Origin of the sequence: Streptomyces sp. NBC_01304 (assembly GCF_035975855.1) — a bacterium.
Taxonomy (GTDB): domain Bacteria; phylum Actinomycetota; class Actinomycetes; order Streptomycetales; family Streptomycetaceae; genus Streptomyces.
In genome coordinates this window covers 519,044-971,972 of sequence record NZ_CP109055.1, presented here as the reverse complement: position 1 = coordinate 971,972, position 452,929 = coordinate 519,044, and the positions used below count along the sequence as shown (strand labels likewise).

General features: G+C 70.3%; 398 protein-coding genes, 8 pseudogenes and 1 riboswitch (2 of these 407 cut by a window edge). Of the genes and pseudogenes, 212 read left to right on the top strand and 194 right to left on the bottom strand.

Features of this window, described 5'->3' with window-relative positions:
* Positions 1 to 211: the 3' end of a helix-turn-helix transcriptional regulator gene (locus OG430_RS04250; RefSeq protein ID WP_327351034.1), read on the top strand. It extends 518 nt beyond the left edge of the window; the window shows 211 of its 729 coding nt (coding positions 519-729); its start codon lies beyond the left edge, outside the window; the stop codon is at positions 209 to 211.
* 42 nt (positions 212 to 253) lie between these two features.
* Here OG430_RS04250 and OG430_RS04245 read toward each other — a convergent pair whose 3' ends face one another.
* Entirely contained in the window at positions 254 to 1,246 is a 993-nt protein-coding gene (locus tag OG430_RS04245; RefSeq protein ID WP_327351033.1) for a glycoside hydrolase family 26 protein, read from the bottom strand.
* A 370-nt stretch (positions 1,247 to 1,616) separates the two neighbouring features.
* Between OG430_RS04245 and OG430_RS04240 the strand changes: the two genes are divergently transcribed.
* The 3 genes from OG430_RS04240 (at position 1,617) to OG430_RS04230 (ending at position 6,370) form a co-directional block, all read left to right on the top strand.
* Entirely contained in the window at positions 1,617 to 3,356 is a 1,740-nt protein-coding gene (locus OG430_RS04240) for a glycosyltransferase (RefSeq protein WP_327351032.1), read from the top strand.
* A gap of 106 nt (positions 3,357 to 3,462) precedes the next feature.
* Entirely contained in the window at positions 3,463 to 5,400 is a 1,938-nt protein-coding gene (locus OG430_RS04235) for an acyltransferase family protein (RefSeq protein WP_327351031.1), read from the top strand.
* 82 nt (positions 5,401 to 5,482) lie between these two features.
* On the top strand, positions 5,483 to 6,370 hold the full coding sequence (locus OG430_RS04230; RefSeq protein WP_327351030.1) for a family 16 glycosylhydrolase: 888 nt from the start codon (positions 5,483 to 5,485) through the stop codon (positions 6,368 to 6,370).
* A gap of 46 nt (positions 6,371 to 6,416) precedes the next feature.
* On the opposite strand, the gene OG430_RS04225 is transcribed toward OG430_RS04230, so the two are convergent.
* Positions 6,417 to 7,643 (bottom strand): pyridoxal phosphate-dependent aminotransferase, encoded by a 1,227-nt coding sequence (locus OG430_RS04225; RefSeq protein WP_442816435.1) that lies wholly within the window; start codon positions 7,641 to 7,643, stop codon positions 6,417 to 6,419.
* Between the two features lie 355 nt (positions 7,644 to 7,998).
* Here OG430_RS04225 and OG430_RS04220 point away from each other — a divergent pair, with 355 nt between their 5' ends.
* The 4 genes from OG430_RS04220 (at position 7,999) to OG430_RS04205 (ending at position 13,102) form a co-directional block, all read left to right on the top strand.
* The gene (locus tag OG430_RS04220; RefSeq protein ID WP_327351029.1) at positions 7,999 to 9,465 is read left to right on the top strand and encodes an FG-GAP repeat protein; all 1,467 of its coding nucleotides are present in this window, start codon (positions 7,999 to 8,001) and stop codon (positions 9,463 to 9,465) included.
* A 133-nt stretch (positions 9,466 to 9,598) separates the two neighbouring features.
* Positions 9,599 to 10,240 carry a GntR family transcriptional regulator gene (locus tag OG430_RS04215; protein ID WP_327358952.1) on the top strand — a complete coding sequence of 214 codons (642 nt, stop codon included), beginning with the start codon at positions 9,599 to 9,601 and terminating at the stop codon, positions 10,238 to 10,240.
* A 174-nt stretch (positions 10,241 to 10,414) separates the two neighbouring features.
* Positions 10,415 to 11,695 carry an amidohydrolase family protein gene (locus OG430_RS04210; protein ID WP_327351028.1) on the top strand — a complete coding sequence of 427 codons (1,281 nt, stop codon included), beginning with the start codon at positions 10,415 to 10,417 and terminating at the stop codon, positions 11,693 to 11,695.
* 84 nt (positions 11,696 to 11,779) lie between these two features.
* The gene (locus OG430_RS04205; protein WP_327351027.1) at positions 11,780 to 13,102 is read left to right on the top strand and encodes an amidohydrolase; all 1,323 of its coding nucleotides are present in this window, start codon (positions 11,780 to 11,782) and stop codon (positions 13,100 to 13,102) included.
* A 446-nt stretch (positions 13,103 to 13,548) separates the two neighbouring features.
* Here OG430_RS04205 and OG430_RS04200 read toward each other — a convergent pair whose 3' ends face one another.
* The 6 genes from OG430_RS04200 to OG430_RS04175 form a co-directional block, all read right to left on the bottom strand.
* Positions 13,549 to 14,379, bottom strand: a complete 831-nt coding sequence (locus OG430_RS04200; protein ID WP_327351026.1) for a hypothetical protein — start codon at positions 14,377 to 14,379, stop codon at positions 13,549 to 13,551.
* Entirely contained in the window at positions 14,376 to 18,341 is a 3,966-nt protein-coding gene (locus OG430_RS04195; protein WP_327351025.1) for a DUF6531 domain-containing protein, read from the bottom strand. The genes OG430_RS04200 and OG430_RS04195 overlap by 4 nt, the downstream gene beginning before the upstream one ends.
* Positions 18,338 to 19,945: a PrsW family intramembrane metalloprotease gene (locus OG430_RS04190; RefSeq protein WP_327351024.1), complete on the bottom strand. Its 1,608-nt coding sequence runs from the start codon at positions 19,943 to 19,945 to the stop codon at positions 18,338 to 18,340. Before OG430_RS04190 ends, OG430_RS04195 begins: the two co-directional genes overlap by 4 nt.
* A complete protein-coding gene (locus OG430_RS04185) occupies positions 19,945 to 20,373 on the bottom strand; it encodes a hypothetical protein (protein ID WP_327351023.1) in 429 nt (142 codons plus the stop codon). The genes OG430_RS04190 and OG430_RS04185 overlap by 1 nt, the downstream gene beginning before the upstream one ends.
* Before the next feature lie 3 nt (positions 20,374 to 20,376).
* Positions 20,377 to 23,049, bottom strand: coding sequence for a protein kinase domain-containing protein (locus OG430_RS04180; protein WP_327351022.1), 2,673 nt, complete (start codon positions 23,047 to 23,049; stop codon positions 20,377 to 20,379).
* Between the two features lie 186 nt (positions 23,050 to 23,235).
* Positions 23,236 to 24,408: an epoxide hydrolase family protein gene (locus OG430_RS04175; protein ID WP_327351021.1), complete on the bottom strand. Its 1,173-nt coding sequence runs from the start codon at positions 24,406 to 24,408 to the stop codon at positions 23,236 to 23,238.
* 201 nt (positions 24,409 to 24,609) lie between these two features.
* Here OG430_RS04175 and OG430_RS04170 point away from each other — a divergent pair, with 201 nt between their 5' ends.
* Positions 24,610 to 25,044 carry an ester cyclase gene (locus OG430_RS04170; protein WP_327351020.1) on the top strand — a complete coding sequence of 145 codons (435 nt, stop codon included), beginning with the start codon at positions 24,610 to 24,612 and terminating at the stop codon, positions 25,042 to 25,044.
* Positions 25,045 to 25,059: 15 nt separating this feature from the next.
* Here OG430_RS04170 and OG430_RS04165 read toward each other — a convergent pair whose 3' ends face one another.
* Entirely contained in the window at positions 25,060 to 26,172 is a 1,113-nt protein-coding gene (locus OG430_RS04165) for a sensor histidine kinase (protein ID WP_327351019.1), read from the bottom strand.
* Positions 26,165 to 26,860 carry a response regulator transcription factor gene (locus OG430_RS04160; protein ID WP_327351018.1) on the bottom strand — a complete coding sequence of 232 codons (696 nt, stop codon included), beginning with the start codon at positions 26,858 to 26,860 and terminating at the stop codon, positions 26,165 to 26,167. Before OG430_RS04160 ends, OG430_RS04165 begins: the two co-directional genes overlap by 8 nt.
* Positions 26,861 to 26,946: 86 nt before the next feature.
* Here OG430_RS04160 and OG430_RS04155 point away from each other — a divergent pair, with 86 nt between their 5' ends.
* From OG430_RS04155 to OG430_RS04140, 4 genes are all read left to right on the top strand, one after another.
* Positions 26,947 to 27,615 (top strand): M15 family metallopeptidase, encoded by a 669-nt coding sequence (locus tag OG430_RS04155; protein ID WP_327351017.1) that lies wholly within the window; start codon positions 26,947 to 26,949, stop codon positions 27,613 to 27,615.
* A 95-nt stretch (positions 27,616 to 27,710) separates the two neighbouring features.
* The gene (locus OG430_RS04150) at positions 27,711 to 28,700 is read left to right on the top strand and encodes an endonuclease/exonuclease/phosphatase family protein (RefSeq protein WP_327358951.1); all 990 of its coding nucleotides are present in this window, start codon (positions 27,711 to 27,713) and stop codon (positions 28,698 to 28,700) included.
* 76 nt (positions 28,701 to 28,776) lie between these two features.
* Complete coding sequence (locus OG430_RS04145) at positions 28,777 to 29,481, top strand: helix-turn-helix transcriptional regulator (protein ID WP_327351016.1); 705 nt, start codon at positions 28,777 to 28,779, stop codon at positions 29,479 to 29,481.
* 32 nt (positions 29,482 to 29,513) lie between these two features.
* The gene (locus OG430_RS04140; RefSeq protein WP_327351015.1) at positions 29,514 to 30,011 is read left to right on the top strand and encodes a DUF3291 domain-containing protein; all 498 of its coding nucleotides are present in this window, start codon (positions 29,514 to 29,516) and stop codon (positions 30,009 to 30,011) included.
* 57 nt (positions 30,012 to 30,068) lie between these two features.
* Here the strand turns inward: OG430_RS04140 and OG430_RS04135 are convergent, their stop codons facing one another.
* A complete protein-coding gene (locus OG430_RS04135) occupies positions 30,069 to 30,731 on the bottom strand; it encodes a histone deacetylase (RefSeq protein ID WP_442816434.1) in 663 nt (220 codons plus the stop codon).
* 168 nt (positions 30,732 to 30,899) lie between these two features.
* Here OG430_RS04135 and OG430_RS04130 point away from each other — a divergent pair, with 168 nt between their 5' ends.
* Positions 30,900 to 31,550 (top strand): DUF1707 SHOCT-like domain-containing protein, encoded by a 651-nt coding sequence (locus OG430_RS04130; RefSeq protein WP_327351014.1) that lies wholly within the window; start codon positions 30,900 to 30,902, stop codon positions 31,548 to 31,550.
* Here OG430_RS04130 and OG430_RS04125 read toward each other — a convergent pair.
* The 3 genes from OG430_RS04125 to OG430_RS04115 form a co-directional block, all read right to left on the bottom strand.
* The gene (locus tag OG430_RS04125; protein ID WP_327351013.1) at positions 31,547 to 31,858 is read right to left on the bottom strand and encodes an Ada metal-binding domain-containing protein; all 312 of its coding nucleotides are present in this window, start codon (positions 31,856 to 31,858) and stop codon (positions 31,547 to 31,549) included. The two genes, OG430_RS04130 and OG430_RS04125, sit on opposite strands and share 4 nt — an antisense overlap.
* Positions 31,855 to 32,598 carry a 2OG-Fe(II) oxygenase gene (locus OG430_RS04120; RefSeq protein WP_327351012.1) on the bottom strand — a complete coding sequence of 248 codons (744 nt, stop codon included), beginning with the start codon at positions 32,596 to 32,598 and terminating at the stop codon, positions 31,855 to 31,857. Before OG430_RS04120 ends, OG430_RS04125 begins: the two co-directional genes overlap by 4 nt.
* 109 nt (positions 32,599 to 32,707) lie before the next feature.
* Positions 32,708 to 33,211, bottom strand: coding sequence for a methylated-DNA--[protein]-cysteine S-methyltransferase (locus OG430_RS04115; RefSeq protein ID WP_327351011.1), 504 nt, complete (start codon positions 33,209 to 33,211; stop codon positions 32,708 to 32,710).
* Between the two features lie 293 nt (positions 33,212 to 33,504).
* Between OG430_RS04115 and OG430_RS04110 the strand changes: the two genes are divergently transcribed.
* Both OG430_RS04110 and OG430_RS04105 read left to right on the top strand, forming a co-directional pair.
* Entirely contained in the window at positions 33,505 to 34,053 is a 549-nt protein-coding gene (locus OG430_RS04110) for a DUF1062 domain-containing protein (RefSeq protein ID WP_327351010.1), read from the top strand.
* Between the two features lie 196 nt (positions 34,054 to 34,249).
* A complete protein-coding gene (locus OG430_RS04105) occupies positions 34,250 to 35,182 on the top strand; it encodes a poly(ethylene terephthalate) hydrolase family protein (RefSeq protein WP_327351009.1) in 933 nt (310 codons plus the stop codon).
* A 79-nt stretch (positions 35,183 to 35,261) separates the two neighbouring features.
* Here OG430_RS04105 and OG430_RS04100 read toward each other — a convergent pair whose 3' ends face one another.
* On the bottom strand, positions 35,262 to 36,440 hold the full coding sequence (locus OG430_RS04100) for a PucR family transcriptional regulator (RefSeq protein WP_327351008.1): 1,179 nt from the start codon (positions 36,438 to 36,440) through the stop codon (positions 35,262 to 35,264).
* Positions 36,441 to 36,604: 164 nt separating this feature from the next.
* Here OG430_RS04100 and OG430_RS04095 point away from each other — a divergent pair, with 164 nt between their 5' ends.
* Positions 36,605 to 38,089, top strand: coding sequence for a long-chain-fatty-acid--CoA ligase (locus OG430_RS04095; protein WP_327351007.1), 1,485 nt, complete (start codon positions 36,605 to 36,607; stop codon positions 38,087 to 38,089).
* 94 nt (positions 38,090 to 38,183) lie between these two features.
* Positions 38,184 to 39,617, top strand: coding sequence for a carboxylesterase/lipase family protein (locus OG430_RS04090; RefSeq protein ID WP_327351006.1), 1,434 nt, complete (start codon positions 38,184 to 38,186; stop codon positions 39,615 to 39,617).
* 32 nt (positions 39,618 to 39,649) lie between these two features.
* Here the strand turns inward: OG430_RS04090 and OG430_RS04085 are convergent, their stop codons facing one another.
* Entirely contained in the window at positions 39,650 to 40,090 is a 441-nt protein-coding gene (locus OG430_RS04085) for a nuclear transport factor 2 family protein (RefSeq protein WP_327351005.1), read from the bottom strand.
* A 195-nt stretch (positions 40,091 to 40,285) separates the two neighbouring features.
* Between OG430_RS04085 and OG430_RS04080 the strand changes: the two genes are divergently transcribed.
* Both OG430_RS04080 and OG430_RS04075 read left to right on the top strand, forming a co-directional pair.
* A complete protein-coding gene (locus OG430_RS04080; protein WP_327351004.1) occupies positions 40,286 to 40,699 on the top strand; it encodes a cytidine deaminase family protein in 414 nt (137 codons plus the stop codon).
* A 224-nt stretch (positions 40,700 to 40,923) separates the two neighbouring features.
* Complete coding sequence (locus OG430_RS04075; RefSeq protein WP_327351003.1) at positions 40,924 to 41,058, top strand: hypothetical protein; 135 nt, start codon at positions 40,924 to 40,926, stop codon at positions 41,056 to 41,058.
* Positions 41,059 to 41,103: 45 nt separating this feature from the next.
* Here the strand turns inward: OG430_RS04075 and OG430_RS04070 are convergent, their stop codons facing one another.
* Together OG430_RS04070 and OG430_RS04065 are read right to left on the bottom strand one after the other, a co-directional pair.
* Positions 41,104 to 41,298, bottom strand: a complete 195-nt coding sequence (locus tag OG430_RS04070; RefSeq protein ID WP_327351002.1) for a hypothetical protein — start codon at positions 41,296 to 41,298, stop codon at positions 41,104 to 41,106.
* Positions 41,299 to 42,230: 932 nt separating this feature from the next.
* A complete protein-coding gene (locus OG430_RS04065; protein ID WP_327351001.1) occupies positions 42,231 to 43,124 on the bottom strand; it encodes an NADP-dependent oxidoreductase in 894 nt (297 codons plus the stop codon).
* 70 nt (positions 43,125 to 43,194) lie between these two features.
* Here OG430_RS04065 and OG430_RS04060 point away from each other — a divergent pair, with 70 nt between their 5' ends.
* Entirely contained in the window at positions 43,195 to 43,815 is a 621-nt protein-coding gene (locus tag OG430_RS04060) for a TetR/AcrR family transcriptional regulator (RefSeq protein WP_327351000.1), read from the top strand.
* Here the strand turns inward: OG430_RS04060 and OG430_RS04055 are convergent.
* A complete protein-coding gene (locus OG430_RS04055) occupies positions 43,757 to 44,098 on the bottom strand; it encodes a DUF4232 domain-containing protein (protein WP_327350999.1) in 342 nt (113 codons plus the stop codon). The genes OG430_RS04060 and OG430_RS04055 overlap by 59 nt on opposite strands.
* 96 nt (positions 44,099 to 44,194) lie before the next feature.
* On the opposite strand from OG430_RS04055, the pseudogene OG430_RS04050 reads away from it, so the two are divergent.
* Positions 44,195 to 44,341: pseudogene (locus OG430_RS04050) on the top strand (GNAT family N-acetyltransferase); the annotation flags it as partial.
* Positions 44,342 to 44,690: 349 nt separating this feature from the next.
* Entirely contained in the window at positions 44,691 to 45,521 is an 831-nt protein-coding gene (locus OG430_RS04045) for a hypothetical protein (RefSeq protein WP_327350998.1), read from the top strand.
* Positions 45,522 to 45,579: 58 nt separating this feature from the next.
* Here the strand turns inward: OG430_RS04045 and OG430_RS04040 are convergent, their stop codons facing one another.
* On the bottom strand, positions 45,580 to 45,978 hold the full coding sequence (locus OG430_RS04040; protein WP_327350997.1) for a VOC family protein: 399 nt from the start codon (positions 45,976 to 45,978) through the stop codon (positions 45,580 to 45,582).
* On the bottom strand, positions 45,975 to 46,496 hold the full coding sequence (locus OG430_RS04035; RefSeq protein WP_327350996.1) for a cupin domain-containing protein: 522 nt from the start codon (positions 46,494 to 46,496) through the stop codon (positions 45,975 to 45,977). The genes OG430_RS04040 and OG430_RS04035 overlap by 4 nt, the downstream gene beginning before the upstream one ends.
* Positions 46,497 to 46,638: 142 nt before the next feature.
* Between OG430_RS04035 and OG430_RS04030 the strand changes: the two genes are divergently transcribed.
* From OG430_RS04030 to OG430_RS04020, 3 genes are all read left to right on the top strand, one after another.
* The gene (locus tag OG430_RS04030) at positions 46,639 to 46,869 is read left to right on the top strand and encodes a DUF6332 family protein (protein WP_327350995.1); all 231 of its coding nucleotides are present in this window, start codon (positions 46,639 to 46,641) and stop codon (positions 46,867 to 46,869) included.
* 84 nt (positions 46,870 to 46,953) lie between these two features.
* Positions 46,954 to 47,634, top strand: coding sequence for a class I SAM-dependent methyltransferase (locus OG430_RS04025; protein WP_327350994.1), 681 nt, complete (start codon positions 46,954 to 46,956; stop codon positions 47,632 to 47,634).
* 167 nt (positions 47,635 to 47,801) lie between these two features.
* The gene (locus OG430_RS04020) at positions 47,802 to 48,953 is read left to right on the top strand and encodes a hypothetical protein (protein ID WP_327350993.1); all 1,152 of its coding nucleotides are present in this window, start codon (positions 47,802 to 47,804) and stop codon (positions 48,951 to 48,953) included.
* Positions 48,954 to 49,016: 63 nt separating this feature from the next.
* Here the strand turns inward: OG430_RS04020 and OG430_RS04015 are convergent, their stop codons facing one another.
* Positions 49,017 to 49,862, bottom strand: a complete 846-nt coding sequence (locus OG430_RS04015; protein WP_327350992.1) for a class I SAM-dependent methyltransferase — start codon at positions 49,860 to 49,862, stop codon at positions 49,017 to 49,019.
* Positions 49,863 to 49,935: 73 nt separating this feature from the next.
* Here OG430_RS04015 and OG430_RS04010 point away from each other — a divergent pair, with 73 nt between their 5' ends.
* Both OG430_RS04010 and OG430_RS04005 read left to right on the top strand, forming a co-directional pair.
* Entirely contained in the window at positions 49,936 to 50,553 is a 618-nt protein-coding gene (locus OG430_RS04010) for a TetR/AcrR family transcriptional regulator (RefSeq protein WP_327350991.1), read from the top strand.
* A 74-nt stretch (positions 50,554 to 50,627) separates the two neighbouring features.
* Positions 50,628 to 51,068 (top strand): hypothetical protein, encoded by a 441-nt coding sequence (locus OG430_RS04005; protein WP_327350990.1) that lies wholly within the window; start codon positions 50,628 to 50,630, stop codon positions 51,066 to 51,068.
* A gap of 86 nt (positions 51,069 to 51,154) precedes the next feature.
* Here OG430_RS04005 and OG430_RS04000 read toward each other — a convergent pair whose 3' ends face one another.
* The 6 genes from OG430_RS04000 to fabV all read right to left on the bottom strand — a co-directional run bounded on the left by OG430_RS04000 (position 51,155) and on the right by fabV (position 57,336).
* Positions 51,155 to 51,910, bottom strand: coding sequence for an SDR family oxidoreductase (locus tag OG430_RS04000; protein ID WP_327350989.1), 756 nt, complete (start codon positions 51,908 to 51,910; stop codon positions 51,155 to 51,157).
* Positions 51,911 to 52,065: 155 nt separating this feature from the next.
* Positions 52,066 to 52,932 carry a helix-turn-helix transcriptional regulator gene (locus OG430_RS03995; RefSeq protein WP_327350988.1) on the bottom strand — a complete coding sequence of 289 codons (867 nt, stop codon included), beginning with the start codon at positions 52,930 to 52,932 and terminating at the stop codon, positions 52,066 to 52,068.
* 91 nt (positions 52,933 to 53,023) lie between these two features.
* Entirely contained in the window at positions 53,024 to 53,695 is a 672-nt protein-coding gene (locus OG430_RS03990) for a DNA alkylation repair protein (protein ID WP_327350987.1), read from the bottom strand.
* Between the two features lie 155 nt (positions 53,696 to 53,850).
* Positions 53,851 to 54,960: a hypothetical protein gene (locus tag OG430_RS03985; RefSeq protein WP_327350986.1), complete on the bottom strand. Its 1,110-nt coding sequence runs from the start codon at positions 54,958 to 54,960 to the stop codon at positions 53,851 to 53,853.
* 2 nt (positions 54,961 to 54,962) lie between these two features.
* The gene (locus OG430_RS03980) at positions 54,963 to 56,021 is read right to left on the bottom strand and encodes a hypothetical protein (protein ID WP_327350985.1); all 1,059 of its coding nucleotides are present in this window, start codon (positions 56,019 to 56,021) and stop codon (positions 54,963 to 54,965) included.
* Positions 56,022 to 56,130: 109 nt separating this feature from the next.
* A complete protein-coding gene (gene fabV / locus OG430_RS03975; protein WP_327350984.1) occupies positions 56,131 to 57,336 on the bottom strand; it encodes an enoyl-[acyl-carrier-protein] reductase FabV in 1,206 nt (401 codons plus the stop codon).
* Positions 57,337 to 57,583: 247 nt separating this feature from the next.
* On the opposite strand from fabV, the gene OG430_RS03970 reads away from it, so the two are divergent.
* The gene (locus OG430_RS03970) at positions 57,584 to 58,501 is read left to right on the top strand and encodes a hypothetical protein (RefSeq protein WP_327350983.1); all 918 of its coding nucleotides are present in this window, start codon (positions 57,584 to 57,586) and stop codon (positions 58,499 to 58,501) included.
* Positions 58,502 to 58,555: 54 nt separating this feature from the next.
* On the opposite strand, the gene OG430_RS03965 is transcribed toward OG430_RS03970, so the two are convergent.
* The 3 genes from OG430_RS03965 to OG430_RS03955 are packed head-to-tail and all read right to left on the bottom strand — an operon-like array spanning position 58,556 to position 60,496.
* The gene (locus tag OG430_RS03965; RefSeq protein WP_327350982.1) at positions 58,556 to 58,990 is read right to left on the bottom strand and encodes an arsenate reductase ArsC; all 435 of its coding nucleotides are present in this window, start codon (positions 58,988 to 58,990) and stop codon (positions 58,556 to 58,558) included.
* Entirely contained in the window at positions 58,983 to 60,104 is a 1,122-nt protein-coding gene (arsB, locus tag OG430_RS03960; protein ID WP_327350981.1) for an ACR3 family arsenite efflux transporter, read from the bottom strand. The genes OG430_RS03965 and arsB overlap by 8 nt, the downstream gene beginning before the upstream one ends.
* Positions 60,101 to 60,496: an ArsR/SmtB family transcription factor gene (locus tag OG430_RS03955; RefSeq protein WP_327350980.1), complete on the bottom strand. Its 396-nt coding sequence runs from the start codon at positions 60,494 to 60,496 to the stop codon at positions 60,101 to 60,103. The genes arsB and OG430_RS03955 overlap by 4 nt, the downstream gene beginning before the upstream one ends.
* Positions 60,497 to 60,602: 106 nt before the next feature.
* Here OG430_RS03955 and arsM point away from each other — a divergent pair, with 106 nt between their 5' ends.
* Positions 60,603 to 61,418 (top strand): arsenite methyltransferase, encoded by an 816-nt coding sequence (arsM, locus tag OG430_RS03950; RefSeq protein WP_327350979.1) that lies wholly within the window; start codon positions 60,603 to 60,605, stop codon positions 61,416 to 61,418.
* Positions 61,419 to 61,505: 87 nt separating this feature from the next.
* Here arsM and OG430_RS03945 read toward each other — a convergent pair whose 3' ends face one another.
* The 3 genes from OG430_RS03945 to OG430_RS03935 are packed head-to-tail and all read right to left on the bottom strand — an operon-like array spanning position 61,506 to position 63,125.
* Positions 61,506 to 62,618 carry an ABC transporter substrate-binding protein gene (locus OG430_RS03945; protein WP_327350978.1) on the bottom strand — a complete coding sequence of 371 codons (1,113 nt, stop codon included), beginning with the start codon at positions 62,616 to 62,618 and terminating at the stop codon, positions 61,506 to 61,508.
* Positions 62,615 to 62,812 carry a hypothetical protein gene (locus OG430_RS03940; RefSeq protein ID WP_327350977.1) on the bottom strand — a complete coding sequence of 66 codons (198 nt, stop codon included), beginning with the start codon at positions 62,810 to 62,812 and terminating at the stop codon, positions 62,615 to 62,617. Before OG430_RS03940 ends, OG430_RS03945 begins: the two co-directional genes overlap by 4 nt.
* Before the next feature lie 37 nt (positions 62,813 to 62,849).
* On the bottom strand, positions 62,850 to 63,125 hold the full coding sequence (locus tag OG430_RS03935) for a hypothetical protein (protein ID WP_327350976.1): 276 nt from the start codon (positions 63,123 to 63,125) through the stop codon (positions 62,850 to 62,852).
* Between the two features lie 91 nt (positions 63,126 to 63,216).
* Between OG430_RS03935 and OG430_RS03930 the strand changes: the two genes are divergently transcribed.
* Positions 63,217 to 63,600, top strand: a complete 384-nt coding sequence (locus OG430_RS03930) for a VOC family protein (RefSeq protein WP_327350975.1) — start codon at positions 63,217 to 63,219, stop codon at positions 63,598 to 63,600.
* 47 nt (positions 63,601 to 63,647) lie between these two features.
* Here the strand turns inward: OG430_RS03930 and OG430_RS03925 are convergent, their stop codons facing one another.
* Positions 63,648 to 64,520, bottom strand: coding sequence for a LysR family transcriptional regulator (locus OG430_RS03925; RefSeq protein WP_327350974.1), 873 nt, complete (start codon positions 64,518 to 64,520; stop codon positions 63,648 to 63,650).
* Between the two features lie 80 nt (positions 64,521 to 64,600).
* Here OG430_RS03925 and OG430_RS03920 point away from each other — a divergent pair, with 80 nt between their 5' ends.
* On the top strand, positions 64,601 to 64,963 hold the full coding sequence (locus OG430_RS03920; RefSeq protein WP_327350973.1) for a DoxX family protein: 363 nt from the start codon (positions 64,601 to 64,603) through the stop codon (positions 64,961 to 64,963).
* A gap of 61 nt (positions 64,964 to 65,024) precedes the next feature.
* Here OG430_RS03920 and OG430_RS03915 read toward each other — a convergent pair whose 3' ends face one another.
* Both OG430_RS03915 and OG430_RS03910 read right to left on the bottom strand, forming a co-directional pair.
* On the bottom strand, positions 65,025 to 66,017 hold the full coding sequence (locus tag OG430_RS03915; protein WP_327350972.1) for an alpha/beta hydrolase: 993 nt from the start codon (positions 66,015 to 66,017) through the stop codon (positions 65,025 to 65,027).
* Positions 66,018 to 66,229: 212 nt separating this feature from the next.
* Positions 66,230 to 66,433 (bottom strand): hypothetical protein, encoded by a 204-nt coding sequence (locus OG430_RS03910; protein WP_327350971.1) that lies wholly within the window; start codon positions 66,431 to 66,433, stop codon positions 66,230 to 66,232.
* A 278-nt stretch (positions 66,434 to 66,711) separates the two neighbouring features.
* Here OG430_RS03910 and OG430_RS03905 point away from each other — a divergent pair, with 278 nt between their 5' ends.
* A complete protein-coding gene (locus OG430_RS03905; protein ID WP_327350970.1) occupies positions 66,712 to 67,836 on the top strand; it encodes a serine hydrolase domain-containing protein in 1,125 nt (374 codons plus the stop codon).
* Here OG430_RS03905 and OG430_RS03900 read toward each other — a convergent pair.
* Complete coding sequence (locus OG430_RS03900; protein ID WP_327350969.1) at positions 67,817 to 69,496, bottom strand: PucR family transcriptional regulator; 1,680 nt, start codon at positions 69,494 to 69,496, stop codon at positions 67,817 to 67,819. The genes OG430_RS03905 and OG430_RS03900 overlap by 20 nt on opposite strands.
* A 305-nt stretch (positions 69,497 to 69,801) precedes the next feature.
* Here OG430_RS03900 and OG430_RS03895 point away from each other — a divergent pair, with 305 nt between their 5' ends.
* The gene (locus OG430_RS03895; protein WP_327350968.1) at positions 69,802 to 70,542 is read left to right on the top strand and encodes a VOC family protein; all 741 of its coding nucleotides are present in this window, start codon (positions 69,802 to 69,804) and stop codon (positions 70,540 to 70,542) included.
* Between the two features lie 121 nt (positions 70,543 to 70,663).
* On the opposite strand, the gene OG430_RS03890 is transcribed toward OG430_RS03895, so the two are convergent.
* The 9 genes from OG430_RS03890 to OG430_RS03850 all read right to left on the bottom strand — a co-directional run bounded on the left by OG430_RS03890 (position 70,664) and on the right by OG430_RS03850 (position 82,088).
* Positions 70,664 to 71,875, bottom strand: coding sequence for a type III PLP-dependent enzyme (locus OG430_RS03890; RefSeq protein WP_327350967.1), 1,212 nt, complete (start codon positions 71,873 to 71,875; stop codon positions 70,664 to 70,666).
* The gene (locus OG430_RS03885; RefSeq protein ID WP_327350966.1) at positions 71,872 to 73,650 is read right to left on the bottom strand and encodes an IucA/IucC family protein; all 1,779 of its coding nucleotides are present in this window, start codon (positions 73,648 to 73,650) and stop codon (positions 71,872 to 71,874) included. The genes OG430_RS03890 and OG430_RS03885 overlap by 4 nt, the downstream gene beginning before the upstream one ends.
* Positions 73,650 to 74,927 carry an MFS transporter gene (locus OG430_RS03880; protein ID WP_327350965.1) on the bottom strand — a complete coding sequence of 426 codons (1,278 nt, stop codon included), beginning with the start codon at positions 74,925 to 74,927 and terminating at the stop codon, positions 73,650 to 73,652. The genes OG430_RS03885 and OG430_RS03880 overlap by 1 nt, the downstream gene beginning before the upstream one ends.
* Positions 74,928 to 74,933: 6 nt before the next feature.
* Positions 74,934 to 76,763, bottom strand: coding sequence for an IucA/IucC family protein (locus tag OG430_RS03875; RefSeq protein WP_327350964.1), 1,830 nt, complete (start codon positions 76,761 to 76,763; stop codon positions 74,934 to 74,936).
* The gene (locus tag OG430_RS03870) at positions 76,760 to 77,968 is read right to left on the bottom strand and encodes an ATP-grasp domain-containing protein (protein ID WP_327350963.1); all 1,209 of its coding nucleotides are present in this window, start codon (positions 77,966 to 77,968) and stop codon (positions 76,760 to 76,762) included. The genes OG430_RS03875 and OG430_RS03870 overlap by 4 nt, the downstream gene beginning before the upstream one ends.
* Before the next feature lie 125 nt (positions 77,969 to 78,093).
* Entirely contained in the window at positions 78,094 to 79,113 is a 1,020-nt protein-coding gene (locus tag OG430_RS03865) for an ABC transporter substrate-binding protein (protein ID WP_327350962.1), read from the bottom strand.
* 56 nt (positions 79,114 to 79,169) lie between these two features.
* Positions 79,170 to 80,030 (bottom strand): ABC transporter ATP-binding protein, encoded by an 861-nt coding sequence (locus tag OG430_RS03860; protein WP_327350961.1) that lies wholly within the window; start codon positions 80,028 to 80,030, stop codon positions 79,170 to 79,172.
* Positions 80,031 to 80,061: 31 nt separating this feature from the next.
* A complete protein-coding gene (locus tag OG430_RS03855) occupies positions 80,062 to 81,123 on the bottom strand; it encodes a FecCD family ABC transporter permease (protein WP_327350960.1) in 1,062 nt (353 codons plus the stop codon).
* Positions 81,120 to 82,088 (bottom strand): FecCD family ABC transporter permease, encoded by a 969-nt coding sequence (locus OG430_RS03850; RefSeq protein ID WP_442816688.1) that lies wholly within the window; start codon positions 82,086 to 82,088, stop codon positions 81,120 to 81,122. Before OG430_RS03850 ends, OG430_RS03855 begins: the two co-directional genes overlap by 4 nt.
* A gap of 209 nt (positions 82,089 to 82,297) precedes the next feature.
* Here OG430_RS03850 and OG430_RS03845 point away from each other — a divergent pair, with 209 nt between their 5' ends.
* Entirely contained in the window at positions 82,298 to 83,158 is an 861-nt protein-coding gene (locus OG430_RS03845) for an iron-sulfur protein (protein WP_442816687.1), read from the top strand.
* Between the two features lie 3 nt (positions 83,159 to 83,161).
* Here OG430_RS03845 and OG430_RS03840 read toward each other — a convergent pair whose 3' ends face one another.
* Entirely contained in the window at positions 83,162 to 83,809 is a 648-nt protein-coding gene (locus OG430_RS03840; protein ID WP_327350957.1) for a GntR family transcriptional regulator, read from the bottom strand.
* Between the two features lie 594 nt (positions 83,810 to 84,403).
* On the opposite strand from OG430_RS03840, the gene OG430_RS03835 reads away from it, so the two are divergent.
* Positions 84,404 to 84,832: a VOC family protein gene (locus OG430_RS03835; protein WP_327350956.1), complete on the top strand. Its 429-nt coding sequence runs from the start codon at positions 84,404 to 84,406 to the stop codon at positions 84,830 to 84,832.
* Positions 84,833 to 84,896: 64 nt separating this feature from the next.
* Here OG430_RS03835 and OG430_RS03830 read toward each other — a convergent pair whose 3' ends face one another.
* Complete coding sequence (locus tag OG430_RS03830; RefSeq protein ID WP_327350955.1) at positions 84,897 to 85,478, bottom strand: class I SAM-dependent methyltransferase; 582 nt, start codon at positions 85,476 to 85,478, stop codon at positions 84,897 to 84,899.
* 147 nt (positions 85,479 to 85,625) lie between these two features.
* Here OG430_RS03830 and OG430_RS03825 point away from each other — a divergent pair, with 147 nt between their 5' ends.
* The 3 genes from OG430_RS03825 to OG430_RS03815 all read left to right on the top strand — a co-directional run bounded on the left by OG430_RS03825 (position 85,626) and on the right by OG430_RS03815 (position 90,951).
* Positions 85,626 to 86,513 (top strand): hypothetical protein, encoded by an 888-nt coding sequence (locus OG430_RS03825; protein WP_327350954.1) that lies wholly within the window; start codon positions 85,626 to 85,628, stop codon positions 86,511 to 86,513.
* Between the two features lie 236 nt (positions 86,514 to 86,749).
* Entirely contained in the window at positions 86,750 to 89,194 is a 2,445-nt protein-coding gene (locus OG430_RS03820) for a PQQ-dependent sugar dehydrogenase (protein WP_327350953.1), read from the top strand.
* A 2-nt stretch (positions 89,195 to 89,196) separates the two neighbouring features.
* Complete coding sequence (locus OG430_RS03815; protein ID WP_327350952.1) at positions 89,197 to 90,951, top strand: ThuA domain-containing protein; 1,755 nt, start codon at positions 89,197 to 89,199, stop codon at positions 90,949 to 90,951.
* Positions 90,952 to 91,081: 130 nt separating this feature from the next.
* On the opposite strand, the gene OG430_RS03810 is transcribed toward OG430_RS03815, so the two are convergent.
* Complete coding sequence (locus OG430_RS03810; RefSeq protein WP_327350951.1) at positions 91,082 to 92,542, bottom strand: serine/threonine-protein kinase; 1,461 nt, start codon at positions 92,540 to 92,542, stop codon at positions 91,082 to 91,084.
* A gap of 127 nt (positions 92,543 to 92,669) precedes the next feature.
* Entirely contained in the window at positions 92,670 to 96,494 is a 3,825-nt protein-coding gene (locus OG430_RS03805) for a CARDB domain-containing protein (protein WP_327350950.1), read from the bottom strand.
* 458 nt (positions 96,495 to 96,952) lie between these two features.
* On the opposite strand from OG430_RS03805, the gene OG430_RS03800 reads away from it, so the two are divergent.
* From OG430_RS03800 to OG430_RS03780, 5 genes are all read left to right on the top strand, one after another.
* Positions 96,953 to 100,003 (top strand): CARDB domain-containing protein, encoded by a 3,051-nt coding sequence (locus OG430_RS03800; protein WP_327350949.1) that lies wholly within the window; start codon positions 96,953 to 96,955, stop codon positions 100,001 to 100,003.
* 236 nt (positions 100,004 to 100,239) lie between these two features.
* Positions 100,240 to 101,571 carry an ABC transporter substrate-binding protein gene (locus OG430_RS03795; protein WP_327350948.1) on the top strand — a complete coding sequence of 444 codons (1,332 nt, stop codon included), beginning with the start codon at positions 100,240 to 100,242 and terminating at the stop codon, positions 101,569 to 101,571.
* Positions 101,572 to 101,652: 81 nt separating this feature from the next.
* Positions 101,653 to 102,606 (top strand): carbohydrate ABC transporter permease, encoded by a 954-nt coding sequence (locus OG430_RS03790; protein WP_327350947.1) that lies wholly within the window; start codon positions 101,653 to 101,655, stop codon positions 102,604 to 102,606.
* Positions 102,607 to 102,611: 5 nt separating this feature from the next.
* A complete protein-coding gene (locus OG430_RS03785) occupies positions 102,612 to 103,586 on the top strand; it encodes a carbohydrate ABC transporter permease (RefSeq protein WP_327350946.1) in 975 nt (324 codons plus the stop codon).
* Between the two features lie 125 nt (positions 103,587 to 103,711).
* Positions 103,712 to 105,316 carry a glycoside hydrolase family 13 protein gene (locus tag OG430_RS03780; protein WP_327350945.1) on the top strand — a complete coding sequence of 535 codons (1,605 nt, stop codon included), beginning with the start codon at positions 103,712 to 103,714 and terminating at the stop codon, positions 105,314 to 105,316.
* Between the two features lie 101 nt (positions 105,317 to 105,417).
* Here OG430_RS03780 and OG430_RS03775 read toward each other — a convergent pair whose 3' ends face one another.
* Complete coding sequence (locus OG430_RS03775; protein WP_327350944.1) at positions 105,418 to 106,428, bottom strand: LacI family DNA-binding transcriptional regulator; 1,011 nt, start codon at positions 106,426 to 106,428, stop codon at positions 105,418 to 105,420.
* A 227-nt stretch (positions 106,429 to 106,655) separates the two neighbouring features.
* On the opposite strand from OG430_RS03775, the gene OG430_RS03770 reads away from it, so the two are divergent.
* Positions 106,656 to 107,498 carry a DUF1206 domain-containing protein gene (locus OG430_RS03770; protein WP_327350943.1) on the top strand — a complete coding sequence of 281 codons (843 nt, stop codon included), beginning with the start codon at positions 106,656 to 106,658 and terminating at the stop codon, positions 107,496 to 107,498.
* A 78-nt stretch (positions 107,499 to 107,576) separates the two neighbouring features.
* Here the strand turns inward: OG430_RS03770 and OG430_RS03765 are convergent, their stop codons facing one another.
* On the bottom strand, positions 107,577 to 108,161 hold the full coding sequence (locus OG430_RS03765; protein ID WP_327350942.1) for a TetR/AcrR family transcriptional regulator: 585 nt from the start codon (positions 108,159 to 108,161) through the stop codon (positions 107,577 to 107,579).
* A gap of 105 nt (positions 108,162 to 108,266) precedes the next feature.
* Between OG430_RS03765 and OG430_RS03760 the strand changes: the two genes are divergently transcribed.
* Positions 108,267 to 109,196 (top strand): NmrA/HSCARG family protein, encoded by a 930-nt coding sequence (locus tag OG430_RS03760; protein WP_327350941.1) that lies wholly within the window; start codon positions 108,267 to 108,269, stop codon positions 109,194 to 109,196.
* A 23-nt stretch (positions 109,197 to 109,219) separates the two neighbouring features.
* Here OG430_RS03760 and OG430_RS03755 read toward each other — a convergent pair whose 3' ends face one another.
* The gene (locus OG430_RS03755; protein ID WP_327350940.1) at positions 109,220 to 111,226 is read right to left on the bottom strand and encodes a SpoIIE family protein phosphatase; all 2,007 of its coding nucleotides are present in this window, start codon (positions 111,224 to 111,226) and stop codon (positions 109,220 to 109,222) included.
* A 199-nt stretch (positions 111,227 to 111,425) separates the two neighbouring features.
* Positions 111,426 to 112,205 (bottom strand): hypothetical protein, encoded by a 780-nt coding sequence (locus OG430_RS03750; protein ID WP_327350939.1) that lies wholly within the window; start codon positions 112,203 to 112,205, stop codon positions 111,426 to 111,428.
* Positions 112,206 to 112,274: 69 nt separating this feature from the next.
* On the opposite strand from OG430_RS03750, the gene OG430_RS03745 reads away from it, so the two are divergent.
* Both OG430_RS03745 and OG430_RS03740 read left to right on the top strand, forming a co-directional pair.
* Positions 112,275 to 113,258: a BtrH N-terminal domain-containing protein gene (locus OG430_RS03745; RefSeq protein WP_327350938.1), complete on the top strand. Its 984-nt coding sequence runs from the start codon at positions 112,275 to 112,277 to the stop codon at positions 113,256 to 113,258.
* 65 nt (positions 113,259 to 113,323) lie between these two features.
* Positions 113,324 to 114,199, top strand: a complete 876-nt coding sequence (locus tag OG430_RS03740; protein WP_327350937.1) for a DUF3626 domain-containing protein — start codon at positions 113,324 to 113,326, stop codon at positions 114,197 to 114,199.
* 47 nt (positions 114,200 to 114,246) lie between these two features.
* Here the strand turns inward: OG430_RS03740 and OG430_RS03735 are convergent, their stop codons facing one another.
* The gene (locus OG430_RS03735; RefSeq protein ID WP_327350936.1) at positions 114,247 to 114,606 is read right to left on the bottom strand and encodes a helix-turn-helix domain-containing protein; all 360 of its coding nucleotides are present in this window, start codon (positions 114,604 to 114,606) and stop codon (positions 114,247 to 114,249) included.
* A 109-nt stretch (positions 114,607 to 114,715) separates the two neighbouring features.
* Here OG430_RS03735 and OG430_RS03730 point away from each other — a divergent pair, with 109 nt between their 5' ends.
* From OG430_RS03730 to OG430_RS03720, 3 genes are all read left to right on the top strand, one after another.
* On the top strand, positions 114,716 to 115,360 hold the full coding sequence (locus OG430_RS03730; RefSeq protein WP_327350935.1) for an ANTAR domain-containing protein: 645 nt from the start codon (positions 114,716 to 114,718) through the stop codon (positions 115,358 to 115,360).
* Between the two features lie 58 nt (positions 115,361 to 115,418).
* Positions 115,419 to 115,988 (top strand): hypothetical protein, encoded by a 570-nt coding sequence (locus tag OG430_RS03725; RefSeq protein ID WP_327350934.1) that lies wholly within the window; start codon positions 115,419 to 115,421, stop codon positions 115,986 to 115,988.
* 62 nt (positions 115,989 to 116,050) lie between these two features.
* Positions 116,051 to 117,322 carry a threonine synthase gene (locus tag OG430_RS03720; protein WP_327350933.1) on the top strand — a complete coding sequence of 424 codons (1,272 nt, stop codon included), beginning with the start codon at positions 116,051 to 116,053 and terminating at the stop codon, positions 117,320 to 117,322.
* A 21-nt stretch (positions 117,323 to 117,343) separates the two neighbouring features.
* On the opposite strand, the gene OG430_RS03715 is transcribed toward OG430_RS03720, so the two are convergent.
* Positions 117,344 to 117,652: an antibiotic biosynthesis monooxygenase gene (locus tag OG430_RS03715; protein WP_327350932.1), complete on the bottom strand. Its 309-nt coding sequence runs from the start codon at positions 117,650 to 117,652 to the stop codon at positions 117,344 to 117,346.
* A gap of 20 nt (positions 117,653 to 117,672) precedes the next feature.
* Positions 117,673 to 117,996, bottom strand: coding sequence for a cupin domain-containing protein (locus tag OG430_RS03710; protein WP_327350931.1), 324 nt, complete (start codon positions 117,994 to 117,996; stop codon positions 117,673 to 117,675).
* 70 nt (positions 117,997 to 118,066) lie between these two features.
* Here OG430_RS03710 and OG430_RS03705 point away from each other — a divergent pair, with 70 nt between their 5' ends.
* Together OG430_RS03705 and OG430_RS03700 are read left to right on the top strand one after the other, a co-directional pair.
* On the top strand, positions 118,067 to 119,095 hold the full coding sequence (locus OG430_RS03705; protein WP_327350930.1) for a helix-turn-helix domain-containing protein: 1,029 nt from the start codon (positions 118,067 to 118,069) through the stop codon (positions 119,093 to 119,095).
* Between the two features lie 108 nt (positions 119,096 to 119,203).
* A complete protein-coding gene (locus tag OG430_RS03700; protein ID WP_327350929.1) occupies positions 119,204 to 120,010 on the top strand; it encodes a hypothetical protein in 807 nt (268 codons plus the stop codon).
* 32 nt (positions 120,011 to 120,042) lie between these two features.
* Here OG430_RS03700 and OG430_RS03695 read toward each other — a convergent pair whose 3' ends face one another.
* The 3 genes from OG430_RS03695 to OG430_RS03685 all read right to left on the bottom strand — a co-directional run bounded on the left by OG430_RS03695 (position 120,043) and on the right by OG430_RS03685 (position 123,746).
* Positions 120,043 to 121,554, bottom strand: coding sequence for an alpha/beta hydrolase (locus OG430_RS03695; RefSeq protein ID WP_327350928.1), 1,512 nt, complete (start codon positions 121,552 to 121,554; stop codon positions 120,043 to 120,045).
* 139 nt (positions 121,555 to 121,693) lie between these two features.
* Positions 121,694 to 122,887, bottom strand: a complete 1,194-nt coding sequence (locus OG430_RS03690) for a hypothetical protein (RefSeq protein WP_327350927.1) — start codon at positions 122,885 to 122,887, stop codon at positions 121,694 to 121,696.
* A gap of 214 nt (positions 122,888 to 123,101) precedes the next feature.
* Entirely contained in the window at positions 123,102 to 123,746 is a 645-nt protein-coding gene (locus OG430_RS03685; RefSeq protein WP_327350926.1) for an NADPH-dependent FMN reductase, read from the bottom strand.
* 261 nt (positions 123,747 to 124,007) lie between these two features.
* Here OG430_RS03685 and OG430_RS03680 point away from each other — a divergent pair, with 261 nt between their 5' ends.
* Positions 124,008 to 124,187, top strand: coding sequence for a hypothetical protein (locus OG430_RS03680; RefSeq protein ID WP_327350925.1), 180 nt, complete (start codon positions 124,008 to 124,010; stop codon positions 124,185 to 124,187).
* Between the two features lie 117 nt (positions 124,188 to 124,304).
* Here OG430_RS03680 and OG430_RS03675 read toward each other — a convergent pair whose 3' ends face one another.
* From OG430_RS03675 to OG430_RS03665, 3 genes are all read right to left on the bottom strand, one after another.
* Positions 124,305 to 124,859 carry a hypothetical protein gene (locus tag OG430_RS03675; RefSeq protein WP_327350924.1) on the bottom strand — a complete coding sequence of 185 codons (555 nt, stop codon included), beginning with the start codon at positions 124,857 to 124,859 and terminating at the stop codon, positions 124,305 to 124,307.
* Positions 124,860 to 124,984: 125 nt separating this feature from the next.
* Entirely contained in the window at positions 124,985 to 126,067 is a 1,083-nt protein-coding gene (locus OG430_RS03670; protein ID WP_327350923.1) for a LuxR C-terminal-related transcriptional regulator, read from the bottom strand.
* 110 nt (positions 126,068 to 126,177) lie between these two features.
* Positions 126,178 to 127,137: a helix-turn-helix domain-containing protein gene (locus OG430_RS03665; protein ID WP_327350922.1), complete on the bottom strand. Its 960-nt coding sequence runs from the start codon at positions 127,135 to 127,137 to the stop codon at positions 126,178 to 126,180.
* A 259-nt stretch (positions 127,138 to 127,396) separates the two neighbouring features.
* On the opposite strand from OG430_RS03665, the gene OG430_RS03660 reads away from it, so the two are divergent.
* The 10 genes from OG430_RS03660 to OG430_RS03615 all read left to right on the top strand — a co-directional run bounded on the left by OG430_RS03660 (position 127,397) and on the right by OG430_RS03615 (position 136,169).
* Positions 127,397 to 127,627, top strand: a complete 231-nt coding sequence (locus OG430_RS03660; protein WP_327350921.1) for a hypothetical protein — start codon at positions 127,397 to 127,399, stop codon at positions 127,625 to 127,627.
* Positions 127,620 to 128,192 (top strand): SDR family NAD(P)-dependent oxidoreductase, encoded by a 573-nt coding sequence (locus OG430_RS03655; RefSeq protein ID WP_327350920.1) that lies wholly within the window; start codon positions 127,620 to 127,622, stop codon positions 128,190 to 128,192. Before OG430_RS03660 ends, OG430_RS03655 begins: the two co-directional genes overlap by 8 nt.
* A 295-nt stretch (positions 128,193 to 128,487) precedes the next feature.
* Positions 128,488 to 129,318, top strand: coding sequence for a helix-turn-helix domain-containing protein (locus OG430_RS03650; protein ID WP_327350919.1), 831 nt, complete (start codon positions 128,488 to 128,490; stop codon positions 129,316 to 129,318).
* Between the two features lies 1 nt (position 129,319).
* Positions 129,320 to 129,493 (top strand): hypothetical protein, encoded by a 174-nt coding sequence (locus tag OG430_RS03645; RefSeq protein ID WP_327350918.1) that lies wholly within the window; start codon positions 129,320 to 129,322, stop codon positions 129,491 to 129,493.
* Positions 129,494 to 129,637: 144 nt separating this feature from the next.
* On the top strand, positions 129,638 to 130,321 hold the full coding sequence (locus OG430_RS03640; protein WP_327350917.1) for a MauE/DoxX family redox-associated membrane protein: 684 nt from the start codon (positions 129,638 to 129,640) through the stop codon (positions 130,319 to 130,321).
* Complete coding sequence (locus OG430_RS03635) at positions 130,230 to 130,778, top strand: TlpA family protein disulfide reductase (RefSeq protein WP_327350916.1); 549 nt, start codon at positions 130,230 to 130,232, stop codon at positions 130,776 to 130,778. Before OG430_RS03640 ends, OG430_RS03635 begins: the two co-directional genes overlap by 92 nt.
* Positions 130,775 to 132,661, top strand: a complete 1,887-nt coding sequence (locus OG430_RS03630) for an ABC transporter ATP-binding protein (protein ID WP_327350915.1) — start codon at positions 130,775 to 130,777, stop codon at positions 132,659 to 132,661. The genes OG430_RS03635 and OG430_RS03630 overlap by 4 nt, the downstream gene beginning before the upstream one ends.
* Positions 132,658 to 133,347 carry a S26 family signal peptidase gene (locus OG430_RS03625; RefSeq protein ID WP_327350914.1) on the top strand — a complete coding sequence of 230 codons (690 nt, stop codon included), beginning with the start codon at positions 132,658 to 132,660 and terminating at the stop codon, positions 133,345 to 133,347. The genes OG430_RS03630 and OG430_RS03625 overlap by 4 nt, the downstream gene beginning before the upstream one ends.
* Positions 133,338 to 134,744 carry a cysteine--tRNA ligase gene (gene cysS / locus OG430_RS03620; RefSeq protein WP_327350913.1) on the top strand — a complete coding sequence of 469 codons (1,407 nt, stop codon included), beginning with the start codon at positions 133,338 to 133,340 and terminating at the stop codon, positions 134,742 to 134,744. The genes OG430_RS03625 and cysS overlap by 10 nt, the downstream gene beginning before the upstream one ends.
* A 63-nt stretch (positions 134,745 to 134,807) precedes the next feature.
* Positions 134,808 to 136,169 carry an amidohydrolase gene (locus OG430_RS03615; RefSeq protein WP_327350912.1) on the top strand — a complete coding sequence of 454 codons (1,362 nt, stop codon included), beginning with the start codon at positions 134,808 to 134,810 and terminating at the stop codon, positions 136,167 to 136,169.
* 9 nt (positions 136,170 to 136,178) lie between these two features.
* Here the strand turns inward: OG430_RS03615 and OG430_RS03610 are convergent, their stop codons facing one another.
* The 4 genes from OG430_RS03610 to OG430_RS03595 form a co-directional block, all read right to left on the bottom strand.
* The gene (locus tag OG430_RS03610) at positions 136,179 to 136,715 is read right to left on the bottom strand and encodes a molybdopterin-dependent oxidoreductase (RefSeq protein ID WP_327350911.1); all 537 of its coding nucleotides are present in this window, start codon (positions 136,713 to 136,715) and stop codon (positions 136,179 to 136,181) included.
* A 621-nt stretch (positions 136,716 to 137,336) separates the two neighbouring features.
* Positions 137,337 to 138,488, bottom strand: a complete 1,152-nt coding sequence (locus OG430_RS03605) for an XdhC family protein (RefSeq protein ID WP_327350910.1) — start codon at positions 138,486 to 138,488, stop codon at positions 137,337 to 137,339.
* Positions 138,489 to 138,571: 83 nt separating this feature from the next.
* On the bottom strand, positions 138,572 to 141,364 hold the full coding sequence (locus OG430_RS03600) for a molybdopterin-dependent oxidoreductase (protein WP_327350909.1): 2,793 nt from the start codon (positions 141,362 to 141,364) through the stop codon (positions 138,572 to 138,574).
* Positions 141,361 to 142,185, bottom strand: coding sequence for an FAD binding domain-containing protein (locus OG430_RS03595; RefSeq protein ID WP_327350908.1), 825 nt, complete (start codon positions 142,183 to 142,185; stop codon positions 141,361 to 141,363). Before OG430_RS03595 ends, OG430_RS03600 begins: the two co-directional genes overlap by 4 nt.
* 232 nt (positions 142,186 to 142,417) lie before the next feature.
* Here OG430_RS03595 and OG430_RS03590 point away from each other — a divergent pair, with 232 nt between their 5' ends.
* Positions 142,418 to 143,935: a helix-turn-helix domain-containing protein gene (locus OG430_RS03590; protein ID WP_327350907.1), complete on the top strand. Its 1,518-nt coding sequence runs from the start codon at positions 142,418 to 142,420 to the stop codon at positions 143,933 to 143,935.
* Between the two features lie 33 nt (positions 143,936 to 143,968).
* On the opposite strand, the gene OG430_RS03585 is transcribed toward OG430_RS03590, so the two are convergent.
* On the bottom strand, positions 143,969 to 144,364 hold the full coding sequence (locus tag OG430_RS03585) for a TOBE domain-containing protein (protein ID WP_327350906.1): 396 nt from the start codon (positions 144,362 to 144,364) through the stop codon (positions 143,969 to 143,971).
* A 218-nt stretch (positions 144,365 to 144,582) separates the two neighbouring features.
* Between OG430_RS03585 and OG430_RS03580 the strand changes: the two genes are divergently transcribed.
* The 4 genes from OG430_RS03580 to OG430_RS03565 all read left to right on the top strand — a co-directional run bounded on the left by OG430_RS03580 (position 144,583) and on the right by OG430_RS03565 (position 148,545).
* Complete coding sequence (locus OG430_RS03580; protein WP_327350905.1) at positions 144,583 to 144,999, top strand: TOBE domain-containing protein; 417 nt, start codon at positions 144,583 to 144,585, stop codon at positions 144,997 to 144,999.
* A gap of 172 nt (positions 145,000 to 145,171) precedes the next feature.
* On the top strand, positions 145,172 to 146,092 hold the full coding sequence (locus tag OG430_RS03575) for a LysR family transcriptional regulator (RefSeq protein ID WP_327350904.1): 921 nt from the start codon (positions 145,172 to 145,174) through the stop codon (positions 146,090 to 146,092).
* A 110-nt stretch (positions 146,093 to 146,202) separates the two neighbouring features.
* Positions 146,203 to 147,375 carry an NAD-dependent formate dehydrogenase gene (locus OG430_RS03570; RefSeq protein ID WP_327350903.1) on the top strand — a complete coding sequence of 391 codons (1,173 nt, stop codon included), beginning with the start codon at positions 146,203 to 146,205 and terminating at the stop codon, positions 147,373 to 147,375.
* 393 nt (positions 147,376 to 147,768) lie between these two features.
* Positions 147,769 to 148,545: a class I SAM-dependent methyltransferase gene (locus OG430_RS03565; RefSeq protein ID WP_327350902.1), complete on the top strand. Its 777-nt coding sequence runs from the start codon at positions 147,769 to 147,771 to the stop codon at positions 148,543 to 148,545.
* 34 nt (positions 148,546 to 148,579) lie between these two features.
* Here OG430_RS03565 and OG430_RS03560 read toward each other — a convergent pair whose 3' ends face one another.
* Positions 148,580 to 149,065: an SRPBCC family protein gene (locus OG430_RS03560; RefSeq protein WP_327350901.1), complete on the bottom strand. Its 486-nt coding sequence runs from the start codon at positions 149,063 to 149,065 to the stop codon at positions 148,580 to 148,582.
* Between the two features lie 236 nt (positions 149,066 to 149,301).
* Between OG430_RS03560 and OG430_RS03555 the strand changes: the two genes are divergently transcribed.
* The gene (locus tag OG430_RS03555; protein ID WP_327350900.1) at positions 149,302 to 149,757 is read left to right on the top strand and encodes a GNAT family N-acetyltransferase; all 456 of its coding nucleotides are present in this window, start codon (positions 149,302 to 149,304) and stop codon (positions 149,755 to 149,757) included.
* 18 nt (positions 149,758 to 149,775) lie between these two features.
* Here OG430_RS03555 and OG430_RS03550 read toward each other — a convergent pair whose 3' ends face one another.
* On the bottom strand, positions 149,776 to 150,447 hold the full coding sequence (locus OG430_RS03550; protein ID WP_327350899.1) for a PepSY domain-containing protein: 672 nt from the start codon (positions 150,445 to 150,447) through the stop codon (positions 149,776 to 149,778).
* Between the two features lie 322 nt (positions 150,448 to 150,769).
* Here OG430_RS03550 and OG430_RS03545 point away from each other — a divergent pair, with 322 nt between their 5' ends.
* Complete coding sequence (locus OG430_RS03545; RefSeq protein ID WP_327350898.1) at positions 150,770 to 151,864, top strand: PP2C family protein-serine/threonine phosphatase; 1,095 nt, start codon at positions 150,770 to 150,772, stop codon at positions 151,862 to 151,864.
* A 67-nt stretch (positions 151,865 to 151,931) separates the two neighbouring features.
* Here the strand turns inward: OG430_RS03545 and OG430_RS03540 are convergent, their stop codons facing one another.
* The gene (locus OG430_RS03540) at positions 151,932 to 152,378 is read right to left on the bottom strand and encodes an Lrp/AsnC family transcriptional regulator (RefSeq protein WP_327350897.1); all 447 of its coding nucleotides are present in this window, start codon (positions 152,376 to 152,378) and stop codon (positions 151,932 to 151,934) included.
* Positions 152,379 to 152,507: 129 nt separating this feature from the next.
* On the opposite strand from OG430_RS03540, the gene OG430_RS03535 reads away from it, so the two are divergent.
* Entirely contained in the window at positions 152,508 to 155,978 is a 3,471-nt protein-coding gene (locus OG430_RS03535) for an indolepyruvate ferredoxin oxidoreductase family protein (protein ID WP_442816433.1), read from the top strand.
* A 125-nt stretch (positions 155,979 to 156,103) separates the two neighbouring features.
* Positions 156,104 to 157,378, top strand: a complete 1,275-nt coding sequence (locus OG430_RS03530) for an STAS domain-containing protein (RefSeq protein WP_327350895.1) — start codon at positions 156,104 to 156,106, stop codon at positions 157,376 to 157,378.
* On the opposite strand, the gene OG430_RS03525 is transcribed toward OG430_RS03530, so the two are convergent.
* The gene (locus OG430_RS03525) at positions 157,351 to 157,800 is read right to left on the bottom strand and encodes a hypothetical protein (RefSeq protein WP_327350894.1); all 450 of its coding nucleotides are present in this window, start codon (positions 157,798 to 157,800) and stop codon (positions 157,351 to 157,353) included. The two genes, OG430_RS03530 and OG430_RS03525, sit on opposite strands and share 28 nt — an antisense overlap.
* 343 nt (positions 157,801 to 158,143) lie before the next feature.
* Here OG430_RS03525 and OG430_RS03520 point away from each other — a divergent pair, with 343 nt between their 5' ends.
* From OG430_RS03520 to OG430_RS03510, 3 genes and pseudogenes are all read left to right on the top strand, one after another.
* Complete coding sequence (locus tag OG430_RS03520) at positions 158,144 to 159,466, top strand: MFS transporter (RefSeq protein WP_327350893.1); 1,323 nt, start codon at positions 158,144 to 158,146, stop codon at positions 159,464 to 159,466.
* A gap of 133 nt (positions 159,467 to 159,599) precedes the next feature.
* On the top strand, positions 159,600 to 160,796 hold the full coding sequence (locus tag OG430_RS03515) for a PucR family transcriptional regulator (RefSeq protein WP_327350892.1): 1,197 nt from the start codon (positions 159,600 to 159,602) through the stop codon (positions 160,794 to 160,796).
* Positions 160,797 to 161,009: 213 nt separating this feature from the next.
* A pseudogene (locus OG430_RS03510) lies at positions 161,010 to 161,840 on the top strand (SGNH/GDSL hydrolase family protein); the annotation flags it as partial.
* Here OG430_RS03510 and OG430_RS03505 read toward each other — a convergent pair.
* Positions 161,834 to 163,372, bottom strand: coding sequence for a M20/M25/M40 family metallo-hydrolase (locus tag OG430_RS03505; protein ID WP_327350891.1), 1,539 nt, complete (start codon positions 163,370 to 163,372; stop codon positions 161,834 to 161,836). The pseudogene OG430_RS03510 and the gene OG430_RS03505 sit on opposite strands and share 7 nt — an antisense overlap.
* A gap of 112 nt (positions 163,373 to 163,484) precedes the next feature.
* Between OG430_RS03505 and OG430_RS03500 the strand changes: the two genes are divergently transcribed.
* The 3 genes from OG430_RS03500 to OG430_RS03490 all read left to right on the top strand — a co-directional run bounded on the left by OG430_RS03500 (position 163,485) and on the right by OG430_RS03490 (position 167,658).
* Positions 163,485 to 165,161, top strand: a complete 1,677-nt coding sequence (locus tag OG430_RS03500) for a DUF885 domain-containing protein (RefSeq protein WP_327350890.1) — start codon at positions 163,485 to 163,487, stop codon at positions 165,159 to 165,161.
* A 110-nt stretch (positions 165,162 to 165,271) separates the two neighbouring features.
* Positions 165,272 to 166,738, top strand: a complete 1,467-nt coding sequence (locus OG430_RS03495) for a helix-turn-helix domain-containing protein (RefSeq protein ID WP_327350889.1) — start codon at positions 165,272 to 165,274, stop codon at positions 166,736 to 166,738.
* On the top strand, positions 166,726 to 167,658 hold the full coding sequence (locus OG430_RS03490) for an ornithine carbamoyltransferase (RefSeq protein ID WP_327350888.1): 933 nt from the start codon (positions 166,726 to 166,728) through the stop codon (positions 167,656 to 167,658). Before OG430_RS03495 ends, OG430_RS03490 begins: the two co-directional genes overlap by 13 nt.
* Positions 167,659 to 167,790: 132 nt before the next feature.
* On the opposite strand, the gene OG430_RS03485 is transcribed toward OG430_RS03490, so the two are convergent.
* Positions 167,791 to 168,669, bottom strand: coding sequence for a sigma-70 family RNA polymerase sigma factor (locus tag OG430_RS03485; RefSeq protein ID WP_327350887.1), 879 nt, complete (start codon positions 168,667 to 168,669; stop codon positions 167,791 to 167,793).
* A gap of 105 nt (positions 168,670 to 168,774) precedes the next feature.
* Between OG430_RS03485 and OG430_RS03480 the strand changes: the two genes are divergently transcribed.
* Entirely contained in the window at positions 168,775 to 169,224 is a 450-nt protein-coding gene (locus OG430_RS03480) for a carboxymuconolactone decarboxylase family protein (protein WP_327350886.1), read from the top strand.
* A gap of 45 nt (positions 169,225 to 169,269) precedes the next feature.
* Here OG430_RS03480 and OG430_RS03475 read toward each other — a convergent pair whose 3' ends face one another.
* Positions 169,270 to 169,854 carry a GNAT family N-acetyltransferase gene (locus tag OG430_RS03475; RefSeq protein ID WP_327358949.1) on the bottom strand — a complete coding sequence of 195 codons (585 nt, stop codon included), beginning with the start codon at positions 169,852 to 169,854 and terminating at the stop codon, positions 169,270 to 169,272.
* Between the two features lie 163 nt (positions 169,855 to 170,017).
* Positions 170,018 to 170,590: a GNAT family N-acetyltransferase gene (locus OG430_RS03470; RefSeq protein ID WP_327350885.1), complete on the bottom strand. Its 573-nt coding sequence runs from the start codon at positions 170,588 to 170,590 to the stop codon at positions 170,018 to 170,020.
* A 164-nt stretch (positions 170,591 to 170,754) separates the two neighbouring features.
* Between OG430_RS03470 and OG430_RS03465 the strand changes: the two genes are divergently transcribed.
* The 6 genes from OG430_RS03465 (at position 170,755) to OG430_RS03440 (ending at position 178,111) form a co-directional block, all read left to right on the top strand.
* On the top strand, positions 170,755 to 170,925 hold the full coding sequence (locus tag OG430_RS03465; protein WP_327350884.1) for a hypothetical protein: 171 nt from the start codon (positions 170,755 to 170,757) through the stop codon (positions 170,923 to 170,925).
* Positions 170,926 to 171,033: 108 nt separating this feature from the next.
* Complete coding sequence (locus OG430_RS03460) at positions 171,034 to 171,693, top strand: TetR/AcrR family transcriptional regulator (RefSeq protein ID WP_327350883.1); 660 nt, start codon at positions 171,034 to 171,036, stop codon at positions 171,691 to 171,693.
* Positions 171,694 to 172,086: 393 nt separating this feature from the next.
* Entirely contained in the window at positions 172,087 to 173,454 is a 1,368-nt protein-coding gene (locus tag OG430_RS03455) for a GH1 family beta-glucosidase (RefSeq protein WP_327350882.1), read from the top strand.
* Positions 173,455 to 173,468: 14 nt separating this feature from the next.
* The gene (locus OG430_RS03450) at positions 173,469 to 174,737 is read left to right on the top strand and encodes an MFS transporter (protein ID WP_327350881.1); all 1,269 of its coding nucleotides are present in this window, start codon (positions 173,469 to 173,471) and stop codon (positions 174,735 to 174,737) included.
* Positions 174,738 to 174,901: 164 nt separating this feature from the next.
* Entirely contained in the window at positions 174,902 to 176,968 is a 2,067-nt protein-coding gene (locus OG430_RS03445) for a galactose-binding domain-containing protein (RefSeq protein ID WP_327350880.1), read from the top strand.
* A gap of 225 nt (positions 176,969 to 177,193) precedes the next feature.
* Entirely contained in the window at positions 177,194 to 178,111 is a 918-nt protein-coding gene (locus OG430_RS03440; protein ID WP_327350879.1) for an NADP-dependent oxidoreductase, read from the top strand.
* A gap of 66 nt (positions 178,112 to 178,177) precedes the next feature.
* Here OG430_RS03440 and OG430_RS03435 read toward each other — a convergent pair whose 3' ends face one another.
* Together OG430_RS03435 and OG430_RS03430 are read right to left on the bottom strand one after the other, a co-directional pair.
* On the bottom strand, positions 178,178 to 179,083 hold the full coding sequence (locus tag OG430_RS03435; protein ID WP_327350878.1) for a helix-turn-helix domain-containing protein: 906 nt from the start codon (positions 179,081 to 179,083) through the stop codon (positions 178,178 to 178,180).
* A 79-nt stretch (positions 179,084 to 179,162) separates the two neighbouring features.
* Entirely contained in the window at positions 179,163 to 179,429 is a 267-nt protein-coding gene (locus OG430_RS03430; RefSeq protein ID WP_327350877.1) for a DUF397 domain-containing protein, read from the bottom strand.
* 178 nt (positions 179,430 to 179,607) lie between these two features.
* Between OG430_RS03430 and OG430_RS03425 the strand changes: the two genes are divergently transcribed.
* The 4 genes from OG430_RS03425 (at position 179,608) to OG430_RS03410 (ending at position 183,351) form a co-directional block, all read left to right on the top strand.
* Positions 179,608 to 180,168: an ATP-binding protein gene (locus OG430_RS03425; protein ID WP_327350876.1), complete on the top strand. Its 561-nt coding sequence runs from the start codon at positions 179,608 to 179,610 to the stop codon at positions 180,166 to 180,168.
* 131 nt (positions 180,169 to 180,299) lie between these two features.
* Positions 180,300 to 181,127, top strand: a complete 828-nt coding sequence (locus tag OG430_RS03420) for an SAM-dependent methyltransferase (RefSeq protein ID WP_442816686.1) — start codon at positions 180,300 to 180,302, stop codon at positions 181,125 to 181,127.
* A gap of 499 nt (positions 181,128 to 181,626) precedes the next feature.
* On the top strand, positions 181,627 to 182,910 hold the full coding sequence (locus OG430_RS03415) for an acyl-CoA dehydrogenase family protein (protein WP_327350874.1): 1,284 nt from the start codon (positions 181,627 to 181,629) through the stop codon (positions 182,908 to 182,910).
* A gap of 231 nt (positions 182,911 to 183,141) precedes the next feature.
* Positions 183,142 to 183,351: a hypothetical protein gene (locus OG430_RS03410; protein ID WP_327350873.1), complete on the top strand. Its 210-nt coding sequence runs from the start codon at positions 183,142 to 183,144 to the stop codon at positions 183,349 to 183,351.
* A 135-nt stretch (positions 183,352 to 183,486) separates the two neighbouring features.
* On the opposite strand, the gene OG430_RS03405 is transcribed toward OG430_RS03410, so the two are convergent.
* Positions 183,487 to 183,699 (bottom strand): MbtH family protein, encoded by a 213-nt coding sequence (locus OG430_RS03405; RefSeq protein WP_327350872.1) that lies wholly within the window; start codon positions 183,697 to 183,699, stop codon positions 183,487 to 183,489.
* A 292-nt stretch (positions 183,700 to 183,991) separates the two neighbouring features.
* On the bottom strand, positions 183,992 to 184,255 hold the full coding sequence (locus tag OG430_RS03400) for a hypothetical protein (protein WP_327350871.1): 264 nt from the start codon (positions 184,253 to 184,255) through the stop codon (positions 183,992 to 183,994).
* A gap of 248 nt (positions 184,256 to 184,503) precedes the next feature.
* On the opposite strand from OG430_RS03400, the gene OG430_RS03395 reads away from it, so the two are divergent.
* The 11 genes from OG430_RS03395 to OG430_RS03345 all read left to right on the top strand — a co-directional run bounded on the left by OG430_RS03395 (position 184,504) and on the right by OG430_RS03345 (position 211,223).
* The gene (locus OG430_RS03395) at positions 184,504 to 185,001 is read left to right on the top strand and encodes a cobalamin B12-binding domain-containing protein (protein ID WP_327350870.1); all 498 of its coding nucleotides are present in this window, start codon (positions 184,504 to 184,506) and stop codon (positions 184,999 to 185,001) included.
* Positions 184,998 to 187,478: an amino acid--tRNA ligase-related protein gene (locus OG430_RS03390; RefSeq protein ID WP_327350869.1), complete on the top strand. Its 2,481-nt coding sequence runs from the start codon at positions 184,998 to 185,000 to the stop codon at positions 187,476 to 187,478. The genes OG430_RS03395 and OG430_RS03390 overlap by 4 nt, the downstream gene beginning before the upstream one ends.
* Positions 187,475 to 188,845, top strand: a complete 1,371-nt coding sequence (locus OG430_RS03385; protein WP_327350868.1) for a glutamate synthase-related protein — start codon at positions 187,475 to 187,477, stop codon at positions 188,843 to 188,845. Before OG430_RS03390 ends, OG430_RS03385 begins: the two co-directional genes overlap by 4 nt.
* 97 nt (positions 188,846 to 188,942) lie before the next feature.
* A complete protein-coding gene (locus tag OG430_RS03380) occupies positions 188,943 to 198,320 on the top strand; it encodes a non-ribosomal peptide synthetase (RefSeq protein WP_327350867.1) in 9,378 nt (3,125 codons plus the stop codon).
* Complete coding sequence (locus OG430_RS03375; RefSeq protein ID WP_327350866.1) at positions 198,317 to 205,411, top strand: non-ribosomal peptide synthetase; 7,095 nt, start codon at positions 198,317 to 198,319, stop codon at positions 205,409 to 205,411. Before OG430_RS03380 ends, OG430_RS03375 begins: the two co-directional genes overlap by 4 nt.
* A gap of 99 nt (positions 205,412 to 205,510) precedes the next feature.
* Complete coding sequence (locus tag OG430_RS03370) at positions 205,511 to 206,530, top strand: GHMP family kinase ATP-binding protein (protein ID WP_327350865.1); 1,020 nt, start codon at positions 205,511 to 205,513, stop codon at positions 206,528 to 206,530.
* On the top strand, positions 206,463 to 207,557 hold the full coding sequence (locus OG430_RS03365) for a PLP-dependent cysteine synthase family protein (RefSeq protein ID WP_327350864.1): 1,095 nt from the start codon (positions 206,463 to 206,465) through the stop codon (positions 207,555 to 207,557). Before OG430_RS03370 ends, OG430_RS03365 begins: the two co-directional genes overlap by 68 nt.
* Positions 207,554 to 208,813, top strand: coding sequence for an ATP-grasp domain-containing protein (locus OG430_RS03360; RefSeq protein ID WP_327350863.1), 1,260 nt, complete (start codon positions 207,554 to 207,556; stop codon positions 208,811 to 208,813). The genes OG430_RS03365 and OG430_RS03360 overlap by 4 nt, the downstream gene beginning before the upstream one ends.
* Positions 208,810 to 210,351, top strand: a complete 1,542-nt coding sequence (locus OG430_RS03355) for a lyase family protein (RefSeq protein ID WP_327350862.1) — start codon at positions 208,810 to 208,812, stop codon at positions 210,349 to 210,351. The genes OG430_RS03360 and OG430_RS03355 overlap by 4 nt, the downstream gene beginning before the upstream one ends.
* A 151-nt stretch (positions 210,352 to 210,502) precedes the next feature.
* Positions 210,503 to 210,748, top strand: a complete 246-nt coding sequence (locus OG430_RS03350; RefSeq protein WP_327350861.1) for a hypothetical protein — start codon at positions 210,503 to 210,505, stop codon at positions 210,746 to 210,748.
* 7 nt (positions 210,749 to 210,755) lie between these two features.
* Complete coding sequence (locus OG430_RS03345; protein WP_327350860.1) at positions 210,756 to 211,223, top strand: hypothetical protein; 468 nt, start codon at positions 210,756 to 210,758, stop codon at positions 211,221 to 211,223.
* 71 nt (positions 211,224 to 211,294) lie between these two features.
* On the opposite strand, the gene OG430_RS03340 is transcribed toward OG430_RS03345, so the two are convergent.
* Positions 211,295 to 212,338: a S66 family peptidase gene (locus OG430_RS03340; protein ID WP_327350859.1), complete on the bottom strand. Its 1,044-nt coding sequence runs from the start codon at positions 212,336 to 212,338 to the stop codon at positions 211,295 to 211,297.
* Between the two features lie 132 nt (positions 212,339 to 212,470).
* On the opposite strand from OG430_RS03340, the gene OG430_RS03335 reads away from it, so the two are divergent.
* Both OG430_RS03335 and OG430_RS03330 read left to right on the top strand, forming a co-directional pair.
* Entirely contained in the window at positions 212,471 to 212,986 is a 516-nt protein-coding gene (locus tag OG430_RS03335; protein ID WP_327350858.1) for a DinB family protein, read from the top strand.
* Between the two features lie 62 nt (positions 212,987 to 213,048).
* On the top strand, positions 213,049 to 213,927 hold the full coding sequence (locus OG430_RS03330) for an aminoglycoside phosphotransferase family protein (protein ID WP_327350857.1): 879 nt from the start codon (positions 213,049 to 213,051) through the stop codon (positions 213,925 to 213,927).
* Positions 213,928 to 213,960: 33 nt separating this feature from the next.
* Here OG430_RS03330 and OG430_RS03325 read toward each other — a convergent pair whose 3' ends face one another.
* Both OG430_RS03325 and OG430_RS03320 read right to left on the bottom strand, forming a co-directional pair.
* The gene (locus tag OG430_RS03325; RefSeq protein ID WP_327350856.1) at positions 213,961 to 214,500 is read right to left on the bottom strand and encodes a hypothetical protein; all 540 of its coding nucleotides are present in this window, start codon (positions 214,498 to 214,500) and stop codon (positions 213,961 to 213,963) included.
* Positions 214,501 to 214,570: 70 nt separating this feature from the next.
* Positions 214,571 to 216,886: a non-ribosomal peptide synthetase gene (locus OG430_RS03320; RefSeq protein WP_327350855.1), complete on the bottom strand. Its 2,316-nt coding sequence runs from the start codon at positions 216,884 to 216,886 to the stop codon at positions 214,571 to 214,573.
* A 309-nt stretch (positions 216,887 to 217,195) separates the two neighbouring features.
* On the opposite strand from OG430_RS03320, the gene OG430_RS03315 reads away from it, so the two are divergent.
* From OG430_RS03315 to OG430_RS03295, 5 genes are all read left to right on the top strand, one after another.
* Entirely contained in the window at positions 217,196 to 218,503 is a 1,308-nt protein-coding gene (locus OG430_RS03315; RefSeq protein ID WP_327350854.1) for an MFS transporter, read from the top strand.
* Between the two features lie 220 nt (positions 218,504 to 218,723).
* Positions 218,724 to 219,746 (top strand): methyltransferase, encoded by a 1,023-nt coding sequence (locus tag OG430_RS03310; protein WP_327350853.1) that lies wholly within the window; start codon positions 218,724 to 218,726, stop codon positions 219,744 to 219,746.
* 47 nt (positions 219,747 to 219,793) lie between these two features.
* The gene (locus OG430_RS03305; protein ID WP_327350852.1) at positions 219,794 to 220,576 is read left to right on the top strand and encodes a thioesterase II family protein; all 783 of its coding nucleotides are present in this window, start codon (positions 219,794 to 219,796) and stop codon (positions 220,574 to 220,576) included.
* Positions 220,577 to 220,590: 14 nt separating this feature from the next.
* Positions 220,591 to 221,832: a cytochrome P450 gene (locus OG430_RS03300; protein WP_327350851.1), complete on the top strand. Its 1,242-nt coding sequence runs from the start codon at positions 220,591 to 220,593 to the stop codon at positions 221,830 to 221,832.
* Complete coding sequence (locus OG430_RS03295; RefSeq protein WP_442816432.1) at positions 221,829 to 223,034, top strand: aminotransferase-like domain-containing protein; 1,206 nt, start codon at positions 221,829 to 221,831, stop codon at positions 223,032 to 223,034. The genes OG430_RS03300 and OG430_RS03295 overlap by 4 nt, the downstream gene beginning before the upstream one ends.
* A gap of 34 nt (positions 223,035 to 223,068) precedes the next feature.
* On the opposite strand, the gene OG430_RS03290 is transcribed toward OG430_RS03295, so the two are convergent.
* Entirely contained in the window at positions 223,069 to 225,867 is a 2,799-nt protein-coding gene (locus OG430_RS03290; RefSeq protein WP_327350850.1) for an ATP-binding protein, read from the bottom strand.
* A gap of 136 nt (positions 225,868 to 226,003) precedes the next feature.
* Here OG430_RS03290 and OG430_RS03285 point away from each other — a divergent pair, with 136 nt between their 5' ends.
* From OG430_RS03285 to OG430_RS03275, 3 genes are all read left to right on the top strand, one after another.
* The gene (locus OG430_RS03285) at positions 226,004 to 226,357 is read left to right on the top strand and encodes a VOC family protein (protein ID WP_327350849.1); all 354 of its coding nucleotides are present in this window, start codon (positions 226,004 to 226,006) and stop codon (positions 226,355 to 226,357) included.
* A complete protein-coding gene (locus tag OG430_RS03280) occupies positions 226,357 to 226,809 on the top strand; it encodes a pyridoxamine 5'-phosphate oxidase family protein (protein ID WP_327350848.1) in 453 nt (150 codons plus the stop codon). The genes OG430_RS03285 and OG430_RS03280 overlap by 1 nt, the downstream gene beginning before the upstream one ends.
* Positions 226,810 to 226,884: 75 nt before the next feature.
* A complete protein-coding gene (locus tag OG430_RS03275) occupies positions 226,885 to 227,337 on the top strand; it encodes an iron chaperone (protein ID WP_327350847.1) in 453 nt (150 codons plus the stop codon).
* Between the two features lie 135 nt (positions 227,338 to 227,472).
* Here OG430_RS03275 and OG430_RS03270 read toward each other — a convergent pair whose 3' ends face one another.
* The 3 genes from OG430_RS03270 to OG430_RS03260 form a co-directional block, all read right to left on the bottom strand.
* A complete protein-coding gene (locus OG430_RS03270) occupies positions 227,473 to 228,723 on the bottom strand; it encodes an arsenic transporter (RefSeq protein ID WP_327350846.1) in 1,251 nt (416 codons plus the stop codon).
* Between the two features lie 152 nt (positions 228,724 to 228,875).
* Complete coding sequence (locus tag OG430_RS03265) at positions 228,876 to 229,895, bottom strand: MerR family transcriptional regulator (RefSeq protein ID WP_327350845.1); 1,020 nt, start codon at positions 229,893 to 229,895, stop codon at positions 228,876 to 228,878.
* A gap of 254 nt (positions 229,896 to 230,149) precedes the next feature.
* Positions 230,150 to 230,629 (bottom strand): Lrp/AsnC family transcriptional regulator, encoded by a 480-nt coding sequence (locus tag OG430_RS03260; protein ID WP_327350844.1) that lies wholly within the window; start codon positions 230,627 to 230,629, stop codon positions 230,150 to 230,152.
* A gap of 94 nt (positions 230,630 to 230,723) precedes the next feature.
* Between OG430_RS03260 and OG430_RS03255 the strand changes: the two genes are divergently transcribed.
* The 5 genes from OG430_RS03255 (at position 230,724) to OG430_RS03235 (ending at position 233,340) form a co-directional block, all read left to right on the top strand.
* Positions 230,724 to 231,587 (top strand): LLM class flavin-dependent oxidoreductase, encoded by an 864-nt coding sequence (locus tag OG430_RS03255; protein WP_327350843.1) that lies wholly within the window; start codon positions 230,724 to 230,726, stop codon positions 231,585 to 231,587.
* Positions 231,584 to 232,012 (top strand): nucleoside deaminase, encoded by a 429-nt coding sequence (locus OG430_RS03250; protein ID WP_327350842.1) that lies wholly within the window; start codon positions 231,584 to 231,586, stop codon positions 232,010 to 232,012. Before OG430_RS03255 ends, OG430_RS03250 begins: the two co-directional genes overlap by 4 nt.
* Before the next feature lie 129 nt (positions 232,013 to 232,141).
* Positions 232,142 to 232,498: a PRC-barrel domain-containing protein gene (locus OG430_RS03245; RefSeq protein ID WP_327350841.1), complete on the top strand. Its 357-nt coding sequence runs from the start codon at positions 232,142 to 232,144 to the stop codon at positions 232,496 to 232,498.
* A 27-nt stretch (positions 232,499 to 232,525) separates the two neighbouring features.
* On the top strand, positions 232,526 to 232,696 hold the full coding sequence (locus OG430_RS03240; RefSeq protein ID WP_327350840.1) for a hypothetical protein: 171 nt from the start codon (positions 232,526 to 232,528) through the stop codon (positions 232,694 to 232,696).
* A gap of 149 nt (positions 232,697 to 232,845) precedes the next feature.
* A complete protein-coding gene (locus tag OG430_RS03235; RefSeq protein ID WP_327350839.1) occupies positions 232,846 to 233,340 on the top strand; it encodes a carboxymuconolactone decarboxylase family protein in 495 nt (164 codons plus the stop codon).
* 189 nt (positions 233,341 to 233,529) lie between these two features.
* On the opposite strand, the gene OG430_RS03230 is transcribed toward OG430_RS03235, so the two are convergent.
* The 6 genes from OG430_RS03230 to OG430_RS03205 form a co-directional block, all read right to left on the bottom strand.
* The gene (locus OG430_RS03230) at positions 233,530 to 235,512 is read right to left on the bottom strand and encodes a pentapeptide repeat-containing protein (RefSeq protein WP_327350838.1); all 1,983 of its coding nucleotides are present in this window, start codon (positions 235,510 to 235,512) and stop codon (positions 233,530 to 233,532) included.
* The gene (locus tag OG430_RS03225) at positions 235,509 to 239,141 is read right to left on the bottom strand and encodes a hypothetical protein (protein ID WP_327350837.1); all 3,633 of its coding nucleotides are present in this window, start codon (positions 239,139 to 239,141) and stop codon (positions 235,509 to 235,511) included. The genes OG430_RS03230 and OG430_RS03225 overlap by 4 nt, the downstream gene beginning before the upstream one ends.
* 281 nt (positions 239,142 to 239,422) lie before the next feature.
* Positions 239,423 to 239,653 (bottom strand): hypothetical protein, encoded by a 231-nt coding sequence (locus OG430_RS03220; protein WP_327350836.1) that lies wholly within the window; start codon positions 239,651 to 239,653, stop codon positions 239,423 to 239,425.
* 164 nt (positions 239,654 to 239,817) lie between these two features.
* The gene (purB, locus tag OG430_RS03215) at positions 239,818 to 241,125 is read right to left on the bottom strand and encodes an adenylosuccinate lyase (RefSeq protein WP_327350835.1); all 1,308 of its coding nucleotides are present in this window, start codon (positions 241,123 to 241,125) and stop codon (positions 239,818 to 239,820) included.
* Between the two features lie 173 nt (positions 241,126 to 241,298).
* Positions 241,299 to 241,877 (bottom strand): dihydrofolate reductase family protein, encoded by a 579-nt coding sequence (locus OG430_RS03210; RefSeq protein WP_327350834.1) that lies wholly within the window; start codon positions 241,875 to 241,877, stop codon positions 241,299 to 241,301.
* Positions 241,878 to 241,994: 117 nt separating this feature from the next.
* Positions 241,995 to 242,615, bottom strand: coding sequence for a TetR/AcrR family transcriptional regulator (locus OG430_RS03205; RefSeq protein ID WP_327350833.1), 621 nt, complete (start codon positions 242,613 to 242,615; stop codon positions 241,995 to 241,997).
* Positions 242,616 to 242,667: 52 nt separating this feature from the next.
* Between OG430_RS03205 and OG430_RS03200 the strand changes: the two genes are divergently transcribed.
* The 7 genes and pseudogenes from OG430_RS03200 to OG430_RS03165 all read left to right on the top strand — a co-directional run bounded on the left by OG430_RS03200 (position 242,668) and on the right by OG430_RS03165 (position 251,163).
* On the top strand, positions 242,668 to 243,219 hold the full coding sequence (locus OG430_RS03200) for a GNAT family N-acetyltransferase (RefSeq protein WP_327350832.1): 552 nt from the start codon (positions 242,668 to 242,670) through the stop codon (positions 243,217 to 243,219).
* A 570-nt stretch (positions 243,220 to 243,789) separates the two neighbouring features.
* Positions 243,790 to 244,312 (top strand): annotated as a pseudogene (locus tag OG430_RS03190) (sigma-70 family RNA polymerase sigma factor).
* Positions 244,309 to 245,052, top strand: a complete 744-nt coding sequence (locus OG430_RS03185) for an anti-sigma factor (protein WP_327350831.1) — start codon at positions 244,309 to 244,311, stop codon at positions 245,050 to 245,052. Before OG430_RS03190 ends, OG430_RS03185 begins: the two are co-directional and overlap by 4 nt.
* Positions 245,053 to 245,062: 10 nt before the next feature.
* Positions 245,063 to 246,427, top strand: a complete 1,365-nt coding sequence (locus tag OG430_RS03180; protein ID WP_327350830.1) for a cryptochrome/photolyase family protein — start codon at positions 245,063 to 245,065, stop codon at positions 246,425 to 246,427.
* A 248-nt stretch (positions 246,428 to 246,675) separates the two neighbouring features.
* Positions 246,676 to 248,613, top strand: a complete 1,938-nt coding sequence (locus OG430_RS03175) for a hypothetical protein (protein WP_442816685.1) — start codon at positions 246,676 to 246,678, stop codon at positions 248,611 to 248,613.
* A gap of 219 nt (positions 248,614 to 248,832) precedes the next feature.
* Positions 248,833 to 250,440: a molybdopterin-dependent oxidoreductase gene (locus OG430_RS03170; RefSeq protein ID WP_327350828.1), complete on the top strand. Its 1,608-nt coding sequence runs from the start codon at positions 248,833 to 248,835 to the stop codon at positions 250,438 to 250,440.
* A 75-nt stretch (positions 250,441 to 250,515) separates the two neighbouring features.
* Positions 250,516 to 251,163 carry a fasciclin domain-containing protein gene (locus OG430_RS03165; RefSeq protein ID WP_327350827.1) on the top strand — a complete coding sequence of 216 codons (648 nt, stop codon included), beginning with the start codon at positions 250,516 to 250,518 and terminating at the stop codon, positions 251,161 to 251,163.
* A 143-nt stretch (positions 251,164 to 251,306) separates the two neighbouring features.
* Here OG430_RS03165 and OG430_RS03160 read toward each other — a convergent pair whose 3' ends face one another.
* From OG430_RS03160 to OG430_RS03125, 8 genes are all read right to left on the bottom strand, one after another.
* Positions 251,307 to 251,732 carry a hypothetical protein gene (locus OG430_RS03160; RefSeq protein WP_327350826.1) on the bottom strand — a complete coding sequence of 142 codons (426 nt, stop codon included), beginning with the start codon at positions 251,730 to 251,732 and terminating at the stop codon, positions 251,307 to 251,309.
* A 107-nt stretch (positions 251,733 to 251,839) separates the two neighbouring features.
* Positions 251,840 to 253,054, bottom strand: a complete 1,215-nt coding sequence (locus tag OG430_RS03155) for a cytochrome P450 (RefSeq protein ID WP_327350825.1) — start codon at positions 253,052 to 253,054, stop codon at positions 251,840 to 251,842.
* A gap of 35 nt (positions 253,055 to 253,089) precedes the next feature.
* Positions 253,090 to 253,851: a carboxymuconolactone decarboxylase family protein gene (locus OG430_RS03150; RefSeq protein WP_327350824.1), complete on the bottom strand. Its 762-nt coding sequence runs from the start codon at positions 253,849 to 253,851 to the stop codon at positions 253,090 to 253,092.
* A 118-nt stretch (positions 253,852 to 253,969) separates the two neighbouring features.
* Positions 253,970 to 254,965, bottom strand: coding sequence for a 3-oxoacyl-ACP synthase III family protein (locus OG430_RS03145; protein ID WP_327350823.1), 996 nt, complete (start codon positions 254,963 to 254,965; stop codon positions 253,970 to 253,972).
* A gap of 46 nt (positions 254,966 to 255,011) precedes the next feature.
* On the bottom strand, positions 255,012 to 256,241 hold the full coding sequence (locus OG430_RS03140; protein ID WP_327350822.1) for a beta-ketoacyl-[acyl-carrier-protein] synthase family protein: 1,230 nt from the start codon (positions 256,239 to 256,241) through the stop codon (positions 255,012 to 255,014).
* A complete protein-coding gene (locus OG430_RS03135; protein WP_327350821.1) occupies positions 256,238 to 256,486 on the bottom strand; it encodes a phosphopantetheine-binding protein in 249 nt (82 codons plus the stop codon). The genes OG430_RS03140 and OG430_RS03135 overlap by 4 nt, the downstream gene beginning before the upstream one ends.
* Before the next feature lie 73 nt (positions 256,487 to 256,559).
* Positions 256,560 to 257,642, bottom strand: a complete 1,083-nt coding sequence (locus OG430_RS03130; RefSeq protein WP_327350820.1) for a beta-ketoacyl-ACP synthase 3 — start codon at positions 257,640 to 257,642, stop codon at positions 256,560 to 256,562.
* A gap of 659 nt (positions 257,643 to 258,301) precedes the next feature.
* Positions 258,302 to 259,510 carry a tetratricopeptide repeat protein gene (locus OG430_RS03125; protein WP_327350819.1) on the bottom strand — a complete coding sequence of 403 codons (1,209 nt, stop codon included), beginning with the start codon at positions 259,508 to 259,510 and terminating at the stop codon, positions 258,302 to 258,304.
* 169 nt (positions 259,511 to 259,679) lie between these two features.
* Between OG430_RS03125 and OG430_RS03120 the strand changes: the two genes are divergently transcribed.
* Positions 259,680 to 260,417, top strand: coding sequence for a VOC family protein (locus tag OG430_RS03120; RefSeq protein WP_327350818.1), 738 nt, complete (start codon positions 259,680 to 259,682; stop codon positions 260,415 to 260,417).
* Between the two features lie 65 nt (positions 260,418 to 260,482).
* Here the strand turns inward: OG430_RS03120 and OG430_RS03115 are convergent, their stop codons facing one another.
* Complete coding sequence (locus OG430_RS03115) at positions 260,483 to 261,457, bottom strand: helix-turn-helix transcriptional regulator (protein WP_327350817.1); 975 nt, start codon at positions 261,455 to 261,457, stop codon at positions 260,483 to 260,485.
* A gap of 142 nt (positions 261,458 to 261,599) precedes the next feature.
* Here OG430_RS03115 and OG430_RS03110 point away from each other — a divergent pair, with 142 nt between their 5' ends.
* Positions 261,600 to 261,995, top strand: a complete 396-nt coding sequence (locus tag OG430_RS03110; RefSeq protein WP_327350816.1) for a RidA family protein — start codon at positions 261,600 to 261,602, stop codon at positions 261,993 to 261,995.
* A 61-nt stretch (positions 261,996 to 262,056) separates the two neighbouring features.
* Here OG430_RS03110 and OG430_RS03105 read toward each other — a convergent pair whose 3' ends face one another.
* Entirely contained in the window at positions 262,057 to 262,863 is an 807-nt protein-coding gene (locus tag OG430_RS03105; protein ID WP_327350815.1) for a hypothetical protein, read from the bottom strand.
* Positions 262,864 to 263,049: 186 nt separating this feature from the next.
* Here OG430_RS03105 and OG430_RS03100 point away from each other — a divergent pair, with 186 nt between their 5' ends.
* The 4 genes from OG430_RS03100 to OG430_RS03085 all read left to right on the top strand — a co-directional run bounded on the left by OG430_RS03100 (position 263,050) and on the right by OG430_RS03085 (position 268,307).
* On the top strand, positions 263,050 to 263,961 hold the full coding sequence (locus OG430_RS03100; RefSeq protein ID WP_327350814.1) for a cation diffusion facilitator family transporter: 912 nt from the start codon (positions 263,050 to 263,052) through the stop codon (positions 263,959 to 263,961).
* 68 nt (positions 263,962 to 264,029) lie between these two features.
* A complete protein-coding gene (locus OG430_RS03095) occupies positions 264,030 to 264,413 on the top strand; it encodes a VOC family protein (RefSeq protein WP_327350813.1) in 384 nt (127 codons plus the stop codon).
* 179 nt (positions 264,414 to 264,592) lie between these two features.
* A complete protein-coding gene (gene rph, locus OG430_RS03090; protein WP_327350812.1) occupies positions 264,593 to 267,199 on the top strand; it encodes a rifamycin-inactivating phosphotransferase in 2,607 nt (868 codons plus the stop codon).
* Positions 267,200 to 267,356: 157 nt separating this feature from the next.
* Positions 267,357 to 268,307: an SDR family NAD(P)-dependent oxidoreductase gene (locus OG430_RS03085; protein WP_327350811.1), complete on the top strand. Its 951-nt coding sequence runs from the start codon at positions 267,357 to 267,359 to the stop codon at positions 268,305 to 268,307.
* 185 nt (positions 268,308 to 268,492) lie between these two features.
* On the opposite strand, the gene OG430_RS03080 is transcribed toward OG430_RS03085, so the two are convergent.
* Complete coding sequence (locus OG430_RS03080) at positions 268,493 to 269,158, bottom strand: DUF4232 domain-containing protein (RefSeq protein ID WP_327350810.1); 666 nt, start codon at positions 269,156 to 269,158, stop codon at positions 268,493 to 268,495.
* Between the two features lie 332 nt (positions 269,159 to 269,490).
* On the bottom strand, positions 269,491 to 270,687 hold the full coding sequence (locus OG430_RS03075; RefSeq protein WP_327350809.1) for an MFS transporter: 1,197 nt from the start codon (positions 270,685 to 270,687) through the stop codon (positions 269,491 to 269,493).
* A gap of 108 nt (positions 270,688 to 270,795) precedes the next feature.
* Here OG430_RS03075 and OG430_RS03070 point away from each other — a divergent pair, with 108 nt between their 5' ends.
* Positions 270,796 to 271,686, top strand: coding sequence for a LysR family transcriptional regulator (locus OG430_RS03070; RefSeq protein ID WP_327350808.1), 891 nt, complete (start codon positions 270,796 to 270,798; stop codon positions 271,684 to 271,686).
* A gap of 52 nt (positions 271,687 to 271,738) precedes the next feature.
* Complete coding sequence (locus tag OG430_RS03065) at positions 271,739 to 272,380, top strand: GOLPH3/VPS74 family protein (protein ID WP_327350807.1); 642 nt, start codon at positions 271,739 to 271,741, stop codon at positions 272,378 to 272,380.
* Positions 272,381 to 272,531: 151 nt separating this feature from the next.
* On the opposite strand, the gene OG430_RS03060 is transcribed toward OG430_RS03065, so the two are convergent.
* The 11 genes from OG430_RS03060 to OG430_RS03010 all read right to left on the bottom strand — a co-directional run bounded on the left by OG430_RS03060 (position 272,532) and on the right by OG430_RS03010 (position 287,216).
* Positions 272,532 to 274,307 carry a S8 family serine peptidase gene (locus tag OG430_RS03060; RefSeq protein WP_327350806.1) on the bottom strand — a complete coding sequence of 592 codons (1,776 nt, stop codon included), beginning with the start codon at positions 274,305 to 274,307 and terminating at the stop codon, positions 272,532 to 272,534.
* A gap of 244 nt (positions 274,308 to 274,551) precedes the next feature.
* Positions 274,552 to 277,431 carry a helix-turn-helix transcriptional regulator gene (locus tag OG430_RS03055; protein WP_327350805.1) on the bottom strand — a complete coding sequence of 960 codons (2,880 nt, stop codon included), beginning with the start codon at positions 277,429 to 277,431 and terminating at the stop codon, positions 274,552 to 274,554.
* A 219-nt stretch (positions 277,432 to 277,650) separates the two neighbouring features.
* Positions 277,651 to 278,013, bottom strand: a complete 363-nt coding sequence (locus OG430_RS03050) for an STAS domain-containing protein (RefSeq protein ID WP_327350804.1) — start codon at positions 278,011 to 278,013, stop codon at positions 277,651 to 277,653.
* Between the two features lie 115 nt (positions 278,014 to 278,128).
* The gene (locus tag OG430_RS03045) at positions 278,129 to 279,178 is read right to left on the bottom strand and encodes a GNAT family N-acetyltransferase (protein WP_327350803.1); all 1,050 of its coding nucleotides are present in this window, start codon (positions 279,176 to 279,178) and stop codon (positions 278,129 to 278,131) included.
* The gene (locus OG430_RS03040; RefSeq protein WP_327350802.1) at positions 279,175 to 281,037 is read right to left on the bottom strand and encodes a DUF4910 domain-containing protein; all 1,863 of its coding nucleotides are present in this window, start codon (positions 281,035 to 281,037) and stop codon (positions 279,175 to 279,177) included. The genes OG430_RS03045 and OG430_RS03040 overlap by 4 nt, the downstream gene beginning before the upstream one ends.
* The gene (locus OG430_RS03035; protein WP_327350801.1) at positions 281,027 to 282,835 is read right to left on the bottom strand and encodes an aminotransferase class I/II-fold pyridoxal phosphate-dependent enzyme; all 1,809 of its coding nucleotides are present in this window, start codon (positions 282,833 to 282,835) and stop codon (positions 281,027 to 281,029) included. The genes OG430_RS03040 and OG430_RS03035 overlap by 11 nt, the downstream gene beginning before the upstream one ends.
* On the bottom strand, positions 282,832 to 284,052 hold the full coding sequence (locus tag OG430_RS03030; protein WP_327350800.1) for a hypothetical protein: 1,221 nt from the start codon (positions 284,050 to 284,052) through the stop codon (positions 282,832 to 282,834). Before OG430_RS03030 ends, OG430_RS03035 begins: the two co-directional genes overlap by 4 nt.
* 36 nt (positions 284,053 to 284,088) lie before the next feature.
* On the bottom strand, positions 284,089 to 285,042 hold the full coding sequence (locus OG430_RS03025; protein WP_327350799.1) for an alkaline phosphatase family protein: 954 nt from the start codon (positions 285,040 to 285,042) through the stop codon (positions 284,089 to 284,091).
* Between the two features lie 173 nt (positions 285,043 to 285,215).
* Positions 285,216 to 285,389, bottom strand: coding sequence for a hypothetical protein (locus tag OG430_RS03020; protein ID WP_327350798.1), 174 nt, complete (start codon positions 285,387 to 285,389; stop codon positions 285,216 to 285,218).
* 133 nt (positions 285,390 to 285,522) lie between these two features.
* Positions 285,523 to 286,332, bottom strand: a complete 810-nt coding sequence (locus OG430_RS03015) for a metallophosphoesterase family protein (protein WP_327350797.1) — start codon at positions 286,330 to 286,332, stop codon at positions 285,523 to 285,525.
* Positions 286,314 to 287,216: a nucleoside-diphosphate kinase gene (locus tag OG430_RS03010; protein WP_327350796.1), complete on the bottom strand. Its 903-nt coding sequence runs from the start codon at positions 287,214 to 287,216 to the stop codon at positions 286,314 to 286,316. Before OG430_RS03010 ends, OG430_RS03015 begins: the two co-directional genes overlap by 19 nt.
* 297 nt (positions 287,217 to 287,513) lie before the next feature.
* Between OG430_RS03010 and OG430_RS03005 the strand changes: the two genes are divergently transcribed.
* The 10 genes from OG430_RS03005 to OG430_RS02960 all read left to right on the top strand — a co-directional run bounded on the left by OG430_RS03005 (position 287,514) and on the right by OG430_RS02960 (position 299,491).
* Positions 287,514 to 288,722 carry a hypothetical protein gene (locus OG430_RS03005; protein WP_327350795.1) on the top strand — a complete coding sequence of 403 codons (1,209 nt, stop codon included), beginning with the start codon at positions 287,514 to 287,516 and terminating at the stop codon, positions 288,720 to 288,722.
* A gap of 43 nt (positions 288,723 to 288,765) precedes the next feature.
* Complete coding sequence (locus OG430_RS03000; RefSeq protein ID WP_327350794.1) at positions 288,766 to 289,758, top strand: ABC transporter ATP-binding protein; 993 nt, start codon at positions 288,766 to 288,768, stop codon at positions 289,756 to 289,758.
* Complete coding sequence (locus OG430_RS02995; protein WP_327350793.1) at positions 289,755 to 290,522, top strand: ABC transporter permease; 768 nt, start codon at positions 289,755 to 289,757, stop codon at positions 290,520 to 290,522. Before OG430_RS03000 ends, OG430_RS02995 begins: the two co-directional genes overlap by 4 nt.
* The gene (locus tag OG430_RS02990) at positions 290,519 to 291,337 is read left to right on the top strand and encodes an ABC transporter permease (RefSeq protein WP_327350792.1); all 819 of its coding nucleotides are present in this window, start codon (positions 290,519 to 290,521) and stop codon (positions 291,335 to 291,337) included. The genes OG430_RS02995 and OG430_RS02990 overlap by 4 nt, the downstream gene beginning before the upstream one ends.
* Before the next feature lie 231 nt (positions 291,338 to 291,568).
* A complete protein-coding gene (locus OG430_RS02985) occupies positions 291,569 to 292,327 on the top strand; it encodes a GntR family transcriptional regulator (RefSeq protein WP_327350791.1) in 759 nt (252 codons plus the stop codon).
* A gap of 49 nt (positions 292,328 to 292,376) precedes the next feature.
* The gene (locus OG430_RS02980) at positions 292,377 to 293,636 is read left to right on the top strand and encodes an MFS transporter (RefSeq protein WP_327350790.1); all 1,260 of its coding nucleotides are present in this window, start codon (positions 292,377 to 292,379) and stop codon (positions 293,634 to 293,636) included.
* A 202-nt stretch (positions 293,637 to 293,838) separates the two neighbouring features.
* Positions 293,839 to 294,948 (top strand): DUF1996 domain-containing protein, encoded by a 1,110-nt coding sequence (locus OG430_RS02975; protein WP_327350789.1) that lies wholly within the window; start codon positions 293,839 to 293,841, stop codon positions 294,946 to 294,948.
* 159 nt (positions 294,949 to 295,107) lie between these two features.
* A complete protein-coding gene (locus OG430_RS02970) occupies positions 295,108 to 296,862 on the top strand; it encodes a discoidin domain-containing protein (RefSeq protein ID WP_327350788.1) in 1,755 nt (584 codons plus the stop codon).
* A gap of 135 nt (positions 296,863 to 296,997) precedes the next feature.
* Entirely contained in the window at positions 296,998 to 298,518 is a 1,521-nt protein-coding gene (locus tag OG430_RS02965; RefSeq protein ID WP_327350787.1) for a hypothetical protein, read from the top strand.
* Complete coding sequence (locus tag OG430_RS02960; RefSeq protein WP_327350786.1) at positions 298,496 to 299,491, top strand: hypothetical protein; 996 nt, start codon at positions 298,496 to 298,498, stop codon at positions 299,489 to 299,491. The genes OG430_RS02965 and OG430_RS02960 overlap by 23 nt, the downstream gene beginning before the upstream one ends.
* 64 nt (positions 299,492 to 299,555) lie before the next feature.
* Here OG430_RS02960 and OG430_RS02955 read toward each other — a convergent pair whose 3' ends face one another.
* The 3 genes from OG430_RS02955 to OG430_RS02945 form a co-directional block, all read right to left on the bottom strand.
* Entirely contained in the window at positions 299,556 to 300,770 is a 1,215-nt protein-coding gene (locus OG430_RS02955) for a hypothetical protein (protein ID WP_327350785.1), read from the bottom strand.
* Between the two features lie 153 nt (positions 300,771 to 300,923).
* Positions 300,924 to 301,427, bottom strand: a complete 504-nt coding sequence (locus tag OG430_RS02950; RefSeq protein WP_327350784.1) for a DinB family protein — start codon at positions 301,425 to 301,427, stop codon at positions 300,924 to 300,926.
* 119 nt (positions 301,428 to 301,546) lie between these two features.
* The gene (locus OG430_RS02945; protein ID WP_327350783.1) at positions 301,547 to 302,014 is read right to left on the bottom strand and encodes an SAM-dependent methyltransferase; all 468 of its coding nucleotides are present in this window, start codon (positions 302,012 to 302,014) and stop codon (positions 301,547 to 301,549) included.
* Between the two features lie 132 nt (positions 302,015 to 302,146).
* Between OG430_RS02945 and glgX the strand changes: the two genes are divergently transcribed.
* Both glgX and OG430_RS02935 read left to right on the top strand, forming a co-directional pair.
* The gene (glgX, locus tag OG430_RS02940; RefSeq protein ID WP_327350782.1) at positions 302,147 to 304,363 is read left to right on the top strand and encodes a glycogen debranching protein GlgX; all 2,217 of its coding nucleotides are present in this window, start codon (positions 302,147 to 302,149) and stop codon (positions 304,361 to 304,363) included.
* Positions 304,364 to 304,435: 72 nt separating this feature from the next.
* Positions 304,436 to 305,146: a hypothetical protein gene (locus OG430_RS02935; RefSeq protein WP_327350781.1), complete on the top strand. Its 711-nt coding sequence runs from the start codon at positions 304,436 to 304,438 to the stop codon at positions 305,144 to 305,146.
* Between the two features lie 148 nt (positions 305,147 to 305,294).
* On the opposite strand, the gene OG430_RS02930 is transcribed toward OG430_RS02935, so the two are convergent.
* The 5 genes from OG430_RS02930 to OG430_RS02910 form a co-directional block, all read right to left on the bottom strand.
* Entirely contained in the window at positions 305,295 to 307,136 is a 1,842-nt protein-coding gene (locus tag OG430_RS02930) for a coagulation factor 5/8 type domain-containing protein (protein WP_327350780.1), read from the bottom strand.
* Positions 307,137 to 307,240: 104 nt separating this feature from the next.
* On the bottom strand, positions 307,241 to 308,605 hold the full coding sequence (locus OG430_RS02925) for a GH1 family beta-glucosidase (protein ID WP_327350779.1): 1,365 nt from the start codon (positions 308,603 to 308,605) through the stop codon (positions 307,241 to 307,243).
* 32 nt (positions 308,606 to 308,637) lie between these two features.
* The gene (locus OG430_RS02920) at positions 308,638 to 309,543 is read right to left on the bottom strand and encodes a carbohydrate ABC transporter permease (RefSeq protein WP_327350778.1); all 906 of its coding nucleotides are present in this window, start codon (positions 309,541 to 309,543) and stop codon (positions 308,638 to 308,640) included.
* The gene (locus tag OG430_RS02915; RefSeq protein WP_327350777.1) at positions 309,536 to 310,531 is read right to left on the bottom strand and encodes a carbohydrate ABC transporter permease; all 996 of its coding nucleotides are present in this window, start codon (positions 310,529 to 310,531) and stop codon (positions 309,536 to 309,538) included. The genes OG430_RS02920 and OG430_RS02915 overlap by 8 nt, the downstream gene beginning before the upstream one ends.
* 11 nt (positions 310,532 to 310,542) lie before the next feature.
* Positions 310,543 to 311,859 (bottom strand): ABC transporter substrate-binding protein, encoded by a 1,317-nt coding sequence (locus OG430_RS02910; protein WP_327350776.1) that lies wholly within the window; start codon positions 311,857 to 311,859, stop codon positions 310,543 to 310,545.
* A 206-nt stretch (positions 311,860 to 312,065) separates the two neighbouring features.
* On the opposite strand from OG430_RS02910, the gene OG430_RS02905 reads away from it, so the two are divergent.
* Together OG430_RS02905 and OG430_RS02900 are read left to right on the top strand one after the other, a co-directional pair.
* Positions 312,066 to 313,355, top strand: a complete 1,290-nt coding sequence (locus tag OG430_RS02905) for an ROK family transcriptional regulator (protein WP_327350775.1) — start codon at positions 312,066 to 312,068, stop codon at positions 313,353 to 313,355.
* Between the two features lie 137 nt (positions 313,356 to 313,492).
* The gene (locus tag OG430_RS02900; protein ID WP_327350774.1) at positions 313,493 to 313,942 is read left to right on the top strand and encodes a nuclear transport factor 2 family protein; all 450 of its coding nucleotides are present in this window, start codon (positions 313,493 to 313,495) and stop codon (positions 313,940 to 313,942) included.
* Between the two features lie 25 nt (positions 313,943 to 313,967).
* Here the strand turns inward: OG430_RS02900 and sigJ are convergent, their stop codons facing one another.
* The gene (sigJ, locus tag OG430_RS02895; RefSeq protein WP_327350773.1) at positions 313,968 to 314,906 is read right to left on the bottom strand and encodes an RNA polymerase sigma factor SigJ; all 939 of its coding nucleotides are present in this window, start codon (positions 314,904 to 314,906) and stop codon (positions 313,968 to 313,970) included.
* Between the two features lie 150 nt (positions 314,907 to 315,056).
* Here sigJ and OG430_RS02890 point away from each other — a divergent pair, with 150 nt between their 5' ends.
* Positions 315,057 to 316,205 (top strand): LUD domain-containing protein, encoded by a 1,149-nt coding sequence (locus OG430_RS02890; RefSeq protein WP_327350772.1) that lies wholly within the window; start codon positions 315,057 to 315,059, stop codon positions 316,203 to 316,205.
* Positions 316,206 to 316,294: 89 nt separating this feature from the next.
* On the opposite strand, the gene OG430_RS02885 is transcribed toward OG430_RS02890, so the two are convergent.
* The 3 genes from OG430_RS02885 to OG430_RS02875 all read right to left on the bottom strand — a co-directional run bounded on the left by OG430_RS02885 (position 316,295) and on the right by OG430_RS02875 (position 318,737).
* Positions 316,295 to 316,675, bottom strand: a complete 381-nt coding sequence (locus OG430_RS02885) for a VOC family protein (protein ID WP_327350771.1) — start codon at positions 316,673 to 316,675, stop codon at positions 316,295 to 316,297.
* A 125-nt stretch (positions 316,676 to 316,800) separates the two neighbouring features.
* Positions 316,801 to 318,330: an FAD-dependent oxidoreductase gene (locus OG430_RS02880; RefSeq protein WP_327350770.1), complete on the bottom strand. Its 1,530-nt coding sequence runs from the start codon at positions 318,328 to 318,330 to the stop codon at positions 316,801 to 316,803.
* Positions 318,327 to 318,737 carry a hypothetical protein gene (locus tag OG430_RS02875; RefSeq protein WP_327350769.1) on the bottom strand — a complete coding sequence of 137 codons (411 nt, stop codon included), beginning with the start codon at positions 318,735 to 318,737 and terminating at the stop codon, positions 318,327 to 318,329. Before OG430_RS02875 ends, OG430_RS02880 begins: the two co-directional genes overlap by 4 nt.
* A 341-nt stretch (positions 318,738 to 319,078) precedes the next feature.
* Here OG430_RS02875 and OG430_RS02870 point away from each other — a divergent pair, with 341 nt between their 5' ends.
* Positions 319,079 to 320,068 carry a hypothetical protein gene (locus OG430_RS02870; protein ID WP_327350768.1) on the top strand — a complete coding sequence of 330 codons (990 nt, stop codon included), beginning with the start codon at positions 319,079 to 319,081 and terminating at the stop codon, positions 320,066 to 320,068.
* Between the two features lie 137 nt (positions 320,069 to 320,205).
* Here OG430_RS02870 and OG430_RS02865 read toward each other — a convergent pair whose 3' ends face one another.
* Both OG430_RS02865 and OG430_RS02860 read right to left on the bottom strand, forming a co-directional pair.
* The gene (locus tag OG430_RS02865) at positions 320,206 to 321,246 is read right to left on the bottom strand and encodes a LacI family DNA-binding transcriptional regulator (protein WP_327350767.1); all 1,041 of its coding nucleotides are present in this window, start codon (positions 321,244 to 321,246) and stop codon (positions 320,206 to 320,208) included.
* A 124-nt stretch (positions 321,247 to 321,370) separates the two neighbouring features.
* Positions 321,371 to 323,866, bottom strand: coding sequence for a glycoside hydrolase family 3 C-terminal domain-containing protein (locus OG430_RS02860; RefSeq protein ID WP_327350766.1), 2,496 nt, complete (start codon positions 323,864 to 323,866; stop codon positions 321,371 to 321,373).
* A 171-nt stretch (positions 323,867 to 324,037) separates the two neighbouring features.
* Between OG430_RS02860 and OG430_RS02855 the strand changes: the two genes are divergently transcribed.
* The 4 genes from OG430_RS02855 to OG430_RS02840 all read left to right on the top strand — a co-directional run bounded on the left by OG430_RS02855 (position 324,038) and on the right by OG430_RS02840 (position 327,962).
* Complete coding sequence (locus OG430_RS02855) at positions 324,038 to 324,598, top strand: GNAT family N-acetyltransferase (RefSeq protein WP_327350765.1); 561 nt, start codon at positions 324,038 to 324,040, stop codon at positions 324,596 to 324,598.
* A 354-nt stretch (positions 324,599 to 324,952) separates the two neighbouring features.
* A complete protein-coding gene (locus OG430_RS02850) occupies positions 324,953 to 326,545 on the top strand; it encodes a tryptophan halogenase family protein (protein ID WP_327350764.1) in 1,593 nt (530 codons plus the stop codon).
* 3 nt (positions 326,546 to 326,548) lie between these two features.
* Positions 326,549 to 327,082, top strand: a complete 534-nt coding sequence (locus OG430_RS02845; RefSeq protein WP_327350763.1) for a flavin reductase family protein — start codon at positions 326,549 to 326,551, stop codon at positions 327,080 to 327,082.
* Between the two features lie 175 nt (positions 327,083 to 327,257).
* A complete protein-coding gene (locus OG430_RS02840; protein ID WP_327350762.1) occupies positions 327,258 to 327,962 on the top strand; it encodes a Clp protease N-terminal domain-containing protein in 705 nt (234 codons plus the stop codon).
* 97 nt (positions 327,963 to 328,059) lie between these two features.
* Here OG430_RS02840 and OG430_RS02835 read toward each other — a convergent pair whose 3' ends face one another.
* The gene (locus tag OG430_RS02835) at positions 328,060 to 329,076 is read right to left on the bottom strand and encodes a questin oxidase family protein (protein WP_327350761.1); all 1,017 of its coding nucleotides are present in this window, start codon (positions 329,074 to 329,076) and stop codon (positions 328,060 to 328,062) included.
* Positions 329,077 to 329,169: 93 nt separating this feature from the next.
* Positions 329,170 to 330,144, bottom strand: a complete 975-nt coding sequence (locus tag OG430_RS02830; protein WP_327350760.1) for a helix-turn-helix domain-containing protein — start codon at positions 330,142 to 330,144, stop codon at positions 329,170 to 329,172.
* 123 nt (positions 330,145 to 330,267) lie between these two features.
* Here OG430_RS02830 and OG430_RS02825 point away from each other — a divergent pair, with 123 nt between their 5' ends.
* Entirely contained in the window at positions 330,268 to 331,299 is a 1,032-nt protein-coding gene (locus tag OG430_RS02825; RefSeq protein ID WP_327350759.1) for a saccharopine dehydrogenase NADP-binding domain-containing protein, read from the top strand.
* A 57-nt stretch (positions 331,300 to 331,356) separates the two neighbouring features.
* On the opposite strand, the gene OG430_RS02820 is transcribed toward OG430_RS02825, so the two are convergent.
* The 3 genes from OG430_RS02820 to OG430_RS02805 form a co-directional block, all read right to left on the bottom strand.
* Positions 331,357 to 332,034, bottom strand: a complete 678-nt coding sequence (locus OG430_RS02820) for an HAD family hydrolase (protein WP_327350758.1) — start codon at positions 332,032 to 332,034, stop codon at positions 331,357 to 331,359.
* Between the two features lie 176 nt (positions 332,035 to 332,210).
* On the bottom strand, positions 332,211 to 332,852 hold the full coding sequence (locus OG430_RS02810; RefSeq protein ID WP_327350757.1) for a phosphotransferase-like protein: 642 nt from the start codon (positions 332,850 to 332,852) through the stop codon (positions 332,211 to 332,213).
* A gap of 50 nt (positions 332,853 to 332,902) precedes the next feature.
* Entirely contained in the window at positions 332,903 to 334,540 is a 1,638-nt protein-coding gene (locus tag OG430_RS02805) for an ABC-F family ATP-binding cassette domain-containing protein (protein ID WP_327350756.1), read from the bottom strand.
* A gap of 295 nt (positions 334,541 to 334,835) precedes the next feature.
* Between OG430_RS02805 and OG430_RS02800 the strand changes: the two genes are divergently transcribed.
* From OG430_RS02800 to OG430_RS02785, 4 genes are all read left to right on the top strand, one after another.
* A complete protein-coding gene (locus OG430_RS02800; protein ID WP_327350755.1) occupies positions 334,836 to 335,447 on the top strand; it encodes a glyoxalase in 612 nt (203 codons plus the stop codon).
* Positions 335,444 to 335,890: a YdeI/OmpD-associated family protein gene (locus OG430_RS02795; RefSeq protein WP_327350754.1), complete on the top strand. Its 447-nt coding sequence runs from the start codon at positions 335,444 to 335,446 to the stop codon at positions 335,888 to 335,890. Before OG430_RS02800 ends, OG430_RS02795 begins: the two co-directional genes overlap by 4 nt.
* A gap of 188 nt (positions 335,891 to 336,078) precedes the next feature.
* Positions 336,079 to 336,336 carry a hypothetical protein gene (locus OG430_RS02790; protein ID WP_327350753.1) on the top strand — a complete coding sequence of 86 codons (258 nt, stop codon included), beginning with the start codon at positions 336,079 to 336,081 and terminating at the stop codon, positions 336,334 to 336,336.
* Positions 336,337 to 336,389: 53 nt separating this feature from the next.
* Positions 336,390 to 336,779: a VOC family protein gene (locus OG430_RS02785; RefSeq protein ID WP_327350752.1), complete on the top strand. Its 390-nt coding sequence runs from the start codon at positions 336,390 to 336,392 to the stop codon at positions 336,777 to 336,779.
* A 310-nt stretch (positions 336,780 to 337,089) separates the two neighbouring features.
* Here OG430_RS02785 and OG430_RS02780 read toward each other — a convergent pair whose 3' ends face one another.
* Together OG430_RS02780 and OG430_RS02775 are read right to left on the bottom strand one after the other, a co-directional pair.
* Entirely contained in the window at positions 337,090 to 337,536 is a 447-nt protein-coding gene (locus OG430_RS02780; RefSeq protein WP_327350751.1) for a hypothetical protein, read from the bottom strand.
* 443 nt (positions 337,537 to 337,979) lie between these two features.
* Complete coding sequence (locus OG430_RS02775; RefSeq protein WP_327350750.1) at positions 337,980 to 339,575, bottom strand: sigma factor; 1,596 nt, start codon at positions 339,573 to 339,575, stop codon at positions 337,980 to 337,982.
* Positions 339,576 to 339,782: 207 nt separating this feature from the next.
* On the opposite strand from OG430_RS02775, the gene OG430_RS02770 reads away from it, so the two are divergent.
* Positions 339,783 to 340,196, top strand: a complete 414-nt coding sequence (locus OG430_RS02770) for an SsgA family sporulation/cell division regulator (RefSeq protein WP_327350749.1) — start codon at positions 339,783 to 339,785, stop codon at positions 340,194 to 340,196.
* A gap of 71 nt (positions 340,197 to 340,267) precedes the next feature.
* Here the strand turns inward: OG430_RS02770 and OG430_RS02765 are convergent, their stop codons facing one another.
* A complete protein-coding gene (locus OG430_RS02765) occupies positions 340,268 to 341,209 on the bottom strand; it encodes an NAD-dependent epimerase/dehydratase family protein (RefSeq protein ID WP_327350748.1) in 942 nt (313 codons plus the stop codon).
* 252 nt (positions 341,210 to 341,461) lie between these two features.
* Here OG430_RS02765 and OG430_RS02760 point away from each other — a divergent pair, with 252 nt between their 5' ends.
* A complete protein-coding gene (locus OG430_RS02760; protein WP_327350747.1) occupies positions 341,462 to 342,274 on the top strand; it encodes a phytanoyl-CoA dioxygenase family protein in 813 nt (270 codons plus the stop codon).
* Positions 342,275 to 342,344: 70 nt separating this feature from the next.
* Here OG430_RS02760 and OG430_RS02755 read toward each other — a convergent pair whose 3' ends face one another.
* Together OG430_RS02755 and OG430_RS02750 are read right to left on the bottom strand one after the other, a co-directional pair.
* Entirely contained in the window at positions 342,345 to 342,944 is a 600-nt protein-coding gene (locus OG430_RS02755; RefSeq protein ID WP_327350746.1) for an HAAS signaling domain-containing protein, read from the bottom strand.
* Entirely contained in the window at positions 342,941 to 343,315 is a 375-nt protein-coding gene (locus OG430_RS02750) for a PadR family transcriptional regulator (RefSeq protein WP_327350745.1), read from the bottom strand. Before OG430_RS02750 ends, OG430_RS02755 begins: the two co-directional genes overlap by 4 nt.
* A gap of 570 nt (positions 343,316 to 343,885) precedes the next feature.
* Between OG430_RS02750 and OG430_RS02745 the strand changes: the two genes are divergently transcribed.
* Genes OG430_RS02745 through OG430_RS49415 form a run of 3 tightly spaced genes read left to right on the top strand, consistent with a single transcriptional unit; the run spans position 343,886 to position 349,359 of the window.
* Positions 343,886 to 348,496, top strand: coding sequence for a DUF6531 domain-containing protein (locus tag OG430_RS02745; protein ID WP_327350744.1), 4,611 nt, complete (start codon positions 343,886 to 343,888; stop codon positions 348,494 to 348,496).
* Positions 348,420 to 348,977, top strand: coding sequence for an Imm50 family immunity protein (locus OG430_RS49420; RefSeq protein WP_442816431.1), 558 nt, complete (start codon positions 348,420 to 348,422; stop codon positions 348,975 to 348,977). The genes OG430_RS02745 and OG430_RS49420 overlap by 77 nt, the downstream gene beginning before the upstream one ends.
* On the top strand, positions 348,964 to 349,359 hold the full coding sequence (locus OG430_RS49415; protein WP_442816430.1) for an Imm50 family immunity protein: 396 nt from the start codon (positions 348,964 to 348,966) through the stop codon (positions 349,357 to 349,359). The genes OG430_RS49420 and OG430_RS49415 overlap by 14 nt, the downstream gene beginning before the upstream one ends.
* A gap of 116 nt (positions 349,360 to 349,475) precedes the next feature.
* Here OG430_RS49415 and OG430_RS49410 read toward each other — a convergent pair whose 3' ends face one another.
* Together OG430_RS49410 and OG430_RS02740 are read right to left on the bottom strand one after the other, a co-directional pair.
* Positions 349,476 to 349,682 (bottom strand): C40 family peptidase, encoded by a 207-nt coding sequence (locus OG430_RS49410; RefSeq protein ID WP_442816684.1) that lies wholly within the window; start codon positions 349,680 to 349,682, stop codon positions 349,476 to 349,478.
* Positions 349,683 to 350,269: 587 nt separating this feature from the next.
* Positions 350,270 to 351,166: a LysR family transcriptional regulator gene (locus OG430_RS02740; RefSeq protein WP_327358946.1), complete on the bottom strand. Its 897-nt coding sequence runs from the start codon at positions 351,164 to 351,166 to the stop codon at positions 350,270 to 350,272.
* A 144-nt stretch (positions 351,167 to 351,310) separates the two neighbouring features.
* Between OG430_RS02740 and OG430_RS02735 the strand changes: the two genes are divergently transcribed.
* Positions 351,311 to 352,045, top strand: a complete 735-nt coding sequence (locus OG430_RS02735; RefSeq protein ID WP_327350743.1) for a flavodoxin family protein — start codon at positions 351,311 to 351,313, stop codon at positions 352,043 to 352,045.
* A 122-nt stretch (positions 352,046 to 352,167) separates the two neighbouring features.
* On the opposite strand, the gene OG430_RS02730 is transcribed toward OG430_RS02735, so the two are convergent.
* The 4 genes from OG430_RS02730 to OG430_RS02715 form a co-directional block, all read right to left on the bottom strand.
* Complete coding sequence (locus tag OG430_RS02730; RefSeq protein ID WP_327350742.1) at positions 352,168 to 354,072, bottom strand: glycoside hydrolase family 9 protein; 1,905 nt, start codon at positions 354,070 to 354,072, stop codon at positions 352,168 to 352,170.
* Entirely contained in the window at positions 354,069 to 355,367 is a 1,299-nt protein-coding gene (locus tag OG430_RS02725) for a sensor histidine kinase (protein ID WP_327350741.1), read from the bottom strand. The genes OG430_RS02730 and OG430_RS02725 overlap by 4 nt, the downstream gene beginning before the upstream one ends.
* The gene (locus tag OG430_RS02720) at positions 355,364 to 356,056 is read right to left on the bottom strand and encodes a response regulator transcription factor (RefSeq protein WP_327350740.1); all 693 of its coding nucleotides are present in this window, start codon (positions 356,054 to 356,056) and stop codon (positions 355,364 to 355,366) included. Before OG430_RS02720 ends, OG430_RS02725 begins: the two co-directional genes overlap by 4 nt.
* Before the next feature lie 225 nt (positions 356,057 to 356,281).
* Entirely contained in the window at positions 356,282 to 356,722 is a 441-nt protein-coding gene (locus tag OG430_RS02715; protein ID WP_327350739.1) for a MarR family winged helix-turn-helix transcriptional regulator, read from the bottom strand.
* Between the two features lie 137 nt (positions 356,723 to 356,859).
* On the opposite strand from OG430_RS02715, the gene OG430_RS02710 reads away from it, so the two are divergent.
* The 3 genes from OG430_RS02710 to OG430_RS02700 all read left to right on the top strand — a co-directional run bounded on the left by OG430_RS02710 (position 356,860) and on the right by OG430_RS02700 (position 360,756).
* Positions 356,860 to 358,386 carry an MFS transporter gene (locus OG430_RS02710; RefSeq protein WP_327350738.1) on the top strand — a complete coding sequence of 509 codons (1,527 nt, stop codon included), beginning with the start codon at positions 356,860 to 356,862 and terminating at the stop codon, positions 358,384 to 358,386.
* 178 nt (positions 358,387 to 358,564) lie between these two features.
* Positions 358,565 to 359,692: an NADH:flavin oxidoreductase gene (locus OG430_RS02705; RefSeq protein WP_327350737.1), complete on the top strand. Its 1,128-nt coding sequence runs from the start codon at positions 358,565 to 358,567 to the stop codon at positions 359,690 to 359,692.
* A 176-nt stretch (positions 359,693 to 359,868) separates the two neighbouring features.
* Positions 359,869 to 360,756: a TIGR03619 family F420-dependent LLM class oxidoreductase gene (locus OG430_RS02700; RefSeq protein WP_327350736.1), complete on the top strand. Its 888-nt coding sequence runs from the start codon at positions 359,869 to 359,871 to the stop codon at positions 360,754 to 360,756.
* 183 nt (positions 360,757 to 360,939) lie between these two features.
* Here OG430_RS02700 and OG430_RS02695 read toward each other — a convergent pair whose 3' ends face one another.
* The 8 genes from OG430_RS02695 to OG430_RS02660 all read right to left on the bottom strand — a co-directional run bounded on the left by OG430_RS02695 (position 360,940) and on the right by OG430_RS02660 (position 366,403).
* Positions 360,940 to 362,199, bottom strand: a complete 1,260-nt coding sequence (locus tag OG430_RS02695) for a HAMP domain-containing sensor histidine kinase (RefSeq protein WP_327350735.1) — start codon at positions 362,197 to 362,199, stop codon at positions 360,940 to 360,942.
* A gap of 34 nt (positions 362,200 to 362,233) precedes the next feature.
* Positions 362,234 to 362,971 (bottom strand): response regulator transcription factor, encoded by a 738-nt coding sequence (locus OG430_RS02690; protein ID WP_327350734.1) that lies wholly within the window; start codon positions 362,969 to 362,971, stop codon positions 362,234 to 362,236.
* Positions 362,968 to 363,687: a hypothetical protein gene (locus OG430_RS02685; protein WP_327350733.1), complete on the bottom strand. Its 720-nt coding sequence runs from the start codon at positions 363,685 to 363,687 to the stop codon at positions 362,968 to 362,970. Before OG430_RS02685 ends, OG430_RS02690 begins: the two co-directional genes overlap by 4 nt.
* Positions 363,688 to 363,799: 112 nt before the next feature.
* Complete coding sequence (locus tag OG430_RS02680) at positions 363,800 to 364,294, bottom strand: hypothetical protein (protein ID WP_327350732.1); 495 nt, start codon at positions 364,292 to 364,294, stop codon at positions 363,800 to 363,802.
* Positions 364,295 to 364,366: 72 nt separating this feature from the next.
* Positions 364,367 to 364,747, bottom strand: coding sequence for a hypothetical protein (locus tag OG430_RS02675; protein ID WP_327350731.1), 381 nt, complete (start codon positions 364,745 to 364,747; stop codon positions 364,367 to 364,369).
* A gap of 127 nt (positions 364,748 to 364,874) precedes the next feature.
* Positions 364,875 to 365,147 (bottom strand): ATP-binding protein, encoded by a 273-nt coding sequence (locus OG430_RS02670; RefSeq protein WP_327350730.1) that lies wholly within the window; start codon positions 365,145 to 365,147, stop codon positions 364,875 to 364,877.
* Between the two features lie 212 nt (positions 365,148 to 365,359).
* Entirely contained in the window at positions 365,360 to 365,674 is a 315-nt protein-coding gene (locus tag OG430_RS02665; protein WP_327350729.1) for a DMT family transporter, read from the bottom strand.
* Positions 365,675 to 365,685: 11 nt separating this feature from the next.
* A riboswitch (guanidine-III (ykkC-III) riboswitch) is annotated at positions 365,686 to 365,748 on the bottom strand.
* A 76-nt stretch (positions 365,749 to 365,824) separates the two neighbouring features.
* On the bottom strand, positions 365,825 to 366,403 hold the full coding sequence (locus tag OG430_RS02660) for a TetR family transcriptional regulator (protein WP_327350728.1): 579 nt from the start codon (positions 366,401 to 366,403) through the stop codon (positions 365,825 to 365,827).
* Positions 366,404 to 366,455: 52 nt separating this feature from the next.
* Between OG430_RS02660 and OG430_RS02655 the strand changes: the two genes are divergently transcribed.
* A complete protein-coding gene (locus tag OG430_RS02655; RefSeq protein WP_327350727.1) occupies positions 366,456 to 366,947 on the top strand; it encodes a GNAT family N-acetyltransferase in 492 nt (163 codons plus the stop codon).
* 74 nt (positions 366,948 to 367,021) lie between these two features.
* On the opposite strand, the gene OG430_RS02650 is transcribed toward OG430_RS02655, so the two are convergent.
* A complete protein-coding gene (locus OG430_RS02650; protein ID WP_327350726.1) occupies positions 367,022 to 368,362 on the bottom strand; it encodes a hypothetical protein in 1,341 nt (446 codons plus the stop codon).
* 394 nt (positions 368,363 to 368,756) lie between these two features.
* Between OG430_RS02650 and OG430_RS02645 the strand changes: the two genes are divergently transcribed.
* The gene (locus OG430_RS02645; RefSeq protein ID WP_327350725.1) at positions 368,757 to 369,866 is read left to right on the top strand and encodes a hypothetical protein; all 1,110 of its coding nucleotides are present in this window, start codon (positions 368,757 to 368,759) and stop codon (positions 369,864 to 369,866) included.
* A 110-nt stretch (positions 369,867 to 369,976) separates the two neighbouring features.
* Here the strand turns inward: OG430_RS02645 and OG430_RS02640 are convergent, their stop codons facing one another.
* On the bottom strand, positions 369,977 to 372,160 hold the full coding sequence (locus OG430_RS02640) for an RICIN domain-containing protein (protein WP_327350724.1): 2,184 nt from the start codon (positions 372,158 to 372,160) through the stop codon (positions 369,977 to 369,979).
* A gap of 21 nt (positions 372,161 to 372,181) precedes the next feature.
* Complete coding sequence (locus OG430_RS02635) at positions 372,182 to 373,549, bottom strand: ricin-type beta-trefoil lectin domain protein (protein WP_327350723.1); 1,368 nt, start codon at positions 373,547 to 373,549, stop codon at positions 372,182 to 372,184.
* A 229-nt stretch (positions 373,550 to 373,778) separates the two neighbouring features.
* Here OG430_RS02635 and OG430_RS02630 point away from each other — a divergent pair, with 229 nt between their 5' ends.
* On the top strand, positions 373,779 to 374,183 hold the full coding sequence (locus OG430_RS02630; RefSeq protein ID WP_327350722.1) for a hypothetical protein: 405 nt from the start codon (positions 373,779 to 373,781) through the stop codon (positions 374,181 to 374,183).
* Between the two features lie 84 nt (positions 374,184 to 374,267).
* Complete coding sequence (locus tag OG430_RS02625) at positions 374,268 to 374,822, top strand: NUDIX hydrolase (protein WP_327350721.1); 555 nt, start codon at positions 374,268 to 374,270, stop codon at positions 374,820 to 374,822.
* Here OG430_RS02625 and OG430_RS02620 read toward each other — a convergent pair.
* From OG430_RS02620 to OG430_RS02605, 4 genes are all read right to left on the bottom strand, one after another.
* Positions 374,813 to 376,717, bottom strand: coding sequence for an InlB B-repeat-containing protein (locus tag OG430_RS02620; RefSeq protein WP_327350720.1), 1,905 nt, complete (start codon positions 376,715 to 376,717; stop codon positions 374,813 to 374,815). The two genes, OG430_RS02625 and OG430_RS02620, sit on opposite strands and share 10 nt — an antisense overlap.
* Positions 376,718 to 376,948: 231 nt before the next feature.
* Positions 376,949 to 377,968 carry a terpene synthase family protein gene (locus tag OG430_RS02615; RefSeq protein WP_327350719.1) on the bottom strand — a complete coding sequence of 340 codons (1,020 nt, stop codon included), beginning with the start codon at positions 377,966 to 377,968 and terminating at the stop codon, positions 376,949 to 376,951.
* A 5-nt stretch (positions 377,969 to 377,973) separates the two neighbouring features.
* Positions 377,974 to 379,353: a cytochrome P450 gene (locus OG430_RS02610; RefSeq protein ID WP_327350718.1), complete on the bottom strand. Its 1,380-nt coding sequence runs from the start codon at positions 379,351 to 379,353 to the stop codon at positions 377,974 to 377,976.
* A 382-nt stretch (positions 379,354 to 379,735) separates the two neighbouring features.
* On the bottom strand, positions 379,736 to 380,350 hold the full coding sequence (locus tag OG430_RS02605) for a TetR/AcrR family transcriptional regulator (RefSeq protein WP_327350717.1): 615 nt from the start codon (positions 380,348 to 380,350) through the stop codon (positions 379,736 to 379,738).
* 145 nt (positions 380,351 to 380,495) lie between these two features.
* On the opposite strand from OG430_RS02605, the gene OG430_RS02600 reads away from it, so the two are divergent.
* Both OG430_RS02600 and OG430_RS02595 read left to right on the top strand, forming a co-directional pair.
* Positions 380,496 to 382,034: an MDR family MFS transporter gene (locus OG430_RS02600; protein WP_327350716.1), complete on the top strand. Its 1,539-nt coding sequence runs from the start codon at positions 380,496 to 380,498 to the stop codon at positions 382,032 to 382,034.
* Between the two features lie 53 nt (positions 382,035 to 382,087).
* On the top strand, positions 382,088 to 383,221 hold the full coding sequence (locus tag OG430_RS02595; RefSeq protein ID WP_327350715.1) for an FAD-dependent oxidoreductase: 1,134 nt from the start codon (positions 382,088 to 382,090) through the stop codon (positions 383,219 to 383,221).
* Positions 383,222 to 383,287: 66 nt separating this feature from the next.
* On the opposite strand, the gene OG430_RS02590 is transcribed toward OG430_RS02595, so the two are convergent.
* The 6 genes from OG430_RS02590 to OG430_RS02565 form a co-directional block, all read right to left on the bottom strand.
* Positions 383,288 to 384,073: an ArsR/SmtB family transcription factor gene (locus OG430_RS02590; protein ID WP_327350714.1), complete on the bottom strand. Its 786-nt coding sequence runs from the start codon at positions 384,071 to 384,073 to the stop codon at positions 383,288 to 383,290.
* Between the two features lie 84 nt (positions 384,074 to 384,157).
* The gene (locus OG430_RS02585; protein WP_327350713.1) at positions 384,158 to 385,129 is read right to left on the bottom strand and encodes an esterase/lipase family protein; all 972 of its coding nucleotides are present in this window, start codon (positions 385,127 to 385,129) and stop codon (positions 384,158 to 384,160) included.
* Positions 385,130 to 385,268: 139 nt separating this feature from the next.
* Positions 385,269 to 386,753 carry an oxidoreductase gene (locus OG430_RS02580; protein WP_327350712.1) on the bottom strand — a complete coding sequence of 495 codons (1,485 nt, stop codon included), beginning with the start codon at positions 386,751 to 386,753 and terminating at the stop codon, positions 385,269 to 385,271.
* 124 nt (positions 386,754 to 386,877) lie between these two features.
* Entirely contained in the window at positions 386,878 to 387,267 is a 390-nt protein-coding gene (locus OG430_RS02575; protein WP_327350711.1) for a nuclear transport factor 2 family protein, read from the bottom strand.
* Between the two features lie 288 nt (positions 387,268 to 387,555).
* Complete coding sequence (locus tag OG430_RS02570; protein ID WP_327350710.1) at positions 387,556 to 388,443, bottom strand: hypothetical protein; 888 nt, start codon at positions 388,441 to 388,443, stop codon at positions 387,556 to 387,558.
* A complete protein-coding gene (locus tag OG430_RS02565; RefSeq protein WP_327350709.1) occupies positions 388,440 to 389,855 on the bottom strand; it encodes a phenylacetate--CoA ligase family protein in 1,416 nt (471 codons plus the stop codon). Before OG430_RS02565 ends, OG430_RS02570 begins: the two co-directional genes overlap by 4 nt.
* A 922-nt stretch (positions 389,856 to 390,777) precedes the next feature.
* Here OG430_RS02565 and OG430_RS02560 point away from each other — a divergent pair.
* On the top strand, positions 390,778 to 391,590 hold the full coding sequence (locus tag OG430_RS02560; protein WP_327350708.1) for an acyl carrier protein: 813 nt from the start codon (positions 390,778 to 390,780) through the stop codon (positions 391,588 to 391,590).
* Between the two features lie 142 nt (positions 391,591 to 391,732).
* Here OG430_RS02560 and OG430_RS02555 read toward each other — a convergent pair whose 3' ends face one another.
* Together OG430_RS02555 and OG430_RS02550 are read right to left on the bottom strand one after the other, a co-directional pair.
* Positions 391,733 to 393,049 carry a hypothetical protein gene (locus OG430_RS02555; RefSeq protein WP_327350707.1) on the bottom strand — a complete coding sequence of 439 codons (1,317 nt, stop codon included), beginning with the start codon at positions 393,047 to 393,049 and terminating at the stop codon, positions 391,733 to 391,735.
* Positions 393,050 to 393,220: 171 nt separating this feature from the next.
* The gene (locus tag OG430_RS02550) at positions 393,221 to 393,673 is read right to left on the bottom strand and encodes an iron chaperone (RefSeq protein WP_327350706.1); all 453 of its coding nucleotides are present in this window, start codon (positions 393,671 to 393,673) and stop codon (positions 393,221 to 393,223) included.
* 359 nt (positions 393,674 to 394,032) lie between these two features.
* Between OG430_RS02550 and OG430_RS02545 the strand changes: the two genes are divergently transcribed.
* Positions 394,033 to 395,814 carry a SpoIIE family protein phosphatase gene (locus OG430_RS02545; RefSeq protein WP_327350705.1) on the top strand — a complete coding sequence of 594 codons (1,782 nt, stop codon included), beginning with the start codon at positions 394,033 to 394,035 and terminating at the stop codon, positions 395,812 to 395,814.
* Between the two features lie 136 nt (positions 395,815 to 395,950).
* Here the strand turns inward: OG430_RS02545 and OG430_RS02540 are convergent, their stop codons facing one another.
* Positions 395,951 to 396,613, bottom strand: coding sequence for a VanZ family protein (locus tag OG430_RS02540; RefSeq protein WP_327350704.1), 663 nt, complete (start codon positions 396,611 to 396,613; stop codon positions 395,951 to 395,953).
* Positions 396,614 to 396,860: 247 nt separating this feature from the next.
* Here OG430_RS02540 and OG430_RS02535 point away from each other — a divergent pair, with 247 nt between their 5' ends.
* The 4 genes from OG430_RS02535 to OG430_RS02520 all read left to right on the top strand — a co-directional run bounded on the left by OG430_RS02535 (position 396,861) and on the right by OG430_RS02520 (position 399,002).
* The gene (locus OG430_RS02535; RefSeq protein WP_327350703.1) at positions 396,861 to 397,361 is read left to right on the top strand and encodes a hemerythrin domain-containing protein; all 501 of its coding nucleotides are present in this window, start codon (positions 396,861 to 396,863) and stop codon (positions 397,359 to 397,361) included.
* Positions 397,362 to 397,463: 102 nt separating this feature from the next.
* Positions 397,464 to 397,856 carry a DUF2267 domain-containing protein gene (locus tag OG430_RS02530; protein WP_327350702.1) on the top strand — a complete coding sequence of 131 codons (393 nt, stop codon included), beginning with the start codon at positions 397,464 to 397,466 and terminating at the stop codon, positions 397,854 to 397,856.
* 129 nt (positions 397,857 to 397,985) lie between these two features.
* Positions 397,986 to 398,687: a VWA domain-containing protein gene (locus OG430_RS02525; RefSeq protein ID WP_327358945.1), complete on the top strand. Its 702-nt coding sequence runs from the start codon at positions 397,986 to 397,988 to the stop codon at positions 398,685 to 398,687.
* Positions 398,688 to 398,822: 135 nt separating this feature from the next.
* Positions 398,823 to 399,002: a CGNR zinc finger domain-containing protein gene (locus OG430_RS02520; RefSeq protein ID WP_327350701.1), complete on the top strand. Its 180-nt coding sequence runs from the start codon at positions 398,823 to 398,825 to the stop codon at positions 399,000 to 399,002.
* 136 nt (positions 399,003 to 399,138) lie between these two features.
* On the opposite strand, the gene OG430_RS02515 is transcribed toward OG430_RS02520, so the two are convergent.
* On the bottom strand, positions 399,139 to 400,011 hold the full coding sequence (locus OG430_RS02515; RefSeq protein ID WP_327350700.1) for a methyltransferase domain-containing protein: 873 nt from the start codon (positions 400,009 to 400,011) through the stop codon (positions 399,139 to 399,141).
* Between the two features lie 126 nt (positions 400,012 to 400,137).
* Positions 400,138 to 400,746, bottom strand: coding sequence for an XRE family transcriptional regulator (locus OG430_RS02510; protein WP_327350699.1), 609 nt, complete (start codon positions 400,744 to 400,746; stop codon positions 400,138 to 400,140).
* 98 nt (positions 400,747 to 400,844) lie between these two features.
* Here OG430_RS02510 and OG430_RS02505 point away from each other — a divergent pair, with 98 nt between their 5' ends.
* Complete coding sequence (locus tag OG430_RS02505) at positions 400,845 to 401,858, top strand: NAD(P)/FAD-dependent oxidoreductase (protein ID WP_327350698.1); 1,014 nt, start codon at positions 400,845 to 400,847, stop codon at positions 401,856 to 401,858.
* Positions 401,859 to 401,960: 102 nt separating this feature from the next.
* Entirely contained in the window at positions 401,961 to 403,562 is a 1,602-nt protein-coding gene (locus tag OG430_RS02500; RefSeq protein WP_327350697.1) for an MFS transporter, read from the top strand.
* Positions 403,563 to 403,720: 158 nt separating this feature from the next.
* Here OG430_RS02500 and OG430_RS02495 read toward each other — a convergent pair whose 3' ends face one another.
* Entirely contained in the window at positions 403,721 to 404,239 is a 519-nt protein-coding gene (locus tag OG430_RS02495; RefSeq protein ID WP_327350696.1) for an AAA family ATPase, read from the bottom strand.
* A gap of 211 nt (positions 404,240 to 404,450) precedes the next feature.
* Here OG430_RS02495 and OG430_RS02490 point away from each other — a divergent pair, with 211 nt between their 5' ends.
* Positions 404,451 to 405,695 (top strand): lipase family protein, encoded by a 1,245-nt coding sequence (locus tag OG430_RS02490; RefSeq protein WP_327350695.1) that lies wholly within the window; start codon positions 404,451 to 404,453, stop codon positions 405,693 to 405,695.
* A gap of 189 nt (positions 405,696 to 405,884) precedes the next feature.
* On the opposite strand, the gene OG430_RS02485 is transcribed toward OG430_RS02490, so the two are convergent.
* Positions 405,885 to 406,583 carry an alpha/beta fold hydrolase gene (locus OG430_RS02485; RefSeq protein WP_327350694.1) on the bottom strand — a complete coding sequence of 233 codons (699 nt, stop codon included), beginning with the start codon at positions 406,581 to 406,583 and terminating at the stop codon, positions 405,885 to 405,887.
* A 115-nt stretch (positions 406,584 to 406,698) separates the two neighbouring features.
* On the opposite strand from OG430_RS02485, the gene OG430_RS02480 reads away from it, so the two are divergent.
* The 5 genes and pseudogenes from OG430_RS02480 to OG430_RS02460 all read left to right on the top strand — a co-directional run bounded on the left by OG430_RS02480 (position 406,699) and on the right by OG430_RS02460 (position 413,093).
* A complete protein-coding gene (locus OG430_RS02480; protein WP_327350693.1) occupies positions 406,699 to 407,433 on the top strand; it encodes an FAD:protein FMN transferase in 735 nt (244 codons plus the stop codon).
* Positions 407,434 to 407,633: 200 nt separating this feature from the next.
* Positions 407,634 to 408,320: a TetR/AcrR family transcriptional regulator gene (locus OG430_RS02475; RefSeq protein ID WP_327350692.1), complete on the top strand. Its 687-nt coding sequence runs from the start codon at positions 407,634 to 407,636 to the stop codon at positions 408,318 to 408,320.
* Between the two features lie 297 nt (positions 408,321 to 408,617).
* A complete protein-coding gene (locus OG430_RS02470; protein ID WP_327350691.1) occupies positions 408,618 to 410,153 on the top strand; it encodes an MDR family MFS transporter in 1,536 nt (511 codons plus the stop codon).
* Positions 410,154 to 410,250: 97 nt separating this feature from the next.
* Positions 410,251 to 411,138: pseudogene (locus OG430_RS02465) on the top strand (FAD-dependent oxidoreductase); the annotation flags it as partial.
* A gap of 278 nt (positions 411,139 to 411,416) precedes the next feature.
* Positions 411,417 to 413,093, top strand: coding sequence for a discoidin domain-containing protein (locus tag OG430_RS02460; protein WP_327350690.1), 1,677 nt, complete (start codon positions 411,417 to 411,419; stop codon positions 413,091 to 413,093).
* 71 nt (positions 413,094 to 413,164) lie between these two features.
* Here the strand turns inward: OG430_RS02460 and OG430_RS02455 are convergent, their stop codons facing one another.
* Entirely contained in the window at positions 413,165 to 414,049 is an 885-nt protein-coding gene (locus OG430_RS02455) for a LysR family transcriptional regulator (RefSeq protein ID WP_327350689.1), read from the bottom strand.
* Between the two features lie 291 nt (positions 414,050 to 414,340).
* On the opposite strand from OG430_RS02455, the pseudogene OG430_RS02450 reads away from it, so the two are divergent.
* Both OG430_RS02450 and OG430_RS02445 read left to right on the top strand, forming a co-directional pair.
* Positions 414,341 to 415,473 (top strand): annotated as a pseudogene (locus tag OG430_RS02450) (M20 family metallopeptidase).
* Between the two features lie 54 nt (positions 415,474 to 415,527).
* Positions 415,528 to 416,022 carry a hypothetical protein gene (locus tag OG430_RS02445; RefSeq protein ID WP_327350688.1) on the top strand — a complete coding sequence of 165 codons (495 nt, stop codon included), beginning with the start codon at positions 415,528 to 415,530 and terminating at the stop codon, positions 416,020 to 416,022.
* Between the two features lie 178 nt (positions 416,023 to 416,200).
* Here OG430_RS02445 and OG430_RS02440 read toward each other — a convergent pair whose 3' ends face one another.
* From OG430_RS02440 to OG430_RS02425, 4 genes are all read right to left on the bottom strand, one after another.
* On the bottom strand, positions 416,201 to 417,322 hold the full coding sequence (locus OG430_RS02440; RefSeq protein ID WP_327350687.1) for a serine hydrolase domain-containing protein: 1,122 nt from the start codon (positions 417,320 to 417,322) through the stop codon (positions 416,201 to 416,203).
* 151 nt (positions 417,323 to 417,473) lie between these two features.
* Positions 417,474 to 418,559: a hypothetical protein gene (locus OG430_RS02435; protein ID WP_327350686.1), complete on the bottom strand. Its 1,086-nt coding sequence runs from the start codon at positions 418,557 to 418,559 to the stop codon at positions 417,474 to 417,476.
* A 176-nt stretch (positions 418,560 to 418,735) separates the two neighbouring features.
* On the bottom strand, positions 418,736 to 419,371 hold the full coding sequence (locus tag OG430_RS02430; RefSeq protein ID WP_327350685.1) for an HAD family hydrolase: 636 nt from the start codon (positions 419,369 to 419,371) through the stop codon (positions 418,736 to 418,738).
* A 7-nt stretch (positions 419,372 to 419,378) separates the two neighbouring features.
* Positions 419,379 to 420,134, bottom strand: coding sequence for a DeoR/GlpR family DNA-binding transcription regulator (locus OG430_RS02425; RefSeq protein ID WP_442816683.1), 756 nt, complete (start codon positions 420,132 to 420,134; stop codon positions 419,379 to 419,381).
* A gap of 81 nt (positions 420,135 to 420,215) precedes the next feature.
* Between OG430_RS02425 and OG430_RS02420 the strand changes: the two genes are divergently transcribed.
* The 3 genes from OG430_RS02420 (at position 420,216) to OG430_RS02410 (ending at position 422,095) form a co-directional block, all read left to right on the top strand.
* Positions 420,216 to 421,403, top strand: a complete 1,188-nt coding sequence (locus OG430_RS02420; RefSeq protein ID WP_327350683.1) for an MFS transporter — start codon at positions 420,216 to 420,218, stop codon at positions 421,401 to 421,403.
* The gene (locus OG430_RS02415; protein WP_327350682.1) at positions 421,400 to 421,573 is read left to right on the top strand and encodes a hypothetical protein; all 174 of its coding nucleotides are present in this window, start codon (positions 421,400 to 421,402) and stop codon (positions 421,571 to 421,573) included. The genes OG430_RS02420 and OG430_RS02415 overlap by 4 nt, the downstream gene beginning before the upstream one ends.
* A 93-nt stretch (positions 421,574 to 421,666) precedes the next feature.
* A complete protein-coding gene (locus tag OG430_RS02410) occupies positions 421,667 to 422,095 on the top strand; it encodes an ester cyclase (protein WP_327350681.1) in 429 nt (142 codons plus the stop codon).
* A gap of 53 nt (positions 422,096 to 422,148) precedes the next feature.
* Here OG430_RS02410 and OG430_RS02405 read toward each other — a convergent pair whose 3' ends face one another.
* Both OG430_RS02405 and OG430_RS02400 read right to left on the bottom strand, forming a co-directional pair.
* The gene (locus tag OG430_RS02405) at positions 422,149 to 422,742 is read right to left on the bottom strand and encodes a flavodoxin family protein (protein ID WP_327350680.1); all 594 of its coding nucleotides are present in this window, start codon (positions 422,740 to 422,742) and stop codon (positions 422,149 to 422,151) included.
* Positions 422,739 to 423,620, bottom strand: coding sequence for an alpha/beta fold hydrolase (locus tag OG430_RS02400; RefSeq protein WP_327350679.1), 882 nt, complete (start codon positions 423,618 to 423,620; stop codon positions 422,739 to 422,741). Before OG430_RS02400 ends, OG430_RS02405 begins: the two co-directional genes overlap by 4 nt.
* A 234-nt stretch (positions 423,621 to 423,854) precedes the next feature.
* Here OG430_RS02400 and OG430_RS02395 point away from each other — a divergent pair, with 234 nt between their 5' ends.
* From OG430_RS02395 to OG430_RS02380, 4 genes and pseudogenes are all read left to right on the top strand, one after another.
* Positions 423,855 to 424,772 (top strand): LysR family transcriptional regulator, encoded by a 918-nt coding sequence (locus OG430_RS02395; protein ID WP_327350678.1) that lies wholly within the window; start codon positions 423,855 to 423,857, stop codon positions 424,770 to 424,772.
* Between the two features lie 106 nt (positions 424,773 to 424,878).
* Complete coding sequence (locus tag OG430_RS02390) at positions 424,879 to 425,541, top strand: GOLPH3/VPS74 family protein (protein WP_327350677.1); 663 nt, start codon at positions 424,879 to 424,881, stop codon at positions 425,539 to 425,541.
* Between the two features lie 16 nt (positions 425,542 to 425,557).
* Entirely contained in the window at positions 425,558 to 426,199 is a 642-nt protein-coding gene (locus OG430_RS02385; RefSeq protein WP_327350676.1) for a hypothetical protein, read from the top strand.
* 88 nt (positions 426,200 to 426,287) lie between these two features.
* Positions 426,288 to 426,611, top strand: a pseudogene (locus OG430_RS02380) (transposase); the annotation flags it as partial.
* Positions 426,612 to 426,613: 2 nt separating this feature from the next.
* Here the strand turns inward: OG430_RS02380 and OG430_RS02375 are convergent.
* Positions 426,614 to 426,838 (bottom strand): annotated as a pseudogene (locus OG430_RS02375) (transposase); the annotation flags it as partial.
* A gap of 105 nt (positions 426,839 to 426,943) precedes the next feature.
* Between OG430_RS02375 and OG430_RS02370 the strand changes: the two are divergent.
* Positions 426,944 to 427,393 (top strand): DUF6086 family protein, encoded by a 450-nt coding sequence (locus OG430_RS02370; protein ID WP_327350674.1) that lies wholly within the window; start codon positions 426,944 to 426,946, stop codon positions 427,391 to 427,393.
* A 205-nt stretch (positions 427,394 to 427,598) separates the two neighbouring features.
* Here OG430_RS02370 and OG430_RS02365 read toward each other — a convergent pair whose 3' ends face one another.
* Positions 427,599 to 428,195, bottom strand: coding sequence for a hypothetical protein (locus OG430_RS02365; protein WP_327350673.1), 597 nt, complete (start codon positions 428,193 to 428,195; stop codon positions 427,599 to 427,601).
* A gap of 562 nt (positions 428,196 to 428,757) precedes the next feature.
* Here OG430_RS02365 and OG430_RS02360 point away from each other — a divergent pair.
* Complete coding sequence (locus OG430_RS02360) at positions 428,758 to 429,393, top strand: hypothetical protein (RefSeq protein WP_327350672.1); 636 nt, start codon at positions 428,758 to 428,760, stop codon at positions 429,391 to 429,393.
* Between the two features lie 488 nt (positions 429,394 to 429,881).
* On the opposite strand, the gene OG430_RS02355 is transcribed toward OG430_RS02360, so the two are convergent.
* Together OG430_RS02355 and OG430_RS02350 are read right to left on the bottom strand one after the other, a co-directional pair.
* Complete coding sequence (locus OG430_RS02355; RefSeq protein WP_327350671.1) at positions 429,882 to 430,298, bottom strand: hypothetical protein; 417 nt, start codon at positions 430,296 to 430,298, stop codon at positions 429,882 to 429,884.
* Between the two features lie 170 nt (positions 430,299 to 430,468).
* Complete coding sequence (locus tag OG430_RS02350; protein WP_327350670.1) at positions 430,469 to 430,855, bottom strand: YrdB family protein; 387 nt, start codon at positions 430,853 to 430,855, stop codon at positions 430,469 to 430,471.
* Between the two features lie 309 nt (positions 430,856 to 431,164).
* Between OG430_RS02350 and OG430_RS02345 the strand changes: the two genes are divergently transcribed.
* Genes OG430_RS02345 through OG430_RS02335 form a run of 3 tightly spaced genes read left to right on the top strand, consistent with a single transcriptional unit; the run spans position 431,165 to position 432,917 of the window.
* Positions 431,165 to 432,163 carry an RNA polymerase subunit sigma-70 gene (locus OG430_RS02345; RefSeq protein WP_327350669.1) on the top strand — a complete coding sequence of 333 codons (999 nt, stop codon included), beginning with the start codon at positions 431,165 to 431,167 and terminating at the stop codon, positions 432,161 to 432,163.
* Between the two features lie 5 nt (positions 432,164 to 432,168).
* Positions 432,169 to 432,465, top strand: a complete 297-nt coding sequence (locus OG430_RS02340) for a hypothetical protein (RefSeq protein WP_327350668.1) — start codon at positions 432,169 to 432,171, stop codon at positions 432,463 to 432,465.
* Complete coding sequence (locus OG430_RS02335) at positions 432,462 to 432,917, top strand: DUF6069 family protein (protein ID WP_327350667.1); 456 nt, start codon at positions 432,462 to 432,464, stop codon at positions 432,915 to 432,917. Before OG430_RS02340 ends, OG430_RS02335 begins: the two co-directional genes overlap by 4 nt.
* A 68-nt stretch (positions 432,918 to 432,985) precedes the next feature.
* Here the strand turns inward: OG430_RS02335 and OG430_RS02330 are convergent, their stop codons facing one another.
* Complete coding sequence (locus tag OG430_RS02330) at positions 432,986 to 433,849, bottom strand: NmrA family NAD(P)-binding protein (protein WP_327350666.1); 864 nt, start codon at positions 433,847 to 433,849, stop codon at positions 432,986 to 432,988.
* 90 nt (positions 433,850 to 433,939) lie between these two features.
* Between OG430_RS02330 and OG430_RS02325 the strand changes: the two genes are divergently transcribed.
* Positions 433,940 to 434,680: a TetR/AcrR family transcriptional regulator gene (locus OG430_RS02325; protein ID WP_327350665.1), complete on the top strand. Its 741-nt coding sequence runs from the start codon at positions 433,940 to 433,942 to the stop codon at positions 434,678 to 434,680.
* A gap of 63 nt (positions 434,681 to 434,743) precedes the next feature.
* Here the strand turns inward: OG430_RS02325 and OG430_RS02320 are convergent, their stop codons facing one another.
* Positions 434,744 to 435,889, bottom strand: a complete 1,146-nt coding sequence (locus OG430_RS02320) for a metallophosphoesterase (protein WP_442816682.1) — start codon at positions 435,887 to 435,889, stop codon at positions 434,744 to 434,746.
* Between the two features lie 181 nt (positions 435,890 to 436,070).
* On the opposite strand from OG430_RS02320, the gene OG430_RS02315 reads away from it, so the two are divergent.
* Both OG430_RS02315 and OG430_RS02310 read left to right on the top strand, forming a co-directional pair.
* Complete coding sequence (locus tag OG430_RS02315) at positions 436,071 to 436,202, top strand: hypothetical protein (protein WP_327350663.1); 132 nt, start codon at positions 436,071 to 436,073, stop codon at positions 436,200 to 436,202.
* Positions 436,203 to 436,668: 466 nt separating this feature from the next.
* A complete protein-coding gene (locus tag OG430_RS02310; RefSeq protein ID WP_327350662.1) occupies positions 436,669 to 437,835 on the top strand; it encodes a twin-arginine translocation signal domain-containing protein in 1,167 nt (388 codons plus the stop codon).
* 255 nt (positions 437,836 to 438,090) lie between these two features.
* Here OG430_RS02310 and OG430_RS02305 read toward each other — a convergent pair whose 3' ends face one another.
* Positions 438,091 to 439,167, bottom strand: a complete 1,077-nt coding sequence (locus tag OG430_RS02305) for a bifunctional NAD(P)H-dependent oxidoreductase/GNAT family N-acetyltransferase (RefSeq protein ID WP_327350661.1) — start codon at positions 439,165 to 439,167, stop codon at positions 438,091 to 438,093.
* 30 nt (positions 439,168 to 439,197) lie between these two features.
* Between OG430_RS02305 and OG430_RS02300 the strand changes: the two genes are divergently transcribed.
* From OG430_RS02300 to OG430_RS02290, 3 genes are all read left to right on the top strand, one after another.
* Positions 439,198 to 439,710 (top strand): MarR family winged helix-turn-helix transcriptional regulator, encoded by a 513-nt coding sequence (locus OG430_RS02300; RefSeq protein WP_327350660.1) that lies wholly within the window; start codon positions 439,198 to 439,200, stop codon positions 439,708 to 439,710.
* A 326-nt stretch (positions 439,711 to 440,036) separates the two neighbouring features.
* Positions 440,037 to 440,618: a response regulator gene (locus OG430_RS02295; protein WP_327350659.1), complete on the top strand. Its 582-nt coding sequence runs from the start codon at positions 440,037 to 440,039 to the stop codon at positions 440,616 to 440,618.
* Positions 440,619 to 440,700: 82 nt separating this feature from the next.
* The gene (locus OG430_RS02290) at positions 440,701 to 441,186 is read left to right on the top strand and encodes a hypothetical protein (protein WP_327350658.1); all 486 of its coding nucleotides are present in this window, start codon (positions 440,701 to 440,703) and stop codon (positions 441,184 to 441,186) included.
* A 216-nt stretch (positions 441,187 to 441,402) separates the two neighbouring features.
* Here the strand turns inward: OG430_RS02290 and OG430_RS02285 are convergent, their stop codons facing one another.
* Positions 441,403 to 442,104: an NAD(P)-dependent oxidoreductase gene (locus OG430_RS02285; RefSeq protein ID WP_327350657.1), complete on the bottom strand. Its 702-nt coding sequence runs from the start codon at positions 442,102 to 442,104 to the stop codon at positions 441,403 to 441,405.
* A gap of 117 nt (positions 442,105 to 442,221) precedes the next feature.
* Here OG430_RS02285 and OG430_RS02280 point away from each other — a divergent pair, with 117 nt between their 5' ends.
* Together OG430_RS02280 and OG430_RS02275 are read left to right on the top strand one after the other, a co-directional pair.
* Positions 442,222 to 442,941 (top strand): TetR/AcrR family transcriptional regulator, encoded by a 720-nt coding sequence (locus OG430_RS02280; protein ID WP_327350656.1) that lies wholly within the window; start codon positions 442,222 to 442,224, stop codon positions 442,939 to 442,941.
* Positions 442,942 to 443,289: 348 nt separating this feature from the next.
* The gene (locus tag OG430_RS02275; RefSeq protein ID WP_327350655.1) at positions 443,290 to 444,159 is read left to right on the top strand and encodes an ANTAR domain-containing protein; all 870 of its coding nucleotides are present in this window, start codon (positions 443,290 to 443,292) and stop codon (positions 444,157 to 444,159) included.
* A gap of 64 nt (positions 444,160 to 444,223) precedes the next feature.
* Here OG430_RS02275 and OG430_RS02270 read toward each other — a convergent pair whose 3' ends face one another.
* The gene (locus tag OG430_RS02270) at positions 444,224 to 444,934 is read right to left on the bottom strand and encodes a phosphotransferase (RefSeq protein WP_327350654.1); all 711 of its coding nucleotides are present in this window, start codon (positions 444,932 to 444,934) and stop codon (positions 444,224 to 444,226) included.
* A gap of 110 nt (positions 444,935 to 445,044) precedes the next feature.
* Here OG430_RS02270 and OG430_RS02265 point away from each other — a divergent pair, with 110 nt between their 5' ends.
* Positions 445,045 to 445,629 (top strand): TIGR03086 family metal-binding protein, encoded by a 585-nt coding sequence (locus tag OG430_RS02265; RefSeq protein WP_327350653.1) that lies wholly within the window; start codon positions 445,045 to 445,047, stop codon positions 445,627 to 445,629.
* Between the two features lie 93 nt (positions 445,630 to 445,722).
* Here the strand turns inward: OG430_RS02265 and OG430_RS02260 are convergent, their stop codons facing one another.
* Positions 445,723 to 446,757 carry an NAD-dependent epimerase/dehydratase family protein gene (locus OG430_RS02260; RefSeq protein WP_327350652.1) on the bottom strand — a complete coding sequence of 345 codons (1,035 nt, stop codon included), beginning with the start codon at positions 446,755 to 446,757 and terminating at the stop codon, positions 445,723 to 445,725.
* Positions 446,758 to 446,980: 223 nt separating this feature from the next.
* Between OG430_RS02260 and OG430_RS02255 the strand changes: the two genes are divergently transcribed.
* Positions 446,981 to 447,583 carry a TetR/AcrR family transcriptional regulator gene (locus tag OG430_RS02255; protein WP_327350651.1) on the top strand — a complete coding sequence of 201 codons (603 nt, stop codon included), beginning with the start codon at positions 446,981 to 446,983 and terminating at the stop codon, positions 447,581 to 447,583.
* An 806-nt stretch (positions 447,584 to 448,389) separates the two neighbouring features.
* Positions 448,390 to 449,805 carry a beta-propeller fold lactonase family protein gene (locus OG430_RS02250; RefSeq protein ID WP_327350650.1) on the top strand — a complete coding sequence of 472 codons (1,416 nt, stop codon included), beginning with the start codon at positions 448,390 to 448,392 and terminating at the stop codon, positions 449,803 to 449,805.
* A 139-nt stretch (positions 449,806 to 449,944) separates the two neighbouring features.
* Here the strand turns inward: OG430_RS02250 and OG430_RS02245 are convergent, their stop codons facing one another.
* A complete protein-coding gene (locus tag OG430_RS02245; protein WP_327350649.1) occupies positions 449,945 to 450,289 on the bottom strand; it encodes a hypothetical protein in 345 nt (114 codons plus the stop codon).
* A 731-nt stretch (positions 450,290 to 451,020) separates the two neighbouring features.
* On the opposite strand from OG430_RS02245, the gene OG430_RS02240 reads away from it, so the two are divergent.
* Positions 451,021 to 451,683 carry a deoxynucleoside kinase gene (locus OG430_RS02240; RefSeq protein ID WP_327350648.1) on the top strand — a complete coding sequence of 221 codons (663 nt, stop codon included), beginning with the start codon at positions 451,021 to 451,023 and terminating at the stop codon, positions 451,681 to 451,683.
* A 123-nt stretch (positions 451,684 to 451,806) separates the two neighbouring features.
* On the opposite strand, the pseudogene OG430_RS02235 reads toward OG430_RS02240, so the two are convergent.
* Positions 451,807 to 452,216 (bottom strand): annotated as a pseudogene (locus OG430_RS02235) (DUF2083 domain-containing protein); the annotation flags it as partial.
* A 361-nt stretch (positions 452,217 to 452,577) separates the two neighbouring features.
* On the opposite strand from OG430_RS02235, the gene OG430_RS02230 reads away from it, so the two are divergent.
* Positions 452,578 to 452,929, top strand: the 5' portion of a protein-coding gene (locus OG430_RS02230; RefSeq protein WP_327350647.1) for a hypothetical protein. The gene runs 173 nt beyond the window's last position; 352 of the gene's 525 nt are visible here — the first part of the coding sequence; its start codon is at positions 452,578 to 452,580; its stop codon lies beyond the right edge, outside the window.

Sequence of the window (452,929 nt, the reverse complement as noted above, 5' to 3'; positions counted from 1 at the left end):
CACCGCCGAAGGCCGCTGGTACCTCATCGCCTGGTGCCGCACCCGCCGGGCCGGCCGGGGCTTCCGCCTCGACCGGATCGCGGCAGCGGCGCCGACCGGTGAACGCGCACAGCCCCACGACCTCGGCGAACTCCTCGTCGGCTCGGCCGGCGCCGGTGCCGTACGACCGACCGTGCTGGGCTCACTTACAGCTCCACCCGTGACCCCGTGACCCCGTGAGAATCCGCAGAGGAACGCGGCGGGGTTCAAGCGGTCAGTGGAGGCCGCTCGGGTCGAAGCCGAACGCGTCGTTCGCGGCGTTCGTGCGGAAGGAGTGCTCGGTCTGCGGCCCGCTGTCGATGCGCCAGTCCGACTCCTTGTTCAGGTTGAACCAGATGAGTCCGACCACGTCGTTGTGCGCCGCGACGCCCTGGAACAGGTCGTTGATGTCGGCCTGTTGGCGGGCGCCCGGTTCGGCCGCCGTCTCGGGGATGATGAACGGCTTCTTGGTGAAGGTGCGGATCTGGTCCATCGTCGGGCCGTAGAGCGTGTTGAAGGTGTGGGGGCCGTTCCTCACGTAGTAGCCGACGACGCCGACCCAGTCCACGTAGTCGTCGCCGGGCCAGTACGGCTTCAGCTTGACGTCCGGCGCCGGGGTGATGTTGTTCGCGCTCCAGGTCCAAATGACATTGGTGGCCTTCTGGTCCTGGAAGAGGTCGTGGACGTGCTTCCAGGCCGCGACGAAGTCCTTGGCGGTGGACTTCGAGGCACCCCACGGGTACCAGTCGCCGTTCATCTCGTGCCCGAAGGTGAGGCCGACCGGGATGTTCAACTCGCGTACGGCCTTGGCGTACTGGCGGATGTATCCGTCGCTCTTGCCCGCCGCGATGTCGGCGAGCGACGTGTTGAACGGCTCCCAGTTGATGAAGGGCATGGCGCCCTTGGCCCAGATGTCCTTGGCCTGCTGGGAGTTGAAGTCCGTGCCCCAGGCGACGAAGTACGTGACGAGGTTGGGCTTCTTGCTCGCCGTCTCGGCGAATGCGTCGACGGGCTTCAGCGACTGCGGGACGCCGTCGGCCGCCATCCCGAGGTATTTCTTCTCGGGGTGAAGCAGCGGCTTGATGTCGTACGCCTGCGAGCTCACTGATCCGGCGTTGAGCGCGGCGGACCCGTCGGCGCCGTCATGCGAGGAGGCGCCGCAGCCGGCGACACCCAGGAGCAGGGCTCCCGCTGCCAGGGAGACAACAGTGGTGCGCAGGTATTTCATGGGCCTGGCTTTCTGGGGGCGATGGCCGACAGTTCAGCCTAGGGGAATTGGCGTCGTTGTGGCTCTCGCGAATTCGGCCGATTAATGGAAAGGCGATGTCGGTCACTTGGCCGACGGGAATCTACTGGCAGATAGGCCATTGGTCGCCGATCGAAAGGACGAATGTCCATAAATGTGCCGTGAGGTTATTTCCACGGGAGTGTAAAGCCGACTGGCCAGGAATGACCCTACCGCTCTGCCGGGCGATCGGCACAATTGATCAAAGGCGTCCCGGCCTGGCGTGCTCATGAATTCTTCATTCATGATGGATGACGCCTTGCGGCGAGATCGAGTCGCGTTCTGGCATCTCACGCAAGAGTGAAGGAAAACCATGGGTAAGAGCGGAACACCGGCGCCGCCCGTCGGCATCGTCTCGCCGCCGACGGACGAGGAAATGTACGCCTACCTCGGGCCGCAGCGACGCTGGGTGCTCATATGCATGTCCGCCTCCTATGTGTTCGGGGCCGTCACGCTGTTCCTGTTCGCGCTGCGGGCGCCGGCGCTGTGGGGCTTCATGGTGATCCTGGGCCTCAACAGCGTCGCCTGGATCCTGGCGTCCCTGGACGGGCAGAGCAAGCGGCGCCTTTCCAAGGAGAGCCACCTGGCGCTCGTGGAAGGGTGGGCGCCGAGCGTCAGGTCGAGCATCGACATCTTCCTGCCCTCGTGCGGCGAACCCCTCGACGTACTGCGCAACACCTTTCACCACGTCTCGCGGCTGGAGTGGGACGGGAAGCTGCGGGTGTGGGTCCTCGACGACTCCGGATCGCCCGAAGTGGCCTTGCTCGCCGACGAGTTCGGCTTCGAGTACCGCAGCCGCCCGAACCGCGGACACCTGAAGAAGGCGGGCAACCTCAACTACGGCCTGCAGCACTGTGACGGGGAATTCGTCACGATCTTCGACGCCGACTTCTGCCCCCGGCCGGACTTCCTGCACCACCTCATGCCGTACTTCGACGACCCGGGCACCGGGATCGTGCAGAGCCCGCACTGCTTCGACACCGGGCCCGGACAGAGCTGGCTCGAGCGGGCGTCCGGCGCCTGGCAGGAGATCTTCTTCCGCTGGCTGATGCCTTCGCGCGACGCCGACGGAGCCTCCATCTGCTGCGGCTCCTGCGCCGTCTACCGCCGCTCCGCGCTGAACATCACCGACGGCTTCGCCAAGCTCTCGCACAGCGAGGACATGTACACCAGCATCGCGATGAAGCAGAGCGGCTTCAGCACCCGGTACGTTCCCGTACAGCTGGCCAAGGGCCTCTCCCCGGACACGCTGTCGGCCGCGGTCAATCAGCAGTACCGCTGGTGCATGGGCAATCTGCAGCTCATGGTGAACCGGGACTTCTACCGGATGAAGATGCCGTGGCGGGCGCGGGCCGCCTACTTCAGCGGATTCGCCAACTACATCGCCGGCGCCATCAACATCTTCATGCTGCCGCTGCCCATGGCGATCATGTACTGGTTCTCGCCCATGGACATCCGGGCCTGGCACGTCCTGCCGCTGCTCGTGCCCGCCTGGGTGTTCCTCGTGCTGCTGCCGTCGGTGGCCACGACCCGCTGGCGCTTCGAAGCACTGCGCGGAACAACGCTGTTCAGCGTCGCCCACGGGGTCGCGTTCCTGCACCTGCTGAAGGGTCGGCACAGCGAATGGGTGCCCACCGGCGCGGCGGCGAAGCGCAATCCCCTCGCCCACACGGTCAGCAAGATCGCTCTCATCTGGTTCTCGCTGATCAACGTGGTGCTCTGCGGCGGCGCGATCTATGCGGCGGTCGACGGAGGCGTGCTGCACGTCTGGGGATCGCTGGTCTTCGTGGCCTCCTATCTCGCCATCACGGTGCCTCTGATCCGCGAGGCGCTGCTCACCCTCCGCCCGTCCCTAGGGCCTGTCGTCAAACTCCTGCCTGCCCCGCGACACCTGGCACGCACTCTCGCCGTACCGGTTGAAAGCCCAAGTACGTCCAGTACGAGGACTTCCATCCGGCACGCCGAGAGCACGCACCAGACGCCGCGGTGCCGCCCTCCGGGCAACGGCAGGAGTTTGACGACAGGCCCTAGCCCTTCCAAGGAGTCAGCGTGAATCACTCGCGGAGCTGGCCTAGCGGTCTCGCCATCACCTCGGTGCTCGTCCTCATCGGCTTCCTGGCCTCCGGCTGGGCCGATCCCATGTTCTCCTGGCTCACTTCATGAAATTCAGAACAGACATCGAGGGCCTGCGCGCCGTTGCCGTCCTCGCAGTCGTCGGCTTCCACGTCGGCATCCCGTACTTCGCCGGCGGCTACACCGGAGTGGACGTCTTCTTCGTCATCTCCGGCTTCCTGATCACCGGTCTGCTGCTCAAGGAGATACGGGAGACCGGGCGCGTACGCATCGCGAACTTCTATGCCCGCCGCGCCCGGCGCATCCTGCCCTCGGCCGCCGTCGTCCTCATCGTGACGCTGGCCGCGAGCTGGCTGATCCTGCCGCCGCTGCGCCGCCCCGACGTGGCCTGGGACGCCATCACCTCGGCCTTCAGCGCCGCCAACTGGCGGTTCATCGCGCACAACACCGACTACATGGCGGCCGGGCAGAGCCAGAGCCCGCTGCTGCACTTCTGGTCGCTGGCCGTGGAAGAGCAGTTCTATCTGCTGCTCGCCCCGCTGCTGTGGCTCCTGGCCCGCACCTTCAAGCGCCTCATCGGCCCCGTGCTGGTCCTGGTGACCGCGGCGTCGTTCGTGCTCAGCCTGTACTGGACCCAGCTCAACCAGCCCCTCGCCTATATGGCCTCACCCACCAGGGCCTGGCAGTTCGGGCTCGGCGGGCTGCTCGCCCTGGTCGCCTGGGCGCCGCGCGGGAAGCTCACCTCGCACGCCCTTGGCGTGCTCGGCGGGGGCGCCATCATCGCGTCCGTCGTCCTGTTCACCTCCAAGACGCCGTTCCCCGGCTGGGCCGCGGCACTGCCCACGCTGGGCGCGGTCGCCGTGATCGCGGCCGGCCCCTCCGGAGTCGTCGGCCGGCTGCTCTCGGCCAAGCCGATGCGCAGGCTCGGACAGCTCTCCTTCGCCTGGTACCTGTGGCACTTCCCGGTGCTCACGCTGGCCGACGCCTGGGCCGGACAGCTGTCCTGGCCGGTCAAGGCCGTCGTGGCCGTGGCGGCCCTGCTGCCCGCATGGCTGACGATGAAGTTCGTCGAGCAGCCGCTGCGCTATGCGCGCGCACTCAAGGACGGCGCCCGCCCCAGCCTCAATCTGGGACTCGCCGCCACGGTCTTCCCGGTCGTCATCGCCCTGGCGGTCGGCAGCGGCTCGCTCCGGGAGATGACGACCGACCTGACCAACCTGCAGCTGGTCGGAGCCAAGAGCGGATCCCACTTGATCACCGACCCCGTGGGCGGACCGGTGCCCTCGCCCCTCAAGGCGTCCGCCGACTACCCGAAGTCGGGCGACTGCGAAGTACGCCCTGACGGCACGACGAGCCCGGCCTGCCTCTTCGGCGACACCGGGGCGAAGGGCCGTGTCGTCCTGTTCGGCGACTCGCACGCCGACGAGTGGTTCCCCGTCGCCAAGGACATCGCCCGACAGCACGACTGGGCCCTGGAAGATCTCACCAAGATGGGCTGCCCGCCTGCCCAGATGTCGGTGTTCAACCCGCAGCTCGGGCGTACGTACACGGAGTGTGACGCCTGGCGCGACAACGCGCTGAAGCGCATTGCCGCCGGACCCAAGCCGAAGATGATCATTGTCGGCTCGCTCAACATGTACGGTCCCTCACCGCAAGCCCTGGCCGACGCGTGGAAGCCGACCCTGGACGCCCTCACCGCCACCGGCGCGCCCGTGGTCTACCTCCGGGACAATCCCAAGCCGGACAAGGACATCCCGGCGTGCGTCTCGGGCGCCAATGACCCCTCGGCGTGCGACTTCCCGGCCGCGCAGGCCCTGCGCCCGGACCTGATCGCGGACCACCCGCCGAAGGGTGTCCACGTGGTCGACGTGGACGACGTGCTGTGTCCGCCCGGCACCATGTGCCCAGCCGTGAAGGACGGCGTCCTGCTCTACCGGGACGACTCGCACCTGACGAACACCGCGGCCGCGCTCCTTGCCCCGCGGATCGAGGACCAGATACGGCGCCTGCACGTCCTCAAGTAGGCGTACGGCGAGTTGCGACGCCGTGGATCATCGCCCTCTACTGGCAAGAAGGACCCAGTTGCCTGCGATATGGGAGGCGGTCATGGCTCGGGCACGTAGCGCGTCGACAATCGCCTCGATTCTCCTGCTGCTCCTCGGGGCGGTGTCCTGCTCCAGCACGACTGCCCGCACGACTTCGGGGAGCTCCTGGCGCCAGGTGTTCCGGGACGATTTCGACGGTCCTGCCGGAAGTGGCGTGTCCGCCGAGAACTGGCGGCACGACGTGGGGTGGTGCTACCCGGGCTGCCCGGCCGCGAACTGGGGCACCGGAGAGATCGGCAAGCACACGGACTCCACGGCCAACTCGTCCCTCGACGGTTCCGGCCACCTGGCCATCACACCCTTGCGTGCCCCGGACGGATCCTGGACCTCCGCCCGAATCGAGACCCGGCGCTCCGACTTCGCCGTGCCGGACGGCGGAACACTGCGCATCGAGGCCTCTCTCAAGCTCCCGGACGTCAACACCACGACGGGCAAAGGGTATTGGCCCGCCTTCTGGGCGATGGGGGCGCCGATCCGCGACAACGGATACACGGGCTGGCCGCAGTGGGGCGAAGTCGATGTGCTGGAACAGATCAACGGAAGGCCCGAGTTCTACTCCTCCCTCCATGCCGGCCCTCCCGGGGAGAACAGGATCTACAACTCACCGCCCTTCGCCTGCCCGGACTGCACCACGAAATTCCACCTCTACGCCGCCGAGCTCGACGCCCACGAGGTGCGCTACTACGTGGACGGCGAGCTGCACCATCGCGTCACCGAGGAGCAGCTGGGGGCCGAGGCGTGGAAGGACGCGACGCAGCACGGGATGTTCCTGATCCTCAACGTCGCCATGGGCGGAAGCTGGCCCGACCAGCTGGGCGGCGGCCCCGACGGCGGCACGGTCCCCGGCAAACCCCTCCTCGTCGACCACGTGGCCGTCTACACGAAGTGACGGGCGAACGCTCAGGCCCGAATGGTCAGCGTGACGGGCGGAGTCCTCAGGCCCGCATGACCAGTCGGTCCACCGCCGCCGTGCCGGAGCCCTGGATCACCGGACGCAAAGGGCCGTACGCATCCGGGCCGGCCGGCAGCGACTGCCCATCGGCACCCCCGTACAGCGTCTGCTCCAACCCGGCGAGCAGGCGCTGCACCTCGTGCTGTGGGCGCACCACGAGCCGTAGATAGCGGCTCGAACTGCCGATCTTGTTGCCGCATTCGCGGACCAGGACCCCGTGCTCGGTGAGGAGCCGGTCGCGCAGGGCCGCGCCGTCGACGCCCTCGGGGAGGCGGACGTACAGGAAGTTGCCCTGCGAGGGGTGGACGGTCAGGCCCGGCAGTCGCGCCAGGTGCCAGAGCATCTCCTGGCGGTCGCGGCACACCTGGCGCAGGCTCAGCTCGTACGCCGGGCGATGCCGGCCGAGCATGAACACCACTGTCTCCGCGAAGGAGTTGAGGTTCCACTTGGGCAGCGCGGCGCGCACCTTCCCGGCGAGTGCCGGGTTCGCCACGAGATAGCCGAAGCGCACCCCGTGCAGCCCGAAGTTCTTGCCGAGGCTGCGCAGGACGATCACGTTCGGGCGCAGCACCGCCTCGGCGGCGACGCTCGGCTGCGGTTCGGCGTCCGCGAAGTCGAGGAACGACTCGTCCACGACGACCAGTTCGAGATCCTGCAGCGCGTCGAGCAGGGCGAGCACGGAGCGGCGTGGCAGAAGTCCGCCGTCCGGGTTGTTGGGGTTGCAGATCACGGCCGTGCGCGAACCCCGGGAACGTACGAAAGTGACGAAGTCCGCCGGATCGAGGGCGAAGCCGGCCTGCTCCGGCAGCAGGAACATGTCCACGCGCTTGCCGGTCTCCATCGGCTGGTCGGTCCATCTGCCGAACGTCGGCACCGGCACCGCGAGGGACTCGCGCACCAGCAAGTGGTCGATCCAGGTGATGAGTTCGGTCGAACCGTTGCCCATCGCGACGGTCCCCGGATGGAGGCCGAGCACCGAGCAGAGCTCGGCGGTGACGGTGTCGGCGCTGCTCGGGTAGTAGGTCAGGATGTCCCGCAGCCGCGCGCCGAGCTCGTCGAACATCTCGGGCGTCGGGAAGTAGGGATTGCACGGGATACAGAAGTCGACGAGCGGGGCGCCGCTGTGGTGGGTCCGGTCGAGGGTGGCGTACGAGGGGCTGTGGGCCGCGGCCGCGCGGAAGAGGGCGGTGACATTGCCGGCGTCTGCCATGGGGGCCTCCGGGGGTGGTGGTGCTGTTCGGGCGGTGCTGTGCGCTGCGGTCCGGGTTCGATGCTCCTCGTGCGTACGTGTCTCCCCGTGGATACGTGTGCGAGCGGTGCTCTGCTCAACGGGTGGGGTGCGAGGGGTGGTTGGGAACCGGAGGTGCTCGTTCGTCCCGGACCGGCCGCGGCTGTCACAGCCGTGTCACAGGGTGCACCGGCCCACTCGAGGGAGCACAACCCCCAGCGGTGATCGCGTGTCTGATCCCACGCCAAGGGCAACGGGCTGATCTCATCACTCCCGTTACCCGGGCCCGCAATCCGCACGGCCGCAGCTCGACGCGGTCACTCACAGGGGGACTTCCTTGCGCTCGACATACCTCGCGGCCTTCGTGGCCGGCGTACTCGCCACCACCGCCGGCATCGTCATCACCGGGACCACCACCGCGGCGGCCGCCCCGGCCGCGGCAGCCGTGGCCCACGACGACTTCAACGGCGACGGATACCGGGACCTGGTGACCGCGGCCCCCCGGGCGACGGTCGACGGGAAGAAGGGGGCCGGCTTCGTGTCCGTCCTCTACGGCTCGTCCTCCGGCCTGGACACCGTCCACCGGCTCGTCCTCACCCAGAGCTCCAGCGGTGTGCCCGGCACTCCCGAGGCCGGTGACTCCTTCGGCGCGTCCGTGGCCTCCCAGGACCTCGACGGCGACGGCTACGCCGACCTGGCCATCGGCGCACCCGGCGAGGACATCGGCTCCGCCACGGACGCGGGCGGCGTCACCGTGGTGTGGGGCTCGGCCCGCGGCCTGGCCGGCACCGCCAGCTGGCTGGAGAGCCACACCCTGGGCGAGCCCAGCGCTAACGAGGCGTACGGGACCGGGCTGACCGCCGCCGACGTCGACGCGGACGGCCGCCCCGAACTCGCCCAGGTCAACGGAACCGATGCCGTCTACGTGCACGGATTCGGCGATTCCCGCACTCCGCAGAACCCCGAGCAGATGTACGGCCTGCCGACGGAGGACGGCTTCAAGCCCACCGGCCTCACCGGCGCCGACTACAACAAGGACGGCTACGCCGACCTCATCGTCACCGGCACCCAGCCGTCCCTGGAATACGTCCAGAGCCGCTCGGCACTGCTGCGCGGCACCCCGGACGGGCTGACCCTGGACCGCACCTTCGCCGGCGGCACGGTGGGGGCTTCCGGTGACATCAACAAGGACGGCTATCCCGACGTCGTACTCGGCGACCCGCGCATCCTCGAACACGGCGAATGGGACCTGTCCGGGGGCGCCGTCCAGGTCCGCTACGGCAGCAACCTCGGCCTGTTCGGAACCAACGGCGAGGAGCCCGTCACCATCTTCCAGCAGGGCCAGGGCGGCATCCCCGGCACCGACGAGTCGGGTGACGACTTCGGCAGCGACGTGAGCCTCGGCGACGTCAACGGCGACGGCTACCTCGACCTGGCCATCGGCGCGCAGGGCGAGAGCATCGGCGACCTCCCCGACGCGGGCGCGGTCTGGCTGCTGCGCGGTTCGGCACGGGGGATCACCTCGACCGGCGTGCAGAACTTCAACCAGAACACCGCGGGCGTGCCCGGCGCGGCCGAGCAGGGCGACCTCTTCGGGGCGCAGGCCCGCCTCATCGACTCCAACCGGGACGGCCGCGCCGAGCTCGTCACCACGGCCCCCGACGAGAACGTCAGCGAAGGCTTCGCCTGGGTGTTCGGCGCGACGTCCGCGGGCCCGACCGCCAACGGCTCCTGGTCGTTCGGCGCCGCCGCCCTCGGCGCGCCGGCCGACGAAGCCCACTTCGGATCCGCCGTCGCCAAGTAGCCCGCAGGCCCGAAGCTCGCCCTGCCCCGCAGGTGGTGCCGCGTATTCTCGCCGGGGACGGGGCGAGCGGAGGACGGTGCACGTGGCAGGCAGCAAGGCGGACGCGGCGGAGCGGACGCGAGGCGGCGGCCGGATGTCGCTGAGCGCGCAGGCGCGCGAGGCGGTGCGGCAGCGGATCGTGGACCGGCGCTACGCGATGGGCTCCCGCCTCGTGGAACGCGAGGTCGCCGAGGAGCTGCAGATGTCGCGGGTGCCGGTGCGCGAGGCGCTGCGCGCCCTCGTCGCCGAGGGGCTCCTTGAGCTGCTGCCGCACAGCGGGGTCCGGGTGCGGAGCCTGGAGCCCGCCGACGTACGTCATCTGTACGAGGTGTGGGAGCCCCTCGCCGTGCAGGCCTCCCGACTCGCGGCCCGCCGGGTCGCCGCCGCGGCCGGGGAGCCCGAGGGTCTGGCGGCGCTGCGTGAGCTGCTGGAGCGGGCCGAACAGGCGGCCGCGGCGGGCGAGGGCAAGCGTGAGGTGGCCGCGCACACGGCGTTCCACGAGGAGATCGTGGCGCTCGGCGGCAACCCGCTGCTCGCCCGCACGATGGAGCAGCTGAGCTGGCAGCTGCAGTTGCTCTTCGGGCTGCGCGAGGAGCCCGCGCACATGCGGGCGCAGCATGCGGAGATGTTCCGGCACATCGCGGCGGGCGACGAGGAACCGGCTGCGGCGAGCACGCTGCTGCACGTGCGCGACAGCCGGGCGGTGGCGCTGCGGTCGCTCTTCGGTACCGCGTAGTTGTATACCAAGACGTAGATCGAGGCGGGCCACCTCTGCGCGTATCCCGTCATAATGCCCGTACGTACGTGACGTCGCGTGGTGCGATCTTGTTGGCGTGGCGCCTCTTGGTATACAAAAGGTCGGGCGAAGCCTCCGGGCCCGTTGCCTGCCCACCGCCCACGAGGAGCCCTCATGTGCGTCGACCCCACCCCGCCGCCCGCCGCGTCACTGACCAGGCGCGGCGTACTCGCCGGCGCCGCCGCCCTGGCCGGCACCACCACCGCGCTGCTGGCCACCACCGCGACCCCCGCCGCCGCAGCCGCCCCACGCCGCCTCGGCACTCCGCTCACCGGTGACCTGGTCATCGAGGGCGGCACGCTGCTCGACCCCGGGACCGGCGACGTCACGCCGGACGCCGTCGTCGTCATCCGTGACGGACTGGTCCGCGCGGCCGGCCCCCGCTCCCGCATCGGCGTGCCGCAGGATGCCCCGCGGCTCGACGCCCACGGCCGGTGGGTGCTGCCCGGCCTCGTCGACGCGCACATCCACCTCAACACCGCCGCCGAGGCACGCGACGCGGTCCGCAAGGGCGCGACCAGCGCCCGCAGCGGCTCCACGAACTTCTACCAGGACATCGCCGTACGGGAGTTGGCCCGCCAGGCCCCCGTCCTCGCCCCGCGCCTGAAGGCCGCGGGCGTCTTCGTGACCCCCGACCTCGGCGACACCGTCCTCGCGGACCCCGACCTCACCGAACTGGCCCGCCTCAAGGACGGCGTACGCTCCGCCGAGGCGCTGCGCCGGGTCGTCGAGGTCAACCTGGCGCGCGGCGCCGACTGGGTCAAGACCCGGGTCAACGAGCGGGCCGGGCTGCCCGAGCAGGACCCTCTCGCCCAGGTCTACTCGCACGAGCAGCTGTCCGAGGTGGTGGCCGCGGCCCGCCGCGGCGGACGCGGCGTGCTGTGCCACAGCTACAGCGAAAAGGGCTGCCACGACGCGGTGACCGCGGGCATCCGCTCCCTGGAGCACGGCGTGTACGTCGGCGAGCGCACCCTGCACGAAATGCGCCGCAGGAACACGTACTTCACGCCCACGCTGGCCGCGATCGCGGGCCTCGCCGAGTCCTCGAACCCCGTCCTCGCCGAACGCGGCCGCACCTACCTGCCCCTCCTCAAGCGCGCCGTACTCGCCGCCCACGAGAGGGGCGTGCCGCTCGCGGCGGGCACCGATTCCTCCGGCGGCACCGTCAAGCCCATCGGCCGCGAGGTCGAGTTGATGCACGCGGCCGGGCTGCCCGCCCTCGACGCGATCCGCACCGCGACCACCGGCGCGGCACGCCTCCTCGGCCTCACCACGGTCGGCCGACTGGCTCGCGGCTACGCCGGCGATGTCCTCGTCGTCGCGGGCGACCCCCTTGCCGACCTCACCGTGCTCAGCAAGCCGGTGTCCGTGGTCCGTTCGGGCCTGCCCGTCTGACGGCCGGCCGCCGTCCGTCGTACGCCCCCACCTCACGTCTCACGTCGTACGCCCCGACTGACCGACCGACCGCAAGGAGATCCCATGGTTCCCCCGCCCCTGTCCCGCCGCGGCATGCTCGCCGGCGGTGCCGCGACCCTCGCCGGCGCGACCGCCGCCCTCGGCGTCACCGCGAACCAGGCCGCCGCCGACACCGATGCCGGTGCCGCCGGCCGTGGGCCGCACCACGGCAAGGCCGTCGTCTTCCGCAACGTACGGCCCTTCGGTGCCAAGACGCCCGTCGACCTGACGGTGATCGACGGCCGCATCACGGACCGGGCCGCCCCGAAGGGCGCCCGCATCATCGACGGCGACGGCCGCATCGCCCTGCCGAGCCTGGTCGACGCCCACATCCACCCCGACAAGACCACCTGGGGCGGCGACTGGGTCACCCGCAAGCCCGCCCGCGGCATCGCCGAATACTGCGCGCAGGACGTGGAGTTGTTCCGCAGCCAGAGCCGCACGGTGGGGGAGCGGGCGTACGGCCTGATGGCCCACGCCGTGTCCCGCGGCACCCGCGCCATGCGGGCGCACGCCGACGTCGCCCCGGCCTACGGCCTCAAGGGACTCGAAGGCGTCGCCGAGGCCCGCGAACGCCTCGACCACGCGCTGGACGTGCAGATCGTCGGCTTCCCGCAGCACGGCGTCATCCGCACCCCCGGCACCGCCAAGCTCCTCGAGGACGCCGCCCGCAGCGGGCTCGTCGACATGATCGGTGGCATCGACCCGATCAGCTTCGACAACGCCCTCGACGAGCAGCTCGACCTCGTCTTCCGCCTGGCCGACCGCTACGACGTGGGCGTGGACATCCACCTCCACGACCGCGACGACAAGGGCATCCGGGTGTTGCGCGGCATCATCGAGCGCACCAAGGCGCTGTCCCTGCGCGGCAAGGTCACGGTCAGCCACGTCTTCTGCCTGCCGTTCCTGGCCGAGGCCGAACTCGACGCGATGGCGGCGGACTTGGGCGAGCAGGACATCGCGCTGACCACGGTGTCCCCCAACGAGTCCCTGGTGCTGCCCATCGCGAAACTGCGCGAGCACGGCGTGCGGGTGGGCCTCGGCTCGGACGGCGTCCGCGACTCGTGGAGCCCCTTCGGCAACGCGGACATGCTGCACCGCACCCACATCCTGGGCTGGGTCACCGACGTACGCCTCGACGAGGAGCTCAACGACTGCTACACGGTGGGCGCGCACGGCGGCGCGGACGTGATGGGCCTGGACCGGGTCACGTTCCAGCCGGGCGACCCGGCGGACTTCCTCCTCGTCCGCGGCGAGTGCACTCCGCAGGTGGTGGTGGACATGCCGCAGCGGGACATGGTGGTGCATGGGGGGCAGGTTGTGGCGCGGGGTGGGGAGCTCGTCTGAGCTCTCCCTGCATGGCCCGGCCCGCGTACCTGTGGGCCGGGCCATGTGTGGTTGCGGCATGAGTTCTGTCGCAGCCCTGGGCAACCCTCGTACCTCTTGGTGACTTCCACCGCGGTTACCTACGGGTTACGCCCTGCGGCACCCGGCTACATCGCGCAGGGCAGCGCTGGCCCGCTGGAGGGGACGGCATCGACACCGGTGACGGGGTCATGGTCGCCGGAGGCAGCACGATCTGCTCAGCCCCATCGGCGTCGTTGCGGCCTTCGCGCCGGTCGCCCAGGCCTGGCTCAACGACCGCTTCGCGGGCCGGACGGTGCCGTCCAGCTGCGGCGGGATCCCGGCGGGTAATTCGCTGGCGCCGGTGGCAGGGACCTGACGCATTGCTCGGCCGGCGGGTCCGTGGCCCCACCGGCGTTTGGCGACCTCATATCGGAAGAGGTGTGGCCTCACGCAAGGAGATCAGGGGCGATCGCACGCCGCTGTGACTGCCGGCTCTTGACGGCAGCGTGCTGGAACTCCACGAAGTATCCGAATCGCCGATCCTCCACCGGAATGCCGAGCCGGTCACCGAGGGCCTGAGCCTGGCTCTCGGTGAGTTGCCGCGGAGTGGCAGCGGTCCCGGGCACGGCAGTCCCGAGGGCATCGGGAAGCAGATCCTGGCTGATGTCGTCCGGGATCTCGTGGAGTCGCTTGAGATGGACGGTGTGGCGATCGAATGCGAGGAGAACCCACCCGTCGTCGAGTGGTGGCGTGAGGCGCTCGGGTGCGTATCGCTCTTCGAGCTCCAGCCTCCTGCGTGTGGCCGCGCGGGCCGCTTCGATGTCCGGGGGAGGCGGGAGCGGCTGCCGGATCCGGTCTCGGTCCACCACCAGCCAGACGTCGTACTCCTCCGTGGTCACGCCGCACATGACACTGCCGTCGAGCGCCATGGTGATGAATTCGGCGTGCCCCGGCCGGGCATTGGCTCCCACCAGGTGCTCCGCCAGGTGGAGATCGCCCTGGAGTCGGACCGGGACCCATGGTCCCTCCATGCCGGTGGTGATCAGGAAACGTCCCTGCCCGTCAACCAGCTGTTGCTCGTGGGCGATCCGTAGCCATGCCTCGTCCACACGTGCGCCCAGGTGCGGTCCGTTGAAGGGGACCGTCGCGGCAGGTTCGCTCCCTCCGAAGGTGATACCTGCCGCGCGGCGCGGCGCGGGCAGCGAGTCGGGCAGCGGTACCTCGAGGACTTCCAGGCCGCAGCGGCTCAGGAGTTCGGCGAAGCCCGGGTCGTTCATTTGGGACACACCTTTCCGCCGTAGTAGTAGAGGTGGTGGTCACCACGGGGCTTGTCGACCTTGCCATACCGTTCGAAGCCGTCCTCGAACGGGGTTTCGCTGGCCCAGCCGAAATTGACGTCTGTGCGGGTTGAACCCTGCTTGGGCTTCCCCGCGTGAAAGTGGGAGCCCAACGGGTCATCCGTGTGCTCGACAACGACGCGCGACCCCTGCTCCATCTCGAACTGTCGCATGTTGCCCCAGTGGGTCACCTCGGTGTCGTAGACGTACAGATCTTGGCCCTTTCGTGTGCGGTCGGGTCCCATCTCCCACGCGAAATCCGGTGTCTTGTCGTAGGGCACCCCAGCAAGGTCGAACGCCGCTCTCTCCGCGCTCTCCCGGTCCGGGAACGGGTTGTCCCGGTTGCCCATGGGCACCGCGGCGAGACCGAGCGGGTCGATGCCGTGTAGGGGGTTGGCAACGTAAGCCATGGGGTTGGGAGAAGGCGCAAGCCCCCACGGGTCAGGGGTGAGATAGCGAGCGGTGTCAGGGTCGTAGAAACGAAAGTAGTTGTGATGCAGACCGGTTTCAGGGTCGTAGTACTGGCCCGGGAAACGGAGTGGCGTATAGCCGGTCGCGCTCCGGTCCCAGGCGGTTACGCCCCAAAGCGTGGCCCGCGCGTGCCAGGCGATGTCTCCCTGCTTGTCGACGAGTTCCGTCGGTGCGCCCACCAAGTCGGTGACGATCGCATAGAAGCGTTCGTCGACTTCACTGTCCGACAGTGACCTGCGCTCGGTCTGCGCCAGCGGCCGCCCCCCACGGTGATCCCACGTCAGGGTCAGGGCCCGGCGCGCCGGTCCGGACGCACTGCGCGACGTCTGCTCGCAGAGCGTCGTGCCGTCCCACGTGAAGTCCGTCTGCTCCGCCACCGAGCCCTGCGCGTCCAGGCGTTGCTTGGCGATGCGGCGGCCCAGCGGGTCGTAGCGGTAGCGCCAGACCGTGCCGTCGGGCGTGACGGCCTGGGTGAGGCGGTCCTCGGCGTCCCAGGTGTACTGCCAGGTGCGGGCCTTGCCCGACAGGGTCGTCCGGGTCCGGGTGGTGACCCGGCTCTGGGCGTCGTGGGCGTAGGCGGTTCTGCCCGCGCTGCGGATCAGGGTGCCGGCGTAGGCGCGGGCGCCCTGTGCGTCGTCGTCCTTCTGGTGGTGTGTGGGCCACTGGCCGTGTGTCAGGTTGCCGAGCGCGTCGTAGGCGTAGCGTTCCGCAGGCTGCCGCTCGTCGCCACCGTCCGCCTCGGCGTGTATGGCCGTCACCTGGCCGAGCGGGTCGAGCTCGAAGCGCCAGACGCCGGTCTCCGGGTCCCGGATCGCGGCGAGGTACCCGTCGGGGCGATAGGCGAAGGTGTGCTGGCGCAGCGGCCGGGTGCCGGTGGTGTCGCGTGACCACAGGCTCTGGGCCGTCATGCGGTGCAGCGCGTCGTAGGTCTGGGTGAGCGCGGCCGTCGTGCCCAGGTGCCGGGTCACCTCGCGGCCGGCCGCGTCGTACTCGAAGGCCAGCCGGCCGCCCGCGGCGGCGAGGGTGGTGGGGCGGCCCGCCGCGTCGAAGCTCCACTCGCTGACCGCGCCGGTGGGCGTGGTGCGGCGGGTACGGGCTCCGCGGGCGTCGTACTCCCATGTCGTACGGGCGCCGTTGACGGTCTGGGACTGGACGCGGCCGAGCGCGTCCCTGGTGAACTCCAGTGTGGCGTCGGGGTTTTGGGCCCGTAGCAGGGCGCCGTTCGCGTCGTGGGCGTACGCGGTCACCGCGCCGGTGTCGTGCCGGGATTCGAGGATGCGGCCCAGCGTGTCACGGGTGTGCTGCACCACCTGTCCCGCGCCGTTGACGCGCTCGATGAGCCGGCCCGCCGCGTCCAGGCGGTAGCCGAGTCGGCGGTCGTCGAAGTCGACCTCGCCGGTGACGCGGCCGGATGCGTCGTGTTCGTACCGCCAGACCAGGCCGGTGGGGCCGGTGACCGATGTCAGGCGCAGCTCGGTGTCGTAGGAGAGCTGGTAGCGGGCGCCGTCCGCGGTGGTGCGTGCGACGGGGTTGCCGAAGGGGCCCGGGACGGTTTCGGTGCGGCCGCCCCCGGCGTCCTCGTGGCTGATCTCGTTGCCCTCGGCATCGTGGCGCCAGCGCTCCACGCTGCCGTCGGGGCGGCGCCGCAGGGTCAGCCATCCCTCGGTGGTCCACTCCAGCGTCGTCAACTGCCCCAGCGGGTCGCGGAGTCCGGTGATGCGGCCGAAGGCGTCGCGGGTGACGCGGGTGGTGGCGCCGAGCGGGTCCGAGGCGGCGGTGACGAGGCCTGCGGCGTCCGTCTCCAGGCGCTGGACGTGGCCGAGCGCGTCCGTGACCGTGGCCAGGTGGCCCCGCTCGTCGTAGCTGTAGGTCGTGACCGCACCGGTCGGATCGGTCACGGCGAGCGGATTGCCGCGTGCGTCGTAGGTGTGGTGCCAGGTCGACCCGCCGGGTTCGATCGTCTCCACCGGCAGGTGAAGGGCGTTGTGGCGGGCGGAAATCGTGGTGCCGTCGGGGCGGTCCACGCGGGTGATGTCGCCGTGCTCGTCGCGGGTGAAGCGGGTGGTGTGGCCCAACTCGTCGGTCCGGGCGAGGAGGTGGCCGTGGCGGTCGTGCTCGGTCAGGACGCTGTGGCCCAGCGGGTCCACGGTCCTGGTGATGTGGTGGTGGCGGTCGTAGTGGAACTCGGTGCGGTGACCGAGCGAGTCCGTGACGACGGTGACGCGGCGCAGCGGGTGGTAGGCGAAGGCCGCCGACAGGTCGCCGCCCGGTCCGTCACCCCGTACGACGCGCCCGTGATCGTCGTAGGTGTAGGCGTAACGGTGGCCGTTGCGGTCGGTCCAGGCGGTGATGCGGTCGGCGTGGTCGTGCTCGTAACGCTGCCGTCCGCCCTGGGAGTTGACCACCTGGATCAGTCGGCCGTGCTCGCCGTAGTGGAAGCTGCGCAGCAGCGTGCCGCGGCCGTCATCGGTACCGTCGAGCAGGCGCAGGGCGACGACGCGTGAGCCGTGCAGGTCGGATTGCCGGGTGTCGACGGCTATGCGGTAGCCCGCGCCGTGCGTGACCTCGGTCGGCCGGGTGCCGTCCTCGCTCGCGTGCTGGATCGTGATGCGCCGGCCGCCCCGGTCGGTCAAGGCGGTGAGCGGGCACACGGGCCGTCCGGGCGACCAGGCGGCGAAGTGGCGGCTCCAGCCGGACCACGGGTCGTCGATGCGTATCGTCCCGTCCGCTTCCCAGACCAGCGGCCAGCGTGCGCCTGCGGTGGGCAGGGCCGGCACGCCGTGCTGGGTGGGCAGGGGGTAGCGCAGCACCTGGGCGTCGTCGCCGATGTAGTGGATCTCGTAGCCGACGACCTCCAGGCGCTGATCGAGGGTGGAGGCCCAGCCCGGCCCGTAGAGGCGTCCGGCGTCATAGGCAGAGGCGTAGGCGCGGCGCAGCAACAGCGGGAGCAGGCCGGGGAGTTCGACGTCGGTGTCCGAGGTGACCATCTGGCCCGAGATCACGTCCACCGGGTCGCCGGCGACGGTCCGGCCCGTGTTGCCCTCGGCCGGACGGGCCAGGGGCGGCGGTGCCGACTGCGCCACTGCCTCGGCGGGTGCGGCGAGTGCGTCCGCGAGCTCCGCCGGGCTGGGCACCGCCCCGCGGGCCGCGCTGACCGCGCCCGCCACCGCCGCGGCGACCAGTCCGGCCGCCGCGACCACCGCCGCCCCGGTCTCGGCCTGTGGGGCGCACGGGTCGCTGAACTGCGGGGGACCTGCCTGGCCGGGTTCGTCCGCGTACTTGGGCTCGCCGCAGGCGTAGGCGGGTGTCGCGGGCAGGAACAGCCACAGCGCGAACAGGGTTCCGGCGAGCGCGGCGATGCGCCGCCCGGCGGTGGAGATGCGCCGCCCGGCGGTGGAGATGCGTCGAAGGTGCGTACGTCGTCGTCTCACGGGGCCACCTGCAACGGTCGGGCGGGGGCGGCCTGTTGGGCCTGTCGGCCTTTGAGGCGCATGATCTGCTCGCGCAGCGTCTGTTCCTCCGGCGTGGCCGGTACAGACGCGTCTGTCGCCGCTACGTACTCGTCACGGGCGCGATCCCAGCGGGCCGCGCCGAGCCGCAGCTGGGCGGCGTACAGCCTGCTCAGATCGCGGTATCCGGTGAGGCCGTCGCGGCGCAGTGCGCGCAGACGCAGGAAGAGGCGGCGCCCCGGGCGCAGCAGGACCGGGACCTCGGCGGCGGTGACCGCGCCGAAGCCCGTCGCGGCCTCGGCGCGCAGCTCGACGGCGAGGGCGGCGGCCTGGTCCTTGTTGCCGCGCCGCACGAGGATCACGTACAGCAGTACCAGGGGGCCCTGGAACAGGAACATGGCGAGCGGCAGCAGCACGAGGGTGTCGACGGTGTCGGTCGGGGAGAACCAGTCCTGCTTGTGGCGGCCGTAGTAGGAGAAGAACGCGTTGTTGGAGAAGTGTCCGGCCATGGCGATGCCGAACCCGCACACGATCGCCCGCCGACGGGCGGCCGGGTCCTTGAGCTTGCGTGCGATGCCGAACCCGGCACCGATCGCGGCCGTGAACGCCAGGTGCCCGGCCATGAGACCGAGCGACTGGCGGGTGAAGTACTCCGAGGAGGCCTTGGAACCCTCGCGTATCGCCATGTAGTTGGCGCTCTCCATGAGGTTGAAGCCCGCCCCGCTCGCCGCGCCGAGGACGATGCCGGAGACCACGTTGTGGATGTGCCGGCGCAGCAGCAGATAGGCGAACGCCACCCCGAGACCCTTGCCGAGCTCCTCGAAGATGCCGGCGAACAGCAGGGCGCCGGAGGTCTGTTGGGCCCTGAACCTCCCGAAGTCGAGGGCGACGTCCGGCCCGAACTCGGGGAAGAGGAAGTTGCCCGAGTAGTCCATCCACCACTGGATCATCGAGCCGCCGAACCCGACGCCGATGAGCGCGCCCCAGCCCACCATCGAAAGCAGCAGCCACCCGGGTACCCGCGCGAAGCGCTGCATGCGATGCACCAGCCAGACGGCGTACGCGGTGCTCGGCAGGCAGATCAGGATGTAGCCGGGGATCCTGCTGATCCCGTCCATGGTCCAGAGCGGGTACGGGGCCAGCAGGACGCCGATGACCCAGCCCTGCCAGAGCAGGGTGGCGCGAGCGGATGCGGCGGGGTCGGGCAGGGTGCGGGCGTGCCGGCTGCCGAACAGCCAGATGGCCGCGGCGACCGGAAGCGCGATGACGTACACCCAGAAGGACACCTTGTACCAGCCGAAGCCGGGGTCGGGCATGCCGGAGAGCGGCGGGTTGAGGATCCCGACCCAGGCGTGCGCTTCCTCGCCTTCGTAGCGCGGGCGCAGCATGTCGATGAAGACCTGGCTCGCGTACAGGGCGGTCATCACGAGGGCGATGCGCAGCGCGTTGCGCATCGCCGCGGCCGGTACGGCCCCGGATTTCGGGGCGTACGGAGGTGTGCCGGGGAGCGGTGGGGGCGGCAGGGCGGGCATCGGCGGTGGGGCTGTGGGCCCGGCGCCCGGCTGGGGAGGCAGGTGGCTGCTCATCACGGTTCCGTCGGCAGGTCGGTGGGATAGCCGGTCGGCAGATCGGTGGGAAAGTCCGTCGGGAGGTCGGTGGGCAGGCCCGTCGGGAGGTCGGTGGGTATGCCTGTCGGGAGGCCGCTCGGGTAGCCGCTCGGCAGATCCGTGGGGTAGCCGCTCGGCAGGTCCGTCGGGAAGCCCGACGGCAGTCCGGTCGGCCGGCCCGTGGGCACGCCGCCCGGCACGGGCGGTGCCTTCGGATTCAGGTTGGGCCCGAAGTTCACCACCGCACCGCACACCGCGAGGACGGCGGCGGCCATGCCGCACCCGACGATCAGCCGGTAGTGCGGGGCCTGTTGGAAACCTGGCGGTTCGCGGCCGGGCGGTGCGGGAGGGCCTGGTGGCGAGGCGGGGTGCGGATGCCGGCCCGGCGCCGGGTACTGGTCGGCCATCGCCTACTCGCCCCCCTTCGCGCCCGACGGGGCGACGGCGATGAGGATGTCGTTGTCGTTGACCGCGTGCGAGAAGCCCGCGACCACGTATCCGCCCGCCCGCACGACCTGCGGCCCGCTCAAGCCGGTGGCGCCGTCGAGGGCGCGCCCCTGTTCCGGCTTCATGGTGTCCCCGCGCGTCACCTGGCCCGCCCCCTGCACGGTGTACAGGGAGGGCAGGCCCGACGATCCCCCTGCCAGGACCTCCACGCCGTCATCGGTGGCCGCGAGCAGCATCACCGTGGACGCACCCTCGATCGAGGCCTGCCAGTCCTGCTTGCCCGAGTTCAGGTCCACGGCCACGACTCCGTCGGACTCGCCCCCGGCGACGACGTCCTCGCCCTGGACGAGATACACCTTGTCGCCGGCCAGGACGACATTGCCCGGGGGCCCCACACCGCTGTAGCCGTCCCGCAGGCCGGTGGCCGCGACGTTGTCCAGGTCCACCGGCACCGGCCGGTCCGAACCGGCCGACACGGTGAACAGCTTGGTGGTGGGGTGGCCACAACTGACCAGCACATGTTGGGCGTTGGCGGTCATGAACGCCGACAGCACCCCGACCCTGATGTCATTGCAGCTGGGCAGGGCGCCGGCCACCGAGATGGTGGGCCGGCCGGCCTTCTTGCCGTCGCGCAGTGCCAGCAGTTTCGCGGCCTTGCTCTTGCCGCAGGTGCCGATGGCGTAGACGGTCTTGCCCAACGCCTTCGCGTGGCCGCTGAGTCGGCAGCCCTTGGCCATGGGCCGTCCGCCGAAGTCCGTCGACCACTTGACGTCTCCGGTGCTCACGTCGGCGGCGAGCACGTCGGTGTGGCCGTGCTTGGCCTTGGTCGCGGGCCCTGCGTAGGCCGCGCTCACCACGCCGTCGCTGATGGAGAGCGCCGACCCGCCGACTCGGTTCGGGAAGCCCTTGGCGCCCTTGCCCTGGAGGGAGACCGCCTGGCTCCACTGGAGCTTGCCGGAGGCGACGTCGATGGTCTGCAGCTGGTCGCACTGCTCGATGCCGCCGACCTCGGAGTTGAACACGCCGTACGTGAACGCGCCGACCCCTGCTTCGGTGGTGTGGGTCATGTTGCACAGCAGCCCGTCGCCGGGCGGCTTCCAGGTCCACTGCTGCGCGCCGCTCGCCGCGTCGTACGCGGTCAGGCCTTCGCTGGTGCCGAGCACGACATCGTCGTCCCCCGCGCTCCACAGGCCGATGAAGTAGCCGGTCTCGCCCTGCGTCAGGGCCCAGGTGAAGCCCGCCTTGCCGTTGGGGCCCGCGGGGTGTGAGGGGGACTTGGTCGGGGCGGCGGCGGGGGAGTCTGCCGAGTCGGCCCAGGGCCGGACGACGACCGCGACGACGGCGACGATCAGCAGTGCGAGTGCCGCGGCGACCACGCCGATCAGCGTGCCGCGTCGGCGGGGCCCATGAGGTGGGTGGGGCGCGGCAGGTGGCGCCGGTGGGATGTACGGGGGCAGGGGCGGCGGGGCGAGGGGCGCGGTGGGTGCGAAAGGTGCCGCCGGCGAGGCGACCGGCGGGCCGGCGGGAGCTGTCGGTCCGACGGGGGCAATCGGCGCGGAAGGCGGCCGGTCTGAGCCCGGCCGCCCTCCCGGCGCAGGGGTGCTGTCCGCCGCCCGTGCCGTCCGAGGCTGCTCCGGAATGCCTTTCAGCATCAGGGTCTTGTGCTCCTGCGGAGCTGCCGGCAGGGGCGGGGGAGGCGGGGCGAGCGGTACCGCGAGGACGGCCTCGACCGCCGCCGGGCGCTCGGGCGCGGGCGCCTCGACACCGGCCCGGGTGCCTCCCGGGCGGGCCGCCAGGGTGGCTGCCGTGGGCCGGGCAGCCGGGTCCTTGGCCAGGCACTGCGCGATCAGGGAGCGTACGGCGGGATCCGGTACGCCCGCGAGATCCGGCTCGTCGTGCACGATGCGCCGATACCCGTCCGCACGCGCGTAGGCGGTGGTGACCTCGCCGATCCCGAACGGCAGCGCTCCCGTTGCCGCGTGATGCAGCACCACCCCGAGGCCATAGACGTCCGTTGCCGGGGTCACTTCGGTGCCGCGGATCTCTTCCGGGGACAGCAGCCCCGGATCGCCGTCGGCGAGGTCGATGCGGCCGATCGAGGTCGCGGAGAGGGCCCGTACGAACCCGAAATCGAGGAGTCGCGGGCCGTGTGCGGTCACCAGCACCCGCGACGGCTTGAGGTCGCCGTGGATCACGCCCGCCTCGTGCGACGCGGCGAGTGCCTGGGCGATCCCGTGCGCCAACTCCCGCAAGGAGTCGGGCGACAAGGGCCCTCGCTCGGCGACCAGCCGTTCCAGCGAGGGCGCTTCCAGAAACGCGGTGGCCACCCAGGGGCGGCCCTGGGCCTGGGGTCCGGCGTCCCGGCCCAGGTCGACCAAGGGCACCAAGTGGCTGGTATTCGCGGCCTGTTGAGCGGCAACGGCGTTGCTGAGCCCTTCGCGAAAGCCTGGTTCGTGAGCCAGGCGACCGGCAGCCACCTTGACGGCCACCAGCCGCCCCTCGGCCGAACTCCCCACGAAGACCGGACTCGAACCCGTGCCTCCATCCCCCAGCCGCCCGCGCAGCCGATAGGGGCCGATCTGCGCCGGGTCCTCCGCCTGGAGTGCGGTTTCCCCCGCCCGGTCGCCTGCCACCATTGCCCGCCCTTCACCGTCCCAGTGGAGCGGGCATGACAGTCGAGCAGCCCTGCCACAAGGCAAGTTGAGGCAGCGTGACCGTGATGATTTCCCCCGCACCGGCACCTTAGGGCAGGAGTGGAAGCATGTTCTAGTAAGACTTCTCGTCAACGATCACTCTGCGCCGGTCCGCCGACGCGGCCGTCGTCACGGCGCGGGCTCGGCGGGTGGGTCGCTGCGCAACGGCCGGAAGAACGTGCGTAGTTCGGCCGCGACCTGTGCGGGTTCCTCGTGTGCCATGAAGTGGCCGCCGCGCGACGGGGTGTGCCAGTGGCGGAGATCCGAGTAGGAGCGTTCGACGAGCTCCCGGGGCAAGCCCTTGAAGGCCGGCTCGTTGGTCAACGTGATGGCTCCGGGCACGGTGATGACCGGCAGCGGTTCGTCGTGTCCGTAGTCGTAATAGGGCCTGAACGACGAACCGATGCTGCGGGTGACCCAGTACAGCGTGGCCACGGTCAGCAGCGTGTCCTTGTCCCAGCGGTACTCCAGGTCGCCGTCGCAGTCGCTCCAGTCGCGGTACTTGTCGATGATCCACGCGAGCAGTCCCGCCGGGGAATCGATCAGGGCCGCGCCGAGGGTGTCCGGACGGGTGGACATGATCGCGCTGTAGCCCTGGTCGCCCACGTCATACGCGGCCAGCGAGTCCAGGAACGCCTGCTCGGCCGCGCTCGGCGGGCGCCGGGTGAAGTCGGTGGGCAGCACCCCGGAGGTGCAGTGGATCCCCGCGACGTCGTCCGGATGGAGCGCGCCGAGCCACTGGGTCACGCCGCCGCCGATGTCACCGCCGAAGGCCCCGAAGCGGCGATACCCCAGGGTGCGGGTCATCAGCGAGTGCCACAGCGTGGCAACGCGCCTGCGGGTGAACGGCTGTTGCGTCGGCTCGGAGTAGAGGAATCCCGGCAGCGAGGGGATCACCACGTCGAAGGCGTCGGCCCGGTCACCGCCGCGCCGGGCCGGATCGGCGAGGAGCTGCGCGGCGGCCAGCATCTCCACGAAGCTGCCCGGCCAGCCGTGCGTCATCACCAGGGGCAGCGGCGCCGGACCCGTCTCGCTGCCCGCGCCGCGCAGATGGACGAAGTGGACGCGATGTCCCTCGACATCGGCGACGTACTGGGGAAACCCGTTGAGCCAGGCCTCGGCGTTGCCCCAGTCGAAGCCCTTGGCCCAGTAGCCGATGAGTTCACGCAGATATCCGGGATCGGTCCCGGCCGCCCAGTGTGCGGCGTCGGAGGCCGCGGTGAACCGGGTGCGGAGAAGCCGTGTGCGCAGGTCGACCAGGTCGGCCTCGGACACGGAGATCAGGAAGGGTTTCGCAGTCATCGGACTCTCAACTAGGCCTGGCAGTAAGGGAGTTCGGAGCATCGTGCCATGAGTGGCTACCTTGTCACGCCGTGCGGGCCGTGGGACAGGCCGATCCCCGCCTCGCTCGTGGCCGGGGGCCCCGCGTCACATTTCCGGCGGCTGTGTCGTCGTACTGGTACGGGCACGCAGACCAGTGACGCAGACCAGAGGAGAGACCGCATGTCGACAGCCGAGGCAACGAAGAACACAGCGCTGCTGCACCGCTTCCACTCCGCAGCGAACAGCGGTGACCCGGACACGATCGCGAAGGCCATGGACGAGTTCGTCGCACCGGACGTGCTCTTCCACGCGCCGGTACCGATGGGCGCGACGGGAGCGGAGGCCCTGAAGCGGGTCTGGGAGGTGCTTCTGCGTGCGTACCCCGACATCCAGGTCACCGTCGAGGAGACGATCGCGGAGGGCGACAAGGTGGTCTCCAGGAACACGGTGACCGGGACCCACCGGGGTGACTACCAGGGCCTGGCGCCCACCGGCAGGACCGTCACCTACAACGAGATCTTCATCTTCCGCTTCGTCGACGGGCGCATAGCCGAGATCCGCGGCGTGGTCGACGTCCTGACGCAGCTGCGCCAGCTCGGCGCGCTCCCGTCCTGAGGGAGGCGTGGGCCCTCACTTCCCGGTGTGCGGGCGCACCCCGGGCAGTTCCACGGTGATGCGGATCCCGCCGGCGGTGCGTGGGGTGAGGGTGAGTGTTCCGTCGTGTGCCTGGGTGATGGTCTTGACGATCGTCAGGCCGAGCCCGACGCCCCCGTGGTCGGAGTGGATGCGCTCGGTCCCGCGCTGGAACGCCTCGGTGAGTGTCGAGATCAGTTCTGGGGTGAGCTTCTCGCCGGTGTTCTCGACGGTGAGGACCACGGTGCCGGGGTGGACGCTGGTGTGGACCCGAACGGTGCCGTGCTCGGGCAGGTTGTGGACGATCGCGTTCTGTACGAGGTTCGTGGCCAGTTGGAGCAGGAGCGCCGGAGATCCGAGGGTGGGGGCGATGTCGCCGCCGGTCTCGATGGTGACGCCGCGCTTCTCGGCGAGCGGGAGAAGTGTTTCGGTGGCTTCTTCCGCCATGAGGGACAGGTCGACGGGTTCCGGCGTGAAGGCCCGTTGGTCGGCGCGGCTGAGCACGAGCAGCGCCTCGGTGAGTTCGATCGCCCGGGTGTTGACGGTGTGCAGGCGGTCGATGACTTCGCCGGTGTCGCACGTCGGGTCGGTGCGGGCCACGTCGAGCAGTGTCTTCGAGATCGCGAGTGGGGTGCGCAGCTCGTGAGAGGCGTTGGCCGCGAATCTCCGCTGTTCGGCGACGTGCGCCTCGAGCCGGGCGAGCATCGCGTCGAAGGCATCGGCGAGTTCACGGAACTCGTCGTTGCGGCCCGGCAGTTGGATGCGATGGGAGAGCGATCCCTGGGTGGCCATACGGGTGGCGTGCGTGACGCGGGTCAGCGGAGCGAGCATGCGCCCGGCCAGGATCCACCCGCCCACCAGGCCGAACACCAGCAGGAACGCCAGTACCGCGGCCGCCCTCGGAGCGAAGGTCTCCAGAAGGACGGACCGGATGGGGAAGACGCCGCCGTTTGGCCGGTCGTCGGGGTTCTTGAGCATCGCGCGGTCGGGGACGTACCTCAGGAGGAACACCCACACCGCCGCCATCAGCAGGGCGCCGGCCAGCATGAGGAATCCGGCGTAGCTGAGGGTGAGCTTGACGCGCACACTCACACCGGGCTGCCTATCCACGGTTCAGCCCCTCGCGTCCGGTGCCGGGTGCCGTGTCGATGCGGTAGCCGACACCTGGCACGGTGGCGATGATCGAGGGTTCGCCGAGGCGCTTGCGCAGTGCCGAGACGGTGATGCGTACGGCGTTGGTGAACGGGTCGGCATTCTCGTCCCACGCGCGTTCCAGGAGTTCTTCGGCGCTGACGACACCGCCTTCGGAGGCGACGAGGACTTCGAGCACGGCGAACTGCTTCCGGGTGAGCGTCACGTAGCGGTCGTCGCGGTAGACCTCGCGGCGGAACGGATCAAGCCGCAGGCCCGCGATCTCCCGCACGGGTGGTCTGCTGTGGGCGCGCCTGCGGTCGAGCGCCCTGAGCCGCATGACGAGTTCGCGCAGATCGAACGGCTTGGTGAGGTAGTCGTCGGCGCCGAGTTCGAACCCGGCGGCCTTGTCGTCGAGCCGGTCGGCGGCGGTGAGCATGAGGATCGGCATGCCGCTGCCGGAGGCGACGATGCGCTTGGCGATCTCGTCACCGGACGGTCCCGGGATGTCGCGGTCCAGGACGGCGATGTCGTACGCATTGACGCTCAGCAGTTCCAGGGCGGTGTCGCCGTCACCGGCGATGTCGGCCGCGATCGCTTCCAGGCGCAGTCCATCGCGAATGGCTTCTGCCATGTAGGGCTCGTCCTCGACAATCAGCACACGCATGTACCAAGGCTACGAGTCGCCCCATATCGTCGGCGTATCGAAATCCGCATACGCACCGGCAACGCGGCGCCGCCTTTGCTGGCGGTATGCATCGAACCCATCCCTCAGCACGGACGAGGAACCGCCGGATTCCGTGGCTCGTGGCGGTCGGCCTGGTGGTCGTCACCGCCGTGATCATCGCAGTCCTCGGCCAGCAGGCGCCGGAGTCCTCGTCCGCTTCGGATTCCGCACCCTCCGCGCCACGCAAGCCCTCTTCGGCCGTGTCACCGCATGCCTCTAGAGGAGAGCCCTGGGGCGAACTCGGTGAGGCGGGCGGTGCGGTACCGGACGGCGTGACGGTCTTCGACGACGCGATTGCGGGGGTGGCCCACCTCGACCCGGGTCTGCTCAAGGCCCTCCGCCAGGCGGCGATGTCCGCCGCGGACCACGGAGTCGAGTTCGCCGTCAACAGCGGCTGGCGGTCACCGGCGTACCAGGATCAGCTCCTTCGCAAGGCGGTCTCCCAGTACGGGTCCGAAGAAGAGGCCGCCCGGTGGGTGGCCACCGCGACGACGTCCCCCCACGTGTCGGGGGACGCGATCGACCTCGGACCCTCCGCTGCGACGGCGTGGCTGTCCGCGCACGGTGCCGAGTACGGGCTGTGCCAGATCTACCGGAACGAACCCTGGCACTACGAACTGCGCACCGAGGCAATCGACCACGGGTGCCCGCGTATGTATGCCGACCCCACCCAGGACCCGAGGATGCAGAAGTGACCCAGACCCACGTGGACACGGCGGAGACCGGGCAGGACGACGTCGGACGCCGCGACACCGGCGTTGCTGCCGGGCGCTCCCGTATCCGCCGGGCCCTGCGGATCGCCGCCAGGCCCGGGCCCTGGAAGCGCGGGCGGGTACTCGCGGCGCTGGCGCTCCTGCTGGGCCTGCTCATGATGCTGCACGCGCAGATCACGGACGGCTGGGGCCTCGGCAGTCTGGTGGAGACCTTCCTGCCGTGGTTCGGCCTGTTCGTCCCGGTGCTCCTCGCCGGTTCGCTGTGGCGCCGCTCCGCCTGCGCGCTGGTGGCGCTGCTGTTGCCGGTCACCGTGTGGCTGAGCCTCTTCGGCGGACTGCTCGGCGACAAGTCCCAGTCGGGCGGCGACCTCACCGTCGTCAGCCACAACGTCGGCGCCGAGAACCCCGACCCGGCCGGCACCGCCCGCGATCTGGCCGCCTCCGGGGCGGACGTGCTGGCCCTGGAGGAGATCACTGACCAGGCCAGGTCCACGTACGAGAACGAACTGGCGAAGGCCTACCCGCACCACATCGTGCGGGGCACGGTCGGGCTGTGGAGCAAGCTGCCGCTGTCGGACATCAAGACGGTCGACGTCGGGATGCTGGGCATGGTCGGGCGGCTGGCGGAGCACCTGTCGGCCGAGGAGAAGAAGGCCACGCCCCGGGCGCTGCGTGCCACGGTGGCCACGGACCGGGGGCCGCTCGCCGTGTACGTGGCCCACCTGGGATCCGTACGCGTGAATCCCCGAGGGGGATTCACGACGGGCCAGCGGGACGACGGCGCGCGGGCGCTCGGCAAGGCCCTCGCCGCCGAGCACAGCGAGCGGGTGGTGCTGCTCGGCGACCTGAACGGCACCACGGACGACCGTGCGTTCGCGGGTCTCACCGCGCAGCTGCACTCGGCCCAGGACACGGCCGGGGACGGCTTCGGCTTCAGCTGGCCGGCGAAGTTCCCGGTGGCGCGGATCGACCAGATCCTGGTGCGCGGTGTGGATCCGGTGGGCTCGTGGGTGTTGCCGGCGACCGGCAGCGACCACCTTCCGGTGGCGGCGGGAATCGGCTGGTGAGGAACGCCCTCTGGCCCGGCCTGCTGCCCGGCCCCGGCTTTCTATCTCCAACCTGCGTTGTTCCTAGAATGGCCGGGTGAACGACATCGATGTGATCGCGGTGCTGCAGGATCCGGTGCGGCGCCGACTGTACGAGTACGTGGCGGCCCAGGGCCGTGAGGTCGGCCGCAACGAAGCCGCCGAGGCGACCGGGGTGGCGCGCACCCTTGCCGCGCACCATCTGGACAAGTTGGCGGCGGCCGGGCTGCTGGAGAGCGGCAGTCGCCGCCTGACCGGCCGGTCGGGGCCGGGGGCGGGCCGCCCGGCCAAGGTGTACACGCGGGCGCGCACCGAACGGTCGGTGTCGCTGCCCGCCCGCGACTACCGCACCGCGGCCGAGCTGCTGGCAGAAGCTGCCGAGCAGGCGGGCCTCGACGCCGGGCTCTGTGCGGCCGCGCGCCGCCGGGGTGAGTCCGAGCGCGGCTCGGCGGCGCCCTGCGGCGGCCTCGAAGAGGCCATGGAACTGCTGGCCGCCCGCGGCTACGAACCGCATCTGGAAGACGTGGAGGGGGCGGGCGCCGAGGGTGCCGACGGCGCGAGCGTGGAGTCGGCGCGCGTCGTCCGCATGCGCAACTGCCCCTTCCATGCCGTCGCCGAGCGCTTCCCGCCGCTGGTCTGCGGCATGAATCTCGCGCTGCTGGAGGGACTGCTCGGTGCGGACGGTCCGGTCCGCGCGCGCATGGACGCCCGGCCGGGGGAGTGCTGCGTGGTGCTCGAGAATTCTAAAAACAACGATGATTGACATAGAAAAGCGGGTCGTGTTGGGATGAGGCCATGACCGAATCCGCGCATGCCGCCCACCACCTCGCCGAGCTCAACGTCGTCACGATCCGACACCCCTTCGAAGACCCGCGCATGGCGCCGTTCGTCGAAATGCTCAACCCGGTCAACGCCGAGGCCGACGGTGCGCCCGGCTTCGTGTGGCGGCTCGTGGAGGAGGGGGCGGACGACGCCATCGGCCTGCGCCCGGCGGGCGAGGACGTCGCCGTGAACCTGTCGGTGTGGGAGACCCAGGAGGCCCTGTGGGACTTCACCTACCGCAGCGGGCACTTGGAGGTGATGCGGCGGCGCCGCGAATGGTTCCAGCGACACGTCGAGGCGCACCTGGTGCTCTGGTGGGTCCCGGCCGGCCACATCCCGACCATCGACGAGGCCCTGGAGCGGCTGGCGGACCTGCGGGCGCACGGTCCTTCGCCGCGCGCGTTCACCTTCGCCTCCTCCTACACCGCGGCCGAGGCGGCCGAGCACCTTCAGACCGTGTCGCCGACGTAGCCCGAGCAGGCGCCCCGTCGGTATGGCCCCAGCAGGCGCCCCGCAGGTCCGGGTCCGCTACGTCGAGATGAGCGAGGCGATGTCCTCCACGCTCCACTGCCCCAAGGCGCCCGGACAGGAGGCCAGATACTCGGCAATGCTGCGCCTGCTCCACGCACCGGCCTCCAGGAGACCTTCGGCCAGGTGGTGCAGGTACCTCGCGGACGGCTTGGTGCACACGACGTCTGTGACGGCCCACGGAGCGGTGAACGTCAGCAGGGGCAGGCCGTCCAAGTCGCCCGGGTGGACGAGGGTTTCGTAGCGGCCCTCGCCCCGTTGGTCCCGGCCGTGTTCGAGCACGGCCGAGAGATCGAGATCGGCACCCGGCTCCTCGTACATCTCCTGAGCCGCGATGTCGGAGAACTGCCCCAGGGTGAGCAGATGGGCCCGGCAGCGGACCCGGCCCTTCCCGGCCGGGTCGTAGAACGCTCTGCCTCCCGTCCATACGCGCGACTCCTGGGCGAAGTAGAGCGTGCCCGGCAGCTCGACCGGGACCGAGCGCGCAGGCGGGCGGGGGTCCCGGCAGCCCGGGCAGCTCCGGGAGGCTCCTGCGGGCCGGCCTCCGGCGAGGTAGGCGTACAGGCGTCGCGCATGCATGTTGGAGCCGTACGACACGTACCAGACCTCGCCGCCCGGGCCCGGTCCGGCGCGTCCGGTACTTGGCCGGCGTGGTGTGCTCAAGAGGGGTACTCCGGGGGCGTCTGGTCGTGGGGATGAGCGCGTCGCCGTGGCTGTGGCAACTTGCCACAGGCTAGGCCGAGTTGATGTCGCGATATAGCGTTGGTCCGCAAAGTCGCGTCGCCGCATCACGCGCGAAGTCGTAGGCCAGGACCAGGAGGGAAGCTGCAGATGTCGGGAGAGGTCTCGCCCCCCGAGAAGCAGCCGAGTGCCGGCTCGCCCCCCGAGCTGCGGGCCTCCCACGCGGACCGGGACCACGTGGTGGACGTGCTGAGCGTCGCGGCGGGGGACGGGCTGCTGACCGCCGCCGAGTTGGACGAGCGGGTGGAGGCGGCCCTGTCGGCGCGTACCGTCCGCGAGTTGAGCACGCTCACCGCCGACCTGCCGCCGGTGTCCGGGTCGGCCGGCGAGGCCGTCGCGGAGGTCAAGGACGTGGTCCGGATCGAGCTGACGCACAGCGGTCCGGTCACGCGTGCGGGGCGCTGGGTGGTGCCGCGCCGGCTGGAGCTGGCGACGGCGTGGTGCGCGGTCACGCTCGACTTCACGCAGGCGGTGATCACGCAGGACACGTTGCGCATCGACATGGCCATGTACGGCAAGACCCTGACGCTGATCACCAAGCCGGGCATCGTGGTCGACCACGATGCCCTGAACCTCGTGCACGGCAGGCTCAAGGTCCATCAGGCTCCGGGTCTCCCCACGCCGATCACGCTGCGCGTGGAGCTGGTCGGACACACGACCCACGGCCGTGTCGTGGTGCGAGGGCCTCGGCGCACGTTCGGCCAGTGGCTGCTGCGCAAGCCCAAGTCCCCGCCCGCCTAAGGCTGATACGAACCGAACCCTTCGCGGCCCGCCTTCCAGCGGGCGTACCTCTTGGGCAGGCACACGGCGCACGGCCGGAAACCGGCCGCGAGCGCGGTCTGCTCGTCGGCGAAGAACACCCGCTGCCCGACGTAGTGGCCACGGGCGAGGGCGCGCAGCGCGGACGGACAGTTCAGCCGCCCGTACAGCCGTCCGCGGCGGTGCCCTCCGAGAGCGCCCGGGACCCGGCTCCGGTAGGGCTGTCCGTCCGGGCCGAGCAGGGTGTAGACGCGCTGCGGCTCGCCGGAAGTGGGGCGGGCGGGGGTCATGCGGCGTCGTGGAAGACCAGGCCGAGGGTGTGCCGCCGGCCGGAGCGGACGGTGCTCACGCCGTGTCGCATCGGCCCGTTCGACCAGCCGCGCTTGGTGGCCACCGGCCGGTCGCGGGTGGTGAAGATCAGGCCGTGGCCCCGCGGCAGGGTCGTGGCCGAGCCGCGGGACTGCGCGCGGGGGCGTTGCTCGGTCATCAGGAACTCGCCGCCGGTGAAGTCCGTGCCGGGTGCGTCGAGGCCGATGACGACCTGGAGGGGGAAGAGCATGTCGCCGAACACGTCCCGGTGCAGGGCGTTCCAGTCGCCGGGGCCGTAACGCAGCAGGATCTGCGCGGACTTGGCCTGCCCCGCCTCGTGGCAGAGCTCGAGCCATTCGGCGAGGCTGTCGGGCCAGGGTGCGGGCTTGTCCAGCTTGGCTGCCCAGTCGCGGGCGATGGGCAGCAGGCGGGGATAGAACGCCTCGCGCAACTCGCGTACGGCATCGGGGAGTTCGTGCGTGAAATAGCGGTACTGACCGGATCCGAAGCGGTGGCGGGCCATGTCCACGGTCGTACGGAAGCGGGCGGGCCGGTCGTAGAGCGCGGCGATCTCACGGCACTCGGCGGCGCCGAGGAGCGGGCCGGTCAGGGCGTGACCGTGCTCGTCGAGTTCGGCCGTCAGGGCTGCCCAGTCGGCCCGCGCGACCCGGTCGGCCACCGGGTCGGCGAGTGGGTCGGCGAGCGGGGACGTGTCGATCATGGTGGGGGTTCCTTGGGGGTGGTGTCTCCGGGTCGGGGCGTGCCGGGATCGGTGTTCATCGGGGCGTGCCGGGACCGGTGTTCAGAGGCGCGTGGGCTGTGACCGATGTTCAGAGAAGTGCGGGCTGCAGGGCGCCCTCGTGCGTGAGGAGCTGCACCTTGCGCTCGACCCCTGCGGCATAACCGCGCATCGAACCGTCGGCGCCGATGACGCGATGGCAGGGGCGCACCAGCAGCAGCGGGTTGGCGCCGATCGCCGCGCCCACGGCCTGGACCCGCTCGCGTGGCAGTCCGAGCTGCTCGGTGAGCGCGCCGTACGTGGTCGTCGTGCCGTACGGGATGTCCTCCAGCGCACGCCAGACACGCTGCTGGAAGTCCGTGCCCTGGACGGTGAACTCGACGTCGAACCGGGTGAGTTCGCCCGCGAAGTACGCATCGAGGTGCCGGATGACGTCGGAGAAGGGCCCGGCGTCCTGTCGCCAGTCGGGTCCCACGGTCGGGGCGTTCTTCTGGCCGGCCATGGACAGAGAGGTCAGGGTGATTCCGTCGTCCGTCTCCTCGCCCACCAGGAGCAGTGCGCCCAGCGGGCTGGTGATCGTCGTGCAGGCGGTCATCGCCGCCTCCTTGTCGTCTTGTCGTCAGCGTTCATTTCACCCTCAACTCTGCTGTCGGGCGGACATGGATGCTGGCGGGATTCGGACGTCGCTCTACAGGGGAGCGGAGGGTCGGAAAACCAGTGGAACCGCGTCGCTGAGCGCCACTACTGTGCTGCCGAACGTTGTCGCCCGGTCGAAGGAGGGCCGTTGTCCACCAAGTGAGACACCCCTGGCGCTGATCTGTCGCGCGTCGCATCCGTGCGCCGCGCCCCTTTTCGCTGCGGTTCTTCTCACTGAACTGGTGTACACCTGTGCTCAATACCTGGGTGGTCGTTCCCACCTGCCTTCCTCTTGTCGTCCGCCGTTGCCACGCGTGCGGGTCCGAACGCTTCCGCGCGAACGGCAAATTCCGCGTCAACGCGAACCACAAGGTCCTCGACGCCTGGCTCCTCGTGCTCTGCACCGCTTGCGGGGACACCGCGAAACTGCCTCTCCTGGAGCGGGTGAATGTGCGCTCCCTGCGCCCTGAGCTCCTGGACCGGCTGCATGACAACGACCTGGCCCTGACGGCCGAACTGCTCCAGGACCCGGGCGTACGGCGCCGCAACCGCATCGCCCTCGACTGGACCGACGCCTGGCGCCTCGACACCCTCGGGTCGGCGCGCAGGGACGACGAGGCACTCGACGTCTCCGTCCGCTTCGCGGCGCCCATACCCGTCCGGCCCGCTCGACTGATCGCGGAAGGCGTCGGCCTCGCGCGCGCAGAGGTCGAGCGACTGATCACCCAAGGGAAACTCGTCTCCGCAGTCCGACTGAGCGGCAAGGTCTCGGACGACTTCACCTTCACGCTGAAGCTCTAGGGCTGCCCTGGAGCCCGCCCCATTCCGCATGCCGGATTCCGCGAACCTGCGTACCGCAGTTGTGAGAACGCCCAACCAATCCCCACCAGCCCTGGGCGCCCGAGCAGGGACAGCGGCCACCGAACGCCCCACCATGGGCGGGCAGTTACGTGTGCGAGACGACGTCACGTGCCTTCCCCCCAAGGAGCCCCCGCCGATGCCAGGCAGAACACACCGAACACGCCGAACGCGCCGAACGAACCGAACGAACCAAACGCGCCGAACGCTCTGCAGCCTCCTGCTCACCACGCTCCTCACCGTCGCCGCCGCCTCCGGGACGGCGGGCGCCGCCGGCGAAGGGAGTGCGGTCGGCACGGCGGCCGGCACCATCCCCTCAGTAGGCACCGACTGGGGACAGCCCGGACCGTACGAGGTGAAGGTCGACATCGAGGCGGTGCACACCTTCTACTACCCGGCGTCCATGGGGCAGTCGGGGGAGCGCCACCCGGTGATCATCTGGGGCAACGGGACCGGCGCGGTGCCGGGCATCTACAGCTCCCTGCTGCGCCACTGGGCCAGCCACGGCTTCATCGTGGCCGCCGCCAACACGCCCAACTCCAACTTCGCGTTGAGCATGCGGGCCGGCATCGACGTCCTGGAGCGGCGCAACGCCGACAGCGGCAGCCCCTTCCACCAGAAGGTCGACCTCGAACACATCGGGTCCGCCGGCCACTCCCAGGGCGGCGCCGCGGCCATCAACGCGGCGATCGACGACCGGGTGGACACCGCCGTCCCCATCCAGCCCGGGCCGCTCGCCGACCCCGACAACATGGACGAGCCCGTCTTCTACCTCGCCGGACAGCGCGACCTGATCGTGTGGCCGGCGCTGGTGCAGGGCTTCTACCGGGACTCGGATCACGTCCCGGCCGTCTACGGCGAGATCCGCGGCGCCGGACACCTCAGCTCCATCGCGGACGGCGGAGCCTTCCGCGCCCCCACCACGGCCTGGCTCCGCTACTGGCTGATGGGCGACGAGCTGGCCCGCGGCGAGTTCTTCGGCCCCAACTGCCGCTACTGCACCGACACGACCCTGTGGTCCGACTGGCAGCGCAACGCGCAGGCGCAGGCCGTTCCGGGCCCCGTCGGCTGACGTACGGGACAGTACGGGGCAAGTACGGGGCAAGTACGGGCCAGGGCCCGGCGAGCCGTCGGGCCCTGCCCCGGGTACTTCAGCGCGGCACCTCGGCGGCACGCAGTGCGAGGGCCCAGCCGAGCCGGGCCTCGCCCGACTCCGGGGACCAGCCGGTGAGTTCGGCGATCCGGATGATGCGGTTGAGCACCGTGTTGCGGTGGCAGTACAGCTCCTCGGCGGCCCGGGACGCCGAGCAGCCGGCATCCAGCCACGCCCGCAGCGTCTCGAGCAGCACCGGTCCCTCGGCGCCGCAGTTCAGGATGCCTTCGAGATAGCGGGCGAGCAGCCGGTCGGAAATCTCCGGGTCGTCGGTGAGTGCCGCCTGCACCAGGCGCTCGTCGAGCTCGGCCACCGCGCCGCTGCCCGGTGCCAGGGTGCGCAGCGCCCGCTCGGCCAGCCGGCGGGCGGTATCGGCCGTCGCCAGCTCCTCGAAGGGCGGGGAGATGCCGGCGGTACCGCCGAGTTCCTTGCGCAGCACGGCCGTCAGCTCGTACGGCTCGGTGGATCCCAGTCGTACGATCCCGGCGTACCGTTCGGCCCGGGTGCGCCAGAACGACCACATGCCCGCCGCCTGCAGCGCCGGTCCGGGGTCCGGCGGCGCCGCCGGATTCTGGTCCACCACGACCACCGCGAAGCGATCGCGCAGGGGCAGCCCGAGGGCCGTCGCCGCGGCGGCCGCCACCGCGGGGTCGCTGCCACGGCCGTCCAGCAGGGCCTCGAAGAGCGCGCCGCGCCGCGAATCCTGCCGGTGGTGCAACTCCAGCTGAGTCAGCCGGTACGCATCCGACATCACCGTCGAGAAGCGGTCGATGGTCTCCCACAGCGCCCCCGCGACCTCCAGGACCAGGTCCTGCTCGGCCGCCGCCGGTCCGCGCAGCGGCTCCGTCATGGCCTGCCAGATGACCCGGCCGCCGCGCCGGTACGCATGCAGGACGGAGTCCAGCGGCATGCCCTGTTCCGCGCGCCGCCGCCCCGTCTCGGTGGCGGCGGCCTCGATGTCACCGGCGCTGGAGGGCAGGCCGCCGAAGTCCTCCAGGGCGAGGACCAGGTTGTCGCGGCAGATCGCCCGCAGATCGCCCACGGAGACGAGGCGCCCGGAGGCGTACGCCGAGCTGTGGGCCCGGATGTCCGCCACCACCTTCGCGGTGAGCCCGTCGATGTCGGCGAGCAGCGTCCGCGCAAGGCGGCGACGAAGCGCCGATTCCCCTTCTGTCATGCCCGGCACATTAGGCGTCTGCACCGGCAGGGGGAACCCTGGGACGGCTTCTGCCCAGGTCGGACGCGTACATGATGGGCAGCTGCACATGGTCGGCGGCCGCTGCCGTGTCCGATGCTGACGACGTCCCATCCCCTTTCGCAGCACTCTGCCCGGGAGCCGTCATGCAGCTGAGCGTCGCCACCATCCTCCAGGACTCCGCGGCCCGCTTCCCCGACCGGACCGCGCTCGTGGAGTCAGACGTACGCACCAGCTATCGCGCGCTGTGGCAGGAGGTGCTTGCCTTCGCCGCCGAGCTGCGGGCCCGCGGTGTGGGGCCGGGGGACCGGGTCGCGGTGATGCTGCCCAACACGTCCGACTTTCCGCGCGCCTACTACGCCGTGCTCGCCGTCGGGGCCACCGTCGTGCCGGTGCACGGACTGCTGGTCGCCGAGGAGGCGGCGTACGTACTGCGGCACAGCGGTTGCACCGCCGTCGTCAGCGGCGGTCCGCTGCGGCAGGTCGCCGAGGAGGCCGCGGCGGCCGCCGGGATCGACGTGCTGGCCGTACGCACCGACCGCGAGCCGCTGCTGCTGGCCGAGCCGTGCCGCCCCGACGACATCGCCGCGATCCTCTACACCAGCGGCACCACAGGCCGGCCGAAGGGCGCCCAACTCACCCATTTCAACCTGGTGATGAATGCGGGCGTGTGCGCCCAGGACCTCATCGGACTCACCCCCGACGACGTGGTCCTCGGCTGCCTCCCGCTGTTCCACAGCTACGGGCAGTCCTGTGCCATGAATGCCGCCCTGCGTGCGGGCTCCACGCTGGTGCTCACGCCGCGTTTCACCGGCCCCGGCGCACTGGAACTCCTGGTCAAGGAGGGGGTCACCGTCTTCATGGGCGTCCCCACGATGTACCACGCGCTCACCGAGGCCGCGGCTCTCGACCCGCGCCGGCCCGCCGCGCTGCGGGTCGCCGTCTCCGGTGGTGCGGCGCTGCCCGTCCCGCTCCTGGAACGGTTCGAGACCGCCTTCGACACGGTGATCCTGGAGGGGTACGGCCTCACCGAGACCTCCCCGGCCGCCACCTTCAACCAGCACACCACCGGCCGCCGCCCCGGCACCGTCGGCCACCCCGTCTGGGGTGTCGAGGCGGCCGTCGCCGCCCCGGACACCGACCGGCAGACCGTGCTCCTCGCGGACGGCGAGGTCGGTGAGGTCGTGCTGCGCGGCCACAACATCTTCGCCGGCTACCTCGACGATCCCGAGGCCACCGCGGCAGCGGTCGTCGACGGCTGGTTCCGCACCGGCGACCTCGGTGTCCGCGACGAGGACGGGTTCCTGAGCATCGTCGACCGCAAGAAGGACCTCATCATCCGCGGCGGCTTCAACGTCTACCCGCGCGAGGTCGAGGAGGTCCTGGCCCGCCACCCCGCGATCGCCCAGGTCTCGGTCATCGGCCTGCCCGACGAGGCCAGGGGCGAGGAGATCTGCGCCGCCGTCGTGCCGCGCCCCGGCACGGAGGTGACCGGGGAGGCCATCGCCGCCTGGGCCCGCGAGCGGATCGGCAAGCACAAGTACCCGCGCATCGTGCGGCTCCTGCCCGAACTGCCGCTCGGCCCCAGCGGAAAGGTCCTCAAGCGGGAGCTCAGGGAGATCTGCGCATGACCCGGCTCCCGAGGAGCAGGCTTCGAGGAGGCCGGCACCTGACCGTGTCCCTCGCCCACCGATGCAACCCCCGGTTCAAGAAGGAGGCTCACGCGTGACCGTCGTGTCCACCGCCGACGGCAAGGTCCGCGGCACCACCGAGGACGGCGTCACCGTCTTCCGCGGCATCCCCTACGCCGCCGCCCCCGTAGGCGCCCACCGCTTCGGCCCGCCCGCACCCGTCGCACCCTGGCAGGGCATCCGCGAGGCCATCGCCTTCGGGCCGACGGCACCCAAGCACCCCTACGCGCCGCCCCTGGACGAGCTCCTGCCCGACCCGGACATCCCCGGCGACGACTGCCTGAACCTCAACGTCTGGACACCCGCCCCCGGCGGCGGCCCGCTGCCGGTCATGGTGTGGATCCACGGCGGCTCCCTGCGCAACGGCTCCTCCGCCGTGCCGCTCTACGACGGACGGGCCTTCGCCCGCGACGGCATCGTCCTCGTCTCCCTCAACTACCGGCTCGGCATCGAGGGGTTCGGCGTCTTCCCCGACGCCCCCGCCAACCTCGGCCTGCGCGACCAGCTCGCCGCGCTCACCTGGGTCCGGGACAACATCCACGCCTTCGGCGGCGACCCGGCCAACGTCACCGTCTTCGGCGAGTCCGCCGGCGCCATCAGCATCGCCGGGCTCCTGACGAGCCCGTACGCCAAGGGCCTCTTCCAGCGGGCCGTCCTGCAGAGCGGCGCCCCCATGGCGACCCGGCCCGCCAAGGCGCGGAAGGTCACCAAAGCCATCGCCCGCAAGCTCGGCATCCCGGCCACCGCGGCGGCCTTCCGCACGGCCGACCGCGCCGAACTCCTCGCCGCCCAGGCCACCGTCACCCGCGCGGGCAACCCGCTCACCGGCCGGGCCGGATTCCACCTCGTCGTCGACGGCGACGTACTCCCGCAGGACCCCGCCACCGCTCTGGCCGCCGGAGCGTCCGACTCCCTCGACATCCTCGCGGGCACCAACACCGAGGAATACCGCCTCTGGTTCGTGCCGAGCGGCCTGGCCGACCGGATCAGCAGGTTCCAACTGCGCCTGGCCACCGTGAAGTTCAGGGTTCCCTGGCGGGCCGCCCGCATCTACGCCGCCGACCGTGCCGGGGCGTCCCCGGGAGAGGTCCTCGGTGCCATCGCCACGGACCTGCTGCTGCGCATCCCCGTCAACCGCCTCGCGGACGCCCGCGACGGACGACCGGGCCGCACCTACGTCTATGAGTTCGGCTGGCCCTCACCCGTGCAACGCCTCGGCGCCTGCCACGGCTTGGAGCTCGGCTTCGTCTTCGACACCCTTGACACACCGGACGCCCGCGCCCTGGCCGGCCCCGACGCCCCACGCGAACTGGCCTCCGCCATGCACACCGCCTGGACCTCCTTCGCGGCCACGGGTGACCCCGGCTGGGGCGAATGGGACCGCGCCCGCCCCGTGATGACCTTCGACGCGGACGGCGCCCATCTGGTGCGGGCGCCGCGGGAGGCGGAGCGGCGCCTGTGGGGCTGATGCCTTCTGCACCTGGCGGGGCGCGCACGTCCTCACGGGGCGCAGGCTGCGGCGATCGACAGGCTGTTCTCGTACAGGTGATGCCGGGTGATCCGGCCGTCCTCGACGGTGAGGCGCAGTGCGAACGGCCCCTCGAAGGACTTGCCCGTGGCGCGTACGGTGCCCGACACATGCCCCAGCAGCACGGCATCGGTGCCGTCCACGAGGAACGTGTCGACGGAGGCGCCTGCGTCCTCGGGGACGGTGTGCTCCATCAACTCCGTGGCCTGGGCGGCGCATTCGGCGGCGGTGGACCGCGGGCGGATCCAGGGAACGGTGGGGTTCTCGGCGAGCAGCCAGTCGACGTCGTCGGCGAATAGCGTGACCAGTCGCCCGGTGTCCCCGGCCAGCCGGGCGGCCAGGAAATCCTGTACGACGGCGCGTGTGGTCTCGGTGACGGACGTGGTGGCGGTGGTGGGGGGCGTGACGGACATGACGCTCTCCTCGTGGCTGCGGCCCGGACTCCGGCGGGGGCTCCCGTCGATGTGCTTGATCCTGCCGGGAGCGGGGGAGGGCGGTCGATTACCTCGGAGGTAATGGATCAGGGGTGATGAGCGTGCCACCCCGTGCCTGAGGGGCGGCTGGTGCGTTGACTACGCTCGCGGTCAGACCTGATGAAAGCAGAGAAGATGACCACGCAGCTCCAGCCCGTCGACCACGAACTCATCGAGGCCGCGGCACACCTCGCCCGCACTCGCTGCCGGGGCGACAACCACACCATCGCGTCCGCGGCCCGGGCCCGGGACGGCCGGATCGTCACCGGGGTGAACGCCTACCACTTCACCGGAGGCCCCTGCGCCGAGCTGGTCCTCATCGGCGCGGCGGCCACCCAGGGCGTCTACGAGCTGGACACGATCGTCGCCGTGGGCGACCGCGAGCGCGGGGTCGTCCCGCCGTGCGGCCGGTGCCGTCAGGTCCTTCTCGACTACTTCCCGTCCGTCAAGGTCATCGTCGGCGAAGGCGAGGGTGTGCGGTCCGTCCTCATCACCGACTTGCTCCCCGCAAGCTACGTCTGGGCCGATCACCAGCCCGACGCCGAGTAGTTCGCACCGGTCGGCCGACGGCGCTTTCGAGCCCACTGGGTAAACGGGCTTCGGCGCCCCTGCGCCCCAGCTCCGGGTCCTTGTCCCTGTGCACGAACAGGGTCAGGACGGCGACCTTGGCGTTGGCCGCGGTGGAGCCGCCGGCCACCAGCCCGGCGACGAGGCGTGCTCTCGCACGCCGAACGATCCGTCGCACCAACAGCTCGGGCAGCCAGGGGAGTTGGATGGCGAACATGTACCAGGACAGCAGGAACTGGCGGCTGGTGAAGAGGGCCCACACGAACGCGGCGGGGTGCGGCACGGACAGCACGGTCACCGTGGCCGGCGCGTCCGGTCTACTGGCGGCGAGCGTTCAGTGACCGAGGCGCCCCGTGGTCGACGACAAGGCTCTGGTGGCTTGCGGCCTAGCGGCTCGTCCACCAGGCGGCCCCGGCTCCGGCGGCTGTGGTGATCAGCGAGATGAGCCACACAGGCACACGCTGCACGGTCAAGTGCAGCCCGCCGCAGCGCAGTTCGACAGCTGGGGGTGCGGTGTGACTGTCCACTCTGTGACTCATGTTGGCGTCCTCTATCTGGGCTGCGTCGCGCTTGGTCTTCATGCTTTCTGGCTCCTGTCGCGCGCCGTTGCGTGACGCAGGTGCGGCCGCTTCGTGCTTTCAGGCAGCAAGTTCGGGGTGCGGGGGGCAGTGACGACTTGGGCGCGAAGGTGTTCCGAGTGCAGACCAGGGGGTTCTGATGCCTCTGCGCCGTATCGCGCTGATCACCCGACAAGGCTATCTCCCCGCACCAGGGCAGCGTCATGAACCGCATCTGTACAAAACCGGGGCCGGAACTTTGACACTCTGGCCAGCGCGGCATTCCCGAGCGCGGAGATCCGCTGACTCGCTGAGCTGAGCTGGAAGAACGCGGCCGGAATACGGCTTGGTGCGCAGGTAATAGCGCTGGAGGCAGAAAGCATTGGCGTGGCCCAGATCTGCCACGGCTCAGAAATTCATGACCGCTGCCGACCGTGATCGTGGGCGGTGACGGGACGGAGTCACGAGAAGTCACGAGAAGTCGCGGCGGACGAGCAACTGCGGGTGGATGACGACGTGGATGCCGTGGCCCAGGCGGTCACAGCGAGGGCACGCGCACGTTCGCCATACCCCGAGTGCCGGGAAGGGTCAGGGGACGTAGACACGCATGGCCGCAGACTTTCATGCCGGAGCGGTGATCCCTCCTGTTCCGAAGCCCCCGCCCCTCGTTGCCCGATCCCCGGGTGCCCCAAGCCGACTGCCCGTGGTGCGTGCTGTGTGGTCGGATGGCCACGGTCGCGGTCCACTTCCCGCTGTCCCGACGTGAGTTGGTCAGGTTCTCACTTCTCGTGCCGGAATCTCACGACGGATGTCGGATCCGACCCGGATCCGACATCCGTCGTGAGATTCGCAGGTCGACTTGGGTCCTTGTGTGGTGCGCAGCTTCCGGGTGGACCCCGACAGAAGTGCTGCAAGGAACTCGACTTGCCGTGCCGCGTGACGGCGCCGGAAGCGGCTCAGATGACCAAGACTCGGCGCCCGCGCGTGTGACCGGCGTGGCTGTCGACGTGGGCCGCCGCGGCCTCGGCCAGCGAGTACGACTTCGCAACCGGGATGTGGAGCCGGCCCCGCGAGATCAGGTCGACGGCCTCGGCGAGCGCCGCCGACACACTTCCGGCCACACCGGAGAACCGGACACCGAACTCCGGCGCACCGAGATCGGCGATGGAGACGACCTTCTCCGGACTCCCGGTCAGCTCGACCAGCTCGCGGATCACGCCCGAACCAGCCAGATCGAGAGCCGCGTCGACGTCCCCGAGCCGCCGAACCCGCTCGCCCCAGCCCTCGCCGTACGTCGTGGCCACGGCACCAAGGCCGCGCAGATACTCCTGGTTCGCGGCACCGGCCGTGCCGATCACCGTGATGCCGCGGTCGCGTGCGATCTGCAGCACCGCCGATCCGACTCCCCCGGACGCGCCGCTGACCAGGAGCGTCTGCCCGGGCCGCACACCGACCTCGTGGATGACACGCAGCGCGGTCTCCACCACGGAGGGGTACCCGGCCGCCTCCTCGAACGTCAGCCCCTCGGGCATCCGGGCCCAGGCCGCCAGTACGGCGAACTCGGCGTAGGTGCTGGAGCCCTCGCCGAACACCCGATCACCGACCTCGACCCCTACGACTCCCTCGCCCACCTCGTCCACCACCCCGGCGGCGTCCAGCCCGACCCCGGACGGCAATTCGATCGGATGGGCCCCCAGGACCTGGCCTTCACGAATCCTCCAGTCGACGGGATTCACGCCCGCCGCCCGCACGGCGATGCGTATCAGGCCGGCGCCCGCGTGGGGCTCCTCGGCATCAACGAGTTGCAGAACGTCCGGACCGCCGAACTCGGCGAAGCTCACTTTCTTCATGCCGCCGAACGTAGCACTAACGGATAGTGTTTCATAACAGTTACTCTTTCGTACCTGCTAGCCTGCGGGCATGACCGTGCAGTCCGGACGCCGTGAGCGCAAGAAGGCCGCGACCCGCCAGAAGATCGCCGACACCGCGCTGCGGCTCTTCCTGGAACGCGGTTACGACGCGGTGGGCATCCGTGACGTGGCCGCCGAGGCCGACGTGGCCGTCACCACGCTCTTCTCCCACTTCGCCTCGAAAGAGGCCCTGGTGTTCGAGCAGGACGAGGACTTCGAGCAGCGCCTCACGCAGGCGGTCACCGGCCGGGCGCCGCACGAGCCGCTCATCCCCGCGCTGCGCCACGAGATCCTGGCCCTGGTGCGGCACTGCACCGCGGACAGCGCCGCCCCGATCTGGCGCATGATCGACGCGTCACCCGCCCTGCGGAAGTACGACGAGTCGCTCCGCCTACGTCACGCGGACGCCCTGGCCACGGCCATCGCCGCCGATCCTGACCTGACCCGGAGCGAAACCGCCGCCCGCACCATCGCGAGGTTCGTGATCGACGCCTACTCGCTGGCCCGCGAAGCGGCCGACCCGCAGGCCGCCCTGGACGAGATCTTCCCGATGATCGAGGCGGCGTGGAAGGTCACCTGCCCGTCTGCAAGCGGTCGCCCGGGTTCCGACGGGCCGCGGCCGCGGGTGTGAGACGGAGCGACCCGGAGGAGAACCTCAGCGCATCTGCCCCCAGCTGTACGACGGGGTAGTGGTAGAGGTGGCATTTCTTGTCGCCGGTGTTCTGGACCGTGACGAGGAGGTGTCGGGCGTCCTTGGCGTCCGCGGGCTCCTTCTGGGCGGAGACCGCGAGGGCGTCCGCGGTGCAGCCGGCGATGACGTCCTTGTCGCCTCCCTCGTCGCCGTCGGTGTCGCCCGAACCAGCGCCCGGCTTCGATGAGTTGGTCGCGCTCGGCCGGGCCCGAGGGCTTGGCATCGTCCGAGCGGCCGCCGGGTTCGCACGCCGTGGACGCGAGCAGCGCGGCCATCGCCGTGGCCCCGAGAGCGTAGGACTTCCAGCCCGAGGAAGGACCGGCTCAACAAGACTGCCTGGGGCAGCGGTTACGCCACCGAGGGATCGGCGGCACTGATCCGCAAAGGGTTCACCGATCTCGGGGTGGAGCGGGTCACCGCGAACACCATGACGGTCAACGCGGGATCCCGGCGCGTGATGGCTCGCCCTCCAGGGCCACAAGCTCGGCAGCGGCGCGAGCAAGCCGATCGACGTGCCCATGCCCGTCGACACCTTGTACGCCAATGACGGCCGGCGCGTCCCCTATTGGGCGACTGCTTCCGGCTGGCATGGCCCTGGACTTCATCATGTCGAAGTGACTCCTGCCCCTTCCGTCACCACTTGGTGCGAGAGGGGATCCGTAACGGTCCAGACCCTCCCGCCGGACCACCCCGAGCTCTACGGTGGGCCGGCGAGGAGCAGGTCAGGGCTCTGCGCTGTCGCGTGACACTGCCTCGTCCTCGCTGGGTGGGAAGAGATCGCTGTGCGCGGTCTCCGGTCGAGCAGGAGGAATCCCATGACCGTGTACGACGAGGCCGCGTCCGGCCACTCCGACGAGGCGAAGATTCCCGGCGATTCGCTGGCGGCACTGACCGACGCCCGGACCGAAGAGTTCGAGCGGGCGATGCGGGCGAGGGACAAGCGCGCGTACCTCAACGCGGCGCTCATCGAGGCCGCGGCCTCGGCACAGCCCGGTCTGGCCGACCCGGACGCCCTCTCCGCATGGCAGGACAAGGTGCGTACGACGATGGAGCGGGCACCGGAGTACGCGCCGCTGCCCGAGGCCGAGGTGGCCGACCTCCAGCTGTTCACGCGACCGTGGCCGTGGCGGCGGGCCAACGCGACACCCGGCCACAACGCGACGGTGAACCTGGACCAGGGCGAGTCGCACGTCGGCCTCGGCATCTATTTCTCCACCGGCGCCGCGGGCGGCACCGCGGAGATGGGCGGGCCGTTCCGCCTCGGGAGCTTCAGCGACTTCGAGTTCCGGACCACGGTCGACTACCGGTACGACTGGTACTTCTCCGCCGCGGCCGGCAGCGCGGACAGCCAGGGCTGGATCTCGATCATCGTGGACGAACTCCTCGACGGCCCCGGCCAGCAGTGGCATTCCGTGGTCCACCGCAGGGTGCAGCTCTGGTCCGACTCCACCGGCAGCGGCGGCTCGGACGGGGCGACCGAACCCGGCAACCGCATCACCGTCAACGAACGTTTCCGCGGCCGGCCGGATGCCAGCTATGTGTGGTGGGTGGGCGGCAACGAGACGATCCAGACCCAGTTCCAGGCCGCGTCCCAGGCCAACCTCTTCGTCGACCTGCACTATCTCGTCGCGGTCGCCCGGGTGTGAGCGGGCAGGTGAACGGCCGCGGCAGCGTGGGCGATCGGCCCCGCTGCCGCGGCACGTGTCAGGCCCAGGTGCGGGAGCAGAGCACCAGGCGGTAGCCGTCCGGATCGGCGATCGTGACTCCGTGCTCGTCCCAGTACGGGTTGTGCGCGGGTACGCGGGTGCCGCCGGCCGCGACCAGACGGTCGACCAGGGCCTCGTCGACCGGCTCGCCCAGGTACACCACGAACAGGTCGTCCACCGTCGGGGTGGGCTCCAGCGGGCGCTCCGGGTCGTGGGTGAGCTCGAAGTGCCAGGCACCGCCCTTCGGGCCGACCATCACCAGGTCGTGCTCGCCCGGGACGCGTTCGGTGGTGCGCCACAGGACGTCGAGGCCGAGGCCGTCCACGTAGAAGCGCTCGGCGGCGGGGAGGTCGCGCGAGGGGCGGGCCACCCGGACGTGGGCATGGGGGTCGATCACGCTGATGCCTCCAGGGCCGCACGCCACACCGGGCTGTCGACGTAGTGGTTGTCGAAACGCTCCGCCGACTCGGCGATCTCCTTCGCGTCGGCCTCGCCGCGCATGACCCGGCCGAGCAGGCGAAGGTAGTCGAAGCGGCCCATGCCGGGCGTGAACACGAACAGGACGTCCGCCTCGCAGCCGGGTGCCGCGGCGAAGGCGTGCGGGGTGTGCGGCGGCACTGCCAGGAAGTCGCCGGCATGGAGCACGGTCAACTCCTCGTCCACCAGCACCTGGAGGGAACCGCTGATCACGAAGAACAGCTCGGTCGCCTTGGTGTGGAAGTGCGCGGGCGCGCCCACGGCACCCTTCGCGAAGGTGGAGCGGTAGCTGGTGAAGGCGTCAGCCGTGCCGTCGGAGTCGGCGAACAGCCTCATCACGCTGCTGGGATCGGCACACGTCTCGGCGTCGGCGTGCCGGGTCAGCACCGGCGGGAACGGTGCCGCCGACGGGGACCCCGTGGATATTTCCTTGATCATGGCCTGACCTTACGGTCCCGAGGGCCGCTCTGAACAGGCCACTTGGCTATTTGTCGGCGAAAAACGGAGCACGGCTCACAACTCCGGGAACTGGGTGCGCCCGTTCGTCGTGGAACCCGCGATTCCAGGGAATCGATGGCTCATGAGGGGATCCCGCACTCAGGAGCAGCGCGACGAGACGACGGTCGAGTCGATGTATGTCCTGCTCACCGCGCTGGCTCTGGGCGGTGGCGTCTTCCTGGTCATGGCCAGCCCCGCGCTGGTCTTCGAGTGGGTGCGGGGTGACGGGCGCCGCGAACTGATCGTCGTGGCGAAGGCGGCAGCGGCGGTGGCCGCCCTGGCCCGGCTCGTCAGCGGCCTCTGGCGGCGGTGACACCGCAGCCGGGTCGTGGCGGACGATTTGCCGGACCGGCAACAGGAGTGGCGTGCGGGTCACCGACCGGGCGACGGTGGGCCCATGACCGACAACATCGCCGCCCAATCGCCCGTGTCCGACGCCACCTTGCCTGCCGACGGATACCTCGGAGACCCCGCGGTGCGCGCGGAGTGGGACACCCGGTACGCCGACCGGCAACAGTTGTGGAGCGGCCGGCCCAACGGTGCGCTCGTGGCCGAGACGGCCGGGCTCACCCCCGGGCGGGTGCTCGACGTCGGCTGCGGCGAGGGCGCGGACGCCGTCTGGCTGGCGCGTGGCGGCTGGGACGTGACCGCGCTCGAGGTCTCCGGCATCGCGCTGGAGCGGGCGGCCGGGCATGCGCGGGACGCGGGGCTCGCTGTGCGTTGGGTACACGCCGCACTCACGGAGGCGGCGCTCCCGCCGGCCTCCTTCGACCTGGTCTCCGCGCAGTACCCGGCCTTGCTGCGCACCCCCGACGCCGCGGCCGAGCGAGCGCTGCTCGCGGCCGTCGCGCCGGGCGGGGTGCTGCTGCTCGTCCACCATGCGGGGATGCACACCCAGCCGGTGGACGAAGGAGGCTTCGACCCGGCCGACTACGTGTGGCCCGCGATGGTCGCCGAGCTGCTCGACGAGGACTGGGCGGTGGAGGTGGACGAGCAGCGGCCACGCGTGGCACCCGAAGGTGGCGCGGGCGCGCACCACACGGACGACGTGGTGCTGCGGGTGCGTCGGCTGCGCTGAGGCACGTCGGCTCTACGCATTGTTCGAGGGGTGCTTCGCCGGTCTCGACGAGGCCGTGGACACGATGCCGCCTGCCTCGAACAGAACGCTGTGGACACGATGCCGCTTGCCTCGAACAGAACAACGGACCATGCTGGTCGGGCCCTGACCACCCACGGAACGACTCCATGGCCAAGAACAGCACCTCTTCGACCACCGTCCCCGACACCGCGTGGCTGGCGCGCGGGCGCCACCTCGGGCCCGAGCCCGAGCTGGATGTCCGGCGCAACCTGATCGCCCTCAAGGCGGCCGGGGTCCTCGACGACTTCGCGGACCTCGAGCCGGCCGAGGCGGCCCGCTCCACCGTTCTGCACCCGCGGGACGAGTCCGCGGACCCCGGCCCGTCGGCCCGCCGCGTCTTCGAGGCCCGCTGGCGCCCGGCCGACGACGTCACGGTGCGCGCACAGCTGACCACGTACGAACCCAAAGCGCGCCGCAAGCAGGGCGAGGGCGTGACCTGGGTCCTCGCCGCCGAGGCGGATCGCCGGTGGGACCCGCACTGGCCGTCCCCCGCCACGATGTTCTGGCCGGACAGCGACCAGGTCACCTGGGACCACGACACGGTTCCGGATGTGCGTCTGCGCACGACGAACCACCTGCCCAAGGACGACGACGAACTGCGGCACCGGCTGCGGGAGTGCACCCGGCAGAGCTGGTGCATCCATGTCGTGGTGCACGAGGCGATGACGCCGGACACCAAGGGGCAGCAGCCGGTCTCGGCGTTCCTGCCGCCGAGCCTGCGGCACCAGGTGATCGAGCACCGGGCCACGCCGGAACAGGCGCAGATCGCCGACGTCGCGCTGAAGCGGGAGCTCGGCCTGCGGATACCGCGCGGCGGCGGCGTCGTCCTGCCCACGGCACCACAAGGACCGGACTACGACGCCGAGCGCTTCACGGTGCGCAGCGTCTTCCTGGACGGTTCGGAGCCGACCGAACTCCTCGACAGGATCAAGGAGTTCGCCGCACTGCCGCGACCGCTGCCGGCCGACGCGGAGCAGGCCCTGAACCAACTGCGCCACGGCTGGCACCTGCTCACCCCGGACGAGGAACTGGCCCACGCCCAGGGCATGGTCACCAAGTACGCGGAGGCGCTGGCGGCCATGACCAACTCCCGTGACCTGTACCGGGAGGCTGCCGAGGCGGCACAGGCCGCGCTGGCCGAGGCGAGCAGTGGCGACGGAGTGCCCCGACCGGCCGCGCCCGGACAGGGCAAGCCGGACGTCTCACCGCTGAGCGCCCTCACGAAGGCGTTCGGCCGCTTCCGGGATCCGAACAAGTAGGTCGCGCAGACGGCGGGTTTCGTTGCCGCGGCACGGTTGAGCCGGGCCGCGGACTCAGGAGCGTCAGGCGCCCATGGCGCGTACGGCGTTCACGGCCAGGGTGGTGTAGTTCATCGTGAAGCGCCCGCCCAGGGAATCGATCGCGTCCCCGACCGCGTCCAGAATCCCGGCCAGTTGATCGGGGCGGAGCTGGGTGAGGCCGCCGGTGGTGGGGAGCAGGTCCAGCCATTGTTCGCGCGTGTAGGACTGTTCCCAGTCGAAGCGCCACTGTTCGGGATCGTGGAACTGTCCGGTCTCCCGGATCTTGTCTGCGATCTTCACGTACGCCGCCTGGTAGAGGGCGAGCGGACGTCGGGCCGGTTGACCGCTGAGCGGGGAGTCGGGCACCGCCCGTCGGTAGGCGGCGGCGAACGGCTCGGCCACCTCGGCGGGCGGCTCGTACGCGTGCCCGAAGATCGTCAGTTGTCCCCCTGGACGCAGCACGCGCGCCGCCTTCGCGGCGCCGGCGACCGGATCCACCCAGTGCCACGACTGCGCGGCGACGACCGCGTCGAATGTCCGCCCGGCCGGCTGCCAGTCCTCGAAGGACGTCACCTCGACCTGCAGTCCACGGGCCCGTGCGAAGTCGGCCATCCGCGCATCGGGCTCCACGCCGAGGACGGTGCAGCCGGTGGACTGGAACTGGCGGGCCGCGATGCCGGTACCGCAGCCGACGTCGAGCACGTGACGCACGTCGAGCACATCGGGCCCGGGGCTCCCGGGGACGATCCGCGACACCAGCGCGTCGGGATAGCCGGGGCGGGCCTGGTCGTAGCGTTGCGCGTCCACGCCGAATGACTCGGCCATCCGCCGGGCCTCGTGCGCCTGTGCGGGGGAGGGTTCCGGTTGCTCTCGCGGTAGGGTGGGCATGCGCCCACTCTAGTGGGCGCATGCCCACCCGGGTAACGGATTCCTGCGCGTTGACGGACGAGAGGACCTGAGAGTGCCGACTGGGGTGCACCTTCGCGACGCGCGGCAGCAGTTGTTCGATGCTGCCGAGCGAGTGCTGCTGAGGGACGGTCCGAACGGCCTGACCAGCCGGGCGGTCACCGACGAGGCGGGCTGCGCGAAGGGTGTCCTGCACCGGCACTTCGCCGACTTCGACGCCTTCCTCGCCGACCTCGTGCTCGACCGGGCCGGGCAGCTCGAGGCGCAGGCGGGCGTGTTGCGCGAGTCCGCCGGTACCGGCGCGGTGGCCGACAACCTGACCGGGGCGCTGACGACTCTGTTCGGGCCGATTCCGCTGGCGATCATCCCGCTCATCACCTTCCGGGACGAACTGCGCGCACGGCTGCGGCAGGCCAGACCGGGAGGCGGCATCGCGATCCTGGCCGAGGCGACGACCGCGATCTCCGCCTATCTGAACGACGAGCGCGCACTGGGCCGCATCGCGGCCGACGCCGACATCGACTCACTCGCCCTGTCCCTGGTGGGTGGTGGGCATCTCCTGTTCGCCGATCGTGACCCCGGTCCGCCCGCCACGGCCGTCGTCAACAAGTTCGTGACCGCGGCCGTCGCGGACGCCGTGGAGCGGCGGCCGGCACAGGGCTCTGCCGGGTAACTCCCGCTGAGGGGCGAGCAGTTGGCGTGGCATGCCCTTGACACCTTCTCCTTGGCAAGGCTGCACTTCTGTACATGCTGAGACACAAGACGGTGGTCTTCTTGCTTCCGCTGGCACTCCTGGCCGCGTGCTCGGAGGAGAAAGCCCCGACGAAGAACGCAGCCTGCGCGGAAGGCGACGCTCGCGCCGACCTCAAGGGAATGGGTTCGGGCGGCGGCGGGGACGGCGACCCCAAAATGAGCGTCGAGTTCCAGATCAAGAACAGCACGGCTGCGACGTGCGACTACGAGTTCAAGTTCGTCTACACGGACCTCGACGGCAAGAAGCAGACCCTGACCGCCGACAGGGGCTCCAAAGGCCGCGCTTCCTGGAGCGAGGTGGCTCCAGGAGAGATGCGAGCCCACGACATCCAGGACGTCCCGGCCAAGGCCCCCGGGGAGGACTGGGAGGATTCGTCAGGAGGCGTCTCCTCCGAGCACCTGGTGGCCTTCGAGCGCAAACCCCACACGGACTGACGACTCACGTCGGCTCGGTGCGCGTTCCACCACGACGGTCCGCCGCCCGCACGGGCGGCGGACCGTCGCCATGTGCCCCTCAGGCGTCAGCGGTTGGGCACCGAGCCGACGAGGCCGCCGTCGATCACCAGGTCCTGGCCGGTGATGTAGGAGGCGTCGTCGGATGCGAGGAACGCCACGGCCGCGGCGACCTCGTCGGCGTGACCGACGGTGCCGAGCGGCACCTGCGCGGCATTGCGTGCGTCGGCCTCAGGGTCGGTGTTGGCGCCGCGGTACATCTCGGTGTCGATGTAGCCGGGGCTGACGGAGTTGACGCGGATGCCGCGCGGAGCCAGATCGGAGCCGAGGGTGCGGGCAAGGTTGTGGACGGCAGCCTTGGTCGCCGAGTAGACGGAGGCGACCGGCAGGCCGCGGTGGAGCGTCCAGGACGCGTTGAGGACGATCGCGCTGCCCTCCTTCAGCAGCGGCAGGGCCTTTTGGACGGTGAAGAACACGCCCTTGAAATTGACGTCGGTGGAGTGGTCGAAGTCGGCCTCGGTGAGCTCGGCGCTCGGCTTGAAGACACCCGTGCCGGCATTGGCGAACACGGCGTCCAGCGTGCCGCGCCAGGTCTCGATGCGGCGCATCAGGACGTCCAGGTCGGCCAGGTTCGCGGCGTCCGCGCGCACGGTAAGCAGGCGCTGCCCCGCGTCGAGCCCGGCGGCAGCCTTCGCCAGCCGGCTCTCGTCGCGTCCGGTGATGACGACGTAGGCGCCCTCGTCGAGCAGGCGGCGGGCGGTGGCCAGACCCATGCCGGAGGTGCCGCCGGTGATCAGGACCGTTCGGTTCGTGAATCGCTTCATGCGGATGATCCTCCGCCGATGGGCGGAGGATCAGCAGTGCGGGACGAACATGGGTCTGCCACCACCACCTTCGCGGGCGGAGCCTGACCGAACTCCCCGACAGTGGTGCGTTTTCGGGCAGCCCTCGGTCATTCGGAGCCCGCGCGGTGCACGGCTCAGCCGAGCTGCGGGACCGTGGCCCCCAGCAGGGCGGTCAGCCGCTGTTCCGTCCGCGTGCCCGTCGCGGGGGTGTGCAGCATCAGGCGGTGGCCGGGCAGGTGGGGGAGCGTCAAGGTGGTGTAGTCGAAGATGAGCTCGCCGGCCTCGGGGTGGGCGACGGCCTTGCTGCCGGACGAGGCGTCGCAGATGCGGTGTTCGGCCCAGATCTCGGCGAACACCGGGCTGGTGGCGCACATGTCCGCCGCGAGCCGGTCGAACTCGGAGTCCTGCGGGTAGCGTGCGGCGTCCGCCCGGAACTGGCCGACGATCACCTGCGCCGCGTCCCGCCAGCGCACCAGCGACGACCGGTAGCGGGCGCCGGTGAAGAAGGTCACCAGGCAGTTGTGGTCGTGCTCCTGGTAGCCGAAGACCAGCGCGGCCGCGCGGTTGACGGTCACCAGGTTCCAGTGCCGGTCGATCAGGTACGCGGGGCGGGGCATCCAGGAGTCGATCACCTGGCGCAGGTCGTCCGGGACCCGGCGACCGGACACCGGAGGTGCCTGGGGCGGGTTCAACCCGGCCAGCAGGTAGAGGTGTTCACGTTCGGCGCCGTCCATCCGCAGCACCCGGGCGATCGCATCCAGTACGTCACCGGAGACGTTGATCTCCCGCCCTTGCTCCAGCCAGGTGTACCAGGACACCCCTACCCCGGCGAGCACCGCGACCTCCTCACGGCGCAGCCCGGGAGTGCGACGCCCCCGTACGTCACCGACCGCCATGCCGGCATCGGCCGGGGTCACCCGAGCCCGCCGCGACCGCAGGAACTCCCGCATCTCTACGCTGCGTCGGGCCCGCGCTTCGGGGGGCAGCTTGGCGATTTCCATGGGGCCAGGGTAGATCCCGCGCCGAACCGCATGATCGTGCACGCCTGTTTCGACCGCTGACGGCATGCCTCACCGCCGGCAGCGAACCTCCCTAGGCGTCGTGCTGCCGACGCACCATCTCGGTGATCCACACGGGCGCGAACGGAGACGTGCAGCCCGGGGGAGTCGGGTAGTCCTTGAGCACCTGAAGGCGCTCACCGATGTCGATCGCCCAGGCGCGGTGCTCGGCGTGCTCGATCCCGATCTGGGCCAAGCAGTGGTTCATGGCCCACTGCAGGCGATCCGGGGCGTCCTTCATCTCCGCCTCGATGACGTCGAGCAGTCCCGTGAGGTCGAGGACCTCCGGCTTCTTCGCGACGCGTTCCGTGGTCAGCGCCCAGCCGGCACTCGCGACCACTGGATCCGGATCGGCCGACCACGCCAGGCGGAGCTCCTCTGAGTGCGGGCTCTTCTTCACCACGTAGTTCACGAGCCAGTCGTGCACCTTGGGGGTGCGGGCCTCGCGCAGCATGACGTCCAACTCGTCACGCCCGAACGCCTTCGGCCGGCAGATCAGGAGCGCCAGCAGTCTCGCCGCGGTGTCATCCGTCTCCCACAGCCGGGATGCGAGTTCTTGCTGCGTCTTCAGCCGCTTCGCGATCGCGCGCAGCTTGCCGAGGTTCACGCCGTGATCGTCGCCGTGCTTCTCGTTCACCTTGCGCGTCTTGGGGTCCTCGAGCGCGGCCAGCTCGGCCATCACCTCGGCCACCGTCGTCTCGGCCATCTCAGCCCTTCCGTTCCTCACGTACGAGATGCAGCCTACGACGGGAGCCGGGCCCCTGCCGCGCACCGTGGCGTTATCCAGTACGTGCTGCGTGGCTGTGGTTCCACGCGCGAAACGGGGCTCCGCCCACTTCGGACGGAGCCCCCTTCGTCAGCTCAGCCGAACCGCAGGATGCGCGGGGCGAAGGTGCCCCCGGGGCCGGCCGCGCGGCCGACCGACCACACCGTCTCCGTGCCCGGCACCGGTGTCAGCCGGGCCAACGAGGATTCGCCCTCCCCGGCCACCGCCGGTTCGCTGTACTCGGTGAACGACTCTCCGGACCAGGAGAGGAAATCCGGCCCGGGGACGAACGGAGGATTGCTGCCCGGCGGCCCCCACTTGAGCGAGTTGGCCAGCGAGACCCAGGCGAGTTTGCCGGATGTGGCAGGCGCCAGTGAGACGACCGAGCCGAAGTCGGCGGGCATGGCCACCCGGCTCCACGACTGACCGTCGAAGCGGACCAGCAGGGGCGGAATCGGCCGGCCCACCGGGCCGCCGACGAACCCGGCAGTGCCACCCGCCCACACCTCGGTCGGCGAGACCGCCAGTACGCTGCCCACGGCCGACCGCGGGAACCCGTCAACGATCGTCTGCTGCCATGCCGTCCCGTTCCAGTGCGACACGGCCGCCCCCGAGCCGCTGTCGCCCGCGGCCCAGACGTCGTCGGGCGCCAGGATGTGCAGGCCGTAGACGGCGCCCGGCGGCACCGGCAGGTCCTTCCAGCCGCGCCCGTCCCAGCGCAGCAGTACCTGTGCGCCGTCCCGCGAACCGATGAGCCAGGACTCACCGCCGCCCGCGACGACCTTGGTCAGATACACGCCGCGCGGTGCCCGGCTCTCGGACCAGGCCTTGCCGTCGAAGCGGAGCAGGCGGGAGCCGCCCGCCGAGTCACGGCCGACCGCCCACACCGCGGTCGGCGAGGTCGCGGCGACGGACAGCAGCTCGCCCTGCCAGCCGATCCCGGGCAGACTCTGCCGCTGCCACGCGGCTCCGTCCCAGCGCAGTACCACCGGGAAGCCCGGCGCCGAGCGGCCGACGGCGTCGGCACCCACCGCCCACGCCCGGTCCGGCCCGAACGCCACGGCCTCGTTCAGCCCGGCCTGGGGGCGTAACTGTGCCGGGACCGGGACGTGTTGCCAGGACCGGGTGTCCGCCGCGGCCGTGGAAGTGAGGGTAATCAGAGTCATGGCGACAGCGAGGGCCGCAATAAGAAGTCGGCGCACCATGGTCAGCCTCCCAGCCGCTCGCTCATCAGGTTTGGTTTCGAGCCGTAGATCTCGGCGGTCCCGAACGACATCAGCGAGGACCCGACGGTCGCCAGTTCCTGCGCTTTGACCTCGATCGCATTCGTACGCTCCGGGCCGTAGGAGAAGGTGACACGGCGGCCGTCCACCCGTGCGTACTTCGACTGGAACGCTCGGTCGCTGATGACCGGCACCCATAGGGCGCCGTCCGGGCCGCGCGCCATGCGTTCCAAGTAGATTTCGCCGAGCGGCGGGTAAGTGGTGCGCCAGGTACGCCCGTTGAAGGTCATCACGAAGGCGCGGGACTCCTCGCCGACCCGCTGCCAGCCGCCGATCGTGATCCGGTTGTCCGGCTCGAGCAGGAGCTTGTGCACATTGCTGTCCGGCGGCAGCGGGACCTGCGCGTCCCGCCATGCCGTGCCGTCCCAGTGCAGGATGATGTCCCCGCCGTCGCTGAGGTCCGCCCGGGCCCAAGCGTCGGTGGCGGTGCGCGCGGTGACGCCCGCGATGAAGAGCACACCGTCCGGGTTGGGCTGTGTGGTCCAGCCGGAGCCGTCGTAGTGCAGCACTTTCATCCCGGTGTCGTCCTCACCGACCACCCACGCGGCACCCTGCGCGGCGGTGAAGTCCTGGTAGTACCACAGGGTTTGCGGCAGCGGGACGGTACTCCACCCTTGTGCGGAGCGGCGCAGGATCTCCCCGGCTCCATCGCGGCTGCGGAAGAACCACACCTCGTCGCCGACGAACTCCACATCGCGGAGCCACCCCGGCACATCGGGCCCGGGGAAGGTGGTGTCCCGGCTCCACGCCGTGCCGTCCCACCGGTACAGAAACGGCAGCCGCGTTCCGTCGCCGGCCAGCGCGGACCCGGTCGCCCAGGCCTCGCGCGGCCCGCGGGCGGCGATCTGGGACGCCCAGGGGTCCGCGCCTGCCGCCGGCATCGGCAGCGCCGACCACCTCGGCGTCACGGCCGCTGCCGGCGATGCCACCGCGGCAGACCCGACCACAGCGGCCAATCCGCCCACAAAGCTTCGTCTTCGCATCAAAGTGCTCCCTTCCGAGGGGAGATAGGAGATACGAGGGAGCAACACCCTGAACCGGGCTGTCGAAGACGTCAATGCACGGGCGTGCGGACTTTCGAGTCGGACCTCGTCAACGGCCTTCGGGCCAGGGAACGTCGGTCTCGACGGCGGTGGTGTAGTCGACGCCGGGGACCGAGAAGCCGTAGAGACGGCGGACCTCGTCGCGGAACCAGTCGAGGTCGGCGAGTTCGCCGATGGTGTCGCTGGCGGCGTTGGACCAGCGTTCGGCGACGGCGCTCTGCACGGTGGGGTCGAGTTCCCAGGTGTCGAGGCGCACCCGGCCCTCGTCGTCGAGGTCGAGGGGGCGGGTGCCGGTCAACCGGTCCCACAGATCGACCAGTTGGCCGATGGGGGCGACCATGGCGTCGCCGAGGACGCCGCGCAGCAGTCCGACGTACAGGGCGATGCCGGGGATGGCGGTCGAGGACTGGGTGACGGCGGCGGCGTTGACCGAGGTCACGGCCCGGCCGCCCAGGGTCTTGCCGAGTCGCTCGTCCAACGTCCTTGCGGTGGCTTCGAGATGGGCCTTCGCGGCGCCGATGGTGCCCTGCCGGTAGATCGCCGCGGTGAGCGGTGAGCCGATGTAGGACAGGGCGGCGGTGCTGAAGCCGTCGGCGAGCAGGGACCGTTCGGCCAGGAACGTGACCCACCGTTCCCAGTCGGTGCCGCCCATGACAGCCACGGTCTGCTCGATGTCGTCGCCCTCGGCCGGCGCGGTGGTGACCTCCTTCACCTCCGGGGCGCCGTACTCGTCGAAGAGGAGGGTCTTGGTCGTGTACGGAGAGCCGACCGGCTTGAGGACCGAGGCATATACGTCGCCGGTGTCGGGGTCGGTGCGGCGGGGTGCGGCCACCGAGTAGATCAGGAAGTCGAGTCGTCCGCCGAACCGCTCGGCGAGGAGGTCGGCGACCTGCTCCTTCACCGTGTCGCTGAACGCGTCGCCGTTGAGGAAGACCATGTCCCGGCCGTGCTGGCGGGCGAGCCGGGCGGTGGCGGCGGTGCGATACCAGCCGGCCGTGCCGGTGCGGCGGGCGGGCGCCTTCTCGAAGCACACGCCGATGCCACGGATACCGACACGGGCCAGGCCCGCGATCGTCGCGGCCAGGCCGTACCCGGCGGACGAGCCGATGACCAGTGCGACCGGCCCCTCGCCGCCGGCGTCGACGGGGGCGGGGACGGCCTGCCACATCTCGTCGACCAGCTGTCGGCAGCCGCCCGGGTGGGAGTCGAGGAAGAGGAAGCCCCGGCTCTTGGGCGCGATGACGCGTTCGCTCATGGTGTGGTGTCCCAGCTGTCGTCACGGACGAGGAGGCGGCGGCGCGTTGACCACCGCGTTCTGCCAGTCTGCGGCCGTGCGCAGGAACACGGTGATCTTGACCGCCACAACGATGCCCGGCCGGGCTTGGAGGGTTCCCACGAGCTGCTGGATGTGTGTCGTACGGGGTCACGGGGTGAGCAGAGGTCGGTGCGGGATGCGAAGTCACGCCTGGCACACTGCCGACAGCGGCAACAGGGGGGAACGTATGAGTGAGCGGGAAGTCGACGCGCGGGTCGAGGAGTTGACCCGCGGGTTGCGGCGGATGGCCGCGGGGTTGTTGGAGGCGGCGTCCGATCATCCGGATGACGTACGCGCACGGGAGTTGTCGGCGGCGGCCCGGATCTTGGCGAGCGAGGTGCTGGGGCGCCTGGACGGGGACGCGGTCAGCGACTCGCCGGCGCGCCGGAGCGAGCCCGAGGTACAGGATGCCGCGCCTGCGGCGCCGAGCGCGGTTGCCGAGACGGGGTCGGCGCTCGAAGAACTGGTGGAGCTGTATCTGCCGGACTACGAGCGGCGTCGGGACGACAACTTGGTGATGACCGATCCGGACCTACCGTACGAGCGGTGGCGGCATCTGCACCGGGTCGAGTTCGGGCGCGGCATGGCCTACGAGGACGCACCGGTCTGGAATGACACCGTGCCCAGCCGGGGGAAGGCGGTGGTGCGCGGCATGACCTCCAAGAGGGAGGTACTGCGTCGGCTGCACCACAGCTATGTGACCCGGCGGGACCTGGACAGCCCGGAGGGTGAGCTGGCGGTTCGGGTGATGCAGGGCTGCAAGGCGATCGAACGCTCCCGTGCGATCGGCGACGGCGACTTCGTCGATGGGTCGGATCTGGGGCGGAAGCTGGAGGTGCTCCAGTGGCGGGCCCTGGTGGTCGCCGCCGGTAGAGGCGAGCATGCCCGAGCTCAACTCCAGACCCAGCTCCGCCAGTTGGAGGTGTTGGCTGTCGCCGTACTGGAACTGGACACGGCGTTCCGGCGACGCAACAGCGACCCGTCGCCGGGTGCCCGGATCGCCCGGGCCGCGCAGGGAGTGAAGGTGCTTGTGCGGCACTGGCCGCCGAAGGCCGAGGAGGCGGTTGCGGAGGCGGCCGCGGAATCAGGCAGCACCGCGCCCTGACTGTCGCGGTGGCTGTGGCGGAACCGGCACCGGTCAGCAGACAGGGGACAGCGGTCAGCGGTCGGGAAGCAGCTCGGCGAGCAGAGCGGTGATGCGGCGCTCGATCTCGTCGCGGATCGGGCGGACGGAATCGAGACCCTGCCCGGCCGGGTCGTCCAGCTTCCAGTCGAGATACCGCTTGCCGGGGAAGACGGGACAGGCGTCCCCGCAGCCCATGGTGATCACGACGTCGGACGCCTGTACGGCCTGCGTGGTCAGCATCTTCGGGCTTTCGGCGGAGATGTCGATGCCGACCTCGTTCATCGCCTCGACCACGGCCGGGTTCACCGAGCGGGCCGGGGCCGAGCCGGCCGAGCGGACCTCGATGCGGCCCCGGCCCAGGTGGGCGAGGAAGGCGGCGGCCATCTGCGAACGTCCGGCATTGTGGACGCACACGAACAGCACGGACGGCTTCGACGGGACAGACGGCTTCGACGAGATGTCAGACACGGGTGAGACCTTCCTCGACGGCGGCCGACTCGGCCTGCGGGCTGGGGGAGTTGGGGAAGAAGCGCCGCGCGGCCAGGGCGACGCGGACGAGGCCGATCAGGACGGGAACCTCGATGAGCGGACCGACGACGCCGGCCAGCGCCTGCCCGGAGGAGGCGCCGAACGTGGCGATCGCGACGGCGATGGCGAGCTCGAAGTTGTTGCCCGCGGCGGTGAACGCCAAGGTCGTGGCCCGCGGGTAGCTCAGGCCGACCGCCCTGCCCAGCGCCATGGACCCGGCCCACATGACGGCGAAGTACACCAGGAGCGGCAGCGCGATCCGCACCACGTCCCAGGGCTGCGAGGTGATCGCATCGCCTTGCAGGGCGAACAGCACGACGATCGTGAACAGCAGCCCGTACAGGGCGAACGGGCCGATCCTGGGGATCAGTTTCGCTTCGTACCAGGCGCGTCCCTTTGCCTTCTCGCCGAGCTTGCGGGTCAGGAACCCGGCGGCCAGCGGGATGCCGAGGAAGATCAGTACGCTGCGGGCGATTTCCCAGACCGACACGTTCAGGCCGGTGGTCTCCAGGCCGAGCCAGCCCGGCAGGACGGACAGGTAGAACCAGCCGAGCAGGCTGAAAGCGATCACTTGGAACACGGAGTTGAGGGCGACCAGCACGGCGGCGGCCTCGCGGTCGCCGCACGCCAGGTCGTTCCAGATGATGACCATGGCGATGCAGCGGGCGAGCCCGACGATGATGAGTCCGGTCCGGTACTGCGGCAGATCGGGCAGGAAGACCCAGGCGAGCGCGAACATCAGCGCCGGGCCCAGAATCCAGTTCAGGACCAGGGACGGGACGAGCAGGCGGCGGTCGCGGGTGACGGAGTCGAGACGGTCGTAGCGGACCTTGGCCAGTACCGGATACATCATCACCAGCAGGCCGAGTGCGATCGGAAGCGAGACCCCGGTGACGGTGACCTCGGCCAGCGCATCCCCGAGGCCCGGCACCAGGCGGCCCAGGCCGAGGCCCGCGCCCATCGCGAGGAGGATCCACGCGGCGAGGAAGCGGTCCAGGAACGACAGCCGGGCCGCGACCGGCCCCGCCGCTGCGGTGGTGGGCGGCTCGCTCACGAAGCGGCCCCGGCCGGCAGGTCGGAGGCGGGGGAAGCCGGGCGGGTGAGGACGGCGGCGAGCTTGTCGGTCGTCTCGGGCAGCAGCCGGTAGTACACCCACGTCCCGCGCCTCTCGGAGGCGATCAGTCCGGCCTGCTTCAGGAGCTTCAGGTGATGGGAGATCGTCGGCTGGGACAGGTCGAAGGCAGGAGTGAGGTCGCAGACGCAGATCTCGCCGCCGGCCCGCGAGGCGATCATCGACAGCAGGCGCAGCCGCACCGGATCACCGAGGGCCTTGAACACCTTCGCCAGTTCGACGGCCCGGTCGTCGGCCATGGGGGCGGTCAGCAGGGTCGGGCAGCATCCTTCGGCGCCGTCCTGACCGAGCACCACCAGCTCTTGTTTCGACATACTTCTATGTTGACGTTTTTCGATCCAAGGCGCAAGCTTGCATCGAGAAACGTCAATGCAGCTTGATCCGGGCCCCGCCAGGCCCTGCCATCGAGGAGTGAAGGTCATGAGCGAGCAGTCCACCGACCTGCGCGAGACCGTCCGCCGACGCTATGCCGCGGCCGCCGTCCAGGTCACCGAGGGCGGCACCGCCTGTTGCGGCCCGGCCGCGATCGAGGTCGACGAGAACTTCGGCGGCACCCTCTACGCCGCCGACGAGCGCGACCAACTGCCCGCCGAGGCCGTCGCCGCCTCGCTGGGGTGCGGCAACCCCACCGCGGTCGCCGACCTCCACGCGGGCGAGCGCGTCCTTGACCTCGGATCCGGCGGCGGCATCGACGTGCTGCTCTCCGCCCGACGCGTCGGCCCCACCGGCAAGGCGTACGGCCTGGACATGACCGAGGAGATGCTCGCCCTCGCCCTCGCCAATCAGCAGAAGGCCGGCGCCACCAACGTCGAGTTCCTCAAGGGCACCATCGAAGCCATCCCGCTGCCCGCTCACACCATCGACGTGGTGATCTCCAACTGCGTCATCAACCTGTCCACGGACAAGCCCGCCGTCTTCGCCGAGATGTTCCGCGTCCTGACCCCGGGCGGCCGGACAGGCCTCTCCGACGTCGTCGCCGACGACACCCTCACCCCCGAACAGCGCGCCGAACGCGGCGACTACGTCGGCTGCATCGCCGGTGCCCTCTCCTTCGCCGAATACCGGCGCGGCCTCGAAGCCGCCGGCTTCACCGCCATCGAGATCACTCCCACCCACGCGGTCGCCGACGGCATGCACTCCGCCATCGTCCGCGCCACCAAGCCCACCGCCGAGCCCGCCGCTGGGCCCGCTGCCGGTGAGAGTGCGGCCGAGGCTGCCGGCTCCTGCTGCGGCTGACCACGACACCGCCTCAAGGGGAAGGCAGGGAAAGGCAGGGAAAAGCAGGGAAGGCAGGGGAAGTCGTTCGGCGCCCTCCGGGCTCGCTCAGCCGGAGTGGAGCACCCGGAAGCGCTCGGGTTCCGCCGGATCCCGATCGACGACTTGGATCGGCGTCGAAGCCCATTGCCACACGCTGATCCCCGGCGTACGGGAGAACTGGATCTTCCCGCGCGTGCCTTCGACGTCAACGCGCGGCCAGGACGCGGCAGTACGCGCCCGGTCCGTGCCGTTGGAGCGCAGCACGTCGGCGAGGACGGCGACGGTGTCGTAGCCCTCGAAGGCGACGAAGGAGGGCGCCTCGCCCAACTGCTCACGCAGGGTCGTCTCGACTCGTACGCCGAGTGGGGTGAGGCGCTCGGGCAGATAGCGCAAGAACGGGATCGCGGCGCCGTCGGCACCCAGCAGCTTCGCCCACTCGGCGAACTCCGGCTGTCCGGCCGGAGCGCCGATCAAGATCTCGGCCAGGCGCTGGTCGCGGCGGACCGACTTGACGGTGGGGACGGCCGGTTCGGGGTGGCCGACCAGAAGGAGGAGGGCCGTCGCGCGCTGGTCGACGAGTGCGTCGCACACCGCGTCGGGGGACAGCGCACTCATGTCGAGCTCGACGACACTGCCGCCGCGTGAAGCGAGATGGTCCCGCAGGATGCGGGTCCCCGTCGCCCAGTAGACGCTCGGCTGGGTGGCCACGGCGATCCGGCTGTGCCCCGCGCCGAGCAGGAAGTCCGCGTACACCTGCCAGCCGCGGGACTGGGGCGGGGACAGGCGCGCCACCCACTCCGTCGGCTGTTCGGTGAGCGCGTCGAGCACCGCTGACGAGCAGAGATACGGCAGGCCGAGCGCATCGGCCCTGGCGGCAGCGGCGCGAGCGACGACGCTGTGATACTCGCCCGCCAAGGCGGCCACGCCCAGGCCGGCCAATTCCTCCACGGCCGCCGCGGCCCGCTGCGGGTCAGCCGCGGTGTCCCGGACCAGCAGTTCGAGCGGCCTTCCGGCGATCCCACCGGCGTCGTTGATCTCGCGCACTGCCAGCTCGAGTCCGGCGAGCAAGTGCCGGCCGGCCCCGACCCAACCGGGCCGAGTCAGCGGAACGAGAACGCCGACCTGGACTGAGGACCCGTCAGCCTGCTCTGTTTCAGGGCGCGTTGATGGCGCACTCATACGTTGATGTCTCCCGGGTGATGATTCGATGGGCATGGCGGGCTCGACTTGTCGAAGGGGGGTGGGTCGTACCCGCCGCAGAGCCGGATCGCCTGCGCGGTCACCTCGTCGGTGAGCAGGGCGGCCGGCTGGACGGCCATGTCGATGCCGGAGGAGACCCTGTCCGAGGTGATGACCCGGTCGTGCCGGACCACTCGCCCGGGGGTGCAGACGGCGCCGTACGACTCCAGTTCACCGGCCGCGTCCCAGTGGGCGGTGGCGGTCAGGCCGTCCAGCGGGGTCTTGAAGCTGCCCCCGCCCGGCCGGGATCGGCAGGACGTGGCAGCGTACGACCTCGGCGTACCCGGTGGGGACGTGCACCGGCAGGGATCCCAAGGCGTCCTGCACGAGGACCGGTTCGGCCGCGACGAACCGCACGGTGGCTCCGGGCCCGTACACGAGAATCTCGTACGGTCCGATCGCGTCGAGCGGCTCGAAGTGGTCGCAGAGCGGGATCACCATGTCCATGATCCGCAGCATAGCCACCGCCATGGGGAGGGCCGGCAGGGCTCTGGCTAGGGTGTGCCTCTCCAGTGCCAGTGATCGTCCCGGAGGTGCCATGTCCCTGCAGTTGAAGTTGAGCGCGATAACTCTCGACTGTCCGGACCCGATGGCCCTGGCGGCGTTCTACCAGCAGGCCACCGGCCTCGAACTCCACCCGAAGTCGAATGACGAGTTCGCCGGGCTGCACTCCGGGGACGGGCTCGGGGACGGGCTCCTCCTCGGCTTCCAGCGGGTCGACGACTACCGTGCTCCGAGCTGGCCCGACCAGATCGTTCCGCAGCAGCTGCACATCTGTTTCAAGGTCGCGGACGACCTGGACGAGGTTGCGGCGCGGCTGAGGGATCTGGGTGCGGGCAAGCCGGATCACCAACCGCACGAGGCCAAGGCGCGCATCCTGACCGACCCGGCCGGCCATCCCTTCTGCCTGGTCAGGGGCTGATCAGCGCCGGGGTGAGCGGCGCAGGGGGAGACGGTCAGGAGCGTGCCTCACGCTCGGTCTGACGAGCTTCCCGCACCGTAGGCGGCGGTTGCGATCCGGACGAACGAGCGGATCAAGGGATTCGGATCGTCCGCACGCCACGCCACCACCACTTGGCTCGGCGGCATGTCGACCAGAGGCACCACGGTGAGTTCCGCGCCCGGGTCGTGGTCCACGAGCGTCATGCCGACCGTGCCGTTCCAGAGCACGGCCTGGCGGCATTCCTGGACGGCCCGCACCACGGGGCCCTCGCGTGGCTCGCCGCCGTTCCAGTACGACTGCCAGCCGGGGTCGGTGCCCTGCGGGAACAGGAACCAGCGGCGGTCGGCCAGATCGGCCAGCTTCAGGTGGCCGCGGCCGGCAAGCGGATCGTCGGCGCGCAGCAAGGCGCCCACCGGGTCGGCGCGCAGCGCGCGTACGGTCAGGCCGGTCTGGTCGAACGGCCCGCGGGTCAGGGCGACATCGACCAGTCCGGCGTGCAGCCCGCAGGTGGGATCCGTCAGGTCGGTCTCGCGGATGCGGACCTCGACGCGCGGGTGCCGCCGACGGTAGGCGGCGGCCAGCCGGGTCGCGCCCGGGTCGGCGCTGTCGCCCAGGATGCCCACGGTGAGGGTGGCGGCGCCTGCCGCCACGGCCACGCGCTCGTGTGCCAGATCGGCCCGGTCGAGCAGGGCGTGTGCCTCGGTGAGCAGCACCGCCCCCACGTCGGTGAGCGTGACACCGGCCGGCGACCGGTCGAACAGCGCAGCGCCCACCTCGGACTCCAGCTGTCTGATCGCCCGGCTCAGCGGTGGCTGGCTCATGTGCAGCCGGGCAGCGGCCCGCCCGAAGTGGAGTTCCTCGGCGACCGCCACGAAATAGCGCAGCGTTCGTAGCTCCATGCTGCGACGATACCCGTTCGGTATCGGCTTCGCGGGATGGGTCTTGGACAGTCGCGGTACCCCGGCCGTGGAATTGCCTCATGAACATCGCCTACTGGATCGCCGCCGGCCTGCTCGCCCTCTTCTACCTGTACGGAGGCGGGGTAAAGGTGGTCCGCAGCCGTGACCGGCTCCGCCCGATGATGGCCTGGGTCGACACCACGCCGATGCCCGCCGTCCGGGCCATCGGCACCGTCGAAGTGCTCGGCGCGATCGGCCTGATCCTCCCGCCCCTGACCGGCATCGCACCTTGGCTCGCCCTGGCCGCGGCCAGCGGCTTCGTGGTGCTGCAGATCGGCGCCACCAGGGTTCACCTTCGCCGCGGTGACCGCGACATCGCGCTCAACATCACGTTGCTGCTCGTTGCGGCGGTGACGGTGTGGTTGGCGACTACTTGGGTGTGAGGGGTGCCGGCCTGGCGGCCATGGACGGCGGGCTGACAGGCAGCACCCCGTACGGAAACCCCTAAGCCTTACGGAGCCGGCCGATGATGCCGTCGAGGTCGCGGAGGAACACCGGCACACGGAACACGTGGCTGCCGGGTTCCTCGTGCCACTCGTGGTCGATGCCCGCGTTGCCCAGCAGGCCGCGGAACTCCCGGTGTCCGGCGAGCACTTCGTCCTCGGAGATCTGGGCGAACCAGTCGACCGCACCACCGCCGGTGCCGGCGACCAGGAAGACACGTTTGTTCCGGTAGCTCTCGATGCGCTGCACCGGGTTGTCGGCGCTGACCCTGGCCTCGTCCCACAGTGGTGCGCCGTAGACCGTGCCTCCGGCCAGGTCGGCGGCTCCGGAGGACACATTGGCCCAGTGCACGACCGCGCCGAAGTCGCGGCGCAGGCTCGCCGGGCCGGAGTGGGAGCTCACCGAGGCGAAGTGGCCGTAGTACTTGGCCGCGTACTTCAGGGCGCCGAAGCCGCCCATGGAGAATCCGGCGACGGCGCGGCCGTCGTACTCGGCGTACGTACGGAAGTTGGCGTCGATCCACGGCAACAGCTGGGAGATGTGGAACGTCTCCCAGTTACGGGGGCCGGTGTTGGAGCTGACGGGGTTGGAGTACCAGCCCGCGTGGCCGCCGTCGGGCATCACGACGATGATCGGCTTGCCGGCCGTCCACTCCCGGATGCCGAGGCGGTCGAAGTAGATGAAGTCGGCGTCGAGGCCGCCCCCGTGGAAGAGGTAGAGGACGGGGTAGGTGCGTCCGCTGGTGTGGTAGTCGGTGGGGAGCAGGACGTTCACGCCGGGGTTCCAGCCGATCGCGTCGGTCGCGAACCGGTAGTAGCGCAGGCGGGGGTCGCTCTCGTTGCGGTCCACGACGTGCAGCCCGAAGCCGTCGCCGACCGCGGCGGCAGCGGCCGGTGCGGCGGCGAGGGTGCCGGCGCCGCCCAGAGCCAGTGCCGCGGAGACTTTGCCGGCGGCTCGTAAGACGCCTCTGCGAGTGGGGGATTGCTCGCTCACTGGGACCTCCGGGTCGTGAGGGTGCGTCAGTGGCTGACGAGCCTATCGACCTGCCTGCGGCCTGGCTTGGAAGAATCTGACCTGTTCCAGGGCATGACCTGCACCCCGAATTCCTGGGGGAGTTCGGGGTGCAAGTGCATTGCCGGGCTATTGCCGGGTTATTGGAGACGGTGTCCTTTGGCGATGCGGTGATCGGGCGAACGGCGGCGGTGTCAGCTCAGGCCCTTGGTCCGCTCCCCGATGCGGTCACCCTGCGGGGTGCCTGCCCGCTTCCCTGCTGCCTTGCTGTGTGCACCGCCCTTGACCTTGTCCCTCACCGGGCCCTGGTAGCCGTGGCCGTGCTGGGGCGGGTGGTCGGTCATGTCGGCGGCGGCTTTCGCGAGGCCGTTCTTGCTGTTCTTCGGCTGTGAGCTCATCCGATGCCACTCCCTGTTCATCGAGGGCTACGAAATGTGAACTGGCTTGGAGAAAGCCGGGTATTAAGAGCTTAGGTGAGCACCACCCTGCCTGCATCCGCTGCCCGGGCCACCCCGGGGACAGCCCTTGGCCGGACGTACAAAACATCCTGGGGATCTCTGGCCGGGCGCTGCATGCGCACGACAGGGCCAGGTCGGACGCTGTGTGCATGCACATTCCAGCAAGTCCGCGAAAGGCAACCCCGACAGGCCCGACAGCCCCGGCCGCCCCGGCAGCCATGCGCAGGACGAGCGCCGTGGTGGCTCTGGCGTTCGCTGCTTCGCTCATGACCACCGGCCCTGCTGCCGCCTCCGCCGTGACACCACGGTGCGACCCCGGGCCCGTCGAAGAAGCGCTGGAGGAACTGCGCGGCGTCGGTGCCTCGGGGATCAGCGTCACGGTGACGAGCCCACGCTGCGGCGTGCACAGCACCGGGGTCGGCCTCGCCGACATCAGGACGGGACGCAAGGCCGTCGGCAAGGAACACAGCCGCATCGCCAGCAACACCAAGACCTGGACGGCCACGGTCGTGCTCCAGCTCGTCGGCGAAGGCAGGATCAAGCTCGACGACACCGTCGATCGCCACCTGCCGGGCCTGATCCGCACCAAGCACTACGACGGACGCAAGATCACGATCCGGCAGCTGCTGCAGCACACCAGCGGCCTGCCCGACTACCTGGCGGCACCGTTCTGGGAGGACGAGGACGCGCACCGCTGGGATCACATCGAGCCCCTGCAGACGGTCAAGCAGGCCTTGACGCTGCCCCCGGCCGACGGCAGCGCTCCGGGCGGCTTCTCCTACTCCAACACCAACTACAACCTGGCCGGCCTGATCGTCACCAAGGTCACCGGCCGCAGCATCGGCACCGAGATCAACCAGCGGATCATCAAGCGCCTCGGGCTGCGCCACACCTACTGGCCCGGCGACCGGACCACGCTGCCGGCGCCGGACCTGCGCGGCTACGTGAAGCGGTCCGGGAAACTCCTCGACTGGACGGAATGGAACGTCTCCGGGGCCGACGCATCGGGTGCGCTCGTCTCCAACGGCGCCGACATCAACACCTTCTGGACCGCGCTGATGTCCGGGAAACTACTGGCTCCGGCCCAACTGGCCGAGATGAAACGGACCGTTGCGGACCCGGAGGAGCGCGGCGAGCGCTACGGACTGGGAGTCGAGCGCCAGGAGCGCACCCCGGGATTCGTCACCTGGGGACACAGCGGCTTCATGGAGACCGGCCACAAGCTCAGGAACGCCGTCACCAATGACGGCCGACGGGCAGTGACCCTCCTGATCGGCTCGGAACAGTTCAACGAGGCGAAGGTGGACTCCGTCGTCGCCCAACTCATCCGGGATCTCCGCTGACCTTCAGCTGACGACGCGTGGGCGGGCCGGGCTGCGGGCCGGACCGGGGACGTACTTGCCCTGCTCCTCGCAGCCCGAGCCCAGCACCCGCCCTCAACTGCAGCCAGAGCACCAGCCGTTCGTCGGGGTCCGCCAGGTCGATCCCGAGCTGCCTGCCGGCCTGCTTGAGGCGGTAACGGCAGGTGTTGGGGTGCACGGAGAGCGTCTTGGCCGCGCTCGCCACGTCACAGCCGGCGTCGAACCAGGACACCAGCGTGCGGGCGTAGTCGGTGCCGTACGCGGTGTCGGCGGCCAGCACCCGCTGCCAGGCGCCCACCCTCAACTCCCGCCGCTCCCGCAGCACATCGGCAAGGCGCAGCAGCGTAACCCTGGGTCGTACGTCGTCGATCGAGGCCACCGGCAACGCGTCGTCAAGCAGCCGCAGCACCAGATCCGCGTCCGCGCGGGAGGCCGGCACCTCGCCGAGGTCCGCCACCGTCTCGCCGAGCGCCGCCCGTACCGGCACCCGCAGCGACCGCCCCACCCGGCCCACGATGTCCTCCGCAAGCTGTCGATGTCGCCGGTCGGCGGTCAGTCGCTGCTGGGGCTCGCGCGCCTCGGCGTGCTCCCCGGGCGCAGGCAGCAGCGCGTAGACCACCCCGTCCAGGGACACGCATGCGTGCCGCCCGTAGCGCGCCTCGCACTGCAGGCGTACGACGTCCTGCAGCCTGAGCAAGGTCCGCTCGGCGTCGGGCACGCTCGCCCCGGAGCCGAGTGCGAAGGCGGCCACGCGGACCGCGTCCCAGCCCAGGCGGTGCGCCGCTGTAGAGGCCTCCGCGGAATCGGACGCGGAACCGGAACCGGTCAGCAGCCTGCGTACGAGATCGGTGTTCCGGTCGAGGGTCAGCCCCTGGGTCACGCGGGCACGCAGCAGCAGGAGCGCTGCCGTGGCCGCGCCCTGGGCCAGGCTCTGCGCGGCGTCCGCGGCGAGCGTGCCGCCGTCGACCACCCAGATCGCGCCGAGCGGCTCGCCGCCGGCCCGCACCGCGACGGCGAGCCGCGGCAGCTCGCGCTCGGTGAGCGCGGGCAGCCGGACCGGTCCGGCGGAGCCGAACACCAAGCGGACCTGTTCCGCGTTCTCCACGCTGACCGGGACCTGAAGGCCGAGGATGCCCTGGCGGCGGTCCTCGTCGACGGGCTGACCGGGGACGGTGGAGTAGGCGAGGATCCGCTGGTGCGGGTCCTCCACGGCCGTCGCACCGCCGGTCGCCGCAGCTATCGCGTCGGCCAGCGCGAACAGGTCGCCCAGCCCGCCGCTGTGGGCGGACCGGGCCCCGATCGCCGTGGCCAGCGTCAGGTGCACGTGGTGCCAGGACGCCTCCTCGTCGACCGCGAGCAGCGCCACGCCGTGCCTCTCGGCCTCGTCGACGGGCCCGTCCGTGCCCCGCACCACGACTCCGGTCATCCCGGCCTCGGCCGCGGCCCGCACCAGCGGCCCGGCCGTGGCGGCGCGTACGCCGACGGCGAGCAGCAGGGCCCCGGGGGTACGGGGCAGCGGGGTGTGGGCGTCGTACAGCAGCGCCTCGGTGACCGGGGCGGCAGTGCCGGCGGGTGCCGTGCACAGCCGCAGGGCCGGGCCGCCCACGACGTCCAGCAGGGCGCCGAGCGTACTTGCCTCCACGCGTGCTCCTCACCGACAGCTGTCGCCGTCTCGTGTACGAGACGGTGCAATTGGCAGGCCGGTTCAGTGGCGGGGCGGACGTGGCGGAGTTCACGCCTCGGGGCGGCGGCTTCAGTTGACCGTGAAGGGGGCTGCCCGGTAATAGCCCAAGTTGGTATTTATAGGTTGTCTCGACATGAGTTGAATGCGATGGCCCCGAGCGGTGGGTGCCGGTCACGCATGAACACGAAGATCGGTACAGCCGCCATCGCCATCGCCGCCGCACTCGCCTTCGGCGCACTCCCGCCGCGCCTAAGATCGCCGCCATGACCCTGCGCCTTGTTCAGATTGCGATGAACGCTCGGGACGACTCCGCGCTCGGCCGGTTCTGGGCCGAGGCGCTCGGCTGGAGCACCTCCGTGGAGGAGCCCGGTGTCGTGACCAACCTCGAACCCGAGGGGTTCGACTATCCCGACCCCAGCGCCGTCTGCATCGACGTCATCACCGTCCCGGAACCCAAGACGGTGAAGAACCGAGTGCACATCGATCTCGCCACCACGTCCGAGGCCCACCACGCGGAGCTGGTCGCGCGCCTGAAGGAGCTCGGCGCGACGCCCGTCGACGTGGGGCAGGGCGATGTCCCGTGGACGGTCCTGGCCGACCCGGAAGGCAACGAGTTCTGTGTGGCGGAGCCTCGGGAGACCTACCGCGAGACCGGGCCGATCGCCGCGATCGTGGCCGACTGCGGCGATGCCCGGGCCATGGCCCGGTTCTGGGACGAGGCGCTGGACTGGACGCTGCACGAGGTCTCCGACGACCTTGCGATGCTGCGTTCCGCCAAGGGCGTCGGCCCGTATCTCAAGCTCGTCCGCACGCCCGACGCCAAGACCGTCAAGAACCGCGTGCATCTCGACCTGCGGCCGTATGCCGGTGACGATCAGGCGGCGGACGTGGCCCGACTGCGGACCCTCGGCGCCACCGACGTGGACCTCGGCCAGGGCGACGTGCCGTGGGCGTGCCTTGCCGACCCGGAGGGCAACGAGTTCGACGTCCTGACTCCGCGCTGACGCGGAGCCTGCCGCCCGACCCGGCGATCCTTGAATCCACCCCGGACGCGGACCGTTCAGCACCGTGACCGCACGAGGACCGTACGAGGACCGCCGGGGCGCGTCGCCCCGAAGTGCCCGCTCAGGCGTCCCGGAGGAAGTGAAAGGTGGGCCGCGGGTGCATCAGGAAGTCGTGGTGCGAGATGTTCCACGCGTACGCCCCCGCCAGGGCGAAGGCCACCCGGTCGCCCGCCCGCAGTCCGGGCGCCGGGACTCGGCGGGACAGGACGTCCTTGGGCGTGCACAGCTGTCCGGCGAAGGTCACCCGGTCCTGCCGGGCCACCGAACGGGGCCAGGGGTGCGGCCACGGCTGGTCGTTCGGCAGCACCGTGCAGGGCTGGTCGTGGCCCTTGGTGGCGGGGGTGCGCAGATGGTGGGTGCCGCCGCGGACCACCGCGAACTCCTCGCCGTGGCTCTCCTTCACGTCAAGCACCTCGGTCGCGTACCAGCCGCAGTACGCGGTGAGGGCCCGCCCCGGTTCGATGCGCAGGGTCAAGTCCTGGTGCGTGGCGAGGAGTCGGGCGAGTCCTTGTCCGTATGCCGTCCAGTCGAAGCGGTCCTCGGGGCGGGCGTAGTCCACGCTCATGCCGCCGCCGACGTTGATCTCCGCGAACCGGACGGCGTGCCGTTCGGCGAGGGCGAGCGACCACGCCACGATCGACTCGGACATCGTGAGCAGCTCGGGGGCGTCCAAGCCGCTTGCCAAGTGGGCGTGCACGCCGAGGAGTTCGAGCTGCGGGTAGGTGCCGTCGGTGAGGAGGCGTACGACGGAATCCGCCTGGGACGGGTCCAGGCCGAACGGCGTCGGGCGCCCGCCCATCGCGAGGGAACTGCCCTCGAGCGAGGCGTCGGACAGCGGCAGATTGAAGCGGAGCAGGACCCCGGGGCGTGCCTCGGGGGCCAGGCGTGCGGTCAGCTCGGCCAGCATGTGGAGCTCGTACTCGCTCTCCACGTGGAAGCGCCCGACCCCCAGCTCCAGCGCGGCCGCGATCTCCGCCGGGGTCTTGCCGGGTCCGCCGAAGGCCAGCGCACGGCCCGGCGCCGCCTTGGCGACGTGGGCGAGTTCGCCGCCCGAGGACACCTCGTAGCCGTCCACGTGCGGGCCGAGCGCTGCCAGGATCTCCGGTTCCGGGTTGGCCTTGGCGGCGTAGTACACCTCGACGCGCTCGGGCAGGGCCCGGCGGACGGCGGCCGCATGCGTGCGCAGGGCGTCCAAGTCGTAGAGGTAGGCGGGCAGTTCGTCGAAGGCGAGGGCCTGGGTGCGTTCGCGTACCCGCTCGCTGGGGGCGGTCATCGGGCGCTCCAGGGGGTGTCGGTGCTGCTCGCGCCGGACAGGACATCCTCGGCGAGCGGGGAGGGGAGATGGACATAGCCGGCCGCCCGGTCGGCCTTGCGCTCCCAGCGGGTCAGCAGGTTGGCCTTGGCGGGCAGGGGTACGCCGGCCAGGAGTGCGGCGAGGCGGGGCGGGCAGGCGTCGTGGCCGTCGGCGTAGCCCTGGATGACGGCGCGGACCTCGGCCCACAGGGCGGCCTCGGTCTCGGGGTGCTGGTCGGCGAGGGCCGCCAGCATCTCGGCGACGTGGTTGACGAGCAGGCAGTACACGACGCGGTCCCAGCCGCGCTGGGCGTCGTACGTCATGGGCCGGGCCACCTCGGGCGGCAGGGCGGCGAGCGTGTCGGCGTGGTGCTCGGGCAGCAGCTTGGTGCCCTCCAGGTCGCGGAAGAGGACCTGCGCGGGCATGCCGTCGCCGTCGACACAGACGACGACGTTCTGCAGATGCGGTTCGAGGACCAGGCCGTGCTCGAAGTACGCGGCCAGTACCGGTGGGACGAGGAGCTTCAGGTACGCCCGCCACCAGGCGAGGGCCCGCTCGGGGCCCGCGCCCTCCAGGAGTCGGGCGAGGTGGCCCGGCCCGGTGGGGTACTCGTCGGCGACCGCGCCCGCGAGCAGCGGCGTGGTGCCCGGCAGCAGCTGTCGCGACAGGCCCTCGCGGACGATCACACCGAAGCCTTCGAGCAGGGCCACATCAGGGCGCCCGTCCGGGCCGGGCAGGGCGAGGCTGCGGTAGGCGGGCTCACGCAGCATCGCGCTGCCGGGGAAGCGGGCGGCGAGATCGGTCAGGGCGCCGTCGAGGAGACGGGTCAGGGCGACGGCGCCGGTCAGCTCGTAACTGGCGTTCTTGCGCAGGCAGTTGGTGATGCGCACGTTCAGGCTGAACTTCAGGAACGTATCGCCGTCGTACAAGGTGCGCACGGACGCCGTGGCGGCGAACGGCGCCTTGGTCGTGCCCAGGTCGAGCACATCGCCTCGGGCGAGTGCGGCCTGGAAGCCCGGGTGGTCCTGGAGCAGGGACAGCTGCCAGGGGTGGGCCGGCAGCAGCTTGTAGCCGTCCGGCACGTCGGGGTGCAGTCGGTCGAGCGCGGCGGTGGCGCCCGGCTCCGCCGTCTCCTCGGCGATCAGGTGCTCGCGTACGGCGAACAGCCGCAGCGGGAAGGCGGCGCCCGCCTCGGGAGCGTACTTGCCCCAGTCGGCGGACTCGCCGCTGCGGGCCTTGGGGGTCGGGTGGAAGCGGTGGCCGAACAGCAGTGACTGCTCGGAGGCGAGATACGTCGCCAGCCGGCCGCCGTCCGCGGCCGTCCCTGCCGAAGTGGCCCGTCCGGCGGCCGACTTGGCGGTCAGCGCGGAACGTACGCCCTGATGGCTGGAGGCGAGCTGCTCCAGGAACTCCTCGTTGCGCACCCCGGTCCGCCGCTCCAACTCGGCCTGGGTGTACTGGGCGAGCAGCTGCCAGTCCGCCTCGGCCCACTCGCCGTCGCGCTGCACGTACACGGGGCCGGTGAAGCGGTGCGCGCCGAGCAGTGAGGTGCGGCGCAGGGCGGCGCGCAGCAGGACGCCGGCCCGGGGCAGGCGAAGCAGCAGATGGCCGTCGACGACGGCGGTCTGGTGCTCGGGCCCGGACACCTCGCGCAGCAGACAGTTGAGCAGGGTGTGCGCCACGGCCTCATCGGCGGTGGGGAGTTCGGTGGGGGCGGTGGGACGAGCGGGGACGGTGCCCGTGGGCAGCGACATCAACGGCTCCATCGGATGCGGGGCGATCGGGGGATCGGGCCGTGAAACAGGGAACGGAGGGCGACGACGGCGGCCGTGCCCAGGGCGACGGCGGTGCCGATCAGCACGGGGGCGGTGGGGCCGAGCAGGCTGTTGCCGGCCGCGGCGGCCAGGCCGGCGGCGACGGCACCGCCCTTGGAGACGAACTCCAGCGAGCCGAACATGCCACCGGGTGGTCGGCCCTTGGCGCAGTCGGCGGCCAGCACGGACAGGCAGACCAGGCCCAGGGTCAGGCCCGCGCCGAGCAGCACGCGCACGACGGTGAACGCGGCGAGCGAGTCGGCGACGCCGTGACCGGCCAGGCCCAGCGCGATGAAGCCGAAGCCGAGGCCGATGCCCAGTCTCGGGCGGTCCGTGAAACGGGCGTGCACCTTCATCGCGAACAGCAGGTAGAAGAGGTGGGGCAGCGCGAACAGCACACCGGACACGGCCGGCGAGGTGCCCGGTATTCGCTCCTCGATCAGCGAGATCAGATACGGGAAGGAGATGACGGTCGAGAACACGAAGGCGAACTCGAAGGTGTAGAGCGCCGTCAGCGGCGTCCTGGCCACGCCCGCCGACGGGAGGCAGCCTGCCGACTCGGATCCCTCGCCGGCCGGCTCGGATCCGCTGTCCTTGGCGGTACGTTCCGTGCCGGGCTCCGGCAGCGCGTACAGCATCACCGCCGCGGCCAGCGGCAGCACGGCGAGCAGGGCGTACTGGCGGTGCGGGGACATCCACGGCGACAGCGAGCCGACCACGATCGGCGCGAAGACCAGGGCGGCTCGCGCGCTGCCCTGCATCAAGGTGAGCGCCTTGGACAGGCCCGGGCCGTCGAGCGCGGCGGCCAGATAGCCGTTGGACGCGGCGAACGTGCCGCCCAGGATCCCCTGCAGGACCAGCGCCGCGGTGAACGTGGCCAGCGAATCGGCCCACCCGGCGAGCAGGAACGAGACGGCCAGGCCCAGTTGGGCCCGCAGCAGCAGCCGCTTGCGGCCGAACCGGTCGGCCAGGCGCCCCCACAGCGGAGCGCCGAGCGCCCCGAACACGGTCGGCACGACATAGAGCAGCCCCGCCCAGCGCGCGGCCTCGTCGCCCAACTCCGGCAGGATCGCGGTGAGATAGGGCGGCAGCCCCAGCGCGGCGAACGACGCCACGAAGTAGCAGGCGGCCACGGCATGCACCTGGCGGCGACCGAAGGCAGGCTTCTCGTCGGCGCCGGGCGCGGTGGACCGGACGGGGGGCATGGTCGTCGTCATGGCCGATCACACTCCGCGCAGCAGGTAGTTGGGGCCGGTGGTGTAGTGCTTGTTGATGTCGGCCGCCCCCGAGCGCTCCTTGCTGAGCAGGGTGCCCGCGGTGACCATCGCCTTGACGGGCAGCCGGTCGGCCTGGAGGACTTCTTCAAGGAGTACGCTGCCGGGCTCGCCCGGACCGGTGCCCAGGCGGGCGACGGCCTCGGCGAGACGGTCGCGCACGAGGCCGAGCAGCCGGTCCAGCGGGGCGCGCCCGTGCCCGGCGAGGCCGAACGCGTAGGCGCCCGCGCACAGATGGACGGTGATGGTGGTGAACAGGGCGACCGCGGCTTCGTCGGTGTCGCTGAAGGTCCGTGCGTCGTCGAAGACGTCCACGCCGGGGGCGTCGTCGCCGAGGGCGGCCTTGAGCCGGACGGTGTTGATGCGCGGCCCGTCGTTGTCCTTGAGCAGCAGCCGCATCCGGGTGCCGCCCTCGTGCTCGTCCAGGACGAGGGAGATGTTCTGCTGGTGGGACTCGAGGGCGATGCCGTAGCCGAAGAGGGTGGTCTGCCAGTCGAACAGCAGGGTCAGGCAGGCGTCCAGGAGGCGGACCGGGTCGCCCGCGTAGAAGCGGTCGGCGAGGTGGTCGATCAGCAGCCGGTCGCCGGGGGCCCGGCTGAGCAGCGCGGCCATCGGCAGCACCACCGCGTCGTCGAGACCGGCGGGGTAGGTGCGCAGCAGGGCGGCGAGCAGTTCGTGGCCCGCGTGGGCGTAGCGGGTCTCGTCGGCGTGCAGGACCACGCCGTGGAAGCGGGGTTCGCGGGCGACGACCGTCTCGATCAGGCGCTGGCCCGCGGCGCCGTCGACGAGGGTGCCGGGCTTGATGGTGCGGCGGTTGCGCAGCCCCAACGTGGCTGTGGCGAGGGGCAGTTTGAGGTGGACGGCGGGGTCCTGGGCCAGTGCGACGGTGCGCATGGACAGGGTCGGCACGACCACCAGGTAGGGCTGCTCGGCGAGCACCGCCCGGTCGTCGAGACCCGCCGCGCGCAGGGCGTCGTCGAGGGGCGCTCCGACGCTCAGGGGGTGCACCGGGAAGGCCAGATGGGTGGCCTCCAGGTGGGGCAGGCCGAGGTCGGCGGGAGAGGGCCAGAAGGCGGGCCGGTCCCGGTCGAGGCCCGGCAGGGTGAGGGCATCCTTCGGCAGGGCCAGCCAGCGCAGCTGGAAGCGGGGATGGAACTCGGGCGCGTAGGCCCGCAGTTGGTCGTCGCTCAGGCCGGAGCGGCCGCGGGCCGTCGGGTAGACCGGGTGGTCGAGATGGGCCGCGAGGGTGTCGTACGCCAGTGAACGGGCAAGCCCCGTCCAGGCGGCCGGGTCTCCGCCGTGTCGGGTGGTCAGCTCGGCGGTGACCTCGGCGTGCACCCGCTGGTGCAGGCGCATGGTGGCCAGGGTCTGGCGGCACTCCTCGGCGAAGGCGTCGAAGCCGCCGCGGTCGACCGGTTCGGCCAGTGTGCTCAGCGCGGCCAGGATGGCGTCCAGATCGGTGAGTCGGGTCCCGGTCGGCTCGTGGTGCAGCAGGGGCAGGCGGGCCGCGTACTCGCTCTGGAAGCCGTCGTCGACGACCGGCAGCAGCAGCGCGGTGCCCTCGTGGGCGGTCAGCCGCAACCAGTCACCGTCGTCGAGCCGCACCTTGTCGCTACGGGTGCGCAGGCCCACGACGTCCTCGCGCAGCAGCGCGCTGAGCACCCGCAGGACCAGATCGGCCTCGGCCGTGTCGTCTCCGGCGACCGCACCGGCCGGGTCGGCGTCGTCCGGTGCGGTGCGGGGAGCGGCCACCTTCCCGAGCGTGGCCGGGGCCGTCATGAGGTGATCTCCCAGCGCTGGGCGGCGAGGAAGTCCGCCACGACCCGGTCCACCGTCGGCTGGTCGGTGCCGGTGGCCCGCAACACGCCCAGGTAGTCCCGGTTGGTGCGGTGCACCTCGTGCCGTTCACCGACCGTACGCAGCGGCCGATAGGTCAACTGCACGCCGTCCACGGTCAGATCGCACGCCCCCGGTGCCTCGGTGAGGGTGCCGGCGCGCTCGGCGCAGGGGTAGTCCAGGCGGGCCCGGCCGTCGGTGCGCGCGTCGAGCCGCTCGGGCAGCGGCTCGCCCAGATGCGTACGCAGGATGTGGTCGAACAGCGGGATGTCCAGGAGCTGCGCGAGCAGCAGGTCGCACTGGTCGCCGATGGCCCGGTAGTTGACCTCGATGATGCGGGCGCGGCCCTCGTGCACCACGAACTCGGTGTGGCAGGCGCCGAAGCCGACGCCCAGGGCGTCGAGTTGGGCCAGGACCTGCACGGTGATCGGCTCGGGGTGCGCGGGGACGAACGTCAGACGCTCCTCGATGAAGATCGGGGGAGCGGAGATCTCGGTGTGGAAGCCGCCGAGGACGTGGCGCCGGTCGTGGTCGCCGAGCGTCTCCAGCGTGTACAGCTCGCCGGGCAGGTACTCCTCGACGACGAGGGCGGCCTCGGGGCGCCGCGCCTGGATCTGCTTGCACTGCAGCTGCAGGTCCTCGAGGTCGTCGACCAGGACGACGTCCTCGCTGGCCACGCCCTCGCGGGGCTTGACCACGCACGGGTAGGGCACGGGGAGTTCGGCGAGCGAGGCAGGGGAGCGGCCGGCGGGCAGTTCGGTCGACCAGACCGTGTCGACGCCCTCGGCGGCGAGGTGGCGGCGCATGTGGGCCTTGTCCTTGGCGCGCAGCGCGGCGCGCCAGTCCTTGCCGGGCAGGCCGAAGTAGTCGGCGGCCAGGGCGGCCTGGGTCTGCAGATGGTCGCTGTTGGTGAAGACGGCGTCGGCGCGGTGGTGCGTGGCGATCCGGGTGATGACCGCGCGGAAGTCGCGGACGTCGCACTCCAGGATCTCGACGCTTCTCGCACAGTCGAGATCCCGGTACGCCCGTTGGTGCAGGCCGGGTTGGTCGGTGAGCAGGGTGACGTCGAGGCCGAGCCGCGCGGCGGCGGGCAGGAAGCCTTCGGTCACCGAGTCGGTGGGGTTGAGTGCGAGCAGGTACAGCCGCATGGGCTGAACCCCTTCCGGATCGGGGGAGCGGGCGAGGGTGATGTTGCGGGAGCGCGCTGGTGCGGCGGCAGAGCGGACGGGGCCGGGCCGCGTCGGGGGAGTCGCGGCCCGGCCCCGTGGCGGAGCTACTGCTGGGGCAGCTCGACGCCGGTGGCCTTGGCGACGTCCTCGAGCATGTGCTCGGCGGCCTGGACGCCGATGCCGGACATCCACGTCTCGTCCGGGACGGTGTAGACCTTGTCGTTCTTGACGGCCTTCAGGGACTTCCAGACCGGGTTGGACGTGACGTCCTTCTGCTTGGTCTTGGACGGCTCGTCGGCCAGCGTCACGAAGACCAGGTCGGCCTCGGCCTTGTCGATCTGCTCGGGGCTGACGTCGAGCATCGTGACCTCGGGGTCGGTCGAGGACTGCGACTTCGGGCGCGCGAGGCCGATGTCGTCGAGCACGACGCCGCTGTAGGCGGACTTCTGGTAGAGGCGGGTGGGGCCGGCGACGAAGCGGACCACGGAGGCGGTCGGCATCTTGCCGTCGTACTTCTTCTTGATGGCCTCACCCAGGGCCTTGGCCCGGCCCTCGTACGCCTTCAGCCTGTCGTCGGCCTGCTTCTCCAGGCCCAGCGCCTTGGCGTGGACCTTGAGGTTCTCCTTCCACGGCCCGCCGGTGGTCTCGGTGAAGACGGTGGGGGCGATGCCCTTGAGCTTGTCGTAGACCTTCTCGTGGCGGACCTTGGAGGACAGGATCAGGTCGGGCTTGAGGGAGGCGATCAGCTCCAGGTTCGGCTCGAGCAGCGGGCCGACGTCCTTGGCGCCCTTGACCTTGTCGCCGAGGTATTCGGGGAAGCCGCCGGCGGTCTTGAAGTGGGGGGAGACCGCGCCGACCGGCTTGATGCCGAGCATCGTCACCGAGTCCAGCTCGCCGGTGTCAAGGACGACGACCTTCTTGGGCTGTGCGGTGATCTCCGTCTCGCCCATGGCGTGCTTGATCGTCCGCGGGAAGGCGCCGGCGGTCGCGCCGGCGTTCTCCTTGCCGCCGGTGTCGTCGGCCTTGTCGCCGCCGCAGCCGGTCAGCGCGGTGGCGCCGATGGCGAGGGCGGCGAGAGCGGTGCCGAGGCGGCGCAGGCCGCGCGGGGTGGTTCTGGTGGACATGAGGGTTCTTTCTTGTCGGCGAGCGGAGTGGGGGTAGGTGCGTGGGGGGTGGGCGGTCAGGCAGAGGGGTTCTGCCGGGCCGTCCTGCTCTTGGGGACGACCAGCGGGGTGCCGGTCTCCGGGTCGGGGATCACCCGGCAGTCGACGTCGAACACGGACTTGACGAGCGCCGCGTCCAGGACGTCCTGCGGTGCGCCGGCCGCGGCCAGTTCGCCGTCCTTGAGGACGACGAGGTGGTCGGCGTAGCGGGCGGCCTGCCCGAGGTCGTGCAGCACCATCACCACGGTGCGGCCGGCCTCGGAGTGCAACTCGGCGACCAGATCGAGGACATCGAGCTGGTGGCGCAGGTCCAGGAAGGTCGTGGGCTCGTCGAGCAGCAGCAGGTCGGTGTCCTGGGCGAGGGCGAGCGCGATCCAGGCGCGCTGACGCTGGCCGCCGGAGAGCTGGTCCACGGGCTGCTCGCGCAGGGCGGCGGTGCCGGTACGTGCCAGCGCCGCCTCGACCGCGGCCTGGTCGGTGGCCGACCAGGGGCTCAGCAGCCGCTGGTGGGGGTAGCGGCCGAGCCGGACCAGCGCCTCCACCGTGATGGCCTCGGGGGTGACCGGCTGCTGGGGCAGCAGGCCCATGCGGCGGGCCAGCGAGCGGGCGGACAGCCGGTGGATGTCGGTGCCGTCCAGGGCGACGGTGCCGCCGGCCGGGGCGAGCAGCCGGGTCAGGCCGCGCAACAGGGTCGACTTGCCACAGGCGTTGGGGCCGACGATGGCGGTGACCTTGCCGCCGGGGAGCACCAGGTCCAGGCCGCCGACGACGACGCGGTCGCCGTAGCGCAGGTCGAGGCCGTGCGTGGACAGCTCGTTGGGCTGCGCCGCAGCCTCGGGGGCGGCGTCCTGCTCGGGGATGAGCTGCTTCGAGGTCATACGGAGCTCCTGGTGGTGAACTGCGGGACGGTCATACGGAGCTCCTGTTGACGGGCATGCTCTGACGGAGCATCAGCACAAGGAGCCAGGGGGCCCCGAGGGTGGCGGTGACGACTCCGACGGGGAGCCCCTCGACCGGCAGCAGGTGCTGGACCACCAGGTCGGAGGAGAGCAGCAGGACGGCGCCCACCAGGCAGGTCAGCGCGGTGGTCGCGGCGGTGGGCGGGCCGGTGACGAAGCGCACCAGGTGCGGCACCGCGAGCGCCACGAAGGCGACCGGGCCGGTCAGCGCCGCGGCCAGGGATGCCAACGTGATCGCGGTGAGCAGCAGTTGGAGCCGGGCGGCGGAGACGTTGATGCCGAGGGCGCCCGCGGACTCGTCGCCGAGGTCGAGGACCGCGAGGCGCCGGTGCAGGACGAACACGGCGACCAGCGCCAGCGCCATGGCGGCGGCCGCGCCGCCCACCTCGGTCCAGGTCCGCCCGTACAGGGAGCCGGTCGTCCATTGCAGGGCGGCGCCGGCGAGCTCGGCCGGGAAGCGCACGACCATGAGGTTGACCGCGGCGGCGAGGCCGGCCTGGACGGCGAGGCCGACCAGGACCAGGCGGGTCACGGTCAGGCCGGAGCGCCAGGCGAAGACGCCGAGCAGCAGCGCGGCGAGCAGTCCGCCGCCGAGTGCGCCGAGGGGGATGAGCGAGGCCGAGGCGCCGGCGGCCAGCAGGACGACCGACCCGAAGGAGGCGCCGCCGGTGATGCCCATGACATCCGGTGAGGCCAGCGGATTGCGGAACAGGCGCTGCAGGACGGAGCCCGCCACGCCGAGACCGGCTCCGGCGATCAGTGCGGCCGCGAGGCGGGGCGCGCGGAACTCCTGGACCACGAACACATCGCCCTGGTCGCCGAATCCGAACAGGCCGCGCAGGGCGACGGACGGGGCCATGTCCATCTGGCCCTTGGTGAGCGAGATCAGCGACAGGGCAAGCAGCGCCGCGCTCGCGATCACCGCGAGCAGCAGGACGCGCCGACGCCTGCGGACGGGCGCGCTCACCGCTCGTACGGGGGTGGTGGTCAGGGGCTTGGCGAGGTCGGTCATCGGGCCACCTTCCGGGCGAGCAGCGCGAGCAGGGGCGCACCGAGGAAGGCGCTGACGATGCCGACCTCCAGTTCCGAGGGGCGGATGACGATCCGGCCGAGCACGTCCGCGGCGAGCAGCAGGATCGGGCCGGCGATCAGGCAGCCGGGCACCAGGTAGCGGTGGTCGCCGCCGAGGATGGGGCGGACCAGGTGCGGGGCGGCGAGGCCGATGAAGGCGATGGGCCCGGCGACGGCGACGGCGGAACCCGCGAGCAGCGCGACCGCGACGGCTCCGGCCAGCCGGATGCGGGCGACCGGCACTCCGAGCGCCTGGGCCGAATCGTCGCCGAGGGCCAGGGCGTTGAGTGCCGGGGTGACGGCGAGGGCGAGCACCAGGCCGATCACCAAGGTGGGCAGCACCGGGTAGAGCACGTCGAGGTGGCGCTCGGCCAGGGAGCCGGCCAGCCAGAAGCGGGCCTCGTCGAGGGTGCGCTCGCTGGCGAGCATGACGGCGGAGGTCCAGGACAGCAGCACGAGTTGGAGCACCGTGCCGCCCAGGGCGAGGCGGACCGGGTCGATGTCACCGGCGCGGCGGGCCAGCGCCAGGGCGAAGATCATGGCGGCGGCCGCTCCGGCGAAGGCGAACCACACGTACTCGATGGGCTGAGTGAGCCCGAAGGCGTAAATCGCGACAACAACGGCGAAACCGGCGCCCGCGTTGATGCCCAACGTGGTCGGTGAGGCAAGCGGATTGCGGGTGATGCCCTGCGCGACCGCCCCCGCCACGCCGAGCGCCGCGCCCACGGCGAGGCCGACCACCGTGCGCGGCAGCCGGAGCCCACGGACCACGATGGCGTCCCTTCCGTGCGCATCGCCGAACAGGGCGTCGACGACGGTGGACAGCGGAATCGACCTGGCCCCGAGGGCAAGGCTCAGCGCGGCGCACAGCGCCAACACCGCCACGCCGACGAGGAGTAGCGGGATCCGGCGGGCGGATACGGAGGGAGAACCGGCGATGACGCCCGGTGCGGACTTGGACACGACCAGGACTTTAGGTTAGGCATACCTAAGTCTGTCAACTTGCCATGAACTCGCCCTCGGGCCTTGATCGAGAATCTAGCAGGATGTAGTTAAGGTGAGCCTCACCTAATGATGACTTTGGTGGAGGGGGATCGGTGAGAACAGCACCGGCCATGCTCGCGCCCGCCCTGGCCGAAAATGGCTCCCGGCCGCTGACCGGGACGTATCAACTCCTGCTGCGCGCCTGCGAGTCGCTGCGCGTCGAGCTGGTCGACGCTCGGGTCGATGGGGCTGACACCTGGGTCGATGGAGCCGAGCTGACGGCCCGCCCCGAACTCGTCGACGCCTTCCTCCAGGCCGAAGTAGCCCGAATTCAGCATGAATTCGGGCATACGCCGCGTATGGATGTGGCTGCCTCCCGGCTGATGCACCACTACCTGTGGTCCGTCAGCCTGCTGATGAGCGGCCCCTGGTATCTGGCCCGTCGCGTCCCGCGAGTGCGCCCGCGCGATGTATACGTCCACCTCCCGACCGCCGATCTCGCGTTCGCCCCTGGCGGCTTCGCCTGCCTGCCCGACGACCCGGCGGCCGCACTCCCCGGCGTCAAGGTCGTCGCCCACGAGGAGGCGCTGCGGGCCGAACTGCGCTCCGCGGTCGCCGACCACATGCGCCCGCTGCTTGCCGCGGTCGGTCCTCACATGCGCCGCGGGCCGCGCGCCCAATGGGGCATGGTCGGCGACGACCTCGTCTCCGGCATCTGGTACCTGGGCCGCATGCTGGGACAGGAAGAACGGTCCGTACGCGCGGCCACCGAGCTGCTGCCCAGCGGCATCGCACCCTTCCCGGCCGGCGCCGACTTCCGGCGGCTGCGGGGCAGCGAGGGCCGGTCGCACCTGACCCGCACCCGGGCCGGCTGCTGCCTCTACTACGCCATCCGCCCCTCGGCCGAGTCCGGCCGGCCGACTCCGCAGGCGTGCCTCACCTGCCCGCGCACCTGCGACGCGGAGCGCGTGCGCCGGCTGGAGGAGGAGTGAGCGTCACTCTCCGAAGAGGTGGCGCACCGTGGAGCGGTAGTTGGTCCGCACATGGGACAGGCTGGCCGCGCGAGCCCGTTCGCGGTCGCCGGATGCCACCGCCTCGTACAACTCCTGGTGCTCGGCGAGGAGTTGCGGCCACTCGGCGTTCTGCCGGGTGAGCCAGCGCAGGCGGCCCTCGACTGGTTCCATGACCGAGGAGAGCAGGCCGTTGCCCGCCAAGCTCAGGATGCGGTCGTGGAAGCGGGTGTTGGCGTCGGTGATCCGCTCGGCGTCCCCGCTGCGGGTCGCGGCCGCCGCCACGTCGAGGAGGTCCGCCAGGCCGGCCAGGTCGCCGGGGGTGCAGCGTTGGGCGGCGAGTCCGGCGGCGTACACCTCCAGTGCCTCGCGCAGTTCGAAGAGCTCGGCGACATCGGTACGGGTGAGCCGGCGCACCACCGCCCGCCGTGCGCTCTCGAAGGTCACGAAGCCCTCGCCGACCAGGGCTCTGACGGCCTCGCGCACGGGCACCCTGGACACCCCGAAGTGCTCGGCCAGTTCACGTTCGACGAGGCGGTCGCCGGGGAGCAGGCTCCCGGTGACGATGTCCTGCCGCAGCCTGGCCAGGACACGCTCACGCACGGCGCCCAAGGGCTGATCCACGGTGGTCATGGCCCCATCATCGCCCAGCCGTCCGCTGTCGGGATGGGCCGGTCGGGGACGGATCAGGCTGATGCGTACCGGGAGGCCCTCTCGCACCACTGGTGCCGGCCCGCGCTGTTCCTCGCCGCACGGGAGCAACTGGCCGGTGCAGACGACGCGTTGACCAGACGGTATGCGGACGACGTCGGCGTTCTTGTCGTACACCGCCGCAGTGGAGGCGGCGTACTCCCTCTCGCACGACCGGATGTCGTTGGAGCTTCCCAACAGGCGTTGCGCGAGGTGATTGAGACGGGCGACGTCCGGATCGTGCCGTACGTCGTACTCCGCGGGGGACGGCAGGGCCGAGGCCGACAGCGCCCCGTACTCCGTTGCCCGGGCCGACTCGGCCTCGTGGAAGACGGTTTCGGCTGCGGCCCAGGACCGGACCCTGCCCGTGCCCGGCCGGGAAGCCGGTAGTTCCGTTGAGCCCGTGAACGCGTTGAACGCTTGCGCGGTGGTGAAATCCCGCCCGCCGCAAGCCGTCCGCCCACCGGCAATTCTCCCGGCATCATGCGGGTCCAGCTGGGGAAATGAGGAGCAGAATCACCCTGGTAGGGTGCGCCGATGCCGTCGATCAAGCAGTTCCAAGTCACCTTTGACTGCGCGGAACCGGAGCGTCTCGCCCACTTCTGGTGCGAGGTGCTGGGGTACGTCGTACCGCCACCGCCGGAGGGCTTCGCCACTTGGGACGAGTACAAGCTTTCACAGCCGCCGGAGCAGCGGGATTCATGGTTCGCCTGCACGGATCCCTCAGGTGTTGGCCCGCGGCTGTACTTCCAGCGCGTTCCCGAGGGCAAGGCCGTCAAGAACCGGGTGCATCTCGATGTGCGGGTCGGCACCGGGCTCGTGGGGGAGGAGCGCCTCGCCGCACTCGAGGCCGAATGCGCGCGGCTGGTCCCTCTCGGCGCGGTACACGTGCAGACGCTGTATGACGGCAACGATGCGTGCATCCCGATGCTGGACATCGAGGGCAACGAGTTCTGCATCGACTGAGCGCCGGCGGAACGGCATCGACCGAACGACATCGACTGCGCACCAGCGGACCGGAGCGCAACCCTCAGGCCCGGTACACCAGGAGGTACCGCCAGAGCGGGAGCCTGCGCAAGGTCGAGCCGGGCAGCAGGCGGGCGGCTTCGGCGCGGGTCTCGGCGTACGTCAGCGGGGGCGGCCAGACGATCGGGACCTGCACGGCGGGAGCGGGGCGGTGCCGGGTCAGCAGGCGGTCCGCCTTGAGCAGGGCCCGTGCGGGGAGGGCTGCCACGAAGTCGGTCGCCGTCTTGACCGGATAGAGCCCCAGCACCGCGAGGACCCCGCCCGGGGCGAGGGCGCTGCGTAGCGACAGCACGGTGTCGAACGGCATGTGGTGGAGGCTGGCCAGGCAGGAGATGAAGTCGTAGTGCGCGTCCGGCAGTTCCCCCGCGCGCACGTCGACCTGGCGGTAGCGAGGCCCGCCCCCGGCCCTTCGCGCTGCGGCGACCACGTCCGCGTCGGGGTCCACGCCCTGGGTGTCCAGACCCCGCTGCGCGAGCAGCCGCGCGAACCGCCCCGTCCCGCACCCCACGTCCAGTGCCGTCCGAGCCCCGTCCGGCACCTGCTTCAGCAGCAACTGGTGGTAGTGGTCATTGAAGTTGACGGCCATGCGGCCGGACCCTAGCCGCTCCCGTCGTCAGCCGCTCCCGTCGTTCGCTCGACCACTGTTCTCGAACGTTTTCGGAGTGTGACGCGTCGTTGTCGTGCGAGGTCGCCATCGTGGAGGCGGCCGGTAGGGATGGGGCGGAGGATCGACATGAGGGGCTTCAAAGGGTTGGTGGCCGCAGCTGCGGTGCTGGTGACGCTCAGCGCGTGCAGCGGGGTAACGGTCGGCGACGACCTGGTGGTCGAGAGTCCGGGCAAGGGCGGCGAGGAGGGATCCACTGCGCCGTACGACGGGCCGCTCAAGGCGAAGACGCCCGAATGGGTCGTAGAGGACAGCCCGTTGGAGGGCGGCGGCGCGTCCCTGCTGACCCTCGAGTGTGCCGGCGAGCTTTTCGAAGGTGGTCCCGGCAACTACGGAGGGGGCGACTCGGGCGGAGAGAGCTCGCCCGACGCCGCGTTGCAGCAGCATCTGTCCGCGAGCCAGATGTGGCGCATCACGCCGGAGCGCGGCTACCGGGTGGAGCGGCGCAGCGGCAATCGCGTCCTGTTCTCGTACGACGTCGGGGGCCGGACCCGTGCCGCGGTGATCGTCGCCGAGAACCTGAAGGGCAAGGACGGCTGGATCGCGGAGACGTACGCCCTTTGCGATCCCTCGGAGTTCCGCGCGGCCGAGCGGGCCGACCTGGACCTGCGGGTGTGGTCCGACGAGCAGGGCCGGCCGGTGCCCACGACGAAGGTCAACAGCTCGATGGGGCCCAAGCACTGCGACTGGCAGTCGGTGGAGATTCTGCATCTGGGCCGGGACAAGGCGCAGCGGCAGTACTTCCGGGACCCGGAGGCCAAGTTCGCGGGCAGCGACTTGCTCAACTCCCGGTACGAGGACGACGTGCCCATGCCCGGCGACGCCACGGACACCGGATTCCGGTACCAGGGGCGGGAGTTGTGGCTGGCCGGCGACAAGAAGGACGCCTACGTCCGGGTCGACGGTGACCACGTGGAGCGGTGGCCGGGGGCCAAGGAGCGGATCGGCTGCGCCTGATTCCCGGCCCGCGAGCGGCCGAACGGAGACAACCGCGCCATTTTGACGGGGCCTTGACAAATTCCGGCGGCTTCGCCAGCATGCAAGAAGCTCGCAGCAGTATGTAATTCCCATAGAAGTTGTTGAAATATCCGGCAGTTGTCGCCCGAGCCTGGGTACTGCGGCATGCCTGCCGGACAGCAAGCGCGGCCGGCGCGCGCCTTGCCTGACACCCCTCACGTCAGGAAGGAAGCTTCATGTCTGCACGCCCTCATGCGGTGCTGAAGTTGGCCGCAGCCCTCGCGCTGTTGCTCACCGGAGCCGTCGCGGCGCCGGCCGGCAGCGCGCCGCGGGACATCCCGCCGTCCGACTACCAGCAGGTGCAACTGGCCTCGGGACAGGCCGAGCTGGGGGAGCCGATGTCCCTCGCGGTGCTCCCCGACCGCTCGACCCTGCACACCGCGCGCGACGGCACGGTCCGGCTCACCGACGCGGCGGGCAACACCAAGACCGCCGGGAAGCTGGACGTCTACACCCATGACGAGGAAGGCCTGCAAGGCGTAGCCGCCGACCCCGGCTTCGCCACCAACCGGCAGGTGTACCTGTACTACTCGCCGAAGCTGAACACCCCCGCAGGGGACGCCCCGGCCTCCGGCAGCGCGGCCGACTTCGAGCCCTTCAAGGGACATCTGAACCTGTCACGGTTCACCCTCAAGTCCGACGGCACCCTCGACCTGGGCAGCGAAAAGGTCGTCCTCGAAGTGGCCAACGACCGCGGCCAGTGCTGCCACGTCGGCGGCGACATCGACTTCGACGCGGCCGGGAACCTCTACCTGACCACCGGCGACGACACCAACCCCTTCGACTCGAGCGGCTACACACCGATCGACGAACGCGCCGACCGCAACCCGCAGTTCGATGCCCAGCGTTCCTCGGGCAACACCAACGACCTGCGCGGCAAGGTGCTGCGCATCAAGCCGACCGCCGACGGCGGCTACACCGTCCCCGCCGGGAACCTCTTCGCACCCGGCACCGCCAAGACCCGCCCCGAGATCTACGCGATGGGCTTCCGCAACCCGTTCCGGATGTCCGTCGACAAGGCCACCGGCATCGTCTACCTGGGCGACTACGGCCCGGACTCCGGCACCACCGACGCGAACCGGGGCCCCAGTGGCCAGGTCGAGTTCGACCGGATCACCGGCCCGGGCAACTACGGCTGGCCCTACTGCACCGGCACCAACACGACGAGCGAGACGTACAACGAGTACACCTTCCCCAGCGGCCCCTCGGGCGCCAAGTACGACTGCGCGGGCGGCCCGGCGAACAACTCGCTCCACAACACCGGCCAGGACAAACTGCCGCCCGCCCAGCCCAGTTGGATCAGATATGCCGGTGACGCCGGCTCGCCGCCCGAGTTCGGCGGCGGCTCCGAGTCCCCGATGGGCGGCGAGGTCTACCGCTTCGACGACAACCTCGACTCCTCGGTGAAGTTCCCCAAGGCCCTGGACGGGCGGTTCTTCGCCGCCGAGTACGGCCGCAAATGGATCAAGTCCATCGAGGTCAAGGCCGACGGCTCTCGCGGAGTGATCGAGGACTTCCCGTGGACCGGCACCCAGATCATCGACACCGACTTCGGCCCGGACGGCGCGCTGTACGTCCTCGACTACGGCACCGGCAGCGGCAACCAGGCCCTGTACCGCATCGAGTACATCGGCGGCAGCAACCGCAACCCGGTCGCCAAGGCCGCCGCCGACAAGACCTCCGGGGCCCTTCCCCTCACCGTGAAGTTCTCCTCGCAGGGCAGCGCCGACCCGGAGGGCCAGCCCCTCACCTACGCCTGGGACTTCGGCGACGGCGCCACCTCCACCGAGGCCGATCCCACACACACGTACAGCACGAAGGGCACCTACCACCCGACCCTCACGGTCAAGGACCCGGAAGGCCTGACCGGCAGCTCCAGCCTGGTGGTCACGGCAGGCAACACCGCACCGACGGTGAACCTCCAACAGCCCGCCAACGGCGGCCTGTTCTCCTTCGGCGACACCGTGCCCTTCACCGTCGACGTGAGCGACCCCGAGGACGGCACGGTCGACTGCGCCAAGGTCAAGGTCACCTATCTCCTCGGCCATGACAGCCACACCCACGCCATCACCTCGAAGAACGGCTGCTCCGGCACCCTCACCATCCCGGCCGACGGCGAACACGACAGCGCCGCCAACCTCTACGGAGTCTTCGACGCCGAGTACACCGACCAGGACGGCCTGACCGGCCACAGCGTCCGCACCCTGCAGCCGCGCCACCGCCAGGCCGAGCACTTCGGCGCCCAGTCCGGCATCCAGATCGCCGGGCACGGCCCCGCCGAGGGCGGCAACACCGTCGGCTTCACGGACGACGGCGACTGGATCTCCTTCGAGCCGTATACCCTCGCCAACGCCACCAGCCTGTCGGCGCGCGTCTCCTCCGGCGGCGCGGGCGGCACCATCGAGGTGCGAACCGGATCCCCCACCGGCACCCTGCTCGGCACGCTCACCGTGCCCGTGACCGGCGGCTGGGAGAACTTCACCGACGTCTCGGCGAACCTGTCCGGCGCACCGTCCGGTCCGACGAAGCTCTACCTCGTCTTCAAGGGCCCCACCGGCCAGGGCAACCTCTTCGACGTCGATGCCTTCACGTTCACCTCAGCGGCACGGAAGGGGCGTTGACCATGCGGAACTCCTTGCGCCAACTCCGCCGCGCGGCCGGCGCGTTCGTCCTCGCGGCGGCCCTGTCGGTACCCGTCGCCGAGGCCCGGGCCGCCGACCCGTACCAGGTGCTCGTCTTCTCCAAGACGGCCGGCTTCCGGCACGACTCCATCCCCGCCGGAATCGACGCAGTCCGCACCCTCGGCGCGGTTCACGGCTTCACGGTCACCGCGACCGAGGACGCAGGCGCCTTCACCCCTGAGAGCCTCGCCGGATACGAGGCGGTGGTGTTCCTCAACACCACGGGCGACGTCCTCGACGACAACCAGCAGAGCGCCCTCCAGTCGTACGTCGACGGGGGAGGCGGCTATGTCGGGGTGCACGCGGCCGCCGACACCGAATACGACTGGCCCTACTACGGTGACCTGGCAGGCGCCCGCTTCAAGAGCCATCCGGCGATCCAGCAGGCCACCCTCAAGAACGAGGACCGCACGCATCCCGCGACCTCGCACCTCGGCGAGACGTGGACACGTACCGACGAGTGGTACAACTACCGCGCCAACCCCCGGCTGAACGTACGCGTCCTGCAGAGCCTCGACGAAACGACGTACAGCGGCGGTGACATGGGGGACCACCCCATCACCTGGTGCCACGCACAGGGCTCGGGCCGGTCGTTCTACACGGGGCTCGGGCACACCGCCGAGTCCTACGCCGACAACGACTTCCGTACGTTGCTGCTCGGCGGCATCCAGTACGCGGCCGGAGCCGTCAGCGCCGACTGCACGCCCCGCCGGGGCGGCACCGAAGAGGGCTCGCCCGACGTGCACCTCTTCTATTACCCCTGGTACGGCAGCCCCGCGACGAGCGGCAGTTGGCGGCACTGGGCGCAGGGCGGGCACACCCCACCCGAGGACATCGGGGCCGATCTCTACCCGGCGCTCGGGCCGTACGACTCCGGCGACCACGAGGGGGCCGTCGCGCAGCACATGAAGTGGGTGGCCCGTTCGGGCGCGGGCGTCCTCGTCTACAGCTGGTGGGGGCGCGGCGGCTACGAGGACACCCTCGCCAAGGGAGTCCTCGACGCGGCCGAGCGCGAAGGCATCAAGGTGGCCTGGCACATCGAGCCCTATCAGGGCCGCACCGCCCAGTCCGTGGCCGACGACGTCACGTATCTCAACGAGCGGTACGGCAGCCATCCGGCCTTCTACCGCTCGGCCGCGCACGGCAACAAGCCCGCCTTCTACGTCTTCGAGAGCCTGAAGATCACCGACTGGGCTCCGCTCGACCAGGTCACCGGCAGCAACATCGTGCTCGCCCAGACCACCGACACCACGAAGATCGCGCACTTCTCCGGCCTGTACACCTACGACGGCATCGCGGGCGCCACCGCTCCCGGCTGGAAGCAGGCCGGCGACTACGCTCGCGCGCACGACCTGATCTGGGCGCCGTCCGTCGCGCCCGGCTACATCGACGACCGGGCCGTGCCCGGCAACACCACCCCCACCCTCGGCCGTGACAACGGAGCCGCCTACGACAAGCAGTGGTCCAACGCCCTCGCCCCCGCCATCGGCGGCTCGCCCACCTGGGTGTCGGTGACGTCGTTCAACGAATGGCACGAGGGCAGCTCCATCGAACCCGCCGACAGCACTCCGCCGGCCGGACACGACTACCAGACCTTCGACGGTGCGTACGGCACGACGGGGGAGGCGGCCGAGACGGCCTACCTGGACCGGACCGCGTACTGGGTCAAGCGCTTCGAGGAAGGAGCCGTCGACTAGTTCGTACGACCAGGTCGTAGGGGAGAAGCGGCCCCTGTGGCTCGCCCCATGCCGGGATGATCTCGGTGTGGGGCGAGGGGGCCTTGAGGACGGGCCCCAGCGATGCGGCCGGAGATCGTCCGCCGCTCGATCACTCAGCCACGGGACCGACCTCGATCTGGAGGGCGAACCGGCCGTTCTGGGTGTGGATCTGGGCCTGGACGATGGTCGGTTCGGTGTAGCCGTCCTTGGAGGTGACGGTCCAGGTGCAGCCGTTCGTCTTGGTCATGCACCCAGGAGTCATGGCGAGTTGGTGGTGCGAAATGCCCGGCAGCGCATTCATCCATGCTGACGCTGCTGCTCTCGGGGCGGTGCCTGCGCCCTGGTTCGAGTCATCGGGATCAGAGCGTCCCCCCACGTAGGTGACTCTCGCCCGGTCGCCGTCGGCACGGGCTTTGGCTGCCACGCTGAAGCCCGCCGGACGGCCCATTCCCTCGGCCGCACGGAGATTGTCCTGGTAGGCGTCGTTCCCCGTCTTGCCGCCCAGGGTCGCGTACAGCCCGTACGCGGTCGCCGAGGCCACAAGGGCCAGCGCGGCCGCACTGATCCACGCGGTACGACGGGATATTCGGCGGCGGGCCACGACGGGGGTCCCCGCAGGCTGCCCGGGCCAGTTCGCGGGATGCGCGGGCGGAGCCCCGGGCGATGCGACGGGCGGCTGTGCGGGAGCCGTGGGCCATGCGGCCGGGCTCGCGTGCGCCGGCAGGGGAGGTGGTGGCCCGGCCACCGGCCCCGGCGTGGCCACCTGGTCCAGCTGGGCCTGCAGCTGCTCCATCGTCAGGCGCGCGGCCGGTTCCTTGCGGAGCAGGCCCTCCAGCGCGGGGGCGAGAGACCCGGCCTGCACGGCAGGGGCCGGCTCCTCCGTCGCGACGGCGACCAGCACGGCGCTCGGGGCCGACCCCGCGAAGGGCGGGTGCCCCTCCACGGCGGTGTAGAGCGTGGCTCCCAGCGACCACAGATCGGATGCGGCGGTGGCCGGCAGACCTCGCACCTGCTCCGGCGCCATGAACGCGGGCGTACCCATGATCATGCCGGTGGCGGTGAGGGTGGCATCCCCCTCCAGGGCCGCGATCCCGAAGTCGGTCAGGACGGCCCGCCCGTCCTCCAGGAGGATGTTGGCGGGCTTGATGTCCCGATGGGTGATCCCCATCCGGTGCGCGGCACGCAGCGCGGCGGCCACCTGGCGCCCGATGTCGGCAACGTGCTGCGGGGACAAGGGGCCCTGCTTCTGCAGCAGGTCGTCCAGGGACCCACCCGTCACCCACTCCATGACGATCCACGGCCGTCCGTCCGCACCGGCTGTGCGGTCGTGGACGGTCACGATCCCCGGGTGCTTCAGCCGCGCGGCGGCCCGTGCCTCACGATCCAGCCGGGCGATCCAATTGGCCCGTTCCTCGGCCCTCAGATGCTCGGGAAGCCGCAATTCCTTCACGGCCACTTCCCGGCCCAGCTGTTCGTCGTGGGCGCGCCAGACCGCACCCATGCCGCCCTGACCGAGGAGGTCGGTCAACCGGTATCTGCCTGCGAGGAGTTGCCCGTGATCGTCGTCCACGGACGGAATATAGCCGGGCCGGTCGCGGCGGGCGGGGCCACCGGCCAGAGAGGGAAGGAGCGCGAACAACAGCCGCCCCGGGAACTCCCGGGGCGGCTGTTGTTCGCGGGTCGTCAGCTCCGGGCCGTCAGTTCTGGCACGGATTGACGGTGATCTTGAAGGTGCTGGTGGTGTTCTTGATGTCCTGGGCGTTGTCGCTGAGCTTCAGGCAGTTGAAGACGGCCTCGCCGACCGCCGGTCCCTGTCCCGCCTCGGCCATCTCGTTCGCCCAGATCCCGAAGCCGGACTTGGCGTCGAACTCGTCGCCGCTCTTGTGCGCTCCGGAGATCGAGATGTCGCTGAGGATGGTGTCCTTGACGGGGAACTGGGGCTGTCCTCCCACGTAGTTGGTCTGGAACATGATGCCGTGGTACGTCGGGTCGATGATGTCGACGTTGTTGACGCGGATGCCCTGGAACACCTTCGAGGCGGAGAAGAGCCAGATGCCGGGGAAGGTCTGGCCGTTCCAGAAGTGGCCGCCCGAGCGGTCGATGGTGACGTTCTCGACGGTCGTCGGATCCGTACCGAACCCGTTCATCGGGTAGCCGAAGTCCAGCGAGCTGATGGTGATCCCGGAGTAGACCAGGGTGTCCGCGATGCGGATGTTGCGGAAGGTGTTGTTGTAGCCGCCGTAGACGGCGATTCCCGCGGCACGCCAGGTCAGCAGGCTGGTGAGGTTCTCGTAGACGTTGTTCTTCATGTCGGCGCCGCCGGCGTCGATCGCCGAGAACAGCGCGAAGCTGTCGTCGCCGGTGGCCCGCGACTCGTTGTTGACGACGTGGTTGTCGGTGGAGCCGTTGGTCATGTTGACGCCGTCGGCGAAGGTGTCGCGGATCCGGGAGTTCTTGATGGTGACGCGGTCGGTGTTGGCGCCCCAGTAGAGGCACACCTGGTGCTCGTTCCAGATGTTGTCGATGGTCATGTCGGCGACGTTCGAGAAGTCGAAGACCTTGCCGGGGCCGTCGATCCGCGACGTGTAGTTCCCGAAGTACGAGAAGTTCGCGAAGGTCGAACCGTTGGCGCCGTTGTCGGCCCGGAAGCCGTTGTCGGTGTTCTCCTGGCCCGCCGGCGCGTGGAAGCGGGTGAACCAGGGGCCCGCGCCGATGATCTTGACGGGCTTTCCGTAGACCTGGAACTTGTTGGACGTCTCGTAGTCACCGGCCGGCAGATAGACGCCGACGAGCTTCCCGGTGGTGTCCATCCGGGCCTTGTCCAGCGCGTTCTGCACGTCCTGGTGGGTGAAGCCGGCCGGTACGACATAGGCGGCCGGGTCGGGGTTGGGGATCTGCGTGGCCTGTTCGAGGCTGACGAAGTCGATCGCGTACTTCGAGCCGTTCCCGGCGTCCTTCTGCAGCTTGATCTTGCTGCCCTTGGGGACGGTCCTCCCGAGCAGGACGTTCGCCTCGTCGTAGATGTGCCGCGCGGGCCCGGCGCCCGGCGAGTTGCCGGGACCGGCTTCGGCGCCGTACAGCCAGGCGTACTTGGAGGTCAGCGAGATGGACTTGAGGAACGTGCCGTCGACGTAGATGTTGAGGGTGTCGCTGGTCCCTCCGCCGCCGGGCGCGTCCGGGATGGAGAAGCGGGTCACCAGCGTGTTGGTGTCGGCCTTGGTGGTGAACTCCACCGAGGAACCGGTGTCGTTGAGGGTGACGGCCTTGCGGCCGGACGCCTCGCCGGCGAGGTCGCCCACCTTGCGGTTGGGGCCGATCAGCTGGGCGCCGCCCGCGAGGTTGCCTTCCTCGGCCTCGTACATGTCGTACGGCATGCTCGCGCCGCGGCCGATGAACAGCGGCTGCGAGCTGGAGTTGTTGTCGCGCTTGCCGGGGATCTCGTTGGCGTCGTCCGCGATGACGGTCTTCACCGTGTACTTGCCGTTGGCCGCCGTCCAACTGCCCAGCTCCACCGGGGAGGTGGTGGCGCCGGCCGCGATGGAGCCGCTGTGCGAGCCGGTGAGCGTCTTGACCACCGTGCCGCCCGCGTCGGTCACGGTCAGCTTGATGTCGTGGCTGCCGGCGGCGGAGGCCACCGTGCCTTGGTTCTTCACGGCGACCGAGAACTTCACCGCGTCGCCCGCGGCCGGTGCGCCGGGCGACCAGCTCACGGGGGAGGCCACGAGGTCGGAGCTGTCGACCGGCTTGATCACCAGGGGAGTCGGGCTGTTGTAGGAGTTGTTGCCCTCGTTCTCCTCGATGACCTTGTTCGCCTCGTCGACGACCGCGCTCAGCGGGTAGCTGCCCGCGCCGCGCGTACCGATGTTCGCGGTGACGGTCTGCGAGGCACCCGCGGCGAGCGTGCCGACGGGCGCGGTGTCGACCTTGGTGCCGCCCAGCTTGAAGTTGACGTCGGTGGCGGCAGAGGCGTCCGCGCCGCGGTTGTGGACCGTCGCCGACAGGGTGACGGCATCGGATTCGGTCGGGTTCTGCGGGGCGGCCGTCAGGCCGGTGATCTCCAGGTCCGGATTGGGCGCGGGCGTCCCGAGCACCTGGAACTCCGCGACCTGTCCGCCCGTGGCCCCGGTGTTCGCCGTGAACTTCAGTTGTACGTCGGCGACGCGCGCGGTCACCGGGATCGAGACGGAGTTGCCGCTCGCCGGATTGAAGGCGTAGTCCTTGGCTGCCACCAGGGAGCTGAAGGAGCTCGCGCCCTGTTCACGGCCCAGCACCTCGATGGTCTGGCTCCGCGCCGACCAGGCACTGTCGGGGTTGAGCTTGACGACGACGGAGCTCGTGTCGGCGTTGGCGCCCAGCTTTACCGTGAGGGTGTTCGGGTAGCTGCCGGGCGCGCCCTCCCAGTAGCTGCCGGTGCTGTCGTCGTTGGCGTTCGCCGCGACGTAGTTCTGTTGCACGGAGGAGGCGCTGATCGCCTTCCCCACCGCGAGGTTGGTGGCCGCGTCCGCGCTGTCGGCGCGGGTGACCGTGGGGCTCGCCGGTGAGACATTGCCGGCCGCGTCCTTGGCACGTACCGCGTACGCGACCGTCTTTCCGGCCTTCGGGGTGAAGGTGTACGCGGTCTTGGCGGCGCCGGTGCTCGCCAGGCGCTTGCCGTCCGCGTAGATGTCGTACCCGGTGACCTTGGTGTTGTCGGCGGACGCCTGCCAGGTCAGCCGGACCTTGCCGTGGTCGCGCGGGGTGAGGGCGGGGGCCGCCGGGGCGAGGGGGCGCTGGGTGTCGCCCGAGGGCTTGGCCCGGTGGAGGGTCTCGCCGTTGGGGGACTGATTGCCCGCGGTGTCGCGGGCGCGCACGAAGTACGCGGTCCTGGCGCGGGCCTGGCCGGTGTCCTCGTACGACTTCACGGTGGCGGGCAGGCTGGTGCGCAGCCTCCCGTCGACGTAGACGTCGTAGGCGACGACGCGCCTGTCGTCGCTCGCGCTCTTCCAGGTGAGGGTGGTGTGGCCGGCGCCGCCCTGGCCGAGGGTCAGGCCGGGCGGTGCGGTCGGCGGCCGGTTGTCGCCCTTCGCGGGCCCGTACACCTCGAGGCGGGGCAGCTGTCCGGCCGGCTTGCCGTCCTGGGTGGTGCTCAGCACCCGTACGTAGCGGGTGGTGGTGATGCCGAAGGCGATCGTGGCCCGCTGCTTGCTCGCGGCGCTGAACCGGTACACCTTCGGGGCGCTGAGATCGGTGAAGTCGCGGCCGTTGGTGCTGCCTTGGACCTGGATGAGGCGCTTGCCGGTCTGCCCGTCGCCGGGAAGGCGCAGCACGGTCTCGGCTATCCGTCGGGTCGCCCCGAGGTCCGTCTGGATCCACTTGCCGGAAGTGGTGGGCTTGTGGCCCCTGGCGAGGTCGACATCCGACAGTTCGATGCCGGGGTCGGTGTCGGCGGCGGCCGTCGCCGACAGCGAGGGCAGTCCCACCGCCGCGAGCGCGGTGGCGGCCAGGGCGGCGGTGGCCCGCCATCTCATGCGATGTCTGGTCATGGAATCCCGATCGTCCGCCTCGTCCGCAGGACGGTACGAGGCACGGCTTTGTGGTGTTTCCAGCAGGAGAGTGTCGCCGTCCCCAGAGCCAACTCTCCATTTCTTGCGTTCAGTTGTTGGAGATTGCCAGAGTCCAGTTGCGGGGTCCATGGTTTCGGCAGGGTTAATTGCCGTGCTCCTGACAGCAGTTGAGGCTCCTCGTTCGAGCGGAGGGACCGTCCCGGGGCCCGGCGTGTGGCCTTTCGGCCACCGAGTGAGAAGCGTTGACAACGTTGCTGCGCGCGGGAACCCTGTGGTGCCGCTGTAGCAAAACATCGAGAGTGCTGCGCAAATCTCCTACGCAGCTTCCGCAAAGCAGTGGCGATCAGATCGCGCAATCAGGGCCGCTCTCGCCGTGCCGATGCGCTGACCAGGCACCTCGACGACGCGAACGCGCCCCAGGGACAGAGGACGATGCCATGAGATGGAAACAACGAAGCCGACGGCCGCACACCACGAGTCGCAGACAATCCGCGAAGCGGTTCGCCACCGTGGGCCGGTTCCGCCGCACCCGGGGCCGGATCGCCGTGCTGCTCGGGGCCGGGCTGATCACCGTCGGGCTGCTGCCCGGCACCGCGGGTGCGGCAGCCGCCCCGCGGCCCGCGGCGGAGCCCACGAATCTCGCGGTCAACAAACCGATCGAGGCGTCCTCGTCGACGCAGAACTACTACGCCACGAACGCCAACGACAACAGCACCAGCACCTACTGGGAGTCGAGCGGTCATCCCTCGACGCTGACCGTGAAGCTGGACGCGAACGCCGACCTCGCATCGGTCGTCGTCAAGCTCAATCCCGACCAGGCCTGGTCGACCCGGACGCAGAGCATCGAGGTGCTCGGGCGTGAGCAGTCCGCCCAGGGCTTCAGCTCGCTCAAGGCGCGGGCCGACTACACCTTCAACCCGTCGGGGAACCAGAACTCCGTGACCATCCCGGTCACCGGCCGCTACGCCGACGTACAGCTGAAGATCTTCAGCAACAGCTCCGGATACGGCGGCCAGGTCGCCGAGTTGCAGGTCATGGGCACCCCCGCACCCAACCCGGACCTGACCGTCTCGAACCTCACCTGGAGCCCCGAGCAGCCCTCGGAGAGCGACGAGATCGCGGTCAACGCCACGGTCCGCAACACCGGGAACGCGGCCGCGGCCGCGACCACGGTGAACGTCAGCCTCGGCGGCACGGTCGCGGGCAGCGCCGCGGTGCCCGCGCTGGCGGCGGGCGAGTCGAAGACCGTCAAGGTCGACATCGGCAAGCGGCCCCAGGGCAGTTACACCGTTTCGGCAGTCGTCGACCCGAGCGACACGGTCGACGAGCAGAACGACGACAACAACAGCCTGACCGCAGAGGCGAAACTGACGGTCGGCCAGAGCCCGGGCCCCGACCTGGAGGTCACCGGCATCACCTCGAACCCGGCGAACCCGGCCGTGGGCGCGAAGGTCACCTTCGCGGTGAAGGTCCACAACCGCGGCACCAGCGGCGTCAGCGCAGGCTCGGTGACCCGCCTCACGGTGGGCGACGCCACGCTGAACGGAACGGCTCCGGCGATCGCGGCGGACGCGACGGCCACCGTGGACATCGGCGGCAGCTGGACCGCGACCAGCGGCGGCGCCACCCTCACCGCGACCGCCGACGCGACGAACACGGTCGCCGAGACCAACGAGAACAACAACGTCTTCGCGCGCTCCGTGGTGGTCGGGCGCGGTGCGGCCGTGCCGTACGTCGAGTACGAGGCCGAGGACGCCAAGTACGAGGGCACGCTCCTCGAGACGGACGCCAAGCGCACCTTCGGCCACACCAATTTCGCCACTGAGTCCTCGGGCCGCAAGTCGGTTCGCCTCAACTCGACCGGCCAGTACGTCGAGTTCACCTCCACCAGCGCGAGCAACTCGATCGTCGTACGCAACTCCATCCCCGACGCCCCGAGCGGCGGCGGCCAGTCGAAGACCCTCAGCCTCTACGCGGACGGCAAGTTCGTGCAGAAGCTGACCCTGTCCTCCAAGCACAGCTGGCTGTACGGCAACACCGACCAGCCCGAGGGCCTGACCAACACGCCGGGCGGCGACGCACGGCGGCTCTTCGACGAGTCGCACGCGCTGTTGGAGCAGACCTATCCGCAGGGCACCAAGTTCCGCCTGCAGCGCGACGCCGGTGACGACGCCACGTACTACATCGTCGACCTGATCGACCTGGAGCAGGTGGCGCCGGCCGCGAGCAAGCCCGCCGGGTGCACCTCGATCACCGAGTACGGGGCGATCCCCAACGACGGGATCGACGACACGAACGCGATCCAGAAGGCCGTGACCGCCGACCAGAAGGGCGAGATCGACTGCGTGTGGATCCCGGCCGGACAGTGGCGCCAGGAGCAGAAGATCCTCACCGACGACCCGCTGAACCGCGGAGACTACAACCAGGTCGGCATCCGGGACGTGACGATCCGCGGCGCGGGCATGTGGCACTCCCAGCTCTACACGCTGACCCCGCCGCACGAGGCCGGCGGCATCAACCACCCGCACGAGGGCAACTTCGGCTTCGACATCGACGACAACACCAAGATCTCCGACATCGCCATCTTCGGTTCGGGCGCCATCCGCGGCGGCGACGGGAACGCCGAGGGCGGCGTCGGTCTCAACGGCCGCTTCGGCAAGAACACGAAGGTCGACAACGTCTGGATCGAGCACGCCAACGTGGGTGTCTGGGTCGGACGCGACTACAGCAACATCCCGGAGCTGTGGGGTCCGGCCGACGGCCTGGAATTCAGCGGCATGCGCATCCGCAACACCTACGCGGACGGCGTGAACTTCACCAACGGCTCGCGCAACTCCACGGTGTTCAACTCGTCGTTCCGCAACACCGGTGACGACGCGCTGGCGGTCTGGGCCAGCAAGTACGTCAAGGACACCTCGGTCGACATCGGCCACGACAACGCCTTCCGCAACAACACCGTGCAGCTGCCGTGGCGGGCCAACGGCATCGCGGTGTACGGCGGGTACGGCAACAAGATCGAGAACAACCTCGTGTACGACACCATGAACTACCCCGGCATCATGCTGGCGACGGACCACGACCCGATTCCGTTCACCGGCCAGACGTTGGTCGCGAACAACGGCCTCTACCGCACGGGCGGGGCGTTCTGGAACGAGGACCAGGAGTTCGGCGCCATCACGCTGTTCGCACAGGGTCCGGACATCCCCGGCGTCACGATCCGCGACACCGATATCCACGACTCGACGTACGACGGCATCCAGTTCAAGACCGGTGGCGGCGCCATGCCGGACGTGAAGATCTCCGGCGTGACGATCTCCAAGTCCAACAACGGCTCCGGAGTCCTCGCGATGGGCGGTGCCCGCGGCAGCGCCACGCTGTGCAACGTGACGATCAGCGATTCGCGGGACGGGAACATCCTGGTCGAGCCCGGCTCGCAGTTCACCGTCAAGGAGGGCTGTGCAGGTGCCTCGGGCCGTATACGCAAATGATTGACAGGTATTGAGTGCAAGCGGAGTCGCAGCGCACCGCCCCCAGGGCGGTGCGCTGCGACTCCGCAGCATGTCAGCGCGCGCCAGTCCGAGCCTGCCGTCGACAACGGTGAAGGTCTCGTGACGGAGTCGTAATCTTGCAAATATGAATCAGAATCTTGCGCGGTTCTGTAGCCCGTCCTATGGTTGCGCAGCAATCAGGGCAGTGCTTGGGCGTCACCTCAAGAGGAGCCGTAATGAAGCCCCGTTACCTCGCGATCCTTGTCACCACAGGACTCGCCATCAGCGCCACAGCCTGCGGCGGAGACTCCGACTCCAATGCCGGGGGAGGCGTTTCGATCACCGTGGCGTGTCAGCCGGCGAAGACCGCGGCGAAGCAGCGCAAGGCGTGGGACGACGACGTCGCCGCGTTCGAGAAGGCGCATCCGGGCGTCACGGTCAAGAGCACGGACCAGCAGCCATGCTTCGACCCCAAGACCTTCGCCGCGAAGCTGGCCGGCGGGCAGATGGAGACGGTCTTCATGGTGCCCGTCACGAACTACTCCGACGTGATCGCCAAGAGGCAGGCGAAGGACATCACCAGTGACACCAAGCTGGTGAAGAACTTCGGGGACATCAAGCAGGACGTCCGGGACATGGTCACCAAGGACGGCAAGGTCTACGGCGTTCCCAACGTCAGCTACAGCGTCGGTCTGGTCTACAACCGCAAGCTGTTCACCGAGGCCGGCCTCAACCCCGAAGCCCCGCCGAAGACTTGGGACGAGGTCCAGGCCGCGGCGAAGAAGATCGCGGACCTCGGCGACGGCTACGTCGGGTACGGCGAGTACGGCGGCGGCAACGTCGGCGGCTGGCACTTCGCGCAGTCCATATTCAGCCGGGGCGGCGAGATGGCCGTCGACGGCAAGGCCGCCTTCAACAGCGCCGAGGGCAAGGCCGTCCTGCAGAACCTGCACGACATGCGCTGGGAGGACAAGAGCGTCGGCAGCAAGGTGCTGATCGGCTGGGAGGCGCTGATGCAGCAGATGGCCGCCGGCAAGACGGGCATGATGCTCGGCGCGCCGGACGTCGTCACCGACGTGGTCCAGAAGTTCCAGGGGAAGGTCGACGACTTCGGCATCACCGGCATCCCGGAGGGCAAGGCGTCGCTGACCGGCGGCGAGGCTTACATGATCAACCCCAAGGCGAGCGCGGCCGAGACGAAGGCCGGTCTGCAGTGGATCGACTTCCAGTTCAACACGCCCGGCAAGGGCCGCTTCGACTTCGCCCGGGGCAAGGCCAACGGCGAGGCCGTGGGCGTCCCCAACAACGACTACATGGGTGACTCCCCGACCGGCCAGTCCATCGCGAAGGAGCGCATGGCCAACGCCAGCCTCCCGACCGAGTACTACCAGCCCTACGTCGCAGCTTCGGGCGCGGTCACTCCCAAGCTGGAGCCGGCCAAGGCCCAGGAGCTCTACGCGGTCCTCGACGTGGCCATGTCCGCGGTCCTGACCCGGGAGAACGCCGACATCGACAAGCTGCTCAAGGACGCCGAGTCCAAGGCGAACGGGATTCTGGCCCGCGGCTGACGGCGACACAGCCGGGGGTGCCGTTCAGGGGGCGGCACCCCCCGTCGCAGCCGGAACCGGAGTCGGGGACTGGAGAACACAATGGAAACACTCACCGTGGAACCGAAGCAGCCGCCCGCGACGCGGCGCAGGGCGTCATCGCGGCGCCGGGCACCGTCACGGCGGCAGCGGGCGGTGCGGAACAACCTGACCGCGTACGGATTCCTGTGCGCCGCGCTGTTCTGCTTCGCGATGTTCGCGTGGTGGCCGATCGTCAAGGAAGTCATTCTCAGCTTCCAGCAGACCAACCTCGTCGACGACCCGACCTGGGTGGGCCTGGACAACTTCCGTACGGTGGTGGACGATCCCGCGTTCGGCCAGGCCTGGCGCAACACGCTGGCCTTCACCTTGCTGGCGCTGGTCTGCGGGTACCTGGTGCCCTTCGCGGTCGCGGTCGTCCTCAACGAGCTGCGGCACGCCCGCGCGTATCTCCGCTTCGTGGTCTACCTGCCCGTGATGCTCCCGCCGATCGTGTCGGTCCTGCTGTTCCGCTGGTTCTACGATCCCGGGCCGGGACTGTTCAACCAGGTCCTCGACTTCATCGGACTGCCGCCGCTGGCCTGGCTGGACTCCACCGACACCGCGCTGATCTCGCTGGTGATCGTCTCCACCTGGATGAACCTGGGATCCGGAGTGCTGATCTATCTCGCGGCGCTGCAGAACATCCCCGGTGATCTGTACGAGGCCGCGGAGCTCGACGGCGCCGGGATCTTCAAGCGGATCTGGCACGTCACGATCCCGCAGACCCGGCTGATCCTGCTGCTGATGTTGATGCTGCAGATCGTCGCCACGATGCAGGTGTTCATCGAGCCGTACATGCTCACGGGCGGCGGGCCGGAGAACGCGACGGTCACCGTCGCCTACCTGATGTACCAGTACGCCTTCGTCTACGGCGGCAACTACGGGGCGGGCAGCGCGCTCGGCCTGATGCTCATGATCGTCCTTCTGGCCGTCGCCGCGGTACAGCTCCGGCTGACCCGTGACGAGAAGAGGTAGGCACCATGCTCAACACAACCGTCCGGCCCGAGGCGCCGGAAGCGGTCAAGGCGGCGCCGCCGCAGCGCAAGAGAGGCAAGAGGCGCCGGGGGGCGTGGGCCGACGGTCATGCCAGGACCATCGTCTCCCCGCTGGAGCTGAAGTCCCGCTGGGGCCGGAAGATCTACTGGGCGCTGCTCGCCGGCATCCTCGTCGTGTTCACCCTGGTGTTCGTGTTCCCCCTGTACTGGATGGTCACCGGCGCGATGAAGACGGGCGAGGAACTCGCCCAGATGCCGCCCACCCTGTTCCCCGAGTCGCCCGACTTCTCCGTGTTCACCGATGCCTGGGAACTCTTCGACATCGGGCTGCTGCTCAAGAACACGCTGTTCTACGCCGTCGGAGCCTGGCTCTTCGCGCTCGCGGTGGACGTCTCCGCCGCCTATGCGCTGTCCAAGCTCCGGCCCCTGTTCGGCAACGCCATCCTGGCCGGCATGCTGGCCACGCTGATGATCCCGCCGATCGTCGTGATGATCCCGGCGTACATCACGGTGACCGACGTACCGATCTTCGGCTGGCAGCTGCTCAACTCGCCCTGGGCCATCTGGTTCCCGGTGGCCGCCAACGGCTTCAACATCTTCCTGCTGAAGCGCTTCTTCGACTCGATCCCGGACGAACTCCTTGAGGCCGCCGAGATCGACGGCGTACCCCCGTGGCGCGTCCTGTGGTCGATCATCCTGCCCATCTCCCGGCCGATCCTCGGCGTGGTGTCCATCTTCACCGTCGTCATGGTCTTCAAGGACTTCGTCTGGCCGCTGCTCGTCCTGCCCGACAGCGAGAAGATGACGATCAGCGTGGGCCTGTCGCAGACCGCGGGAGCGGTGACGCAGAACCAGATCATGGCGGGGCTCGTCATCGCGAGCGTCCCGATGATCATCGTGTTCTTCCTCTTCCAGCGCAGCATCATGGCGGGCCTCACCGCCGGCAGCCTCAAGGGCTGAAGCCGGCGCGCGCCGCGCCGGTCCCGAACCACGCCCCTCACCGCAAGCACCCCGCCGCCGGCCGTTCTTTCCATGTCCCCGCGTCGGCCGGCGGCGGGGTCCCACCTGCCCGAAAGGACCGTCCCGTGGCAGCTCTCCACTCATCCCGCACCGACAACTGGTGGCGCGACGCCGTCATCTACCAGGTGTATCCACGCAGCTTCGCGGACGGGGACGGCGACGGCACCGGGGACCTCGCGGGCGTCCGTGCCCATCTGCCGTACCTCGCCGAACTCGGCGTCGACGCCGTGTGGTTCACCCCCTGGTACCTCTCCCCGCTCGTGGACGGCGGCTACGACGTGGCCGACTACCGCACCATCGACCCGGCCTTCGGCACCCTCGACGAAGCCGAGAAGCTGATCTCGGAGGCCGCCGACCTCGGCATCCGGGTCATCGTGGACATCGTCCCGAACCACGTCTCCGACCAGCACGCCTGGTTCCGTGCCGCGCTGGAGGCGGGCCCCGGCAGCCGCGAGCGCGAGCTGTTCCACTTCCGGCCCGGCCGTGGCGAGAACGGTGAACTCCCGCCGAACGACTGGCCGTCGCAGTTCGCCGGAACCACCTGGACACAGGTCCCCGACGGCGAGTGGTACCTGCACCTGTTCACCCCGGAACAGCCCGACCTCAACTGGTCGCACCCCGACGTCCGCAGGGAACACGAGGAGATACTCCGCTTCTGGTTCGACCGCGGCGTCGCCGGCGTCCGCATCGACTCCGCGGCGCTGCCCGCCAAGCATCCGGACCTGCCCGACTTCGTGGAGGGTGTCGACCCGCACCCGTACATCGACCAGGACGAGCTCCACGACATCTACCGGTCCTGGCGCGCGATCGCCGACGAGTACAAGGCCGTGTTCGTCGGCGAGGTCTGGCTCCCCGACGCCGAGCGCTTCGCCCGCTATCTGCGGCCCGACGAGCTGCACACCGCGTTCAACTTCAACTTCCTCACCTGCCCCTGGGAAGCCGACCGGCTGCGCCGCACCATCGACGACACCCTCGCCGAGCACGCGCCCGTCGCGGCCCCGGCCACCTGGGTGCTCTGCAACCACGACGTGACCCGTACGACCACGCGCTACGGCCGTACGGACACCGGATTCGACTTCGCGACGAAGACGTACAACACCCCCAGCGACCTGGCCCTGGGCACCCGGCGCGCCCGCGCCGCCGCCCTGCTCACGCTGGCCCTGCCCGGCTCGGTCTACGTCTATCAGGGCGAGGAACTGGGCCTTCCCGAGGCGGACATACCGCTCGACCGCATCGAAGACCCCATGCACTACCGCTCGGGGGGCACCGATCCCGGCCGCGACGGCTGCCGGGTGCCGATGCCGTGGGATGGCGACGCACCGCACTGCGGCTTCGGCGCCGGCGCCGAACCGTGGTTGCCGCAGCCCGCAGACTGGGCGCACTACGCCGTCGACCGCCAGGGCGCCGACCCGGAGTCGATGCTCGCCCTCTACCGCGAGGCGCTGCGGCTGCGCCGGATCGAGCCCGGTTTCGGCGACGGCCCGATGACCTGGCTGCCGGCCGCGGACGGGGTGCTTGCCCTCGCCCGGGCCGACGGTCTGGTCTGCGCGGTCAACCTCTCCGACGGGCCTGCCGAGTTGCCGTCGCACGAGCGACTGATCTTCGCGAGCGGGCCGCTCGACGCGGCGGGAAGACTGCCGAGTGACACGGCGGTGTGGCTGCGGACCTGAACCGCCGCCTCAACCATCGGCGCGAGCCCCGTTTCCCGCTCCACGAAGGAGCGGGGAACGGGGCTCCATGTCTCGTCGGCGCCCTGCGATCCGTGCGGGAGTCAGGCGACCGGCAACTGCGCGGTCGACCCGCGCACGACGAGCTCGGGCTCGAAGAGCAGCTCGCCGGGATGGGCCTGGCCCCCCTGGATCTGGGCGCACAGCAGATCCACGGCCGCGCGGCCCATCGCCTCGATCGGCTGGCGCACCGTGGTCAGCGGCGGCTCGGTGCACGTCATGAAGGCGGAGTCGTCGTACCCGACGACGGACAGCTCGGAGGGTACGGAGAGCCCCCGGCGCCGGGCTGCCCGGACGGCCCCCAGGGCAAGCGGGTCGCTCGCGCAGACGATGCCGGTGACCCCGCGCTCCAACAGGCGCGTGGTGGCGGCCTGGCCGCCCTCCAGCGAGAAGATCGAGCGCTCGACGAACTTGTCGTCCAGCTTCATGCCCGCGGCCTTCGCCACCACGCGGGCCGCTTCCAGCTTGCGACGCGACGGCACATGGTCGGCGGGGCCGAGGACCAGGCCGATCCGCTCGTGCCCGAGCGAGGCGAGGTGACGCCAAGCCTGCTCGACGGCGACGGCGTCGTCGCAGGCGACGCAGGGGAATTCGATGCCCTTGATGGACGCGTTGATGAGGACCACGGGGATGTTGCGGTCCGCAAGGCGGCGGTAGTGGTCGTGCGGTGCGTCGGCCTCCGCGAAGAGGCCACCGGCGAAGACGACGCCGGAGACCTGCTGCTGGAGCAGGAGCTCCACGTAGTCCGCTTCGGAGATGCCGTTCTTGGTCTGTGTGCACAGGACCGGCGTGAGCCCCTGCTGGGCGAGCGCGCCACCGATGACCTCGGCGAACGCGGGGAAGATCGGGTTCTGCAACTCCGGTAGGACCAGGCCGACCAGGCGCGCGCGCTCCCCTCGAAGCTGCGTCGGCCGCTCGTATCCGAGGACGTCCAGCGCCGTCAGCACGGACTGTCGTGTCGCTTCGGAGACACCGGGCTTGCCATTGAGGACACGGCTGACCGTCGCCTCGCTGACCCCCACCTTCTTGGCAACTTGAGCAAGTCGTCGCGTCATGCGCGCAAGGCTAGCGCAAATCCTGCAAGAAGATTGCGGCTGGGAGATCGTTACCTCTTGAATCGGCCATGAGGCTTCGCCTGTGGCGCAAGGCGGGTCAGCGCCGCCGCCCACCCGGGTATCGCTGTTTTACCTGGGATCTTCAGGAAACTGCCCCAGAATGTGGAGTTATTGCGGAATGCGACGGGAGGCGTATTGCTTGCCTTCTCGGGGGCATCCGGTACGGCATGGCTACTGGATGGCGCAGGGCGCGCGGACGCGGGCGGGCCCGGAGCGTAGCGAACAGCGACGCGGTCGCGGCGGGTGCCCGTGCGGGTTTCGTCGCACGGGGAGTCGTCTACGTACTGATCGGCGTACTCGCCCTGCGGATCGCCTTCTTCGCCGGCGGCGGCGAACAGGCGGACCGGGGCGGTGCGATCGCGGCAATAGCCGACAAGCCTTTCGGGACGGCCCTGCTGTGGCTGCTGGGAACAGCTCTGGCCGGCATGGCGCTGTGGCGGCTCACCCAGGCGGCCTTCGGGCAGGAGGGACCGGACGGCGGGAAGGCGGGCAAGCGGGCGATGGCCGCGGCCCGTTGCGTCTTCTACGCATTCGTCGCGTACTCCGTGCTGGCGTACGCGGCCGGGGACAAGGAAAGCGGCAGCGGAAGCTCGGACAAGAGCTCGCGGGACGTCACGGCCAAGGCGCTGAACTGGCCCCACGGACAGTGGATCGTCGGGATTGCCGGTGCCGCCCTGGTGGTGGCCGGTGTGTGGCTCGCGGTCCGGGCGCTCCTGCGCAAGTTCCGCAAGCACCTGAAGATGTCGGAGATGTCGAAGAAGACCCGCCAAGTCGTCGACTTCCTCGGGATCTTCGGTGGCACGGCCCGGGGCGTCGTCTTCGCTGTCGCGGGCGCCTTCGCCGTCGCGGCGGCCGTCCAGCAGGAGCCCGGCAAGGCCAAGGGGCTGGACGACACACTGCGCTCCTTCACTGAAACTCCCGCAGGGCCCTGGCTGTTGTCGCTGGTGGCGCTCGGTCTGGCGGCCTTCGGCGTCTTCTCCTGGGCGAGCGCGCGCTGGCGCAAGGTCTGACGGAAGGTGCGCAGGGTCTGACGGAGGGCGTTGACCCGCGCGCCCGGCTGTCCGCCGTCGCGGCGAGGGCTCGGCTCGCTAGGAGGTGTGGCGGCGCAGGCCGTTCATGAGGAGGGAGAGCAACTGATCGGCCTGTCGCCCCGGTTCGCCGTCCTGCTCGGTGGCGAACGCGATCGCGTTCACGAGCTTGAGCACCTGGCCCGTGGTCACGCCGTCATCGATCTCGCCGGCGGCCTGGGCGCGCTGCAACAACGCGGCAGCCGCTCCGTCGACCAGTTCGCCGCAGCGGGAGGGCGCGCCGCCCGGTTCTGCGCGCAACGCGGCCGTGAGCGTGGCGGTGAGGCCTCGCGAGCTGCTTCCGTGACGTACCAGCTCGCGAAGCCAGAGCTCCAGGCCCTGGCCGGGGGAGCCTGCGGACAGCAGTTCCTGTGCGCGCGTGTGCAGTGCCTCGATCCGCTCCTGATGGACGGCCTCCAACAGTGCGCGGCGCGTGGGGAAGCGTCGGTAGAGCGTCGCGTTGCCGACTCCGGCGCGGCGGGCCACCTCGTCCATGGGTGCGTCGGGCCCTTGCTCGGCGATCACCTCGCGGGCGGCGCCGAGGAGCAGTTCCAGGTTCCGGCGTGCGTCCGCCCGCAGGGGGCGGTCCCTCGGCGTCGGGGGCATCGGACGACCTCGCTTGCTAAGTGGGGAGACTCCCCGTATGTTACCGGACGCGTAACTGGGGACTCTCCCCAATTAGTGCGTGGCATGCCGAGAGGGAGGGCCGGGATGGACAAGGACGTGTTGGTGACGGGGGCGACCGGAGCGCAGGGAGGAGCTGTCGTACGTCATCTGCTCGCCGCGGGATGGCAGGTCCGCGCGCTCGTACGGGATCCCGGAACGCGGGCGGCGCACGCCCTGGAGCGGGCCGGAGCCCGAACGGTCACCGGGGACATGGGCGACCGCGCCTCGCTCGACGCCGCGACCCGCGGTGCGTACGGGGTGTTCAGCGTGCAGCCGACCGCCGGATACCCCGGCACGCCGTCCGACTTCGCCACCGAGGACGAGATCCGACTGGGCCTCAACGTCGCCGATTGTGCCGCGGAGGCCGGCGTAAGACACCTCGTCTACAGCTCGGTCGGTGGTGCGGACCGCGCCACCGGCGTGCGGCGTTGGGAGAGCAAGTGGCACATCGAGCGGCACATCGCGCAGCGCGCGCTGCCCGCGACCGTCCTGCGGCCGGTCCGGTTCATGGAGAACCACACCGACCCACGGCTCGGCGTACGCAACGGAGTGCTGGCCGACGTCTTCCGACCGGAGACTCCCGTGCAACTCGTCGCGGTGGACGACATCGGCGCATTCGCCGCGCTCGCGTTCGCCGATCCCGACCGCTACGTCGGCCGGGCGCTGGAACTGGCGGGCGACGAGCTGACCATGCCCGACATCGTTGCCGCGCTCGGCCGCAGGGCCGGCCGACTCCTCACCTACCGCGCCGTTTCCCGCGAGGCGCTGGTCGGCGGCGACCCCGACGGACTTGCCGGCTACGACTTCGGCAACGACCGGGGCGGCTGGCGCGCCGACATCCCGATGCTGCGCCGCCTGTACCCCGGGCTGACGGACCTGGACGCCTGGCTGGGCAAGCAGGACACGGCGAGCCTCACCGCGCTCTCCGGTCCGTGGCCGGGGCAGCCGGACGCCCACGCCCAAGACCTCAAGTGACGCAGCCGGCCCGGGCGTTCACCTCAGACTTCGTCCGGATCGGCCGTCCCGCCGGGAACGCCCGTGCGGAAGGCGATCATGGCGGCGTCGTCACGATCGTCGGACAGGTCCTGCAGGAGACAGAGGAGCTCCGGGAGCGGCTCGTGGCGATGGTGGGCGGCCGTCCTGGCGAGCTCGCGCTGGCCGTCGCTGAGGGAGGCGCCGGGGGTTTCGATGAGTCCGTCGGTGTACAGCAGCAGCGTGTCGCCGGGCTGCAGCGTCCAGGTGTGCGTACTGCGCAGCAGCCGCGGAGCCACGCACAGGGGCGGATCCTCGCCGGTGCCGGTGAGGTAGCGGGGATCGCCGTCGTGCGGGATCAACAGGGGCGGCGGATGGCCCGCGTTGGACCAGGCCAGGAGCCAGGTGCCGGCCGGCTGCCGGGTCAAGTGCGCGTGTACGGCGGTGGTGAACGGCGTGATGCCCAGGCCGTCGGCGACTTCGTCGAGGCGTGAGAGCACCATTGCGGGTGCCGCCTTCGGTCCGCCGCGGTAGGCCAGGGCGCGCAGCATGCTGCGCATCTGCCCCATGGCGGTCGCGGCGGTGAGGTCGTGCCCGGCGACGTCGCCGACGTCCAGGACGAGGGTCTGATCCGGCAGCAGGAACGCGTCGTACCAGTCCCCGCCGATCTCGTCCGCGGAGCTTGCCGGTTGATAGGAGGCGGCCAGTTCGGCGCCGGGCACGTCGGGCGGTCGGGTGAGGTGGGCCCGCTGCAGCCCGAGGGCCGTGCGGCGGGCGTGCTGAAGGTCAAGCACCTTGCGGATGGGTTGCTGCGCGTGGTGGAGGACGTCCCGCAGCAGCTCGATGTCGGCGGGCCCGGGCATCGGGGTGTCACCGTTGGTGCTGGTGGCGGCGTAACCGAGGACGACGTCGTCGACGGCGAGCGGAACGAGGGTCAGGCTCGTGGCGCCCGTCGCGGCCAGCCACCGTTCGGTGACCGCAGGAAGCAGATGGGGCGGGACGGGACCACCGGCGGGGAAGCGGAAGGTGCGGGGGATGCGTTTGTCGAGGATCTCGCGCAGGGCGGGAGCGACGAGGACGGACTGATTGCGCAGCGCAGGCGGCGCGGGGAGTCCCGGACGGGTCGCCGAAGCCACCCGCCGGGCGGTGACCCGGGCGTGTTCGGGCAGCGGCCAGGTGTCGTGGGACAGCAGCAGGATGAGGCAGGCGTCGGTGAGTTCGGGGACGACGACCTTGACGACTTCGGCGAACGCGTCGTTGAGGCCGGGGCCCGTCACTGCGGCCACCTGGGTGATCAGCCGCTCCCGCAGCCAGGCACGCCAGGTGTCCTCGACATCGAGATTGGCGGCCACCCACTCCTCCACCTGACCGTCGCGCACGACCGGCACGGCCCGGGTGTACAGGTGACGGTACGAACCGTCGGCGGTCCGCACGCGGAAGGTGTACTCGACGATGTCGGACGTCACTTGGGTGGTGGCGTCCTTCCACACCTGGGTGACTCTGGCCCCGTCCCGGGGGTGCACATGGGCGAGCCAGCTCTCGTCCGCGATCGGATGCCAGGGGACGCCGGTCAGCTCCTCCCAGCCGGGGACGAGTTCGTCCATGGTGCCGTCGCGGTGCATGACCCAGACCATCTGCGTGACTGCGGAGACCAGCGCCTCGTAGCGCTGCAGGGTGCATGTCTCCGCAGTGGTGTCCATCGTCACGACGAGTACGCCGGGCCCCTGCGCGGTGGTCACCGGGCTGCAGGAGTAGACGAAGTACCGGGCCTGCTCGGTGGCACCGGGATCGGGCTCGCGGGAGTCGGTCAGCTGACGTGCACGCCCGGTGGCCCGTACGTCGTCAAGGACGGTCAGGAATTCCTCGGCGTCAGCCTCGGGAAACGCCTTGCGGGCCGGTAGGCCGAGGGGCCGGGCACCGAGCATCCTGGCGAAGGCGGCATTGGTGTACAGCAGGCGGTGCTCCGGGCCGGCCAGCAGGGCGACCGCTGCCACGGTGTCGTCGAACAGCCTCGGATCGAGGCCCGGAGGCATGCTGCCATCTTCGTGATCCACATCGTGAGTGGACGACAGCCGTGGAGGTGACACAAGTGAACCGCGCAGACGGGCGATGGCCTGGGAGAAGGAGGTTTGGGGAGGCCCGGGCGGACACCGGCGGAGTGGTCGGCCACAACAGACGCCCCCGGCCGAGGAATACAGCCCGGCCGAGGGTGGGGAACTGCGCGACCTCGGATCAGCGGCTTTGCCCTCGCGGGGACGGCGCCCCGTTCCAGGACCACCCGGCGGGTGCTTCTTGGGCCTTGGGCTGCGGCTGGGGTGGTGTCTGCTCGGGAGGCTTCGGCGTCTGGAAGATGGTTTCGACGATCTGCTGCGCCAGATTGACCCCGAAGGACGTGAAGCACGCCGCGGCCAGCAGACTGAGCTGCGTGGTCAGTGCCGCGCTGCTGCCGAGGACCACGCCGTAGTCACCCTTGGTCCGCGCCTCGTGCATCTTGCGGACCTCCTTCTTGATGGCATCCACTGTCCCCGCCAGTACGGGGTTCGTGCCGCTTCGGGCGATCGACCCTCCCGGAGCGAACGCCAGCAGATTGTCGAGCGACTCGTCCACCTTGGCGAGCTTCGCCTCGGCCTCGTCGGGCTTCACCTTGCCGTCGAGAACCTCTCCGGCGAAGGTCGAGGTGTCCGCGTACGCGCCACCCAATTTGCCGAAGGTGCGGAAGCCTTCGCCCTGGTGTCTCATCTGCTGCTCCATCGCCGGGTCCGGAGGCGGCGGGTCCACCCGGGCAGAAGTGGCCGGCAAGGTGCTGCCGGCCGCAGCGGCCACCACTGGCACGGGTCCGGTCGCCGCGGCCGCGCCGGGCAGCGGAGCGAGCGCCAGCACGGCGCAGGCCGTCATCGCCGAACCGCCCAAGAATGATCTGCGCATACCCAACTCACTTCCGATGGAAAATATCTGGCAGATCATCACATTCCATAAAAGATCAACATTAATCAAGAAAGCCTCGCGACTCACTCCCCGAACGGCCTCCACCGTGAGGACGGCCCTGCGGGCGGAGGAGGGGGAGGGGGCAGGATGAGCGCCATGACCACGGTGAAAGGCATCGACGGGCGCGGCATGCAGCACTGCGAGACGACTGCTGTGGGCGTGCTGCTGCGGCACGAGGGCCTCGACTTGTCCGAGCCCATGCTGTTCGGGCTCGGCTCGGGGCTGTCCTTCATCTACTGGGACAGCAAAGCCATGGACTTTCCCTTCCTGGGCGGCCGGGTCAAGCCGTTCGAGCTCACCAGGAACCTGACCGCCGGACTCGGGCTCGAGCTGCGGGTCGAGGAGACCACCTCCCCGCGCAAGGCATGGCAGAACGTGGCGGCACCCATCGACGCCGGCCGGCCGGTCGGCCTTCAACTCGACAGCTACCACCTGGACTACTTCAGTACCAAGGTGCACTTCGCCGGGCACGTCGTGGCCATGTACGGCTACGACGAGAAGGACGCCTACCTGGTGGACACCGCCCCGCAGGGCGGCGCCGTCTCGACCGGCCTCGCCGCCCTGGCCAGGGCCAGGGCCGAGCGCGGCCCCATGAGCGCCAGGCACCGCTCCTTCACCATCACGGCGCCCGGCAACGTGATCTCACCGCAGGACCGGATCATTCCCGCGATCAAAGCCTGTGCCGACGCCTTCTTGAACCCACCCATCGCGAACCTGGGCCACCGGGGCATCGAGAAGACCGCCAGGCAAGTGCCGAAGTGGCTGCAGCGCAGCGGCAGTCCGCGCGAGCACCTGCCACGGGCCGCCGTCCTCATGGAGCGGGCCGGCACCGGCGGCGCCCTGTTCCGCAATCTCTACCGGGACTTCCTCGCCGAGTGCGCCGAGCTGATCGACAGCAGCCACCTGCGCACCGGCCACGGCCTGTACGCCGAGGCCGCCGCCCTCTGGACGCGGGTGGCCGCCCTCCTTGCGACAGCAGGTGAATCCGGTGACGAGAAGCACCTCATGCAGGCAGGGGCCGTCCTCCACGAGCTCGCGCGCATCGAACGCGAGGCGATGCAGGCACTCAGCATGCTGTGAGGGATGGTCCGCCCGGCGGGGAAATCCCCGTGCGCCGGTTGATCGGCTCGGGGAACACTGAGCGGATGAGCTCCGCAGCCTCCCGTACGCCGCAGGAACGAGCCCTGGTGCATGTCGCGGAGCTCGCGTCGGGCCCTGCCCTGGACCCTGCGCTGCGGGTGACACTCAACTTCCACCCGGACCGTCTGCTGCACGGCACGGCGATCCTGGAGTCCATGGCCGCGGACGGCGTATACCGCTCGCAGTTCGTCACGGGCACCAGCAACGGCGGACTGACCGCGCATCCCGGAGGCGATCGATGGGGCTGGGAGTGCCGGATCTTCGATGGGGCCTACGACGAAGCACCCGCTCATGAGCGGCCCGTCTACGGGGCGTTGAACTTCCGTCGCAGGCCGTTCGGCGGGGCGCCGCGGTTCGGCTCGGCCCATTTCCGGCTGGCTGTCGAGACACTGGCGCGGACCACGTTCTGCTACCCGGACAGTTTTCTGGAGCCCGCGGATTTCGGTGTCGCGGGCAGCATGGGACTGATCAAGCAGGCCCTGGCCGATGACACGGACGCCCTGGACGACTACATCGAGGCGCAGGTGCACGGACCGGTGCGACTGAGCGGCCAGGTGGAGGCGCTGGTCCTGGATCCCTGCTACCGAGGCACGGCGGTGGAGGCCGCGGCCCTGCGGTTGGGCTGCCCGGTGGAATGGCACCCCGGTTTCCGTCTCGCCGTCGAGGAACTTCGCCGCCATCCCGGCTACCGCGGCCAGGAGTACGTCGACTTGGGCGCGCGGATCGCGGCCGATGGCGTACTCGATCCCCGTATCGTCGGCGATGCTGCGCGTACCGGCCGCTACGACCCCCAGGCGGTCAAGAAGGTGTGGCACTGCCTCGCGAGATTCGGGACGACTTGGCAGGACGCCGGCGGCTCGGCCGTACCGGGCGGCGTGTAGCAGCCATGGAGAATTCCGCAGGGGCAGGCCCCGTCGGCGGGGAGTCCTCAGTGGTGGTCGTCGGCGGGCACGTCGTCGCGGACGGGCCAGTCGGTGCGATGAGCTTCGTCCTGTACGAGGAGAGCGAGGAGGGAGGCCACGGTGAGGCCGGCCTCGGCCTCGGCGGGATGGCGCAGTTCCATGCCCGGTTCGATCCGGTAGGCGTTGCTGCGCCCTTCGCGGGTGTGTGACAGGAAACCGCTCTCCTCCAGATCGAAAATGATCTTTTGGACCGCCCGCTCGGTGAGTCTGCAGTGCGCGGCGATGTCGCGGATCCGCACGTTCTGGTCGTCGGCGATGGCGGCAAGCACCCGTGCGTGGTTGGTGATGAACGTCCATCCTGTGTGCGGTTCCGGCACTCCACCCATGACCGCATCGTACGCTCGCTGATTCGTGTGTTAAAACACCCGAACCAAACTTCCTGTATCGCTTGACGGGTGTCTCGGGTGCGGCGACCCTAGCAGGGACGAACTGCCCATGCGCGCAGGGGAGATGGCCATGTCAGCGTTTCCACAGCCCACGGCTGGTCAGGACAGCTCTTGCGTCGAGCTGGCAGCCTCGACCGACGTGCACCAGCTGTCCGGGCTGACGCTCTTTCGGCGCGCCGATGGTGACCGGGTGGTCGTCAGCGTGGCCGGCGATCTGGACCTCGCCGCGAGTCACCAACTGCTGCACGCCCTGGGCTCTTTCCCTTCCGGTACTGAGACCGAGACCGGCATCGGCCTGGACCTCAACGGTGTCGAGTTCTGCAGCTGCTCTGCCGTCAACATCCTGCTGAGCGTCGGCGAACAGGTGCTTCACCAGCCCGCGACCGCGACGATCGATGACGCCAACCCCGCGGCAGTGGACCTCAGCGACCCGGACGCGGACCTGCGGATCGAACTCATGCAACTGCGGCGGGCCTTGCAGAGCCGCGGGACAATTGATGTCGCTCGCGGCATCCTCGTCGCCGCGTTCAGCATCAGCCCCGACGACGCCTGGCGCGTGCTGGTCGAGACGTCCCAGCACGCCAACATCAAACTGCACCGCGTCGCCGAACAGGTGCTGGACTCCACTTCCGGGACCCCGTTACCGGAAATCGTCCAGGAGCAGTTGTCCGCCGCAGTGGCCAAGTACACGTAACCGTGTACGCGTTGACGGCATGCCCGAACCGATTCCGTCCCGGCCGCGTCACCGTGACATGCAGCGACTGACACGAATACTGCCCGGCGCGGCCCTCGCGCTTGCCCTGTGCGGGTGCGGCGACCTCGGCGGTGGGCCGGGCGACGACCAGGGCACACGCACCACCTTCGTCGAACTGGGCCCGTACAACGGCCTGCCACTACCGTCCCCGTCGGGTCCGCCGAGCTCGTCCGGAACGCCGGCCACGAGTCCGTCCCCGACGGTGACCACGCCGTACATCCCGCCCTTCCGGCCCGGCACCGGCGACCTGCGGCCCACTCGGCTCGGCCCGCACGGGCACGCGGACCGGATGTACGCACACCTGGAAACGGCCCAGGTGAATCACCTGCCGCAGGCCCGCAAGACGCTGAGCGCGCAGCCGGCCAAGGGCGAGGTCGGCCTGGCCTTCGTCCTGTCCGGGTGTCAGAACACCGGGGCCCGGCTTCAAGTGGACGGCACGACCGTCTCGGCGTCGCTCACCGGCGCCGAGAACGTGGACTGCGACCAGGCGGAGTACTTCCTGGCGACCTTCACCATCGCGGCGAACGACCTGCCGGACGGCTGGACCCTGAGCCACCCCGCACGGTGACGGCTCGACGCCGGACGTGGCGCACACGTCGGCCGGGAACGCCGTTCCCTAAGCTCCGAGGCATGACGATGTCCGCATCCGCATCCCCCGCCGCATCCGTGTCCCTCGCCCGCGCCCAACGCTCCCTCGGCGACCCGGAGCAGCTCTATCCGCTGTGGCCGCCGCTGACCCGTGGCTGCCCGCGCACGAGCACCCGGCAGATGTCGTACCCGGTGGACGTGGACTACGACTACGCGCGCGTGCCGGACGGATTTCTGGTGGGTGCTACCGGAGCGGACACCGGCCGAGGCCTGGACCGGTGGGCGCCGCTGTTGCCCCCACTGCTCGTGCCGACGCTCGGTGAGGGCGGAACCCCGCTGATCGACATCGGCGACGGAGTCCTCGTCAAGGACGAGTCACGCAACCCGACCTGGAGTCACAAGGACCGTCTCAACCGCTGCACGGTCAGTGCCGCGGTGGGCGTCGACGCGCCCGGCATCGTGGTGGCGTCCTCGGGCAACCACGGCGCTTCCGCCGCGGCGTACGCGGCCCGCGCCGGGCTGCGCTGTGTGGTGCTTGCCTCGGCCGAACTGCCGCCCGCGGTCGGCTCGTTCCTCACCGCGTACGGGGCGGTGGTGCTTCCGGTGCCCGCCGAGGAGCGGTGGCCGCTGACCGAGAGGATCGTGGATCATTTCGGCTTCCACCCGGTCAGCAACCTGACGCCGTTCCACCCGGTCAGCAACCTGACGCCGTTCCACACCGGCAGCGCGTTCGGGCCGGAGGGTTACAAGACGGTTGCCTATGAGATCGCGGCCGAAGTGGGCGTGCCGGGCGCGGTGTTCGTGCCCACCGGATACGGCGAGCTGCTTTTCGGCATCGGCAAGGGCTTCGCCGAACTGCACCGGCTCGGGCTCATCGACCGCGTACCGCCGCTGTACAGCTGCGAGCCGGCCGAGGGCGGCCCGCTGGCGGCTGCCGTCCGCCTGGGAGTACCGGCCACCAGGGTGGCGGTGGGCAGGACGGATGCGTACGGCATCGACTGTCCGGTGAACAGCTACCGCGGCGTCTTGGCGCTCGAGCGCAGCGGGGGCCGGGCGCTCCTGGTCGATGACGCCGCACTGCGCCGCGCCCAGGCGGAACTGGCCGGCCAGGGCCTGTGGCTGGAGCTGTCGGCCGCTGCCGGCCTGGCCGGACTGCGCTCGCTCGCCGAGGAGGTGTCGGGCCCGGTGGTGTGTGTGGCGACCTCCAGCGGGTTCAAGGACGTCGGGGTGGGAGAGCACGCTCTGCATCCCGTCGACCCGTCGTGGGAGGCGGTGCGGGAGCGGTTGGTGGCGCAGGGTATCGAGGCGGTCTGAGTTGCGTCGAGGTGGGCCGAGTCAGCCCAGAGCCGCGCGCGTGAAGTGCCGCACCTGAAGTGGTGCGAGGAGGTATTCGTTCTCGCCCGGCAGGACCACGGGCTGGTGACGCCAGTGCTCGCCGGCGTAGCCGACCAGGTCTTCCTCGCTGCGCCAGCGACTCACGTACAGCAGTGAGTGGGGCGGCGCGAGCAGCACTTCGTGGTCAAGGAGCCCGGGATGGCGGGAGGGGAACTCGCGGACCGCGGAGACGATCCATTCGTGGAATGCCTCGAAGAGTTCAGGGCGTACGCGTGCCTCGCTCACCCTGGTGATCGGTGATTTCTGCATGATGGCCCGTCTCGTCGTGATCAGTGGGTGAGGATGCTGATGCCCAGCATGCGGGCGCCGGTCTCGGTGCGTGGGCGGTGCCGACTGCCCGGCGCGAACACGACGTAGCTGCCCGGACCGAGCCGCTGTCCCCGGTCGATGAACTCGCCCCGGATCACGTAGTAGCGCTCTTCGCCGTCGTGCAGGTCGTCCTCGGGCCATTCGGTCCCCGCGGCGAAGTCGTACATCCAGCCGCGGGCCCACGCGGTCGCTGGCAGCCGACGCCGGACGATCCCGGGAAAGACCTCCACGGCGTCGACCTCGTCAACGTGCAGGAACTGGACGTCACTTGGTGATTGCGTCATGACCCGATCCTCGCCCCGGAGATACGCACCGCCCAGTGTCTGGATCGACATCAAGGGATACTTTCTTGCCATGGGAGTGCACCGGGTGGCGGCATTGGTCGTGCAGCGGCAGTCCACGTTCGAATTGGCGTCCGCCGCCGAGGTCTTCGGCGTGCGGCGCCCCGGTCTGGTCAGCGGGTACGAGTTCGCCGTGTGCACCGAGCGTCCGGGCGCCGTGCCGACCCTGGCCGGCTACGACATGCTCGTCGGCGCGGACCTCACGGCCCTCGACGCGGCCGACACGGTGGTCGTCCCCGGCTGGCAGCACCGCGCGGGACCCGCCTCGCCCGCGGTGATCGACGCCGTGCGGCGGGCGCACCGCCGGGGCGCCCGGATCGTGGCGATCTGCTCGGGCGCCTTCCTCCTCGCCGAGGCCGGGTTGCTCGCGCACCGCAGGGCGACCACCCACTGGCGGCTAGCCGCCGAGCTCGCCGCACGCTTCCCCGACGTGGAGGTCGAACCCGACACCCTGTACGTCGACTTGGGCGACATCGCCACCAGCGCCGGCACCGCCGCCGGCATCGACCTGTGCCTGCACCTGGCCCGCGCCGACCACGGCGCCGCCTACGCCGCGCACGTCGCCCGGCACATGGTGATGCCCCCGCACCGTGAGGGCGGGCAGCTGCAATACAGCACCGGGACCCCCGCCGACCGGCAGGCCGAATCGCTGGCCCCCGTCCTCGACTGGGCCACCGAACGGCTGCACCAGCCCCTCACCCTCGAAGACCTCGCCGCGCGGGCCAGGGTCTCGCCGCGCACCCTCGCGCGCAGGTTCGCCGACCAGCTCGGTGTCAGCCCCGGCCGCTGGCTGCTCCAGCGGCGCGTCGCGGCCGCGCGGGCGCTCCTGGAGGAGACCGAACTGCCGGTGGAGACGGTCGCGGTACGGGTGGGGCTGTCCTCGGCCGCCAACCTGCGCAGGCGCTTCCACGCCCTGGTGCACACCACGCCTGCGGCCTACCGGCGGTCCTTCGGGGGCCATGGGTACGGCGCAGACGCGAGGTCCGGAACTTGGGACGAGGCCTTGACCGCCCCGCAGCCCGGAACCGCGAGCAGCCCGTAGTGCGTCAACTGATCCGCACTGGGGGAAGTCAAGTCCGTGCGATGCACGCCGGTGGCCGCGGCCACGATCTGCAAGACGACTGGTCAGTACGCGGAGGGGACAGACACGATGAGCCAGGACCAGCCCGAACCGTATTACGGGCAGCAACAGCCGCCGCCTCCGCCGGAGATGCCGCCGACACAGGGGTACGGGTACCCGCAGCAGGCACCGGCGGGTTACGGCCCGCCCCCGCCTCAGGCCCCTCCGCTGCCCTACGGCGCAGTGCCGCCGCAACCGGCGGGCGGGAGCCCGAGCAGCAAGAGGACCGGGGCCATCGTGGGCGCGGTGCTGGTGCTGGCGGCGATCGGCGGTGGTGTCTGGTACCTCACCTCGGACGACGGGTCCGGCCTCGCCGACGACGGTCCGCACAAGCTGACCGCTCCTGTCTCGCTGCTGGACGGTGATTTCAAGCGCAGCGGCAATGACGGCGAGCCCGACCCCGTCGAGGACTCCGGTTCCTCGAACCTGTTCTCCGGCGTGCTCTCGCCGGGCGCCCAAGTGATCAATCCCGACTACACATCCAGCTCCAAGGACCTCATTTTCGTCGGTGCGTACGGCGAGTCGAAGGACCCTGCGAAATCACTCGACACCTTCTTCGGGAACGTGAAGAAGGAAGTGGCGGATGAGGACGACGTCGAGCTGATCGGCGCCCCGGAGAACGTGTCACCCGCCAACCTGGACGGCGCTCTGATGAAGTGCCAGAAGGCGAAGGGCGCGCTCTCGGGAGACGAAGAGCTGAACTACATATGTGCCTGGGCCGACTACAGCACGGTCGCTCTGGTCATCGCGAACAAGGAATCGGGCACCTACTCCCTGGAAGAGGCCGCGAGGATCGCCGCAGACGTCCGCAAGGAGACACGGGCCGAGGGCCAGTAGCCACTACCGGCCCCGGCCCCAAGTCCGCGTCCTCAGCCCGCCGTCGCGCAATACACGTCCCGCCCCGGCCGCTTCCCCGTGACGAGGTAGCGCGTGACGGTCCGGTCGCCGCACTCGTTGCCGTTGTCCAGGTACGCGTCGTGTCCGGTCGAGTCGACGGTGACCATCCTGGCCCGCCCGCCCAGGGCCTTGCGGAGTTCGAGGGCGCCGGCCAGCGGGGTGGCGACATCGCGCGCGTTCTGCACGAGCAGCACATTGGACGGCCCCCGGTCGGTGATCCGCACCGGCGGCTCCTTGGGCGCGTACGGCCAGAAGGCACACGGCGTCACGCCCCTGGGCATTCCCGCGGTGAGCGGGAACCTGGCCCGGCTCTCGTCGACGCCCCTCTGGTAAGTGGCAGCGTCGGTCGGCCACTTGACGTCGTTGCAGACGACCGCGGTGCCCACCGTGGCGGCGTTCTGCATGAAGTCCTCGGGCGGGGCGGGCGGTGCGGGCGGCACCTTGCCCGCACGTGCGGCCAGGATCAGCTCGGCGAGGCCGTCGAAGCTCTCCCGGGGCGCGTACAGCGCGCTGAGCAACTCGTGGCGGAGCACATTGCCGTTCAGCTCCGCAGGGTTGGCGCCCGGCCACGGGATCGGCTTGCGGTCCAACTCCTGTGCGAGGTGCAGGAAGAGCGGCCGCACCTCGTCCTCGCGCTGTGCCAGGCGCAGCGGATTGCCGGGATCCGACGCCCACTTGGCGAAGGCCGGAAAGCTGTCCTCGACTCCGGCCTCGTGCGCGGCGATCCAACCGCGACCGACCTTCGTGGGGTCGGGGTTGTCGTTGCTGTCGAGCACGAGGCGGTCGACGCGATGCGGGAACAGCTGGTTGTAGACCGCGCCCGGGTACGTACCGTACGAAACACTCCACGCCGAGATCTTGCGCTCGCCGAGCGCGGCCCTGATGCGGTCGAGGTCGCGGGCCTCGTTGGCGGTGGTGAGGCTGCGCAGCAGCGCGCCTCCGTCGGCCTCGCCGCTGCGCTCGCAGGCCCGGGCCATCCGCCTTCCGGTGGCGACGCTCTCGTCGAGGGACCCGTCGGGCCCCGGCCAGGGCCTGAGCTTCATGGGGGAGAGGTCGCCGCGCGCGAACCCGCAGCTGACGGGCGTGGAGCGGCCGAGCCCGCGCGGGTCGAAGCCGATCAGGTCGTACGCGTCCCGAACCGACGCCGGCAGTTGCTTCGCCCTGTCGGTGGGCCCGTTGAGACCGGTGTTCCCGGGCCCGCCGGGGATGAGCAGCAGCGCGCCGCGGCGCGACTGAGGCTTCTCGCTGCGGATCCGCGAGATGGCGAGGGAGATCTGCCGGCCGTCCGGATCGGCGTAGTCCAGAGGCACTTGGACCGTGGCGCACTCCTGCCGCGGATCCGCGCCGCCACCCTCGCAGCGCTCCCAGGCGGGGCCGTCCGGTGCCCTGCCCTCAGGGGCGGCGCTCGCGGCGAGCGGAACGGTGAGGCTGAACACGGCGGCCGATGCGGCGACCAGGGCGGCTCTGCGCTTGATCTTCTTCATGCGCAGAGCCTCGCCGACCACACCCGCTCACCACATCCATCAACTGGTCATCCAACTGGTGGACTTGACCCCACCCGTTTCCCCTAGGGGTTCGGGGTTTCCGGAGCCTGCGTGGAGACGCACCGCGAGGGCGCCAGGGTCAAGGAGCCGCGGTGAGGCGGACGATGACGGGGCGGGCGGGGTCCGCACCCGCGCCGCTGCCCCTGACGGAGCCGACGCCCCAGGTCTGCCGGGTTCCCGGGACCGCGGCGTAGTCCTCGAGCTGGAGCTTCTGCCGGCACCCCTTCGCGCCGACCTTGCCCGGCCGGCCGGCGAGGCAGGGCGGCTGGGTGATGCGCAGCTCCTCGCCGGACGGAGTCAAATAGCGCTTGGGGCTGAGGAAGAAGGCCTTCGGGCCGTGTCCGGTCACGCAGCACGCCGGCTCGTCCTGCTTCGCCCACCGGGAGCCGTCCCAGCGCAGTTCGAGTGCCGCGGAGTACGCGTCGCTGTCGCCACCCTCGCTGAGTACGTCGCCGAAGGCCCGCACGTCGCGGGTCGACAGGGCGACGACATAGTTGAGTTCGGCGAAGTGCGGGTCGTCCTCGGGCCCCGGCGGCTCGGTGGGCAACGTCGCCTCCGTCCACTTCTTGCCGTCCCAGTGCATGGCCGCGGCTCCGGGAACGCTCTCACTCTCCGGGCCGGCACCCACGGCCCACAGATCCCGCCCCGATACGCCCGCCAGCGCGTACGCCCTGCCGGGCAGGCGGAAGTCGCGCCATTGCCGCCCGTCCCAGTGCCAGGCGGTGTCCGTACGGCTGACGACCCAGGCGTCTTCGGGGCCGAAGGCGGCGGCGCCGAACACGGCATCGGGGAAGTCCCGGGGGAGGTCCACGACCTGCCACGTCTTGCCGTCCCAGTGCGCGGCCAGGGGCGGGTGACTCCTCTCGGGGTTGGTGAGCACGCCTGCGAAGAGCCACACGTCACCCGGACCGGAGGCGTCGAGCCGGACGATGGGGAGCTCGTCGAGGCGGCGCAGCGCGGGCGGGAGGTCGTACGGGCGCCATGCCTTCCCGTCGTAGTGGAAGAGGAGCGTCCGTTGGTCGTCCACCCATCCGGTGACGGGACTCTTGCCCACCGCCCAGGCGTCGTCGGCGGAGGCGGCGGCGATGTCTTCGAAGGAGGCGTTGGTGTCCTTCCCGGTGTAGTCGTAGCGCCAGGCAGGGCCGTCGTGAAGGCCGTTGGCGCCGGTGGTGCGGGAGGGGCCCGGGTGCCCGCTTTCCGCACGGCCGCATCCGGTGAGTATCAGGAGGGCCGCGCAGAGGGCGGCAACGGCGACGTGGCGCAGCTTGGGCATGGGATTCCCTGTGAAGTCATGGTTCCGGCCGGGTGGAGGGCGGCCGGGTACATCTCCCTCGCGCAGCTCCACGCTCCCTGCTCCCCGCTTCCTGAACCGCTGTTGTGCCTGCGGTGGTGACTGCGGTTGCAAGATACGTCGTTGATCCAACTTCTGGCAGTGGCGATGCTTGACCGTGATGGCAGTCGGGCGTGCGGAAGCGGCTCCGGCCGTGCTACTGGCCGTCCTTGAGAGCCTGGATCATCTGCTCGTCGATCGCCCTGACCTGGTCCCGGTAGGGGTGCAGCGTGGCATTGACGTCTTTGAGCTGCCAGGCGTCGTCGACGTCCTGGTCCGTGATGACGAGTTCGAGGTGATCGTCCAGCGAGCGCATGTGCAAGCCCTTGAGGACGGTCAGGAACTGAGTCGCACCCTTGTTTCCGCCATGGGTGCCGTAGCAGGCCACGGTGGCCGGCTTGTCGTGCCACTCGTGGTAGAGGAAGTCCACGGCGTTCTTCACCACGGCGGGATAGCCCCAGTTGTACTGGGGGAACACGAACAGGAAGCCGCTGTAGGAGAGAACCGTGCGACTCCACTGCCGTGTGTGCTCGTGCTCGTACTGCTCCAGCGCCGCCTTGAGCGGCTCGTCCAGCAGGGGCAGGTTCACCTCGGCGAGGTCGAGCAGGTCGTAGTGGAGCGGGCTGCCCTCCTGCGCGGCATCCCGGATCCAGGCGGCGATGCGAGGACAGATCCGCGTCGGACGGCTACTGCCGATGACCACGGCGATACGGTCACCGGTCTGCTCGCCTGCCTCCTCGTGGGAGGGCTCGGACTGTTCCGCCCGGGAGGGCGCGGACTGCTGCGCGTAAGACGTGCTCATGTACGTGCTCCTGAGGGGACGGCTGACCTCTGCGCGAGGCGCCCCACCACCATCGGCCAACCTGCACGGCAACCTTGGGCGCCACGCCAGCGCGCGGGGCAGCGCGGGCGGGACACCTGCGAGCCGAGTGCGAGGACCTGATCACCGCGCGAATTTGAACGCGTTCAATATAGTGTGAGGGTGAGTGGCCGCAGAGAGCCTGCTACGGCTGTGCCGTGCCTCCTGGATGGGAGCCGCGGAACCCGCCGAAGGGAAAACATCATGGGAGCCGGCATCCTGCTGCTCTTCCCCGTCCTGTTGCTCTACTGCGCTGTGATGGCCCCGTTCTGCGGGCTGGTCGGTGCGAGGTCGACGCGGAGAGTGGGGTGGCTGATGGCCGCCGGCCTCATGGGGCTTCCGCTGGGAGTCTTCGGCGGGTGGATGGTCGCGGCCATGGGCTGAGTGCGCATCAGTGTCGGCCGGGGAGTGCGGCGAGGCCTCGCGAGGTCGGGGAAACTGCGCGACCGGCCCACGGGCGGCCCGCAGTTGAATCCCCTCCCTCCTCCCCCGGTGGAGCGCCTAGCTGTTGCGGTCGTGCAGGGTGTACGCGCCGTCGACGACCTTCGCGTCGGCGGCGGGCGCCATGCACTTCGTGAGGAGCGGCTTGCCCTTCTTGGTGGCTCCGGAGAGGCCGATGCGGGCCTCGCCGTTCTCCGGGACGAAGAAGCTCACGCCCATGCGGGTGTGCGGGTCCAGCTCGGTGAGCCAGGGGTGGCCGGGGCTGGTGCGGACCAGGCGGCCGGTGACGGTGGCGGTGGGGCCGCCGGTGGTGAGGCAGTCGACCTTGAACTCGCCCCAGTAGAGCTTGCCGTCCTGGGCGTGCGAGATGCGGAAGGTGCCCGAGGGGTGCTGCGGGATACTGCCCGCGGTGTACGTGGAGCGGGCGTCGACGGACACCCGTACCTCCTGGTCCGCGACGGGGTAGTCCATGCGGGCGTCGCCCTTGAGCGAGGAGACGGCGACGGTCTCCCGCGCGGGCGGCGAGGACACGGCAGGTGCCGCGACGGCGACGGGCGCGGCTACGGCCACCACGACGGCAAGGAGGGCGGCGGCGCGAAGGGACCTGTTCAGCATTGCGGGGCTCCGATCGAAGAGCGTTGGGATACGCACTGATCGTCGTCAACGCCACTGCCCACAGGCATCGTTCGCAGGCAGGGTCCCCCTCCGCCGCGCGGGGGAGAGGCTGGTTCTCCGGGGCCTCAGAGCCAGCCCATCTGGCAGGCCCGGACGCCCAGTTCGAACCGGCTGTTGGCGTTCACGCGGTGCATGAGGTCGGCCACCATGCGGCGTTCGGTACGGATCGAGATGCCCAGGGCGCGGGCCGCCGACTCGTCCTTGCCGCCGTCGGCGAGCATGCGCAGGAGCTCGCGCTCCTGCGGTGTGGGACCTGCCGGACCCGCCGGGGCCGCCGAGTCGGACGGGGTGTGCATCGCCTCGGCGTCCTTCCAGTACGCCTCGAACAGGGCGACCAGCGCGAGGATCACGGGGACGCTGCGGATCAGCACCGCCGTGGGCCGGCCCGCGCCCGGCTCGCCCGGGATGACGGCCACCTCGCGGTCGACGATCAGCAGCCGCATGGGCAGCGTCGGGGCCAGGCGTATCTCGCTGCCCTGCTTCCGCGCCCAGCGGACGTAGCCCGCGGTCACCCGGTCCTTGGTGATGCTCTGCAGGTAGATGCTGCGGAACTTCACCCCGCGCAGCATCGCCTGCTCGTTCAGCGACCGGCCGGCCTCGATGGCCTCGGTGGGCAGGGCGCCGCCGGGCTGGAACGAGAGGGCTTCCCGCGAGCAGCGGCTGGCCAGCGTCTCCAGACGGGTGCGGATCTCATCCATGCCCTCGAGGACCTCGGTGCCGCGCCGGGCCCCGGACTCACCGGCTCCGGCGGCGTACTCGGCCGCGAGCGTGGACAGCGCCGCCCGGGTCTGGGCGAGCCGCTCCTGACGCAGGGCCAGTTCCTGCTGCTCGCGCTGCAGCATCAGCTCCAGACCCAGGTCGGGGCTCACCGCGCGGACCAGGTCGGGCCGGTCCCACGAGGGGCGCAGCAGGGACAGGGCGACCAGCCGTGCCACGGCGGATCCGACCCGGTCCTCGCTCATGCCCAGACGCCTGGCGAGCCGGCCGCGATCGTGCTCGTGATGGAGCAGCACGGCCCGGTACACCGCCAGGGCTTCCGCGTCGAGCGCCCCGTCCTGCTCCGGGCTCCCGGTGGACGGCTGCGACGGTGCGGGCGCAGGGGGATCGCCCGTACGGTCCTGTTCTTCCTCGGAACCGCCAGTACGCATGGCCCGAGGCTGTCACGGGATCTTCACACCGTCTTGTACGGATCCGACCGTGCCCCGCGCACCGACCGAGCGGCGAGCGTGCTCACGCGCAGGCCGCGCGGCGACCGCGCTCACGAGGAGTTGCCCACCGAGGTCCGGCGCGGCGAGCGCAGGACGATCTGCGCCCCACGGGTCCGGGCAGGGCCGCGCCCGTGGGGCAGCGCCGCGCTGGTGATCTGCCCGGAGACCCGGTCGAGCACCGGCGGTCCGACGGGCGGCGTGTGACGTGCCGCCATGAACTGCGAGGGCGTACAGCCGGTGATCGCTTTGAAGTCCCGCCCGAAATGGGCCTGGTCGTAGAAGCCGGAGTCGACCGCCACGGCGGCGGGCGCCCCGCCGTCCGTGAGCAGCCGCAGGGCGTGCTGGACCCGCAGCAGCCGGGCGGCCGTGCGCGGCGGCAGCCCGATCTGCTCGCGAAAGCGCCGCTCCAACTGCCGTTCGCCCCAGCCGGTTTCGTCGACGAGGGTGCGCACGGCGAGAGCACCATGGCTCTGCCGGAGCCGGTTCCAGGCCCAGATCACGCGCGGGCTCGGCACCGGTCCACCGGCGTACGCGATCTCCAGGGCGGCATCGAGCAGGTCGAACCGGGCCTGCCAGCCCCGCGCCCCGGCCAGCGCGTCGGTCAGGGCGCGGTCCGCGGGGCGGGCGACGGAGTCGAGCGGCGTCAGAGCGCCCGCCAACTCGTGCAGCGGGACACCGAACAGCCGGTAGGCGGCCCAGGGTTGCATCGAGACCTCGACTCCGCGGGCGTCGCCGCCGTGCTCTCCGACGGTGGAGTGGGTGAGCAGCCCCGCGACGAACGGCCCGTCGGTGTCCGCGAGGACCAGCCCGTCGGACGGCCGGCTCACCCGCATCGGCTGACCGAAGTTGAACAGCACGGTCACCAAAGTGGTCGGCACCTCGAGCCGCCGGCGCGGGCGGCCGAGTGCCATGGAAAAGCCGCGGTACTCCAGCACACCGGGACGCAGCGCGACACCGGGAAGCTCCCGTGCCGTCTCCCAGGTGCCGGCCGGACATCGTCGCTGGAGCATCGATTCTGACCCCCCGTCATCCACCCGGGCAGAGCGGGTGGGCGATCACCATCCTCCGCGCACCAGCGTCTTGACCAGCCTGCTTTGAGACGTTCGAGCCGTACGGAGGCGTCGATTGGCAGGAATCTGTCAGGCAGCGGGCTGCCGCGGGATGGGGCTTACGTTGCTCGGCGCCGCCCTGTTTTCTAGGGCCATGAAGCGCCACGGACCCCTCGAAGGGCCGGGCAGCGGCCACCCCTCACACCCAGTTGGAGAGACCATGAAGATCAAGCGGAGCACGACCACCAAGCAGACCGCAGCGGTGCGATGTGCCCTCACGGCCGCGGCCGTCCTCGCGGGCATGGCGGGCATGGGTGCGTTCACCGGGCCCGTGACCGACGGGGCACAGCACCCGCAGGAGACTTCCGTACGGTCGGCGTCATACTCGCCGAACGACTTCATCTGGCCCATCGCCCCCCGTCCCGTCGGCCCGAACCGGCAGGATGTCTGAGCCGGCCGCCGCGTACCGGGAGCAGGTGGCCGTGGTCGTCGGCGGATACGACCGGATCGGCCGGCTGGTGTGCGAACCTCTGGCCGCACGCGGTGTCACCGTCGCGATCACCGGGCCGTCCGCACAGCAAGCCGCCCTGTACTGCCGGGAGTTGACGGATCTGAGCATCACCGCGCTGCCCTACGTGGTCGACCCGGACGATGCGGCGATGGTCCACCGGCTCGTCGCGGACGTCACGCACGACCTGGGGGCACCGGACATCCTCATCGGGCTCCTTCCCGCCGACGGACCGCCGTACCCCGTGGCCACCGCCATGGGGAAGGCCATGGCCGAGGCCGACCGGCCGGGGCGCATCGTGCTCCTCGTCCCGCACGCGGAGGCTCCGCGTGCCGCGGTGTGGGCGCTGCGCACCAGCAGCGGCACCCTGCGTGCGAACGTACTGTCCGCCGCGGCCACCGCATCCGCCGAACAGATCGCCGGAGCCGCTCTCATGCTCCTCGGCCGCGATGCCGACCGGCTCGCGGGCGCGCACATCGAAGTGCACGGAGCGGGCCTGCCCGACTGACCGGCCACACCGCGCCGGGCGAAACCGGGCGTGCCCCGCCGGCGGGGCGTCTTCGCGCCACACGGGCAAGCTCTTCCACGCGTGCAGTCGTACCTCTGTGCTTTCACGGTCGGTTCTCGGCCGCGTTCTTCAGGGCCGGCTCTCGGCCGTCGCCCTGCACGGTCCGACCTCTCAGCTGCTCCACCACTCAGCCGACTCTCAGGACAGGAAGGACCCGGGAGTGGAGTATTCGGCATGCCCTCGCACCTCCAGTGAATTCGCCCAGTCGGCGCCCAGGCCGACACTTCGGCCGGGGGTGCTGCGCTACCGGGGCTTCCGGCTCACCGCCGGACCGCCCTGCGGCCACCTCGAACCCCCTGTGGGCGCCGTCTCCCTGGTGCTCCTCCTCGAAGGCAAGCTGCTGCTCGGCAGTGCGCCGGGCGGCCCGCTGCCCACGGCTGCCTATACCTCGCCGGTCTGCGGACTGCACACCACCGCCATGGTGAGCGAGCACGAATCGCCGCTGACCGGCATCGAGATCGCGCTCGCGCCCTGGGCCGCGTACCGGATGTTCGGCATCCCCATGGACCAGCTCACCGACAATGTCATGGAGGCATCCGAGCTCCTCGGCCACGACCTGGCCCCACTGACCGACGCGTTGGCCGCCGCACCGGACTGGCCCGCCCGATTCGCCCTGCTCGACGCGGAGTTGACCGGGCTGCTGGCGGGGGTGCCGCCGCATGCGCCGCCGGTCGCCGCCGCCTGGACGCTGCTCGCCCGGCACTGCGGAGCGGTCCCCATTTCGCAGCTCGCCCGGCATGTGGGCTGGAGCCAGAGCCAGTTGGAACGCCGCTTCCAGGAGCAGATCGGGGTGACGCCCAAGGCGGCGGCGCGAGTCCTGCGGCTGCGGCGGAGCCTGCGCCTGCTGTCCGAGGGGCGCCCGGCCGCGCAGGTCGCGGAGCTCGCGGGGTACTACGACCAGGCGCATTTCAGCCGGGAATTCAAGGCGATGACCGGGTGCCCGGCACGGCTCCTGGCGAAGTGCCGGGACTGCTCCGAATTTCTACAAGACCGGGGTTCACCCCGACCGGCACAGTATTTCTCACCGGAACACATCCGGGAAACAACAGACAACAGGAAGTGGTGACATGTTCAAGAAGCTGGAGTCTCTCGGGACCGCTCTCGTCGAGCGTCTCGTCCCCCGCATCGAAGCGTCCGCGTGTGGCTGGAACTGCTGGAACGACTGCTGGCAGTGTGCCCACTCCGCCTGCAAGGTGAACACCTGCAACGGCCAGCTGGTCTGCCTCTCGGGTCGCTGCTGAACCGACGCTGACCGAGGTGTGGCGGCCGCACTCGCGCAGGCCGCCGCACCTCGGCGCCCGGCACCGGGCGCAGTCGTGCCCCATTTCGCATTCCATTCACCAAGTACCCGCACAAGGGAGTGAATTCCTGTGCCCCATCTGGTCATGGCAAGCCGCTTCCTCATCGGAATCGTCTTTCTGATTTCGGTGCTGAGCAAAGTGGCCGGGCGGCAGGCCTTTTCCTCCTTCGCCTCGTCGATAGGCGCCATGCGGCTCCTTCCCGGCGGCCTGCGGACCGCCCCGGTCGCGGCACTGGTGGTCGCGGCCGAAGGAATGGTCGTGGCCCTGCTCCTGACACCGTTTCCGTACGCCACCGCGGCCGGTCTCGCCCTGGCGGCCGGCCTCCTGTCCGTGTTCGGCGTCGCGATCACGCTCACCGTGCGCCGGGGCGTGCGTACGGCCTGCCGCTGTTTCGGGGCGTCCACGACTCCGCTCGGCATCCGCCATGTCGTGCGCAATGCCGCCCTGGCCGGGATCGCCGCACCGGCGGCTGTGGCCGCGGTGAGCGCTCCCCGTCCTGTGACGGCGGCCCAGACCGTCCTGCCGGCCGTGCTCGGCCTGCTCGGCGGGGGTCTGATCACCGCCTTCGACGATCTCGTCTCGCTGTTCAGCCCGGTGCCGGCCGGCCGCCCTGCGGCGCCCGCACGGGCCCCTTCGACCCCCTCGACCCTCGCACCACGCCCTGAGGAGACCTCTCATGTCGTTCCTGCTTCCGCTCCTGCTCGTCGTGGGAGTGCTGTCCGCCCTGAACCTCGTCCTCGTCGTCGGGGTCATCAAGAGGCTGCGTGAGCACACCGAACTCATCGCGGCCGCGGGCTCGGCGGTGGACACGTACACCATCAACGTCGGTACCCGCGTGGACGACTTCGCGGTGGCCACCGTGGACGGTGAGCCGCTCACGCACCAACTGGCCGCGGACGACACCCTCGTGGCGTTCTTCTCGCCCACGTGCGGCCCCTGCAAGGACAAGCTGCCCAAGTTCGTCGAGTACGTACGGCGCGGCGGCATCGAACGGGACCGGGTCCTGGTCGCCGTGGTCGGCGATCCGGAGGAGTCGGCCGGCTTCATCGAGCAGCTGCGGCCGGTGGCCCGTGTGGTGTCCGAGCTTTCGGACGGGGCGCTGGGCGCCGCCTTCCAGGTCAAGGCGTTCCCCACGATCCTGCGGGTGGCGCCCGACGGTGCCGGCGGCACCGTCGTGACCGCCAACGACGTGCGGCTGGACCGGCCCGCCGCCCTGGCGGCATGACCGCCGCCCGGGTGGAACTGCGCCACTGCGGCGCCGCCTTCACCCTGGCGCGCGAGGCCGCCCCGGCCGCTCTGGCCCTCTACACCGTGCTGTCCCTGGCCACCGGACTGCTCCCGGTCGCGGTGGCCTGGCTGACCAAGCAGCTGCTCGACGGCCTGGTCGCCGGCGCGCCCGGGCCGGTACTGCTCGCACACGGCGGTGGCATCGCGGCGGCCGGCCTGGTCATGGGCGTGCTGCCGCATGCCACCGGCTATCTGCGGGCCGAGCTGGAGCGCCGCGTGGGACTGCTCGCCCAGGACCGCCTGTTCGCCGCGGTGGACGGCTTCCAAGGACTCGCGCGCTTCGAGGACCCGCAGTTCCTGGACCGTCTGCGGCTGGCCAAGGAGGCCGGCCGGATGTCCCCGAACCAGGCGGTGGACGGGGTACTGGGCGTGCTGCGCTCGACCGCCACCGTCACCGGGTTCCTCGGCACCCTCCTCCTGGTCAGCCCGCTGATGGCGGCGCTCGTCCTGGGGGCCGGGGTGCCGGTGCTGCTCGCCGAGGTCGCGCTGTCGCGCAGGAGGGCCAGGATGTTCTGGGACATCGGGCCGGCCGAGCGCCGCGAGACGTTCTACAGCGAACTGCTCGGCACGGTCGCCGCCGCCAAGGAGGTACGCCTCTTCGGCATCGGGAGCTTTCTGCGCACCCGCATGCTCACCGAGCGGCGGACCGCCAACAGAGCCCGCCGCCGCACGGATCTGCGGGAGGTCCGCGTGCAGTCCCTGCTCGGCGTCCTCGCCGCGGCCGTGTCGGGCGCGGGCCTCGTCTGGTCGGTGCGGGTGGCCCAGAGCGGGACGCTGTCGGTGGGTGATGTCACCGTGTTCGTGGCCGCGGTGGCCGGCGTGCAGGGCGCGCTGACCGCCATGGCGGGCGAGGTGGCCCGCTCGCACCAGGCGCTGCTGATGTTCGAGCACTATGCGGCGGTGACGACGGCCGGCACCGATCTGCCCGTGCGCGAAGGGGACGCCGAACTCGCCCCGCTGCGCGGGGAGATCGAGTTCCGTGACGTCGCATTTCGCTACTCCGACGACCACCCCTGGGTGCTGCACGGCCTCAACCTGCGGATCCCCTGCGGCAGTTCGGTCGCCCTCGTCGGCCTCAACGGCGCGGGCAAGTCCACCCTCGTCAAGCTCCTCTGCCGGTTCTACGACCCCACGCACGGCGCCGTCCTGTGGGACGGGGTCGATCTGCGGGACATCCACCCGGCGGTCCTCCGCCGGCGGATCGGCGCGGTCTTCCAGGACTTCATGCACTACGACCTCACGGCGGCCGAGAACATCGCCCTGGGCGACCTCGACGCGCTCGACGACCGCGACCGGATCCGCCAGGCCGCCGAACGCGCCGGCGCCCATCCGCGCATCACCGCACTGCCTCGCGGCTACGACACCCTGCTCTCCCGGATGTTCCACTCCGGTCCCGCCGACGACCCCGACACAGGGGTCGAACTCTCCGGCGGCCAGTGGCAGCGCCTCGCCCTGGCCCGGGCCTTCCTGCGCGACCGGCGGGATCTGATGATCCTCGACGAACCGTCGGCCGGACTCGACGCCGCCGCGGAACACGAGATCCACACCGCGCTGCGCAGGCACCGCGAAGGCCGCACCAGCCTGCTCATCTCGCACCGCCTCGGAGCAGTGCGCGAGGCCGACCACATCGTGGTCCTGGCAGCCGGTGAGATCACCGAACAGGGCGATCACGAGGAGCTGATGAGGCTCGGCGGGGAGTACGCCCGCCTGTTCACCCTGCAGGCCCAGGGCTACGGGTCCGCCTCGCCGGCACCGGCCGACAGCGAGCCTGACGCCGCAGGATCCGACAGCACGGAGATGGTCGGGGGAGGCCTCACATGACCCGGACCGACCCCCGGACAGGCCCGGTGCTGCCCGACCCGCACGCGGCGGAGCGCCGGCATCTCGGGGCGCGCCTCGCCCGTGCCGCGGCCCTGCTGTGCGCCGTGTTGTGCACGGCTGCCGTGCCGGTGGCGGCACGCGCGTACGGTCCGCTGCCCGCCGTGCTGCCGGGACTTGCCGCGCTCGCAGCGTGGACCGGCGTCGCCGCGGCCGCGCTCCTCGGTCGCCGGCTCACCGTGGTGACCGTACGCGGCCGCAGCATGGAACCGTCCTTCCTGGACGGCGATCGCGTACTGGTCCGGCGTACCCGACGGCTCGCGGCCGGTGACGTGGTCGTACTGGAACAGCGTGACCCGCACGGCCAGTGGTCGCAGCCGCCGCTCCCTTTCCGTTCCGCGCCCGCCGCCGTGCACGCCCGGCTGTGGATCATCAAGCGGGTCGCGGCCGTCCCCGGTGACACGGTGCCACGCGCCACCGTGCCCGCGCTGGCCTCGGTGCCGGAAGCGCAGGTGCCCGACGGCCGCCTGGTACTCCTCGGCGACAACCCCGAGGCCAGCCTCGACTCACGGCAGACGGGCTACTTCCCGGCCGTACGCGTCCTCGGAACCGTCGTACGCCCCGTGGCCCGTCGATCCGACCCGCGCCCCGATACCCCTACGCCCACCAGGAGGCAGCCGTGCCGTTGAGGCTCTTCGACACCGCGACCCGCACCGTCCGCGGCTTCGTCCCCCACACCCCGGGGGCGGTGTCCCTCTACGTCTGCGGTGCCACCGTCCAGTCGCCGCCGCACCTCGGGCACGTCCGCTCGGGCGTCAACTTCGACATCCTCGCCCGCTGGCTCACCCACACAGGCCACCGTGTCACGCTGTGCCGCAACGTCACCGACATCGACGACAAGATCCTCACCAAGGCGGCCGCCGAACCGGTGCCGTACTGGGAGCTCGCCCAGCGCAACGAGCGTGCCTTTACCGCCGCCTACCGGGCGCTCGGCTGTCTTGCACCCACCGTCGAGCCACGCGCCACCGGGCACATCCCGCAAATGATCGAGCTCATGCGGGAGTTGACGGCGCGCGGGCATGCCTATGCGGCGGGCGGCGACGTGCTGTTCTCGGTCGGTTCCTTCGCCGAGTACGGGCAGCTCTCCGGGCACCGCCCCGACGACGCGCAGTCGGCGCGCGACACGGCGCCGGGCAAGCGGGATCCGAGGGACTTCGCGCTGTGGAAGGCCGCCAAACCGGGCGAGCCGCACTGGGACACCCCCTGGGGCCCGGGGCGGCCGGGCTGGCACCTGGAGTGTTCGGCCATGGCCCACCACTATCTCGGCGACACCTTCGACATCCACGGCGGCGGCATCGACCTGCTCTTCCCGCACCACGAGAACGAACGCGCCCAATCCCGGGCCGCAGGCAGCCCCTTCGCCCGGTACTGGATGCACAACGCGTGGGTCACCCTGGGCGGTGAGAAGATGTCGAAGTCGCTCGGGAACTCGCTGCTCGTGTCCGAACTCCTGACCCGCCACCGGCCGGTCGTCCTGCGCTACTACCTGGGAGCGGCCCACTACCGCTCCACCATCGAGTACACCCCGGCGGCCCTGGACGAGGCCGCGGCCGCCTACGGCAGGATCGAGCAGTTCGTCCTGCGCGCCGCCGAACGCCTCGGCACCGCACTCACCTCGGAGCCGGAGCCGGAGCCCGTGCCCGGCGCATTCGCCGCCGCGCTCGACGACGACCTGGGCGTCCCCCAGGCGGTCGCGCTGGTCCACCAGCATGTCCGCGCGGGCAACACGGCGCTGGCCGCGGACGACAAGGAACAGACGGCCCAACTCCTCGGCACGACAAGGGCCATGCTGGACGTGCTCGGCCTCGACCCGCTCGCACCCCAGTGGTCGGCCACCGCCCCCGCGACCGGCGGATTGCGGGACACCTTCGACGAGCTGGTCGGCCTGGTGCTCGACGAGCGCAGAATCGCCCGCGACCGCCGCGACTACCCGGCGGCGGACCGCATCAGGGACCGCCTCGCCGCGGCGGGCGTCGAGGTGACGGACACGCCGCAGGGGCCGCGTTGGAGCGTCCCGGGCCGTTGAGTGGGTCGGTGCGGCCCCGAGCGGTCGGCGGCCTCGTGTGCCCTGTGCCGATACCGTTGCGCGATGACACCGCGTGACGCGCAAGGCCCCGCTGATCTCCTCATCTCCGGCTGCACGGCCCTGGTGCATGACGAACACCAACGGATCGACTTCCTCGAGGACTGCGCCGTGGTCGTACGCGACGGAGTCATCGACGCACTGCTGCCGGCCGCAGAGGCGGCAGGTCTCCCGGCCCGCGAACGCATCGAGGCCGACGGGCAAGTCGCGCTGCCCGGCTTCATCAACTGCCATACGCACACGCCGATGGTCACCCTGCGGGGCATCGCCGAGGACCTTCCGGTGGAGGAGTGGTTCAACGACTGGATCTGGCCCATCGAGTCCAACCTCACCGAGCGGGACGTGGAGTTGGGTGCCCGGCTCGCCTGCGCGGAGATGATCCGGGGCGGTGTGACCTGCTTCGCGGACCACTATTTCGAGATGGACGCCGTGGCGGCGGTCGCCGCGGAGAGCGGGCTGCGCGCGCACCTGGGCTGGGCCTACTTCTCCTCGCAGGGCCCGCAGGGCCGCGAGCGGTCACTGGACTTCGCCCTGCGCACCAGGGGCGCCGCGGACGGCCGGATCACCACGGCCCTCGCCCCGCACGCCCCGTACACCGTGGACGGTCCTGACCTCGCCGCGACCGCCGAACTCGCCCTGGAACACGGCCTCCAGGTGCACCTCCATGCCGCCGAGAACCGCGCCCAGACCGAGCACTCCCTCGCCACCGAGGGCCGTACGCCCATCGAGGTCCTGGAGCGCGCCGGCCTCCTCGACGCCGACCTGCTCATCGCGCACGGCACCGGTATCGCCGAGAGCGACTTCGCCGTGCTGGCGCGCGCCACGGGCCGGATCGCCGTCGCGACCGCCCCGCGCGGCTATCTGAAATTCGGCTGGGACACCACGCCCGTCAAGGAACTCGCGGACCTGGGCATCCCCGTCGGGCTCGCGACGGACGGCGCCGCGTCGAACAACACCCTCGACGTGTGGGAGGCCATGACGCTCACCGCCCTGGTGCAGAAGTCCGCCCGCCGCGATCCCACTTGGCTCACCGCCCGCCAAGCCCTGCACCACGCCACGCTGCAGAGCGCCCAGGCGCTCGGGCTCGGCGACAGCATCGGGTCGCTCGCACCGGGACGGCGCGCCGACCTGGTGCTCGTCGACGTCTCCGGACCGCATACGCAACCCGTGCACGACCTCGCCGCCACGCTGGTGCACAGCGCCCGCGCGAGCGACGTGGTGACCACGATCGTCGACGGCCAAGTCCTGATGCGCGACCGCAAGTTGCTCACCGTCGACGTGGCCGGGACCGTCGCGGAACTCGCCGAGCGGCTCCCGGCACTCACCCGGCGCAGCGACGGCACGCGCATCCAGACCTACGAGACGTAGGCCGGTCGGTCAGTTCGCGACGGCCTCAGGACCAGCCGTCGTCACGCTCCTGGTCGGCATCCGCGCATGTGCCGGACGGCAGGCGCCGGCCCAGATGCTGGTGATCGCGCTGATGTACCGGGCCCCGCAGCGGTCCGAGGGCACGACGAGCTGACTGCCAGCCGCATCGAGATCCGTGTCGTCGAGCCGGGTCGCCAGCAGTACCGGGGAGCCGGCGAAGTCGGGGTCGATCTCGCCCCACGAGAGCACGGTGTGGTGACCGTCGCCCCCGCTGATCGCGAGGACGAAGCGGGAACGGTCCTTGCGCCGCCGGGGGTCGAAGCCGGGCTCTGCGGTGCGCATGACGTCGTGCAGCAGGGGCCCTTCGAAGCGGTGGTGCTGCGGCCCGCTGGTGGCGCAGTCGAAGGTCACCTCCGCCTGATGCTGCGGCCAGCCGTCGCGGAGGTCCGCGACGGTGAGCGTGAACGACTGCGCGACCTCCCCGCCGACCGTGAAGGTCGCGATGCCGGTCGGGGTGGCGAGGGATGCGGTGCTCGGTCGGCTCATCGGTTCCCCTTCGGACGGCGATCGGTGCCGCGACAAGTGATACCCGATCGCCCCTGACGAGAACCCCGTCTGCGAGCCAATATGCCGAATCTGCTTGGCAGTTGTGAGGTTGCTACGAACGCCTGCATGGCATCCTCTGGTTCATCATCCGACGTTCCGCGGCAGGCTGTCGGGCGTGGATGGCGTCGGCATCGGTGGTCCGCTGTGCCGAGGATGTTGTTCGGGCGGCGCTTGCCACCGGGCCGTCGATGCGGCGACGGTTCTCGAAGGGGACTGCGTGGCATGGTCACCAGACGCCACGCCACACAGCCGTCTCCTCTCGGCAACGGACCGCGAAAGCCGGTGCGACCCGTCATTTGAACGACTCCAGTCCATCAAGCGGCGGTCCGGGGATCTACTGGACGGGGAACCGAAATGCGCGTGGCTGCAAGGTGGTTCGCTGGATGATCAACCAGGCGTCGTCCAAGCGCAATGCCGTTGCATTACGGTTCCCGGGGCCGCCACCGAGATGTGAGGACCGTGCGGCCCGGGCCGGCGGACCACGATCGCAGCCAACGCAACAGCATCGCGTCCAGGCGCGTCCAGGCGCGTCCAGGCGAGTCCAGGCGAGTCCAGTCGCGGCTAAGCGACCTCACCGATCCTTCGTGCGGGGCCCCTTGCCCCGTCGTGGTGGATCGGTGTCTGGGCCCCTCTCAGCGCCGCACCGGAGCCGCCGCGCCGGACGGCCACGATCTCCGCCGCGATCGACAGCGCCGTCTCCTCCGGTGTCCGCGCGCCCAGGTCGAGTCCGATGGGGGACCTCAGGCGGGCCAGTTCCAGTTCGGTGACGCCGGCCTCCCGCAGCCGCTCGTTGCGCTCCTGGTGGGTGCGGCGCGAACCCATCGCGCCGATGTACGCCACGGGCAGCCTCAACGCCAACTCCAGCAGGGGTACGTCGAACTTGGCGTCGTGGGTGAGGACGCAGAGCACCGCCCGGGAGTCCAGCCGCGTCGCCGCCAGGTAGCGGTGCGGCCAGTCGACGACGACCTCGTCCGCCTCGGGAAAGCGTTCCCTCGTTGCGAAGACGGGGCGGGCGTCGCACACGGTCACGTGGTGACCGAGGAGTTTTCCGACCCTGACGAGCGCCGACGCGAAGTCGATCGCCCCGAAAACGATCATGCGGGGGGCGGGGACGCTGGACTCGACGAGGAGCGTCAGCGGCTGCCCGCAGCGCGAGCCGTCCTCGCCGATGGCGACCCCGCCGGTCTGCCCGGCGTCCAACATGGCGTGGGCCGCCTCGGCCGCTGCCCGGTCCAGGCCGAGGTCGCCGCCGAGCCCGCCTTCGTACCTGCCGTCGGGATGGACCAGAAGGGCGCGGCCGAGGAGTGCGGACGGCCCTTCGGCAACGCGGACCAGTGCCGCCGCGGACCTTCGTGAGGCGGCGGCACAGGCCGCCGTGAACACCGCGCGGGCGGGCGAGTCGGCCAGGACCGGCGTGACGAGTATGTCGATGACCCCGCCGCAGGTCAGGCCGACGGCGAAGGCGTCTTCGTCGCTGTAGCCGAAGCTCTCCAGGGTGCTCTCGCCGTCGGCCAGGGCCTGCCGGCACAGGTCGTAGACCGCGCCCTCCACGCATCCGCCGGAGACCGACCCGACGGCCGTGCCGGCGCTGTCGACGGCGAGGGCCGCACCGGGCTGCCGGGGCGAGCTTCCGTTCGTGGCCACGACCGTGGCGACGGCGAACTCACGTCCCTGCCGGGCCCACCTGTCGAGTTCTTCGGCGATGTCCAGCATGGCGGTCTCCTTCGCATGGGGGACTCAAGGAAAAAGGGGTGTGTGGAGGGGCGAGCGGGATGGTGCGTGCGACCGGCCGGGGGTCAGGGGGAGGGCTTGCCCCGCCGCGCCGCCCGCTGGTTCATCGCCAGCCAGACGCGGTCGCGGGTGACGGGCAGTTCGGTGAAGCGGATGCCCGTGGCGTCGTACAAGGCGTTGGCGAAGGCCGGGGCGACCGGGTTGAAGGGGCTCTCGCTCATCGACTTGGCTCCGAGCGGGCCGGTCGAGTCGGACGTCTCCATGAAGTGGACCTCGGTACGCGGCACGTCGGCGTACTGCGGAAGGCGGTACCGGCGGAAGGCCGCCGTCGTCACCTCGCCACGCTCGTCGACCCGTACGGTCTCGAACAGCGTGGCACCCAGCGCCTGGGCGACTCCGCCTTCGACCTGGCCCCGGCACTGCAAGGGGTTCATGACCTTTCCCGCGTCGGCCGCGTGCACGCTGCGCAGGATCCTCATCTCGCCCGTCTCCGGGTCGACCGCGACACGGAACCATTGCGCGTTGAAGGCCACGGAGCGCGGGCTGCCGCCCCAGTAGCCGTCCGCGGTGAGCTCGTCCTGCGCTCCTCGCGCGTGAGCGGCCTCGTGCAACTCCTTGAGCGTGACCGAGCGACCCGCGCAGTCGAACGCCTCCGCATCGAGCGTGCACAGGTGGCGGGGCACTCCGGTGTACCGGGCCGCGAAGGTCTTCAGCCGCCCGGCCAGGGAGTCCGCGGCGAGCAGCACCGCCTTGCCTGCCACGACGGTGCCGGCGGATCCGAAGGCGCCGGTGTCGTGGCGGACGACGGCGGTGTCGGACTGGCGGACGACGATCCGGTCGACGGTCGTGTTCAGGGCTCCCGCGGTGATCTGCTTGTGCACGGTGGTGGTGCCGTTGCCGAACTCGGCCGTCCCGACGGCGATGTCGTACGTCCCGTCGGCAAGGAGGGAGACGGTGGCATCCGCGTAGTGCCCGTTCGGCGGGGCGGTGGCGATCATCGCCGTGGCGGCGCCCTGACCGGTGAGCCAGCCCTCGGGCACCTCTTCGGTGCTGCGGTCCTCGGCGATGGCGCTGCGGACGATGCTCAGGCACTGGTCGAGGCCGTACGAGGCGATGTAGAGGTCCTCGTCGTGGCCGATCGGGGTGACCATGTGGTCGCCGGGGCCGATGATGTTCTTCTCCCGGAAGGCCAGCGGGTCCATGCCGAGGCGACGGGCGACCTCGTCCATGGCGGACTCGACGGCGAAGGTGGTCTGGCCAAGTCCGTAGCCGCGGAAGGCTCCTGAGGGGACGACGTTGGTGTAGACGGCGTACGCGTCGACCTTCTTGTGCGGGGCCCGGTAGATGGCGAAGGACTCGCCGACGCTGTGGAACATGACGCCGGGTCCGTGGTTGCCGTAGGCGCCGGTGTTGGAGACCACCCGCATCTGGATCGCGGTCAGCGTGCCGTCGGCGCGGGCGCCCAGCTTGATGCGGATCGTGAACGGGTGGCGGGTGCTGGCCCCGTAGAACTGCTCGGCGCGGGTGAACTCGAGCTTGACCGGGCGGCGCAGCTTGAGCGCGGCGAGGGCGACGACGTCCTCGGCGAACATCTCCTGCTTGCCGCCGAAGCCACCGCCCACCCGGCCCGCGACGACCCGGACCTCGTCCTCCGGGAATCCGTAGAGGGCGCACAGCGCGCGGCGGGTCAGGAACGGGGTCTGCGTGCTGGAGCGCACGGTGAGACGTTCCCCGCTTCCGTCCTCCTTCGGCTCGAAGTACGCGACACAGCCATGGGTTTCGAGGCTGGCGTGCTGCACGCGCTGGGTCCGGAAGGTCTCCTCGTACACGACCGAGGCCTCGGCGAACCCGTCGTCCACCGAGCCGATCTCACCGTGCACCTCGCCGGCCACGTTGTTCTCGACGCGGGCGATCCGCTCCTGCGCACCCTTGCCCGCGTGGATGACGGGTGCCCCGGGGCGCATCGCCTCCTCGGGGTCGGTGACGTAAGGGAGTTGCTCGTACGTCACCTCGATCCGCCGGCAGCCCTCCTCGGCGGCCTGCTCGCTGATCGCGACGACGGCGGCGACGCGCTGGCCGACGAAGCGGACGACGTCGTCCAGGACGCGGGTGTCGTCGGGGTCCTCGTGCGGGTGCTCGTGCCTGGCGCTGGAGTAGAGCGTGGCGGGGGCGTCCTCGTGGGTGAGGACGGCATGCACGCCGGGCACGCGGAGGGCCGCGGAGGTGTCGATGGCGAGGATGCGGGCGTGCGGGTGCGGGGAGCGCAGCAGCTTCATGTGGAGGAGCCCGGGGACCTCCACGTCGAAGGTGTAGCGGGCGGTGCCCGTCACGATGTGTGGGCCGGCGGGGGCGCCGAGGCTCTTGCCGACCGCCTCGCCCGCGCCGGGTTGCTCGGTGTGCTTGACCCCGCGGACGGCGTCCTCGATGGCGCGATATCCGGTGCAGCGGCAGATGTTGCCCTTGAAGGCCCGCGGCAGGTCGTCCAACTTGCCGTCGTCGTGCGCGCATCCCTTCTCCGCTTCGAGGGCAGCCGTCGTCATCAGGAACCCCGCGGTGCAGAACCCGCACTGGAAGCCCTGCGCGTCCAGGAACTTCTGCTGTACGGGGTGGAGTTCACCGTCCCGCGCGGCCAACCCCTCCACGGTGGTCACCGACCGGCCCTCGGCACGTACGGCCGGATAGAGACAGCTGTGCACCGGCTCGCCGTCCACATGGACCGTGCAGGCGCCGCAGTCCCCGGCGTCGCAGCCCTTCTTCACGCCGAACCAGCCGCTTTCGCGCAGATACGTCCGCAGACACTGCCCGGCACGCGGCTCGGCGTCGAAGGGCCGGCCGTTGACCTGGATGCCGAAGCTCATCGCACACGCCCCTGGACTAGTTCCCGCCGGACCTGCTCGGCGAGGAGGAAGGACATCTGCCGCCGCCACTCGGGCAGTCCATGGATGTCGTCGAACCAGTCGGCCTCGCCCACGGCCGAAGCGATCGCCGCGCGCAACTCGGCCCGGTCCGGCGGCAGGGCGAACCAGAGCCGGAACGGACGCCTCGTCGCGGCCGTGATGGTCACGGCGAGCGAGCCGTCCACCGGATCCAGCGTCCCGATGACGAGGGCCCCGGAGCGCCCGAGCCCGTAGAGCGACACCTGCATGAAGGCCGTACGGCACCACAGCGAGCGGGCGGGGATCGTCACCGACCGCAGCAACTCGCCCTCGGCAAGGTCCTTGCGGCCGGCTCCGGTGACGAAGTCCGCGACCTTCACCCGCCGCAGCGAGCCGTCCTGCGCCTGGAGCAGGCACTCACCGTCGAGGGCAGCGGTGAGGGAGATCATCGGCCCGGCCGGCAGGCCGTTGCAGAGATTGCCGCCCACGGTCGCCATGTTCCAGATCTTGAACGAGGCGAGAAAGGCCCGGCAGCACTGCTCGAAGAGCGGGGCGGCCGCCGCGTCGAGGGTCCGCCCGAACCGGGACAGCTCCGCGATCGTGCAGGTGGCCGCGATCTCCAACGATCCGTCCGGCAGCGTCCGGACCGGCTCCCAGCCCATCCGGCTCAGATCCACCAGGCGACGCAGCTGCGGCTGCGGCTCCGAGAAGAGGTAAGTACCGCCGCCGAGCCAGGCATCGCCCCGACGCCAGGGCCCGCGCCGGCGTGCGTCAAGCACATCGAGAACCGTGTTCAGATCCATGTCTCCACCACCGTCGACCGCTGCTTCCTTGGCTCAGTGAAGCCGTGCCGGGGGCCGAAAACGACTGGTCCGCCGCACGGAAAAGCTCCAGCCCCAGCGGCCTGGGACTGGTGAATCAACCAAGAGGCATTTCGCATCTGGTTCCTTGCACTTACGATGTTTCAACTCGCATTCACCTGGTGAATATGAGAAGCCGGAACGCGGATCCGGCGGCCGTACAAGGAGTCAGCACATGCACGTCGGAGACCTCCTCCAGACAGAGGGACTCGAACTCACCCTCGTCTGGGGTGGCGAGAACCTGCTCCACCGGACGATCAGCGGAGTCACCGCCACCGACCTGGAGGACCCCGCCCGGTTCGTCCAGCCCGGAGAGATCGTGCTCAGCGGGCTGGTCTGGTGGAACGCGGCGGACGGCCACGCCAGGACCGAACGCTTCGTCTCCGCACTGGCAGCGGCCGGGGCAGCGGCGCTGCTCGCCGGAGAGGAGACCCACGGCACCATCCCCGCCGACGTCGTCAACTCCTGCCGCGCACACGGCATCGCGCTCCTGGCCGTACCGGCGTACACGAACTTCCGGGCCATCACCGAAGTCGTCTACCGGCGCCAGTGGGGCGACCTCAGCCGCCGCCCCGCGGACCACTTCGCCCTCCCCGAGAACGTACGCGGAGACCTCGGCCGTCTCGTCGATCAGGACACCGATGCCGAGGAACTGCTCCGGCGTGCGTGCGCCCCGTTCGGCACCCCGCCGTGTTACGTGCTGACCAGCACCGGACGCACCCTTGCCCGCACCGCTTCGGCCCCCGAGCTGTCGGCGGCGCGGGCGGTGGAGAGCCTGCGCGGCGGCGCCGGGGAAACGCTGAGAGTCCAGGCCGAGAGCACGCCGTACGACACCTGGTATCTGCATGCGCCGCAGGCCGGTGCCGCTCCTCCCCGGGCCCTGCACGAGATAGCCGAGGTCATCGGCCAGTACCGTGTCCACCACGACCGCAGGCACAAGGACCGGCGTCGCACCGGGCAGGAGTTGATCGCCCTCCTCGACAGGGGCGACACCGACGCCGGAGCCCTGGCGAACGCCCTCGCGGCATGCGGGCCGCTCGCCGAGGGGCCGTGGCGGATCGTGGCCACGACCATGGGCGGACGACTCGCGGGCCGCGGCGCCGAACAAGCGCTCAGGGAGGCACTTCACCACCTCCCCGGCACGGTCTTCGAGGCCGGCACGGCCAAGGGCGCGCAAGCCGTCGCCGTCGTACGCAGCAGTGATGAGGACCCCCTTCCGCTCGACGAGCCCTGGCCCCTGCTGCACGGCTGCCGGCCCGAGACGCCCCTGTACGCCGGCGTCAGCGCACCGGCCACGCGGCCCGGCGGGCTCCCCGCCGCCCTCGCCCAGGCCCGCTTCGCCCTCGCGGCGGCAAGACACGGCTCCCCGGTGACCGGCCGCGTGCGCGCGATCGAGGAACTCGCCTCCCTGGACTCCCTGTTGGCCGGCATTCCCGCCGACGTACGGAGGATCTTCAGTGCCAGGACACTCGGTCCGCTCGCCGACGGCGACTCGGCCTCGCACCGCACGCTCCTGGAGACCCTGGAGGTCTTCCTCGCCCACAACTGCTCCTGGGCGCGCACCGCGAAGGCCCTGCATCTGCACGTCAACACCGTGCACTACCGCATCGAGCGCGTGCAGGCCCTCACCGGACGGGACCTCACCCTCCTCGACCACAAACTCGACCTGCGCGCCGCGCTCCTGTGCCGCTGAACCACCGCGGGGCGCGCGGCGGTTCGAGGTGGGTCAGAGGTCGATGTGCACGTTGGTCGACTTCACGCGTGCCGTGACCGTGACGCCGACCTCGATGCCGAGTTCCTCGACGGACTCCCGCGTCACCAGCGAGACGATCCGGTGCGGCCCCGACTGGATCTCGACCTGCGCGGCGACGTCGTCGAGCGTCACCCGGGTCACGATCCCGGCGAACGCGTTCCGCACCGATGTGATCACTTGGCCCTCGGGCAACGGGTGCATCCCCGCCGCCCGTTCCTTGGCGAACGCCGCCAGACTCACCCCGTCGATCGCGCGGTTGCCCGGCCCGTCCCGGTCCATGCGAAGCCGACCGGAGTCGGCCCACCTCCGGACGGTCTCCGAACTCACGGCAAGGAGTCTCGCTGCCTGCCCAATGCTGTACGACGGCACGGACCGAACTCTAGGTCAGACGGCGGTGCCGGGACCCGGTGCTTGATCAAGGATCGTGGGTTTTGCCCGATCTGCCAGGGCAGTCGGGTGTTCCGCCTCGCGGATGCGGTGGGTCCACAACCGGCACTTTGCGGACGTATTACCTTCGGTGTCACGACCTGTGGCAGGCTGCCGACGCGGCCTGCCACACACACTCCAACCCAGTGAGGCGCCACCCCATGAGCCTGAGCATCCGCAACCAGATCGCCGGCACCGTCACGGCCGTCACCACAGGTGAGGCCATGGCGACGGTCAAGGTCCGCCTCGACGGCGGCCAGGACATCACCGCTGCGATCACTACCGAGGCCGTCAAGGACCTCGGTCTTGCCGAGGGCTCCGAGGTCAAGGCCCTCGTGAAGTCCACCGAGGTCTCCCTCGCCACCGGCCCGGTCGCGGGCGTCTCCATCCGCAACCAGATCGCCGGCACCGTCACCGACGTCGCCACCGGCGGCGCCATGGCGTCCGTCAAGGTCGACGTCGAGGGCGGCGCGCTCACCGCGGCCATCACCAAGGACGCGGTCGACGACCTGGGGCTGGCCGCCGGCTCCTCCGTCGTCGCGCTGATCAAGTCGACCGAGATCTCCCTCTCCGTCTGATCCCGTCTGATCCCGCAGCCTGATCCCGCGGTGCTGAAAGGGCCGCGCATCCGCACCGGATGTGCGGCCCTTTCGCGTATGCGGTCGCCCCTCGGTGTCACTCCGGCGCGCCTCCGGCCTCGTAGGTGAGGTATCTCTTGCGTGTCATCGACTCGCGGATCTCGGGGGAACTGTGCTGCGACAGCTGGAGTATCTGGTCGCCCTGGCCCGGGAGCGGCACTTCGCGCGGGCCGCGGCCGCCTGCTTCGTCTCGCAGCCGTCACTCTCCGCCGGGATACGCAGGCTGGAGGCCGAGCTCGGCGTGCCCGTCATCCGGCGCGGCAACCGTTTCCAGGGCCTGACCCCCGAAGGGGAACACGTCCTGGCCTGGGCGCACCGCATGCTCGCCGAACGTGACGCACTGCGCCAGGAACTCGCCTCCCTGCGGGGCGAGTTGACCGGCACGCTACGGCTGGGCGCCATTCCGACCGCCCTCACCGTCACCTCCCTGCTCACCGCGCCGTTCTCCGAGCGCCATCCGGCCGCGAAGGTGAGCCTGGAGTCCCTGTCCTCGCGGGACATCAGCCGCCGTCTGGCCGACTTCGAGATCGACGCGGCGGTGACGTATCTGGACGACGGCGCACTGCGGGACATGCGGCGCCTGCCGCTGTACGAGGAGCGGTACGTGCTGCTCACCCCGGCCGACGGACCGCATGCCACGGACACCGAAGTGAGCTGGGCGCAGGCGGCGGCGCTGCCGCTGTGCCTGCTCTCGCCGCGCATGCGCAACCGCCGCATCCTGGACGAGAACTTCGCCGCCGACGGCGCCCGGGCCACTCCGGCGGTCGAGTCGGACACCGTCGCCGGACTGTACGCGCACCTCGTCACCGGCCGCTGGTCGAGCGTGATCTCGCACGCCTGGCTGCAGATGTTCGCCACCCCGCCGGGGATGCGCGTGGTGCGGCTGTCCGGCCCGGCCCACGGCCCCCGCGTCGGTCTTGCCGTCGTCGCACAGGATCCTCAACCCGTCATGGTGCGGGCCCTGTTGGCGGCCGCGCGGGAGGCCGGGGTCCGCGACACCCTGGACCGCCTGCTCGCCGCCCACCTGGGCTGATAGCCCAAGGCTTCCTGGGCATAGAAGAGTTCACTTTGACCATGGGTGCGCCGGGCGCGGACCGTGGAGGCATCCCGCACGCCAGACCTCTCCAACGAGGAGCCGTGACCATGGCCAAGGTGCTCTGCGTCCTGTACGACGACCCCGCCGACGGATACCCCACCACGTACGCCCGCGACGACCTGCCCCGCATCGAGCGCTACCCCGACGGCCAGTCGGCGCCCACGCCCCTGGGCGCCGACTTCACCCCCGGCCACCTCCTCGGCAGCGTCTCCGGCGAACTCGGCCTGCGCGCCTACCTGGAGAGCCGGGGTCACACCCTCGTCGTCACCTCCGACAAGGACGGTGCCGGGTCGGTCTTCGACCGTGAGCTGGTGGACGCGGACGTGGTGATATCCCAGCCGTTCTGGCCGGCCTACCTGACCCCGGAGCGGATCGCCGCAGCCAAGAACCTCAAGCTCGCCGTCACGGCGGGCATCGGCTCCGACCACGTAGACCTCGACGCGGCGATCGCGCACGGCGTGACCGTCGCCGAAGTGACGTACTGCAACAGCATCAGCGTCGCCGAGCACGTGGTGATGATGACGCTCTCGCTCGTACGCAACTACCTGCCGTCGCACCAAGTGGTCCTGGACGGCGGCTGGAACATCGCAGACTGCGTGGCCCGCTCGTACGACCTGGAGGGCATGCACGTCGGCACGGTCGCCGCGGGCCGCATCGGCCTTGCGGTGCTGCGCCGCCTGGCTCCCTTCGACGTGAAGCTGCACTACACCGACCGGCACCGGCTGCCCGCCGACGTCGAGGAGGAACTCGGCCTGGTCTTCCACGAGTCGGCCGCCGCGATGGTCCCGCACTGCGATGTCGTCACCATCAACGCACCCCTGCACCCCGAGACCGAGCACCTCTTCGACGACAAGCTGCTCGCCACCATGAAGCGCGGCGCCTATCTGATCAACACCGCCCGCGCGAAGATCGTCGACCAGGAGGCGGTCCAGCAGGCCCTGGAGAGCGGCCAGTTGGCCGGGTACGCGGGCGACGTCTGGTACCCGCAGCCCGCTCCGGCAGACCACCCCTGGCGCACCATGCCGCACCACGGCATGACCCCGCACATCTCCGGTTCCTCGCTCTCCGCCCAGGCCCGATACGCCGCCGGCACCCGCGAGATCCTCGAAGCCTGGTTCGCGGACAAGCCCATCCGCGACGAGTACCTGATCGTCTCGGGCGGAGCCCTCGCCGGCACCGGCGCCCACTCCTACGCCGTGAACTCCGCCCCCGACCGCTAGGGCCTGTCTTCAAACTCCCGCCTGCCCCGCGACGCCCGGCACGCACTCTCGCCGCACCGGGCGAAAGCCCAAGTACGTCCAGTACGAGGACTTCCACCCGGCACGCCGAGAGCACGCACCAGACGCCGCAAGGCCGCCCTTCGGGCGACGACGGGAGTTTGAAGACAGGCCCTAGAGCCCACGCGGCACGTCAGCACGCTCACCCCCGGCGCGGTCGGATCCTGCCCAACCGGGGCAGGATCCGACCATGCGTATGTGCGAGATCGTTTGGTCGATTGTCCAAGCATGCGCAAGGGGAGTGCGAGAAGAGGCATGGCAGATGCAAGATAGGGGGTGTTGTTCGAGGGGCGCCTGCCAATGCCCCTCGGTCCGGGCCATCGAGGGAGGTCACCCATGGTCATGCGCACCCAGGACGGAAGCGCCGGCGACGTCGACTACGGTGCCATCGGCCGCGGATACGCCTCCTACCGCCGTCCCGATGAGCGCATCGCCCAGTTCATCGCCGAGGCGCTCGGGGACGCGCGCAACGTCCTCAACGTCGGCGCGGGCACCGGGTCCTACGAGAGCGCCGCGCACACCATCACCGCGGTCGAGCCTTCCCTGGCCATGCGCGCCCAGCGCCCGGCCGAACTCGCCACGGCCGTCGACGCCGTCGCCGAAGACCTCCCCTTCGCCGACAAGCAGTTCGACGCGGCGATGACGCTGTTCAGCGTCCACCAGTGGTCCGACGTCGCCGCCGGTCTGCGCGAGATGCGACGCGTGACGCGCGGCCCCGTCGTGGTGCTGACCTGCGACCCCACCCGCGTACGTGACTTCTGGCTGTACGAGTACGCCCCCGAAGTCCTCGACACCGAAGCCCGCCGCCACCCACCCCTGCACCACCTCACCAGCGCGCTGGGCGGCACGACCACCATCCAGTTCGTCCCCATCCCACTGGACTGCACCGACGGCTTCAACGAGGCGTACTACGGCCGCCCCGAACTCCTCCTGGACCCCGCCGCCCGCCAGGCCTGCTCGGCCTGGAGCTTCATCGGCGACCAGGCCCGCGAAGACTTCGACACGTCCCTGCGCTGCGCCCTGGGCTCCGGCGCCTGGGACGGGGCCTTCGGCCACCTGCGTGGCCGGCCTGCGTACACGGGCTCACTCATGCTTCTGCGCTCGACGGCCTGAACGGGTGGGCCACGGCTGTGAGATCGGCAGGCGTTCAGGCCCGGGGCGCCGGTGCGGCAAGCGCGGCCAGGTGGTTCAGCGAGTTGGTGAGGTGTTCAGGGCCGAACGGCGGGAACTGGATGTACTCGCGGATGAACTGCGGTACGGCCGACCAGTCGTAGGTGAGCGTGACCTCGGTCTCGGTCGGGCCGAGAGGTGCGAGGTCGTAGCGCCAGAGCCAGCCGCCGAACTCCAGGCGGCCGTCCTCCTTCTCGTCTCCCGTCAGCCAGCCGATGGTGTGCGGCGGGTCGAGTACCTGGACCTGGTTGGCCACCCGGTAGTCACCGTTCGGGTGGTTGGCGTGGTGCATGTCCATCCGGAAGATCTGCCCCACTGCTGTGAGCGGAGCCCGGTCGGCCGGTTCTTGGACCCAACCGGTGCCGTCGATCGCGGCATGGGCTGTCGGGTCCGCCAGTACCGCGAACACCTTCGCGGCGGGCGCTGCGACAGTCATGGTGGCGCTCACGTTCTCCTGGTCCACGATGTGCACGCTCCTCGTCAGTCAGGTCATGGGGTCTCCCGCAGGCGCGGGAGGGGGACGTTCGTTCCCGAGGTGCAGACGGCGTGGACGGGCGGAACTCATCGGTCATGGAGTCAGGGAGTCATGGAGTCATGGAGTCAGGAGTCATGGAGTCAGGAGTCATGGCGTGAGAGCGACTCGTAGGGCGGCCCAGTGGTAGTAGTGAATGCCGACCGGTCAACCGAGGAGCGCCGACCGTGAGTTCATCCCTCCACTTGGCGAAGGTCACGCCGGAGAACGTCGATGCGGTGTGCCGGCTGCGTCTGCGGCCAGGTCAGGAGCGCTTCGTCGACCCGGTCGTCGTCTCCCTCGCCGAGGCGTACGCGTACGGGGATGTCGCCTGGCCTCGGGCGGTCTGTGACGGGGAGCAGGTGGTCGGGTTCGTCATGGCGGGCTTCGAACCGGCGCACGCGGTGCAGCCGTACCGGAGTTATCTGTGGCGGCTCAACATCGCGGCGCACCGGCAGGGCCGGGGGTACGGCAGCTTCGCGGTGGAAGCGGTGTGCGCGGAGGCGCGACGTCGCGGCGAACGTCGGCTGTGGGTGTCCTGGCAGCCGGGTGACGGTGGGCCCGAACCCTTCTACGAGCGGCTCGGGTTCCGCGTCACCGGTGAGGTGGTCGACGGCGAGATCGTGGCGGAGCGGGAGTTGTGATGAGCCGGAGGGCCGCCGTCAATCGCGGTTGTCGTCCTGGTCCTTCTCCTGCCGGACCGTGGCGCCGGTCTTGGCGTCGATGCCGATCTCGTGCCGGGTGGAGCCGTCGGTGACGTCGACCTCCCACGAGGGGCGTGCTTCGGTGCCTTGGATGGATACGCCGGAAACGTATCCGGCGCCGGCCTCCTTGAGGGCGGTGGCTGCCGCGTCGGTGCGGGTGACCTCGGCGGCCGCCAACTTCGCCAACGGGATCTTGAGGTAGTCGCGACGCTGGTCGGGCATGCGGTCGGCGTGGTTGTCGCGCACGGCTCCGGTTGTCGCGTCGACCTCGACGTGGTGGACGCGGGGCTCGGGAGTGACGACGTCGGCCTCCCATTGGCCGTCATCGAGTTCCACCTCGGTGACCTTTCCTCCGGGGACCGACTTCTCGGCCGTGTCGGCGGCCGTGCTCCAGGCGATCTTGGGGCCTGCCTGCCCGGGGGGATTGCCCGTCTCCGTGCTCTGCCTGGAGACGTCGGCCGTGGCGGCGGCCGTGGGGGTGGCCGTCGTGGTCGGGGCCGCCGTGCCCGGATCCTTGCTCGTTGCGTCGCCGGAGGAGCAGGCGGCCGACGCCAGTGCGAGCATCCCGGCGAGGGCAGCGGCAGCGAGTACGCGGGAGTGGGAGCGGGCAGTGGGGGAGGGGGGTGTCACGGGGCCGGGCTCCTTGATCGTCGTACGCGACCGGCGGGGGTGCGGCCGCTGTACCGATCCACACGATGCCCTATTCGTCCCGGAAATTCCCTGAACGGGGCACGCGGGCTGCGTCGAGGCCCGACTCGCCGCCGCGTTCCGCCTGTTGAGCAGCGGGTATACCGCTCGCAGGCGAGGGCGGTTGCGCCAGTTGGTCCGTAATCGGTCATGTGTGGAGTCTCGGTGATCACATCTGATCCGGTGCGAATACGGGCCCTGGAGCGGGCGTCGGCAGCTGCTATATGTGACGGTCTGTTGCGTTGAAGAACGAGGGGGGAAGTGGATGTCCATGGCCCCGCACACCCGATGGCTCTGGCTCACCGCACTCTTCGGCCTGGCGGTCGCCACCGTCGACTTGGCCACCGGATCCGCCACCAGCCTGATCGGCACGCTGCTGGTCTGCCCGCTCCTTGCCTCCACCCAGCAGGGCGGCCGGGCAACCGCCCTGGTTTCCGCCGCCGCCCTGGCACTGGCCATCGCCATCAGCGTCGCCGAGGACGACCTCGAGCAGGGTGATGCCCTGCTGCGGCTGCTCGTCCTGGCCATGGCCTCCGTCTACGCCACCTGGGTCGCCCACCGGACCGCCGACCACCGGCGCCAGTTGGAGCAGGTGTCGCAGACGGCCCAGCGCGCCATCATCAAGCCGACCGACTTCCGCATCGGCGGTCTTGAGGTCAGCGCCCGCTACCACTCGGCCGCCGCGCTGTCGCAGATCGGCGGTGACCTGTACGCCTTCGCCCATACCCCGATGGGGCTGCGGCTGCTGATAGGGGACGTACGGGGCAAGGGGCTGCCGGCAGTGCACCTGTCCGCCGCCGCCATCGGCCACTTCCGTGACGCCGCGTACACGCAGCCCGATCTGCTGGACGTCGTAAGGGAGTTGGAGACGCGCCTCGCCGGCGATCTGGGCCCGGAGGACTTCATCACCGCCGTGATTGCCGAAGTCGCACCCGACCACGTCCGGCTGGTCAACTGCGGACACCACGCGCCTCTGCATCTGCCGGCCGCCGGCATCCCCGCCCTGCTCGTGCCGCCGGAGCGGACCACTCCCATCGGTCTGGCCCCCGCCCCCGTGATCCAGCAACTGCCCCTGGCCGAGGGGGACCGGCTGCTCTTCTACACCGACGGTCTCGCCGAGGCCCGGGACCGGACCGGCACCATGCCCGACGTCCAGGACATCGCTTCGCTGTGCACCGGCGCGGCAAGTCTGGAGAGTGCCCTCGACGGTGTCATGGACGCCGTGGGCCGCCACACGCGCCGTGCGACCAGCGACGACATCGCATTGATCCTTCTCCAACCCGCCCCCGCACGCGTGACGTTGCCCCAGCAGGGTGAGTCCGACGGGGACATCGACGCGGCCGCCCCCGCGGGACAGTAGGCCACTGCGGATTCCGCGAGGGGCGACCTTGACGTACTTCTTCAGGAAGGCGCCTCGGCGAGACGGCTCACTCCTCCCGAGTCCATGAGCCGAGCACCATCAGCGTTCTGGTGCCGATGACCTTGCCCGAACCGCGCAGGCGGTCGATGACCTCCTGCAGATGGTTGATGTCGCGTACCCGCATATGGACCAGGGCGTCCAGGTCGCCGGCAATCGTGAACACGGCCTGCACCTCGGGCGCCTGGGTGGTGCTGCTGAGGATGTCCTTGATGCTGGTGGTGCCGGAGTAGCGCAACTCGGTGAAGGCCTCGATGCCCCAGCCGAGCTTGGCGTGATCGACCTGGACGGTGAATCCGGTGATGACCCCGGAAGCACGCATGCGGTCGATCCGCCGCTTCACCGCGGCCACGGAGAGTCCGACCTCCGGCGCCATCTCCGAGAAGGTGCGGCGGCCGTCCGCCTGGAGCAGGCGCAGCAGTCGGTGATCGGTCTCGTCCAGCTCGTAACCCGCCATCGTCGCCCCTTCGTTTCGACTCGACGACGCAATGAAATCAAGCGAGTTCCGATCTGGCCATGAGTTCTTTGCGTCTTCGGGGCGATCGACCTCGCGGCTCTTGCGTGAAGCGGCGGCTGGTTGTGTCCTGTGGGGACCCCCGCTCCCCGCTCTCCCGCACCTGTGGAGGAACTCGTGAGTGCCGTGCCCCAAGCTCCTTCCCTCGATGCCAAATACACGGCCACCAAGGGGGTCGCCCTGATGTCCGGGGTGCAGGCGCTGGTGCGCCTCGCCCTGGAGCAGCGGCGCCTCGACCGGGCTCAGGGCCTGGACACCCGGGTCTTCGTCTCCGGCTACCAGGGCTCTCCACTGGGCAGCGTGGACCTGGAGATGGGCCGCGCGGCCCAGCTCCTCGACGAGGCCGGTGTCGTCTTCAAGGCCGGGCTGAACGAGGAACTGGCCGCCACCGCGGTCGGCGGCACCCAGCTCCTCGGCCGGCTGCCGGGCGGCCGCCACGAGGGCGTCACCGGATTCTGGTACGGCAAGAACCCGGGCCTCGACCGGGCCGCGGATGCCATCCGGCACGCGACGATGTCCGGCACGGCGCCCCTGGGCGGGGCGGTCGCCTGGATCGGGGACGACCCGGACTGCAAGTCCTCCACGCTGCCGAGCTCTTGCGAGGCGATGTGCCAGAGCCTGAGCCTGCCGCTGTTCGCGCCCGGTTCCGTGCGGGAACTCATCGACTACGGTCTGCACGCGGTGGCGCTGTCCCGTGCTGCGGGACTCTGGACGGCCCTGAAGATCGTCTCCGATGTCGCGGACTCCTCGGCCACCGTCGACCTGGCCGACCTCGGCCAGGACATTCCCGCGACCGAGCGCAGGGCGGCCGGAGCGGCGCCGGTGCTGGTCGGGCCGGCCGCGCTGGACGCCGAGCAGGACCTGCTGACCCGCCGCATGGACATCGCCCGCGCCTACGCCCGCCGGCACGGCCTCAACCGCATCGTCGCCTCGGCCCGGCAGGCGCGGCTGGGGGTGGTCGCCTCGGGGACGTCCTTCGCGGTCGTACGCCGGGCACTGAGCGATCTCGGCATCGACGAGGCGGAGTGGGAGCGGCTGGGCATCCGGCTCATCGCGCTGGGCATGCCCTTCCCGCTGGACGGTGCGCACCTGGCCGAACTGACCAAGGGCCTGGACCGGCTGCTGGTCGTGGAGGACAAGAGCGACTTCCTCGAAGGCCACCTCAAGCAGGCCCTGTACGGGCGGCAGGGCGCGCCGTCCGTGGTCGGCCGGCGCGACGCGGAGGGCCGCCCGCTGCTGCCGGTGCGCGGCACTTTGAAGGCCGACGACGTGGCCCGGACACTGGTCGGGCTGGTCGGCGCCGAGCGGCTGCCCCGCCAGGCGGCGGCCCTCGTGCCGAAGGCGCGCCCGTCGGGACTGCGGATGCTGCCGCTCGTCGCCGCCCGCACCCCGTTCTTCTGCTCCGGCTGCCCCCACAACCTCTCCACCCGCACCGCCCCGGACACCCTGGTCGGGGTGGGCATCGGCTGCCACGCCATGGTCGCGCTCGACGACAGCGGCATGCGCGGCAACCAGATCGGTGTGACGCAGATGGGCGGCGAGGGAGCGCAGTGGTTCGGCCTGGCGCCCTTCACCGACGACAAGCACTTCGTGCAGAACCTCGGTGACGGCACGTTCCACCACTCCGGGTCGCTCGCCATCCGTGCCGCCGTCGCGGCCGGCGTGAGCATGACGTACAAGCTCCTCTACAACGAGGCCGTCGCCATGACCGGAGGGCAGAGCGTCGAGGGCCGCCTCGACGTCCCCGCGCTCACCCGGCTGCTCGCGTTGGAAGGGGTGCGCCGCGTGGTCATCACCACGCCCGAGCCGCGCACCTACCGCAAGATCCGCCTCGCCGCGAATGCCGAGGTACGCCATCGCGACGATCTCGCCGACGTGGAACGCGAGTTGGCCGCGGTGGAGGGCGTCACCGTGCTGATCCACGACGACCGCTGCGCCGCCGAGGAACGCCGGATGCGCAAACGCGGTCTGCTGCCGACGCCCGCCGCCAAGGTGGTCGTCAACGAGCGGGTCTGCGAGGGCTGCGGGGACTGCGGGGAGCAGTCCACCTGTCTGTCGGTGCAGCCCGTCGACACCGAGTTCGGCAGCAAGACCCGCATCCACCAGCCGTCCTGCAACTCCGACCTCAGCTGCCTCAAAGGCGACTGCCCGTCCTTCTTGCTGGTCGAACCGAGCCCCTCGGCCTCCTCCGCTCCGCGCCGACTGCCCGAGCCGCCCGGGGAACTGCCCGAACCCGAGCGCCGCTTCACCGGCCATGAAGTCGTGCTGCGCATGCCCGGCATCGGCGGCACCGGCGTCATCACCGTCTCCCAGATCCTGCAGATGGCGGCCCAGCTGGACGGACTGCACGCCGCGGGCCTGGACCAGACCGGTCTTGCCCAGAAGGGCGGCCCCGTCGTCAGCGACGTCCGGATCGGCAAGGACCCCGTCGTCGGTGTGGCGCGCGCCTCGGGCGCGGGCGTCGACGTGCTCCTCGGCTTCGACCTGCTCGGCGCCGCAGCCGACCCCACGCTGGCGACCTGCGCGCCCGAACGGACGGTCGCCGTCGTCAACACCGCCGTCGTGCCCACCGCCGCCATGATCACCCGGCAGGTCGTGGTCCCGGGCGGCCCGCAGGACGCCCTGGCCAAGATCGCTTCCGCGACTCGCGAGGAGACGCTGCTCGCTCTGGATGCGCAAGGGCTCGCCGAACAGCTCTTCGGCGACCACATGCCGGCCAACATGCTGCTGCTCGGCGCGGCCTACCAGCATGGCTGTCTGCCCGTGAGCGCCCAGGCGGTGGAAGGCGCCGTCGAACTCAACGGCGCCGCCGTGGCGAAGAACCTGGCCGCGTTCCGCTGGGGCCGCGCCGCGGTGCTCGACCCCGAGGCGGTGCGGCGGGCCGTCGCCCCGCCTCGGGAGACCAAGCCCAGCGCCACGCTGGAGGAAGCGGTCGACCTGCGTATCGGCGACCTGACCGAGTATCAGAACAGCGACTACGCCCACCGCTACCACCGGGCGGTGCAGGCCGTCACCGCCCTCGCGACCGCACGCGCCGGGGAGACGGAAGGCCGTCGCATCGCCCACGCCTTCGCCACGTCACTGCACCACTTGATGGCGTACAAGGACGAGTACGAGGTGGCCCGGCTGCACCTGGACCCCGCCGAACAAGCCCGCATCCGGGACGAGTTCGGAGCGGACGCCTCCGTGTCGGTCCTGCTGCACCCGCCCCTCCTGCGCGCGATGGGCCTGAACCGCAAACTCCGCCTGCGCCGCACCGCAGGACCGGCCTTCCAAGCCCTGCGGGCCGCACGCAGGTTGCGCGGCACCCTCCTCGACCCCTTCGCCCACAACGCCGTACGCCGCACGGAGCGGGCCTTGATCACCCAGTATCAGCAGCTGATGAGCCAGGCCCTGGAGCACCTCACCGCGGACAACGCGGGCGCGGTCGTCGCGATCGCCGAACTGCCGCAGACGATTCGCGGCTACGAGCAGATCAAGATGGCGCGGGTGGAGGCGTACCGTACGCAGGCCCGGGCCGCGCTGGATTCTCTGACCGGGTGACGGCTGGGCCCTCGTACTCCACCGGCCGGGCACGTGATCCTCTGTGCCCGGCCGGGTGCTTCCCCATCGCCGTCCTCACCGACCAAGGCGCGCTCGTACGGCAGCGGCTCGGCACCAACGATTGGGTGGACAACGGCGAGCCGGACAAGTCGGTGCCCCGGACGCCCGCCGTCTCCCGCCGCGGTGACACCAACGGCCGCACCTTCACCGTCACCGACTGGCGTGACGCACGCGGCTGCCTGTTGGTGCAGCAGTACGCCATTGACGGGATGTCCCACGCGTACGCGGGTGGAGCACCGCCGGACCCGACCGACACGACCGTCGATCCCAAGGGGCCGAACATGCGGGCGGTGACATGGCATGCGGCGACAACCGAGTTGCTCGCGCGGTTCGTCACCCGCGACCTGCAGGCCGGGCTGCTGCAGGTGTCCCCTCCGCTGATCCTTGGCGGGCGAGCGGCTGCCTGGGCGCCTCTGCCCGGACACCGTGAACCTGCTCGAACAGCCCGTAACGAACTTCGATCTCGTCGGGGACGGTCTTACCCACGGATTAGGGTGAACGCGTCGGATCCAGCACGGTCGAAGCGGGTGGAATCCATGATGCGGTCCCTGCCGACGCCGGGTATCGAGGTAGTGGTCACCTCGCAGCGTGAACGGATGATCGTGCACGTGTCGGGACAGCTGGACCGCCGGGCCGTCGTGGCGTTGCGGAGACAGCTGTCGCACCTGCCGGCCGATGCCCGCTGTCTGGTTCTGGACTTCCATCACATCTCGTTCCTCGGATCCGCCGGTGTGGCGTTCGTCGAGGCATTGGCGGAGCAAGTACGTGCCGAGGGCGGAGAGATGGAGGTCTGGGGTGCCGACGACCCCAGACTGCGGGAGCTGCAACTGAGCGGCGGCCTGCGCGAGCTGCGTATCCAACCGAGTAGCGATGCCTCGTCCACGCTCGCCGTCCAGGAGCGCAATCGGACGGTGTTGCGTGAAGGGCTGGCAACGGCAATGCGCGTCACCGGAGCCCCGATGGGGAATGCCCAGGTCCTGGACTCCGCATCAGGATCACTGCGGATTGCGGTGCAACAGGGGTTCCAGAACCCGTTCTTGTCCTTCTTCCGCACCGTGGAGGTCGAGGTGGATGGCAGTGCCTGCGGCGCGGCGGCGCGACAGCAGCGCCCCGTCTTCGTGGCAGACGTCCGTTCGTCACCGCTGTTCGCGGGGACGGCGGCGTCGGAGGTTCTCCAGGACGCCGGGGTCCGTGCCGTCGCCTCGCTGCCTGTGCTCGCCCCGACCGGTGCACTGATGGGAATGGTCTCCACCCACTGCACCAAGCCCACCGTGTGGACGCCTGAGCTGCGACACGAGCTCCGTTATGTGGTTCAGGCGGTCGGTCGGCTGGTGCGGTAGGTCGTCGGTGTCGGTGTCGGTGTCGGTGTTGATGGCGGTGTCGATGTCGTGGCCGCGCGCAGACACTTGGCGGGCAGCTCCGGCGCACTGGTGGCCCATTGCTCGGCCTCGCAGCCGGACCTCAGGCCGGCCGACCACACGGTCACAAGGAGCTGGACCGCGGTCTCCTGCTGTTCGCAGGAGACCGCGGCGGCAGTTTGACGCAGAGCGCTCTCGGCGAGTTGACGAAGAGCAGGGTCCGTTTCGCGCTTTTCGGCGGCGCGGTGTCGCAGGACGGCGTAGAGCGCCATGAACACTTGCGCATCCTCCGCAGCCAGTTGCATGGCGTCCTGTGCGTAGGAGACGAGTTCCGAGAGCAGCGCGAGCTGAACGCGCAACTGCTCCTCGGTCCTGTCGCCGCGCCGACACCGCAGGGGGTCCATGGCACCTTCGCCCGCGGAGTCTGGGCGGGCACGCCTTCCTGAGCAGTGGCGTGAGTGAGCTTTCACGGTGTGCCCACCGACAGTCTGCTCCGTCCCACGGCTGTTCGCTCCTGACATGCCTTGATCTGTGTGCTCCTTGAAGCGATCGCGCCCCCGTGCTCATGCCCAGTGGCCGGGCCGCACATGGTGGGCGAGTGCACATGGCCGGGCCGAGGAGTCGTACTCGATCCTGAACACCCACGAGCGACGCCCCGGTTGCCGCGCCAACGGCGATGCGCGGGTGGCTCTACTCCTCGCTTCCCACCCTGCTGCGCGCCTGTGCGCGCTCGCGGGAAGGACTGTCATGCTCACTTCTTCCGACGCGGTGCACGCTGCCGCGACACGCACGGCGATCAGGCGGCTGCTGCCCGTCCTCGGCCTCGCGTACTTCATGTCGTACGTGGACCGTACGAACATCGCCCTGGCCAAGACGCAGCTGGAAGCCGACATCGGCATCAGCGCGGCCGCGTACGGTCTGGGTGCGGGTGTCTTCTTCCTCAGCTACGCGCTCCTGGAGGTCCCGAGCAACCTTGTGCTCTACCGGGTGGGGGCACGCGCGTGGATCGCACGCATCGCGGTGACCTGGGGCCTGGTCTCGGCGGCGATGATGTTCGTCCAGGGCGAGACTTCCTTCTACGTCCTGCGGTTCACCCTCGGCGCTGCCGAAGCCGGGCTGTATCCGGCGCTGATGTACACGGTCACGCTCTGGTTCTCGCAGCGGCACCGGGTGACCGTGGTCGGGCTCATCTACACCGCGCCCGCCGCCGCGACCATCCTGGGTGCGCCGGCCGGCGGCGGGCTCATGCGGCTCGACGGTGTCGCCGGGCTTCAAGGCTGGCAGTGGATGTTCCTGGTCGAAGGGCTGGTGACCGTCGGGATCGGCGTGTTCGTGTGGTGTGCGCTGCCGAACCGTCCGCAGGACGCGAGTTGGCTCACGTCGGCGCAGGCTGCCGCATTGTCGGAGCGTGCCGTCGGGGCCGATCCGTCACCGCACCGGCTGCGCGGCAACCTCAAGTTGGCCTTCGGGCGGCCGATCGTGCTGGTCCTCGCGGCCACGTACTTCGTGAACCAACTCGTCGGTTCCGCCGTCGGGTTCAACCTCCCCTCGATCGTGGAGGGCCTTGGCGTCACGAACACCTTCGCCATCGGGCTCGTCACCGGCAGCATGGGGCTGGCCATCCTCGGCGGTGTCCTCTTCTTCCCGTGGCTGCACGGCAGGATCGGCAACGACACCGGCCTGATCGTCGTGTGCGCCGTCGCCACCACCGTGGCCATGGGCGCCTATCTGCCGGCCACCGGCGCGATGACCCGGTACGCACTGCTCTTCGTGGCCAACTTCTTCCTGACCGGCACGCTGCCGTTGTTCTGGTCGGTGGCGATGTCCCGGATGTCGGGCCTGATGGCCGCGGTGGGCCTGGCCTTCATCAACACGATCGGTCTGCTGGGGGGATTCGTGGGTCCCTTGGTCTTCGGCCTCGTCGAGGACCGGACCGGCAGTGCCCGCGCACCGTTCGTCTTCATCCTCGCGGCGGGAGTGGTGGGCAGCGTGCTGGCCGGCGTCCTGAAGTGGATCGTCAGCCGTGCCGAAGGGCCTGCGGCGGTCCGGGTCCCGGCGGTCGTCGACTGACGGTGTCATGCGCCGGTGGGGCAGTGGCCTCTCCGTCGTGTGCGGTGGTGTGTGCGGTTGCCCAAGCCAGCGGGAGTGGCGCTTGGGCCACCGTCTCTTTCGCCTGGTCAGTGCGGGTACCTATCCTGCGGCAATGAATCAGGAGCTGGTGCTGCACCGAGACCTGGCGATGACGCTGCTCGACGACATGGATGGGCTCGTCGGCAAGCTCTCGGCCGATATCTGGGCCCACAGCACGGTCTATGCCAGCGGCCGGCCGGTCTCGCACGAGGACCTGCAACTGACCCTGCGCGGCAACATGGAGCTGGCGCTGCACGAGTTCGGCGCGCTCCCGTCCGGCGAGCGCCGCTTCGAGGCGGTGGCCGCCGAGAACGGGCGGTTGCGTGCCGAGCAGGGCATGCCGTTGGCCACGGTGTTGCAGGCGTACCGCAGGGGCGGGCGCGTGTTGTGGCAGGCGATGGCCGACTGGATGTGCGATCGGTCGCCCGCCCAGCAGGGCCTGATGGGGGACATGGCCGGCGCGGTCTGGGAGACCATCGACAAATTCTCCTCCGCGATGGCGGATGCGTACCGGCTGCGGACCTTGGAACTGCAGCATCGTGAGGCATCCCGGCGCGGCGCCCTCTTCGAGGCGCTGCTGGACGGCCGGGCCGGTGACCCCGCCGTGGCCACAGCGGCGGCCGCGGCGCTGGGCGTGCCCCCGTGCGACCGGTACGCCGTGGTCGTCATCGCCCCGGACGCGGCGACCCCCGCCCCGTCGCCCGATCCCGGACCCGCTTTGGAGACCGTGGGCCTGTGGTCGTTCTGGCGGCCGCGGGCCGAAGTCGTCGCCGGGTTGGTGAGACTGCGGACGGCCGAGCCCGCGCTGCTCGCCGATGTCCTGCACCACCAGGCCGTCGGCCGGGCCGGGATCTCGCCGGTCTTCACGGATCTGGCCCTTGCCGACCAGGGACTGCGGCTCGCACAGCGTGCGCTCGTCACGCTCCTGCCGGGCAGCGGGGAGGTCGCCTGTCTCGACGAACGGCTCGTCCATGCCGCTCTCGGGGCGGAGCTGGAGATCGCGGACCGCATGGCGATGCGCTACCTGGACGGGGTGCTGCGCAGCGGCACCGAGCGCCCGGAACTGCTCAAGACGCTGCGCGTGTGGCTCGACTCGGGCTGCTCGGCCTCCCGCACCGCCACGCAGCTGTTCTGCCATCGCAACACGATCCTCAACCGCATCAGCCGCGTTGCCGAACTCACCGGCTGGCCCGCGGATTCGGGGGAGGCACGGCTGGGCTGGGCGTTGGCCTTGCGGACGCTGGAACTGCATCGGTCCGTGCCGGAGTGACAGCGGAGGACGACCCTCGATCGAGCCACCCGGCCCGGGCCGGGTGCGACGGGTGCCCCGCCCAAGACGGGTGTCTCGCCCAAGACGGGTGTCTCGCCCAATACGGGTGACCGGCCTGAGACGGGCACCCCGGCCCAAGACGCGTGCCCCTGCCCAAGACGCAGCCGACGACGCTGGGCCCTTGCACATGGCCCGCCGGTGAGGGGGTGCCCGATGCTGAGGCGGCCATCACGCACCGGCATGAACACCCGGCACGAACACGAAGGGCCACCGACCATGAAGCCTCGCCTGCTGCGCGCCCTGCTGACCGCCACCGTCCTGTGCGGGGGAGCGCTCGCGGCACCGGCCGCGACATCGTCCGCCCTGGCCGCCGACGGCGGCCCGCTCGAGTACGTGGCCCTCGGCGACTCCTACGCGGCGGCTCCGCTCGTGCTGCCCACCGACATCTCGAACCGGCAGTGCAAGCGGTCACTCGCGGACTATCCCCACGTCGCAGCCCGGGTCCTGGGGGCCACGCTGACCGACGTCAGCTGTTCGGGCGCCACCGTCGACCACCTGAGCACCTCTCAGTTCGCGGGCACCGCACCCCAGTACAAGGCCCTCTCCCGCGACACGGACGTCGTCAGCATCACCATCGGCGGTATCGACACGTCCATGTTCCCCCTCGCTCTCAGCTGCGTGAACGTGCTCCCCGAGCCTCTCGGAAGGAGCTGCGCCCGGTCCCAGACCGAAGGCGGCACGGACAAGGTCGAAGCGGCGATCGACGACTGGGCGCCCACCTTCGACACCGTCCTGGACACCATCCGCTACCGAGCTCCCCACGCCGAGGTGTTCGTGGTCGGCTACGGCAACTACCTTCGCGCCGACGGCTGTTACCCCAGCCAGCCGTTCTGGGACCAGGACGCCGACTACCTCCAGGACAAGGTCAACTACCTCGGCAATACCCTCAGGCGGGCGGCGGAGCGGCACGGCGCCACGTTCGTCGACACCTATTCCCTGGGTGCTGGACACGATTCCTGTGCCGCTCCCGCCGACCGCTATGTCGAGGGGGCAGTCTCCACCCGCGACGCGTTCCCGCTGCACCCCAACGCCGTGGGCTCCGAGGCTTTCGGGGTGGCCCTGGCCGACGCCGTGCGAACGACTGTTGCTTCGAGCTGAGCCTCGCCGCCCCTCACGCCTTCCGCGCTGAACAGCAGGAACAGCGCCTCCGCCGCCGCCATCCGGCGCAACTCGCCGGGATCCACGCTCTCGTTCACCGCGTGCACCCGGGCCTCGGGCTCGCCCAGACCGGTCAGGAGGATCTCGGCCTGCGGATACAGCTCGGCCAGGGCCGAGCACAGCGGGATCGAGCCGCCGAGCCCCGCCACCCGCAGCCGTTCACCGTCGTACGCCGTCTCCATGGCCCGCGCCATCGCCGCATGGGCGGCGGTGCCGGTGTCCGCCGTGAACGGCTGTCCGTGTCCCACCACTTCCACTGCCACCCGCGCCCCCCAGGGCACGTGCGACCTCAGATGGGCGGTGAGCAGTTCGCCCGCCGTCCCGGCCGTCGTGCCGGCCGGGATCCGCAGGCACACCATGGCGCGCGCCCGTGCCTGAACGGCCGGGGTGGCGCCGTTCACCGCCGGGCAGTCAATGCCCATGACGGTGACCGAAGGACGGGCCCACAGGCGGTCGGAGATTTCGCCGGCGCCGATCAGGGACACGTCGTCGAGGACCTGCGCGTCGTGCCGGAAGGCCTCTTCGTCGTACGGACTTCCGTTCCATTGCCCCGTGTTGGGCAGGCCGTCGATGACCGTGGCGCCCGACTCGTCGTGCAGTGAGGCCAGCGCACGGATGAGGGCTGCGAGCGCGTCGGGCGCGGCCCCGCCGAACTGGCCCGAGTGGAGGTCGCCCCGAAGGGTCCGCACCTCGATCCGGGCCAGGACCGCGCCGCGGAGCGAGGCGACCACGGTCGGCAGTCCGGCGCGTACGTTGCCGGTGTCGGCGATGACGACCGTGTCGGCGCGCAGCAGTTCGGGGTGGTCCTTGGCGTACCGCTCGAGCCCGCCGGTGGCCTGCTCCTCCGAGCCCTCCACGATCACCTTGACGTTCACCGGCACGCCGGTCGTGGCCCGCAGGGCGCGCAGCGCCAGCAGATGCATCAGGACGCCGCCCTTGCAGTCCGCCGTTCCGCGGCCGTACCAGCGCCCGTCCGCGCGCTCGGTCAGTTCGAACGGCGGGGAGTGCCAGGCCGCTTCGTCCAGCGGCGGCTGCACGTCGTAGTGCGCGTACAGCAGCACGGTGGGGGAGTCGGGCGGGCCCGGCAGGAAGCCGTACACCGAGCGCGTGCCGTCCGGAGTGTCGAGCAGTGCCACCTCGTCGAAGCCCGTGGCGCGCAGCGCGTTGGCCACCCAGTCGGCCGCCGCCTCGCAGTCGGCCACGGGGAGGCGCGCGGGATCCGCCACCGACCGGAAGGCGACGAGCTCGGCCAGTGCGGTACGGGCCCAGGGCATCGCGTCGGCGACGGCGTCGACGACGGAGGCGATGGTGGCGGCAGACGCGTCCGATGCACGGGAAGCGGCGGATGGAGGGGACACCGGGCCAGTGAACGGCACGGTGCGGGCCGACACCGGCGAAGCGCAGGGGCAGTTGTGCGGCAGATGGCGGGGACCGGACCCCGTCAGGGCCACTTGCCGAAAGGATGACGACATGTCAGAGCCCAGGAACGCTTCCCCCCAGCCGCGGCAGATCGCGGACGACCACGTGGACGCCCTGATCGAACTGGACCCGATCATGGGAACCCACCTCGGTGACGGCGCCAGCCACGCCAGGCTCCCCGACTTCTCCCCTGCGGGACAGGAAGAACTGGCGGACCTGTTCCGGTCCACCCTGCGCCGACTGCCGCCGGCCGGGACCGAGTCGCCGGACGAGCGGAACTGCGCCCGGCTGCTGCGCGAACGGCTCACCGCCGAACTGGCGATGATCGAGACGGGCGAGCAGCTGCGCGCGGTCTCCAACATCTTCTCGCCCGTGCCGCAGATACGTACGGTCCTCACCGTCACCCCCACCGGGACCGACGAGGACTGGCTGGCCCTGGCCGGGCGGCTGCGGGCCGTTCCCGAATCCCTGGCCGGATACCGGGCGGCGCTCGCCGAAGGTCTGGTCCGGAATCTGCCCGGCGGTCCGCGTCAAGTTGCCGCACTCATCCGCCAGTTGGACGACTCCATCGGTGAGAAGGGCGGCTGGTTCGCCGACCTCGTGGCCCCCGGACCCGAGGCCCTGCGTACCGAACTGGCCGGCGCGGCAGGGGTTGCCACCGACGCGTTGGTCCACCTGCGCGACTGGCTGCGTGACGCGTACGCCCCCGCCGTCGAGGGAGCCGCGAACGTCGTCGGTGAGGAGCGCTACGTCCGCTCGGCCCGCTACTTCAACGGGATCGAGCTCGACCTGGCCGAGGCCTACGACTACGGCTGGTCCGAATTCCACCGGCTGCTGTCCGAGATGCGCGTCGAGGCCGCGAAGATCCTGCCGGGATCCGAGAATCCCTGGGCGGTGCTGGAGCACCTGGAGACCCACGGCCACGCCGTCGACGGGACCGAGGCGGTGCAGCGCTGGCTGCAGGACCTCATGGACGAGGCGATCGAGAAGCTCGACGGAACGCACTTCGACATGGCCGAGCGGGTCAAGCGCGTCGAGTCCTGCATCGCCCCGGCCGGCGCCAGCCCGGCGCCGTACTACACCTCGCCGTCACTGGACTTCACCCGGCCCGGACGCACCTGGCTGCCCACGGCGGGCCGCACCCGCTTCCCCACGTACGAACTGGTCTCGACCTGGTACCACGAGGGCGTTCCCGGACACCATCTCCAACTCGCCCAGTGGGCGCACCTGGCCGGGTCGCTGTCCCGCTTCCAGACGGGGGTGGGCATGGTCAGTGCCAACGCCGAGGGTTGGGCGCTGTACGCCGAACGTCTCATGGACGAGTTGGGCTTCCTGGGCAACCCGGAGCACCGCCTCGGGTATCTCGACGCGCAGATGATGCGTGCCGTACGCGTGGTGATCGACATCGGGATGCACCTGGAGCTGGAGATCCCCGCCCACTCGCCGTTCCGTCCGGGGGAGCGCTGGAACCCTGACCTGGCAGAGGAATTCTTCGGCCTGCACAGCGGCCGGCCCGCGGCCTTCATCCGCAACGAGCTGATCCGCTACCAGAGCGTGCCCGGCCAGGCCATCGGCTACAAGCTCGGCGAGCGGGCCTGGCTGCGCGGCCGCGACGCCGCCCGCAAGGCAGGCGGCAGCGCCTTCGACCTCAAGCGGTGGCACATGGCGGCCCTGTCCCAGGGATCCCTCGGCCTGGACGACCTGGAGGCGGAACTGGCCGTTCTCTAGGGCTTGTTCGGGGCGCGTGTCAGCTGACCTCAAGTCCCCCTGTAGCAGCCGCATTCCATACTGCGAAGGGAGAGCCACCGGCAGCACGCCCCGAACCATTCTGGAGAGAGATGCCTCATCAGACGCCCCTTGCCGGTCTCCTGAGCGGAGCGGACACTCGCGCCGCTCAGCCGGATCCGCAGACCGGGACAAGTGCCCACACAGACGAGCAGCGACTGAGCCGGCTGCTCAAGGAAGCCCGAATCAGGTCCGGACTGACCCAGGAACAGCTGGCCGGCCTCTCCACCGTCAGCGTACGGGCCATCCGCGACCTCGAACTCGGCCGCGTGCAGCGGCCCCGCAAGGACACCGTCCGGTTGCTCGCCGACGCGATGCGGCTCAGCGGCCCGCGCCGCGCCGCCCTGGAGATGTCCACCGGCAGCCGGTCCGTCGCCGACGCGCTCAAGAAGGTGTACAACACCGAACCGGCCGCACCCCCGGTGGCGACAGGACCGTTCGTCGGCCGCGGCCCGCACCTGCGCGCGGTCACCGAACTGCTCGGCACCGAGCGCGAGCGGTTCGTCAGCATCGTCGGCGGCATGGGCGTCGGCAAGACCCGGCTCGCGCTGGAAGCCACCCGGGTCCTGCACCGCAGGCACCAGACACCCATCGTGTGGGTGCCCATGGGCGGCTCGGTCAACGCGATCGAGGGCCGCTCCCAGCAGATGCTCGCCGACTGGGTGCGCGAACTGGTCAACGACTGCGGGCCGTTCGCCGAGATCCCCCGGGTCATCGACGGCAAGCCCACGCTGCTCGTCCTCGACGGCCTGGAGAAGACCGACTCCGTCAAGTCCGCGCTGCTGCAACTCCTGCACAGCAGCTCACGGTTGAGCATCCTCGTCACCACCCGGGAGCCCGAACTGGGCCTCGCCGGGCGGGTCTTACCGCTCGCCCCGCTCGCCCTTCCCGCCGACTGCGAACCGGCCGACGTTCCCGAACAGCCCGCGCTGCACCTGATGATGTCGTACCTGCGCTACCTGCGGCCCGAGATCCTGCCCACCGAATCCGTCGTGGCCACCATGTCCCGCGTCTGCCAGGCCCTCGACGGAGTGCCCCTGGCACTCGAGTCGGCCGCCACCTGGCTCTCCGTCTACGCCCCGCACCAGTTGCTCGAGGCCGCCCGGCGTTCCCCGGTGATGCTCACCGAGCCGGTCTCCGACCCGGGCTCCGCCCTGGGGCTGCGCCGCTCCCTGGAACACACCATCGCCCGGATGTCCCCGCAGCACGGCGCCCTGCTGCGCACCCTCGCCGCTTACGAGGGCGCCTGGACCGTCGACACCGTCGCGCGCCGCACGCCGGGGAATGCGGCCGAGGTGGGGCGCGGGGTGCACGCGCTGCTGCTGCGCGGACTGATCTGTCCGGTCGGTGCCGAGGAGTCGCGGGCCGACGCGGTGAGCCGCTTCAGCGTCCTCAACCTGGTCAAGCACCTGGTGGCGGCGGAGCGCCGGGACCGCGCGCCGGTCCCCGCGCGGGTGCCCGCCGCCGTCTCCTCCGCCGCATCCGTAGAAAGGGTCGCGACCCCGATATGCGCAATCTGATCTCGCTCACCGATCTGAACTCCGCCGAGCTCGACTACCTCGTCGCGCGCGCCGTCCGCTTCGGCCGCGAAGGCGCCCGCACCAAGACCCTCACGGACCGCTGTGTCGGCATCTACTTCAGCAAGTCCTCCACCCGCACCCGTACGTCGTTCTGGGCCGGTGCCACCCGGCTCGGCGCGCACACCATCGCGTACGGCCCCGACGACCTCCAGCTCGTCACCGGGGAGACGCTCCAGGACACTGCCCGCGTCATGGCGGAGTACCTCGACGGGCTCGTCGTACGGACCAACGGGCCCATCGAGGAGATGCGCGGCCTCGGCTCCGCCGCCGACCTGTCCGTCGTCAACGCGCTGAGCGAGGGCGAGCACCCCACCCAGGCCATCGCCGATCTGACCACGGTCGCCGAGGAGTTCGGCACCCTCGCCGGGCGGCACGTCCTGTGCGTCGGCGAGGGCAACAGCTCGGCCGCGGCCCTCGCGTACGCCGCCGCCCTCACCCCGGGACTGCGGCTCACCCTGCTGTGCCCGGCCGGCTACGAAGTCCCCGACGACGTCCTCGAGACGGCCGAGCAACTGGGCGGCGGCCGCGCCCAGGTGACGCAGCACACCGGCATCGACCAGGTCACCGGGACCGTGGACGCGGTCTACACCAGCCGCTGGCAGACCATGGGCGTGCCGAAGGCGGACGCCGACTGGCTCAGGTCGTTCGACGGTTTCCGCATCGACGAGGAATTCCTCGCCAAGGTCGCCTCCCCGCACACCGTGTTCCTGCACGACCTGCCCGCGGTGCGCGGCCAGGAGGTCACCGACGACGTGCTCGACGGGGCCCGCAGCCGCGCGTGGCGGCAGGCGCATCACAAGATGTCGGCGGCGATGTCCGTGCTGGAGTGGTGCGTCACGGGTCGGGAGTACGAGCACTGACGCGCCGCAATCGAGCGGTGTCGTCCGGGACGGTCCCCCTGTCGGGCTTGGGTCAGCGGCGCTCATACAGCAGACCATTGCCCGTCCTGTGGTGCAATTCTCCTGATTCGGGGCGCTGTTGGCCTTCTCGATTCACGCCGGATCCGGCAGATCCATCCGCGCCAGCTTGGCCGGGTCGATCACGACCGAGATGTCGGTGATGCGGCCGTCGGTGACGGTGAAGGCGAGGACCGAGGCCGGGCTGCCGTCCTCGTGCCAGGACACGACCCCGGGGAGGCCGTTGACGAGCACCGTCCGTCCCTGAGTGGCCGCACTGGCGGACAGTTGCGCACCGGCGGCGACCTTGGTGGCGCCGAGGGCGACGACCACGCCGTCGGGGGTGTCGACGGTCAGCTTCACATCGGGGTCCAGGACGCGCAGCAACTCCTCGAAGTCGCCGCGGCGAGCCGCTGCCAGGAAGGCCTGGACCACCTCGCGCTGCTCGCGGCCGACGCCGTTCGGCCGCCGGGTCGCCTGCACCTTCTTGCGGGCGCGGCCGGCGAGCATCTTGGTGGCGGCGGTGGACTTGCCGAGGATCTGGGCGATCTCGTCGAACGGGACGGCGAACAGGTCGTGCAGCACGAACGCCAGCCGCTCGCTCGGCCTGAGCGACTCCAGGACGACGAGCAGCGCGAGCCCGACCGAGTCGGCGAGCACCGCGTCGTCCTCGGGAACCGGACCGTCGTCGAGCGTCACCACGAGCTCGGACAGACCGTCGTCGTAGGACGCCTCAGGGCGGGTCTGGCGAGAGCGCAGGACGTCGAGGCTGATCCGGCCGACCACCGTGGTCAGCCAGCCGGCGAGGTTCTGGATGACCGCCGCGTCCTGGCGGGAGAGTCGCAGCCAGGCCTCCTGGACCACGTCCTCGGCGTCGGCGTGCGAGCCGAGCATACGGTGGGCGACCGCACGCAGCCGGTCGCGCTGGGCCTCGAACGCCTCGGCCATCGGGTCCGCCGGGCTGCTGTGCGACATGTTGTTACCTTTCTCGAAACTGCTCCGTCATGGGTGATGACGGGCCCGAAGGGGCTCAAGTAACCGACGAGTCGCCGATGACTCACCGATGAAGGAGCAACACCGATGGAAGCACGCATGACGAGCGCCCCGAACCCCGACGTGACCACTGCGATCCAGCACCTCTACAAGGCGATTTACGCCGGGGGCGTGGACGGGAGCCTGCTGGGCCTGATCCACCTGCGCGCCAGCCAGATCAACGCCTGCAGCCCGTGCGTCTTCGCCTCGACCGAGGCGGCGAAGAAGGCCGGCGAGACGGACCAGCGGCTGCACCACGTGGCCGCGTGGCGTGACACGCCCTTCTACACCGACGAGGAGCGGGCGGCCCTGGCGCTGACCGAGGCCGCGACCCGGCTCCAGGACGGCGCACCGGGCGTGACCGACGAGATCTGGGACGCCGCCGCGGACCACTTCACCGAGGAGCAACTGGGGGCGATCACCCTGGAGATCGCGCTCACCAACTTCTTCAACCGGATCAACCGCACCGTCCGGGAGCAGGCCGGCAAGACCTGGTGAGGCGGGCAATGACCGGCCGCCCACCTGATCGACCGGCAGGCAGGTTCAATCCTCCCGGGTTCGGGCGTGCAGATGCATGTCGTGCCGACCGTCGTCGTGCACGGCGGCACTGCGCTGGGTGCCTTCGAGCAGGTAGCCGGACTTTGTGGCGACCCGGCAGGAGGCCTGGTTGCGCGTCGAATGGTCCAGGTACAGGCGGTAGAAGCCGATCTCATCCAGCGCCCAGGCCGAGAGTGCTGCCATGGCGTTGGTCGCCACACCCCGGCCGCGGGCGGCCGGGAGCACCCAGTAGCTGATGTCGGCGATGCCGTCATCGAAATCGAAGCCACGCAGGGCGATCCGGCCGAGTACGTCGCCGCCCTCGTGGGCGACCGCCCAGTGGCCGCCCTTCTCACCAACCCAGTCCCGGCGGTAGGCGTCGAACCACTCCAGGACGCGGGCCTCGGTGAGGGGGCGGCGCGTGTGCCAGCGGCGAATCTCCGCGTCCTGGTAGGCGGACAGGAACACCGGGGCGTCAGCCGATTCCCAGGGCCGCAGCAGCAGACCCTGGGCAGCGGGCAGCACGGGCTGAGGAGAGCCCGAGAGCAGACCGGAGGGGAGTACGGGCGGCGTCGACAGTTCGCGCATCACGAGCCATGATCGCCCCACCGTGACGGTACGAGTCAAGGTGCGGTTGCGTCGCGGACAACTCCGAGTTGTCGTAACGGGCGGCCGGCGGGCAGGACTTGGTGAGGCGGGCGGGGCGCGGAGCCGGACAAGGAGTCAGGCGGCTGGGTGGTCGCGCCCGTCGCGGTCACCCGCCGCCGAGCCGGGCGAACGGGCTGCCCTGCCCGAGCCTTCGGCCGACCCGCCGGGCCAGGACCTGGCCCGGCCAGGCCCCGGACAGGAAACGCGTGGTGGGGATGAAGCCGTTGCGCTCGTAGAACGCGACCAGTTCGCCTCCGCCGCCCGCCCAGCAGTCGACCCGCAGCAGTGCCACGTCGGCCCGTCGGGTCTCCTCGGTGGCATGGGCCAGCAGCGCCGCCCCGATGCCGAGACCGGCGTGCTGCCGGTCGGAGATCAGCAGGCGGACGTACCGTTCGGGTTCCTCGGCGGGCGCGATCGGCATCTGCGGGCTGGGTCCGCTGTCCAGGACCAGTGCTCCGACGGGTGTCCCGGCCAACTCGGCGATGTACGAGGCGTTCTCGGTCGTGTACCGCTGAACCCGCTCCACTCCGCCGGACTGCTGTGAATACGGCGTGGAGCCCCACTGCTCGGTGTTGCCACGATCGTTCATCCAGACCACGGCGGCGTCGAGCATGGTCAGAATGGCTGGTACGTCGGCCGGGCCGCCCGGTCTGATGCGTATGCCGTGGGTGTCGTTCACGGTGGAAGCCTACGACCCGTCCTGCGGGTCACGAGCGGAGCCATGGCCAGACCCTGGGCCACGCAATGTCGTGGTGCCGGATGAGGGGTTCACCAGGGGGGCGGCTGTGACTTACGATTCTGCTCTCGATCACTGGGGAGTGATCGCAACCAGGGGCGGGCATCGTGGATTTCCTCATCGGTATTCTGCTGATCGTCTTCGGAGCACCATTGGTCGGCCTCATGGGCCGGTGGCTCGAAGGCGCCGGACGGGAACGTCTGGGCAAGACGCTGTCCGTAGGCGGGTACCTGGCGGTGCTCGGCATCGCTGCCTGGTTGATCGTCGGCAGCCTCTGATCCACTGCGGGGGGCCGGACCGCCGGCCCACCAGACCACACCCATGGGCCGGCCCCCGCTCCGTGGCCCCGTGTTACGTTCGCGTCATCGGACGACCGGGGGCTCGTGGTGACGCAAGCAGGGAAGCCGCAGCCGACGTCGGCGGCGCGGCTGCGGAGGCAGCCTCAGCAGGCACGCAGCCGGGCCCGGGTCGAGGCCATCCTCGCGGCGGCCGACCGGATCCTGTCCCAGGAGGGGTACGAGGCGCTGACGATGCGGCGGATCGCCGAGGAGGCGGGCGCGCCGGTCGGCAGCATCTACCAGTTCTACCCCGACAAGAGCGCCGTCGTGGACGCACTCGGCCAGCAGTACCTATCGGCCTTCAAGACCGCCACCGACGAACTCGTGGAGCGTGCCGTCGAGGGCGAACTGGCCGACCCGGTCGGTACGTTGGTCGATGTCTACGCCGAACTCTTCCGGTCCCAGCCGGGCGGCAGCGCGCTGTGGGCCGGACGGCACCTCAGTCCCGAGCTCGCGCGGGCAGACGACGCGAGCAACACGCTCATCGCCGAGGGCCTGCAGCGCATCGTCGAGCACCTGACCGGCGGGCCCGGCGGTGAGCGGGCGGAACGGGCGACGCGGATGGTGGTGTGGGCCGCCAACGCGGTGCTGCACGAGGTCTTCAAGAGTCCCGGTGAGTCTGACCTGGAGACCGTGGACGAGCTCAAGCGGATGCTGCACCTCTACTGGGAGGACCTGCGCGGCCGCCTGACGTCCGCGCAACGGTGACCTGAGTCGTTCCACGCCTCACCGGATCCCGGACAGGGACCGACGTCAGGCCCCTCGGACCGCCGCCGACCAGCCTCGTAACCCGAGCGCCGACACAGACGTTGGCCCTGCCCTGCCCTGCCCTGCCCTGCCCTGCCCTGCCCTGCCCTGCCCGAGCGGCGTAGCCCAGGGGCAGGGCGCAGACGGGCGCCAATCCATAGAACATGAACGATGGTTCATGTTACGTTGTGGCCCGCCTCGGGCGGCATGCCCTGGTCGCCAACAACCCCTGCCCAGACTGCTGTTGGGACGCGGGCGGCCGTCGGTGCGGCTCCAGGAGCCAGGTGCCGGGCCGGGCCGGGCCCGGCAGCCAGGCGTGGGTGACTCTCGCATCAGCAATGAAGGCAGGCGCCAGTGACAACAAGCTCCACCGATGCCACCCGACTCCCGCGGCTCCCGGCCGACTTCGCCTGGGGCGCCTCGACCGCCGCGTACCAGATCGAGGGCGCGGCCGACGAGGACGGCAAGGGCGCGTCGATCTGGGACACCTTCGTGCGGCGTCCCGCGGCCGTCCGTGACGGCCACACCGGCGATGTCGCCTGCGACCACTACCACCGGTTCGACGAGGACGTCGCGCTGATGCGCCGCCTCGGGCTCGACGCGTACCGCTTCTCGGTCTCCTGGCCGCGCGTCCTGCCGACCGGTGCGGACAAGGTCGAGTCGCGCGGGCTGGACTTCTACGACCGGCTGGTCGACGCGCTGCTCGACGCCGGGATCGAGCCGACCCCCACTCTGTTCCACTGGGACCTTCCGCAGGCCCTGGAGGACGAGGGCGGCTGGCTGAACCGTGACACCGCCGAGCGGTTCGCCGAGTACGCGGACGTGGTCGCGGAACGGCTCGGCGACCGGGTACGGCGCTGGATCACCCTGAACGAGCCCTTTGTGCACATGTCGTTCGGCTATGGCTTCGGCGTCCACGCGCCGGGCCGCGCCCTGCTCCTCGACGCGCTGCCCGTCGCCCACCACCAGTTGCTCGCTCATGGTCTTGCGACCGCCGCTCTGCGGGCCGCCGTTCCGGGTGGGCAGATATTGATCGCCAACAACTGCACGCCGGTCCGGCTGCGCTCCGACGCGCAGGAGGGCCGGGACGCGGCGGCGGCCTCGGCGTACGAGGCCCTGCACAACCGCCTCTTCAACGACCCGCTGCTGCTGGGGAGTTACCCCGACCTGTCGGCGTACGGCATGACCGACCCGAGTTGGTCGGGCGTGGTGCGGGACGGCGATCTCGCCACCATCGCCGCACCGCTGGACGGGCTCGGCATCAACTACTACAACCCCACCTGGGTCACCGCCCCGGCCGATCCGGACGGCGGGCTGCCCTTCGATCTGGCCGAGCCCGAGGAGCTGTACGAGCGCACCGCCTTCAACTGGCCGGTGGTCCCCGACGGGCTCACGCAGCTGCTCGTCGACCTCAAGGCCCGCTACGGCGACGCCCTGCCGCCGGTCTGGATCACCGAGAACGGCTGCTCGCAGCCGGCCGGCCCGCACGACCAGGCGCGCATCGACTACCTCGCCGGCCACATCGCCGCAGTGGAGCGTGCGCTGGCCCGCGGCGTGGACGTACGCGGCTACTTCACCTGGTCACTCCTCGACAACTTCGAGTGGGCCGAGGGCTATCACCAGCGCTTCGGCCTGGTCGAGGTCGACTTCGCCACCGGGCGCCGCACGCCCCGGGCGAGCTTCGCGTGGTACCGCGACCTGATCGCCTCCCAGCGGTCCTGAGCAACGGAGTCATCATGGCCCACGCCTCCGCGGCGGACGCCGCCGCGGACGACGCCGCGGTCCTCGCCGAGCCCACGGCCCCGGTCGGGGCCGGCTGGACGGTGGACCTCTCGCTGGCCACGCTCGCCGTGTTCATGGCGTTCTTGACGCCCATCCAGATCCTGCTGCCCCTGCAGTTGGAGCACATCGACCCGCACGACAAGAACGACGCGCTCTCACTCGTCACCGGCCTCGGCGCGCTCGTCGCGGTGCTTGCCAACCCCCTTGCCGGCGCCTGGTCGGACCGGACCACGAGCCGGTTCGGCCGCCGCCGGCCCTGGATCGTCGGCGGCGCCCTCGCCGGGGCGGCGGGGTTGCTGGTCACCGCCTCGCAGCACACCGTTGCCGGGGTCGCCGTCGGCTGGTGTCTCGCGCAGGCGGGCCTCAACGCGATGCTGGCCGGGGTCACCACCCCGATCGCCGACCGGGTGCCGCTCGCCCAACGCGCCCAAGTCTCCGGCTGGACCGGCCTCATGCAGTCCTTCGGGCTTGTCCTCGGCGCGCTGATCACCACGCTGCTGATCACCGGTGTCAGCTCCGGCTACGGCATCCTCGCCGTGCTCACCGTCGCCCTGGCCCTGCCCTTCGCGCTGCGCCGCTTCGAGCCGCCGCTGCCCCGAGCGCTGCGCCCCGCCTTCGACGCCCGGGTCTTCGCCCGCTCGTTGTGGGTGAGTCCCCGGCTGCACCCCGACTTCGGCTGGGCCTGGCTCACCCGCTTCCTGATCAACCTCGGCAACGCCCTTGGCACGCTCTACCTGTTCTACTTCCTCGCCGATGCCGTCCACCACGACGACCCCGGCACCGGCGTGCTGATCCTCACGGTGGTCTACACCCTGTGCGCCGCGCTCACCGCCATCCCCGTCGGCGTACTGTCCGACCGGGTCGGGCGCCGCAAGGTCTTCGTCGTGCTGTGTTCGGTGGTCATGGCCGCGGCCGCTTTGCTGCTCGCCCTGCTCCACACCTGGTCGTCCGCCCTGGTCGCCGCGGCCGTGCTAGGGGCGGGCTACGGCATCTACCTCGCCGTCGACCAGGCCCTGGTCACCCAGGTCCTGCCCAAGGCCGCCGATCGCGCCAAGGACCTCGGCGTCATCAACATCGCCAACTCCGGCCCCCAGGTCCTCGCCCCCGCCCTCGCCTCACCGGTCATCGGCCACCTCGGCGGCTACACCGGCCTGTACGTCACCGCGGCCCTGGTCATCCTCGTCGGCGGATTCCTCGTCCACCGCATCCGCGGTGTGGCCTGACGATGACCTGGCCGACCCGCCTCAACCTGTCGCAGCTCCGTATGAGTTCACCAAACCTGAGGAATCCTCATGTTTATCGGCCCTGACTGTTGACTCCACCGTCGGCGGTCGCAATCCTGAAAACCCGTCAGTAACTTACGTGAACATGCCAATCAAGGTGAGTGATGACCATGGCTCGACCTCAGCGCCGCAGACTCAGATCCCTCACGGTGGCGTCACTGCTCCTCACCGTGATGGCACTGGTGCTCGGTCCGGTGCCCGGCTCCGCGGCGGACACCGACTGGTGGAACGCGACCGCACGGCCCACGCCCGACGCGCAGATCAACGTCACGGGTGAGCCCTTCAAGGGCACCGACGCCCAGGGGCGGGTCAGGGGCTTCGTCGACGCCCACGACCACATCATGTCCAACGAGGGCTTCGGCGGCCGGCTGATCTGCGGCAAGCCGTTCTCGGAGCAGGGCGTCGCCGACGCGCTGAAGGACTGCCCCGAGCACTACCCCGACGGCTCGCTCGCCGTCTTCGACATGATCACCAAGGGTGGTGACGGCAAGCACGATCCCAACGGCTGGCCCACCTTCAAGGACTGGCCCGCCCACGACTCGCTGACCCACCAGCAGAACTACTACGCCGGGATCGAGCGGGCCTGGCGCGGCGGCCAGCGGGTGCTCGTCAACGACCTGGTCACCAACGGCGTGATCTGCTCGGTCTACTTCTTCAAGGACCGCAGCTGCGACGAGATGACCGCCATCCGCCTCGAGGCGAAGAAGTCGTACGACATGCAGGCCTTCATCGACAAGATGTACGGCGGCCCGGGCAAGGGCTGGTTCCGGATCGTCACCAGCAGCGCGCAGGCCCGCGAGGTCATCAAGCAGGGCAAGCTGGCCGTCGTCCTGGGCGTCGAGACCTCCGAGCCGTTCGGCTGCAAGCAGATCCTGGACGTCGGGCAGTGCGACAAGGGGGACATCGACCGCGGCCTGGACGAGCTGCATGAACTGGGCGTCAGCAGCATGTTCCTGTGCCACAAGTTCGACAACGCCCTGTGCGGGGTGCGCTTCGACTCGGGCGCCCTCGGCACGGCCATCAACGTGGGCCAGTTCCTGTCGACCGGCACCTTCTGGAAGACGGAGACCTGTCGCGGCCCGCAGCACGACAACCCCATCGGCAACGCGGTGGCGGCGCAGGCGGAGAAGCAGCTGCCGGAGGGTGTGTCCGTCCCCAAGTACGCCGCGGACGCGCAGTGCAACACCCGCGGGCTGACCGACCTGGGGGACTATGCGGTACGCGGCATGATGAAACGCGGCATGATGCTCGAGGTCGACCACATGAGCGTCAAGGCGGCGGGCCAGGCCTTCGACATCCTCGAATCCGAGGCGTACCCGGGCGTCATCTCCTCGCACAGCTGGATGGACCTGGGCTGGACCGAACGGCTCTACAAGCTCGGCGGGTTCGCCGGCCAGTACATGGGCGGCTCCGAGGGGTTCAGTGCGGAGGCCAAGCGCACGGACGCACTGCGGGAGAAGTACAACGTCGGCTACGGCTACGGCACCGACATGAACGGTGTCGGCGGCTGGCCCGGCCCGCGGGGCGCCGACACCCCGAACCCGGTCAAGTACCCCTTCCGCAGCACGGACGGCGGCTCGGTGATCGACAAGCAGACCACCGGCGAGCGCACTTGGGACTTCAACACCGCCGGCGGGGCGCACTACGGCATGGTCCCGGACTGGATCGAGGACATCAGGATCGTCGGCGGCCAGGAGGTCGTGGACGACATGTTCGCGGGCGCCGAGTCCTACCTCCGCACCTGGGGGAGCGCCGAGAAGCACGACTCCGGGCCGAACCTGGCCTCGGGCGCGGCCGCCTCGGCGTCCACGACGGAGTGGTGGAACCCGTTCGTCAGCTTCGCCCCCGGCAAGGCCGTGGACTCCGACAAGGGCACCCGCTGGGCCAGCGAATGGAAGGCCGACCAGTGGCTGCGGATCGACCTCGGATCCGTGAAGCCGGTCAAGCGCGTCACCGCCGACTGGGAGGAGGCGTACGCGAAGTCGTACCGGATCGAGCTGTCGGAGGACGGCACGAACTGGAAGACGGCGTGGTCCACGGACTCCGGTGACGGCGGCCTGGACACCGCGCGTTTCGCCACCGCTCAAGCCCGTTACGTACGCATCCAGGGCGGGGAGCGCGCCACCAAGTGGGGCTACTCACTCCGCGAGGTCGGCGTGTACAGCGACTGACGGCATCGTGCGGGGTGGTGTTCAGGGCCGGGGCCGGCCGGATCAGCATGTGCGATCCGGCCGGCCCCGGCTGGCTTCGATCCACCCTCAAGTCTTCTGCTGCGAGGCGGATGGGAAGAAAGGGCCGTGCCGCGGCCGTTGGACGCGTTGGCGCGGTCGGCGTGTGGCTGTCCGGGCCGTGACCGTCCAAGGCTTGGCCGAGCGAGGAAGAGCGGTGATCACGCGGTGAAGGCGGTGCGGTTCCACGAGTACGGCGGGATCGATGTGCTGCGGGTGGAGGAGGTGCAACGCCCGGTGCCCGGCCCCGACCAGGTGCTGGTCGAGGTCCGTGCGGCCGGTGTTCAGCCCGGTGAGGCCCATATCCGCAGCGGCGAGCTGCACGAGCGGTGGCCTGCGACGTTTCCCTCCGGGCAGGGCAGCGATCTGGCCGGCGTCGTGGTGGAGGTCGGTGCGCAGGTACGGGGCTTCGCGGTGGGCGATGAAGTGCTGGGCTTCACCCACCACAGGGCGAGCCACGCGGAGTTCGTCGTGGCGAACGACGTGAACGTGGTCTTCCGGCCGGAGGGCCTGTCCTGGGATGTGGCCGGTTCCTTGTACGTGGCCGGCACGACGGCGTACGCCACGGTGTTCGCGGTGGACCCGGGACCGTCCGACACGGTCGTCGTGTCCGGTGCGGCGGGCGGCGTCGGGTCGCTTGCGGTGCAGCTCGCCCGGCGGCGCGGCGCCACAGTGATCGGGCTGGCCGACGAGCGCAATCACGGCTGGTTGAAGGAGCGCGGTGTCGTCCCGGTCGCGTACGGGAGCGACGTGGCGGTACGGATCCGGGAGGCCGCCGGCGGGCGTGTCGATGCGTTCATCGACACGTTCGGTGCGGGATACGTCGACCTGGCAGTGGAGTTGGGCGTGCGGCCCGAGCGGATCAACACGATCCGGGACTGGCAGGCGGCGGCCAGGGTCGGCGCGCGCACGTACGGAGAAGGTGCGGCCGCGTGCGCGGTCGTGCTCGGCGAGCTGGCCCGGCTGGCCGCGCGCGGGGAGCTGGAAGTCCCGATCGCCCGCACTTACCCGCTGGAGCAGGTGCGGGACGCGTTCGGCGAGCTGGAACTGCGGCACACCCGCGGCAAGATCGTGCTCCGGCCCTGACCCCGCCCGCTCGATCCGGTGCGGCGGCCCCTCTGCTGGAGTGACGCACCCCGTCCCGACGGGCGGTCAGTACGTGGCGAGCAGCTCCTGCAGGAACCGCACGCTGTCCTCGTCGGTGTGGGCCGCCGCGCTGATCCGGTCGAGCACCACCATGTAGTTCTCGACGTCGGCGCGCTTGTCGAGGTAGAGGGCGCTGGTGAGCTGTTCCAGATAGACGATGTCCGGCAGGTCGGCCTCCAGGAAGCGGAGGAGGGTTATCGGCCCGCCGGCCGCGGCCGATGGCCCCGCGGTGAACGGGGCCACCTGCAGGGTGACGTTGGGCAGAGCCGCCATCTCGATGAGGTGCTCGAGCTGTTCGCGCATCGCGGCCGGGCCGCCCATCGGGCGTCGCAGCGCGCCCTCGTCCATCACGAACCAGAGTTTGGGCGGGTTGGCCCGGGTGAGCAGCTGCTGGCGGCGCAGGCGCAGGTCCACCTTGCGCTGGATGTCGTGGGCCGAGCCACGGGCCTCGCCGAGGCTGGTCACGGCCCTGGCGTAGCCGGCGGTCTGGAGCAGGCCGGGGATGAACTGCACTTGGTAGCTGCGGATGACGTGGGCCGCGTCCTCCAGGCCGAGGATGGTCTCCAGCCAGCTGGGTGTCACGTCGCTGTACTGCTGCCACCAGCCCGCGCTGCCGGCGCGGCGGGCCAGATCGAGGTACTCCTCGCGCTCGTCCGGGTCGGTGATGCCGTACAGCGTCAGGAGGTCGGCGACATCGCGTTCCTTCTGGGCCACCCTGCCGAGCTCCAGGCGGCTGATCTTGGCGTGGGAGCCGCGGATCGCCTCGCCGGCTGCCTCCCGGGTGATGCCCGTGGCCTCGCGAAGGCGGCGCAGCTGGGTGCCCAGCACGATGCGCAGGACGGTCGGACCGCCGCGTACCTGGCCGAAGGACGGACCGACGGCGGGCACTCTCTCTGCCCGAGATGGCTTCACGTCGCTTCTCTCCCCGGGGTGAATGGGTCGCCCAGCGGCAGTGTTCCACCGGGGGCGCGCATCTGTACAGGCATTCGGCTCATTGGAAGGGCCGCCTGAGATCGCCCAGTTGACCCTCCTTGAGTTCCTTGAGAAGGGCCGTGATCTGGGCCCTGGTGAAGACGAGCGCCGGGCCCGCCGGAAATCGGGAGTCACGCACGGCGGTTCGGCCGTCCAGCAGAGAGGCCACTTCCACGCACTCCCCATTGGGATTGCTGCGACTGCTCTTGCGCCATTGGACGCCCAGAATGCGCGCGGCAGACATGCCGTTGTCATATCCCTCGGCGCGATCGTGCAGCGAACCCATGGCCAGGCCCTCCAGTCGGTACCGCGACCGACTCCGGGCCGTCGCGTGTGCTTACTGATGTGCGTGCAGGTGTGCTTACAAATGTTCTTGCAGATGTGCTTGCAGACGTAAGTCCATACCATCACGATGGCCGGGCAAGGCTGTTTCTCCAAACACGTCTGCAGGTACGGGAGTTGGCGTGACGACGATGGCGGCGGGGCCCTGGGGGCCTGCTTCTGGCGGCTATGCGGCTGCGGTGGATTCGGTGTGCCAGTTACTGGAGGCCGACGTCACCGCGGAGAAGGTGGCATGGGAGTTCGCGCGGTCGACCCTGGAGTGCTGGGGCGTGGCCGGACTGGGGCCGCAGCTCTATGCGGCAGTCGGCGAACTGGTGGCCAATGCCCTGGATCACGGCATGAGCCCGGTGCTCGAACCGCCCTTTCCCTGCCCGTTGGTGCTCAACCTGCAGCGCGAAGGGCCCGATCTGCTGTGCGCGGTGTTCGACCCGGGGGTGGCCGTGCCGCGCAAGGACGCCGGGATGGGGCTACGCATAGTGGAAGCTGTCAGCAACCGGTGGGGGTGGACGGAGCCGGGCCCCAACGGCAAGGCGGTGTGGGCTGCTTTCGCGGCCCCAGGGTCGACCGCCGCGCCGGCCCGGGCGACCGTCGACCGGTTGCTGACCCTGGTGGGGGCGTTCACGGGAAGCGAGCGCCCCCACCTCATACCCGCCGGACCGGCACCGCTCCTCGCCGGAAGTTGACGCAGCCGATCAATCACCTGGCCGAGGAATCGTTTGGCCACGGGTGTTGCCGTACTGATGGCAAGGCGGAAGTGGCCCGGTTACGTTGCCTGTTGACGCGCAGGCGCGCTTGTTTCTCGCCAGGAGAGGCCATCGTGAGCACAGATACTCCGCACGAGCCGGGCAGCCAGACCGGCCCCGCCATCGACACCACCGTGCCGCACTCACCCCGGATCTGGAACTACTGGCTGGGCGGCAAGGACAACTACGAGGTCGACCGGATGGTCGGCGATCAGTTCTTCGAGATATACCCGGACATAGTGCCGATCGCCCGCCACTCCCGGTCGTTCCTCAGCCGCGCGGTGATGCACCTCGCGGGCGAGGTCGGCATCCGCCAGTTCCTGGACATCGGGACCGGTCTGCCCACGCTCGACAACACCCACGAGGTCGCCCAGCGCACGGCTCCCGACGCGCACATCGTCTATGTGGACAACGACCCCATGGTGCTCGCCCACGCCCGCGCGCTGCTGACGTCGAGCCCGCAGGGCTCCACCCGCTACATCGACTCCGACCTGCGGGAACCGGACCGCATCATCGAAGGCGCGAGCCAGTTCCTGGACTTCGAGCGCCCCATCGCGCTGATCCTCCTCAATGTGCTGGGGCACATCGAGGACACCGCGGAGGCGCAGTCCATCGTCAGGCGCCTCATGGCGGCCCTCCCGTCGGGCAGCTATCTCGTCACCGCGGACGGCACGAACGTGGTCACCGGGGACGCCTTCGAGCACGCCATCTCCATCTGGAACGAGGTCGGCCGTCCGACCTACCACCTGCGCGCCCCCGATCAGCTCGCGGGATACTTCGACGGCCTGGAGCTGCTGGAGCCGGGCATCGTGTCCTGCTCGCGCTGGCGCGCGCCGAAGAACCCGTTCGGTGACCCTGCCGAGGTGGACGAGTTCTGCGGAGTGGGACGCAAGCCCTGACCAGGTGAACGTCGGGCCCGGGCCGGACCGGCTCCGGGCCCGACGTCTGTCCGCTTCCCGTCGAGGCGACGACCGGCTGTGTCGTGGCCCGGGCATCGTGCTGCCCAGAGCCCTTGCTGACAGCCGTTCTTGCACCTGTGCTTGCAGATGTGCTTACGAACGTTCTTGCAGATGTGCTTGCAGATGTAAGTCCGTACCTTCACGATGGCTGGATGGGACCTTTCCGCCAATGTCGCGTCCAGCTAGGGGAGTTGGGTCGATGGCGGTATCGGAACGGGTCGGTTCCGAGGCCCTGCCGCAGGACGGATCTCGGGCGGGTCGGCGGCGAGAGGAAACGGTTTGGCAGTCCATCGCGGGAGATGCGGTGCCGGGCGCTGTGCGACGCGACCAGGGCGGTTCCCCATCTGAACCAGGGCTGCTGCCGCCAATGGGGGGATTACCGAGGTGTCACCTGCTCGAACAACCCTGCGGGCAGGCGTTTCACGGAAGAGGGCTCGCGATGGGCAGCTACTTCACGGGTGAGCTTCACCATCAACTCCGAGAAGACGTACGTGGCTTCGCCGAACGCGAGGTCCGGCCGCGGGTGGCGGCGATGGAGGCCACCCGTACCGTGCAGCACGAGCTGTCGAGGCTGATAGCCCGCCAGGGCTGGATCGGCGCGACGGTGGCCCGCGAGTACGGCGGGATGGGCGTCGGGCATCTCGCCAAGACCATCATCATCGAGGAACTGTCCCGGGTCAGCGGCGCCATGGGCGCGATGGTGCAGGCCTCCCAGCTGGGCGTCGCGAAGATAGTCCACTTCGGCAACGACGAGCAGAAGAAGACCTGGCTGCCCGCGGTGGCGGCCGGCGAGTGCCTGCCGACGATCGCGGTGACCGAACCTGAATCCGGCGGCCACGTCCTCGGGATGGCCGCCAGCGCGGTCCGCGACGGCGACGACTACCTCCTGAGCGGCCGCAAGGTGTATGTCGGCAACAGCCACGTCGGCGACCTGCACGGCGTCGTCGTGCGCACCGCACCCGGCTCGAAGGGCTTGACCGCCTTCCTCGTCGAATCAGAGCGCCCCGGGTTCTCGCTGGGCGCCGAGCGGGCCACCATGGGATTGCACGGCTTCAGCTTCGGCGAGCTCCGCTTCGACAACTGCCGCGTCCCCGCGGCCAATCGGCTCGGCGCGGAGGGCGACGGCCTCGCGGTCGCCTACTCCTCCAGCGTCCTGTACGGGCGGGCCAACCTGACGGCCGTCTCCCTCGGCATCCACCAGGCGTTACTGGAGGAGACCACCCGCTTCTGCGAGGAACGCCAGCGCTACGGCAAGCCGCTGCACGCCCTGGCCAACATCAAACTCAAGCTCGGCCAGATGCAGTCCCGCCTGATGACGGCCCGCCTGGCCGCCTACCACGCGGTGTCCCTCCTCGACCAAGGAGCCTCCTGCGACGCGGAGTTGATGAACGCCAAACTCGTCAACGTCGAATCGGCCCTGGACTCCGCCCGCAGCGCCATGGAAATCCACGCGGCCGCCGGCCTGTTCACCGACCGGCCCATCGAACGCTTCCTGCGCGACGCGCACCACATCTTCGCCCCCGCCGGCACCTCCGACGTCCAACTCCTACGCCTCGCCGAAGTGGCCCTCGGCACCGCCAAGGGCAGCTGGTCGGAACGCCTCGCCGAATTCGTCCGCACCGACCCCACCCACAGCGACCCCACACGCGCCGAACGGCCCGGCCCTAGCGACGCGGAATGCCAGATCGCCGTCCCGCGCCAGCTGCGTACCGCCGTCATGTGACGGACGTCCGCGGGTGGTTGGGGCGCGCGAGAGGTGTGGGCCGGCTTGTGCGGAGGTGCGGGCGGAGCGCTTCTGCAGCGCGTCCGTGACCAGTGCGCCAGCGTGGGGCCGACTGCTGGGAACGATGCCGTACGAGGTCTCTTCCCGGCACATCGAGAACCGTCGACATCTGGCATATACCAAGCCGGTGCGCGGGCGTGGCCATCGTGGCCGGGGACCGTTACTGCATACGTGGAACAAGCTGACCATGTAGAGCTGTACGACATGTCGCAGGCGACCTTGCTCGGGGCCTACTGGCTGGATTCATTCCCCGCTGATCACCGTGAATGCCGACACTGCACAGCTGACGAGCCGCTTCCGCAGGGCTGGTCGAGAGCGCTGCTGCTCGGTCTCGCGCTGGCTGCCATCGCGGCGGGTGTCCTGCGCGTCATGCGCGGCTAGCGACGGTGACGGCCCGAGCCTCGGCGAGGCGCACATACGACTGCGGCCTGCTCGGCGTCGTACGGTACGCCGAGCAGGCGGGCGGTGGGCTCCCCGGTGCCGTGGGGACGGGTGCGGCTGAAGGTCGCGTGGACCTCAGGCGCTCATCGCCTCGATCAGCGAATTGGGCCTCAGATCGGTCCAGTTGGCCTCTACGTAGTCCAGGCATTCCTGCTTGGTGCCCTCGGTCCGCACGACGGACCAGCCGGCGGGCACCGTCAGGCGAGCCGGCCACAGCGAGTGCTGGCCCTCGTCGTTGGCCAGCACGACGTAGGTGCCCTCGGAGTCCTCGAAAGGGTTGGTAGCCATGCAGTTCACCTCGGTGATCGGATTGTGGGTCGGTGCCACGTCACGCTAGGGGCGGGCCGAAGGCCCGACAGGCAGCACGTGCGGCGGTTCGCAGGCAGCTCTAGGGCCTGTCCGGCGGATCTTCGCGGGCCCACGACGCCTGGCACGCGCCCCCAGCCTCCGGCCGGGGGTGCCCCCGCTCGCCGCACGCCCGAATCACCCAAGTACGTCCAGGACGAGGGCGATCCGGGCGCACGCCGAGAGCACGCACCAGACGCCGTGGGCTCTTGCGCGAAGATCCGCCGGACACGCCCTAGCCGACGGCATGGCGCGCCCTGCCGGGCTGCCGCATCAGCGCTATCCCGGTCGCCACGACGGTGGCCCGCGCCGCACCCAGTGCCTCGTGCACGAGCTGCGCCCGGCTCTCGTCGTCCGGCACCAGCCGGTCGGCCCGCACCAGGAGCAGGGCCGCCTCCAGGGCGGCGACCTGGGCCTCGCCCAGCGGGTCGCTGCGGTCGACGGACGCCAGTACGGCGGCGAGCCCCTCGCTGAGGTCTTCCTCCATCGGGTGCGTCACTTCACACTCCTCCACGATGTGGGCCCGGCCGGTGTGCGGCCGGGGCGGCCCACGGTAGGTGGCGCCGCGCCCCGTGGGCGGCGGTCCGCCGGGCATTGCCATCCGATGCCCGGCCAACTGCCGCTGAGCTGCCGCTTCAGGCGCCGGTCAGGGTGATCGCGGCCTCCTAGGCTCGGCCATCAGAGCTTGCACCACCGTCTTCGGCACGCGTTCACCACAGCCTTCAACTCATCCATGGAGGGGGGCGAATGATGCAGCCCGCAGCGCCGACGAACCTCACTCGCCCCCACGCACTGGATGTCGTCGTCACCGGTTCCTCCTCCGACGCACACACCTGGAACCTGGTCTTTCTGCAGCTCCTCCTCGAGGACCTCGGCCACAGCGTGGTCAACCTCGGCCCATGCGCCCCCGACGAACTGGTCGTCGACAGCTGCCGCGACCTGGCCCCGGACCTGCTGGTGGTGAGCAGTGTCAACGGCCATGGTTTCAACGACGCCCGCTCGCTGCTGCGGGCGCTGCGCGCCGACGACGCGAACGGGACGCTGCCCGTGGTCGTCGGCGGCAAGCTCGGCATCGGCCTGGAGGGCCGGGAGGAGAAGGTGCGGGCCCTCATCGAGGCGGGCTGCGACGCGGTCTTCGACGAGCGCATCGCCCTGGCCTCCTTCGAGGCCTTCGTCAGCGCCCTGCCGAAGACCCCGTCCCCGTCCGCCCCGTTGCAAGCCGTCGCCGAGGGGGCCGGGGGATGACCCTGTCCGACGTGGCCGCCGGGCCGGCCAGGGGCGAGGTCGGGTCCGGATCCGACTTCACCCGGCTCATGGCCGCCGCCCGGCTCGCCGGCGCACTGGTCGTGCAGCCCCGCATGGGGTTCTCCGACCCGGCCCGGATGCGCGACGGGCTGCTCGCCACCAAGCGCGCGACGGACTGGGTGGTAGGCACCATCACCGTCGACAGCTATACGCGGGTCGGCGACGAGCTCTCCGCGGTGCGGGCCATCCGCGACCGCATCGCGCTGAACGGCTACCCGATCACCGCCTACAGTCCGCACACCACCCGTTGGATCCTCGACTCCGCCCGGGCCGACGGTTTCCCGGTGCAGGTCAGGCACGGCTCCGCCCGCCCGCAGGCGATCACCGCCGCGCTCGCGCTGGTGGGGCTCGACGCCACCGAGGGCGGACCCGTCTCGTACTGCCTGCCCTACGGACGTACGCCGCTCGCCGACTCCGTACGCAACTGGCAGGAGACCTGCCGCTTCCTCGCCGACCTGCGTGCCACCGGCCGCGAACCCCACCTGGAGACCTTCGGCGGCTGCATGCTCGGCCAACTGTGCCCGCCCGGCCTGCTGGTGGCGATCAGCGTCCTCGAAGCGCTCTTCTTCCGGCGCCTGGGTCTGCACAGCGTCTCCCTCAGCTACGCCCAGCAGACCAACGCCGAACAGGACGAACAGGCCGTCGCCGCGCTGCGCGCACTCGCCTGCGAACTGCTGCCCGGCACGGACTGGCACATCGTCCTGTACACGTACATGGGCCTGTACCCGACGACCGCACCGGGCGCGGCCCGCCTCCTGGCGGCCTCCGCCGACTTGGCGGTGCGCACCGGAGCGCGCCGGCTCATCGTCAAGACCGAGGCAGAGGCGCACCGCATCCCCACCGTCGCGGAGAACATCGCCGCCCTGCGCATGGCCGCGGACGCCGTCCGCACCACCGCGAGCGGGCCCCTTTCCCGCCCGGCCACCCCCGACAACCCGGTCTACGCCGAAGCCCGGGCGCTCGTCCATGCCGTGCTCAACCTCAGTGACGACCTGGGCGACGCGCTCCTGGAGGCGTTCCGGCGGGGCTATCTCGACGTCCCCTACTGCCTGCACCCCGACAACGCCGGCCGCACCCGCAGCCACATCCACGCCGACGGCCGGCTCATGTGGTCCGAGATCGGGGCCATGCCCATCCGGCACGTCCTCGACGGCCACCGGCCGCCCCGGCTCACGGCCGCGGGACTGCACGAGGCGCTTTCCTTCGTGCAGCGCAGGTACGACGAGAACCTGCCCCCGGGACGCCCGCTGCGGGCCGCCGCCCCGGCCGATGCGCACCCACGGGCAGCACAGACAGCCCATGCAAGACCGGCAGCCCATGCAGCACAGGCAGTACAGACACCGCAGGCTCCCGTATCCCCTGCATGCCCGGCACCTTCAGCGGCCGCTTCCGGAGGAATGACCATGTCCCTTTCATCCAGCGGATCCGCCGGGGCCCCGGCGGCGCTGCCGACCTCCCCCGACGTGCACCTCTCGTCGCCCGCCACCAAGGCCATCCTCAAGGTGCAGAACCGGATGCTGACCGCTGCCCGGGCCTTCCTCGCCGAGCGTGGCTTCATCGAGCTGCTGCCACCGGTCATCGGCCCGGTCACCGACCCGGGGACCCGCGGTTCCAAGCAGGTCGACGTCGACTTCTACGGCCACAAGTACAAGCTCATGACGAGCGCGATCCTCTACAAGCAGGCCTCGCTGCTCGCCTTCGACAAGATCTTCTACATCGCGCCCAACGTGCGCCTCGAACCCCTCGAAGGGGCCGTCACCCACCGGCACCTGGCCGAGTTCCACCAGATCGACGTGGAGATACGCGACGGACGGCGCGAGGACGCCATGGCGCTGCTCGAAGAGCTCGTCTCGTACACCGTCGCCGACAGCGCCCGCCACGTGAGCGCCGAACTCGAGCTGCTGGAGCGCGACGCGGACGCGTTCCGCGACGTCGCCGCAGGCGCATTCGACCGGATCGCGCACCGCGAGGCCACCACCAGCCTGCTCGACCTGGGGCATCCGCAGGACCCGGGCGCCGAGATCGACTGGCAGGGCGAGGAGATCCTGTCCGCCAAGGCCAGCCGCCCCTTCTTCGTCGTCGACTACCCCAAGGGATCGCGCGGCTTCTACGACCGCGAGGACCCGCAACACCCCGGCAGCCTGCGCAACTTCGACCTGATCGCCCCCGAGGGCTTCGGCGAGCTGGCCAGCGGCAGCGAGCGCGAGCACGACTACGCGACGATCGTCACCCGCATCCGCGAGACCGGCGAGAACCCCGCCAAGTACGGCTGGTACCTCGACCTCGCGCGCCGCGGCCTGCCCGCGAGTGCCGGCTTCGGTCTCGGTCTTGAGCGTTTCACCCGGTACGTCACCGGCTGCGCCGAGGTCTGGCAGGCCTCGGCCTACCCCAAGGTGCCGGGCGTGGTGTCCCCGTGACGGGCCGGCTGACCGCTGTCGGCTTCCCCGAGGAGCAGGTCCGCGAGCGGGCGCGCACCGGCGCCGCCGCCGTGTTCCCGCCCACCGCCGGATACGGCACCACCCTGTGGGGCGCCGGGCAGGCGGCCGGTGACCTCCTCGACGCCGTCCGCGTCGTCCCCCCGGTGTTCATGCCGCAGCGCCTCGAGAAGCTCATCGAGCTCGGCCGCGAACCCCACCACGACGATGTCGAACTGGCCTGCACGCTCGGCGGTTTCGGCTCAGCGCTGCCGCTGTACGTCTCCGCCTTCGGCTCCACGCGCGCCACCGGTGACGAGCTCGGCGAGGCCGTCGGACGCCAGGCCGGGCGGCTCGGCATTCCCCTCGTCATCGGCGAGAACATCGTGCCCGTCAACGGCTACCGCAGCTCCGCCGACAACGGGTCGTCCCCGCTGCTCGGCCGGATCAGGGCCTACGCCGAGGCCGTCGAGGAGGCGCCCGCCGGATGCGGCGGCGTGGTCGTCCAGCAGTCCACCGAGGACGCCGACAGCGAGGTCTGGAACCTGGTCTACAGCGACCCGGCCGTCGAACCGCTGCACGCGACGGGCCGCCTGGCCTTCGAGTTGAAGGTCGGCCAGGGCGCCAAGCCGGGCCTCGGCGGCATGACCGTACTGCCCGCCGCACAAGCAGCCGCCCTCGCCGAGCAGTACCGCACGGCCGACATCTTCGGTCCGGGCGCGGGCAGTTCGGGCACCAGCGGCGCGGACCCCGACTCGGACACCGGCGGCACGGAGCGCCAGGTGCTGCGCACCAGCAGCCCCGGCACCTTCACCGAGGAGATCCTGCGCCAGCAGATCCGGCTGATGCGCAACAACTTCCCGCGCGCCCGGGTCTGGGTGAAGCTCCACCCCGGCCGCGACGTCGCCCGGGCCGCCGCGACCGCATGGCAGGCGGGCGCCGACGCCGTCACCGTCGACGGTGCGGAAGGGGGCACCGGCTGGGCGCCGCGCTCCTTCCTCGACCACGTCGGGCTGCCGCTCGCCGACTGTCTGCGGGCCGTGGACGCCGACGGGCACTGTCTGCTCGTCAGCGGGCGGATCTGGGAGGGCGCCAGAGCCCTCAAGGCCCTCGCCCTGGGCGCCAGTGGTGTCGGTCTCGGGCGGGCCGCGCTGCTCGCCGCCGACGAGGACCGCGAGCAAGGGCTGGTGCGGCTCGTCGAGAGCATCGCCCTCGAACTGCGGCTGCTGATCAGCGCACTCGGCAAGTACCGCCTGGACGCCGTGGACGACACCGATCTGCTGCTGCCCGACGGTCTCGCCCGCCATCCGCAGTACGTACAGGACCTTCCGCAGCTCAAGTCCCCGACAGAGACAGGCAGTTACAGCTAGCCCGCCCCCGCCCGGCCGTCCCGCCGGTCCGTCCTGCTCCACCCACCGTCCCACCCGCCGTACCCGTGCCCGAAGCCCTTCTGGAGAAGGTGTCGAGATGTTCCAGCAGCTCCCCGCGCAGACCTTTGAGGTGACCCCCGTCCAGGAGAGCCTGCTGCTGCGCGCCCTGTACGAGCCCGGCGCCCGCACCCTGGACGTCGGCCAGGTCGTGGCCGCCCTGCCCGCGGACCGCACGGCGGCCGACGTCCGACAGGCTGCTGCCGAACTGGTGGCCCGGCACCCGCAGTTGCTCGCACGCTACGGCTACGACACCACCGGGCGGCCGGTGCTCGCCGCGGTGCCCGACGCACCCCTGCCATGGACCGAGCACCCGGCGGCCGACCCCGCCGAGGTGGCCGCCGCACAGTGGGCACGCGGCTTCGACATCGGCTCCGGCGACGAGCCGCTGCTCCGCTTCGCCCTGACCGGCCAGGAAGCCGGCGGCCACGCGCTGGTCCTGACCGCACACCGGGCGGTCCTCGACACCCCCGGCCTGCACTCCCTGCTGGCCGGCCTGCTCGCCGGCGACGTGGACGCGACAGCGGCACAGCTGGATTCCACGGTCACCGGCAGCCAGGCCGGCACCGACTTCGACGTCCACGAGGGCATCTGGCGGGCCGAGTTGGCCGGCCCCCTCGAGCCGTGCCTCCTCGGCGGGCAGACCGGCGGCTCCGAAGCCCCGCACAGCGAGGTGCTGCCCGTCCGCCTCACGGCCGCGACCGCCGACGCCCTGGCGGCGCTCCCCGCCCGCCTGGGGGTGCGTGCCGAGGCCGTCCACCAGGGCATCTGGGCGGTGGTCTGCGCCCGGCTGACCGGACGTACGGACATCGTCTTCGGCATGGGCGGAGACGACCTGCCGCTGCGGGTCACCGTCGGCGCGGACGCCGAGGTGCGGGAGGTCATCGCAGCCGTCGACCGCTTCCACGAGCGCGTCGCGGGACACCTCGCGATCTCCGGGCCCGCCGTACGCGGCGCCGCGGGCGCCCGGTCGGACCTGTTCGACACGGCCGTACTGGTCGACGACTGCCCCTGGGACGGCGGCGTACGGCTGCGGCAGTCCACGCACCACGCGGTCACCGTGATCGTGCGCACCGCCGGGGGAGCCCCCACGCTGGAACTCGCCTACCGCACCGACCGGTTCACCGCCGACAGCGCGCGCACCACCGCGGACCTGCTGTCCCGCGCCGCGGACGCCGTCACCGCCGTCCTGGCCGACCCCGCAGCCTTGGCCGACGACATCGACTGGCTCGGTGACGCACGGCGCCGGCAGCTCCTTGTCGACTACAACGAGACCGCTGCCGCCCTGCCCGAGAGGCCCCTGCACACCCTGTTCGCCGCCCAGGCCGCCCGTACCCCCGACGCCATCGCCCTGCACTGCGCCGGGCGCACCCTCACCTACGCCGCCCTCGACGCGGACGCCGACTCGGTCGCGTACACCCTGAGCGGGCTCGGTGTGCGCCCGGGCGACTCGGTGGCGCTCTACCAGGACCGCTCGCTCGCCTTCGTCACCGCGATGCTGGCCGTGCTCAAGTGCGGTGCCTCGTATGTGCCGTTGGATCCCCGCCAGTCCGCGGAGCGACTGCGCTGGATCGTCGAGGACACCGGCGTCGGCATCGTCCTCACCGACCGCGACCCGGACGAGGTCGCCTTCGCCGGGGACGCGCGCGTGCTCGCCGTCCAGGAGGTGCTTGCGGCCGCCGCCGACGGCCCGCGCACCGCGCCCGACGCCGTGACCCACCCCGACCAGGTGGCGTACGTGATGTACACCTCCGGGTCCAGCGGCACCCCCAAGGGCGTCGCCAACACCCACCGCAACGTCGTCGAGCTCGCCCTGGACCCCTGCTGGGACGCCGACCGGCACAGCAAGGTCCTCGCCTACTCACCGCTCGCCTTCGACTCCTCCACCTACGAGCTGTGGGTACCGCTGCTGCACGGCGGCCAGGCCGTCATCCTGCCCAACCGGAAGATCGACTCGGGGGAACTGGCCCGCGCCATCGAGCAACACGGCATCACCGCCGTCTACTTCACCACCGCGCTCTTCGACGCCGTCGCCCAGGAAGCGCCCCGCGCACTCGCCGGAGTACGCGAGATCTGGACCGGTGGTGACGTGCTGTCCACCGTCGCCCTGCGCCGGGTCCTGGACGTCTGCCCGAACACCAGGGTCGTGCACGTCTACGGGCCGACCGAGACCACGGTCTTCTGCAGCCACGAATCGTTCGGCCCCCACCGGCGGGAGGTCGAGGGCCTGACGCTCGGCGTGCCGATGGCCAACACACGGATGTACGTCCTGGACTCCGCGCTGCGCCCCGCGCCGCCCGGCGTCGTCGCCGAGCTCTACGTGGCAGGCACCCATCTCGCCCGCGGCTATCTGAACCGGCCCGGGCAGACGTCCGAGCGCTTCGTCGCCGATCCGTACGGTCCGGCCGGCTCGCGGATGTACCGCACCGGCGACCTGGTGCGGTGGAACAGTGCCGGTGGCATCGAGTTCGTCGGTCGTGCCGACCAGCAGGTGAAGCTGCGCGGTTTCCGCATCGAACCCGGTGAGATCGAGGCGGTGCTCCTCGGCGTCGAGGGCGTTGCGCAGGCTGCCGTGATCGTGCGCGAGGACCGGCCCGGCGACAAACGGCTCGTCGGCTATGTGGTGGCGAGCGAAGGCACCTCCGTCGACACCGAGGAGCTGCGGGGTGCGGTGGGTGCGGTGCTGCCCGAGTACATGGTGCCGTCCGCGTTCGTGGCGTTGGACGCGCTGCCGCTGACCGCGAACGGGAAGCTGGACCGGGCCGCGCTGCCGGAGCCTCGGCTCGACGGAGCCGCAGGTGGGCGGAGTCCGCGTACGCCGGTGGAGGAGACTCTGTGCGCGCTGTTCGCCGACGTTCTCGGTGCGGTGAGCGTGGGCATCGACGACAACTTCTTCCACCTGGGCGGCCACTCCCTGCACGTCGGCCGTATCCGCAACGCCCTGAGCGTCGAGCTCACCGTCCGCGAGCTCTTCGAGAACCCGACCGTCGCCGAACTCGCCCCGCTGATCGCAGGCCGCACCCAGGACCAACGCCGCGAGCTGACTGCCGGCGACCGCTCGGAGCGGAGCCCGCTGTCGTTCGCGCAGCAACGACTCTGGTTCCTGGGCGAGTTGGAGGGCGCTTCGGCGACGTACAACATTCCCCTGGCGATCCGGCTGCACGGGGATCTGGACCAGGAGGCGCTGCGGCTCGCCCTGGGTGATGTGGTCGACCGGCACGAGATCCTGCGCACCGTCTACCCGGCGGGGGAGCAGGGCCCGCACCAGGAGATCCGGCCGGCCGGCAGCGTGCGCATCCCGCTGCCCGTCGTGCCCGTCACGCCCGTCGAACTAGACGCCAGGACATGGGAGTTGGCGGCCTGCGTCCTGGACCTGTCCACGCAGGTCCCGATCCGCACCCATCTGCTGCGGCTCGCCGAGGACCACCACGTCCTGCTGCTCGTGGTGCATCACATCGCTTCCGACGGCTGGTCGAACGTGCCCCTCATGCGCGACCTGGCCACCGCCTACACGGCCCGCGTCGAGGGCGGGGCGCCGGACTGGGAGCCGCTGCCGGTGCAGTACGCGGACTACGCGCTGTGGCAGCGTGAACTCCTCGGCGCCGACGACGACCCCACCGGTCTGGGAGCGGCCCAACTCACGTACTGGGCCGAGGCATTGGCGGATCTGCCGGAGGAGATCACGCTCGGCGGCGACCGCCAGCGCCCCGCCGTCGCCTCCTACCGCGGCGCGAAGGTCACCGCGGAACTGTCCGCGCAGGCGCACGAACAGCTCCAGGCCCTGGTCCGCGAATCGGGCGCCACCCTGTTCATGGCGGTGCAGGCGGCGACGGCGGCCGTGCTGACCCGCAGTGGCGCCGGCACCGATGTGCCCCTCGGCTCCCCGGTCGCCGGGCGCACCGATCCGGCCCTGGACGACCTCGTCGGGTTCTTCGTCAATACGTTGGTGCTGCGTACGGACACGAGTGGTGAGCCCTCTTTTGGCGAGCTGCTGGCCCGGGTCCGGGACACCGACCTGGCCGCGTGGGCGCACCAGGACCTGCCCTTCGACCGCCTCGTCGAGGAGCTCAACCCGGAGCGTTCCGCCGCCCGCCACCCCTTCTTCCAGGTCATGCTCACCCTCGCCGACGCGGTCACCCCCGCGCCCGAACTCCCCGGGCTGCAGGCCGAGGCCGCGGAGGCCCCCCTCGACATCGCGCGCTTCGACCTGACGGTCAACTTCCTGGAGCGCCGCACTTCCACGGACGGCCCGGGCGGCGTCGGTCTGCGCATCGAGTACGCCACCGACCTGTACGACGCCGGGACCGTGCAGGCCTTCGCGGACCGCCTGATCCGCTTCCTGGAGGCGGCCGCCGCCGACCCCGCGCGGCCCGTCGGCGCCCTCGACGTCCTGAACGCCACGGAGTGGCAGCGCGTCAACGAACCGATCGCCGGCGACCTGTCACCCCGTACCGACACCACCCTGCCTGCCGTCATCAGCGGCTACGCGGCCACCCTCCCCGACGCCCCGGCCGTGGAACTCGGCGAACGTGCCCTGAGCTACGCGGAGTTGGACGAGTACGCCAACCGTTACGCCCACCGCCTCGTCGAGGCGGGTGTCGGACCCGAGACCCGGGTGGCGCTCTTCCTCGACCGGTCCCTGGAGGTCCAGGTCTCGATCCTGGCGATCCTCAAGGCGGGCGGCGTGTACGCGCCCGTCGACACCCAGTACCCCAGCACCCGCATCCAGCAGATCCTCACCGCCGCCTCCGCGTCGATCGTCATCGCCGACCGCGACGTGACGGGGCTGGGCCTGCCCGAGGGCACCACCGTCCTGGGCGTCCCCGAGCTCACCGGATTCACCCCCGGCCAGCAGCCGACACCCGCCCCCGACGTGGTGATCCACCCGGATCAGATCGCCTGCGTCATGTTCACCTCGGGGTCCACCGGCATCCCCAAGGGCGTCGCCAACACCCACCGCAACATCGTGGACCTGGGCCTCGACCCGGCCTTCGCGACCGGCGCGCACTCGCGGATGCTGCAGCACTCGCCGCTCGCCTTCGACGCCCTCACCTACGAGATGTGGACGCCCCTGCTGATCGGCGGCACCGTGGTCGTCGCACCGCCCGGCAACCTCGACGCGATCTCCATGGGGGAGCTGCTGGCCGCGACCCGGGTGCGCTGCCTGTGGATCACCGCCGGGCTCTTCCGCGTCATGGCCGAGGAGAACCCGGCCGGCTTCGCCGGGGTGCAGGAGGTCTGGACGGGCGGCGACGTGGTCGCGCCCGAGGCCGTGCTGCGGGTCATGGAGCACTGCCCGGACACCACCGTGGTCAACGGCTACGGGCCCTGTGAGACCACCGTCCTGGCCACCTCCTACCCGACGCCCCGGACCGACGTCCCGCTCGGCCTGCTGCCGATCGGCACGCCCCTGGACAACACCGGGATGTACGTCCTGGACGCGGACCTGCGGCCGGTGCCCGCCGGTGTGGTGGGCGAGCTGTACATCGGCGGCCCCGGCCTCGCCCGCGGCTATCTGAACCGGCCCGGCCTGACCGCCGAGCGCTTCGTCGCCAGCCCGTTCGGTCCGCCCGGCTCGCGGATGTACCGCACCGGCGACCTGGTGCGGTGGCGCCGCGACGGGCTGATCGACTTCGCCGGCCGTGTCGACCACCAGGTGAAGCTGCGCGGTTTCCGTATCGAGCCCGGCGAGATCGAGGCGGTCCTGGTCAAGGATCCGGCGGTGACGCAGGCGGCCGTTCTGGTACGTGAGGACCGGCCCGGCGACAAACGGCTGGTCGGCTATGTGGTGGCCGCCGAGGGCGCCTCCGTGGACACCGAGGCGTTGCGGGGTGCGGTGGGTGCGGTGCTGCCCGAGTACATGGTGCCGTCCGCCCTGCTGGTCCTCGCCGACCTGCCGCTGACCGTCCACGGGAAGCTGGACCGGGCCGCGTTGCCGGCGCCTCGTCTTGACGGGGCCGCGGTCGGGCGGGGTCCGCGTACGCCGGTGGAGGAGATTCTCTGCTCGCTGTTCGCCGAGGTCCTCGGTGCGGTGAGCGTGGGCATCGACGACAACTTCTTCCATCTGGGCGGCCACTCCCTGCTCGCCACCAGTCTCGTCAGCCGCATTCGCAAGGTCCTCGACGCGGACCTGACCGTCCGCGACCTGTTCTCGTACCCCACGGTGGCGGCACTGGTGCCGGAGCTCGTGGGCGCCGACGCCACGTCCGCCCCGGACCTGGTGGCCGTGCGGCGCCCGGAGCGGATCCCGCTGTCGTTCGCCCAGCAACGGCTCTGGTTCCTGGGCGAGTTGGAGGGCGCGTCGGCGACGTACAACATTCCCCTGGCCATCCGGCTCCTCGGCACGGTGGACCCCGCCGCGCTGCGGCTCGCGCTGACGGATGTGATCGACCGGCACGAGAGTCTGCGTACCGTCTTCGAGGCCGGGGAGGGAGAGCCCTTCCAGCGGATCGTGCCTGCCGGTGAGGTGGATCTCGGCCTCACCGAGGTGATGGTGGGGGAGCGGGGCAGCGAGGCGGTCCTCGCCGAACTGGTCGCCGAGGTCATCGACCTGAGTACGGAGGTACCGCTGCGGGCCTTCCTCGTCGAGGAGTCGGCCGACTCCCACGTCCTGCTCCTTGTGATGCATCACATCGCGTCCGACGGCTGGTCGAACGGTCCGTTGATGCGCGACCTGGCCACCGCCTACTCGGCCCGCCTGGAGGGGCGTGGGCCGGGGTGGGACCCGCTGCCGGTGCAGTACGCGGACTACGCGCTGTGGCAGCGTGAACTTCTCGGCGCCGACGACGACCCGGCCAGTGTGGGGGCCACCCAACTCGCCTTCTGGACAGAGGCGTTGGCGGATCTCCCGGAGGAAGTCAGCCTCCGCGGCGACCGGCCCCGCCCCACCGCCGCGTCCTACCGGGGCGCGACGGTCACCGCCGCACTGTCCGCGGAGGCCCACGAGCAACTCCAGGCCCTGGTCCGCGCGGCCGGCGCCTCGCTGTTCATGGCGGTACAGGCGGCGACGGCGGCCGCGCTGACCCGCAGCGGCGCCGGCAATGACGTGGTGCTCGGGTCGCCGATCGCGGGCCGCACCGATCCGGCCCTGGACGACCTCGTCGGGTTCTTCGTCAATACGCTGGTGCTGCGCACGGACACCGGCGGCGACCCCTCCTTCACCGAGCTGCTGGGCCGGGTCCGTGACACCGACCTGGCGGCGTGGGCGCATCAGGACCTGCCCTTCGACCGGCTGGTGGAAAAGCTCAACCCGGAGCGTTCCGCCGCCCGCCACCCGCTCTTCCAGGTCATGCTCAGCCTCACCGACGCGGTCACCCCCGCGCCCGAACTCCCCGGGCTGCAGGCCGAGGTGACGTATCCGGAGGCCGGGATCTCCAAGTTCGACCTCACGGTCACCTTCCGGGAGCGCTCCACCGTCGAGGGCCGTCCCGACGGCATCGACCTCGCCATCGAGTACGCCACCGACCTGTACGACGCCCCGACCGTGCAGGCCCTCGCCGACCGCCTGCTGCGGCTCATCAATGAGGCGATCGCACGTCCGCACGCCCCGATCGGCGAACTCGACGTGCTCGGCGCCGAGGAGCGCGACCGGCTGTTCGCGGGGTGGACGGGCGCCGGGCGTGAGGTCCCGGAGGGCGCGCTGCACGAGCTGTTCGCCGCCCAGGCCGCCCGGACTCCCGACGCCGTCGCCCTGCACCACGGCGAGCGGTCCGTCACCTACGCCGAGTTGGATGCGTGGTCGAGTGGTCTGGCGCAGCGTCTCGCGGGGGCCGGTGTCGGTCCTGAGGCGGTCGTCGGTGTGCTGATGGAGCGGTCCGTCGAGCTTGTGGTGTCGTTGCTGGCGGTGCTGAAGGCGGGCGGCGTGTATGCGCCGTTGAACGTCACCGATCCGGCGGCCCGGCTGGCGTCGATCCTCGCGGACGCGGACGCGCAGGTCCTGCTCGTGGACCCGACGCATCAGGACCACGGATTGCTCGCCGACCCCGGTGGCATCGAAGTCCTCCTGGTCGAGGGCGCGTTGGAGCCGGGGGAGGCCCCGGTGGTCGCCACGGATCCGGGCCAATGGGCGTATGTAATGTTCACGTCCGGTTCCACGGGCGTCCCCAAGGGCGTCATGGCCACCCATCGAGGGGTGGCTGAGCTTGCCTTCGACGGCCACTGGGACGGCGGGGACCACCTCAGTACGCTGTTCCATTCGCCGCACACCTTCGATGCCGCGACGTATGAGTTGTGGGTGCCCTTGCTGCGCGGCGGCCGCGTGACGATCGCCGGGCCGGGCGGGGTCAGTGCCGACGTGGTGCGGGACGCCGTCCGGGACGGAGTGCGCGCCCTGTTCCTGACCACGGCGCTGTTCAATCTGATCGCGGAAGAGCGGCCCGAGGCCTTCGCGGGTCTTGGTGAAGTCCTCACCGGTGGCGAGGCGGCGTCGCCGCGCGCCATGCGGCGTGTGCTGGAGGCCTGCCCGCAGCTGCGGCTCGGCCACGTCTACGGCCCGACGGAGACCACCACCTACGCCACGCACCAGCCACTTGTAGGACCGGAGTCCGTGACTGCGGCGCCGCCGATCGGCCGGCCGCTGGACAACACCAGGACGTACGTCCTGGACGAGGGTCTGCGGCCCGTGCCGACCGGTGTGGTGGGCGAGCTCTACATAGGCGGTGCGGGTCTGGCCCGCGGCTATCTGAACCGGCCGGGACAGACGTCGGAACGCTTCGTCGCCGATCCGTACGGTCCGCCCGGCTCGCGGATGTACCGCACCGGCGACCTGGTCCGCTGGATCAGCGAGGGCGGCATCGAGTTCGTCGGCCGCGCCGACCAGCAGGTCAAACTACGCGGCTTCCGCATCGAACCCGGCGAGATCGAGGCGGTCCTCCGCGGTGCCGAGGACGTGGCGCAGGCCGCGGTCATCGTGCGCGAGGACCGGCCGGGTGACAAGCGCCTGGTCGCCTACGTCGTACCGGCCGAGGGGCGGAGCGTGGAGACCGAGGCCCTGCGCGGCCTGGTCGCGGCCGCGCTGCCCGAGTACATGGTGCCGTCCGCGTTCGTGACCGTGGACGCGCTGCCGCTCACCTCGAACGGGAAGCTGGACCGGGCCGCACTGCCCGCGCCGCGGGTGGACGGGGCCGCGGGCGGGCGAGGCCCGCGCAATCCCGTGGAGGAGGTCCTCTGCTCGCTGTTCGCCGAGGTGCTCGGCGCAGACGGCGTGGGCATCGACGACAACTTCTTCCACCTGGGCGGCCACTCCCTGCTCGCCACCCGCCTCGTCAGCCGCATCCGCAATGTCCTGAGCGCCGACCTCACCGTCCGCGACCTCTTCGAGACGCCGACCATCGCCGACCTCGGCGAGCGGGTCGGCCGGGCCAAGACCGCCTCCAGGCCCAAGCTGCGGTCGTTCCGCCAGACAGGAGTTACCTCATGATCCCGCTGTCGTTCGCGCAGCAGCGCTTGTGGTTCCTGGGTGAGCTGGAGGGCGCGTCGGCGACGTACAACATCCCCTTGGCGATCCGGCTGCACGGGGATCTGGACCAGGAGGCGCTGCGGCTCGCGCTGACCGACGTGGTCGAGCGGCACGAGATCCTGCGCACCGTCTACCCGGTCGGGGAGCAGGGCCCGCACCAGCACATCCTGACTGCCGCGGACTTCGCGCTGACCCTGTCGCCCACTCCGGTCGCGCAGCCGGAACTGGCCCCGAGACTCGCCGAGTTGGCCGCCTGCACCTTCGACCTGGCAAGCGACTTGCCGATCCGCACCCATCTGCTGCGGATCGCCGGGGACGACCACGTCCTGCTCCTCGTGATGCATCACATCGCATCCGACGGCTGGTCCAACGGACCGCTGATGCGTGATCTCGCCACCGCCTACTCCGCCCGCCTTGAGGACCGTGGGCCGGACTGGGAGCCGCTGCCGGTGCAGTACGCGGACTACGCGATGTGGCAGCGCGAACTCCTCGGCGCCGACGACGATCCCGCCAGCCTGGGAGCCGCCCAACTCGCCTACTGGGCGAAGATGTTGGCGGATCTCCCGGAAGAGGTCACCCTCCGCGGCGACCGGCCCCGCCCCGTCGCCGCCTCCTACCGGGGGGACCGGCTCGTCTCCAGCCTGCCTTCCGCCGTGCACCAGCAACTCCTCGCGCTGGTCCGCGAGTCGGGCGCCTCACTGTTCATGGCGGTGCAGGCGGCGACCGCCGCCGTCCTGACCCGCAGCGGCGCCGGCACCGATGTGCCCATCGGCTCCCCGGTGGCCGGGCGCACCGAGGAGGGGCTGGAGGACCTCGTCGGGTTCTTCGTCAATACGTTGGCGTTGCGCACCGACACCAGCGGCGATCCTTCCTTCACCGAGCTGCTGGGCCGGGTCCGTGACACCGACCTGGCCGCGTGGGCGCATCAGGACCTGCCCTTCGACCGCCTCGTCGAGGAGCTCAACCCGGAGCGTTCCGCCGCCCGCCACCCCCTCTTCCAGGTCATGCTCAGCCTGGGCGAGGCGTCCATGGGTGCGCCCGAACTCCCTGGCCTGCGGGCCGAGGTGGCGTTCGCCGACACCGGGATCTCGAAGTTCGACCTGACCTTCGGGTTCGCCGAGCGGTACACCGCCGACGGCCGCCCCGACGGCATCGACCTCGCCATCGAGTACGCCACCGACCTGTACGACGCCTCGACCGTGCAGGCCCTCGCCGACCGTCTGCTGCGGCTGATCGCGGCCGCAGCCGCCGACCCGGCAACCCGCATCGGCGAACTCGACGTGCTCGGCGCCGAGGAGCGCCGCCGGCTGTTCGCGGGGTGGACGGGCGCCGGGCGTGAGGTCCCGGAGGGGGCGCTGCACGAGCTGTTCGTCGCCCAGGCCGCCCGTACCCCCGACGCCATCGCCCTGCACCACGGCGAACGATCCGTCACCTACGCCGAGTTGGATGCGTGGTCGAACGGTCTGGCGCGGCGTCTCGCAGGGGCCGGGGTCGGTCCCGAGGCGGTCGTCGGTGTGCTGATGGAGCGGTCCGTCGAACTTGTGGTGTCGCTGCTGGCGGTGCTGAAGGCGGGCGGCGTGTATGCGCCGTTGAACGTCACCGATCCGGCGGCCCGGCTGGCGTCGATCCTCGCGGACGCGGACGCACGGGTCCTGCTCGTGGATGCAGTGCATCAGGATCACGGGTTGCTTGCCGAGCCGGGCGATCTGGAAGTGCTCCTGGTGGACGGCGAGTTGGAGCCGGGAGAGGCCCCGGTGGTGTCCACGGATCCGGATCAGTGGGCGTATGTGATGTTCACGTCCGGCTCGACCGGTGTCCCCAAGGGGGTCATGGCCACGCACCGAGGGGTGGCGGAGCTGGCCTTCGACGCCCGCTGGGACGGCGGGGACCACCTCAGTACGCTGTTCCATTCGCCGCACACCTTCGATGCCGCGACGTATGAGCTGTGGGTGCCGCTGTTGCGCGGTGGCCGTGTGACCATCGCAGGGCGCGGTGGTGTGAATGCCGATGTGGTGCAGCACGCCGTCGGCACGGGCGTGCGGGCACTGTTCCTGACGACCGCGTTGTTCAACTTGATCGCGGAGGAGCGGCCGGAGGCCTTCGCGGGTCTCGGTGAAGTCCTCACCGGTGGCGAGGCGGCGTCGCCGCGCGCCATGCGGCGTGTGCTGGAGGCCTGCCCGAAGCTGCGACTCGGTCACGTCTACGGGCCGACGGAGACCACGACCTACGCCACGCACTGGCCGCTGATCGAACCAGAGTCCGTTTCCGCGGCGCCGCCGATCGGCCGGCCGCTGGACAACACGCGGACGTACGTCCTGGACGAGGGTCTGCGGCCGGTGCCGACCGGTGTGGTGGGCGAGCTCTATATAGGCGGTGCGGGTCTGGCCCGCGGTTACCTGAACCGGCCCGGGCAGACGTCCGAGCGCTTCGTCGCCGATCCGTACGGTCCGGACGGCTCGCGGATGTACCGCACCGGCGACCTGGTGCGGTGGATCGGCGAGGGTGCGATCGAGTTCGTCGGCCGCGCCGACCAGCAGGTCAAACTACGCGGCTTCCGTATCGAGCCCGGCGAGATCGAGGCGGTCCTGGTCAAGGATCCGGCCGTGACGCAGGCGGCCGTTCTGGTACGTGAGGACCGGCCCGGCGACAAACGGCTGGTCGGCTATGTGGTGGTCCCCGAGGGCGCGCCCGTGGACACCGAGGCGTTGCGGCGTGCGGTGGGGGCGGTGCTGCCCGAGTACATGGTGCCGTCCGCGTTCGTGACGGTGGACGCGTTGCCGCTCACCTCGAACGGGAAGCTGGACCGGGCCGCACTGCCCGCGCCGCGCTATGACAGCGCGACGGGCGGACGCGGTCCGCGCAACCCCGTGGAGGAGGTCCTCTGCTCCCTGTTCGCCGAAGTCCTCGGCGCGTCCGACGTGGGCATCGACGACAACTTCTTCCACCTGGGCGGCCACTCCCTGCTCGCCACCCGCCTCGTCACTCGCATCCGGGACGCCCTGAACGCCGACCTCACCGTCCGCGACCTCTTCGAGAACGCGACCATCGCCGAACTCGCCCCGGCCCTCGCGGACCACATCGGCACCCGCCGCCCCGGCCTGGTGGCGGTGCGGCGCCCGGAGCGGATCCCGCTGTCGTTCGCCCAGCAACGGCTCTGGTTCCTGGGTGAGTTGGAGGGTGCGTCGGCGACGTACAACATCCCCTTGGCGATCCGCCTTACCGGGGACCTGGACCAGCAGGCGCTGCGGCTCGCCCTGGGTGACGTGGTCGAGCGGCACGAGAGCCTGCGCACCGTCTTCGAGGTCAGCGAAGGGCGCCCCTTCCAGCGGATCCTGCCCGCCGAGGCGGTGGATCTCGACCTGGCGGCGGTCACCGTGGCCGAGCAGGACACCCAGGCGGTGCTGGCCGAACTGGCTGCCCGCGTCTTCGACTTGAGTGCGGAGGTCCCGTTGCGGGCCTTCCTCGTCGAGGAGTCGGCTGACTCCCATGTGCTGCTGCTCGTGGTGCATCACATCGCGTCCGACGGCTGGTCGAACGGGCCGCTGATGCGCGACCTGGCCACCGCCTACACGGCCCGCGTCGAGGGCGGCGCGCCGGGCTGGGGGCCGCTGCCGGTGCAGTACGCGGACTACGCGCTGTGGCAGCGAGAACTCCTCGGCGCCGCCGACGACCCCACCGGCGTGGGAGCCGCACAACTCGCCCACTGGGCCGAGACGTTGGCGGATCTGCCGGACGAGGTCACCCTCCGCGGCGACCGGCCCCGCCCCACCGTGGCCTCCCACCGGGGCGGCCGCCTGGACACCCGGCTGGCCTCCACCGCGCACGAACGGCTCCTCGCGCTGGTCCGCGAGGCGGGTGCCTCGCTGTTCATGGCGGTGCAGGCCGCGACGGCGGCCGTGCTGACCCGCAGCGGCGCCGGCAATGACGTGGTCCTCGGGTCGCCGAGCGCGGGCCGCACCGATCCCGCACTCGACGACCTCGTGGGGTTCTTCGTCAACACGCTGGTGCTGCGTACGGACACCAGCGGTGATCCCTCTTTCGTCGAGCTGCTGGCTCGGGTCCGGGACACCGACCTGGCGGCGTGGGCGCACCAGGACCTGCCTTTCGACCGCCTCGTCGAGGAGCTCAACCCGGAGCGTTCCGCCGCCCGTCACCCGCTCTTCCAGGTCATGCTCACCCTGGGGGAGGAGATCACCGGGACGCCTCAACTGGCAGGTATCAAAACTGAGTTGGCGTTTGCCGATACGGCGATCTCCAAGTTCGACCTGACCTTGAGCTTCACCGAGCAGCACACCGCCGACGGCCGCCCCGACGGAATCGACCTCGCCATCGAGTACGCCACCGACCTGTACGACGCCTCGACCGTGCAGGCGCTCGCAGACCGCCTGCTCCGCTTGATCGAAGCCGCCGCAGCCGACCCGGCAACCCCCATCGGCGCCCTCGACATCCTCACCCCGGACGAGCGTGCCCGCCTCCTCGACTGGGGCGGCGCCATCCCCGACACACCGCTGCCCGGACTCGTCGAGCGGTTCGCGGCCCAGGCTGCCCGTACCCCGGACGCCGTCGCCCTGCACCACGACGAACAGTCCGTCACGTACGCGGAGTTGAGCATCTGGTCGAACCAGCTGGCGCACCACCTGACCTCCCGCGGCGTCACCCCCGGCTCCCTCGTGGCGATCCACCTGGAACGCACCCCGCACCTGATCGCCGCCCTGCTCGCGGTCCTGTCAGCCGGCGCCGGATACACCCTGCTCGACCCCCAGTTCCCGGTGGACCGGCTCAACGGCGTCCTCGCCCAGGTCGAGCCCTCGGTGCTCGTCACCCAGACCCATATGCAGACCCTCGACACCCGGGCGGTCGTCGTCGACCTGAGCCGGGAGACCCCCGAGATCAGCGCGCGGCCCGCCCACCGGCCCGACGTCCCGGGCCGGCCCGACGCGATCGCCTGCGTGATGTTCACCTCCGGGTCGACCGGCGCCCCCAAGGGCGTCGCCGCCCCCCAACGCGCCCTCGCCGCGACATTCCTGGGTCCCGACTATCTGCGCTTCGGCCCCGGACAGACGTACCTGCAGTGCTCACCCATGTCCTGGGACGCCTTCGCCCTCGAGGTCTTCGGAGCGCTGCTGCACGGCGGCACCTGCGTCCTGCAGCCCGGCGAGACGACCGAACCCCGGTACATCGCCGAACTGGTCGCCCACCACGGCATCACCACGCTCCAGATGTCGGCCAGCCTCTTCAACCACATGGTCGACGAACACCCCGCGGTCTTCGGCCACTTGCAGGAGGCCATGACCGCGGGCGAGGCGGCCTCGCCCGCGCACACCGCCCGGGTCATCGCCGCCCACCCCCACCTGCGGGTCGTCAACGGCTACGGCCCCGCCGAAAGCATGGGCTTCAGCACCTCGTACGCCGTCCCGGGCACCGACGCCACGGCCGCCGTGCCGATCGGCCGGCCCATCGCCGGCAAGCAGGGATACGTACTGGACGCGAACCTCGCACTCGTTGCCCCCGGGGTGCCCGGCGAGTTGTACCTGGGCGGCGGGGGCCTCGCCCTCGGCTACGTCGGGCGCACCGACCTGACCGCCGAACGCTTCGTCGCCAGTCCCTACGGCGCGCCCGGCAGCCGCCTGTACCGCACCGGTGACCTCGTGCGCTGGAACCCGCAGGGCGAGCTCGAATATCTCGGCCGTGCCGACCAGCAGGTCAAGCTGCGCGGCTTCCGCATCGAACCCGGGGAAATCGAGGCGGTGCTCCTGGGCGCGCAGGACGTCGCGCAAGCCGCCGTCGTCCTGCGGGAGGACCAGCCCGGCGACCAACGCCTGGTCGCCTACGCGGTACCGGCCGAGGGGCGGACCGTCGAGACCGAGGCGCTGCGCCGCCTGGTCGCCGCCACCCTGCCCGAATACATGGTGCCGTCCGCGTTCGTGGCCCTCAAGGCGCTGCCGCTGACCACCAACGGCAAGCTCGACCGCGGTGCGCTGCCCGAGCCCCGCTACGACAGCGCGGCGGGCGGGCGGGCGCCGCGCACCCCGACCGAGGCGATGCTCTGCACGCTGTTCGCCGAGATCCTGGGCGTGCCCCGGGTCAGCATCGACGACAACTTCTTCCACCTGGGCGGCCACTCCTTCCTGGCCAGCCGCCTCGTCAGCCGGATCCAGGAGGTCTGGGAGGTCCCTATCACCGTCCGGGACCTGTTCCGACAGCCCGTGGTGCACGCCCTGGCCGACGGCATCTCCACGGGCATGGGCGAGGACGAGCTGGACACCGTGCTGCCGCTGCGCGCGGCACGCGGCGAGGGGGTCGGCCCGGCCCCGCTGTTCTGCATTCACCCCATCTCGGGGATGAGCTGGTGCTACTCGGGCCTGCTCCGCCACCTCGACGAGAACCGCCCGATCATCGGCCTGCAGGCCAGGCAGTTGACCGCCTTGCACGACGCGCCGGGCTCCATGGAGGCGATGGCGGACCAGTACGTCGCCGAGATACGCATGATCCAGCCGGAGGGGCCCTACCACCTGCTCGGCTGGTCCTTCGGCGGGCTGGTCGCCCACGCGGTCGCGGTACGGCTCGAGGCGGCCGGTGAGCGTGTCGGCTCGCTGAGTCTCCTCGACTCGTATCCGTTGCCGGAAGGCTTCGAGCCGTCCCCGGTCACCGGCCGGGACGTGCTCATCGCGCTCCTCGGCACGGCCGGGGCGGAACTCGACCTCGCGGGTGCCGACGGCCCTCCCGACACGGCGGAACTCCTCGAAGTGCTGCGTGTCCGTGAGCCCGTGCTCGGCATGCTCGAGCGGCCGAAGGCGGCGGCCGTCGTCGAGGCGACGGCCCGCAACCTCGCCATGCGCCAACGGCACGAGCCCGCGGGGAGGTTCACCGGGCCGATGCTCTTCTTCGAGGCGGGCCGCACCCCGTGGCCGGTCACCCCGCAGGCCGCCTGGGCGCCCTACACGAGCGAGGCGGTCGAGGTCCACGAGATCGACTGCGAGCACTGGGAGATGACCCAGGCCGAACCCCTGGGGATCGTAGGCAAGGCGCTGGCCGAACAGCTGCGGGACTGAGCGGGCCGCGGGCCGGCCACGTCGGGCAGGGACCGATCACGGACCGATCAGGGACTGGACTGACCAGGGACCGAAGAGAGACGGAAGAGAGCCGGGGAAATGGTGACTCGGATCAGCTGGCGGATGGGCGTTGCGTCATCCCCCATACATCACGGCGAGATCCTGCAGGGCGTCTTCCCGCACGGGAGCGGGCTCAGCCGAGGTCTGGTCACCCTGCCGTGCGCCATGTACTCCGTCGAGGCGCGGTTCACCCCGGCGGACCCGACGAACCTGACGCACCCGACGGACCTGGCAGGCCCGGCAGACGCGGCCGACGGCGCCGGTCTCGTCGTCTCCCCGAGCTGGAAGAGCAAGGCACGCCAGGCCGCCGAACTGACCCTGAGCAGCGTCGGGTTGCCGGTCCAGGGCCATCTGGAACTGTCCGGGGAGGTGCCCCTGTGCCGCGGCTTCGGGTCCTCCACCAGCGACGTGCTGGCCGCGATCGGCGCGGTCAAGGACGCCTTCTCGCTGCCGCTGACCGCGGAGCACGTCGCCCGCCTCGCCGTGCAGGCCGAAACGGCATCGGACTCCCTGATGTTCGGCGGATCGGCCGTGCTCTTCGCCCACCGGGAAGGCGTGATCATTGAGGACTTCGAGTACCCGCTGCCGGCGGTGCGGGTCCTCGGCTTCGGCTGCAGACCCGAGGGCGGCGGCCGGGGCACCGACACCCTGGCGCTGCCGCCCGCCCGGTACACCCCGGCCGAGATCCAGAGGTTCACCCGGCTGCGGACGCTGCTGCGCGAAGCGGTCCTGGCCAAGGACACCGGGCTGCTCGGCAAGGTCGCCACCGCCAGTACCCGCATCAACCAACGCCATCTGCCGATCCCCGCACTCGAGCGCATCCTCGCCGTCGTCGAGGAGGTCGGCGCGCTCGGGTTGCAGACCGCGCACAGCGGCGACATCGCGGGGATCATCTTCGACCGCGACGACCCGGCCGTCGACACCTGCATCGAGCGCGCCCAGCAGCACCTGGCAGACATCGGAATCTTCGAGCAATGGAAGTTCACAACTGATGACCGAGACACTGTCGACAGCCCCTCCCGTGTCCCTCCTCGGCACACCCGAACCGCAGGCCGGTGAGGTCTACCGGTCGGTGCTCGAGGCCACCCAACTGCCCCGGATCATCCGGGTCACCGACAACCTCTACGCCGCCGCCTTCAGCCTGATGAAGCTCCTGCCCGCCCGCTTCATCATCGACCGGGCGGAGGCCGAGGGCGTCCTCACCCCCGGCACCCCGGTGATCGAGACGTCCTCCGGCACCTTCGGCCTGGGCCTCGCCATGGTCTGCGGGCTGCGCGGCTACCCGCTGACCATCGTCGGCGACTCGGCCATCGACGACGACCTGCGCAACCGCCTCGAACTCCTCGGCGCCCGCGTCGAGATCGTCGAGGACCACGGAGCGCCCGGCGGCATCCAGGGGGCTCGCCTGGCGAGGGTCGCCGAGCTGCAACGGGAGCGCCCGGACAGTTTCGTCCCGGGCCAGTACGACAACCCCGCCAACCCGGCTGCGTACGCGATGGTCGGCGACCTGATCGCCCGCACCCTCGGCAGGGTCGACTGCCTGGTGGGACCGGTCGGATCGGGCGGCTCCACCGGCGGCCTCGCCGCCTCGCTGCGCCTGCGCAACCCCAGCCTGCACCTGGTCGGCGTCGACACCCACGGCTCGATCATCTTCGGGCCCGCCGAGGGCCACCGGGTGCTGCGCGGTCTGGGCAGCAGCATCATCCCCGGCAACGTGGAGCACACCGCCTACGACGAGGTGCACTGGGTCGCCGCCGCCGAGGCCTTCCACGCCACCCACGAGCTGTACCGGGGACACGGCCTGTTCATGGGCCCCACCAGCGGCGCGTCCTTCCAGGTCGCCTCCTGGTGGGCGCGGTGCAACCCGTACAGCACGGCCCTGATGGTCCTGCCCGACGAGGGCTACCGCTACCAGTCGACCGTCTACAGCAGCAGCTGGCTCGCGCAGCACGGGATCGTGCCCGCACCCCAGCCCGGGGGACCCCGCCTGGTCGACCACCCGGACGAGGCGGGTGACACCTGGTCCCGGCTGATCTGGGCCAGGCGCGGCTACGAAAGCGTCACCGAAGAGGAGCTTCCCGCATGACCGCCACCGCCCTGCTCCTGCTCATCGAGAGCAACACCACCGGCACGGGACGCCAGTTCGCCCGGCGCGCACGGGACCTGGGCATCGAACCGGTCCTGGTCAGCGCCGACCCCGCCCGTTATCCGTACGTTGCCGAGGACGGCCTGCGCACCGCGCTCACCAGCACCTCCAACGAGGCGGCGGTGCTGGCCACGGCCCGCAAACTGGCCGAGCGGGCCCCGATCGCCGGGGTCACCTCCAGCTCCGAGTACTACGTGGCGACAGCCGCGGCCACGGCCCACCGGCTGGGCCTGCCGGGACCCGAGGCCGACGCGGTGAGCGCCTGCCGGGACAAGTACCGCCAGCGCAGGGTCCTGGGCGCCTTGGGGGTGCCCGTGCCGCGCTTCGTCTTCGCCGAGGACGTCGACGGCGCGGTGCGCGCTGCCGCGGAGCTCGGCCATCCCGTGGTGCTCAAGCCCGTCCAGGGCTCCGGCAGTCTCGGTGTGCGGCTGTGTACGAACCCCGCCGAAACCGCCGCCCACGCCGCCGAATTGACCGCGGCCGTCGTCAACGAGCGGGGCGTCACGGTTCCGCGCGGACTCCTCGTCGAACAGTACGCACGCGGCACCGAGTACTCCGTCGAGGTCCTCGGCGAGGACGTGGTCGCCGTGGTCCGCAAACATCTCGGTCCGCTCCCGGACTTCGTGGAACTCGGTCATGACCTGCCCGCAGTCCTGCACCCGGCCGCGGAGGCCCGTATCAAGGACGTGGCGGTACGGGCCGTGCGCGCGCTGCGTCTCGGCTGGGGCGCCGCCCATGTGGAGCTGCGCAAGGACGGCGACGAGATCCGGGTCATCGAGGTGAACCCCCGCCTGGCCGGCGGGATGATCCCCGAACTGGTCCACCGGGCGCTGGGCGTCGACCTCGTCGGCGCGCAGGTCCTGGCCGCCCTCGGCCGCCCTGCCGCCCCCGCTTCCGGTCCCGCGCGCAGCGCGGCCATCCGGTTCCTCACCGCCGAGCGCCCCGGTGTCCTCGCCGACGCCGACGCGAGCGAGGCGGCCCTGTCGGCGGCGCGCACGGCGCCGGGCGTCGTGGACGCGACGCTCTATCGCGCACCGGGCGAACAGGTCGCCCCGGCCCAGGACTTCAGGGGCCGCCTCGGCCATGTGATCGCGGTGACCGACGACACCGCCGCGGGCCCGGCCGCCGACCGGGGCAGGCAGGAACTCGCCGCCGCCCTCGACGTACGTACGACGCAGAAGGCGGCAGCACTGTGAGCGCGCACCCCGGCGCGGCGGACACCCCGGGCCTCGACACCGGGCGGCTGCGCACCGGGCTCGCCGCCGAGGCGCACCGCATCGTCTACGACCAGTACCTGCCCGCCGAGTCGGGTCCCGGCCACGACGGCCTCGGCGAGGAGCTTCGGCTGATCAGCGAGGTCGACCGCGCGCACCTGGTGATGCTCGGCGAACGCGGCATCGTCGCCGCGCCCCGGGCCGCGGCGCTGCTGACGGCCATCGACGCACTGCGCCGCACGGACTTCGGCGCGGTGCGCGGCAGGCCCATGCCCCGCGGCGTCTACCTGGCCTACGAGTCCCATCTGGTGGAGCAGCTCGGCGAGGAGACCGGCGGGGTCCTGCACACCGGCCGCTCACGCAACGACCTCAACGCCACCACGGCACGGCTGCGCGGCCGCGGCCACTACCGGGCGCTCCTGGAGGCGGTCGAGGAACTTGCCGAGGTAATCCTCGAACGGGCCGAGGAGTACCGGGCGGTGACCATGCCCGCCTACACGCACGGGCAGCCCGCCGTGCCCATCACTTATGGCCACTACCTGGCCGGTCTCGGCCACGCGGTGGTGCGCGCGCTGTCCGGACTCCTGGCCGCCGGTGAGGAGTTGGACGTCAATCCGCTCGGCGCGGGCGCGGTCGGCGGCACCTCGGTGGCCATCGACACCCACCGTACGAGCGCACTGCTCGGCTTCACCGGGCCCGCCGCCAACTCGGTGGACGCGGTCGCCTCACGGGACTTCGGACTGCGCCTGCTGTCCGCGGCCGCGGTCCTCGGCGTCGCCCTGGCGCGCGCGGCCCGCGACTTCTCGTCATGGACCTCGGAGGAGGTGGCGCTGCTCCGGCTCGGCGACGACCTGGTCGGGTCGAGCTCGATGATGCCGCAGAAGCGCAACCCCTTCCTCCTCGAACACATCCAGGGGCGGGCCACCGTCGGCCTGGGGGCGTTCACCGCGGCGGCGTCCGCGATGGCCACCGCCCCCTACTCCAACGCCATCGCGGTCAGCAATGAGGCGCTGCGCCACGTCTGGCCCGGACTGCGCGGCACCGCCGACGCGGTGACACTGCTGCGGCTCGTGGTGGCCGGCGCGGTGCCCGACGCCGAGCGGATGACGGCACGCGCGGTGGACGGCTTCACCTCGGCGACGTATCTGGCGGAACAACTCGTCGCGTCCGGTGTGCCGTTCAGGTCGGCCCACCACCTGGTCGGCCGCACCGTGCTCGGCGCCCTGGACTCCGACGCGTCGTTGGCCAAGGCGGCGGCGGACGTCCCGGAAATCGCCCAGGTCGCCCCGGCGGGCGCGGGCGAGGAGTGGCTGCATCCGAGCGCGGTCGCCCAGGCCTGCGCCTACGGGGGAGGACCCGGCACGGACTCCCGCACCGAGCTGCGCGCCGAACTGACCGCACTGCGCGCCGAATCCGCCGCCCGTCGCGAGCGCTGGACGGCCGCGGCCGGCGCGCTGGATGCGGCGGTGTCCGGCCTGACTGGTTCTGGACCGGCGGATGCGCAGGCCGCGCACGACTGATTCTTGAGCGTTCGTCGAGTTCGCGGTGAAAGCATCGTTTGCCACATGAATGCGGGCTCCGACGTCTCTTGGCCCGTCAGTGCACATCCGTCGGGCCACGGCAGTCAGCCCTCACAAAGAAGGCAACCATCAGCAACGTAAGGAGAGTTACGTGAAGAACTCATCCCGTACGGCCGCCGCAGGCGCCGCGGCCCTGCTCGCCGCCGGGCTCGTGGTCGCCGGCGCAGGTCAGGCCGGCGCGGCTCAGGGCAATGCCGAGCGCATCACTTCGGCACAGCAGCTGCAGGACAGCATCCAGCGGGCCGTGGCCCACGAGCAGCAGTCCGGCGTCACCGATCTGGGCATCAACCCGGTGGGTGTGCTGAGCGCCGCCGCCGCTGACGGCGCCCTCTGCTGAGCGGGAGGTGACCACCGTGGAACAGCGGGGCTGCGCGCCGACGTGGTGCCCGAGCGGTGACGCCCACGCGCCCGAGTCCGTGGTCCTCGGCGTGCGGTCCGGTCAAGACGGTCGTGTCGTCTACCTGGCCGACCCCGTGCCCGCCTCCGAGGTGCTCGGCATGGTGCCCGAGGGCGTCGAGCCGCGCCGCATCCTGCGGTTCGCCTCCCACTGCGTCTCCGATTGCGCGAACCGCAGGGGAAACGACTGCACGCTGGTCGAACGGGTGCTGGCCACACCGCCCGTGGAGGGGACCGCGGTTCCACGGTGTCACCTTCGGTCGCAGTGCCAGTGGTGGAGCCAGACGGGTGTGCAGGCCTGCCACCGCTGCCCGGCGGTCGCCACGCGCCACCACACCGACGACGAACTGGCCGAACTCGTGGCCGACCCCGCCACCACCCGTGAGCAGCTGGACGAGTGGATCGCGGCGGAGTGACGACACTGCCCCGCGACCGACGCCGACGGCCGTCGACGGGCGTGGGGCGACGGCTCAACAGGTGGCCGTGATCAATAGGTGACCGTGATCCGACGTGCCGGGCCGTCCACCCGGATCCGCCCTCCGACAGGGATGACGAGCTGCGGATCGGTGTGACCCAAATCGACGTCGAACACCACCATCGTGTCCGGGGCGTACTGCTCAAGGGCACGCAGGACGGCCTCCTTCTGCTGTCGCCGGAACAGCGCCCTTTCCTGACTGCCCAGCTGCTTCTCGAACGACCAGCTCTTGGCCCTGCCCATCAGCAGCGCGGGGAACTGCTGGAGCAGACCGCGCTCGCCCATGCTCCGAAGGATCCAGTAGACCTCGTCGGCCCGCGGCATCTCCTCGGATGTCTCTAGGAACAGCACGTTTCCGGCATAGCTGTCGACCGGGAGTACGGCACGGTCGGCCATCAGCAGCCAGGAGATGATCTCGATGTTGCCGCCCCAGCTGATCCCTTCGACCACCTGGTGGCCGTTGTGCCAGGACCATCCGTCCGCGGGTTCCATCTCCGGTTCTGATGCGAAGGTGTTCGGGTCTTCCCAGGGGCGGTTGATGTCGCCGTAGGTAAGCGCCTCGGTGAGCTCGTACTCGCCGGAGCTGAACAAGGCCGCCCTGAGGGAGTCCGCGGTCAGCGGGTGCAGTGTGCCGGGGCGCCCGAGCTCGACCATCACGGTCGCGCCGTGGTAGCCGACGATGCCCAGGTTCCGCAGGAACAGCAGCAGGTTGGTGTTGTCGCTGTAGCCGAAGAACGGCTTGGGGTTGGCGCGCAGGAGGGCGGCGTCGAGGTGCGGCAGGACGGTGATCTGGTCGTCGCCGCCGATGCTGGCGAACACTGCCTTGATGTCGGGGTCCGCGAACGCCGCGTGGATGTCCGCGGCCCGCGCCTCGGGTGTCGAGCCCGTCTTCCGGGTGGTCGGATACTCCACGGTCCTGAGCCCGAAGTCGCCCTGGAGCCTGCGCAGACCCAATTCGTATGGCAGGGGGAAGACACCGGGCAGACCGGCTGAGGGTGACAGCACCGCAACCAGGTCTCCGGGTCGGGGCTTCGCGGGGTAGAGAGGGTCCGTCATCCGGTGATCATAGGAGGCGACCGGCCGTCGGACGCAGCGGCTATCGCGAGCTCGTCCAGAGCGCCTTCCAGGCTCGTACGCAGCTGAATACCAGGTGACAGCCGACGGCCGGGCGCCCTAGTGTCCGCAAGCATGGCGCCTTCACTTGAACGTCCCCCCATGCAGGCCGACGAGCGGACCGCACTCACCGGATGGCTGGATCTGCAGCGGCAGATCCTGCGATGGAAGTGCGACGGCCTCAGTGAGGAGGACGCACACCGCTCGGTCGTCCCGACCTCGCCGGCGATGACGATGGCCGGGCTCATCCGCCATATGCGGTGGGTCGAACACACCTGGCTGGAGGTGCTGTTCCTCGGCGGCGACAAGACACAGAACCCGTCCTTCGACGAGACGGACGAGGGCGCCGACTGGCGCACCGACGGCGCCCCGCTGAAGCAACTGCTCGCGGAGTACGAGGCCCAGTGCGCCCGCAGCGACGAGATCGTGGCGGCAGCCTCCCTGGACGACGTCGGCCGCCACCCCGACTACCGCTCCGGCAGCGCCAACCTCCGCTGGATCCTCCTCCACCTCGTCGAGGAGACCGGACGGCACGCGGGGCACGCGGACATCGTGCGGGAGCTGCTGGACGGGGCGAAGGGGTACTACTAGATCTTGCGGCTGTCGCGGTGGTGGACCCCTGGCGCGCCGGGCCGCAGCCGTAGGGTCTCGATGTGACCGTTCACCGGATGCCCGCCGCCGAGGTTCCCGTCTCCGTCGAGTTGGTGCGCCGTCTGCTCGGCGAGCAGCACCCCGACCTCGCGGACCTGCCGGTGGCGGTGCTGGCCAACGGCTGGGACAACCTCGTGTGCCGGCTCGGCGAGGAGTTCCTCGTCCGGTTGCCGCGGCGCGCCCTGGCCGCCGAGCTCGTCGCGCACGAGCAGCGGTGGTTGCCGGAGTTGGCCGGCCGTCTGCCCTTGCCCGTACCTTCGCCGGTACGGGTCGGGCGGCCAACGGCTCACTATCCGTGGGGCTGGAGCGTCGTGCCGTTCCTCCCGGGCCGGATCGCGGCGCGATCGGAGCTCGACGATCCCTGGTCGGGCGCGGGGGCACTCGGCGGCTTCCTGGACGCGCTGCACGCCCCAGCCCCTTCGCAGGCGCCCGCCAACGCGTTTCGCGGCATTCCGCTGGCCGGAAGAGCCGAGGGCGTCCTGACCGCCCTGGCGCACGTCGACCCGGCCGACCGCGCAGCCGCACTGCGCGTCTGGGAGACGGCCGTTGCCACGCCTGCTTGGGACGGGCCGCCGCTGTGGCTGCACGGTGACCTGCACCCGGCCAACATCCTGGTCGACCACGGGCAGATCAGCGCCGTGATCGACTTCGGGGACATCACCGCGGGCGATCCGGCCACCGACCTGTCCGTGGCCTGGATGCTGTTCACCGCGCCGCAGCGCGCCGCCCTGCGACAGGCCTATGGGCGGGCGGACGACGCGACTTGGGAGCGGGCCCGTGGCTGGGCGCTCGCCCTGTCCCTGGCCTTCCTGACGCACTCGGCGGACAACCCGCTGATGCACGGCATCGGCGAACGCACCCTCCGTACGGTGCTCGCATAGCCGCGCCCGGCCGAGACAGGCACCCCTTCAACTTCAACCCAGCTCTCGGGACCGTTCCCCCTGCTCCAGCTCGGCAAGCCGGTCGAGAATCCGCTGCGGCAGCTCAACACCGGGCACACGGTACGGAGTCCAGCGGTCCTTCGACTCGAGCTTGATCGAAGCCGAGAACCTGAAGCGCCCCTGGTTGTTCGGCTCGCCCACCATCGTGCTGAAGGTCTCACTCGGTATCAGCCAAGCCGCCATGATCGACGCCTCCTTGACCTCCACGGCGATGAACAGCAGGTCCAGATTGCCGCGCGGCTGGAACGTCTGGGCCCGCACGAAGGCCATCAGCCGGCCCTGCCGGACCTGGGACCCGGTGGACATGCGGGCCTTCACCTGCACGGCCAGCGTCGCGGAGCTCCCCCGCCGGTGGAAGACGAGGTCCACCCCTTCGTCGTCGACGAGGGAGGTGGAGACGTTCAGTTCGCCGCCGGTGGCCAGGATCGACGAGGCCGCGACCAGGTACTCGGCGGCCTTCCCCATCCGCCCGGCAGCCGGGCTCTTGTCCAGGTAGTCGTCGTCGCCGCCCATGAACGGGAATGTATCCCGTGACGCACGGTACGCACCCGGCCTCGGCAGCCGAAATCCGTGCGGCGCCGTCTCATGATGCGCCGGACACGGCCTGACCCCCGATCTCCTCGGCGAGGCCCGCCACGGTCGGCTTTGTGTAGAGCGTACGGGCGTTGAGTTCGACCCCGAAGTCGCGCTGGATGCGGGCGATGAGCCCCGCCGCGAGCAGGGAGTGGCCGCCCAGGTCGAAGAAGTTGTCGTGCACGCCGACCGGCTCCACGTCCAGGATCTCGCCCCAGGCGTCGGCAAGGAGCTGCTCGGTGGCGGTGGCCGGCGCCGAGTAGTCGGTGGGCAAGGTGCGTACCGCGCGGTGCACGGCCGGCAGGGCCTTGCGGTCGACCTTGCCGTTCTTGTTGAGCGGCAGCTCGCGGCGGCACAGCAGCGCCCACGGCACCATGTACGAGGGCAGCTCCGAGCGGAGCTCGGCCAGCACCTGCCGGCCGAAGCCGTCGAGGTCGTCGAAGAACGCGTCCTCGGCGACCGCGTACGCCAGCAGCCGCTTGTTGCCCACCGCGTCCTGCTGCGCCACGACCACCGCCTCGCGCACCCCCGCACGGCGCTTGAGGGCCGCTTCCACGTGACCGAGCTCGACCCGGAAGCCCCGCACCTTCACCTGCTGGTCGACCCGGCCGATGAACTCCACGCTCCCGTCGGGCAGTCGGCGCACCAGGTCACCGGTGCGGTACATCCGCGAGCCCGGCTCCGGCGCGTACGGGTCGGCGACGAAGCGCTCGGCGGTGGCGCCGGGCCGGGCGGCATAGCCGCGGGCCAGCCCGTCGCCGCTGGCGTACAGCTCCCCGACCACCCCGACCGGCACCGGCGCGAGGCCCGCGTCGAGGATCGCGATCCTGGTGCCGCTGATCGGAGGGCCGATCGGCACGGGCCCCTCGCCCGGCAGGTCCCGCGAGGTCCAGCAGGTGGTGTACGAGGTGTTCTCGGTCGGACCGTAGCCATTGGTGAACCGCAGTGCGGGATACGCGTCCAGGAGACGCCGTACGTGTGCGGGGGAGGCGGTGTCGCCGCCGGTCAGGACGTGACGTACGCCTGCGAACGCACCCAGGTGCTCGGTCACCATCTGGTTGAACAGGCCCGTGGTGAGCAGCAGCACGGTGACCTGGTGGTCGACGACGGTCTTGGCGAGTTCGTCGAGTTCCACGGTGCCGCCGGGGTGGATCACCACCCGGCCGCCGTTGAGGAGCGGACCCCACACCTCGATGGTCGAGGCGTCGAAGGCGACCGGCGCCAGCTCCAGGAAGACGTCGTCGGGGCCGATGTCGACCCAGTCGGCGCCGCGCAGCAGCCGGGCGACCGCCCGGTGCGGTACGCCGACGCCCTTCGGTTCGCCGGTGGAGCCCGAAGTGAAGCTCACATAGGCGAGGTTGAGCGGGGTGACGGCGACAGGCTCGTCGCTCGATACCGGCTCGGACGAGTCGGTCCCCTCGGTCTCGGGGATCACGACGGTGCGGCCGTGGCCCGCCGCGAGGTCCGCCAAGTCCGCACCGGCCAGGACCACTTGGACGCCGACCGTGTCCAGGAGCTGCCGGTGGCGGGCCACCGGATCGTCCGGGTCGAGCGCCAGGTATGCGCCGCCCGCCCGCAGTACCGCGAGCAGCGAGACGATCAACTCCGGTGAGCGGTGGTGCAGTACGCCGACGACGGAGTCCGTGGTGACGCCTGCCGTACGCAGTGCGCGGGCCAGCGCCGTGGAGCGGTCCACCAGTTCCCGGTAGGTCAGGGACACGTCGCCGCAGTCCACCGCGATCGCAGCAGGGCGCTGGGCGGCCTGGTCGGCGACCAGTTCATGGAGGCAGCGCGCGGGCTCGGCTGCCTGCCCCGAGCCGTTGAGGGCCGTCAGTTCGGCCAGTTCGCCGGGCCCGAGCAGGGTGAGGTGCGATACCGGCCGGGTGCGGTCCGAGGTCCCGGAGTCGAGCGCCGCGGCGAGCTGCCCGGCCGGCACCGGCACCCCGTCGTCGACGGTGAAGGTGACCAGGCCCGCCGTATTGGTCGATGCGCGTAGGGCGGGGCTCGTCTCCGACGCGTCGCCGTCGCCGTACACGAACCGGACGGCGCCCTCGTCACCCGGTCCGGCCGGACCGGCAAGCTGCCGTGCCGTCAGGTCCACCAGGTCGGCGAAGGTCGGGTCCGCGCCGAAGTCCACCGAGACGGTCCCGCGGAACCCGTCCGCGTCGTTTGCCGGCTGGGCCACGGTGCAGAACAGGGAGACCTCGTCGTGCCCTTGGCGGCGGTGCAACACGACGAGGGCTGCGGCGATCGAGGAGGCGAGCGGATGGCTGGGGGGCAGCGAGGCGGGCGCGCGCCGGGCGTCGCTGATGAGCCCTGTGGTCATGACGGATCCCTTCGAGCAAGGACGGGAAGTGTGATGAGTCAGGGCAGGGCGTGCCGCGGTGGAGGGCCACTCCGTGAAGACCGCGGCAGTGGGCATGCGGCGGGCCGGTGAAATGGAGTGGCCGACCGGAACCCTAACAAGCCGGACCGGTTCGTGGTACACCCGTCTTCCACAGCTGCCGCCTCAAACTGCCGGTGCGGCAAAGGGAGTTGAACGATCCTTCTGTACATGGCAGATCTTCACTTCGTCCCGGGCACGGCAGACCCGCGCGCGTGCACCGGCAGCTTCGTGGAAGGGGTGTGAGGCATCGTGACCCGGCAGGGACCTGGGGGACTGCTGCGCAGGCATCGCGACTTCCGGCTGTTGTGGGGAGGCGAGGTCTCCGGCAAGTTCGGGGCGGCCGTCACCGGCGTGGCGATGCCGCTGGCCGCGCTCTCCGTCATGGACGTGGGCCCGTTCGCGGTCAGCCTGCTCAGCGCCGCGTCCTGGCTGCCCTGGCTGATCATCGGGCTGCCGGTGGGCGCCTGGGTCGACCGGCTGCCACGCCGGCCGATCATGCTGGCCTCCGCGGCCTGCTCGCTGCTTCTCTTCCTCACGGTGCCCGTCGCCCACGCCCTCGACCTGCTGGACTACACCTGGCTCCTGGTGCTCGCGTTGCTCGCGGGCGTGTCCGCGGTCTTCTTCCAGACCGCGTACACCGTCTATCTGCCCTCCCTGCTCGGCGCCGAGGACCTGCAGGAGGGCAACGCCAAACTGCACGGCAGTGCGTCGGCCGCGCAGATCGCCGGGCAGGGCGGCGGCGGTCTGCTGGTGCAGACGGTGGGCGCCATCAACGGTCTGCTCGCCAACGCGGCGACCTTCGCGATCAGCTTGGTCTGTCTGTCGGCCATCCGGCACCGCGAACCGACGCTCACCAAGAGCGCGGAGCCCCGCCCCTCCGGTGCGCTGGTCAAGGAGATCACCGAGGGCATGCGGCTCGTCGCCCACGATCCCTGGTTCCGCGCGTTCGCCCTGTACGGCGCCGCCTCCAACGTGGCCTTGATGGGCTATCAGTCGATCCTGGTGCTTTTCCTGACCGAGGACGTGGACCTGGCACCGGGTGCGGTGGGCGGCCTGATCGCCGTGGCCAATTCCGGAGGCGTCGCCGGGGCGATCGTCGCCCGGCATCTCGCCCGGCGGATGGGCACCGCCCGCGCCATGCTGTTCTTCGCGCTCGGCCTCACCGCGCTGTCGCTGCTCATTCCGCTGACCTTCGCGGGCCCGGGCCTGCTCCTGTACGCCGTCGGCGGGTTCTGCACCGCGGCGGGCGTGGTCGCGGTGAATGTGATCCGAGCGGGATTCCAGCAGCTGTACTGCCCGCCCGACATGCTCGGCCGGCTGACCGCGAGTTCGTACTTCCTCAACTACGGGGCACTGCCGCTCGGTGCGGTGCTCGGCGGAGTTCTGGGCGAGGCGCTCGGGGTCCGCGAGGCCACCTGGATCCTCACCGCCGGCGTACCGCTGGCAGGCCTGATTCTGCTGGCCTCGCCGGTCAGGAAGTGCCGGGACCTGCCGGTGGAAGTACGGGGCAGTGACCGGGTGAATTCTCCGACAGAGCCAGTCCAGAGCGGCGACTGACGCAGGCAGTTGGGCGGCAGTTGGATCCTGGAACGTTGACGCTGAATTGGCCGGATGTAAGCCTTTCTTCGGGGGCCGGGCGGAAAATGCTCCCGCCGCAGTGGGCAGTTGGAACATTCCGTTTCTCCGCGCGTTGCAACACCGCTGAGAGCGTTCCGACTTATGTATCCGAGAAATCTCTCATCCGACAATGACGGACCAACGATTCGGGATGGAAGTCATGACACCTGGGAAATCTCCCCGCCGCCTTGCCGATGAGGTCGCGGCCAGCGGCCCCGCACCGAGGCTGGCCGCCGCAGCCGCCCTCCTCGAAATGGGTGACCGCCTGGGCGTGTTCGACGTGATCCTGCCCGGCAAGGAGTTCACCGTCGCCGAGCTCGCGACCGCCACCGAGCTGCCCGAGCAGGGGATCACCGGCTACCTCGAGGCGCTGGAGTCGGCCGGGATCATCCAGCACGCCACCGTCGCGGGCGACTCGTTCGTCACCGCGGACGACTTCGAGGAGCTGCAGCACCAGGCCGGCTACATCTCCTGGACGATGAACGCCAACCGGCCCTTCATCGAGAACGCGCGGGCCTACCTCACCGACCAGTCGCTGCCCACCGGCGCCTACACCCGCGACGGCCGCCAGGTCGCGGTGAGCTCGCAGTGGATGGGTTCCCTGGCCTACTACCCGGCCGCCGTCGAGACCATCATCGAGGCGCGGCCGAAGCGGGTGGCGGACCTGGGGGCGGGCACCTGCCGTCTGCTCATCGAGATCCTGCAGGCCTTCCCCGACACCACCGGCGTCGGCCTGGACCTGGACGGCCCGTCCTGCGCGGCCGCGCGCGTGGCCGCCGAGCAGGAGGGCGTCGGTGACCGCCTGACCGTCGTGGAGCGCTCCATCCAGTCGGTGGCCGACGACGCGACGCCGCTCGAGGGCGCCGACGTCATCAGCGCCGGCTTCGTCTTCCACGACATGATGCCGGACGAGGAGCACATCGCCGACAAGGTCCTCGCCAACTGCCGCGACGCGCTGCGCCCGGGCGGCATCATGGCCATCACCGACGCGGTCCCGTATTTGCGCAACGAGCGCGAGCGCGCCTTCAGTGCGGCCGTGACGTACTACCACCGCCAGTTCATGAAGCGGAAGCTGCTCACCGAGCAGGAGTGGGAAGCGAAGCTTCTCGGCGCCGGATTCTCCAGCGTCAAGACGGTGGAACTCGGATTCCCGACCGGCCGTCTCTTCATCGCCCACCGCTGACCACCGCTGACAATCGCCAACAACTCCTGATAACGGCTGGGGAATTCATGTCTGCCACCGCCGCCGGTTCCTGGTTTGCGCCGACCGCCCCGTTGGCCAAACCGGAAGTGCGCCTTTTCTGTCTGCATCACGCCGGGGCGGGAGCCTCCGCCTTTCGCGGCTGGCAGGAACTCGTGGGTCCGCGCATCGAGGTGATCCCGGTCCAGCTTCCCGGCCGGGAGGCGCGCTTCACCGAGCCGGCCGAGCGATCCCTGGCCGCCCTCGCCGACCGGCTCGTCGAGCCGGTCGGCGAGCGGGCGGGTTCGGTGCCGTTCGCGTTCTTCGGACACAGCATGGGCGCACTGCTCGGATACGACCTGACGCGGCGGCTGACCGCCCTTGGCCGGCCGCCCCTGCTCCTCGGCGCCTCGGGCTGTGTGGCGCCCCAGTTGCAGAGCCGCAAGGACGATGTGCACGGCCTGTCGGACGAGGGCTTCCTCCAGCACATCCGCAAGCTGGAGGGCACCCCCGCGCAGATCCTCGACAACCCGTCGCTGCGCGACCTGGTGCTGCCCGTGCTCCGGGACGACTTCATCGCCTGCGAGACGTACGTGTACGAACCCCAGGCCCCGCTGCGTACGGCGATCACGGTCCTCGGCGGCGACACCGACCCCGGCGTCCCGGCGGACCAACTGGCGCGCTGGGGTGACCTCACCGAGGCGCGGACCACCGTCCGGATCTTTCCCGGCGGCCACTTCTATCTCGCCGACCAACTCGGCACGGTGGTCTCCACACTCGTGGCCGAACTCTTCGCCGAACTCGGCACCGCGGTCGTCCCGACCGGATCCTGACGGAGGAAACAGTGATGTCCGGCTCGCGAACCGCACAGCGTGTGGTGATCCCCGACCTGTCCGACCCGGCGCTCTACCGAGCAGGCGAGCAGTACGGGATCTGGGCCCGGCTGCGCGAACAGGCGCCGGTCTGCCGCGTCGAGCGGCCGGGGGAGCGGCCCTTCTGGGCCGTGCTCGCCTACGAACACGTCAATGCCTGCCTCGCCGACGCGGCGACGTTCAGCTCCGCGCGCGGGATGCGCCTGGACGCCGACCCGGTCGCCACCAACGCGGCGACCGGCAAGATGATGGTGGTCACCGACCCGCCGCAGCACGGCAAGATCCGACGGATCGTCAGCAGCGCCTTCACCCCGAAGATGGTCCGCCGCCTCGAGGACAACATGCGCCTGACCGCGGTCGACGTCATCGAGACGGCGCTCGCCGCGGGCGACGTGAACTTCGCGGAGGTGGCCGCCCGGCTGCCCGTCTCGGTCATCTGCGACATGCTCGGAGTCCCGCGCGAGGACTGGGACTTCATGCTGGAACGCACGAAAATCGCGTTCAGTGACACCCCGGACGCCGACAAGAACGAGATCGCCGCGGCGCACACCGACATCTTCCTGTACTACGACGAGCTGATGCGCGAGCGCCGCAAGCAGCCGCAGGACGACATCATCAGCGCCCTGGTCCACGGCACCATCGACGGCCGCCCGCTGACCGTCGAGGAGATCATCCTCAACTGCAACAACCTGGTATCCGGCGGCAACGAGACCACCCGGCACTCCACCATCCAGGGCCTGCTCGCGTTCATCGAGAACCCGGACCAGTGGCACCGACTCCGCGACGACCTGGAGCTGCTGCCCAGTGCCGTACGGGAGATCCTGCGCTACACCACCCCCGCCATGCACGTGCTGCGCACCACCACCCGCGAGGTGGAGGTCGGCGGTCAGCTCATCGGCGCGGACGAGATGGTGACGCTGTGGCTGGCCTCCGCGAACCGGGACGAGAAGGTCTTCGCCGACCCGGACCGCTTCGACATCGAGCGCAACCCCACCCGCCACCTCACCTACGCCTACGGCGCCCACTTCTGCATCGGCGCGGCACTGGCCTCCACCGAACTCAACATCTTCTTCGAGGAGTTGCTGCTCCGCGCCGAACTGGCCGAACTCACCGGTGAGGTGCAGCGGGTACGGTCCAACCTGATCGGCGGCATCGACCGGATGCCGGTCCGGCTCACCCGCCGAGCCGGGGCGGGCGCTTCGGGCGTACGTCCATGACCATGGCCCTGGACCGCACGGTGCCGCCGCTGGCCGCCCGTGCCGCGGCCGAGTCGAGCAGCGCGGTCGGCGAGATCCTGGCGCTGACGGCGCGGCCGGGCGTCGTCTCCTTCGCCGGCGGGCTGCCCGCCCCCGAACTGTTCGACGCCGACGGGATCGCGAAGTCCTTCCAGCACGTCCTCGCCCACAGCCCGCACCGGGCCCTGCAGTACTCCACGACCGAGGGCGACCCCGCTCTGCGCGCCGCCATCGCCGCCCGCCTCACCGCCCGGGGGCTTCCCACCGGGGCCGATGACCTGGCCGTCACCACCGGCTCACAGCAGGCCCTCAGCCTGCTGATCACGGCCCTGCTCGAGCCGGGCGACACCATCGTCGTGGAGGATCCCTGCTACCTGGCCGCCCTCCAGGCCTTCCAGCTCGCCGGCATCCGGGTCGTACCCGTTCCCTGCGACGACGACGGCCTCGACCCCGACGAACTCGCCCGCATCGTCGCGGCCGAGCGCCCCAAACTCCTCTACACGGTCCCCACCTTCCAGAACCCGACCGGCCGCACCCTGCCCCCCGACCGCAGAGCGGCCGTCGCCGCCGTCGCGGCCCGCCACGGACTGTGGATCGTCGAGGACGATCCGTACGGCGAGCTCGTGTACGAGGGGGAGCCGGCCCGATGGCTCGCCGCCCACCCGGGCGCCGAGGACCGCACGGCGCTCCTCGGCTCCTTCTCGAAGACCTTCGCACCGGGCCTGCGCCTGGGCTGGCTGCGTGCACCCGCCGCGGTGCGCTCCGCCTGCGTCAAGGTCAAACAGGTCACCGACGTACACACCTCGACCGTCGACCAGGCCGCAGCCGCCCACTACCTCGCGCACACCGACACCGACGCCCACGTCCAACTCCTGCGCACCGCCTACCGAGCGCGCCGCGACGCCCTCCTGGACGGCCTGCCCCACGCACTCCCGGAGGGCTCCCGGTGGAACCGTCCGACCGGCGGCATGTTCGTGTGGGCCACCCTGCCACCGGGCCACGACTCCACCGAGGTGCTGCACCGGGCGGTCCGCCACGATGTGGCGTTCGTTCCGGGAGCACCGTTCTTCGTGGGCCGTGCCGACCCGGGTGCGCTGCGGCTCTCGTTCGTGACACATGCGCCGGACGAAATCATGGAAGGCATACGCCGGTTGGCGAGGGTCTTCCAGCACGTGTGTCCGTGATCGCCTGGCCATTGCCCGGGCCCCCTGGGTGCGGCTACCGAACGGTCATGGGCGCGAGGCCGAGGTCGGCCAGTGCGGACGCGCCGGCCGCGGCGTGCGCGCCCCCGGCGAGCAGCAGCGTGCGCGCCCACTGGTAGCGGCAGCCGGCCGCCTCGAACGCCGCCGCGGTGGCGAGCAGTTGCGGCAGATCGTCGCCGAGCAGCGCCTCCGCGCGGTTCACCAGGGCGGTGGCGACCGGGTTCCCGGCGACCACGGTCCGGGCGGCGGCGATCCGGCCCCGGGCGTCCGGGTGCCCGGCGAGGACCGCTGCCTCGGCCCGGAGTGCCGTGTACCAGTGCAGCCAGACCCAGCAGACCCACTTCCACACCTGCTCCGGCTCGGGCGCGATGCGCTCCAGGGCCGCGGGTGCGTCGCCGTGGTGGAGCAGGACCATGGCGTCGAAGACGGCGCCGTGGCCGTGGTGGTTGTCGTCCTTGTTGCCTGCCCGGTCGGTGATCGTGAGCCAGGTCGCCCGGGCCTCGTGGTCACCTCGCAAGCCGTGGATCATGGCGACGGACGCGGCGGCCGGACCGAGTGAGAACGACCGTTGGCCGCCGGACTGTTCCCATGCGTCGAGGAAGCGCACGCTGCTGGTGAGCACCGCGTCGGCGTGGCCCGCGAACGCGTCCGCGACCAGCAGCCAGGACGTGGCGTGATCGCCCACCTCGGCCAGCTGCGGCCGGCCCGCGAGCCGGCTGCCCCACTCACGGGCCGCCGACAGCTCGCCCGTGCCGACGGCGGTCGCGGCGGCCATGGCGAGGGCGTCGATCAGCTCGTGCGTGCGGGCGGGGGCGCTCGGCGCCGAGGTCAGGATGTCGATCCGGGCCCGGGCGGCGGCCGCGGCGGCGAAGCTCTCACCGGCCCAGCTCTGGGCGCCGGAGAGCGCGTCGAGGGCGGCGGACCGTGCCACCGGGTCGCCCGCGCGCCGGGCGAGTTCGACGGCTCGTTCGGCGCACGCGACGGTGTCCGGTGCGGTGTTGTCCGGTGCCCCTTGGACCGCGCCGAACGCGTCCGCGACCACCGCGGCCTCGGCCAGCGCGAACGCCGCCTCGGCGGCCGGGTCGTCGTCACCGGTCAGCTCGCGCGCCACCGCGAGCAGGCCGGTGACCTCGTCCACGGGCGGAACCCGGCTGATGAACGTGCTGGAGAAGCGGTAGGCGGCGGTGGCGGCGGCCGCCAGGTCGCGGGCGGCCGCGGCGGTGTCGCCGGCCCGGCGGGCGGCTTCGGCGGCGGCCCGGTGCAGGCGGTACATGTCGTCGCCGAGCCTGCGGCACCCGGCCACCCCGGCGGCCTGCCGCAATGCGGCGGCGTCGTCGGCGTCGGCTGCGAGCAAGGCCGCCTGCTCATAGCGCTGTTGGGACTCGCCCAGCAGGTTCCGGGTGAAGGCCAGCTCGGCCATGGACAGGGCGAGACGGCACGCGTCCGTGCGTTGCTCCGGGCGGCCCGCGGACCAGGTCAAGGCGGCCCGCAGGTCCTCCGCGACCGCGTCGAACCGGGCTCGCCAGTCCGAGCCGCCGCCTTCTTGGAGGCCGGCCGCACCGGCCAGGCACCATGCCAGGTGGCGTGAGCGGACATCGTCGAGCTCACCGGTGTCGGCGAGCCGCTCCTTGCCGTACTGACGCAGGGTCTCCAGCGCCTGGTAGCGGGTGCCGGTGTCGGACGGTGTCACGGCGAGCAGGCTCTGCTCGGCGAGCCTGCCGAGCCCGTCGGCGACCGCGGCCGCCTCCAGCGGGGCGAACCCGGCCACCTCGGCGGCCGCTTCGGCGGTGAACGGGGCGACGAACGCCGACACCCGACGCAGCAGTGCCCGGTCCTGCGGCTCGAGCAGGTCGTGGCTCCAGTCGAGGACGGCGCGTACTGACCGGTGCCTGCCGTCGGCGCGGGGGCCGCCGGCGAGGATCCGGAGCTGGTCGCCGAGGCCGGCGGCCAGGCCGTCCAAACCGAGCGTGGACCACCGGGCCGCCGCCAGTTCGATGGCCAGCGCCATGCCGTCGAGCCGTTCGCACAGCGCCGCGATCCGGTCGCGCTCCGCCGGAGCGGGGGCCCTGCCGACCGCTGCCGCCCGCTCCAGGAACAGGGCCACCGCCTCCGACTCGCCGCCGCCGACCCGCGACAGCGGCGGCACCGGGAAGACCCACTCGAAGGGCACCATCAGCCGGGCCCGGCTGGTCGCGAGCACCCGTATCCCCGGGCACGCCACGAGCAGCCGTTCCAGGAACGGCGCCACCCCGTCGCGTACTTGCTCGCAGTTGTCGAGTACCAGCAGCGCCTGACGGTCCGTCAACGCGGCGACCAGCGCGTCGTCGATGCCGCGCCCGGGCTGCTCGCCCACGCCCATGGCCGCCGCGACCGCCGCGCCCACCCGCCCGGGATCGGTGACCGGGACCAGGTCGACGAAGCACACCCCGTCGGCGAAGTCGCCCGCCACGTCAGCCGCCACCGCCAGCGCGAGCCGCGTCTTGCCCACCCCGCCCAGACCGACGGCGGTCACCAGCCGACGCACCGTCACCTCAGCGGCCAGTTCCCCGCGTTCGCGTGCCCGGCCGACGAACGCCGTCAGCGGCGCGGGAAGCGCGGGCGCCGGGCGCACCTGCTCGGCACGTGTCGATTCGGCCGCGTGCCGGGACAGCGCCCGCCGGTCCGGCACCTCCAACTTCCTGAGCAGCGAGGAGACATGAGACTCGACGGTCCGTACGGAGATGAACAGCCGTGCGGCCATCTCCGCGTTGCTCAGGTGCTCCCCGAGCAGTTCGAGCACGTCGGCTTCCCGAGCGGAGATCACTGGAGTGGACACGGGGTCATTATCCGTAGTGCTTTCCGTGGTCAGCACGGAGGCCCTCCGTACCCCGTCCGGGGGAAGCTCTGATCACAGGCGAACGAGCCCGGCGAACCACACCGGGCCGATCGGTTCCGCAACGTCAGGAGTGACCGTGACCAGCTCTTCCACCCAGGGAATGCAGACCGTGCTGCACCCCGTGTCCGACCTCGCCCAGGCCAAGGCGGTGTACGCCGCGCTGCTCGGTGTCGCGCCGCAGACCGACGGGCCCCACTACGTCGGCTTCGAGGCCGCAGGCCAGCACGTCGGCCTTCTCCCGGGCGGCGGACCGCAGGGCCTGACCTCGTCGCTGGCCTACTGGCACGTCTCGGACATCGAGGCGAAGCTCGCCGAACTGACCGCCGCGGGCGCCACCTTGAAGGAGCCCGCGCACGACGTCGGCGGCGGCCGCCTGGTGGCCACCGTCATCGACCCCGACGGCAACCTCATCGGACTGGTGCAGGACTGATGAGTACCCCACCCCGCGCCCGTGCAGAGCGCCGGCGCGACACCGAGCACCGGCTCGGCCACGACATCGACGTCTGGGTGGCCAGCGCCTCGCCGGACGGCGCCCCCCACCTGGTACCGCTGTCCTTCGACTGGGACGGCGAGGCGCTCTTGGTGGCCACTCCGGCAGCGAGCCCCACCGGCCGGAACCTGGCCGCCACCGGGACCGCTCAGCTCGCCCTCGGCCACACCCGCGACGTCGCCATGATCGAGGGCCATGTCGAGGTGCTCGCCATCGACGCACTGGCGCCGGACCTGGGTGACCGGTTCGCCGCACGCAGCGGCTTCGACCCGCGCTCCCTGACCACCCGGTACTGCTGGTTCCGCATCACTCCGCACCGCATCAGGGCCTGGCGGGAGGAGAACGAGCTGACCGGCCGAGAGCTGATGCGCGACGGTCGCTGGCTGGTCTGACGCCGCGCCCGGTCCGGGTCCGTAAGGCCCCACTTCAAGATCCACACATCCAGAACGTCAAGAGGGAGATCCACCATGAGCAGCACCACGACCCGCGCACACGAGGGATTCACGGCCGAAGAGCGTGCCGCGATGAAGGACCACGCGCAGGAACTCAAGAGGGCGGCGCGCCGCAGCTCGAAGGCGGACAAGGCGGCGCAGGAGGCACAGGACGTGCTGGCGAAGATCGCCGAGATGCAGGACACGGACCGGATCATGGCCGAGCGCGTCCACGCCGTCGTCACCGCCACCGCCCCGGTCCTCGCGCCGAAGCTCTGGTACGGGATGCCCGCCTACGCACTGGACGGCAAGGTCGTCTGCTACTTCCAGTGCGCGGAGAAGTTCAAGGCGCGCTACGCGACGCTCGGCTTCAGCGACCAGGCGCAGCTGGACGACGGCCCGATGTGGCCGGCCGTCTTCGCCCTGACCGAGGTGACGGCCGAGGTGGAGGCGCGGATCGCCGCACTCGTGAAGCAGGCGGTGAGCTGAGGCGCGGACCGGTCCCGCATCGCCCGTGGGACAGGTGGCAGTACGGCAAGGAACTCGGCGTCGGAGCAACGGAGTTGAGCCTTCCCCATGAAGACTCCAGAGGGCGAGTCGAGGGGGAAGGCTCAAGGGGAAGCCTCAAGGGCCCAGGACCTGCAGAGATGCCCAGAGCGCGAGGGTGGAAAGGGCCAGCGCCGCCGGGGTGGTGAGCAGGCCGAGGCGGGTGAACTCCTTGAGGCGGACGTCGTGGTCGTGCTGGTGGGCGATGTGCCGCCACAGGAGCGTGGCCAGGGATCCGGCGTAGGTGAGGTTGGGGCCGATGTTCACGCCGAGGAGTACGGCGAGGACGGCTCCCGGGCCCGAGGGGGCTGCCAGGGGAGTCAACGCCAGTACGGCAGGCAGGTTGTTGATCAGGTTGGCGAGGACCGCGGCCACCGCGGCGGTGCCGAGCAGGGCAGGCAGCGAAGCGCCGTCGGGCACGACCCGGCCCAGAGCGTCGCCGAGGCCGTTGTCGATGACGGCCCGGACGACGATGCCGAGGGCCAGGACGAAGGCCAGGAAGGGCAGCGAGGCAGCCTTCACGATCCGGGCCGGTGTGATGTGGCGGCGGGCGAGGGCCCGCGCGGCCATGACGAGCGCGCCGGCTGCGGCAGCCCAGGCCGGATCGATGCCCAGCGCGGAGGCCACGCCGAATCCGACGAGCGTGGCCGCCACCGTCACCAGGGCGAACACCGGAAGCTCCGGCGGTTCCGTCACGTCGTCGGCGCCGCGAGCAGGGGCATCGAGGTCCGCGGCGAAGAAGCGCAGGAACACGGCGTATTCGACGGCGATGGCGACCAGCCAGGGCAACAGCATCAGCAAGGCGAAGCGCGTGAAGGACAGCCCTGTCGCGGTGAACGCCAGCAGGTTCGTCAGGTTGGAGACGGGCGACAGGAGCGACGCCGTGTTGGACAGGTGGGCTCCGGCGTAGACGTGCGGTCGTGGCCGGGTGCCCATCCTGGCGGCCGTCGCGAACACCACCGGGGTGAGCAGGACCACGGTGGCGTCCAGACTCAACGCGGCGGTGATGACCGAGGCAAGCGCGAAGACGGCCCCGAGCAGCCGCCGTGGGCGACCGGCCGCCCAGCGTGCCATCCAGGCGCCGCAGGCGTGGAAGAGGCCTTCGGCGTCGCAGAGTTTGGCGAGCACGAGAATCGCGGCGAGGAATCCGATCACCGGGCCGAGCCGTCCGGCCTCCTGCTGTACGTCCTGCAGCGGGATCGCCCCGGTCGCGATGACCACACCAGCGGCCGGGACGGCGAAGGCCGCCTCGGGCCACCGGAAGGGGCGGACCACGGCGCAGACCAGAACCACGGCCAGCGCCGCCACCGAAAGGCATTCCACGAACATGATCTAGATCATGCAGCGTGGTCGGTGCCCGGCCGACACCGGCCCGCCCGGCGGGCGACCGGCGTGTCCGATCTCCGTGCGCGCGAGCCCGGTCGACGTGCGCGTCGCTGCCCGGGCCGGTGCGAGCTATTCGTTCTTCATGGCGAGCAGGGTCAGGCGGGGGAGGTGACCGGGGTTTGCGGAGGCGTCCCGAACAGTGGTTCAAGGAGGGCGAGCGCTTCGCTGAGCGTGCCGGGGCGGAGCATCGCGGGCATGGCGCGGCCCGCCCAGCCGGGGCCGGCCGTCATCAGCGCGGGCCGGCCGCGGGCGCCCTTGACGCCCCAGGTGTGCGAGGCGATGTGCTGGGCCAGGGGGCGGCTCGCGGTGGAGCGGGTCTGGGACCACAGCACGACCGCCGTGGGGCCGAGCCTGCTGACCGCCGCATCCAGGGCCTCGGGTGGTACGGCAGGGCCGAACATCCGCACCGGCAGGCCCCGTTGGGCCAGGGCCGCGACCAGCGCCTCGAGGGCGAGGGAGTGCTGCTCGCCCGGTACACAGGCCAGTACCAGGGGCGGGCGGTCCACCGGGGTCGGCAGCGTGGCCGGGGCGCAGCGCAGCGCGGTCGACACATGCCAGGACAGCAGGTGCTCGACCTCCACGTAACGGTCGCCCGCCGAGGCCCACTTGCGGCCCACCGCGCGCAGGGCGGGCGCCATGACCTCTTCCCAGGCCACGACCAGGCCGTGCCGCGCGACGAACGTGCTGAGCAGGGCGTCCACGGCGGGTGCGTCCAGGCGTACGGCGGCCCGTCCGAGACCACGGCACTCCTGGCGTACGTCGGCGAGCGGCAGCCCGCCGTCCGAGCGGCGCGGAGCGGGTACGGCGGATCGCTGCTGCCCGGCCTCCGGACCGGACACCGGGGCGTTGCCGGCGAGGGTTGTGCGGGTTGCGTGGGCTGCGCGGGCGGCTTCGGCGGGTGGCACGCCGGTCGCGGTCAGTCGGCACATCTCGCGCAGTACGGCGATGTCCTGCTCGCCCCACCGACGGTGCCGGCCCTGCACCCGCCGGCCGGGCCCGATGCCGTACCGCTTGTCCCAGGAGCGCAGCGTGACGGGGGAGATGCCCAACTGCCGTGCCACGGCACCGGTCGTGATCCCGACGGCCTCGGGCGGGGGAGGTGCCTCTTCGTCCACACGGCCACGATACGGCGCACAAACGATGCAGGTTGCTACTTCATGGCAGTGGGCAAACCATTGGCACAGCGCACGATGGCGGGGTGATCGATCCCCCCGGCCCCGCCATCGTCCGAAGGCAGCTCCCGGTGACGGTCGACCAGGACCCCGTCCACCTCAGCGGAGTCGGTGCTGCTGAGGGAAGGTGGCCCTCCCTCCCCCGAGTAGCGGCCACCTTCGTCCGTACGGCACCCCGTGGTGCCGTACGGACATCATCAAAGGCGGGGGGCTTCCGAACGCTCCCGGGGGACCCCCGGGCCACGGAACGGGAGCGTCCGGCTGAGGACGAGGTTGGTGGTCGTGCTCCCGAACTCGGCCAACTCGTCGACGATCTCCTCCAGGTGAGCCATCGACGTGGCCGCCACCTTCATCACGTAGCAGTCGTCCCCGGTGGTGCGCAGGCACTCCAGGATCTCCGGGCGCTCCCCGAGCAGCCGCCGCAGCGGCTCGTGCCGGGTCCCCGGCCCCGGGTACTTGAGCCGGACCACCGCAAGGACCGGGTGTCCGGTCCGCTCCAGGTCGACCTTGGCCTGGTACCCCGTGATCACCCCGGCGGACTCGAGGCGCCGTACCCGCTCCGTCGTCGCCGAGGTGCTCAGGTTCACCCGCCGCGCCAGTTCCGTGAACGGGATCCGCCCGTCCCGCTGGAGCTCATCCAGGATCGCCCAGTCCGTCGTATCAAGACTCTCGGTCATCCAGTGAGATTACCGGCACATCCACGGCCAAGTGGCGTGTGAACAGGCAGGAATCCCTTCTGGCGGCCCTTCCTGCCTGACTAGGCTCGACTGCATGAAGATCGGCGTCAACGTCCTCAACTTCGGCCCCGGAGCCGACCCCGGCGTCCTGCGGAACTGGGCCCAGGCCGTGGAGGGTCTGGGCTTCGACCTACTGATGATCTCGGACCACATAGCCATCACGCCGGATGTCGCCGAGCGCTATCCGGCACCGTTCTACGAGCCCTTCACCACCTTGTCCTGGCTGGCCGGCCTCACCACCCGGATCCGGCTCGGCACGACGGTCCTCGTCGCCCCCTACCGGCACCCGCTGCTCACCGCCCGGATGGCGGCCAACCTGAATGAACTGAGCGGCGGCAGGCTGGTCCTCGGCGTGGGGGTGGGCTGGGCACGGCAGGAGTTCGCCGCGCTCGGCATCCCGTTCGCACAGCGCGGACGGCTGACCGACGAGCACGTACGGGACATGCGGACGGCCTGGACGGACACCGCTTCCCTTGGAGACCGGAAGATCCCGGTGTGGGTCGGCGGCAACAGCGACGCGGGACTGCGCCGGGCCGTACGCCTCGGCGACGCCTGGCATCCACTGCGCCCCACGCTGCCGTGGCTGCGCGAAGCCATGCCCAGGCTGGAGGCGTACGCGGCCGGGGACCACCTCCCCGTGCCCGCCCTGGCCCCACGGATCGCCCTCCGGCTCACCTCCGCACCGGTCGACGGACCGGAACGGCTCGCCGGTGAGGGCACCATCGACCAGATCATGGACGACCTCGACCAACTGCGGCTCCTCGGCGCCGAGTCCGTGGTCCTCGACACCTACCAGGGTGACCCCCGCGAGACGTGCCACCCGCAGGCGGCCTGGCAGGCCCTCGCCACGGTGGCCGCCCACTTCTCCGCGCCCCTCACCGGAACGGAACAGCCATGACCACACCCGACGACCACAGCCTCCTGCGCCGGGCCATCGCGCTCGCGGCCGAAGCACGCGAGAGCGGCAACCCGCCGTTCGGGTCGCTGCTGGCGGGACCGGACGGGACGGTCCTGGCCGAGGAGCGCAACACGACCCTCACCGACAGGGACATCACCGCGCACCCGGAACTGAAGCTGGCGCGGTGGGCCGCGCGAGAGCTGGACCCGGACACGGCGGCGGGCACCACGATGTACACCAGCTGCCAGCCGTGCGGCATGTGCGCGTCCGTCATCCAGTGGGCGGGGCTGCGACGTGTGGTGTTCGCCCTGTCCGACGAACAGCTCCTGGACATCAGGCCGGCCCCCGTCCGATCCCCGGTGCTGCAGGACGGCCCCGCGCTGCTCGACGAGGTGCGGGCCGTGGTCGAGGGCTACTACCCCTGACTGCCCGTTCCTGATGCCTGGGCCAGGGCAGACCGGACGCCCAGAACTTCGCCGGGGCTGCATCCGCCGGGTCGGGGTACTCCGACGTGGGGGGGGGGGGCGACGTTCCGGCGATGAGGGGAGTGGCCAATGATCCAGGCAGCCGATGTACGGGAATGGCGGAACCATGACGTCGTCGACCCGGACGGGCACAAGATCGGAGTGCTGGAAGCGGTCTACGTGCACACGGCCACCGACGAGCCGGCCATGGCGACCGTACGGGCCGGGCTCCCCACGCGTCACCGATTGCTCTTCGTCCCCCTGACCGAAGCCGTCGTCGGGCCGGGCTACGTCAAGGTCGCGTACCCCAAGTCGCTGGTGAAGAAGGCTCCTTCGATCGGCACGGACGACGTCCTGCCGGCGGATCAGGAGGAAGGGATCTATCACCACTACGGCATGACCTACAAACCTGGCCTCGGCGGCGAACGACAACTCGCCCGCCGCTGAAGACCTGTCGCCACAAAGGGTGTTGCTGTGACGATCTTCTTGCTCGTCATCCTGATCGCGGTCGCGCTGGGCATCGTGGGCGCCGTCGTCAAGGGCCTGGGGCTTCTGCTGGTCCTGGGCATCGTGTTGCTGGTGGTGGACGTGGCGCTCGGTGTGCTGCGCTGGTCCCACCGGGCCGGCCGACGTCCCATCAGGTAGGTGCGGTCACGTCCGCCGTCGCTGGGGCTGCCACGGTCCGGGAGCAGGCCGGGAAAGAACTTTCCGGGTTCCGGTCACATCTTCGCGCCGGCATCCGTCAGGGCTGTGAAGACGCCGATGAGGCCGATCCCGATGCAAGGAGAGCAGCCATGACGAACACCAACACCTCCATTTCCCGGATGCCCAACCCTGGCGAGTTCGTGCCCGAGCTGGCCGACATCAGCGCGGCTCTCTTCCGGGCCACGGGCAACCAGTCGGTGCCGCGCACCACGATGAGCCTTGTTCACCTGCGTGCCGGGCAGATCGTGCACAACACCTATCTGACCATTCTGAACACGAGCTTCCTGCGGAAGGCCGGGGTGTCCGAGGAGCGCATCACGGCCGTTTCCTCGTGGCAGGACGCTCCGTACTTCACCGACGCCGAGCGTGCCGCCCTCGCCTTGGTGGAGGCCACCCTCCAGCCCGCCCCGCAAGGCAAGGAGCGGGTGGGTGACGAGCTGTATGCCGAGGTCGCCAAGCACTATGACGACAAGGCGCTGGCCACGCTCACCATCGCGATCGGCCAGATCAACTTCTTCATCGCGCTGGCCGTCATCGGCAAGCCCCAGCCGGTCACCTCCCTCGCCACCCAGCAGTGGGACTAGGGCGTGTCTTCAAACTCCCGTCGTCGCCCGAAGGGCGGCCTTGCGGCGTCTGGTGCGTGCTCTCGGCGTGCCGGGTGGAAGTCCTCGTACTGGACGTACTTGGGCTTTCGCCCGGTGCGGCGAGAGTGCGTGCCGGGCGTCGCGGGGCAGACGGGAGTTTGAAGACACGCCCTAGGGCCTGTTTCCCAGCTACTCCCGACGCCCGTGTCCGTCCCCCCGCTGTCCAGGCTTACCTGGCTTACCCGGCTTGTGCTGCGGCCCTCCCGGCTTCTTTCCCGAGCCCATCGCCGAGGAGGGCCACGACGTCGGAGCCTGTGGTGAGAGCAGGGCGTCGCCCGTGCACGGGCCCAGACTGCCCGCCGGGCAGGTGGTGGCGTGTGTGGTGGCCTTCTCGATGCCGGTCGTGCCCTGCGGATAGCTGATCTTCAGGCAGACGGTGTTCCCTGCCGGCCAGCCGTTCTGGATCGTCACCGGCAGGACGCCCGGGTTCTCGTCCACGGCCGCCGCGGTGAGATCCGCGCCGTCCAGATGGGCGTTGGTGAAGTTGGCCCCCTGCAGGCAGGCCTTGAACATGCGGACCGGCTGGCCGTCCAGGTCGGTCAGATCGGTGCCCGTGAAGTCGGCGTTGACCAGGCAGGCGTAGGAGAAGTCGGCGCCCTTGCAGCCGTTCTGCGACACCGACACGAAGCTGATGCCGGTCAAGTAGGCGCCGGAGAAGGAGGTGTTGCGTATCAGCGCCTTGGCCACGCTCGCCTGTGTGCCCCACAGATACACACCGCTCAGTGACGTCCCGGTCAGGTTGGCGTCGGCGAGGGTGGCGTTCTCCATCTGTGAGCCGGACAGGATCGCGGCCCGGTAGTCGCTGTCCGCCTGCAGTTGGGTGCTGCTGAGGTCGGCCTTGGTGAGATCGCACTCGGAGAGGGTGGCGCCGCGCAGATCGGCTCCGGCGAGGACAGCTCCGTACAACTTGTGGTTGGACAGAACCCAGTTGGTCATGAGCGAGGAGCGGGCGGTGAGGCCGCTGAGGTCGACGGGGAGCGACAGGATCTGGGTGTCCGTGAGGTTCATGAACGACCAGTTCTTGCCGATCTGGGTGAAGTCGACGACGGCCTGGGACAGATCGGTGAGGTACTTCGGGTCGTCGGAGAACACCGGCGGGGAGGAGAACACGGCCGGGCGCAGATCGCAGCGGTGGAAGACGGTGCCTTTCATCACCGCGCCGCTGAAGTCCACTCCGGTCAGGTCGCAGGCCGTGAAGTCCACGCCGGACAGCGAGGTGCCGAAGCGCGCCCCGCGGACGCCGGCCGAGGCCGCGAAGTCCAGCCCGGTCAGATCCGCTTTCCTGCTGCTCGTGTCGAGGAAGACCGCGTTCGTCAGTGTGGCCCCGGTGAACCCGGCACCCTGCAGCTGGGCGCCGCTGAAGTCCATGCCGGTCAGGTCGACCCCGTCGAACCGGGCATTGGTGAGCACGGTGTTGGTGAGGTCGGCGCCGGCCAGGGCGGCCACACCGCGGAAGTCGGCTCCGGTCAGATCGCAGCCGCCGAGGTCGGTGCCGCTCAGGTCGGCGCCGGCGAAGCGGGCGCCGGGCAGCCGCAGCCCGCTCCAGTCCTCCTCGCTCAGGTCGCACCAGGTGTAGTCGCAGCCTGGCGGGCAGGCGCCGGACAGATACGTGCGGGCGTACGCGGCCGAGGGTGCGGAGACGCCCATCGCGTACGGGAACTTCGCGGGCGGCGTGGGCGCGGTGCTCCAGCCCCAGAACTTGCCTCCGGTGGACAGCGCCCACAGGCCGAAGGTTCCGCCGGGCGGCCCGTCGTACGCCATGAAGGAGACGGTCGGTGGGCCCTGGGCGTTCGGTGTCTCCTTGTACAGGAACTGGGTGGGTTTGATGCCACCGGGGGTGTTGCTGCCGACGCCGTTGGCGTTCTGCGCCACCGCGCTGATGGGGGAGGGCGCGAGATAGGACTCCCAGAGCCCGCCCGGCCGGGTCGGCTGGGCGGTGGCGCTCTCCAACTGGCCGGTGACCAGCCTGTATCCGGGCACCGGGCTGGGCGTCGGCGCCTTGTACACCAGGATCTGGGTGCCGGAGCCGAGGACGCCGTTGATGCCCCAGACGATGCCTGCGGTGGTGTCGAGGACCTGGAGCTTGCCGTAGAAGGGGGACTTGACGCTCATCGCCGCCCCCGCCTCGGTTTGCGCCCCGACAGGCCGGGCGGCGGGGCGGGCGGCAGCCACTGGCTGACGGAGGGCTGGGGGCGCCCGTACGCGTCCACGATGACCTCGAAGTTGAGGGTGTACATGGAGCGCAGGATGTCCACCGTCATCCGGGCCGCCGGTACCTTCGGGGTGGAGACGAGCAGCGATCCGTCGGGGTTGTACAGGTCCATCTGGTACTGCGTCGGCTTGCTGCCGTCCCCGGTGTAGGACAGGACGTACAGGTACCCCTGGGCCTCGGTCGCCAGGTCGAGCAGGTGCGTCTGTGAGCGTTTGACCAGGGCCATCGTCGCGATCTTGGCGTTGGGGTCACCGGGGTTGTCGGGGTCGGCGAAGTACTTGACCGGTTTGCCGCATGTGTCGAAGGCCTGCACCCGCTGGTTGCCCGCCTCCAGGACCAGGACCCTGCCGTCGAGGGCGGCGGCGATCGCGACGGGCTGGTAGATCAGCCCGTCCCGGGTGCCCTTGCCCGCGGCCTGGGTCGCCATCGGGGCGTCCTGGTCGGCGACATAGCTGTCCAGGACGTCCAGCTTGAAGATCTTGTGGGTGGCGCTGTTGATGCCGAACACGAAGCCCTGCGAGTGGTACACGCAGTGATCCATCGGCAGCGGGAAGCGTCCGTAGCTCTGGTTGCTGCCGACACCGAAAACCGGTCCGGGGCCTGCGTGGCTGAGAGTGAGCCGGCGCAGATGGTAGCCGCCGGCGGGGTTGGATTTCGGGTCGAAGGCGCCGCGGGTGGGGTCGACGAAGAAGTTCGCGCCCTTGCCGTCGTCGGAGCTGGCCAGGTCGTACGCCATCAGCGGCTGGCCGGTGAAGCCGACCTTCGGGTACGAGAGCCCGGCCTGCGGGTGCTCCAGGACGGAGAGGTTCTGCAGCATCCACAGCGCGTCGTTCGAGACGGGACGGTCGGGCTGATCGGGCGGCACCGAGAGCCCTGTGGCCTGCCAGCAGTAGCCGATCATCTCGGGGGACTGGGCGACGGTGAGGTCGGCCCATTGCACCAGCGCCTTGCCCTTGCTCGCGTACGGCGAGGGCGTGGTGACGGTGGCCGTCGGCGGCTTGCCCGGGTAGTCCAGCCAGCCCAGGTCCCCGGAGGACAGCTGCCCGATCTTGCACTTGTGCAGATAGACGCTCTGGTCGTTCAGCGTGGGCTCGTTCGTGGTGACCACCACCTCGACACTCAGCTGGCCCTTCTCGACCACGCTGTCGATCCAGTCGGTCTGGCCTTGACCGGACTGCCAGCCGTCCTCGGCGTAGAAGACGACCAGGACCTTGAGGTTGCCGCCGGAGGGCACGGCCGGGAACTTCACCACGATCGCATCGCTGACCGGGTGGTCGTCGTCCAGGTAGTTGGTCACGACGGGCAGGGTGGTGCCCACGTCGTAGGACACGGTGACCGTGTAGTGGTCGTGGTAGTCGGGGAACTTGTTGTAGCCGGGGTCGGGCTTGAGCGTGACGTCGAGCTCCACCGAGCGCACCAGGTCCGTCTCGTACACGAACGGCGACTGCAGCACTTCGGCGGTGGTTTCGGCGAGTTGGGCGGCGGTGACGGCCTTGTTGAGCACCGCGAGGGCGGTGTCGATGAACGGAATGGCGTCCTCGGCGGCGGCGCCGAGGAGCTGCGCGAGCACCCATTTGCCCAGCGAGGTCGCCGGGTCAAGGAGCAGCGGCCCGAACTTCTCGGCCAGTCCCGCAGCGGCCGCGCCGGGATCCTGCGAGGTTCCGATGTACGCGGCGGTCGGTCCGGATACGAGGAACGCCCCGGCGGTGCAGACGGCGAACAGCACCTCCTTGTCCGCCATGATCGACTTCACGGTGTCGGTCTCCATCACGGCCGCGGACGCCCACATCAGGAAGACCGGCAGGGCGAGTTCGGCCAGACAGGTCACCGTCAGACCGATCGGGCACACCGCGGTGTCGTACGTCCCCGTGCCGAGGCCGCCGCAGCGGAAGCGCACGGCGGCCACGTCGTCCCAGACGGGGACGGAGAGTCGCACCGGCTTGTTCGGAATGGGGACGCCGAACACGGTGGTGACCGGCTGCAGCAGTGCGAGGAACGGTGTGTTCGGATCGGGCTCGAAGGCGCCGCGCAGATACTCGGGGATCTGGTCGTTCCAGCCGGCCGGCGGGGACAGGACGGTTCCGCCGGGGCCCAAGTACTGCACGCCGACCGACAGATGGCGCAGCCACTTGTTGGTGCACTCGAAGGACAGCGTGCCGTAGCCGGTCGCGTCGGTGAGCGCGATCGGGGCGGTGACGAGGCCCGTCGGCTGGCTCTTGTCGGGATAGGTGAACCCGGCGGCGAGGGTGGTGCTCTTGCTGCCGAGGTCGATCCGGATGTCGTAACTGAGTCCGGATGCCCCGGTGTTGAGGGTGCAGGTCGCGCTGCCCGTGACGGCGGTGTCGGGACCGGTGAGGGCCACGGTGTACTGCTGCATGGCAGTGTCGGGATCCGCGCCCGCCGCGTCGGGTGTGCCGGTGAGCAGCCCGGTGGGGTGATCGGCCGAGCTGACGACGAGGGAGACCTGCCCCTGGGCGAGCAGGGACGCGATGGTCTGTGAGGGCAGCGGCACGGCGTCGTTGCTGGACCAGGTGCCCTTGCCCGTCCACACCGTGGTGGTCGGCGGCTCGGTGTACGAGACGCTGCCGGCGTCGATGCTCAGCCCGTTGGACGGGGTGAGGTTGCGGGCCGCCCAACTGCCCGCGTCCGAGCGGAGCAGGTCCGCCGGGGGGACGGAGCCGCTCGTGCTGTCATAGTCCGACGCCGTGGTCCCGTACTCGTAACTCCACTGCTGTCCCTCGAGGTCCGGATGGTTCTGGGCGCTGATCAGCGCGGCCTGGAGCGGGCCGGTGGTCATGTCCTGGACGTCGGGGCTGGGGGTGGAGCTGAGGGCGTTGCTGCCGTCGATCTGCGTGGTGATCATCCACGCGTCGCCCTCGTCGAGGATCTCCAGGGGGAGTTCCATGGTGCTGCTCACGGCGGGCGTGATGCAGTCCTCGATGATGATCGCCGGGATGCTGCCGCCGTCGTCGGTGTTGAGGTTGACCAGGTCGCTGTGGTGGTAGAGCAGGGCGGTGGCCGCGTCGATGGCGTCGTTGATGTCGTAGATGTGGTCCGGGAACTCGGGCAGCGCACTGTTGCCGAGGACTTGACGCACCCGCTGGGGCGTGACGTCGTACTGCGCAAGCTTGGGGTGGACGGCCGGCTTGGCGCGGCCGAAGGGCGTACCCCTGCCGCTCTCCTTGCGCCACCTGCGCAGGAGCCTGGCGCGTCCTGCCTCCCGGCCCGCGGTGGGGACGTTGACGGCCATGTGCACCACATGATCGATCTGGCGGCTCCCGAGGCGCTTGCGGATCGTCACCGAGTTCATGCCGATGGCGTCGGTGAAGAGGTCTGCCTCGACGAAGTGCGTCAGATGCCGGTCCGGAACGAGCCGCAGCAGGGGAACGGCCTTGCGTGCCGCGGTCAGCGTCGCCGCCGTGTGTCGCCGCAACGGCACCGCCAGAGCGCCGTGGTGGAAGGTGTACTCGCGCTTCCCGCTCAGATGGGAGAAGTCGTAGTGCAGCGTGCGGTGCTCGGTGGGCCTCATCAGTGGCCTCGCCTTCAGCTCGCAGAAATGCAGGAGAGTGGGGGGAGAGACCACGTGCGTGACGGCAGGCCGGGCGGCGCGGAGCAGGTCGCCTCGCGAAACCGGTGTGCGCGCAAGCCGGTGCCGGGCCATGGAGTCTGGCACCGGCCCGACTTGTCGACAACGGCTTCGGCGCGGGCGGGGGCCGCGGCCCCAGGTTGGCTTGAAAGGGATGGCGCTTGCGCGGCGAGTCGTCGGCGCACCGCACCGGGAGCCGTCAGATGCGGATCGGCATCCGGCCGTCAGCATCGACCACTGCGGACGTCCTGGACATGACGCTCCTGCGGCGCATCGGCACGCGCGCCTTCGGGGTGCTGCTCGCGCTGGGCCCCGCCGCAGGAGCGGGAATCGGCTTCCTCGTCCTGCACGAGCAGCTCACGGTAAGCCAGTTGGGCGCCATGGCTCTGGTCGTCCTCGCCGGAACATGGTTGCTGCGCCAGGCCGCAACAGCGGTGCTCCAGGCGCGCCACCACGAGACCAACGGTGAGGCTGAGTGCGGCAGGAAAGTCGTCATGGCTGGGTGCGGCGCGTCACAGAGAGGGCCGGTCGGGGTGGCTGAAGGTCCTCAGCGGTCGATCGCCGGTACCCGGTTCAACCCGCTGCGTCCTGGACGTCCATGTCGTCGCCGACGGCGAGCTCACAGGTCCACAGGGTGATGCAACTCCTTGCTCAGCTCTTCGAGTCGGGACTTGAGGTGGGCGCGGTTGCCCAGGAACCGGTCCGGCCGCAGCCGGTCGGCGTCGACCGCCACGCCCCGCTCGGTCAACGCACCGCTCAGGCTGGTGCCGTTGGACCAGGCGTCGGTCGCCGCGGCCTGCACCAGGCGGTAGGCCTCCTCGCGGTCGGTGCCGGCGGCCACGAGGTCGAGGAAGACCTCGGAGGAATAGATCAGCCCATCGGTGAAGTCGATGTTGCGGGCCATGCGCTCGGGGAAGATCCGCAGGCCGCGCAACAGGTCGGCGGCGCCGGTGAGTTGGTAGTGGGCGACGGTCAGGCTGTCGGGCAGGATGATCCGTTCGCTGGACGAGTGGGCGAGGTCCCGCTCGTGCCACAGGGCGACGTTCTCGTACGCGGCACCCGCGTTGGCGCGCAGCAGCCGCGCCAGACCGCACAACCGCTCACTCGTGGTCGGGTTGCGCTTGTGCGGCATGGCGCTGGAGCCCTGGTAGGCGCTGGTGCGGGGTTCCTCGACCTCGCCGACCTCGGTGCGCTGCAACAGGCGCATCTCCAGGGCGAATTGCTCGACGACGGCCCCCGTGACCGCCAGCGCCGACAGCAGCTCGGCGTGCCGGTCGCGGGCGACGACCTGCGTCGGGATCGGCTCGATGCCCAGGCCGAGCTCGGCGCATACCCGGGCCTCGACCTGCTCGGAGATGTGGGAGTACGTGCCGACCGGGCCGGAGATCGTGCCCACGGCCACCGATGCGCGGGCAGCCGTGAGCCGGGACAGGCAGCGGTGCATGGCATGGGCGTGCCCGGCCAGCTTCTGCCCGAACGTCGTCGGCTCCGCGTGGATCCCGTGCGTACGGGCGATGCACGGGGTGTCCCAGTGCTCCAGGGCCCGCTCGGCCAGCAGCCGGGCGAAGTCGCGTGCCGCGTCGATGACCAGGTCGCACGAGCGGGCCAGCAGGTGGCCGAGCGCGGTGTCGACCAGGTCGTAGCTGGTCATCCCGTGGTGCACCCAGCGGGCGGAGTCGGCCGGCATGGTCTCCGTATAGGCGGCGAGGAAGGCCAGAATCTCGTGGTCCCGGGTGCGCTCGCACTCCCGGACCCGCTCGACCGACGGCACCGGCGCGCGCCGGATGTCCGTCAGCGCCTCGGCCGGGACCACTCCGATCTCCGCCTGGGCCGCACTGGCCAGCACCTCGACCCGGACCCAGGTCGCGTACTTGTGCTCGTCGGTCCACAGGGCGGCCATCTCGGGTCGCGCATACCTGTCGATCAAGGCTGGAGCCCTTCTCTGCCTGCTGGTTCGCCCAGATCGGTGTCGCCCGCCGGACTGACCGCGCCTCACTGAATGTAATAGGCGCCCAATGGTAGTGCATATTACATTGTGGTGGTCGTTCCAGGAGGCGATTCGAGGACGGGATCATCCACCGACGCGCCTCGGCGTCCGGCTCAGGGATGCAGGGTGGGCCGGTAGACGAGCTCTTGGATGTCGCCGTCGAGCGTGCGGTGCTCGAGCAGTTCGAGGTCGAAGTCGGCCGCCCCGTGGAAGATCGGGTCCAGTCCGGTCCGACCGGTGATCACCGGGAAGAGCGTCACCTGGACGCGGTCGACCAGACCGGCGGCCATCAGTGCCCGGTTCATCGACAGGCTGCCGTGCGAGCGCAGCGGTACTTCGGACTTCTCCTTGAGCTGAGCGATGACGTCCACGGCGTCGCCGCTGACGACGGTCGCGTCCGGCCAGTCGAGGGGGCCTTCCAGGGTCGACGACACCACCGTCGCGGGCAGGTTCACCATCCGGGTGACCCACGGGTCGCGCACCTCGGACTCCTCGGTGCTCGACGCCAGCATCTGCGCGAACGCCCGATGGGTGTTGGCCCCGAAGACCATCCGCTGCTCCTCGGCGTACAGGCCGAGGCGGTGGTCGAGGAGCTCGGGGCCCTGCTTGCCCCAGTAGCCGGTCCAGTCGCCACTGGCGGCGCCGAAGCCGTCGAGGCTGGAGAAGACGTCGAAGGTGTAGGTGGCGGTCATGGTGGTCTCCTTGAATGCGAGTGCGGTTGATCTCGTTCCAGGGATACAGACCGGCCGCCACGGAGAGACTCATCGGTCGGGGCGCCCGGAGTCAGGCGTCGGGGCCGCGCCCTGCCGTCAGGATCCTGTCGAGTCGTCGTTCTCGGCGGAGGACGGGGCGGCGAGGGCGGCCAAGTAGTCGTCCAGGAGCTCGACCTGGCGCTGTGGCGTGAATGCCGCCGGGGCGAACAGGGCCTGGACGACCAGGCCGAGGGTGAAGGACTGGGCGCCGGCCGCGATGTCTGCGGGGTTTCCAGGAGGCAGCTCGCCGAGCTCCTGGGCCGCGGCCACCCGGTCGCACAGCCGGTCCCGGCTCTGGGCGTACTTGCGGGCGTAGTCGGCGCTCAGGTCGGCGTCGGAGAGCGCGGCGTCCCAGGAGGAGACCCAGATGCGGTTGCTGTCGGTGGCCTCTGGGGTTAGCGGCAGGATGTCGAGGAGCGCGGCCCTGAGGGCCGCCAGGCCCTTGCCCGCCTGGCGACGGGGGCGGGAGAGGGTGCGCTGCTCCAGCAGGTCAAGGGCGTACTCCACCAGGGCGCGCTTGGTGGGGAAGTAATGCGTGAGCAGTCCGGTGGTCGCGCCGAGTTCGGTGGCGACGGCGCGCAGGGTCAGGCCGGCGAAACCGCGTGTGGCCATGACCTGCCAGACGGCTTCGGAGACGTCGCGTCGGCGGGCCTCGTGATCTCCCTTGGTACGTGGCATGCCACCACGCTACATTGACGTAACACCTGTTATGTGAATGAGGAGGGGTCTGATGTTCTCGTTGGCTCTGCGCGACGGTGCTTGCCTCGCACCGCTGGAGGTCTGGCACGCCGAGGAGTTCGCAGCCCATCTGGACCGGGCCCGCGAGCACATCCGGCCGTGGGTCGGGGCCGGATTCGTCACCGACGACGTGGACGGAGCGCGGGCCACGCTTCAGCGGTACGCCGAACGCCAGGCCGCCGACGGCGCCCGCCTGTACGGCATCCGGCGGGATGGCGTACTGGTCGGCGGCGTGATGTTCACCGATTTCGACGCCGCTTTCGGCTCGTGCGAGATCGGGTGCTGGCTGGAGCCGTCCGGCGAGGGCCACGGTCTGATCACCCAGGCGTGCGGTGCGCTGCTGGACTGGGCGCTCACGACCCGGGGACTGCACCGGGCCGAGTGGCACTGCCGGGCCGACAACGATCGCAGCTCGGCGGTGGCCAAGCGGCTCGGCATGACGCTGGAGGGTGTGCGCCGCGAGGCGTGGCCGTACGAGGGCACGCGCTACGACAAGCAGGTCTGGGCGGTCCTTGGACCGGAGTGGCGAGCCCTGGGGAAGTGACCGGGCGGACCCGTGCGACCGCGATGCGGTGACCGCCCGTCGCCCGGATGAGGGACCGGGCGAAGGGCCGCATCCGCAGCCCCGGCAGGTTCCATGGGGGAGGCCTCTTCGTACCGAACTCGCGCCCACCGTGGAGAAAGAGGACGGCCGCGACGGGCGACGCGGCGCCGTGAGTCAGCACGAGTGGGGACCGGGGGCGTCGTCCCACAGCAGCACGAATCACTGCCCTTCTGTGTAGGTCGGGTCCTGTGGCATTCCGTGGCCACCAGGCCACCAGACCCTATTCGGAGCCGTGGGGCTTGCGGACGGGTCCCCTTCGTCACAGAAATGTCGGCCGTGCGTGTCAGTGGTCCTCGGACAGCTCGATCACCTGTCCCGCCAAGACCAATCCGCGGACGGCACCGCTCCGAACAACTGGTGACACGGTGTCCACCGGGCCGTCTCTGATCGGGACCGCCATGCAATGAGGAAGGCCACACGGATGGTCGACAAGGGAGTCCTGTGAGGGCTGCGCACAGTGCCGATTCCACTCCGACCCCACCGTCCGGGCCGGACCTGGCGGCATCCCTGATGGAGGTGGCGCGCGGTGACCAGGAGGCGTTCGCGCAGGTCTACGACCTGGTGAGCGGTCCTGTGCTCGGTCTGGTGCGCAGTGTGCTGCGTGATCCTGCACAGTCCGAGGAGGTTGCTCAGGAAGTGCTGGTGGATGTCTGGCGGACCGCTGCCCGGTTCCGGCCGGAGAAGGGCAGTGCCATGACGTGGGTGATGACGCTCGCGCACCGGCGCGCGGTGGACGCGGGTGCGCTCCGCGCAGGCCGCCGCCGAGCGGGAGCACAAGGCCGCGTTGCTGGCGCGGACACCCGCGTACGACGAGGTCACCGAGCAGGTCGAGACCCGACTGGAGCAGCAGCGGGTACGCCGCTGTCTGGGCGCCCTCACCACACTGCAGCGTGAGGCCGTGACCCTTGCCTACTATCGCGGGTTGACCTATCGCGAAGTCGCCCAACTGCTGACGCTCCCCCTGGGAACGGTCAAGACCCGCCTGCGCGACGGACTGATCCGGCTGCGCGACTGCCTGGGGGTGAGCGCATGAGCACCGCCGACCTGCACACCGCGACAGGGGCCTACGTCCTGCACGCGCTGTCCGAGGCCGAGCGCACGGAGTTCGAGCGTCATCTGGTGGTGTGCGAGGCGTGCAACCAAGAGGTCCGGGAACTCGCCGCGACGGCCGCCCGGCTGGGCCTGGCCGTGTCCGCAGAGCCGCCCGAGCGCATGCGGGAACAGGTCCTGCAGCGCATCGTCACCGTGCGGCAGGAACCCCCGCAGGTCACGGCGCGCGGCACCGCTCGTGCGTGGAAGCGGACGCTGCCCCGCCTGGCGCTGGCGGCCGGCTTGGCCGCCGCGGCCGCGTTCGGCGGGATCGCGGTGTGGCAGCACCAGTCCGCCGAGGAAGCCCGCTCGCAGGCGCGCGAGGACCGGCAGCGGGCCGCCGACATGGCCGACGTGCTGGCCGCACCGGACGCCGAAGTCACCGTCGGCAACCTCCGTGACGGCGCACGCGGCACCGTGATCGTCTCGCGGTCCCGGGACCGCGCCGCGTTCATCGCCGCCGGCCTGCCGAGACTGACGGACGGCAAGGTGTACCAACTGTGGTTCGACGACGGCGACGCCATGCGGCCGGCCGGTCTGCTCAGCGGCCAAGGCATCCAGCGCACCGTCCTGCTGGACGGCAGGATCGGTGACGCGACCGGCATGGGCATCACCGTCGAACCCGCGGGCGGCTCACCGCAGCCCACGACCGAACCGCTCGGCCTCATGTCATTTCCCGTTTAGGAGTGCGGCGTTGACCGTTTCTGTCTGTCTGTTCACCGCCGACCTACGGCTGCACGACAACCCGGTGCTGACCGCCGCGGTACGTGCCGGCGACCATGTGGTGCCGCTGTTCGTCCTGGATGAGGGCGTCCATGCGGCGGGCTTCGACGCCCCCAACCGGCGGGCCTTCCTCGCCGATTGTCTGGCCGACCTGGATGCCGGGCTGCGCGAGCGCGGCGGCCGACTCGTGGTGCGCGCCGGGAAGGTCGTGGACGAGGTCTGCGCGCTCGTCGCGCGGACCGGAGCACAGCAGGTGCACCTGGCCGCGGGCTCCAGCGCGTACGCACAGCGCCGCGAGGCGAAGCTGCGTACGGCCCTGGGCGCCGTGGGCTGCTCCCTGCACGTACACGATGCGGTGGTCACGGTGGTCGCGCCGGGCGCCGAGGTTCCGCAGAGCAGCGATCACTTCGCGGTGTTCACGCCGTACTTCCGGCGGTGGCAGGCCCACGCCATGCGCAACGTGGCACCGGCCCCGCGCGCCGTGCGCGTACCGGAGGACGTCGGATCCGGACCGCTTCCCGAGCCCGCGAAGATCACGGGCGTCTCTGCGGGCCTTGCCCGGGGCGGGGAACGGGCCGGTCGGTCGCTGCTCGTCGACTGGCTGCACAAGGGGCTGCACCAGTACGCCGATCAGCAGTCGGAGCTGGCCGCCGACGGCACGTCCCGGCTCTCGGGACACGTGCACTTCGGCTCCCTGTCCGCGACCGAACTCGTGCACCGGGCAGGGGCAGTCGGCGGACCGGGCGCGGAGGCGTTCATTCGCCAGCTGGCCTGGCGGGACTTCCATCACCAGGTCCTCGCGGCCCGGCCACGCGCCGCGGTGGCCGACTACCGCACCCGGCACGACCACTGGCGCCACGACGACGAGGAGGCCGAGGCCTGGCGCACGGGCCGCACCGGCTACCCGGTGATCGACGCCGCGATGCGCCAGCTGCGCCACGAGGGATGGATGCCCGGCCGGGCCCGCATGCTGACCGCGAGCTTCCTCGCCAAGACCCTCTATCTGGACTGGCGGATCGGGGCCCGGCACTTCCTCGACCTCCTGGTGGACGGAGACGTGGCGAACAACCAGCTCAACTGGCAGTGGGTGGCGGGCACCGGCACCGACACGCGCCCCAACCGGGTCCTCAATCCGGTCACCCAGGCCAAACGCCACGACCCGCAAGGCGACTACGTACGCCAGTGGGTGCCCGAACTCGCCGGGCTCGAAGGGGCGGCGGTCCACGAGCCGTGGAAGCTGCCCGGGCTGGAGCGGGCCCGCCACGACTATCCGGACCCGCTGGTCGAACTCCCCGACGGGCTGGCCCGGTTCAAGCAGGCGCGCTCGTTGGACTAAGTCCGGCGGATGCCGGATGCCGGATGCCGGATGCCGGATGCCGGATACGGGATACGGATGCGGGATGCCGGCCGCCGCCCCGCCCGTCGGAGTGGCGAGTGCGGATCGCCAGTTCGACGGGCCGCTGCTGTGACCATCACCTGACTCACTCGTTTGGTGGAGTGGAATCAGTCCAGCGTGACGCGTCTCGGAAGGCAGCCTGTCCCGTGCTCACATCCCGCCGCCGCGCCGATTCCGGCGCCCAGGCGATGCCGCTCGATCAGGCCGAGGCCACCCTGGTCGACCAGTACACGCGCCTGGTGAGCCTGGCGTATCTGACGCTGCCCGCCACCTTGACCCGGCACCGACGCGTCCTCGTCGCACACAGTCTGGTGCAGCGCGCCCTGCCCGGCTATGCGGGGTTCCGGGCCGGCCGTGCGACCCGGGTGCCCGCGCAGCGCAGCCCCGGTGACCAGGCCGTGGCCGCCTGGCTGCGGGTCCGGGTGCTGTCGGCGGCGCTGGCCTACGAGCGGCGTCCGCGCGGTTGGCCGGCCCTGCTGCCGCCGCCGCGCGCCCTGACGATGTCGTTGCCGGTGGTGTGGGGGCTGCGGCTGTTCCCGCGGGCGGGCGGCGCCGAGGAGATCGCCCTCAGTCATGCGCTGGCGCAGGTGCCGGCCGCGGCCCGCGCCGCCTTCGTGCTCCGGCGCCTGGACGGGCTCGCCGACAGGGAGGTCCTGGAGCTGCTGCGGGCCGCGGGGCAGCCGCATCCCGGGTCGGCCCTGCGGACCGCGCGCACGCTGGACGCCACGGCTGGCCCACCGGCCGAAACGCTTCTGCGATCACAGGAGTTCGACGCCTGCTCGGTGCAGACCCGCCCCACCGATCTGCTGCGGCGCAGGCACCGCTTCCAGCTGGCTTGGGCCGTCACCGCGCTGGTGGCCACGGCCGTTCTCGTGGTGACGATCACCCTTGGCTCCGGGAGCGACGTACCGCAGCACGTCGCCCGGCCCGCCCTCCCTGCTTCGGCCCCGGGGCCCGATGACCTGCGCCGGGTGCCGGGCGACGACTGGGCCGACACCTCACGTGTCGACTTCACCGCCTGGCCCGCCCGGGGCGACCGCACCGACGATCGTGACCTGCTCACCCGAGCCCTGGCCACCTGGGCCGCGCCGCCGAAGGGAACCCGGATCACCCGCAGTCCCGGCACCCGCGCGGAACCACCCGGCAGCACACCGCAGTTGCTGTACGCCGGTGACGTGGACGCCCATGCCGTCGTGGTGCTCCACGACGGGCAGCGCCTGGTCCGCTACAGCGAGACGGCAGCCGGTACGGACGTCACGCTCGCCCTCGCACGCGCCGACGACGCCAATGTCACCACGGCCGCCGCGATCGCACTCTTCAACGGCGGTAAGGGAACCCGCTATCTTCTGGCGCCGTGGATCGCGGAGTCGCAGCGCCGCGATCTGCTGCACCCCGACACCCCCGGCCGCCCCCTCGACGTGACCGAGGACGGCCTCACCGAGGCGGTACGCACACCGTCGGCCGGTGGCTGCGACACCTGGCCGGTGCTCCAACTGCGTTCCTCCGAGCGCATCGTGGAGAAGCACGCCTTCCTGGTCACCGATCTCGGCGGCCTCACACCGGCGCACCTGAGCTACACGCCACTGCCCGGCAACGGGGTGCCGGCCCGACAGCCCCGTGAGGCCACCAGCTCGACCGCACTGGTCAGTTGGGCCCGTACGGCCTGCCGACTCGACGAGTTCCGCGACGACGGCGTACGGGCCGTGAACGTCTGGGACTTCGCCGCCCAGCAGCTGCCGCAGAACGCCGGACGTGCCGTGTGGTCCTGCACCCGGGCCACCACCTGGCGCGGACCGGGCCACGTCCTGCTGCAGTTCAAGGCGCCGGCCCGATCGGCTTCGGCGGACGCGCCGGTGGTGGGCCGGGCCCGATCGACCGCCGCCTGCAGCCGGTTCGGGCAGCACGTCCTCGCGGCCACCCAGTGGAAGGCGCCGTCCGGCGATCGGTTCCTGCTCGCCGCGGGCAGCCGGGAGGTCACCGCGATCGAGGCATCTGGCGCGGTGGACGCGTCGGTGCAGGGCCGGACCCTGGCCCGCGAGGCCCCCGAAGGCGCCCGGGTCGAGGTGCGGGCAAGGCTCTCCGACGGCTCGCGCCTGGCACCGGTGGGGGGCTCACCGGCCGGTTGACGTCGGCCGCGGAGCCCTCTTCCGTGGCCGCTCCGTAGAACCCGCGTCTCATGAGGACGGTTCGGGCCCTACGGATCCGGAGGCGACGCCGTCCCCGCAAGAGCTATTCGGAGCCGACGCCGATGTGGCTTGGTCGGACTTCCGTGACCTGCGTAGACAGAGAAGCGCGTGACCCGATGGGGTGAATGACCAAGCCCGTTGCCCCTGTTGCTCCGAATCATGGCTGTGAGCACACGAGGCAAGTCCGCCATCACCGGAACGCTGCCCGCGCTGAGCGGCCTGGTGGCCGGGTACGTGGCGCTGGGCGTCGCGGAACTTGTGTCCGTGGCCGTACGCCCCGAGGCGGGCCCGGTCACGGCGGTCGGTGGCGCGGCCATCGACCGCACCCCCTCCGGGGTGAAGGACTGGGCGATCCGGCAGTTCGGGACCAACGACAAGCTGGTGCTGCAACTGGGGATTCTCGCGGTGCTCGCGGTGTTCGCCGTGGCGATGGGGGTACTCGCGTTGCACAGGCGGCGCACAGCTACGGCGGGTGTGTTCGCCTTCGGCCTGGTCGGTGCGCTGGCTGCGGTGTCGCGTCCGGATTCCACCGGCTCCGTCGACGCCGTGCCCTCCCTGGTCGGGGCGCTCTGCGGTGCCGGCGCCCTGTACCTGCTGTCCGGGTTCCTGAGCACCCCGGTGGCTGCGGAAGTCGGCGCCGCAGCCACCGGGGGCCCACAACGCGGAAGCACCGAGGGCCCGAACCGCAGAGGCTTCGTCCTGGCCACGGCGGGCGTGGCCGTGGCCTCCACAGCGGCCGGACTGACCGGCCGCCGATTGAACGCGACCACCGCCGCGGAGGCCGAGGCGTCCCGGGCGGCGGTCCGGCTGCCAACTCCCTCCTCACCGGCCCCCACGCCGGCCCGCGGAGTTGACCTGCGGATCCGCGACGTGGCCCCGTTCACCACACCGAACCGCGACTTCTACCGCGTCGACACCGCCCTCAAGGTGCCCCGCATGGACGCCGATCGATGGCGGATGCGCTTACACGGCAAGGGAGTTGGCGAACCGCTCGCCCTCGACTTCCGGGATCTGCTGCAGCGCGACCTCATCGAGCGCGACATCACCATGACCTGCGTCTCGAACGAGGTCGGCGGCCCGTACGTCAGCTCCGCGCGCTGGCTCGGCGTACGCCTGAAGGACCTTCTGGAAGAGGCAGGCGTGCGACCGCCGTCCCAGGGCGGCCCGGCTGACCAGCTGGTGGCGCGCTCGGTGGACGGGATGACCATCGGCAGCCCGGTGGAGACCGTCATGGACGGCCGGGACGCGATGCTCGCCGTCGGCATGAACGGCGAGCCGCTGCCCTTCGACCACGGCTTCCCGGTCCGGATGCTCGTGCCCGGGCTGTACGGCTACGTCTCGGCCTGCAAGTGGATCCAGGACCTCGAACTGACCACGTTCGACGACTACGACGCCTACTGGGTCCAGCGCGACTGGGCCCGCGAGGCACCCATCAAGACCCAGTCCCGCATCGACACCCCCAAGCCCTTCGCCCGCCCGGCAGCGGGCCGGGTTGTCGTGGCGGGCGTCGCCTGGGCCCAGCACACGGGCATCGACCGCGTCGAAGTCCGCGTAGACGACGAGCCCTGGCAGGAGGCCGAGTTGGCGGCCGAGGGCCCCTTGGACACCTGGCGGCAGTGGAGTTGGCAGTGGCCCGCCACGGCCGGCTCGCACACCCTCCAGGTCCGCGCCACCGACCGCACCGGCACCACACAGACCGACAGGCGCACCCGGACCATCCCGGACGGCGCCTCCGGCCGGCACTCGGTGGTGGTCAACGTGACCTGACCCCGCAACCGCCCTCCCACACCCCCCCGTACACCAGGGTCCGCACACCGCAGGCCCAAGCCCTAGGAGAACACCATGAACGCCACCCGCCGTCTGCGCCGCATCACCGTGGCCGCCACCGCCGCGCTCGTCCTGCCGTTCTCGCTTGCCGCCTGTTCCGACGACAGCAAGAGCACCGACCAGGCCGCGGACAAGAGCCCCAGCGCGACGAAGAGTACCGAGGAGAAGTCGAGCGCCGACCCCATGTCCGGCCCGTTCGGCCCGGCCTGCGCCACCGTCCCGAAGGACGGCGCCGGCAGCTTCGCCGGCATGGCCAAGGACCCCGTCGCCACCGCCGCCTCGAACAACCCCGCCTTGTCCACCCTGGTCACCGCGGTGAAGAAGGCCGGCCTGGTCGACACCCTCAACAACGCCGAGAACATCACGGTGTTCGCGCCCACCAACGACGCCTTCTCCAAGATCCCCAAGGCCGACCTCGACAAGGTCCTGGCCGACAAGGAGCAGCTCACCAAGATCCTGACGTACCACGTCGTGGGCCAGAAGCTCACCCCGCAGCAGCTCGAGAACGGCTCCTACGACACGCTCGAGAAGAGCAAGCTCACCACCGCGGGCTCGGGTGAGGCCTACACCGTCAACGACTCCTCCAAGGTCGTCTGCGGCAACGTCCCGACGGCCAACGCGACGGTCTACATCGTCGACACTGTCCTGATGCCGAAGATGTAGCCCCCACGGGGTTCAAGCCCAACCCGCCCGTCCGGCCGGGGACTTCGCGGTCCTCGGCCGGGCGGGCAACCTCGTATGACACAGCACGCGGCTTCCATCGGTGAACATCAGAAGGGCCTCATGCCTGTCCCCGATGCTCCGCGTCACATCGTCTGGGGCTCCGGCAGGTCCGTGGCGCCTGCGCGGCGGATCATCTCCGCGACGTGCGCGGCGTACGCCTCACGGACCCACAGCCGTACCGGTCCCTCGGCCGATTCGCACTCGATCAGCATCACGCCGGCCGGGAGCCGCCACACTTCACCGGCCGTCAGCTTGCGTGTCCGGACGTAGCGCAGTTCTGCCGGGAGCTCACGCTGCCGACTCCACGACCAGCGCGGCTCCCATCGGAACTCCTGATCGGATCGCACCCGGCCCAGGCTGTATCGCCGCCCGGCGTCCGGCCGGTTGGCGCCGACCTGGAGGGTGGCTGCCTTACCCGCCTCGGCCCGAGCGGCGATCCGCCGCGCTCGCCATGCCACGATGAACGACCCCATCAGCACGCCGCCGAGAACGCAGAGCCCCGTAATCATCCGCGCAGTCAAGCAGACGGCCGACTGATCACCAAGAGGCTGGGCAGGGCCGCCTTGATGCGGTCTGAGTCCTGGGTGCCACGTCCTGACCGGACCTGATTACGGGATCACCAGGAAACGGGCAGCGCCCTCACTCCGTACACAATGCTCTTGCTGCTGAACTCGAGCTCATCCTCGGGGACCGCGAGTCGCAGCATCGGCAGGCGGCGCAGCAGCGTGCCCAGGATGATCTGCAACTCGGCGCGAGCGAGGGGCTGTCCGAGGCATTGGTGGACGCCGAAGCCGAAGGCGAGATGGCGGCGTGCATCGCGTGTGAGGTCGAGTTGGGAAGGGTGGGCGCAGCCCTCCGGAGCGAAGAGTTCCATGTCGCGGTTGGCGGTGGACAGCATGCAGATCACTCCGTCGCCGGCGGCGATGGACCTTCCCGCGAGGGTGACCGGCTCCTTCGCCACTCGTGCCAGACCGAGATGGATGATGGTCAGGTGGCGCAGCAACTCTTCGACGGCCGCCGGAATTCGCTCCGGGTCCTCGCGCAGCAGTGCCGCCTGCTGCGTGTCCCGGAGCAGCGCCAGCGTGGCGATCGCGCTCATGTTGGCCGTGCTCTCGTGGCCGGTGACCAGGAGCAGGAAGCCCAGGGAGGCCGTCTCCTGCGGGGTGAGGTCGTCGCGGGCCACGAGCCGGCTGAGGATGTCGTCGCCGGGCTCTTCCTGTTTGCGGGCGGCGAGTTCGGCCAGGTACGACATGAGCTCGTGGTGGGCGTGGGTGGCCTGCTCGTGGGTGGTGTTGTTGTCGAGCAGGGTGCGGCTCAGCGACTGGAAGAGGTCGTGGTCCTCGTACGGGACGCCCAGCATCAGGCAGATCACCAGCGAGGGCACCGGCAGGGCGAAGTCGGAGACCAGATCGGCCGGGGCTCCCTTGGCGACCATGCGGTCGATCGCCTCGTCGACGATGCGCTGGATGCCGGGCCGCAGCGCGTCGATGCGCTTCACCAGGAAGTCCTTGGTGACCATGCGCCGCAGCCGGGCGTGTTCGGGGTCGTCCATGCGGATGAAGCTCGGCTTGGCGGTGGCCAGTTGGCGCTGTCCCGGGGACAGGAAGGGGAAGCCCGGGGTGCGGGCGTCGGCGCTGAAGCGGGAGTCGGCCAGGACGGCCCTGACCTCCTGATACCCGGTGATCAGCCAGCACGGTGAGCCGTCCGGCAGCGTGGTGCGGGTGAGGGGTTCTTCGGCCGCGGCCTGCAGGTAGGCGGGCGGCGGGTCGTAGGGGCAAGTGCCGTACGCGGCCGGGAGGGTGAGGGTGGGCGCGGCCGAGGTGAGAGGCATGGGGAGGGGTCTTTCCGGTGGCGGGGAAGGGCTGCTCAGGGCTTCGGGGTGACGGTGATCGCTCCACCGGGGCACAGCGCGGCCGCCAGCCGGACCGCGCCCTGCACGGTGGCTGCCCGGTGCCCGGGGCGGAGCATCACCAGTCCGTCCTCGTCGTTCTGCTCGAAGACGTCGGGGGCGGTGCCGACGCACTGGCCCGAGCTGCAGCACCGCTCGCGGTCGATGCGTACGTCGAACGCCTGGTGCGGGACGGCATCGCAGGCCCGAGCGGACGGCGGCCCGGTGGGGCTGGGAGTGTCGGGTGGCGTGCGCAGGGTGCGCAGCGTCATGCACATCGTCGCCGTCTGCCCGGCAAGGAGCAGGAACTCGACCAGCTGGTCGGGGTGCAGGCGCCCGGCCAGCCGCTCCCACAAGTCATCCGGTACGTCGGTGTGGTCGGCCAGCGCGTCGACCGTCTGCAGGAGTGACAGATCGTCAGAGGACCAGACGTGTGCGGAAAGAGGCGCCGCGGTCGCCGCCGTCTCGTCGGGCCCCAGCCCGGCGTGCCGCGCTTGGCCCGTGTGGCGGTCGTGGACGAAGGCACAGTCGAGCCGGTGCGCGGTGCGCAGGATGACCAGTTCGCGGTCGCGTGCGGACAGGGCGCCGTCGTGCGTCAGTACGCGGGCGAGCGCCAACCAGGCCTGGGCCAGCGGCAGATGGTGGGCGAGCGTGCCGAAGAGGTTGGTCCGGCCGGGCCCGTCCTTGCGGGACGCGTCGAGGACCGAGTGCAGGGCCTCGGGCCACTGCTCCGGTGGCACGGGAGCGATACGGGGCGCTGCCTCACCGGGGCCCTGTGAAGTGGTTGGCGCGGGGGAGGGGAGGGGCATCGGGTGACTCCGAAGTGAGGGATCGGCCGGGTGGGCGTGGGGCACGGGCTCACCATTCGCACAGCATCAGGCCGCTGCTGGCGCCGCTGGCGAAGCCGAACAGGCCGACCAGGTCGCCGCGTTGCAGGCGCCCGGTGCGCAGGGCGGTGGCCAGCTGCAGGGGGATGGTGTTGGTGGCGACGTTGCCGTGCTGGGGGAAGGTCGCCAGGATCTGCTCCTGCTCCACGCCGACCCACTCGCAGGCGACCTTGGTGAACGCGACGGACGGCTGGTGGATGCAGGCGAGGTCCAGGTCGTCGGGTTTGACCCCGAGGTCGTGAAGGGCGCCACGTACCCGTTCCGGCATGCCGTCGAAGGAGGCCAGCAACTCGGCCGAGTCGATGCGCAGATGGCCGAGCGTGCGGTGCTGGGCGTACGGGTTGGGCAGTGTCGCCGCCTGCCAGCCCCACGAGTTGGCGAAGAAGCGGCTGCCGAGGATGCCGGGCCGCTCGGCCGCCTCGACCAGGACGGCCGAGCCCATGTCGCCGGTGCTCAGACTCGGCAGCGCGTGCAGGACGTCGGCGGGCTCGTCCACCGACCAGCGGCTCTCGCGGGTGCTGACCTCGGCGGTGGTGACCAGGATGCGCCGGTACTGGCCGGACTTGATGAACGAGTCGGCGACCTCCAGGGCGTTGAGGACGCCGTTGCAGGCGTTCTTGAGGTCGAAGACGGGACACCCCAGTCCCAGCTTGGCAGCGACGACGTGGGCCGTCGCCGGCTCCTCCATGTCGGCGAGGATGCCGGCGAACAGCAGCAGGTCGATGTCGGAGGGGTCCGTGCCGTGTTCTTCGAGCAAGGTGCGCGCGGCGTGGGCGGCGAGATCGGAGGGCTGCTCGTCGGCGGGCGCCACGGTGCGCTCGAGGAGGCCGTACATGTGCCGCAGGACACCGGGGGACAGGGTGATGCCGGGGTTGTGGGCCCGGAAGCGGTCCTCGGCCTCGGCCACGGTCTGGCGGCCGGGTGGGATGTGGACGCTCGCGTGGGCGAGCGCGCTGTGCACGGTCACAGGGGAGGTGACTTCCTGAAGGGGGGCGGGGACGGCGTGGTCGCGGTCAGGCAGCGCACAGGACGAGCACGACGTTGTGTCCGCCGAACCCGAATGAATGGCTGGCCGCGGCCCGTACGGCCTGCCGCCGAGGCCGGTCCAGCACGCAGTCCAGGGGGAACGCGAGCGTGTCCGCGGTGAGGTTGGCGATGGGCGGGACGGTGGCGTGGTGGATCGACAGGGCCGTCAGGGCCGCCTCGATGGCGCCGGCCGCACCGAGACTGTGCCCGAGCACGCCCTTGGCGGAGGTCACCGTGGGCCGGTGGGGCAGGACCCGTGCGATGAGCTCGCCCTCGGTCTGATCGTTCAACGGGGTCGATGTGCCATGGGAGTTCACGTGGTCGACGTCCGCGGGCGTGAGACCGGCCTCGTGGATCGCCGCGCGCAGCGCCACCTCCGCCACGGTGCCGCCGGGGGCGGGAGCGGTGGGGTGGTGGGCGTCCGAGCTGAGGCCGACGCCCGCAAGGTGGGCGTAACCTCGTCGGCCACGGGCGTGCGCGTCCTCGGCCCGCTCCAGCACGAGGATGGCCGCGCCCTCGGAGATGACGAAGCCGTCGCGGTCGGCGGCGAACGGCCGGGAGGCGGCCGCAGGGTCCGCGGTACGCGTAGACAGGGCGCCCATGCGTTGGAACCCGGCGGTGACCGCGGGGCTGATCGCCGCCTCGGTGCCGCCGGCCACCGCGATGTCGCAGGCGCCGGAGAGCAGCAGGTCACGGGCGACCGCCAGGGCGCTGGCCCCCGAGGCGCACGCGGTCTCCGTCGCGAGGGACGGGCCGCGCGCACCCAGGTCGAGGAGGACCTCACCGGCGGCCATGTTGGAGATCAGCATCGGGATCAGGACGGGGGAGACGAGGTCGGGGCCGGACTGCAGGCGCAGCGTCTGTTCCTCCAGATGGGCGGCGCCGGCCAGCCCGGAGCCGATGACGACCGCCACGCGGCCGCCGTCCCAGCTCGTCGGGTCGAGACCGGCGTCGGCGACGGCCTCGCGCGCGGCGAGCACGGCGAGCTGGGAGAACCGTCCCATCCGCCACGCCTTGCCGCCGCCGATCCGGCCCTGTTGCGGCGTCATCGTGGGAATGCGGCAGGAGAAGTCGACGGGAAGCTCTTTGAGCAGGGGGTCGTGGGCTGCCGTGGACTCGCCGCGCAGTACGCCGGTCCAGGTTTCCTCGCGACCGACACCGGCCGGGGTGATGAGCCCCAGACCGGTGATGGCGACCGCGCGGCGAGAAGCCGTCACAGCACCCCTGCCGCGGTGCGCTTGGCGGCCAGGGTGGCGGTGAGTTCGCCGACCGTGGTGCTCTTCGTCGCCTCGTGCTCGTGCACCTCCACGCCCAGCTCCTCCTGCAGGGCCAGGGCGAGTTCGGCCAGGGCGAGCGAGTCGAGGTCGAGGCTTTCCAGTGTGGCCTCGGGCCGGATGTGGTCCTGTGCGACCTCGAACTTTCCGGTCAGTACGGAGTGGATCGCGCTGTCGATCGCAGACATGGCGGTGCCCTTTCAGTGGGGTGGAACGGGAAATTGCGGGGGAAGGACTGCGGGGCGGGAGCGGAACTGCCGCTCAGGCGGAGCGCGGTGGACCGTCGGCGTGGTCGACCGGCGGGACCGGGCCGAGGTCGGGCCACAGCAGGGCTGCGGAGCCCCAGGTGAGTCCGGCGCCGAAGGAGGTGAGCAGGACGCGGTCCCCGGCGCGGAGCCGGCCGCTTGCGGCGGCGTCGGCGAGCGCCAGCGGAATGGAGGCCGCCCCGGTGTTGCCGACCTTGTCGATGTTGGCGACGTGTCGGTCGGCGGGGACGGGGATGCGTTCGCCGACGGCGCTCAGGATGCGGGCGTTGGCCTGGTGCGCGACGAACCGGTCGACGTCGTCCACCGACCAGCCGACGTTCTTGAGCAGAAGTTGTGAGGACAGGGTCATGCGGGTGACGGCGTGCTGGAAGACGTCGCGTCCCCGCATCCGGAAATGCAGGTCCGCCCGGGTGTACCGGTGGGGCGCGGACCGGGCGAGTGCACCGCCGCCCGGTACTTCGATCAGCTCGTGTCCGGAGCCGTCACTGCCGAGGTCGAAGCCCAGGACGCTGCCGGGTTCGCCGTGCTCGCCCCGGCGCAGCAGCACCGCGCCCGCACCGTCCGCGAAGACGACGCCCGCGCTGCGGTCGTCCGGGGCGATCAGGGTGGAGTACACCTCGGCGGCGACGACGAGCACCCGGTGGGCGATGCCTGCTCCGATCACCCCGGCGGCGGTGGCGAGGGCGTACACGAAACCGCTGCACGCGGCGGCGACGTCCCACGCCGCCACCTCGCCGAGCCCGAGCCGGTGCGCCAGCTGCGGTGCCATGGCGGGCATCGGCCGGTCCGGAGTCGACGTGGCCACGATGACCGCGTCGATCGGCGCGGCGGCTGCCGGGTCGAGTGCTGCCGAGTCGAGGGCGCGTTGTGCGGCCTCGACGGCCAGGTCCCCGGTCGAGACCCCCGGGGCGACCCAATGCCGTGTCCCGATGCCGGTGCGCCGGCGTACCCATGCGTCGTCGGTGCCCCAGCCGGGCGGCAGCTCGTCGTTGGTGACCGCGCGCGGCGGCACCATCCCGGCGAGACCTTCGAGCACGGCTGCCCGCTGCCCGGCCGGGCCGGATCCGAGAGGGAGCATCACCGGGCGGCCCTGTCCCGGCCCAGGGCCCGCCGGGACAGCGCCAAAGCCTCGGGTCGCGGACTTCGCCCCGCTGCACCACAGAGCCTCAACTCTGCGGCGCAGCACAAGAGTTCGCCAGACACCCACACCTCACCCAAGATCACGTCCTGCTGGAATCGGCATGACCATAAGGCCGCAAAGGATCTTGGGGAGAACAGGCTGTTCTTCGAACGAAGAACCTAGAAATGGGAAGCGGAGGCGATCGCGCAGCTCAAAGGGGCTTCTGGCGGAAACGTTACGGCCGCTGCGCTGAAAGAGAGTCACGCCAAGGGGTGAAGATTTGCCGCCATTGTGGCGCCGGGATGACGAGGGGGAGGGGGGTCGAAAAGCCCCAGTCGTTCCCTTCGCCGGGTCAGTCAATAACTGGCCTGTCCGGCAAGGCGGTCGCCACGCCCCGGGCCGTTGTTGAACGTGTTGAATTCGGGGAGCGAAGCTTCTGTGTCCGTCCGTGGCGAGCGCTGTCCGCACCGGATCCGGGACGCAACGGCGTCGGGGTGGTGGGCGAGTGGGGGCTGTGGGCGTGTAGGAGCTCTGCGACGAGCCAGGGATCATTCATGTCTTCATGCTCGATGATCTGTGCGACGTGCGCATGTTCGCGCCAACGCGGGGAGCGTTGCTCATGGGTGTTGGGCGGAGCGGATCCGTGCAATGTCGCGGGCCGCTCTTGTCGAAGCGATGGTGGCGTTCATTTCCTCGGCGGCGTCCGCGCTCTCGGCGGCTTCTGCCCGGCGCCCCTCGGCGTGATGCAGCCAGCCCCTGGCGAGCAGGGTGAACAGGATCGATCGTGCTTCCTGGGTCGGCCGCTCGTCGAACGAGGCGGTGAGCGCGGCATGGGCCTCGCGCGGTTCGCCGAGGCGGAGCAGGACGGCAGCCTGCTGGTAGTGCAGGGCGGCCGCCGGGTAGACGGCGAAGGGATCCTCGCCCTCGCTGTGCTGGGGCAGCAGCCGGAACGCGGTCTGCAACCACTCCAGGGCCTGGCGCCGCTCGGCGCGGGCCGCACATACTCGGGCGGCCTGCGTGGCGACGTACGCGCGTACCGGGCCGGGGGTGCGGTCGGAGACTTCCAGGGCGCGGTGGAGATAGGCCGCCGCGCGCGCCGTCCCGCCCTGTTGCAGGGCGTTCTCGCTCAACTGCCGCAGCGCGATGGCTTGGACGGAGCGGTCCTGCGCGTAGTCGGCCAGCGCCTCGGCGGCGATCAAGGCGTCCTGCGCCTCCCGGGTGCGGCAGGCGTCGGTGTAGCTGCCGGCCAGGAGCACGGCGGTGCGCGCGGCATGGACCAGTCCCACGCGTGCCTCCGCCTCCGTACGCAGCGCTCCGTCCGCGAGGCCGAACGTGGAGCGCAGGTAGGCCGACAGCACCGGCTCGGTGTGTCTTCCGCCGAGCGCCCTCGTCTGCTGCACGAAGAACCGCTCGGCGCCGCGCCACACCTGCGCCCGCGAGGCCGGCACGGTCTGTCCCGGGCGTCCACGCTGTTCGGGTACGCGGGTATGGGAGGAGCCCCCGCTTTGCATGCTGTTCGGCTCGAGACCGGGGATGGCGGCGAGCAGCGATGCCGCGCCTTCGAGTGCTGGGGGCCGCGCATCGGCCAGCCCCAGGTGCACCGGCTCGACCAACCGCCCGAGGCGTTGGGTGAAGAGTTCGCAGAGCAGGTCCGGGACGGGGCGGCGGGGCCGAGAGCCGCGGACCCAGTGCGCCACCGCCGTACGGTCGTACGTGGTGTCCAGCGCGCGCTGCCGGGCGCCCTCGTTGACGCGACGTGCCAGGGCTTCATACGTCCAGCCCGCTTCACGGATCAGGCTCAGCAGAGAGTCGTTGGGCGCGGCCATGGCCTCACTCCGTCAGTACAAGGGACCGAACGCGGGGGAACCTCTCCCCGGCCCAACGGACGTGGCGCCCTACGGTTTCGGCATGCGGAATCCTCACACGACAGTTCCACATCCGTGGCGCATCGTTCCGCGCGGCACCCTCGATCCACCCCGGCATAGGGTTGGCGGCATGGCGCTGGGACTGCTTCAGGTGAACTTCAAGGCCGGCGACAACGCCGTGCTCGGCCGGTTCTGGGCGGAGGCGCTCGGCTGGGGTGCTTCCGGCGGGACTCCCGGTGTGACCCGCGTGCGACCCGAGGGCTTTGCCTTTCCGGAGTCCGGAGCCATTTGTGTCGATGTCGTCACGGTGCCGGACCCCGAAACGGCGACATGCCGCGTGCACCTCGATCTCGCCACCACCTCTGCGGCGCATCAGGCGGAGTTGGTCGCGCGTCTGAAGGATCTCGGCGCGACGCCCGCCGATGTGGGCCAGGGCGATGTCCCCTGGACGGTGCTTGCCGACCCGGAGGGCAACGTCTTCTGCGTCCTGGAGCCGCGGGAGGTCTACCGGGACACGGGGCCGATCGCCGCAGTGGTCGTCGACTGCGCGGAGCCGCGGGCCCTTGCCCGCTTCTGGGGCGAGGCGTTGGACTGGACCCCGCACGAGGTGACCGACGATTACGCGCAGCTGCACTCCGCCCAAGGCGTCGGCCCCTACCTGGAGTTTCTTCGCACCCCCGGTGTGCTGACCGCGCGGAACCGCGTCCACCTCGACGTCGCGCCGCACCGCGGTGACGACAGGGCGGCGGAGGTGGCCCGGCTGCGGGCGCTCGGCGCCACGGACGTCGACCTCGGCCAGGGTGACGTCCCGTGGACGGTGCTCGCCGACCCGGAGGGCAACGTCTTCTGCGTCCTTGCCTGGGGCTGACGGGGAACGGGGGCGGGACGCTTGTCCGCGTCACGAAGGCTGCGGTCCGCGCCACGCGGCTCTTCTCAGGACGGCTCTCCGTACCAGCCGGCGATCTCGGCGGCGCGCTCGCGCAGGGAGGCGCGCAACCACTGCGGGGCCAGGGCTTCCGCGCTCGTGGCGAGCTGCCACAGCGCCCACTCGGCGTGACGCGCATCCTGGAAGGTGACCTCCAGCCGCAACCAGCCATCCGCGTCGGCCTCTTCGGCGAGGATGGCCAGCGCGGTGCGCACCAGCTCCTCCCGTCGCGCCGGGTTCATCCGTACCAGCACGGTGACCTGGTCGCCGCCGGTCCGGAACCGCGTGCTGCGCTCCTGCCAGGTCCGGTCAAGGTCGACCTGCTCCGGTCGCTGTGCGGGTTCGGGGAGTTCCTCGGCGGCCGACACCCGGGACAGCTTGTAGGTGCGGTCCGCGCCGGACCGCTTGGCCAACAAGTAGGCCTGGTCGCGCACGGCGACCAGGCCGATCGGGTCCACCGTGCGCCACTTCGGGGCCTGGTCCACGGCCGCGTACCGGATACGCAGCTTGTGTCCGGCGAGCACCGCGCGCCGGACCTCGGTCATGACGGCGTCGGGCACCTCCTCGGCGAGCAGTGGGCGTGAGAGGAGGTCGGTCTCCGGGTCGATCAGCCATCGCTGGGCCGCGTCGTTCGCGGTGCTCCGATAGCTCTCGGGCAGCGCGTCGACCACCTTGAGCATGGCCGAGGCGAGCGCCGAACCGAGGCCGAACACCTGCGCGCCGCGCCGTGATGCTGCGACCAGCAGGGCAAGCGCCTCGTCGTGGTTCAGCCCGGTGAGCTCGGTCTGGAATCCGGGCAACAGCGCGAAACCGCCGTGCCGACCGCGCTCGGCGTAGACCGGGACGCCGGCCGCGGACAGCGCCTCGATGTCGCGCAGCACGGTGCGCGTGGACACCTCGAGCTCGCGGGCCAGCGCGGGCGCGGTCAACCGGCCGTGCCGACGCAGCAACAGCACCAGGGAGACCAGTCGGTCGGCGCGCATCCCAGAACCCTACTGGCATACATGACAGTTGATGTCGTGATTCGTTGGGAGGCTTTCCACACGACGTCAAAGGCCGCGGCTACCAAGGCAATTGACGCACGTGCTGTCGATGGTCGACGAACCGAATGGAGCTGGTGTGGCGATGGAGCGAACAGCGGTCAACCCGTGGACCTGGTCCGTGGAGATGGGATTCAACCAGGGGGAGATCGTCTCCGGGCACACCCGGACCCTGTACTGCTCGGGGCAGACCGCGATGAGCGACGAGGGCAAGCCCCAGCATGCCGGTGACATGGCGGCGCAGTTGGCGCTGAGCATCGACAACCTGGAGGCCGTCCTCGGCGAGGCAGGCATGTCCCTCGCGAACCTGGTCCGCCTCAATGTCCACACCACCGACGTGGATCTGCTCTTCCAGCACTACGGCGTACTGGCGTCGCGGTTGGGCGCGGCCGCGGTGGCGCCTGCCACGACGATGCTCGGGGTGACACGGCTGGCGGTCCCCGACCTGATGGTCGAGCTCGAAGGCACCGCTGTCGCGTAGGGGCGGCTCGTCGCCTCCGGCAGGACTTGCCGGAGGCGCACGAGGGGCAGGCCCTGTCGGGTCAGGGCGATGCGAGTGGGAGCTCGTACGTCATGTGGCGTGCGGTGATGCGCAGGCCGGCCAAGGACAGCGCTTGGCGCAGGCCGGTGTCGGCGTCGTCGAATTCCCAGATGGTCAGTGCGGTGACCTCGGGGTGCTTCCTTTGCAGGCGGGTGACGAGCTCCGCGAGGAGTGCGGCGAGCGCGGGCGGTTCGGCGTGGTGGTGGATCGCTTCGCCGGCGTTGATGTAGGCCGTGGGCCCGTCGATGCGGGCTGAGACTTCGGCGTTTTCCGTCGCCAGGGTGAGGCCCGGTTCGGGAAGTTGCTCGACCTGCACTTCGGGCAGGCCGGCAGAGGGCTGCCACGTGGCCGGTTCGGCGCTCCAGGTGCGGGCGTATTCGGTGTGGCCCTGGGCCTTCAAAGCGGTCGCGGCGTGTCCGTCGGGACCGGTGTCCGGGCCGCTCCAGCGCAAGGTCCGGTAGCCGGCGGTACGGGCCCCCTGGACCGCCCGCCGGTACAGGCCCTCCATCACTTCGAACTCCTCGGCAGACGGCGGGAGCAGGTCGTAGTGGCCCGTTTTGATGCGTCGGGCAAAACGTGGCACGTACGTGGTCTGTACTCGTGCGGCGCCGTCATGGTCCTCGTACACCCATCCCCAGCCCAGCAGCGCGCGGTCATGCCGGGCCGTGACCGCGCCGACGGTAAAGGGGCGGTCCGCACCGTCGGAGAGGTCGGGCGCGGGCTCACCGATATCTGCGTACTGCTCCACGAGCACATGCTTGTCCGCATCCGGCCGGCCGTCCCAGGCGAAGGACATTTCGGAACTCATACCCGAAAGGGTATGGCCGAGCCGTCGGCACAGAGGGAAGCCCTACCGCCCGCTCGCGGTCGACCCCGAATCCCAAGGCGCCATGAGTCGGCGTGCGGGACCCGGTGTGAGCAGCGAGGATCGCCTGAGGAGCGGGATGCGCGGGCCTCGTGACCCCGCGCCTTGCGAGCGAGGAGTGGCCTCAAGATGGCGGCTGGCGGCGGTACGAAGGCGGTCGTGACGGCGCTGTGCGCCAATCTCACCATCGCGGTGGCGAAACTCGTGGCCTGGGTGTTCAGCGGATCGTCGTCGATGCTGGCCGAGGGCATTCACTCGATCGCCGACTCCAGCAACCAGGCACTGCTGCTCATCGGCGGCAAGCGTGCCCAGCGGGCCGCGACTCCGCTGCATCAGTTCGGCTACGGGCGGGAGCGGTACTTCTACAGCTTCGTCGTGGCCATCGTGCTGTTCTCGCTGGGCGGCCTGTTCGCCCTGTACGAGGGCTGGCACAAGATCAGTGATCCGCACGCGATCGAGCACTGGTACTGGCCCGTCGGCGTGCTGCTCTTCGCCATCGTGGCCGAGGCGTTCGCCCTGCGTACCGCGGTGAAGGAGTCCAACGAGATTCGCGGGGACCAGAGTTGGTGGCAGTTCGTCCGCCACTCGAAGGCGCCCGAGCTGCCGGTCATCCTGCTGGAGGACCTGGGCGCGATCCTGGGCCTCATCCTCGCCCTGATCGGCGTGGGCATCGCCCTGTTGACCGGCAACGGCATCTGGGACGGTATCGGCACCCTGTGCATCGGCGTGCTCCTCGTCGTCATCGCCGTGATCCTGGCCATCGAGACGAAGAGCCTGCTGCTCGGCGAGGGCGTCAGCGAACAGGACACCGCCACCATCCACGACGCCCTGGTGGACGGCGACACCCTGACCGGTGTGCTGGGACTGCAGACCATGTACGTGGGTCCGGACGACCTGTTGATCGCCGCCCGTGTCCGCGTCGACCACCACGACTCGGTCACCGAGGTCGCCGAGGCCATCGACCTTGCCGAGGCACGCGTACGGGCGGCGCTCCCGGTGCACTGCGTCATCTATCTCGAACCGGACATCAAGCGAGCCTGACTCCCCCTGCGTGCCGACGGAACGCCGCTCGGTGGCGTTCGCCGTGAAGATCAGGAAAGCTCGCGCGCATGGTTTCGATATTGCAGAACGTGGCGATCGACTGTGCGGATGCCTATGAGCTGGCTCGGTTCTGGAGCGGTGTGACGGGCCGTCCGCTGGATCCGGAGGACGGTCCGGGCGCCCGGGAGACGCAGGTGCTGCTTGCGGAGGGGCCGGTGCTGTACTTCAACCAGGTTCCCGAGGGCAAGACGGTCAAGAACCGGATCCATCTGTGCCTGCGCCCTGAGACCTCGCGCGATCAGGAGGTGGACCGGCTCCTTGGCCTCGGCGCCACCTTCGTCTCCGATCACCGGAATCCCGATGGATCGGGCTGGGCGGTCCTCGCCGACCCCGAAGGCAACGAATTCTGTGTCCTGCGCAGTGAGTCGGACCGGGCCGCCATGACTGCGTAACCCCAAAAGGAAAGGCAAGGAGAGCTCTCTCCTTGCCACTTTCAACTTATAGCGCGCAGGGGGGCTTGCCGCAAGCCCCGGGTCTTGGCGCAGAATCCTCGGCCGAGGCCACAACCTGCGGAGATGCGACCACGACGTGGCGTGTGACGGGCAAGGCAACCAGGGATGAGGACGTCGCAGTGACTGAGCAGTACGTGTGGGACCTGCAGGAAATCGACGAGACGCAGCTCGCGGTCGTCGGCGGCAAGGGCGCGCACCTGGGCGCGCTGGCGCGGATCGAAGGCATCCGCGTACCGGGCGGCTTCTGTGTGACGACGGACGCCTTCCTGCGGACCATGGCGCAAGAGCCGTCGATCGACGAGCGGCTCGATGAGTTGTCGCGCCTGAACCCGGATGACCGGGAAGCGATCCGCACGCTCAGCGCCCAGATCCGCCGGACCATCGAAGGGATCGCCATCCCGGGCGATCTCGCGGCGGCGATCACCCGCGCGCACGCCCGGCACGGCGAGCAGGCCGCCTACGCCGTCCGCTCCAGCGCGACGGCGGAGGACCTGCCGACGGCCTCCTTCGCCGGCCAGCAGGACACCTACCTGAACATCGTGGGAGCGACGGCGCTCCTCCAACACATCAGCCGGTGCTGGGCGTCGCTGTTCACCGAGCGGGCCGTGACCTACCGCAAGCAGAACGGCATCGACCACCGTACGGTCCAAATGGCCGTGGTCGTACAGCAGATGGTCTTCCCGGATGCGGCCGGCATCCTGTTCACGGCCGACCCCGTCACCGGCAACCGGAAGGTCGCGACGGTGGACGCGGGCTTCGGCCTCGGCGAGGCCCTGGTCTCCGGCCTGGTGAACCCCGATGTCTTCAAGGTGCGCGACGGCGAAGTCGTCGGCAAGACGATCGCTGCCAAGGAGCGGGCCGTTGAGGCCCTGCCGGCCGGTGGCACGCAGGAAGTGACGATCGACGCGCAGCGGCAGGAGCAGCCGTCGCTGACGGACGCGCAGGTCGTACGGCTCGTAGAGCTCGGGCGGCGGATCGAGGCGCACTTCGGGCGTCCGCAGGACATCGAATGGTGCCTGGCCGACGACGGCTTCCAGATCGTTCAGAGCCGGCCGATCACCACGCTGTTCCCCCTTCCCGAGCGCAGCGACCAGGAGAATCGCGTCTACGTCTCCGTCGGGCATCAGCAGATGATGACGGATGCCATGAAGCCCCTGGGCTTCTCGATGTGGCAGTTGATGGCCATGGTGGAGATGCACGAGGCCGGCGGAAGGCTCTTCGTCGACGTCACCCCGCGCCTGGCCGCGCCCGCGAGTCGCGCCGGGCTCCTGGACCTCATGGGCAGGGGCGACCCGCTGGTCAGGGACGCGCTGGAGACTGTCCTCGACCGCGACGGCTTCGTCCCGCTGCTCCCGGACGCGGGTGCCGCCGGTCGTCCGGCCGGCGGTGCGTCCGCCCCGGCCGAGCCCGATCCGGCGATCGTCGCCGAGCTGATCGAGCGCAGCCGGACGTCCGTCGCCGCCCTGGAACACGGCATCCGGACGAAGACCGGACCGGAGCTGTTCGACTTCCTCCTGGAGGCCTTCGACGAGCACAAGCGCGTGCTCGGTGACCCGCAGAGCATGCAGGCGATCATGGCGGGCATGGAGGCCACCTGGTGGCTCAACGACAACCTTCAGGACTGGCTGGGCGAGAAGAACGCGGCTGACACGCTGACGCTGTCCGCCCCCGACAACATCACGTCGGAGATGGGCCTCGCGCTGCTCGACGTCGCGGACGTGATCCGCCCGCATCGGGAGGTGGTGGCGTTCCTGCAGGGCGTCGAGCACGTCGAGGACGAGGACTTCCTGGACGAGCTGGCGAAGGTCGCGGGCGGCACCGAAGCGCGCGACGCCATCGAGGCCTACCTCGACCGGTACGGCATGCGCTGCGTCGGCGAGATCGACATCACGAGGCCGCGTTGGAGCGAGCGCCCCACCACGCTGGCGCCCGCGATCCTCGACAACGTCAGGAACTTCGAGCCGGGCGCCGCCGGGCAGCGCTTCGAGCAAGGACGCCAAAAGGCACAGAAGAAGGAACAGGAGGTGCTGTCACGCCTGCGGGCCCAGCCGGACGGCGACCGGAAGGCCGACGACACCAAGCGGATGATCGACCAGATCAGAGCCTTCATCGGGTACCGGGAGTACCCGAAGTACAGCATCGTCTGCCGCTACTTCGTCTACAAGCAGGCCCTGATGGGGGAGGCCGAGCGCCTCGTCCAGGCAGGCGTGCTTCCTGAGAAGGAGGACATCTTCTACCTCACGTTCCAGGAACTCCACGACGTCGTGCGCTCGCACCAGGTGGACGGCGAGCTGATCAAGGAGCGCAAGGACACGTTCCGGTCCCACCAGGCGCTCACCCCGCCCCGGGTGCTCACTTCCGACGGTGAGGCCGTCTCCGGAGCGTACCGGCGAGACGACGTGCCGGACGGCGCCCTGGTCGGCCTGCCGGTGTCCGCCGGGACCGTCGAGGGCAGGGCCCGCGTCATCCTGGACATGGCGGAGGCCGATCTCGAAGCGGGCGACATCCTGGTCACGGCCTTCACGGACCCCAGCTGGTCGCCGTTGTTCGTCGGGATCGCGGGGCTGGTCACGGAGGTCGGCGGCCTGATGACGCATGGCGCGGTGATCGCCCGGGAGTACGGCCTGCCGGCCGTCGTGGGCGTGGAGCGGGCCACCCGCCTGATCCGGGACGGCCAGCGGATCCGCGTACACGGAACCGACGGGTACATCGAGATTCTGTCCTGACCCGACCACTCCCGTACGTGTCCGTGGGGGAGTAGGTGTCGGCGGTCTGTGGGCGGTGACCGTGATCTGTCGGTGGTCTGTCGGTGGGGGTTGCGACCTTGGACGGGTTGGTGCTCCCCGTGAGCACGCTGCCCCAGAGCGCAAGGAGCCCGTCATCGTGACTTCCGTACCCCGGAGCCGACCGTGGGACGTTCACCGGCTGCCGTCTGCCGAGGGCAGGACCTTCCTGGTCACCGGAGGGAACGCCGGGATCGGCTACTTCGTCGCGGAGCAGCTCGCCGCCACCGGCGCCGTGGTCGTGCTCGGCAGCCGGGACGCCGCGAAGGCCGACGCCGCCATGGTCTCGATCCGCTCGCGTGTGCCCGGCGCGCGGGTGCGGTACCTGCCGCTGGACCTCGCCGACCTGTCGTCCCTGAAGACGGCCGTGGAGGGGCTGGACGTCGGTCGTCTCGACGCGGTGGTCCACAACGCAGGGGTCGCGCTCGACGACCCGCCGCGTCGGGAGACGCGGGACGGCCACGAGCTGATGTTCGGCACCAACCACCTCGGGCACTTGGCGCTCACCCAGTGTCTGGCCCCGCTGCTGTCCGCGGCGCCGGCGGGGCGCGTCGTGACGGTGGGAAGCTTCGCGGCGCGGTCCGAGCGACTGGACCTGGACGATCTGCAGTCGACCCGGGACTACCGGCCCAAGCGCACCTACGGCCGGTCGAAGCTGGCGCAGATGTGCTTCGGCTTCGCACTCGACCGTCGCCTGCGTGCCGTCGGCAGCACGGTGCTCAGTGTGGTGGCCCACCCCGGCGGGGCACTGGACTCCCTCACTCCGCCCCGGCCGCCGGTATGTGTGACCACCCGTGGCGAGCGGCTACGGGCCTTGCCCGCCGGGCTGTTGGTGCAGGGCAAGGACGCCGGCGCATGGCCCGTCGTCCGTGCCGTCCTCGACCCGGAGGTGCAGGGCGGGCAGCTGTGGGGACCGAGGGTCTTCGGCCTGCGCGGTACGCCACGGCGTGAGCCCGTCCCCTCTCACATGGCCGACCCGGACGTCGCCAGTCGCCTGTGGGCCCTCAGCGGTGAGCTGGTCGGCACCGATCCGCACCTCGGCTTTCGCTAGCGCGGAGCCGCCGCTGGCTGAACGGTCAGCCGGTCCGCGAGTCGGTTCCTGGCCCCCGCTTTGCCGACTTCCGCGACGTCGTGGCGGCTTGGCCCGGCCAGGAGCGTGGCCGGGGGTGGTCCCCGGCCACGCCACCCATCGCCCGAGTCAACAACCCTGCGGGTCCGTGCAGTTGGGGGTCCGGCTCAGCCGCCCTGACCGGCGCTGCCGATCGGTCCGACCTTCACCGTGGAGCCGGCGCCGTCCTCCGTGACGGGCAGCGAGGCGCCCCCCGGCCACTCGAGGGCGAACGACTTGGTCTCGTTCGGCGGGGTCACCACCAGGCCCGTGATGCTGACACCGGAGCCGCCCGAGTCGTTCATCGGGTAGCTGATGCCGAAGGAAGTCGACTCCCCGTCCTTGAGGGTGATCGAGGGAGCCTTCTCGCCGGTGCGCGTTGCGGACAGCGAGCCCGCGCTGGTCTTCAGGTCGACTCCGGGGTACCCGGACATCGCACAGTCCCGGCCGCCGCCGTTCTTCATCGTCACCGCGACGGTGCCTGCGGTGTCGCCGTCGATGGTGCTGTCCTGCGCCGTGATGTCCAGGTCGTCGGTGCGGCACTTGCCGAGCTTGCTGCCCTCGCCGGAGCCGGTCCCGGCGGCGGATCCCTGCCCGCCGGAGTCCTTCCCGCCCGAGCCCTTCCCGCCGTCCTGATCCGAACTGCCCGAGCCCGAACCGCCACCCGACGAAGCCGCGGTGGACGACGAGGACGATGGGTCGTTCTGTGCCGCGTCGTCACCGTTGTTGCAGGCCGTGAGCGAGAGACTCGCGGCAACGGCCAGGGCGGCGAAGGTGACCTTGTGAACGCGCATCGTTGTTTCCTCAGTATCGGTTGGGCGTGCGTAGTGCTCGGTTCGAGTCGGTACGAGCGAGCGTTTCCGAGCACCAAGAGTCGCCCCGGCCGGTGAACCGTTCCGCCCAACTACCCGCTAATACATTCCTGTTACACGCACAGTCGGGTGCATCGCGCGCCGCACACGCCGTCAGCACTCCAGGGCGGCGGTTCCCGTCGCAGTCGCGCACCTGTTCGTGACCGGCATCCGCTGGGACAGATCCGTGACTTGGCAGATCTTGACCTGGGCAGGGCGCATGGTGCCCTCAACCGGCCTCGTACGTGTGCGGGGTGACGGTCCTGCTTCCCGAACTAGGACCTGTCCGGCAAGATCCGCCGGACAGGCACCAGGGCGGCCAGCGCGAGCCCGCCACCCAGCCACATCACCGCAGTGATGCCGATCCCGTCGGCCGCCCGACCGCCGATCAACGCACCCAGGGCGATGGCGCCGTTGAAGACACTCACGAACAAGGAGGAGGCCCCCTCGCGGGCATCGGGCGCCGCCATCAGGATCCAGGTCTGCGTACTCACCGACACTCCGCCGTACGAGAGTCCCCACATGGCCATCAACGCGCCCGCCACCCAAAGGGATCCGCCCACTGCGGGCAGCAACAGCACCGTGGCGGCGAGCACCGAGCTGATCGCGAGGAGGGTCCTGCGCGGTGAACGGACAGCACCGGCACCCGCCAGGAAATTGCCCACGACGCCCGCGATTCCGTACACGAGCAGCAAGCTGCCGATCATCCCCGAACCGGCTCCGGAGACCTCCTCGAGCACGGGTCGGACGTAGGTGTACGCGGCGAAATGCCCCGTGACCAGGAGCGCCACGACGATCAGGCCGATGCGCAGGCGACGGTTGCCGAACAGCCGCATCACCCCGCCCAGTTGAACGGCCTGCGCGGCCGGCAGTCGCGGCAGCAGGGCCGCCATCGCCACCGTGGTCAGCAGCGCGAGCCCGGCCGCGGCCACGAACGCCGTGCGCCATCCGGCGAGGGCGCCGACGTACGCGCCGGCCGGAATGCCGAGCACCGACGCCAGTGCGATGCCGCTGAACACCAAGGACGTTGCCGTTCCCACCGACCTTGCCGGTACCAGCCGTACCGTGATGCCCGCCGCGATCGCCCACACGCCACCCATGCCGATGCCGACGAGCACGCGCGCGGCGACCATCACACCGAAGTTCGGCGACCACGCGGCGCCCAGGTTGCCGATCACCAGGACGGTCATCAGCGCACACAGCACCACGCGCCGATCGAAGCGGCCCAGGACGGACGTCAGCAGCGGCGCGGACACCGCGGCGACCAACCCCGTGATCGTCAGCGTGAGCCCGGCCAGGCCCTCCGTGACCTTGAGGGAGTCACCGATCGGGGTCAGCAACCCGACCGGCAACATCTCGGAGGTGACCACCGTGAACGTCCCGACGGCCACCGCCACCACGCCCGACCAGCCCCGCAGGGCCGAGCCCTCCCGTGCTGGGGAGCTATCTTCCACTTCTTCCACTTGCGCCATGCGTCCAGCCAAGCGATCACCGCGTACCGGAACAACGGCGAAGTGCTCATCCTTGTATGAGCAGGGCTTGTCGACCCTGATCAGAGACTTGGACAGGGAGGGAGACCCATGAGCAGCCTGGAGATCCGCGAGGTGGAGGCATTCCTCGCCGTGGCCGAGGAACTGCATTTCGGGCGGGCCGGCGAGCGCCTGTACGTCTCGCAGAGCCGGGTCAGCCAGCTGCTGCGCGCCTTGGAGAGCAGGGTCGGCGCGCGCCTGGTGGAGCGCACCAGCCGCCGTGTCCGGCTCACCCCGCTCGGCGAGCGCCTGCTCGCGGACCTTCGCCCCGCCTACAACTGCCTGCAGACTGCGCTCGACACCGCGCGGGCCGAGGCCCGAGGCGTGGGCGGCCGGCTGCGGATCGGCTTTCAGGGCACGGCCAACGACCATGTCATGAATGCCCTTTCGCTCTTCCACGACCGGCATCCCGACTGCGCCACCGAGATCGTGGAGATTCCCTTCTCCGATCCCTTCGGCCCGCTGCACAGCGGGGAGGTCGACACAGCGGTGGTCCTGCTGCCTATGGAGGAGCAGGAACTCGTCCTGGGGCAGGTCTTCTCCAAGCAGCCGCAGGCCCTCGCGGTCTCCACCGGCCACCCCTTCGCGCAGCACGCATCGCTGAGCGCAGAAGACCTCGCCGGCTGTCCGCTCATCAGCGTCCACGGTGCCGCCCCCGAGTACTGGCGCCGTGCCCAGGCTCCCCGCATCACGCCGGGCGGCCTCGCGATCCCGGCCGGGCCGACCGTGAGCACCTTGCAGGAAGGACTGGCCCTGGTGGCGGCGGGCCGCGGCGCCATGCTGCTGTGCCACCCCACGGCCGACTATTACGGCCGCCGTGCCGTCACGTACGTGCCCGTCACCGGTCTCGACGACTCCTACCTGGGCCTCGTATGGCACCGGGATCGCGAGAGCGCCCGCATCCGCGCCTTCTCGCAGGCGCTGGCGGCCGTCGACAGGTGAACGGGTCGTCGGTGCGTTTGCCGCAGTAGAGCGGGGAAGGGAGGCTGCTGACATGAAGCTGACGCTGCCGGAAGAGCTGGTGCTGATTGCCTTCGACGATCAGAGCGGCGGGGGCAAGGCGAGAGTGGGCGTCGACTACGCGGTTGCCGGGCTGACGCTGGTGGAGCTGGCCGTTGCCGGTCGAGTCGACGTGCAGGAGGACGATGCGGTGACCGTCCTCGACGCGCGCCCGACGGGCACGGCGTTCGTGGACGCGGAGCTGGCGAAGATCGTGGAGGGGGACGGTGCCTCGATGGGGAAGCTGCTGCGGCGTGCCCACCGGAGTGCGCTCAATGGCGCCGTCGAGTCGCTGGTCGCACGTGGTGTGCTGAAGCGGGAGAAGGGGAGAGCGTTCGGCGTGCTGCCCGTCACCCGCTTTCCGCAGGCCGATGCCGCGCCCGAGCGGGAGATCCGTGACCGGTTGTCCGCGGCGGTACTGCAGGGCGAGGAGCCGGACGAGCGCACGGCTGCGCTGGTGGCCGTGCTGAACGGCGCGCGCCTGTGGGGCAAGGCGTTTCCCGGGCAGGACCGTAAGCAGGTCAAGAAGCGGATGGACGAGATCTCGGAGGGTCAGTGGGTCGGTCCCGTGGTGCGCCGGGCGGTCCGGCGTACGCGGGCCGCGATCCTCGCGGCCTCGTCGGGCGGGGGCGGCTGAGCCGACGCCCGCACACGGGCACCCGTGGCGGTGGCGCGAACGCTCGTCAGCAGGCGCGGACCCCGGCTGAGTGCTCGGGGTCCGCGCCTGTGTGCGGTGGGACGAGGGTGCCCCGCCACCCTCGTCCCACCGCTGGGGGAGGGGGTCAGGATCAGCCGGCGAAGCAGAAGGCGTTGCCGGCGCCGAAGTCGTAGCAGGTGATCTGCTTCGAAGCGGTGTCGGTGTGGCCCGCCTTGTCGCTGACCGTCAGTTCCGCCGTGTAGGTGCGCTGACCTGCCGGGTAGGCGTGCTTGGCGGTGGCGCCGGTGGCGGTCTGACCGTCGCCGAACTTCCAGCCGTAGCCCGCGATGTCGTTGTCCGGGTCACTGGAGGCCGAAGCGTCGAAGTCGCAGGACGCGTACCAGCAGGACACCGTGAACGAGGCGTCCGGTGCCTCACCAGTGGGCGGCTCGACCGCCCCGGCCGTCACCTGCTTGGTGACGGTGCCGGTCTTCCCGTCGTTGTCGGTCACGGTCAGCTTGACGCTGTACGTTCCCGCCTTGGCGTAGCTGTGCGCGGGCTTGTCGCCCTTGCCGCTCGCTCCGTCACCGAAGTCCCAGGCGTACGAGGCGATGGAGCCGTCGGGGTCCTTGGAGGCCGAGCCGTCGAAGGCGCAGTCGGTGTTCGTGCTCGAACACTGGGCGGTGAAGTCGGCCGTCGGCTCACCGGGGTTGGTGGGGCCGCCCAGCTTGGAGACGTCCAGGAACTTGTTGGGGGAGCCGCTGCCCGGACCGGTGACGACACCGGACTGGGCGTTGTTCACGAGGGCGTCGCGGACCTGCTGCGGGGTGGCGTCCTTGTGCCCGGACAGATACAGGGCGGCGGCGCCGGCCGTGTGCGGGGTGGCCATGGAGGTGCCGCTCATCGTCGCCGTACCGCCACCGTTCTTGGTGGAGACGATGCTGCTGCCGGGGGCGAACAGGTCCAGGCACGAACCGTAGTTGGAGAAGCTGGAGCGGGCGTCACTGCTGTCCGTGGAGCCCAGCGTGATCGCCGCGGGCAGCCGGGCGGGGCTGGTGCTGCAGGCGTCCTTGCTGTCGTTGCCGGCCGCGACGGCGACCTGGACCCCGGAGTCGATGGTGCCCTTGACGGCGTCGTCCATGGCCTGGTCGCTGTCGCCGCCCAGGCTCATGTTGGCGACGGCGGGCTTGGCGGCGTTCTTGGTGACCCAGTCCATGCCGGCGACGATCTGCGAAGTGCTGCCCGAACCCTGGCAGTTGAGGACGCGCACGCCGACCAGCTTGACGGCCTTGGCGACGCCGTAGTCCTTGCTGCCGACGGTGCCGGCGACGTGGGTGCCGTGTCCGTGGCAGTCGCTGGAGTCGTTGTCGTTGTCGATGAAGTCGTGGCCGGAACTGGCCCTGCCTTCGAAGTTGGAGTGCTGGGTGTGCAGGCCGGTGTCGACGATGTACGCCGTGACTCCCTCACCGGTGTTCGGGTAGTTGTACGTGCTGTCCTTCTGCCCGTCGATGCGGTCGATGCCCCAGGACGGCGGGTTCGGCTGGCTGCCGACGGCCTTGAAGACCTGGTCGGCCTGGACGTAGCGGATGCCGGGGGCGGCCGCGATCTCCCGGGCCTGCTGCTCGGTGGCCTTGAGGGCGAAGCCACGGAAGGCGGCCGCGTACACCTGACGTACCTGCCCGCCGTGGCCGCGTACCAGCTCGTCCGCGCGGGAGCGCACATCGGCGCGGGCGGAGGCGGCCACCGACGGCTGCCCGTCGAACGCGACGATGTACTGGCCGGCTATCGCGCCGGCCCGGTCCGCACCCTGGATGTTTCCTTGGGGGGCCGGGGCGGCCTGGGCGGTGCCGGCGGCCGACAGGGCGACCACCGTCGTGGTGACGGCGCCCAGACACAGCGCGCCGAACCGTCTGTTGCCTGCTCTCATCCTCTGCTCCTTGCGGTTGAAGATCCGCTGCACACCGCGTCGGGGGCAGCGTGTGACGCAGGTGGTTGCCGCGCGGCCCGGCGGGGGGAGCCGGATCAGGCCAGGTGGCAACGGAGATCACCTTGGGAGAGGACGGCAGGGCGGAACAATCCGTACGGCCATAGGTAGGGGTACGTATTTGGGCGGGCAGGCGCAGCGCCGGACGGATAGGTGTCCGGCAGGCTTGACGCAGGCTCGTCCGGGGTCAGGCCGTGGTGTCCGGCATCAGCTGCGGCACCTCGGCCCGGGTCTCCACCTGCAACTTCCGCAGCACCTTGGCCACATGCTGCTCGACGGTGCGCGGCGAGAGGAACAGCACCTCGGCGATCTCCCGGTTGGTCCGCCCGGCGGAGACGAGGCGCGCGACCTCGCGCTCGCGCGGCGAGAGTTCGCCGCCGTAGCCGCGCCGGCCGCGCCGCGAGGGCGCGAGCACGCCGAGGGAGCGCAGCGCCCGGCGGCAGCGCGCGGCGTCCCGGACTGCGCCCAGTCGCTCGAACTCCTCGGCGATCCGCTGCAGTTCGTCGGGTGCGGCGGTCGCTTCGAGGTCCGCACGACGGTGGAAGGCGGCCTCCGCGCACCGGGCGGCGGCGTAGGGGCGGGGAAGCAGGTCATAGCCGGCGCGGGCCTGCTCGTAGCACTCGACGGCCTCGCCGGCGTGGTGTGCATGTTGGGCCATGATGCCCCGGCAGGCCGCCAACGAGGCCTGGGCGAGCGGGAATTCGCCGCCCTGAAGGCCATCGGCGTACTCCGTGAGCAGCCGCTCGGCGTCCTGGCGCCGGCCGTCGCGCAGCAGCGCGGTCACCGCGGCCGGGGTCAGGTCGGCCGCCCAGGCCCAGATCCCCTTGCGCCGGACCCGCTCCAGGGCCTGTTCGGCCTCCACGCAGGCGCCCGCCACGTCGCCGCGGGCCAGCCGGATGCGGACCATCGCGCCCGCGGCCGTGGCGATGACCGGTACGGGGGCATTGCCGGGGTCGCCCAGACCGGAGTCGTCCAGATGCGCGGTCGCCTCGTCCCACTCGCCGGTGGCCGTGGTGAGCAGTCCCAGGACGAGGTGGGCGTCCACCACGATGCCGGGGGCGCCCTGCGTCTCGTCCAGCGCCTGCCGGGCCCGGTCGGCCAGGCCCTGCCATCGCCCGGCACTCCATTCCAGGCGGAGCGCGGTGCCCTCGATGATCGCCTGCACATAAGGGGCGCCGTACTCCTCCGCGAGGTGTGAGCCCTGCCGCCACTGGTGCCGGGCGTGGGTGTCCCATCCGTTCCACGCGGCGGTGTCGGCCAAGTTGGCGCACATGCGCGCCAGTTCACGTCGTTCCGGTGTGTCGCGGTCGGCCGCGAGGAGGGCGTCGGCCTCCTCCCATACGCCGCTGTCGCCCAGGCTGGTGCGCAGGGCGAGGTGGTTGCCGCGCACCGCCAGGCGCAGCACCTGGTCGGGGTGGGAGGCCGCCAGCTGTTCGGCACGGCCGATCCATCTGCGGCTGTCGGATTGTGAGTGCTCGCCCCAGGTGGGCATGGCGAGACCGGCCATGGCGCGGGCGGCGAGGTGGGGTCGTTCGTGCAGTTCGGCCACTGCCTTTTCGGTGTCCTGGCGTCCCTCTTGGTGGTTGCCGGCCTGGTTGTTGAGGAGCAGGCCGAGGTTGAGCCGGATCTCGCCGCGGACGGCGTCGGGCAGGTCGCCGTGGTCGACGACGCGGCGCAGCAGGCGCGACGAGCGGCGGTGGGTGAGGCCGAACACTGCGGCCCGGCTCAGCCGGATGGCGAGGCGGGCGAGATCCTTGCCGGGCAGTTCGGGGTCGCTGAGGAGGTCTTCCAGGAGCTGCACGGCCAGCGCGGCGTCGCCGAGTTCGCGGGCCGCCTCGGCCGCGGCCTCGGTGTAGCGCTGCCAGTCGGCGTGGGCTCCGGCGTGCTTCGCGTGGTAGGCGAGCTGGACCAGCGGTGGCCTCTCCTGGCGGGCCAGTTCCGCCACCGCCGCCTGGTGGAGGCTGCGCCGGTCGATGCCCAACAGGCGTTCGTATACGGCCTGTTGGGCCAGCCCGTGCCGGAATCCGTAGCGGTCGTCGCCGTGCTCGCACAGCACCCCGGTGTGCAGCGCCTCGCGGATGCCGTGGGTCGTGCGCTGCATCGCCTGGCCGGCGACGGCACGGATCAGGTCCTCGCCGGCCGGCACGCGCAGTACTGCCGCGCCGTGCACGACGGCCAGCGCGTCCGGGGAGAGGCCGGCCAGCCGCTCGCTCATGGCCTCCTGCAGCAGGGCGGGCACGGCCATGCCGTCCAGCGCGTCCCGCCCCGTGTCGCCGCCGGCCACGCCGAGGGCGCGTACCACCTCTTCGAGGACGAACGGGATTCCTGCCGTACGTTCCAGGAGTTCGTCGGCGAGCCGGGCCGAGACGGCGCCTCCGGACAGGCTGGCGGCCAGACTGCGCACGCCGTGCACATCCAGGGCCCGCAGCGGGATCAGCACGGACGTCACGCCCGGCGGATGCCGGTAGGCCCGGCCCAGTGCCAGCCCGGCACCCGGCAGGTCCTCGCGGCGATAGCTCAGCACGGTGGCCAGCGCGGGCGGCGGATCCTCGATGAGGAAACGTAGGAGATCACGCGTGCCGTCGTCCGCCCAGTGCAGGTCCTCGACGACCAGGACGACCGGGCCCAGCGATTCGAGCAGGGCACGCACCGCCCGGAACAGCCGATGGGTGGCGGCGCGGTGATCGTGCAGGGGTTCGCACGGCGGCGGCAGTCGATGGGCCAGTTCGGGCAGATAGGGCCGCAGCGCGCCGCAGATGGGATTGAGCGCGGCGGGTACGTCGTCGGCGAGGGTGCGCAGCACATCGAACAAGGGCCCGTAGGGGAACGGTTCACGCAACGGCGGGCAGGCCCCGGAGAGCACCCGGGGGCGGCCGCCCGCGGACGATCGTTCCCGGGGTTCGCTGAGCGCCTCTCGGATCAGCCGGGTCTTGCCGATGCCGGCCTCGCCCTCGACCAGCGCCACCGACGGGGCGTGACCGAGCGCGTCGAGCAGGCAATGCAGCTGACCGGTCCGCCCGACCAGGACCGGCGACGCGGCAGCGCTGTCCGGGACGGGACCTGTCATGGGCGGCTCCGGGGCATGGCGGAAGAGGTCGAGGCGCGAACCTACTGGCCGGGCCGAGAGCGGGCAAGGGGGGCCGTCAGGTGTGCCGCCGCGTCCCGAACCAGCCATCTCGGGGCTGCACTTGGCCGCGGTATCCGGCCACCTTCCCGGGGCACTCGCGCCCGTGCCTCGATCATCGCGCCGGGCGTCGATGTCCGAGGCCTTCGCTGCCGGCCCCGCTCACGCACCGCGCTCGCCCGGAGCACCTGGCCACGGTGCGGCACGCAGCGCGCCGGCCAGGTCGGCGGACAGGCTCAGTTCGGTGGTGGTGCCGGTGAGGCGGGCCACCCTGCGCGTGGCCGGGTGATGGGCGGCAACGCTCCAGCTCAGCTCGCGCTCCACGGCGAGATCCCGGCCCGTCATGAGCAGGTCGATTCCGGTGGAGGTGAGCAGTGGCGCACGCAGGTCGATCACGATTCCCGGGGAGGGGCAGCCGCGGATGAGAGGGAAGAGTTCACTTTCGATGCGCGTGCAATTGGCGATGTCGATCACTTCATACACTTTGACCACGCGGTGGTCGGCGAGTGCGTAATGGGGGAGCACGGTTCTTCTCCTGAAGCGGAATGGGTGCTGATGCCTGCGGCCAGCACGCGAGTGCCCCCTTTGCGTGGCCTGAATCATGCGGCGTGACTCGAGGCCTCCGACGAGGGGAAGGTGTTCAGGAGGAGGGCGGGGCGATGCAGGCGTAGAGAGGCAGGGGCGTCATCCCGTGTCTGCTCTTCATGGGCTGGTTGGCGCGGCCGCCCTCCACCCACAGCTTGCCCGCGTCGATGGCGTGCCGGATCTCCGCGGCCCACAGCAGGTAGTTGGGGCTGAAACTGTCGACGGTCGCGTGGCTGGTCCCGCCCACCCACATGTGCAGGCGTTCCTCGTCCAGGAGGACCACCGCGGCGGCCAGGGTGCGGTCCTCCTGGTCGACCCTGACCACGCGGGCCCGCTCGCCCAGGGCCATCACGAAGTCGATGAAGGCGCTCTCTGGGTACATGTCGGCGCTGCCGTGCTTGGCCGCGGTGCGGCGGGTCAGCTCGCACACCGTCCGCAGGAAGCGCGGGTGGGGGGCCTCGACCGCGGTGGTGACGCCGGCCTCGGCCGCGCGTCGCGTGTACTGGCGGATGGTGCGCCGGGTCCGGGCGCCCAGGGTCGCGAGGTAGGCGTCGTACATGTCGTACGGGTCGTGCTGGGCGAGGTTCCGCAGGGGGAGTTGGAAGCGCGTCACGATGGGCGCCACCCGCCATCCCTTGCGACGCGCCACGGCGAGGACCGGGTCGCCTTCCGCCACGCTCACCAGCCCCGCGACCGGTGCGCCCGCGGAGGCGGCCAGGTCCACCAGGGCGTCGAGGACCGTGTCGAGGATCCGGTCGCGCCGCTCGGGGGAGCTCGCCCGCACCGGGATCCGGGTGTCGTAGCAGTACCAGTTGTGGCCGAGGAGCGCCGGACCGTCCGTGTCCGGGACGCCGACGGCGCGCAGGAAGCCGTAGGGGTCGCCCTGCTTCTGGAGGTAGCACGGCAGCAGGCCCACGGTGCGGCCGGCGTCGACGGCCGAGAGGTAGTGGACCGAGACGTACGGGCTCAACGGGCTTGTCTCGTACGCCCGCAGGTAGGCGGGGGAGTAGTGGACGGGAGCGCCGGCATCGGCGGCGACTCGCTCCCACGCGGTGGCGTCGACGTCGTCGACGGAGTCGGCGAGCGTGACGTACGGCCCGTTCATCCCATGCCCTTCTGTTCCGTCTCTTCCACCCAGCCCGCCCCCGCCAGCGCCGTCAGGAACCGCTCCCCGACGTCGCGCTCCCACTCGAGCCCGCTGTCGAGTTGAGCGGTGCGGATCACCCGGGCGGTGTCCGAGACGCCGTCGATGCTCTGCGCCAGGGCCATCGCCGTGGCGTAGAACCCGCCGCGGTCCACCGTCAGTCGGCGCTGCAGCCACGCGCGGTCGGCCTCATCGACGGCTCCCATGAGGGCCCGGAGGTTGAACGGGCCGGGCCACGTCCGCCGCAGCACCGGACCACCCCGCGGCGGTGGGACGGGCGGACGGTCACAGGCGGCCGTGAGGGTCCGGTGCAGGTCGGCGAGGAGACGTGTCTGCCGATCGAGAACGTCCTCGCCCGCGCCGAGCTGCCGCAGCGTCGGCAGGGCGTCGCGGCCGAACTGCCAGTGCCTGGTGAGTCGTTCGGTGGCCAGCGGGTCCGTGCTCGGGGGCAGGCAGGCGGTCATCCGGTGGGCCGTCCACCTGGTCAGGTGGCGGGCGATGCGGTCGGCGTCCCGGGGGCCCGCGGTCGCCACGACGGCCGCGGCGGACGCGGCGATCGCGGCGGATCTGCGCAGCTCCTGAGGGTCGACCTTGTCCAGGGTGTCGGCGCCCGAGTGGTTGAACCGGTCCGGCCAGTGGCCCAGTTGGACGGCGGGGCACCCGATCGCGCGGTCGGCCAGGATCGCGTGGTCGGAGGCGCCGACGAACGGGGTCGCGCGCCAGGCCCAGACATCGCAGTCCACCGCTCCGCTGTAGGAGCGCGCGGCGGGCGGCAGCGCCCGCACGCAGGCCTCGACCACGGCGTTGGCGAAGTGCGGGAGGTATTCGGGGCTCCGCTCGACGATCAGCGGGCCGCCGCAGCGCCGCTGGTCCTCACCCGCCATGTCGAGGTTGACCGCCATCGTCGGCAGCGGCCTGCCCTCCTCGGCGGACCGGTGGACGTACGCGGCCAGGCCCACGAACTCGGGCCCCCAGACGAAGCGGACGGGGCGCCGCAGCGGGAGCTCGGCGAGCGCCCGCCCCGCGGCGAGGGCCGCCGCGACACCGGAGGCGTTGTCGTTGGCGCTGGGCGCGGGGTGGCAGAGGTGGGCGGCGATCAGGCAGGCGTCCCGCGCGGACGAGGCGCCGCGCCCCGTGGCCGGGCGCGTCGGTGTACGGGCGACCACCACCGGCATCCGCGCCGGGGTGGTGTCGACGTCGACCACGACCCGTACGCGCCCGCCCAGGCGGTATGTGCGGTGCAGCTCGTCCAGCTGGGCCGGGAGCACGCTGAATGCGAACAGCCCGGAGTCGGCGGGGAGTTCGAGCCGCCCGGAGTGGTCGGGGAGGTCCGGGCGGGCCGTCACGCAGAACCCGCCGGCCCGCCTGTCGCGCAGGCGGGCGAGCAGCCGCCCGTCGAGGTCGCCCGCCGATGGGACGAGGACCACCGCGCCCGGCGGCCATGCGTCGTCCTGCAGGTGTGCGAGGGACAACTCGGCGTCCGTGGCCGTGGAGTTGACGGCCAGGGCGTAGGGCTGCGCGGCGTAGTCGACCAGCCGTGGGCCCGCGCCCACGGACAGGTGGGCCGCTCGTGCGGTCCACGGGCTGGGCGCGGTGAACGTCCACCACGCGGTGCGTCCGTCGGCCGGCAGGCTCAGCACCTCGACGTCGGCCAGGCCCACGCGTTCGGCCTCGCCCGCCACGAAGTCGGCCGCGGCGGCGATGCCCGCCGAGCCCTGGTGGCGGTCCCACTCGACGAGCCGGGCGACCCGGCGCATCGCCTCGTCGGGATCGATGCCGTCATGGACGTGGCGGACGAGGCCGGCCAGATCATCCGTCATGGGCGAACGCGGCCCGGAAGGAGGCCAGTCGGGCCGCCGAGAGCGGCACGGCGATCTTCAGGACGGCGGGGTCGATCTCCTTGGCCCGCAGCCCGTGCTTCGCCAGCACGTCCTTGGCCGCCGGCCCTCCGCGCGCCGTCACCCACGGCAGGCAGTCGGCCCCCTCGGTCACCTCCAGGCCGCTGCGCCGCAGCGTCGCCGCGACCATCGGCTTCACCTCGGCGATCCTGGCCCTCAGACCGGCGAACACGTCGCCCTGGCCCAGCAGACGGAGCGCCACGGCGAGGCCCGCGCTGTTCGCGCCGAGCGGCGGGGCGAACTCCCTGAGCCGACGGGTCAGGGCCGGCGCCGCGAGGGCGAACCCGATCCTGAGGCCTCCGCAGCAGTAGCCCTTGGACATGCTGCGTACGACGACGAGGTTGTCGTGCTCGGTGACGGCAGGCGCGAAGCTTGCCGCGGGCCCGGCATAGACGGCGTACGCCTCGTCGAGGACCACGATCGTGCCGTGCGCGCGAGCTGCCTCGACGACCTCGTCCAGGAGCGAGCTGTCCGGCATGGTGCCCAAGGCCGTGGGGCGGTCCAGGACGAGGACCGACGGTGCGTGCCGGTCGAGGTCGGCGGCCAGCGCGGCGAGCCGGGTCACGACCGCCTCGGCGCCGAGCAGCGCGGCCCAGCGGGGCAGGTCCGGGTGTGCGCCGGCGAGGTGCAGCACCGGCCCGGGCGCCGCCAGTGCCGCGCACGCGTGCAGCAGTCCGGTGGCGCCCGTCCCGGCCGTCACCATGTTCGGCGAGAGGTCGACACCGAAGTGCTCGGACAGGACGGGCGCGGACCGGTCGGCCGCGTAGGGGTCCATTACGGGGTAGTCGCGCGCCAGGTCGGCGATGGAGCCGCCCTCGTACACGTCGCGGAACGCCGCGTCGACCGCCGGTGCGACGCACTCGATCTCGTCCGGGGACCAGCGCAGATCCAGCGCCTCGGGCCGGCCTTGCGGCAGCTCCCACGACGAGATCGCCCCCGCCGGACGTCGTGGACTGCGCGCGACGAACTGCACGTACCGCGACGTCGTGACCGGTTCGCGGCCCACGAGGAAGTCGGTGTCGACGCGTTCCACGGCGAACCCCGCGCGGGTCAGTAGTGCGCGCACCTCGGCGGGCTGGTACATCCGTACGTCGTCGTGGATGGTCACCGGCTCCGCGTCGCCCCGCTGTACCTCGATCTCACCGGTACTGCGGCCGGGAACCATGCGATAGGCGCGGCGGAAGTCCGCCCGCAGACCCTCGACCTGGAAGGTGGCCTCGGGGACGTACTGCCCGGCGATGCAGAGCACGTTGGAGTGGTCCAGGATCAGCAGGCCGCCCGGGACGAGACTCCGGCGGGCCTCCTGCAGGAGGCGCACCTGCTGGTCGTCGCTGCCCCAGCCGAAGGACTGCACGCACACGATCGCGTCGAACACGCCCAGGGACCAGGGCAGTTCCCGCAGGAGATCTTGGTGCTGCCACTGCACCGGTACGCCCGAGGCACTGGCGGCGGCCTCGGCCTCCTTCAGCGCCCAGGCCCCGACGTCGACGCCCGTGACCTCGAACCCGCGCCGCGCCAGCGCGATCGCATGGCGTCCGGTGCCGCAGCCCAGGTCGAGGACGCGCCGTCCCGGGGCCGAGGCCTCCAGGACGGCGGCGAGGTACTCGGCTTCCGCGGCGGTGCGCTCGGCCGTGTACTCGTGTGCGGCCACGGCCCAGAACTCCGGGCCGAAGAACCGCTCGTACCAGGGGCCACCGGTGCGGTCCTGAGCACCGCTCATACGGCGTCCGCCCGCAGCGCCTCCTGCCGGTGCAGGAATCCGCACACGTCGCACAGTGCCGCCGGGTTGGGCACGCCCTCCTGCAGCACGTAGCGTCCGCCGCACACCCGGCACACGTCGTCGACCAGCGGCAGCAGCGTGCGCTGCACGTTCTCGAAGGCGTTGAAGACGTAGTAGTCGATGCCGGGCCACAGATCGTAGAGGTGGTCGGCCGTCGCGTAGGCGAGTGAGCGTTCGTCCGAGCCGGTGGTGAACCGGCCCGGTGCGCCCTGCCGGTTGAGCTCGGGTGCGATGAGCTCCAGGTACAGGGTCAGTTCCTTCTTGGTGATGCGGTAGAGCGGGAAGACGTACCGAAGGGAGCCCAGTTCCCTGACCGGTATGCCGCCCATCCGGTAGCCGGTGGTGAACCAGGTGACCATGCTGGCGACCAGGTCGTCGGCGTTGAAGCCGAACGCGACGACGGAGGCGCCCCGGCGCTCCGCCTCCTGTTCGAGCATGCGGCGCAGGACTTGGTGCCCGATCACCATGTTCATGTTGCGGTGCTCGCCGGCGACGACACGGTTCATGGTGTCGACGAAGGACTCGCGCAGCTGGAACAGTTCGGCGACGTCGTCCGCGGTGACGATCACGTGGTCCACGCCCAGTCCCGCGCAGGCGTCCAGGGCGGTCTGGAAGGTCGCCGGCTCGTCCCAGTCGGGCAGTCCGGTGATGGTCACGGCGGTGATGTCGGACTCGGGCCACCGGCCGCGGGTGCGCTCGAGGAGTTTGAGGTACGCGACGCTGTCCCGGCCGCCGGAGAGGCCGATGACGACGCGGTCGCCGGCCCGCATGGTGGCTCCCGCGGTGATGCTCTGCAGGAAGGTCTCCTCGACATAGCTCACGAACGTCTCCGCCGTGAACTGCTCGGTGCGCCGTTCCAGGGTGCCGCCGTGGTCGAAGAGGACGCTCTTGGTGTAGACCGGGTCCGGAGCGGCGTACACCTGCTCCTTGGGGCGGCGCAGCACGTCGAGGTCGTAGTGGCGTACCTGGCGGACCTCGATCACGTCGTCGGGTCCGACGACGCAGGTCGCCTCGGGCACGATCGTGCCGTTGCGGTGGGCGAGCACGGCGTTGGCCGGGATGCCGTGCGCGCGCAGCACGTCGAGCAGGCTCTGTCCCGGTCTCGCGTGCAACGTCTCCGAACCACCTGTCTTGTTGCGGAACACGACCGTGCTCACGGGCTCTCCTAGGTGTCGTGACGAGCGATCCGTCGGTCAGGGCAGGACTGTGGCGAGCGGGGGGTTCCAGGCGGCGAGTGGTACGAGCGTCTCGCCGTCGGAGATCGATCCGTGTTCCCAGGCCACGGTGGCGTCGGGCACGGGGAATTGGGGGGTCGTGGCCAGGGCCACGACGGCGCCGATGCGGTCGCGGACCACCGGGGTCGCCGCCAGGAGCCCGCGTCCGTCCAGGTCGTCGGGGGTCAGGACGAGGGCGTGCTCGCCCAGCGCGTGACGCAGCGAACGGGCCACGGCCTCCTCCTTTCCCGCCAGGGGATACAGCCAGCGGACGCGGCCGGCGCCGCCGGCCGGCATCCGGCAGTGCGCGGGAGTGTCGAGGCGGGCCCATGCCTCGACGAGGTCCGCTCGCGGACTCACCGGCACCTGGCCGTGGTCGGCGTGGGCCAGGACGCTCCAGCCGGCGTCGGCCCAGCGGTCGGCCGCGGTGTCGAGCAGGCGCAGCGACTCGCGCAGGGCGGCGTCGTAGCCGGCCTGGTGGATGTGGTCGTCGAGGTTCACGTACGCCCAGATCAACGGGGGTACGTCGGTGGGCATCGCCAGGACGGCCTCGACGTCGCGCACGACGCGCCGGACGACCTTGACGGGATCGATGCCGGCCTGGTCGGGGGCCGTTGACGGGACGACGTGCGCGCCCTGCAGCAGGGCGGTCACCCAGGCACCGGAGAGCCCCTCGAGCTCGGCGCCGACCACGTACGCGGGCCGCCCCGAGGCCACCGCGCGGTCGAAGAGCGTCGGACCGCCGTGCAGCAGCGCGCCGTCGGTCGGGGGAGCGGCGCCGAACCCGTAGGCCTGCCCGGTGACGAGGTGGGTGACGCTGTCGGCTCCGGGTGCCCGGTAGACCATGCCGATGGCGCCGTGCTCGGCGGGATCCATGCCGGTGACGGCGGTCAGCCAGGCGGTGGTCGACGTGCTCGGGAAGGTGGAACGCAAGGCGTGGGTCTGTGCGTGGGCGAACGAGGAAGCAGCCACGTCGTGCGACAAGCCGTCCACGGCCAGGACACACAGTCCACGGGAAGCGGTGCGCAGGCACCGTTCGACGACTTCGGGTATCACGCGCAGGTCGGCGGACGCTGTCGCTCGTCCGCCGACACGCGACTTTGTGCTCAGAAGTTCGGCACGCAGTCAGTGCAGGTGGTGCGGAACTTGGCCACATGCGCGGCCTGACGGTCCGTGATCATGCGCTCTACCAGGCGTGGCAGGAGCATGACGGGGGCCGGAGTCGACGTGCTCACGGCCTCGGCCGTGGTTTTGGTGGTGCTGGGCGGGGCGGTTTGCATGGATTCCTCCTGCTTGAACGGAGCTGGGGAAACGCGTCAAACGACCTGCGATTTTGCGTGAACAGGTCAACATGGCGTGACTTCGGCTGTCAACACCGTGCTCCGAAACTGCCCATGTCCCGTGCGGTGGGCGTCAGTTGACGAAGATCCGCGTCTCCGCGTCCACGACCACCGACGCGGGATCCGGCGGGCTCAGCAACGTCTCCGCGTACTGCTCCGCCCCCGGATCGCCGGCCCGATGCGCGCGGGCCACGGCGTCCGCGACGTCGTAATGCGTGGTTCTCAGCTGGACGTCGGGGCCGAGCAACGCCCAGTGGGCGGTGCCTGGTTGGCCCGTGTGGTACGGGAGGCCGACGCTCCCGGGGTTGACGCTGCGCAGGCCTCCCACTTCGCGGGCGAACTGGAGGTGGGAGTGTCCGGTGACCAGAACCCCCACGTCGAGGGAGGCGGACAGTTCCGCGAACCGCTCGGCCGGTGTCCCCGGCGTCACCAACTCGTGGTCGCTGCGCGGAGAACCGTGACAGAAGTGCACCGGCCCCAACCCGTCGATCTCGACGACGACGCCGAAGGGAACCCGGTTGAGGAACGCGATGGCCTCGGGGGAGTGCTGTGCGGTGATCCACGACTGGCGAGCGGTGGCAGTGGCGTCCGCGGTGGCGGCGAGCCAGGAGGCGAAGCGGTCGCCGTTGCCGCGCACGCACAGGACGCGTTCGCCCAGGGCGGCGATCCGCTCGTAGGTCTCCTGCGGCTGCGGACCCCAGGTCAGGTCGCCGCAGAGGACCACCAGGTCGGCCGCGGCCACGTCCGGTTCGGCGAGTACAGCGTCGAGCGCCGGGATGTTGGCGTGCAGGTCGGACAGCACGGCTACCCGCGCCGCCGGACCGTACCGCTGCGGCGGTCCTTCCCAGCCGGCCGGTCCGTACATCAGGACGTCGTCTGCCATCGGTGCCTTTCTGTCCCGGGCGGCGCTCCGATCAGGGGGCGCCCTTCGGAGGGGAGGCCTTCCACGAGCTGTGCGGCGATGACGATACGGTCCCAGAGGGGGAGCCCGTGGTCGTCCGCCGCGAGTTCCGCCACCTGGGTCAACAGCGCCGTGGAGTCGACGGGTTGACGGCGTGGGCCGATGGGTGCGGCCGGGGTCAAAGGATGCGGTGGATGGGCGGCGTAGAGCCTGCGCGCCATGGCCGCCGGTTCGGCGGCACGCGGTGACGACACCTCGCCCGCCAGCATGGTCAGGGCCTCCTCGCGCCGCCCGGGCAGCAGGACTCCCACCTCGCGGATCAGGTCGGCGGGGTCGTCGGGGGAGTGCAGGAAGTTGAGGCACATCAGCTCGCAGCCGAGCGCGCCGCGCAGCGAATCCGCTTGTTCCGCGCGGTTCTTGGAGGACCCCTTCAATGCGGCCAGCCGCTGGGCCGCGGTCGTCCCGGTGCGTTCCGGGCCCCAGGTGTCCCGCAGCGCCACGAAGAGGCAGGGGGGTCCGGACTCGAGGATCATGTCCACGGCCCGGATGACGGCCAGCGGCGCCGCGTTGATCTGGTAGCGCCACAGCTCGCGGCAGACCCGCGCGTCGACCCGGACGGCCAGGGCGCCCAGCGGCTCGAACCCGCGGCCCGCCAGGAACGCGAGCGCCGGTTCGACGCGGCGTCCGACCACCGCGTCCGGCTTGAACATGACGAACGTGGAGTGCAGCAGTGCCCGGTCCGTCTCAGCCGGGTCCCGGCGGTCCAGTACGACGGCCATCTCGCGGAAGTAGACGTCGTCGGGGTAAGTGGTGCGCCGTACGGGGTCGTGGGTGCAGGGGGGTTTCAACCAGCTGTGAACAGCCATGTTCCTCCGGCGTGCACGCGTCCACCTGTGATCCCCGTGCCGGGCGCGGCAAGTCACGTGGGTGCGGGCCCAGTTGGCGTGTTGTCATGGACCTATCGAGACCATACGCTGAGGCTACGTTCCATGACCCAACACATCAAGGAGGGTTCCATGAGTGTGAGCTTCAAGAAGGTCGTCGTCCGTCCGAAGCCGGGCAAGTAACCGACGACGAGGATGCGATCAGGAATCGGCCTCGGGCTGTTCCGTTCGTCCCGGCGGTCCTGGTCGCGTCCACTGCCTTTCGCACGTCCGAAACCGGTGTCGGGTGATGCCTCGACCGGGAGGACCGCCGGGGCCGAGGTCTGCGTCGCGACGGTGCTCGCCCTGCTCGGCGCGGATGCCGCCACTCCCCGGGAGGACGTGCTGCGGACGGCCCGCGAAGGCCGCCACAAGCTCGCCGCGACCCTGCTGAGCCTGTGGGCGGCAAGGGGCGATCGGCTCACCGGGGCGGCGCAGACCGAACTGGTCCAGAACCGGGAACGCATCGACCACTACCGCGATGTCTGGGCGGAGCTCCAGGACGTGGCGCCCGACGCCTACCTCCTCAAAGGCATGACGATCGCCGCCCTCTACCCGCCGGGGGTGCTCCGTGCGGCCGGCGACCTCGACGTCATCTGCCACGATCCCGGGGACCTGTGGGCCTGCGCCCGCCGACTGGCCGAAACCGGCTGGGAGTTGGCGGCCCTGACCGTCGGACCCGCTCGGGGCGGGCAAGGCACCCCCCTGTACCTGGGCGCGGAGTTCCGCAGCCCCGCTCCCGAGGGGTCCCCCGATCCCTACGCGGTCGGGCTGGCCACGGCGGAGATCGTGACCGACATCCGAGGGCCGGCCTGGCAGCTGGCCCGCCCGGGGTTCTCCGTGCCGGCCGCCTGCGCGCTCGCCCTGGTGGCGGAGCGGTGGGAACGGCCCTTTCGCTCGCGGGACTTCCTCGACATGGCACTCCTGCTGCGCCACCTCGACGACGACGGTCTGCGTCAACTGAGGGACGATCTCGACAGGACCGGCCTCTGGCCGGAATGGCGGGCGGCGATGCGCGGGACGGGCCGACTGGGAGGGCCGCCGGTGGCCGGGCTGCCGCGCACCCGGATCGCGGCGGGGCGTGCCCGGCTGACGCGGGCGGTGCGCACCGCGGTCCGTTGGAGCAGCCCGGCGCGTGTGGCCGCGTTCGTCGCGCAGTCCGGGGTCGAAGGCGAGGGCGGCCGTCTCGCGGACGCGGCCTCCGACCTCGTGCACCGCCGGATCGGTGCGCGACTGCTGCTGCGACGGGGCGTGCCGCTGTTCGGCGTGCCCCTCGACGGTGTACCCGCCGACGGGCTACGACTCGACGGCGTATCCGCCGACGGGCTACGACTCGACGACGTGGGCACCCACCTGGTCGCCCGTACGCCGCTGGGCTCCTTCCTGCTGGTGTCCGGCGCCGCCCGGCAGGAGTGGCTGGACGAGGTGTCGGCGGAGGGCGTCGCGTGAGGGAACCGCTGCCGTGCCTGACGGCCGATGTGGGAGGCGATTGATGGGCGACACCGGCGGTGCGGCGGGTGCGGGGCGCGGCGAACTCGCGATCGCGACAAGCCGGTTGCGGCGGGAGTACCGTGCGCGACGCGGCGCCCCGATCGTCGCGCTGGACGACGTCACGATGGAGGTGGAGCAGGGCGAGGTGCACGGGCTGCTCGGCCCGAACGGGGCAGGCAAGAGCACCCTGATGAAGATCCTCTCCACGGTGCTGCTGCCGACGTCGGGAACGGGCCGCGTCCTCGGCCATGACCTGGCGGTCGACCACCGGCGCATCCGCCCCTTGCTGGGCATCGTCTTCGGCGGTGAACGCGGCCTCTACCCACGGCTGACGGCACGTCAGAATCTGGGCTACTGGGCCGCCTTGTACGGCATGTCCGCCAAGGCGGGACGTGCGCGCAGTGCGGCGCTCCTCGACGAGCTCGGTCTGGCCGAGCGCGCCGACGACCGGGTGGAAACGTACTCCGTGGGCATGCGCCAGCGCCTCCACCTGGCCCGCGGGATCATCGGGGACCCGCGGATCCTGCTGCTCGACGAGCCCACCAACGGCCTCGACCCGCTGGCCGCTCGCCAACTGCGGGAGCTGATCACGCGCTTGGCGAGCGAGGGCCGCACGATCCTGCTCGCCACGCACGACCTGGCCGAGGCGGAACTCCTCTGCGACCGCGTCACGATGATTAACCACGGCCGGGTCGTCGCCGCGGAGGCGCCGAAGACGCTGGCCCGTCTGGTCTCCCAGCAGGAACGCATCCGCGTACGCGCCGAGCCGGAGCTGACAGACCGGGTAGGGCAACTGCCCGGGGTGCTCGGCGTCGAACAGGCCGACGACGGAGCGGCGATCGTCTCCGTCGAAGACAAGGAGGCGGTGGGCCGGGTGCTGGCCTTCGTGGTCGAGGCGGGCGTCACCGAGGTCCGTACCGAACTGCCCGGCCTCGAAGAGGTCTACCTCCGCCTCGTCCACCGCAACGAGACGCGCAGCGTGGTGAATCGGTGAGTCTGCTCCTCGCGGCCGGAAAGTTCCAGGGCCGTCTCGTCCTGACCCACCGCGACTACCTCATCGACCTGGTGCGCACCCCGCTGCTCGCCGCCGTCTTCCTGCTGCTGATCCGGCACAACGACCGGCCCGAACTCCTCGCCTACGCACTCCTCGCCCCCGTTTTGATGGGCGTGTGGAGCATGGCCATGCTGATCTCCGGCGAGGTCGTCGACAACGACCGGTGGCTCGGCACGCTGGAGCTGCAGATAGCCGCTCCGGTCGACTTCGTCCGGCTCGTCTTCAGCCGGGTCTGGGTGACGACGCTGATCAGCCTGCTGACGGTGGTGGAGGTGGCCGCGGTGTCCGTCCTCGCCTTCGACACCGTCCCCGAAGTCCCGCACCCCTGGGTCTTCGTCGTCGCCCTGCTCGCCACGGCAGCCGCCACCGCGGGGGCGGCGTGCCTCATGGCGGCCCTGTTCGTCGCGACCCGGACCGCCCGTACGTTCCAGAACTCGCTGAGCTATCCGATCCTGCTGCTCGGCGGAGTCTTCACGCCGCTGGACAGACTTCCGGAGTGGACCCACCCGCCGGGCCGGCTCATCTACCTTTCCTGGAGTTCCGACCTGTTGCGCGACGCACTCGCCGCGGACCCGGTCCAGTCGGTGGGGTGGCGGCTGGCCGCCGTGCTCGGACTCGGATTCCTCGCCGCGCTAGGTGGGCGGCTGCTGCTCGGCAGAGTCGTCCGCCTCGTACGGGAGAACGGGACGGTGGGGCTGCGATGAGCCGACGGGCGAACGAGTTCGGGCCGGGCAGCCGGGTCCAGGTCCTCGGCTGGGCGGCACGCGCCGGACTCGCCGACTACGGCACGGTCTTCACCTGGAAGACGTGGCTGCTCGGCTGGTTCGTCCGGATGCTCGCGCAGGTGCTGTTCTTCACCACCATCGGCACCCTGCTCGGGCCGGATCAGGCGCGCTATCTGCTGATCGGGAACGCCGTGGCGCTGGTCGCGCTGCACGGCATGTTCGCGACCGCTTCCACGACCTGGGAACTGCAGAACGGCACGCTGCCCCTGCTGGTCGCCTCGCCCAGCAATCCCGCGCTGGTCCTGGTGGGAAGGAGCCTGTTCTGGCTCCCGGACGGTGTGGCCTGTGGTCTGGGCGCCGTACTCATCCTCGGTCCGGTGGCGGACCTACGGCTGACCGTCCTTTCGGTGCTGCTGCTGACCGCCCTGCTGGTGCTGGTCGCCGTGACCAGCTACTGCCTCGGACTCTTCCTGGGCTCCTTGGTGCTCACTGCCCCGGACCTGCGCAACGTGGTGTCCAATGCGGCGTTCACCGTCATGCTCATCGTGTGCGGGGCTGAGGTGCCGGCCGGTGCGGTCGGCCCGGTCCTCGCGGGGCTCGGCCAGGTGCTCCCGCTGACCCACGGCCTGTCGGCGATCCGCGAGGCACTCGATGGTGAGGCGGGCCTGCACACCCTCGGGCTGGCCGGGTGGGAAACGCTCGTCGGAGCGTGCTGGCTGGGTGCCGCTCTCGGCGTCCTCGCCTGGCGGGCACGCCGGAGTCGGCGCGACGGCGCGGCGCTGTTCCTGACCTGAAGTCCCCTCGTTCTGAGTCCGGTTCGGGGGCGGTGAGCCTGCCGACGGTGCGCTGCGGGTCGGAGGTTGCGGCGGTGAGGACAGTGCCGGACTGTCGCGGGCGTGTGGCCACCGTGGTCGTGTGAGCGCTGAGCGTGTTTCTACTCCAGCAGCTTTCATCCGGTGCAGTAGCTTGCCAACGCTCCTTGGAACGACCAGCTGCCGCAGCGCACGACAACCGGAGGATTGCCCATGCCCCGAGAGGCGCCGTACCTCGCAGTGGCCGACGCACTGCGCGCACGGATTCTCGCGGGGGAGTGGGAGATCGGGGAGCGCCTGCCGTCCCGGGCACGGCTCGCCGTGGGGTACGGGGTCGGACGCAACGTCCTGCAGAGGGCCATGGACTGTCTGATCATTGACGGTCTCGTCGAAGGGCGCGCCGGCTCGGGCACCTACGTCCGGATGCCGCGCGAGCGCCTGCGACTGATCCGCTCGCGGCACCGCGAACGCGGGGAGGGCTCTCCCCGCCGGCCCGACACGAGGGAGCGGGGCAGTGCCGACGCTTGGGATGCACACAGCCAGGTGCGCGTCCCCGCCCCCGAGGCGATCGCCGAGCGGCTTGCCATCAGCCCCGGGGACCTCTGTGTCCGTACGCATTACGAGTTCCTCGCCGGCGGGCACCCCGTGCAACTTTCCGAATCCTGGGAGCCGATGGCCATCACGGATGGCACGCCGGTCGTGCTGCCCGAGACGGGTCCTCTGGCGGGCAAGGGAGTGCCGGAGCGCATGCGCTCCATCGGTGTGGTCATCTCGACTGTGGTCGAGGTGCCGCGCCCGGCTCGTGCCACCCATGTGCAGGCGAACCTCCTGGGGATCAGCGTGGGGGATCTCGTGCTGCAGATCGAGCGGACCATCTTCGACACGGACGGTCGTCCGGTGGAAACGGCCGACATGGTCATTCCGGACGTGCGCCGGGAAGTGGTCTACGAGTTCGGAGTCGACCGGCCGTAGCAACCGCAGCCATTGGAGAGCCATCGCGTATTCGACAGTAGGGACTCGTATGTCTAAATCCACCCAGCTCGGCCTCTTGCGCGATCGGGATTTCAGATGCTTGTTTGCTGCCACCGCGCTCGGTCAGCTGGGCGACCGCATCATCTTTCTGGCCTTGCCCATGGTTGCCATTGCGACATTGCATGTCGATGAGTTTCAGGTCGGATTACTGACCGCGATGACCGCGGCAGGGTCGCTCCTGGCAGGACTGCCGGCAGGCGCGTGGGTGGACCGCGTGCGGAAGCGATCGGTGATGATCAGCACCGATCTCGCTCGCGCGCTGCTTCTCTTGACGATACCGGCGGCGTGGTGGGCAGGCCTCCTCACCATCTGGTGGCTCTACGCAGTCGCCCTGGTCCATGGGGTGTTGACCGTCTTCTTCGATGTTGCGTACGTCAGCTATCTCCCGCACTTGGTGGGACGCAACAAGGTCGTGGAAGGGAACTCAAAACTGGCGGCAGTACGCTCGGTGACCAGTGTCAGCGGGCCGACCGTGGCAGGACCACTGGTCGGCCTGGTCGGAGCCCCTGCAACGCTTCTGGTGAGTTCGGCCGGGATGGCTCTGTCGGGGCTGCTCGCGATCACCATCCGGAAGCGCGAACGGAAGCCGGAACCGAGTGAGCACCCTCAATTGATTCGCGAGATCAAGGAGGGATTGACGTTCGTGGTCAACTCCCCCACCCTGCGGGCAATCATGCTGGGGGATGCCATATTCAACCTCTTCCTGGTCATGTATCAGACCATGTTGCTTGTCTTCTTGGAGCGGGAGACAGGTCTCCAGTCCTTCGGTATCGGCCTCATTCTTTCGGGCATGGGCTGTGGAGCCTTGCTGGGTGCGCTGTCGGCGGCCAGGATCTCGACTTGGGTCGGGCAAGGCCGGGTCATCTGGCTCGGGTCATTGGTCGCCTGTCCGTTGACCGTCCTCATGCCGTTGGCGCGAACGGGTTGGTGCCTGTACCTGGCTGCGATCGGGCTCGCGGCCTTTTCGCTGTGCGGAGTTGTTCGCGTGGTGACTCAATCAAGCTTCCAACAAGCCCTGACGCCGGATCGGCTTCTGGGTCGGATGAGCGCAACAACTCGATTCGTCTCCTGGAGCGGCATTCCTCTCGGCCGGCTCTTGGGCGGAGCCTCGGGCTCCGCGTTCGGAGCGACAACCACCCTGTGGATCGGTGCAGCAGGTATGACGCTGAGCGCCCTTCCCAACTTCTTGTCACCGCTTCGGACAACGCGCACGTTGCCCACGGAGAAGACCCCTGAGTTCGCGTGCTGAGGCTTCTCGCTCCCGACCCGGGTCCGACATCTTCTCTTGACACGTCTGTGTCATGGACGGAACACTCCGCAGCGGGAGAGCGCTCTCCCACAGTTCCCCGCTACAGGGAGAGCGCCCTTCCGGCCCGGGTAGTCGGAGGTGCACGCTCACCTCCACCTCCGCCCGCCCCCCACCGTCCAAACTGACGTGGCAGGAGGTCTCCATGGCACGGAGATCCAAGATTTTCTCGGGGTTACTGATATCCGGCGCGCTGGTCTTGACGACCCTCGGTGTGAGCGGGGTCGCCATGAGCGCCGACGCGCCGGACGCGGGCGCGGGGCAAGGCGCTCATCACGCGGCGGCGCAGGCCGGTGGGTCGCACAGCGGCCACACCATGGCCGCCTCCACCAAGGCCGCCGCCGAGGACCTCGACGCCGATGGCTACATCCCCGCGAACCCGCCGGTCACCGGCGTGGAACCCTCGACGAAGGAGCCGCCCCACCGGTATTTCCACGAGTTCCAGGCCAACTGCACGGTCACGCACACCAAGCCCGACGACCCCATCGTCTATCCCGGCCAGCCGGGCAAGTCCCATGACCACACCTTCATGGGCAACACCACGACCGACGCCAACAGCACCACCGAATCCCTGAGTTCGGGCGCCACCAAGTGCAAGGCGCCCGGCGACAAGTCCGGTTACTGGATGCCGACCCTGCTCAATGGCACACAGTCCGTGCTGCCGGTCGGTCCGCAGGTCATCTACTACAAGGCGGGCGTGACCGACTACACGAGCGTGCGGCCCTTCCCCAAGGGGCTGCGGTTCGTCGTCGGCAGTCCGACGCAGAGCGCGGAGGAGTTCCGGGCCCACCGCGGGTTCGTCGAGGGCTGGGAGTGCGGCGACAGCTTCTTCAACGTCGACATCCCGAAGACCTGTCCGGACCGGCCGGACGTCCAGCTCAACATCCGCTTCCAGGCGCCGAGTTGCTGGGACGGCAAGTATCTGGACACGCCGGACCACAAGAGCCACATGGCGTATCCGGTGGTTAATCCCGGCACCAACAACAACATCTGCCCGGCCAGTCACCCTGTTGCGCTGCCGATGGTCGAGTTCAAGATGGCCTTCCCCGTCAACGGCGACATGTCGCAGGTCAAGCTGGCGAGCGGTGCGGGCCACTCGTTCCACTACGACTTCTTCAACGCGTGGGACGACCGCACGCTGAAGGCACTGGTGGATCACTGTGTGGTCGGCGCCCTGCAGTGCAATGCGCGCGGCTATGACGAGACCCACCCCGAAGCGGGCGCGGCGCTCGACGAGAACTACGAACTGCCCTGAGCCCCTGCTCTCCGAGATGGGCCGGGCTCCCTCCCGCCCATCTCGGAGAGCGCTCTCCCAGTTCCGGACCCGCACCCTCCGTACGACGCGGAACCCGCACCCCCCATACGTCTCCGGACCCCGCACCCTCCGTACCTCTCCTCGCTAGGAGGAAGATCCGTGGCACAACCTCCCACCCGCAGACTCGGGCACTCCGCCCGGGCCGCCACCGCGGCCGCGCTCCTCGCAGGCGCCGTGGTCGCCCTGCCCGTACCTGCCGCGCACGCCGCCGGCAGCGTGGTCAAGGTGACCGGCTCCCAAGGCAATTGGCAGCTCACCGTGGACGGCGCCCCCTACACCGTCAAGGGCATCACCTGGGGGCCCTCCGCCTCCGACGCCGCCCGCTACATGCCGGACGTCAAGTCCCTCGGCGTCAACACCGTCCGCACCTGGGGCACCGACGCCTCCAGCGCGCCGCTGTTCGACGCGGCAGCCGCCAACGGCGTCAAGGTCGTCGCAGGGTTCTGGCTGCAGCCCGGCGGCGGCCCGGGCAGCGGCGGCTGCGTCAACTACCTCACCGACACCGACTACAAGAACAAGATGCTCGCCGAGTTCCCCAAGTGGGCGGACACCTACAAGAACAACCCGGGCGTCCTGATGTGGAGCGTCGGCAACGAGTCGGTGCTCGGCCTGCAGAACTGCTTCAGCGGCGACGAACTGCAGCGCCAGCGCGACGCGTACACCACCTTCGTCAACGACATCGCGAAGAAGATCCACGCCGTCGACCCCAACCACCCGGTGACCTCCACCGACGCCTGGACCGGCGCCTGGCCCTACTACAAGAAGAACGCCCCCGACCTCGACCTCTACACCGTCAACTCCTACCAGGACGTGTGCGGCGTCAAGTCGGCCTGGGAGAGCGGCGGTTACACCAAGCCGTACATCATCACCGAGACCGGACCCGCCGGCGAGTGGGAGGTCCCCGACGACGCCAACGGCGTCCCCAAGGAGCCCACCGACACCGAGAAGGCCGCCGGCTACAAGCGGGCCTGGAGTTGCGTCACCGACCACCGGGGCGTCGCCCTCGGCGCGACGGTCTTCCACTACGGCACCGAGTACGACTTCGGCGGCATCTGGTTCAACCTGCTGCCCGCGGGCGAGAAGCGCCTGTCGTACTACGCCCTGAAGCAGGCCTACGGCGCCTCCACCGGCGGCGACAACACACCCCCCGTCATCGGCGACCTGAGCGTGCCGAACGCCTCGGCGGTCCCGGCCGGCCGAGAACTGACGATCACCGCACCGGCCACCGACCCGGAGGGCGACAGCCTCACCTACGAAGTGCTCTTCAACAGCAAGTACATCGACAACAGCGGCGCCCTCACCACGGCCGCCCACACCGATCTCGGCGGCGGCCGGCTGAAGGTCACCGCGCCCGACCGCACCGGCGTGTGGAAGGTGTACGTCAAGGCCAAGGACGGCCACGGCAACGTCGGCATCGAGACCCGCTCGATCAAGGTCGTGGCCCCGCCGGTGGACGGCACCAACGTCGCCCTCGGCAAGCCCACCACTGCCTCCTCGGCCCAGAACACCGACTACGGCGGCTGCCCCTGCCCCGGTTCGAACGCCACCGACGGCAAGGCCGACACCCGCTGGGCAAGCGACTGGGCCGACCCCCAGTGGCTCCAGGTCGACCTGGGCACGTCCACCGCCATCCGGCACGTCCAGCTCAACTGGGAGGGTGCGTACGGCAAGACGTACACGATCCAGACCTCGGACGACGGCCAGAACTGGCGGACCGTGCGCGAGGTGACGGCCGGCAACGGAGGCATCGACGACTTCGATGTCACGGGTAACGGTCGCTACGTACGCCTGCACGGCACCGCACGCGGCACCGGATACGGGTATTCGCTCTACGAGTTCGGCGTCTACAGCTGAGCCGTCGCTGCCGCATGCTTCGAGAGCCGTCCTTGAGCCCCGGATCCGGGGCTCAAGGACGCTCGTTCGTTCCGTACGGCTGCTCAGGGACTTGTCCCAGGAACCTCTGAGGCACCGTCGTACGTCGTACCAGTCATGATCGTCATTCCTGATGCCCGTACGGCCGCGCTCTACGAGCAGTGGTGCTCCATAGGCGCGGGCAGCGAACCGGCGGTGGCCGAACCGCTCGTCCTCGACTGCGTGCGCCGGCTGGCCGCCGAGCCCGGTGGCGAGACGGCGCATGTGTGGGTCGCCGGGCTCACGCAGATGGTCCGGTATCTGGCGTGGCGCCCGGAGCCCGGGACCGCGCTGGCCGCCGTCGACGCGCTGCTCGCTGCCGCCACGGAGCTGGGGGAGCGGGACTGCGGGCATGAGACGCATCCGTACGCGGAGGAGCTCGACTGGCCGCGCGGCTGGTATCTCATCGGCGAGCGTCCCGATGTCGCCCGTGGACCGGCCGACTTGTGCCCGCGCAACGTCGCGGGCATCGCGCGGGTCGCCGCCGATGTCATCGCTCCGTTCTCGGTGCCCGGGATACCCGCGGTCGTGTCCGAGGACGACGAGAGCGACGTACGGGATCTGCTGGACTTCCTGAACGACTATCCCGGTGTCGACCCCGCTCCCACGATCGAGACGAACGCCAGTGCCCCGCTGCCGGGAAGCAACAGGGCAGTCCTCGCCGGATACGTCATCACCCAGCATGTGACGACCCCGTACGTCTACCACCGCATCCGCACCCGCCCGGTCTTCGACGCCATGATCGAAGGGTTGCAGGAGGCCCTGGCGATGCTCGGCGGCCGGGACGGCGACGGCTTCCCGTGCCCGCATGCGGACGGCGAGCACCCGGGCCAGGAGGACCTGTACTACGAGACCGAGGCCGAGATCGCGTGCCACGTACGCACCCCGGGCGGCCGGGCCCACCTCGTGGAGAACGTGCTCGACGAGGGCGAGGGCGAGATGTGGGTCTGCCCGGGCTATCTGCGTGAGCTCGCCGAGGACGCGTTGGCGCAGCTCAGGCCGAGGTACACCGAGTTGTTCGGGGAGCGGGACACCAATGATCTCGACGCCGTGTACGTACGTTCCGACGGACGCCTCGACATCGACGCACTGACCAGGGTGATCGTCGCGGCCGAAGACCTCGACGACTCCGGCACGATCGGTGAGAACGCCGGGCTGTGGGCGGCCCGCCGGCACGCGACCGCCACCGACCCCCACGAGCGCCTGGTCCTGCTGCACCTGGCGATGTGGACGGCCTCGGTGCTGGAGCTGTCGTACGCCGTCGGGCGCGAGGTGCGGGCGCTGTTGCGGGCCGTCGACTCCGATCCGCTCGATCACGACTGCGCGCACGGCAACGGCGACGACGCGCACCCGGAGCCGGATCTGCGCGAGAGCTGGCAGCGCGAGGAGATGAAGCCGCACCTCGACCACCTGCACGCGCCGGGTGAGTTCGCGGTGCCGGAAGGCCGGTTCGCGGCGCCTGCGGGTGCGTTCCCCGCGGACGTATGGGCGTGCCCGAGGCTGCTCGCCGCATGGGCCCAGGCGGCGAGCGAGGCGATGGACGAGGCGTACGCGGAGATGGACGAGGAGGACGGCGATGACGGATCGACCTTCCTCTGAGCGGACCTTGGCGGCTTCCCCTGAGCAGGCCTGGGTGGACGAACTGATCGACGACTGGGCCGAGATGGGCGAGTTCGTCGACGCGGACCCCGCCGAGTGCGACCGGCTCGTCCTGGAGTGCGCGCGCGAACTGGCCGCCGACCCGGACGGAGCGCTCGCCTGCCGGTGGACGATGGGGCTGCTCCTGGGACTCCTGTATCGGGGCACGCGCCCGGAAGAGGACATGGCCGCGGCGGCGTTCGACGCGGCGCAGGCCGCCGACCGTGCGCTGCGGCCCCTGCCGTGCGCGCATCAGGAGCATCCGTACCAGGGCGACCTGACGGCCGAGGCGTGGTGCTTCGCGGAGGTCCTGCGCGAACTGGGCGGCGGGGAACCCGTGCCCTGGGCGACCCTGCCACGCGATGAATGGCTGTGCCCGCGCAACGTCGCCGGGTATGCGCGCGTGGTCATGGAGTCGCTCAGGGCCGGATCCGCCGATGACGTACCGCCGTTCCTGTCATTTGAGGACCAGTACGAGATGGTGGGACTCACCGCAATCCTGGAGGGCTATCCGCTCTCCAGGACCTACGACGTGGCCTGGGATCTGTTGCTCGTGGCCTCCCGATTGCAGGAGGCGGAGGGCGATGACCTGGCAGGCAGCGTCCTCGCGGCCGCCGCCGTCACGTGGTACGTCGAAGCGGAGGCGGACGGCACCGTCGATGTACAGGAACTCCTCGACGCGCTCACGGTGGCCTTCGAGCGCGCCCTCGGCCTCCTCGACGCGACGACCTGCACCCATGACGGCCATCCCGAGCTGCCGCGCGACAGCACCGAAACCCTGGCGGCGGGCATGTACCTGGCCAGCGCACCGGGGCGTGCCGCGTACGAGAAGTGGCCCGAGGAGTGGGCCATCCCCCTGGACACCGCCGTGTGCCCGGCCTTCGTCGCGGCCACGGCCGAGGACTCGCTGCGACGCTTGCGGAACACCCCATGACGTACGAGGAGTTGGTCCGCTCCTGGGCCGGCCCGGAGACGGCCGCCCCCGTGCCACGGGTGTCTCAGGATGCGGGGGGCAGGGTCCGTACGAAGACGTCCCATGTGGCGTTGGTGTCGCCGGGGACGAGATCGGGGGCGGACGAGTCGAAGGCCACCATGCGGTCGTCGCCGGTGATCGCCACCCGCCCGGGATAGGCGGTGGCCGGAATGCCGTCCATCGCGGTGGTCACGGTCCGCACTTCACCGGTCTCCAGGTTCCGGATGAGGAGCGGCCATGGCCCCGCGTTCGGGCCGCTGACGCCCGCCGTGTAGAGCGCGAAGCGGCCGTCGGGGCTGAGCGAGCCTTGGCTGGTGCCGGTCTGGGATCCGGTGGCCGGGATCGGCCGGGTGGTACCGGTCGCCGGCTCGCGGATGAAACTGTTCGACTTCTGGTCGTCCGCCGTCACGGGACTTCCGTCGGTGCGGTTGAAGAGCACCAGGCTGCCGTCCGCGCTCAACGACAGCCCGCCCAGGGCTCGCTCCGGCGTCGGTCCGTCCTGCGAGACGTCCACCATCTGCCGCTCGCCGGTGCTCCGGTCGAGGAGGTACGCATTGCCCTTCGCGGGGCCCTTGGGGAAGTACCTGGTGTTGGTGTACGCAATGCGCTGCCCGTCGTCGCTGATGACGGGTCCGTCCGCGTAGTAGGTCTCGGTCGCGGTGTTCGGCCGGCTCACCCACTGCGTCGTGCCGTCCAGCAGATCACGCACGTACACCCTCGTACCCTCGGGCGCCGGTGACCCCGAGGGGCGGCTCTCCGTGAACACGACATAGCGGCCGGATCCGCTGATCCGTGCGCTGTACGCGCCTCCGCCGGTGAACTCACCGAGGTCGACGTCCACCCGCTGGGTGTGGCCGGTCGGCAGATCGCGTACGTACAGGCCGGTGCGCGACTTGATGACCATCAGGTCGCCCGAGGCGCTGAAGTCGAGCACATCCGCCGGGACCCCGTCGAAGGCCACCCGCTCCAGCGTGCCTTCGCGCAGGTCGCGCAGGTACGTCCAGTTCTGCCCACCGGGCGGGACCGGATAAGGGGGCACGAGGTTCGTCGCCTGCGAGACGAAGGCGATGTAGCGGCCGTTCCTGCTGATCACCGGCGCGTACGAGGTTCTGTTGCCCTGCGTCCCGTCGGCGGCCACACTGATCCGCTCCGTCGCCGCGTCACCACCGATGGGGTCGGCGCTCGCCGTCCCCATCGGCAGCAGCGCCGCCAACAGACCGATCCCTAACGCGCCCGTCACCGCAGGTAAAAGCCTTCGCATGTCTCCCCCTGACATTCACGGCCCCAACCCCCCGCCGAGGCACTCCGCGATACAACCGCACCGGGCCGGGCGCGGGCAATCGGCCCGGATACGTACAACCTTGGGCGCGCTTCGGGCGTCGGGGCCGCCGGGTCAGTCGCCGGTCGTGCCGTCGAGCATCTCGCGGAGAATGTCGAGGTGGCCGTTGTGGCGGGCCGTCTCCTCGGTGAGGTGGAGGAGGATCCAGCGCAGGTCGACACGGCCCTCGCGGCGGGTTCGTCGGGCCTGCTCGTCCAGGCTGTTCGCGGCGACGAGTTCGCGGTAGCGGGCGCTTTGTTCGGCGTATTCGTCGAGCAGCTGCGTGAGCGGGAAGTCGACGGCGACACGCATCTCGCGGTCGGGGTCCTCGTCGGTCCAGGGGCCCTGGTCCTCCTCGCCGAGGAAGACCACCTGGAACCAGTAGTACTCGACCCAGCGGAGATGGTTGATCAATCCGCTCATGGTCATCAGCGGCGAGCCCGGCAGGAGCGCCTTGCGGGCGTTCTCCGCGGAGACGCCCTCGCACTTGGCGCGGGCGGTGTCACGTGCGTAGTCGAGGAACGTGGTGAGCTGGGTGCGCTCGTCCCACGCGGGCGGGATGTCGTTGATTCTGGTCATCGCGCGAAGCGTCCCTGATCGCCGCGACCGCTGTCGAGGCATTATTTGACGGGCCCGACCAGCTCCACCCTGCTGCACGCCCGGAGGGGCGCCGCAGCGATTCAGTGTCGGTGGGCCGTTCATGGCTGGAAGTACTCCGCCATCATGTCGCTGACCCATTGCGGCTGCTTGATGTCCGCCGGGCGGAACTCCGCCATGGCCGGCTTCACGTCGATGACCGGGGTGCCCGAGACCGCGTCGAGGCCCACCACCGTCAGTACGCGGCCGTGGACGGATTCGACGGCGCAGCACGTCACGCCGATGCGGTTGGGTCTGCGGGGGCCCCGGCCGGCGAAGACGCCGACGGGTGGGAGGTCGGAGCGGCCGCGGTAGGGGCGGGGTTCGCGGTAGTCGTCGGGTTCCGGGAGCTGGTCGAAGACGAAGAGGACCTCCACGTGGGAGAAGCCGTCCAGGCCCTGGAGGCACGTCTCACCGAAGCGCTCGTCGATGGTGATCGTGCTGCGGACGGCACCCCAGTTGTCGGTGTGCTGGACGTCCGTCCGGTCGTTGTGGACGGTACCTATCGGTGTGACCTCGAAACTTGGCATGGCAAGGTTCTATCTGTACGGGCAGTGTGCTGCCCAGAGTTGAGAGGCAGCCGGTCCTTCACCGTTCCGCGCCTGCCGCGGTTGGCTTGTTCGAGCGGATCCACGCCGACGCGCAATGGCTACGTTCGGCAGATGGAGACCTGGGCGGGCCGCTCGTATCCACTGGGTGCCATGTACGACGGCACCGGCACGAACTTCGCGTTGTTCAGCGAGGTCGCCGAGAAGGTGGAGCTCTGCCTGATCGACGACGACGGTGCGGAACAACGGATCCGCGTACGCGAAGTGGACGGCCTCGTCTGGCACGTCCACCTGCCCGGCATCCGGCCCGGGCAACGCTACGGCTATCGCGTGCACGGCCCCTACGCCCCCGAGCTGGGGCACCGGTGCAGTCCCGCCAAACTGCTCCTGGACCCCTACGCCAGGGCCATCGACGGGGAACCCGACGACCACGCGTCACTGTTCGACGGAGGGCCCGGCAGCGAGGCCGGCCCGAACCCCGAGGACAGCCTGGGCCACACCTTCGTGTCGGTGGTGACGGACACGGTGTTCGACTGGGAGAACGACCGCCCACCGGACCACCCGTACCACGACACTGTGATCTACGAGGCGCACGTACGGGGACTGACCCGCGCGCACCCCGGTCTTCCTCCCGAACTCCGCGGCACGTACGCCGCACTCGGCCACCCCGTCATGCTGGAGCACCTGAGTGAACTGGGCGTGACCGCCATCGAGTTGATGCCGGTGCACCAGTTCCTGCAGGACGGCCACCTGAGGGAGAAGGGCCTGTCCAACTACTGGGGTTACAACACCATCGGCTTCTTCGCGCCGCATCACGCCTACGCCTCCGGGGGCAGCCGCGGTGAGCAGGTCACGGAATTCAAGTCGATGGTCAAGTCCCTGCACCGGGCCGGGATCGAGGTCCTCCTGGACGTCGTCTACAACCACACAGCGGAAGGCAACGAGCGCGGCCCGACCCTCTCCTTCCGGGGCATCGACAACGCGGCCTACTACCGGCTGGTCGACGACGACCCGGCGCACTACTTCGACACCACCGGCACCGGCAACAGCCTGCTGATGCGGCACCCCCACGTCCTCCAGCTGATCATGGACTCGCTGCGCTACTGGGTGCAGGAGATGCACGTCGACGGGTTCCGCTTCGACCTGGCCGCCACGCTGGCCCGCCAGTTCCACGAGGTCGACCGGCTGTCCGCGTTCTTCGACCTGGTCCAGCAGGACCCCGTGGTCAGCCGGGTGAAACTGATCGCCGAGCCCTGGGACATCGGTGACGGCGGCTATCACGTGGGGAACTTCCCGTCCCAGTGGAGCGAATGGAACGGTGAATTCCGAGACACCGTAAGGGACTTCTGGCGAGGACAGGACGCCACGCTCGCCGACTTCGCCACCCGGCTGGCAGGTTCCTCGGACCTGTACGAAGCCGACCGCCGACGCCCCCGCGCCAGCATCAACTTCGTGACCGCCCACGACGGATTCACCCTGCGCGACCTGGTCTCGTACAACCAGAAACACAACGAGGCCAACGGCGAGGACGGCAACGACGGCTCCGACGACAACCGGTCCTGGAACTGCGGCGCGGAAGGAGACACCGACGACGCCACCGTCCTCGAGCTGCGCGCCCGGCAGCAGCGCAACCTGCTCACCACCCTGCTGTGCTCCCAGGGCATTCCGATGATCGCCCACGGGGACGAACTGGGGCGCACCCAGCAGGGAAACAACAACGTGTACTGCCAGGACAACGAACTGTCCTGGGTCGACTGGGACCTCGACGCCCCGCGCCAGGACCTGCTCGCCTTCGTGCGGAGGCTGGTGCGGCTGCGACACGACCATCCCGTACTGCGACGCCGGCGGCACTTCCGTGGCGAGACCGACAACGACCACATCGACGACCTGGTCTGGCTCCGCCCGGACGGCACCGTGATGCAAGGCGACGACTGGGACCGCGACGACGCCCGTGCCATTGCCGCCTTCCTCCACGGTGGCGCCCTCCCGCCAGGGCCTCGCGGGGAACGCGTCATCGACGACTCGCTGCTGATCCTGGTCAACAGCCACCATGAGGCGATCGACTTCCAACTCCCCATGGCGGACTACGGAAAGACCTGGCACACGGTGCTTTCCACCGCGGAGACCCGGGACGGCAGGGCCAGGACGGACGGGACGGACGGGACGGCCAGGACGGTCAGGAGGGGCGAATCCGAGGGGAACTCCACGCTCGACGCGGGCACCGTCATCCCTGTCGAGGGACGCAGCATCCGCATCCTGTCCTGCCCGGCCCCTGGGCAGGACTTCGCAGATCCCGGTCCGGGGCTGTCCGGGACGGCACAGACGTCGTGAACGCCGTCGTCGGTTGACGACCAACAGTTATTCCCTCGCCCAGGGCGTAGTGACTGGGGAATGATCTTCTGCGTGGCGAAGAAGGCGGGTACGAGTGCGGGCGTTGACGACGCCCATGGATGGGACGCGCGGCTGGGCTGGGCGTTCGATCTGATAGCCGACGATCCCGCCGAACGGGGTGCGGCGCTGGGCCGGCTTGCTGACGCCCGGGGCAACGTGGGCGATGCTCTCCGTCGGTGGAACGAACTGTGGCACTTGACGCTGCCGCTCGGCGGACAGGAGCAGTACCGGGATCCGACGTTCCTGCAGGCGTACGAGAGGTACCGCGAAGCCGGGAAGTATGTGTTGCCCGACGCGTTGTGGAACCGCCCGCCCGGCGACATGAGGACCTGGCCGGGTCTGCCCTACGCGCTCCTCTTCCTGGAGTGGGAGGCACGGTATCCGCAGGAGTGGACCCGGCACGCCAAGAAGTGGGGCACGAAGCAGGGGCTGATACGGGACGTGGCGGTCGCCGACCACAGTGAGACCGTCAGGACGAAGCTCACCGATCTGGTCGAGGTCGTCGTGCAGAGGCGCTACCGCTGCAAGGACCGTGAGTACCTGCGCGTTGCCCGAGCAGTCGACAGCGATGATCTGCGAGCCAGGCTCGAAACTGCCGCTCGGTCACACAACCCATGGGCACGGCGGCATGTCGGCTATGTGCTGTGGCTCCTCGACCGCCCGGAGGTGCCCAACACGATCCACGTCTGGCAGACGTGGAATGCGGCCGAAGCCACCGGGTGAGACGTGTGCCGCCCGCTCCGCGAGGTGGCCGCCGACTCGGGCGTGACGCGTCGCGGCCCCGCAACGCCCTGGGGAGAGGGCGTCGCGAGGCCGCACCGGGATGGCCGTCAGGCCCTGCGGAGCCGGTCGATCAGAGGAACGGGATGAATCAGGGGTACTGGACGACCTTCGACGGCACGGTCGACGTACCGGACGTGGGGTCGCCGGTGTTGTTGATGACGTGTGCGTACTGGCCCTTGCCGCCGAGGGACACCACAAGCAGGCCGTGGAACTTCACCCCCGACTTGTTCGGGGCGGCGAAGCCGTGGTCCTGGATGATGCTGGGGTCGTCCTTGTAGTAGCAGTAGCTGCCCAGGCCCCAGGCCTCGTGCTCGGCGACCGAGTCGGCCACCTTGTAGGCGGCGAAGCCGCGGATGGCGCCGTTCTGGATGGCCGCCTGGTTGGGGGCGTCGTACGCCTTCTCGTTCTGGTAGAAGATCGTGCGGCCGCGCTCGCCGTTCCACTGGACGTCGTACTTGTTGAAGTGCTCCACGAACAGACCGGTGGCCAGGACGTCGGCGCCGTTGACCACGACGCCGTAGTCGGCCCGGTTGGTCTCCCAGCCCACGCCGTCGCCGTGGTCGGCGCGCCACACCCAGGTGTGGTCGACGATCGTGTGCCGGCTGTTGATGACCATGCTGGTGGTGGCCTTGCCGGCGCCCGCGCCGCCGATGCGGATGAACACGTCCTGCACGGTGGTGGGGTTGGCGGAGTGGTCCCGGGACGCCCCGGTGGGTCCGACTTCCAGGAGGGTCGCGGAGTTCTGCGGACCGGCGTCCACGAGCAGTCCGGCCAGGCGTACGCCGTCCACGTCGGCGACCTTGAGCGCGGTGGTGCCGCCGTCCGGGACGATGGTCGGGTAGCCGATCCCGAGGACGACGGTGCCCGCGCGGCCGATCTCGATCGGCTTGTCGACGTGGTAAATGCCGGGCGTGAACAGCAGGTTGAGGCCCTGGGCGAGCGCGGCGTTGATGGTCGTCGCGGTGGCGCCCGCCTTGACGACGTAGAACGAGGTGAGGGGCAGGGACTCGCCCTTGGGGGTGCCGCTGCCCCAGCTGGTGCCACGGGCGTCGGTGCGCAGCGCGGGCAGGAACACCTTGTAGTCCGCGCCGTCGAGGTAGAGGAACGGCTTCTCGCGGGAGCGGGGCGTGGTTTGGAGAGTCGTGTACGGGGGCTCGGGGAAGGACTGCCCGGGGGCGCCCTCGACGCCGGAGAAGACCATGTTCCACACGGCGTTGAGCCAGCCGCCGATGGAGCTGTCGCGGGTGTACCACTGCTGCTGGGAGTACGGCCCGACGGTTCCGTCGATCTTGCTGTCGGCGATGTAGCCGCCGCTGGCCCAGCCGTAGCCGTCGGGCGCCAGGTTGAGGTTGCCCTTGACGTGCATCCGGCGGAAGGGCGCGGCCTGGGAGACCGCGAAGCGGTTGGTGCCGTTGACCGGATTCAGGGCCAGGTTCTCCGCGGAGCGCCAGAAGTTCTGGGTGGCGTTGCCGCCGAACCAGCCGGCGTCCACGGTCACGTCGCCGTTGAACAGCGTGTCGTCGGGGGTCAGGCCCAGGCCCATGATGGAGGTGTAGAAGCCGAGTTGGGCGTTGAGACCGTTGTACGTTCCCGGCTTGAACAGCAGCGCGTAGCGGCCGGTGCCGAACTGGGCCGCCTCCTGCTGCTTGAAGATCTCGTCCAGCTTGGCCTGGATGCCGGGGGTGGCCGGGTCGAAGACGAGGACGTTCGGCCCGAGGTCTCCGCCGCCTCTCACGCGCTTGCCGGCCACGGCGGCGGACGAGGCGGCTGCCGCCGAGCCGGACGGCGCGGGTGCGGCTGTTGCGGACGGGGCGGCGTACGCCGCGAGCCCGGCGGCGGGCAGCGCGGCGGCTGCCGCGGCGATCACCTTGCGGCGTGACGGTGAACCTAAGGTGCGCGCCGACGAGGGGTCAGTGGGGGGCGTGCGCATGTGAACTCTCCTGACTCATGGGTGGGTTCGGACGCGGTACGAGTGACGCGGACACGGTGCGGTGCGGCCCCGGCCGTGCGGCCGTGGGGGAGGGGCTGGGGGGATCAGGCCGCCTTGCGGGCCTGCGAGCGATGCGCGCGGATCACGTCCGCGTAGCGGTGCCCACTGCCCTTGACCGTGCGATTCTGGGTGGCGTAGTCGACGTGCACCAGACCGAAGCGCTTGTCGTAGCCGTACGCCCACTCGAAGTTGTCCAGCAGCGACCAGGCGAAATATCCGGCCAGCGGAGCGCCCTTGCGGGCGGCGCTCACGCAGGCGGCGAGGTGCCCGATCAGGTAGTCGGCGCGCTCGGGGTCGTCGATGGTGCCGTCGCGGCGGACGACGTCGGGGTAGGCGGAGCCGTTCTCGGTGACGTACAGCTTGCGGGCGCCGTAGTCGTGGGTGAGGCGCAGGAGCAGCTCCTCGATGCCGCCTGCGTCGATCTCCCAGTCCATGCCGGTACGCGGCACATCGAGGCGCTGCACCTGGCGGGCGTAGGGGGCCGGCCCGGTGGGGTCGTCGGTGACGACGGCCGGGAAGTAGTAGTTGAGGCCCAGCCAGTCCAGCGGCTCGGCCATGGTGGCCAAGTCGCCTGCCTGCTCGGGGAGTTCGATGCCGTACACGTCGAGCATGTCGGAGGGGAAGCCGCGCCCGTGGACCGGGTCGAGCCACCAGCGGTTGGTGTGGCCGTCCATCCGGCGGGCCGCCGCGATGTCCTCGGGCCGGTCGCTCGCCGCCTCGACGGTGGAGAGGTTGTTGACGATGCCGACCTGCGCCCCCGGGGCGGCGGCGCGGATCGCCTGCGTGGCCAGACCGTGGCCGAGCAGCAGGTGGTAGGAGGCGCGCACGGCCGCGTCGAGGTCGGTCAGACCCGGGGCCATCCGCCCCTCCAGGTGGCCGATCCAGGCGGAGCACAGCGGCTCGTTGAGCGTGGCCCAGTGGCTGACCCGGTCCCCGAGGCGCTCCGCGACGACGGAGGCGTACGCGGCCAGATGGTGCGCGGTGTCCCGCTCGGGCCAGCCGCCCCGGTCCTGCAAGGCCTGCGGCAGATCCCAGTGGTAGACGGTCACGGACGGGGTGATGCCCGCTTCCAGAAGCCCGTCGATCAACTGGTCATAGAAGTCGAGTCCCTTGGCGTTCACCGCGCCGTCCCCGCCGGGCAGGATCCGCGGCCAGGCCAGCGACAGCCGGTACGCATTGGTGCCCAGCCGCTTCATCAGGGCGATGTCCTCGCGCCACCGGTGATAGTGGTCGCAGGCGACGTCCCCGTGATCGTCGTTGTCGATCTTTCCGGGCGTGTGCGAGAAGGTGTCCCAGATCGAGGGGGAGCGGCCGTCCTCGGCGACGGCTCCTTCTATCTGGTACGCGGAGGTCGCGGTGCCCCACGCGAAGTCCTGCGGGAGCGCGGCGAGGTCGATGGGGTCGGTCACGGGTGTCCTTTCAAAAGGGGTGAAGGCGGCGCTCACTTGACGGCTCCGGCGGTCAGGCCGGCCACCAGATAGCGCTGGAGCAGCAGGAATCCCGCGACCACGGGGATGCTCACGACGAGCGAGGCGGCCATCACCTGGTTCCAGTACACGTCGTTCTGGGTGGCGTAGCCCTGCAGGCCCACGGCGAGCGTGCGGGTGACGTCGTTGGTCATGACGGAGGCGAACAGGACTTCCCCCCAGGCGGTCATGAACGCGTACACGGCGACCGCGACGATGCCCGGGATCGCGGCCGGCACGACCACGCGGAACAGCGCGCCGAGGGGCCCGCACCCGTCGACGAGGGCCGCCTCGTCGAGCTCGCGCGGCACCGAGTCGAAGTACCCGATGAGCATCCAGATGGAGAACGGCAGCGAGAAGGTGAGATAGGTGAGGATGAGCCCGGCGCGCGAGCCGAACAGGGCGATCCCGGTGGCGTTGCCGATGTTGACGTAGATCAGGAACAGTGGCAGCAGGAAGAGGATGCCGGGGAACATCTGGGTGGAGAGCACCGTGACGGTGAAGACCCGCTTGCCCTTGAAGCGGTAGCGGCTGACGGCGTACGCGGCGAACACCGCGATCGTCACGGAGCACACGGTCGCCGCGCCCGCCACGATCAGCGAGTTCACGAAATAGTCCGCGAGCGGCACGGTCTCCCAGATGTCGAAGTAGGGCTGCACCGTCAGATCGCTGGGCAGCCAGCGGAACTTCTCCGTCACGTCCTGCAGCGGCTTCAGCGAGCTGGACACCATGACGTACACGGGCAGCAGGACGAAGCCGACGAGGAGCGTCAGGAAGATCCGCCGGGACCACAGGAAGGACCGCGGGGGAGCCATCGGCGACCTGGGCGCACTCGGTGACCTGGGCGCCGTCGGCCGCGTGGTGGTTGCGGGGCTAGACATCGGCGGTCTTCCTTCCCCGGTTCGTGACGAGCAGATAGAGGCCGGTCACCACGAGCAGGAACAGCAGCAGCAGGACCGACATGGCGGAGCCGGTGCCGAAGTCCCAGGTGGCGAACGACGATTGATAGATGTGGATCGAGATGAGGTCCGCGGACTCCGGTGCCGACTTGCCGAACAGCACGTACGGCGTGTTGAAGTCGTTGAAGGTCCACAGGAACAGCACCAGGACCAGGACCTGGTTGACCGGCCGCAGCGACGGCAGGGTGATCCGTCGGATCTGCTGCCACATCCCGGCGCCGTCGATGGCCGCGGCCTCGTACATGTCGCGCGGGATGTTCTGCAGCCCCGCCATGACGATGAGGAAGGCGAACGGCCAGCCCTTCCACACGGACACGACGAGCAGCGCGACGAAGCTGTTGTCGCCGATCAGCCAGAAGGTGGGGCTGTCGGTGAGGCCCAGCTGGTCGTGCAGCACATGGTTGACCAGGCCGTTGTCCCGCTGGAACATGAACGCCCAGGTGATCACCGCGGCGTACACGGGCAGTGCGTACGGCACGAGGAACAGGGCGCGCAGCACACCCCGGCCGCGGAACGTCTCCTGCAGATACACGGCGGCCGTGGTGCCGAGCAGCCAGCACAGCCCCACGGACAGGACCGTGAAGGCGCAGGTGATGGCGAAGGAGTGCAGGAGCGCCGCGCCGATCGGTGCGTCGAAGTCGACGGTCACCGAGTAGTTGTCGAGGCCGCGCCAGGGAGCGGCACCCCAGTCGCGCAGATAGAACTGGCTGAGCTCCTTGAAGCTCATGAAGATGCCGGTGACGATCGGCAGGAGATGGACGAGGATCTCCAGGAGCAGGGCGGGGAGCAGCAGGAGGTACGGCAGCCCGATGCGGCGGATCCGCCCGGGAGGGCGCGCACCGCGCGCCGCCCCCGGTCCGTCGGTCTTCGCCGCCCGTGTCCCGGTCTCTTCGGGAGCAGTGACGGTCATGGTCGTATCGCTCACTTCTTGGGCATCTGCTGCTGGGCCTTGGTGAGTTCGGCCTTGACCGACTCGTTGGTCACGGCCTTGCCGCCGGCGGCCGCGGCGAAGAGGTTCTTGACCGCCGTGCCGACGACCGTCTCGAACTGCGACTCGTTGGGCACCTGGGGGAGTGCGGCCGCGCTGTTCGCGAGGGTGTCGCGGATGACCTTGAGGTCAGGGCGGTTGAACTCCGCGTCGGACTGGGCGCTCTTGACGGGCGGTATGGAGCCGTAGGTCTTGTTGAGGATCTTCTGTTCCGCGTCGCTCGTCATGAACTTGACGAACTTCAGTGATCCGTCGAGGTTGTCGGTGTTCTTGAACACCGACATGTTGATGCCGGCCACCATGGAGTTGGCGGAGGTGCCGGTGCCGGGGGTGCCGGACTGTACGGGGGCCGGGGCGACGCCCCACTCGTCCTCGCTCATGCCCTGGGCCTTGAAGGTGGCGGAGGCCGTCTGCCACAGCACCATCGCCGTCTTGTCCTTGGCGAAGTCGCTGAGCGACTGGTTCTGGGCGTACTCGGCGTTGCCCGGCGCGACGATCTTGTCTTTGGCCATCAGGTCGACGTATTGCTTGACGGCGGCGACGGCTCCGTCCGAGGTGAAGTCGGGCTTGCCCTGGGCGTCGAAGAAGTCGGCGCCGTGCTGCTGGCCCAGGACGAAGACCTGGTGGATGTTGTTGGACAGGTTCGAACCCTCGGCGCCGAGTGCCCACTTGCCGTCCTTGGACAGCTTCTTGCCGGTGGCCACGAGCTCGTCCCACGTCGCCGGGGGCTTCTCGATCCCGGCGTCGGCGAACATCTTCTTGTTGTAGTAGAGCGCGTACGCCATCGAGTACAGCGGCACCGCGGCCGGGTCCTTGCCCTCGGCGCCGGCGGAGGCGAGCGCGGAGGCCAGGAAACGGTCCTTGCCGCCGATCTTGTCGAAGGTCTTCTCGTCCCAGGGCAGCAGGGCGCCGCTGGCCTGCAAGGACGCGGACCAGGTGTTGCCGATGTTGAGGACGTCGGGGCCCTGGCCCGAGGTGGTCGCGGCGAGGATCCGGTTGAGGAGGTCGGCCCAGGGGACGACCTCCAGCTTCACCTTGATCCCGGTCTGCTTCTCGAACTTCTTCAGCTCGGGCGCCAGGACCTTCTTGTCCACCTCGAGGCTGGCGCCCTGGTTGGTGGCCCAGTAGGTGAGTGTCTTGGGCGAGTCGTTGGACCCGCCGCCGGTCGACGATCCGCCGCCGCAGGAGGTGGCGGCCAGGACGAGGGAAAGTGTTGCGGCGCCGACGGCTGCGGCTCGGATTCTGCGCATGGCTCCAGGTGTCCCTTCCGAAGGGAGTCACGGGTGCCAGAGGGCAAGCGGCGGTGGGGACTTGATCCAGTCGGCGGTCGCGACTCGTTCAAGTACTGAATGCCCTCACGGCTTAATTTAGAGCGTGAGTTAAGCCGTTGTAAAAGGTCGCGTCAAGGGATCGCGCAGGGGTATGTTGCAGGCTCGGGCAGGAGCAAAGGAGCCACATGGCCGGTCGGGGCGGGCGCACAGTGAGTGACCTGCGGCGGGACAACCGCACTGCCGTATTGCAACAGTTGTATTTCGAGGGGCCGATGAGCCGCCAGGCGCTCGGCCCGGCGACCGGACTCAGTTCAGGCTCCATCAGCAACGTCGTCACCGAGCTCGCCGCCGAGGGTCTGGTCGAGGAGGCCGGCAGCGTCGACTCCGCCGGCGGACGCCCGCGCGTACTGCTGCGCGTGGCCCCCGAGTGCGGATACATGATCGGCATCGATGTGGGGGAGACCCGGGTCCGCATCGAACTCCTCAACCTGGCGCTCACCGAACTGGCCCGCACCGAGCGACCGTTGGAGCACCACGACTACGACGTCGAGCTGATCGCCGGACACATCCGGGACGGCATCGCCGAAGTCCTCGCCGCGGCGGGCATCGAGCCCGAGCGGCTGCTCGGCGTCGGGATCGGCGTGCCCGGCATCGTCGACCGCGACCCCGAGCGCGGCGCGGTCGTGCACGGCCAGACCATCGGCTGGGACGCGGTCCCCCTGGAGCAGCTGCTCCGCGCGGGCGGCCAACTCCCCGACACCGTCCCGTACTTCATCGACAACGGCGCCCGCACCCTGGGCCAGGCGGAGATGTGGTTCGGCGCCGGCCGCGGCGCCTCCAACGCGGCCGTCATCCTCTTCGGCTCCGGCGTGGGCGCCTGCCTGGTCACGGACGTCGTCGAACACGGCAGGGCCGTCGAATGGGGCCACCTCACCGTGCGGGTACGGGGCCGCAGATGCCGCTGCGGCGCGCTGGGCTGCCTGGAGGCGTACGCGGGCTCCGAGGCCCTCCTGGAGCGCTGGCAGGAGGCGGGCGGAGAGCCGCCCGAGGGCGTGGACGAGGAGACCGCGCTCGCGGCCATGCTGGCGGCGGCCTACCCCGCGCCGGGCGCCGTCGCGGATCCGGTCGCGCAGGCGGTGCTCGAGGAGACCGCCGAATACCTCGGCGCGGGCCTCTCCGACCTGATCAACCTGTTCCAGCCCGAACGCATCCTCATCGGCGGCTGGGCCGGCCTCCAGCTCGGTGCACGCTTCCTGCCCGCGGTACGCAAGTACGCCACCTCGTACGCACTGCACCATCCGGCGCGGAAGGTCACCATCGAGATGGGCCGACTCGGCCCGGACGCGGTCACGGTCGGGGCGGCGACCCTGCCCCTGGCCGACTTCTTCTCCCGCGGCGGACGCCGCCAGGACGCGGCCGCACCGGGCCAACTGCCCGCCTGGCGCACCTCGTTGGCGGGGAGGTCACTGGCCTGACCGTGGGGGTGGCCGGGAAGGGTCCGGGGCTCGGGGCCCGTCTGGAAGGTGGCTCGTCAGGAAGGTGCCGACCACCGTCACAGGTCGATGTCCGATCGCCGCCAGCACGGCCCGCACCGTGTGATCAGGCTTGCCGCATGACGACTTCATACGAGACAGAATCGGTCACCGTCCTCACCGGCATGTACGCGGCCGAGGCGGAGTACCTGGCGGCCGGAGGCCCGGGCCGGGCGTCGTTCGACCTGCTTGCCCCCTTCTTCGCGCCCGATGTCGTACTGCATCAGGCCGACGCCCTGCCCTACGGCGGAACCTGGCACGGCCACGAAGGCATGGAACGGTTCTTCCTCGCGATGAGCCACGCGTGGGAATCGTTCGCCATGGTGGAGCAGCAGTTCCTCGCCACCGGCGAGTGCACGGTGGTGCTGACCCAGGTCCGTGCGCGCCCTCGCGCCACCGGCCGCGAGCTCACGTTCCCGATCCTGCAGACGATCAGGGTCGAGAACGGGCGGATCTCCGAAGTGCGCCCGTTCTACTGGGACACCGCGGCGATCGCTGCCGCCTGCGGACGGCCGACGCCGGCTGCCTGAAGACGTCTGAGGGCGTGGCGGCTCCTCAACTGTCCAGCCAGGGACGGAGCTTCTCGGGGTTGCGCACCGCCCAGATGCGCCGGATCCGGTCGCCCGCGAACTCGAATGCGTACACGGTCGCGACCTTGCCGTCCTGGTGTGCCATCAAGCCGGGCCGGCCGTTGACCGTGCACTCCTGGAACGTCGTGCGGTCGCCCGACACCCGGGCGATCCTCGCGTAGGCGTGTGCGATCTGCTCCCCGCCCACGATCGGGAGCAGGTGGGTGACGGCCAGCCCGCCGCCGTCGGCAATCGCGGTGGCGTCGGGGTCGAGCAGGCCGACCAGCGCCTCGATGTCCTTGGCCTCCCACGCGGTCTTGAACTGCCTGACGATGCCGGCCTGCCCGGTGCTCGGCCCCGCCGGGGTCTGCGCGGTGCGGATACGACGACGGGCGGACGAGGCCAGCTGACGGCATGCCGCCGGACTGCGGCCGACGATCTCGGCGACCTCGCCGAACGGGTAGCGGAAGACGTCGTGCAGCACGAAAGCGACGCGCTCGGCCGGGGTCATCGCATCGAGCACGACCAGGAAGGCCATCGTCACCGACTCGTCGAGGGTGACCCGGTCGGCCGGGTCGGTCCCGTCGGCACCGGAGCGCCCGTTGACCGACTCCGCGGGCCCGGGCAGCGGTTCGGGGATCCACTCGCCCACGTACGTCTCCCGCCTGGCCCGCGCCGAGCCGAGCAGGTTCAGGCAGATGCGGCTCGCGACCGTCATCAGCCAGGCGCCGGGCGACTCGATGGCCCGCTGCTCCCGGGCGGACATGGCGTACCAGCGGGTGTAGGTCTCCTGCACGACGTCCTCGGCGTCGGCTAGGGAGCCGAGGAGCCGATAGGAGAGGTTGATCAGCTGCCGCCGCTCGCTCATCAGCACGCCGAGGCCCGGATCGCCCTGATCGTTTCCGGGCTCGGCTCTGGTGGTCATGATCTGGCGTCTCCCTCGCTCGCTCTTGCGCCTCCACCCGGTACGACAGAACAGCGCACCGGATTGTGAGGCCGATACGCCGCCTCACATTCCGAAGGGCTGCGTTGTCGGACCGGTGAAGACGACAATGAGAGGCAGAGGGTACTGACGATGAACGACTTCCGGACCATCGCGGACCGCGTCGAGATCGAGGCACTGCGCGGCGAGTTCACCGACGCGGCGATGATGCGCGACCGACCCCGCCTGGCGTCGCTGTTCACACCGGACGGCGTCCTGCGCATGCCCGACATCCCTGTCGAGCAGATCGGCCGCGAGGAGATCCGCGCCGGGGGCGAGCTGTTGCAGGGCCAGTGGGACTTCTTCGTGCAGAACACCCACCCCGGCACGATCCTGCTCGACGGCGACACCGCGACGGGCCGCGCCTACATCCAAGAGATCGGGCGTGCCCTCGACGGGCGCCAGGGCCTGAACTACGCGGTCTACCACGACCGTTACCAGCGCACCGGGGAAGGCTGGAGGTTCGCCGAGCGGGAGTACGAGATCAGGTACCTCGACACGTCCCCGCTGGCGGGCACGGCGCCCCAATCGGCGGACAGCTCCGGGACGCGTCCGGCGCACGGCTCCGGGACCGGTCTGGCGGACGGCTCCGGGACCCGTCCGGCGGACGCCACGGACACCCCGGCCGCGGCCACATCCTTCACCGAGGTGGCATCGGCCGAACGACTGGAGCGGGTGGCTGCCGCGCTGCGTGCCGGAGGCTTCGCCGCCGAGATCCTCGACGACGCCGCGGCCGCGCGCGTCCGCATCAAGGAGCTGGTCCCCGAGGGCGCCGGCGTGCTCACCGGAGCCAGCGAGACCCTCCGGTTGTCCGGCATCGACGAGGACATCAATGCGAGCGGCCAGTACGACGCCATCAGGCCACGCATCCTGGCCATCGACCGTGCCACCGGAGCCGACGAGATCCGCCGGCTGGTCGCCTGCCCCGACTTCGTCATCAACAGCGTCGCCGCGGTCACCGAGACCGGCTCGCTCGTGCTCGCCTCGGGCAGCGGCAGTCAGCTCCCGGCCAACGCGGGCGGCGCCGCCCAAGCGGTCTGGGTGGTCGGCGCGCAGAAGGTGGTGCCCGACCTGAGTACGGCGCTGCGCCGGATCGAGGAGCACGCCCTCCCGTTGGAGAACGTCCGCGCCCAGGCGGTGTACGGGATGCCCAGCGCCGTCAACCGTCTGCTCATCCTCAACGCGGAGCCCCGTCCGGGGCGCGGCACTGTGTTGCTGCTCCGTGAGGCGATCGGATACTGAGCCGGCGCAGGGGGCGGTTCGACTCGACCGAAGCGTGCGACGGTGGGCGGGACCGAGCCCGGCCCACCGTCGGTGTCACGGCTTCTTCTTCAGACGCGGCACAGGCAGATGGGGTGGCCGGCCGGGTCGGCGTACACGCGGGAGGGGCGCTTGCCGTCGGCGTCGTCCGTGTCCAGCTTCCGCCCGCCCATGTCGAGCACACGTTGCTCGGCCTCCTCCAGCGGTCCGGTCACCTTCAGGTCCAGGTGCATCTGCTGCGGACTGGTGTCGGCGCCCGGCCAGTGCGGCCACTGCGGCGGTTCGTGCTCGGCCACGAGCTGGAACCCCAGCCGCTGCCCATGCGGGAGGACGACGGTCACCCACTCGCCCGAATCGTCCACCTTGCCGCCCAGCAGCTCGGCGTAGAACTCCGCAAGGCCCTTCGGGTCAGTGGTGTCCAGGACGGTGGAGTACATCTCGGCGACGGCCATCTTTCCTCCTTGCTGACGCTGTTCCGTGCACACCACCACGCGTGCCCGCGAGATCGATTTCCACACGGTGACGATTCGCACAAGGAGTGTCGATGTTCCGCGGGCAAACGGTGTTCCGGCAGACGTCAAGGGCGCCGTTCGCCGTGATGGTGAAAGCCTGGTGTCCAGCACCCCATGGCGGCATGGATTGCCGGGCCGTCAGGCACCTGGTCCCAGGCATGCGCGACGTGCCCGTCGGGTCTGACGAGGGCTGCGTGCGCACCGAAGCTGCGGGAGGTCGAGGCGATCAGCAACGGAGTTGTGGCGGCGGTGAGTTCGGCCGAGACCGGGGGTGGAGCCGCGTCCGCGCGGTGGGCGAGGAGGAAGTGGCCGGGGCGGAGTCGATCGAGCAACTCCGGCTCGGGCAGCCGGCGTCCGGCCATCGGGTGGGCGCCGAGCGGGGCCGGGTAGTGGACGCCGAGCCCGGAAATCCAGCCGGTGAGCCTTTGTGCGGTGCCGGGGTCGTGGCCGACGAGATCGCTGACCAGGGCGCGCAGGGCGGCTCCGGCCGGGGTGAAGGAATACATCAGTGCCGTCTGGGCGAGCGTGTTGTGGGCCAGGGATTCGGCGACGGGGTGGCGCTCGGCGTGGTAACTGGCCGGTCCGGACAGGATGTCGGGCGTGGCGCGGCCGACGCATTCTGCGGCGAGTTTCCAGGCGAGGTTGGCCGCGTCCTGCAGGCCGACGTTCAGGCCCTGGCCACCGGCGGGGAAGTGCGCGTGCACGGCGTCGCCGGCAAGGAAGATGCGGCCTGCGCGGAGGCGGACCGCGGTGCGCGTCGTGTCAGTGACCTGAGAGCGCCACACCGTCTTGCGCAGGGCGAAGTCGGTGCCGATGATGCGGTGCATGGCGGATCGCAGCTGCTGCTCAGTGAGTTCGCCGCGCTGCCGGGAACGCACGTGGGCGGGGCTGAGCCGGGTGTCGCGCGGTTCGGCGCCGTAGAGGCGATGCAGTCCGCTGGGCAGGGGGAGCACGCTGAGGGTTCCCGAGCGGTCGTTCCAGTGGTGCAGGGCCTGCGGCGGCGGGTCGGCGAGCTGGACGTCGGCCACGAACGCCACCAGCGACGGTTCGGTGCCCGGGAAGTCGATCCGGGCCTGTCGGCGTACCAGGCTGTGAGTTCCGTCCGCGCCCACCAGATAGCGGGCCGTGTGCATCGTGCGGTCGACGCGCGCCCGGATCCCGTCGCGGTCCTGGAGCACCTGCTCGACTCGTTGCCCGTAGTGGACCGGGACACCGCGGTCGCGCAGGTGCTCCAGCAGCAGACGTTCGGTGCAGGCCTGCGGAACCATCAGCACGTACGGATAGCGGGTGGGCAGGGTTGAGTAGTCCAACAGCGCGGGCAGCAGCGCGAAGTGCGTTGCGGGAGCCGGGCGTCCCCGGGCAGCCAGGACGTCGCCGAGACCGGCTCCGTCGTGGGCGCGCAGCACGCTGAGGACCTCCAGGGTACGAGGGTGGACGGTGGCGCCCTTGGAGTGTTCGCTCGGCCCCGTGCGTCGTTCCAGCACTGCGACCCTGACGCCTGCCCCGTCCAGCAGGGCCGCGGTGAACAGTCCGACCGGGCCGCCGCCGACGACCAGGACGTCGAGGCCATCGGCGGCGGCCGCAGCCCCGGTCACGCCTTCTTGGGCGGCCGCAGCAGCGCCACGCCGCCGAGCAGCCCCGTGGTGGCGGCCGTGTGGACGAGCAAGGCCTTGCGGTTGGGGGCCCATACGCCGGTGGTCGGCCCGCCGGACCACAGGGCGGCGCAGTACCCACCGGCTCCGGCGGCCATGGCCCGCCACAGGCCCCGGTCGCGTCCGGGCCCGCGCAGGGCTCCGATGCCGACCGCGGCCAGGGCGCCCGCGGTGATCAGCACCTCGCGGGCCATGTGGTACTGGATGTGCCGCTCGCCGTAACGCAGTTGAGGCCGGCGAAAGGCGGGATCGGTGACGTGGGTGGCGGTGTGCCGCACGGAGGGGACGGCTGCCGCGATCCCGCCCAAGGTGACCAGGACACCGAGTCGCTCACGCGGATTGTGTGTCATCAGGGGCTTCTTTCCGTGCACCAGGAGAACGGCTTCGCACTTCTGCATGGGGGTTCAACCGGCCACGCTGCCAAGCTCCGGCGCGGGTCGCCCGGGACGCTGCTCCATCCGGCGGTGCCCTGCCCGGCGCGGGCCGGTCCCACCCGGCTCCAGCAGTGCGCCGGCAGCCACCGAGCGGCAGGGCCGATGAGGACTTGCCGGCGGGCCCGCAATGGCGCGACGGAGGGCCTCGGCACTGCAGCGCCATTCGGGTATTTCACCAGCAACTATCAATTACAGCGCTGTAACAGGGTAAATCGACCGCCACACTGATCGCTTCGGTCTGACCCCTTGGAGCTGTGATGCCGCTCAAGTCCCCTCGTCTTCCCGCCCTGACCGCCGCGGCCCGCGGCGCGCTGCCGATCAGTGTCGCGCTGATCTGCCTGCTGACCGGAGCGGCCACCGCCGTGCCCGCCCCCAAGCCCGCGGGGCACCGAGTGGATCTGGCCATCGCCGACTCTCCGGTGCAATTGGCGCCCGGTCAGCGCGGCGTTCAGCGGCTGACCGTCTCGAATGCGGCGCGGCGCCCGACGACCGGCCCGACCCTGGTGTCCTACGCGACGCCGCCGTACACCAACGTCGACCGCAACCGTCCGCTGCCTCGCGGGTGCCGCATCGCGTACGCGAACCAGGATCCGATCATGCCCGAGGTCGTGACGTGCCGGCTGGGCGCCGGGCTCGCCAAGGGCCACGCCCGCACCCTCGCGGTTCCTGTCGTCGTCACCGAGCGCGCCCGGCTCAGCGGTACGGTGCGCGGCCGGGCGAGCGTGATGCCGGCACCGCGGTCCAAGGACGTCGAGGCGGACACCAACAACAACTGGGTGCTGGCCCGCCTGAATCTGACGCGCCCGACCCCGCCGCTGCCCAGGGGCCGCAAAGTGGGCCTGTGGCTCGCTCAGTCCGATGCCGTGATGGCGAGCGACCACACCGGTGAACTCGAGCTCAGGTACGGCAACGTGGGCCCGAACCCGACCCGGCGCGGCGCGGTCGTGGTGGTGGCAACCCCGCTGCTGGTGAAGGTCGACACCGAAGCCGGGCTCCCCGAGGAGTGCACCCTGGCGCTGAACGACCGGACCCCGGGCATTCCCCAGATCGTCCGCTGCACCCTGCCCGACCTGGGCGTGGAGGAGGACGACACGTTCACCATCCCGCTGCGGGCCCAGGCGGGAGCGCCGAAGGGCATGTCGGCCGGCACCGCGCTTATCGCGCCGGGCCATCGCCGGGACGTGGACACCGACCAGGTGGACAACATCGGTGTGGCAACGGCACGCATTCCCGCGCGCCAGGGCTGACAGTCCGAACCCGAGCAGGTGTCCGCGGCCCCGCAGCAGGGGCGCGGACACCTGCTGCTTTCACGCTCGTTCCACGTCTCCTCGACCATGTCGTCGCTCGTCTGCCGCTGTTGGGACAGGAGCTCCGGACCGTCGCGCTAGGCGGATTCCCGTACCACCAGCTCCGGTTCGAAGATGACCGACGTGGGTTCGGTGCGGGTGCCCTCGATGTGCTCCTGGAGCAGCCGGACCATCGTCGCCGCCATTTCCTCCACCGGCTGGCGCACCGTGGTCAGCGGTGGACGGGCGGTGCGGGCGATGTACGAATCGTCGAAGCCGACCACGGCCACATCGTCCGGAACGCGTTTCCCGGCCTCCCGCAGGACCTGGCAGACGCCCTGCGCCATGAGGTCGTTCGCCGCGAACACGCCGTCGATGTCGGGGTGTTCGGCAAGTAGCCGGGCCATCGCCGCGGCGCCGCTGTCCTGGGTGAAGCCACCCTCCGCGGCGAGCACATAAGGGCGGCCGTGGCGGGCCATCGCATCCCGGAAGCCGGCAAGGCGTTCCTGCCCGGCCGGCACATCCAGCGGCCCGGAGACGGTGGCCACCTGACGGCAGCCGCGGGCCAGCAGGTGCTCGGCCGCGAGCCGCGCCCCGTCCTGATGCGCGAGGTCGACGTAACTGACCGGAGCGGCGAGGGAAGGGCGGGCGAACAGCACGGCGGGCACACCCGCGGCGGCCAGCCGGGCCGGCAGCTTGTCCTCGCCATGCGTGGAGACGATCAGCGCACCGTCCGCGCTGCCCTGGCGCAGATACGCCACGATCTGATCGCAGGCCGCCTCGGAGTCGGCGAACATCAGCACGGGGTGCATCGACCGCGGCCGGAGCGCGCCGACGACACCGCTGACCACACGGCCGAAGAAGGGGTCGGCGAACACCCGGGCCGCGAAGGCGTCCTGCGCGTCCTCGGCCGCGTCTCCCGCGCCCGCCACGATCAGGGCAACCGTCTCGGCGCGCCGCGTCACCAGGGAGCGTGCGGCACGGTTGGGGGCGTAGCCGGTGCGTGCGATGGCCTGCCGGACCGATTCCTGGATGACCGGATCCACGTTGCGGATGCCGTTGATGACGCGGGACACGGTCGCCCGGGACACGCCCGCCTCGCGGGCGACGTCCTCGAGCGTCGGCAGCTGACTGGTCATGGCCGCACCCTACCGTGCGGGCACGGAAGGCGGAGAGCGCTCTCCCTTGCTGCCGTGGCAGGTCACGGCGTTCGTCCGTCCGCATCCGCATGATCCGCCTCGTGCGCGGGCGGGCCCGCAGCCGTCACGGCCCGTCCTCCGCCTGGCCCGCAGCTGTCACGGCCCCATCTCCGCCTGAGTGGGACCGGGGGGGCTCGGCATACAGCGCAGTACCGAGTGGCAGTTCGCCGGCCGACCGGCCGACGAGCAGCTGGAACTCGCCCGTCTCCGTGCGCCAGCCGCCGCCGTCCCGCGCGCTCCAGTGCTGCAGGGCGCGCGCGGGCACCGTCACCGTCGCGGTCACCACCTCCCCGGGTGCCGCTTCCACGGCCGCGAAGCCCGCGAGCCACCTCGCCGGGCGCTCCACCACCGAATCGGTGCGGGCCAGATACACCTGGACGACCTCCCGGCCGTGCCGTGTACCGGTGTTGCGCACCCGCACGCGCACGGTGAATCCGGCGTCGCCCACCACCACGGCCGGGGCGTCGAGTTCCCGGTACTCCCACGTCGTGTAGCCGAGCCCGTGCCCGAACCAGTAGGCAGGCCTGCGACGCGCCCGCAGCCAGGCCCGATAGCCGAGGTGCAGGCCCTCGTCGTACGCGAGCACGCCCGCCGTCGGCCGGGTGCGGCTGACCGGGGCGTCGGAAAGCCGGGCCGGCCACGTGGTCGGCAGCCGGCCGCCCGGCTCGGCCCGCCCGAACAGCACGTCGGCCAGGCCCGAGCCTGCTTCCTGGCCGGGAAACCACACGAGCAGGACCGCCCCGGCCCGGTTGCGCCAGGGCATCGTCACCGGGCTTCCGGAGTTGACCACGACCACCGCGTCGGGGTTGGCGGCGAGCACAGCGGACACCAACTCGTCCTGGCCCGCGCCCAGCTGGAGGCTCGTCCGGTCGTGGCCCTCGGACTCGGTGCCCTCCGTGGTGCCGACGACCACGACAGCGGCATCCGCCGCCCCGGCTGCCGCGGCCGCCTCGGCGAGGGCCGTGGCACGGTCGGGGCTCGGCGGGGCGGCGGTCACCACGGTGGCGCGGCCGGTGTCGGGGGCCAGCTCGCGCCGGGCCACGACCAGGACGTCCCGGTCCGCTGCCAGGTCGATGTGCCCGTACTGGCGCGGCGGCTTCACATGGACGACGGCCGGGTCGTCGGTCTCTCGCGGGTACGCGCCCTCGACCAGCGTCTGTCCGTCGACGGTGAGGCTCATCCGGCCGAACCCGGCCACGGAGAAGGTCCACTCGCCGCTCGTCGTGGGCCGTAGCAGGGCGCTGATCTCGACGGTGTGCGCGCCGCGTACGAGGGTCGGCTCCAACTGGGCGCCGGAAAGCCGGTGTTCGGCGTACAGCTCACCCCCGTACGCGTCCAGCACCCGCAACAGCACCCCAGGCGCACCCGAACGAGGATCGCGGCACGAGTCGGTGTCGAGCGGCGGGTGCCGCGACTCGAGCGCCGGGCCCGGTGCATGCACCACCAGGGCCCGGCCGCGCAGCGCCGCACGGATGCCGTCCAGCGGGGAGACGACGGCATGCGGGAAGACTCCGGCGCTCCCGCCGCCCTGGGTGCGCGGCCGGGTCGCATGCTCGCCGATCACCGCGACGCTGCGTAGGGCGGCCGGATCCAGCGGCAGTACGCCACGATTGGCGAGCAGGACCGCACCCGCGGCCACCGTCTTCCGCAACAACTGCCTTACCTCGGATGGGCGTTGCAGCGTCACGGGAGCGGGCCGGGCGGGGCCCAGCGCGCCTGCCCGGTGCGCGAGGCGCAGCAGTCGGCGGACCTTGTCGTCGACGACGGATTCCGGCAGCGCGCCCTCGCGCACCGCCCGCACCAGCGCCTCGCCCCAGGGGCCCTGCGGCCCCGGCATCACCAGGTCCAGGCCCGCGCGGGAGGTGTCCAGGGTGGATCGCACCGCGCCCCAGTCCGAGACGACCACACCGTCGAAGCCCCACTCGCTCTTCAGGGGCTCCCGGAGCAGCGGATTGGCAGACATGGTCGCGCCGTTGACCCCGTTGTACCCGGCCATGACCAGCCGGACGCCGGCCGCCACCGCGGCCTCGAACGGGGCGAGATACACCTCGCGCAGCACCCGCTCCGGCACCCGGACGTCCACGGTCAGCCGCTCCTGTTCGGAGTCATTGGCGACGTAGTGCTTGGCGGCGGCCGACACACCGTTCGTCTGTACGCCCCGGATCAGTGCGGCCCCGATGAGCCCGGTGAGGAGCGGGTCCTCCGAGAAGCACTCGAAGTGGCGTCCGCCCAGCGGAGACCGGTGCAGATTGAGCGTCGGGGCGAGCACGATCTGCACGCCCTTGCGCCGCGCCTCGGCGGCGAGCAGACCGCCGAGCCGGCCGACGAGATCGGTGTCCCAACTGGCCGCGAGCGCCGAAGCGGACGGGAGCAGCACCGATTGATCCCGCTCGTCCCACGCCTCGCCCCGGACGCCGGCCGGTCCGTCGGACATCACCATCTCCCGCAGCCCGATGTCGGGTTCCGCCGCGGTGCGCCAGGTGGTGGAGCCGGTGAGGAGCCGCACCTTCTGGCGCAGGTCCAACTTCTCGAGCAAGCGTGTGAGGTCGTCCTCGGTCATCCGGTCCTGCCTCCTCGGCCCAGCCTACCGATCATGGGAGAGCGCTCTCCGAGGATCGCGGGAAGGGCTCTCCCTGTCAATGGGCTTGCAGGTCGGGGGAGTTGGCCCGGCCGGACCCGTCGGCCACCAAGTGGCTTGCCGTCGGTCGGCCCGGTCGGATAGGAATCCTGCATGCTAAAGGGCACCAAGGTCGGGCTCCGGGCTCGGCACGACGACGACATTCCGATCCTGCGGACCGAGCTCTACGACGACGTGGTCAACGGCTCACGGGCCGAAGGCAGCCCGTGGCGGCCGATCACGCCGGGCTCGAAGGACCCGCGGCTCGTGGTGGACGACAGCAATCAGGGGTTGGTCCAGTTCTCCGTGGTGGAGTTGGGCGGCGGCACACTGGTCGGCACCGCGACACTGTGGGGCATCGACAACCACAGCCGGTCCGCGCACATCGGGCTGGGTCTGCTGCCTTCCGCCCGGGGCAAGGGCCATGGCACCGACGTGGTCGCGACGCTGTGTTATTACGGCTTCGCCGTGCGCGGCCTGCAGCGGCTGCAGATCGAAACGCTGGCGGACAACACCGCGATGCTGCGCTCCGCAGAGCGCAACGGCTTCGTCCGCGAGGGCGTACTGCGCTCCTCGGCCTGGGTGCTGGGCGAGTTCCTGGACGAGGTGGTGCTCGGGCTCCTCGTCCAGGACTGGAAGGCGGACTCGACGGGCCAGGGTCTGTTGGGGAAGTAGACCGTGATCGTTCGTGATCGCGTCCTGTGGGAGGGCGTGGGGATCTGACGAGCGGTCAGTGGGCCCGGCTTGAGGCCCTGTTGCTACGGGGGTGTCAAGCCGGGTCGGCCGCCGGTGTGGTCGCGGCGACAGCTGATCGACGGCATACGGTGACGGACCCGGACCTGGTGCGCCCTGGCGTGACAGGCGTGCCGCGCCCCGAGCGGCAACGCAAAATCGCGGGGTTGCGCTGCGATTGCGGCAGCCGCCTAGCGTCGGAACGGAATCGACGCTGATGACGAGGGAACGCTCCGGCCGCCACCTGTTCGCCTCAGGTGCCTGGGACTTACCCGCGGACGCAAAGGGGACCTGACCATGCTTGAAACGACGGTGAAGCGCGTTGTCATCCTTGGCGGTGGCACTGCGGGCTGGATGGCAGCGACCTACCTGGCCAAGGCACTGGACGGCGCGGCCGAGGTCACCGTGCTGGAGGCGCCCACGATTCCGCGCATCGGCGTCGGCGAGGCGACGATCCCGAATCTGCAGAGCGCGTTCTTCGACTTCCTCGGCATTCCGGAGAGCGAGTGGATGCCGGAATGCAACGCCAGCTTCAAGATGGCCGTCAAGTTCATCAACTGGCGCACGCCGGGAACCGCTTCGCCGAACGGCCGACCGTTCGAAGGCGGCAGCGACCACTTCTACCACACGTTCGGCCGGTTGCAGGCCCAGGACGAGATCCCGCTCTCGAACTACTGGATCTACAAGAACAAGACCGGCGAGAAGGTGGAGCCGTTCGACTACGCCTGTTTCCCCGAGACGCCGTTGATGGACGCCAAGAAGGGCCCCAAGCTGCTCGACGGGACCACCGTGGCGAATTACGCGTGGCATTTCAACGCGCAACTCGTCGCGGACTACCTGTGCCGCTTCGCCACCGAGAAGCAGAACGTGATCCACGTCCAGGACGAGATGACCTCCGTCGACGTCGACGAGCGCGGGTACATCACCGCGTTGCGGACCAAGTCGGGCCGCACGCTGACCGGTGACCTGTTCGTCGACTGCTCCGGCTTCCGCGGCGCGCTGATCAACAAGACGCTCGGGGAGCCGTTCCTCGACATGAGCGACCACCTGCTGTGCAACAGCGCGGTCGCCACGGCCATCCCGCACGACGGCGAGGACGGCGTCGAGCCCTACACCTCGTCCATCGCGATGAACGCCGGCTGGACCTGGAAGATCCCCCTGCTCGACCGGTTCGGCACCGGCTACGTGTACTCGGACAAGTACGCGTCCAAAGAGGAGGCGACCCGCGAGTTCTGCGAGATGTGGCAGATCGACCCGGATTCCACCGCGCTCAACCACGTCCGCTTCCGTGTCGGGCGCAACCGCCGGGCGTGGGTCAACAACTGCGTCAGCATCGGCACGTCGTCCTGTTTCGTCGAGCCGCTCGAGTCGACCGGCATCTTCTTCATCTACTCCGCGCTGGCCCAGTTGGTCGCACACTTCCCGGACACCACGTTCGACGAGACCCGGCGGGCCGGATTCAACAACGCGGTCGAGACGATGTTCGAGGACACGCGGGACTTCATCCAGGCACACTTCTACTTCTCGCCGCGGACGGACACCCCGTTCTGGCGGGACAACAAGAAACTCGCTCTCGGGCCCGACATCCAGAAGAAGCTCGAGACCTACCGGGCCGGGCTGTCGATCAACCGGCTGCCGACCGACAGTTCCGGCAACTTCTCCTCGAGCGTCGAGCAGCAGGCCATCAACTTCTGGACCAACAGCAACTACGACTGCGTGCTCGCCGGTCTGGGATACCTGCCGGAGCGGCCGCTTCCCCAGTTGGCCGACATGCCGGAATCACGCCGGGCCGCCGATGAACTCTTCGCCGCGGTGAAGCGCGATCAGCAGACCCTGCTCGATTCCGTGCCGGCGACCAAAGACCTGCTACGACACATCTACCAGGGCTGAGCCATGCGACTGTCCACAGAACGCGACGAGCCCACCGAGAGCGTCGACCTGCGGCCGTTCATGTCCGGCTTCCCCACCGGCGTGGCCATTGTGTCCACGTTCGACGGGGCGGACCGGCCGTGGGGCATGACCTGCACGTCGATGTGCTCGGTGACGCTGTCCCCGCCGACGCTGCTCGTGTGCCTGCGCCAGGACAGCCCCACATTGCAGGCGCTGTTGACCACCGGCACCTTCAGCGTGAACCTGCTCGCCGACCACGCCCAGCCTGCCGCCGCGCTGTTCGGGTCCGGCGCGCCCGACCGGTTCGACAGGGTGGCCTGGGACAGGCCGGACCACCTCGGTGGCCCCCACCTGTACCGGGAGGCACACGCGATCGCCGACTGCCGCGTCGACCAGCACAGCCTCGTCGGCGATCACGTCATGGTCCTCGGTGAGGTGATCCGAACCAGCCAGGAGTCCGAGTCCGCGCCGCTGCTGTACGGCAGGCGTGAGTACGCGTCCTGGCCAATCCGTGACAGGGCCGCCTTGGCGTACTGATCACGAGCGTGGTCGACAGCCACAGGACTTGATCATGGCGAAGGCCTCCGTGCGGTGAAGGTGTCGAATCTTCATCGCGCGGAGGCCTTCGTAGTGGCCCCCCGTTGATGCCCGACCCGAACGAAGCGTCAATTACAGGTTGACGATCCTCGATTCGTCAATTTAAAGTTGACGCATGAGTCCACTCGACATCAGCCTCGCCGACCTGATCGCCCGGCTCGACGAGGAACTCCCCGGAGCCAATGAACTGGCCCGCATCAGCGAGGCGCGACTGCGCGCCCAGACCCTGTCCGACCTCGGTGACCAGCTCATCGACCACTACGTCAGCAAGGCCAAGCGGACCGGCTCGTCATGGACCGAGATCGGCGACGCCATCGGGGTGTCCAAGCAGGCCGCCCAGCAGCGCCACACGCCCAACGCCTTCGAGCGGTTCACCCACCTGAACAGGCACAGCATCGTGCTGGCGCAAGAGGCCGCCCGCACGCACAAGCACGACTCCATCGGCACCGAACACCTCCTGCTCGGCCTGCTCGGCGAACCGCAGGGCCTGGCGCACCAAGTACTCATCGCGAAGACCGGTTCGGAGCAGCGCATCCGCGACGCCATCGAGGAAGCGATGCCGCCGGCCGGCGAGAAGGCCCTGCGGGGCCACATCGCCTTCCGCCCGGAGAGCAAGGCGGCCATCGAGCAGGCACGCCGCGAGTCGGACGACCTCGGCCACGACTGGGTCGGCACGGAACACGCACTGCTGGGCCTGATCCACGCCGAGGAAAGCCGAGCCGCGCAGATCCTGCGCGCCCTCGGCTTCACATCGGACGAGCTGCGCGAGACGGTCAAGGCCGAGATCGCCACACGGTCCGCCGCGCCCGACGGGCCATAGCCGGGCCATGGCTGGGCCATGGTGAAACGGTCAGCCGTCGCGCAGGACCAGGCCGGCCCGTCCCGCACCGCCCTCGGCAAATCCCTGGGTAAGTCGCCTAGAAGACGGGTTCGTTGAGCTCCGCGGCCCGCAGCGCAGCCGTCAGCGCCGCCTGGTCGCCGACGTCCAGCGCGGTGTCCGTGAACTTGATGGTGTGGTCGTCGCCGTGCGCCGCGGCGCGCTCGAAGATATCCTCCGCGGTGAGGGTTCCGGAGGGTGCGTACGAGGCCGGGGCGGCCGGGCCGTAGGCCGCGGTGACCGCCGCGCTCGCCGCCCAGGCCGCCGACAGGGAGGCCGGCCACAGCTCGCGGGGGATTGCCGGCAGGGTACGCAGGACCGCGTTCGGCGTCGTCGCCGCGTGGACCAGCATCGTCGGCTCTCCGTACCCATGGGTGCCGTACCGGTGCACGGCTGCGGTGACGAGTTCGGCCAGGGCGTCCCGCGCCGTGTCCGGGTCCGTCGTGACGGTGGCCTCCCACGCGGGGAAGCCGGTGAGCTGCGCGAAGCGGGCCCGGATGCCGCCGCTCTGCTCGGGCACGGCCGAAACCGCCGCGAGACCCGAAGCCGCGTCGGCCGTCGGGCCGAGAGCCTTCAGCTCGGGCAGCGGCTGATGCCGGGCCGCCCAGTAGCCGAGCCCGTGGGCGAGTTCGGCCAGGCGCGGCGCGTCGGCGCTGCCGCCGAGGAGGGTGCGTACCGCATGACCCACCCGGATCACCGGATGCGTGGCGCCTGCCGCGATGCCGGGCAGCAGTCGCGGCCACCACTCGGCGAGCACCTCCCGCCAGGGCCGCTCGGCGATCTCGCGTTCGAAGTACGCGGTCCAGTCGGCGATCCGCCGCGGATCACCCAGCGCCTCACGCCAATTGGCGGCGGTGACCGGGGTGTTGAGGTCGGGCATGTCCTCGAGCCGGGCCTCGTAGTGGTCCAGCCAGCGGTGCACCGAGCGCGCCTGGCCGTGACGCACCAGCGCCTCGACGGCCATCGGTCCGTGATTGGACAGCCAGCCCTCGTGTTCGGGGCCGGAGGTGTGCAGTCGCTGCAGGGCTTCGTCGAGGATTCCTGTGGTGTCGTTCATGCCCTGAGGCTAGGGCGGCCGGTGAGCGCCCGGATCGGGCGGGAGTCCTAGGTCCCGGTCGGTCGTCCTGCGGTTGTCGCGCGCGGTCAAGACCTAGGCCGCAGGCCTCAGTTGGACCGGCGTCAAGGTGTTGCGGAATGTCTGCCGGTACGTCACCGGGGACACGCCCACCGTGCGGTGGAAGTGGCGGCGCAGCGTCGTGGCCGTGCCCATGCCGGTGGCCGTGGCGATCGCGTCGACGCTGTCGTCGGTGGTTTCCAGCAGCTCGCGGGCGCGCTGGATGCGCTGGTTCAGGAGCCAGCGCAACGGGGTGGTGCCGGTGGTGGCGTGGAAGTGCCGGGCGAGGTGGCGTGAGCTCATGTTCGCCCGGCGGGCCAGGTCCTCGACCGTCAGCGGGCGGTCCAGGCGGGCCATCACCCAGGGGAGCAGCGGGCCGAGCGGAGTGTCGCGCTGTTCGGGCATCGGGGTCTCGACGAACTGGGCCTGACCGCCCGCCCGATGGGGCGGCACGACCAGGCGGCGGGCCAGGGCGTTGGCGACCGCGGCGCCGTGGTCGAGGCGCACCAGGTGCAGGCACAGGTCCATCGCGGCGGCCTTGCCCGCGGAGGTGAGGACCTGGCCGTTGTCGATGTACAGCACGCCGGCGTCGACCGTGATGTGCGGGTAGCGGTCGGCCAGCGCCGCCGCGTGCCACCAGTGCGTGGTGGCCCGGCGCCCGTCGAGGAGCCCGGCGGCGGCCAGCACGAACGCACCCGTGCACAGCGAGGCGATCCGCGCCCCGGCCTCATAGGCGGCGCGTATCGCCTCGACGAGGTCGGCGGGCGGGTCCTGCTCGGGGTCCACGCAGGCGGGCACGATCACGGTGTCCGCCTGCGCGAGCCGGTCGAGGCCCTGGTCGGGCTCGAGGCTGAAGCGGCCGCCGACCCGCACGGTCCCGGGGTTGCCGCAGAGCATGAACTCGTACCAGGGGTCGGCGAGATCGGAGCGGTCCACGCCGAACACCTCGCAGGCGGAGGCGAGCTCGAAGTGGGGGACTCCGTCGAAGACGGCGAGCGCAACAGTGGGCATGTCCGAAAGTGTACGACCGACGTCGTTCCGGACACTCACGGCCGCCCGCCGACCACAGGCACGATGAACTCACTTGATCAGCACAAGCCCCGGCCGCTTCGGCCGGAAGCCGTAGGAGGAACGATGGAATCGCAGCGCACCGTGGCCGTCTTCGGGGCGTACGGGCACACCGGACGGTTCGTGGTGGCGGAGCTCCGCAGCCGCGGCCTGACCCCGGTGCTCGTCGGCCGCGACGCCGACAAGCTGCACGCCTTCGCGGCCGAGCACCCCGGACTGCCCGTCCGGCAGGCATCCGCCGACGACCCGGCCGCGCTCGATGCGGCACTGGCGGGCGCCGCGGCCGTCATCAACGCCGCGGGGCCGTTCGCCCACACCGCCGGACCGGTGATCGAGGCGGCACTGCGGGCCGAAATCCCCTACGTGGACGTCGCGGCGGAGGTGGAGGCGGTAGTCGACATCTTCACCCAGTACGGGGAGCGGGCGCGCACCGCCGGGGCGCTGGTCGTGCCGTCGGTGGCGTTCTTCGGCGGGCTCGGCGACCTGCTCGCCACGGCGGCGCTGGGCGCGGCGGACAAGGCGGAGCAGGTGAACATCGCGTACGCGCTGAGCAGTTGGCACCCCACGGACGGCACCCGCGCCTCCACCGTCGTCTCCCGCGGCCGCCGCGACAGCCGCCGCCTCGTCTACCGCGACGGCGCCCTCGCCCTCGTCACCGACAGCGCACCCGAGAGCACCTGGTCCTTCCCGGATCCGATCGGCAGCCGGGACGTGGTGGGGGAGTTCACGACGGCGGACAGCGTCACCATCCCACGCCACCTCGGCGCCGGAGAGATCAACACGTACATGACGGTCGACGCGGTCAAGGACGTCCTGGCCCCGGACGCCAACTCCCCGCAGCCGGTCGACGAGTTGGGGCGCTCGGAGCAGACCTTCCTCGTCGACGTGACGGTACGTGCCGACGGCGAGCAGCGCCGCGTCGTCGCCCGCGGCCAGGACATCTACGCCATCAGCGCGCCCCTGGCGGTGGAGGCCGTCGAGCGCATCCTCGCCGGGCAGGTGAAGGCAGCCGGGGTCGTGTCGGTGGGGGAGGCTTTCGACGCTCGTGAGTTCCTGGCGGCATTGGCTCCTGAGCTTCAGGTCGAGTACGGAGGCTGAGGATCTGGCGGGGAAGGCAGGCACGGGCGGGTGGGCCTGGGCCGGCGATCGTGACCATCACGGTTGGCGGCGCGCACCGGGCTGTGACGCCTTCGCGAGGAGAGCCGGGAGTTCGCGCATGTCGTCGAAGACCGTGGTGTTCGGTCCTTCGAGCCAGTGCGCGGGGGTGAGACCGCCGCTGTATCCAAGGGCGCGCATGCCGGCTGCGCGGGCGGCCTGGACCCCGTACTTGCTGTCCTCGACAACGATGCAGGCCGCCGGGTCCACGCCCATCTGCCGGGCCGCGTACAGGAACAGATCGGGGGCCGGTTTGCCGTGGACGACTTCGCCGGCACTGAAGATGCGGCCTGCGAAGTACGGGTAGATCCCGGTGCGGCCCAGGGTGCGGCGCATCGTGTCGTGGCTGCCGCCCGAGGCGACGCAGCTGGGAAGCGTGAGCATGTCGAGGACTTCGAGGATGCCGTCGACGGGGGCGAGTTCGGTGTCGACGGCCGCGCGATGGAGTTCCTCGAACCTCTCCAGCCAGAGGGCGGCCCCGCTGGCGCCTATCCGGGCGGAGATCTGCTCTCCGTTGGAGATGATCGACCGGCCGATGAACTTCTCGATCACCTCGGCCTCGGTCAACGCCCAGCCCAGCTCGGCGCCGACGGCGACGTGGAGGCGTACGGCGAGACGTTCGCTGTCGATGAGTACGCCGTCGCAGTCGAAGACGACCAGTTCAATCGGGGTGATCATCCGGGCAGCGTAGGCGCGCACGTTCCCCGGCGGAACAATTCGCTGTGCCCGGCTATTTCAACGACGACCAGGGCCGCCGTGCGTGGCGGAGCTCTTTGTGGCGCCTGACGGGATCGGGCTGGCGGCTGTACTTCCATCAGGGGACGTTGACCAGCTGAGGCTGAGCCGGGGCAGCATCAGTTCGCAGACGTCACACGGAGACGATCAGACCTCGACAGGGTCCGGCGCAGCGTTTCGAACGCCGTCGGGCGCGGTCGGTCCGGCAGGAAGTCCCGGATGCGCAGGGCGCATTCCGCCGGGCTGTGGCGGCCGGTGTCGACGTCGAGGTCATGAAGTTCGTGGGCGTGCACCTGGCTGTACTGGGCGGCGGCCAATCCCGGGTGTCGATCGCCGCGTTCCTTCTCGCGGCGCTCCAACTCGGGCAGTGGGCAGCGGACTCCGATGAAGACCGTGTCTTCGGGCACGAGCAGATCGAGGAGGTCCAGCAGTCGCCAGTGCCGGCTCAGCGGGTGATCGACTATCAGGTTGTTGCCGCCCGCGGCCATACCGGCGACGGCGCGATGGAAGCCCTTCGCCGTGCGGTCGATTTCGGCCTGGAGGTCGTCATCGGGAATGTCGCTCCCGCCGCGCATGGAGTGGAAGGCATCCACCGGCATGTGGAACCACGAGCCCTCGAGGACGGTGAGGAGCTCTCGCGCGATGCTGCTCTTGCCGGAGCTGGACGCCCCGTTGAGCAGGATGACCGTGCCGCCGACCTCGGTGTGGGGGATGCGCGAGTGAGCCGGAGCCGTCGCGCCCAGGGGCGTCTCGGTTGCCATGGGGCATCCCTTCCACACGCGGCGAAATGCTTGCTGGAGGTTCAGGGCGCTCAGTGTTCGATGACCTTGCCGTCCGCAACCTCGAGGCGCCTCGTCGTGTGGACGGCATCGAGCATCCGCCGGTCGTGCGTGACCAGGAGCAGCGTCCCGGTGTACGACTCCAGCGCGCTCTCCAGCTGCTCGATCGCGGGCAGGTCGAGGTGGTTGGTCGGTTCGTCGAGGACCAGGAGGTTGACGCCGCGGCCCTGCAGCAGCGCGAGGGCGGCGCGCGTACGTTCCCCCGGCGAGAGCGAGGCCGCCGGGCGCAGCACGTGGTGTGCCTTGAGGCCGAACTTGGCCAGCAGGGTGCGCACTTCGGCCGGCTCGGTATCGGGGACGGCCGCGCAGAACGCGTCCAGCAGGCTCTCCGGTCCCAGGAACAGACCGCGCGCCTGGTCGACCTCGCCGACCACGACGCCCGAGCCGAGCACGGCGTGCCCCGCGTCCACCGGGACCCGGCCGAGGAGCACGGCGAGCAGGGTGGACTTGCCCGCGCCGTTGGCGCCGGTGATGGCGACCCGGTCGGCCCAGTCGATCTGCAAGGACACCGGCCCGAAGGCGAAGTCGCCGCGGCGCACCTCGGCGTCGCGCAGGGTGGCGACGACGGACCCGGAGCGCGGTGCCGTCGCGATCTCCATCCGCAGCTCCCACTCCTTGCGCGGCTCCTCGACGACGTCCAGACGCTCGATCATGCGCTGCGTCTGACGGGCCTTCGAGGCCTGCTTCTCGCTGGACTCGCTGCGGAACTTCTTTCCGAGCTTGTCGTTGTCCCCGGCCTTGCGACGGGCGTTCTTGACGCCCTTGTCCATCCAGGAGCGCTGCATCTGGGCACGGCCTTCGAGCGCGGACTTCTTGTCGGCGTACTCCTCGAAGTCCTCGCGCGCGTGCCGCCGGGCCGTGTCCCGCTCCTCCAGGTAGGCCTCGTAGCCGCCGCCGTACAGGTTGATCTGCTGCTGGGCGAGGTCGAGTTCCAGGACCTTGGTGACGGTGCGGGTCAGGAACTCGCGGTCGTGGCTGACAACGACGGTGCCGGCCCGCAGGCTCTTCACGAAGGTTTCGAGACGTTCGAGTCCGTCGAGGTCCAGGTCGTTGGTCGGCTCGTCGAGGAGGAAGACGTCGTAGCGCGACAGCAGCAGGGAGGCCAGCCCGGCGCGGGCGGCCTGGCCGCCGGACAGGGCCGTCATCTGCAGGTCGAGGCCGGTGGCGAGACCGAGCGAGGCGGCCACCTCCTCGGCCCGCTCGTCGAGGTCGGCGCCGCCCAGGGCGAGCCAGCGCTCAAGACTTTCCGCGTACGCGTCGTCGGAGCCCGGCGCCCCTTCGACGAGCGCCTCGGTGGCCGCGTCCATGGCGGCCTGCGCGGCGGCAACGCCCGTGCGGCGGGCCAGGAAGTCGCGGATGGTCTCGCCGGGGCGGCGTTCGGGCTCCTGCGGCAGGTGTCCGACCACGGCGCCGGGCGGGGAGAGCCGCAGTTCGCCCTGCTCGGGACGGTCGAGTCCGGCGAGGAGGCGCAGCAGCGAGGACTTGCCCGCGCCGTTGGCTCCGACGAGGCCGATGACGTCCCCGGGTGCGACGACGAGGTCGAGGCCCGCGAACAGGGTGCGGTCGCCGTGGCCGGCGGCGAGGTCTTTGGCGACGAGAGTTGCAGTCATGAGGGAGCCGATCCTAGTCGGCCGAACGGCCGGCACCGCGCGTGCCTGCCTTCCCCGGGACCACCGGAAGCAGCAGGTCGGACGGCCGCGGCGGCCGTATCCCAAGGTTCCGGCTTCGTCCGGTGTATGCGTGTCGAGGTCATGCTTGAGGTCATGCTCGGCTGGTCCGGCCTGGCCGGTACGTGCCCGCGTCGCACTCGACCAGACGCCGGAACGCCTGGCGGGCGCCGCAAGTGGCAATACCGATCAGGATTCAAGAAGCGCCGGCCGGCGCCCTGCGGCTAGCGTCAAGGACATGACCTCCATCGACAGCATCACCCTCGAGGTGGCCGACCCCGCGGCCGCCGAGCGCTTCTACTCGGACGCCTTCGGCCTGGGCAAACAGGTACGCGTGCGGGCCTCGCAGGAGCCGACGTCCGGCTTCCGCGGGTTCACGGTGTCGCTCGTCGTCTCCCAGCCGTCGATCGTTAACGGCTTCTTCGCCGCGGCCCTGGAAGCCGGCGCCACGGAACTGAAGCCCGCCAAGAAGTCGCTGTGGGGCTACGGCGGCGTCGTACAGGCCCCGGACGGCACGATCTGGCAGCTCGCGAGCTCGTCGAAGAAGGACACCGGCCCGGACAGCCGCCAGATCGACGAGATCGTGCTCCTGCTGGGCGTCTCGGACATGGCCGCGACCAAACAGTTCTACGTCGACCGCGGCCTCACGGTCGCCAAGAGCTTCGGCAGCAAGTACGTCGAGTTCGACGGTACGTCGAGTCCCATCAAGCTGTCGCTGTACGGGCGGCGCGGCCTGGCCAAGGTCGCCGGCGTCGCCCCGGACGGCAGCGGATCGCACCGCCTCACGGTCAGCGGCGACGCCGGGACCTTCACCGACCCCGACGGATACACCTGGGAGCCCGCGGCATGAAGTTCCGAACCCACGTCGAGCCCCCGGAGCCCATGCACGGCCTGGAGGTGCCGCCCGAGGTCGTGGAGGCACTCGGCGGCGGCAAGCGGCCGCCGGTGACCATCACGGTCAACGGGCACACATGGAAGAGCAGGGTCGCCATCCTGCGTGGCCGCCACCTGCTCGGCCTCAGCAAGGCCAACCGACAGGCCGCCGGCGTCGATACCGGCGACGAGGTCGAGGTCGGCCTGGAGCTCGACACCGAGCCCCGCGTCGTGACCGAGCCCGAGGACTTCGCCCGCGCCCTGGACGCCGACCCGGCCGCCCGCGCCGCGTACGACCGCCTGCCGCAGGGCCGCAAGCGGCAGCACGTGCTCGCCATCGACGGCGCGAAGAAGCCCGAAACGCGCCTGCGACGCATCGAGACCGCCCTGGCGACGCTCCGGGACGAGGAAGCCCGGTAACCACTGAGCCGTGTCCGGCAGCGCTTCGCGCCACTTGCGAGGACGCGGCGGCCACCCCCAGGCTGAGGGAGTCTTGTTGGGGGGATCTCCACCTCGCCGCCCCATCCTCATCCGGACCAGCCGCTGACCACAGAGACGATCACAGCCACGCCTCACAAAGGCGAAGGACGGCGCGCGAGGATGAGCGCATGGACGACCTCCTGAAGTTCCTCCATGCTCGCATCGAGGAGGACAACCACGCCTACGCCTACGTCGCCCAGACGTTCGGCGGCGACGCCCTGCTCGACAGCCACCTGCCCATGCTCGATCTGATCGACATGCTGGTACGGGATTACGCGGCCATGGACCCCGCAGACCCGCGTCGCGCAGGCCTCAGACATGCGATCCGTGTCCTTGCTCAGTCTCATGCCGAGCACTCCGCCTACCAGCAGGAATGGAGCTCTTAGGAATCTCCGACGAGACAGGCCGCAGGCCCGTCCCATGCGGCACCATGGACACCATGGCACCGCGACTGAGGTTGAGCAGCGTCAGTCTGGACGCTCCCGATGCCCACGAACTGGCCGACTTCTACTGCAGATTGCTCGGCCTGACCGTAGCTGTGGATGAGCCGGACGACGTGATCCTGCGACCGCTGGACGGCGGCACCAGCCTCTCCTTCCAGACCGCACGCAACTACGTGCCGCCGACCTGGCCTGCCGAAGAGGGTGATCAACAGATGCAGCTGCACCTGGAGATCGAGGTCGATGACTTGGACGTGGCCCTCGGGCACGCCTTGGCCCAGGGTGCCACTCTGGCCGCATTCCAGCCGCAGGACGATGTACGGGTCTGCCTCGACCCGGCCGGTCACCCGTTCTGCCTGTGGGTCCCCACCGAAGGACTGTCTCCCTGATCGCTGCGGATCAAGGAGGCAGATCTAGGCGCCGTTTCTCAGATCTCCTGACGCGAGTGAGGTGTTGGGGTCAGGCCGGCGGTATGGGACGTGAGGATCTGACGAATGCGGAGGGGGATCGGTTGGAGTCGTTCCTGCCTCGTGGCGGTGCGCCGGGACCGGCCGAATGATCGCCGTCGGGTGATCAGCGAGTTCAGGAACTCCCGGGCCATCGCCGCCCATTACGACAACACGGCGTGCACGCCTTTCTTTCAGCTGTCACCGCTGCGGCTGTCAGGCGATGGCCGCGCCCATGGTCCGCGGGGTCGCACTACTCCTGAAGTGCCGCGAATTTCTTCACCACGACATCGGTGGCCCGTACATACCGCTCCGGCTCACCGCACTGAGCCCGCCTCGACGGCCCCGCGCTCTCGCTGTGCGCGACGAGCCTGAAGATCAGTGCACGAATCAGCATCTGCGGCCAATCCGGGTGATGGCTGCCGGCTGTCAGCAGGTCGGACGGCAGGTCGAACCACAGCAGACCATCTGCGACCACCACGGCCTCGGCGAATACCGGGGGTCGCCAGTACGGGGAAAAGTCGATCACAGCAGGCACTTCGCCCGCGACGAAGAGCACATTGCCGGTGAGATCACCGTGGATGAGCTGAGCTTCGTCCTGCTTCACCGGGCGCCTCAGCTTCAGTAGAGCCGAGAACGGGTCGGAGAGGTCTTCGACCACGTCGGTGTTCGCCTCGCCCCATGCGACCCGGTCGGCCACGGCCCACGGATGTGTACGCCGAGCAAGGAAGCCGGGCCGGGGCACCTCGCGCAGAGCGGTGTGGAAGGCACGGCCGGCGCGGAGCACACCGGTCCAGTGTCCTTGTGGGCCAGGGGCACCGGTCAGGAACTCACTGGCAGTCCAGCCGTCCACGATGCTTCGCCCGTCGGCGGCCCGGAGCGGTAGCGGGACGCGGAAGCCACTGCCGGGCGCCAGCTTCTCGAACAAGGAAGCCGCCCACTCGGCCTCGTCGTGAGAGCCCTCAGCAGGCTTGAACACAAACCGATCGACGCGAACGCTCCGCCCCTGCCCACCAACCAGTGGGACGGCAGGGCCCTGCACACCGAAGGCATCGAGGACGGCAGGGGTGGGGACGGCGTTGCTCGGCAGCTCAGTCACGTCGCGCATCCTGCCGAGATCACCTCGCTCATCGCACCTGGTTTTCACCCGCCCGCCGAGTAGCAGACGGTGATCGTGATGCCGCCCCGGAGGATGTCGTGGCACACGGGCGCGGGGTCCACCGGGTCGACGGGTGTCGGCTCGGCTGAGGGTGGCTCGGCCGGCCCGGTGTCGGGGGGCTCGACCGGATCGGATGGGGTCGGGTCGACGGGCGGATCCGGGTCAACGGGTGTCGGATCCACGGGCGGCGCCGGATCGGAGGGCGGGGGAGTGGCCGGTGCCGGATCCTCGGACGGCGGGGTTGCGGGAGGTTCGACCGGCTGCGATGGAGTGGCGGGTGCCGGGGCCGGGTCCGTCGGTTGGGCGGAGGGCGGCTGAGGCGGCGCTTGATCTGTGGGCGCCTCGGGCGCAGGTTCCTGGCGCTCTGGCTCCTGAGGCTCCGTTCGCTGGGCTGATTCCTCGGTGGGCTCGTCCGCAACGGCCCGGTCGGCCGCCGTAGAGGGCGCTGCCTCGGCGGGCGCCTGGGCCGGGGCGTCCTGGGCTGGTGGGGCGGGAGATTCCTGGAGGGGCGCCGCAGGGGAGTCCTGCGGTTCGGATTCCTGCCCTGCGAGCGGAGCCCCAGTCGCGGCGGGTGTGGACGGCCCGGGCGCACTGTCGGACTGCTGCGTGGCCACACGCTGCGCCGGTACCGGCGGCTCGGCGGCGCCGACCATCAGGCCTGCGGCGATGGCCGCACCGGTCACCGAGGCGCCGACCGCGCCGAGGGCGACCGCGGGGAGTTTGAGCCCGCCCGTGACGGCCTGGTGTGCCGCATGCAGCCACCCGCCCTGGCCGCCCTGACCACCGACGGTGCCCGCCGCCCCCGCGGCCGGCACCAGGAACTTCGCCCCGCCACCAAGCACAAGCACCAGGAGCGCGGGACCGGTCAGCGCGCCCAGCCTGCTGTTGGCTCGGGCCAGGAGCAGGAAGCGGGCCCGGCAGTCCTCGCACCCGTCCATGTGGCGCCGCAATTGCTCACTGTGCCGCGGCGATGCGGCGTCCCGTACGAGCGCGGGCATCCGCTCCCAGTGGATGGCGCACGCGTCGTCCTGCGGCGCACCGGGGTGGGCGCGCAGAAACGCCTGGCGCATCCCTTCTCGGGCCCGGTGCAGCAGCACCGCCGTGGCCCCACTGCCGATGCCTATGCGGCGGCCGACCGCGTCGAGCGGCTGGTCCTCGGCCTCCGCCAGCCACAGCGCCTTGACCCAGCGTTCGGGCAGCTGCCCGAGGACCCGGCTGAGCAGGTCGACGTGGGAGATCCGGGCGCTGGGGTCCGCGGAGGAGCCGGGGAAAGCAACGGAAACCGGTTCGGGCCCGCCCGGGCTCGTCGCGTCGGTCGCGACGGGGATCTCGCGGGCGGCAGAGCTACCGACTGTGCTCGCGACGTTGCGTACGGTCCGGGTCAGATAGGCCGCGACATTGTCGATCTCGTGCCCCGCCGACAACCGCCGCCAGACCCGGAAGTGGGCCTCGGCGACCACGTCCTCGGCAAGCCACGGGTCACCGGTCAAGGAGCGGGCGTAGGCGACGAGTTGAGGTTGCTGGTCCTCGTAGATGCGGGCGTATGCCGCGACATCTGTGGCAGGGGGACCGTCGGTCATGGCAGGACTCTCCGGTACGTATCGGAAGTTTGCCAGCTTATGTACGAAATGCCCGAATGGAAGATGTTAGTGGCGCAGGTCACAGGGGTATCCGCCGTCACTCGCGTAATGCGCAGGGCCCCCGGCGGGTCGACAAGGCAGTCGACAGGCACAGGAGCACAGGCAACCGCTCACTCCGCCCAGCACACCGCCGAAGGAGCCGGACAGATGACTCTCGTAATCGAACAGTCCGCACGCGCCCGCCTCATCACGTCCGCCGACGGGCAGCCCACCGTCCGCGTGACCCTCCGCTACGACAGCGCCGACCCGCTCGCCATCCACATCACCTTCCCGCCCGGGGCCTCCCTCGACGGCCGCCCGGTGCCCTGGACGTTCGCCCGCGACCTGCTCGAGTCGGGTCTGCGCACCCCGTCGGGCAGCGGTGATGTGCACATCTGGCCCTGCGGCCGGGCGCAGACGATCCTCGAGTTCCACACGCCCGAGGGCATCGCCCTGGCGCAGATGGACACGGGACCGCTGCGCCGCTTCCTGCTCCGCTCGTACGCGGTGACGGCACCCGGCGACGAGGCGGTCGCCCTCGACCTCGACCGGAGCCTGAGCGCGCTGATGCGGGAGGCATGAGCCCGGAGGGGGTGGGCCCGGAGCGGTGGGCCGGCAGTCCGAGCCGCTGGCCTCGCCGGGCCCTCGCCTGCTCAGCCCTTGGTGGCCAGGCGCTCGCGCCACCAGTCCACGGTGGCCTTGACCTGCTCCTCGATGGAGGTGGCTCGTACCGTGAACTGAGCCTCGTAGGCGCTTGAGTCGACTACGAAGGGGCGGTCGAACTGATAGCGGACTTCCTTCAGTTCGCGGATCATCGGGGAGAAGAGCGACGCGGCGCCCAGCACAGCCGGCGGTACCTTGCGCACCCCGACGGGCCCGACTTCGGCCGCAGCGGCAAGGCGGTCGACCATGTCGCGGGTGGATCGTGCGGGCGCCGTCGGAATGTGCCAGGCCCGGCCCCAGGCCTGTTCCGCGCCGGCGACCTCGACCAACGCCTGGGCCACATCCGGCAGATAGGTCCAACTGTGCGGGACCTCGGGATCCCCGAGCGCGGAGACCGGCTTCCCGCGCAGCAGCCGTGGCATGACGCGCGCGGCCAGGTGGCCGCCGTCGACCACGCCGGGCCCGAAGAAGTCCGAGGCCCGCACCTCGACGGCCTTGATGCGGCCCTGCTCATGAAGACCGCGAGCCTGCTCCCAAATGGCAGCGCGCACCCGCCCCTTGGGGCCCGTTGCCGCGAGCGGCAACGTCTCCGTCATGGCGCCGTCCACCCGGCCGTAGCCGTACAGATTGCCCAGCATGACCAGGACGGCCCCGGTCGCCTCAGCCGCCTGGCAGGCCGCCGAGGCCAGCGGCGGCCATGCGCTCGCCCAGCGAGGGTAGGGCGGCGCCGCGCAGTGGAAGAGTGCGGCCGCGCCTTGCGACGCCTCGGTCAGCAGTCGGCCGTCTGCCGCGTCCAGGGCAAGGTGCTCGATGCCGGGCTCCGGGCTTCGGCCCGACCTGGTGACGACGCGGACGGAGTGCCCCCGCTCGGCCAGCAGCCGAGCAGTGGCCGCCCCGGCGGGCCCGAAACCAACGACTATGTAAAGGCTCACCTGCGCACACTAGCGTGACCATGTCCCGCTCCCGAGCCGGGTGTTGGCGTCATCGGGAGCCGGGCACCGGTGGAGTGCGCGCCCTCTCATGGGAAGACCGCGCCCCTCTCGCGCACATGCTGCACGCGCCAACGTAAGGACCCCACCAACGGCAGGAAGGCTCGACGAGCACCCGACAAAGGACGAGCACCCGACAAAGGTGGTGCGGGGATTGCCGGGTGAGCGGGTTCGGTGCCGCCGCACGATGGGGGCATGGATGACACGACCTTGGTTTCCCGCTTCCTCCGCGACGGCTTCGTGAAGCTGGAGGGTGCCGTCGCGCCGCGCGTGGCCGCGGACTGCGTGCGGCTGCTGTGGCGAGAGACGGGGTGCGACGCGGACGATCCAGCGACGTGGACGCAGCCCGTGCACTGGGTGGCGGGCATGGCGCAGGGGCCGTTCGCCGCCGCACCCAACTCCCCTTCCCTGCACCGTGCGTACGACCTTCTCGTCGGCGCGGGACGCTGGGAGCCGCGCTATTCGCTGGGTACGTTCCCGCTGCGTTTCCCGCACGCGGAGGAGCCGGACGACGCGGGCTGGCACATCGAGGGGAGCTATCTACCGGAGGGAGAGAGCTGGTACTTCACCAATCTGCGCTCCAAGGGCCGGGCGCTGCTGATGCTCTTCCTGTTCAGCGACGTCGGCGAGGAGGACGCCCCGACCCGGATCCGGGTCGGCTCGCATCTCGATGTGCCGAAGGTGCTGGAGAAGTACGGGGAGGACGGGGCGAGCGGGCTGGCGCTTGCGCCTGATCTGGTGGCGGCGTCCGAGCACCGGCCACTCGCCCTCGCCACCGGGTCCCTGGGCGACGTCTTCCTGTGCCATCCGTTCCTGGTGCACGCGGCGCAGCCGCACCACGGGGTGCGGCCGCGCTTCATGGCCCAGCCGCCGCTGATGCCGGCCGCTCCTTATGAATTGGAGCGGGCCGACGGCGCGTACTCACCCGTGGAGATCGCGATCCGTCGGGGCCTGGGATACGACACCCCTGGCCCGGACGGGGAAGGCGCCGACCCCGGCGCCGCGTAGACCTGCTTCCTCCTCCTGCCTGGAACTGCGCGGCACCCCCATTGCCCGGGCAGCGCCGCGCCTGCCGCGCTCAGGCGCGGCGGACCCGCCAGAGCCAAGCTGTCGTGCAGGCCAGCAGGGCAAGCGTCGCCACGTTGGCCAGGAGAGCCGGGCCGTCGCCCGCCGGGGCGGCGCCGGCCCACATCCAGATGCTGATGGCGACGGTCGGCAGGACGGCGGTGAGCAGAACGCCGGTGGTCTTCTGGACGGCGGTCCAGTGCACCGAGGTGCAGAGAAGGACCGCACCGACGACGCGGAACAAGGTGCTGCAGAACTGCACGGCGGGGGCATCGGGCAGGGCCGTCGCAAGGAGGAAGGGGAGCGTGAGCATCAGGAGCGGGACCAGGGGGTGCACTTTGCCGTGCCGGGCGGGCGCGCCGGGAGCACTGGCGACCGGGGCGCCGGTAACCGTGCTGCCTGCCTCGGCCAGTGCCGTCGCCGCGATCGTGCGGGGGTCCCCGAGCTCCGCCAGGACCGTGCCGATTGCCGCGTCGGGACGTTCGGCGCGCGTCACGTCGATGTGTTCGGCGAGGTCGGCGAGGAGTTCCTGGCGGCGGTCGGCGGGGAGTGCGGATGCCTCGCGCTCGACGGCAAAGAGGTAGTCGCGCACGGGGTCGGCAGAAGTCTTCATGCGGGGTCTCCGGTGGAGGGGTGGGGGGTGGTCAGGAACGCGTCGACGGCGTTGCGGAAGCCGGGCCAGACACGGGTGAACTCGTCGAGTGCGGCTCGGCCGCTGTCGGTGAGCGCGTAGTAGCGGCGGGGTGGACCGGAGGCGGACTCCTGCCAGGTGGTGGTGACCAGGTCGTCGCGGCGAAGCCGGGAGAGCAGGGGGTAGACCGTGCCCTGGCTGGTGGCCAGGGCGCCGGACTCCTCCAGGGCGTGGAGGAGTTCCACGCCGTAGCGCGGACGGTCCCGCATCAGGGCGAGTACGCAGTACTCCAGGACGCCCTTGCGCAGCTGGGCGGCTGCCCGGGCCTGCTTGGTCGAATCACCTGGTTCCATGCGATGCAAGATACCTGGTGGGGCAAGTGGATGGGAAGGGGGGCTGCCCCGGGCCCGATTGGGGTTGCCTGCAATCACTTGATCGGCGACGCCCTGGCTGATCGACGACCGTTGCGTCCGGTCGCCGGTGCGGCGGGCGAGCCCCGTCCAACTGGTTCCGGGTGGTCAACTTGCCCTGAATCTGCGGAAGGTGCCCCTCGTGCTCGTGAGGCATCTGATCGGAGTGGGTATCGGACTCAGGGTGATCCGCTGGGTCAGTCTGCAGCGACCGGGCATGTCCGGGTGGACATGCTCCGACGGCGTCGGCCGCCTAAGCGCCTGCCCCTTCCCGCGAGCGGCCACTTTCGGACTCGGCACATACAGGTCCTACGTAGATCACCATGAGGTCGTTCCCGGCACACGGCGCCCCCGCATCCATGGGCCCTCCCGGGTTCCAACCCGACCGTGTTGGTGGTGAGTCGAGAGGCCGCCTTGGACCTCGAAAGGGCAGTCGCGTACGGTACGAATTCGCGTACGCGACGAGCCACGGGGGCCTAGTCGCAGCGGCGCGGCACGGGGAGACGTGCGGGGATGGGCTATGTGCTGCCTGGTTGGCTGGACGAGATACTCGACTTCATCGGGATCAACTTCCCGAATGTAGACGAGGACGACTACCGCGAGATGGCAGACGCGATGCGTGAGCTCGCGGACGCCTTCGACGGCCACTCGGCCGAGGCGCAGGCCGCGGTGAGCCGGCTGTTGTCCTCCAGTGAGGGCTGGGCCGTCGACGCCCTGCAGGACCACTGGGGCAAGGTCAAAGCCTCCCATCTGGACCAACTCCCCGACGTCGCGCGGCAGTTCGCGAACGCCATGGACGTGGTCGCGGACATCATCTACGGCATGAAGATCAAGGCCGAGGTCGAGCTCGGCGTGCTGGCTGCCTCGGTCGGCGTCTCGATGGGCCTGGCCTTCGTCACCGGCGGTCTGTCGGCCCTGATCGGTGCGGCGGAGATCGCTGCGATGCGGGAGGTGGTCCGCCGTCTGGTGAAGGAGGCCGCCGAACAGATCGTCGACCAGGTGATCTCCATGGTCACCGAGCCGGTCGCCGCCAAGCTGGAGGAAATGGTCTCGGACGCCGTCTTGGACTTGGCAAACGATGCCATCCAGCCGGCGACCGGTGGCGCGGCCGCCATGCAGCTCAACTCGGCAAGCGGCTCCTCCGGAGGCGGGCCGGGCGGCGGCACCGGCACGATGCGCATCGACCACGCCGAGTACGAAAAGGGCGCCGGCGATATGGGCCGCCTCAGCGAACGCTCCCTGAAGAACCTCACCGGCCCTCTGGACCGCGCCCACAACGCGCACGGCCGGGCCCGTGGCAAGGACGCCCTGACCGCTCCCATCGACGGCATCGTCGACGGCGCGGCCAAAGCCTTCAAGAAGACCGTCACGGCTGTCATCAAGCACAACGGCGAGACCGTCCCGAAGAACATGCGGGACACCTCGGAGAACCACAAGCGCAACGAGCGCGGTGTCGCCGACGACCTCGACAAGATCATGAAGGGGCGCGACGGGACGGCACCAGGCGGCCCGAATCAGGGTGGGCCCAACTCACCTGGCGGCCGCGGCGGCACCGGAGGAGCGGCCGGCAGCAAGCCTGATCTGCTCAACAAGGCACTGAACGACCCACGTCGACACGGCGTCGACCTCAACAAGCGACGGTGTGAGACGGACCCGGTGGATGTAGCCACCGGGCAAATGGTGCTGCCGCAGACCGACATTCGCCTCCCCGGCGTACTGCCCCTGGTCCTCAAGCGCACCCACCTCTCGGACTACACCTTCGGCACGTGGTTCGGACGTTCCTGGGCCTCTACCTTGGACGAGCGCATCGAGGTCGACGTACGAAACAGAGCCGTCTGGGCACGCGAGGACGGCACCCTGCTGGTCTACGACCGACTGCCCACCCCCCAGCAGCCCGTGGTGCTGCCCCTGGAAGGCCCGGGTATACCCCTGCGGCGCACGAGCGAGTTCGGCGCTCAGGAGATGGAGTTCGCCACCACCGATCCTCACACCGGTGTGACCCGCTACTTCGCTCGCCCTCATGGAACGGGCTGGCAGCTTTGGCTGATCGCGATCGAGGACCGCAACGGCAACCAGATCGACATTCATCGTGATGGCAACGGCATGCCCATGACGGTGACGCACAGTGGCGGATACGAGCTTCGTCTCACGAGCGACCGCGAGCTGATGCGCGTCACGGAGCTGGCTCTGCGTACCCAGGACGGCCCCGACGAGGCCGTGACGGTGATGACCTACGCGCACGACGTAGGGACTGGAGATCTGACCGAGGTCACCAACTCCTCCGGCCTACCACTGCGGTTCACCTACGACACAGAAGGACGGATCAGCTCCTGGTCCGACCGCAACGGCTCCGCCTTCCACTACACCTACGACGCCGCCGGCCGCGTGATCGCGACGGTCGGCCCGGACGGATATCTCTCCTCCACGTTTGACTACGACGCCGAGCGTCACATCACGCGCTTCACCAACTCACTGGGTGCCACCACCACCTATCAGTTCAACAGCCGCCTCCAAGTCATCGCGGAATCAGACCCGCTGGGACGCACGACGCAGCAGTCACATGACGCGCGTGACCGGCTGCTCAGTCGCACCGATGCGCTCGGCCGGACCACGACGTGGACCCGGGACGAGCACGGCAATCTGCTCTCGGTACACCGGCCGGACGACTCGATCACCACGGCTGCCTACAACGAGCTGAACCGCCGGGTCGAAGTCGTCGAGGCGGATGGATCGACCTGGCGCTACTCCTACGACCACCGCGGCAACCGTTCCGCGTCGGTGGACCCGGCCCAGGCAGTCACCCAGTTCACGCATGACGAGGCCGGACGTCTCACGGCGGTCACCGATCCGCTCGGCCACACCGACGTCATCACGTGTGATGCCGCGGGCCTGCCCGTGGCCACCACGAACCGACTGGGTGCTGTCACCCACTACGCGCGGGACGCCTTCGGTCGTCCTGTCTCCATCACCGATCCGCTCGGGGCAACCACCTACCTGGAGTGGACCGTGGAGGGCCTGCCGGCCCGCCGGATCGAACCCGACGGCAGTACCGAGTCATGGACGTACGACGGCGAGGGCAACTGCACCAGTCATACGGACGCCACAGGTTCGGTCAGTCAGTTCGAGTACACGCACTTCGACCTCATGAGTTCGCGCACAGGCCCGGACGGCGCACGTCTGGAATTCGAGCACGACACCGAGCTGCGACTGTGCAAGGTTGTCAATCCGCTGGGAATGACCTGGAACTACGAGTACGACGCCGCCGGCAACATCGTCGGCGAGACCGATTTCGACGACCGCACGCGCACCTATGCGTATGACGCGGCCAACCAGCTGACCGGCCGGACCATGCCGTCCGGTGACACGATCCGCCTCGAGCGCGACCTGCTGGGCCGTATCGCGACGAAGGACGCCGCCGGAGCGCTCACCACCTACACATACGACAGGAAGGGCGCCCTCGTACGGGCGGCAGGGCCGAACTCCGTTCTCGCCATGGAGCGCGACAGTGTTGGCCGCATCCTCTCGGAGTCGGTCAACGGCCGAGTACTGACGCGCACCTATGACGCGCTGGGCCAACGCACCGGACGCACCACGCCCACAGGGGTATCCAGCACGTGGACACTGGACGCGGCCGGTCGCCGCACACAGCTGACCACCTCGGGCCACACCGTGTCGTTCGCTCACGACGACGCAGGCCGTGAGCTCAGCCGTCACATCGGCGAACACCTCAACCTGGCCTACTCCTATGACGAGTTGGGGCGCACGACCTCCCAGCACGTCGCCGGTCAAGACGGTCAGGCACTCCAGCACCGCACCTACGGCTATCGAGCCGATGGACTTCTTTCCTCGGTGGACGACCATCTCAACGGCTCGCAGCAATTCGACCTCGATGCGGCAGGCCGGGTCACGGCCGTCCACGCGCGCGGCTGGACCGAGTCCTACGCATACGACGACGCCGGAAACCAGATCCAGGCGACTTGGCCCTCCAAGCTGCCGGGCCTTGAAGCCCATGGGGCCCGCGTCTACACCGGAACCCGGATTCAAAGCGCCGGCAACATGCGCTACGAACACGACGCAGCCGGCCGCGTCACCCTGCGCCAGAAGTCACGCCTGTCCCGCAAGCCAGACACCTGGCGATACACCTGGGACCCCGAGGACCGGCTCACCTCTGTCATCACGCCAGACGGCACCGTCTGGCGCTACCACTACGACCCGATGGGCCGCCGGACAGCGAAACAACGTCTCGCGGCAGACGGAGAATCAGTGGTCGAGCAGGTGGACTTCACCTGGGACGGAAACACCCTGTGCGAACAGACCACACGCGCCCTCGACAACCCCCAGGCCGTCACCCTCACGTGGGACCACCGCGGCCTGCATCCCCTGGCCCAGACGGAACGCAAGACAGCGAATGATCTTTCCCAAGAGGTCGTCGATGAACGCTTCTACGCGATCGTCACCGACCTGATCGGGACACCTACCGAGCTTGTGGACACAAACGGTCGCATTGCCTGGCGCTCCCGCAATGCACTATGGGGTGCCACCGCTTGGAACCGTGGCGCCACCGCTTACACGCCACTCCGTTTCCCCGGCCAGTACTTCGATCCGGAGACGGGCCTCAACTACAACTACTTTCGCCACTACGACCCGGAAACGGCTCGCTACCTCTCCCAAGATCCGCTCGGGCTTCGACCGGCTCCGAACCCCGCAGCGTATGTGCCCAACCCCCACACTTGGGCCGACCCCCTTGGGCTGGCACCCACCGACGACTGTCCTCCAGAGGGGCAGCGCGGCTCCCTTGAAGAGAAGAAAGCCCAAGCGCTGAGGGATGCAGGGGTTGAGGGAGTTGAACCATTCGATATGAACGACCAAGTTCCGGCTACTGGTCCGGAGTACGCAGGCAGCAAGCAGTTGATGCGGAATCATGAGCCCGTGGTCTACCGCGAAGAGTGGTATGAGAACCCGGAAACCGGCGATATCGTGGTGTTCCAGGATCACTGGTTCGGGCATCGAGAGCCAGGCACCCCTGGGCATCAACCGGCACATATCCATGTGCGACCGTACGACAACACACGCAACGGCCAGATCCCGGGATGTGAGCCACATTACTATTACGACCCTGAATAAGTACCTCAGGAACCCTGAGATCCTTGAGGCTTTCCGCACCCCCATCCCGCCGATTGACACAGTGAGGCTGCGTTCGGTCAACCTGAACTGGCGGGGGCCGAGCCTTATTTTGCGCATCGACCTCCCGCTGGATGTCGAGGGTGCCTCGACTCCAGAGCGGCCAGGATCCGATGTTATCCAGTGCCAATTGCAATTCTTGGCCGTGGCAGACCTCTCCCTGACGGATTGGAAGCCTCCCGTGTTTTCCGCGTTCACGGTTAACCCCGAGCCTGACCAGAGGATCCATGTCGTAGCGTCGGGCAGCGAGGTGCATCTCGAATTCTCCGCCAGTAACTCGGTCTTGGTGGGGCATGAAAGCAGTTTTCAGCCCGGAGCTGACGGGTCCGACGAAGGGCCACATTCGTTCCTGCGCAGGCTCGACGCAAAGCTGCGCGATTCCATCCCTAACGTCAGTGAGAAGAACTTCTATGGCAGAGTCTAATTGGGTCGACCTACTCGATTCGCCCGGAGATCTGGCGAACTTGTATGGCCTCCCGCCCTCACTCGACTCGGCTGACCTGTTCTACGTGCACATTGATGAACGGGGCAGGTCTGTCACTCTGGGGTTCGATACGCGAGAGCTGCCTTCGCCCCTACCGCCGGACTGGGCGTCGAAGGGGCTCAACTCGATCGAGTTCTACCTCACCTTCAATGACGTTGCAGGATTGCTGGTTAGAGGGTGGGAGGCTCCGGGAGTGAAGATGGTCAGTCTGATGCCATCGGGCGGCTGGGGAATCGTCGTAAGCGCAACAAGCGAAGGGTCTCGCATGGAGTTTTCGGCGTCATCGGCGACGGTATCCGGACTGCGGGCCTACCTCTGCTAGTGCAAGGAGGTTGGGGCGAGCTTGCCTGCAAGGGTTGCGCGGAGTCTGCCCCCAACCTGCCTCACATCTGACCAGGCTTCTTGCGTGGTCGTTTCAGCCGTCCGTGTCGCTCTGGCCTAGTCGCCCCCGTGATAGTGGCAGGGCGAGATCTGGAGCAGGGCACCGCGGCGCGGGGCGTGGATCATTTTGCCGTTACCGATGTACAGGCCGACATGGTGGATGTTGCCGGGGGAGCCGTAGAACATCAGGTCGCCAGGCCGGAGTTGCTGTCCCCACGGCACGCGCGGCCCAGCGCGGTACTGCTCCTGTGCGATGCGGGGCAGTGTGATGATGCCCGCCGCCGCCCCACAGGTAGGGCAGGCCCAACTGGCCCCGGGCGTAGGCGATCGCCTTCAGCGGTGCCAGCGCAGAGCCGGCCTGTGCTGCTACAAGCGGTTCGTCCGCCTCACCACATAGGACACGGACTTAGTCGGGAGAGCGGCCGGCATTCACAGGCCGCCGGCTCAAACCGTTCCTGCAGGAATCTGCACTGTTGTCGAATCGAGTCAGTGCCTGCCCTTGAGCTCGAAATCCGGCGTCATCGAAGCGCCCGTGAATCCCTTCGGGTATGTCCGGGGTTTCGTTGGCCAAACGATCCGGCATCACCCTAACGGCGCAAGAGTCGACGGTTGCTGGAGAGCCTGACATCCGTTCCACGTGCGACGGGTCGTGAGCTTGAGGGCGGGCTCGCCGTGCCCCTCAGAGCGGGCCGTTGCAACCAGCGGATGCCGGAATGATCAAGATCGGTGGTGGGTCGTTCGTGGACGCCGGGTTTGGGGAAGATCTTTGGACTCCGACTGCCGACGAGTGAGCGTCCGGCACGACGCGGGTGCATCAGTCCCACCACCTTCAACTCGCCGATACACACCGCTCAGTGACGGGTGGAGGCCGCCTGTGCCGACGCGTGCAGCAGCAAGTCGCGCAGTGCCGTGGCCGTGTCCGACGGCTCGGTGGAGGTGAGGGCGACCTGGTCGGCGGTGGTCGAAGGGCCGGTGAGCGGGATGACGCGCAGGCCGGGTGGCGGTTGGTCGAGGGCGGATTCGACGGTGATGCCGATACCCGTTCCCGCGGCCACATGGGCGGCGATGGCGTGCACGCTGTCGGCGGTTCGGATGATGCGCAGGTCGGCTCCGCCGATGTGGAAGGCGGACAGGAGACGGTCGCAGAGGCCACTGTTGATCTGATGGGGCCACGTGAGCAGGCCGGTGGTGGACAGCTCGGAGGCGCTCAACTCGCTGTGATCGGCGAGCGGATGGGCCTCGGGCACGAGCGCCATGAACCTCTCGGAGGACAGCACCCGAGCGCGTACGCCGGTGACGCCGCCGGTCGCCCAGCCGATGCCGAGGCCGATCGTCTGTGCCCGCAGGGCGGTCACCTGGGCCGTGGTCGGCATGGCCTCCGGCACGATCGTCACGCTGGGAAAACGCTCGCGCAGCTGCGGCAGGCAGCGCAACAGCAGCGGGAGCGCGGTGTATTCGGCGTGGGCGACGACGAGGGTGGTGTCGGCCCTGTCGCCGGCGGCGAGGGCGCGTCCGCGCTGCTGGAAGTGGCGCAACTGGGTCAGGGTGGCGTGGGCGTCGGGCAGCAGCGCTTCGCCGAGATCGGTCAGTGACACCCGGCGGCTGGTGCGGTGGAACAGCCGTCCGCCCAGGGTGCTCTCCAGCCGCCTGACGGCATCGCTGACGGTGGGCTGCCCCCGATGCAGGCGCGCGGCGGCGCGACCGAAGTGCAGCTCCTCGGCGACCGCGACGAATGCTTCCAATTCCATCCTGTCCACGGGCCCAGGCTAACCCGATCGATCGGTGTCACCGATCGCTGGGTGCCGAAGTTCGGCGTTGATGCCGTGCCGTACACAGGCTGTGATGGGTGGGCAAGCAGGGCTTTCCCCACTACCGGAAGTAGCGAAGAGCACATGACAGTCAATGACGTTGCCCGTGAGCAGAATGCGCCGACGGCCACGGTGACGGTGGTCTACCACTCGGTGCACGGGCACACCCGGGCCCTGGCCGAGCATCTCGCCGACGGGGCGCGGCTGGTGCCGGGCGCCCGGGTGCATCTCGTCGAGATCCGGCCCGAGGACGTCGTCGCGGGCCGTTGGCACGACGCGGAAGTGCTGGCGCTGCTCGAGCGCTCCGATGCGATCGTCTTCGGCTCCCCGACGCTGATGGGCAGCGTGTCGGCAGTCTTCAAGGCGTTCATGGAGGCGGCGTTCACGCCGTTCGTCACGCAGGCGTGGAAGGACAAGCTGGCCGGCGCGTTCACCATGTCCGCCTCGCAGAGCGGCGACAAGCTGGCGGTCCTGGAGCAACTGGCGGTCTTCGGCGCGCAGATGGGCATGCAGTGGATCGGCGTGGGCGACATGCCGGGCAACAACTGGAGCGGTGGCACCCGCGACGACGTGAACCGGCTGGGCTCGTGGCTGGGGCTGATGAGCCAGAGCCACGCCGACCTGGGGTCGGAGCAGGCCGGATCGCGCGGCGACATGATCACCGCGGAGCGGTACGGCGAGCGGATCGCCCGGCTGACGCAGCGGTGGGTCAACGCAGTGCCGTACGAGACCTCTCGGATGACCGAGCACGAGGCCCGGGCCCTGTCGGCCTCCCTCAGGGAGCCGGACGGCGCACCGGCAGCGCTGACCGGCGCCTGACCTGACCGGTTGCCCGGCATCCGCATCGGCGTCCAGTCCGGGCAAGCCGGTGTCGTGGTGGGAGACGGTGCGCTCTGCCGTCCCGGACCGGTCCACACACGTGGCTGTCCACCAGAGCGAGGTCAGCGCGAGGTCAGCGCGAAGGCGAGCAGCGCCGTCGTGGTGAAGTCCAGGGCCGGCTCCACGGTCTGCCAGGCGCCCACATGGTCCACGTAGCGGGCTCCCTGTCCGTCGAACTCGCTCCAGGCGCCGGACGGCGGGGCGGCCGAGCACTTCTTCATGTCCGAGAAGCCGTTCAACTCCTCCAGCTTGGAAGCCTCGTTGGGGCCGTTGACCACGGCGCCGCGCAGGATGGAGCCCTTGCCGTCGAGGCTGCCCTTGAGGTTGGCCACCTGGTGCTCCGGGCAGTGCGGGTAGACCTCTCCCGCGCCGATCATGAAGCTGGTGCCCCAGGCATTGGCGCCCAGCGCCCAGCCCCGCTGCTGCGCCGCGAACGCCGCGTAGCGGGTGTCCCCGGTGGCCTCGCCGTAGAGCCGCGCGGTCGCCACCAGGCCGAAGGTGTGCGGGACGGCGTCGAAGTCGTCGTAGACCGCGCCGGCACGGAAGGGATCGTCGGAGGCGCGACTGACGCCGTCTTCCAGCTGGCGCCGCAGGTCCGCGTGCAGGTCTTCGGCCCCGACCTCCTGTGCATCGCTCTCGCCCAGGATTTCGGCGAGGTCGGCGTGGGCCAGCGCGCTCACATCGGCCACACCCAGGGTTCCCTGGACGTCGGAGTCCAGATAGGCCTTTGCCCAGCCGGCCGCCTCCTCGGTCCAGTCGCCCTCCCGGTCGTCTTCCAACAGCTGCGCTGCCAGGGCCAGTTCGGTGGCGCCGAACTCCATGTCGTCCTGCCAGGAGTCCTCGGGATAGAAGGCGCCCGGGAAGGCGGTGACCAGCTTGCCGGGTTCGGTGTCGGCCTGTGCGTAGACAGCCGCGGCCTTGCCCAGCCAGGCCCGGGCCGCCTCGGGATCCTCCTCGGCGGCCCGCTGCGCGGCGAGGGCGAAGACCGCGGCCGTACGGCCCGCCAGGTTGGGGCTGATCGCCTCGCCCGGTGCGGCCGCCCGGAAGACCGGCCGGTGCTTGATCGTGTAGTCGGGGTCGCCGGGTGAGACGTCGAGCTTGTCGTCGGCCTCCGGCAGCCGCCACACGTCGTGATCCGTGCGCACCCCTTCGTTGCCCGCGCCGATGCCGACCTGCGCGTAAAGGGTCCTGTTGTCCTGGTCCCACATCTTGTCCAGCCAGTCCAGGCCGTGGTCGGCCTCGGCGGACAGCTCCTCCACGTCGGGCAACTCCCGCTGGGCCAGAAGCAGTTCGGCCACCGAGTAGGACGTGGTGTGGGTGAACTTGAGGAAGTCCCCGGCGTCGAACCAGCCGCCGGATACATCCACCTGGTCACCGGTTTCTGCCAGTTGCTCGTCGAGCAGCTCCGTTCCGTCCTTGTTGTACCGGGGTTGCGCGTAGACGGTGGCCTCCCGGTCGGCCAGGTGGGACGGTTTGCGCCCCAGGACGTCGGGCAGTACGTCGGCTCCGTCGCGCTGGGCCTGCAGGAAGCGGACGTTGTCCCGGACGAGCGGGGTCATCAGGTCCCGGGCGCCGGCGACCTTGAAGGCGGGGGAGTGCCCGGTGGCGGTACCGGTCACCTCGACGCGGTACGTACCGGGAGTGTTCACCTTGGACAGGTCCGCGGTACGCACCGACTGGTACTTGCCGTTCCACTTCCCGGTGGAGGCGCCGAGCTTCCCGGTCGCCACCGTCTTGCCCTTGGTGTCGACGACCTTGAAGCGGGCTCCGGTGAGGGCTGCCTCGGACCCCATGACGAAGGCCTTCTTGGTCTCACCGCGCACATAGCCGACCTGATCGACACGGACCACTGCCCGGTCCGAAGCTCCGGGTTCGGGTTCCCGGCCGAGCAGTGGCACGACGATCAACAGCGCGCCCAGTCCCGCAGCGGCGGTGACGAGCAGACCGGAGGTGTGGAGGCGTTTCATGCCCCTACGGTGCCGGAGCCTTCATGAGATGACGATGAGGACGGTGAGCCGGGACGGACCGGCAGCCGCAGTTCGGCGAGCAGTCCGCCGCCGGGTGCGTCCGTGAGGCGGGCCGAGCCGCCGTGCAGCTCGGCAACCCAGCGGACGATGGCGAGCCCCGTTCCCGTACCCAAAGAGCCTTCGGTGACGCCACGGGAGAAGACCCGCTCCCGGTCTGCGACCGGCACGCCCGGCCCGTGATCGCGAACGGTGACGAGGCCCGGTGCGACGGTGACTTCCACCGGCGAGTCGGCAGGGCCGCCGTACCGTTGGGCGTTCTCCACCAGGTTCAGCACGGCCTGCGCCAGCAGATCGGGATCGCCCAGGACCACCACGGGCTCGGTGCGTACCCGCACGCGATCGTGGTCCGGCAGCTCGGCCACGGTCGTCTCCACCAGCTGATCGAGGCGCAGCGCGAGCAGCTCGGGCCGCTGCCCGCCCGCTTCCATCCGGGCCCTGGCGAGCAGCCCGGTGACCAGTCTGCTCAGCCGGTCCACCAGCCGTACGGCCTCGCCGGGTGAGCTCCCCGCTTCCACCGCCAGCCGCAACGTGGTCAGCGGGGTGCGCAGCTCGTGCGCCGCCTCGGCCAGGAACTGTTCCTGCTGGGCCAGCGCGACGACGGCCGGCCGCATGGCCCGCCCGGAGAGCAGATGGCCGACGGCCGCCGCACAGCACACCAGGGCCGCGCAGCCGAGCGCCAGCCAGCGGACAAGGAGCGCATGATCGCGCTCACTGCGGGCCAGCCCCGTGCCGACCAGCACGGCGGCCCCGATCCGGTCGTCGTCCCAGACCGGTGCCGCTGCCCAGCGCAATTGCCGGCCGCTCCGCGAGTCAGCGCTGAACACGACGGTCTCCTGCTCGGCCAGCACGTCGGCCCACACCCGGCCGAGCTCGCCGCCGTCGGGCAGCGCGGAACGGGCTGGAACAGCGGTCCGTACCAGCGGCGCCTTCCCCGGACCGACCTGCAGGACGGCCAACACCTGCGCACCCTGGGCGAGTTCATCCTCCTCAAGCGGCTCCAGGTGCAGCACCCCGGCATCGAACCAGACGGACCGGGCAAGACCGGCGGCCCGGCTGCTGACCTCGTGGTCGAGACCGGAGCTACGGGAGCCCGCGTCGATGCGTACCGCGATCGTGGCCAGCACGAGCAGACAGGCCGCGGTCGTCGCGGCGAACAGCAGCGTCATCAGCCGACGGGTGCGCCGCAGGCGGGCCACGGCGGGGGACGCGGGCGCAGCACGACGAAGGCGTCTCACCTTCGGTCCTCGGCAGCCGGGCCGTGGTCGCCGTCGCCGAGGCGATAGCCGACGCCCCGCACCGCCCCGATCAAGTCCGGTGGCCCCAGCCTGCGTCGGAGCTGCCGGATCAGGACATCCACGACGTTGGACATCGGCTCGCTCACCTCGTCCCAGCAGTGCTCGATCAGCTCGCTGCGGGTCACCACTTCTCCGGCGCGCATCATCAGCACCTCGAGAACCGCGTACTCCTTGGCCGTCAGGCTGAGCAGTACCCCGTCGCGCGATACGCGGCGCCGCGGCAGATCGACCTCCAGGTCACCCACCCGCAGCACCGGCAGCCGGGCGGGCTGTCCCCGGCGGCACAACGCGCGCACTCGCACGACCAGTTCGGCGAAGGCGAACGGCTTGACGACGTAGTCGTCGGCCCCGTGCTCGAACCCCGCCACGCGATCGCTCACCGCATCCATCGCGGTCAGCAGAAGAAAGGGCAGTGCCGACCCCGCCCGCCGGCACTCGGCCAGCCAGCTGACCGCATCGCCGTCCGGAACCGTCCGATCGGCCACGACACAGTCGTAGGCGTTGACGGAGACCTTCAGATCGGCCTCGGCCAGCGTCCGCACCAGGTCCACCGCGAACCCCGCCCCGCGCAGCCGATCGGCGACGGCGGGCCCCAGCTCGGGGTCGTCCTCCAAGACCAATACGCGCATGAGACCGGAGCCTAGCCGCTGATTTGGCCGGGATTGCCCGCCTCGCGTGGTCGATGACCTGCTCGGTGATCCGGCAGGCGTCGTCGACAACGATGCGTGTACGTTGCTGGGTCCTTGCTGGATCGGGCCTCGGCATCGGGCTGTTGGGGGGGCAACGTCAAGGGGCGCACGTCGGCGTTGACGAAGCTTCCGCGCCTGCCCGAAAGGTGCCTGGGCCGCAGGCCGTCAGGCGTCCCTCTCCATCGTCGGTCGCAGGCGTTCAAGGAGGGCGTAGAGCGTCGTGCTCTCGGCTTCGTCCAGGGCATCGAGGGCGCCGTGCGTCCCCTGCATCTCCTCGCGCACGCGGCGGATGATCTCGCGGCCCGAGTCGGTGGCGACGACGTTCTTGACGCGGCGGTCCGCGGCGTCGGCTTCACGGCGGACCAGCTCGCGGGCCTCCAGGCGGTCCACGATCCCGGTGACGTTGGAGGCGTCACACGCCAGCAGCGCGGCAAGGCCGCGCATCGGCCGAGGGCGATCGAGCTGGGCGAGGACCTTGGCCTGCGTGGAGGTGAGGCCGTGGTGTGCGGCGGCCGCCGCGAAATCGCGCCACTGGGCGGTGCCGATGGCGGCGAGCAGCTCCAGGAGCTGGAGCTTGGAGGGGGCCTGTGGGGTGGTGGCGCTCATGGCTACAGCCTACTCAAGTTGCTTCACATCATCAATTGTTTACTTGACGACCTTAACTATTGACGTCTACCGTCTACGAAAGTACTTGATGTCATCAAACATCTACGATCTGAAGCACTGAGAAGGTCCCGCCAGCCATGAGTCACGCCGCGCCCGCCCCCGCCACCGGGCAACGGAACGAGACGGTCATCGTCTTCGCCCTGAGCCTCGCCGCCATGGTCGTATCGATGATGCAGACCCTGCCCGTGCCGATCCTGGGTCTGATCCAGAGGGATCTCGGCACCTCGACCGCCAACGTCAGCTGGGTGACCACCGCCACCCTGCTGTCCGCCGCCGTCTTCACCCCCCTCCTCGGCCGCTTCGGCGACCAGCACGGCAAGAAGCCCACCCTGGTGGCCGTCCTCGGCGTCATGGTCGTGGGCTCCGTCATCGCCGCCCTCGCAAGCTCGCTGCCGCTGCTGATCGTGGGCCGGGTGCTCCAGGGCGCCGCCACCGCGATCTTCCCGCTGGCCCTTTCCGTCCTGCGGGAAGAGGTCCGGCCGCAGAAGCTGCCCGGCGCCATGGCCCTGGTCAGCGGCACGCTCGCGTTCGGCAGCGGCCTCGCGCTGGTCGCCACCGGTCTGCTCACCTCGGGCGCCGGCGCCGACTACCGCAACGCCTTCTGGATGGCGACCGGCTTCGCGGTCCTCGCCCTGCTCGCCGTCGTCTTCCTGGTCCCCGCGACCCGCCACAAGACCGGCGGCCGCACCGACTTCCTCGGCGCGCTGACCCTCGGCATCGCCCTGCTGCTGCTCCTGCTCCCCATCTCCCAGGGCCACGAGTGGGGTTGGGCCTCCGGTCGTACGCTGGGCAGCTTCGCCGGCGCGGCCGTCATGACCGCCGTCTGGGTGCTGGTCGAACGCAAGGTCCGCGAGCCGCTCGTCGACATGCGGATGTTCGTCCACCGCCCGGTTCTCATGGCCAACCTGGCCGGCATCCTCGTCGGCTTCGGCATGTTCGCGAACTTCCTCGGCGTCTCCTACCTCGTGCAGATGCCGAAGGCGCTCACCGGTTTCGGCTTCGACGCCTCCATCCTGCGCGCGTCCGTCCAGTTCCTGTTGCCCGGCGCGATCGTCTCCCTGCTCGCCTCGCCCGTCGGCGGTCAGCTCGTCCGCCACCGCGGCCCCCGGTTCGTGCTCGGCATGGCCGCGGCTTTCGGAGCCGTCGGCTTCGGCTGGCTGGCCGTCGACCACGCCCACACCGCCTCGGTGATCGGTGCCGGCCTCGTCGTCGGCGCGGCCGTCAGCTTCGGCTACGCGGCCATGCCCGCCGTGATCATGGCGAGCGTCCCGCACCACCAAAGCGGCATCGCCAACGGCATCAACTCGATCTCCCGCTCCACCGGGAGCGCGATCGGCAGCGCCATCGTCACCACGATCCTGGCGTCCAAGACCATCGAGCACCTTCCGGCGGGCGCTCCGCCGCTGCCCGCCGAATCCGGGTTCACCCTCACCTTCGGCATCGGGGCCGTCGCCTTCGCGCTGGTGGCAGTGATCGGCTGGCTCGGCCTGCGCGGTCAGCACGGCCCCCGGGTCGTCACGGCCGGCAAGGACGGCGCGGGCGCCGCGACAACGCCGGCCGTGGACAGCCCCGTTGCCGACCCCGCCGAGAAGTCCGCGGTCTGAGTCGGCCCCGACCGGGTTGCACCACCTGACGCGGGACGCCAACCGCTTCCTGCCCGTGCCGGCCGTGCCGGCCGTGCCGGCCGCCGAGGGCCGCGGCACGGCCTGCCCCCACACATTCCCTCCACGCCTTCACTGCGCACCACACGTACCTATGACCGGTACTCACAAGGAGCACCTCATGACCGTCACCACGTCCTCCGCCTCCCGTGCGGCCGAGATCCTGTCCCGGCCCATCGCGCTGAACGGTCTGACCGTCCCGAACCGCATCGCGATGGCGCCGATGACGCGCATGTTCTCCCCGGGCGGTGTCCCCGGTGCGGACGTGCAGTCGTACTACGCCCGTCGTGCCGCCGCCGGCGTGGGGCTGATCGTCACCGAGGGGACCTACATCGGTCACGAGTCGGCCGGGCAGAGCGACCGTGTCCCGCGGTTCCACGGTGAGGAGCAGCTGGCGGGGTGGGCGAAGGTCGCCGAGTCCGTGCACGCGGCGGGCGGCACCATCGTGCCGCAGCTGTGGCACATCGGCATGGTGCGCGAGCAGGGCCAACCGCCCTTTGCCGACGCGCCCGCCGTCGGCCCCTCCGGCATCCGCGTCGACGGCACCGAGAACGCCGGCAAGGCGATGACCTGGCGCGACCTGGACGACGTCATCGGTGCCTTCGCCGAGGCCGCCGCAGCCGCCGAGCGCATCGGCTTCGACGGCGTCGAACTGCACGGCGCGCACGGCTACTTGCTCGACCAGTTCCTGTGGGCGGGGACGAACCGCCGTACCGACGCCTACGGCGGCGACCCCGTGGCCCGCACGAAGTTCGCGGCCGAGATCGTGGCCGCGGTCCGCGCGACCGTTTCCCCCGACTTCCCGGTGATCTTCCGCTACTCGCAGTGGAAGCAGGAAGCCTACGACGCACGGCTCGCCGAGACCCCCGAGGAGCTGGAAGCGATCCTGACCCCGCTCGCCACGGCCGGCGTCGACGCCTTCCACGCCTCCACCCGCCGCTACTGGCTCCCGGAGTTCGAAGACTCGGACCTGAACCTGGCCGGCTGGACCAAGAAGCTCACCGGCAAGCCCACCATCACCGTCGGTTCGGTCGGCCTCGACGGTGACTTCATCCGCGCCTTCGCGGGCGAGGGCGCCGCGCTCGGCAGCATCGACAACCTCCTGGACCGCATGGAGCGCGACGAGTTCGACCTGGTCGCCGTCGGCCGCGCCCTGCTCCAGGACCCGCAGTGGGCGGCGAAGGTACTGGGGGACCGGGTCGAGGAGATCAAGCCGTACGACGCGGCGGCGCTCAAGACGCTGAGCTGATGCCCTGACCGGGAAGGTTCACCGGATTGCGGATTTCGCGGCGTCAGCCGGCCAACACCACATGGAGCGACGGGTGATTGTGCGTTCCAGCCGGGATGAAACAGGGGCGGTGCGGGGGTTGGGTGTGGCGACAGGGCGGTCGAGTGATCGCCGTGTGGCCACCGAAAGGCAACCTCATGCCCCTGCTGCACCTCGGCATTTCCCTTCAGCCGCGCTGGCCGCTCGACGACGGAGCCGGCGTGCTCCGCGCCGCACGCCACGCCGAAGAACTGGGCTTCGATCACGTCGCGGTCGGCAACCGCCTCCTGGACAGCGGTTTCGGCCTCGACACGGACCCGCTTGTCCTGCTGTCGGCCGTCGCAGGGGCGACGACGCGTCTGCGACTGCTGACGTCCGTACTCGTCGCTCCGTACTATCCCGCGCTGGTGCTCGCCAACCAGGCGGCCACCCTGGACGTCGTGTCCGGCGGCCGCCTGGTCCTGGGCGTCGGGACCGGCTGGAACCCTGAGGAGTTCGCCGCCGTCGGCGTACCCGCCCGTGAACGCGGTGCACGAACCGACGACCACCTCGCCGCCGCCAAGGCCCTGTGGACCGGAGGACCCGCAGACTTCGACGGGCCGTTCACGACACTGCACGAGGCTCGCTTGGGAGTGCCTCCGGTCACCGCCGGCGGTCCGCCCGTGTGGGTCGGCGGCCACAGCGACGCCGCCCTGCGCCGTGTGCTGCGGTTCGGCGACGGCTGGTACGGCACCGGCGCCGACGCCGCGGAGGTCAGCGACGTCCGGCGCCGCCTGCATGACCTCGCCGGCGACGCGGGGAACGCCGACCGCCTGACGCTCGCCTCAGCCGCGTTCCTCACACCGCCCGGTATCCCCGCGGTGGTTCCGCCACCGGGACGACCACTCGGCGGTGCCGCGCCCACCGCAGCGAGCGTCGCCGACGACCTCATACGGCTCGCCGAGGCAGGGCTTACCGATTGCACCCTGTGGCTGCCGGTCGCGGCTGAGCACGTCGGAAAGGCCATGGAATGGGTCGCAGCCGAGGTCGCCCCGCGACTCACCTGATGTCGTGGGTGGGGAGGCCGCCGGATTGATCAAGCTGCCGCGTCGCGGGGGCGTCCGTGCGCTGGAAGGTGACGCCACGACGGCGAGGATGCGGCGCAGGGCCTCGCGGCCTGGTGAGCGGCCGGCCGAGCCAAGAACACCCGACGCATGACCGTGGGCAGCACGGATGCCCCACGGGCAGCGTTACGTCGCCTCGGTGTCGAGCGGCAGAGTGAGGGTGGCGCGTGCTCCGCCCCCTGGGGGGTTGGTGAAGGCCAGGCGAGCCTGGATGAGGTGGGCATGGCCGGTGGCGATGGCCAGGCCCAGGCCGCTGCCCTTGCCACGTTCGGGGGTGCCGGTGCGGAAGGGGCGAGGGCCTTGCGTGAGCAGGTCGGCGGGGTAGCCGGGGCCGTGGTCCTGGATCGTGAGGGTGCCGTGGTCGAGGGTCAGGGTGACGGGCGCGGCGCCGTGCCGGTGGGCGTTGGCCAGGAGGTTGGCGACGATGCGCTCCAGGCGCCGTGGCTCGGTCAGCACCGTGGAGTCGTCAACGACCCGTAGGTCCGCCGGAAGCCCGGTGGAGGCGACCACCCGCTGCAGCAGTTCGGTGAGGTGGTGCGGCTCCAGGGCGGCGGCGTCGACGTCCGCGTCGAGGCGGGAGACCTCAAGGAGGTCCTCGATGAGATCGCACAAGGCCTCGACCCGGTCACGTACCAGATCCGCTTCATGGGACTCGGGGAGGATCTCGGCGGCGGCGAGCAACCCCGCGGCGGGGGTGCGCAGTTCGTGCGTGACGTCGGCGGCGAAGCGCTGCTCGGCGCGCAGCCGGTGCTGCAGGGCCGCGGCCATCTGGTCGACGGACGCGGCGAGTTCGGTGATCTCGTCGGCGCCGCGGACCTCGCCGATACGGGCGTCGAGATGGCCGTCGGCGATCCGGCGTGCGGTGCGCGAGACCCGGCGCAGACGCCCGCTCAGCGGCTTGGCGAGGAGCAGGCCGGCCAGCGAGACGGCTGCGGCGGTGCCGGCGGCCAGGACGGTGATGCTGCGATTGAAGCGCTGGTCGGCCCGGCGTTCCAGGCGGTAGTTGCTGCGTACGGACAAGGTCTGCTCACCCATGCCCGCGGCCGCCCACAACTGCGGTCCCTCGAAGCCGTCGGCCAATTGGGTCGCCACGCGTCCGCCCGCGATGCGCCGGGCCAACTCCGGTGGCAGATCGGGGGCGTTGAGTGCGACGCCGTCACCGGTGACGCTGGATGTCTCGCCATAGACGGTGAGGGCGCGATCGAGGCGTCCCAGCACGATGGTGCGGTTGAGGTCCAGGCGCTGGTCGGCGGAGGTGGCGCTGACCAGTAGGCCGAGGGAGCCGGTCAGCAGGCAGGAGCCCGCCGCGATCAGTGCGGCGATCCGCAGGGGCAGACCGCTGAATCCCGCGGACCTCTTGCCGGCTTCCTGCTGCCGCCTGCCCATGACGCGAGGTGCGGGACCTGTGTGCACGACTCGCTCAGCCGACGATCTTGTAGCCGAAGCCGCGGACCGTCACGAGCCGCTCGGCGCCGATCTTGGCGCGCAGCCGCTGGACATGGACGTCCACGACCCGGGTGTCGCCGCCCCAGGCGTAGTCCCAGACCTCCTGCAGGAGCTTCTCGCGGCTGAAGACGACGCCGGGCGACGAGGTGAGCTCGATCAGGAGCCGCAGCTCGGTCGGGGTGACCGCGAGGAGTGCGCCCGCGACGCGTACCTCCATGGTGTCGGTGTTCAGCTCCAGTTCGCCGACCGTGCGGACATTGCGTGCCACGGGCGCGGGTTCCGGTTCGGCGGGCGGCGCGGGGTGCAAGGTGGTGCGGCGCATCAGGGCGCGCAGGCGGGCGGCCAGGACATTGGCACGGAACGGCTTGGTGACGTAGTCGTCGGCGCCCGCCTCCAGCCCGGCGATCACATCGATGTCGTCGCCGCGCGCGGAGATCATCAGCACCGGGACGGTGCTGTTCGCGCGGATCGAACGGGTCAGGCTGACCCCGTCGAGCTCCGGCAGCATCACATCGGTGACGACGGCCTCCGGCTGCTCGCTGCGGAAGGCGTGCAGTGCGCTCGCGCCGTCCGCGCACGCGGTCACGTCGAAGCCGAGGCGGGTCAGGGAGACCGTGGTCGCCTCGCGGATCACGTCGTCGTCCTCGACCACCAGGATGCGGGGCCGGGGACCGGAACCGGCGGGGGCGCCGGGGGTGCCTGGGGGAGTCATGACGTCTTCGTGGTCGAGGGTGAAGGAGCAGGAGGAGTGGTGGCGAGAGCGGGGCCGGTGACGGTGGAGGCCACATCGAGGATGCCGATCTCGGGCGCCCAGTGGTAACGCGTGGTCATCACTTGGTCCACGTTGTTGCTCCAGCCTTGTGGGACGGTCTGGCGGATGACGAGGTCGCGGCCCTGGAGGTCCACTTGGGAGTCCTCTTCCACGGCGAGCCCGAGGATCTGGTAGACCCGGCCCTCGTTCACCCGGTAGGCATACAGCTGGCTGCCGAGCCCCAGGTCGCCCTCGTCACCGGACCGGAACCGGGGATCGAGATCGATGAGCATCATCAGCTCCGGCCGCCCGTCGCCGGTCAGATCGCGCAGGACGGGCGGTCGCATCCCGCACCCCGACTTCGGCTTGCAGCGCGCCGCGGACTGTTGCAGCTCCGCGGTCATGCCCGGGTCCTTGGCGGCCACGGCCTTGGCGTCGAGGCTCTTCGCGTCGGCGTCCGCGCGCAGCTTCAGGCCGGGCAACGGCTCGGGCCTCTCGGGGGGAGCCGGTGATTCGGGCCCCTCGGGTGAGGCTGTGGGGCGTACGGTCCACAGCGGCTCCGGCACCGAGGGCGGGCTGAGCGCCCGGCCCGCGTCCACCACGGCCGAGGTGTCGGCGCAGCCCGACAGCGTGAGCACGCCGAACGCCAAGGCCACGGCGAGGGGCCATCTGGCCATGAACTTCTCCCTGTCCGTTTCGGCGAGCCGAAGGTCGATCCGTCGGGCTGCGCGGGCCCAGGGCCATGGTCGGCCCGTGGGCGTGGCATCGCGATCGGGCGCGGCGCCCGGCCTACATCTCCTCGCCGCCGTTGTTGGCACGCTCCACCGCCGCCTCACCCTTGGCGGTCCAGGCCCCGCCCGGGGCGATGTAGCCCTTGTCCAGCCAGCGCTTGAACTGCTGCAGCGAGATGACCGGGTCATCCGCGTACTCGATCTTGTTCGGGTTGAACCAGCCGGTCTTCTGGAGCCGGGTCAGTTCCTTCGAGGCGGCGCCCGGGTCCTTGGTCATCCGGACCTGCGGCTTGCCGGACTGCGCCGGGGGCTTGGTCCCGGTCGTGGCCGGCGCGGACTGCGAGGCGGCGGGCTTGCCCGGCTTCCAGGGGGTCGCGCTCGGCGTGCCCGGAGCAGAGCTCTGCTCCGGGACGGGGGCGGACGGGGAGGCGGCCGGCGCGGACGGGCGTCCGGCGTCGGTCTGCGCCTTGTCCGCGCCGCAGGCGGTCAGGCCCAGGGCGGCCAGTGCGATGGACGCGCCGGCGACGGCGGTGCGGAAGGTGGTGGTGCGCATCGAGATGATTCCTTGCGGTACGGGAACGGGAACGGGATCGGGGCAGAAACAGCGACGGCGACGAGGACGGGACTACTTGGCCATGCCGGACCCGTAGTGCACGACCGTCCACTCCTGGACGATGCCGCCGGACTTGGTCAGGGTGATCTTGAGGCCGGTCTTCAGGACCAGCGAGCGGCGGTCGACGGAATCGAGCTCGCCGACGAGGTTGCCCTTCTTGTCGGTGAGTTGGGCGAAGTGGAAGTCGTCACCCGGGCTCTTGGCGACCTCCGCCTTGCCGCCGTCCCACAGCTTGTGGACCTTGAACTGCCACTGGCCGGCCTCGCACCGGGAAGGCGCGGCAGCCGGGCCGGAGGCTGCCGTCGCGACTCCGGCGAGGGCCGGGGCGAGAAGTGCCGAGCCCGCCAGAGCGGCGATGGCGGTCGAGCGGATGAGACTGCGGGTGGAGACCATGAGGGTTCCTTCGTTCTCGGCAGGTGAGCCGCCGAAGTGCGGCGACGGGAGAGAACGTAGGAGACCGACCGCGCGGCCATTCGGCCGTTGTGTAACGGAAACCGCTCAGCAGCCACCCAAAAACCGCTCACGGCCGGCCGCCGGTCGCCGGGCCTCTGCCGCCGTCGTCGCGGGTGCGGGCCTCGTCGTCGAGCCGGGCGAAACGCTCGAAGATCCGCTCGCGGTCCTCGGGCGGGAGGCCCGGCCCCGGCCCGTCGTCGCTCACTTCCAGGCGTACGTCACTTTCGTCGGCGGTGACGCGGACCGGGACGGCGGTGGCCGCGTGGCGTCGGGCGTTCGCGACGAGGTTGGCCGGCAATCGGGCCAGGTGGCCGGGGTCCCCCAAGACAGGCGCGCCCATCAGGGGCGTCGATGGCCAACTGCGGTACTGTGCCCGGCTGTTCGGGCAATGCGCGGACGAGCGGGCCGCGACCTGCGGCCAGTCCGTCGGCGGGAAGCGCAACTCATCGTCGTTTGCCTGGGAGCGCCCGGCGCGGGACATAATTACGGGCCGAGGCTCATCTCGGCCAGGGTGCGCCCGGAGATGAGCCTCGGCCGGCAGTGCCGCTCAATTCAGTGCAGGACCTTCAGGCCCACCACGCAGCCGACGATCCCGGCGAGCATCAGCAGCTTCATGACCGAGACGGTCTCGCCGTCGAAGAGCATCGCGTACGTCACCGTGAGTACGGCTCCGATGCCCACCCACACCGCGTACCCGGTGCCTACGGGCAGTGTGCGCAGGGCGTAGGCGAGGCCTGCCATGCTCAGGATGAGGCCGGCGCCGAAGATCACGCTGGGAAGAACCCGGGAGAAGCCTTCGGACTTGCCGAGGGCGGTGGCCCATACGGCCTCGAGCATCCCGGAGATGATGAGAACGATCCATGCCATGACGAACTCCCTAGGCACCGTCGTCGAAATCCGGGTACGGCGCGCCTCGTCCGGGAGCTGGTCGAGCTCTCCGCCAAGGCTCGCACAAGCTGACGAGCTGGGCAAAACCGGCGGATGGCTTGCTGGTGCTTCTTCGGCCGCGTACTCCCGTCACTCCATGGCGGTCAGGTGGAGGCGAACGGCCGCGCCGGTGCGCGCGGTGTCGCCGGTGGCGAGCAGGTCCAGCAACGCTCCGCGGAGGACGGCCAGGACGAGCGTGCGCTGTGCGAGTCCGGCGTCGGTGTCGCGGGTTTCGGGGGGTTGGCCGGCCGCGAGCAGCGTGAGCCAGTCGTCCACCGTGCCGTGGGCGAATCCGGCCCACGGGCCGTCCGGATCGATGAGGGAGCGGGAGTAGCTCTCGACCCAGACCGTGAGCAGACCGCGGTGGGCTTCGTCGGACAGCCACTGCCACAGTTCGCCGGCGACCGCCGCCAGCCCGTCGGGTCCCTTGCGCGCATCGGTGAGCCGCTGGAGGGCTGCCAGCTCGTCGGTCCTGGCCCGAGCGAGCAGGGCGCGGATCAGTCCGTCCTTGCTGCCGAACAGGTAGAGCAGGACGCGCGGACTGGAGCCGATCTCCTCGGCGAGCGGGCGCAGGGACAGTTCACCCAATCCACTGCGCAGGACGTAGGCGTAGGCGGCTTCCAGGAGTTCCTGCCGTCGAGGGGAGGGGTTTGTCTCGGATCGGGTCACCGGGCTAGCCTACTGAAACAGTCGTTTCAGTGATGTGGGAGTGAGGGATCCGGTGGCGGAACGTGAGCTGGTGATCCGGCGCCTGGGCAGCCCCGGCGACCTGGGCTGGGTGGTGTCGGCGCACGGAGAGCTCTACGACCGGGAGTTCGGCTGGGACACCGGCTTCGAGGCGCTGGTCGCACGGATCGTCGCCGACTACGCCACGGCGGTGGATGCCGGACCTCAGGAGGCGTGGATCGCCGAGGTCGACGGCGTACGTGCCGGCTGCGTCTTCTGCGTACGCGGGGATGAGCGCACCGCGAAGCTGCGCCTGCTGCTCGTCGAACCCGTGGCGCGCGGACTGGGCCTGGGAGCCCGCCTGGTCGAAGAGTGCCTTCGCTTCGCGCGCGAGGCCGGATACGAGGCGATCACCCTGTGGACCAACGACGTCCTCGACTCGGCCCGGCGCATCTACCAGAAGCAGGGCTTCGAACTCATCGCCGAGGAACCCCATCGCAGCTTTGGCCACGACCTCGTGGGCCAGACCTGGGGGCGCTCACTGTAAGCCCCCCCGCCGCCCCCGAGGTCACAGCTCACGAGCCTTTTGGTGAGCGCAACAGCCCGGCAGTGAGCGGTAGTTCAGCCGCCGCAGCCCCCACAACCTCCGCCACAGCCGTCACCGCCCCCGCCGCTCCCGCAGCCTCCGCCGCAGCCCCCACCGCCGGCGGCGGACCCACCGGCGGTTCCGGCTCCGGCCTGCTTCGCTCGGGTCGCGCGCTGCGCCCGGTACCGGGTGAGCTGTTCCTCGGCGCGGTCGGACCGGGCCGCGTCCTCGCGGACCTTCTCGCGCCGTGCGCGCTCGTGGGCGATGCCGTCGACCGGCTGCCATGGAGCCAGGCCGTGGCGGCGGTGCGGGAGCAGGGCGGCGGTGGTGACGTCCGAGTACATCTGGCCCGTGTCCTGACGGGGGTGGTAGGTGATGGTGGCGTACGCCACGACGATCTCGGCGCCCTCGTGCACGGGTCCGTAGAGGACCGCTTCGAACGGCTCGCTGCGCGGGTCGATGCTGTGGTGTCCGTCGCCGAGGCCGTAGGAGGAGCTGCTGCCCAGCAGATGCGGGGGCTTGCGGGTGTCCTTGTCCCCGGGGACGTACGAGATCAGCGGCTGCCCGGCGGGGGTGCGGGCGTCGGGGTGGATCCAGTGGCGGCCGTCGGGCGCGATGCGTATGCCCACGCGCAGGGCAGGGTGTGCTTCCTCCTCGTGCAGGCGGCGCGCGGCCCAGTAGGTGGTGAGGCCCTGCGCGTACAGGGTGCTGCCGGGGAGCAGGAACAGCAGGGCCGCGATCTGCTGCCCCACGGCGTCGTACGCGTCCCCCGTCAGGTCCTTGACCAGTCCGGAGATGAGGAGCCCGGCGGCGATGAGGCAGAACACGAGCCCGGTGTAGAACTGGGCGTGCCCGCGAAAACCGTCCGACTCCGGCACCCGCCGGGGCAGCGGGAAGCGCCGCCGCCCGGCCGCCGCGAGGAAGAGCGCGTGTTGCCTGCGGCGGGCCCGCAGACGCAGGCAGCCTCCGGTGAACGCCCAGGCGCAGACGGCGAGTACGAGCAGACAGCCGGCGAGCTGACCGCCGCCGTCCGCCGAGGCGAGCGAGAATCCGGCGTTCACTGCGACGATCGCAGCAGCCGCCCCGGCCAGTTCCGACAGGTGTCGGTACCAGAGCGGCAGACTCGCCAGCAGGACCGCTGCCGGATAACGCAGCCAGTCCGTACCGGAGTTCGCACCTCCGTGCCAGACGGCGGACGAGGAGGAGGACGCCGACGCCAGCACGTACGACACCACCACCACGACCGCCGCGACCCAACTCCCTGCGACGGGCGTGAAGATGACCGGAGCCCGAGCCGCCCGCCATCGCTCGGCGTCGGCCGCGCTCCAGGTCTCGACCCCGCCCACGGGTATTGCCGCGACGGGTAGTTGCTTCACTCGCTCGCCCGGCCTACCTCCGCGCCCACGCATCGTCAGATCCCCCCGGTTTCCCCGCGCGCCTCCGGTCCGGGCGCCCCGGCCAAGTGTTCCCATCGAGGCCACCTGACAACCGCCCTCACTGTCCTTGACGGCGACCGCGCCCCCCGACAGGGACGAGCGCGGCGCCGGCACGGTGCGGCAAGCGGAACCGCCGGCGCTGCCGGCCGGAACGCGTGGTGGGCCCTCACCCCTCACCCCTTACGTCGCTACGGCAGGCGCATGACGTCGGGGCCCGGCACGATGCCCGGCCCGGGCGTACGACTCGTACTGCGCGTTGACGGCGTCTCGGCCCGGCAGGACGTTGCCCTTCCCAGGCGGAACAACGGCGTTCAGCCACAAGGGGGGACCCACCATGGCACCTCGATCACCGGACCGTGTGTTCGACGACATGATGAACAACAAGGGCAGGGGCGTGCCGCTGCGCAAGAGGTTCACGGCCAACCCGGACCGGAACTGGCTGCTGGCCATCGTGCTCCACAGCTGCGCGAAGTTCTCGGAGGGCGCCCAGCTCACGGACTTGGAGCAGTCGATCGTGACGGCCTTCCGCAAGAACGGCCTCACCGACGAGCAGATCAAGCAGCACGGCAAGTCGGACAAGCGGATGCCCCAGCAGATGCGCAACGAGTTCTTCCCGAAGCGGTTCGCACAGCTCGACGTGAAGCAGTCCTACACCATGCGCGACCTGGCCAAGGACGCTCCCGGGATCGTCAAGTCGGTGCTGGCGATGCCGACCGTCACCCAGGTCGATGTGGCCGCGATCCACGCGGGCAGCGCCTCGCTGGCCGACTTCGCTCTTCCCTCGCGCGACCTCCTGCGGGAACATGCCACCGCGATGACGGTCGCGCTGGATCCGGAGGCCGAAGCCCCCTCAGCGGCCGCGCCGCCGTCGTCACGGATCACCATCAAGGCCTCTTCGTTCCGTTGCATCGACCGGCAGACCGACAGCATCTTCGGGCCGTCCAACGAGCCGTACTGGATCTTCGGCTCGCTGGGCAGCGGAATCACGGTCACCACCCGGTCGCAGATCTTCGGCGACGTGGACAGCGGTGAGTCGCGGACCTTCACGTCCACCGACGGCTGCATCTGGGGCCAGAACTGCGCGGCCCAGCCGCTGCCCGACACTGAGATCGGGTCCCTCGTGTCCCTGTGGGAGCACGACGAGGGCAACGTGGAGAACATCCGCAAGGGCGTCGCCGCCGCCTTCGCCGCCGCGGCCGGCATCCTCACGGCGACCGGCGTGGCCGCATGGGTCGGTGCCGTCACGGCAGGCGTCGGCGCCGTGGTCGTGTGGCTGCTCGGCTTCCTGGACGACGACCACATCGCCGACCAGACCTTCGTCTTCAACCGCTCGGTCGTCGCGAAGCAACTGCCCAATGTGGGCTCGTCGTTCAACGTGACCCGCCGCTTCACGGACGGCGACGGCGACTATCAGCTCAACATCCGGGTGGCCCGAGCCACCTGATCACCCCGCCTGCTCGCGCCCCACCCGCTGCACATGGGGATGGAGCTGGTCGGATCCGGTGAGTGCCGAGCGGTACGCGTACCGCTCGGCACTCACCGGTCTTCGGTCTGTTACGGATAGCTGTTCAGATTCGCCACGTTGGTACCGGAGTTGGACGGGCCTCCCGTGTTGTTGATGACGTGGGTGATGGTGCCGGTGCCGCCGAGGGAGACCGTCACCATGCTGGTGAAGCGCACATTGGCATTGTTGGGCGCCTCGATGGCGCGGGCCGCGACGACGCCGGGGTTCACGTTGAAGTAGCAGTAGCTGCCCAGGCCGTACGCCTGGTGGCTGGTGACGGAGTCGGCGACCTTGTAGGCCGCGTAGCCCTGGGTGGAGCCGTTCATCCAGGCAGCCTGGTTGGGCGGGTCGTACGGCATCTCGTTCTGGAAGAAGTAGGTGCGGCCGCCATTGCCGTTCCAGAGGGTCTGGTACTTCTGGAAGTGCTCGACGAACAGGCCGTACATGGTGACGTTGTCGCCGTTGACGATCAGGCCGGTGTCGGCGGTGTTGCTGCTCCAGCCGACGCCGCTGCCGTGATCCGCGCGCCAGATCCACATGTGGTCGCCGATGACGTTGTCGCTGTTGACGACGAGGCTGGTCGTCGCCTTTCCGACGCCCGCGCCGCCGACGCGGACGTACACGTCGTGCAGGGAAGTGGGGTTGGCCGCGTGGGAGGCGGAGGAGCCGCTCGGGCCGATCTCGACGAGGGTGCTGGAGTTGGTCGTGCCCGCGTCGAACAGCAGGCCCGCGATCTTCACGCCGTCGACGTCGGCGACTTTCATCGCGGTGATGCCGTTGTCGGGGACGAAGGTGGCCAGGCCCAGGCCGAGCACGATCGTGTCGGCGCGATTGACCTGAAGGGTCTGGTCGAGGTGGTAGACGCCCGGCGTGACCAGGAGGTTCTTGCCTGCGGCGAGGGCCGTATTGATCTGGGAGGCGGTGGCGCCGGGCTTGACGACGTAGAAGGCGTCCAGGGAGAGCGAGCTGCCGGAGGCGCCGTTCGCCCAGCTGGTGCCCGTGGAGTTGGACCGCAAGGAGGGCGCGAACACCTGGTAGGAGCCGGCGCCGTCGACGTACAGGAAGGGCTTCTCCCGTGAGACGGGGCTCTGGGCGACCGTGGTGTACGGGGGGTTGGGGAAGCTGGTGCCGGGGACGCCCGTGCTGCCGGTGAAGACCATGTTCCAGTTGGCGCCCGTCCAGCTGCCGAGCTGGGAGTTGCGGGTCAGCCACTGCTGCTGGCTGCCCGAGTTGACCTGGCCGTCGATCTTGCTGTCGGCGATGAGGCCACCGCTGGACCAGCCGCCGTCGTCGAGGGCGAGGTTGCCGCGCAGGTGCATCCGGCGGTAGGCGGCCGCCTGGGATACGGCCCAACGGTCGCTGCCGTTGGTCGGGGTGACCGAGAGGTTCTCGGCGCCGCGCCAGAAGTTCTGGGTGGCGTTGCCCTGGAACCAGTCGGCTTCGGCGTGCACCGCACCGTTGATGGAGACGGCGTCCGGCGTCAGGCCGAGCCCCAACACCTGGGTGTAGAAGCCGACGTTGACGTTCGCGCTGTAGGTGCCTGGCTTGAACAGGACGGCGTAGCGCTGGGATCCGAACTGGTTTCTCTCTTGTTGCTGGAAGACCGAGTCGAGCTTGCTCTGGATCGACGAGGACGACATCGAGGGGTCGAAGACGACCACGTTCGGCCCCAGGTCGGGGTTGCCCGGCGACTGTGTGACGGGGACGACCTGGAAGCGCTGGGCGGCGGAGCCGTTGCAGGTGTACTGGACGAACTGCACGCCGTCGGCGGTCGAGGCGCCGGGGTCGTCCAGGCACTTGCCGCTGCCCCGGTTCACGAAGTGGTAGGCACCGCCGCCTTCGTCGACCGGCAGCCACTGCTGGTTGTTGCCACCGCCGTAACTCCACAGCTGGACGGGCGCGTTGTCGGCGGCGGAGACGCCTGTGACGTCCAGGACCTGGCTGGTGTTGTTGGCGTTGTTGATGCGGACGTAGCCGCCGCTCGTCGCGGTGAGGCTCCACTGTTGTGCGGTGGTGCTGTTGCAGCCGTACTGCTGCACGACCGTGCCGTTGGCGGTGGCGGCACCCTTGGCGTCCACGCATTTGCCGCTCGCGGCGTTGACGAGAGTGGCGAAGCCGGTGGGCAGCGCAGTGGCGGCCGCGTACGAGGAGGGAGCGGCGGTCAGCAGGGAAGCGGCGACAACGGTCAGTACCGCAAGTGCTGTTGATCTACGGCGTCGGGGTAGGGGTAACACGGTTTCTCCTTGCGGTCGGGGTCAGCCGGTGTACTGGGCGAAGACGCGCGTGTAGTCCCAGGCGGCTTGGCTCACGCCCGAGCAGCTGTCGGCGGGGCCGCCGGTGCAGGGCCGGTCTCGGTTGGCGGACCAGAAGGTCAGCCGGGCCAGATGGTGCTGTTGGGCGTAGCCGAGGATGGTCCGGAAGTCGTTCACCGTGACCGTCTCGTTCTGGTCGGTGATGCCGTTCATCGACGAGATGCCCATGTCCCGGTAGGCCTGGTCGTCGCTGTAGTGGTACGCGTTCTTCAGTGCGTTCTTGAGGCCCTCGGCGGCCTGGACGGTGAGGTTGCCCATGTTCTGGCCGGCACCGCCGAAGTCGAACGGCATGATCACCCAGCCGTCGACGGTGAGCCCGGAGGACGCGGCCCGGTTGATGAGACTCGTGTCCGGCCCGGACTGGCCCGTGCCGATGGTGACGTACACCTTCAGCCCGGAGTTGTTGGCCTTCACGGTCTTGAGCGCGTCGACGGTGCGCTGCTGCACGGTCGGGTTGCTGTAGGCGTCGGCCTCGAGGTCGATGTCGATCGCCTTGAGCCCGTAGGCGTTGATGACCTTCTGGTACGCCGCCGCCAGCTCGCCCGCACTGGAGCAGGAGCTCTCCAGCTTGTTGCCGCTGTACCCGCCGAAGGACGGGATGATGTCACCGCCGCCCGCGCGCACGGTGTTGACGGTCTGCTGGTCGACGCCGCCGGTCAGCGGGCGGCTGCCGTCCCACTGCGGAGTGCAGTAGCCGTTGCTGAGGACGAAGGCGAGCGTGAACCACTTCACGCCGGTCGCGTTGGTGATCGTGGTCGGGCTGGGCGGGCTGCCCCAGCCGTTGTACAGGTACGGGGCCACGGCCATCGGCGCGGACGGGGAGCCGCCGCCGGGCGCGGGCGCGGTCCACTTCTGGTTGGCCGCGCCGGTACAGCTCCAGATCTGGGCGCGGGAGCCGTTGGCCGAGGAGTTGCCCGTGACATCCAGGCACTTGTCCGCCTGCGGGTTGACGATGTCGCGGGCGGCGGTGACCGTCCACTTCTGGTTCGCGCTACCGCCGCAGCTCCACAGCTGGACCTTGGCGCCGTTGGCGGTCGCATTGCCGGTCACGTCGAGGCACTTGCCGAGGGCGCGGATGGTCCCGTCACTGCCGACGGTCCACTGCTGGGCGGCGGTGCCGTTGCAGTCGTAGAGCTGGACGGCGGTGCCGTCGGCGGAGCCGGCGCCGGCGACGTCGAGGCACTTGCCGGCCAGGCCGGTGATGGTGCCGGTGGCAGCCTGCGCGGGGGAGACGGTGAGCAGGCCGGTGGACAGGGTGAGTGCCGTGACCGTGAGGGCGGCGGATGCGGAGAGGTGCCTGGATCTGGGCATGGAGGAGCGGCCTTTCGTGCGGGTGGGGCACTCGGGCCGCATTCACCTTGCGAACGGACGAGTGCACGCACGCGGGTGGGGTCGCTCGGTGAAGCTAAAGGTACAGACCACTTTCGTCAAGACATGAAGTAAGACGTGAGGAAAGGGAGTTGGGGCTCCGATGGCGCGTTCAGGTGTCGTCCATCCCGGCCGGTCCTCCGGCCGCTCATGGCGATGGCAGAGTACGCACGTGAGTTACAGCATCTTCATGCTCCGGTTCGTCGACGGCGAGGTCGTATCCCTGGACCCCGAACGGCTCCGGCAGGTGACGGAGCCGTATGTGGTGGCAGGTGGACTGGAGGAGGACTTCTCTCAACTCCGCGCGGACGACGGGGGCGAGGCCGACCTCTACCACGCGCGCCAAGAGGACGGCGGGATGCCGTGCGTGACGGCGACCCACTTCGCGCTCGGCGCGATGGGCGGCGTGCTCGCCCAACTCGCCGCCGCTCTCGGGGCCGCGATCGTGCCCCAGGGTGGCGGTGCGCTGATCTTCCACCAGAGCGACCGCCGTCACCTTCCCGCGGACATCGAGGGGAAGGTGCTTGTCATAGCCCCCACGGCGGACGCGTTCCAGGAGGCACTCGGCGCACTCTGAGCTGCCTCACCGCCAGGTCACCGACGGGACAGCGCAGCGGTCAACGCTCCGGGCAGCAGCCGGAAACGACCCTAAAGTGAGGCCATGCCAGACCAGCAGCGCAACGTGGCCGTGGACAACGGCGTCGAGATCCCGGTCCCTGCCGACGGCGAGGTCTGGGCGGTCGGAGCGGTCGTCCTCAACCAGGACGGCAAGGCCTTCGCCCAGCGACGCAGCCCCGACCGGCGGCTCTTTCCCGACTGCTGGGACGTCGTCGGCGGCCACGTCGAGCCCGGCGAGACCCTGCTGGACGCCCTCGCCCGGGAAGTCGAAGAGGAGACCGGCTGGCAGCTGCGCCGCGTACGACGCCTGCTCGGGATCGCCACCTGGACCGGCGACGACGGGGGCGGCACACGTCGCGAGGCCGACTACCTCGTCGACGTCGACGGCGACCTGGACCACCCCGCCCTGGAGTGGTCCAAGCACACCGCCTACGACTGGTTCGGACCCGACGACCTCGCCCGCCTCAAGGAGAACCGAGCCCCCGGTGAAGGCCTCATCCACGACCTGATCGCCAAGGCGCTGCAAGAGCGCCCGAACCATCCTTGGCCCGAGAACCCGGCAGGGTTCACAAGCACCACTTCGCGTGCTCAGGAGTAGCGGACGACCGTCTTCTTGGTCTTCGCCACCAACGTGATGGTGCCGCCCTCGAACTTCTGGCGGGAGTCACGGCTCGCGGTGCGCGTAGCGGGCCCCGTGGGGCAGCCCAGCTTCTTCTTCTCGGCGCCGGCCTTCCTCCACGCAGTGCCGATCGCCCCGGCCGCGGTGGCGGTCTTGCAGGTGAAGGTGGCGGTCACGGTCCGGTTCGCGTCGAGGGTCAGCGCCAGTGGGGACTTGGCGCCCTGCTTGGCGCTTGCGACGAGCCAGCCGCTGAGCTTCCAGTACTTGCCGGGGGCCGCGGCCAGCGAGACCTTCGCGCCCTTCTTGTACGGTCCGGCGGGCTTGGCGGTGACCTTCCCGGCGCGGGCCACCGGGGCCACCTTGGTGGTGAGCTTGACCGGGGTGGGGGCGGGTGTCTTGGACTTGCGGTACTGCGCGACGAGCGGTGTCGTCCGGTTCAGCACCGAGGCCGCGTCGGCGGTGCCGTCCTCGCCGAGCACCTCGGGGCTGGTGCCCTGCGACATCCGCTTCGGCGTCGAATAGGTGCCGGCGTAACGGCAGTTGGGATCGGGGGCGTCGATGCCCTTGGCGAAGGGTTCACAGGTGATCCGGTACGCCATGGTGGTGAAGTAGCGGGCGTCGGGCGCGATGTAGCCGCGGGAGGCGGCGTACGGCGGGATGCCGAGCCGGTCCATGTACTCCCGGGCGGTCATGCCGTTCCGCTTCGCGGCGGGTCCGATCTGGCTGTCGAGGGTGCGCTGGTCGTGCCACAGGCCCATGTTGTGGCCCAGTTCGTGGGCGAAGCCCGGGTCGCGGCCGGTGGCGGTGAACACGTCGATCGTGCTGTACGCGTTCTTCTCGGTGGCCGCGGACACCTTGGCGTAGCCGTCGTCCTCGTCCTTGGGCATGCTGCCGGTCCCGGCGGTGAACTCGCCTGCGTCCTTGGGGACGTTGACCCACAAGGAGACCAGATCTGCGCCGTACCGGTCGCGTACGTCGTGGGCGAGCTTGCCCATCTCTCCCTGACCCGCCTCCAGCTGCTTGAGCAGTACGTCCGGGGCCTCGGAGCCCTTGTAGCCCTTCGCCTCGAAGGTGTGGACGAGCCTGACCTCCGCGTTCACGCCGCTCGCGGTGAGGGCCCGGTTCATGTGCAGCACGGCGGCCTGGATCTCGTCCTCGATCTCCCGGGACTGCCAGGCCCAGGACGGGGTGCCCGAGCCGCTGCCGTCCTTGAGGCCCTGCTTGGCCGCGGGGGTGTAGCCGACGGCGACGTCGATCACGGCCTTCTCGCCCGCCCGGGGCCGGGGCTCCGGCTCGACGGGCGCCGTGCTCTGCGGCTTCGCCGGCGGAAGCTTGTCGGGCAGGTCCAGCGGCGGCACCACGGGCTGCGGCAGGTTGTCCGGGTCGATCTCCAGGGCCTCGGTGCGACCGGGATTGTCGGAGTCGGAGTCGAAGTAATAGGTGCGGTTCCAGGTGTCCGCCTTGCCGGTGACCTCATCGTCGTCGGTCGTCTCCGTACAGGCACCCTCGATCGAGAAGTACGCGAACGAACCCGGGTCGTCGTCCACCTCGCCCACCCACAGCAGGCTGTGGCCGGCCGTGTCCAGGTCGGCCATGACCAGACCGGTGACCGCGAGGGCGGTCTCGTGCTCCTCGTCGAAGTCCGGCAGCTTGGCCAGACGCATGGTGAGGGTGCGCTTATCGTCCTTGATGGCGTCCGGGCCGAGGCCGCAGAACTGCGCGAACTGCGGGGCATGCAGATCGAGGGTTCCGATGCCGACCACGACGGGCCGCTTGTCGCCGTCGGGCAGCGGAGCCGCGTTCGCAGGCAGGGCGGGCAGCGCGGTCACGGCCAGGGCCGTGACGATGGCTGTACGGCGGATCAGGTCGCGCACCAGGACTCCTTGGGTGGGGGAGAGCGGCCTCACCGTCGACTGACGCCGTGTCATGAGGCCTGTACGCCAACAAGAACCACAGCAAGATCAACAAGTGGGGGTGCGACACCACATCGCGCGCCGTGAATCACCCGCCGCGCTCGCTCAGTTCCAGCCCTATGCCGTAAGGCGTTTCCTGGAGATCGACGCGGCAGGCCGCGCTCCTGACGTCGCTCTCCGTCCGCGTCGCGGTCAGGCGAGCAGGTCCTCCACGTACGAGGCGGTCTTCCCGCGCGCCGGGACCTCCGCGTCTGCGAAGCGAATGGTGTCCGTGCGGTCCCATTGCTCCATGCCCGCTGCCCATGACTGCTGATCGCGTACACAACGCAGGACGGCGGCCCGGGCCGGGCCTGCGGTGAGCCCCAGCCCGTGCAACGTCAAGGGCAGCTCACGCGCCGCCGCGAGATGCTCCTGGGCGCGCGCCGTGATGCGTGCGGCAACGGCCCGGACCGCGCGCTGGGTGCACAGGTGCTCATGGTGGGCGAGGACGGTGACGAGGTTGATCGGGTCGTCGGCCTCCATGCGCAGGGAATGGATGTCGTTCACCCAGCACATGATGTCGGCGGTGCCCAGGACGAGGGTCTGGTACGTAGTCGTCCGATACAGCTGGTCCGTCACCGTTGCCCCCTCGGCCATCTCGACCAGATCGAGTGTGGGCAGCACCGTCGAGGCGTCCCGTCGCACGGTGATGTAGTCGTCGACGCTCGGCACCGTTCCGGAGACGCGGTAGGAGTTCTCCGCGAGGTGCCCGCTCAGCCACAGGTGAAGGTTGCGGCAGAAGCGTGCTCTCCAGTGGGCGGGACGGCCTGGAAGTGTGCGCGTCAGCAGGTCGCGCAGGGCATCGAGGAGCGGGTGTCGCGGGTGGTGGCGACCGTGCGGGCCCTCGTCGATGATCTCGCGCATGGCGACGACGAGTTCTTCGTAGCGGCCGGTGCGCTGCGTGGTCAGGGCGCTGTTCTGCTGGTCGTCGGTGATGAAGAAGAAGCTGTTCCAGTCGGTGATCAGCGCCATGGTGTCGAGCGGTACGCAGGGGCAGAGCGTGGACATGAGACGGCCGTAGCCCAGTGCCCGGAACGTGGCCGCCGCGCCCGGCGCGCGCAGCAGCGCGAACCTTCGACACCATCGCTCGGTCAGTTCCTGGACCTGGTGGGCCTGCGGGTGGGTGGCGGTGGAGAAGGGGAGGCGCAGGTCGGGCTCCAAGTAGGCGTCCATGGCTGCTACTTCCGGCCGCTACGGAGGTCATCGGACCGGCGGTGCACCGTCATCGGGAGCTGGCTGGGGCGCACCAGAGCCGTCGCAAGCTCGCGCACCGTGACGCCCGGGACCGGCCGCAGTGCCCAGCGTGCTCCCAACACCGCGGTGACGATGGCGAGTTCCATGGTGGCGAACATCTTCCCGATGCACTGGTACGCACCTGCCGCGAAGGGGATGTAGGCGCCTTTGGGGATGTGCCGCGCGTTCTGAGGGAGCCACCGGTCGGGATCGAAACGCAAGGGGTCGTGGAACCAGCGGGCATCGTGATGCATGAGGTACGGGCTGTAGACGATCTCCGCCCCTGCCGGGATCGTCACCTCGCCGATCCGGACCGCGCTCAGTGCGCGGCGCATGAACACGAGAGGAGTGCGCAGCCGCAGCACCTCGTCGATCACGCGGCCGAGATAGGAGAGGTCCGGTAGGTCGTCGAAGTGCGGAGGGCGGCCGTCGAGGACCGTGTCGATCTCGTCATGGACGCGGACGGCGACCTCGGGGTTGCGGCCGATCTCGTACATGACCCAGCCAAGAGCTGCGCCGGGTGCTTCGATGCCGGTCAGGGCCAGCGTCATCACCTGGGCATGGATCTCCTCGTCCGACAGCCCTGTGCCGTCGGTGTCGCGTACCGCGAGCAGGGCGGACAGGACATCTCCTCGGTCCTCGCCCGCCGTCCGGTAGGTGCTGATGACGTCGTCGATCGCACGGTGCATCCGCGCCATCGCGCGCCGGAAGCGGATGTTGCCGGGGGAGGGGATGCGCTCCCAGCTCGTCGGCAGCACGGTGCGCAGCAGCAGCCCGTTGGTGAGCTGCTGCATGCCGTCCTTGATGGCCTCGGCGGTGTCGCTGCTCGCCGTGAACTTGAACAGACTGCGCGTCAGCGCGGTCAGCGCCAGGTCGTTCATGACGTCGTCGACGGCGAGTCGCTGCCCGTCCTGCCACGAGGCGGTCGCCTCTTCTGCGGCTTCGCGCATGATCGACGCGTATGCGGTCAGACGCTCACGCGTGAACACCGGCTGGAGCAGCCTCCTTTGCCGGCGGTGCTCCGCGCCGGACACCGTCGCAATGCCGTTTCCCAGCGCCGGAACGAGCTTTTCGAAGATGCGCCCGCGGGTGAAATCGATGTCTCCGGGCACCAGGAGCTCGCGGACTGCCTCCGGGTGCGTGACGACGTACACCGGCATCCGCCCGAACCGAACCTGCACCACTCGTCCGAACTCGGCCGTGGCAGGCAGGAATTCGAGGGGCCGACGGAGCATCGGCACGATGTGCCCAAGCAGTGGCCAGGCCCCGGGAACCTCGGGAACAGCCGTCCGCCGCATCAGGTCCGCAGCCGTTCTCGGTGTCATGGCGCCTCCTCGAGCCGGCCCGGGCCACTTCGACGGGCTGGGCCCAGCTCGGGCATGCCGGGTGGCGCGCAGTGCGGCACCACCAGCAGGCCATGGTGTCGGCCCGGTGAGAACCCGGCGGCGTCCTCGGGGGCGTGAACGCGTTGAACGCTTGTGAGGTTGTGCCCTCCCGCGGCGCGCGGGTTGCGCCGGCATGGCCCTCGCTCAGGTCCATGAGGTGAGCGCAGACCAAGCCGCAGTAATGGTCGGGAGGAAGGCCGCCCACGCCGACCGAGCAAGTGCACGTACCGGCGTCGGCTCCTCGGCACTCCGTGCGGCGGGCGCGGCCGGGAACCCGAGCATGGCCGTGGCGCGCCGCGACCGGGTCAGCGAGAGGCCGGCCTCACCGGCCGGGATCGAGCGCGTCCCAGCCGCTTTCGAGCAGGTCGAAGGCGCGGATGACGGCCTGGCGGGGATCGTCGTGGCCGCGGGCGGCGCGGGGCGCTTCCAGGGCGAAGTGGGCCAGGGCCGTGCATGCGGGATCGCCCTCGGGCATGCCGCTGGCCTCCCTGATGGCCCGGGCGAGAGCGTCGGTGTGGCGCAGCCACATGGCCTGGTGGTAGTCGCGCAGCGCCGGGGTGCTGTTGATCAGCCTCAGGAACGCGGTGAAGCGCGCATCGCCCCCCGCTGAGGCCATGCGGCGAGCCAGCGCGTGCTCACGCAGGGCGGCCGGGATCGACTGGCCTTCGGGGCGTTCGCGCACGGCGGCGAGCAGAGCGGCCTCGTGGTCGGCGTCCTCGTCGAAGACGAGGGCTTCCTTGACCGGGAAGTGCTTGAACAGGGTGGTGGTGGACACGTCGGCGGCGTCCGCGATCTCGCGGATGCCGACGTCGTCGTACCCACGCTCCAGGAACAGGCGCAGCGCGGCGTCTGCGATGGCCTGGCGCGTCGCCGCCTTCTTCCGCTCGCGTCGTCCCACCGGCGCCACTGGTGCGGGGGAGGTCTCTGTCTCGGGCATGCCTACACCGTATCTCTTTGGTTATGCAGATTCAAAAGTTGACTTGTTGCACTTATTGGGCTGTTGTGTTTTTCTGAAATGGCGGGCTTCGGATCACTACCCGCCCCCTCCCTTCCCCCTTCCTGTCCGAAAGGAGTGATCAGTCATGTCCGCGACTGCCTCCCTCCCCTCCGCCGCCCGCACAGCCGTGCCGAAAGACGTGCGCTGGGTGCTGCTCGGCGTCATGCTCGCGATGCTGCTGTCGATGCTCGACAACATGGTCGTCAGCACCGCGATGCCCACGATCGTCGGCGACCTCGGCGGCCTGGAACACATCTCCTGGGTCGTCACCGCCTACACACTCGTCACCGCCGTCACCACCCCGATCTGGGGGAAGTTCGGCGATCTCTTCGGTCGCAAGCCCACGTATCTGGCGTCCATCGCCGTGTTCATCGTCGGGTCCGCCCTGTGCGGGACCTCCCAGTCCATGGGCGCGCTGATCGCCTTCCGCGTGGTGCAGGGCATCGGCGCCGGCGGTATCGGCGCGGGCGCCTTCGCCCTGATCGGCGCCCTCGTGCCGCCGCGTGAGCGCGGCAAGTACCAGGGCATGACCGCCTCGGTCATGGCCATCGGCACGATCGGCGGCCCCCTGCTCGGCGGGTTCGTCACCGGCCACTTCGACTGGCGCTGGGCCTTCTACATCAACCTCCCCCTCGGCCTGGTCGCCCTGGTGTGGCTGTGGCGCAAGCTGCACATCCCCGCCCAGCGCATCCAAGCGAAGATCGACTGGGCGGGCATCGCCACACTCACCGTCGCCATCACCGCGATCGTCCTGGCCGCCACCTGGGCCGGCAGCACCTACGCCTGGGGCTCCTGGCAGATCCTGTCCCTCGGCGCCACCGCGCTCGCGGGCCTGACCCTGTTCATCCTGGTCGAGAAGCGCGCCGGCGAGCCGCTCCTGCCGCTGAGCGTCTTCACGGGCCACCGCAACTACCCGCTCGCGATGGTGATGATCCTCGCCGCCGGTGTGGTCATGTTCGGCGCGGGCCTCTACCTGCCGCTGTTCCAACAGACGGTCCAGGGCGCCTCCGCCACCAACTCCGGCCTGCTGATGCTCCCGATGATGATCCCCGTCGTCATCGTCTCGACCATCGCGGGCAAGGTCATGTCCGCCACCGGCAAGTACAAGATGTTCCCCATCGCCGGCACCCTCTTCCTCACCGCCGGGCTCGGCCTGCTGGCCACCATGGACACCCACACCTCGTTCCTGCTGACCAGCCTGTACATGGTCCTCGTCGGCATCGGCCTCGGCTTCACCATGCAGATGGCCGGCACCATCGCCCAGAACAGCGTCTCCATGCGCGACATGGGCGCGGCCATGAGCTCGGTCAACCTCTTCCGCACCCTGGGCGGCTCCCTCGGTGTCGCCGTCTTCGGCTCGCTGTTCACCCGCGCCGTCCAGCCCACTCTGCCTGCCGGCGGTGACACCGGCCCGAACGCCGTGCGGAACCTGACCGCCGGCGCCAAGGACGCCTACCTCGGCGCGGTCACGGACGGCACCAGCCACATCTTCCTCACCGCGGCGATCGTCTGCGCACTCGCCTTCATCGCCGCGCTCTTCGTCATCGAAGTCCCTCTGAAGAAGGCCGGCCCGCCCGCACCCGCCGACAGCCCCGAGAGCGTCGCCGTCGGCGCGAACAACTGACACCACCGCGAGTACGGCAGCACCGTGCCGCACGACATGAACGGAGCACCACCATGAACACCCCCCGCACCCCTCGCATCGCCATCATCGGCGCCGGCCCCGGCGGCCTGACCTGCGCAAGGATCCTCCAGCGCCACGGCATCACCGTCACCGTCCACGACCGGGAAGCCGGCCCCGACGCCCGCAACCAGGGCGGCACCCTGGACCTGCACGAGGACAACGGCCAGATCGCACTGCGCGAAGCCGGACTCCTGGATGAGTTCTTCCGCCTGTCCCGCCCCGAGGGGCAGGAGATGCGCCGGCTGAACCCGAACGGCACGACCCTCTTCCATCACATGCCCGAAGAGGGCGAATGCTTCAAGCCGGAGATCGACCGAGGAGACCTCCGCGACCTCCTCCTGAACTCACTCCAGCCCGGCACCGTCCGTTGGAGTCACACCCTGCGCTCCGTCGACGGCCCCGAAGCCGGCCCCCGCCGGCTGAGCTTCGCCGACGGCACCACCGTCGAAGCCGATCTCGTCATCGGCGCCGACGGTGCCTGGTCCAGGGTCCGCCGCGCCATTTCCCCGGCGCTTCCCGAATACACCGGCGTCAGCTTCCTCGAAGGCTGGTTCCACGACGTCGAAACCCGTCACCCCGAGATCGCCGCCCTCGTCGGCCAGGGCGGCGCCTCCGCAGCCGACGGCGAACGGGGCTTGTTCGCCCAGCGCAACAGCGGCGATCACATCCGGGTCTACATCATCCAGCGCGTACCCGCCGACTGGATCACCGCGAACGGCCTGACCATCAAGGACACCGGCGCCATCCGCGCCCACCTCCTGGAGCAGTACCGCGACTGGTCACCGGCCCTGCGCCGCCTGATCACCGACAACGACGGCCTTTACGTCGACCGCCCCATCAACGCCCTGTCCGTTCCGCACACTTGGGACCACAATCCCACCGTCACCCTCCTCGGCGACGCGGCCCACCTCATGCCCCCGCTCGGTGTCGGTGTCAACCTCGCCATGCTGGACGCCGGCGAGCTCGCCCTCGCCGTGGTCAACAGCAACAGCGTCGACGACGCCATCCGCGCCTACGAGAAGACCATGCTGCCCCGCTCCATCGAAATGCAGCAGGCCCTCGACCATGGCGCCGAGGACCTGCTGTCCACCGAACTTCCCGACTTCGCCACCCAAGACGCTTCCTGAGCCCGGCGGGGCCCGGCTGCCAGGGGGCGGGCCGTCACTTCATGGCAGACCCCCGCCCGAAGGCGCTCAAGCCTTCTCGAGGATCGTCTTGAGCTCCGACATCATCATGGTCCAGCCGCCGCTGACGCCCTCGAGCATCTTGGAGTCGGCCGAGGTGAAGCCGTCGTGGGTGATGGTCAGCTTCAGGCCCATCTCCGGTTCCTCGGCCGGCTCGATGTCGAAAGTGACCTTCGAGCGTTCCTTGACCGCCTCGGCGAACTCCGCGTCGCTCATGCCGAACATCTCCTGGTGCACCGGCTGCAGCGTGTGCCAGGTGTAGGCGAGCCGCTTGCCGGGCTCCGCCGCGGTGACGACCTGGCCGAGGTCCTGCGGTTCGCCGCCGTCCTCGACGGGCCACAGCACCTTCGAGCCGACCTTCCAGTCCGAGGAGGGCGCCCAGCCGCCGTGGTACTGCTTGAGGAATTCTGGGCTGGTCAGACCCGCCCAGAGCTTCTCGGGAGTGGTGTGGATGTAGATCGTGTAGACGTACTCGGGCTTGGCCATCGCCGTTCCTTCCAGGGCGTTCTTCAGGTTGCTGAGCGCGGTCATCCGACCTCGCTCGTACTGGCCGATCCAGCGGTCGGCAATGTCTTGAATCGGTACGGGGTTGAGGTAGTGCAGCCGCTCCCGGCCGTGCCGGACCGCAGTCACCAGGCCCGCGCCCTCCAGCACCGTCAGGTGCTTGGACACCGCCTGCCGGGTCATGTCCAGTCCCGCGCACAGCTCGCGCAGGCTCTGCCCGGTCCGCTCGTTCAGCCGGTCAAGGAGTCGCCTTCGGCTCGCGTCCGCGATCGCCTTGAATACCTCGTCCATACCGTCCAACCCCCTCTCCACCAGATTGGCAACCATTTGGTTGCATGTCAATCCGGCCGACGACGGGCCGGACCGGGGCCGCTCTCAGCAGACCGGCTTCACCGCGTGCTCGGGGTCCAGGGCGTTGAGCGCCAGGCGCAGGGCGAGCGGATCCTCGTCGAGGGTGGCGTGCGTCGCCAGATTCCACGGGCAGATGTCCTGCAGCAGGATGTTGGACACCTCCGGGCCCCGGAGGTACTGGCCGTTGTACGGCGTGATGCCGAGGTCGTAGCGAGTGGCGATCACCGTGTACGAGACGCCCGGCAGCGTGTCACCGCCCTCGTTGAGCTTCGTCAGGAACGCCGAGCCGGCGGTCTGCTCACCGCAGGCCGGGCAGGTCAGATCCGACACGGTGGTGCCGAGCAGGTTGAGCAGTGCGGCGAGCCACGGCTGGTCCTTGAGCAGGCCCGCCACGACCGGTGACTGCGAACCGTGGTTGGACGGGCCGAGGCCGACCAGGGTGTGCACCTTGGGAGTGCCGCCCTCGAACTTCATGTACTGACGGGGCATCATGCCGCCCTGCGAGTGCCCGACGATGTCGACCTGCGAGGCACCCGTCGCGGCGAGCACGCCGTCGACGAACACCCGCAACTGCTTGGCCGAGTTGGCGATGGGGGCCGTCCCGCCCAGGAACAGGCCCAGCACTCCGCCCCCCTTGCCGTAGTCGAGCGAGAACACGCAGTGGCCCGCCTTCTTGTACTGCGGAGCCGTCTTCGCCCACACGCTGCCGTCGGCGATCGTGCCGTGCACGAGGATCAGCGGACGCGGATGCTGCGCACTCGGCCTGCAGGACCAGTCGTTGGCGCCCGCGAGGTTCGGCGTCGCGAGACGCTTCGCGTCGGACACCGGATCCTGGGCGCTGCGGGCGGCGTACGCGGGGGAGTGCACGGTCGCGGAGGCCGGCGTCGACGCGGCGAGCGGCAGGGAGAGTGCGGCAAGGCCGAGGGCAAGGGAGCGGGCGAGACGGGAGACACGGAGGGCAGCTCGTGGGCGAGCGCGCAGGGCTGAGATGATCACCCGCCATCTCTGCCCACCTTGCCGCGCTTCGCGTTGTGCGTTGCTCTGTCTGGACGTACGCCATGCGCTGCCAAGATGGCCGGTGCCCAGTCCTCGGCGAAGCGCTCTTCAGGTGCTTTTCAGCCGCCCGCTGCGCCCGTCAGGTTCGGTTCAGCTGCCGGGTCACGCCCGCCACGACCGCCGTGGTCAGGAGCCAGCCCGCTGCGATCAGGGCGTACGCGAGCCACTGCGCCGGAGTCGACTCCCAGTACCAGGAATTGCGCTGGCCCAGGCCGCCGATGGGGATCAGCAAGTCGAGGGTGTAGGCCACGGGGTGGAAGGGCGAGGTCTGGCCGGGGTTGCGGGGGGTCCTGTCCTGGTACTGGAACACCAGGGAGCCGAGGAGGGTGAGGGCGAGGAGCCAGGCGCCGGCCCGCCAGGGCCGGTAGCCGTAGCCGACGGTGACGTCCAGGATGTGTCCCCAGACGCGTCCGGCGAGTGGCAGCGTGCGCCGGCGGTGGCGGTGCTTCTCCAAGAGGACCCGGCGGGCGTCCGTGTCGTTGCCGATCTTCCGGTACCAGCCCGCGAGTTGTTCGTACGGCTGTGGGGCGTAGCCGGAGGCCTTGCGGAGCCAGCCGACCCGCAGGGTCACGTCGTCCGGCACTCCCGCGCCCGCGTCGAACTGCAAGGTGTCGTACGTCAGGCCCTGCAGATGGAAGGCCTCGGGCCAGGCCCCATGTCGGTCGCGCACCACGCCGACCTGCGCGTCTCGCAGGTCGACGGCGCCCGGGGGGCGGGTTGCCGGGGTGAACTGGAGGTCGCCGATGCGGGCGCGGGCGCAGTCCAGGGCCAGGTCTTTGCCGTTGAGCCTGGCGGTGTCGAACGTGAGCAGGTCGGTGATGTGGGCGCCCCGCAGCGAGATGGTCGCCTCGGCGGTGAAGCCGTCCGTGCAGACGAGCGTCATGATCTCTGCCTTGTCGGCGTAGAGGGAGTGGCCGAACCCCTCACCCAGGCTCGCCCCTTCGAGGAGCAGCCCGGGCAGTTGGGCGCCGACGAGGCGGGTCCCGCCGTGCACGGTGAAGCCCCTGCGAGCGAAGAGGGCGCCGCCGAGTTCCAGGCCGCCGGCGAACAGGGCCCAGTCACCGGGCAGCGACAAGGTGCTGCTGCTCAAGTGCAGGGATCCCGCGACTCTGGCGTCGATGAGCGAGAGCTGGCCGTTGACCACCGAGTGCTCCAGGATGAAGCGGCCGCCTACGCGGATCAGGCGCGCGTCGAAGCGGCGCATCCGGCAGTTCTGGAAGCTGAGGGTTCGGGTGGCCGCCCCGGTCATGCTGACCTCCTCGTCGAACCAGCACCCCTCCAGCCACAGCGAATGCGCCACCTCCGCCTCGTCGAGGAAGAGCCGGCCGGTGATCCGCGCTCCGGCGAGCCGCAGGGCGGCCACCGCGTGTTCGGTGCGCTCGTTGGCGCCGAGGAGCAGCGCGACCAGGACCTCGGCCCGCACCGCTCGCTCGACGCCCCAGCGTTCACCGGCGCCCGGATCGTCGTCCTCGGCCACTCCCGTACGCAGATCCACCAGGCGCCCAGCGGGAAATGCGTCCCACAACTCACGTTCGGCGGGGGTCAGTTCGTGGGGTGACAGCACAGGGGCAGCGTAGAAGATCCGTTGCGGACCGGTCACCCCTCGGGTGCGGGTGCCGCCGCCGCTGCGATCTCGGCGGCGGCACCCGCGGTGCGAGCGGCGTCAGGCGGTCATGGCCGCACCAGGCTCAGAACATGCCGTTGGGATTCGCCGACTTGGCCGGCACGTCCTGGATGACGTCCCAGTGCTCGATGACCTTGCCATTGTCCAGGCGGAAGTAATCCGCCAGCGCGCGGCCGGGGTTGTCCGGGTTGTTCGGCTCCAGGTCCAGGTGGGAGTGGGTGACGACCATGTCGCCTTCGGCGATGACGCGCTTGATGTCGAGCTTCAGGTCCGGGTATTCGCCGCGCAGCCAGGAAACGAAGCCGATGAACGCCTCCGGGCCGTCCTCGGCATCGGGGTTGTGCTGGATGTATGCGGGCCCGAAGTGGTCGGCGATCGCCTTTTGCGGATTGCCGCCGAATGCCGTCCGGTAATAGTCGACGACGACCTGCTTGTTGCGCTCAAGATCAGACATGAGTGATTCCGTTCCGGACAGGGGCTCCCGGAGACATCGCCTCAGTAAGATCGATTTCGCAGCACCGGGAACCCAGGATTTCTCGACTGGGATTGCCCTCGCGTCATAGGGGGCTGCCCGGGCAGGGGCGCCGACGCTGGTACTACTTTCTCTTGCCGCTCCCGTATACGGGGACGTACGCCAGGATCTACCGCTATCCAGCGGCGATTTCCTGTCGCACCAAGAACATTAACAATGCTTTACCGCTGTGGGTGACGCGAAAGTCCCAGGGCGTGATGCCGAAAGTCCCTACGCCGCCGCCGCGGCTGCCGCCGGGGGCCGGACGTCGATCATGCGGCGTTCCGGGCCGCTGCGGCGCAGGACGAGATAGCCCACGAAGGCAGCGGGACCGAAGTAGATCTGGGCGGGAATCATGGTCGGCAGCTCGCCGGTGAGTGCCTCGACGAGGAGCGGTGTCATCGGGGGCAGCAGACCGCCGAAGACGGCGACGAGGCCCAGTGCGACGGCCAGTCCCCGCCGCCCGTACGACTTGTACGCGACGGTGGTGTACAGCGCGTACACCAGGAGATCACCCATGCCCACGACGGCCCCGAGGTCCCCGATGCGGATGCCCGCCGAGGGGGCGTAGGCGTAGCCCTGCACCGCGTTGAACAGCTTCTGGGTGATCGGCACGACGGTGGCGAAGAAGATGTCGTACACGGCCAGGGCGAGTGCGAACCGGGACACGTGGCGCAATTGCAGGCCGCCCTGGGCGTTCATGTTGGCCGCGCCGACCGCCATCATCACGATCATGATGCTGTTGACCAGCCAGTAGGGCGTGGCGTTGGTGGGGTCGTTCTCGGCGGCGCGTGCGGTGATCCAGTCGGCGATCGTCAGGCCGAGGATGAGCAGCCACCGCAGCCGGCCGGGCCGGATCACCGCACCCCAGGTGACCGCGAGGCCGCCGATCAGGGTCAGGCCGAGGAAGAACGGCAACAGCCAGCCGGGCAGGGCGAGATAGAGGAAAGGCAGCGCGACGACGAAGGCCATCATGATGACCATGTCGTTGCCGTTGAACGCGCCGACGGCCGGCCGCGGCAGGGTGAACCGGCGGAAGAACGCGACGCCCGCGAGCGCGACGCCCACCGAGATGCCCAGCGTGACAAGGATGAAGAAGGCGTGCTGTGCGCCGCTCACGCGGTCCTCCTCGTGAAGCTGCTCTCGGTCAAGTCGCAGCGGTAGCGCCGTAGTTCGCGGCCGTCGACGTCCACGATGTCGAGGTCGGTGTCCATGCCCGCGGCGGCGAAGCGGGCGATCACGTCGGCGCGGTCCCAGTCGCCGGACTGCGACCTGGGCAGCTCGATCCGCAGTTTGCCGTCGACGACGGTGGCCCGGTGCCGCACCGGCCACTGGACCCCTGGCAGGGCGTCCAGGACCTCGATCACATCGCGTGGTGTCACCACGCCGTCGGCCGTGCGCAGCACATGATCGGCCTTGCCGAGGACGTGCGAGGTCGCCGGCACGTTCGCCATCTCGCAGTCCAGTGGCCCGTCGGGAAGGCGGCGCACCAGGTCACGGGTGTCGTAGCGGAACAGCGGCATGCACTCCCGGTACGGGTAGAAGGGCGTCGCCACGATCGTGCCGAGGGCGCCCGGTTCGGCCCGTTCGCCGGTCTCCAGGTCGCACACCTCGACCAGGCCGATGCTGGAGTCGATGTGCAGATGCTGCTGCCGGCAGATCGCGCCGGCCATCGGGGTGAGTTCGGTCATGCCGTAGCCGTCGTTGATGCGGGCGCCGAAGGTGTCGGCGGCCGCCTTGGCGAGGGCGGGCGAGAGCACCTCGCTGCCGACGTTGATGGCGCGCAGCCTGAAGTCGTCGGGTCCGAGGCCGCGTTCACGTGCCTCGGTGATCAGCCGGCCGAGGTAGCTGGGGTAAGTGACCATCAGGGTGGGCGCGCTGGCGTCCGTGCCGGTCATCAGGTCGAGGGTCTCGGCGGGCGGCACCAGGCCGACCATGCGGATGGCCGCGCCGGCCAGACGGGCCACCTGCATTTCGGCGTACGACGTGCCGGTGGCGCGTGAACTCACGTTGAACTGCATCAGATCAGTGGTGCGGACGTTGCCGCGAAGGATCTGGGAGAGGGCCACCAGGGCGGGCCACAGGCGCTCTTCGTACGCGGAGTACCAGACCTCTGCGGGGCGTCCTGTCGTCCCCGTGGTCCGGGAGGCGAGAAACGGCTCGCTGCACAGGAAATCGTCGGCGCGTTTGACCAGATCGGTCTTGGTGGTCACCGGCACCGCGGTGATGTTGTCGATGTCCAGTGTCGCCGGGTCGATGCCGGCGGCTTTGAACTGTTCGGCGTAGAAGGCCGACTTGGCCGCAAGCCGTTTCGCGGTGCGGCGCACTGCCTTGTTCGTGAGATCGGTTCGCATCTGCGGGTCTGCGGAGGCACCGCGCAGCAGCTGCTCGACGTCCTCGCCGGGGGAGCCGAATTCAGCCAGCGTCGCCAAGGCGTCGGCGACCAGTTTCTCGGCGGATCGTACGTTGATCGGGCGTCCGAGCACCATCGCCCATGCCAGCCGGAACTGCCGGATGCCCGCGTCGAACATGACTCTCCCCGCCCGAAATGCCGAAGTTCGAATGCCCGGAAAGGCCGGGGTGGACGGCGGGTCGCCGTCCACCCCGGAAGCCCACTAGCTGGGGCAATTGGTGAACAGCACGCCGGCCATGGAGCCCATGATGTACTTCGTGTGCTTCAGGGTGGAGACGATGGCGGACATTCAAGAACCTCCCACGTCGCAGTGTTCACCGGACTGGTGAACGCCAGTAATGCTCTGGCCACGGCATGGTCGTGTCAAGGCCATGCCGGGAGAATTCTGTTCGGTAGTCGTGCACTGATATCTCCTCAGCGAACGCCCGGCCGCGATGCGGGACGCACTCCAAATTGCTCTTGTGAATGGGCAATAAGGCGTGCGCGGCGTCCGCTTTACAGCGCGGAATGCGGGTGGGGTGAGGCGCCGGTCTCGGCTGGGGCGGCTGGACGCTTGTCGGGCCCGTGGTTTGGGTGCGGCGACGGTGCGCTCGATGCCGGGGCGGACCCGTTCGCGAGAGGTGTGGCGCGTTCACTCGAGTCTGACTAAATCCATGGTCGAGTTCCGCTTTGCAGAGCGGGGGTGTTTGATCACGGACTCCCAACAGGCTGCCGCGTCAGTCACCGGGGCCCAACTGGTGCTGTTCTTCTAGGCGTTCGGAACGTTCGGGTGGGTCTCGGACGGCTCGCCGAACCCCTCCGGCCGCCACGCCGGCCCCCTCCATGTACCCGCCGAGGGCAATGCGGGGCGACCTCCGGCCGACGTTCAGGTGAACCCGCAACCCGGACAAACCCACCTCCTGCCACAGCCGGGTAACAGCGGCCGCCCAGGTACAACTCCCGCCCCACCGCGCCGGTCGAACCTGGCATGTCGCACTCCTGGCGGAACCGGTGCCGCCAGGCGCGACTCCTCTCGTCTCGACCGAACTCGGAGTTGACCCGTGCCCAGGAAGTCCCTGCCCACGCGGCTTGCCGCCACCGCCGCACTCCTGCTCGCCGCAGGCGCGCTGTCCGCGCCCGCCGCCACAGCCCGGCCCGCGGACGCCTCAACCGGCAACGCCTATGTGCTGACCGTGAGCACCAACCCGACCAGCACCGACTACGACAACCGGCGCGTCGACGTCACCGGCACCGTCACGAAGGCGGATGGCACCCCGGCGCCCAACATCCCCGTCACCATCCAGGAGGTCGTCCGCTTCACCACCTGGAATCCGTGGGGCGACCCGATCGACCCCACCTACTACGAGCCCCGCGACCTGGGCAGGCCGGTCACCGACGCCGACGGGAAGTTCACCATCCCCGATGTCGACATCGACCACGTGAGTGGCAGCAGCCTCCTCAACGTCCAGCACAAAGTGCAGATCACGGCCGCCTACGACGAGGACGGCGACCCCGACACCCCGCAGGACGGCTACTACACGGACACCACCGTCGCCGCCAACGCCAAGCCCAGCTCCGTCAGTTACCAGGTCAACAAGAAGAAGGTGAAGGCGGGCGACATCCTCACCGTCCAGGGCAAGGTCACCCTCCCCAAGGGGGTCGAGCCCCAAGGCACCGAGGTCTTCCTGCAGACCTACTGGGAGCAGGAGTCCCACGTGAAGACGACCACCGAGGAGGACGGCTTCTTCGTCCTGTCCGTGCGCGTCTCCGGCTACGACGACACGTTCGAACTGCGCACGGCGCCGAGGGACCTCTACGTGGCGGGTGCGCAGCAGAAGCTTCCGGTCACCAACACCTCACTGCCGCGCCCGTAGCAGTTCGGGCAGCCCGCTTCGGGCTCAAGTGGCGCCGCAACGCCGACAGATGGGGTGCCCGGGCCCGGCGACGGGGCACCTCCGCGCGAGCGGAGGTGCCCCACGACCCCGAACTGCTGCGCCCGCCGCGTCGGCCGAGACCCTAGCCCCGGAAGGTGATGTCGGTGTACCCGGAGTTGTTGGACGGGTCGGTGTCTCCCGGGATCGTCGTGGTGACACGGGCCTGGGCGTAGCGCGGGGCCTGGTGGGACAGGTTCTCCAGGGTCAGCTCACGGGTGTGGGTCGCTCCCGCGGCGATGGCCGGCACCTGACAGACGAACGTGGTGCTGTGCTCGCCGTCGCGTGTGATCTGGCAGTCGGGTCCCGCCCCCATCTTGTTCGAGAAGAACTGGACCAGATTGACGTCGATCTTCATGGCGCCCGGCGCCGAGGGAGTGGTTCCCAGGTTGGTGAGCGTGATCGGCACGACTGCTTTGGCGTACGTCGGCCAGTTGACCTTCATCGTCGTACGGACGTCCGGCGGCCCGGTGGTCTGGAACCGAGGGCTCACCGTGGCGGCGGCGTCCGTGCCGGGGAGCACGGCCAGGATCCCGTCGTCGCGCAGCACGGCGACGGAGTCGGTGGCGGGCCGGCCGACGTTGCTGATCGCCCAGTACGGCGACGGTTTGTCTCCGGCGTGGGGCGGGCGGCCGCCGTTGTAGAGAACGAAGTTCTCGTCCGTCTGCAGCACGGCGCAGTACGGGGCGCCGGCGGGAGTGCCGACCTTGCGGCTGGCTCCCTGGTCGAAGGCCGACCAGTAAATGCGGCTGGTGTCCGGGGTGCGGTTGCTGCCGGTGCTGCACAGCACGAGGTTGCCGTCGTCGCGCAACAGCGCGGCGAACCGGCCGTTGGCGGAGGTCAGGTAGTCGCCTGTGGCCAGCCACTGGTCGGTGTGCAGGCAGTTGCCGCGGGCGGCCCGCTGCGCCGGGTAGGTCAGCGCGGTCTGCCACAACACGGGCGTGACCTCGGGGTTCGTCGGGTCCGCCGCGGCCTCTGCGACGTCGTGCAGGCGCAGGTTGCCGTCGCGTCCCAGCGACAGGCAGTAGCCGCCCCTGTTCCTGAGGATGGAGGTGTTGGTCGCCCAGTACGCCTGCCTCAACCGCGCCGGGTCGGGCCCCGTGTACATCACGACGTTCCCGTCCATCTGCATGACCGTGAAGTACTGGCCGTTGGTCTGCGCCGGGTTGAAGTAGAAGTTCGGATTCCCCATGTGGCCCGGGGCGCTGTCCCGGATCAGGGAGTAGTAGCGCCGCGACGGGTCGGGGTTGCCGTCCGCTGTCGCGTAGCAGAGAAGCAGATCCCCGTTGCCCTGCATGACGGCCGCATAGGTGTTGCCGTTGGGGCCGTCACCGCACAGCAGCCAGTCGCCCACGCGCAGGAAGTCTCCCGCCTGCAGCAGCCATCCATGGTTCTCGCCCATGATCACTACCCCCTCGGCGGCGGAGCGCCGCCCTCTTGGGGGAGAGTCCTGCCGCGTCACGCTGCCGGTCAAGGGACATCACAGACCAGCAAGGCGTTCCGCCGCCGGCTTCGCTTGCGGGCCCAGCAGAAGTTCCCTGCAGGCCTGGGGCGTTCACCGGGCGGGCGCCCGTCAGCGCACGGCCTTCTCCACGAGCGCGACGATCTGCGCCTCCACCTCGGGTGTTACCTCGGTCAGGGCGAAGGCGGCCGGCCACATCGGGCCCTCGTCGAGCTTCGCCAAGTCGCTGAACCCCAGGGTCGCGTAGCGGGCCTTGAACTTCTCCGCGCTCTGGAAGAAGCAGACGACCTTGCCGTCCAGCGCGTAGGAGGGCATGCCGTACCAGAGTTTCGGTGCGAGGCCGGGCGCGCCGGCCGTGATGACGGCGTGCACGCGTTCGGCCATGACCCGGTCCGAGTCCTGCATCTCGGCGATCTTCGCGAGTACGTCCCGCTCCGCCTCCGCCGCCTTCTCCGCGCGCGAGCTGCGGCGTGCCTCCGCCTTCAGCTCTTTTGCGTGGTCTTTCATCGCGGCCCGTTCCTCGGCCGAGAATCCCTCGTGTCTGCCGCCCTCGGTGCTGCTCATCGCGATTTCCCCCTTGAGGTCCTGATGTGCCGCCATCGCCGGTGATCTCAAGCACGTACCCCCTCGGTACGGGAAATACCGGCCGAGATCGGATCCTGCGCGCACCTCTTGCTGTTGTCAATGACCCTCCCCATCCGCGGTGTTGGGGGCGTACGAGCTGCGGGGCGGTCGGCCGTGCGGCCTCGCCTCGTCCAGATCGTGCACACCGGCGGAGGCCCCTCACCGCAACGCGAATGAACGTTCGATCCTGTGGACGTGCGGGCCGCCCGTCCCTGACGGATCATGGAGTCTCGGCCCGGCGGCACGGGCAGGGCAGCCGACCGCGCGGCCGCCCCGCACGAACGTCGAGGAGGTGGCCGGTGAGCCGGGACGCCTTCGCCGCGCGGCCGCTCGTGACCTTCGATGCGGAAGCGCTGCTCGCAGCGGTGGGCCCGGCCGCTTCCTCTTCCCGGTTGGGCCGCGAGTACCGGGTGCTGCGGCAGATCGTGGACGGCGCGGCCGCGGGAATTGTCGTGCTCGACACCGACCTGCGCTACCTGTACGTCAATCCGCACCTGGCCCGCATGAACGGAATGCCCGCCGAGGCCCACATGGGCCGCACCATCACCGACCTCCTCCCCGGCGTGTACCGCCCGGCAGAGGCGCTGCGCCAGGTCCTGCGGGACGGCCGCCCTCGCGAGATCGTCATCTCCGGCCACACCCAGGCCCGCTCCCCGTTCGCCCACCGCGAGTGGCGCAGCACCTATCACCGCATCGAGGACGAGCGCGGCAACGTCATCGGCCTGGTCGGCATCGGCCTGGAAATCACCGAGCCGCGCCAGTACCTGCACGGCCTGGAGCGCGCCCACCAGCGCATGGCTCTCCTGGACACGGCGGCCGTGAGCATCGGCACCACCCTCGACGTCGACGCCACCTGCGCCGAGCTCGCCGACTTCGTCGTGCCCGGCCTCGCCGACGCCGCCGCCGTCGAGCTCTACCCCGTGGACCGGCCCGACCGGCAGGACCACACACCGCCCGGCATCATGCGCCTGCGCCGCGCCGCGCTGAGCGCCACTCTTGCCCTGAAGGAGGCGCTGGGCGACCTTGCCCGCCCGAGTGGCTTTGTCGACTACGACGCGGACTCGCCGCTGCGCAAGTCCATGGAACAGGGCCGGCCCTGGCTGCAGGACCTGCGTGACCCGGACGGCGACGCCGTCGCGGGCCCCTACGCCGAACGCCTGCGCCGCTATCGCGCGGCGGGCATCCACTCCGCGCTGGTCGTTCCGCTGGCCACCCGGTCGCGGCCGCTCGGAACCCTGTCCATGGTCCGTACCGGCCCGTCCCCGGCCTTCACCCCTGAAGACGCCCTGGTCGCCGAGGAGTTGGCCACCCGCGCGGCCCGTGCGCTGGAACGGGCCTTCCACTACGCCCGCGAACACACCATGGCGCTGGAGCTGCAGCGCGCCCTGCTGAGCGAGCCGAGCGCCCCGCACCCCGGCCTGGAGACCGCCTCGCGGTATCTGCCCGCCGACGACAGCTCCCTGGTCGGCGGTGACTGGTTCGACTCGCTCGCCCTGCCCCAGGGCCGCAACCTGCTGGTCATCGGCGATGTCATGGGGCACGGCGTGGAGGCCGCCGTCGCCATGAGCCACTACCGCTCGATGCTGCGCGCCCTGGCCGCATCCGGTCTGGCCCTGGACGATGTCCTCACCTACGCCGACCTCATGGTCGCCGAGTCCGGCTTCGACCGGGTCGCCACCTGCCTCCTGGTCCTCGGCGACCCGCACACCGACACCGTCACCTACGCGAGTGCCGGTCATCTGCCGCCGCTGCGGCTGACCCCCGACGGCCCACCCCAGATCGTTCCGGTCCCGGCCGGACCCCCGCTCGGCACCGGTCTGGGGGAGTACGCCACCGTGACCCGGCCCGGACTGCCCGGTGGCGTCCTGCTGCTCTACACCGACGGCCTCATCGAGCGCCGGGGCGAGGACATCGATGCTTCCCTGCAGCGGCTGACCCGGCTGCGGCTGTCCCCGCGCGACAGCCTCCACAAGATCCTCGACGACGTCCTGGCCCAGCTCACCGACGGCCCGTCGGGGGACGACATCGCCCTGCTCGCCGCCCGGACCCGCGAGGTGGCCCGGCCGCACGACAGGACCTGAGCCGGCCACGACACGGCCTCGCGTATGGGCGCACCTGGGCCGTTCGTCTGCGAACACCAGGCGCAGCACGTCGGGTTACCTGCGTACGCCACCTGAAGAAGGCCGCCGGACTGTCCCTCGGGAGAGAGGAGGGAGGTCAGGACTTGGCGATCTCCTGCCGCGTCCAGCGGTGCCACCAGTGATGCCGTCGAGGATGCACGGCGCGGCCGAGGCGGCGGCCGAGAAGCACGTAACCCAGGAGCGCCCCGAAGGTGTTGAGGATGACATCGTCGATGTCGAAGGTCCTGCCGGTGACCAGCGCGCCCTGGGTGAGTTCGACGAGCACCATCACCACGGCCGTGGCGAGTGTGACCCGGAGCAGTCCGCGAGTGCGCGGCAGCAGGACCGGCAGGAGCACCCCGAAGGGCACGCCGAGCAGCAGGTTCCCGCCCAACTGCTTGATGGTGTCGCGGAATTCGGGCTGTGCGAGATAGTCGCGGATGGAGTCCCCGGGGCGCAGGTTGCTGTGGGTCAGCGATGCGGAGGCGACGGAGGGCTCGAGGGTCAGTCGGGCGAGCACCACCCCGAACCCCACCATCGCCGCGAAGGCGGCGAGCATGACGAGAACGCGCAGAGCCGCGGGCAGTGCAGGGCCGTTCGTCCGTTGAGGGTCGCCCTGTTGAGAAGTGCGGCGGGTCCGTTTGGATCTACTTGGCCTGCTGCGGGCGCGGCCGCGGGAACCGGGAGTGCGTCGCTTGAGTACGTACCAGCGGGTGCCGGACGTGCGTCCGCGCCGCTTGCGTGCCTTGACGCTCGTCATGGGGTCTCCTCTGTGCGGAGCCAGTGAGACTGCGCGGACGTGTCGCGATGTAGCGAGCGGTCCCGCCGGGGCGAACAGTCCGGTTACCCGCGATATGTCTGCGTAATCTTCCTGGCCGCTGAGGACCCGGTCAGTGAGCCGTCCGGGACTGCGAGGGGCGGGCAGTCGGAGCAATTGGGGGGATGGCGGCAAGGGAGTCCGGGGTAGGCGCCCCCGGGTACCCACTTCCAGGGAGGAGGCGCAGTCGATGTCCACAAACCAAGACGTGGTCGAGCTGATCCTCGAGGACCATCGGACGATGGAGGACCTGCTCCGGCTGATGCGCAGCATCGAGGCCGACCGGCGGGCCGCGCTGCACCACTTCGCCGATCTGTTCGTCGCGCACGGGGTGGCCGAGGCGAGTGTGGTCTACCCCGTACTCACCACGCATCAGGAACGAGAGAGCGTCGACGCGGACATCGCCGCGCACGATGTGGCCGGACACCGCGACGGCGTGATGGTGCTGCTCGCCCTGCTGGGCATCGACGAGATCGGCTCGTACGAATGGGACTGGCGGCTGAGGCAGTTGTCCGTGGTGGTCTCCCGCCACGCGGATGAGGAGGAACTCACCCTGCTCAACGGTGCCTGCCGCAGACTCAGCCGCACACAGCGCGTGGACCTGGGAGCGGCCTTCGTCGGGACGCGTAGCCGGCTGCTGGGCTCGGGATGCGGTGATGTCAGCAGTCTGCGTGGCATGGTCCGGATCTGAGCGAGCCCAAGTGCCGGGCGGGGACGGGCCGATCGGTCGTATCCCTGGAAGACGAGCGGGTCGCGGCGCGGACCGCAGGCGCACCGAGAGCAAGGAGTCACCATGGACGGGTCGTTGGACGCGATGCTGGCCCAAGTCGCCGCACGGGGAGGCTACGAGGGATCGCAGCAGGCCGCGAGGGCCGTTCACCATGTCCTGGAGGTTCTGGGCGGACACCTGGTCGGGGACGACCGCACCGACCTGGCGCGACTCCTGCCCGAGCAGTGCGGACCCATGCTGAACGCCGCCGAGGCCGTCAGCGAGGCGTTGACGCCCGGTGCCTTCGTCGAAGCGGTGGCTCTGCACGGAGGCGATCGCCGCGACGAGGCGCGACGCGCGGTCACCGCAGTACTGCCCACGCTCGCGGAGTTGACCGATGACGCGCTGCTGCGCCGCATCCTCACCCAGCTCCCGCCGGGCCATGCGGGACTCTTCGGGCGCGTGGACCCCGTTTAGTGGACGTCTCATTTGGTGCATTGACGTGCATCTGGCCGTGCTGGTGTTGACGGCGAGTCACGAGAGCTCGCGGGTTTGCGGGTCTACTGCTGTTGAGGCCGGCTGAGGAGCTAGCTTCTGGGGGTGGGGATGACGATGCGCTTGGCGGCTCGGGTGAGTGGACTGAGGAAGGGGGAGTCCAAGGTCGTCTTGGTGTTGTCCGGGGACAGCCGGGCCCCCTTCGAGGGGGAGCGAATCCGGCGAACGGTGCGTCGAGCTGTGCGCATCGCAGAAGCTCTGGACTCGAGCCCGCCGGATGTCTGGATCTACGGGGCTGACTGTCACCGCCTCCCAGCGATCCAGAGAGGCTCCCTCGGGAGGTGGATCGCAGACTGGGCGGTCTTGGCGAAGAAGCCTGTATTCGACGACTCCCGGGTGGACGGCAATCCGCTGGCCCGTTCGGTGCGGGAGTACGGATTGTTCGAAGGCGGCAGTGTCGCCGGCGCGATGGAGGCGCTGCGGAAAGAGTATGGAGCCTCCCGCCTGCCGGTCCTTGTGCTCTTCCACCTGGAGTCGATGGAGGGTGAGGACAGACGTGTCGCCAGGCAGTTGGAGAAGGCGGCGGGGAGCACGCTGTTCTGGCAGTTCCTCGCCCAACTGGACGAGACGTCCTGGTCCGTGCTGGACCGTTTGGACGACGTGCGTCGGGAACGCCCGAGCATCGCGAACGCGCATTACATCAGCTCGTGGAACATGGACATATCGGCCGGACTGGATGCATTCCAGCAATACGCGATGATCAAGCCCTATGCGCGCTGGGTGAGAGAGTCCCGTCGGCAGGCGTCGGGGTAAGCAGTGCCCTCCACGTTGTCGTCGCGACTTCACTCACGGGCCTCACGGGATCGGCATCTCCTGAGACAGAACCCCTGCTGAGACACTCCAACTGTTCCTAACGCGGGGGAAGCTCCAGTACCGGACGCGCTCGGCGTGCTCGCCGCCGACGCCGTCCACGTAGTCGGAGGCTACGACCGCGGCCGGATCAAAGCATGCGAAGGCTCCGACTGCGCCGGCCTCTTCTTCGACACCAGCCGCGGCGCAAACCGCCGCTGGTGCTCAGTGAACACCTGCGGCAACAAGGCCAAGAAGGCCCGACTCGCCAACAAGTAGCCGACTGGTCCTCAGGGGCCTGCCACGTGTCGCCGGCCGGCTGCCGCGAGCTGCCCGACGATGACCGCGCACCGCGAACGCGTCGAGGTTGCAGACCCTCGGCAGGCGTGCCGCCGGTGTCGCCCCGGAAGACACGTCAGTCGCGGCGCGCCGCCCAGACGGTGCGCTCCGTGCGTACCGCGAGGTCAGGGCGGCGCAGGATGCTGTGCGGGCTGTGGGTGTCGAGGAGTTGGTCGAGCGCGGCGAGGTCTTGCGCCGAGAGCGCGTCGGCGGCGGCGCCGCGGACGCGCTGCAGTGCGCTCAGGGCGTAGCGGCCGATCGCCTCGTCGCGGGACCCCTCGAGGTTGACTGCGACGGTGAGTTCGCCTTCGACGGTGAATCCGGCGGCGCTCAGCATCGGGCCCCAGTCGGCGCCGCGGTGGGGTACGTGCTCGGCGTGGAAACGGTCGGTCGCGGCGTGGGCGCGCTCTTCCAGGCCGGGCCGGTCCTCGGGGGCGTTCTCGGGCAGGAAGCGGGGGAGGCCGGCCAGTTCGACGACGGCGAACAGGCCGCCGGGAGCGAGCAGTTCGTGGACGGTGCGCAGTGCGTGGTCGGGGTCGGCCATGTGGTGCATGGACGCCGACGCCCACACGAGGTCGGGCGCGCCGAGGTCGGGCCAGGTGGCGTCGTCGAGGTCGGCCTGCAGGGTGCGTACCCGGTCGTCCACGCCGCGGGCGCTCGCCTTCTCCCGCAGCCGTTGCAGGTGTCCGGGCGAGGCGTCGACGGCGATGACGTGCGCCTCGGGGAAGCGGTCGAGGAGGGCGAAGGTGCCCGCTCCGGTGCCGGAGGCCAGGTCGACGATCTGGCGCGGGCCGGTCTTCAGGGGCAGCCACTCGGTGATGGCGGCGATGTGCCCGGCGAGGACTTCCGCGTCGAGGTCGAGGATCTCCGCCTGGCCGTGGTCGGCGCCGTGCTGCTGGTGGTGGCCGTGCTCGTGGTGGCCCTGGTGGGGGGTGTGTGCTGGGGTCATGCCGCCACCGTAAGCACCTCTTGCGCGTTGAGCACACCTTCTTGCGAGATGCGCAAGGCGATGGCGTTGTGTGCTGCCGGGCGCGCAAGATCCCCCCTGGTGAGCGGGCTGCCGGGGCCGGTGTCGCTATGTGCCGGTGTCCTGCGCGTCGCCGTCGGTGTTCTCTCGCTGATCGCCGGTCTCGCGATGTCCGCGGCGGGCGTCGCGGTCGAAGATGCCGATGATCTCGCAGGGGCCGCCCTCCGCGCCGATGGCGTGCGGCAGCATCGTCGGGAACTCCGCGGCCTGGTTGGTCTCGACGCGAAAACGGCGGTGGCCCAGCATCAGGATCGCGGTGCCGGACAGTACGACGAGCCATTCCCGGCCCGGGTGGGCGCGCATGCGGGCGGGGTTGTCCGGTGGCGGTTCTGTCATCCGCTGCCGTACGACGCTCATGCCGGGTTCGCCCTTGATCGGCCAGCGCATCAGCCCGTGGGCACTGTCGATCATGGGGCTGATGATGACGTCGTCGGCGGCGTTCTCGACGAGCTGGTCGAGGGTGGTGTCCAGGGCGCGCGCGAGGGTGACGAGCTGGTCAAGGGCGAGGCGGCGCTGACCGTTCTCGATGCGGCTCAGCGAGGACTGGCTGAGGTTGGCGCGGGTGGCCAGTTCCTCCAGTGACCAGCCCTGCGCGACCCGCAGCGCGCGGATCCGTTTGCGTACGAGGCTGTCCAGCGCACCATCTTCTTGCGTCATAGGCAACATGCTATGCCTTCAGTGCAAGTCGGGCCTAACGTCGAAGGCAGGTGGCCCGGATCGGCTGGGACCGCGCACGCCAGAAAGGGCGCGAGGACATGTCTGAGACGACTTTCCCGTACGCGAGTGACGCACTGCCTGCTGAGACGGTCGACGCTGTGGTGATCGGCGGCGGCGCCGCGGGGCTGAACGGCGCGCTGATGCTCGCCCGCTCCCGACGCTCCGTGGTCGTGATCGACAGCGGCACGCCCCGCAACGCTCCGGCCGACGCCATGCACGGCTTCCTCGTGCTGGACGGTACGCCACCCACCGAGATCCTCCGGCGCGGGCGGGAGCAGGTGCGCCAGTACGGCGGCCGGATCGTGTTCGGCGAGGTTGCCTCGGCCGAGCCCGCCGCACCGTCGGAGGACGGGGACCTGCGGTTCGCCCTCACCCTGGCCGACGGCCGGACCCTCACGGCACGCCGGGTACTGGTGGCCACCGGGCTGCGGGACGTGCTGCCCGACGTGCCCGGACTCGCGCAGCACTGGGGACACGGCGTCGTGCACTGCCCGTACTGCCACGGCTGGGAGGTACGCGACGAGCCGATCGGCGTCCTCGCCACCGGCCCCGCCTCCGTCCACCACGCGCTGCTGTTCCGCCAGTTGACCGACGACCTCGTCTACTTCACCCGCGCCACCGCCCTCGACGAGGACACCCGCGCGCGCTTCGCCGCCCGGAACATCCGCGTCGTCGACACCCCCGCCGACGAGGTCGTGCAGGCCGACGACGGCGGTATCGCCGGAGTGCGCCTGACCGGCGGCGAGTTCGTGGCCCGCCGCGTCCTCGCGGTCGCCACCCGGATGCAGGCCCGCACCGAGGGCCTGGAGGGGCTGAAGCTTCCGCTGCAGGACCTGCCCGACGACATGGGCCGCCACTTCGCCTCCGGCACGGCCGGCACCACCGACGTACCCGGCGTGTGGGTGGCCGGCAACGCCACCGACCTGAGCGCCCAAGTGGGCGCCTCCGCCGCGGCGGGCGCCCTGGCCGGTGCCCACATCAACGCCCAGCTGGCCACGGCCGACACCGACGCGGCCCTCGCCGCCGCCCGGCAAGGCACCGCGACCGCCTGACCTCCGCGGCACGCACCGCCGCTCCTCCTTCCCTTCGTATCCCGGCGTCCGGACACGGTCCGCCGTCGCGCTATTCCGCCATGCCCTTTTGAGAGGAACTTCATGAGTACGAACCAGCCCGCCGCCCCCGAGGCGCACGGCGAGGGCGGCGCACCGGACGCGCGTCAGCTGCGTACGATCCTGACCGCCGTGTCCATCGCGCTGATGGCCGTCATCGCGTCGGTGTCCGGACTGAACGTCGCCCAGACCCACATGGCCGTCGAGTTCGGGGCCTCGCAGAACACGGTTCTGTGGATCATCAACATCTACACCCTGGCCCTGGCCGCCCTGCTGCTGCCGCTCGGCGCGATCGGTGACCGCCTGGGCCGCAAGCCCATGCTGGTCGCCGGGTTGGGCATCTTCGGCGTCGCCAACGTGGTGGCGGGCCTGGCCCCGACCGCCGAGGTCATGATCGCGGCTCGTGTCGCCGGCGGGATCGGCGCGGCAATGATCATGCCGATCACCCTTGCCGTCATCACCTCCACCTTCCCCGAGGAACAGCGCGGCAAGGCGATCGGGGTATGGACCGCAGTCGCCGGAGGCGGCGGCATCCTGGGCATGTTCCTGTCCGCACTGCTCGTCGATGTCGCGGACTGGCGCTGGCTGTTCGTGCTGCCGGTGGCCCTGGTCCTGGTGGCTCTGGGCATGACGCTGAAGTCGGTGCCCAACTCCCGTGAGCGGTCCGCCCATTCCTTCGACACCGTTGGCGCACTGGTCTCCACCGTCGCCGTCATCGGCCTCATCTTCGTCCTGCAGGAAGGCCCCGAACGCGGCTGGACCGCCCCCGCGACGCTGATCAGCCTCGCCGTCGGCCTCATCGCCGGCATCGGCTTCGTGGTCTGGGAGCTGCACCGCCGCGATGCCTCCCTGCTGGACGTACGCCTGTTCCGGGAGCGCGGTCTGGCTGGCGGCTCGGTCACGCTGCTGGTCGTCTTCGGTGTCCAGGCGGGCATCGCCGTGGTCCTGTTCCCGTTCTTCCAGGCCGTGCTCGGCTGGTCGGGACTGCTGTCCACGGTGGCGATGATGCCGATGGCCGTCATGATGATGCTGGCCTCCGGTCTGGCTCCCAAGATGGCCGCCCGCGTCGGCTCCCGCTCGACGATGGCCACCGGAATCGCGCTGGCCGGTGCGGGTCTGGCGCTGATGGCGCTGTTCGTCACCGTGAAGGGCGGCTACCTGACCATCCTGCCCGGCATGCTCGCCATGGGCATCGGCATGGGCCTGTCGATGACGCCGTCCACCGAGGCCATCACCAGCTCGCTGCCGCGCGAGAAGCAGGGCGTCGCCTCCGCACTCAACGACGTCACCCGCGAGTTCGGCACCGCACTGGGCGTCGCCCTGCTGGGTGCGCTCCTGTCCGCCGGCTACCGCAGCGCCATCGACGACCGGCTGCACGGCGTTCCGCAAGGGGCCGCCGACACCGCACACGAAGGCATTGCCAACGCCGTCGAGGTCTCGGGCAGCACCGGCGCGCACGCGCAGCAGATCGTCGATGCGGCCCAGCAGTCCTTCGTCGACGGCTGGCAGCAGGCGATGTGGGCAGGCGTCGCCGTGATGGGCGCGCTGTTCGTCTACGTCGCCCTGCGCGGCCCGCGGAGCACCGAGAGCCCCGCGCCCGCGCCGGTCGACGAGACCGAGGCAGTCGAGACGGTCGACGCCCGCTGAACTCGTAGGAACTACAACCGGCTTGAAGATCGGGCTTCCTGGGTTCGTGGCAAGGCGGCGGGCATTGCCTGCCGCCCTGCCACGACTCCCCGCCGCTCCGGCACCGGCGCGAGACCGCTGGCTCAGCGATCGACGATCCAGTTACCCGGCCCGCCGGCCTACAGGGATGACAGCCAGGCCTCCGTGTCCCGGGGATGGCCGAAGCGCAGGGTGTCGAGCGGGGCGAAGCGGGGATCGCGGGTACGGTGCGCGACTTCGCGGCGGCGGGTTCCGTGTTGCGACCAGGACCACCAGGCCGGGTGCTCCCGGCTCAGCCAGCCCGTCCAGGTTTCCCTGTTGCCGCCGAAGAGGACCTCGCGTGTGACGGTGCGCCGGACGGACCGGCGCAGAACGCGGGGCATGACGACGCGTTTGGGGTAGTCCAGCCAAATGACGGTGTCGGCCCGGTCCCACAGCAGGTCACGGACTTCCGGAGAGCCGAGGGAGTCGATGATCCAGCCAGACCCGGCAGTGAGCCTTGATACGTCGTCCACCAACTCGCTGTTGACGGACCAGCCGGGGCCGTCGAAGTACAACGCGTCCATCTCGTGGTAAGTCAGGCCCAGACGGTTGCTCAGGGCGCGGGCGAGTGTCGACTTGCCTGAACCGGTGACACCCACTACCAAGATCCGCTTCACCGGTGCACCTTAGCCCGCCCGTTGGGAAGGCGCCCTCCGTCGGCTGCGGATGGAATGGGCACGGGCCCATTGGGTGACAGCGCGGGTGGTGAGGGCGCTTGGGGCCTCGGAGTCGACGGATGCGGACTGCGGCACGCCTATGGCCGTATTACTGACGGGTCAGTACGGTGCTGCCAACTCCTCATGGTTGTCGGAGATTTGGGAGAGCCGCATGACACCAGCGTTACGCAGACGACCGATTGCCGCGGGTGCAGTTCTCGCGGTTGCCGTACTCGGGCTACCGGGATCCGCCGCCGCGCAGGCCACCGGAAACGCCACCGCCACCGCGAATCAGCCGCAGAGCAAGCACCACGGCCCCGGAAAATGGAAGCCGGGCAAGAAGACCGCCCCGGGCCAGATCCTCAGATCAAAGCCCTCTTCGTTCCAGTACACGCCGGGGCAGCCCACCCCCACCAAGGCCTGGAAGATCACTTACCGTTCGACCTCCGCCAACGGGCGCCCCAACGCCGTCTCCGGCACCGTGATAGTCCCCGACGACGGCAGGACCACCGCCCGGCCCCTGATCACGTACGCCGTCGGAACCGTCGGCCTGGGCGACAAGTGCGCGCCGTCCGCCGGATTCCCGGGTGGGACAACGGCAGAGGCGCCGCTCGTCAATGCCGCGTTGGTACGGGGCTACGCCGTCGTCGTCACGGACTACGAAGGTCTCGGCACACCGGGCGACCACACCTACATGGTCGCCAAGGCGCAGGGCAGCGCCGTGCTCGACGCGGCCCGCGCGGCCCAACGCCACCCGGGGGCCGCGAAGTACGGAGTGAGCGCGAAGGCACCCGTCGGCATCATGGGCTACTCGCAAGGCGGCGGCGCCAGCGCGAAGGCCGCGGAAATGGCCGGGACGTACGCCCCCGAACTGAACCTCAAGGGCACGGCGAGCGGCGGTGTGCCCGCCGATCTAGCCGCGGTCGCCAAGTCGCTCGAGGGCGGGGACAGTGCCGGCTATCTGCTGATGTCCGCCGTCGGGCAGAACGCCGCCAACCCGGCCCTCAAGCTCCGCTCCTATCTCAACAAGGAGGGCCGCAGGCTCGCCCAGGTCGTCCGCAGCGAGTGCATCGGTACGGTTCTGGAGGCAGGGCGCGGCAAGAAGATCGAGGACGTGACGACGTCCAATCCGCTGGATCGGCCGGACTGGCAGCGGGCCATAGCCAAGCAGCTGATCGGGACCAAGCGGCCGTCGGCGCCGGTGTACCTGTACCACGGCGACGCGGACGAGACGATCCCCTACACGGTCGGGCAGAAGCTGCGCGCCGACTGGTGCGCCAAGGGACTCTCCGTGGAGTGGAAGTCGTTCGCCGGTCAGTCCCATGTGGGAACAGCGATTCAGGGCAACGGCCCGGCGCTCGAGTGGCTCGGCCAGCGGTTCGCCGACCAGCCGACCACGGGCAACTGCGGCACCTGAGCCACGTGCCCGCTTCTGGGAACCTTGGGAACCTGCGGGGCGGGTTGCCCAGAAGCGGGCGACGGCACTGGCCGATCACGCCTCGCCCCGCGGCACGTGCTGAACTCTGCGACGGGCGAACGCAGCGCGGGCAGTGACGAGGCGAGGGCCTGCCCGGACGCACGCGCGCCCGGGCAGGTTCGGGCAGTCTCAGGAGCCGTCGCTCGTGCTCTCGGCGGCCTGGGCGATCACGGTGGCCACGACGGCAGGACGGGAGACGTAGACGGCGTGGCTTCCGGGGGTTTCGGTGACGGTCGCGCCGGTCCGCTCGGACATGGCCCGCTGGGCGGGCGGCGGGATCATCCGGTCGTCGGTGGCGACCAGGTACCAGGAGGGCTTGGTCCGCCAGGCCGGTTCGGAGACCGTGCCGTCCAGCGCGTCGACGCCCCACGGGACCTGGGCGTCGGCCATGAACGCGGCCTGCGCCGCAGGCACGTCGGCGGCGAACGATTCCGCGAACTTGTCCCGGTCCAGGAACAGGAAGCCGCCCTGGGGCGGCAGGATCGGCGGAACCGGTGCTCCGGGCGGCGGGTCGGCGATCAGGGAGCTGACCGACTCGCCCTTGTCGGGGGCGAACGCGGCGATGTAGGCGAGTGCGGCGACATTCGGGTGGTTGCCGGCTTCGGTGATGACGACGCCGCCGTAGGAATGGCCGACCAGAACGGCCGGGCCGTCGAGGCCGTCGAGGACCTGATGGGTGGCTGCGACGTCACCGGCCAGCGACAGGGTCGGGTTCTGTACGACGGCCACCCGGTAGCCGTCAGCGGTGAGTTGCTCGTGGACGCCCTGCCAGCCCGATCCGTCCACGAAGCCGCCGTGTACGAGCACGATGTTCCTGATTGCCGTCATGATCACTCCTGACGTGGAGGGACGGACTGCGCGCCCGTCTCGTGCAGGCAAGTCAAGTCGGCTTGAGGCGACCGGACCATGCAGAACAGCACGCAGAAGTTCTACGCACATCGGCTTGGGCCCTCAGGAGGCTCAGGGTGAGCCCGTCGTCAGATCGTGGCAGCGGCGGTGTGCCGCGGCCCCGGACGCCCCGGAGGCGGCCGCGGACGCGGTGTTCGGCTGGCTGCGCGAGGTCGACGAGCGGTTCAGCCCGTTCAAGGCCGACAGCGAGGTGTCCCGCCTCGACCGGGGCGAGCTGGATCCACACGAACTCACCCCGGATCTGGTCGAGGTCCTCGACCTGTGCGAGGTCTGCCGGATCGCGACGCACGGTGTCTTTCAGGTGCGGCTGCCGGGCAGCGGCCTCGATCCCTGCGCAATGGTGAAGGGCTGGTCGGTGCAGCGGGCCGCGGACCTGCTGGCGGCGCGAGGGCCGGCGAACTTCTGCCTCAACGCCGGCGGCCACGTGGTCTCTGCGGGCGGCCCCTGGCGAGTCGGCGTGCGCCATCCCGAACAGGCCGACCGGCTGTGCACGGTCCTGGAGATCACCGACGGCGCGGTGGCGACGTCCGCACGGTACGAACGCGGGGACCACCTAGTCGACGGACGCACCGGCCGCCCGGCGACCGGCCTGCTGAGCATGACTGTCGTGGCCCCGACGCTGACCGGGGCGGACGCGGCGGCGACGGCGGCGTTCGCGATGGGCACGGAGGGCGTCGAGTGGGCCGCCGCGCGGGAGGGTTGCGAGGTGTTCGCGGTCGACACCGAGCACCGGGCCTGCCGAAGCCCAGGACTGCCCGTCGCTGCTTGATGACCGGTCGAGGTGCGCCGTGTGGCCTGCGGTGAGCGTGCCGCTGTGCCGGGGCGCGGTCCGGGTTCAGCGGTTGGTGTTGGCCGGCAGTCCGGCCGGGCAGTTTCGCCGTGGCCTCGGTGAGGGCAGGACGTTCGCTCCACAGGAACGCCGTGAAGCCGGAACCATGTGGCACCGAACATGTTCGGTAGGCTCGTGTCATGACCTCCCGCCCTCAGCCCGTGAGCCGTCGTGAACGTCCGGCCAAGCCGGCGCTGACCCGTGACGGGATCATCGCGACTGCGGTCCGCGTCATGCGTGCCGAGGGGCTGCAGCGGGTGACGATGCGACGGCTGGCCCAGGAGCTCGATACGGGTCCGGCCTCGCTGTACGTCTACGTTGCCAACACCGCCGAACTGCACGCAGCGATCCTCGACGAACTGCTGGGCGAGGTCGACCTGAGGCCCGCCGCTGCGGACGGGGACTGGCGGGAGCGGATCGCTGCCGTACTGGCCTCGTACAGTCATCTGCTCTTCCAGCACCCGAGCCTCGCTCAGTCGGCGGTGGTCGCCCGGCCTTCAGGTCCCAACTACCTGAATCTGCTGGAGGCGCTGCTGACCTTGCTCGGTCAGGGCGGCGTGCCGGACGACCAGGCGGCGTGGGGTGTGGACGTCCTGCTCCAGGTCGCCACAGCCAGCGCGGCCGAGCATGCAGGCCGAGACGACTCGTCCGACTCCGCGCAGGAGTCGAACGCAGCCGCCGCGGTGGCCAACGCACCCTCGGCAAAGGTGCCCCATGTCGCCGCGATGGCTGCCGAGCTGCTGTCGGGGACGCCGCAGGAACGCCAGATGTGGCGGACCCGCATGCTCCTCAACGGCATCCTGCATACGCCACGCGCCACTTCCTGACGGATGCCGGCACGGCGGCCTTGGCCCGTACAGCCCTGGCCCGTACAGCCCTGGCCCGTACAGCCCTGGCCGTGAGCCGTCTCGTGGTCGGCGCATTCTGCCGTCGCCGGGCCGCCGCCGACCCCCTGCTGCTCGCCGGCCTGCTCAAGAACCGCGGCTTCACCTCCGGTGTCCCTGACGCTTCGCCGAGCACCTCGCATCGCATCGATTGCTGCCCGTCGATCTGCGTAGAACGTGTTCGTGACGAACATGTTCGTTATGGTGGAGTCATCCCCACTCCTGAACGAGGTGATCGCCATGTCCGCTTCCATCGCACCGGCGGCCGACACCACGCCGGTCGTCCCGAAGAACATCCGCTGGGTCCTGTTCGGCATCCTGCTGGCGATGCTGCTGTCCATGCTGGACGGCCTCATCGTCGGCACCGCGATGCCCACGGTTGTCGCGGACATCGGCGGGATCGACCACATGTCCTGGGTGGTCACCGCCTACACGCTGACCACTGCCTGTTCCACTCCGGTGTGGGGCAAGCTCGGCGATCTGTTCAACCGCAAGCACATGTTCCTGGGCTCGATCGTGGTGTTCATGATCGGCTCGGTGCTGTCCGGCCAGGCCTCCTCGATGGGCGAGCTGATCGCCTTCCGGGCTCTGCAGGGCATAGGTGCCGGCGGCCTGATGGCGGGCGCGTTCGCCCTGATCGGTGTGCTGCTGCCGCCCCGCGAGCGCGGCAAGTACCAGGGCATGGTGGCGATCATTCAAGCCGTCGGCAGCATCGGCGGCCCGCTGGTGGGCGGGTTCATCACCGGCCACCTGGGCTGGCGTTGGGCCTTCTACGTCAACGTACCCATCGGCCTGATCTGCCTGGTGTGGTGCGGGATGCTGCTGCACGTGCCGGCCGCCCGCCGTGGCAAGGTCGTCATCGACTGGCTCGGCATCACCCTCATGACCGCGATGATCAGCACCGTGGTGCTGGCCGCGACCTGGGCGGGCAGCACGTACGCCTGGGGATCCTGGCAGATTCTGAGCCTTGCCGCTGCCGCCGTGGTGCTGCTCGTGGCCTTCATCGCCTCGCAGCGTCGGGCCGCCGAACCGCTGCTGCCGCCGCGGATCTTCACCGGGCACCGCAACTTCCCGATCTCCGCCGTGCTGCTCACTGTTGCCGGTGTGGCCATGTTCGGCGGCACGCTGTACCTGCCGTTGTACCAGCAGACCGTGCAGGGCGCGTCAGCCTCCAACTCCGGCTTGTTGCTGCTGCCGATGATGGCGGGAACCGTGGTCGCCTCGATGACTGCGGGCAAGGTGATGGCGAAGACCGGCAAGTACAAGATGTTTCCCGTCGTGGGTGCCGCCTCGCTCGCCGTCGGCATGGGTCTGCTGTCCACCATGGACGTCACCACGTCCCGCTTCACGACCAGTGCCTACATGGTCCTGGTCGGTATCGGAACCGGCTTCACCATCCAAATGGCCAACACCATCGCCCAGAACGCCGTCGAGCTGCGCGACATGGGCGCCGCGTCCGCGGCCACCAGCCTTTTCCGCAGCCTGGGCGGCTCCCTCGGTGTCGCCGTCTTCGGCTCCCTGTTCACCCGCGCCATCCAGGGGCATGAGGGGAGTGCTCCGGCCGAGGGCGGGGGTGCGGCCACACCCGGCATGTCCCAGTCGGCCAAGGACGCCTATCTCCAGGCCGCCTCCCACGGCACCCAGCAGATCTTCCTGGTCGGCGCACTCTGCGCCGCGGCCGCCTTCGTCGCCGCGCTGTACATCAAGGAAGTCCCCCTGCGCGGCAAGCCGGGCAGCGCACCGCGGCCCAAGGCTGAACCGGCCAAGCAGGCCTGACCAGCGGGCGACGGTCCACGTCTTCCACCGCACCGATTCCCGGCACGCACGCTGCCGGGACCCGACGCCGGCTCATCCCGACGCACCAGGAGCCACCATGAACACCCATCACCCCATCGCCATCGTCGGCGCCGGACTCGGCGGCCTGACCCTGGCCCGCGTCCTGCACATCAACGGCATCGAAGCCACCGTCTTCGACCTGGAGGCGGACCGGCACGCCCGGACCCAGGGCGGCATGCTCGACATCCACGAACACAACGGCCAACCGGCCCTGCGCGCCGCCGGTCTCTACGACGGCTTCCGTTCCCTGGTCCATTCCGGCGGCGAGGCCACCCGCGTACTCGACAAGTACGCCACCGTGCACTGGGAAGAGGCCGACGACGGCACCGGAGGCCGTCCCGAGGTCGACCGCGGCCAACTGCGTGATCTCCTGCTCGACTCGCTGCCCGAGTCCACCGTCCGCTGGAGTCACAAGGTCACGGCCGCACGGCCACTGGGTGACGGCCGGCACGAGGTCACCTTCGCGGACGGCAGCATCCACACCACTGACCTGCTCGTGGGCGCCGACGGAGCCTGGTCCCGCATCCGTCCGCTCGTCTCGGATGCCTGGCCCGCCTACACCGGCATCTCCTTCATCGAAGCCAACCTCCTCGATGCTGCGACGCGTCATCCCGACAGCCTGGCCGTCGTCGGAGGTGGTGCGCTCTTCGCGCTCGCCGAGGGCAAGGGCTTCTTCGCGCATCACCAGACCGACGGCAGCCTGCACATCTACGCCGCCCTGCGGGCGGCAGCGGACTGGCTCGACAGCATCGACTTCACCGACACCGAAGCAGCGGCGGCGGCGGTGCTCACCGAGTTCGACGGCTGGGCCGACAGCCTCAAGACGCTGCTCAGCGCATCGGACACCAGCCTCACGCCGCGGAGGATCAACGCCCTGCCCATCGGCCACCGTTGGGACCGCGTCGCGGGCGTGACCCTGCTCGGCCTCCGGCCGCGGGGCGGGGATCGACGACTGGCTCCGGATCAATCGCTGCACGGCGTGCACACCTCCTGGGGCGCGGGCACTGTCGCCCGACGCGCCGCATCGTGCGACAGAGCGACGTGGTTCAGGAACCCCCATGTGGAGAGGTGCTGGGAGGTAGGGGCCAGCTGTGTGCCGTTTTTGAGCTTCCCAGTCGATATTTTTCGCTCCACTCACTTGAAACATTCGTCGCGGACTCGCAAAGTTGTCATGCACCCGACCCTGCTGAAGGTGAGGACCCCATGCCCCTGTCGAGGCGCTCCGTCATCAGGTCCGTACTCGCCGGCGGCGCGGTCGCCGCCGCGGGTCTGCCCATGGCGGGCCGTGCGGTGGCCGCGTCTGCGCCCGGGGACGTCGTCGGGAAGATCACCGTCGGCTACCAGGGATGGTTCGCCTGCCAGGGCGACGCAGCGCCGATCGACGGCTGGTGGCACTGGAGCGGCAACTGGGGCCAGCCGCCCTCCCCGTCGAACAACGCCATCCGCAGCTGGCCCGACATGCGCGACTACGACCACGGCTATCCGACGGCGTACGCGAATCTGGGCAACGGCTCGCCCGCGACCCTCTTCTCCTCGTACGACCAGCAGGCGGTCGACACCCACTTCAAGTGGCTGCAGGACAACGCCATCGACACCGCCGCACTCCAGCGCTTCAACCCCAACAGCTCCGAGGGCCCGACCCGCGACGCCATGGCCGCCAAGGTGCGCAGCGCGGCCGAGAGCCACGGCCGGAAGTTCTACATCATGTACGACGCCACCGGCTGGGCGAACATGCGCACCGAGCTGCCGGCCGACTGGACGAACAAGATGCGCGCCCACACCGTGTCCTCCGCCTACGCCGTCCAGAACGGCAAGCCCGTCGTCGGCATCTGGGGCTTCGGCTTCAACGAACCCGACAAGACCTGGCCGGCCGCCGACTGCCTTGAGGTCGTCAACTGGTTCAAATCCCAGGGCTGTTACGTGATGGGCGGCGTACCCACCCACTGGCGCACCGGCACGGAGGACTCCCGCGTCGGCTACCTCGACGTCTACCACGCGTTCGACATGCTCTCGCCGTGGATGGTGGGCCGGATCGGCAACATCGCGGACACCGACCGCTTCTACGCCAACGTCAACACCCCCGACCAGGCCGAGTGCAACGGCCACGGCATCGACTACCAGCCGTGCGTGCTGCCGGGCGACGTCCAGTCGCGCCAGCGCGTCCACGGCGACTTCATGTGGCGGCAGTTCTACAACATGGTCCGCGTAGGCGCGCAGGGCATCTACATCTCCATGTTCGACGAGTACAACGAGGGCAACCAGATCGCAAAGACGGCGGAGAGCACGGCCTACGTCCCCACGAATTCTGGCTTCCTCGGCCTGGACGAGGACGGCACCGCCTGCTCCGCGGACTACTACCTGCGGCTCACCGGCGATGGCAGCCGGATGCTGAAGGGCCAACTGCCGCTCACCGACAAGCGTCCGACGCTCCCGATGCCCGACGGGGGCAACCCCCAGCCGGGCGACCTCGCCCTGCACAAGCCGGCGACCGCCTCCGGGCACACCCAGGGCTATGCGCCGGGCAACGTGGTGGACGGTGACGCCAGAACGTACTGGGAGAGCGTGAACAACGCCTTCCCGCAGTGGTTGCAGGTCGACCTCGGCGCCGCGTCGCCGATCCGCCGCCTCGTACTGTCCCTGCCGCCCGACCCGGCCTGGGCCACGCGCACCCAGACCCTGGCGGTGCTCGGCAGCACGAACGGCAGCGACTTCACCACACTGCTCGCGTCCGCCGGCCACACCTTCGACCCGGCGAAGGGCAACACCGTGACACTGTCCCTGCCGGCCCCCACCGCCCGCTACTTGCGGCTGCAGTTCACCGCCAACACCGGCTGGCCCGCAGGCCAGCTGTCCACCTTGGAGGTCCACTCCGACGCGTGACATCGGCCCTCGATGCCGGCGGCGAAAGGGCTTTGCCGCGAGGCAGGCCGCAGCAGCCTGCCTCCCTTGGTTCAGTCGACGGCGTCGTGCAGCAGATCCCGCAGTATCAGTGCCGCGGGCAACGGGGCTGCGGGCAGCGCCACATGGACGGTCCGGCGCAGGGCCGGGTCGGTGAGGCGGCACAGGACGAGTTCGTCGGGGACCGCCCGGGCGGCCAGCGAGGGAACCAGCGCCACCCCCAGTCCGGCGGCCACGTAGCCGAACTTCCCGGTCCACTCCGCGATCCGGATGATCTTCCTGGGGGTGAAGCCCGCACGTGCGCAGGCATCGGCGAGCATCGTGGGACGTTCGCCGAACGCGCTGTGCAGCCATGCCTCGTCGTGCAGTTCACACAGGTCGACCGTTGAGGCTCCGGCCAGGCGGTGCGCGCGCGGGAGAGCCACGAACAGTTCGTCCTCGCACAGCACGGTCGTCGTGACACCGTCGGGCGACGGCAGACCGGACGGGTAGTCACTGACGACAGCAAGGTCCAGCGCCCCGTCCGCGAGACGCTCCATCAGCGTGGCGGTCGGACCCTCGACCGCGATGACCTCGACATCCGGCCTGGCGTGCTGGAGCGCCCGCAGAGCGGTGGGCACCAGCGAGATGTTGGCGGTGGCGAAGGCTCCTGTGTGCAGCAGTCCGCCGCTCCCCGCGTGCAGCACGGCCAACTCCCGCTCCGCCCGCGCCAGCCGGTCGAGCACGTCCATGGCGTGCCGGTGCAGCGTATGGCCGGCGGGATTGAGCCGTACACCCCGCGGGAGCCGCGCGAACAACGGTCCGCCCGCCTGCTGTTCCAGCGCGGCGATCCGCCGGGATACCGCGGATTGCGTGTAGTTGAGCCGGACCGCCGCCTTGGTGAACGATCCGGTCTCTGCCACGGCCACCAGCAGCCGAAGCGCGTCGACCTCGAACATGTCCCGCCCCCTTCACGATCCTCCGGGCATCGGCATCGGCATCGGCATCGGCCATCTTCCCACGACCCATTCTCCAGGTGCATGGGTCCCATGCAATCCAGTCGCTGGTGGAATGCCTTGGCCCGCCCTAACGTCGTTCACACGGCGAGGGCTTCGCAGGGAGAACGGCCCCGCCGCATCGCTGCTCCACGAAGCCCGAGGGGGAAATGTGCTGTCACCACGCGGAGCACGACAGGGAGTTGGCATGGGGCGGGACCGATGACCCGGGGGGCCCCTGTCCTACTGCCGGCGATGCTGGCCGATCTGGCGGAACTCGTGCGCTGCGAGTCCTTCTCGGCCGACCATGCGGCGGTGGCGCGAAGCGCCGAGGTGGTGGGCGCGCTCGGGAGCAGGCTGCTGGGGGCCCGGCCGGAGACGATGGTGATCGACGGTGTGACCCATCTGCGGTGGACGTTCGGCACTCCGCGGGTCTGGCTGATAGGACACCACGACACGGTGTGGCCCATGGGCTCGATCAAGAGCCACCCCTGGTCGGTGGCCGACGGGATCGCCCGCGGCCCCGGGGTCCTGGACATGAAGGCGGGCCTGGTGCAGATGTTCCATGCCCTGGCCTCGCTCCCGTCCCGGACGGGGTGGGCATCTTGGTCAACGGGGACGAGGAGGTCGGCTCGGCGACCTCCCGGGAACTGATCGAGGAATCCGTGCGAGGGTGCGCGGCCGCCTTTGTCCTGGAAGCGTCCGCGGACGCCGAGGGCGCGCTCAAGACCGCCCGCAAGGGCACCTCGCGGTACGAGGTCGTCCTGCATGGCAGGGCGGCGCACGCGGGTCAGGAACCGCAGAAGGGCATCAACGCCGCGATCGAGGCCGCCCACCAGGTGCTGTCCATCGCCGGTCTCGGCGCCGCGATGGGTGCCGTCGGCGGCACGGAATCCGTCCTGGGCTCCGCGACCGTCACGCCCACCCTGCTGTCGGCCGGCAGTGCACGCAACACGGTGCCCGCGCTGGCGCGGGTGTCGGTGGACGTGCGGGTGCCGACCTCGGCGGCGCAGGAGCGGATCGACGCCCTCATGCGGGGGCTCACGCCGCGGGTGCCCGGCATCCGGCTGGAGGTGCTGGGCGGCAGCCAACGGCCGCCCATGGAGCCGGAGTCATCCGCCCCACTGTTCGCCCTCGCCTCCCAACTCGCCGCGGAACTGGGCCAGGAACCGCTGCGGGGGATGGCCGTCGGCGGTGCCTCGGACGGCAACTACACCGCGGCTGCGGGCTGTCCGACGCTGGACGGCCTGGGCGCCGTGGGCGGTGGCGCCCACGCGAACACCGAGCACGTCAAGGTCGTACAGATGGTCCCCCGCACCCGTCTGCTCGCTCAACTCATCATGCGGACACGGCGCCGCCCCGACCGTGACCGGCGTGGTGCTGTGTGAAACGGCGGGGACTCCCTCTCCGCCCATTGAATGTTCCGGAGGAGACGATTCATCATGCGGCAGGGCATGGACGGCCTCGGCCTCGGCGCGAAGCTCGGCAGTTATCCCGTCGCGGGCGTGGCAGGCGGCCTGGCGCAGATGGCGCGGCGGGTCGGCTTGGTGCTGTACGTCGTCATCATCGTCTGCCTGGTGGCCATCACGCCCCCGGCGGCGTTCACCAAGGGCGCCGTCATGACAGCGGTGGTACTCGTCCTGTTCGGCCTCATGCTGGCATGGCGTCGTATGTCCGCCAGGTTCGGACTCAGGCGGTGCTACCTCTACACGGACGGCCTGGTCGTCACCAACTTGTTCGGCGGCGTGCAGGACGCGGTGGCGTGGAGCGAGGTGACCGAGCTCAACCGGCTCAGCGGCGCGTCGGTCTTCATGACCTTCCACCGAGTCGGGATCGCACGGCACGGACTCAGGCCCCTGGTGTTCCTGGCGCTGGGCGTGAAGCCTCCACTGGTGGACGCTCTGCTGAGCCAGCTGGTCAAGAACGGCATTCGCTGAGCGCCACCCTGCATTGGGTTGGTGTCGTCACCGATCAGATCGACAACTCCCACGACAGCGGTGTCGAGGCCGAGGACGGTGAGCGCGCGCTGGGTCGGACGCGCTGCCCGTGTGCATGGTCTCGGCCCGCGACGAGGTCGACGACCGGTCTCGCCATGGCCCGCCGGAACCCGCCCGGTCAGAACGCGGCCTGAGCGATCCGCATGACATAGGGCAGCTCCGGTGCCCGCCCCGTCGGATTGAGCGAGTAGACGAGCACGCGGCGCAGATCGCGGGTCGCGAAGACCCCGCCGGTGTAGCCGGAGTACGAGCCGGTCTTGCCCCAGACGACCGTGCCGTCCGGCAGCTCGGTCCGCTGGACGCCACCCAGCGTGAAGACGGCGCCGTTGACATGGGCGACTTCCGGGACGGTGAACAGCTGCTTCTGCTGGGCGCGCGGCAGCAGCCGGCCGGAGTACAGGGCCTTGATGAAGCGTTCCAGGTCCGGGGCGTTGGAGATCATTCCACCCTCAGCCCAGGGCCACGGATCGGCCTCGGACGTGTCCGTCAGCTCGTCCGAGCCCGGTCGCACCATCGCGGCCCGAGTGTGCGGCTGCGGCATCGAGCGGTCTCCCGCAGCGGGTACGAAGGTGTGCCGCAGCCCGAGCGGACGCAGGATGCGGCCGCGTACCTCGTCCCCGTACGTGTTGCCGGTGACCTTCTCGATGACCAGGCCGGCGATGAAGTAGTTGATGCCGTTGTACTGGCTGACGGTCCCCGGCTCCCACTGGCTGCCGCACGACAGTGCCGCGGCGACCACCTTCTCCGGCGCGCCCTCGACGGCACATTCGGGCTGGGGCAGACCGCTGGTGTGGCTGAGCAACTGGCCCATGGTGATGGGGCGGTAGCGTGCCGGGATCAGCCCCGGCGCGAGCTCCTGCACCGTGTCGTCCAGGGTGAAGCGTCCCTCCGCGACCAGCTGCAGAACCACGGTCGAGGTGAAGAGCTTGGTCATGCTGCCGATCCTGAAGTGCGCGTCCGCACGCGGTACGGACGGCCCGGCGATCTTGGTGAACCGTCCGTCGCGGCCGGTCAGCCGGATCAGCCCGCCGGACACGGTGCGGTCCGGCAACCCGGCGAGCGCGGCCAGCAGTGCGGGCCGGTCCAGGGGCTCATGAAGGTGCGCCGTCGAGGCCGCCTCCGTACGGTCCGGCCCCTGGGCCGCCACGGCCGGGCCCGACCCCGCGAGCACCGCGACGAGCGCCGCACCCGCTGCCGTGGTGAGAGCCCAACGAGCTTTGGAGTTACGTGAGTTCGTCATGGGCCGAGCGTGTCAGTGCAAGATCACCGCGCCTATCGGGAAGTTCCCCGAGGCACCCCTGATCCGATCCTCGGGGAATTCCCCGAGAACAACCCTTCGGTCAGCCATTTTCGGCCGCCGAAGGATTCACTGCCCAGTGAGGGGTGAGCGATCAGTAGAAGCGGCGGACGAAGACGTCCGACTTGCCGTTGGTGTCGCCGGGCACGATGTCGTCGGCCGCGGACTGGAAGACCACGTCGCGCCCATCGGCGCTGACCGCGTCGGTGCCGGCCGTGGCGGGCTGGTTCGAGACGATCTCGTCCGTGCCCGTCCGTAGGTCGCGCAGGATCAGCGACGGTCCGGTCGTGTCGTTCGGGGCGTAGAGCAGATAGCGGCCGGTGGGATCGATGGCCACGCCCCGTACGTTCGGCACCAGTTGGGCGCTCTCCGCGCGCTCGTCGAAGACGTATGTGTCGGAGCCCGAGAGGTACACGACCTTGCTGCCGTCCTTGCTGATCTGGACGACCGTCGCCGCCGTGGACGGACCCTCGATCGGACCGAAGGAGGTGTCGTCGGTCCGGTCCCACACGAAGACGTCCTCCGCCTTGCCGTCCTGGTAGGCGACGAAACGGCCGTCGCCGCTGATGGACGGCCGGGACGTGGCGGTGTGGCCGAACTCGGCGACGGTCTGCGTGGTGTCGGCCTGCCAGTCCCGAACCTCGATGAGCTGCCGGGTCGCCGGTCGCCCTGACGTGGCGACCTGGGCGAGGTAGCGGCCGTCCGCGCTCAGCGACGGCTGGCTGCAGCTGAGGCCCGAGCAGTTGATGCCGATCGTGCTTCCCGAGCTCACCTGGGACAGGAAGGACTTCGTGTCTCTGAACAACAGCCCATACAGGGCCACGTATTGCCCGTCACCGCTGATCACCGGGCGCTGGATCGGCGGGGTGAGGGTGCGCATGAGCGTGGTCTGGCTCGTCCGCCGGTCGCGGACGAAAACTCTCTGCGATGTCCCCGGGTTGTCGGGGGTGAGGTTCTGCGCCAACGACGAGAAGGCGATACGCCGGCCGTCGGTCGTGATCGTGCCGCCGGTGGAGTCGCCGTCGCCCTGGGTGCCGTCGCTCGCGACACTGATCCGCTCGACGCCGGCTCCACTGTCGCCCGCGACGCCCGCGACGGTCACGGGAGCGGCCGAGGCTGTTCCCGGCAGCACTGCCGTGACAGCGCAGACCACGACCGCCGCACTCAGGCCGGCCCGCACACGTCTGATGGCACGCCGGTTCGCCTGTCCCCTCATTTTTCCCCCTCAGTCAGAGCACGGTCTTTCCCCCGGCTCCCCACCGGAGGGCCACTAGCGTGCAACCGTGATGGTGCTGTGAGGTTAATGCGTCGCACGACATATCGAGGGGCTCGGTTTCGGTCATGTGAGAGGCGTGTTCAGCCCACGCCCAGAGCCGTCTTGAGGTCGTCGGCCGTCGTGAAGAGCCGGCCCTGCAGCCCGGCCGCACGGGCCGCCTCGATGTTCTCCGTACGATCGTCGATGAAAAGGATCTGCTCGGGTGCGGTGGCGAGCGCCTCGCATGCCCAGCGGTAGGCGCCCGGTTCCGGCTTGGCGTGGCCGATGCGGCAGGAGAACGCGCACACCTCGAAGTGCTTGAGCCAGGCGTGCTGCTGTTCGTAGCGGCAGGCCAGCTCCTCGGGGATGTTGGAGAGGAGCGCGATGCGGCGGCCGGATGCGGCCAACTGCTCGATGAGTGCCACCATTTCGTCGTCCACCGCACTCCAGCTGGCCAGATCGGCCTCGATGAGGTCGGCGATCCGTTCAGGGCGGAAGGTCGTGCCCAGAGCATCGGCCACGCGCTGCCAGTACGCGCTGCCGCCGACGTCCCCGCGATCGTACGGCTGACGGAGCGACCAGTACGCCGACCAGAACGGCTCCTCCGCCATCCCGGCTGTCTCTGCGAGCCGGACCTTTCCGGCTTCGGACTGAAGGCGGGCGATGACACCGAACATGTCGAAGAGCAGGACGGGTTCGGTGCTGATGCCGGGTTCGGTGGTGGGACTGTGCGTCATGGTGCGGTCAAGCCTTTCGTACGGTGACGCCCGCGGCGCTCAGGGCCTCGGTCGCGTCGGTGGGGGCTTTGTCGTCGGTGACCACGGCGTGCAGGGCGGTGGCCGGGATGACATGGGCGAGTGCGGTGCGGCTGAGCTTGGCGGCTTCGGCGACCGCGATCACGCGCCGGGACGAGGCGATCGCGGCGCGCTTGACGGCGGCGTCGGCCAGGTCGTACGCGGTGAGACCGTCTCCGGCGGTCAGTCCGCAGCAGCCGACGATCGCGGTGTCGAAACGCAGCGCGGCCAGGGATGCCTCGGTCAGCGGTCCGGTCAGGGCGAGTTCGCCGCGCCGGGGCTGGCCGCCGGGCAGCAGCAGCGTCAACTGAGGTGCGTCGGTCAGGACGTTGGCGGCATGCAGCGAAAGCGGCATCACGGTCAGCCGGCGGTTCACGAGCAGCCGGGCCACCTCCAGGCAGGTCGTCCCGCTGTCCAGGACGACCGACTCGCCGTCCGCAATCAGCGCGGCCACCTCGGCGGCAATCCGGCGTTTCACCTCGAGCCCTTCCTGCGCCCGCAGGGCGAAAGGCGGCTCTTCACCCCGTAGCAGCAGACTCCGGGCGCCACCGCGATAGCGCTCGAGGACGCCTTGCTCCGCGAGCGCCTCGAGGTCGCGCCGAATGGTCATCTCGGAGGCCCCGGTGAGCTCGGCGAGCTCGGCCACGCTGCTGCTGCCGCGCTCGCGCACGGCTTCGGTGATCTGCCTCAGGCGCTCTGCACTCATCCCACTCATGCCTCAATTGAACATCGAGCATGTTCGAAAGGCAACTTACGAACACAACATCTGTTTGATACGTTCGTTTGCATGCAACGAACCCTGCGACTCGGGCGGGGCGCGACCTTCGCCTACTTCGTCCTCAACGGCTTCCTCATGGGCATGTGGATCGTCCACATACCCGTCGTCGAACAGCGCACCGGCATCACCCACGCGACGCTCGGCTGGCTCCTGCTGCTCCTGGGCAGCGGAGCCTTCGTGGGGATGCGCCTTGCCGGTCCGCTCGCCGACCGGATCGGTCCGCGCAAGGCCGTCCCGCTGGGCGCCGCACTGTGCAGCGCCGCCCTGGTCCTGCCCGCACTCGCCACCGACGCCTGGACGCTGGGCGGCGCCCTGCTGGTCCTGGGACTGGGCAACGGAGTCCTGGATGTCAGCATGAACACCCATGCCGTGCAGGTCGAGCGCGGCTACGGGCGGCCGGTGATGTCGGCCTTCCACGCGGTGTTCTCGGTGGGCGGCGTACTCGCCGCGCTGGTGGGGGCGCTGACGCTGAGCGCCGACTGGAGTGCGGCCACGACCCTCGGGGCGACCGCCGTGACGGGTCTGGTGATCGCGGCTCTGGCGATACCGGGGCTGCTGCCGCACGAGCCCCCGACGCAGGCCACTGCGGCTGCGGAGGCACGGCGCGGCAAAACCCCGTCCCGTATCTGGATCCTCGCCGTACTCGCTTTCATGCTCATGCTCTGTGAGGGCGTCGCCAACGACTGGAGCGTGCTCCACCTCAAGACCGTCCTCGACGCCCCGGCAGCCACCGCCGCCTTCGCCTATGGCGCCTTCTCCACGGCCATGACGGTCGGCCGGCTGCTCACCGACCGGCTCGCCGGCCGCTTCGGTGCCACGGCGATCCTGCGCCATGGCTCCGCACTCGGCGCCGTCGGCCTGACCCTCGCGGCGCTCGCCCCCACCATCCCGCTGGCCCTGGTCGGCTGGACCGTCGCGGGCGCGGGCCTGTCCGGCTGCATCCCCCAACTGTTCAGTGCGGCAGGTCACTTCGACCCCACGGCCTCAGGCGTCAACGTCTCCCGCGTTGCGGGCCTCGGCTACCTCGGCATGCTCGCGGGCCCGGCAGTGATCGGTCCGCTGACTCATCTGATTCCGCTCAACCTGACGCTGCTGCTGCCGACCGCGTTCTGCGCGATCGCCGCGGTCGCGGCCGCGCGCATCCTCAAGCCCTCACCCTCAGCGGAACTGACCACCCTTGTAGGAGCCACTCGATGAACAGCATCGTCACCCTGGCTCGGCGCCTGCACACCATGGCTCGTACGGCGAGCGACGCCTTCTTCGCGGCAAGCCTGGCCCTGTCGCCGCGCGGCGCTCTTTGGTACGAGGACGACGGCGCGGCGGCAGTGCATGCGCGATGCCCTTGTGCCCGTGTGAGTCCGTTTTGACCTTGACGCAGCGGCAGGGTTTCTACTGGGAGCCATGCCGACGGGAGCGATCACCGCGCTCGTCGGGCGCCCCCTTTTGGAGAGGAATCCGAGATGGACACCACCACGGAAATGAACCAGGCCCTGCTGCGTACGGCGTACAAGCTGGTCGAAAGCGGCGACCTCGAAGCGGCAGCCGGGATGCTGACAGAAGACTTCATCGCCAACGTCCCCGGCGTACCCGACCCGCTGCTGGGCCGGGAGGTCTGGCGGCTGGGGACGCAGACCATGCTGGACGCCTTCCCCGACCTGAAGATCACGGTCCAGGACATGTTCGGCGTCGACGACAAGGTCGTGGTGCGGGTCCACTTCCGCGGCACGCATCGAGGTGACTTCCAGGGGATCGCGGCGACGGGCCGGGAGGTCAGCTACCGGAGCATCGAGATCTACCGCATCGAGGGCGACAAGATCGCCGAGGAGTGGGTCGCCCCGGACCTGATCAGCCTCTTTGGGCAGATCTCGCCCGCACCCGCCGGCCACTAGAAGGGCCTCGCCGCGTCCGGGGGACGGGACGCGGCGAGGGAGGGGAACGGGTATCAGACCAACGCGGGCACGGCAGCGGGGGAGTGCGCCGTGCGAGCCGCCTGTTCCGCGACCCGGCGGCCCAGATGTCGTGCGGTGGCCAGGTCGGCGGGGTGCGAAGCCTCCGGCCCCTCGTCCGTGTTGGACTGGGCGGCAGCGCCCAGCCACATCCCCAGCCGGTTGAGGTCGGACTCGGAGGCCCGGCTGGTGTTCCAGCCGGGCAGCAGGCCGAGGCTGACCCAGAGCATGCTGTGCTGCGCGGCGAACAGCGACAGGGTCTGGAGGGCGTGCAGTTTGTCGCCGGACTTGGCGCCCGAGTTGACGAAGCCCGCGGCGAGCTTGTCCGCCCACAGCTGGTTCTTCCAGCGGCCGCTGGTCTGTTCCATGAACGCCTTGAACTTGGCGGCGACATCGCCCAGATAGGTCGGGGAACCGAAGACGACGGCGTCCGCGGCGTCGAGCAGCAGCCATTGCTCGTCCGTGACGGAGTCGACGGCGACGAGGTGGACTTCGGTTTCGGGAACGGAGGCGGCGCCGTCCCGTACGGCCTCGGCGAATCGCGCGGTGTGGCCGAATCCGCTGAAGTAGGCGATAACGACTGAGGTCATGGTCTTTTCCCGTTCCGGTCGAGGAAGTCGGCGATGAGTGGGGCGATTTCGGGGAGCTTTTCCTCGAGGGCGAAGTGGCCGGTGTCGAAGAGGTGGATCTCGGCGGCCGGCAGGTCCTTGGCGTAGGCGTGGGCGCCGGCCTCGGGGAAGAACGCGTCACCGCGGCCCCAAAGGACCAGCGTCGGCGGCTGGTTCTCGCGCAGCCACTGCTGCCACTGGGGATACCGCTCGATATTGGTGTGGTAGTCCAGCGCGAGGTCGACCTGGATGTCCTTGCGTCCGGGCAGGTCGAGGAAGTGCTGGTCGAGTGTCCAGCCGTCCGGGGAGATCCCGGAGGGGTCCCCGGCGCCGCCCTCGTACTGGCCGCGCGTCACGGGCAGGACCAGGATCTCCCGTACCCGGTCGGCCGCGCCCTCGACACCGGGCCGGTTGTCCGCCAGCCCGCGGGCGAGTTCGCTGAGGCCCTCGTCGTACGCGTTGGAATTCTGAATCACCAGGCCGGCGAACCATTCGGGATGCCGGGCGGCGAGCCGGAGTCCGACCGGCCCGCCGTAATCGAAGAGGTAGGCCACGAACCGGTCAAGGCCGAGAGCGAGACAGAAACCTTCGACGGCATCAGTGATCCGCTCGAAGGAGTACGGGGACACGGAACGGTCGGGGTCGTCGCTGTGCCCGAACCCGGGATAGTCCGGGGCCACGAGCCGGAACCGGTCGCCGAGTGCGTCGATGAGCCGGCGGAACTGGTGGGAGGCGGACGGGAATCCGTGCAGCAGGAGCAGCACGGGAGCATCCGCGGGACCGGCTTCGCGATAGAAGACACGGGTGCCGCCGACGTCGACGAAGCGGTGTGCCACGTCGGGAGAAGAGGCCAAGGCCATGGGAATTCCCTGCATCTCAGGTGAATTTGTCTGCCCCAAGAATCGACTGCCCGCGAATCATGATCAACGCGAGATCGGACAACGCCCGTTGCCTGTGGGTCAACGATGCGAAGTCGTCGCCCCAGGCGACCTGTCCGGTACTTGAGAAGATCTTTGAGCCCCCGTCAACGGTGTGCCAGGATCATGAACCGAAGGGAACCGATCGGCATCGATCGGTTGAGGGTGGGGGCCCGCATGGAGCGTCAAGAAATCGAGATCTTTCTCGTCCTGGCCGAAGAACTGCACTTCGGCCGTACGGCGGAGCGTCTGTGCATCTCTACAGCGCTCGTCAGCAAGACCGTCAAGAAGATCGAACGCCAGCTGGACGTCACGCTGTTCGAGCGGACCAGCCGACGCGTCGTGCTCACCGACGTCGGCGGCAAGCTGCGCGACGACCTGCGTCCGCACCACCAGGGGATCCGGGAGGCGATGGACCGGGCGAGGCTGTCCCGGCACAGGATCACCGGCTCACTGACGGTCGGCTTCATGAGCACCCTGGCCGGCACGCTGGTCGCCCGGGGCCGCGAGCGGTTCATGGCCGACAACCCCGAGTGCTCGGTACGCGTGGTCGAGACGCAGGTCCACCACTTCGTGTCGCAGCTGAGGGACGGCAGCGCCGACGTCCTGCTCATGTCACTGCCGGTCGAAGAGCCCGACATCACCGTCGGCCCCGTGGTCAGCCGCCAGGACCGGGTCGTCGTGGTGTCGGCCAACCACCGCTTCGCGGGCCGGGAGTCGGTGGCGTTCGAGGAACTCGGGGACGAGGTCTTCCCCACGACCGCCTCGTCGTTCCCGCAGTACGCCGTCGACTTCCACTCTCCGCGCAACACGCCCAGCGGCCGCCGGATCAAGCGCTCGCAGGAGGTGTGCGCCACCTACGCGGAAGGCCTCGCGCTGGTCACCGCCGGCCGCAACATCATCCTGGGCGATACCCAGCTGATGGAGTTCTACCGCCGCCCCGACATCGCGTACGTACCCGTCCCCGACCTGCCGCCGCTGGACTTCGCCCTGCTCTGGCGCACCCGCGACGACGGGGACCCCCGTATTCGTACGTTCGTCGAAGCGACGGCGGCGGCCGGCGATGAGGCCGCCCCGTCCGGATCAGGCCGCTGACCAGGCGTGAAGTGAGCCGGACGGGATGCTGGAAGGGGAACCTCTGAGCCCCTGCGAGCGTCTGATCATGTGAAGTCGATCATTGGGCGTACACGGGGGAGTGGGTATGGCGATCACGCTGGCCGAGGAGATCATGTTGCTGTCCCTGGACGATGAGTCCGGGTCGGCGAAGCAGCGGCAGGCCGCCGGGTGGGCGGTGGCGGGAGCGATCCTGCTCGAACTGGTCCTGGCCGGGCGGGTGTCCGTCACCGACAAGCACCTTGAGCTGACGGACACGACGCCGACCGGGGACCAGCTGCTCGACGGCCGAACGGCACTGATCGAGACGTGGCTGCGCGGTCGCAAGCAGCGACGGGTGACCCAGTGGCTGACGAAGGATCAGGCCAAGGCCGTCGGCGCGGCGCTGGAGAGTCTGTGCAGGCGCGGCGTGGTCGTGGAGGAGAAGCACAAGGCACTCGGCGTGTTCCCGATACGCCGCTATCCCGAGGCCGACGGCACCATCGAGGCCGAGTTGCGGGAACGGCTCCGCGCCGTCGTCCTGGGCGGCGTCGAGCCGGACACCCGCACGGCGGGCCTCATCGCCCTCATCCACTCCGCCAAGCTGCACCGCCTGGCCTTTCCCGAGGGCCCGCGCAAGGAGGTCGCCGCGCGGATGGAGGAGGTGGCCGCCGGGCAATGGGCGGCCGAAAGCGTCCGCGCCGCCATCCGCGACATGCAGGCGGCGATCGTCGCCGTCACTGTGGTCACGGCTGCCACCGCCGGGAGTTAGACGGTGTGTCGTTTGGTTGGTCGAGCATCATATTGAGGTGCCCTGGGATCGGCTCTCGCTGCATGATCGCGTCATGTTGAATCCCGCTTCCTTCCGTGACCAGTCCAACTGGGCTGATAGTTACTACGAGCTGGGCATCGAGGTTGGCTCAGCTGATGACGCCCAGCTGCAGGTCCTCCTGAGTGCTCTGTGGTCGGCGGCAGATGTGCGGGGATGCTTCGGGCGGCGCGACTGTGAGCCTCATGAGCAGGATGAGGTGCCGTGCACGGTTGCCTCGCTGACCGAGCGTGGTCACCTGCTCGGTCAGGTTCGTTTGCCGACTGGTCAGATGGTGGTGTGTGGCTGCATGGCCGTCCGCGGAGGCGACGACAGCAGTGACTGGCTCGACTTCTACGTGCCTACGGGAGCGCTGGAAAAGGCCGGCATCGTCTACTGGAGCGACCAACCGTTCTTCAGGTCCGCCGTCATCGACGACTGGCTCGCCGCCATCGCAATCAAGACCTACCAGCAAGCACCTTTCAGCCTGGGTGTCGTCGGCTGGACGGTCTCCGGATGCGCCGACGCCTCAACGCTGGCAGGCAAGTTCCCGGCGGAGCGCGACATCGGATACCTGCTGCCGCGTGACGGGGTCCTGCATTACGGGGCCGCCAACACCTGAGGTCGGCGGCTCTGGTTGGCGCAGACCCTGCGGTAGCAGATGAGGGTGCTGGCGATGTCGACGAAGGCGAGGAAGTGGTCGGCCTTGTGACCGCAACGCCTTGCCGATCTCAGTCGGCATCTCCGGTGCCAACATGCACGACAGTCAGGCCCTGATCCCGCTGATGCGCGGCATCCCGCCGACCGCTCCCGCTACGGGCCAAGTCGCCGCCGCCCGGCCAAGCTGCACGCGGGCAAAGGACACGACTTCGACCACCACCTGCGCAACTGGCTGCGCCGCCGCCAGATCGTCCCGCGCATTGCCCGGCGCGGCATCGAGCCGTCCAACCCGCCTGGGCCGGCATCGCTGGGTTGTGGAAAGGACCATGTCCTGGCTCAACGGATGCCGCCGCCTGCACCGCCGCTACGAGCGCAACCAGCCGGTAAAGCGCCGGTGGACTGTTTGCCAGGAGGCGCCGAAGACCGGCGGTAGCTGCCGCCAGGTGCAGCCCGAAGTGGCGACGAAGATGATCGCTGCGAGAACTGCGCGGTCGTCACACCGCCGCCGACCGCCGCCCTGAGCACGCACGGGCGGCTCTGGCGCAACATCCTGGAAAATCTCCCAGAGTCCGTCCGGTACCAGCTGCTCAACTATGCCCATGCCAGACCAACGAGCCTGGCCCCCCAAGGCACCGTCTTACCCGGGTGCCTACCACCCGCCCGATCTTCTACCCTGTGCCGGGGCCGCTGAGCGGGGGGATTAGCGATGAGCATGTACTTCGACATCGGTGACGAGACGCTGTGGAACCCGTCGAACGGTGCCGGCCGCCTCTTCCTACGGCAGGTCGAGGTCTTTGAGGCGGAGCTCACGCTGCCCTCGGGAATCGGCCAGGGAAAATACTGGGGCGACCCGGACACACTTGAGGTCGATCCGGCCGTATACGCGGAGTTCGCACGTGACCTGGTCGCATGGCACTGCCGGACGGGGCATTCCGTGATCCTCGCGCTCTCCGAGGGGTTCGTGGCGACGGCGGTCGCGCTCGCGCGGCGCGCGGGAATCGAGGTGGAGATACCCGAACCGGGGCCGTCCGGCCATGCGTGTGGTGGTGTGCAGCACGACGTGCAGGTTCCCGGCAGTCCCCGGACCGCGGCAGCCGCCATCGTCACCGCGCTGGACACGCGGGCGCGGGAGATGGACCGCTGGATGGCCCGCTGAGCCGATGCACCCTAGACCGCCCCTGGCCGACCCAACACCCTGGACCAGCTTGGCCTTTCTGCCTCATGCCCGCCCCCGACTGAGAAGTCCTTCTAGCCAAATCGGTATCTGATCCAGCCCGTTGGGCCTACCCGTACCACACCGGTCCCCTCAAGCCGCTTGGCTTCTGGTCTCGTGATCGGGGCTGGGGATCGTCTCGTTCGGCTCAGCGAAGACCGCGCTTCTCGCGTTCTGTTGCGATGAGCTCCTCCATGAGTTCCTCCGGCGCCACCGTGTACTCAGTGTCATCGAGAGCGTCGTAATCTTGGGTGCTCAGCGGCAGGCCAAGCTCGGCGAGTTCGGCGGCCAGTTGCGTGAACGCGATTCGCTCGTCGGGCTCGTCCTGGTAGCTTGCCTGCTCCGCGGCGGATCCCTCGGCCAGGGTAAGGCCGACCAGTCCCCAGAAGGTGAACTCGGTGTCCAGCTCTATGAGGTGCCAGGCACGGTCCGCTGGTTCGTCGGGGTGCAGCCAGTAGCCGATCCACCCCTTTCCGCCCTTCGCCACGAGCTTGACGTACTTGGCCATCTCCGCGGCTCCGGCGTTGACGGCCTGCATCTCCGGGTCAGCGAGTTCCTTTTCGCTCAGATAGCTGGTGTCCAGGAGCGGGTGTACCTCTCCCGCCTCGAAGAAGTCGAGGTCGAGCAGGTGAGTGAAGTCTTTGCGGCCTTCCCACTGCGCCACCAGCAGCACGCGCAGATCGTCGGGTAGTGGACGGCCATCCAGCCGCTCACGGGAGAACTCGGCGAGCCGTTCGTCGTACATGCGCCCTCTCCAGGGATCGAAGCAAGATCCTCACGTCAACGTAACAGCAGGGTCTGACACGGAGTTGGGCATGCCGGCGCCTGCCGACCACCCTCGTGATCCGGACTCGGAACAAGCCCTAGGCGTGGCCTGGGCGACGTGCACTCCCTACCGGTGATGGCTCATCAGGAGGTGGAGCAGCGTCACCACTCCGACTCCCGTCGAGAGAGCGGTGCCGAATGAGGGGTGCTCGAATGCCGCATACGTTGTTCCGCTGCCGGCGAGCAAGAGCAGCATCATGCGCTGAGAAGCTGTGCGATATCCCCCGTGAAGTGGGCCGGGCAGCGTAGACACCGTCGAAAGCAAGGGTGCCCCCTCATGGCGCGACCCTGGCTGCGTGTGGCTGAGCGCTCCTGCTGGCGGAAGCGAGCACGCCACATAGCGGGCGACGGAGTACGTCAATCAAGGGCAATAGACCAGCCTCGGTAATGAGCTTGTCCCTTCGCCCCTGTCGGCAGGACGGCGTCGTCGTTACGTTCACCGAGACGGCATCCGTGCGGACCCACATCCTCCGGGAGGAATCATGGCGATGGCACATGAATGGGACTTCAAGTCGGGAACGGCGAGAGTCTTTCCCGCGAGCAGCAGCGGGATCGCCAAGCCGGTCATTCTGGCCGGCATGGGCGAAGCAGGCGCAACGGACTTAGCCGTGTTCGAAGCCGGAGTTGATCACAGCGCATACTCGCTGCTTGCGGCGCTGCATGGGCGTGGCCTCGACTTGATCCTGGTCGGCTACCGCGATGGCAACGACAGCCTCGGTGCCCTGGCCGAAACGGTGCAGAAAGCCATGTTCAGGGCGATAAGCGAACAGCGTGGCAGTGTGCCACTGGCCGTGGGAGGCATCGGCAGGGGCGCCCTGGCAGCCCGTTACGCTCTCGCCAAGATGGAGACGCAGCGAATGGATCACCACACCGCGGTGTACTTCTCGTACAACGGAACGGTGCCCACTGAGGAGGAGGCCAGTCAACTGAAGGGCCTGGGTGAGTGGCCAAGGCTGCCCCGGCTTCTTGGGCTGGCAAGCGGCGACTTCACGAACGAACTGGACCTCGATATCCGCACAGGCCCGTTCAACGACTCCACGACCGGCGCGCGGAATCCAGGAGGCCCCCTGATCACTGACGAGCTCGGCTCCTGGCTGGTGGACCGCCTGGCTACCTAGGCAATCCGCCAGCCGCCTCGCTCCACAGGGGACGAGGCCATACGTCACACCCCTCTGCGCTGCCGATGGCGAAACTCGCCATCGGCAGCGCAGAGTCACACCGCGCTGCGCTCCAGACTGTCTCGCCCCGGCCGTATGAACGCCATCACCAACAAGAGCGTCGGCATCCCTTCGAATCCCAGATTCCCGCACAGGCTCTGACTTGTCTGACCATCCATGGCTCCCACCTCTCTCCTACGTGTACTCCGGGTTGAAAAGCACCCGCCGGCCCCGGCTCATGGGAATGCGGCCCGAAGTGCGCCGGTGGCTGGCCGCGCTGTGTGTGACGACAGCTTCGGGGGCGGCGCCGCGGGTACGGCCTCCGGGACTTGTAGTGCGCGCACCCTTGTGTGTGCTGTTTGTCGCCGGGTGCGCACCTGGCCCGTGACAGCAATTCCCAATGCCGCTCGTCGACCCGTCCCGGTCAGGTCCAGCAAGGGTCAGGCGGGCTAAGAGGAGATGGTCACGGCGACGGACCGGTTGCGTAGCCCCTCAGCCAGGAAGGTCATTTCTACGGACGTGCCGACAAGCCCGAATTCCACAAGGTCGGCGGCCACGAGCCGTGCTTCACCCAGTGAGAGGTTCTGCATCTCGCGCAGGGCCCGCAGCACGGGAACGAGGCCTGCGTCCTTGTCCGCAAGGTGAAGCCGAGCGGGCCCGTGTTCGGTCAGGAGGGCCTGCCTGATGCCTTCGGGAGCTGGGCCTGTGTCCATGTCGCACCATGCGTTCGGGCAGGCTTGGCAATGCCCCTCAACGCCCCACCACAACCGACCGCGGTCGATGAACTGACCGACGTCGCGGACCAGCTCGCCACCGCAGCTCTCGCACTGCGCTGTGAGCTTCACTCCTTGAGTGGCGGTGATCACGGGTCTCTCCCTGCGGTATCGCTTGCTGGGGGCGGCGAAGGTTGGCACTGATCTTCCCGGCGTCCCGGCGTCCCGGCGTCCCGGCGTCCCGGCGTCCCGACGCCCCTGACTGGACGAACGATAGGAAGGGCTCGCCGACTCGCAGCGGAACGTACCGGAGCGGTGGGAGCTCAGTGGGTGAGCAGCCACCCGATTCGGTCGTAGGCCAGTACTTGGTAGGCGACCATGACCACTAGAAGCCAACGGGCCGCGCGGCGCAGGCCGGTCAGGTGGAGGGCGGCCACCGCACCGAAGAAGACGGTCAGTTCGAGGAGCAGGCGCACCGGTCCTGGCGTATGGACGTCGCTCTCACCGGAACGGGACGGGTCATCAGGTACGGCGAAGGAACCCCACGCCCAGCCCACGGCGACGGGCACCGCGATGACCAGCAGCCAACGCCATGGGGAGGGGACCCTGCGCCAGGTCCCAACCGCCAGACAGAACAGGGAGACCAGTTCGAGAAGGAAGCGGATCGCGAGCATGGCGTCGTTGTTGGCGAGCGCCAGCGTGACGTTCACCCGCCCACCTCTTCCGGTGCCTCATTGAGCATCTGATTGCCCACCTTTGGTGCCGCCGAGGGGTCTTGTCAGGCCTGGCTCCGGTCTCGTCGGGTGGAAGGACGCATCGTTCCTCATCCGAGACGTCTCCACAATGGCTGACGGCGAGGCCGGGGCTTCTCTGTTCTGTCGCTCCGGAAGAGCCACATCCGTCGAAGCTCGACCACCTCGAGCAGACGCGAGGCGGCGCCGTCCGACCCGAGTGATGAGTTTTCGCGCCCCCACCCGTCACACCTACGACGGGACACGACAAGGCGGAAGGATGACGTGATGAGTGCGGATATGTGGCTGGAGGAGCTGGGCGGGAGCGGTCTTGGCGAGGTCGACGAGCCGGCGTTCTCGGGGCTGGCGGAGCGGCATCGGCGGGAGCTGCACGTGCACTGCTACCGGATGCTCGGATCGTTCGAGGACGCCGAGGACACCGTGCAGGAGACGTTCTTGCGTGCCTGGCGGCGGCGGGAGACCTTCGAGGGGCGGTCGACGTTCCGGGCCTGGCTGTACCGGATCGCCACCAACGCCTGCCTGGACCTGCTCGCCAAGTGCCGCCCGGAGCCCGCGACCGGCGGCGAGGTGCTGTGGCTGCAGCCCTACCCGGACCGGCTGCTCGACGAGCTGGCCGCGGGCGACGCGGACGAGCCGGAGGCCGTCGCCGTCGCGCGGGAGACGATCGAGCTCGCGTACCTGGTCGCGGTCCAGCACCTCGCGCCGCGCCCGCGCGCCGTGTTGATCCTGCGGGACGTGCTCGGCTGGCCGGCGAAGGACGTCGCGGAACTCCTCGGGGACTCCGTCAACTCCGTCAACAGCGCGCTGCAGCGGGCCCGCGCCGGGATGCGGGAGCACCTGCCCGCCGAGCGGCAGGACTGGTCCGGTGGCGAACAGGACGCCGGGACGCGCGAGTTGGTGCGCCGCTATACCGACGCCAGCGTGGCCACGGACGTCGACAGGCTGGCCGCAATGCTGCGGAACGACGTCCGCTGCTCGATGCCGCCCACGCCGGGCCTGTACGTCGGCCGCGACGCGGTGGTCAACGACTGGATCGAGAGCGGCTTCGAGGGCATGAAGGGCCTGCGCGCCGTCCCCACCTCCGTGAACCGGCAGCCCGCCGTCGCCTTCTACCTCTGGCAGAAGCGGGAGGAGGCGTACCTACCTCTGACGATCGACGTCCTGCGCGTCACCGGCGGGGCGATCACCGAGATCCTCACGTTCCACGACGACCAATTCCCGCGGCTCGGGCTGCCGGAGCGGCTGCCGGCGGACGGCACGGAGTAGCCCCGGTGCGGACGCTCACGCTGCGCGGCGGCGCGCGTGTCGCGGTGGTCGCGGCCGAGTGGCATGGCGCGTTCGGAGTCGTGACCCGCGGGCGGGTGCAGCTGGAGCTGCGCGACGGCGAGCCCGGGCCGGTCCTCGGTCGCGACGCCGGGTTCTGGCTTCGCGGCACCGGCGTCCGCGCGCTGCGCAACCCCGGCCGTCGCACGGCGAGGGTGCGCATCGCCACCCCCAACTCCCGGACCGTCACATGCCGGTCGACACACCCCGTACCCCCTCTACCGAATGATGGAGGCACGACATGAACGGCAGGAAGGACACCGGGTTCGCCGCAGGCCCGGCATCGGGCCGGGCCGTCCGCACTTACCGACTCCGCGGGCTCGCCGGCACTGGCTTCGTGGCCACGCTCGCAGCGATGGTGGCCACCACCCTTGCTGCTGCTCTTGCCCGGGCCGGTGGCGTCGACTTCGAGGTTCCCGATGGTGGCGAGGCGATCCCGTTGTCCGGGTTCGCCGTGGTGACCGGCTTCTTCTCGGTCGTGGGCATCGTGGTTGCCGTGGCACTTCGTCGTTGGAGCGCTCACCCCGCCAGGCGATTCGTGTGGACGGCAGTGTCGCTGACCGCGATCTCGTTGGTCCCACCGCTCCTTTCCGGGGCAAGCACCGCCACCGCCACTGCCCTCGTCGGGCTACACCTCGTCCCGGCGACGGTGATGATCCCCACCCTGGCGCGGAGCCTTTGCGCCCGGACCGATTGACGATGCCGCATCGGGACAACGCGCGGGCACGCTGTTGGCGACGTGGGAGGCCGGCAAAGGGGCAATGATCACTTGCCGGTCAGGTGCTCGCGCAACACCGCACCCACCGTGGCGGGCTCGCGGCCGATCAGGGCGGCAAGTGTCGGGTCGACTGCGGCGAACTCGCCCGCGCGAGCCGCGGTGAACACGCCCAGCAGTCCCTCTACTTGCTCGGCCGGGAGACCGTGCCCGGCCATCTGCTCCCGGAACCGGTCGTCGGACAAGGTTGCGCGGGTGAGGGTGCGCCCCGAGACCTCCGAAGCAATGGCCGTGATGTCGTCGAAGGTGAGTGCCTGCGCGGCGGTGAGCGGTGGTGTGGGTCCGTCGAACTTGCCCTCGTCGGCCAGGATGGCGGCGGCCGCGTCGGCGAGATCGGCGTGCGCGGTCCAACTGACCGGTCCGTCCGCCGGGAGCGAGGCCTGGCCGAACTCCAGCGCGGGCAGCAGGAACTGCACGGCGTTGGAGGCGTAGAAGCCGTTGCGCAGAGCGGTGTACGGCACGCCGCAGGTGCGCAGTGCCTGCTCGGTGGCGGCGTGGTCGCGGCACGCCTGGAACCGGGAGTCCGCGCTCGCGCCCATGTGGCTGGTGTAGAGGATCCGGCGGGTGCCCGCCTTGACCGCCGCGTCGATCGCGGCGCGGTGCTGGGCGACGCCTTCTTCGCCGAACTTGTCGACCGAGACGATCAGCACCTGGGTGGCGCCCTCGAAGGCGTGGGCGAGGCCGGCGGTGTCAGTGAAGCTGCCGCTGCGTACGCGCACCCCTTGGTCGGCGAATGCGCTCGCCTTCTTCGGGTCGCGGACGCTGACGCCGACCTGCTCGGCGGGCAGCCGGGTCAGCAGCCGCTCGACTATCCGGCGTCCGAGCTTCCCGGTGGCTCCGGTAACGATGATCACGATGTACTCCTGCGAGATGGTTCCAATGGAAACGCCTAAACGATAACACTGATAATTTCGACGGAATCAAACTCGCGGTATCGTTGATACATGCCGACACGTTCACGCAGTGGGAAAGCCGCCGCAGGCGAGGCCGACACCCCCTCTGCCCCGCGCGAGCAGACCCGGCAGCGGGTCATAGACGCCGCCATCGACCTGCTGGAACGCGAGGGCCGCGAGGCGGTCACCACCCGCGCGGTCGCGGTCGCGGCGGGCCTGCAACCACCCGCCATCTACCGGCTGTTCGGCGACAAGGACGGACTGCTCGAAGCGGTCGCGGAGCATGGCTTCGCCGCGTTCCTGGCGTCGAAGAACGTCGATCCCGACCCGCAGGACCCGATCGAGGACCTGAAGGCAGGCTGGGACCTCGCGGTGGAGTTCGGCCTGGCCAACCCCGCCCTGTACACGCTGATGTACAGCGAACCCACCAGGGCGTCAGCCGCCTTCGACGCCGGCATGGAGATCCTCAGGGGCCGCGTCGGCCGCCTCGCCGCTGGCGGCTGGCTCCGGGTCGACGAGGAGCTCGCGGTAATGATCATTCATGCCACGGCGCGAGGCGCGGTCCTCACCTGGCTGTCCCAGCCCGACGACCGCCGCGACCTCGCCCTGCTCACCACCCTGCGGCAGGCCATGGTCACCGCCGTGACCAACCACCAGCCCGCCGTACGCGACGCCGGCCCGGCCGGCGCGGCCCGCGCCCTGCGCGCCACCCTGCCCGAGCAGAACAGCCTCAGCGGCGCGGAACAGCGACTGCTCCGGGAGTGGCTGGACCGCCTGGCGGCCGACGGGTGAGGGTGCAGAGCAGGGCAGATGCTGGGCATCCCGCCGTGCGAGCCTGAGCGGGACCGCTCCGGCTTACGGCTTGGGGGGCTGCTGCGGGGAGCGCAGTACGAGCAGGGTGATCTCGCTGGGGGCGAAGACGCGGAACGGCGGGCCCCAGAAACCGGTGCCGCGACTGGTGTAGAGGAGCGTGTCGGCGCCATGGCGGCTGAGGCCGGCGACGGCGGGCTGGTCGATGCGCACGAGGTGATGGAAGGGCCAGATCTGGCCGCCGTGGGTGTGGCCGGAGAGCTGGAGGTCGACGCCGCCCGCTGCGGCTTGGTCGACGAACTTGGGCTGGTGGGCCAGGAGCAGGACGGGCAGGTCGGGGTCGGCGCCGTTCAGGGCTCCGGCGAGGTGGGCGCGGTGGCCGGCCAGGCCGGAGGACTCGGCGGTGACGTCATCCACGCCGGCGACCACCAGGGTGTCGCCGCCGCGTTCGAGCAGCAGATGACGGTTGCGCAGGGGCTCCCAACCCAGCTCGTCCATCAGGTCGACCCAGCCCTGGGCCTCGGTGTAGTACTCGTGGTTTCCGGTGACGTAGACCCGGGCCCGCGTGGCGCGCACCGTGCCCAGCGGAGCGGCCTGGGCCCGGCGGCGCTCGGCTGTGCCGTCCGCGATGTCGCCGGTGTGGCAGACCAGGTCCGCCTCCAGGGTGTTGACCTTCGCGCAGACCCGTTCCGACCAGCGGGCGCGGTTGAGCGGGCCGTAGTGGGTGTCGGTGATGAGGGCGACCCGAGTCCCGTCCAATCCGGCGCCCAGGCGCGGGAGTTGTACGTCGAGGCGGCGTACCCGCGGCACCCGGCGGGCTTCGGCGTACCCCCAGGCGAGCAGCACGGCCGTTACGCCGAGGACCGCCCAGGTGACGATCCGGGCCCGGTGCTGCCCGTCGCCGACGCCGGACACGGTCAGCGCGAGGCGCAGCAGGACGCCGAGCAGGACGGACCAGGTGAACAGGACCCAGCCGGCCCCGAGGAGGGTGTCCCCGACGATCGCCGCCCAGTCCTGCTGCCGCCGACCGTGGCCGCGCACCATCGCGAGCGGCATGGCGATCAGAGCCAGGACGCACAGGGCGGTGCCGCCCAGCGCCACGGGGAGCGGCCAGTGCTGACCGGCGTGCAGCAGCACCCAGCAGGGCACCGTCCACAGCAGGACGGGGGCGATCAAAGGGATGTAGCGCATCAGGCGGCGAAGCCGGCTTGGCTGCGTCGTCTGCGCTGCACCGTCCGCGGATTGAGCCTCGCTGGTCGCGGTCACGCTTCCCCTCCTCGAGTAACCAGATGCCGAAGCGCGCACTGTATCCGGTCGCCCTGGGGACGTCGTGCCGAGCCTTGAGCGTGAGATCCCTGACCGAAGATTCCCGGTGTCGCAGTCCCGGCTGCCGGCCGAGGGCGGTGCGTTGCCGGTACAGGCCGGGGGACTGGCCACGCCGGACCTGGACAACCGGGTGTACCTGGCCCTGCTGGCCCACGACGCGGCCGCGCCGGAGCAATAGGCCATTTCTATATAGCCGGTTGGCGAGTCGGTCCTGGCCAGATGGCGGTGTCGTACCCGAACCCGCTCTCCATAGCGTCGACAGCATGATGAAGCACAGGCTGCCCTTGGGTGGCCGGGGCCGACGCCTTCACGGTAGTCGGCCTCGTCCGGGGCCGCGATCAACTCCTGTCCGTGGGAATCCGAATGGACCGCGGCGGGCTCTCCCCGGCGATATCCCTGGCCAACGTCCGGCGTGGTCTCGCCTCGCCTGCGAGATGGACGCGCCCTCCAGCACGGCGCTGATGGGCCACGCCTTCTTCGGCAGCGGCCGAGACATTCTCATCGCGACAGCCCACCGGGTCTGCGTATGCGGGCCCCCTGCGCTGTGCGGCGGTAGAGCCGGGAGGGGCTACTGGCCGCGAACCGACCCCACTCAACTGACCGTCCGGACCGGACAGTTCACCAGTCACACCACGGGAGGAATCATGCGCGACACAGCACGGAGTACGACGGGGAGCAGCCGTCGGCGGTTTCTGACCACCGCAGCGGCGCTCGGGGCCGCCGGGGCCCTGACGGCCGCGGACCGCAGCGTGGCCACACCCATGTCGGCGCCGACAGGCGCACAACGACGCGGCGTGAGGTACCGAGGCGTGTGCTACACCGTCGGGCCGGGGGAGACGCCCGCCACCGCGTTCAGCGCCGCCCGGATGCGCGCCGACCTCCGCGCCATCCGACACGACCTGCACGCCAACTCGATCAAGGTCACCGGGGACGGCGTGCACCGTCTGACGGCCACCGCGCAGGAGGCGGCCGAACGAGGGCTGTACGTACGCGCCGAACCCACCCTGGGTGACCGTCCGCAGCCGGAGATCCTCGACCACCTCGCCGAGGTCGGCCGCCATGCCGAGCAGCTCCGCCGTCAAGGGGCGAAGATCGAGCTCAGCGTGGGCTGCGAGTTCTACCTCTTCGTCCCCGGGATCATCCCGGGCGACAACGCCGTGGAGCGGATCGAGAACCTGATCAGCGGCAACGTCGACCTCCAGCAGATGCAGCGGCGCCTCGACCGCTTCACCGCCCGGGCGGCAGCCGTCGGCAGGTCCGTCTTCCATGGCCCGCTCAGCTACGCCGCCGCCCAGGACGACCAGGTCGACTGGGAGCTGTTCGACATCGTCGGCATCGACTACTACTCCCACCACCCCCGCCGCCAGGACTACGTACGCGAACTGCGCCGCTACCAGCGCATCGGCAAACCGCTGGCCATCGCCGAGTTCGGGACCTGCGCCTACAAAGGCGCACCGGACTCCGCCGGGATGGGTTGGAACGTCATCGACTACACCAAGCAGCCGCCGGAACTCACCAAGCCCCTGGTGCGCAGCGAACGGACCCAAGCGCAGTACGTCACCGAGCTGTTCGACGTCTTCGACGCCATGAACCTGCACGCGGCAATGGCGTTCGAGTTCGTCACCCCCGAAGCCCCGCACTGGCCGGGTGACCCCCGACACGACCTCGACATGGCTACCTACGCCCTGGTCAAAACGATCCGGGACACCCCCGGCGACCCCGCGTCCGACTGGCACTGGGAACCCAAACTGGCCTACCACGCCCTGGCCCAGCGCTACGCTCGCTCCTCACGCGTCAACACCGACAGGTAGTGCTGCGGCGGTTGCGCCAGTTCGCGCCATCGCCATCGCCATCGCCAACGACCTGGTGCCCGCGTGCCCTTGGGCCGTCGTGCGCAGTGCCGAGCGTGGGGCGGGCGACGGAGCAGCCGGTGTGCCAGGTCCTTCCGGGGGCAGCGGGAGGCCGGGCGGGCCAGTCGTGGTGGGGGAAGGGACGGTGACTGCCGGGCCTGAGCGGCGAAGGCGGCGAGCGAGGGAAGGGGCGATGGAGTCGCCTGCCGCAACCATCTACAGGGCGCCAGCAGCGACGGATTTGGCGAGGTGGACCACGCCGTTGTCCGTCGTGTCCGTTGCCGACGGGAGCGGAACGTACCCCTGCCTGCTATAGAGGGCAAGGTTGCGGCTGCTGGCGGCGCCGGTGGCCAGGACGATGCGTCGGCAGCCTTCCCCGGCCGACTCCGCCGCCCGCAACAGCCATTGGCCCAGGCCGAGTCCGCGCAGGTCGGGGACGACGGCGAGCCGCCCTACGTGCAGGTCGCCGCCGCTGCGCCGGGTACGGACCATGCCGAGAAGCCGTCCATCGAGCCACAGTCCTGTCGCGTGCCAGTCGGCCAGCCAGGTGCGCACCTGGTCGGCCGACTCGTGCAGGGCCGGTATCGCCAGGGTGTCGTTGGCGATTGCCTCCTCGGTCCAGCAGCAGCGCTGCAGCACCGTCACCTCGGGGGCGTCCTCGGGGACGAGGCGCCGTGCGTACGAGCCCGTGAGGGGTCCTGCGATCGCGCTCTCGCGCTCGCGCAGCGGGGTCAAGGCGTGGGCGACCCGCACCAGTTCCGCAAGGAGCCCTTCGGCGGCGTCGGCGAGGTGCGCCGCGGGGTGGAAGCGGTCCCCTCGCATCGCGTCCGCGATACGGATCGAGACGGTCGAGCCCAGCGGGACGAGGCGAAGGGTGGTGACGACCTGCTTGGCGTGCTGCACGGCCCGGGTGCCGGCCGAGGTGTTGCCGTAGCTGACGAAACCGACCGGCTTCCATGCCCACTCGGGCCCCAGGTAGTCGAGGGCGTTCTTCAGGGTCGCGGGCATCCCGTAGTTGTACTCCGGCGTCACGACGACGAAGCCGTCCGCCTCGGCGACGATCGCGCTCCAACGACGCGTGTGCTCGTGGCGGTAGATGCCGGTCGAAGGGTGTTCCTCCTCGTCCAGGAAGGGCAGTTGCAGATCGCCGAGGGACAGGGGCACGAGGTCCGCGCCCAGCGTGCGGGCGCACGGTGCGAGCGTCTCGGTGAGCCACTCGCCGACTGCCGGGCCGAGCGCGCCCGGGCGTGTACTGCAGACGAGGACGAGGATGCGCGGTCGTTTCGTTGACACGGAAACGAAGCTAGCTGGTAGATTGATTACATGTCAACGAAACCGGCTGCCGCGACACCTTGGCTCGGTCCCGAAGAGGACCGCGCCTGGCGGGCGTACCGCCGCATGGTCATTGCCGTGCAGGCCCGCACGGCGCAGGACTTGGCGGACCTCGGCCTGTCAGAGCCCGACTACGAGGTGCTCTGCACCCTGTCCGAGCGGCCCGGCAACACCAGCACCCTGCACGAGCAGGCAGCCAAGATGGAGTGGTCCCGAAGCCGGCTGTCCCGCCATGCCACTCGCATGGAGACGCGTGGACTCATCCGCCGCGCACCCGATCCCGGTGACGGGAGAGGCTGCTTGCTGGTCCTCACCGACAAGGGTCTCGACACGCTTCAGCAAGCCGCCCCGGGCCATGTCGCGTCCGTACGGCGCCACTTCGTCGACCAGCTCGCCCCCGAAGAGCTCGAGACGCTGGGCCGCATCGCCATCAAGCTCGCCGCACCGGCGAACTCGCACGATGCCCCGGCGGGCGCACCGGACCACGGAGCCCCGCGCAGCTGATACTTCCTCGCCCTCGCCCTCGCCCTTGCCCTCGTCGCTCGTTATCGCCGACGTCCGCGCCGCCGGTGAGACGGGAGGGGATGCTGCCCTCTCGACTTGCTCCCGTCACCGGTGAGGCCGGCGGTTTCACCGGGCTGCCAGGGAAGCTGCGCGCCACGGGAGTTGGGCGGCGGTCGGGCCTGAACTGTCCGTCAGGGGCAGACTGGAGGCCGGTGCTGGCACAATGCTGAGCCTGTCCGTGTATTCGGCACGACCCTCGGCGGGAGGCGTGTCGAAATCAGGGGTGAGCGGGCATAGGCACTGTGTCGTGGTGAGGGGACAGGCCCGTGGAACACTCTGAAAGGATCCTCCTGGTCGACGACCACGAGGACAATCTCTTCGCGCTGGAGAGCGCCTTGGCCCACCTCGGGTCCCCACTCGAGCGCGCCACATGCGGCAGCGACGCCTTGAAGGCCGTCCTCCGCGGCGGTATCGGCCTGGTGGTGCTCGACGTGATGATGCCCGACCTGAGCGGACTGGATGTCGTACGCCACATGCAGCGCGTCGAGCAGACCGAGCACATCCCCGTGATCCTGCTGACCGGCTTCGGCAGGGATCCGGAATTGATCAAGACGGCCTACAACCTCGGGGTCGCCGATCTCGTCATGAAGCCGGTCGACCCCTGGGCCCTGCGCACCAAGGCCCGGTACCTGATGGGCGTTCGCCAGCGCATGCGCCTCCTGGAGCGGGAACTCGAGGCGGCGCACGCACGCTCCGCCGAGACGTTGTCCCCGCCCTCCCAGAATCCATTCCAGGTACGCGTCCCGGAACAGCCCACGGCGTCATCGCGCGGGTCTTTCCCGGTCGACGATCGCCCGGGAAGGGGTGTCGGCGCGCCGTCCTCGCCCTGCGAGGGGCGAACGGCCTGAGGAACGGGCGCCGGCACGCGATGCCCGGTGGACAACTGACCTTGCTGCGAGTGGGGTTGAACCTGGGCAGGGGGATCTCCCCTTGCCCGAGCGGAGTTTGTCCGGCGCGCATCGGGCTAACCGGAACAGCATGACGAATGCCAACGGTAAGCAGAGTCAGACGGGTCGTGCGGCGCGGGCGGTCCAGGAGGCGACAGCGAAGGCCGAGGAGAAGGCCCACACCAACGCGGGAACCGCAGCGGGCAAGGCCGAGTCGGCCGGGCGGGCAACCGGCAGCGCAGCAAAGGCCGGTGGCGAGGCGACCGCTCGGACGGCGGCGGCCGCGGGGAGCGGAATCACGCGTGCACTCAAGAATGTCGAGGCCGGACGCGAGGCGGTGTCGGCGGCCACGGGCCAAGTGGCGCAGACAGCGCACACCGCGTGGATTGCCCTGAAGCACCGGAAGGTGATCGTGGCGGGAGCGGCGGTGGGCGTCACAGCCTTGGGTGTGACCTCGTTCGCGGCAGGCCGTCGAACCGAACGCAACCGTCTTGGCCCGGTGACGCGTTGGACCGGCGGAAGGTTCTGAACCGGGTCTGATCAGCATTTCGTGACGGTCACGACCACCTGGTCCTCGGTGCATGTGGGCGGTCACGGACTTCCCATGGGGAAGTCCGTGACCGCCCACAGCGGGATGCCGAACGCACTTCCGTAGCTTCCTGGTCCTGAGCTTCCCGGTCCTGCCGGCGAGGCGGCGCACACTCAGAGCCGTCCGACGGATGCAGCCTTGGCCCCTTGGCGTCGGTCAGTAGCCGATGGTGAAGCGACGTTGGACGAAGCGCGGCAGTTCGGCCTCGTCGACAAGGGCGACGGCGGCGTCCTCCATGGAGATCCGGCTGCGCCCTTCCGCGTCGACTACCGGCTGATCGCCGCCGATGCGGAACCGGGCCGTGCGTTCGCCGGGCGCGATGTCCTCCGCGGGGCTGAAGTAGGTCCACAGCCGGTTGGAGGTGCGCAGCACGTTCAGGGCATCGCGGTGGCCGCGCACCGCAGCTGCGTACTCCCTCGGCAGGCCGATCCCGTCGAGGGTTTCGTGCAGGAGTGCGTCGGAGTCAGCCCGTACGACTCCGGGTTCGATCTCCAGGCTGCCGGCGCCGCCGACGACGATGAGCCGGGTCCGGGGGTGACTTTCCAGCGCCTTAAGGAGTGCTCGCGCGGCGGTGGCGTACACCGTGGGATCGGCGATCGAGCGGACCACGGTGTCGGCGATGTCCTTGGCGGCGTTTCCGGGCTGGAATCCGCTGATCAGTACGTCGAGGCCGGGTATGACGGCGGCGACGGCGCCGGCGTCGAGAACGTCGACGCTCTTCCAGACGATGTGCTCGCGGTCCTCCTCGATCCGCGTGGCGTCGCGGCTGAAGGCCGTGACGTGATGCCCCCGGTCGAGGGCTTCGGCGACGACGCGACTGCCGATGCCGCCTGTGGCCCCGATGACTCCGATGTGCATGGCTCTCCCTGGGTAGTTGCTGGTACCGCCGCCGCCAACCTGCACGGCATGCATAAACTATACGGCGTGAAGTATTGATGCGGCGCTCAGTATCGTGACGCTGTAGAGTGCATGGCCATGGAAAGCGTGGGAAACACCAAGGGGCGCCGCGAGCGGTTGAGGGCCGAGACGACCGCCGAGATCAAGAAGGTCGCGCTGGAGCTGATGGCCTCCGGGGGACCGGACGCGATCACGCTGCGGGCCATCGCGCGCGAGATGGGCATGACGGCCAACGCCATCTACGGCTACTTCGCCACCCGCGACGACCTGGTCACCACGCTGATCAGCAACGTCTACACCTCGCTGGCCGACACCGTGGATGCCGCCTGGGACGCCGCCCCTGCTCAGGATCCGGCCGCCCGGATCCAGGAATGGGCCCGCGCCTTCAGGAACTGGGCGCTGGCCAACCCCGAGGGCTTCCGCCTCATCTACGGCGACCCCGTCCCCGGCTACCAGCCGCCCGAGGGCGGCGCCGCCCCGGAAGCCGCCCGCCGTGTCTGCACCGGCATCACCGCACTCGCAGCCACGGCCTGGCCGTACGCCGAACCCCGTTACTCGGACAGCGACTTCGAGTGGTCCGACTTCGACCCCGGCCTGCTGGACAAGGTCCGCTCCGCCTTCCCCGACCTGCCCCCGGCCGCCGTGGCCCTCGCCCTGCGTATCTGGAGCCATCTGCACGGCCTGGTGTCGCTGGAGATCTACGGCCACCTGCAGACCCAGGCCCTCAGCCCGGAAAAGCTCTTCCGCGAAGAACTGGCCCAGCTCATCCGATCGTTGGGCATCACGCCGCAGAGCTGACTGCCTGAGAGCGCAACCCAGTCGGCTGTCTCGCCGCCCGTGGGACAAGCAACTGTCGCCGGGCCGGCGCCGAAAAGTTTGCTCCCGGTATTCGGGGATACCTGAGGCATCATCCATGCGGAGCCTGCCGGCACGCTCCGCGGGTCAGGCGTCGACAGTTGGGAAGACAGCCGTCGGCGCCGCCTTGAGCCGCGTAATGTTTCTGCCGCACTGATGTGGAGAGTGTCGGAGGGGCTGCGACGGACCGTCGCGGCCTTGCGGGTCGGCGGTACCGCGCGCGTGGTGAGGCACACGCGGTACCGGTGCTGGCGGCCCGACTTCGCAGCGCCAGGCTCAAGCGGAGGTGGCATGGAGGCGACGCCGGGATCGGCGGAATGGGACCCGGACGTCATGCGCGACGAGCTCGTTCGCGCCCTTGACGAGAACCGGCGGCTGCGGGCCCGAGACCGGAGCCGTCCGGTGGTGGCCATGGCGCAGGGGATCCTGATGGAGCGCTACGAAATCCCCGACGCCGACATGGCGTTCGTACTGCTGCGCGGCGTCTCGCAGCGCTTCAACGTGAAGCTGCGCGCCCTCGTCGACGTCCTGCTCAGCACCCCACGCCCCGATGCGGATGACAGCCTGTGGTTTCCGGGAAGGGTCAAGCGCCGTCCCCCTGTGCTCACCGCGCTCCGCCTCAACGGTGCCGCTCCGACGCACCGCAACGGAATGCTGCGCGTCGTACTCTCACAGGTGCTGGCCATCACCGGCACGGAGATGGGCAACGTGCAGCTGCCCGACCCGGTCGCCCAGGGGCTACGCCTGGAGCATCACACAGGGCTGACCGAAGACTTCGTGGACTACTTCGCCTTCGTCGGCGAACAGGGCACGTCCTGCGCCGAGGCAGCGGCCCAGCTCTCCGTGCGGACGGTTCATGACGTGGCCACCGATCCGGTCTTCACCGACGGCGCCCGACAGGCCATCCTCGAGGCCGGCAGTCGCTCCTGCCACAGCATCCCACTGCTGGGCGCGGACGGATCGTGCGTCGGCATGGTCTCGGCCCATCTGGCAGGACCGTCCGCTGATCTGACCGACAGTCAGAGTGAAACCCTGCGGAAGATCGGCAGGCAGGCCGGACAGTGGTTGTCCTGGCACCACGACACGGTCGTGCTCGATGCCCTCGAGTATCTGCATGCCGTCGCACGCCGCACGGACTTCACGCGGCTGCGGCCCGGATGAGCGTGCCGCCGAGGTCGGAGCCATGCCGAGCGCACCGGGGGGCGAGCTGCGGTTGATGCCGCGCTTACGCATCAGCCGCCGGTACTTGTCGAAGTCGTAGCGCCAGGTCGCTCACCAGAGCCGCCGCTTCGTCCAGAAGCCCCAGCTCCTGGGAGGTCAGGTTGGGGTCGGCGGCTCTCCTCGCCCGAGCCTGCGGGAGATGACCACCTTCCACATCACCAAGATCTACCAGGGCACCCAGATTTCCCATGAGGGCTGTGAGCATGGAACGGGCTCCCGCGGCGACCTCGCTCGCCGGGCCGACCGCGACCTGCGCGAGGATCAGAGCCGACATCGCCCAGTCCAGGCCCGGAGGGCCCTCCGCCGCGGTGGACCAGTCGATCACCATGGGACCTTGCGGCGTCAGCATCACGTTGTCCGGATGCAGATCAAGATGAAGGATCCGGTCCCCGGGGAGGACGGAGACTCTGGCCGGGACCGCATGCAGCTGGTGCAGCAGCCGCGCGAGCAGTGCCGCCGCGTCCTCTTCCGTGATCGCGCCGTCCATCCACGCCTGCAACATCGTCACCCCGGACAGCCGCTGCATCACGAGCTCCGAGGACGTGTCCGTCGCACGAACGACGGGGACCGGAAAACCGCTCGTCGAAAGATGCGACATGACGGCCGCTTCAGCCACGGCGTCGCCACCATGGCGATAGCGACGGAGCACCCACGCATCGTCGAGCTCGAACACATCGGCACTGCGCCCAGAGCCCAACAGCTGACCTATCTGCATTGGCTGAACCTACGTCACGACGCGGCCGGCGAGTCGCTGGGGCCGCAGCCCAAATCGACCCCTCACTACGGTTGTCCGGCCTGTCAGCGCGTGCTTGTAGCCTCCCCATCATGACTACTGAACTGGCCCATGACCCGCGTCCGAACCTCGCCAGGGCACTTGACCAAGCCGGTTTACAGGTCGCGGCGGTAAGTCCCGAGGAGCTGAACGCCCGTACTCCCTGTGCCGATTACGACGTTCGCGCACTACTTGGGCATGTCGTTTCCGTGCTGCACAAGCTCGCCCGGGTCGGCACCGGAGGCGATGCGCGCGACGTCCCCGACGTGATCGTCGGCGTAGCCGATGACGGGTGGGCAAGCGCATTTGCCCAGGCCCGTAGTGATGTCGAGCGGGTGTGGGCCGATGGCGAGAAGCTCGACCGAATGGTGGAGCTCCCGTGGGCCACACTGCCGGGCCGGACTGCTCTTGATGCCTACACCCACGAGTTCACGGTTCACTCCTGGGACCTCGCACATGCCACCCGGCGGCTCGCCGAACTCGACCCTGACCTTGCGGCGCAGGCACTCGAGGCATTCTCGAAGTTCGCGCCCCCGGAGGCCCGCAGTGAGCAGGGCCCGTTCAGCCCGGTCGTACCAGTGTCAGAAGACGCCGACGTCTACACCCGGCTTGCCGCCTACCTGGGACGCCGCGCATAGCCGGCAGCGAGCAATACGCAGTACGCAGCGCGACCTTGGGACCGAGTCGGACTGCCGGAGCCATCGGTGAATCCGAGGGGCAGGCCCGGGTCTTCAGCCTCGGGTAGTTGATGCGGCGCCGTGTGCGATGAGGCTGTTGGCGCAGTCCAGGAGGGTCTCGCGGGTGGGGCGGGTTTCCCAGCCGAGGAGGGTGCGGGCCTTTTCGGTGGTGTGGCGGTTGCGGCGGCCGAGCGCGGGGGTGATTTCGCGCAGGGAGGGGTCGCGGAAGCGGGCGGCGAGGCGGACGGCGAAGTCGGGGATGCGGCGGGTGGGGACGTGGCGGCCGCGCTCGCCCAGGCCGTCGCGCAGCACGGCGGCCATGTCGGACATCCACAGGAACTCGCCGGTGGCCAGGAAGCGTTGGCCTGCTGCGGCCGGTTGGGTCATGGCGCGCAGGTGGACATCGACGAGGTCGCGTACGTCCACGATCTCCAGGCCGATGCGGGGGATCCCGGTCATCTCGCCCTTGATCATGCGCTGGATGATGGCCACGGATCCGATGTTGCCGGTGGTCAGGACCGGGCCGAAGACGGCGCCCGGCAGGACGGTGGCGAGTTCCAGGTCGCCGGCATGCTGTTCGGCGAAGTCCCAGGCGGCGCGCTCGGCCAGGGTCTTGGACCGGCGGTAGGGGATGAGGGTCGGTTCTTCGGGGTCGGTCCACAGCGTTTCGTCGGTCACCCCCTCGGCGGCGTACGAGGACGGGCTGGCGGCGTTGGCCGCCGAGGTCATCACGACGCGTCGCACCCCCGCCTCGGCCGCGGCCTGCAGGACGCGCAGTGCGCCGTCGCGGGCGGGGGTGATGAGGTCGGCGTCGGCGTCGGAGCGGGCGCCGAGCGGGGAGGCGACGTGCAGTACGTACGCGGCGTCGCGCATCGCCTCCGGCCATCCCTCGTCGGTGGTGAGGTCGGCGGTGGCGAAGGAGAGCCGCCCTGTGGGGTCCACTTCGCGTGACACGGCCTCCGTGACGGCCTGGGCGCGGCCTGCGTCGCGCACGGTGGTGCGCACGGTGTAGCCGCGGCGCAGTAGTTCGGTGATGCACCAGCCGCCGATGTATCCGGTCCCGCCGGTGACCAGGACGAGGTCGCTCATGGCTTCTCCAAAGGGGATGGTCGGGTGTCGTGCACGGAGCGCGCGGTGACGACGGGCGCAGCGGATGTCGCGGGCCTGTGCGCGGCGGGTGGGTGCCGGGGCCGGTACGTGGGGTGGGGGAGCAGTGGGTGGCCGGGCGACCCGATGTATACAGCTGTAGACTAACGGATGTGCGCCGCGACCGCCTGGCGTGCACGACCGCCACAACACACAGGGGGCCCGCATGGACCAGCAGGAGGGCGTCCGGCGCCGGGACGCCGCCGCCACCCGTGAAGCGATCTTGCATTCCGCGCGCAAAGCCTTCGCCCGCTCCGGCTACGACGGTGTCGGAGTGCGCGAGATCGCCGCCGGAGCGGGCGTCACCGCCATGCTCGTGAACCGCTATTTCGGCTCGAAGGAACAGCTCTTCATCGACGTGCTCGACGAGTGCATGCGCCAGCCGCGCGTCATGTCCGACGACAACATCAAATCGCCCACAGCGGCACGCGATCTCGCCACCGCGCTGGTCCGGCAGACCGAGCGGGGAGCGCCACCGCTGGACGGCTTCATGATCATGCTGCACTCCGCATCAAGCGCCCAGGCGGCTCCGTATGCGCGGAAGTTGGTCGAGGAACACCATCACCGCACCCTTGCCCAGGGCCTCGACGGCCAGTTGGCACCCCAGCGCGCCGCCCTGGTGCTCTCGCTCGTCTCGGGCTTCCAAGTGATGCGCCAGATGTACGGCCTCAGCGCCCTTGCCGACGCGGACTCCGAGACCCTCATCGACCTCCTGACGCCCCTGCTCGAGCAGCTCATCCACCCGCTCGGCTCACCCACAGCCGGGTAGAGGTCGTCTCAGTCCGTGGGGTGCGGATCGGTATCGGCGATGAGTCGCGTCATCTCGTGCCACAGCCGCCACAAGCAGGGGTTGTCTGCTTCGTCGAGCTCTGGCAGGACCTGCTCCAGGGGCGGAGAGCTTACGGCGCAGGATCCCGAGCCGCCGTGCGTCGAGAGAACCGCCGGCCTGACCGCCAGGCCTTCGACGCAGCCGGCTCCGTCGCCGAGCACGCCTTGGACAGGCTCCTGGCGGCGGCAGCGAAGCACGTTCACCAGTGACGCACCCGGCTAGGCGAACGGCCATTGCCTGGAGCCGGGGCTTCGTCAGCCCACCGATGCCGGTCAGCGCCGACGCAGAAATCCGGACCGTCCAACAGGCATGGGCCACACGGGAATTGCAAGATTGTCCACGGACCCTCCTCCCAGGCGACATGGCAGGTCACCAACCCCTGGTGCACGGTGTCAAGTTGCCGGACGGCCAGCTTCTGACCGAATGTGGACAACTGCGGTGGTTCCGCTCCGGGGTTGGTGAGGAAGCGGGAAGATTCCCGTGACTCGCCGGTCGCCGCTCCGTCGGGGTTCGGGCGGGGTGGGACCGTCGCGTCCCGGTCGCGGCCGCGGTGGTGCGCGACGTGCGCGTCATGTCCCCGAGTGGTGAGGGAGCCGCCGGCGGCGCGATGCGCGATGTACGGGGGCTCTGGCGCTGGGTGGTCGAGTGGATCGCTGGTGGCGGGGCCTGCGCGACCGCACCGCTGCCGGTTCCCGGATCCTTCGGATCTGCCGCCAGGGTGCGGATTCGATGAGGGGGGAAGTCCCATGGTTTCCGCACTTTCCAGACCCCGCCGCTCCCTTTCCCGCTGGGCGCGCCGGCTGACCTCGCTCGCTGCCGGTGGCGCTCTGGCGCTGACGGGCGTGGCAGCGCTCAGCGAGCCCGCCCACGCCGCTGCCGGCCCGAAAGCGTACGTCTCCAATTTCGGCGGCGACGCCGTCTCGGTGCTCGACACGAGCACCAACACCGTCACCGGCAGCATCAACGTCGGCAGCAATCCCACCGGCTTGGCGGTCAACCCGGCCGGCACACAGGCGTACGTCACCAACTTCGACGACGGCACCGTCTCGGCGTTCGACACGGGGACAGACGCGGTCACCGCGACCGTCCCCGTCGGCAGCAACCCCCTCACCGTCGCGTTCACCCCGTCGGGGACCCGCGCGTACGTCACGAACCTCTCCAGCAACACCGTCTCGGTCATCGACACCGCGACGAACACGGTCAGTTCCACCGTGCCGGTCGGCAACGCCCCGAACGGGGTGGCGGTGAACCCATCGGGCACCACCGCCTACGTGACGAACAACGGCGACGACACGGTCTCGGTGCTCAACACCGCCACCAACACGGTGACCACCACCGTCCCCGTCGGGGACAGCCCCTCGGCCGTGGCGGTCAGCCCGTCCGGGACCAGTGCGTACGTCACCAACAACGCCGCGACCACGGTCTCGGTCATCAACACCGCGACCAACACGGTCAGCGCCACCATCACGGTCGGGACCGCCCCGAACGGCGTCGCGTTCAACCCGTCCGGCACGCGGGCCTACGTCACCGATGGCGGCAGCAACGACGTGAAGGTCATCAACACGGCGACCAATGCCGTGACTGCGACCGTCCCCGTCGGCAACACCCCGGCCAAAGTAGCGGTCAGTCCCTCCGGCGCGGTCGTCTACGCCACCAACCGAGCCGACGACACCGTCTCGGTGATCGACACCGCGACCAACGCCGTCACCGCCACGATCAGCGGGTTCAGCAGTCCCTACGGTGTGGCCTTCGCTGCTACGCCGCCCTCGGCGGCGGCGGACATCGACGTCAACCTGACCGCTCAGCCGAACCTGGGCCTCCTGGTGCCCTACCTGAGCTACACCCTCACCGCCCACAACACCGGCCCCGGCGCCGTCACTTCAGCGACCCTGACCGCGACGCTCCCGCCAGGTGCCTCCGCCACGAACCTCTCCGCCGGATGCACCGCCGCCGGCACCACGGTGACCTGCACCTACGGAGCCATCGCCAACAATGCGAGCGTGAACAAGACCTTCCGCGTCCCGCTGCGTCTGCTGAGCCTCGGCACGGTCAAGGTCACCGGCCTGCGCACCGCCTCCGCACCCGCCGATCCCAACCCCGCCAACGACACCGCGGCCGTCTCCTGCACCGTCGTGTCCGTCATCCTCGTCACCTGTCCGTGACGCATGCATGTCAGGGCGGCCGCCACTGGACGTAGGCCGCAACCTGACCGCGTACTCAGTACCGCGAAGACCCCGGCCAGGACACAAAGCCCCTCGCCGGGGTCTTCCGTCATGTTGGGCGCACAAAGGTTGTGGATCTCTAGCCGACCGGCGGACCCAGGAACTTCGCCGGAGCCAGCTCGAGGAATCGCGACATCGCGATGTGAAGCAGGCTTGTCTCAGGGCTGTCGAGCTCGGCCACCAAGCTGCGGAACGTCAGCTCCAGGACCCGGCCACCGTCACGAACCAGGAGAGTCGTGATCTGGGCCCGCTGTCCGACCGGACCGGCGAGCATCGTGCGCATTAGCGCCTCGTCGCCGAACCCCCGCTGCTCCACCTGGAGCGGCTTGCTCGGATCATCGGCGGGTTCCACCACCTCAACAGGTATCGCCTGATCGCCGATGCTGATCGTCCACGCGGCGCACTGCGCGTACACCTGTCGCATGTCGGCCATCCAGCTCGCGGCGGCCTCGCTGTCCGCTCCGAAATCCCCTCGTCGACGACGATCGAGGAATCGGCGGTCGCGAACGAGGTCCTGACCTCTCTATCGGGCTTGTCGGTGAACGCCCGATTCAGCAGAGCCGTGCTCTCCGGGCTCGGTCCGGTCATGGGCGGCGGGTCCTCGTCAGACGAAGGCGCGGCCAACTCGGTGAATTCGTCCAGGCCTGCCTTGGCCAGATCGGCGGCCCTGACCAGCAGCCGCGCAAGGCCCCCGGACCGGGCAGTCGAGGACGATGACGAATCCGCAGATGCGCTCACAAGTCACCCATTTCTCAAGGGATGGATCGTGCCTGGTGGGCACCGTAGCCCCGTCGAGGGTCAGCGGCACCGGCGAAAGCGACACTGCTGAAACCCGCGCTTGCCGGGTGGTGCGCCTTCCGGCGTTCAGGAGGTGCGCGGTGTCGGTGCAGAGCAGGAAAGCGGGGTTCGAAGCGAGGGCGCGGGCGATGGCGACGGGCTGAGGCTCGAGCGATCGTGGTGGTGAAGGGCAGAGGGAGGCTCTGGCCGACGTGCGGCGAATCGTCATTTAAGATTCAGGGCGGTCCGAGGGCTGGGGTTCTTCGCGCAGTGCGTGGCAAGTGAGGAGCGGTCAGGCCGGCTCGTCGATGGCAGCGGCGTTTTTTCAGGGCCTTGGTCCGGACGGGATCACATGACACCCCCAGGGAGAAGTGAGGTATGCCGGTGATCTGCGTCGGAGGCATGATCGGCATTGGTAAGACGAGTGTCGCCGAACTGATTGCCAAGGAGCTGGGCAGCGACGTCTTCTACGAGAGCGTGGAAGACAATCCGATCCTCCCGCTCTTCTATACGGCGAGCCCTGAGGAGATACAGGCCAAGCGCTACCCGTTTCTGCTCCAGCTGTACTTCCTGCAGACGCGGTTCGCCGCGATCAAGGAGGCGTACAAGGAGGGCGACAACGTCCTGGACCGGTCCATCTACGAGGACTGGTACTTCGCCAAGGTCAACCATGACCTGGGCCGGATCAGTTCCCTCGAGATGCAGGTGTACGAGGGGCTGCTCAACGAGATGATGCGCGAGATCGACGGCCTGCCGTACCGCAAGGCACCGGATCTCATGGTCTATCTCAAGGCGGACTTCGAGACGGTGCTGCACCGGATCGGGCTGCGGGGCCGTGATTTCGAACAGGACGAGAGCCTCGTTGAGTACTACCGGACGCTGTGGTCCGGCTACGACGACTGGGTGCACAAGCACTACTCGGCCAGCGACGTCCTCGTCATCGACATGAACTGCACAGACGTGGTGAACAACCCCGAAGACGCGAACCGCGTGGTGCGGGAGGTCAAGGACGCCCTGGCAGCGGCTGGGCGTCGGGGCTGAAGCAGTCCGGACGCTGTTGCCGACGTCGCGGCGAGGACGAACTGCAGCGGCGCGCATGGCGTATGGCGGGAGGCCCGGACTGTCCGACTGTGTCCAGCGCGTGGCACGACCGTCCGCCTCGACGACGGGGTGCGGCACGCACGTGCTGCTCCGCTCGTCGACGGCGCGGGTGCGGCAGAACGGTGGCATGGCCCGCTGCGGCACTCGAGGCGCTCGCAGATGCGGCAGCCCATGCCGATGGGGGTGGCGGCGGCCGTGCCGGCCAGATCAAGGCCGTCGGCGTGGACGAGCCGACCGGCCTGGCGGATGTCGCAGCCGAGGCTGATCGCGAAGGTCTTGCAGCCAGGTTCACTCCAGCCGTCCTGGTGGCGGGTGATGGCGCGCGAGGTCCACAAGTAACGCTGTCCGTCCGGCATTTCGGCGACCTGGACCTGAGTGCGGCCGGGAGCGGTGAACGCCTCGTACCCGTTCCGCAGCGGGCACGCGCCGCCCGCGCGGCAGAAGTGCAAGCCGGTGGCGGGCTGCCGCCTGGACCTGGGACAGCAACACCCGACGGGTGTCGGTGAGTTGACACCGGGGCGGCTGAGGTGCCATGCCGTGAGGGAGGGCGGCCTGCGCCGATGACGGCACGTCGTGCATCCTCGATCGGGCGGGGACCGGTGGTGAGCCGGCCGCAAGGCCACTGCCCGAAGCCGCCGCAGCGCTGGGCAGCGTGCTGACTGCACAGCGACGTTCCCCTGGGTGGGCAGCACGCAGAACCTCAACTGAGGGTTTTGCCCTGTGAGGTGTGTTTGATCCCGGGTCAGGTTCCGCAATGACGTCCGCCTGGGTAAGGACGCGACGGGGTAGAACGGTTGGAGACCAACGAGAGGGGCGCGCCGAGTGGATGCCAGCGTGGCAGCGATACTTGGTGCAGCGATCGGTGCTGTCGGTGGTGTAGGCGGCGGACTGCTCACCCTCAGCACGCAGCTCCGGAGTCTCGATGCTCAGCATCGCGCAGAGGAGAGGCGGTGGCTCGCGGATTTGCGCCGCGAGACCTATACCGGCTTTGTCACCTGCGCGAAGGAACTTTCCAACGCCGTCTGGAAGGCATCCGATCTGCTGCACGGTGAAGCCGGCGTGCAAGATTGGGAAAGCGCCCGCTCCAGCGTGCACGACGCCTGGACGCGGTTCAGCGCCGCGGCGGCGGCGGTCACGATGGCCGGCCCGCACACTGTGGCTGCGGCGGCTGAGGATCTGCGTGAAG

What these genes read in the sequence shown, in the direction of transcription:
- OG430_RS04245 (WP_327351033.1), bottom strand. Translation starts at nt 1,246, where the DNA reads ATGAAATACCTGCGCACCACTGTTGTCTCCCTGGCAGCGGGAGCCCTG.
- OG430_RS04240 (WP_327351032.1), top strand. Translation starts at nt 1,617, where the DNA reads ATGGGTAAGAGCGGAACACCGGCGCCGCCCGTCGGCATCGTCTCGCCG.
- OG430_RS04235 (WP_327351031.1), top strand. Translation starts at nt 3,463, where the DNA reads ATGAAATTCAGAACAGACATCGAGGGCCTGCGCGCCGTTGCCGTCCTC.
- OG430_RS04230 (WP_327351030.1), top strand. Translation starts at nt 5,483, where the DNA reads ATGGCTCGGGCACGTAGCGCGTCGACAATCGCCTCGATTCTCCTGCTG.
- OG430_RS04225 (WP_442816435.1), bottom strand. Translation starts at nt 7,643, where the DNA reads ATGGCAGACGCCGGCAATGTCACCGCCCTCTTCCGCGCGGCCGCGGCC.
- OG430_RS04215 (WP_327358952.1), top strand. Translation starts at nt 9,599, where the DNA reads ATGTCGCTGAGCGCGCAGGCGCGCGAGGCGGTGCGGCAGCGGATCGTG.
- OG430_RS04210 (WP_327351028.1), top strand. Translation starts at nt 10,415, where the DNA reads ATGTGCGTCGACCCCACCCCGCCGCCCGCCGCGTCACTGACCAGGCGC.
- OG430_RS04205 (WP_327351027.1), top strand. Translation starts at nt 11,780, where the DNA reads ATGGTTCCCCCGCCCCTGTCCCGCCGCGGCATGCTCGCCGGCGGTGCC.
- OG430_RS04200 (WP_327351026.1), bottom strand. Translation starts at nt 14,379, where the DNA reads ATGAACGACCCGGGCTTCGCCGAACTCCTGAGCCGCTGCGGCCTGGAA.
- OG430_RS04190 (WP_327351024.1), bottom strand. Translation starts at nt 19,945, where the DNA reads ATGAGCAGCCACCTGCCTCCCCAGCCGGGCGCCGGGCCCACAGCCCCA.
- OG430_RS04185 (WP_327351023.1), bottom strand. Translation starts at nt 20,373, where the DNA reads ATGGCCGACCAGTACCCGGCGCCGGGCCGGCATCCGCACCCCGCCTCG.
- OG430_RS04180 (WP_327351022.1), bottom strand. Translation starts at nt 23,049, where the DNA reads ATGGTGGCAGGCGACCGGGCGGGGGAAACCGCACTCCAGGCGGAGGAC.
- OG430_RS04175 (WP_327351021.1), bottom strand. Translation starts at nt 24,408, where the DNA reads ATGACTGCGAAACCCTTCCTGATCTCCGTGTCCGAGGCCGACCTGGTC.
- OG430_RS04170 (WP_327351020.1), top strand. Translation starts at nt 24,610, where the DNA reads ATGTCGACAGCCGAGGCAACGAAGAACACAGCGCTGCTGCACCGCTTC.
- OG430_RS04160 (WP_327351018.1), bottom strand. Translation starts at nt 26,860, where the DNA reads ATGCGTGTGCTGATTGTCGAGGACGAGCCCTACATGGCAGAAGCCATT.
- OG430_RS04155 (WP_327351017.1), top strand. Translation starts at nt 26,947, where the DNA reads ATGCATCGAACCCATCCCTCAGCACGGACGAGGAACCGCCGGATTCCG.
- OG430_RS04140 (WP_327351015.1), top strand. Translation starts at nt 29,514, where the DNA reads ATGACCGAATCCGCGCATGCCGCCCACCACCTCGCCGAGCTCAACGTC.
- OG430_RS04130 (WP_327351014.1), top strand. Translation starts at nt 30,900, where the DNA reads ATGTCGGGAGAGGTCTCGCCCCCCGAGAAGCAGCCGAGTGCCGGCTCG.
- OG430_RS04125 (WP_327351013.1), bottom strand. Translation starts at nt 31,858, where the DNA reads ATGACCCCCGCCCGCCCCACTTCCGGCGAGCCGCAGCGCGTCTACACC.
- OG430_RS04120 (WP_327351012.1), bottom strand. Translation starts at nt 32,598, where the DNA reads ATGATCGACACGTCCCCGCTCGCCGACCCACTCGCCGACCCGGTGGCC.
- OG430_RS04115 (WP_327351011.1), bottom strand. Translation starts at nt 33,211, where the DNA reads ATGACCGCCTGCACGACGATCACCAGCCCGCTGGGCGCACTGCTCCTG.
- OG430_RS04105 (WP_327351009.1), top strand. Translation starts at nt 34,250, where the DNA reads ATGCCAGGCAGAACACACCGAACACGCCGAACGCGCCGAACGAACCGA.
- OG430_RS04100 (WP_327351008.1), bottom strand. Translation starts at nt 36,440, where the DNA reads ATGACAGAAGGGGAATCGGCGCTTCGTCGCCGCCTTGCGCGGACGCTG.
- OG430_RS04095 (WP_327351007.1), top strand. Translation starts at nt 36,605, where the DNA reads ATGCAGCTGAGCGTCGCCACCATCCTCCAGGACTCCGCGGCCCGCTTC.
- OG430_RS04085 (WP_327351005.1), bottom strand. Translation starts at nt 40,090, where the DNA reads ATGTCCGTCACGCCCCCCACCACCGCCACCACGTCCGTCACCGAGACC.
- OG430_RS04080 (WP_327351004.1), top strand. Translation starts at nt 40,286, where the DNA reads ATGACCACGCAGCTCCAGCCCGTCGACCACGAACTCATCGAGGCCGCG.
- OG430_RS04075 (WP_327351003.1), top strand. Translation starts at nt 40,924, where the DNA reads ATGGCGAACATGTACCAGGACAGCAGGAACTGGCGGCTGGTGAAGAGG.
- OG430_RS04070 (WP_327351002.1), bottom strand. Translation starts at nt 41,298, where the DNA reads ATGAAGACCAAGCGCGACGCAGCCCAGATAGAGGACGCCAACATGAGT.
- OG430_RS04065 (WP_327351001.1), bottom strand. Translation starts at nt 43,124, where the DNA reads ATGAAGAAAGTGAGCTTCGCCGAGTTCGGCGGTCCGGACGTTCTGCAA.
- OG430_RS04060 (WP_327351000.1), top strand. Translation starts at nt 43,195, where the DNA reads ATGACCGTGCAGTCCGGACGCCGTGAGCGCAAGAAGGCCGCGACCCGC.
- OG430_RS04055 (WP_327350999.1), bottom strand. Translation starts at nt 44,098, where the DNA reads ATGCCAAGCCCTCGGGCCCGGCCGAGCGCGACCAACTCATCGAAGCCG.
- OG430_RS04045 (WP_327350998.1), top strand. Translation starts at nt 44,691, where the DNA reads ATGACCGTGTACGACGAGGCCGCGTCCGGCCACTCCGACGAGGCGAAG.
- OG430_RS04035 (WP_327350996.1), bottom strand. Translation starts at nt 46,496, where the DNA reads ATGATCAAGGAAATATCCACGGGGTCCCCGTCGGCGGCACCGTTCCCG.
- OG430_RS04030 (WP_327350995.1), top strand. Translation starts at nt 46,639, where the DNA reads ATGAGGGGATCCCGCACTCAGGAGCAGCGCGACGAGACGACGGTCGAG.
- OG430_RS04025 (WP_327350994.1), top strand. Translation starts at nt 46,954, where the DNA reads ATGACCGACAACATCGCCGCCCAATCGCCCGTGTCCGACGCCACCTTG.
- OG430_RS04020 (WP_327350993.1), top strand. Translation starts at nt 47,802, where the DNA reads ATGGCCAAGAACAGCACCTCTTCGACCACCGTCCCCGACACCGCGTGG.
- OG430_RS04015 (WP_327350992.1), bottom strand. Translation starts at nt 49,862, where the DNA reads ATGCCCACCCTACCGCGAGAGCAACCGGAACCCTCCCCCGCACAGGCG.
- OG430_RS04005 (WP_327350990.1), top strand. Translation starts at nt 50,628, where the DNA reads ATGCTGAGACACAAGACGGTGGTCTTCTTGCTTCCGCTGGCACTCCTG.
- OG430_RS04000 (WP_327350989.1), bottom strand. Translation starts at nt 51,910, where the DNA reads ATGAAGCGATTCACGAACCGAACGGTCCTGATCACCGGCGGCACCTCC.
- OG430_RS03995 (WP_327350988.1), bottom strand. Translation starts at nt 52,932, where the DNA reads ATGGAAATCGCCAAGCTGCCCCCCGAAGCGCGGGCCCGACGCAGCGTA.
- OG430_RS03990 (WP_327350987.1), bottom strand. Translation starts at nt 53,695, where the DNA reads ATGGCCGAGACGACGGTGGCCGAGGTGATGGCCGAGCTGGCCGCGCTC.
- OG430_RS03985 (WP_327350986.1), bottom strand. Translation starts at nt 54,960, where the DNA reads ATGGTGCGCCGACTTCTTATTGCGGCCCTCGCTGTCGCCATGACTCTG.
- OG430_RS03980 (WP_327350985.1), bottom strand. Translation starts at nt 56,021, where the DNA reads ATGCGAAGACGAAGCTTTGTGGGCGGATTGGCCGCTGTGGTCGGGTCT.
- fabV (WP_327350984.1), bottom strand. Translation starts at nt 57,336, where the DNA reads ATGAGCGAACGCGTCATCGCGCCCAAGAGCCGGGGCTTCCTCTTCCTC.
- OG430_RS03970 (WP_327350983.1), top strand. Translation starts at nt 57,584, where the DNA reads ATGAGTGAGCGGGAAGTCGACGCGCGGGTCGAGGAGTTGACCCGCGGG.
- OG430_RS03955 (WP_327350980.1), bottom strand. Translation starts at nt 60,496, where the DNA reads ATGTCGAAACAAGAGCTGGTGGTGCTCGGTCAGGACGGCGCCGAAGGA.
- arsM (WP_327350979.1), top strand. Translation starts at nt 60,603, where the DNA reads ATGAGCGAGCAGTCCACCGACCTGCGCGAGACCGTCCGCCGACGCTAT.
- OG430_RS03945 (WP_327350978.1), bottom strand. Translation starts at nt 62,618, where the DNA reads ATGAGTGCGCCATCAACGCGCCCTGAAACAGAGCAGGCTGACGGGTCC.
- OG430_RS03935 (WP_327350976.1), bottom strand. Translation starts at nt 63,125, where the DNA reads ATGGACATGGTGATCCCGCTCTGCGACCACTTCGAGCCGCTCGACGCG.
- OG430_RS03930 (WP_327350975.1), top strand. Translation starts at nt 63,217, where the DNA reads ATGTCCCTGCAGTTGAAGTTGAGCGCGATAACTCTCGACTGTCCGGAC.
- OG430_RS03925 (WP_327350974.1), bottom strand. Translation starts at nt 64,520, where the DNA reads ATGGAGCTACGAACGCTGCGCTATTTCGTGGCGGTCGCCGAGGAACTC.
- OG430_RS03920 (WP_327350973.1), top strand. Translation starts at nt 64,601, where the DNA reads ATGAACATCGCCTACTGGATCGCCGCCGGCCTGCTCGCCCTCTTCTAC.
- OG430_RS03910 (WP_327350971.1), bottom strand. Translation starts at nt 66,433, where the DNA reads ATGAGCTCACAGCCGAAGAACAGCAAGAACGGCCTCGCGAAAGCCGCC.
- OG430_RS03905 (WP_327350970.1), top strand. Translation starts at nt 66,712, where the DNA reads ATGCGCAGGACGAGCGCCGTGGTGGCTCTGGCGTTCGCTGCTTCGCTC.
- OG430_RS03895 (WP_327350968.1), top strand. Translation starts at nt 69,802, where the DNA reads ATGACCCTGCGCCTTGTTCAGATTGCGATGAACGCTCGGGACGACTCC.
- OG430_RS03890 (WP_327350967.1), bottom strand. Translation starts at nt 71,875, where the DNA reads ATGACCGCCCCCAGCGAGCGGGTACGCGAACGCACCCAGGCCCTCGCC.
- OG430_RS03885 (WP_327350966.1), bottom strand. Translation starts at nt 73,650, where the DNA reads ATGTCGCTGCCCACGGGCACCGTCCCCGCTCGTCCCACCGCCCCCACC.
- OG430_RS03880 (WP_327350965.1), bottom strand. Translation starts at nt 74,927, where the DNA reads ATGACGACGACCATGCCCCCCGTCCGGTCCACCGCGCCCGGCGCCGAC.
- OG430_RS03875 (WP_327350964.1), bottom strand. Translation starts at nt 76,763, where the DNA reads ATGACGGCCCCGGCCACGCTCGGGAAGGTGGCCGCTCCCCGCACCGCA.
- OG430_RS03870 (WP_327350963.1), bottom strand. Translation starts at nt 77,968, where the DNA reads ATGCGGCTGTACCTGCTCGCACTCAACCCCACCGACTCGGTGACCGAA.
- OG430_RS03865 (WP_327350962.1), bottom strand. Translation starts at nt 79,113, where the DNA reads ATGTCCACCAGAACCACCCCGCGCGGCCTGCGCCGCCTCGGCACCGCT.
- OG430_RS03860 (WP_327350961.1), bottom strand. Translation starts at nt 80,030, where the DNA reads ATGACCTCGAAGCAGCTCATCCCCGAGCAGGACGCCGCCCCCGAGGCT.
- OG430_RS03855 (WP_327350960.1), bottom strand. Translation starts at nt 81,123, where the DNA reads ATGACCGACCTCGCCAAGCCCCTGACCACCACCCCCGTACGAGCGGTG.
- OG430_RS03845 (WP_442816687.1), top strand. Translation starts at nt 82,298, where the DNA reads ATGCTCGCGCCCGCCCTGGCCGAAAATGGCTCCCGGCCGCTGACCGGG.
- OG430_RS03840 (WP_327350957.1), bottom strand. Translation starts at nt 83,809, where the DNA reads ATGACCACCGTGGATCAGCCCTTGGGCGCCGTGCGTGAGCGTGTCCTG.
- OG430_RS03835 (WP_327350956.1), top strand. Translation starts at nt 84,404, where the DNA reads ATGCCGTCGATCAAGCAGTTCCAAGTCACCTTTGACTGCGCGGAACCG.
- OG430_RS03830 (WP_327350955.1), bottom strand. Translation starts at nt 85,478, where the DNA reads ATGGCCGTCAACTTCAATGACCACTACCACCAGTTGCTGCTGAAGCAG.
- OG430_RS03825 (WP_327350954.1), top strand. Translation starts at nt 85,626, where the DNA reads ATGAGGGGCTTCAAAGGGTTGGTGGCCGCAGCTGCGGTGCTGGTGACG.
- OG430_RS03820 (WP_327350953.1), top strand. Translation starts at nt 86,750, where the DNA reads ATGTCTGCACGCCCTCATGCGGTGCTGAAGTTGGCCGCAGCCCTCGCG.
- OG430_RS03815 (WP_327350952.1), top strand. Translation starts at nt 89,197, where the DNA reads ATGCGGAACTCCTTGCGCCAACTCCGCCGCGCGGCCGGCGCGTTCGTC.
- OG430_RS03805 (WP_327350950.1), bottom strand. Translation starts at nt 96,494, where the DNA reads ATGACCAGACATCGCATGAGATGGCGGGCCACCGCCGCCCTGGCCGCC.
- OG430_RS03800 (WP_327350949.1), top strand. Translation starts at nt 96,953, where the DNA reads ATGAGATGGAAACAACGAAGCCGACGGCCGCACACCACGAGTCGCAGA.
- OG430_RS03795 (WP_327350948.1), top strand. Translation starts at nt 100,240, where the DNA reads ATGAAGCCCCGTTACCTCGCGATCCTTGTCACCACAGGACTCGCCATC.
- OG430_RS03790 (WP_327350947.1), top strand. Translation starts at nt 101,653, where the DNA reads ATGGAAACACTCACCGTGGAACCGAAGCAGCCGCCCGCGACGCGGCGC.
- OG430_RS03785 (WP_327350946.1), top strand. Translation starts at nt 102,612, where the DNA reads ATGCTCAACACAACCGTCCGGCCCGAGGCGCCGGAAGCGGTCAAGGCG.
- OG430_RS03775 (WP_327350944.1), bottom strand. Translation starts at nt 106,428, where the DNA reads ATGACGCGACGACTTGCTCAAGTTGCCAAGAAGGTGGGGGTCAGCGAG.
- OG430_RS03770 (WP_327350943.1), top strand. Translation starts at nt 106,656, where the DNA reads ATGGCTACTGGATGGCGCAGGGCGCGCGGACGCGGGCGGGCCCGGAGC.
- OG430_RS03765 (WP_327350942.1), bottom strand. Translation starts at nt 108,161, where the DNA reads ATGCCCCCGACGCCGAGGGACCGCCCCCTGCGGGCGGACGCACGCCGG.
- OG430_RS03760 (WP_327350941.1), top strand. Translation starts at nt 108,267, where the DNA reads ATGGACAAGGACGTGTTGGTGACGGGGGCGACCGGAGCGCAGGGAGGA.
- OG430_RS03755 (WP_327350940.1), bottom strand. Translation starts at nt 111,226, where the DNA reads ATGCCTCCGGGCCTCGATCCGAGGCTGTTCGACGACACCGTGGCAGCG.
- OG430_RS03745 (WP_327350938.1), top strand. Translation starts at nt 112,275, where the DNA reads ATGACCACGGTGAAAGGCATCGACGGGCGCGGCATGCAGCACTGCGAG.
- OG430_RS03740 (WP_327350937.1), top strand. Translation starts at nt 113,324, where the DNA reads ATGAGCTCCGCAGCCTCCCGTACGCCGCAGGAACGAGCCCTGGTGCAT.
- OG430_RS03735 (WP_327350936.1), bottom strand. Translation starts at nt 114,606, where the DNA reads ATGGGTGGAGTGCCGGAACCGCACACAGGATGGACGTTCATCACCAAC.
- OG430_RS03730 (WP_327350935.1), top strand. Translation starts at nt 114,716, where the DNA reads ATGCGCGCAGGGGAGATGGCCATGTCAGCGTTTCCACAGCCCACGGCT.
- OG430_RS03725 (WP_327350934.1), top strand. Translation starts at nt 115,419, where the DNA reads ATGCAGCGACTGACACGAATACTGCCCGGCGCGGCCCTCGCGCTTGCC.
- OG430_RS03720 (WP_327350933.1), top strand. Translation starts at nt 116,051, where the DNA reads ATGACGATGTCCGCATCCGCATCCCCCGCCGCATCCGTGTCCCTCGCC.
- OG430_RS03715 (WP_327350932.1), bottom strand. Translation starts at nt 117,652, where the DNA reads ATGCAGAAATCACCGATCACCAGGGTGAGCGAGGCACGCGTACGCCCT.
- OG430_RS03710 (WP_327350931.1), bottom strand. Translation starts at nt 117,996, where the DNA reads ATGACGCAATCACCAAGTGACGTCCAGTTCCTGCACGTTGACGAGGTC.
- OG430_RS03705 (WP_327350930.1), top strand. Translation starts at nt 118,067, where the DNA reads ATGGGAGTGCACCGGGTGGCGGCATTGGTCGTGCAGCGGCAGTCCACG.
- OG430_RS03700 (WP_327350929.1), top strand. Translation starts at nt 119,204, where the DNA reads ATGAGCCAGGACCAGCCCGAACCGTATTACGGGCAGCAACAGCCGCCG.
- OG430_RS03695 (WP_327350928.1), bottom strand. Translation starts at nt 121,554, where the DNA reads ATGAAGAAGATCAAGCGCAGAGCCGCCCTGGTCGCCGCATCGGCCGCC.
- OG430_RS03690 (WP_327350927.1), bottom strand. Translation starts at nt 122,887, where the DNA reads ATGCCCAAGCTGCGCCACGTCGCCGTTGCCGCCCTCTGCGCGGCCCTC.
- OG430_RS03685 (WP_327350926.1), bottom strand. Translation starts at nt 123,746, where the DNA reads ATGAGCACGTCTTACGCGCAGCAGTCCGCGCCCTCCCGGGCGGAACAG.
- OG430_RS03680 (WP_327350925.1), top strand. Translation starts at nt 124,008, where the DNA reads ATGGGAGCCGGCATCCTGCTGCTCTTCCCCGTCCTGTTGCTCTACTGC.
- OG430_RS03675 (WP_327350924.1), bottom strand. Translation starts at nt 124,859, where the DNA reads ATGCTGAACAGGTCCCTTCGCGCCGCCGCCCTCCTTGCCGTCGTGGTG.
- OG430_RS03670 (WP_327350923.1), bottom strand. Translation starts at nt 126,067, where the DNA reads ATGCGTACTGGCGGTTCCGAGGAAGAACAGGACCGTACGGGCGATCCC.
- OG430_RS03665 (WP_327350922.1), bottom strand. Translation starts at nt 127,137, where the DNA reads ATGCTCCAGCGACGATGTCCGGCCGGCACCTGGGAGACGGCACGGGAG.
- OG430_RS03660 (WP_327350921.1), top strand. Translation starts at nt 127,397, where the DNA reads ATGAAGATCAAGCGGAGCACGACCACCAAGCAGACCGCAGCGGTGCGA.
- OG430_RS03655 (WP_327350920.1), top strand. Translation starts at nt 127,620, where the DNA reads ATGTCTGAGCCGGCCGCCGCGTACCGGGAGCAGGTGGCCGTGGTCGTC.
- OG430_RS03645 (WP_327350918.1), top strand. Translation starts at nt 129,320, where the DNA reads ATGTTCAAGAAGCTGGAGTCTCTCGGGACCGCTCTCGTCGAGCGTCTC.
- OG430_RS03640 (WP_327350917.1), top strand. Translation starts at nt 129,638, where the DNA reads ATGGCAAGCCGCTTCCTCATCGGAATCGTCTTTCTGATTTCGGTGCTG.
- OG430_RS03635 (WP_327350916.1), top strand. Translation starts at nt 130,230, where the DNA reads ATGTCGTTCCTGCTTCCGCTCCTGCTCGTCGTGGGAGTGCTGTCCGCC.
- OG430_RS03630 (WP_327350915.1), top strand. Translation starts at nt 130,775, where the DNA reads ATGACCGCCGCCCGGGTGGAACTGCGCCACTGCGGCGCCGCCTTCACC.
- OG430_RS03625 (WP_327350914.1), top strand. Translation starts at nt 132,658, where the DNA reads ATGACCCGGACCGACCCCCGGACAGGCCCGGTGCTGCCCGACCCGCAC.
- OG430_RS03615 (WP_327350912.1), top strand. Translation starts at nt 134,808, where the DNA reads ATGACACCGCGTGACGCGCAAGGCCCCGCTGATCTCCTCATCTCCGGC.
- OG430_RS03610 (WP_327350911.1), bottom strand. Translation starts at nt 136,715, where the DNA reads ATGAGCCGACCGAGCACCGCATCCCTCGCCACCCCGACCGGCATCGCG.
- OG430_RS03605 (WP_327350910.1), bottom strand. Translation starts at nt 138,488, where the DNA reads ATGCTGGACATCGCCGAAGAACTCGACAGGTGGGCCCGGCAGGGACGT.
- OG430_RS03600 (WP_327350909.1), bottom strand. Translation starts at nt 141,364, where the DNA reads ATGAGCTTCGGCATCCAGGTCAACGGCCGGCCCTTCGACGCCGAGCCG.
- OG430_RS03595 (WP_327350908.1), bottom strand. Translation starts at nt 142,185, where the DNA reads ATGGATCTGAACACGGTTCTCGATGTGCTTGACGCACGCCGGCGCGGG.
- OG430_RS03590 (WP_327350907.1), top strand. Translation starts at nt 142,418, where the DNA reads ATGCACGTCGGAGACCTCCTCCAGACAGAGGGACTCGAACTCACCCTC.
- OG430_RS03580 (WP_327350905.1), top strand. Translation starts at nt 144,583, where the DNA reads ATGAGCCTGAGCATCCGCAACCAGATCGCCGGCACCGTCACGGCCGTC.
- OG430_RS03570 (WP_327350903.1), top strand. Translation starts at nt 146,203, where the DNA reads ATGGCCAAGGTGCTCTGCGTCCTGTACGACGACCCCGCCGACGGATAC.
- OG430_RS03565 (WP_327350902.1), top strand. Translation starts at nt 147,769, where the DNA reads ATGGTCATGCGCACCCAGGACGGAAGCGCCGGCGACGTCGACTACGGT.
- OG430_RS03545 (WP_327350898.1), top strand. Translation starts at nt 150,770, where the DNA reads ATGTCCATGGCCCCGCACACCCGATGGCTCTGGCTCACCGCACTCTTC.
- OG430_RS03540 (WP_327350897.1), bottom strand. Translation starts at nt 152,378, where the DNA reads ATGGCGGGTTACGAGCTGGACGAGACCGATCACCGACTGCTGCGCCTG.
- OG430_RS03525 (WP_327350894.1), bottom strand. Translation starts at nt 157,800, where the DNA reads ATGGACCCCCTGCGGTGTCGGCGCGGCGACAGGACCGAGGAGCAGTTG.
- OG430_RS03520 (WP_327350893.1), top strand. Translation starts at nt 158,144, where the DNA reads ATGCTCACTTCTTCCGACGCGGTGCACGCTGCCGCGACACGCACGGCG.
- OG430_RS03515 (WP_327350892.1), top strand. Translation starts at nt 159,600, where the DNA reads ATGAATCAGGAGCTGGTGCTGCACCGAGACCTGGCGATGACGCTGCTC.
- OG430_RS03500 (WP_327350890.1), top strand. Translation starts at nt 163,485, where the DNA reads ATGTCAGAGCCCAGGAACGCTTCCCCCCAGCCGCGGCAGATCGCGGAC.
- OG430_RS03495 (WP_327350889.1), top strand. Translation starts at nt 165,272, where the DNA reads ATGCCTCATCAGACGCCCCTTGCCGGTCTCCTGAGCGGAGCGGACACT.
- OG430_RS03490 (WP_327350888.1), top strand. Translation starts at nt 166,726, where the DNA reads ATGCGCAATCTGATCTCGCTCACCGATCTGAACTCCGCCGAGCTCGAC.
- OG430_RS03485 (WP_327350887.1), bottom strand. Translation starts at nt 168,669, where the DNA reads ATGTCGCACAGCAGCCCGGCGGACCCGATGGCCGAGGCGTTCGAGGCC.
- OG430_RS03480 (WP_327350886.1), top strand. Translation starts at nt 168,775, where the DNA reads ATGGAAGCACGCATGACGAGCGCCCCGAACCCCGACGTGACCACTGCG.
- OG430_RS03450 (WP_327350881.1), top strand. Translation starts at nt 173,469, where the DNA reads ATGGCCCACGCCTCCGCGGCGGACGCCGCCGCGGACGACGCCGCGGTC.
- OG430_RS03445 (WP_327350880.1), top strand. Translation starts at nt 174,902, where the DNA reads ATGACCATGGCTCGACCTCAGCGCCGCAGACTCAGATCCCTCACGGTG.
- OG430_RS03430 (WP_327350877.1), bottom strand. Translation starts at nt 179,429, where the DNA reads ATGGGTTCGCTGCACGATCGCGCCGAGGGATATGACAACGGCATGTCT.
- OG430_RS03415 (WP_327350874.1), top strand. Translation starts at nt 181,627, where the DNA reads ATGGGCAGCTACTTCACGGGTGAGCTTCACCATCAACTCCGAGAAGAC.
- OG430_RS03405 (WP_327350872.1), bottom strand. Translation starts at nt 183,699, where the DNA reads ATGGCTACCAACCCTTTCGAGGACTCCGAGGGCACCTACGTCGTGCTG.
- OG430_RS03395 (WP_327350870.1), top strand. Translation starts at nt 184,504, where the DNA reads ATGATGCAGCCCGCAGCGCCGACGAACCTCACTCGCCCCCACGCACTG.
- OG430_RS03390 (WP_327350869.1), top strand. Translation starts at nt 184,998, where the DNA reads ATGACCCTGTCCGACGTGGCCGCCGGGCCGGCCAGGGGCGAGGTCGGG.
- OG430_RS03380 (WP_327350867.1), top strand. Translation starts at nt 188,943, where the DNA reads ATGTTCCAGCAGCTCCCCGCGCAGACCTTTGAGGTGACCCCCGTCCAG.
- OG430_RS03375 (WP_327350866.1), top strand. Translation starts at nt 198,317, where the DNA reads ATGATCCCGCTGTCGTTCGCGCAGCAGCGCTTGTGGTTCCTGGGTGAG.
- OG430_RS03370 (WP_327350865.1), top strand. Translation starts at nt 205,511, where the DNA reads ATGGTGACTCGGATCAGCTGGCGGATGGGCGTTGCGTCATCCCCCATA.
- OG430_RS03365 (WP_327350864.1), top strand. Translation starts at nt 206,463, where the DNA reads ATGACCGAGACACTGTCGACAGCCCCTCCCGTGTCCCTCCTCGGCACA.
- OG430_RS03360 (WP_327350863.1), top strand. Translation starts at nt 207,554, where the DNA reads ATGACCGCCACCGCCCTGCTCCTGCTCATCGAGAGCAACACCACCGGC.
- OG430_RS03340 (WP_327350859.1), bottom strand. Translation starts at nt 212,338, where the DNA reads ATGACGGACCCTCTCTACCCCGCGAAGCCCCGACCCGGAGACCTGGTT.
- OG430_RS03335 (WP_327350858.1), top strand. Translation starts at nt 212,471, where the DNA reads ATGGCGCCTTCACTTGAACGTCCCCCCATGCAGGCCGACGAGCGGACC.
- OG430_RS03325 (WP_327350856.1), bottom strand. Translation starts at nt 214,500, where the DNA reads ATGGGCGGCGACGACGACTACCTGGACAAGAGCCCGGCTGCCGGGCGG.
- OG430_RS03320 (WP_327350855.1), bottom strand. Translation starts at nt 216,886, where the DNA reads ATGACCACAGGGCTCATCAGCGACGCCCGGCGCGCGCCCGCCTCGCTG.
- OG430_RS03310 (WP_327350853.1), top strand. Translation starts at nt 218,724, where the DNA reads ATGACACCTGGGAAATCTCCCCGCCGCCTTGCCGATGAGGTCGCGGCC.
- OG430_RS03305 (WP_327350852.1), top strand. Translation starts at nt 219,794, where the DNA reads ATGTCTGCCACCGCCGCCGGTTCCTGGTTTGCGCCGACCGCCCCGTTG.
- OG430_RS03300 (WP_327350851.1), top strand. Translation starts at nt 220,591, where the DNA reads ATGTCCGGCTCGCGAACCGCACAGCGTGTGGTGATCCCCGACCTGTCC.
- OG430_RS03295 (WP_442816432.1), top strand. Translation starts at nt 221,829, where the DNA reads ATGACCATGGCCCTGGACCGCACGGTGCCGCCGCTGGCCGCCCGTGCC.
- OG430_RS03280 (WP_327350848.1), top strand. Translation starts at nt 226,357, where the DNA reads ATGAGTACCCCACCCCGCGCCCGTGCAGAGCGCCGGCGCGACACCGAG.
- OG430_RS03275 (WP_327350847.1), top strand. Translation starts at nt 226,885, where the DNA reads ATGAGCAGCACCACGACCCGCGCACACGAGGGATTCACGGCCGAAGAG.
- OG430_RS03270 (WP_327350846.1), bottom strand. Translation starts at nt 228,723, where the DNA reads ATGTTCGTGGAATGCCTTTCGGTGGCGGCGCTGGCCGTGGTTCTGGTC.
- OG430_RS03260 (WP_327350844.1), bottom strand. Translation starts at nt 230,629, where the DNA reads ATGACCGAGAGTCTTGATACGACGGACTGGGCGATCCTGGATGAGCTC.
- OG430_RS03255 (WP_327350843.1), top strand. Translation starts at nt 230,724, where the DNA reads ATGAAGATCGGCGTCAACGTCCTCAACTTCGGCCCCGGAGCCGACCCC.
- OG430_RS03250 (WP_327350842.1), top strand. Translation starts at nt 231,584, where the DNA reads ATGACCACACCCGACGACCACAGCCTCCTGCGCCGGGCCATCGCGCTC.
- OG430_RS03245 (WP_327350841.1), top strand. Translation starts at nt 232,142, where the DNA reads ATGATCCAGGCAGCCGATGTACGGGAATGGCGGAACCATGACGTCGTC.
- OG430_RS03235 (WP_327350839.1), top strand. Translation starts at nt 232,846, where the DNA reads ATGACGAACACCAACACCTCCATTTCCCGGATGCCCAACCCTGGCGAG.
- OG430_RS03230 (WP_327350838.1), bottom strand. Translation starts at nt 235,512, where the DNA reads ATGAGCGTCAAGTCCCCCTTCTACGGCAAGCTCCAGGTCCTCGACACC.
- OG430_RS03225 (WP_327350837.1), bottom strand. Translation starts at nt 239,141, where the DNA reads ATGAGGCCCACCGAGCACCGCACGCTGCACTACGACTTCTCCCATCTG.
- OG430_RS03210 (WP_327350834.1), bottom strand. Translation starts at nt 241,877, where the DNA reads ATGACCGCCACCTACACCTTCGACGTCTTCTCCAGCCTCGACGGCTTC.
- OG430_RS03205 (WP_327350833.1), bottom strand. Translation starts at nt 242,615, where the DNA reads ATGCCACGTACCAAGGGAGATCACGAGGCCCGCCGACGCGACGTCTCC.
- OG430_RS03200 (WP_327350832.1), top strand. Translation starts at nt 242,668, where the DNA reads ATGTTCTCGTTGGCTCTGCGCGACGGTGCTTGCCTCGCACCGCTGGAG.
- OG430_RS03185 (WP_327350831.1), top strand. Translation starts at nt 244,309, where the DNA reads ATGAGCACCGCCGACCTGCACACCGCGACAGGGGCCTACGTCCTGCAC.
- OG430_RS03175 (WP_442816685.1), top strand. Translation starts at nt 246,676, where the DNA reads ATGCCGCTCGATCAGGCCGAGGCCACCCTGGTCGACCAGTACACGCGC.
- OG430_RS03170 (WP_327350828.1), top strand. Translation starts at nt 248,833, where the DNA reads ATGGCTGTGAGCACACGAGGCAAGTCCGCCATCACCGGAACGCTGCCC.
- OG430_RS03165 (WP_327350827.1), top strand. Translation starts at nt 250,516, where the DNA reads ATGAACGCCACCCGCCGTCTGCGCCGCATCACCGTGGCCGCCACCGCC.
- OG430_RS03160 (WP_327350826.1), bottom strand. Translation starts at nt 251,732, where the DNA reads ATGATTACGGGGCTCTGCGTTCTCGGCGGCGTGCTGATGGGGTCGTTC.
- OG430_RS03155 (WP_327350825.1), bottom strand. Translation starts at nt 253,054, where the DNA reads ATGCCTCTCACCTCGGCCGCGCCCACCCTCACCCTCCCGGCCGCGTAC.
- OG430_RS03135 (WP_327350821.1), bottom strand. Translation starts at nt 256,486, where the DNA reads ATGTCTGCGATCGACAGCGCGATCCACTCCGTACTGACCGGAAAGTTC.
- OG430_RS03130 (WP_327350820.1), bottom strand. Translation starts at nt 257,642, where the DNA reads ATGCTCCCTCTCGGATCCGGCCCGGCCGGGCAGCGGGCAGCCGTGCTC.
- OG430_RS03125 (WP_327350819.1), bottom strand. Translation starts at nt 259,510, where the DNA reads ATGGCCGCGCCCAACGACTCTCTGCTGAGCCTGATCCGTGAAGCGGGC.
- OG430_RS03120 (WP_327350818.1), top strand. Translation starts at nt 259,680, where the DNA reads ATGGCGCTGGGACTGCTTCAGGTGAACTTCAAGGCCGGCGACAACGCC.
- OG430_RS03115 (WP_327350817.1), bottom strand. Translation starts at nt 261,457, where the DNA reads ATGCGCGCCGACCGACTGGTCTCCCTGGTGCTGTTGCTGCGTCGGCAC.
- OG430_RS03110 (WP_327350816.1), top strand. Translation starts at nt 261,600, where the DNA reads ATGGAGCGAACAGCGGTCAACCCGTGGACCTGGTCCGTGGAGATGGGA.
- OG430_RS03105 (WP_327350815.1), bottom strand. Translation starts at nt 262,863, where the DNA reads ATGAGTTCCGAAATGTCCTTCGCCTGGGACGGCCGGCCGGATGCGGAC.
- OG430_RS03100 (WP_327350814.1), top strand. Translation starts at nt 263,050, where the DNA reads ATGGCGGCTGGCGGCGGTACGAAGGCGGTCGTGACGGCGCTGTGCGCC.
- OG430_RS03095 (WP_327350813.1), top strand. Translation starts at nt 264,030, where the DNA reads ATGGTTTCGATATTGCAGAACGTGGCGATCGACTGTGCGGATGCCTAT.
- OG430_RS03080 (WP_327350810.1), bottom strand. Translation starts at nt 269,158, where the DNA reads ATGCGCGTTCACAAGGTCACCTTCGCCGCCCTGGCCGTTGCCGCGAGT.
- OG430_RS03075 (WP_327350809.1), bottom strand. Translation starts at nt 270,687, where the DNA reads ATGGCGCAAGTGGAAGAAGTGGAAGATAGCTCCCCAGCACGGGAGGGC.
- OG430_RS03070 (WP_327350808.1), top strand. Translation starts at nt 270,796, where the DNA reads ATGAGCAGCCTGGAGATCCGCGAGGTGGAGGCATTCCTCGCCGTGGCC.
- OG430_RS03065 (WP_327350807.1), top strand. Translation starts at nt 271,739, where the DNA reads ATGAAGCTGACGCTGCCGGAAGAGCTGGTGCTGATTGCCTTCGACGAT.
- OG430_RS03060 (WP_327350806.1), bottom strand. Translation starts at nt 274,307, where the DNA reads ATGAGAGCAGGCAACAGACGGTTCGGCGCGCTGTGTCTGGGCGCCGTC.
- OG430_RS03055 (WP_327350805.1), bottom strand. Translation starts at nt 277,431, where the DNA reads ATGACAGGTCCCGTCCCGGACAGCGCTGCCGCGTCGCCGGTCCTGGTC.
- OG430_RS03045 (WP_327350803.1), bottom strand. Translation starts at nt 279,178, where the DNA reads ATGAACGGGCCGTACGTCACGCTCGCCGACTCCGTCGACGACGTCGAC.
- OG430_RS03040 (WP_327350802.1), bottom strand. Translation starts at nt 281,037, where the DNA reads ATGACGGATGATCTGGCCGGCCTCGTCCGCCACGTCCATGACGGCATC.
- OG430_RS03035 (WP_327350801.1), bottom strand. Translation starts at nt 282,835, where the DNA reads ATGAGCGGTGCTCAGGACCGCACCGGTGGCCCCTGGTACGAGCGGTTC.
- OG430_RS03020 (WP_327350798.1), bottom strand. Translation starts at nt 285,389, where the DNA reads ATGCAAACCGCCCCGCCCAGCACCACCAAAACCACGGCCGAGGCCGTG.
- OG430_RS03015 (WP_327350797.1), bottom strand. Translation starts at nt 286,332, where the DNA reads ATGGCAGACGACGTCCTGATGTACGGACCGGCCGGCTGGGAAGGACCG.
- OG430_RS03010 (WP_327350796.1), bottom strand. Translation starts at nt 287,216, where the DNA reads ATGGCTGTTCACAGCTGGTTGAAACCCCCCTGCACCCACGACCCCGTA.
- OG430_RS03000 (WP_327350794.1), top strand. Translation starts at nt 288,766, where the DNA reads ATGGGCGACACCGGCGGTGCGGCGGGTGCGGGGCGCGGCGAACTCGCG.
- OG430_RS02990 (WP_327350792.1), top strand. Translation starts at nt 290,519, where the DNA reads ATGAGCCGACGGGCGAACGAGTTCGGGCCGGGCAGCCGGGTCCAGGTC.
- OG430_RS02985 (WP_327350791.1), top strand. Translation starts at nt 291,569, where the DNA reads ATGCCCCGAGAGGCGCCGTACCTCGCAGTGGCCGACGCACTGCGCGCA.
- OG430_RS02980 (WP_327350790.1), top strand. Translation starts at nt 292,377, where the DNA reads ATGTCTAAATCCACCCAGCTCGGCCTCTTGCGCGATCGGGATTTCAGA.
- OG430_RS02975 (WP_327350789.1), top strand. Translation starts at nt 293,839, where the DNA reads ATGGCACGGAGATCCAAGATTTTCTCGGGGTTACTGATATCCGGCGCG.
- OG430_RS02965 (WP_327350787.1), top strand. Translation starts at nt 296,998, where the DNA reads ATGATCGTCATTCCTGATGCCCGTACGGCCGCGCTCTACGAGCAGTGG.
- OG430_RS02960 (WP_327350786.1), top strand. Translation starts at nt 298,496, where the DNA reads ATGACGGATCGACCTTCCTCTGAGCGGACCTTGGCGGCTTCCCCTGAG.
- OG430_RS02950 (WP_327350784.1), bottom strand. Translation starts at nt 301,427, where the DNA reads ATGACCAGAATCAACGACATCCCGCCCGCGTGGGACGAGCGCACCCAG.
- OG430_RS02945 (WP_327350783.1), bottom strand. Translation starts at nt 302,014, where the DNA reads ATGCCAAGTTTCGAGGTCACACCGATAGGTACCGTCCACAACGACCGG.
- glgX (WP_327350782.1), top strand. Translation starts at nt 302,147, where the DNA reads ATGGAGACCTGGGCGGGCCGCTCGTATCCACTGGGTGCCATGTACGAC.
- OG430_RS02930 (WP_327350780.1), bottom strand. Translation starts at nt 307,136, where the DNA reads ATGCGCACGCCCCCCACTGACCCCTCGTCGGCGCGCACCTTAGGTTCA.
- OG430_RS02920 (WP_327350778.1), bottom strand. Translation starts at nt 309,543, where the DNA reads ATGTCTAGCCCCGCAACCACCACGCGGCCGACGGCGCCCAGGTCACCG.
- OG430_RS02915 (WP_327350777.1), bottom strand. Translation starts at nt 310,531, where the DNA reads ATGACCGTCACTGCTCCCGAAGAGACCGGGACACGGGCGGCGAAGACC.
- OG430_RS02910 (WP_327350776.1), bottom strand. Translation starts at nt 311,859, where the DNA reads ATGCGCAGAATCCGAGCCGCAGCCGTCGGCGCCGCAACACTTTCCCTC.
- OG430_RS02905 (WP_327350775.1), top strand. Translation starts at nt 312,066, where the DNA reads ATGGCCGGTCGGGGCGGGCGCACAGTGAGTGACCTGCGGCGGGACAAC.
- OG430_RS02900 (WP_327350774.1), top strand. Translation starts at nt 313,493, where the DNA reads ATGACGACTTCATACGAGACAGAATCGGTCACCGTCCTCACCGGCATG.
- sigJ (WP_327350773.1), bottom strand. Translation starts at nt 314,906, where the DNA reads ATGACCACCAGAGCCGAGCCCGGAAACGATCAGGGCGATCCGGGCCTC.
- OG430_RS02890 (WP_327350772.1), top strand. Translation starts at nt 315,057, where the DNA reads ATGAACGACTTCCGGACCATCGCGGACCGCGTCGAGATCGAGGCACTG.
- OG430_RS02885 (WP_327350771.1), bottom strand. Translation starts at nt 316,675, where the DNA reads ATGGCCGTCGCCGAGATGTACTCCACCGTCCTGGACACCACTGACCCG.
- OG430_RS02875 (WP_327350769.1), bottom strand. Translation starts at nt 318,737, where the DNA reads ATGACACACAATCCGCGTGAGCGACTCGGTGTCCTGGTCACCTTGGGC.
- OG430_RS02870 (WP_327350768.1), top strand. Translation starts at nt 319,079, where the DNA reads ATGCCGCTCAAGTCCCCTCGTCTTCCCGCCCTGACCGCCGCGGCCCGC.
- OG430_RS02865 (WP_327350767.1), bottom strand. Translation starts at nt 321,246, where the DNA reads ATGACCAGTCAGCTGCCGACGCTCGAGGACGTCGCCCGCGAGGCGGGC.
- OG430_RS02860 (WP_327350766.1), bottom strand. Translation starts at nt 323,866, where the DNA reads ATGACCGAGGACGACCTCACACGCTTGCTCGAGAAGTTGGACCTGCGC.
- OG430_RS02855 (WP_327350765.1), top strand. Translation starts at nt 324,038, where the DNA reads ATGCTAAAGGGCACCAAGGTCGGGCTCCGGGCTCGGCACGACGACGAC.
- OG430_RS02850 (WP_327350764.1), top strand. Translation starts at nt 324,953, where the DNA reads ATGCTTGAAACGACGGTGAAGCGCGTTGTCATCCTTGGCGGTGGCACT.
- OG430_RS02845 (WP_327350763.1), top strand. Translation starts at nt 326,549, where the DNA reads ATGCGACTGTCCACAGAACGCGACGAGCCCACCGAGAGCGTCGACCTG.
- OG430_RS02840 (WP_327350762.1), top strand. Translation starts at nt 327,258, where the DNA reads ATGAGTCCACTCGACATCAGCCTCGCCGACCTGATCGCCCGGCTCGAC.
- OG430_RS02835 (WP_327350761.1), bottom strand. Translation starts at nt 329,076, where the DNA reads ATGAACGACACCACAGGAATCCTCGACGAAGCCCTGCAGCGACTGCAC.
- OG430_RS02830 (WP_327350760.1), bottom strand. Translation starts at nt 330,144, where the DNA reads ATGCCCACTGTTGCGCTCGCCGTCTTCGACGGAGTCCCCCACTTCGAG.
- OG430_RS02825 (WP_327350759.1), top strand. Translation starts at nt 330,268, where the DNA reads ATGGAATCGCAGCGCACCGTGGCCGTCTTCGGGGCGTACGGGCACACC.
- OG430_RS02820 (WP_327350758.1), bottom strand. Translation starts at nt 332,034, where the DNA reads ATGATCACCCCGATTGAACTGGTCGTCTTCGACTGCGACGGCGTACTC.
- OG430_RS02810 (WP_327350757.1), bottom strand. Translation starts at nt 332,852, where the DNA reads ATGGCAACCGAGACGCCCCTGGGCGCGACGGCTCCGGCTCACTCGCGC.
- OG430_RS02805 (WP_327350756.1), bottom strand. Translation starts at nt 334,540, where the DNA reads ATGACTGCAACTCTCGTCGCCAAAGACCTCGCCGCCGGCCACGGCGAC.
- OG430_RS02800 (WP_327350755.1), top strand. Translation starts at nt 334,836, where the DNA reads ATGACCTCCATCGACAGCATCACCCTCGAGGTGGCCGACCCCGCGGCC.
- OG430_RS02795 (WP_327350754.1), top strand. Translation starts at nt 335,444, where the DNA reads ATGAAGTTCCGAACCCACGTCGAGCCCCCGGAGCCCATGCACGGCCTG.
- OG430_RS02790 (WP_327350753.1), top strand. Translation starts at nt 336,079, where the DNA reads ATGGACGACCTCCTGAAGTTCCTCCATGCTCGCATCGAGGAGGACAAC.
- OG430_RS02785 (WP_327350752.1), top strand. Translation starts at nt 336,390, where the DNA reads ATGGCACCGCGACTGAGGTTGAGCAGCGTCAGTCTGGACGCTCCCGAT.
- OG430_RS02775 (WP_327350750.1), bottom strand. Translation starts at nt 339,575, where the DNA reads ATGACCGACGGTCCCCCTGCCACAGATGTCGCGGCATACGCCCGCATC.
- OG430_RS02770 (WP_327350749.1), top strand. Translation starts at nt 339,783, where the DNA reads ATGACTCTCGTAATCGAACAGTCCGCACGCGCCCGCCTCATCACGTCC.
- OG430_RS02760 (WP_327350747.1), top strand. Translation starts at nt 341,462, where the DNA reads ATGGATGACACGACCTTGGTTTCCCGCTTCCTCCGCGACGGCTTCGTG.
- OG430_RS02755 (WP_327350746.1), bottom strand. Translation starts at nt 342,944, where the DNA reads ATGAAGACTTCTGCCGACCCCGTGCGCGACTACCTCTTTGCCGTCGAG.
- OG430_RS02750 (WP_327350745.1), bottom strand. Translation starts at nt 343,315, where the DNA reads ATGGAACCAGGTGATTCGACCAAGCAGGCCCGGGCAGCCGCCCAGCTG.
- OG430_RS02745 (WP_327350744.1), top strand. Translation starts at nt 343,886, where the DNA reads ATGGGCTATGTGCTGCCTGGTTGGCTGGACGAGATACTCGACTTCATC.
- OG430_RS49420 (WP_442816431.1), top strand. Translation starts at nt 348,420, where the DNA reads ATGTGCGACCGTACGACAACACACGCAACGGCCAGATCCCGGGATGTG.
- OG430_RS49415 (WP_442816430.1), top strand. Translation starts at nt 348,964, where the DNA reads ATGGCAGAGTCTAATTGGGTCGACCTACTCGATTCGCCCGGAGATCTG.
- OG430_RS02740 (WP_327358946.1), bottom strand. Translation starts at nt 351,166, where the DNA reads ATGGAATTGGAAGCATTCGTCGCGGTCGCCGAGGAGCTGCACTTCGGT.
- OG430_RS02735 (WP_327350743.1), top strand. Translation starts at nt 351,311, where the DNA reads ATGACAGTCAATGACGTTGCCCGTGAGCAGAATGCGCCGACGGCCACG.
- OG430_RS02730 (WP_327350742.1), bottom strand. Translation starts at nt 354,072, where the DNA reads ATGAAACGCCTCCACACCTCCGGTCTGCTCGTCACCGCCGCTGCGGGA.
- OG430_RS02720 (WP_327350740.1), bottom strand. Translation starts at nt 356,056, where the DNA reads ATGCGCGTATTGGTCTTGGAGGACGACCCCGAGCTGGGGCCCGCCGTC.
- OG430_RS02715 (WP_327350739.1), bottom strand. Translation starts at nt 356,722, where the DNA reads ATGAGCGCCACCACCCCACAGGCCCCCTCCAAGCTCCAGCTCCTGGAG.
- OG430_RS02710 (WP_327350738.1), top strand. Translation starts at nt 356,860, where the DNA reads ATGAGTCACGCCGCGCCCGCCCCCGCCACCGGGCAACGGAACGAGACG.
- OG430_RS02705 (WP_327350737.1), top strand. Translation starts at nt 358,565, where the DNA reads ATGACCGTCACCACGTCCTCCGCCTCCCGTGCGGCCGAGATCCTGTCC.
- OG430_RS02700 (WP_327350736.1), top strand. Translation starts at nt 359,869, where the DNA reads ATGCCCCTGCTGCACCTCGGCATTTCCCTTCAGCCGCGCTGGCCGCTC.
- OG430_RS02695 (WP_327350735.1), bottom strand. Translation starts at nt 362,199, where the DNA reads ATGGGCAGGCGGCAGCAGGAAGCCGGCAAGAGGTCCGCGGGATTCAGC.
- OG430_RS02690 (WP_327350734.1), bottom strand. Translation starts at nt 362,971, where the DNA reads ATGACTCCCCCAGGCACCCCCGGCGCCCCCGCCGGTTCCGGTCCCCGG.
- OG430_RS02685 (WP_327350733.1), bottom strand. Translation starts at nt 363,687, where the DNA reads ATGGCCAGATGGCCCCTCGCCGTGGCCTTGGCGTTCGGCGTGCTCACG.
- OG430_RS02680 (WP_327350732.1), bottom strand. Translation starts at nt 364,294, where the DNA reads ATGCGCACCACCACCTTCCGCACCGCCGTCGCCGGCGCGTCCATCGCA.
- OG430_RS02675 (WP_327350731.1), bottom strand. Translation starts at nt 364,747, where the DNA reads ATGGTCTCCACCCGCAGTCTCATCCGCTCGACCGCCATCGCCGCTCTG.
- OG430_RS02670 (WP_327350730.1), bottom strand. Translation starts at nt 365,147, where the DNA reads ATGGGCGCGCCTGTCTTGGGGGACCCCGGCCACCTGGCCCGATTGCCG.
- OG430_RS02665 (WP_327350729.1), bottom strand. Translation starts at nt 365,674, where the DNA reads ATGGCATGGATCGTTCTCATCATCTCCGGGATGCTCGAGGCCGTATGG.
- OG430_RS02645 (WP_327350725.1), top strand. Translation starts at nt 368,757, where the DNA reads ATGGCACCTCGATCACCGGACCGTGTGTTCGACGACATGATGAACAAC.
- OG430_RS02635 (WP_327350723.1), bottom strand. Translation starts at nt 373,549, where the DNA reads ATGCCCAGATCCAGGCACCTCTCCGCATCCGCCGCCCTCACGGTCACG.
- OG430_RS02625 (WP_327350721.1), top strand. Translation starts at nt 374,268, where the DNA reads ATGCCAGACCAGCAGCGCAACGTGGCCGTGGACAACGGCGTCGAGATC.
- OG430_RS02615 (WP_327350719.1), bottom strand. Translation starts at nt 377,968, where the DNA reads ATGGACGCCTACTTGGAGCCCGACCTGCGCCTCCCCTTCTCCACCGCC.
- OG430_RS02610 (WP_327350718.1), bottom strand. Translation starts at nt 379,353, where the DNA reads ATGACACCGAGAACGGCTGCGGACCTGATGCGGCGGACGGCTGTTCCC.
- OG430_RS02605 (WP_327350717.1), bottom strand. Translation starts at nt 380,350, where the DNA reads ATGCCCGAGACAGAGACCTCCCCCGCACCAGTGGCGCCGGTGGGACGA.
- OG430_RS02600 (WP_327350716.1), top strand. Translation starts at nt 380,496, where the DNA reads ATGTCCGCGACTGCCTCCCTCCCCTCCGCCGCCCGCACAGCCGTGCCG.
- OG430_RS02595 (WP_327350715.1), top strand. Translation starts at nt 382,088, where the DNA reads ATGAACACCCCCCGCACCCCTCGCATCGCCATCATCGGCGCCGGCCCC.
- OG430_RS02590 (WP_327350714.1), bottom strand. Translation starts at nt 384,073, where the DNA reads ATGGACGAGGTATTCAAGGCGATCGCGGACGCGAGCCGAAGGCGACTC.
- OG430_RS02575 (WP_327350711.1), bottom strand. Translation starts at nt 387,267, where the DNA reads ATGTCTGATCTTGAGCGCAACAAGCAGGTCGTCGTCGACTATTACCGG.
- OG430_RS02565 (WP_327350709.1), bottom strand. Translation starts at nt 389,855, where the DNA reads ATGTTCGACGCGGGCATCCGGCAGTTCCGGCTGGCATGGGCGATGGTG.
- OG430_RS02555 (WP_327350707.1), bottom strand. Translation starts at nt 393,049, where the DNA reads ATGGGCGAGAACCATGGATGGCTGCTGCAGGCGGGAGACTTCCTGCGC.
- OG430_RS02550 (WP_327350706.1), bottom strand. Translation starts at nt 393,673, where the DNA reads ATGAGCAGCACCGAGGGCGGCAGACACGAGGGATTCTCGGCCGAGGAA.
- OG430_RS02540 (WP_327350704.1), bottom strand. Translation starts at nt 396,613, where the DNA reads ATGACGAGCGTCAAGGCACGCAAGCGGCGCGGACGCACGTCCGGCACC.
- OG430_RS02535 (WP_327350703.1), top strand. Translation starts at nt 396,861, where the DNA reads ATGTCCACAAACCAAGACGTGGTCGAGCTGATCCTCGAGGACCATCGG.
- OG430_RS02530 (WP_327350702.1), top strand. Translation starts at nt 397,464, where the DNA reads ATGGACGGGTCGTTGGACGCGATGCTGGCCCAAGTCGCCGCACGGGGA.
- OG430_RS02525 (WP_327358945.1), top strand. Translation starts at nt 397,986, where the DNA reads ATGACGATGCGCTTGGCGGCTCGGGTGAGTGGACTGAGGAAGGGGGAG.
- OG430_RS02515 (WP_327350700.1), bottom strand. Translation starts at nt 400,011, where the DNA reads ATGACCCCAGCACACACCCCCCACCAGGGCCACCACGAGCACGGCCAC.
- OG430_RS02510 (WP_327350699.1), bottom strand. Translation starts at nt 400,746, where the DNA reads ATGACGCAAGAAGATGGTGCGCTGGACAGCCTCGTACGCAAACGGATC.
- OG430_RS02505 (WP_327350698.1), top strand. Translation starts at nt 400,845, where the DNA reads ATGTCTGAGACGACTTTCCCGTACGCGAGTGACGCACTGCCTGCTGAG.
- OG430_RS02500 (WP_327350697.1), top strand. Translation starts at nt 401,961, where the DNA reads ATGAGTACGAACCAGCCCGCCGCCCCCGAGGCGCACGGCGAGGGCGGC.
- OG430_RS02490 (WP_327350695.1), top strand. Translation starts at nt 404,451, where the DNA reads ATGACACCAGCGTTACGCAGACGACCGATTGCCGCGGGTGCAGTTCTC.
- OG430_RS02485 (WP_327350694.1), bottom strand. Translation starts at nt 406,583, where the DNA reads ATGACGGCAATCAGGAACATCGTGCTCGTACACGGCGGCTTCGTGGAC.
- OG430_RS02475 (WP_327350692.1), top strand. Translation starts at nt 407,634, where the DNA reads ATGACCTCCCGCCCTCAGCCCGTGAGCCGTCGTGAACGTCCGGCCAAG.
- OG430_RS02470 (WP_327350691.1), top strand. Translation starts at nt 408,618, where the DNA reads ATGTCCGCTTCCATCGCACCGGCGGCCGACACCACGCCGGTCGTCCCG.
- OG430_RS02460 (WP_327350690.1), top strand. Translation starts at nt 411,417, where the DNA reads ATGCCCCTGTCGAGGCGCTCCGTCATCAGGTCCGTACTCGCCGGCGGC.
- OG430_RS02455 (WP_327350689.1), bottom strand. Translation starts at nt 414,049, where the DNA reads ATGTTCGAGGTCGACGCGCTTCGGCTGCTGGTGGCCGTGGCAGAGACC.
- OG430_RS02445 (WP_327350688.1), top strand. Translation starts at nt 415,528, where the DNA reads ATGCGGCAGGGCATGGACGGCCTCGGCCTCGGCGCGAAGCTCGGCAGT.
- OG430_RS02440 (WP_327350687.1), bottom strand. Translation starts at nt 417,322, where the DNA reads ATGACGAACTCACGTAACTCCAAAGCTCGTTGGGCTCTCACCACGGCA.
- OG430_RS02430 (WP_327350685.1), bottom strand. Translation starts at nt 419,371, where the DNA reads ATGACGCACAGTCCCACCACCGAACCCGGCATCAGCACCGAACCCGTC.
- OG430_RS02425 (WP_442816683.1), bottom strand. Translation starts at nt 420,134, where the DNA reads ATGAGTGCAGAGCGCCTGAGGCAGATCACCGAAGCCGTGCGCGAGCGC.
- OG430_RS02420 (WP_327350683.1), top strand. Translation starts at nt 420,216, where the DNA reads ATGCAACGAACCCTGCGACTCGGGCGGGGCGCGACCTTCGCCTACTTC.
- OG430_RS02415 (WP_327350682.1), top strand. Translation starts at nt 421,400, where the DNA reads ATGAACAGCATCGTCACCCTGGCTCGGCGCCTGCACACCATGGCTCGT.
- OG430_RS02410 (WP_327350681.1), top strand. Translation starts at nt 421,667, where the DNA reads ATGGACACCACCACGGAAATGAACCAGGCCCTGCTGCGTACGGCGTAC.
- OG430_RS02405 (WP_327350680.1), bottom strand. Translation starts at nt 422,742, where the DNA reads ATGACCTCAGTCGTTATCGCCTACTTCAGCGGATTCGGCCACACCGCG.
- OG430_RS02400 (WP_327350679.1), bottom strand. Translation starts at nt 423,620, where the DNA reads ATGGCCTTGGCCTCTTCTCCCGACGTGGCACACCGCTTCGTCGACGTC.
- OG430_RS02395 (WP_327350678.1), top strand. Translation starts at nt 423,855, where the DNA reads ATGGAGCGTCAAGAAATCGAGATCTTTCTCGTCCTGGCCGAAGAACTG.
- OG430_RS02390 (WP_327350677.1), top strand. Translation starts at nt 424,879, where the DNA reads ATGGCGATCACGCTGGCCGAGGAGATCATGTTGCTGTCCCTGGACGAT.
- OG430_RS02370 (WP_327350674.1), top strand. Translation starts at nt 426,944, where the DNA reads ATGAGCATGTACTTCGACATCGGTGACGAGACGCTGTGGAACCCGTCG.
- OG430_RS02365 (WP_327350673.1), bottom strand. Translation starts at nt 428,195, where the DNA reads ATGTACGACGAACGGCTCGCCGAGTTCTCCCGTGAGCGGCTGGATGGC.
- OG430_RS02360 (WP_327350672.1), top strand. Translation starts at nt 428,758, where the DNA reads ATGGCGATGGCACATGAATGGGACTTCAAGTCGGGAACGGCGAGAGTC.
- OG430_RS02345 (WP_327350669.1), top strand. Translation starts at nt 431,165, where the DNA reads ATGAGTGCGGATATGTGGCTGGAGGAGCTGGGCGGGAGCGGTCTTGGC.
- OG430_RS02335 (WP_327350667.1), top strand. Translation starts at nt 432,462, where the DNA reads ATGAACGGCAGGAAGGACACCGGGTTCGCCGCAGGCCCGGCATCGGGC.
- OG430_RS02325 (WP_327350665.1), top strand. Translation starts at nt 433,940, where the DNA reads ATGCCGACACGTTCACGCAGTGGGAAAGCCGCCGCAGGCGAGGCCGAC.
- OG430_RS02320 (WP_442816682.1), bottom strand. Translation starts at nt 435,889, where the DNA reads ATGCGCTACATCCCTTTGATCGCCCCCGTCCTGCTGTGGACGGTGCCC.
- OG430_RS02310 (WP_327350662.1), top strand. Translation starts at nt 436,669, where the DNA reads ATGCGCGACACAGCACGGAGTACGACGGGGAGCAGCCGTCGGCGGTTT.
- OG430_RS02300 (WP_327350660.1), top strand. Translation starts at nt 439,198, where the DNA reads ATGTCAACGAAACCGGCTGCCGCGACACCTTGGCTCGGTCCCGAAGAG.
- OG430_RS02285 (WP_327350657.1), bottom strand. Translation starts at nt 442,104, where the DNA reads ATGCACATCGGAGTCATCGGGGCCACAGGCGGCATCGGCAGTCGCGTC.
- OG430_RS02280 (WP_327350656.1), top strand. Translation starts at nt 442,222, where the DNA reads ATGGAAAGCGTGGGAAACACCAAGGGGCGCCGCGAGCGGTTGAGGGCC.
- OG430_RS02275 (WP_327350655.1), top strand. Translation starts at nt 443,290, where the DNA reads ATGGAGGCGACGCCGGGATCGGCGGAATGGGACCCGGACGTCATGCGC.
- OG430_RS02270 (WP_327350654.1), bottom strand. Translation starts at nt 444,934, where the DNA reads ATGCAGATAGGTCAGCTGTTGGGCTCTGGGCGCAGTGCCGATGTGTTC.
- OG430_RS02265 (WP_327350653.1), top strand. Translation starts at nt 445,045, where the DNA reads ATGACTACTGAACTGGCCCATGACCCGCGTCCGAACCTCGCCAGGGCA.
- OG430_RS02260 (WP_327350652.1), bottom strand. Translation starts at nt 446,757, where the DNA reads ATGAGCGACCTCGTCCTGGTCACCGGCGGGACCGGATACATCGGCGGC.
- OG430_RS02255 (WP_327350651.1), top strand. Translation starts at nt 446,981, where the DNA reads ATGGACCAGCAGGAGGGCGTCCGGCGCCGGGACGCCGCCGCCACCCGT.
- OG430_RS02250 (WP_327350650.1), top strand. Translation starts at nt 448,390, where the DNA reads ATGGTTTCCGCACTTTCCAGACCCCGCCGCTCCCTTTCCCGCTGGGCG.
- OG430_RS02245 (WP_327350649.1), bottom strand. Translation starts at nt 450,289, where the DNA reads ATGCGACAGGTGTACGCGCAGTGCGCCGCGTGGACGATCAGCATCGGC.
- OG430_RS02240 (WP_327350648.1), top strand. Translation starts at nt 451,021, where the DNA reads ATGCCGGTGATCTGCGTCGGAGGCATGATCGGCATTGGTAAGACGAGT.